Origin of the sequence: Dialister succinatiphilus (assembly GCF_928721695.1) — a bacterium.
GTDB lineage: Bacteria > Bacillota > Negativicutes > Veillonellales > Dialisteraceae > Dialister > Dialister succinatiphilus.
Window position 1 is genome coordinate 1,933,530 of sequence record NZ_OV788641.1, and the last position, 461,373, is coordinate 2,394,902.

Genomic DNA, 461,373 nt, shown 5'->3' on the forward strand with positions numbered 1-461,373 from the left:
TTCTTCCGTTCATACCCACTTTTCCGGCGTCACCTATTTCACTCTTCTTGGTGAGGAGTCCCGGCTTTTCTGCGTCATCGGCCGCATGGGCAGTTCTTTTCTGACCCGGAACCTTATGAGCGGCATGGAGGCTACGGTAATCGGGGATATCCGGTTCAATACTCTTTCCGGCTGGCCCAGTCTTTTTGTGGAACGGGTCATGGATATTCATAAAAGTCGGAATCAGGAAGAAAAAGAAGATATGGTGAAGGAGCTGGAAAGGGAAGGCTACTTTGATCCTTTACGAAAGAAAGGGCTTCCCTCTTTTCCTTTTCATATCGGCATCATTTCCTCTGAAAGCGGCGCCGTGGTCCATGATATTGTGAAAACGGCCGGACTCAGGAATCCCTGCGTCCGGTTTACTCTATACAGTACATCGGTACAGGGCGAAGAAGCGGCCCGGGTCATGGCGGATAGGATCCGTGAAGCCTGCAGGGCTGAGGACAAACCGGATATACTGATACTGGCCCGCGGCGGCGGAGCAGAGGATGATCTCCGTCCTTTCAATGAAAGAATCCTTTTGGATGCAATTCATGAAAGTACGATTCCTTTAATTTCCGCTGTAGGTCATGAAACGGATACCACCTTATCGGACCTTACGGCAGACCGGAGGGCATCTACACCCACCCAGGCCGCAGAAATAGCCATACCGGAAAGGACAGTATGGCTCTCCCTTCTAAGGGACAGGATCAGGGAGCTGGAAGAGGGTCGGAAATCCTGTTTCTTTTCTAAAAAACAGGAAATTGCAGATATGCTGATTTCCATGAAGGAACACACTTCACCAAAGGGTCTGCAGGATCTTCGCCGGGAGATTCAATCGCAGGTTCTGCTTTTGGACCGGCAAAAGGAAATGCAGCTCAAATCCCGTTATCGGAGTGTGCTGGAATCTCTCATGAGCCTGCAGAAATGGAGTAGCGGACATGGAAACTAAGTCAATGACTTTTGAAAAAAGTATGGAAACCTTAAAAGAAGCTGCCCGCCGGATTTCTTCCGGAGAAATCAGTATCGATGAAATGGCTGCTGTTTATAAAAAGGGTATGGAAGCGGCTGACCGCTGTTTGTCCATCTTAAATGAAGTGGATGGAGAGCTGGCAGTGATTTCACAAAAGACAGAAGATTTACTGACAAAGGAGATGGAGTCCCATGATTCAGGAAATACTGAAAGAAAAGCAGAAACTCATTAATCACAGGCTGGCGGTTCTTTTAAAGGCGGACCGGGTGGAACATGAGACTCTTTACAGCGCCATGAATTACAGCCTGCTGGCGGGAGGCAAGCGCATCCGGCCTTTCCTTTTTCTCACGGTACTGGATATACTTGGCGTGGACAGCGGTCTTTATATAGATGCTGCCTGCGCTTTGGAATGCGTGCATACCTATTCCCTGATTCATGACGATCTGCCTGCTATGGATAATGATGATTACCGCCGCGGCCGGCTGACAAACCACAAGGTTTACGGCGCCGGCATGGCTACCCAGGCAGGGGATGGCCTTTTGACCTTTGCATTCCAGCTTCTCTCGGAGCAGAAACAGATAGCTCCTGATATCCGGGTAGAACTGATTTCCCTTCTGGCCCGCGCTGCCGGTCCGGAGGGCATGGTGGGAGGACAGGCGCATGATATAGAGGCGGAAGGAAAGCATCTCACTCTTTCTGAACTAAAAATCCTGGATGCCTGCAAAACGGGCTGCCTTCTCTCTGCTCCCGTATCCATGGCCTGCGCTGTGGCAGGAACGGCTCTGAAAGACAGGGTGCTTCTTGAGAACTTCGCTGCCCATCTGGGCCTCCTTTTCCAGATAACCGACGACCTTCTGGATGAAAAAGGGAATCTGGAGGATATGGGCAAAATGCCTGGACAGGACGAAAAGGACCATAAATCCACCTTCGTCACCATTCTTGGCGTGGAAGAAGCAGAGAAATACGCAGAAGAAGAAGGGGCCCTGGCAAAAGAAGCATTGGCAAAACTTCCTTTTGATAGTACAATTCTCTATGAACTCACCGATCTGCTGCTGCATAGAAAGAAATAATGGACAAGTGCCTTATGGCGCGGTCGGGACCGGGACCGGGATCGGTGCGGTGCTTGCCTGTATTCCCGAAGGTTGACACGCCCTTACGGGCGTGAGGGTTGAGCCAGCCGCCGGGCCTTTAGCCCTGGGCTGCCAGGGTTCTGCCTGTGATCGGCTTCGCCTTACAGGCGGGTTGAGGGCTCCGCCCTCGGGAGTTATATAGTACTGTGGAGGTCCTGCATAGGATCTCCAAGTCAGCCAAAGTAGGCCCTTAGCCTGCTCATTAAAGGGCTTACCTATTGGTTGGCTGACCGTGCCCGCTGGCGAGGTACGGCGCCTTCGGCGCCATTTCTTATGCCGCCTTTGGCGGCTAAAACCTTTACAACCGCACCCCTCGGCCTGAAAGGCCGTCAAACTTAAGAACCCTTGGGCCGAAGGCCCATCCATCTTGAGAACCTTTCCCTTCACAACCCTCGGGCGAAAGGCCCGTTAACCCTCACACCGAAGGTGTGTCAATTTTCAAAAAGAGGTTTCACATTGGCTAACCAGAAAGTAAAAAAGGAACGGCTTGACGTGCTCCTGGTGGAGCAGGGATTTTTTGAAAGCCGGGAGAATGCAAAACGTCATATTATGGAAGGCATTATTCTTGTAAATGATGTGCCTGTAGATAAAGCGGGAACGAAGGTGCCGGTGGACGCCAGACTTCGCATCAAAGGCCATGTCATGCCTTATGTGGGCCGCGGCGGTTTCAAGCTGGAAAAGGCGCTGAAAACATTTTCCATCGATCTTAAAGGGAAAGTGATGGCCGATATCGGCGCTTCCACCGGCGGTTTCACGGACTGCGCCCTGCAGAACGGGGCGGCAAAAGTATTTGCCATTGATGTGGGTACCAACCAGTTGGACTGGAAGCTTCGTTCCAATCCGCAGGTTGTAAACATGGAGAAAACCAATATCAAGGTAGTGACGAAGGACCTTCTGGGAGAAATGGTGGATTTCATTTCTACCGATGTTTCCTTTATTTCCGTTACGAAAATCATTCCTGCCGTACACTCCATTCTGAAGGAAGAGGGATCTCTGGTTATCCTCATTAAACCCCAGTTCGAGGCAGGCCGTGAAAAGGTAGGGAAGGGTGGAATTATCAAGGACCCCAAGGTACATGCCGAAGTGATTGAAGATACGCTTCAGGCTTTTAAGGAAGAGCATCTTTACTGCCATGGCCTTACCTATTCGCCTATTAAGGGGGGCTCCGGAAATATTGAATTTCTTGCCTGGCTGAAGCAGACGCCGCCGGAAAGGGAAATAACGGCAGCGGATATGGTGAAAGTGGTGGAAGAAGCCCACAGCGGGTTGAAAGGATAAGAAATGAAATTTGGCATTTACCCGAACCTCGGGAAAAAGGATTTAAAAATGGCTCTGGAAAGGCTTACCGCTCTTTTGAGAGACAAGAATATAGATTACAGCCTGCCTCTTTCCATGAAAAAAGGCCTGATGGACATGGGTTTTACAGAGGATACCTATGAAACCGATGAATCCATGGGAAAAAGGGATTTTATCCTGTCCGTGGGAGGTGACGGTTCCTTTCTCGGAGCTGCCCGCGCATTCAGGGATTATCCTGTTCTCATGGCGGGGCTCCATCTGGGAGATTTAGGCTTTTTAAATTCCATGACCTTAAGGGATATGGAAAAAAGGGTGGACCAGATTCTGTCGGGAGATTATCAGGAAGAGCATCGCCTCTATCTTTCCGCTGCTTTGATTCATGGGGATGGGAGAAAAGAGAAACTGCCCACCGTGCTGAATGATGTGGTCATCGGCCATGCCTCCATCGGCCAGCTGGCAAGGATCCGTCTTTTCATTAATGACAGCTTCATTCAGGAATATGCGGCCGACGGGCTTATCATTTCATCGCCCACCGGTTCCACCGGTTATTCCCTTTCCTGCGGAGGCCCTGTGCTTGGGCCTTCTGATGACCGGATTATCATCGTTCCTATCTGCGCCCACACGCTGCAGCGTTTTGCCATGGTTCTTTCCAGGGATGATGTGGTTAAGATCACTGTACCGGAAAGAGAAAAGGAACTCTGTCTTTCTCTTGATGGGGCCTGCACCTTCCGTTTTAACAAAAGGGACACTTTACTGGTCAGAAGCATAGAAAAGCCGATCCGTTTCCTTCGTTTCAGGGACCAGGATTTCTTTGGAAGTATAACAAGGAAATTGGTAAGGAAAGTGGCGGACTGCGGGAAGTAGGACAGGCCCCTTTGAGGCTTGTCCATCATGGCGCCAGTTTGTATAAAACCGTACCATCGGACTTTCGGCCGTGGGAAAACAGGCAGACTGACGCAAGGCCCGGCTTTAGGGATTTTCCCCGCTCCGTCTGGAAATCAAAATTTCTATTGACATTCCCTGTTTCTTTTTGTATAATAATCAAGTCATTGTACATAGGTGCCATGACGCAACCGCACGAATAAGGCTTTGAAAATGCAGAAATGCTGCCTGCATCGGCGAGTATAGTAAAGAGGAGGTGCACAAATGTACGCAATTATCAAAACCGGTGGAAAACAGTACGTTGTTGAAGAAGGCAAGGTTATTTCCATCGAAAAACTGGACGTTGAAGAAGGCGCTGAAGTAACTTTTGATGAAGTTCTTCTGGTTTCCGGAGATGACGTCAAGATTGGCCAGCCCAATGTAGCAGGTGCCAAGGTAACAGGCAAGGTTCTTGAACAGGGTAAGGAACGCAAGATCCGTATCTTCAAGTACAAGGCTAAGTCCAACTACCGCCGCCGCCAGGGTCATCGTCAGCCTTTCACAAAGGTAAAGATTGAAAAAATCGAAGCATAATGATCACTGTAAAAATGCTTCATGATGGGAAAGGGCTGTACAGAGGCTTTTCCATCCATGGACACGCAGATGGTTATGAAAAGGATGGGGAATATGATCTCATCTGTGCCGCGGTCAGTGCCATTACATTGACAACTGCCGGCGGCCTGGAAGATGTGCTTCATAGAGAAGGAACCTATGATTCCGACTTCGGTTTCATGCATGTGGAGATTTCCACACCGGAGGATGAAAAAAGCCAGGTTCTTTTCCAAACCATGGTTCACGGCCTTCGAGCTGTAGAAACCCGGTACCCCCGCCATTTAAAGATTCTAGACATAAAGGGGTGAATTTCATGTTACTTTTTGATCTTCAGTTATTCGCTCATCATAAAGGTGCTTCCAGCACAAGCAACGGCCGCGATTCCAACGCGCAGCGCCTTGGCACAAAGATGCACGCAGGACAGATTGCTAAACCGGGCAACATCATCGTTCGCCAGAGAGGCACTCATCTCCATCCCGGCCTGAACGTTAAGATCGGCAAGGATGACACACTCTTTGCTACTGCAGAAGGCAGAATTGCTTTCGAACGTCTTGGCAGAGACAAGAGACAGGTCAGCGTATATCCTGTTGAAGACTAAGAGCAGAAAGAGCTGCAGGAAACTGCGGCTCTTTTTTTGTGCTCTGCGGAGGGCCTAGGTCGGGATCGGGATGGTGCTTTCCAGTATTCCCGAAGGTTGACGCGGCTTCGCTGCGAGGGTTGATGGCGCCGCCGGGCCTCAGGCCCTGGGCGCCAAGCGTTCTGTCCGGGACCGGCTGACGCCTCCCGGACGGGCTCCGGGCTCCCGCCCTCGGGAGTTATATAGTATCGCTGCGCTGGCGAGGTACGGCGCCTTCGGCGCCATTTCTTATGCCGCCTTTGGCGGCGAAAATCTTTACAACCGCCCTGTCGGGCGTCGGAAATGCAATCCCCCTTTGGGGGCTGGCGCCACCACCTTGCCCGGTGGGAAGCATGTTACTGGATTCTCAGTCGCCTACGGCTCCTTACGAATCCAGTTCCTTTGCCACCCCCGCAAGCGGGGGCACTATGGATGCTTAGCAATGGAGCCATGTCTCTACAGGAAAGCATAGAGCGATTTATTCTGTTCCCCGGATGGGGTGGCAAGGGAACACGATTCGTAAGGGAGCAAAGCGACCTGAGAATCGTGTGACACGCTTTCCCGTGGAGAAAGTCCGGCGCAGCCGGATAAGGGGGAGCCGCGTTGCGGCTAATCACCAGAATGCCAATCAAGCCATATGACACTAAAAGTAAATCCCGTAACGCTCTTGCGTCCCCTTTAGGGGAAGAGGGCCACGAAGTGGCGAAGGGATGTACGAGGGTAAGAATGATTATGATACTCGATGCGGACGTGACCGCCGAAAGGCGGCATTATAATACTTATCGCCCGATAGGGCGATACCACAACCCTCAGCGCCGCAGGCGCTGTCGCCCCCTGAGCGAAGCGAACACAACCCTTCTACACAACCTGCGGCGTCAGCCGCGCCCCTTTTTTATAAAAATTGCGGCGCCAGCCGCCACCACCACCCTTTGGACCTTTTGAACCCTCTGAACCCGGGCCGCAGAGCGGCCCTTTTCCAAATATAAAAAATATATTTTTCCTGTATTGACGTTATTGTCAATTTATACTACCATAGATTCAAACTAACAAATGCCTTATAGGGAATTTTTGCCTATAGAGCCATAGAAGGAGGAGTTACGCATGATTGAAGTTTTAGTAAACGGCGCATCCGGACGCATGGGCAGTGAAGTGGTCCGTTCCGTAATGGCTGAAGAGGGACTCGCCATTGCCGGCGCAGTGGATCCTGCTGCTGCAGGAAAAGATCTGGGTGAGGTAGTGGGCATCGGCCACAATGGCATCACCATTTCCCCTAATCTTGAGGAAGCCTTTAAGGTAAAGAAGCCGGATGTGGTCGTCGATTTCACAAGCCCGAAGGTGATTTATGAAAATGCGAAGTTCGTCCTTTCTCATGGAGTGAATATGGTCATCGGTACAACCGGCCTCACCGCTGACCAGAGAAAAGAACTGTCTGAAATTGCCGCCAAATCCGGTGCCAATGGACTGGTAGCTCCTAATTTCTCTCTGGGGGCTGTCCTTCTCATGAAGGTTTCGGCTGAGATTTCCAAATACATGCCCAATGCAGAAATCATTGAGCTCCATCATAACCATAAATATGATGCTCCTTCCGGCACGGCCAAGCTCACTGCGGAAAAGATGGCAGCCGCAAGAACAAAGGCTCCGGAACCGGATGAAACAAAGGAAAGTCTCCCTGGTGTAAGGGGCGGCAAGTATGAAGGGATTACCATCCATTCTGTCCGCCTTCCCGGCTACGTAGCTCATCAGGAAGTACTCTTTGGCGGTTATGGTGAAATCCTTACTCTCCGTCATGACTCTTTGGATCGCAAGTCTTTCATGCCCGGTGTCATGCTGGCCTGCAAAAAATGCATGACTGTCAAGGGGTTTGTTTATGGTTTGGAAAATTATCTGGAATGAGGTGTTTCTATGAGTAAACTTCCGCGAGTTGCAGTCCTTGGTGCTACTGGCGCTGTGGGACAGGAATTCATCCGCCTTTTTGAAGAAAGGGATTTTCAGTTTGCTTCCCTGAAACTCTTGGCATCGAAACGGTCTGCAGGGAAAAAGATGATGGTGAAAGGGAAGGAATACACCGTAGAAGAAGCAAAGCCTGAATCTTTTGAAAATATCGACATCGCCCTCTTTGCCGGCGGCAGCATCAGCAAGACCCTGGCTCCGGAGGCCGCTAAACGGGGGGCCGTAGTCATTGATAATTCTTCCACCTTCCGTATGGATCCGGAAGTGCCGCTGGTCATTCCGGAAATCAATCCGGAAGATATCGCCAAACATAAGGGCATCATCGCCAATCCGAACTGCTCTACCATTATTATGCTTATGGCATTAAAGCCTATTTATGATATTTCCAGAATCAAGAGAATCATCGTAAGCACCTACCAGGCTGTTTCCGGTGCAGGTAAGGATGGCATTGATGAGCTTTTGGATGAAGCAGCAGCCATTGCGAAGGGGGAGACCTATGAACCGAAAATCCTTCCTTCTGCCAGTCTGCCTAAGCATTACCAGATTGCTTACAATGTGATACCCCAGATCGACGTCTTCCTTGACAATGAATATACCAAGGAAGAAATGAAGATGGTGAATGAAACCCATAAGATTTTCCATGATGACACCATCGCCATTACACCTACTGCTGTCCGAGTGCCTGTTATCAGGAGCCATGCGGAATCCATCTATATTGAAACAGAAAGGCCCCTTTCCACCGATGAGGTGAAGAAAGCGGTTCAGGGCTTCAAAGGCGCTGTTCTTGTGGATGATATCAAGAACATGATTTACCCCATGCCTCTTGACACTTCCAATAAGACCGATGTGGCTGTAGGCCGTATCAGGAAAGATTTGTACTGCGAAAACGGTATCAATCTCTGGGTATGCGGTGACCAGATCCGCAAAGGGGCTGCCCTCAATGCACTGCAGATTGCAGAGTACATGATGAATCATGATATGATTTAATATTGGATCTTATTGCAGAGGGGAAAGGTTCTTAAGATTGATCGGCCGGTGGCGCAAGGGGCCAACCCATGACCGGTGCTGCCTCGATTTCTTCCCGCCCTCACTTGCGCGCATTCTGCATAGAATGCGCGAGTCGGCCAAAGTTGGCCCTTAGCCTGCACATTAAAGGGCCTTCCTTTTATTTGGCCGACCGACCATCCTGACCCCGGGGGAAGAATCTTGGTACATGTAGATAGTGACACTTACTAGTCCACTAGTCCACTAGTCCACCAGATCACTAGCCCACTAGCCCACCAGCTTACTAACATATATCAAAGGAGATACTAAAAAATGGCAACAGCAAAATTTGGACGGGTCATTACCGCCATGATTACTCCATTTCTTGAAGATGGTTCCGTAGACTATGAAGGAGCGGCTGCACTGGCCAGGCACCTGGTAGCCCACGGTTCCGAAGGCATTCTGGTAGGCGGCACCACCGGTGAAGGCGCCACCATGACCACGGAAGAAAAACTGAAACTTTATAAAACCATTGTGGATGCTGTAGGCAGGAATGCACCGGGTAAAAAAGTTCCCGTTATGGGAAATATCGGCACTATCAGCACAAGGGATACCATTTTGTTCGGCCGGGAAGCAAAGAAAACGGGCATTGACTGCGCTCTTGCCATTGTTCCTTTCTATGTGAAACCGAACCAGGAAGGTATGTACCAGCATTTCCGCGCTATTGCCAAACATGTGGATCTGCCCATTGTGCTCTACAATGTTCCGGGGCGCACCGGTGTATCCATCCAGCCGGAAACCATCAAGCGGATTGTGGATGAATGCCCCAATGTGGTAGGTATTAAAGACGCCACCGGCAACTGGGACCAGGTAACGAAGGAAAAGACTCTGCTGCCCGATGATTTCATGATTTACAGCGGCGACGACGCATTCACCCTGCCTATTCTGGCAGGAGGCGGCGTAGGGGTCATTTCTGTTGCCAGCCATGTGATTGGTGATGATCTTCTGGCTATGGTGGATGCTTTTGAAAAGGGAGATCTGGAAAAGGCAAGAGCCCTTCATCTGAAAATGTATCCTATTATGAAAGGTATGTTCTTCGTTGCCAGCCCGATTCCTGTCAAGACGGCAGTCAACCTCATCGGTCAGCCTGGCGGCCATTTCCGTCTTCCCATTGTAGAACCGTCGGAAGAAGAAAAGAACCATGTGTACCAGATGCTGAAAGATTATGGCGGATTAGTCAAATAAAGAATGATAGAAAAGGCTTCCTCCGTGAAGCCTTTTTTACTGAAATGCATCATTCAGTCTATGGAAGGAGGAAATATGTTTATTTCCAGATGGATTCGATCGTTTGGCTCCTGTAAAAAATCGGCGGGACTTATGATTTCCGCCCTTGCCCTTTCACTGGCGCTTGTGCCTGATTTTCCTGCAGAAGCCAGGGTAGGACTTCACCAGAACTATGAACTTCAGAAAGTTGTTATTTTCAGCCGCCATAATCTGCGTTCTCCCATGGCAACGGACAGCGAAAAAAGGAAGAATCTGACGCCTCACCAGTGGCAGGATTCCCAAATTCCTCCGGGATATCTGTCCAACCGGGGCGGCCTTGTAGAAACGATGATGGGGGAGTCGGTGAAAGATGAACTGACTCGGGAAAATTTCATGATGTCACCGAAGGACTGGGAAGGGAAGACTTCCTATTTTTACGCCGATTCAGACCAGCGCACCATTGCCACCGCCCGTTATTTTGTTGCCGGCGCCGCTCCAGAAGCCAATATCAGGGTACATCACAAGATGGAAGGGACGAAGGATCCCGCCTTTGATACAAAGCTGCCGGATACGCTGGACAGGAATACTCTTTCTTCCATCCGCAAAGGCGAAGACCTTTGGGTCCGTTCTTTTCTGTCTGCCAATAAGGAAGAAATGAATCGTGATTTCCGGGAGCTGGAAAGGATACTGGATATATATTCTTCACCCGACGCCAAAAAAGGCGGTTTCAAAGGATTTGTACCGGAAGACCTTCAGATCACCATGAAGAGCGGCGAGAAGCCGAAAATGAAGGGCTCCCTGAAAACGGCCCATTCCCTGGCAGATTCCCTGCTAATCCGCTATTATGAAACGGAAGATGACAGGGAAGCTGCCTTTGGCCATACCACGACCTTCGAAGATTGGAAAAAAATCGGCCGCATTAAAGATGATTTTGGAATCCTCCTCTATGGAGAGCCCCAGGCCGCCCGTTACATGGCGATGCCTCTGGTCCGTATGATGGAGAGGGAAATGAAAAACAGCCGGAAATTTTCCTTCATCTGCGGCCATGACTCCAATATGACGGCTATTCTTTCCGCATTGGGCACCTATCCCTATGAGCTGCCCAAGTCTTTGGAAGGAAGGGTTCCCTTCGGCGTGAAACTGGTGATTGAAAAATGGAGGGGAACTGACGGAATTCTTTATGGATCCGCCTGCCTCCTTTATCCTGCTTCCCGGGATATCCGTCATATCACCGTACCTCGGGAAGATGTGACGCCTCTTAGGTATCCTTTAACTTTTCACGGGATTTCGCAAAATGAAGACGGCATGATGAAATGGGCTGACCTGGAAAAACTGTTCCATCAGGCAATCCTTTGACAGTATCCGGAAAAAATCAGGAACTATGGATGAAAACTCCATAGTTCCTGATTTTTTTGCATTGATTTGCCTGCCATGATACAATAAGTTAATACTATCTTTATATTTTGGGTATGAGAAAGGGAGCAGAAATGATGGCATCCGAATTAAATCTGTTACAGAAGAAGATACTGACTGATGGAGTGATTAAACCGGGAAACGTACTGAAAGTGGACAGTTTCCTTAATCATCAGATCGATGTGCCTTTTATCAGTGAGCTGGGGAAAGAATTTAAAAATATATTTGCCCATAAGAAAATAGATAAAATTCTGACCATCGAAGCTTCCGGCATCGGTATTGCCTGCCTGACAGCCGTATATTTCGGCGTGCCCGTGGTATTTGCCAAGAAGTCGGCCGGTTCCAATATGGATACCGATGTATATGCAACGGAAGTGAAGTCTTTTACCCATAATAAAGTGAACCATGTGGTGGTTTCCAAAAAATACCTGAATCAGGGTGAACATATCCTCATTATGGATGATTTCCTTGCCAACGGCTGCGCCGTAGAAGGGCTGATGGACCTGGTTTCCCAGGCAGGCGGTATCGTAGAAGGAGTAGGCATCTGTATTGAAAAGGGCTTCCAGGGAGGCGGCGATGCCCTGCGTGCCAAAGGAGTGGATGTCAGGTCCCTGGCTATCATTGACAAGATGGATGCTGCTACCGGCACCATTACATTCCGGTGAGGTTTCTGACCATGAAAACAAATGACCCCATTTACCAGCTGAAGGGAGAAATCTCTGTCCGAAAGGCAGTGCCCTTCGGCCTGCAGCATGTGCTGGCCATGTTTGTGGCCAACATTGCGCCTATCCTTATCGTAGCAGGAGCAGTGAAAATGTCGCCGGAAGAGTCCGGCGCCCTGGTGCAGTCTGCCATGATTGTGGCAGGCCTGGGTTCTCTTCTGCAGATGTTCCCGCTGTGGCGGCTTGGGAGCGGCCTTCCCATCATTATGGGGATCAGCTTCACCTTCGTATCGGTGGCCTGCGTCATTGGTACAAAGTACGGCTACGGCGCCGTACTGGGGGCAGCCCTTATCGGCGGTGTGCTGGAAGGGATTCTTGGCCTTGGAGCCACCTGGTGGAAGAAATTTGTGCCTCCTATTGTATCTGCTTCCGTAGTGACGGCTATCGGTTTTTCCCTTCTTCCCATTGGGGCCAATTCCTTTGGCGGCGGCTTTGGCGCTCCCGATTTCGGCGATGCGAAATATCTCATTGTAGGTTCCATTACCTTGGTTTCCTGCCTGATTTTTAATGTGAAGGCCCATTCTTTCTATAAGCAGCTCTCCGTTCTTTTTGGTCTGGTAGTAGGTTATGCAGCTGCCTATTTCTACGGCATGGTGGATTTGGCCCGTATCAGCCAGGTATCTATTATTTCCGTTCCCTCCATTCTTCCGGTTCCCCTGGAATTCCATCCTGATGCGATTTTTTCGATTTTCCTTATTTTTCTTGTTTCTGCCACCGAGACCCTGGGTGATACCAGTGCCCTGGCAGCCATGGGTTTTGGCAGGACACCCACCAACAGGGAAGTCTCCGGCTCCATTGCAGTGGATGGCTTCATTTCAAGCCTGTCATCCCTTTTCGGCTGCATGCCTATTACTTCCTTCAGCCAGAACGTAGGCCTTATCGCCATGACTCACGTGGTAAACCGTAAAGCTATCGGCTGCGGCGCTGTCATCATGATTCTGGCTGGCCTCATTCCCGCTCTTGGCGTCATTCTGGCTTCCCTGCCCAATGCGGTGCTGGGCGGCTGCACCCTCATGATGTTTGGTTCTATTGTGGTGAGCGGTGTCCGAATGCTGGGGGACTGCGGTTATTCCCAGAGAAATATGAGCATTGCAGCCCTTTCCCTTTCCATCGGGTTGGGATTTACCCAGACACCCCAGATTTTCCACATCTTCCCCGATCTTTTCCGCAGTGTATTTGCGGATAACTGTGTGGCTGTGGTCTTCATTGTGGCCATGGTATTGAACCTGGTATTCCCGAAAGATAAGGAAAAAGATGAGGGAGATAAGCCGGAAATCGTGGAGTAGGACTTTTGCTGACACGCCCTTTCGGGCGTGAGGGATGACGGCCCTTCGGGCCGAAGTTTGGCGCGCCTATGGCGCGAGGGTTCTTGGGTTTGACAGCGGCTCCGCCGCTGAGGGTTCTGGTAGGCGCCCTTCAAAAGAAGGGGCGCCAGTTTGGATTAAACCTTTACAACCGGGCTTTCGCCCGGGGAAAACAGGCAAACCGCCCTGCGGGCGAAGTGGAAGCCCCCTTTGGCGGCTGATTCACCGTAATACTGCTCTCGCTGATGAATCCAAAGTTATGATTTTTGCCCGCTGTCCTCCATGTCAAGGCAGCTTCGAACCGCCATAGGTTTTATTAAAAAATTTTCTCATCAAAAAACAGCTGTGAAAAATGTTTCATCATTTTCACAGCTGTTTTTATTTGACTATTTTACCAGCTCACTAGTCCACTAGCCCACTAGCCCACTAGTCCACCAACTCACTGCCATTCATAGTTTCATACGAAGGAGACGCACGGAGTAGAGGATGCAGAGGAGGGTGACGCCGGTGTCTGCAAACACAGCTACCCACATATTGGCATAGCCCAGAAGGCCCATAATCATAACGGCGATTTTGACGAAGAGGGCGAAGGCCACGTTCTGCCAGGCCGTGGAAATGACTTTTCGGGACAGTTTGATGGCCTGGGGGATGGCATGGACGTCGGAATTGAGGAAAACCACATCGGCTGCTTCAATGGCGGCGTCAGCGCCGCTTCCCATGGCGGCCCCTGCATCGGCACCGGCAAGGACAGGGGCATCATTGATGCCGTCTCCTACGAAGAGCACGGATCCTTCCTTCCTGCGCAGGTCTTTCATAATGGAAAGTTTATCCTGAGGAAGAAGGCCGGCATATACTTTAGAAATGCCTGCTTTTTCTGCCACGGCTTCTGCGCTTTTCCGGTTATCACCGGTCAGCATAATTGGCGTAACGCCCAATTTTTTGATTTCGCTGATGGAAGAAAAGGCATCTTCCTTCAGTGCATCAGATATGGTGATACATCCCAGAAGGCTTCCTTCCTTTGCCATATACACTACGGTGCCTTCTCCATGAAGCGCATCCAGTTCCTGTTCGGAAATGCCGGCCTTTGCCATGAGGCTTCTGTTTCCGGCATAAACGGATTTCCCATCCACCATGCCTTCCACACCAAGGCCAGCCGTTTCATGAAGATTTTCTACATGACACAGGGGGAGATCCTCTGCATGGGCAGCTTCAACAATGGATTTTCCAATGGGGTGGGTGGAGTAGATTTCACAGGAAGCGGCCAGGGAAAGAATGTCTTCTTTCTTATATTTCCCATAGGGAATGATGGAGCGGACTTTGAATTTTCCTTCTGTAATGGTGCCTGTTTTATCCATGACAGCTGCTTTGATTTTGGCAATCACTTCCATCACTGTGCCGCCCTTAAAGAGAATGCCATCTTTGGAAGCTCTTCCTATGCCTGCAAAGAAAGCCAGAGGAACGGAAATGACAAGGGCGCAGGGGCAGGAAATAACCAGGAAAGTGAGGGCAGTATAAATCCATTTTTCCCAGTCAGCGCCAAAGAAAAGCGGAGGAATCACAGCTGTCAGCAGGGCGGCTGCCACGACGGCCGGCGTATAAATTCTGGAAAAACGGGTAATGAAGCGGTCAATCTTCGGCTTACTGGCCACTGCATTTTCCATGGAATCTAGAATACGGCTCACCATGGATTCGGAAAGAATTTTCATGACCTGGATTTTAATGGTACCGGTCATATTCACGCAGCCCGAGTCTACATGGCTGCCTTCTTTGGCGGTTACAGGTTTCGGCTCTCCGGTAATAGCAGATGTATCGATTTCCGTACTTCCTTCCACAATCAGTCCGTCCAGGGGGATACGGTCGCCGGGGCGGACCAGAAGGATATCGCCCACTCTGGCATCTTCCGCCGGAAGTGTTTCCATCTTATCCCCGGTTATGCGGTGAACCACCTCGGGACGAAGGTCTACAGCCGCCATAATCTGGCTGCGGCTTCTGTCGCTGGCCAGCTCCTGCAGATATTCACCGATGCGGTAGAAGAACATGACGCCCACAGCTTCAGGGTATTCCTGTATGCCGAAGGCTCCCAGGGTGGCAATGGTCATGAGGAAAGTTTCATCGAAGAATTCCCCATGGGTCACATTTTTCAGGGCTGTCCATACAATGGGGCCGCCCAGAATCAGGTAGGAAATAAAGAACAGCATGTTTCCGTACAGTTCCGGCATAGCCAAAGCCTCGACAGGATGATAGTGGAACAGCATGCCCAGAACGAAGAAAAAGCCGCCAATCCAAAGCTGTCCTTCTTCTGTGAATATTTTTTTGTAAAAAGGAACATCCTCTGTCTTTGGAGAAATTGATGTTTTTGGGGGACGTACTTTCTTTTTGATTGCCGTAGGCGATTCCACTTCATTGCACTTTTCTGTAAGCTCCGGAATCAGGCTGTCCGGATCCTCTGCGGTGAGCTTCATGGTTTTGGTAGCGTAGGAAATGGAAGCGGAGAGAACACCGGGCTGGCGGTTAATCAGCTTTTCCAGCTTCAATGCGCAGGCGGCGCAGTCCAGAGTAGGAATCTCATAAGTTTCCGTCCGGTAATTGGACTTATCTTTTGGCGGAACGATACCGACCGATTCATCTACGCTCCGGCATACAGCAAGGACTTCCTTCAAAAGGGTATCGGGGTCCTCTTTGGAAATGATGCGCAGTTCCTTATTGCGGAAGGAAATGGCCGCAAAGAAAACAGAAGGCATTTCCCGAATCTTCCCTTCCATTTTAGCGGCGCATTCCATGCAGTCCAGATGCTCCATATGGTAAAGGGAGCGGTGGTAGGTTTTTCCAAGGAAATCACAGCGGCAGCTGTCAAGGCTTTTCCCGCAAATGTCGCAGTCCTCTTCCTCTACACAGGCAGAACAGTGGCAGTTCGGCGCGTGGCCTTTTTGATGATGGATTCCTTTATCATGGAAATGGCCGAAGGCCCGCCGTTCGTCGGCATCAATGGCCTTTTCGTCTTCCATAATATCTTTTTCGTTCGCTTTATACCTGGCCATTTCAGGATCATGGGAATGGTCGTGATGAAGGGGCTCTTCTTCATGGTGGTGGTCATGACCGCAGCAGCCATGATGATGGCTCTCCTCTCCTTCATCCTCACTTCCGGAATCATCTTCATGAACATGACTTTCTTCGTGATGCTGGTGATGGCAGTGGCAGCAGCCGCAGTTATGGGCATGCACTGTTTCTTCTTTTTTATTCATAGGGTTTCCTCCTTGCAGATATAGGATACAGGGTTCTTTCTTTATCTGATTTTAGCATCGTCGCAATATAGAGTAAACCGTTCATGAAAAACACTTTAAAAATTCAAGTGATAAGCAGGACCATATAAAAGCAGCGCCCTTGAAAGAAAAAGAGCGCTGCTTTTGTATTCCATCCCCAGGTCATTGAGAACACCGCCGCATTGGTACCTTTCGGCAGGGGGACTCAAAAAACATTCTGTATTTTTTATTCATTTTCCTTCACATTTTCCGGTACTACGGTCAGTGTTTTCTGGTGGGTATAGTTCACCAGCCCCGGCGGGCCTCCGGGAATTTTCTTCACATAGCGGATAAGGGTATAGTCCACATCCACCTTACCGGAATCTCTTCCTTTGCTGTTCCAGGCGGCCAGGGCGGCAGCCTTCACCAGGGTTTCTTCAGGAATGGTGTCACCGGATGCTTCAATCACTACATGGGAACCGGGAATAGCTTTGGCATGGAGCCATACATCGGTTTTTGCCGCCTTATGCAGGGTGAGATATTCATTCTTTGTATTACTGGTGCCAAACCATACCCGGAAACCATCAATCATACGGTTTTCTATCTGGGGTGCCTGGGATTTTTTATTCGATTTCCCAGATTTTTTCCTTTGGCCCTGCTTTCTATCAATACCCAGATTCTTCAGCTCTTCCTTTAATGCTTCCAGTTCCTGTTTGGTGGTAACCTGTTCAGCAAAGTAAAGAGTATCATTCAGATAGGCAAGTCGTTTATCGCATTCGTCCAGCTTTTCCTTTCCAATGGCAGTCCTTGTTTTCATTTTATTGTATTTCTTGAAATACATCTGGCTGTTGGCGGAAACGGAAAGAAGGGGGTTCACCGGTATGGTCTCATCTTCCGGCGGATCTTTGAACAGATTGGAAAGGGTAAGGGAAGTCCGGTGGTTGATTTTTTCATAGGCATAGATGGAAAGGAGGGTGCCCCAGAGCTTGTACTGGTCCATACGGGACGTTTCTTCCATTTCTTCTCCTATTTTTCTTTTCTTTCGTTCTTCTCTTTTAATAAGAGTATGAAGCTGCTTTTTGTAGTCCTGTACAGCCTGACTGATGGAACCGGCTCCGCTTTCCGCCTCTTTTTCTATAAAGGGGAGGACATCTGCTTTTTCCGGCTCCTGCTTCATCATGTGAAGAGGAATGGGGCTGGCAGATTTCTTTCCTTTTTCATTCTTATATATATATAGGACATCGGATTTGGCAATGGCCGAGGAAAGAGCACACAGGGCGGTGACTACACGATTTTCTTCCTCTTCGGTCATGGAAGAAAGAGAGAGGTCGGCAGGCACCCTGCTTTCATGGGCCAGTTCGTCCGCCAGGTAACGGGAAAAACCGTTAAACTTGGAAAAGAGCCAGCTGTCTAAAGGGATGTCTTCGTTTTTGGAAAAATCCAGAATGTTTTTTATTTCTGCTTTGTTAAATTTCATGAAATCCATGCGGGCAGAGCGTCCCGGAAGACTGTAAGTCTCTCCAGGCACTAGGAGACGGTCCAGCTTTTTACCCCGGAGACAGGCATCTATGATTGTATTTCCTTCCGAAAGAACTATGTTGGGGGAAGCAGGGAGAAGTTCCACCCAGAGGGTGCGGGTCACGATTTCACTGCCTGCTTCGATACGGTCAAAGGAAAGAGATACGACCCGGTCCATATCTGCCTGTTCGATTCTGGACAGGCGGCTCCCTTCCAGATATTTTCTGAGGGTCATACAGAAGGTCTGGGAAGGGGAGTACTGCTTCCTGTTTTTTGCCCTGCCCGTAAGGTAAAGAAGAGGCGGATTATAGGTGTTGATGATAAGACTTACAATATCTCCGTCCTGGCAGAAAAGCTCTAAATCCATAATGCGGTTATCTATCTGGTGCACCTGCCGTACCTGACAGGAATCCAGCTTTTCTTTGAGTTTTTTTACAATCATATATAATACAGCGCTGTCTATCTGCATGATTTCCTCCTGCATAAGCGTTTAAAGATAAATAATTATGGTTTAAGTATATCATACTTGAAGGGTCCTGGTACGGCAGGAACAGGGGATTTCAGCCCTGTCCTTTTAGGACAGGTATAGGCGCTGCCTTTGGAGAAAATACCGGGCGTTCCCTGTATAAACAGGAACAGGCTGATTCCTGTGGTTGATAGAGACGTGACAGGAATGGTAAAATATAGATTCAGAATTAGAAAATCTTCATTCATATACAGCTGTAAGCAAGGAGGAATTATGCATTTTGTAAAATGGCAGGCCTTGGGCAATGATTTTGTTTTTGTTAATGGCTTTAAGGAAAAACTGGAAGAAGTCACAAGGCATACAAAAGAAATCTGCGATCGTCACTTCGGCATCGGCGCTGATGGTATTATATTTGTTCTCCCTTCTGATAAGGCCGATTTGAAGATGCGGATTTTTAATTCCGACGGTTCAGAAGCAGAAATGTGCGGCAATGGTATCCGTGCTTTTGCCAAGTGGGCCCACGAACTGGGACTGGTGAAGGAAAAACGGATTTCTGTGGAAACCGGTGCCGGTATCCTTTATCCGGAAATATTGGATAATGGCATGGTACGGGTAGACATGGGATGCCCCCATCTGGATGCCAAAGAAATTCCGGCAGAAGGTTTCGGCGAAGGTCCTATTGTAAATCAAACGCTGGCCAATGAGAAAAATGGGAAATCCTACCAGGTTACCTGCGTGTCCATGGGGAATCCCCATTGTGTGATTTTTGTTGATGATGCAGAAGCTGTTCCGGTCACGGAGGAAGGCCCCAACTTGGAAACAGACCCTCATTTCCCAAAGAAGACCAATGTAGAATTTGTAGAACAGCTTTCTCCAAACCATCTCAGGATGCGGGTGTGGGAAAGAGGCGCCGGCGTGACTCTGGCCTGCGGCACCGGTACCTGTGCCACTGTGGCAGCCGCTATTTTAAACGGCCGGGTTTCCGGCGGTGCTGACGTAACCCTGGATGGCGGACAGCTTCATATCGAATGGGACGGAAATCCCAAAGACCATATCTTTATGACTGGTCCTGCAGAAAAAGTATTTGAAGGAGACTATCTGCTGTAATTCATCATAAATGGAGGCATTGCATATGAACAGCATGACCGGCTACGGACGAGGCAGCGCAGAAAATGGACGGGGCATCGTGACAGCAGAGCTGAAATCGGTGAACAGCCGTTTTTTGGAAATTAATATGAGAAGCGACCATTTCTCCGCTTTCCTGGAAGACAGGGCATCCCGGAAAATCAAAGAAACCCTGCATCGTGGTAAAGTGACCGTTTACCTTTCTTTCCAGCCTTCTGCAGAAGGAAGAAATCTGAAGGTAGTACTGGACAGGAATCTTCTGGAAGCCTATGCAGCCGCTTTAACGGAAGGCCGGCGTATGAAGGGACTGAAAAACAGAAAACCTTTTATTTCCGATCTTCTGACCCTGCCGGAAACTTTTCTCCATGTAGAAAAAGAAGTCCTGTCCGATGAAGAGCTGGCGCCTCTGGTGGATGAAGCCATGGAGAAGGCGCTGACTGAACTCACAGACATGCGGGCAAGGGAAGGGGCCAACTTGAAGAAGGACCTGGAAAAACGAATTTCTTTCCTTAAAGAAAAGAGAGAATTCCTTTTATCCCGGCAGGATGATGCGGCCCGGGCCTATGAGGAAAGGCTGAAAGAGAGAATCAATAAAATCCTGGAAGACCGGAACCTTTCCATAGATGAGGGGAGAGTACTGGAAGAGGTGGCTCTTTTTTCAGAGAAGGCTGACTATACGGAAGAAGTTGTGCGTTTTGGAAGCCACTTGGACCAGTTCAGTCATATCCTTGAAAGCAATGAGCCTTCAGGCAGAAAACTTGATTTTCTCCTCCAGGAAATCAACAGGGAAGTCAATACAACCGCTTCAAAAGCCAGTGACACCGAAGTGGTTGACTGTGTTATAATAATCAAGACAGAACTCGAAAAAATACGCGAGCAAGTCCAAAATATTGAATAAGGAGCTATCAAAAGTGGGTTTTTCTTTAATTAATATCGGTTTTGGCAATATGGCGGCGGCAGCCAGGGTTATGGCTATCATCAGTCCGGAATCAGCACCGGTTAAACGTATGATCCAGGACTGCCGGGACAGAGGCGAACTGATCGATGCCACCTATGGCAGAAAAACAAGGGCTGTTCTCATTATGGACAGCGGACAGATTATCCTTTCCGCCGTACAGCCGGAAACCATTTCTCACAGGTTAACCAATAAAGATACAGTCATTAACGAAGGATCGGACGATTAATCATGGATACAAAGAAGAAAGATGAGGGAATTCTGCTGGTGGTGTCAGGCCCCAGCGGTGCCGGGAAGGGAACCATCTGCAGTGCCATTCGTTCCATTTATCCCAATCTCCATTATTCTGTTTCTATGACCACCAGAGAGCCCCGTAAGGGAGAGGTGGAAGGGGAAAGCTACTATTTCCGGACCAATGAGCAGTTTGAAAAGCTCATCAAGGAAGATGCTTTCCTGGAATATGCCAGGGTTTATGACCATTACTACGGCACGCCGAAAAAATATGCCCTGGATTTGATTAATGAGGGGAAATCGGTACTTCTTGAAATCGATATCCAGGGAGCCATGCAGGTGAAGAAGCGCTATCCCAAGGGCGTTTTCATCTATATCGTCCCGCCGTCCCTTAAAATTCTCTCCGGCCGTCTCCATGATCGCGGAACCGATTCGGAGGAAGTCATCCAAAAACGTCTCTCCCAGATTACCAGCGAACTGGCCATGGCCCATCAGTATGATTACATCGTGGTGAATGATGTACTGAAAGATGCGGTGCATAAGACCTGCTCCATTCTGGAAGCGGAAAAATGTAAACTGTCTCGCAATGAAGGACAGATTGAAACCATTTTCAAACAATATATCAATAAGGAGGTACCTTTAAAATGATGTGTTTTCCATCTATTGACAGTCTTGTGAAGAAAGTAGATTCCAAGTATACCCTGGTTACCCTGGCAGCAGACAGGGCCCGTGAACTGACCGATGGCCAGCCTCCGCTGATTCCTGATGCAAAGAACAAGAAACCGGTGACCGTGGCACTGGAAGAAATTTACAAGGATAAGATTACCTACAGCTTTGATAAATAACAGACTTTGAGAATGTACCGATTCATTCCATCACCCCATGAATCGGTACTTCCCTGAGGAAATGGAATTTCCGGGAAGGATTTGTAAATGTTTGAAAATAAACATATTGTGGTAGGCGTATGCGGCGGAATCGCCGCATACAAAGCGGCCGGCCTTGTCAGCCGGCTCAGACAGGCCGGTGCCGACGTGCACTGCATTATGACTGCCAATGCAGCCAAGCTGGTTACCCCCATTACCTTTGGCGAACTGTCCGGCAATGATGTGACAGTGGATATGTTTGCCAATATCTACAAATGGGATGTGGAGCATATTGCATTGGCCCGCATGGCTGATGTATTCGTCATTGCTCCGGCCACTGCCGATATCATCGGCAAAGTGGCAAACGGTATTGCAGACGACATGCTTTCTACCACCGTCATGGCCACGAAGGCCAAAGTGATTTTCGTGCCGTCCATGAATACCAATATGTATGAAAATCCCATTGTACAGGAAAACATGGCTAAACTCCGTGCTCACGGCTATCTCTTCGTAGAACCGGAATCAGGACATCTGGCCTGCAACACCAATGGAAAAGGCCGTTTCCCTAAACTGGAATCCATTATGGATGCTGTAGAAAAGGCACTCTTCGGCAAAGGCCTCCTGAAGGGTAAAAAGATTATCGTCAGTGCCGGCGGCACTCAGGAAGCCATCGATCCTGTCAGGTACATCAGCAATCGTTCCAGCGGACGCATGGGCTATGCCATTGCCCGGGCAGCTGCCATGGAGGACGCTGATGTGACTCTGGTTAGCTGCACTACGGCACTTCCTGTTCCTTCAGGTGTTAAGATAGAATACGTCCGTGATGCCCGGGAACTCTGCCGTGCCATGAATTCCCATTTTGATGACTGCGATGCCGCCATCATGGCAGCAGCTGTGTCCGATTATCGCCCCAAGGTGCAGGCCACCCAGAAAATCAAAAAAGAGTCCCATGATGTTCTGAACATTGAGCTGACCCAAAACCCTGATATTCTTTATGGTCTGGGGCAGAAAAAGAAAGGCCAGTTCCTTGTAGGCTTTGCTGCAGAAACGAATGATGTCATAGAGCACGGCAAAGAAAAGCTGAAAAGGAAAAATCTGGATATGCTGGTGGCCAATGATGTGGCCATGCCTGGCGCCGGTTTCAATGTACCCACCAACATTGCTTCCCTTCTTTATAAAGACGGTACCATGGAACAGTATCCGAAAATGACAAAGGATGAACTGGGTCACATTATCGTTGAAAAAATAGCTGAAGGCTTGAAACAGCAGTAATAACTGAAAAAAGTGAAAAAAGCGCCGCTTTCTGCGGCGTTTTTTTCGTGGATAGAATAGAGGCAATAGGGTTATGGGAAATGCAGGCGGAAATTTTTTCTTCTATTTTTGAATGATATGGCATTTTCTTCCCTGCAGGGTAATTAAACCGTCTTTTTCCATGGCCCTTAATTCCCGGGAAAGAGCGCTTCGGTTGGCACAGACATATTCAGCCAAATCCTCCCTGGAAAAAGGAATGGTGAAATCACAGCTTCCTGCTTTTTCCGCTTCCATGGAAAGAAAGCACTGGATTTTTGCTCTGAGGGATTTTCTGGAAATCACATTGATTTTCCTCATGAGTTCCTGGCTTTTGGAAGTCATCATGGCTATGAGATTTTTAATAAATACAAGGACATCTCCATCTCCCGCATGACGGAGGAGACGGTCATAGGGGATAAAAAGCACTTCCGCTTCCTCCTGGGCATAAAAAGTGACAGAAGAAGCAGGATGAGGAGAACAGGCAAAATTTTCTCCGAATATTTCCCCTCGGCCCATGGAGACCAGAATATCCTTCTCACCCCACAGGTCCTCCCTGATCATATAGACATGCCCGGAAAGGATAAGGCCTATGCTGCGGATGATTTCATTCTCTTCATAAATATAATTGCCTTTTTTGAAATTCCTGATATAGCAGCCGGCAGTGAGAAGTATTTCCCGAATACGGCTTTCTTCCATATCCCTGAAAAGGGGAAGCCCTTCATAATTTTTATGATTCATGGCAGCCTCCTTAAAAATATCCGTTTTTTATCATTATATCTACTTTATGTTGCGGCGGCAACAATATAGCTTATAGGTATTTCGTATAATAAAAGTATCAGTTCTTTATTTTACATGAGGAGGAAATCAATGGAAAATCAGATGTTTTGCTATCAGTGCCAGGAAACCGCAGGCGGCAGGGGATGCACCATTCAGGGGATGTGCGGAAAATCGGCCCGTACCGCCCATCTGCAGGATGTACTTATTTATATGACCAAAGGCCTTTCCGAAGTCTCCTCCGCATGCCGGCGGAAAGGGACTACGGTGCCTGACCATGTGGCCCATCTGATTGAAGATAATCTCTTCGTCACCATTACCAATGCCAACTTTGATGATACCATGATTGAAGAAAGAATACAGAAAACAGCAGCAGTCAAAGAGGAGCTTCTCCGTTTACTGCCGGATCAGTCCTCTCTTTCTGATGCTGCTCTCTGGAAGCCTTCTGATGGTTCCTATGACAATCCGGAAATCGGCGTACTTTCCGAAAAAGATGAAAATATCCGCTCTCTTCGTGAGCTCATTACCTATGGTTTGAAAGGTCTTTCCGCTTACCTGCGCCATGCAAGGGTTCTTCATAAAGAATCCCGGGAAATCAACGATTTCCTTGAAGACACGCTGGCCCGTCTGCTGGATAGGAACCTTTCCGTAGATGACCTTTTCGCCCTGACCATGAAAACCGGCGAATACGGCGTTAAGGGCATGGCTCTTCTGGATGAAGCCAATACGTCTGCCTATGGACAGCCGGAAATCACAAAGGTGGATATCGGTGTACGCAGCAACCCGGGCATTCTCATTTCCGGTCATGACCTGAAAGATTTAGAGATGCTTCTGGAACAGACAGAGGGGACCGGTGTGGACGTGTATACTCATGGGGAAATGCTTCCTGCCCATTACTATCCTTTCTTTAAGAAATACAGCCATTTTGCCGGGAATTATGGTAATGCATGGTGGAAACAGAGGGAGGAATTCGAATCCTTTAACGGTCCTATCCTCATGACCACCAACTGCGTGGTGCCTCCCAAAGACAGCTATAAAGGAAGACTTTGGACCACCGGTGTGGTTTCCTTCCCCGGCGCCGGCCATATTGATGAGAAAGACGGCAAAAAGGATTTCACTCCTATTATCCGTCAGGCTCTTTCCTGCAAAGGGCCGAAGGAAATCGAAAAAGGCTTTATTACCGGCGGTTTCGCCCATAACCAGGTGCTTGCTCTGGCAGATACGGTGGTGGAGGCAGTGAAGTCCGGCGCTATTAAGAAATTCATTGTCATGGCCGGCTGTGATGGAAGGGCAAGAAGCAGGGAATACTACCGTCAATTTGCAAAAGCTCTTCCAGCAGATACAGTGATTCTGACTGCCGGCTGCGCCAAATATAAGTATAACAAGCTGAATCTGGGAACCATCGGCGGCATTCCCCGGGTGCTGGATGCGGGGCAGTGCAACGATTCCTACAGTCTGGCCCTCATTGCCCTGAAGCTGAAGGAAGTTTTCAACCTTGACGATGTGAATGAACTCCCCATTGTTTATAATATTGCCTGGTATGAACAGAAGGCGGTCATCGTCCTTCTTGCCCTCCTTTCCCTGGGAGTGAAGAACATTCATCTGGGACCCACACTTCCGGCATTCCTTTCGCCGGCAGTGGTAAACGTATTGGTAGATAAATTCGGTATTGCCGGTATCACTACGGTGGAAGAAGATATGAAGATTTTCTTTGGAAAATAGGAAATAACCAGGGAAAAGCAAAAGGAATGCAGGCTGCCTCCTGGACCACCTCGGAAAAAGCTGAAATTTTCAGTTTTCTTCGTTAACTCCTATGACCAAATAACAGTTAACTATTGCTAAAATAAAGAAATAACGGTATAATAGTACTCAAGTGAATAAAGACTCATCAAGAGCAGCTGAGGGATTTGGCCCGGGGACGCTGCAGCAACCATTCCTGAAAAAGGAACCGGTGCTAATTCCATCAGCATATTGCTGGCAGATGAGAGGATAGGCTCTCCCTGCGGAGAGCCGTTTTTTATTATATTTCCACATTTCAAGTGAGGAGGACTTATATGTCTAAGAAAGTATTATTTACATCAGAATCCGTTACGGAAGGTCATCCTGATAAAATCGCCGATCAGATTTCTGATGCTATTCTTGATGCCATCCTGGCCCAGGATCCCAATGGCCGTGTGGCCTGCGAGACCATTGTAACCACCGGTCAGGTCCATGTATTTGGTGAAATTACCACCACCGCCTATGTACCTATTCCCCAGGTTATCAGAAAGACCATTAACGATATAGGATACACCGATGCCCGTTATGGCTTTGACGGCGAAAGTGTCGGAATTAACGTGGCCATTGACGAACAGTCTCCCGATATTGCCATGGGCGTCAACCAGTCTCTGGAAGCCAAGGAAAAGAAAGCTGATAAATATGATATCGGTGCCGGCGACCAGGGCATGATGTTCGGCTATGCATCCAATGAAACGCCGGAATACCTGCCCATGCCGATTGCTCTGGCCCATCGGCTGGCACGGCGTCTGGCTGAAGTAAGAAAGAACGGAGACGTTCCTTATCTCCGTCCTGATGGAAAGACCCAGGTTACCGTGGAATATGACGATGGCAAACCGGTCCGCGTAGATACCGTAGTCATTTCCGCCCAGCATAACCCTGATGTTACCCATGAACAGATTGAAGAAGACATGATTAACAAGGTCATCAAGGCCACCATTCCTGCCAGGTTCCTTGATGAAAATACAAAATACCTTATCAACCCCACCGGACGCTTTGTTATCGGCGGACCCCAGGGCGATGCCGGCCTTACAGGCCGTAAGATCATTGTAGATACCTACGGCGGCATGGCTCGTCATGGCGGCGGCTGCTTCTCCGGCAAGGATCCCACAAAGGTAGACCGCAGTGCTGCCTACGCTGCTCGTTATGTGGCTAAGAACATTGTGGCAGCCGGCATTGCAGATAAATGTGAAATCGAACTGGCTTATGCCATCGGCGTAGCGGAACCGGTTTCCATCTTCGTTGATACCTTCGGCACCGGAAAAATTGATGATGAAAAAATCGTGGACCTTATCCGCCGGAACTTCGAACTCCGTCCTGCAGGCATTATCGATATGCTGAATCTCCGCCGTCCTATCTATAAGCAGACTGCTGCTTATGGCCATTTCGGAAGGACAGACATTGATCTTCCCTGGGAACACACTGACAAAGCAGATGTGCTCAGGAAAGAAGCAGGCCTCTGATTTCTTAAACAGCCAAAAATATGATAAAATAATGGATAGCCTTCGGGCTGTCCATTTTTTATTGGGAAGGAGCATCCTATGCAGGAAACCATTGCAGAAGTTCTGATTAACAGACCTTCCAAGCATCTGAACCGAACCTTTTCCTATCGTATTCCTGAAACCATGAAAGGGGCAGGTGTGGGCTGGCGCTGCGTAGTGAATTTTGCCAGACGGAAGGAAGAGGGAATTATTCTTTCCGTTCATGAAGAAGATACATCTCAGTTATCCTATAAACTTCTGGATATTCTGTCTCTGGTAGATTCCTTTCCCTGGTTTACTGATGAAATGATACGGACTGCCCTTTGGATTTCCTCATATTACATGTGCACGCTGATCGATGCCCTCCGTCTCTTCTATATCGACAAGAAAGCTGTCAAAACGAAAATAACCTATACTGTGAACTGGAAAAAAATAGAGAAGGAACCGGTGGAGGACATAGAAGGACTGGTAGACCGGTCCGTGGACAGTCTGGATGATAAATCGGCGGCCCTCCTTTTTGGGGACAGGCTGATGGAATACGTGAAACAGAATTTTCTCATCAAAAAGGAAACCCTGGCAGCCGCTCATAAAATCCCTCTGGAAAAATGGATTGTGCCGGACAGGGAGCTCACGGATAAAGAAAAGGGAAGGAGTCGAAAGCAGGCAGAACTTTCTGAATTTCTTCAGGCCAACGGTTCCCAGCCGGTGAGCAGGTTGAAGGAAAAGGGATTTTCCACTGCTCTTATTCATGCATTTCTTTTGAATGAATACGGCCATGCGGTCTATCATAGAAAGGAAACCTATTCTCTGATTACCAGGGAAGGGGAAAAGAAGGAAAAGACACTGACCGAAGAACAGGAAAAGGCGGTCAAAGCCCTGTGTGATTCCATAGATCGAAAGGCCTATGAAGGGTTTCTTTTAAAAGGGGTGACTGGGAGCGGGAAGACCGAGGTTTATCTCCAGGCCGCCCGCCACGCTCTGGAAGAAGGGGGATCCGCCCTCATTCTTGTGCCGGAAATCGCCCTCACCAGCCAGATGACTTCTTATTTTGCTTCCATCTTTGGGGATAAAGTGGTATTTATGCACAGCGGCCTCAGCAAAGGGGAGCGGTATAACAACCGTATGCGTATCATGAGCGGAGAGAGTCCCATTGTCATCGGCTCCCGATCCGCCATTTTCATGCCCTTCAAGAATCTAAGGCTCATTGTGGTGGATGAAGAATATGATACCTCCTATAAGCAGGGGGAAACTCCAAGGTATAACGGCCGGGACGCGGCCAAAGTCATGGCGGTCATTTATCACTGTCCTATTGTACTTGGCGCCGCCACTCCTTCCATAACCACCTATTATGCGGCCTGCCAGGGGAAAATTAGTCTCCTCAACATGAAGGAAAGGGTGTTCAAAACGCCGCTTCCACAGATTCATGTATGTGATTTGAAGGAGAACCCGCCGATTGACAGAAGCGGTCTTATTTCTGCACCTTTAATCTCCCTTCTCCAGAAGACGATCCTTGAAAAGAATAAAGCCATTCTCCTTTTGAACCGGCGCGGTTTTGCCACCACCCTTATGTGCTCTTCCTGCGGCCATGTGTTCAAATGTCCCAACTGCGATGTATCTCTGGTGTACCATAAGGAAATGAATCGGCTGGAGTGCCATTACTGTGAAACAGTACACCCACTTCCCGGAGAATGCCCTGTATGTCATGGCACCCGCATCCTTTACCTGGGAGCGGGCACAGAACGGATAGAAGAAGAACTGGCTGATTTCCTGCCTGAGGCCAGAGTCAGAAGGTTTGACCTGGACAGTACCAGAAGGAAGAACAGTGCCAGGGAAATTCTGGATGATTTCAGACAGGGGAAATTTGATATACTTTTCGGCACCCAGATGGTGGCTAAAGGCCATGATATTCCCGGTGTGCAGACGGTAGGCATTCTTTCTGCCGACAGCATTCTGAATATTCCTTCCTATCTGGCGGCGGAACAGACTTTCAACCTCATTACCCAATGTGCCGGAAGGGCAGGGAGGAGCAGGAAACAGGGAGAAGTAATTCTGCAGACCTATAACCCTTCCCACTATGTCATCCAATGCGCTGCGCGGCAGGATTATGAAAGCTTTTACAAACAGGAGCTTCGATATCGAAAACTTCTGGAATACCCACCTTTTGCGAGACTTATGAAGATTACCTGCTTTAATGAAGATGAAAAAAAAGCAGACTCCCAGGCCGGGCGGATTCACAGCTGGCTTCAAAGCGTCATTCCCCGGCTTTCGGGAAATGTAAAGTGCAGCGCCCCTTTCAGTGAACCAATCAAGCGTGTTCGAAATCTCTACTACATATCTATTCTTGTCAAGGGCAAAAGTCTTACCTCTTTAAAAAACGCCATGCGCGGGACGCCCCTGTTTGAGGAAAATGATATAATTATAGACGTAGATCCTTTATAAAAGGACTCATAATAACCATAAAAGAAAGAAGGAAATGAATTGAGTACCATTATTACTGCCGGCAACCCCATTTTAAAAATGAAGGCACAGCCGGTTGAAAAATTTGATAAAAGTTTGAAATTCCTTGTGAATGATATGAAGAAGACTCTTTACGAAGCAAACGGTGTTGGCCTGGCTGCGCCGCAGATTGCCGTTTCCAAAAGAATTTTCGTAGCCGATGATGGAGTATCGGGATTCGAAGCCTACATAAATCCGGAATGGAAGCCTGATGGAGATGAAATGAACACAGATACGGAAGGCTGCCTTTCCGTTCCTGAATTCTTTGGTGAAGTAACCCGTTATTCCAATGTCATTATCCGCTATCAGGATATTCACGGGAAAAAGAAAACAAAAAAAGCCTCCGGCCTTCTTGCCCGCTGCATCCAGCACGAAACAGATCACCTGAACGGTATTCTCTTCATTGAAAAGGCCATTTCTCTTCATAAAGGACCGAAAACAAATGAATAAGTATCGTATCGTCTTTATGGGAACTCCCGATTTTGGCGTTCCTGCACTGGAAGCCATGACTCTCAACGGTTATAAGCCGGTGGCGATTTACTGCCAGCCGGACCGGATTAACGGACGGGGCAGAAAGATTAATTATTCCCCGGTGAAATCATTTGGTCTCTCTCATGATATCCCGGTTTACCAGCCGGACAGTTTGAAGAATCCGGAAGAGCAGGAGAAACTGAAAGCTTTATCTCCGGATCTTCTTGTGGTTATCGCCTATGGAAAGATTCTCCCCAAAGCAGTCCTTGATATTCCCACCTATGGAGCTATCAATGTCCATGCGTCTCTTCTTCCGAAATACAGGGGCGCTGCCCCCATTCAGCGGGTCATTATTGATGGTGAAAAGGAAACCGGTGTGACCATTATGCAGCTGGATGAAGGCATGGATACGGGAAATATTATTTCCGCAGTGAAAATGGCCATTCCTCCCCACATGAATGCAGGAGAACTTTTTGACCGGCTGGGAAGCCTGGGGGCCAGAGAACTTATTCACGTACTTGATGACCTTCCCGAAAAGCTCCAGCATTCGATTCCCCAGAATCAGGAAGAAGCTTCCTATGCTGAAAAAATTACAAAAGACATGGGCCATTTGGACTGGAATCTTCCGGCGGAAAGGCTTGACTGCCTGATTCGAGGCATGAATCCAAACCCCGGTACCTACAGTTTCTATCGAGGAAAAAGAGTAAAAATCCATAAAGCAGCTCCTGAAGCTGTAAAGCACTCTTCCCGGCCAGGCACCATCCTGTCCCTTGCAGAGGACCGGATTCATGTGGCCTGCGGCAGTGGTGCCCTTGTTATTTCAGAAATCCAGCCGGAAAACCATAAAAAGATGGATGCTTCCGACTTTATTCATGGATACCAGGTGAAAGTGAATGATGAATTCGACCGCTAAGCCCCTGCCTTCTGCCCGGAAGCTTGCTTATCAGGCTTTATACGACATTCTGGAGAAAAAAGCCTATGCCAATCTCACCCTCCAGCATGTGCTGAAGGAATATCCTTTAAATGGGCCGGAAAGCCGGCTCTTAACGGAACTGGTGTATGGAGTGCTTCGGAAATATAATTACCTTCTTTGGATCATTTCACGCCTCAGCACCTATTCTTTAAAAAAAATCCATCCATCTGTAAAAATCCTTCTCTGTCTCGGTCTTTATCAGCTTCTTTACCTGTCAAGAATTCCTGCTTCTGCCGCAGTCAATGAAACGGTAAAAATAGCAAAGAAAATCACCCATAAAGGAAATGTGGGCTTTATCAATGCCATCCTCCGGGGATATATCCGTAAAAAGAATGAACTTTCTTTATTTCCCAGAAATGACAATCCGCTGCTCTACGATTCTCTTTACTGGAATGAACCGGAATGGCTGGTGAAATGGTGGCAGTCTCATTACAGCAGGGAAGCAGCGTCCATTTTAGAGGCTTTCAATGAAACGCCGAAGCTGGCTGTGAGAGTCAATACATTAAAGACAAACCGGGATGCCCTTCAAAAAATGATGGCGGAAAAAGGCATCAAAACAGAGGCCGTCCCCTGGGATAACAATGCCCTCATCCTTTTGGAAGGAGCCCATGCATTCTGGCCTCTGGCAGAAGAGGGCCTTGCTTATGTACAGTCCCTTTCCTCCATGATTCCGGCTACTGTTCTTTCTCCGAAGGAAGGGGACAGGGTGCTTGATATGTGCGCTGCCCCCGGCAGCAAGACCACCCAGATGGCAGAAATGATGAAGAATAACGGAACCATTGATGCCTGGGACCTGTATCCCCATAAGATTTCACTCATAAAAAATAATGCAAGGAAACTGGGGATTTCCATCATCCATGCAGGAGCCAGGGATTCAGGAAAACCTTTCCCTGCTCTCTTTGGGAAATACGATAAGGTTCTTCTGGATGCTCCCTGTTCCGGCCTGGGCGTTCTTTCCCATAAACCGGAAATCCGCTGGCACCGGAAGGAAGAGGATCTGAACGAATTTCCGCTTCTCCAGGAGAAACTTCTTTCCTGCGCTGCTTCCTATGTAAAAGAAGGCGGCCTTCTGGTATACAGCACCTGCACCCTGAATCCTGCAGAAAATGAAGACAGAGTCCGTCAGTTTTTGAAAGAACACCAGGAATTCACTCCCCTTGAATTTTCGCTGGGAGATCAAAAGAAATCGGCCGATGGAATGATGACCATCCTGCCCTATGAACTTCACAGCGACGGTTTCTTTATTGCCAAACTGCTGAAAAAATAATTCTTTATAGAAGGAGCTATTATGCCTTTTAATATCTGGGGACACACCCTGCCAGAAATGGAAGAATGGGTGGTGTCAAAGGGATTTCCCAAGTTTCGAGCCAAGCAGCTGCAGGACTACCTGTACCGCCGCTATATCTATGATTTCTCCGAAATGAAGCAGCTTCCTGCTTCCATGCGGGATATGCTCAAAGAAGAAGCCCTGCTCAATAAACCGGAAATCATGAGCACCCTTGCCTCCAATGACGGAGATACCACGAAAATCCTCCTGAAGCTTTCCGACGCCTCCCTGATTGAGACGGTATGCATGCATCATAATTATGGAAATTCCATCTGTATATCCACGCAGGTGGGCTGTGCCATGGGATGCGTCTTCTGTGCATCCACCAGAAAGGGGCTGGAACGAAACCTTACCGCATCGGAAATGCTGGCCCAAGTGTATGCGTTCAAAGAAAAACTGGATGCGCCTATCCATTCCATCGTCCTCATGGGTTCCGGAGAACCGCTTACCAACTATGAGGAAGTTCTCCGCTTCATCCGACTAGCCAATGACCCGGGACTGCTGAATATCAGCCTTCGAAATATCACCCTTTCCACCTGTGGTATCGTGCCTCAGATTTACCGATTGGCCGAGGAGCACCTGCCTATTACCCTGGCTATTTCCCTCCATGCCCCTAACGATGAAATCAGAAACCGGATTCTTCCGGTGAGCCGCAATTTCAAAATCGAGGATGTAGTAAAGGCATCCCGTTATTATTTCAAAACCACGGGACGGAGAGTGACCTTTGAATACATCCTTATTAAGGATATCAATGCCTCTCCGGAAAATGCCGAAGAGCTCTGCCGTCTGACCGGGAAGATGAACTGCCATTTCAATCTTATCCCCATTAATGGTACGGAACATATCCAGCTCTATCCGCCGGATATGAATGAAATCCGGAAGTTCGTTTCTATTCTGGAAAAGCATGGAAAAAGTGTAACTGTCAGAAGACAGATGGGTGATGAAATCCAGGCTGCCTGCGGACAGCTGAAGCGCCGTTTCCTCTCTGACAAGTAAGGGCGCGGCATCTGTTTCTATGATTTTCCATTTTACTCTGTTTTTTCCTGTCATTTTGGGGACTGCCCGCAGAATCACCCCTGTTTCATGAGAGAAATTCCCACTTTTTACTCAAAAAGAGCCTCTCAAAGGGGATAGAAAATTGACTATCCCTGCTGATGATGTTAGTATTAAATTAATTGGATAAGTTTAGGTTTATCAGTTCCGGCAAATGAACATGCCGGGCGTGGGGTTGCTTCTTGATAGGAAAAAACTTAGATGATACTAACTTATGGAGAATCGGAAAAAGGCCTTGTAAGAAAGGTCAATGAGGACGCCATCAATCTGTCTGTGAATAACCTGTACCTTCTGGCTGACGGTATGGGCGGCTATGATGGCGGCCAAATTGCCAGCAGCCTGGCAGTACAGAGTGCCGGCCGTTTCCTTGGCAGCGTCCCTGCTTTTTCAGAGCAGCTGCTGAAGGAATCCTTTTATGCTGCCAACAGGGCTATCCTCAATGAAAAAAAGGATAATCCCGAGCTTCGGTCCATGGGTACTACCATGGTAGCTGCAGCAGAAGCGGGGGATAAGCTGGTTTGGGCCCATGTGGGAGACAGCCGGCTCTACCGCTTTCAGCAGGGAAAGCTGGAACAGATTACCGTAGACCATTCTTTTGTTATGGAACTGGTGAACGAAGGGAAGCTGTCCCGGGCGGAAATGAGGGTTCATCCTAGAAAAAATGAGATTACCCGTGCCGTGGGCATTGAAGATGAGCTGAAAGTGGATACCGGTTCCTTTGCATTGGAAAATGGAACCTTCATCCTTCTCTGCACCGACGGCGTTTCGGGCATGGTAGAAGACAGGGATTTGGAAAGTCTGATTGCGTCCAGCCCCAGAAAGACAAAAGAAGACCTGAAAGAACTGGGCCGCCTGATTATGGGAAAAGTCTATGAAGCAGGGGCCAGAGACAATGCCTCCTTTATTTTGATTCAATTTTGGAACTGAGTGGAGTAAAATATGACTGGTAAAATTCTTGATGAACGTTATGAACTGATCGAAAAAATCGGTTCAGGCGGTATGGCTGATGTGTACAAAGCCAAAGATATCCTTCTTGACAGGATTGTGGCAGTCAAAATTCTGCACAGCAGCTTTGCAGAAGACAATGATTTTATCGTGCGGTTCCGCCATGAAGCCCAGTCTGCAGGGAAGCTGTCCCATCCAAATATTGTGGGTATTTACGATGTAGGCTGCGACGGTGACGTCCATTACATCGTCATGGAATACGTGGAAGGGGAAACGCTGAAGCAGTATATCCAGAACCACCCCAATATCCCCATTGATACGGCTGTCCGCATTGCTATTGAAATCGGTTATGCCCTGGAAGAAGCTCATGCCAACGGCATTATCCACTGTGATATCAAACCGCATAACGTACTTCTCACAAGGACAGGCAAAGTGAAGGTGACGGACTTCGGTATTGCCCGCGCCATTAACTCTTCTACTGTTCTTGACAAACAGTCCATCCTGGGCTCGGTCCATTACCTTTCGCCAGAACAGGCAGCAGGAGATAAAATAACTGCCAAGACCGATATCTATTCCCTGGGTATCGTTCTTTATGAAATGCTGACACACCACCTTCCTTTTGAAGGAGAAACGGCTGTGAGCATTGCTCTCCAGCACATGCAGGGCGACATTCCGCGGCCCACTAAATACAATCCTGCCATTTCTCCCATGCTTGAGGAATGTCTCCTAACGGCACTCCAGAAAGATCCGGATAAAAGATACGATACGGTATCCGATTTTATTTCTGAACTGAAAATCGCCCAGGGTTTTACTACTACCATATACAAGCCCGCCTCTCATGACTTTACAGCCATGACAAGGCCTATCCCCAAGAAAGAAGTACGGACTCACAAAGTACAGAGAGAAACAAAACTGACCAGATTCATTACGAATCTGCCGCAGAAGTACATCTGGATCGGCATGGTTGTCCTTTTCATCATTTGTTTTGCCTGGGCCTTTTTCAGCTTTGGCAATTTCTGGAGTTCTGAAAATATCACCGTTCCCAACGTGGTAGGTAAGCCGGTGGAAGTGGCTGAAACTACGCTGAAGAAGCTGGATCTGAAAGTATCGGTGGATGAAATAGCCAGTGATGACGTACCGGCAGGACAGGTTATTTCTCAGACCCCTGCCGCCGGAACTAATGTAAAAGCTCGGCGTATTATCCACCTCACTGTCAGCAAAGGCGGATCTGCCATGCTGATTCCTGACCTTAAAGGGCTGACTCTGGAACAGGCCAAGGAAAGGCTGGATAAAATGGGACTCACTCTGGGAGCTGTGGAAAACGGGAATGATCCCGATAAACCATCGGATGTCATCATTTCCCAGAGCCCTGAATCCGGCGCTAAAGCCACCAAGGGAACCAGAGTGAATATTGTCATTAATATGAAACAAAAGGTCCATGTACCCAATGTAGTGGGCATGACACTGGCTGATGCCAGAAATACACTGCTTTCCATGAAGCTTTCCGTTGGTACCATCAATGCTTCTGACGGTACCTCTACCGATGACAGCAACGCCATCATTATTTCCCAGGATCCGGCAGGCGGTGAATCCACCTCTTCCAATGTGGTCAATCTGACTGTTGGAAAGAAGAAATCCCAGACTAAGACCGGCACTGTGAATATCTCCATTCCTAAAGGCGGCAATGCACGACAGGTAGAAATCTATGTCACCGATGACAGTGGGAAGCATACTGCCTACAGCGGCAAAGCAGCTCCAGGAAGCACAGTGAGCAAGGATGTTTCCGGCAGCGGAAACGTACATGTACAGGTAGTCATTGACGGCTCTGTAGTACAGGATCGGGAGCTTTGATGATGAAGGGACTGATTCTGAAAAATCAGAATGGCTATTTTACCATATACGGCAGTGAAGGCGCCCTGTCTCTCTGCCGCTCCCGGGGCAGGCTGAAACGGCGTATCGATATTCTGGTAGGGGACTATGTGGACTTTGAAACGGGAAATAGTGGGGAGACGGTCATTACTCATGTGTATCCACGGAAAACCGTGCTCTACCGTCCTCCTTCCGCTAATATAGACCAGCTTGTACTTGTATCAGCCGTCCGTACCCCGGACTTGAATCTCTTCCTTATGGACAAGATGGTGGTGATGGCTGAAGAGGCCGGCGTTGAACCACTGATTGTGATTAATAAGGCTGATCTAGACGAAGCAGGGGCTGAAAAGGCTGTTACCTACTACAGAAAAGCCGGATATTCCGCCTTTTCCCTTTCTCTTCTTCACGATGAGGGGCTTGAAAAACTCACCAGTGCCCTCAAAGGACCAATCATAGCTTTTTCCGGACCCTCCGGAGTGGGGAAATCGACTCTTCTGAACAGGATACTTGGAAAATCCCATTTCCTTTCCGGTGAAGTGAGCCGCCATACAGGCAGGGGAAAGAATACCACCCGCCATGCGGAACTGATTCAATGGAAAGACCGGAGATTCCTTATGGATACACCGGGCTATACCTATCTTGATATTGACCGGATCGAAGGGAACCATCTTTCCTATTTATTCCGTGATTTCCGACCTTTCCTGGGGAAATGCCGGTTCAATGACTGTATCCACAGCAAAGAACCGGACTGCGCTGTAAGGCAGGCGGTGGAAGAAGGACTGATTCAGCAGCGGCGATATCAGTCATATCTTGAAATACTGGATGAAATAAGGAATCCAAGGAGGTAAATTATGAAAATTGCTCCCTCTATACTGGCTTCAGATTTTTCCCGTCTGGCCGATGAGCTCAAGGATATTGAAAAAGGCGGCGCTGACTACGTCCATCTGGATGTTATGGATGGCCGCTTTGTACCTAATCTTACTTTTGGCGTACCAGTCATTCAATCCTTAAGGTCCTGTACAAAACTTCCTTTTGATGTTCACCTTATGACTTATCATCCCGAAGCCTATCTGGAAGGACTTGAGGCAGCAGGAGCTCACATGGTATCCTTCCATGTAGAAGCAGTGCCGCACCTGGACCGCATGATTCATAACATCAAAGACCGGGGGATCAAGGCCGGTATTGCTCTGAATCCGGGCACCCCCCTCGCTTCCATAGAACAGGTCCTGCCTCTTCTTGATTTTGTCCTCATCATGTCCGTGAATCCCGGCTTTGGCGGGCAGAAATTCATTCCCTATAGCCTTGATAAAATTGCCGCCCTTTCCGCCATGATTAAGGAAAAAGGACTTTCCATTTCTATCGAAGTGGATGGCGGCGTGAACAGGGATAATGCGCCGCTTCTCAAAAAAGCGGGCGCTCATATTCTGGTCGCCGGTTCTTCGGTCTTTGGAAAAGAAGACAGGGCGAAGGCCATCCGGGATTTGAAAGTATAATAATCGAAAAGCGGCAGGACTGCCGCTTTTTTAGTGGTGTGGAATACGAGCAGCATCCAAAGGGGAATTGAAATTCAGCCTTCTATCCAGAGTGGCGGACAGGATAGAAAAGAGCAGGAAAATCCGCCATCCTTTAAAGATTGTCAAGCACCAGCTTCTTTTTAGTGTTACAATAATAGAGTAATTTATTTATGTTTTAATAGGAGTCATACCTATGAGTGAAATGAATCGGATTGACCATTACCTGAGCACCGACGGCATTCGTATCACCGTAGCCGATGTTACGGATGCAGCCCGCAGGGCCCAGGAAATTCATCATCTTCCTTCTCTTTCTGCGGTCATTTTGGGAAAGGTCTTAAATGCAGCCGCCATCCTGGCCATGGATTTTAAAAATCATGAAGGGGTCTCCCTGAAATGGGTGACTAATTCGCCTTTAGGGACTATCCATGCCGATGCCTACGAAGGAAGGTATGTGCGGGGATTTATCGAAAATCCCGATGACGGCACCATTCCCTACACCCCCGCTGAGGAAGCGAAATGGGTGAGCCGCAGGGGAAAACTCTTCGTTACCCGTTATTCCCTTTTGAAAATGCCCTATGTATCGGCAGTGGACCTCTCTGACGGAGATACGGCTTCCTGTGTATCTGACTATATTAATTCGTCTGACCAGACCCTGTCTCACGTAGAAATCGAAGCCCTGACAGACAAAGAGGGGAAAATCATCCGCATGGCCGGCTTTATCGCCCAGCTCATGCCTGAAGGGGATAAAAAACTTTTTGGAGAGCTCTTTGCGAAAGACCGAAAGTGGGATCTTTTTGATGAGACTGGAAAAGAAGCGTCCCTATCCACCCTTCTCAACAAAGAAAATTATGTCCTTCTGGGAAGTGCTCCTGTTTCCTTCCGCTGCACCTGCGGAGAAGATCGGATCAAGCATTCTCTGCAAGGTCTTCCTCTGGCTGAACAGCAGGGCCTCCTGGACGATGACCATATAGAAATAGAATGCCACTACTGTGGGAAAAAATATGAAATTTCCAGAGAAACTCTTGTGAAATGGTTCAATGAAAAGGGAGGAAATGTACAATGAGCAAACTGGCTTTTATTGGCGGTACCGGCGTATATGATCCCGGCATCCTGACTGATCTTCATTCAGAAATCATCGATACACCCTATGGAAAGGCAAGCTATGAATCAGGCAGATTCGGAGATAAGGAAATCATCTTCCTGGCCCGTCATGGCGTGCATCACACCATTCCGCCTCATAAAATCAATTACAGAGCCAATATTTACGCCCTGAAAATGCTGGATGTAAAGGCCGTAGTTTCCACCACCGCCGTGGGTTCTCTGAATCCCGGCTATAAGGCAGGGGAACTGGTTCTGGTTGATCAGTTCATCGACATGACAAAATCCAGGGAAGGGACTTTCTATGACGGAGAGCATTATGGCGTAGCCCATCTGGATATGACCCATCCTTACTGCGAGACCCTTCGCCAGGCCATCATCAGGGCGGCAGAAGAAGAGCATATTACTCTTCATCCCCATGGAACCTATATCTGCACCGAAGGCCCCCGTTTTGAAACGCCGGCTGAAATCAAGGCTTACCGTCAATGGGGAGCTGATGTGGTGGGCATGACAAATCTGCCGGAATGTGTCCTGGCCAGAGAGGCGGAAATCTGCTATTCTACCATTTCCATGGTAACAAATTTTGCCGCTGGTATTTCTGATACCCCCCTTTCCCACAGGGAAGTGGTGGACTGCATGAACCATAACCTGGAAAGCTTCAAGAAAATCATTACCATCCTTTCCAGAACCTATGACCCTGATACGGAATGCAGCTGTCACCATGCAGCAAAAGATTTTGGAGGATTCCATCTCTTATGAGTGAAGCACTTTGGTCCCTGAAATGGGAAAAGGGAGAACTGGTACTGCTTGATCAGACAAAACTGCCAGGAAATATTTCCTATATTCACTGCAGAGAAAGCAGGGAAGTGGGAGAGGCCATTTCCCGCCTGTCTGTCCGCGGTGCTCCGGCCATCGGGGTGGCGGCGGCCTACGGCATGGTACTGGCCTTTAAGGAAATTAAAAAAGAAGGGCTTTCCGGCCCTTCTTTAAAGGATGCTTTCCACAGGGCGGCCAGGGAGCTTGCTGCTGCTCGTCCTACGGCAGTGAACCTGTCCTGGGCTGTCAGGGAAATGGTTCATACCTTTGATACTCTTTCGGAAGAGGAAGCCCTGGCAGGGCTTATAGAAAGGGCAGAGGCCATTGAAAGAGAAGACAAGGCCCTCTGCAGCGCCATGGCAGACCATGGGGCAGACCTCTTTAAAGGGAGGAAAAATCTCCGCATCCTGACCCACTGCAATACAGGTGCCCTGGCCACCGCCGGCATAGGTACTGCCTTTGGCGTTATTTACCGCCTGTATGAAAGAGGGCAGATTGAACGAGTGTATGCCGATGAGACAAGGCCCCTTTTCCAGGGAGCCCGGTTGACCGGTACGGAACTTATGGAAAATGGAATTCCTGCCACTCTGATTACTGACAGCATGGCCGGATGGGTCATGAAGGAAAAGAAAATTGATGCGGTCATCGTAGGCGCCGACCGCATTGCAGCCAATGGCGACGCAGCGAATAAAGTAGGTACCTACGGCCTTTCCGTACTCTGCGCTTACCATCATATTCCTTTTTATATTACCGCTCCTTTTTCCACCTTTGATTTCTCTATTTCCAGCGGAGACGAAATCTCCATAGAAGAGAGAAATCCGGAAGAAGTGCGGCAGATAAGGGGCATATATACGGCACCGAAAGATATGCCTGTCTTTAATCCTGCCTTTGATGTGGCGCCTCATACATTGATTACCGGCATCATCACAGAAAAAGGAGTCCTGACTCCACCCTATGATGTAACCATAAAGAACTATGAAAGGAGTTTACAATTATGAGTGATTCTATGATTCGTGATATTTCACTGTCTGACAATGGGGAACAGCGTATCCGCTGGGTAGCCAAATTCATGCCTGCCCTGAATGCACTTCGGGAAGAATTTATCAAAGATCAGACCTTTAAAGGCAAAACCATCGTCATGTCCATCCATCTGGAAGCAAAAACAGCTTACCTGGCCCTTACGCTGAAAGCTGCCGGTGCTAATGTTATCTGTACAGGAAGCAATCCGCTGTCCACCCAGGATCCCATTGCAGCAGCTCTGGTGAAAAACGGAATTACTGTGTATGCATGGCATGGCTGCACCGATGATGAATATACCATGTTCCTGAACAAAGCCCTGGACCATATGCCTGATATCATTATTGATGATGGCGGAGACCTGGTACACCTTCTCCATACCACCAGAGCAGATGCCAGGAAGAACCTGATCGGCGGCTCCGAAGAAACAACCACCGGTGTATACCGCTTGAAGATTCTGGAAAAGAATCATGAACTGAAATTCCCAATGATTGCAGTTAATGATTCCTATTGCAAATACCTCTTTGATAACCGCTACGGTACCGGCCAGTCTGCATGGGACGGCATTATCCGCAGCACAAATCTTACCGTCACCGGTAAAACCGTAGTCATTGCAGGCTACGGCTGGTGCGGCAAGGGTGTTTCCATGCGCGCCAAAGGCCTGGGTGCCCATGTGATCGTTACCGAAGTGGACCCCATCAAAGCCATTGAAGCCGTTATGGACGGCTTTGAAGTGATGCCTATGGACGAAGCAGCCAAACTGGGGGACTACTTCCTTACCGTCACCGGTGATATCGACATCATCACAGAACGCCATTTCATGGAAATGAAAGACGGCGCCATCTGTGCCAATGCCGGCCACTTTGACTGCGAAGTCAGCAGAAAAGATCTGGAAAGAATCTGCACAAGGAAATTTGAAGCCCGCAAAAATATTGAAGGCTACGTCCTGCCAAACGGCAAGACCGTGTTCCTCATGGCCGAAGGCCGTCTGGTTAACCTGGCTGCCGGTGACGGACATCCGGCAGAAATCATGGACCTTTCCTTCGCTATGCAGACCCTGGCTGCCCGGTATCTCCTTCAGCACGGCAGCGAAATGGAAGCGAAGGTATACACATTGCCCCATGAACTGGATACCAAAGTAGCTTCCATCAAACTGGCTTCCATGGGCTACAAGATCGATACCCTCACTGAAGCCCAGAGAAAATATCTGGGACTTGACTGAAGGAGGTTGTCATGAAAATTCTCATTAAAAATATCGGCCTTATGCAGGACGGAAAAGTCACCGAACACAAGAATATAGCTGTAGAAGACAAATATATCAAAGAATTCCCGGAGAATCCAAAAAAAGAAGAGTACGATGAAATCATCGAAGGCCATGACATGCTGGCCATGCCGGGACTTGTGAATACCCATACCCATGTAGCGATGACCCTTTTCAGAAGCTATGCTGATGATATGGCCCTCATGGACTGGCTGCAGAATAAAATCTGGCCGGCAGAAGACCACCTGGATGACGACATCGTCTACTGGGGCAGTACACTGGCCTTTGCTGAAATGATCCGCGGCGGTACCACATCCTTCTGCGATATGTACATGTTCATGGACGCCTGTGCCAGAGCTGCTGATAAAGCGGGCATCCGTGGCAATCTGGCCAGAGGCCTTGCCGGTATCGGTCCCAATGGACAGAAAGGTATCGATGAAAACGTAGAACTCTACAAGAATTGGAACGGGGCAGGGGACGGCCGCTTCAAAGTCATGATGGGACCTCATGCTCCCTACACCTGTCCGCCTGACTATATTAGAAAAGTGCGGGACGTGGCAGAAAAATACGATATGCCCATTCACATTCACCTTTCTGAAACAAAAGGGGAAGTGGAAAACTGCGAAAAAGAATACCATATGACGCCTATTGCTCTCATGGACTCCCTGGGCCTCTTTGAAAGGCCTACACTGGCTGCTCACTGCGTCCATGTCACTGATGACGACATTCGCATCATGAAAGAAAAGCATGTATGCGCAGCCCATAATCCTGCGTCCAATCTGAAACTGGCCAGCGGCATTGCCCCTGTTCCCAAAATGAGGAAAGCAGGTATTACTGTAGGTATCGGCACCGACGGCGCCTCCTCCAACAACAAGCTTGATATGTTTGCAGAAATGCGTCTCACCGCCCTTATCCACAAGGCGGCCAACTATGATCCCTTCGCCATTACCGCCAAAGAAGCAGTAGACATGGCCACCAAAGATGGCGCCAAATGCCTTGGTTATGACAATCTTGGTGAATTAAAGGAAGGCTACCTGGCTGATATCATCCTGGTAGACAGAACCGGATTCCACTGGAAACCAAGATTTGACAGCGTCTCCCTGGCCGTTTACGCCGGTAACTCCATGGATGTGGATACCGTCATCATCAACGGCAGACCGGTGATGGAACATAAAGAACTCCTCACTATAGATACGGAAAAAATGGATGCAGAAGTCAAAAGAGTGACCGAAAAGCTCTATGCCTTCACAAAGAAATAAAAATATTCGGTATGAATAAAAAGCTGTGAATGTCGATGTACTAGAAATCGATATTCGCAGCTTTTTTGCATGAAAACAACGGACAAGTCAGCACAAAAACACGGATGGTCATCCGTGCCGGTCAGTATTGCGGGCCTCTCAGAATCAGGCGTCAACGCTGGACTGCAGGAAGGAGACTTCCTGCAGCAGCCCTGAACTTGTCGTCTGGGAATGCGGGCTCATGCTGGATGAGATGATATCCGTGCTTTGGCTTGATTGTCATGGTTTAACGTATTCTGCAGAATCCGTTCTGCCCTCAAGGCGCCCTGGGAGCCGGAGAGGGGAAAGCGGGAAATCTGTATACAGAGATTCATTGATTCCTCTCTGCCAAAACTGCATTCCGGCCGGAATATTCGCGATATACAAGGTAGATAAGGAAATAGAATCCTTCCATGGAGAGCTTCCTGATTTCCCTCTCCATACATTTATATTGCATAAGCACCCTCTTTTAACAACCTCCCTTTTAAAAACATATCAATCATTGATGAGAAAGCCGCGTGCTCACCAATAGGTGGTATGTAATAAACATAATTATGAAATTATCATTAGAATTTTGTCCATCATGTTCACATAAAGGACATTTCTCCTATTTATATAGTAGAAGGATGTAAAAGACCTGCAGCATGGAAAAAAGTTATCCATAAATCCCCGAGATGGCCATAGGAGATGTAAGTATGGAAAGCAGACGTCCATGGGTTAACCTCTTTTCATACTTCCCTGATCAGGTAAAAAACATCACAGGAAAATCCGAAAATCTCACCTTTTGCAGAAATGACGGGAGACTCATGTATGGCGCGCGCCGTCGTACCATGTACAGCAGCGGCCGTAGACCATGCAGATACCGAACTCATTGGGCAAACAAAGACACCGGATTTCCTTGTGGTGTTTTTAATTGAGCTGTTCACCAGGAAATATGAAAACATACCAGCCATTTCTCTTTATACGCTTATCTTTGGACTCAATAGCGAAACAAGGAGAAGGTAAGAATAAAGCCTTGATAAAAACAGGTAAGATGTAATAATATTGAGTAAAGGGAAAAATAGGAATAATAAGGAAGATTGAGGGATAAATAGGTTCCGATAATTTAATGTTATCGGAACCTATTTTCTTATAAAGATGGTATAATAGTAAAAAAGCAAAGATGGACACTATTTCATCAGTAAGGAGATTGTATGGACAATCATTTTTTTCTGCGAGATTTCAGCAGAAATTCGCAAAGTGAGGGCCTCTCTGACAAAAGTATGAATTCCCTTTCGGTGACAAAGGCGAATCATACGATTGACGCTTATGAATCGGACTGGAATGATTTCTGCGACTGGTGCCGGTATCATCATCAGACCTCTTATCCGGCTCAACCGGAAACCATTGTGAATTATATCAATGATTTAGCAGACTATGCCAAGGCTTCTACCATACGGCGGCGGATCAGCGCCATTTCTGAAAACTATAATGCTTCCGGGGACCATGTGGAAAACCCCTGCCGGGCCTGGATTGTGAAGGAAGCTCTCATCGGTCTTACTCGTTTGAAAGGGACTGTACAGAAAGGGAAAACTCCTATTTATTGGGAAGAAATTGAGGAAATGATTCATCGCATGGATTTAACTTCTCTTCAGGCACTGCGCGACCGGGCGGTTCTGCTTTTGGGATTTATGGGTGCTTTCCGGCGCAGCGAGCTGGCAGGACTTGATGTGGAGGATATCAAGAAATATCCCCAGGGCATTGTGGTCACCATCCGCCATTCCAAGACTGACCAGACCTCAGCAGGACAGCAGATTGGCATCCCCTATTTGTCTCATTCTTCCATGGATTGTATCCACGCCCTTCAGGAATGGCTGACGGCGGCCGGTATTACATCAGGTCCGCTGTTTCGCAGCTTCCTGAAAAATGGTAAGGTTTCCTCCCGTCGGCTCAGTGACAAGAGTATCAATCTGATTGTGAAAAAATATGCAGCTTCCATTGGTTTAAATCCGGAAATGTACGGTGCTCATAGTCTTCGCCATGGATTTGCTACGTATGCGGCACTTCAGGGGGTGGAAGAACGGCTCATTATGAAGCAGACCCGTCATCGTTCGGTAGAAATGGTCCGGCGTTATATCAATGAGGCCGATCTGTTTACCAATAATCCCATTGATAAGATTTTTAACCAGCCAAAGTGATACACCTGTCTCGAATACACAAACATATATTCTTTTAAATAATTTCTTTGTGAAAAGAATATTTGTTTGCATTCTTTTTATGCTTGTGGGAATAAGCAGGCTCTGATTTGATAGCTGAGGAAATAGAAACTTCTGTTTCTCTGGAGCGTAATAAAAAGCAAACGTTTATTCTTTCGGTGAAAATCTCTGCCAAAAGAATAAACGTTTGCTTTTTTTAAGAAATTTATATTTTTATAAATCCACAGGAATCTTGATTTTCATTCCCGGTTCCAGCTGGCCGGGATTTGTGATGTGATTAAACTGCTCAATGTCATAAACTACCTGTCTGATATCCTTCGTATTATCTACACGACGGGCTGCTATATCCCACAATGTATCATTTTCTTCAACGGTTACCACATCATATTGAACGGAATCTCCTGATACGGAAGCATTGACGCCCCATCCGCAAAGAAGTACCAGGGCTATAAAAAGGAAAGTTATTTTTTTCATCTTACAGTCTCCTTCCTGTCATCTTTATCAAACTTGTATTCTTAGGAACAGCATTTTGGAAAACTGCTATTCGTAGAACATCATTTCTGAAATTATGATAATACAAAACATAATTTCGTACAATAGAACAGGAGATTAGACTTTTTTAATGGACCAGGGATTGAATGTTCCCGGAATAAATAATTGCCTGCTCATTTATTCTATGAACTTCTGTTTGATTTTATGCAATGTTTCCTGTATAATAAATGCAGGTTACTATACTTTAAATGTACTGAAACAATAGATTGATTTTCAAAAGATAGTCTAGATATTTTATAGGATAGGAAGGAAATCAAAAATGGCAGCGAAAAGATTAGGTAAAAACAGGGAATTAACAAGCCGTGAAAAAAGCATCTTGGAATTTATCCGTCAGAAAATTTACGAAGATGGATTCCCCCCTACTGTCCGTGAAATCTGCACGGCAGTCAACCTTCGTTCCACTTCTACTGTTCATGGATATCTGGCTCGTCTGGAAGAGCTGGGCGTTATTAAGAGAGATCCTGCCAGCTCAAGAGCCATTGAGGTGGTAGGCGATATGTCCTGGCGCCACAAGAAGATGATTCCCATGCCTCTTGTAGGGGCAGTCCGTGCCGGGGAACCGCTGGTGGCTGATGAGCATCTGGAATCGGTTTTCCCTCTGCCTGCTGAAATGGTGGGCAGTGATAACAGCTGCTTTATTCTGGTGGTCCGGGGAGACAGCATGATTAATGCGGGTATTGAAGAAGGAGACTATCTGATTGTCTCTGAGCAGGATCACGCGCAGGATGGTGATATTGTAGTAGCCCTTGTAGGCAATGATGATGCCACGGTTAAACGTTTTTACAAGGAAGACGACCATATCCGTCTACAGCCGGAAAATGATGCTTATAAGCCAATCATTTCCAAAGATGTAACCATTCGTGGCAAGGTGATTGGTCTTTATCGTCATTTTTAATGTATTGCCTTTTGATTCATTCATTCCCATGCAATAAAAGAGCAGGAGCCTGTTGGTTCCTGCTCTTTTTGTATGGAAATCGTTTCTACTCAGGAAAGGGTTATTTTTCCTTCCTTCATGTGAATATTCCGCAACAGGTGTACCGCCTATCCGAAAAAGCGGTACCGCCTTTCCGCGGAAAGTGTACCGCTTATCCGCCAAGGTGTACCGCTTATTCTTTAGGTTATGATGTTAAAATAATTTAGTCATTTTTCGCATCGGTGCTATTCAAATATTCTCTCATATTCATTGATCCGCAATTGATGTGGTAGGCATTGTGAATGATTCTGTCCATAATCGCATCGGCCAGAACCCCATCACCGAGGCGCGGATACCATTCTGAGCTTTTGTACTGGGAACAGAAAATAGTAGAATGGGCATCGTACCTGTTTTCCAAGATTTCAAGAAGATACTGCTGCTCCACTTCCGTCGGCATCTCGAGAAGCCATTCGTCGATGATGAGGAGATCGTAGCCGGAGAACTTCTTTACAATGCTGGCCACGCTCCGTCCGACTTCGGTTCCATAATTGAACTGTTCCATAAGCTCCGGCATGCGGAAATACTTGACCCTGTACAGATGGCGGCAGGCCTCTTTCCCTAAAGCACAGGCGAGGTGGGTCTTTCCTACTCCGGTAAATCCGTTGATGATCAGATTCTTATGGCGTTCAATGTAACCGCAGCTGGCATAGCCCAGGATTTCTTCGCGGCTGAAACCTCTTCCCTGCAGGATAAGGGTGTGAACATCGGCATCAGGATAGCGAAACTTAGCAATATGCGTCAGCCTCCGGATGCGATCATCCAATTTTACTGAATAGCATTCATCGATGGCCAGTGTCAGCCTCGAATCGAAGTCCAAAGGGGCATAAGATTCCAGATCACTCTGCTGGTTCTGCAGGGCTTCTACCAGAGGTTCCATTTTCATGTTGCGGAGTTTCCGCTGTGTTTCTTCATTGATCATTTTGTCTTTCCTCCATAATAGTCTGCGCCGCGGATGTAAGCGCCTTTTTCGGAAATACTGTGTTTTCCGGTATTTTCATAACGGGCGGAATGTACGCCGTCCAGGATTTTGTCTTGATTGTTCCCCAATACAGCTTTAAGATAGTTGTAGCGGGGCGATGTTGTGTGGGCTAAAGCATACTGGCAGGCATTCTCGAAGCGGTCCTTCGGATATTTCTGACTGAGATGCAGAACGGCCAATGAAGCATTATAGCCCTGCTCTTTTATGGTTACACTGTCAAAGATCCTCCTGATGACTTCCGACGTACACGGTCCGATTTTCCCGGCCCAGGCACAGATGCGATCTTTGTCCATTTCCGGCTGGTTGAATTCATCCGGCATATCTCCCGGGCGTGTGGAATAGTGGTTGGTCATGTAGTCAGGAAATCTGATGTGGGAGGCAATACGCCGGTTTCCGCAGTAGATTTCCACAAGTTTGTCGGTGTAACGGATGTCCACGGACTGCCCGCGGTATACGTAGGGAACGGAGTACCAGTTTTTCTTAAAGGAAACGTGGAAATTGGGATATACTTTCCTTCCCAGAATAACCGCGGCGATTTCATAAGGAGCTCGTGGAAGAGCCCGGAGATATTTCTTCTCGTCCAGCCATACTTCATAGCGGCTTCCCTGCCTTTTCTGGAAGGGCTGCCGGTTGTACTTATCTGTAGCAGTTACTACATCCTTCTGCAGCTCGCCAAGAGTAAAGTAAACCTTATTGCGAAGACGGGCGATGATAGCGGTGGCAATATTTCCAACCGTATTCTCCACGGATGCTTTCTGCTTGGGCTTCCGCACACCGGCAGGCATAATAGCAGTTGAATAATGAAGCCCAAGTGCCTCATAGGCGTCGGTGAGAACCACTTCACCCTCTTTGGGATGCTTCACAACGCCGGTTTTGAGATTGTCACAGACTGTCCGCACAGGAACGCCGCCAAATGCCTCGTACATGTGGACATGGCACCGGAGCCATGTATCCATCTTCATATCCAGCGTGGCCTCCACGTAGGCATACCTGCTGTATGTGAGGCAGGAAACAAAGAGATGCACGGAAATGGTCGCGCCGGTATCACGGTCGATGATCTGCATGGTCGGCCCGCTCCAATCGACCTCGCACTGGGCTCCGGGCTTATGCTCCAGATGATTGGTCAGGTCATGGGTTGTGCAGTACCGGCCGTAATCCTCACAGAACTTGGTATGCCCTACAGCAATGTTTCCATTCTGGTGACACCTGTCACGATACTCCGTCCAGAGCAATGAAAGAGTCACACCCGGCTTCTTGAGCTCTTTATGGATGGATTCGTAATCCGGCAGCTCGTACATGTCTGAACCTTCCGGTCGGTCAGGGAAGAAGAGCTTTTGTAGTGCTGCATCATCCAGCTTGCGGATGCCCGCATAAGTGATGCCCTTCTTCCGCGCTGTTCGCAGTACGGTAGTAATCGTACTCCTCGACATGTGACGGGAGCGGGAAATCTCATCTTGAGACATTCCGCGGTCATGGAGCTCCAGGATGAGCCGGATCCTGGCAAAATTGGCCATATTAAAAGGCCTCCTTTCATAGAACAAAGGGAAATACTACGTCCCTGTTTTCATTCTATGGCAGGAAGCCATATATTAATATATTTATTAAAAGAATTTAGGAGTATTTCAGCTGGCATGTACACCAATAGTTCAAGAAGTTACCTAAAAATGGCAAGCGGTACACCTCGGCGGACAAACGGTACACCTTGGCGGACAGGCGGTACACCTACTGCGGAATACTCACTTCATGGAAATTTTCTTTAGCTTCAGAAGATGTCCTACTGCCCTTTTAAAGGCTGCCTTGCTGATTCCCAGAGAAGCTCTGATGAGTGCCGGATCGGACTGGTCTGTAAAGGGAAGGCTTCCGTTATGACGGTTCATATACTCCAGAAGAAGCTGCATATCCCCCTCTATTGACTTTTCCTTCTGGGGACGGAGGGATATGTTCATATGTCCGTCTTTACGTAGAAAAGCAACTCGTCCTGTGATTTCATCCCCCATATGAATGGGTTTATTGATTTCATCCCGGTGCAGGAAGGCAATCCACCGTTCCCGGGTGATAAGGAAAACTCCGTCACCGGTCTTGTTATAGACTGTGCCTGTAACCATATCACCCACTTTGACTCCCTTGGCAGGAAGAGCGATACTCCGAATATCTTCATTCACTTTCATGGTCACTGCCAGGCGCCCGGTTTTATCCACATACATTTTAACCCATACATACTGCCCTGTTTCCACCCTTTCTTCCATCTGGGAAAAGGGAAGAAAAATACCTCTTTCTGTGCCCACGTCAATAAATGCGCCGAAACGGGTGGTCAACATCACCGGCGCATAGCCGATACCTCCCACCGGTATCTGGGGCAGCCGCATGCTGGCTGTCAAACGATGGTGGGGATCATGATACAGAAAGACTTTTACTTTTTCCCCTTCTTTTACAGGCCTAGTCTGCTGGCTGTGATGAAGAAGGATATCATCGGAAGTGGTTCCGGTTCCTGCATCCAGGAAGGCTCCCATATCAGATATTCTTGCGACAGTCAGTTCCGCCAGGGAGTTCTCCCTGAGGTGCATGGGACCCAGTCCGGAATCTTCATTATTCATTGTCATCGCCGGTTTCATGGTACTCCTCTACCGGCGCTTCTTTCCACAGGGTATCAAAGTCATAGCGCCGTCTTTCTTCATCTGTAAAAATATGGACAATCACATCGCCAAAATCAAGAAGGATCCAGTCACCCTCCTGATACCCTTCTCTCCGAAGAGGATGCAGACCGATTTCCCCTGCTTTTTCTTCTACTTCATCGGCAGCAGCCTGTGCCTGTTTTTTATTACGTGTAGTAGCCAGAATAAAATCGTCAGCAATACTGGTAAGTCCACGCACATTCAGTACACGGATGAGTACGCTTTTTTTGGAAGACAATGCTTTGCAAATGATTTCAATATTTTTTTCCATTGATTCAAACTCCTTTTTAATTACTGGTTATCGGCCCCTATAGTCTGTGCAATGGTCTTCTGCACTTCTACAGGGTTAATAACCCATGTATCCACTTTACCGATAGTCTGTGTTTCACCCGGGAGGATGGAGAATTTAAAGCTGTCCTCCGGATAGGAGGAGAGAGTATAAGCCAGGGAAGCTGCTTCTCCATTGGTGATATTGGTTTCCTCTGCTGTCCAGGAATGATGGAAGAAAAACCAGTTATACAGTGCCCAGTGGTTCTGCATGGTATAAATCATGGTTTTCAGGAAACGCTCCTGCCGCTGGATACGGTCGATTTCCCCGTTCTTTTTGTCAATATAGCGCACATAGCCTAAAGCATTTTCACCATCCAGGTCCTGATAGCCCTGACGGATCTGGATATCCGTTTCGCCTTCCCGGTTCTGGTGATCCATGCCTTTTTCCACATAGAGATCTACACCGCCAATTTTATCTACATAATTTTGGAAATTGGAATAATCCACAACCGCATATTTTTCAATGCGCAGGTGAAGAAGGTTTTCCACGGCGCTCTTGGTCTCTTCTGCTCCCCCTTCGGAGAAGGTAGTGCGAATCAGCTGATTTTTCTTTTCCTGGCGGGCCAGTTTCGTATTGGGCGGAATGGAAATAAAGTTCACTCCCTTATCCCTGCTGTTCCATACAGTCAAAATGATAGCATCCGCTTCATTGCCGGCCTCTTTGTCTGCACCTATGAAAAGGTAATAGGAAACAGGAGAATTCCCTGTATCTACTTTTCCAAGAAGATAGGATACCCCCTTGCCAATACCAAAAATCAGAATCACCGCTGCAGCCAGAGCCATGAGGATAAAGACAATCAGTTTCTTAACTCTGATTTTTCCATGTCTATTCTTTTTCATTCTTTTTCTCTTTTATTTTCAGAACTAAATCATTCCGTCCTATAAAGGTTAAATCATAAATATAGGCTTTCTGGTCGAGAAGATGAGAAATGGTGGAATCATAGGCAGCAAGCAGTGCCTCGTCCAGATTGATTTCCGAAAGCTTTCTCAAGTTGTCAACGCCTGGAAAATCCCGGGATGGTTCAATATAATCAGCCAGAAAAATAATTTTTTCCAGAAGGGTCATATCAGCCCGTCCTGTAGTATGGTAATAAACAGCGCTTTGAATCTCTTTGTCGCCTATACCGTACTTTGTCTCAGCCAGAATACTTCCTGCCGGACCATGAAGGAGAGCACGGCTGGAAAGAAGGTAAGAATCGGCCTTAAGCCCTGCATCCTTCACAATATGCTGCATATCAGCCAGGGAAAGTTCCTTGGCACAGTCGTGGACCCATCCGGCCACATAGGCTTTTCTGCTGTCAGCCCCGTATTTTTCAGCCAAATGGCGGGCTGTTTCTGCAACGCCCCGGGAATGGCGAAACCGCTTGGGAGACAGAATTTTTTCTAAATCCTTTTGTATATCTTTAAGCTCCATGATCTTGTCTTTCATACAAATGATGAGATTGAATAAAAGAAATAACCCCGTCAGGAATAAAATAACGAACAGATTTATGCTGCGAAAGAAGATTTCTCAGTATGGTGGAAGAAATATCCAATTCCGGCGTAATCAGGAAATGAATCTTATCCTGACCCAGTTTTCCGAAATAGTTGACAGACTGACGCAGCTTTTCTTCATTTCCTGGTCTGCTGGCACAGATGAAATGGCAGCAGGAAAGAAGCTCCCTGTTATACTTCCAGGTAGGGAGATCTGCCAGGGCGTCTGTGCCGCATATGAAATAAAATTCATAGGAAGGGCCCCATTCCTCCTTCAGGATATGGACCGTATCCACCGTATAGGAGGGACCGCATCTGTCCCGTTCTACCGGAGACAGGGCAAAGTGCGGATTGTCCTTCACTGCTTCTTGAACCATATTATAACGATCGAATTTATCAATATGGTGCATATCCTTATTGGGAGTATCCCCGGATGGAATAAAAATAACCTTTTCCAGTCCAAATTCCTGCCATGCTGCTTCTGCAATCACCAGGTGACCAATATGGATGGGGTTGAAGGACCCACCAAACAAGCCTATCCGTTTAACCATGCATACAACACCACTTCCGAAAGAATGATACACACCGTAAGGAAAAGAAGCAGTTCCAGAATATGGGACAGCTCAAAACGTCCTTTGGGGTGCTTTGTATAATAATAAATCAGCCATCGAGCTTTTTCAGAAAATTTCATTGTTTATTTCATCACCAGAAGGTTATCCCTGTGAATGACCGTATCATAGGGAGGCTCTGCTCCCAGGGCCCCTTTCAGCTGCTCCGTATGGAGTCCTTTGATAAGGTCAGTGTCACCTCTGCTGTAATGGGTAATGCCGCGGGCCACCTCATCACTGCCGCAGAATACAGCCACCGTATCTCCTTCTGCAAAATCCCCTTCCGTACCGAGAATTCCTACCGGAAGGAGACTGGAGCCCTTGTTTAAAATAGCAGAACGGCACCCTTCATCCACAAAGATTTTCCCCTTGACAGCAGTACCAATAATAATATCTCTCTTTTTCAGCTGAGGATGTACGTTTTCTCCCTTAAACCAGGTGCCCACATCTTCCCCATCCATAATTCGTTCCAGAACTTCCGGAAGGGTGCTTTTGGCAATCACCATATCGATGCCAGAATGGACGCAGATTTCCGCAGCCTGGATTTTTGTGTACATGCCGCCTGTTCCCTGAGAAGAACCGGCACCGCCGGCCATACGGAATATATCCCGGGAAAAGACCGGCACCTGGTGGATAAGACGGGCATTCTTATTCTTGCGGGGATCTGAATCATAAAGCCCTTCAATATCGGAAAGGATGATAAGCAGATCCGCTTCCGCTATGCTGGCCACAATAGCGGAAAGAGTATCATTGTCACCAATCTTGATTTCATCAGCCGTTACGGCATCGTTTTCATTGATAATCGGTATGGCGCCCAGTTCCAGGAGGGAAAGAAGGGTGCCATGCATGTGAAGATACCGCTTGGAATTCACGGCATCTCCTTTGGTAAAAAGCAGCTGCCCTACCACATGACCGTATTCGCGGAACAAATGCTCATAAATATTCATAAGAAGGCCCTGCCCTACAGCAGCGGACGCCTGTTTATAGGGAAGGTATGTTGGTTTTTCCTTAAAGCCCAGTTCCGGGAAACCAATGCCAATAGCACCGGAGGTGACCAGGATGACTTGGAAACCGCGGTTCTTTAAGTCGGATAACTGCCGCACCAGGTGATCCATAAAGCGGAGATTCATTTTTCCATTGTCATAGGTAAGGGAACTGGTTCCCACTTTCACAACAATCCGTTTCATGGAAGAAATGACAGAGCGGCAGCTGCTGTCAGGGGAGCTCATAATGGGATTTCTTTTCTTTCTGCTTGAAAAGCACGCAGTTCCGTCCGATAATCTGCACAATTTCGCAATCCAGCTTTTCCGCCAGCAGGGAGGCTGTGTCCCTGATATCTTCATCAGAGTTCTGGTTAATCTTAACCTTGATCAGTTCCCTTGCCAGAAGTACATCCTCTACACTCTGCACCACAGAAGAGGTCATCCCTTCCTTGCCAATCTGCACATAGGCGGGAAGGCTGACGGCTTCACTTTTCAGATACTGTTTCTGCTTACCTGTTAACATATACTCTCTCCCTTATTCTTTTTCATCGTCGACGGAATCCCTGTTTTCCGCATAGGTAAATTCAACGCCGTAGAGGTTCACTGTATCGCCCTCTTTGATTCCTTCTTTTTTGAGAAGCTTGTCCAGGCCCATAAAACGCCAGGCTCTTTCAAAGCGGCGCATGGAAAGGTAGTCCTCAAAATTGGTCATGCTAACCAGTTTTTCTACTCGCTTTCCCTTGACATAGAAGACGCCATCTTTCTGCTCAATGAGGAATTCATCTTTAGGTACTTCATAGACAATGGCTTTTTCCGGATTTTCAAAGGTAACATCAGGAACGTCCTGCAGGATTTTCCATGCAGCTTCCAGGAGAGGCTTTAAGCCTTCCCCGGTGAGTGTGCAGATGGGGAAGAAAAGATACCCCTCCCCTTCAATTTCCTTACGTAATTTTTCCAATTTTTGCGGATCATCAATGAGATCCGTCTTATTGGCAGCTACGATCTGTTTTTTCTTAACCAGTTCAGGACTGTACAGCTCCAGTTCGTTATTAATGATGTGGAAATCGCGGAGCGGATCCCTGCCTTCACTTCCGGCAGCATCCAGTACGTGGATAAGCACCTTGGTTCTTTCCACATGACGGAGAAATTCATCCCCTAAACCGGTTCCCTGGCTGGCACCTTCAATGAGCCCCGGAATATCAGCCATAACAAAGCTTCTTTCCGCATCAAGGCTCACCACACCAAGAACAGGAGACAGGGTGGTGAAATGGTAAGCGGCTACTTCCGGTCTGGCGCCGGATACTTTGCGAAGGAGACTGGATTTTCCTACCGACGGGAAGCCAAGGAGACCCACGTCAGCCAGAATCTTCAGCTCCAGCCGGATATTCTTTTCTTCTCCCGGTTCTCCCTTTTCGGCATAGGTAGGAGCACGGACAGCGGAAGTGGCAAAGTGAGAATTTCCTCTGCCTCCATGACCGCCCTTCGCTACAGTGACCTGCTGTTCGTTCTGGGTCATATCTGCCAGAAGTTCACCGGTGCGGTCATCATAAACCATGGTTCCCAGCGGAACATCCACATACACGTCTTCCCCGTTCTTTCCGAACATTTCCTTAGCGCCGCCACTGGCTCCGGCTTTGGCAGCAAATTTGCGATGGCGGCGGAAATTAATCAGCGTGTTCAGACTGCTGTCAGCACGGATAATGACGGATCCTCCTCTGCCGCCATCACCGCCGCTGGGTCCTCCGCGGGGCACATATTTTTCCCGGCGGAAGGAAACCATGCCGTCTCCACCGGCACCGGAGACAACAATTATTTTTGCTCTATCAATAAACATAAGCATACCTCACTCAAAAAATGACAGACTATTACATTGTTATTATATCATGCCGGGGAAGAATATAGAGAAAAGAAGTTTTATATCCTGCACTTCGTACTTTATGGGGAAAAAGAAAACCGCACTCCTCCCGGAAAAGCACTGATGAAAATCAGCCTTTCCGGAATCTGCGGTTTGCCTGCAGCAAGCAGGGAATCATAAAACAAAACATTCAGCTAAGGAAGGAAATCCATGACGCAGCAGCTTATAAAAAACATATAAAAGCAGATGCGATGATGAATCCGAACTTATTTCATATACAAGAGTTATGTTTCGTCCCTGTTTCCTTCTTCTTTCAGCACATCTACTGCTTTCTGGAAAACAGTATCAGAAGAGAGAATGAACGGATGACCGGTCTGTTTGACAGGAATATCCGGTACGATTCCCTTCTTATCAATAATCCTCCCGGCAGCTGTCCTGTATTCAGCAATGGAGATTTTCAATGCTTCCCGATCACCGTCAGGATAAACGGCCTGTACCGTTCCCTTGCCATAGCTTGTCTCCCCGATGATGATGCCTTCTTTCTTGTCCTGCACCGCACCAGCCAGAATCTCAGAAGCGCTGGCGCTGTTCCTGTCTATCAGGACAGCCATGGGCATGGGGTTTTCAATTCCTTTAATGGTGAAATTTTCACTCCCCTGGTGCCGGGTATGGTAGCTGACCACTGTACCGCCTGTCAGAATCTGGTCTGCCACATTGACTACGGAGTCAATCATTCCACCGGGATTCATGCGCAGGTCAATAATCAGTTTTTCACAGCCCTGGTCTTTCAGAGAAGAAAGCTGCTTCTTAAATTCTTCCGGCGTGTGTCTGCTGAAAGTGAAAATATGGATATAGCCTATATGATCGTCCACCATACGGCTTAAAACCGTAGGCAGGCTCACATTGGAACGGGTCACTGCAAAGTCCAGGGTTTTCTCTTCTCTTGCTATGGACAGATTCACTTCTGTTCCATTCTCCCCCCGTACCGCCTGCGCTGTACCGGTAAGTCCCAGATCATTCACGTCAGTACCATCCACAGATAGAATGATATCTCCATTCCGAATGCCTGCCTTTTCAGCGGCGCTTCCTTCGAAGACATTGAAGATACGGATAAAACCGTCTGCATCAAGTCCCATCACTACGCCAATGCCGCCATATTCCCCGTTTGTCGTTTCCATGAAGGAATTATAGGTATCTCCGGCAAGGATGGAAGAATAGGGATCTTCCAGACTGGCCAGCATGCCTTTGGACGCTCCCTGCCAGAGAGCCTCTTCATTGATGGGCCGAAAATAATTATTTTTCACGAGTCGATAATTTTGAAGGAAATGGAAGAAGCTCACCGGCTGACCATCGGTCAGCCAGTAAGCTCCTCCCCAAATGACAAGTCCGCTCAAAATAACGGTACCGCATACACAGGATAGTCCTGATTTCCAATGAGTCCTAAGGAAAAGTTCCCATTGTTTACCCATTACAGATACCCCATGGGATTGACAGGAGAACCATTCACATCTACCTCAAAGTGGCAGTGAGGACCGGTGGAGTTGCCGGTGGAACCGGCATAGGCAATGACTGAACCTTTGGACACAGACTGTCCTTCTGAAACAGCCAGGGACTGGTTATGACCGTAAAGGGTAGAAATACCGCCGCCATGGTCGATGATGACCGCATTACCGTAACCGGAAATCCAGCCGGAATATACAACGACACCACTGTCTGCTGCATGGATAGGAGTTCCGTAGTCTACACCAATATCGATGCCCGCATGGAAAATCGTTGTCCCAAAAATCGGATGGGTGCGATAGCCGAAGGGCGATGTGATAGGTCCGCTGCAGGGCCAGCCCATAGCACCGGTCCCCTGAACGTAGTTATCATCACTGCCGCCTCCGCCGCCCCCTTCATCATCAGAGGCTGCCTGCTGCTGAGCTGCCTGACGAGCAGCTTCCGCTGCTGCCAGACGCTGCTGAATCAAATTTCTAACAGAAGCCAGCTGCGCATTCAAGTCCTGTTCCATCTGTGCAGCTGCCGCTTTATTACTCTTTGCTGCATCAAGAACTTTCTGCTGTTCTGCTTTCTTCTTGGCAATTTCCTGCCGCGTCTTTTCCGCTTCGGCCGCAAGAGCATCCAGCTGCCGTTTATCTTCTTCCAGCTGTGCCTTCTTGGCTTCAATCGCAGCTTTCTGTTTTTGAATCTCAAGAATCAGATTGTAATCGGACCGGATGACCCGCTTCAGGAGTTCTACCCGGTTGGCAAAATCGCTGAAGCTGTTGGCGCCCAGAATCACTTCCAGGTAGTTCAGCTGGCCATGCATGTAAATGGCACGAACCCGGCGGTTCAGCACATCCTGCCTTGTTTTCAGATAGGCTTCCATCTTCACGATTTCATTCTGGGTCTGTGCAATCTGTGCATTGATTTCAGCCTGTTTGGTTTGAATGCTCTGCAGTCTGGCATTGGCTGCATCCAGATCTGCCTGGATCTGTTTCAGTTTAGCACTTACATCTTCAATGACCTGCTGCCAGTTTTCCTGTTCCAGACGGGAAGAATCAATCTGCCCCTGCAGGTCCTGCACCTGGTCATCCAGATCATCGGCATAGGCAGGCATATGGATGGCCTGTCCACCAAGAAGGATGGAAAGTGCCAGAAAAGATGCCATATATGTTGATTTCTTCATAGGCAGTTACACTTTCATATACTTACGAAGTGAAATGGTACTGCCCAGGATACCGATGATAATACCTGCTGCCAGAAGCATAACCGTCATATAACCGATGAAAGGCCAGAGGGGAATCATGGGAATAAATACGAGTCCTGCCTGGGCCATCTCCATAAGTACCACTTTATAGCCTTCCCACAGGATAAAGGAGGAAAGGCCGGAACCAATGAAACCAATAATCATGCCTTCGAAAATGAAAGGCCAGCGAATGAATCCATTGGTGGCGCCTACGTATTTCATAATCTGGATTTCACGACGGCGGGCAAACACGGTGAGCCGGATGGTATTGGAAATAATGAAGAGTTCTGCACCTGCCAGGAATACGATCAGGATAATGCCGCCAATACGGATAACCTGGGCCACCTTGTAAAGCTGTTCAATAATATCCTGTCCGTACTGCACAGAATCAACTTCCGGGTACTGCGTTACAATGCCCACTGCATTTTTCAGTGAAGCCGGTGTGGCGAAAGAAGTGGAATAGGAGGAAGGCAGCGGATTGCCGTTAATAGCATCCAGAATCCCCTGCTGGTCCCCCAGCCGCTGTTTGAATTCCGCCATGGCCTGGTCTTTATTGGTAAATTTGATTTCCTTTAAATCCGGCAGGGCTTTCAGCTTCTTCCCCACCGCCATGACCTGCTCAGTATTCAGCCCATCTTTCAGATAAACTGTCATTTCTACCTGGTTTTCCAGATACGTGGCCATGTGATTGATATTCAGTACGGCACAAAGGAAAACACCCAGGATAAACATGGAAAGGGTGACCGTAAGCACGGAAGCCACCGCCATAAATTTGTTTCTGAAGAGGGAATAGAAAGTCTCTTTCCAGAAGTAGCCAAGAGAACTAAACATGTAAATGGTATCCCCCTTTTTCCTGGTCTGCTATGATACGGCCGTCTTCAATATTAATAACCCGTTTATGCATGGCATTGACCAGATCTTTGTTATGGGTCACCATGATGATGGTTGTTCCCATATGATTGATTTCATTGAAAAGCTTCATGATTTCTTCAGAAGTCACTGGATCCAGATTTCCTGTAGGTTCATCGGCAATAAGAAGAATCGGCTGGTTCACCAGAGCCCTGGCAATAGCCACGCGCTGCTGCTCGCCACCGGATAGCTTGGAAGGCAGTTCCTTCTCTTTATTGCGAAGTCCTACCAGGTCCAGCACCCGGTTCACCCTTTCTTTGATTTCCCTGCCCTTGGCGCCGGTTACGCGGAGGACAAAGGCAATATTGTCAAACACTGTTTTCTCGGAGAGAAGACGGAAATCCTGAAAAACAATACCCAGGGTTCTCCGATAGTAAGGAATCTTGCTTCTCTTCAGCTTGGTAATATTGATTCCATTGACAACAACCGTGCCGGACTCCGGAACCAGTTCATGAGTCAGCACCTTCACAAAAGTAGACTTACCGGCACCGCTGGGGCCTACCACAAATACAAACTCCCCCTTGTCGATATGAATGCTCATATCCTTCAGGGCAGTATGTTTAGCATCATAATGCAATGATACATGATCAAATGTAATCATCCAATCCTCACTTTCTGCTGATCAGATGCAGGGCAGAGGAAACCAGATGCTCTGCAGTGAGTCCATAAACTTCCAGTAATTCATCAGCCTTGCCGGATTGTCCAAAAGTATCTTCTGTACCTACCATATCCATGAGGCAGGGTTTCTTAAGGGCAAGAACTTCAGCCACGGCACCGCCAAGTCCGCCTTTCACAGTATGTTCTTCAGCCGTCACAATGGCCCCGGTTTCTTCAGCTGCTTTTACAATAGCCTCTTCATCGATAGGTTTAATGGAGCTCATATTGATAACCCGTGCGGAAATGCCCTTCTTCTCCAGTGTTTCTGCCGCTCTAAGCGCTTTGGCAGTCATAATGCCACAGGCAATAAAGGTCACATCATTGCCATCTCTCAGAGTGGTGCTCTTTCCAGGAACAAAAGGCTTGTCATCCGGCATGATATCTTCACATTTAGCCCGTCCCATACGGATATACACCGGTCCTTTATAGGAAGCAGCCCATTTCACTGCAGCCTTTGTTTCTGCAGCATCGGCAGGAACGATGACAGTCATATTAGGCAGCGCCCGCATGAGGGTGATATCTTCCAGCATCTGGTGGGTTGCACCGTCTTCGCCTACCGTCAATCCGGCATGGGTAACGGCCACTTTCACGTTAAGCTTCGGGTAGCAGATGGAATTTCTGATCTGTTCATATGCTCTGCCTGCTCCGAATACGGCAAAGGTGGAAGCAAAGGGAATTTTCCCTGCTGCTGCCAGACCGGCTGCAACGCCCATCATGTTAGCTTCAGCAATCCCTGTATCAAAGAAACGATCCGGATAAGCCTTGGCAAAAACCTGGGTCTTGGTGGATGCGGATAAATCAGCGTCCAAAACAACGATATCCGGATTCTGTGCACCCAGTTCCTTCAGAGCTTCGCCATATGCATCACGAGTTGCTTTACCCATCATTCTGCCTCCACCTGTTTAATAAATCTTGCGCATTCTTCTTCTGTAGGAGCCTTGCCATGCCAGCCCACTTTATTTTCAATTTCAGGAACACCCTTCCCTTTCACTGTCTTCATGACAATCATCGTGGGTTTTCCTTCAATGGATTTGGCTTCCTCAATCGCTTCGTGAAGCTTTTCTACATCATGGCCGTCTGTTTCAATCACATGCCATCCGAAAGCCCTAAATTTATCACCAATAGGAAGAGAAGACATGACTTCCGTAATAGGACCGTCAATCTGGAGCCCATTGTTATCTACAAAAGCAGTCAGATGATCCAGTTTATAGTGGGCCGCATACATAGCTGCTTCCCAAACCTGGCCTTCTTCCAGTTCACCGTCGCCAAGGACTGCATACACCCGCCAGTCAGCCTTATCTATTTGGCTGGCAAGGGCCATACCACAGGCAGCACTGATGCCCTGTCCCAAGGAACCGGTAGTCATATCGACTCCGGGGGTATGCTTCATATCCGGATGTCCCTGGAGCATATGACCGGCCTGACGAAGATGATCCAGCTCTTCTTTGGGGAAATATCCTTTTTCAGCCAGGCAGGCATACATGGCCGGAGCCGCATGGCCCTTGGAAAGGACAAGACGGTCACGGTCTGCCTTATGAGGATTGGCAGGGTCCACATGCATTTCCTTGAAATAAAGAAGCGTCAGAAGGTCAGCAATGGAAAGAGAACCTCCCGTATGACCAGAATTGGCTTTTGTGATCATTTTCAAAATATCAATACGAATCTGTTTTGCTTTGTCCTTGAGAAAAGCAGTCTCTTCAGTAGAAAGATGACTCATGGATTTTCCTCCTTATGAGTAACAAGACTTTTTAAAATCTGGACATTCTCACAGGCCCGCTCTTGAAGAGCAGCCACCTTCTCCCAGTCTTTAGCATCCAGACCGGAAGAAAGGATTCTACAAGTATCATTATACAACTTCTCACCATCCATGTGCTGAACAGAGGTGGAAGCTTTCTGACCAATAAGGGCCAGGAAATTATCTATTTTGGGATCATAGGAAATACCAAGAAAAGGCACATGCATGAGAGCAGAAAAAATAAGGGCGTGAAGACGCATTCCCAAAAGGACATCCATATTCCCGATAATAGACATCAGTTCTTCTATGGAAAAGTCTTCATTCAGGAAATAGACTCCCTCACTGCCTTTCCCCATGGCTTCAGCCGCTTCTTCATCTTCCGGAAACTGCATGGGGATACAGATGATGACAGCATCTTTTTCTTTAGATAGACGATGGACAGTCTTTTCAAGTTTCTCCATCCATTCTCGGGAATGATGCCAGTAACGGATAGCCAGGCCAATTTTCTTTTTTTCGGGAGGTATTCCCCTTTTATCCAGTATTTTTCGCCCTATGGAAAGATCAGCCGGCGCAAGGGAAAGCACCGCATCGGCAGTAGTATAAATTTTCCGATGCACGCCAAGGCGCTGCAGAAATCCCTTGGATTCCTTATCCCGTACAGTAATAGCATCCACATGGTTGAGTACATGCTTCAGGATAATACGAATCACCCGATACCGGACTGGGCCTATGCCCTGGGAATAAAGGAAAACCTGTTTTCGAAACAGCACTCCAAGGGTAATAATGGAAAGGTAGTAAATCATACTTTTCCAGCTTGTCACATCCTGCAGCAGACTGCCGCCGCCGCTGATAATCAGATCAGAGGAAAAAATGGAACGGCAGATGCCGGAAATGCTGAACCTTGGCACCGTATGAACGCCAAAGGAAGCGGCAGTGGATTGGGGATCTCCGGAAATCACAGTAATATCCGGAGAGTCAAAGGTTCCCTGGAGTGCCTGCAGAATGGCAGAAAGCATGGCTTCATCACCGGCATTATTGAAGCCATAATAACCGGAAATGACGATTTTATAATTTGCCATATCTTTCTCCGAAAAACCTGGTCAGCCGGACCAGAATCATGACACCGATGAGAGCAGCAATCATGGAAAGACTGCCTGCCGCCAGTCCATCAAGCCCGCGGATAAGACTCAGGATATAGGGGCTTCGCATATGGGCAAAGGTTTCTACCATGGAACCCTGACCAATGGTGACAGCCACAATGAGGAAATAGTGAAGAATCTGGGGCCATTTGCGATAAAGGGCAGTCATGGCCAAAAGGACGGCAGGATGGCCGAAAAGGAATTCCTTTTCTCTGGGCCTTGCATACATGACATTTTCAAGGAAACGGCGGAGCGCAATTTCAAAACCCGGCACCGGTGCCCCGTTATTACCGCTTCTGCCAATGAATACATAACCCACCACTGCCAGAAGGCCAAGGCCCACCAGAAGGCCAAGACGAATCTGGACACTACAGAACTTCTTTACAAAGCGGATAAAATCCTTGTCAGAAGAAACGGTCTGCCCAAAGAAAGGAAATTTCTGGATATACACAATAGAAATTAAAAGGAGCGGAAGAACAAAAGTCAGTTTCACACCGCGGAAAATCTGCATTTCCAAGAGGAAACGAATATCCCCCAGAAGACCGCTCACAAAAGCAGCGCCTGCCAGGGAAAGAAGTCCAGCGATCCAGAGAATCAGCAGGGATTCTACGAAAAGTTTACCCCAGCCGATTTCGGCAAAGGCCTTATCCTTTCTTTTAAGGCAATAGTTCAGGAAAAGACTGACTACCACCACCGGCGTGCACACAGCAGTGCCAAGAGCCAGAAGCTGAAGGGCCATAAGGGAATGGAGCCCCCAGAATAATCCCTGAGTAACTGCCAGTCCAAGAATTTCAAGGACCCAAACATATCTGCCAAGAGGCGGGAAAAGAAGAAGCGCCGTCATAACCACAAGAGAAAGGGCGCCGGCCATGGCAATGCTCCGAAGAAGGGCTGGCGGGAAATAGGATTCCATGACAGAAGCTTTTCCTACGGTGAAGCCATGCCCTTCCAGGCGGGAAGATACATCGGCAATATAGGATGCATTCGTCTCAGACAGAGTCATGCCATCCAGAGGGAACTTGAAGGAGGGGAACAGGTTCATGCGGATATTCCGTTCAATATCGGAAATATAATAGCGGGAAGCCGCTTCCTTCGGATCCAGTTTGATCAGTTCATCTTTGGACATGGCGTAGAGACGGACTACCTGATAGTCCGAAGAAACTGCCATGTCAAAATTCCCGGACTGCTTTTCAAAACCAAGCTGGTTCTGTGCCTCGATGAGGGCAATCGGAATGTGGCGGCGGCTGAGTTCATGAGACAGATAGTTCACATACTCTTTATACCCAAGCACTTCCTTGCCCTGGAAAATAACGGCGCTCACCCGATCAGAAGCATCCAGCTTCTTCAGGAAAAGATCTACATAATCCTTAGTCACATGGGCTTCATTCCCGGGACGCAGTACCACATAGAACCCATGAGAAGCTGCATTTTTCACAGTTTCCGCATAAATGCCCAGTTCCATCTGCATAAACTTATTGTACACCGCATTGACTTCCAGCGTTTCCACGCCGTTCACATCAAAGGAGCGTACATCATCGCTGCTCATAAGAAGAGAAAGATATTCTTTCGTTTCCTTGAAATAGGCATTTCCTTCCGCATTCAGCACCGGCTGGATATAAATTTTGGAATCAGAGATTCCCTGGGCTGTGGGATTTCTGAATGCAAATTCACTGCCTCGATAAATGCGGAGGTAATCATGGTTTACCAGCTTTTCCGGTGTTTCATCATACACAGCCAGAGAGGTAACCCCGCTTTTCCTGTACAGCGAAAACAGCTCATCCGCTGATTTCTTTTCAACTGATGCGCTGTCAATTATATTGTAATAATCATATACATTTTCAACAGCAGTGGCAGATGATTCCACATGGCTCCGCTGCAGAGATATCATCCCTGCAGCGATTACGCCGATGAAAATCAGGACTGCCAGCACTTTAAAGGCGCTGCTCTGTATGGCCCTCATTCTATCCATCCTTTTATTTTGCTTTGGCTTTAAATTTGTTCATTTTCAGGAAACCTTCAATGAACGGGTCAATATCGCCGTCCATGACTCCCTGAATATTGCCTGTTTCTACTCCGGTGCGGTTATCCTTCACCAACGTATAAGGCTGGAATACATAGGAGCGAATCTGGCTGCCCCATTCAATCGCCTGCTGATCGCCTTCCAGCGCATTGACTTCCTGCTCATGTTTCTTCATTTCAAATTCATAGAGTTTGGCCCGAAGAAGACGAAGACACTGTTCCTTATTCTGGAACTGGGAGCGTTCATTCTGGCAGGCTGCCACGATACCTGTAGGAATGTGAGTCATGCGGACAGCAGAACTGGTCTTGTTGATATGCTGACCGCCGGCACCGCTGGAGCGATAGTAGTCTACCCGCACATCATCCATGTTAAGATCTACCTGCACGTCATCATCGATTTCAGGCATCACATCCACAGCGGAAAAAGAGGTATGACGGCGTTTAGCCGCATCAAAAGGAGAAATACGCACCAGGCGGTGCACTCCTTTTTCTGATTTCAGGAAACCATAGGCATACTTCCCTTTCACCATGTATTCAGCACTCTTAATGCCGGCTTCATCGCCGGGAAGCATATTCAGTTCTTCCAGCGCAAACCCTTCCGCCTCTGCCCATTTCATATACATGCGGATCAGCATTTCTGTCCAGTCCTGGGCTTCTGTGCCGCCGGCACCGGCATGGAAAGTAAGGATGGCATTATTTTCATCATACTTACCGGAAAGAAGGAGTTCAATTTCCTTCTTATCCAGGATTTCTTTCACTTCATTGAGTTCTTTGGCGATTTCCGGCTCCATGGACTGGTCATCTTCTTCAATAGCCAGATCCAGGATATCCTTCAATCCTTCCGCCCGCTCAAAAAGTTTGGTATAGGTCTCATAGGCATCCTTTGCCTCAGTTGCTTCCTGAGAAATTCTGCGGGCCTTATCCGCATCATCCCAGAAAGTCGGATCACTCATCTGAACGTCGTAACTTCTGATACGTTCCTTCAGCTGAGGTAAGTCAAAGTGAATCCCTTATTTCTTTTTCATGATTCAGCAGTTCTGTTAAAGTTTTTTTCAAATCTTCCAGCATCTGAATAATCATCTCTCTTTCGTTGTAAAAAGTATGTAATAAATCAAAACATATCAGACTCAGTCATTCGACGAATTTTCGTCCACATAGTGGGCAGTAGCCCCTTTCAGATGGTCTTCTGCTTTCGGTGCTTCGGGAGCCTGCTGCGGTTCTTCCGGATCGGCAGCAAAACGGATCTGGATATGGTAGAGGTAGAGCACAATAGTTTCCATCATGGCCTGCTGCATTTCTTCAAAAATATCATAGGCTTCTACTTTGTATTCCACAATGGGGTTTCTCTGTCCATAAGAACGAAGGCCTATCCCTTCTTTCAGCATATCCATGTCATCGAGATGTTCCATCCACTTGGAATCCACCACTTTCAGCATAACTGCTTTTTCCAGTTCCCTCATCATGGAGGAGCCGATGGATTTTTCTCTGGATTCATAGGTTTCATGAGCAATGGTCTTGAGTTTGTCCTCCACCTCTTCACGACTCATATCTTCAATTTCTTCCAGTTTGATTTCACCGGGGGCCAGGAAATATTTTTCGCTGTATTTCAGAAGCCCTGCAAAATCCCATTCTTCCGGATACAGCTTTGGATCTGCGTAGGTCTGCATGCCCTTCTCAATAATGGTATCCACCATGCGGAGTACCTGGTCCTTCATGTTTTCGCCTTCCAGAATTCGGCGGCGCTGTTCATAAACCACCTTTCTCTGCTGATTCATGACATCATCATATTCAAGGACATATTTTCGGATATCAAAGTTTCTGGCTTCTACTCTCTTCTGTGCTTTCTGGATGGCATTGGAAACCATGCGGCTGTTAATCGGCTCATCTTCATCAAGGCCCATTTTTTCCATGAACTTCTTGATATTGTCACCGCCGAAAATACGAAGCAGATCATCTTCCAGAGACAGGAAGAACTGACTGGAACCCGGGTCCCCCTGACGGCCTGCACGGCCGCGGAGCTGGTTATCAATACGGCGGCTTTCATGGCGCTCCGTTCCGATAATGGCAAGTCCGCCGAGCTCGGCTACCCCGTCTCCCAGCTGGATATCAGTACCGCGGCCGGCCATGTTGGTAGCAATGGTCACGGCCCCTTTCTGTCCTGCCAGAGCTACGATGGCCGCTTCTTTTTCATGATATTTGGCATTCAGTACGGAATGAGGAATCTTAGCCCCGTCGAGCATATGGGAAAGCTCTTCGGACTGTTCAATGGAGGTGGTACCAATCAGTATGGGCTGACCGGTGGCATGGCGGCGTTCCACTTCCTTCACTACAGCACGGTACTTGCCTCGTTTCGTTTTGAAAACCACATCCGGCAGATCTTTACGCTGAATCGGTTTATTGGTAGGAATCTGGATAACAGGGAGACCATAAATCTTAATAAATTCCTGCTCTTCTGTTTTCGCAGTACCAGTCATGCCGGCCAGCTTGTCATACATTCTGAAATAATTCTGGAAGGTAATGGTAGCCAGAGTCTGGCTTTCTCGCTGAACTTCCAGCCCTTCCTTGGCTTCGATGGCCTGATGAAGTCCGTCGGAATAGCGGCGGCCATACATGAGACGACCGGTAAATTCATCAACAATGACCACTTCACCGTCTTTAACTACATAGTCCTTATCCCGCTGCATCATGGTCTGAGCACGGAGGGCCTGAACGAAAAGATGGTTCAGCTCCAGATTTTCCGCATCATACAGATTTTCCACATGAAGCATTTTTTCCATCTTTGCAACCCCGGCTTCTGTAGGAGCCACGGTTTTCTGTTTTTCATCGATGGTGTAGTCTTCATCTTTTTTCAGATGCGGCACCAGCTTGGCCATGACGTAGTAATTATCTGTAGATTTCTGACCGGGGCCGGAAATGATCAGCGGTGTACGAGCTTCATCGATAAGAATAGAGTCTACTTCATCGATCAGGCAGTAATGAAGGGGGCGCTGCACCATCTGGTCCAGAGAGGTAACCATGTTATCGCGAAGGTAGTCAAAGCCGAATTCATTATTCGTTCCGTAGGTAATATCGGAATTATAAGCAATCTTTCTCTGCTGGAAATCCAGGTCATGGACAATGAGGCCTACGGAAAGGCCGAGGAATTTATAGACCTGTCCCATCCATTCGCTGTCGCGCTTTGCCAGGTAATCATTGACCGTAATGACGTGAACGCCTTTCCCTTCCAAGGCATTCAGATAAACCGGAGCGGTAGCTACCAGGGTTTTACCTTCACCGGTACACATTTCAGCAATATTACCGCGGTGGAGAACAATACCGCCAATCAGCTGCACATCGAAATGGCGCATGCCCAATACGCGACGGGACGCTTCGCGGACAACTGCAAAGGCTTCAGGAAGGATATCGTCCAGTGTTTCGCCCTTGGCCAAACGAGCCTTGAATTCGTTGGTCTTATTAGCCAGGGAAGAATCACTCAACTTCTTCAGTCCATCTTCCAGGGGATTAATCTGCTGTTCTACGATTTTGCGAATCTTCTTTACTTCTTTTTTGTTGGATCCGTTAAACAGCCTGTCAAAAAACTTATCAAACATGGAAACAACTCCTTATACAATCAGTATTCCATTCCTTAAATTCCAATGCTTTACACATCTAGTTTATTTTATCAAACTAAGGCGGTATAGTCAAAAAAAGAGCGGAAAATTCCGCTCTTTTTCGTGAAATTTCAAACTTTCCTCTTACCGGTCTGCATCAATGAGGCCATATTTTCCGTCATCCCGACGATAAACGACAGCCATAGCTTCGGTTTCGGAATTGAAGAACATAAAGAAGCTGTGACCCAGAAGATTCATCTGAAGAACTGCTTCCTCCGGCGACATGGGGCTGATATTGAAATGTTTTGTCTTTACAATTTCAAATTCTGTATCCGGAGCAGAGGCCGCTTCTTTCTCCATGACGAACTGATGGCTCAGGGTATTTCTTTCTTTAAACCGTTTTGCCAGACGAGTTTTATACTTATGAATCTGCCGTTCTACCTTATCAAATACCAGATCAATCGACTTGTACATATCATCGGACTTTTCGACACCCCTGAGAATAATGCCGTCAACGAAGACAGTCACTTCACAGGTTTTTGTCATATTCGAAATGCGAAGCAGGACGTTAATCTTAATGGGCTTATCAAAGTATCTCTGAATCTTGCCTGTGTGTTTTTCTACATAAGAATGCAGTGCGTCAGTAATTTCCAGATTTTTTCCTCTAACAGTTAATTCCATATTGAAATCCCCCTTTCTTGAATAAGCTGAATGCTTATCCTTCTATAATTATTATACTATATTTCCACTAATAATCAATCCTTTCTGTCTATATAAATTAGATATCATTAAAAACTTTTATCAGTTTATAGAAACGATAGAAATAATTAAATATAAAAGGAAGAAAAATAAAGAGTGGAATGCCTTTCTGCCATTGAAAAAAGGGTAAAGCCTATGCTTTACCCTAAATTCAGATTCAGAAACTTACGCTATATGAGCTTCAGTAAGTGATCAGCCTTCAACCTTAACGTTAGCAGCCTGAGGTCCTCTTGCACCATCAATGATTTCAAAATCAACCTTCTGGCCTTCATTCAGTGTTTTGAAGCCATCAGCCTGGATAGCGGAGAAATGAACGAATACGTCGCCGCCTTCTTCTCTTTCAATAAAGCCGTAGCCTTTTTCTGCACTGAACCACTTAACTGTACCTTTCATGGAAATTCCTCCTAAAAAAATTACTACATTGCCCTTATTGGGCATAGATTTACAATACCATAAAACATTAATTCCGTCAACCGAAATGTAAAAAAGAGTACGAAAAACGGGGCGGTTTTGGCCGTCCCGTTTCCAAAATATCTGTTATGAATATCTGCATAATTATACAGGCATACCCTGACTTTAGAGCACCTGGGAAAGGAAAAGCTTTGTTCTGTCTTCCTTCGTGTGGTTAAATACTTCATCCGGTGTCCCCTGCTCCACAATGACGCCGCCGTCAATAAAGAGGACCCGGTCCCCCACTTCACGGGCAAATCCCATTTCATGGGTAACCACTACCATGGTCATGCCTTCTTCTGCCACTTCCTTCATGACATCCAGTACTTCATGGACCATTTCCGGATCCAGTGCAGAGGTAGGTTCATCAAAAAGAAGAGCTTTCGGCTTCATGGCAAGGGCCCTGGCTATAGCCACACGCTGCTGCTGTCCACCGGAAAGCTGGGATGGCTTATAGTCTGCCTTATCTTCCAGTCCTACTTTCCGGAGCAGTGACATACCGCGGTCATAGGCTTCCTTTTTGCTGATTTTACGCACCTTCATGGGTGCCAGCATAAGGTTCTGGATTACAGTCATATGGGGAAAAAGATTGAACCGCTGGAAAACCATGCCCACTTCTGTTCTAACTTCGTTAATGTTCTTTTCACCATTCACAGGCATGCCATCAAAAAACACATTGCCGCTGGTTGGTTTTTCAAGGCCGTTGATGCAGCGGAGCAGTGTACTTTTACCGGAGCCGGAAGGGCCGATAATAACGACCACTTCTTTTTCTTTGACTTTGATGCTGATATCTTTCAGAACCGTGAGATCTCCAAATTTCTTTCCCACGTGGTTGATTTCAATTAAGTATTTTTTGTCCGCCATAATTATCTCTTTTCCAGCCATGCTACTACACGAGAAATTGCCAGTGTCATAATCAGATACAGCACTGCCACGGTTGTCCAGATTTCAAAAGAGCCGTAGGTCTGTGCAATAATCAGTTGGCCTCTTCTTGTCAGTTCTTCAAAACCGATTACGGATACCAGGGAGGAATCCTTCAGCATAGCAATAAATTCATTACCCAGCGGCGGAAGAATGTTGCGTACGGCCTGAGGAAGAATCACATAATACATGGTCTGCCACCAGGTCAGTCCCAAAGACCGGCCGGCTTCCATCTGACCCACATCAATGGCCTGGATGCCTGCCCTGAAAATTTCCGATACATAGGCGCCGCTGTTGATGCCGCAGGCTGCCACAGCAGCTGCAAAGGGTTCCACACGATGTCCTGTAACGATAGGAAGGGCGAAATAAATGAGAAAGATCTGTACCAGAAGCGGAGTCCCTCGAATGCAGTCCGCATAAACAGCTGCTATAATCCGGAGGACTTTAATCTGGCAGATGCGGGCTATTCCCACAAAAAGGCCAATCAAAAAACCTATGGCCACGCTGACAGCTGTGATTTCTATCGTTACACCGGCCCCAACCAGCAGCATAGGCAGTGCATGTTCAATCAATTCAAAATTCATGGAGCAACTCCTTATCCAATCTTTGTAAAACAGTATACTTTGGGATAATACCTGTATAAGTATACCTATTTAACTATCGCCCGTCAATAGAGTCCCCGATAAATGGCCGCAAAATTTCCTTTTTTGAGGTGTATCGGGTTTTTGAATCAAGAAAAAAACGGCCGGGAAGGCCGTTTGGGCTGTAGAAAAAGTCTGGATATCAGACTGCCATGATCCCGTTGTGATCAAAATCAAGGACCAAGTACCGTGATGTGATATGGGCTGCTGCAAAGCCATTCACCATGGCAATGCCTACCTTTTCAGCCCGGTCAGCCGGAGCAAAGGCAATAATGGTGGGACCGGAACCAGAAATGGTAGCGCCATAGGCTCCTGCCCTTTCCGCATTTCGAATCACATCGGAGGCTCCGGGTATAAGATTCAGCCTATAGGGCACATGAATCACATCATCAAGCCCCAGTTTCAGATATTCCGGTTTCTGATACATGAAAGCAGCCATAAGGAAAGAAACAGCGCCAATATTGTGAACGGCATCGCTCCGTGGATAGCTGTCCGGTAAAACGGCCCTGGCTTTTTCGGTATGAAGTTCAAAGTCCGGAATGGTGACCACGGCTTTCCAATGGGAGGGAATGTCAATACGCTCAGCTGTTACATTTCCATCTTTCAGAAGGGCCATGCAGAATCCTCCCAGTATGGCAGGGGCTGCATTATCGGGATGCCCTTCCATGGCAGCGGTTATATCAAGAATTTCCTTTCTGTTAAAAGGCTCGCCCATAAGCATGTTGGCCAGAAACACGCCGGAAGCAATGGCCGCGGAAGAGGAGCCCAGGCCCCTGGCAAAGGGAATGCGATTGATAAGGTACATTTTTCCACCGGGTATGCTTTTCCCCGCCTCTCTGGCCGTTTCATCCATAGCTTTGATAATCATGTTATCAAGGCCCTCGGTAATCTGGCCAGCCCCCTCCCCTTCTGCTTCAATTTTTGTTTCTACCAGAGGAGTTCCTTCTGCCGGCACGAACTGTACCACATTATAGAGGCCAAGAGACATGCCGAGGGTATCAAAACCACTGCCTATGTTGGCAGTCGTAGCCGGAACTCTTACGATGTATGTCTTATTTTCTGTCATCTTCCATTACCCTCACAACATTGGCTACCTGACGCATGCAGGGCAGCACCTGCAGTGCTTTTTCCACGTGGATGATATTTTCACGGGGTGTTTTTTCTGTAATAATCATAAGCTCTGCCGCATCCTCAATCCGGCTCTTCTGCACCACTTCCTTAATGCTGATGTCGTTATCGGCATAGGCGGAAGCAATCTGGGAAAGTACACCGGTCACATCGTCTACGATGAGGCGGAAATAATAGGAGTTTTCCAGCTTGAGGGAGGAGTAGAAAGGAATCCGCTTCGTTTCTGTCAGCATCATACCGGTACCGGTGGAATGATTCAGAATATGCTTGGCTGTACTGATTACATCCCCCATCACGGCACTGGCCGTGGGGAGAGAGCCGGCCCCTTTGCCATAGAACATGACATCATCCACAATGTTTCCGGTCACATAAATTGCGTTATAGGACCCTTTGACAGAGGCCAGCGGATGGCTTCTGGGCACGAAGGCGGGATATACATTGAGGGCAATCCCATTTTCCTGACGGATGGCTACGGCCAGAAGCTTGATGGTATATCCCATTTCGCTGGCATACTGTACATCATTCTGGGAAATCTTTTCAATACCTTCCACCAGCACGTCGTCAAAAGTGACATTGGCATGAAAGCCGATGGATGCCAGAATGGCCAGTTTCCGGGCAGCATCATAACCTGCCACGTCATTGGTGGGATCTGCTTCAGCATACCCTTTCTTCTGGGCCACCCGGAGAGCATCGCCATAGCTGACACCGCTGTCATCCATATTGGAAAGGATGAAATTGGTGGTACCATTTACAATCCCTACAATGCTTTCAATTTCATTGGCTGCCAGAGAATCATGGAGGGGCCTTAAAATAGGAATACCGCCGCCTACGCTGGCCTCGCAGCTGAAGTTTACATGATTTTCCATAGCAGTATGCATGATTTCCGGTCCAAAAAGGGCGACCAGGTCTTTGTTGGCGCTGACTACATTGATATGATGATTCAAAGCTTCAAAAATATATTCCTTGGCCGGATGAATGCCTCCCATGACCTCGATGATAATGTCAATGGATGAATCCGCTATAATGTCATCAAAGGAGGATGTCAGATGAATCCCCTGCAGAAGATCCATATCCCTGTATTTTTCCGGGTGACGAACCAGCACATGACTGATGGTGAAATGACAGCCGATGGAATCTTCCATGATTCTGCTGTTTTTTCTTATCGCTTCAGCTACACCGCTGCCTACTGTGCCAAATCCAAGGAGTGCAACATTAATATTTTTCATTTAAATTCTCCTCCTAATTTCATGGTCAACGACTGGATTCCCTTCATTTCTTTCAAGGATTCATACAAAGATTCAATATCATCGGCCGATTCTTTCGTTTTTAGAGTAATCACAGCGGAATACAGCTTCTCCGATATCTTTGTCCGGTTAACAGACAGGATTTCCTGTTTTTCTCTGGCAATACGCCGAAGTATTCTTCCGAACACTGCCATATCATCCTGCATGATTATCAATAATACTACAACCCGGTCCCCTTTGTCATCATCTGCCGATGCCACATGGTCTTTATATTTGTAATAGGCGCTGCGGCTCATATTGACTTTATGGACCGCTTCATTGATAGAAGCACAGGAACCATCCTTCAATAATTCTTTGACCCGAATGGTCTTCTTGATTGCTTCCGGCAGGATTGAAAAATCCACCAGATAAAATTGTTGTTCTTTTTTCATATAAGCCACTCCTCAGCCTGCAATAGACAGTGCCTGAATATAAAGAGAAGTGCCCGAAATCATCAGCTTCTCTGTAAATCTTGATAGGAAATAAGCTGTATCTTCTTTTCATCCAGGAGTTTACGTACTCGAATGGAAGTCAAGCTCTTTAATTCTTCTTCTCCTTCATAGCCCCAATGGAATGCTGCTTCCATGGCTTCCGTATCAGCCGATGGGTGGCACATGAATTCTGTCACGCCCTCTTCAAGTCTGCCCAAAATGGAAATCATGCGGTCTTCATAAAAATGCCCGCCGTACATCATACCCCAGAAATGGTCATTGGTACGGATTCCCGCTTTTCTTAAGGCTTTTCTATGGCTTCTGGCCATCAGAGAAAGGCCGTTTTTCGAAGCAAAACGGAAAAAACCTCCCGGTGCAGGGCTGAATCCAAAAAGGACCTTTTCATCTGGCACCCGCATACAGGGAATGTGATATTTCCTGGCAAGAGTCAATGTAATGGGAAAGAAATGGTTCCACATATGCATATGCTGGTGACCGTCTATATGGGTCACGGTCAGACCGGTGTCCAGAATCTTTCGAATCTGGGCATCCCATTCGCGGTATACATCGTCCATGGAGATACGACCTTTCATATCCCGCAGAATCAGTTCCATATAATTGCTGCAGAGACGTCCGTTTTCCCAGGTCAGGGAAGGAACTTCTTCCGGCGGCAGAACGGTTTTCAAACCGCCTACCAGAGTCAGATGGATACCGATTCCAATCCCCTTCATATCTCTCGCCAGTTTCACCGCCTCCTGGAAGGCATCTCCACCAGCCATGAGGGATGTACTTGTCAGTATGCCAGATTCAAAGCCTCTAAGGACAGCACGGTTCACTGCTTCGTGTATTCCAAAATCATCAGCATTCACAATTAATTTCTTTACCATAATAACCTCTTGGAAGAAGTGCTTTGATTGTTTCCCAAAATATGCTGCAGACCCATCAGCAGCAGAAAAGCAGTGGTATCACCACAGCAGATTATCAGAAATTGCTTTATCCTTCAATGAAATGAAACAGTATGACTGCTGCCGCAATGGACACATTTAAGGATTCTACATGACCAGGCAGCGGAATATACAGGTTTTCATCAGTTAGGGACAGTATGTCCTCACGAATGCCATTTCCTTCATTCCCAAAGAAGAAAACAGCCTGGCTGACAGGACCTGTTTCCTTATAGGGCCTGGCATTCTGTAAGGCTGTCCCATAGAACGGAAGTCCGGAAACCTGCTTCCATTCCTTTAAGAAAGTAATGGAAGCCCCTTCATAAATTGGCAGACGAAGAATACTGCCCATGGAACTACGAACCACTTTTTCTGCATATATATCTGTACAGCCCTCTGTCAGGATGAGACCTTTCACGCCGGCGGCGGCGCAGGTACGCAGAATGGTACCCATGTTGCCGGGATCCTGCACAGAGTCAAGAACTACATAATACCCCTTCAGAGGATGAAGAAGTTCTGAAAGATCATGGTGCTGCTTTCTGCAGAGAAGAAGAATCCCCTGACCGTGCTCCGTGCCGGAAAGGAGGTGCATCATTTCCTTATCCACAGAAAGGAAATGCCAATGAAGTCTTTCTCCCTGACTCACAAGCTCATCCACCATGTTATCAGCCAAACGGCCATCCTCGATGAAGCAGATGCAGTCCCGTACCTGCTGATTCAGCACATCGGTCGTACCGCGAAGGCCTTCCAAAAGAAAGAGTCCTTCCTTATCTCTCCATTTTCTCTGCTTCAGACGGAGAGCACATTTAATCCACCGGTTGCTCCGGCTGGTAATATGTTCCATGATGATCCTCTATATCTGATTCCAATATATCCAAAGCCTTTTTCAATACCTTTTCCACAGGAATGGTATCCATACGGCATTCCTTTGTACCCGGATGATCGGCCATAATCACATAGCTGTCCGGATTGCCATAGGGACCGCTCCTGTCAGGCAGTGTGGGTCCAAAGAGAGCAATCAGGGGCGTATGCACTGCATTGGCAATATGAAGAGGCCCTGTATCGCTGGAGATATGAAGGGAAGCCAGTCTTTCCAAGGCAGCCAGCTGAAGCAGGTTAGTCCTGCCCATCAGATTGACCGTGCAGGGAGAAGGAGACATATCCTTGATCCGATTTCCCATATCCATTTCTCCTGCCGTGCCGGAAATGACGTTATAAATCCCACGTTCTGAGAGCGAAGAGGCCAATTCTCCCCAATAAGACAGGGGCCACTTCTTCTGCTCTCCTCTGGTTCCCGGTACAAGAACCACATAGGGACCCACGATCCCTTCTTTCTGGAGAAGGTCCTTCACCTGAGAAAGCTCTTTTTTATAATCATGAATAGGAAATTCGATTTCAGAAACATCACAGCCCAGGTAGCGCATCACATCCAGAAGCTGCTCGATAATGTGGCCTTTTTTATGAGGGCCGGAAATAGGACGGCTGGCAAGGAAACTTCCTTCCCTCCCGTCCTGATAGCCGATGCGTTCGCTGCAGCCGGAAAGGAAGGAAATGATCCCGCTCTTTGCAATCATCTGCAGGTCAATGACCAGATCAAAATGACGGGCCTTGAGATCATGGTGTACCTCCCTCAGGTATGAAAGCTGGCGTATCCGTTTCCTGTCCACCAGATAGATTTCATCAATCCATGGCTTTCCCGGAAGAATGCCTGCAAAGGACGGATGGACTGCCCAGGTAATTCTGGATTTCGGATAGGCTTTCCTTAACACATAGAGAGAAGGCAGGGCATGAATGATATCTCCCAGAGAGCTCATTTTTATAATCAGAATATTCTTATAGTCTTTTTTCATTTTAATCCTTTATGGGAGGCAGTACTTTCCGAATGAAGGTATCCAGGTTTCCACCGGGAAATAAAAATCCCTGGATACCTGCTCTCCGAGCTGCCTCTATATCTCGTTCGCCGTCGCCAAAAAGGAAGCATCGATTTCTGTCAAGGCCATACTTGGACAGGGCTTTCAGAATCATGCCCGGCGCTGGTTTCCTGCAGCTGCACACCTTGTCATAACGGGACACCGGTGCTCCCGGAAGATGAGGGCAGTAGAAAAATTCTGTAATCCGGCCGCCGTATTTCCCGAATTCCTCATTCATGGCCTGATGGAGGCGGACTACATCCTCTTCCCCATAATAACCCCGGGCGACTCCGCTCTGGTTGGTGACTACAAAAAGGAGCCATCCTTCCTTTGTCAGACGACCTGCCGCTTCTCTGGCCCCCTTGACCCAGCGGAGCTGATCCATGGAATGAACATAGCCGTCATCTTCATTGAGAACGCCGTCCCGGTCAAAAAAAATCGCTTTTTTATTCATTGCTTCCATTCCAGATCATCAATCAGCTGGCAGATGATATGAGCAGAAAGCATATGGATTTCCTGAATTCTGGCAGTCACATCATCAGGCACTACCAGCACTCTGTCACAGAGTGATACCATATCCCCTCCCGTTTTACCGGTGGAGCCGATGGTAACAAGGCCCTTCTGACGGGCTGTTTTCAATGCTTCATTGACATTTCTGCTATTGCCGCTGGTAGAAATCCCCCAAAGGACATCGCCTTTGTTTCCAAGTCCTTCGACCTGCCGGGCAAATACCCGGTCGTAACTGTAATCATTAGCTACTGCCGTCAGGATGGAGGTATCCGTGGTCAGTGCAATCGAGGGAAGGGATACCCTTTCATTATGGAAACGACCCACAAATTCAGCTGCTATATGTTGGGCATCGGCAGCACTTCCGCCGTTGCCGCAAATCAGGATTTTATGGCCTTCTGCCAGAGCCCTGCGGCAGATGTCCGCCATATCCAGAATCACGGGAAAAAGAGTTCTACTTTTCTGCAGCACTTTTTCATGATCGTTAAAAATTGACTCTATGGTTTCAATGTTCATTCTTATCTTCCTTTGCCGGAGAAACAGAATCGGTCTTTTCTTTATGGTTTTTCATCAGTGTTTCCAATTCACTCATAAAACTTCCAATATCCTTGAATTCCCGATATACAGAAGCAAAACGGACATAGGCCACCTGATCCAGATTTTTTAATTCATTCATCACCAGGTTGCCGATTTCCACAGAAGAAACTTCATGCTTCAACTCATTGCGGATTTTCTTTTCTACCCTTTTTACAATTTCCTCAATCTGGGCTGAAGAAATGTTTCTCTTTTCGCAGGCACGAATCAGGCCGCTGCGAAGTTTATTGCGGTCAAAAAGCTCACGGCTGCCGTTTTTCTTAATGACGCGAATAGGGACCTGCTCCACCGTTTCATAGGTAGTAAAGCGCCGTCCACAGGCAAGGCACTGGCGCCTCCGGCGGATAGAAGCCCCGTCATCGGTATCCCGGGAATCAGTAACCTTCGTATCAGGACTGCTGCAATATGGGCATTTCATAATCGTTCTCCTTGGAAAGATGGAAACGGGAAACGGAAGAAATCACCTGCTTTAAATAATTCCTCCCCTTCCCAAATCGGAAGAAAAAGCCACACTGCAGCTGCGGTGTGGCTTTCTGTGTATCGACTGTCCCTTCGGCGGACTTTTCCTGTACCATGCACATGCATCAATCCAGCCCGGGACTGTGGAAGTAAAAACTCTGATGAAAATTTTTACTTTCTCAGAAATTCAGGAACCGCGATGCCCGGTGTCGGACGTACAGCATTGCTGAAACGGCTTCCGCCGGCGGGAGATGGAGACTTCTTCTTGTCGCCGAAACCGGTAGCAATAACAGTAATCTTCACTGTGTCATTATCAAGATCCGGGTCTACAGAAGTACCCCAGATAATATTGGCATCCGGATCAGCAGCTTCCGTAATAATCTGGGAAGCTTCATTGATTTCAAAGAGGCCCAGATCTTCATTGCCCGTAATATTGATGATGATGCCTTTGGCACCTTCAATGCTTCTTTCCAGGAGCGGGCTGTTGATAGCCATAGTTGCGGCATCGCTGGCACGGTTATCGCCGGTGCCGATACCAATACCCATGAGGGCATCGCCCTGGTCACTCATAATGGTTCTTACATCGGCAAAGTCCAGGTTGATAATCCCCGGTACAGTAATCAAATCGGAAATGCCCTGGATTCCCTGGCGGAGAACATCATCGGCCGTCTTGAAAGCATCTTTAATGGAGGTTTTCTTGTCAATAATGCTCATCAATTTATCATTTGGTACCACCAGAATAGCATCTACATTCTGCTTCAGTCGTTCAATGCCTTCAGCGGCATTCTTAGCTCTTACTTTTCCTTCAAAGCTGAAAGGCTTTGTGACAACGGCAATGGTCAGAGCCCCCAGTTCTCTGGCGCACTGCGCTGCTACAGGAGCAGCACCGGTACCGGTACCGCCGCCCATGCCGGCGGTCACAAATACCATGTCAGCGCCGGTTAAGGCTTTTGTCAGATCCTCTCTGGATTCTTCCGCAGCCTGTTCGCCTACTTCCGGTTTCGCTCCGGCACCAAGACCTTTGGTCAGTTTTTCACCAATCTGAATTTTTGTTTCCGCTTCAGATTTATTCAGCACCTGAAGTTCTGTATTGACAGCGATGAATTCAACGCCCTTTACTTCTTCATCAATCATACGGTTGACAGCGTTGTTTCCGCCGCCGCCTACACCGATTACTTTAATTTTAGCAATTTCAGACTGTTCCATGTTCGCTCCTCCTTTAGGATCTTCTGCGTCATGAGATTGACTCGTTTTTACATTATTCATATTAGCAGTCATCTTCTTCTCAATCATATCTTACATTGTACAATACTTTACGCAAGTTCGCTACATTTATCAATAGAATAAGAAAGATTTTTGTTTATTTTTTGAGCTTTATAAAAGGCGAGGCTAAATTGGCATCCAAATATTCCACAGAAAGGCCTCTGGCCTTGACATCGCCTACCATGTTTTCCGCCAGGCGGGCCTGACCAGCCATGTCACTGCCATTTCCCAGTTTCACTGTTATACCGTCCCTGGTATAGGCCTTGATATCCTCCGGATTTCCGATGTTGATTTCAGAAAATACCTTAAGACCTTCCGGAGACAGATGGTTCAGGAAATCCAGGGCCTGGTCTATCTCACCGCCGGCTATCGAATCGCCAAGGAGAAGGTTTCCCAGTCTCTTTCCTGTAATGAGCGGAACATTGACTTTTTTGATGGACTGGGTCGAATCCATGACTACGCCATCTTTATCAAGAAAAACATAGCCGAATTCATCCTGAACAATGGCCAGAGGCACCCGATCCGTTACATTCACCTCAAGAACAAAGGGAAAGCGGCGGCCCACGGAAACAGTAGATACCCGTATATCTCTGGAAAGCCTTTTTTCCAGATCCGATGAGCTGATCTGGAGGACATTCACGGGCTGACGAATTCGCCCTTCAAAAATCACATCATCCGTAGTCAGCACTTCTGTCCCCTCAAGGTCTATATAGCCAAGAGGTATGGGAAGAAAGAAAAGAGAAAGTCCAATCACTGCAAGAACTCCCAATCCTCCTGCTGCATAGGCCTTTCCTTTGAACCGGGGCCTTTTAAGCCTCTTCCCGGGATTTTTTTTTGCCGGATGCGGAGGCGGCGGTGTCTGTTCTACCGGCACCTCTTGGGTCGACGGGGTCGTTTTTCCGCCATGCTGCTCTTTCAGAAAATCATTAAAACTTTTAAAATTATCCATAGTTATGACCTGTCAGACTTTATCAAGGCCTGCTTCCATCAATATCATTTCGCAGAGTTTCGGGAAAGAAATCCCCTGGGCTGCTGCCGCCTTTGGCACCAGACTGGTCGATGTCATGCCTGGAATGGAATTGGCCTCCAGCACAAATGGATGTCCCTCTTTGTCGGTTTTGAAATCAAAACGGACGGCACCGCTGCATTCGCAGATACGGTAGCCTTTTTCTGCAATGCGGCTCATGGAAAGGGCCAGTTCTTGCGAAATGGGAGCCGGTACGATGTAATCAGTGGCGCCCTTGGTATATTTGGAATGGTAGTCATACTGCCCGGAATGGGGGCAGATTTCAATCACAGGAAGGGCTTTGCCGTCAATGACGGACACCGTGAATTCATGACCACCCAGGTAATCTTCCGCCAGTATGCGTCCCTCCACTTTAAAGACCCGATCCACCGCAGCTTTCAGGTCTTCTTTCTTTTTTACGATTTCAATGCCGATGGTGGAACCTTCGCAGGCCGGTTTCAATACCATGGGGAATGAAAATTCCGAAAGAATATCGGAAATCACCTGCTCTTTTCCGTCCTTCAAAAAATAGGGATGGGAATGAGCCATGGGCAGACCGGCCTGTTTGAACAGATGGCTGCTCATGATTTTATCCATAGTAATGGCAGAGGAAGTGACTCCGGAACCGGTATAGGGAATCCGGGCCAGTTCCAGCACGCTCTGGATGGTACCGTCTTCACCATATTTTCCATGAAGGGCAATAAATACCACTTCTGCTCCGGCGGCTTTGAGATTTTCTACCACATGATGGGGATCATATTCCATGGGAATCACATGATAGCCGATAGATGCCAGTGCTTCCGCAATGGCGGTGCCTGTATTCCTGGAAACTTCTGCTTCCGTCGATGGGCCGCCCATAAGAACGACTACTTTGGTTTCTTTATTTATCACTTGGCATTCCCTTTTCTTTCAATAATGCAATCAGTTTTTCGCTTACACCGGTAATACTGCCGGCACCCATGGTAATCACCATATCTCCCGGACGGATAGAGTCATAAAGCGCACCGGCCACATCTTCCAGCTTATCCACATAGCGGATATCCTTATGCGGAAGCCGTGCCCTGACGGCATCCGGGATGAGATGACCATCGACACCGGGAATCTTTTCCTCACTGGCTGCATAAATATCCGTAAAGAAGAGAACATCCGCATCATCAAAGGCTTCGGCGAATTCGTCTTTCAAAAGTTTGGTCCGGGAATAGCGGTGGGGCTGGAAAGCGCAGAGAATTCGGTGATTTCCCGATTCTCTGGCCGCTTTCAGCGTTGCCTTGATTTCCGTGGGATGGTGGGCATAATCATCCACAATCCAAAGGTCTTCCGTCCTCAATTTCGTTTCAAAGCGCCGTTTGACGCCATGGAAATGGGAAATGGCCGCCGCTGCTTTTTCAAAGGGAATCCCGCAGTACAGAGAAGCTGCAAGGGCCCCCAGGGAATCACGCACATTGTGGAGACCCGGCACCTGGAGACGCACGGTTCCCAGCACCTTTCCTCCCTTCACCGCTTCATAACAGAGGAGGCGGTTTTCATATCTTGGATTCACCGCTCTAAGGTCCGCCTTTTCATTCAGACCAAAGGTGAATACCTTTTTGTGAACGGAAGGAAGAATGGCCCTGACCCCTTCACTGTCCAGGCAGAGAAATGCAGCTCCGTCATCATAAGAAATATGATTGACAAATTCAGCAAAAGCTTTTCGTATATTTTCCACACTGCCATAATGATCCAGATGGTCATCTTCGATATTGGTCACTACGGTGATGTAATTTTTAAATTTCAAAAAGGAGCCGTCGCTTTCATCGGCTTCGGCGATGACATACTCTCCTTTGCCGCAGATGGAATTCCCGTGGATATAATCAGCAGCGGCGCCCAGCACGATGGTCGGGTCCATGGCAGTTTCGTAAAAAATCTGTCCCAACATGCCGGAGGTGGTGGATTTCCCATGAGCACCGGCTACAGAAATCCCCTTCCCTGCCAGAAGAAGGGCAGCCAGCACATCAGAACGGTGGAAAACAGGAATCTGTTTTCTCCGTGCTTCCATCAGTTCCGGATTATTTTCAGAAATAGCGGAAGAAATGACAACGCATCCCTCCCCTTTCACATGGGATGCATCATGACCGATAAAGATGGAAGCTCCCCTCTTTCTGAAATTTTCAAGCACCGGGGAATCAGCCATGTCAGATCCTGAAACGGAATACCCTTTCTCCAGAAGGATTTCGGCAAGGGCACGCATACCCATGCCGCCGATACCGATAAAATGAAAATTTGTATATTCTTTTAAATTCATCTCATTTACTCCCTTTTTCAGCCAGTTCAAGAGCCAGACGGGCAATATCCCTGCCGGCATGAATTCTTCCAAGCCCGGCGGAAGCGTCTGACATGCTGTGCAGAGCAGCAGGCGTATCCTTCAGGTAGGTAATATCCTGGATCAGCTCCTTATCGGTCAGATATTTGTCCACAATCATCCTGGCTGCTCCGGCAGCCACAAAAACCCGGGCATTGAAAGTCTGGTGATCTTCTGCAGCATAGGGATAGGGAATCAGGATAGCCGGAAGGCCCCTGGCTGCCAGCTCTGCAAGGCTTACGGCGCCGGCGCGGCAGATAATCAGATCCGCTGCTGCCAGAGCCCTTGGCATATGGTACTCATATTTGATAATCCTTCCTGCTTTTCCTACCCTGCCTTCTTTATCCGCATGCACTTTCTCTATTATTTTATCATATTCCAGAGTGCCCGTAACATGGTAAAGGCAGAGATGATCATCATTCTTAAAATAGGCATGAACACCGGCCATGGCGTTGTTAATCGACCGGGCGCCGCGGCTTCCTCCGGTGATAAGCACCATGAAGGTATCAGGTGAAATACCGAGCTCCCTTCGGGACTCCTCCCGTTTGGCTTCAATAATATCAGGACGGATAGGATTTCCTGTGTATATACATTTCTCGGGACGGGGAAAACGAACTTTCGCATCCTCATACCCCAATGCAATGGTATCTACTACATGAGAAAGGATTTTATTAGTAATCCCGGGAATCACATTCTGCTCCTGAATGAGGGTAGGAATATGGGACAGGGCGGCCGCCATCAGGATAGGACCGCACACGTATCCCCCGGTACCGATCACCACATCGGGATGAAAATGCTTCAAAATGGACCGGGCCTTGAAGAGACTGCCTGCTGTCTTCATAAGGATAGAAAGATTTTTCAGTGTAAAGGACCGTTTCAGTCCATAGGCCGGAATGGAAGCAAATTTATAGCCTTCCTTCGGAATGATTCTTGATTCCATGCCATTAGGAGTGCCTACAAAAAGAAATTCCACATCATCCAGTTTTGACAGTTCTCTGGCAATGGTAATGGCAGGGTAAATATGACCGCCTGTGCCGCCGCCGGATAGTATAACTCGCTTCATGACTGCTCCCATCAGGTAAGACTTTTAACAATACGCTTGAAATCCATGCCTCGTTCTTCCATATTGTGATACATATCAAAGGAAGAGCAGGCCGGCGAGAGGATGACGATATCCCCGGCTTCCGCCAGCTGCTGCCCCTTCAGTACTGCTTCTTTCATGGAAGATACCCGGTAAATGGAAGACACGCCGGCTGCTCTGGCCGCTTTTTCAAAACGGTCGGCTGCCGCTCCCAGAAGAATCAGATGTTTTGTATGCTTTTTGACATCTTTCATGAAATCTTCCAAAGGCGTTCCCTTATCGTAGCCTCCGGCAATCAGGATAACCGGCTTGTTGAAAGCGCTCATACCCTTAATGGCAGCATCCGTATTGGTGGCTTTAGAGTCATTGTAGTATTCCACATCACGCAGTGTCCGTACATATTCAATCCGGTTAGGAAGGGACGAAAAATCCTTCATGGCAGACACGATCACATCCACCGGAACGCCCCCTTCATAAGCCAGGAAGGACGCAGCCAGCACATCGTCATAGTTCTGCATGCCCTTCAGCTTCAATTCCTTCACAGAACAGAGACGGATTTCCTTTCCCTTTCTGCGAAGGACCAGTGTATCTCCGTCCAGGAAGGCTCCTTCCTCCACTTTATGGGATGTGGAAAGAAGGCATACATGGGTGTGGGTTTCCGCCTTCTTTTTAAGGGCAGGGGTATAGGCATCATCATCATTTAACAGAAGGCAGTCGGAATTGTCCATATTTTCAAAAATCCGGGCTTTGGCTGCCACATAGGCTTCCATGGTATGATGCCGTTCCAGATGGTCCGGCGTAATATTCAAAATCACAGCAGCTCTGGGCTTGAAGGTTTTAATAAATTCCAGCTGGAAGCTGGATACTTCTGCCGCAATCACACCATCAGCAGGCACCAGTTCCGCTTCCCGGCTCAAAGAAATGCCAAGGTTTCCTGCCAGGGCGAAAGGTTTACCGCTTCTGCTTACCATACTCCCCAGAAGAGTAGTGGTAGTGGTTTTCCCGTTGGTGCCTGTAATGGCAAGGATTGGCGCCTTTGTGACGCGATAAGCCAGTTCCACTTCGCTGATAACGTCAATATGACGGTTGAAAGCTTCAGATACAATGGGATTTTCCCTTGGAATCACCGGAGAAACGACCACCGTATCCACCCCGTCCAGAAGATCGACGGACTGCGGCCCAAACCGGAAAACAGCTCCCAGCGCAGTGAGTGCCTCTTTTTCCTTTTTATCATGAATAGAATCTTTTAAATCGGAAATCAGTACCTTCACATCGTGGCGCAGAAGGACATGGGCAGCTCCCAGTCCGCTGATACCGGCGCCAAGAATCAATACACTTTTCATAATTTTCCTCCCGTGGAACCGGTCTTTGGCGGAAGCATCCATGCCTCCTCAAAGATCGGCGTGAAAAACGGATTATAATGCCCGGATTGCCAAAAGAAGACTCACACAGGCAGCAATTCCTTCGAAAATCCAGAAAGCCCATACCACATGGACTTCACTCCAGCCGGACAGTTCGAAATGATGATGAAGGGGGCTCATTTTGAATACCCTTTTTCCGGTCAGCTGGAAGGAAGCCACCTGGATAATGACAGAAAGAGCCTCCAGCACAAAAATCAGGCCCAGAAAAATAAGAAGAAGCTCTGTCCTGGTCATCACGGAAATACCGGCAATCGCACCGCCCAGGGCCAGGGAACCGGTATCCCCCATGAATATTTTAGCCGGGTGGTAATTAAAGAACAGAAATCCGATACAGCTGCCGGCCAGAATGATGATGAAATATCCCAGATCATTGAAACCGGTCATGTAGCAGAACATGGCATAGGCAGAGAAAGCAATGACGCAGCATCCCGAAGCCAGTCCATCAAGACCGTCAGTGAGGTTCACCGCATTGGATGCGCCCACAATAACAAGGACCACGAAGGGATAGTACAAAAGGCCGATGGAAATATCCGTATGGGTAAAAGGAATAGCTATGGAATAGGGCAGATGAAGCGTATCCACGACACCCCAGCAGAAAAGAACGGCTAGGATAATCTGGCCAAGCATCTTCTGCTTTGCCGTAAGGCCCAGGTTTCTTTTCTTTTCCGCCTTGATAAAATCATCAAGAAAGCCAAGAAGGCCATGGCCCAGCGTAAGAAATAAAAGCCACAGAACCGAGGGGTCAATCATTTTATTGAAAATAACCACCAGCACTGCGGAAAGAAGCATGAACAGTCCGCCCATGGTAGGAGTACCGCTCTTAATCCGGTGAGACTTCGGTCCTTCTTCCCTGATGGACTGACGAGCCTTTAATTTTTTCAAAAGCGGAATGGCAAAAAATCCAAGAATCACGGTAAGCACCGCTGATTCCGCCAGATAAATCAAATAATTACTTTCCATCCTATGCTTTTTCTCCCCTCAAAATAGCAGGAATCCTTTCCATATGCATGTAATGGGAACCTTTCACAAGCACCACATCACCGGGCGCTGCCATCTTCATCAGTTTTTCCGCTGCTTCCTCGCAGGTATCGCAGGTCACGACATGCTTCATGCCCCCCTGTTCTGCGCCTTTAGCGAGGAAACGGGAAAGCGGTCCCACCGTAATCAGACCGTCAAATCCGATTTTTCCGGCTTTCACTCCTGTTTCATAATGCAGTTTTTCTTCAAAGCGGCCCAGTTCGCCCATGTCCCCCAGCACAAGGAAATAATGGTTCCCTGCAATCTGCTTCGCAGAGCGGAAAGCCATTTCCATGGACAGCGGGTTGGCATTATAAGAATCGTCAAGAACGGTGATGCCCCCTATGTTTACCACAGACTGCCGCTGATCGGCAGGGCGGAACTCACCGAGAGCCTTTTGGATTTTTCCCGTATCCACGCCAAGCACCCGGGCTGCAGCTGTAGCAGCCAGGGCATCATATACATTATGAATGCCGAGAAGGTGAAGTTTCACCTTGAAGGCTTCGTCAAAGCAGGTACAGGTATAGCGGGTATCCGCTTCTTCGAAACGGACATCGCTGCCCCGTACCGTATACCGGCCGTTCATACCGTAGCGGACAATCCGACCTGCAAAGCCCTTCCCCATAACGCTGACTCGTTCGTCATCGCCATTCAGGATAGCCGTGCCATCGGCAGGAAGTGCATCAATCAGTTCTTTCTTCGCTTTGGCAATGTTATCCTGGCTCCCCAGGATACCGATATGAGATGTCCCTACATTGGTTACGACCCCCATAGTGGGAGAAGCAATGGTGCAGAGCTCTGCAATCTGGCCAAAGCCCCGCATGCCCATTTCCACCACGCACACCTCTGTTTCGGCAGTCATAGAAAGAAGGGTCATGGAAAGACCGATTTCATTATTGAAATTCTTCTCCGTAGCGGTCACATGGAAACGGGTGCGGAGGATGGACGTAATCATGTCCTTGGTGGTAGTTTTTCCGTTGGAACCGGTGACTCCGATTACGGGCACGTGAAAACGCATCCGGTGGAAATGGGCCAGATCTTCCAGACCCTTCTTTGTGTCTTTCACCAGAAAAACGGATACATGGGCATCTATATCCTTCCCGTAGGAAGCATCAGAAATTATCACTGCCGATGCCCCGGAAAGAACCGCTCGTTTCAGAAATTCATGACCGTTGAAATTTTCACCAATGAGAGCGATGAAAAGTTCGCCCCGGGAAATGGTACGGGTATCAGTACTTACCCCCTCCACAAAGGCGTCCTCTCCCTTCTGCAGAAGAGATGCACCTGTGGCCTTTTCGATTTCCTCCAGTGTAAATGATGCCATTTTATTTCTCCTTCAGTTTCAGTGCCTTTCTGGCTTCTTCCCTGTCATCAAAATGAATGGTTTTGTCCTTTAAAATCTGGTAATTTTCATGTCCTTTACCGGCAATCAGCACAATGTCTCCCGGCTTGGCCAGTTCAATGGCCCGGCAGATGGCGCTCCTACGGTCCACAATGACTTCATAGGAAAGGGAGGGCTTTTCCTTCTTCACTTCCTCCACGCCGGCGGCTACTTCCTTCACAATGGAAGCGGGGTCCTCGGTGCGCGGATTGTCACTGGTTACCAGGGCAATATTGGCATTCCTGGCAGCAATGCGGCCCATAATGGGGCGCTTCATCCTGTCCCTGTCGCCGCCACAGCCGAAGACGACAATAATTCGTCCTTTTGTAATTTCCTCTGCCGTGGTCAGAATTTTTTCCAGTCCGTCCGGTGTATGGGCATAGTCCACCACCACCGTAAAAGGCTGCCCTTCATCAATCAGTTCAAAACGGCCGGGCACGCTCTTGAAGTCTCTCATCCCCTCCACAATGGTTTCCATGGGAACTCCTTCAGAGAGGCAGGCGCCTACTGCGCCAAGAGTATTGTAAACGTTAAAACGTCCGGCCAGTCTGGTTTCAAAATCATAATCCTTTCCCTCATAGGTCACTTTAAAGGAAGATGATTTCCCGGTGAAATGAATGTCATGGGCGTAAAGATCTGCTTCAGGATGGATCATGCTGTAGGTATGAAGAGCGCAGATATTTCTATCATCCACCCCTTCTTCCATTACGTGGGCATAGGGATCGTCCATATTGACCCAGGCAGACTTGCCTTTCTTTATCTGTCCTTTAGCTGATACCATATGGAAAAGGATAGCCTTGGCCTTTGCATAATTATCCATGGTCTTATGGAAATCCAAATGGTCTTCCGTAAGGTTGGTAAATACGGCATCGTCGAATTCACAGCCTGCCACACGGCCAAGGACCAGGGAATGGGAAGAAACTTCCATGCACACGTACTCCACCTTTTCCTCCGCCATGCGGGCAAGAATGCGGTCCAGATCGATCACATCAGGCGTCGTATTGTGGGTTGGGATTTCCTTATCACCGATGAGGGCATGAATGGTACCAATGACACCGGTTTTATGGCCGGCATGGTGAAGAATATGAGCTGCCACATGGGTGGTGGTTGTCTTCCCGTTGGTACCGGTCAGGGCGATCATGCGCATTTTCCTTGTGGGATAATCAAAGAAAAAAGGTACCATATCTTCCATAGCCTTCCTTGTATCTTTGACATATACCACAGTCACAGAAGACGGCACATCTATATCCCGGGAAGCCACAATGGCAGCAGCACCCTTTTCTACAGCTGCCTTGACAAAGTCATGACCATCCACATGGGCACCGGAAAGGCAGATAAATAAACCACCTTCCACCACCTTGCGAGAATCAGCTGTTACATCTTTAATTTCAACATCCGCAGAACCCAGCACTTTCTCCACCGGGGTCATACGAATCAATTCTGATAATGTTTTCAAAATGAATCACCTCTGCATAATTTTCAATTAAGCGTCATTATTTATGATAGCTTAAATCCCCTTGAAGCACAATAGCGGCCTTAAAAAAAGGCCGCTGATTTTATAATTCTAATTCACTTTTTACGCAGCCGGCGCTTTCAGAGCAGCCTGCGCCGATTCCATGACAAAATGAATCAGTAGGTCTCTTAGCAGCTACCGAACTGCCTTCTTTGCCGGAGCAGAAACTGCTTTCGCTGCCGCGCCGGCCTTTTGTGCTTCCACACCGCCATACACATTACGCACGGGAAGGCGCATGCCCAGCTTTGTTTCTGCCAGTTTCTGTATGCGTACCGGCGCATTGAGCCTTGATACCTCCAGTTTCAGCACTGAATTTTCTTTTTCCAGATTCATTACTTCCGCCCGTACCTGCTGCATATGATATTCCGCCTGCACATTGACGCCATTTAAAATGGTGCTTGCCAGGAAGGGCATCAGAATCATGATAATTCCCAGAATGACATTATGAAATAAACTGCGAGATGAAGATTCTTCCCTCTCCCTTTGCCGGGGAACAGCAATGTCCTGAGGCATGGAAGCCATATAATCCATCATTTGTACATTCTGCGATATCATAAAACATCTCTCCCCATGCAGGAAGCATCCTTTAAAGACCCATAATTTCAAATAACCCTATGGAATCAGCGCTTCCTTAATCATAAAATCCAAATCAGCGGAAACTATTTCCTATACTTTTTCAACCACCCTGAGCACCGCACTCCGGGCCCGCGGATTTTCCTCCACTTCCCGATCTGACGGTTTGATGGCCTTTCCCAGACTCTTCACCGTCCTGTGGTGATGGCATACACACACCGGCAGATCCGGCGGGCATATACAGTCTCTTTCCATTTCCCGAAACGTATTTTTAATAATCCGGTCTTCCAGGGACTGGAAGGTAATTACCCCCAGCCGTCCCCCCACTTTCAGGTGGCCCACGCAGGCTTCCATGGTGTCCTTCAAGATGCCAAGCTCATTATTCACCTCTATGCGGATAGCCTGGAATGTACGCTTCGCCGGATGAGGTCCGTTTCTTCTGGCATGAGCGGGAATGGCCGCCTTAATCACACGGACCAAATCGTCTGTAGTTTCAATGGGCTTTTCATTTCTGAAATTCACGATGAATTGAGCAATCCTCCTGGCCCACCGCTCTTCCCCATATTCACGAATGATACGGGTCAGATCATCTTCATCATAAGTATTTACAATTTCATAGGCAGTCAAAGGATTGCGCTGGTCCATACGCATGTCCAGCTTCCCATTGTTCATATAAGAGAATCCCCGCTCCCCATCATCCAGCTGATGAGAAGAAACACCCAGATCAAAAATAAATCCATCCACCTTCTCTATATCCAGAGAATCAAGAATAGAAGAAATATTAGAAAAATTGTCACGCACAAAAAGATGGCGGCATCCAGTGCCTTTGAGCCTTTCGGAAGCCGCATCTATAGCCTCCTGATCCTGGTCCACCCCAATCACAAGAGCATCTTCTTCCAGCCTTTCCGACAAGGCCATGGAATGACCGCCGCCGCCCAGGGTGCAGTCTACATAAACGCCATGAGGATCGGTGAGCACAGAATCAATCATCTCATGAAGAAGTACGGTGGTATGATGGAATTCCATGAAACCCTCCCCTTATAAGTCAAAATTTAACGGCAGATCCAAAGAATCGGCTATATCTGCCATCGATTCTTCTCCGTTTTCATCAGCATCAAGAAGCGCCGGATCCCAGATTTCAATAATGGAACCAGTTCCTACAATGACGGCGTCCTTTTTCAGCTGAGCAAAGGTGCGGAGATGCTGGGGAATCAGAATCCTCCCCTGCTTGTCACATTCCATTTCAGTTCCCCGTCCGATGAGATGACGCATAATCTTTCTTACCTTGTGATTGGTAAAAGGAAGCTTCTGCAGCCTGGCAATAAGAGCATCCCATCTTTCCCTGGGGTAAATGCAGAGACAGGTATCAAGACCCGGTGCCAGCACAAAGCTGTTTCCCAGTTCCTCCCTGAATTTGGCTGGAAGAATCATACGTCCTTTGCTGTCAATAGTATGAGAATACTCATTCATGAACATATTTCTTCCACCTCCTCCACATTTACCCACATTCTACCACATACCCCCACTTGCTTACAACGAAAAAAGTTTGTTTGGTATCGGAAAGGCGAAAATAAATAAGCTTAAAAAAACTCGATATTTACTGATAAAATACAGGATGCTCCATCCAAGGCATGCTCTGAAATTCTCCCATTCCCGCCAGCAGCCATCCCCCACTCCATCAAAAAATCCCCACCCGGTGGAGATGAGTGGAGAAATAAATAAGATGCCTGAAGCAGAGAATATCGGTGGCGGAAATACAAATGACTCCGCCCCGTCATTTTGACCGCAGCTGAGCGGAGTGGAGAAATCTCACGTCCCCAGGGGCAAGGAAGCATGGGAGCAGGAAATTTTCAGGCTCGGCGTTTCAATAGAGCTCCAAGTCCTTACCGCCCATACCGACGCCCCGCTCAAGATGACCAAAACGGCGGGCAGCTTACGGTCAAAGAGAAGCCATAAAAAAAAGGCTGTGAAGAAATGTAAATCATTTTCTTCACAGCCTTTTTTATTTTATGACACCGGGAGCACAATGTGTTTCTTTTGTAAAGCGGTCAGTTTTTCAAAAGGAAAATCTTCCAGCGCTTCCTTAAGGGACACCGGCCTCAGTTCCGGAAGTCCTCCTGCCAGATGGAGAAGAAGACCAATCAGATCTTCCGGTCTTAAGCCCCGGTTTCTCAGTTCCCTCACGGTGATGCCTTTTTGCCTTTTGGACAGGCGGATGCCCCGGGTATCCACCAGAAGGGGCAGGTGACCATACGCGGGCACCTGATATCCCAGCTTCCGGATCAGCCAGGCCTGACCGGGCGTGGAATCCAGAAGATCGTTTCCTCTGAAAACATGGGTAATCCCCATTTCTCCATCATCGATGGAAACGGCCAGCTGGTAGGCCACCAGGCCGTCAGCCCGCCGGACCACGAAATCATCGGCGCCAGCTTTAAGTGTCCTGGTGATGGTTCCATAGAATAGATCGGTGAAAGAAATGGTGCTTTCTTCCATGCGCACTCTCCAACAGGGATTTTTGGTCATGGACTCTCGCTCTTTCGGGGTCAGGTTCCGGCAGTGTCCATCATACACGGGACGTGCTTCCCCTTCATGAGGTGCGGAGAGGACCTGGTGAATGCGGCTCCGGCTGCAGTAACAGGGATAGATATGGCCCTTCTTTTCCATGGCAGAAAGGATAGAGTCATAAATATCATAGCGCCGGCTCTGTACCGCCGGTCCATAGGAGTATATCCCTTCCGGGCCCTCGTCAAAGTCAAGGCCCATCCAGGAAAGGTCTTCCAGTATGCCCTCTTCATACTCCTTACGACAGCGGTCCCGGTCAATATCTTCCATGCGGAGAATGATTTTTCCTCCCCGCTGTCTTGTCCAGAGCCAGTTGAGGAAAGCAATCCAGAGATTGCCCAGATGCATGCGGCCGGTGGGACTGGGAGCGAAACGGCTGCGGATATCCATCAGTCCGGCAGGGACCTCACCTTATCGAAGAGGTCCTTATCCTTCTGAATCTTATCTTCGCTGCCCATGACGCAGATGTAGGGATCTTTCATGACACTGTCTACCAGAGGAGCCAGTCTGCGGATATCCTCCACCTGGCAGTTAATGATTTCATCACGAATCTTCATGCGGGATTCCCTGGTATTGCCGGAAAGGTAATGGACCATGGCCCTCTCGCCTTTCATGGAAGGAGTCAGCTGAATTTCATCGGCTGCCATGGTACCGATGACGTACTTGGTCATTTCACGGTCAGACAGAGTCAGATTTTCCAGGTATGCCGGCAGTTCTTCATAGGCCCTGATGGTCTGCGCCAGGTTCGGGTCCCGGTAAGAGCAGAGAATAGCCGTACCATCCCGGAGGAACTGGGTGAAAGCACCATAGGCGCCTCCCAGAACACGGACTTTCTTCCACAGATATTCATAGCGGAGAATCGTTTCCATCACCCTGAGCGCACCGGTATAGGCGAAGCCGTGGCTCTTGAAATTGCCGCCTTTGGCTACGTACTGTACTTTGCCGGAAGTGAGGAACGCTTCGTTTCTGCTTTCCGGCGGGAAACTGTATACATGGGGCGCTGTTTTCACCCCTGCTTCCATATCATCAAGCAGAAGCGGAAGGTTTTCAAGGACTGCCTTCTTTTCCTCTTCTTCCCCTATGGTTTCAAAGAAAAGACCACTTCTTGTGAAAATCTTTCCGGAAACAGCAGCCAGTTTTTCCTGCAGTCCTTCCCTGTTCTCATCAAAATGCTTCACCAGGTCTGCCAGGAAATAGTAGTAGGAAAGGCCGGACTGTTCGGCGAATTCCCCTCCCTTGGAAAAATAGGAGGTCAGCCTTGTCATGACCAGGGTATGGCCTCTGGAGAAAGCGCTCATATCCCATTCCGATTTTTCCTGAAGAACCAGTTCTTTCAGCCGCTTGGCATCGGTAAAGAGGGTGTGATTGATGACTTCTCCCAAAAGGTCCATGAGCTTGTCCGTCTTGGACGTCAGGGCTTTGGCCCGGATGGTAAGAGCCGGCAGATAGGAAGATGTATCATTCACCTTCCCGTAGCCGTTCAGGGCAAAGCTCATGCCGCCGGTATAGGCATTGGACAGGCGGGCCAGTTCGGTGTAGCTGTGCTTTGTGGTGGAAAGGCTTCTAAGCAGGGAAGAAAGGAGTATGGCATAGGGAATATCCGCTTCCTTCAGATTTCCCAGGGTGAAATAAAGATTCAGGTAGGTAATGCCGTTCGTATGAACCTGAAAATGGAAATGGTCTACGCCGGATACGCTTTCTTTTTCCAGCACCTCTTCTTCTATGGGCCGCTTCAGGTCTTTTCTGGAAAGGAGAGGAATGGTTTTCAATGCTTCTTCTGTTTCGCCGGAGGCCTGTCTTTCCTTCAGGGCTTTGGTGGAGGCCATGATTTTTTCCAGCTGTTCGTCGGAAAGGCTGCTCTTGAAGGATGCCAGTTTTTCCGCCGTTTCCTGGTTCGCCTTTTCCGTGAGTCCTTTTTCCGGCTTCATGGTAATGAGAACCTGGTGGGGATTCTTAATCACATAGCGGAGCAGCAGGTTTTCAAAATAGTTGGTTTTCAGGTTCTTCCGCAGGGTGTTCATATCATCAATGTAGCGCAGCGCATCCATGGGATTCCTGTCGTAAAGCCACATATCCATGGCACGGACGCCGTAGAAAAGTCCCTTTGGCCTTCCCTGGTAGTCATTTTCACGAGCTGTAAATTCAGTGCGGTTCAGTGCAGCTTCCAGCATGTCTTTGTCAATCCCTTTGAGGGCAATGGAACGAAGGGTACTGTCCACTACATCTGCAAAAGCGGCCTGCTTATCCACTTCCGAGCCGGTGGCTTCCACAATCCATACAGGCTGCTTATAGCTGTCACCGTAGGAACCGGACAGGTCGCTGCCAAGGCCTGCATCCAGTACCGCCTGCTTCAGCGGAGCGCCGTCCATATCGATGAGTACATAGTTAAGAATACGGAAAGCCAGAGAGTCCATGGTGGTCATATGGTCGTTAAAAGCGGTGTAGAGTGCATGGATGGCCTTGCCTTCGGTACTTTCATTTTCCGCAATGCCGTAGGGAGCGGTGAGAGATACCCTTTTACTGAAGGGAGCCTGGGTTTTAACCATGGAATCCACATTTCTTTTATCGAAAGCAGACAGGTATTCCCTGTCCAGATAGTCCAGCGTCTTTTCAATATCCATATCGCCGTAGAGGTAAATATAGCTGTTGGATGGATGATAAAAACGGCGGTGGAATTCTGTAAATTCACGGAAAGAAAGGGTAGGAATCACTTCCGGGTCCCCGCCGGATTCCACGCCGTAGGTGGTGTTGGGGAAAAGTTTTTCCATGGCCCGGTCTTCCATAATGGCTTCCGGAGAGGAAAGAGCCCCCTTCATTTCGTTGTATACCACTCCGTTGTAGGTCAGAGGCGCATCTTTGTTTTCCAGCTCGTAATGCCAGCCTTCCTGCATGAGAATCTGCGGATTTTTCAGACAGTTGGGATAGAAAACCGCATCCAGGTACACATCCATGAGATTGTGGAAATCCACATCATTTCTGCTGGCAATGGGATACATGGTCTTATCGGGCCAGGTAATGGCATTGAGGAATGTGTTGAGGGACCCTTTGGCCAGCTCCACGAAAGGCTCCTTCAGCGGATATTTCCGGGAACCGCAGAGGGTGGAATGTTCCATGATATGGGGTGTTCCCTTGGAATTATCCGGTGTGGTGCGGAAACAGATATAAAATACTTTGTTATCATCATCGTTGTCCAGATACATGAGACGGGCGCCGCTCTTGACGTGCTCCATCAGGTACGCATCGGAATTAACTTCTTCAATATGAGACATGGAGTTCACGCGAAATCCGTGAACCATATCGCCCATTTTCCATTTCATATAAAACCTCCAGAACGTACGAAAAAGCGCAGGCGCATACCTGTGCTTTTTCTGTTATAAAATGCAGATTATTCAGCTTTGGCAGCAGGGAAAAATTCATCATGAATCGCCTGCACTGCCTTATCCAGATCTTTTCTTAAAATAAGACAGGAAATACTGATTTCAGAGGTGCTCACAATATCAATATTCACACCGGCCCTTCCCAGGGCGCCAAACATGCGGGCTGCTACGCCGGGAGTGCCGAGCATGCCGGCACCAACCACAGAAACCTTAGCCGTGTCATCATCATAAATGACCTCTTCCAGCTTTCCTTCGTCCCGCATCTGCTCCAGAACCCGTTTAGCATCAGGCAGATCCGTATCTTCGATAGTGAAGATAATGTCTGTTTTATCATCATTGGAATTCCTTACGCTCTGCACAATCATATCAACGGTGATATTGTCTTCAGCCAGTGCGGAGAATACCATGTACGCCACGCCGGGAATATTTCTAAGCCCCAGCACAGCAATCCTTGCAGCATGGGCATCCTGCGCCACGCCTCTTACTGCTTCATTCTTTCCATCCATTGTGCATACCTCCCGGATAATGGTGCCTTCTTCATCGGTAAATGTAGACCGTACATGAATCGGAATATGATACTTCATGCCCAGCTCCACACTGCGAGGCTGCATAACGCCGGCCCCCAGCCTTGCCATTTCAAGCATTTCCGTATTAGTGATTTCCTTCATCTTGACGCAGCCCTTCACATGACGGGGATCAGCAGAATAAATGCCATCCACATCAGTAAAGATTTCGCACATATCCGCATGCATGGCTCCCGCCAGCGCCACTGCCGTAGCGTCAGAGCCGCCGCGGCCAAGGGTAGCCACATCCCCATTGGGCATCAGACCCTGGAAACCGGCCACAATCACGATTTTGCCCTCTTCCAGTTCCCGAAGCACCCGGTCCGGTTTCACATCATCAATCGTAGCCTTTCCATAAGCGCCGCCGGCTATAATGCCTGCCTGGGGGCCGGTCAGGGAAATCGCCGGAACGCCCAGCTTTTTGAATGTCATTGCCATCAGCGCAATGGACATCTGCTCTCCCGTAGCCAGGAGCATATCCATTTCTCTGCCGTGATTGACAGAAGAAACCTGGGATGCCAGATCCAGAAGATCATCTGTGGTGTCCCCCATGGCGGATACCACGATCACGATCTTATCCCCCGGCTTCCGATCGCGAAGAACGCGGTTTGCAATATTCAGCATTTTTTCCGGTGTAGCCACCGAACTTCCACCGAACTTCTTAACATAAAGTGCCATTTACATCCCTCATTTACTGAGTAATCCATATATCTACAACTTAGAAAATTTTATCATGCCCGCCCATTTATGTAAAGAACATTGTTAAAAATTGGGGCGTTCAAGGCCCCGTTCGGAGAGCTTGCCCTTTATCGATGGTGCCCCTGCCTGCAGGGCGGCAGAACGCGTCAAAGGGATGCCTTCCTGCTATAATTGTCAGTCAGGAAGATAGCGAAGGAAGATGGCGGGAAGTGGAACAGCTGATATCTGGCAGTCTGATGGTCTGACGTCTGATAGTCTGGCAGCCTGATGTCTGCCAGTTTGATAGTCTATCATCTTCTCAGAACTCGATTCCCTTCCTGGCGCGGATGCCCTTCTGGAAAGCATGCTTCACCAGGGTCATTTCCGTCACCGTGTCAGCCAGATCGATGAGTTCTTTCGGCGCATAGCGGCCGGTGAGAATCATATTAAGCCTCACCGGCTTTTCCCGGATCAGCCCTGCCACCTCTTCTGTTTCCAGCATGCCGAAGTGAATGGCGTAGTTGATTTCATCAAGCACCACTAAATCCCAGGCGCCGCTCATGACTTCCTTTCTCACCATATCCCAGGCCCGGCGGGCCAGTTCTTTCTTTTCCGCCAGTCTTTCCTCGTTTTCCGGATCTTTTTTATTGTGGAACACAAAACCGTCGCCCATGGGTCTGATTTCTATGCGCCCCTCTGCTTTCCCCAGCGTTTCGATGGCCTTCAGCTCCCCGTACTTCCAAGCCCCTTTGATGAACTGGAGAATCAGAACTTTCTGTCCGTCGCCCCAGGCGCGGATGGCGGTCCCAAGAGCAGCAGTGGTCTTTCCTTTGCCTGTTCCCGTATTAATAAGCACAAGTCCTTTTGTTTCCATATGTTTCCCTTTCTTGGACAGGAAATCAGATATGGAAGGAATGTTCCTTCCATATCGAATCATTACCTATTTTTATAAGCCAGACAGGAAGCCAGAAATTTATCCGCTGCCTTTGGATTTCCCTCAAAAGACAGATGGAGATAGCTGGCCAGCACATTGCCCCTGGCAAAGCCTTCCAGATGGCCCTCTTTCTGCCTCGTCCCCTTTAAGTTGTAGGCCCAGGGAAAATCGTCATCGCAGGCAAGGGTGGAAAAATGGAATTCGTGGCCCTTCAGGATATCTCCTTCATCAGCTATGATACTCTTCCTCAGCGCTTTCCCGGTCACATAGCCCACCCGCTGCAGCTTTTTCTGCATTTCACATACGCCCGGCACCAGGCCTGCCATTTCATAGGCATCGCCGTCAAATCCTTGGATTTTCCGGCAAAGATACATGAGCCCGCCGCATTCCGCATAGACAGGCATGCCGGAAGCTGCAGCCTGCCGGATGGAATCCTTCATGGACCTGTTATTTTCCAGCTCATGGAGGAACATTTCAGGAAAACCGCCGCCAAAGATGAGCCCGTCCACATCAGGAACAACGCTGTCCCTTAAAGGGCTGAAATCGATGAGCTCCGCCCCCATTTTTTCCAAGGCATGAAGACTGGCCGGATAATAGAAGGAGAAAGCTTCATCCCTGGCCACGCCAATACGGACCGGAACCTTCTTCTTTTCTTCCCTGTCTTTTTCCACGAGAAGCGAAGGTGCGCTTTTGGCAATGGACAACAGCTTCTCCGTATCCACCCAGCGGCCTGCATCTTCTCCCATATGGCGGATCAGGTCCGCCGTTTCGATTTCCGTCACCGGAGTCAGGCCCAGATGACGCTCCGGCGTCTTGAGGCCATCGTCCCGATGGTAGGCGCCGATGACAGGCATATGGATTTTCTCCATCACATCCCGCACCATGGCTTCATGACGGTCAGAGCCCAGCCGATTCAGAATCACGCCGGCTATATGGGTATCCCTGTCATATTCCCGAAATCCCAGAGCCGTGGCAGCGATACTGTAGCCCACGGACTTGCAGTCCAGCACAAGGATAACCGGCGCTTTGAGCCTTTTGGCAATATCAGCCGAGGAGCTGACCCCTTTGGCGCCGCCGTCATAGAGGCCCATGACCCCTTCGATAATGGAAATGTCCGCATCTCTGGAAAGATAGGAGAAATTGGACACCAGATGATCCGCCGGCGTCATCCAGGTATCCAGATTGTAGGAAGGTCTCCCAGCTGCCTTTTCATGGAAACCGGGATCAATATAGTCCGGACCCACCTTGAAAGGCTGGGCCTTCAGTCCCTTGGAGTGGAAATAAGCTAAAAGTCCGGTAACAATGGTGGTTTTCCCCACTCCGCTGTTTGTCCCCGCAATCACCACCCGGGGACGGATAAGCCCTGCCATTTATTTATCTCTCTTGGCAATAATGGTGCTGAGATAATTGGGTTTATAGTCGGCAGGCAGGCTGTCAATATCGCGAATCACGATTTCATCAGGAAGCCCGGCGCGGGAAACCATGACAGACCGCTTGATCATATGGTGCTTTCTCAGTTCCTCCTGCACAAAGGCAAAGCTCTTATACACCTTCATAATCACCGCATTGTCGGAAGCGGAAAGAGCCTTGTCAAACTTCTCGTGATCAGCAGTAGCAGGAATAATGAGCACATTTTCCTCCCACTCCGTCACCGGAAGGCCGATGTAAGAAGCAATCCCCAGAAAAGCAGGAATGCCCGGAATCGTTTCCACCTCATAATCCGGAGAATCCTTGAATTCATTGAAAATATACATATACGTGCTGTAGAGCATAGGATCTCCCAGAGTCAGAAATACCAGATTTTTCCCTTCATCCAGCTTCTCCGCAATGATTTTCCTGTTTTCAGCCCACTGTTTTTCTACAGCCTCCATGTCCCTGCTCATCTGGAACACCATGGGAAGAATTGCAGTCTTATCAGAAATATAGGGCTTCGCAATGTTAAAAGCCACAGACCCCTCTTTCTTCTCTGTCTTCGGCGTAATAATCATATCAGCCGCCCGGATAGCCTCCACAGCCTTCACAGTCAGCAGCTTGGAATCCCCCGGTCCCACACCGATCCCATATAATTTTCCCTTATTCATATGAAATACCTCCTCATAAAATATACAATATACATAGTACTTTTATATTGTATCATCTGCGCCCAAAGGTAGCAAAAAGTTCTTATGGACACGCCCGCAGGGCGTGAGGGGTCTTAAGATGGACCGGCCGTTGGCCGGAGGGTCCGTAAGTTTGATGGCCTTTCAGGCCGAGGGTTGTGGTATCGCCCTCTCGGGCGATGAGCATGAAGTCAGCGTTACGAGATTGTCGTTATGAGTCATATAGTATGAAAAGCATTCTGGTGATTAGCCGCCACGCGGCTCCCCCTTATCCGGCTGCGCCGGACTTTCCCCCATCCGGGGGACAGAATAAATCGCTCTATGCTTTCCTGTAGAGACATGGCCTCATAGCTAAGCATCCATAGTGCCCCCGCTTGCGGTGGCAAGGGAACTTGATTCGCAGGGAGCCGCAGGCGACTGAGAATCAAGTGACACGCTTCCCAACGGGGCGGAAAGGTGGTGGCGCCAGCCACCAAAGGGGGAATGCACTTCCAACGCCCGCAGGGCGGTTGTATGGTTTTATACTGCAGAATGCTTATCATGCCATATGGTACAGCACGGTCATCCCGTAACGCTGACTTTATAAGTATTGCCCGAAGGGCAATCCACAACCCTCGGGGCCGAAGGCCCCGTCAGTCGAGTAGACGGAATCAGATTACTCTGTCCGCCCCTCACAGAACCGTACGTGCGGTTTTCCCGCATACGGCTCTTAGAATAGTCCTTGGGGTGTACTCGTTACACCTTATCAATTGCAGTTCCGTTTACATTTAACTAATCTCTAAGTCTTAGTTTCTTCTACATCTCTGTGCAGAACCTGTTTCCCTGCGATTGTTGACTATTCTTTACCCCCTTCACTCCACCTGCTTTCACAGGTTTCATCACTACTATGAGGTAATCCGACTGCTGACCGGGCATCTGTGACGTCTCCATACAGTTAAGTATTTTGGCGTCCATACCATTGGGATGGGTGTCATCCATTTAGGACCCTTGTCAGCTCTCCCAGGTACATGTATAGTACTTCGTGCGCTCGCCATGCTCTATGACCCCGGTGGAACCTGCACAGTTCTCGCCTATCGACCTGTACATTTCTGCCTGCGACCTAAGTTAGAGTATCGGCTTCCACTTGTCGTTCTAACGAGGCTGAATCGCTTCACGCTTTCGCATTACGGCTCTCGCACTCCTTTGTCTACGCTTCATGCTGGCCTCACGGCTTCCCATGCAAGACTAAGTACCGACTGCTTGCTAGGCTTTGCCGGGTCTGGGCTTTCACCAGACTATACTATACACGCCGAACTGGCGCACAACTTAAGAACCCTCCGGCCCATGGGGCCGGTCAATCCTAAGAACCTTCCCTTCTGAACCTTTTGAATCCTTTGAATCCTCAAGCCCCAAAGGGGCTTGTCCCTGAACCCCTCTTTCCATCTTCCTTATTATGCGATACAATAAAATTATCATATAGAGCATTAAGCTCTCCAGGAGGTTATTACATGGCAGAAGAACAACAGAACCAGGATGTATACCACATCGATCTCATGCGCACCCTTTGGGAAAATACCTACCGGGGCACCGTTTTTAATTACAAGGACCAGTATGTAGCTACGGTCCGCCTGATTTTCAGCATTCCGCTGGACCGCAGCGAAGTACCGGAAAACGCGCCGGAAGTAAATCCGGTGATTATAGTGCTGGTAGAAGATACCTCCCTTTCCCCTCTGGAAATCGTTGACTTCGAACAGGCCATGACGCCTATTCTGGCAAAACGGCTGACCAGTGACTATTTCCAGCCCGACCGCATCATGTACTTCTATCCCAGCCCTGCAGAAGGTGCAGAAACAAATGACAAGAAATAAGAGTATAAAAGAACGCCTCATTCGAGGCGTTCTTTTTGTTGACGGGGCTTTGCCCCGAGGTTTCTTAAGATTCTTAAGTTTGATGGCCTTTCAGGCCGAGGGTTGTGGTGGCGGCTTATGGACAAGCCCCTTTGGGGCGTGTCCATAAGCCGCCAGCCCACAAAAAACGCCCCGGAGGGCGTTTTTTTTCACATTATTCAGCGGAAATAAACATGGGATACAGCGGCTGTCCCCCCTGATAGGTTTCAAAGGTAACGTCAGGGTATTTCTTTTCTGCCTTGTCGATTTCTTTGAGGCAATCTTCCTCGGAAAGATCTTTTCCGGAGTAGACGGTTACGATTTCCGTATCTTCTGTAATGAGGTGGGACAGTACGTCCAGGAAGCATTTGGTGAAATCCTTTTCTGCAATGACTTCATGGTTTTTCATGATGCCCATGAAATCATCCTTGTGGATTACCGTTTCCCCTACGATGCTGTCTCTTACGGCCGTGGTAATCATGGCGGTAGCAATATCCCCCATCCGTTCCTTCATGGCTGCCAGGTTTTCTTCCAGCGTGTTGTCTTCAGAGAAAGCCATGGCTGCTGCCAGCCCTTCCATGGGGTTGGTAGAAGGAACGATGTGGACTTTTTCACCCAGCATTTTCTGGAGCTGCTGGGCTGCCAGGATAATATTTTTGTTATTGGGGAGAATGATGTATTTTTCATACTGCCCGTTGTCCATGCCGCTGCTCAGTTCCTGTACTGAGGGATTCATAGACTGACCGCCCGATACCACATCGGCACCCAGTTTTTTAAAGAGGTCTGTCCAGCCGTCGCCGGATACGACAGTGAGAATGCCCAGAGGCTTTTTAGCCATCTTCTGCTGTTTTTCCTTGTTCTTATGGAACTGGTCCACCATGTTGTCGCACTTGATATCGTGAAGGGTACCCCAGTCTGCCGCCATATCCAGCACATGGCCCGGACGCTGGGCATGAATGTGAACCTTCACCAGGTTGTCCCCTTCTGCCACGATCATGGATTCGCCCCAGGAGGACAGTTTCTTTCTGACTTCCTTTGCCTTCACCTTGCAGGGGCTGATAATGAATTCCGTGCAGTAAGGATATTCGATGGAGAAAGATTCACCTTTCGCTTCCAGCCGGCTGATGACCGGTTTCACATCCACCTTGATTTCTTCCACCTTGCCGGTAAGGCCGTTCAGGCATCCCATGAGGAAGAAAATAAGACCCTGCCCGCCGGCATCAACTACGTTGGCATCTTTCAGAATCTGCAGCTGTTCCGGTGTTTTAGCCAGAGCCTCATTGCCGCAGCGGATAGAAGCTTCTAAAATTTTACTGAAATCCGTTTCTGTGCGGATCACTTCCCTGGTTCCCTTGGCAATGCCCCGGGCTACAGAAAGGATGGTTCCTTCCACCGGTTTCGTAACAGCCCGGTAGGCATAGAGGATACCGTACTGGAAGGCCTTGCTCATCTGTCCGCAGGAAGCCGTTTTCTTTCCATGGAGACCCCGGCTGATGCCGTGGATGATCTGGGACAGGATAACTCCGGAATTTCCTCTGGCCCCCATGATGGCGCCGGCAGCCGCCTTTTCGGCCAGAATCCCCACCGGCTGTTCCGCTTTTTCTTCTGCAATCATGCTGTACATGGACTTCAGTGTATTCAGCATATTATTTCCCGTATCCCCGTCAGGTACAGGGAATACATTGAGCTGGTTGATAATTTCATATTTCTGCTGGAAAAGCTGGTAAGCTCCTGTCAGCATATTCTTGAAACAGATCCCATCTATTGTATTATACATATTTATTTCCCCCATCATTTGGCACTTTCAAAGATAATTCCCGTCAGTCCCGGTCCCAGATAAGATGCCAAGACAGGTGTACCGGTAGAAAGAGTGACCTGGATATCCGGATATTCTTCCTGAATCCTTTTCTGCAGCGCCCTGCCACCTTCTTCATTTTCAATATGAACAATGCCGATGCGACGGCAGGGTGAATTCTTGTGGAGATAATCGATCATGGCGGCGGCAGCCTTCTTTTCGGTGCGCACCTTGGCAAGCACATCTACTTCATTATTGTCATTCAGGAAAATAACCGGCTTGATTTTCAAAATGCTGCCTATCAGGCCGGCAGCCTTCCCTACGCGGCCACCCCTCCGGAGATAATCCAGGGTAGGCACGGTAAAAGTAGTCCGCATCAAAGAAGCGGACTCCTGGAGACCTTTGCTTATTTCCTCAAAAGAAAGACCTCTGGCGATCATATCCAGTCCATCTTCCAGCACTTCCATCATGCCCACAGCAGTGGTACGGGAATTAATGACGGCAATCTGCTTCCGTCCCGACTGGCGCGCCGCAAGAACGGCGCCATTATAGGTGCCGCTGACGCCGGAAGTGATGCAGATAACAATGACCGGATCCTCTTTGGGGAGAGACTCAAACAACTTAAGGAAATCACCGGTGCTGGGCTGGCTGGTAGGAACCGCCTTCTTCGTACTTTCGGAATACTCAATCACCTGTTCAATGGTGGCCTCATTTTCCGGCACATATTCCCCCTTCACCGAGATAAAAAGAGGAATCACATGAACATTATCGTGCTGCTCCAGGAAATCCTTCGGAACAGCGGCCGTACTGTCTACAACTAGCTGAATCATTGGCTAACAGTCCTTCCTGTTATTATTGTTTTTTTGCTTTTCTTTCAGCTTTTCTTTCATCAAACTCTTTCAAAAGCTGCTTGTAATCATCGTCATCATAGCCATTGGTAGCCAGCATGTATTCCTTGATCTTCTTACGCTGCAGAGCCACATTCATGGCAGACAATTCGAAAGGATCCAGCGAAATTCTGGCCAGCATTTCCCCGGTAGAAGAATAACCCACAATGCCTTCTCCCAAAAGATCCACCAGCTTCTCGCGCTTCACCACTTCGCAGAAAGTGCGAAAGAACTTTTCCGCCTCTTTAATCATCCTGTCACGGATACGCTTGTACTCTTCCGCCTTATCCGCAGGAATCCTGAATCCATCAATTTCTACATATTTATCGGGTAAGTTAAACATAGTATCTCCTGTAATTCTACATATTTATCCACTATATTTAACTATATCGCCCTCAGCACTTTTGGTCAAGTTTTTATGTAAAATAAATGAAATATATGTATTACGAAGGTTTTCCGCAAAAAGTTCAGCGGGAAAGGTTCTTAAGATGGACCGGCCTTTGGCGGTCGGTTCATAAGTTTGACGAGGCCTTCGGCCCTAAGGGTCGTGGTGGCGACTTCGCCGCAGATAAAAAAAGGTGGCGGCTGGCACCGCAGGCAAATGAGGATAGCAGGATTTTCGTAAAAATCCGAGGCCCTGAAGGGGGCATGATGTGGTTTTAAAAGTTTTCCTGCCATTTTTCTGACCTATCCTCAGGGCTCCGCCATTGGACACGCCTACGAACGGTCAACCGACAATAGGAAGGCCCTTTTATAGGCAGGCTAAGGGCCAACTTCGACCGACTTGCGCATTCTATGCAGAATGCGCACATGAAGGTTCATAGGGTTCAGAGGTTGGTGATATCGCCCTGCGGTCGATGGGTATTATAATGCTGCCTTTCAGCGATAGTGGGCGGTCTTAAAAAATTGAAGAGGGTTTTGAAGGTTTTATTATACTGGCGCCTTCTATGATTTAGAGGCGCCCATCAGCCTCGCGCCAGAGGCAAGTCAAACTTCAGTCCCTTAAGTACCCGCAGCCCATCGGGCCGTCAACCTTCAAGCCCCAAGGGGCTTGTCCATAAAGACACAGACCCCTGCGGGAATACTGGAAAGCACCGCCCCGATTCCGCCGATTACAGCTGAATTCACAGCTGCCTCCCTCCACCCCGGCAAGCGGTAGGAATCAAGGTTAAAGGGAGCGGCCTTGATCCCGGTCCCGATTGCGCCACAGGCGCCCACCAACTCACTGGCCCACTAAAGAACACGGGTCAGCCAACAGCCCCATTCCCCAGGAAGATTTCTCCACTCCGTTTCACTTTCGTCGAAATGCCGATGCAGCGCCCGCTATAGTCACAATCAGTCAGCAGATAGCAGTCAGCCGATTCTGCCCCCTAATCTCAGTCTATTGTAACCTTTACCCTCTTCTCTCCATACCTCCTGTTCCATTCATTGACCAACCGTCCGCCTGGAGAATCTTCCTTCAGACGGCCCAGAAAACGGATAACCTGATCCTGCATTTTAGGCGTAAATTTTTCCAATTCATCCACCGTGATAATGCCGTTAGCCGCCAGGATGGAAAGGTCATCAATGAGGCAGCTCCGACTCATATCCGTACCAGACTCAATCACTTTGATATCATTTTTCATCAAATCCTTCAGCTTCCACCATTTATCCCTGGCCCTGCCTTCACTCCGGAGCATGCGGATATAAGACTCATTCTTCTCCTGGAAATACCGTTCAATCCATGGGGTCACCAGTTTTCGGAAAATCTTCCAGTCCGCCTCATACTCAAACCTATACGCGCCCATTTTCCGCACCACCTTTTTATGAAATCAAAAAGATTATATTCATATTATAATGTAAAACCTTCTTCCGGTCCCCGACAAATCCTGTAAGGTAAGATATGAGCCCTTCCAATACTTTACCTTTTTGGCCACTTCCTGTGAACAAGTCAAAAGAAAAGCCCGGAAGCCAATGACCATTCATTTCTTCCGGTTCTTTCCCGTCAGGAAAAGATAACTGTCCTCCGGCTGTGAAGGCCGGAGCCGCCCTCTGGGCATCAGATCCCACAGTTTTCCAAGAATCGGATGCATCTACCCAGCCCAGGGATTTGATTTTGATGATGCCAGTGTCGTCGCAGGGAAAGACATGGTTTATGATATCCCGGTCATCAATGGTTCAGTCATCCTCGTATAGTATGTGTAGGGCATGAAGTCAAATACTTCCATTGCCCATCTTGATGGGTAGGGAATCCTGGTGCTACGATGAAAGTAACATGGAATAGCTCAGAAGACGACCAAGTCATCCTGCGGTTCTACCGCCAGCTCAGTATTCTCGCCTGGCTCTTTCTCCCATTCTGCCTACTTCAGAATTTGCGGCCCCGGGCGGAGCTTCTTCCAGTAAACGATTTACCTCCACGGGTGATTGCCTATTAACGAGATTTTAGAGGGAGTTTGAGATCAGGATTCCTTCTCCTATTTCATGAATGTTGCCAGGAAGGAGGTGCGATTATGAAACAATATGAATTACTCCATTCTTTGTTTGTTGGTATAGACGTTTCGATGAAAGAGAACGTTGTGCATGCGATGCCTTTTTCCCCTGAGGACCATCCTGGGCACGCGCATCTGCGTTTTTCCGCTCCTAACACTCCTGCTGGATCTGTAGGAATTGTCGAAAAAGTCAGTGACTTCTTGAAATTCTATCCTGATGTCATACAGGTTGTCATTGCGTTAGAGGCTACTTCGGTTTATTCTTTTCACCTGGCAACATTTCTGTCCGTTGCACATTTTAACGGACACATCCCAGCCATCGTCTATTCCGTTAATCCCAAAGAGATTCATGCTTACAAGAAAACTTTTACGGATGTAGGGAAAGACGACTATGTCGATGCCATGGTTATTGCCGATTATGCGCGTTCCAACAAAATCCGGTCACGCCCTTGGAAAGGGCCAGAACTGCTTGGCTTGCGGGTACTTACACGTTTGAGATTCCGCATCGCCAAACTCATGGGAATAGTGAAGAACTCGACCGGAAACAGCATCTACCTTGAATGCAGCGGACTTATGACAGGAGAGAATCCCTTTTGTAATGTATGGACCACCACCTGCCAGGAGCTGCTGACAACCTTTCAGGGCCCTGATGAAATCCTCAGTCTGTCCGATGAGGAACTGCTCAATTTCATCACAGAAAAAGGACACGGAAGATTTTCCCATCCTTTAGATGTCGTCGAAAAAGTGAAGAAGGCAGCCCGCAATTCCTATCGGTTGGACAAAAGGGTTTATGAGCCACTGACTTCGGGATTATCCGTGTCCTTTTTCATTATACACTCTCTTGAGGCTGCAATAAAGAAATTGGACAAGTCCATTGAGACAATGGCCAAAAGTTTTTCAAGCGACTCATATCAGATCCTGCTGTCAATCGACGGCGTCGGACCAGTCATAGCCGGAGGGCTCCTAGCGGAAATTGGCGATATCAAGCGGTTCAAAACCGATGATGCCCTAGCTAAATACATAGGATTAACCTGGAGAGGAAAGCAATCCGGTCAATCAGAAAGCCCGGTTAAGCATCTGTCAAAAGCCGGTGATGTGTATCTCCGCTATTATGTGCTCTTAGCTACAGGACAGATCATAAACTACAGCGCTAAATATCGCGAGGCATATGAACGTATTCGCAGTCGTAAGACCCTATTTCCATACAGGGCCGCACTCAATCTCGTTGCTCGAAAGATCGTCCGGCTGATCTTTACATTACTGGATAAACATCAGCTGTATTCCGATAACAAAGTAATGGTAACGTTGGAATAGAAAGATCGAACGCCGGAATATATTCGAAAAAATCAATTTACCCGGTGGTGTGTTAAGGTTACACTTTTTTAAGAAAAAATAATAAATTTCTTCAAAAAAAAGACTTGACCTATGACCAGAATACTGAGCAAAGCGAAGGATCTCGGTATACGCCGGTAGTGAATCATCTCTCGTAAAATACCAGTCGGCGGGAAGTGTACTTCAGGTACCAGGCCCCCGCATGAATTCCTATGGCTTCATATTTGCCACGTACCGAGATTCTTCACTGCGTTCAGAATGACAGAGTCAAGGGGCCATCCAATGACCGGTGCTGCCTCAATTTCTTCCCGCCTCCCCTTTGAACACTCTGGACCTCTTGAACTCTCAAGCCCCAAAAGGGGCTTGTCCAAAATCTCAGAAGTACACTTCCGTCACGCCGGCGCCTCCGTTGGTGGGGTCAGCTTCGTGGAAGTCGGTGACGAAGTTTAATGTTCTGAGATAGTCCTGCACGCCTCTTCGAAGGCTTCCGGTGCCTTTGCCGTGGATGATACGTACCGGAGAGATGCCGGCCATGAAGCAGTCGTTGAGGAAGCGGTCTACTTCGGGGATGGCTTCGTCCACTGTTTTCCCTATAATGTTCAGTTCTGTATGCACCTGGGCCACGGAGCGGGTCATTGTCTTTTTATGGGCATAGGGCAGGATTTTCTCCTGTTTCTTTGGCTTTTTGGCTTTGAAGAGGTGGTCCGGGGTGACTTTGACCTGGATGAGGCCGCACTGGACAGATACCTGGTTTCTGCTGACGGAAACAATGGTGCCTTCGCTGTCTATGGTGTCGATGTACACGTAGGTCCCCTTCCGGATCTTGTCTTGGGGAAGGGGGTCTCTCCTGTTTTCTCTGCCCGGCACAGCAAGGCCGTCGATCCGGCCGCGGATGTCGGAAATCTTGTCGCCCAGTTTGTTTTTATTCAAAGCGGCGGCGTTTTTCTTCAAATCTTTGATAATGGTTTCCGACTGCACCCGGAGGTCCCGTTTCATATTTTCCGCTTCTTCTCTTGCCTTTTCAAGGATGGAGTCTTTCCGCCGGTAAAATTCGTCTCTGGCGTCTTCCAGAGAGTTTTTCAGTTCTTCCGCCTGATGCAGGGTTTTGTCCACCCGGTCCTTTTCTTTGTTCAGGTCCCGGCTCTGCTGGTTGAGGCGTTCCATGACTTCTTCCATGTTATGGAGGGGCGATTCGTTTTTGAGCTGGATGGCCCTTCCCAGAATCATATCGGGCATGCCGAAGCGGCGGCAGATGTTAAAGGCGTTGCTGTTTCCTGCAACCCCGATAATGAGGCGGTAGGTAGGAGCCAGGGTCTTTTCGTCGAATTCCACGAAAGCGTTTTCGATTCCCTTCGTTTCATAGGCCAGTTTCTTCATTTCACTGAAATGGGAGGTAATGATGGCCGGCGCCCCTTCCATCTGGAGGTATTCCGTAACGGACTGGGCCAGGGCAGCGCCTTCCACAGGATCCGTGCCGGAGCCCAGTTCGTCCAGCAGCACCAGATCCTTTGGTCCTGCCGATGGAAGGAAGGAAACGAGCTGTGTAATGTAGCTGGAAAAGGTGGAGAGGTTATCCTGGATGCTCTGTTCATCGCCGATGATGGCATAGATATGTTCATACACGGGGAGCATGGACCCTTCTTCCGCCGGAATGAAGAGGCCCGCTTGGTTCATAAGGGATAGAAGTCCCGCGGTCTTGATGGCAATGGTTTTGCCGCCGGCGTTGGAGCCTGTGATGACGAGGATGCGGAATGTTTTGCCCAGGGTCATGGACACAGGCACCACCTTGTCATCAGGGATTAAAGGATGGCGGGCCTTACGAAGGTCCAGCACTCCTTCGGAGTGGCGGGCCTTGACCGCTTTCATGGAAAGAGCCAGTCTGGCCCTGGCGAAGATAAATTCCATATCCGTAGCCAGGCGGCAGTTATTTTCCGTCACTTCTACCGTCTTCTTCACCTCGTCTGTCAGGTTCTGCAAGATGTCCTGGATTTCCTGCTTTTCCGCCGCCGTCATTTCCGCCAGATCGTTATTCAGTTCCACGGAAGCCATGGGTTCCATGAAAAGGGTCTGGCCTGTGGATGAGCGGTCGTGGACGATGCCGCTGAATTTATAGCGGTATTCTTCCTTCACCGGCACCACGTAGCGGCCGTTTCTCTGGGTGATAATGGCATCCTGCAGGTAGGGCGCCATGTCCTTATCCTGAAGGATATGCTGGAAGGAACGGCGGATTCTTGACTTCACCGTTTCCTTCTGGGTGCGGATGCGGTACAGTTTCAAGGAGGCCTGGTCCTTCACCTCTCCGTGCTCGTCAAAGACCCGGTAAATATGGGAAATCAGGCTTTCCTGGGGCACGATAAGGGAGGAAATTTCTTCCAGCGCCGGGTACTGCAGATGGCGCTCTCCTTCGAAATAGTGATGCATTTTCTTGTAGGTGTCCAGGGAATTGGCCAGATCGAGGAACTCTCTTGCCGTGAGAATGCTGCCCTTTTCTGCTTTCTTCAAAAGGCCCGGAATATCATGGGTTTCCCCCAGGGGCGTAGTGATTTCCTTTTCCAGAAGCACCGATGCTTCGTCTGTTTCCTGCAGGCTTTTCTCCACCACTTCCGGCACATAGGAGGGAGTGAGCGAAAGGGCCCTTTTCTTCGACAGCACCGATGGTGCCAACTCGGCAAGCCTGTCCCTGATTTTATCAAATTCCAGTATTTCCAGTATGTCTTTTTCCATTTATAATACTCCTCTGAAAAAGTGCCCCCGGGTGATTTCCTTCTCCTTTTGGGAAGAGGGAGAAGGTGCTTGTCTTATGCCGCCAAGGATATCCATATATTCGGAAATCACAGGGGCCTGGTCTTTTTCCGCTCTCATATCCAGCACGAAGCCGGTAAGGCCTGTGCGCTTTAATTCATTCAAATAGGGCGCCATATCCAGTACATGGGAATTTAAGATATGCATATGGCACCATTCATCGGTCTTCACAGGGAACCGGCCTCCCTTTCCGTCTTCCAGGAAATAGGAGCCTTTCCTGCAGTACTGAGGGCAGTGGTTCTTGTCTTTGTCCCCCATAACGCTGTTAATGACGCAGTACTCGGAAACCATCATTTCCGTACGGCCATATACAAGGGCAGACAGAGGGATGGACGCCATTTTCACCATGTCCCGGATCTGGGGCATGGTGGCCTCCTCCGACACCATGGCGCCCTTCATGCCAAAGCCTTCGATTTCTTTCACCGCTTCCCCGTTGAAAAGGTTAAAGGAAGTGCCTGCCAGAAGAGGAATCGTCCATCCCTCTTCCTGCCAGACCTTCAGAACACCAGGATACTCCGCCATCATGGCGTCGGGAGAAAGGGCGGCCAGACGGGTCAGCAGGCGGTTTTCCTTCTCCCTGTTCTTCTCCCGCACCACCCTGGGCAGGGCAAAAATCATGATGCCGCCCTTTTCCTTTACCAGGGACAGGGCTTTTTTATATTCCTCTACCCTCACAGAGGAATGGTCGTATGTTTCTCCGCCGAAGATGAAATGGGAAACACCCAGGGCCAGCCCTTCCTCCACCTGGTCCAGGGAAACTGTGCGCAGCACTGCATGGGGCTTTTCCTCGGGAAGGGGCGCAGAAATAAGGGGAGAAAAGGTAACCTTCCCCTGCTTTGGGATGTCCCTTTCATGGTCCTTTTCCCGCAGGACGGACAGTTGTTCCACCGCCTCCTGCCTCATATGGTTCAAAAGGCTCTTCGGCACCATGCATCCTTTATTCCTGATAAACGCTTCTTTCAGAGTGAACCAGGTATTTCCCAGACGGCCCAGCTGCTTTTCTATGTCCTCTTCCGCAGTCACCCGGGAATTGGCCTTTTCCGCAATATATTCAGACGAAAGGCTCACCTTGTGGTCCTCCTGGTCCCATGCAGTAAGGACAAGGGGCTCGCCGGGAACCGCTTTAAAGGAAAGGGACAGAGGTATCTTTCCCTTCACATCCTTCATGGCGGTGGAGTGTTTTTCTCCTTCCACCACAAAGTACACCTGGCCCCCATCCCTCGGTCTTTCCGTAAAGCGGACGGAGAAACGGCCCTCCCCTTCCCGCCGTACATCTTTCACCGGCACAAAGGCCATGGTCTGGTGGTTCGTTTCATAGGAAACCCCCACAGCCCGGGAAAAGTCTCCCCCGCTGCGGAAGCTGAAAAAGCTGCCTTTGACGGACTCCGCCTTTCCAGCATCCACGCCGTGGTTGCCCGGCGCCAGGGCTGTCATCATATGACTGCCGATGTGGTCATCCAGATAGGAAGAAGCATAGCCGCGGTTGAACTCCTCTTTCAATATATTCACCAGAGGCGCCGTATCCGTCTTTCTCCCGCGCTCCGCCTCATCAATGGCCCGGCGGTAAGCGGATACGGTGTTATACACATACTCCACGCTCTTCATACGGCCTTCCACCTTGAGGGACGATACGCCGGCGGAGAGGAAATCGGAAATCCGCTCCATGCCCAGCATATCCTTCAGGCTTAAAATATAATTTCCCCTATGGTTCAGCGCCTGACCCTTTTCATCCACCAGATGGTAAGGCATGCGGCAGGGCTGGGCGCAGGCACCGCGGTTGCCGCTGCGGCCGCCCATAAAAGAACTCATGAGACACTGGCCGGAATAGCACACGCACAGCGCCCCGTGGACAAAAACTTCGATTTCCACGCCCGATTTATCCACAATGTTTTTAATTTCCGGAAGGGACAGCTCCCGGGACAGCACCACCCTCTGGAATCCCAGGGACTTCATGAACAGGGCGCCATCCAGATTTGAAATAGTCATCTGGGTGGAAGCATGAAGAGGAATGGAAGGCGCCAGCCTGCGGGCCAGGGCCGCCACTCCCAGATCCTGCACCAGAAGCCCGTCCAGCTTGATGGTATCGAGGAAAGAAAGATAGTCCCGTAAATCCTTCATTTCCACATCGCCAATGAGGGTATTCAGCGTCACATAGACACAGGCCCCATGGAGATGGGCCTCCCGTACCGCCTCCTTGAGCTCCTCATTGGAAAAATTACCGGCAAACCGGCGGGCGCTGAAAAGTTTGCCGCCCAGATAGACCGCATCAGCCCCTGCATCCAGGGCTGCTCTCAAATGTTCCGGCGATCCTGCCGGTGCCAGTAATTCCATGGTATTCCTCCTGTGTATGATAAAAAGGGTTCTTAAGTTAGACCGGCCTTCGGCAGGCTGGTTCAGAGAAAAAGGTTCTTAGAATGGACCGGCCTGACGGCCGGAGGGTTCTTAAGTTTGACGGGGCCTTTGGCCCCGAGGGTTGCGGATTGCCCTTCGGGCAATGCTTATAAAGTCAGCGTTACGGGATTTGCTTTTCTGTGTCATATGACATGAAAAGCATTACGGTAATCAGCCACCTCCGGTGGCTTTCCCCCCTTTGGTGCCTTACGGCACCACCTTTCCCCCGCAAGCGGGGGCACTATAAAGCTCCGTTATGCTGTGAGCCGCTTATGAAAGGACTGCTTTGCAGAGCTTTATTGTCCCACCGCTCCGCGGGGAGAAGTTGGTGGCGCCAGCCACCAAAGGGGGCATGCATTTCCGACGCCCGCAGGGCGGTTGTAAAGGTTTTCGCTGCCCCGGGCAGCGGCATATAAAACTCCCCTCTGAACCAGCCCGCTCTGTGGGCCGAACCCATCGTTCGGTGCGCAGCACACGAACGATAGAACCCGGGCGCCGAGAGGCGCCTGAACCTTCAAGCCCCACAGGGGCTTGTCCATATGGCGCCAGCCACCAAAGGGGGATGCATTTCCCCGCCCGAAGGGCGGTTGTATGGTTTTATACAAACTGGCGCCTTCTATCAATTCATAGGCGCCCTACAACAACCCTCGCCCCTAAAGGGGAAACGACTCACTATGATTTGTGCGTCGCTTTGCTCCTTCAAATCATGTTCGCTGTGCACGCCAGAGGCGCGTCAAACTTAAGCCCCTTAAGAACCTTCGGCCCATCGGGCCGTCAACCATCACATCGCGTATCCTTTCCATAAAATTATAAAATAAAAGAAGGAGGTATTCAACGCCTTGAATATCTCCTTCCAAATCAGGAATCGATTATTTCACTTCCGCTTCATAGCGGGCCAGAGTGAAGCAGAGGTCAGAGAGACGGTTCAGATAGCGGATATCCACATCATGTACATCTTCTGCTTCTGCCAGACGCCACATACATCTTTCAGCACGGCGTACCACGGATCTGGCCACATCCAGGAAGCTGGAGCCCTTTGTAGCTCCGGGCACCAGGAAATGGTCCAGAGGTGCCAGGGATTCAGTATACTGGTCGATGATGTGTTCCAGGTTGGTCACATGTTCCGGTGTAATGTTCGGTTCCTGGCCCAGGCTGGCCACATCAGCCATCAGAAGCCACAGTTCCTTCTGGAGCTTGTAAATCGTTTCCTTCACATTGTCATGAGCCGCAAAAGCGCGGGCCATTCCCAGAACGGAGTCCGCTTCGTCCACTGTACCATAAGCTTCAACGCGAAGACTGCCTTTCGATACCCTCTGATTGGTATAGAGGCTGGTCTGTCCCTTATCACCTGTACGTGTATATACCTTTGCCATGACAATCACCTTATTTCTTCAATTCAGGGAACCAGAGAGCAATTTCTCTTGCTGCTGTTTCCGGAGCATCGGAAGCGTGAACTACGTTTTCATCGATGGAAGTAGCGAAATCACCGCGGATGGAGCCGGGTACAGCTTCCAGCGGGTTAGTAGCGCCGTTGATCTGGCGAACTGCTGCTACTGCATTTTCACCTTCGATAACCATAGCCAGTACAGGACCGGAAGTGATGAAATCGATGAGAGCCTTGAAGAAGCCTTTGCCCTTATGTTCAGCATAATGTTCTTCAGCCAGTTCTACAGGAACATTGATCATTTTGATTGCGTGAATGGAAAGGCCCTTTCTTTCGAAACGGGAAATCACTTCGCCGCAGATGTGTTTCTTCACGCCGTCCGGTTTTACAAGTACAAGAGTTTTCTGAATGTCAGCCATAAATATGACCCTCCTTAATAAGAATGCATTTGTGCTGCGATCTCACGCAGCTTTTCCACCCGCTCCTCCGTAGAAGGATGCGTTGAAAACAGATTTGCCATTCCGCCGACACCGGCCAGCGGGTTAATAATGAAAAGCCCGCTGGTAGCCGGTTTCGCATCAGCCATTACCTTATGATGGGCATAGGCATCCAGCTTCAGAAGCGCATTGGCCAGCGCCAGAGGTTTACCGGAAATCTCAGCGCCCGAAGCGTCAGCCATGAATTCCCGGGACCTTGACAAAGCCAGCTGGATCAGAGTCGCCGCCAGCGGAGCCACCACGATGGTCACCAGAAGAGCGATGGGGTTTGCACTTCTCCCCTCCTCATCCCGGCCGCCACCGAAAATGGCAGCCCACTGGGCAATATTGGCAATGTAGCTGATGGCTGTAGCAATAGATGCAGCCAGCGTCATTATCAGTGTATCACGATGACGGATATGTGACAACTCATGACTTAAAACTCCTGCCAGCTCATCCCGGTCCAGCATGGAAAGAATCCCTTCTGTCACAGCTACAGCCGCATGATTTTCATTCCGGCCCGTAGCAAAAGCATTGGGCACATCCGTAGGAATCACATAGAGCCTGGGCATGGGCATATGGGCCTTCTCCGTCAGCTCCCGCACCAGCTGGTACAGCTCCGGCACATCGGACTCCGACAAAGGCTGGGCATTATAGGCGCGGAGCGCCATTTTATCGCAGTTCCAGTAAGTATAGAAATTCATGGCGAATGAAATAAGAAGCATGGTGAAAGCACCACTCCTGCCGCCCACGACACCGCCGATTGCCATGAGAATCACGCTGAGCAGTGTCAGCAGCATCACCGATTTGACTCTGTTCAAAGAAAAGACCTCACTTTACGCAATAAATAGAAATTTATGAATATGTTAAAATAAAAAAAGTGGTCGGAACGACATGATTCGAACATGCGACCTCTACCACCCCAAGGTAGCGCTCTACCAAACTGAGCTACGTCCCGACATCGGTTACAAGTAATAGGATACACAATGAAGAGAGATTTGTCAAGGGGAATTTTACATTTCTATTTGGAAAATAGGAAAAATAGGAAAATAGGAAATAATGGCGGCTGACGCCGCAGGTTGTGTAGAAGGGTTGTGGAAAAAGGTTCTTAGGATTGATGGGCCCTTTCGGGCCCAAGGGTTCTTAAGTTTGACGGCCTTTCAGGCCGAGGGTTGTGGATTGCCCGTAGGGCAATGAGTATTATAATGCCGCCTTTCGGCGGTCACGTCCACATCGAGTATCATAATCATTCTTACCACCGTCCACCCCTTCGCCACTTCGTGGCCCTCTTCCCCTAAAGGGGACGCAAGAGGCGTTACGGGATTGGCTGTCTGTGTCATATGTGACACAATATCCAGTGCCACCTATTTTCTCGTTTCCCCTTGAGGGGAAGTCCCGCGAAGCGGGAAAGGGTGTACGGGGCAGAACACCGATAGGATGCTCCATCGCGGTCCTGACCGCCAATCGACGGCCCCCCCGATCGAAGCGATGCACAGCGAACCCTTTAGGGGGCAATGAGTTTTATAATGCCGCCTTTCGGCGGTCACGTCCACATCGAGTATCATAATCATTCTTCCCCTCGTCCACACCGACTTCGCTGGATGGCGTCTCACTGGATTCGCGGGTCGCGGGGCTCCCCTATGAATCCAGTTCGCTTGCACACCCTTCGCCACTTCGTGGCCCTCTTCCCCTAAAGGGGACGCAAGAGCGTTACGGGATTTACTTTCAGTGTCATAGGGCTTGATTGGCATTCTGGTGATTAGCCGCTACGCGGCTCCCCCTTATCCGGCTGCGCCGGACTTCCACCTAAAGGTAAAACGACTCACTATGATTTGTGCGTCGCTAGTGCTCCTTCAAATCATGTTCGCTGTGCATCCACGGGAAAGCGTGTCACACGATTCTCAGGTCGCTTTGCTTCCTTACGAATCGTGTTCCCTTGCCACCCCATCCGGGGGACAGAATAAATCGCTCTATGCTTTCCTGCAGAGACATGGCTCCATTGCTAAGCATCCATAGTGCCCCCTCGAAGAGGGGGTGGCAAAGGAACTGGATTCATAGGGGAGCTGTAGGCGACCCGCGAATCCAGTGACATGCTTCCCACCGGGCAAGGTGGTGGCGACAGCCACCAAAGGGGGATGCATTTCCGACGCCCGCAGGGCGGTTGTAAAGGTTTTATTATAAGAGGGCGCCTTCTATAATTTAGAGGCGCCCTACAACAACCCTCAGCGGCATAGCCGCTGTCAAACTTAAGCCCCTTAAGAACCTTCGGCCCGAAGGGCCGTCAACCTTCAAGCCCCAAAGGGGCTTGCCTTTTGTAAGTTCTGTGGGCGCATCAAAAAAGCTTCCCGATTTCTCAGGAAGCTTTTTGATCAGAATTGAAATACCACTTTGCCCAGCACATGGTCCACCGGCACAGGGCCGATAAACCGGCTGTCGGAGCTGTGGTTGCGGTTGTCCCCCATCACAAACACCATGCCCTCGGGAACCGTATAGGAGCCATCCATGGAAAATTCCATAGGTTCATTGATATAAGGCTCATCCAGCTCGCTGCCATTGCGATACACATGGCCGTTCTTAAACTCCAGCTTATCGCCGCCTTTGCCGATGACCCGTTTGACCCATACATTATGACCCTGGGAAGATTTGTCGAAAATGGCAATATAATTCTTCATCGGTTCATCCAGATCATCCATCCAGGAACGCTCCCTGTGTGTCCGGCTGTCGATAATGACGATATCCCCGTAATTCGGCATTTCTCTAAGGACATGACTGATTTTCGAAACAATAAGATATTCCCCGTTGGTGAGGGTGGGATACATAGATTCACCGGACACCTTGGTGGGTACAAACAAAAAAATGTGAATCAGCATGGCCAGAAACAGGGCCACCACAATAGAATAGACCCAATCTAAAACTTCGTGCATAAACTCTCCTTCATCTATCTGAAAATGTAAAATCCCTCTGCGCATGTTTCATTGTACAACATCACTCCTCTTTCCGCCAGTTTTTCCTACAAAATCCGCGGGCTGCAGATGCAAGAAACATGAGTCTTCGGAATGCCCCTTTCTTCCTTTTCCCGCTAGAGAGAGTGCATGGGCAGGCGTCTTGCCATCAGAAAATTTTCATGTAAAAAAGGGCTGTGAAGAAATGATTTCCATTTTTTCACAGTCCCTTTCAGTGATTTCCTTTAGATACCCTCATGCAGGAAGGACCTTTGCCTCTATCCTTCCTCCTGCCATTTACATCCCTCAGACTTGAATGGTATTTCCTGCCTCCACCGGAATGGACAGACGGAAAACTTCTGTAGTCTTCTTGAAATCATCCAGGTGCAGAACTCCCATAATACGGCATATCATATCGCCGGCAGGGGTATAATTATGGGCATGGCAGAAAGCGATGATCTGTTCCGCATAGGTGCGAAGTTTGCTGAAGTCTTCAAAGTAAACAAAAACGCTTGTACTGCTGGGAAGCTGTTCTGCTCCAGCGATTTCTCTATTTTTTCCCTGTACAATGATTCCCAGTTTTTCTGTCCGGTACCGCTGATGTTTGATATCATCCAGACTCAGTGTGACAAATGGATAATTCAGATATCCCTCTGTAAATCCACTCTTTATCAACTGTCCTTCAATGGAGGATGCATCATAAATGACACTGCCTATATCTTCAAGCACATAATTTCTAACTGCCTTTTTTTCATATACATATTCGGCTGTAATAAAGCCCATCTGAATGAATCCATTGGGCGGGCGGTGGCAGAAATGGTCAGCCCATTTCATCATCCGCTCCAGCTCCTCTTTCCGAAATTCAAATTCAGCCAGCGCCTGATTCACCTCATCTAGCTTCTTTTTGTATATCTGTTCGAGAAAACAATAGTCATTCAGTCTCAATATTTCTTTTGTCTCTTTCAAGCTCATATTGAGTGCTTTATGATGCTGTATAATATGAAATGCCAGACACTGCTGAACATCATAATAGCGATATCCCGTTTCCGGATTTACATAAACAGGAGAAAGGATACCCACTTTGTCATAATGACGAAGTGTAGCAAGGGTAGTGTGATTCAATCTGGCCATCTGCCCGATTAACAGTCTGTTATTTTTCAAGATTCCCTCCAAGCAGCAATGCTGTCGTAAACACCTCAAAGCTGGTCTTGTCAGCTCATTGCAATCCTTCTAAAAGAAATGAATACCCCGTCTTCCTGCTGGAAACCTATTTTCAAAGGATGCAGAGCGTACATATATTTCCATAAAGCCATGAAAATATGACCAATTTTAAAACAGACTGCTTCAGATGAATCAAAATGTTTTCTGACAGTTCCCCCCCCCGCATACATTTCCTCTAATTGTCCACTGGAAACGTACACAGGAGCTATGGAACCCATTTCCGGATTTTGATAAAGCATTTATAAACCTCCCATACTTTAAAACCTCCCATACTTTACTTACTTATTATATCTATCATAAACCATATTTAGCCTAAAGGTCAATAAACGTTTTGGTTTAATAGATTAATTCTTCCTGATTTTAACAAAATATTTACTTTATTAGTAGAATGATTTTTCGACAAATTCTAAAATAATGATGTTTCTATCATATGCACTAAATCCTTCAACCATAATAAAAAAGCAGTGCAGATCATGAATCTGCACTGCTTTTTTAATCACACTTCATCCCGAAGTCCTAACAGATAATCAACGGACACATGGTAGTACTGTGCCAGTATCAGCAGCTTATCTGCCGATATTTTTCTCTTGCCCAGCTCATACATACCATAGGCAGCCTGGCTGCAGTGAAGCACACCGGCCACATCGGTCTGTGACAGATTATTGGATTTTCGAAGGAATTTCAGCCGCTCTGGCCAAACAGCATCAGCATTTTTCATAGACATCACATCCTTTTCCATCGATTGCTCTATTTTCCGTTTTTATCCAGCTTAGCCAGGATTTCCGCCATTTTCTGCTCCAGAGCATCGATACGTTTATCCTTGTCTGCATTGTCCTTCTTCAGGGCATCGATTTCCTTAGACTGACGGTTGATGACTTTTGCCATTTCTGTCCTGGACATGGCCTCGCGTCCTGCGCCGCCGCGTCCTACCTTGAAGGAAACGCCTGCATTGAAGCCGGGATCTCCGTTACCCAGGGAAACGCCTACGTTCACCATGGTATTTTCATTGGGATGATAGAAGGCACCTACAGCGGCGGCATTGGCATTGCGGTAATGACCATAGCCTACAGCAAAGTCGGCCTTGTCGTCGGGATCATAGTCCAGCGGATGGAGAGCGGCCAAAGCGTTGCTTCCGGCTGCGGCCTTATTGATATTATTGTTCAGCCTGCCGTAAGCATTGTTCATATCCCGGTAAATCTGCTGGGTATTGGCAGCGGTGACGCCGTTCACATAGCCCACATTAGCAGCGCTGGTGGGGTCAGTGGCATCGGTGACAACACCGGTAATAACGCGGCCTTTGCCATCCTTGCCATTAACATCAATCTTCGTAGCCGTGCTGTTGCCGCCAATCTGGATGGTATCGCCGGCGGTATTCGTGTGGATGAGGTCGCTGGTGGTCTTAAGAGCGGAATCCAAAGCGGACAGATTCTGACCGGCAGTCTTGTCTTTCTTCACATAGTTTCCATCTTCTGTCGGACGGACTTCATTGTAAAGCGTACCACCGGAAATCAGGTTGCCATCATCTTTTTCAACAGTACCGTTGTTATTAGCAGAAATCGTATAGGTCTTGTTCCCCTTGTCATCCGTAGTTTCATCCACCTTGATACGGTCGCCAGCCTTAACCTGAACAGCATCCTTCGACAAATTCTTGATGACCGTCTTACCGGCATCTGTAATATTGGACAGATTCTTCAGATTCGTGATGTCGCCAGCATTCTTAGTGATGTTCGTCGTGTTCGTATCAACCTTCTGATCTACCTGCCAGAGCTGACCGCCGTTGACAGCATCCGAGCTGTTTTCGCTCAGAACACCAGCCTTGACATTTGTGATGGTGGTGCCGCCTTCACCTCCCAGGCTGATTTTTGACTTGCTGGAATCATCATATTTCACGGCATTCTGATCAAGCGTACTGATTGACTGATTGATGTTTGTAATAGCATCGGCATTATCCTTGACCTGCGTATCCAGTTTGGTCAGATTATTCGAAATGGAAACATCTTTACCTGAATCAATGTAATTGTACTTTTTCGTTTCATCCAGTTTGCCAATCTTGCTATCGAGAGCCGACAGATTTTCGCCGGTGGTCTGATTTTTCTTCACATAGCTGCCATCTTCCGTCGGACGGACTTCATCATAGACGGTCTTGCCTGTTACCATCCGACCATCATCAGCTTTGATTTCACCGGTACCGATAGCACTGCCCCACTTTTCAGCATTAGCCTTCCGGTCTTCTGCATTTTTCAGGTTAGCCCCGATGTTGGATGCGTCGATGTTGGCTTTGTTATTCAAGCCATTAGCGCCATCTGTCAAATCCTTCTTGGCATCGTTGACCATATTCTGGACGTCGCCGATGTTGGCGGCATTGCCCTTGTTCTGGTCTGTAACGGTATATTTGCCATTTGTATCCTTTTCAATGCCACTGCCTACATTAGTAATGACTTTTTTGCCACCATCAATACCTTTGTTGGTAATACTTGGGCCGTCCGTAATCGTCAGACCATTACCATTCACTACTGTCGTAGAAGTCGTTGCCGATTCTCCTTCGCCAGTTGTGGTTGTATAGGTGGTGCTGTTCATTCCTGTCAAATCCTTAGACAATTGGACTTTCAGCTTGTCGCCATCACTATTGACACCGATGTTCTTGTCAGTCAGTTTCGTGCTGTCTGCACCACCGATAATTTCCATGGTGTTGTTCAGCTTCTTGGCAATTTCTGTTCCATCATCACCCTTGAACTTCAGGCCGTCTTCCATGGTAGCTACCTGGTGTTCACCGGCACCATCTGTGTAAACGATACGGGTCAGGCTCGTTCCATCCACACCATTTTTACCGTTGACACCATTTGCTCCATTATAGCCGTTCTTGACAGTGATATCAATGGAAGTTCCCGGCTGTCCATCTGCACCTTTTATTCCATTGGTGCCAGCAGGGCCTGTCAGGCCGATGTGGCCTTCTGTACCCTTTTCACCATCGACAGCTTTCATGGTAACGCCATCCTTGCCGTCTCTGCCCTTGATGGAGATGCCATCCTTACCGTCAATGCCAACACTGGACTGGCCGTCCTGGCCACTGATGCCGATGCTGCCGGGAGTACCAGGAGCACCTTCTTTGCCATCCTTGCCGTTTACAGCAATCTTCTCGGCAGACACATTCTTATCCATGAGGATGGTGATGTTGCCTTTTCCATCGATCTCCGTAGTCAGATTATCAGCCGTGTATTCATGGCCCTCTTTCTTTTCAATGCCCTGAATCTTCACCGTGCTGCCCAGCTTAGCCGTATATTCGGCCCCAGAATTAGCTGCGAATTTCAGTCCCTTGCCTGTCAAACTTGTAGCGGTACTTTCTGCAATGGTCTGGACATCGCCGATGTTGGCAGCATTCGTCTTGCTTGCTTCTGTGATGTTACCAGTAGCATCTTTTTCGATGCCACTGCCTACCTTGGTGATCTTGCCATCGTTGACATCGACATTGCCGTCAGCACCAAGGGTGATCTTAGCACCGGTGGTTACGTCCTTGTCACCATCCTTAGTCGTCGTCTGATTGCTGATGGACGTGATGCCCTTCAGGTCTTTTGCCAGCTGGACTTTCAGTTGGCCATCCGTCGTGCTGTTGACGCCGATGTTGCCTTCCGTCAAGTTCTTGCTGTCTGCACCGCCGATGATATCAAGAGTGTTGTTCAGCTTCTTGGCAATGACTTTCGTTGTATCGTTCTGGGCATCATCACCAGCATATTTCATACCATCTTCCATGGTAGCTACCTGATGTTTACCATTCTTGTCTTCATAGACGATACGGGTCAGGCTCGTTCCATCGACACCGTTCTTGCCATTGATTCCATCTTTGCCATCTTTTCCAGCTTCGTCATAGCCATTCTGGACGGTGATATCAATGGAAGTTCCCGGCTGTCCATCTGCACCTTTTATTCCATTGGTGCCAGCAGGGCCTGTCAGGCCGATGTGGCCTTCTGTACCCTTTTCACCATCGACAGCTTTCATGGTAACGCCATCCTTGCCGTCTCTGCCCTTGATGGAGATGCCATCCTTACCGTCAATGCCAACACTGGACTGGCCGTCCTGGCCACTGATGCCGATGCTGCCGGGAGTACCAGGAGCACCTTCTTTGCCATCCTTGCCGTTTACAGCAATCTTCTCGGCAGACACATTCTTATCCATGAGGATGGTGATGTTGCCTTTTCCATCGATCTCCGTAGTCAGATTATCAGCCGTGTATTCATGGCCCTCTTTCTTTTCAATGCCCTGAATCTTCACCGTGCTGCCCAGCTTAGCCGTATATTCGGCCCCAGAATTAGCTGCAAATTTCAGGCCCTTATCTGCATTGGCTTTGACCTGTGCATCGAGAGCACTCAGGTTCTGGCCAGTCGTATTGTTTGCCGACACATAATTCAAATTCTTGCCAGTTTCTGCAACCGGCGCATCATAGTTGTACAGCGTCTTGCCCGTTACCAGCTGGTCGGAAGTAGAAGCATTCGTAGCAGCAGCGGTCGTGCCTGCAGTGAATGGATCTGCACCAAGAGCCTTACCCCAGGCGTCTTTATTGGCTTTCTTCTGGTCTTCTGTCGCATCGGCTTCTGTAATGGTTTCTCCATCATCGCCGACGGTGTAGGTCTTCAGATTAGCGCCAACGTTAGATGCGTCCGATTTGGTATACGGTTTCAGCTGTTTCATGACCACGGCATCATGGGCATCAATGCCGTCTGCAGCTTTGACGAGACGATTGTAGTAAGCAGACTGATACGTTGTATTTTCTGTTCCAATAGGATCCTGAGTGTAATCGTTCCACGTCCCATCTGCATTGGCTAGCTTATAATAATCATCAGCTGAAATTTCCTTATGGTTTGCATCGTAATATTTTACTGAATAATTATCGTCAACTTCCATAGTGGCTTTCTGTTTCCATTTTTTTGCTACGGAAGCTACATCTCCCTTATCATGGCCAAAAGCTATGACTCCCGGCGCATCGGCAGTGGACTGATAACCGACAGCTGTTGAAATCCGGTCCAAAACCTTAACCTTAGAATCAGGAGAACCATCACCCCAATCCGTAACTCCACTGTAGCCAGGCCAGGAGTTTATTCCTTGAATGATTTTATCTGCTTCATCCTGTGTGATAGGACGCCATTCCACACCACTATCAGCAACTACAGATTGATAACCGGCAGCCAGGGTGAATATCGCATTCTCACCAGTAGAACCTCCAGCGATTCCAGTCGAAGCTTTGCCATTTACACTAGAATCCTGACCACCTAAGGCAACTGAAGCATTGCCAAAGGCCATATTTTTCATACCGCCAGCAGCATAAGAGGAAATTCCATAGCTGGTATTATCAGCCCCGCCATTGACTGTACTATCCTCTCCTATGGCAACATTCTGACCGCCGCCAACGACAACAGATTCTTTCCCTTTCGCATCATTATTTTTTCCGCCTAAAGTGGTGGCATACAATCCCGAGGCCGTATTCGTTGTACCTCCTATGGCACTGGACCAGACTCCGTCGGCTTCATTATGGTCGCCGCCTAAGACAGAACTGTACCCACCGGCGGCTTTATTCAACTGTCCGCCAAATACTCCAGCTCCTCCACCATCTGTTTCGTTCGATGCACCACCGATTACAATAGAATGGCCGCCAGATACATTATTTTGATAGCCGCCGATAATAACAGACCTTAAACCTGTAACTTTATTAGTATCACCGCCAACGATGACAGCATCTTCTCCTGATTGGATCTTATTCGTTTCAATAAGGTTATTAAAGCCGCCTACAAGAACAGAATCTTTGCCATATGCCCCGGCCTTGACATTATCATTTACGTTAGATTGCAATATGGATGCAGCCCCACCAAGAATCAGCGAATTTTCTCCACCTGCTTCAAAAGTGACTTTCCCTTCACCTTTCCACGGATTTCCATAGTTCGTCCCCAGGTTGCGGTTCAGGCTGATGACGTTTTTCATCGTAGTTTTCGTGTCATCAGCATTTTTTGTCGTGACATCATTAACTTTGATGCCCCAGCCAGCATTAACCTTCAAATCATTTTTAGCATTCTTCAGCTGTTCCATGACGACGACATCATGGTCATCCACACCATCGGCGACTTTGACGAGACGGTTGTAGGCAGCTACGTCGTATTTATTTTCCGTAACTTTCGGTTTCTGACTGTAATCATTGAACGTAAGGTCAGCATTTCTCAACGCTTCATACTGATCTTTTGTGATTTCCTTATTTTGGGCATCATAGTATTTCCCATCTTTTTCAGTTGCTTTTTGAGGCCAGGTGGAAGTGTAGTATACATCGCCCTTGTCATGGCCGAAGGCAACTGTACCTTCCTTATTGGCCGTAGCCTGATAGCCGATGGCCGTGCCATTATTTACTGTGACGGTCGCTTCGTTGCCAGCTGCTAAGGCATGATCGGCATTGGTGGAACCACCGGCAATCCCTACAGAAACATCACCGTAAACATGAGAACCATAGCCACCTACAGCTACCGATGATTTCCCTGAAACGTCATTGACTGAGCCACCAAAGATGGACGATGCATTACCATAGGCTTTATTCCAGCTGCCACCACTGATGGTCGCGTAGTTTTCATAAGCATCGTTGTCCTGCCCGCCAAAGACAGCAGATTCGTTACCAATGGCATCGTTAGCAGAACCACCAACTACAGTAGACATTTTTCCCGAAGCTTTATTGTATACACCTCCAACAACGACAGCAGCATCGCCCGACGTTTCAACGGTGTTATCGACACCACCGACAGTGACGGAATCCCTGCCCAATGCACCATAATCACCTGTTACCGACTGTCCGCCTGTAAGACTGCTTTTTTCAACGCGCCCGCCAAGAATCAGCGAAGTACCAGCTGCATCGTTCTTCAGATTTACATTATCAGTAGTATCATAATCTTTCCCCAGGTTGCGGTTCAGGCTGATGGTGTTCGTTTTATTATCTTTATCGGAGTCAATCTCGATGCCAAAACCTGCATCGTATACGCCGACCTTATCAGACAAAGCCTGCGGCTGACCGACCGTAGCGACATCCGAAGCAGTGGCACCGTCGGCAACGTTAGTGATCCGGCGCAGCGTAGTCGTATTAGTCGTTTCTTGCGTCTTAGGATCGGTTGTCGTAACAGTACCACCACCTACGGATACATAAGAAGATACTGCCGCCTGACCTGTCAAGTATGCGTCAGCCGTTGAAGCCGTAGCAGTAGCTACTGATCCGGCGCCGATGGCAATGTTGTTCTGTTTAGCTACAGCATTATTGCCGATGGCAATGGACTGGCTGGCTTTATCGGGATTCGTGCCGGAGCCGGCATTGTCAAAAGTATCTGCTGAAGCTCCAGAACCGATAGCAATAGAGCCAGTACCTGCTGCATCCGAACCATAGCCTACCGAAACTACTGATTTGCCCGAACTTGGATGGACCTGGTTATTGGCATCATATTTTGCGCCAATATATACACTTTCCGTTGCCGCAGAGGCATCGCGGTCACCTATGGTGATGGTATTTTTACCGGCTATTGCATTCATGCCAAGTGTACTTGAACCTACTCCTTCTGCACCGGCGCCATGATAGTTCTTAGTTTCACTTGCTGAATAGGACGAGCCATTATCTTTTTTATAGTTCGTTCCTACATAGTCGTTGCTGAATAAACTGTCTGCAGCCTGGACTGAGGGCATCCCTACAAACGAGAAAGCTCCCAAGGCCAGCAACACAGCTGCCGTCAGGGCGGCACTGCTCTTGGCTACGCTGCTCTTTGTATGGCGGCCGTGGCTCTTGGCGATTTCAGAAACAACGACGGCGCATTGCTTCACTTTACTGTACATGACCTTATAGATTTTGTTCATGTGACCCTGTCTCCTTTATTCTAAAAAAACTTCGAATCTAATGTGTAGATTAGATTCATTTTTCTTAGAATAGGGCCTGATGTGGCAGTAAGGTCAAATTGCCTATCAAAATATGAATAAGAATCCTAAACTAATAAATACGGTAAATTTACGTCAAATTATTGTTGATACAATATATCATCTATGCAATTACCTCATATTGCACCAACAATTCATACTATCAGCTCATAAGCCTTTTCAGATTTTAAAGCCCTCCCTTGATAAACTTCATCTATTTAATGAATAAACATTCGTGTTTAATAAAAGGCTTAATAACAAAACGTATTATTTCAATGATTCGATTGATTGAATGAATGTAAAATTTCTCCTTTTCATTTCTTCTATAGCCATAAAAAGGATGGTATACTCCCTTCCGGGCAGACAGATTTTTTGTTTCACCTGCCTGCTCCAAAAGGAGCATACCATCTGCTATCTTTTCGTTATTTTTTGGATGTCAGATTACTTCTTTGCAGCCAGAGCCTCCACTTGTTTTTTGAGTGCTTCGATTTCTGCTTTCATTTCAGCATTGTCCGCTTTCATTTCAGCTTTATCCTTTGCATTCTGTACATCCCTGGCCTTCAACTCGGCAATTTCCCTGCGATGAAGGGCAGCCAGAGCGGCGGCACCGGCGCCCACCTTGTTGATGTGATCGCCCAGTTCCCCTCCCCTGCCGTTCAGGTAGTTGATATTCTGGGTATTAGAAGTCACCTGATTATCCAAAGCAGACAGATTCTCCCCAGCGGTATTGGATACTTTCATATAAGTGCCATCCTGTTTAACCCGGGTTTCGTTGTAATACCGTGCCAGCATTGACAGCATTCTTGGCCCCATCTTCAATCGTCGTATCAGCTACATTTCTGATATAAGCATCAAGAAATGGAAGTGGACAACTGAACTACTTTACAAATCCATCCATCAATCCTGTTATACATTCACCCATCTATGCGGCTTTTGCAAAATTGGTTACATTTTGCTTTCCTCAGGCAATATAAACAAGTGGAGATGAAAATACAGAAATCCTTCCGGAACTTTCTGAAATGGAACTACGCAGCAGAGAAATAAGCCATGAGCTTTCGCCCGGACAGGCTGAAAGATCGGCAGCGGCCATTTCATGGAGATGATCATGGATTCCTGCAGGAACTTCTCCCCTTCCCCCGGCGCCGGGTAGAAAAAGTGCAATACAAAATGCGGAAACAGGGATTTCCATTCCGTCATATGGCAGATGGCTTTGACGATAGTTGAGGGGACACACTGATTCAACCGCAGAATCTGATTTTATATACATTTCACGGCATCACTGCGTCATAGGGTTCCTTAAATAGCTCGCCATTCGCGTCACCCCATTCCTTGTGCTGCCGTGAAATGCAAGAATAAAAACAGACAACGGTCAAATCAGCGTGTCCCCTCGCACCGCTACTTAGAGAGAGACTGCGTAAGCTGTTCTCACAAATCTCGGCAGTAGGCAGAGCGTCTTCATCGATTCATGGCGGCTGCTTTATCCACAGGGACCTTCTATATCCCTGTTTTCGTGCTGTCTTTTTCATAGCATCCTGCCACAGTCGGGCAATTTTATGTTAGTGGTTTCGCAGCAATTTACAGCTCCCTTACCAAGTAAGTGGAGCGCCAGCGGCGGCGGATAGGGGCATCAGTTCTTTGCTAAGAAATTCGGTCTATACTCAGGGCTTCGCCCAGCTCCATTCCGGTCGGGCAAACACAAGGAAAGCCCTTTTATGGGCAGGCTAAGGGCCAACTTTGCGCGACTTGGCAATCCTATGCAGGATTGCCACCTGGGGAAGGAGCTTAACGATTTGGCATGTACCTCAGTACTGCATCCCTTATAAAAACAAAAAGCAGCCTCCTACGAAGCTGCTTTTTCAACACAAAGAAACCCGGTGCCCTCCCATCCCCTATGCCCAATGAGTTCGGTGTCTGCATGGTCTACGGCCGCTGCTGTGTTATGACACGACGGCGCGAGCCAGGCATGAGTCTCCCGTCATTTCTGCCGTGATAGATGAGGAAGTTACGGATTTCTCTGCGTTTTCTTTTTACCTGATCAGGGAGGGGGTAAAAGAGGTTAGCCCATGGACGCCTGCCTTCCATACTTGCATCCCCTATGGCCATCTTGGGAATCTATGGATGACTTCTTTCCATTCTGCAGGTCTTTCACATCCCTCTACTATATAAATCGAAAAAATCGCGTTTTTGTGAACGCGAAAATGAAAAGTTTAATGATATTCTCATATTCCCTTCTGCTAATTGATATATATCGCCAGAGCGCACTCTTTCCTTAGTGATTCATAAAATTTCAAAGGCAGGTTGTAAAAAGAGGGGGCTTATGCAATATAAATGTATGGAGAGACAAAGCAGGAATCTTTCCATGGAAGGATTCCATTTTCCTTTCTGCTATGTATATCGCGAATATTCCGGCCGGAATGCAGATTTGTCAGAAGGAAATAAAGAATCCCTGTATACAGATTTCCTGCTTCCTCTCTCCGGCTCCCCAGGCGCCTGGGAAGCAAAACGGATTCTGCAGAATAAGTTAAAGCAAGACCACCAATCAAAAACACGGATACCATCCTTTGCAGCATGAGCCCGCATTCCCGGACGACAAGAGCAGGGTTGACGCAGGATTTTCCTACGGTTTAGCGCTGCCGCCTGATTCTGAGAGGCCCGCAATACTGTCTGGCAGGGATTTGTATCCGTGTTTTTGTGCTGTCTTTTTCATCACAAAGAAACCCGGTGCCTCCCCCTAGGCCAATGATTGCGGTATCTGCATGATTTCTTCCAAAAGGTCCATAGGCTTGGCGTCCCGATTTCGCCCATGAAAAAGGGGCTGTGAAAAAATCTAAATGATTTCTTCACAGCCCCTTTTTTGATTCCGAAGGATTATAAGTCTTCGTAGAGGGGATATTTCTTGCAGAGGGCTGCTACTCTGTCGGCGCAGGATGCTTTGATGGCTGCGTCTTCAGGGTTCTTCACAACCGTGGCAATGATGTCAGCCACTTCCTTGAAGTCATCTTCCTTGAGGCCTCTGGTGGTAAGGGCCGGGGAGCCGAGGCGGATGCCGCTGGTTACGAAGGGAGAGAGGGTTTCGAAGGGGATGGTGTTCCTGTTGGCGGTGATGCCGATTTCATCCAGTACGTTCTGGGCTACTTTGCCGGTAATGCCGATGGCTTTCATATCAGCCAGGAGAACGTGGGTATCGGTGCCGCCGGATACGACGCGGATGCCCTGTTTCTGCAGTTCGTCAGAGAGGACTTTTTCGTTCTTCTTGATCTGCTTTGCGTACTGCTTGAAGTCGTCGGTAAGGTCTTCGCCGAAGGCTACAGCCTTAGCTGCAATGACGTGCATGAGAGGGCCGCCCTGCATGCCGGGGAATACGGCCTTGTCGATGGCTTTGGCATATTTTTCACGGCACATGATGATGCCGCCTCTGGGGCCGCGGAGGGTTTTGTGGGTGGTGGTGGTTACGATATCGGCATAGGGCACGGGGCTTGGATATTCGCCGCCGGCTACGAGGCCTGCAAAGTGAGCCATATCCACCATGAAGAGAGCTCCCACTTCGTGGGCAATGGCTGCCATTCTTTCAAAGTCGATGATTCTGGAGTAAGCGCTGGTGCCTCCGATAATGAGCTTCGGACGAACTTCTTTGGCTGTCTTTTCCATAGCTTCGTAGTCCAGAAGTTCATCTTCTTTACGGACACCGTAGGGAACAACATTGAAGTAATTGCCGGAAATATTGACAGGGCTGCCGTGGGAGAGATGGCCGCCGTCGGTGAGGTTCATGCCCATCATGGTATCTCCCGGTTTCAGGAGGCCGTAGTATACGGCAAAGTTTGCCTGGGAGCCGGAATGGGGCTGTACATTGACGTGTTCGGCGCCGAAGAGTTCTTTGGCCCGGTCAATGGCCAGCTGTTCCACCTTGTCTACGAATTCGCAGCCGCCGTAGTATCTCTTGCCCGGATAGCCTTCAGCGTACTTGTTTGTAAGGACGCTGCCCTGGGCTTCCATCACTGCGTAGCTGACAATATTTTCAGAAGCAATCATTTCCAGCTTATTTCTCTGTCTGTTCAGTTCTTCCTGAATGGCTTCATATACCTGTTTGTCATCTTTTAAATGGTTCATACAATAAACTCCCTTCCTGCAAAACCTGCCGCCTCTATGCGGCACTCTCCCAAATCTATAGATAGCTGAATATGTTCAGGTATCAACAGTTTCATTGTACCATAACCATGGCTCTGGTACATAGATGAAATAAAAAAGGTCTGAAAGGGAGAAGACGCTTTTCGCCTCTCCTTTTCAAACCTCAGCTTTGAGTCATATACAGCTTTTATGCAATTATATCAGAAAGCACCTCTGTTGTCATCTTTTTCATAACGGGCCCTTTCGCCGCCAATGAGGGGCGGTCTTGTGCGGGCACCGGTGACAATGGCTTCGCCTACCCTGTTATGGGTCAGATGGACCGGCACAGCCACCCGCTTCAGGTGCATGCCGATGAGAGTGAGCCCGATATCCAGTCCCCCATCGGCTTTGATTTCTTCCACTGCCACAGGGTCCCTGAAATGGTAGTAAGCATTGGTGGCAAAAGAGCCGCCGCCATGAAGCCAGGGAACGACGGTCACTTCTTCATAGCCATATTTCTCTGCAGTCTCCCTTTCCACAATAAGGGCACGGTTCAAATGCTCGCAGCACTGGAAGGCCAGACGAAGGCCATTCTTTTCCGCGATCTCCATCAGCGTTTCCACCACGGCGGTGCCCACTTCGTAGGAGCTGTCCTTACCGATACGGCCGCCCCGGATTTCGCTGGAGGAGCCGCCGATGACGATGAGGCTTCCCTTTCTGAAATGGGACTGGCTCAGCAGTTCTTCAAAGGCTTCCGCCGCTTCTTTCTTCAAATCTTCATACATGGGATTCATCTTCTTCTATCTTGGCAATCTTGCCGATTCTTCTGGCATGACGGCCGCCCTCAAAGGGGGTCTTCAGAAATTCATCCAGAATAAATTCAGCCAGCCCCGGTCCGATGACCCGGGCGCCCATGGTAATAACGTTGGCATCATTATGGGCTCTGGTGAAATGGGCAGAGAAGGTATCACCGCAGAGGGCTGCGCGAATGCCCTTCATCTTGTTGGCTGCAATACACATGCCGATACCGGTGCCGCAGATGAGGCAGGCATAGGTGGCTTCCCCTTTCTGCACCAGCCGGCAGGCTTTCTCTGCAAAGTCCGGGTAATCGCAGGACTCTGTGGAATCGGTGCCGCAGTCGATATACTCGATTTTTTCTTCATCCAGATGTTTCTTCAAAGACGCTTTCAGCTCAAATCCGCCATGATCACTGGCAATGGCAATCTTCATAGGACTCATCCTTTCCATGAACAATAGAACTTCCATACGGACTCATTGTACATCAGAATTGGCAGGGATGTAAAGAAAAAAGGGTTCAGGAAGCAGAGGGCGGTGGCGGATGACGCCGCGGGTTGTGTAGAAGGGTTGCGGAAAAAGGTTCTTAGGATTGATGGGCCCTTTCGGGCCCAAGGGTTCGTAAGTTTGACGGCCCTTCGGGCCGAGGGTTGCGGTATCGCCCTATCGGGCGATGAGTATTATAATGCCGCCTTTCGGCGGTCACGTCCACATCGAGTATCATAATCATTCTTCCCCTCGTCTACCCCTTCACCGCTCAACGCATAGCGAAGAATAAAGTCCCCCCGCCGGGGGGAAGGTGGTGGCGCCAGCCACCAAAAGGGGTGCATTCCCTCGCTCTACAGTAAGCACGGGTTATAGTGCCCCTGAGGGGAAATGCCACGTAGTGGCAAAAGGGTGTACAAGGGTAAGCATACCAATGGAACTCACCATCATTCACCGCGGACCAGCTTTGCCCGACTTGGCAATTCTATGCAGAATTGCCACTTAAGGAAGGGCCTGACGTTACGTGCTTCCCTTTGTGTCTCCAGTGGTGCATGACGAGGTGCCAGAGTGTCAGTCCTTCTCTTTCTTTTCCACCACGATATGGTACCCCGATGCTTTGGTGAGGCGGTTCATGATGGCCAGGCCCAGGCCTTTATCATCGGTGCCTTCTCCTATGATCTGGTCCACCGGATGTTTGTTGAAATAGAGGAGGCCGGAAAAGAGGTTGTGGGCGAAGCTTTCTTTGCTGTCACGGCTGCCCCAGACGAAGACGGGGATGTTTCTATCCAGTTTGTCTGCGATTTCACGGCTCACGAAGAAGCCGTAGGTCTTGTCTTTCCTGCCTGCGAAGGAAAGGATTTCTTTTTCCACTTCTTCCCTGTTTCCCGTGTACACGGTGAGGGGGGCAGAAGGTGCGTAGTGACGGTATTTCATGCCCGGCGCTTTGGGATGGGCATTTCCTTTAGCCAGAGCGCTGTCTACTACGGTGGGAGCAAAGGCGGAGAGCATTTCAAGGGTAATGCCGCCGGGGCGGTAGATGATGATCTTTCCCTTTTCGATGCCGATGACTGTGGATTCCACGCCGATGCGGCAGGGGCCATCGTCGATAATGGCTTCGATGCGGCCTTTCATGTCATGGTATACGTCTTGCGCCGTGGTCGGACTGGGTTTTGTGGAAAGATTGGCGCTGGGGCCGGAGATGGGGACACCGGCTGCGCGGATGAGGGCTCTGGTGGCCTCGTTGGCCGGGCAGCGGATGGCAATGGTGTCAAGGCCGCCGGAGGTGGCTTTGGGGATGATGTCTTTCTTTGGAAATACGATGGTCAGAGGTCCCGGCCAGAAGGCATCCATCAGTTTTTCTTCCAGCGGTGTCACTTCTTTCACATAGCGGGACACTTCTTTCTTATCCGCCACGTGAACAATGAGGGGGTTATCTGAGGGCCGTCCTTTGGCGGCGTAGGTTTTCCTGGCTGCTTCTGCATCCAGGGCATTGGCACCCAGGCCGTACACTGTTTCCGTAGGAAAGGAAACAAGGCCCCCTTCTCTGATGATTTTTCCCAGTTCAAATACTCTTTTTTTGAAATATTCTTCATTCACCGGTACGATGTCCGTGGTCATGGTTCTGCCTTCTTCCTGCAGTATACGGCTCTTTCAATGCCGCCGTAATCGGTAATTACTTCAAAGGAATCAAATTTCCCTGTTTCTTTCAAAAGGTTCACCACATCAGCAGCCTGATGGATGCCGAATTCCGCCGCCAGAAAACCGCCATCTTTCAAATGTTCTGCAGCTCCTTCCGCCAGTTTCCGGTAGAAGGTGAGTCCATCAGCCCCGCCATCCAGGGCATTCATCGGTTCATGGCGCACTTCTTCGGCAAGGCCTCTGATGTCTCCTGTGGGAATGTAGGGCGGATTGGTAAGGATGCCGTCAAAGAGTTCCCCTTCTTCCAAGGCGGTGAGGTAGTCTCCCCTGCGCCAGGTGACCCGGTCATCCATTTTGAGGGTCTTGCCGTTTTCTTCTGCCACTTCCAGGGCTTTTTCTGAAATGTCTACTCCTACGCCGGTGTCTTCTTTGCAGTAGTAGAGGAAACTTAAAAGGATGGCGCCGCTGCCGGTACCCAGGTCCGCCACGTAAAGGCCCTGTTCATTTCTATGATACTGGATTATCTTTTCCAGCCAGGTTTCCGTATCAGGCCGGGGAATGAGCACGTCTTCATTCACTTTGAAGGTGAGACCCATGAATTCCTTTTCTCCGATAATAGCAGCTGTGGAGACCCCACTCACCCGCTTTTTGATATATTCCCGGTACAGGGAAAGCTCCGAGGGCTCCACGATGAGGTCGAAGTCGGTGTAAAGGTAAATCCGCTGCTTATGGAGCACATGGGCCAGAAGGAGTTCGGCATCCAGACGGGGAGAATCCAGATGATGTTCCTGAAAGTAATGAGTTGTCCAGAGGAGGAGCTTTTTAATGGTCCAAATGGTACTACCGGCCATTAGCTTCCCCTTCTTTCATCCGTCTTGCCAGATCCTCTTCCATGAGTCTGTCCAGAATGGGGTCCATATTTCCGTTCATGAAATCATCCAGCTGGTAAATGCTCATATTCACCCGGTGGTCCGTCACACGTCCCTGGGGGTAATTATAGGTACGGATACGTTCAGACCGGTCGCCGGAGCCTACCTGGCTCTTCCTGTCGGCAGCTTCCTTACTGATGGACGCACGGAGGGCCTGGTCATAGAGACGGGATTTCAGAATCTGCAGTGCCTTTTCCTTGTTCTGCCGCTGGCTTCTTTCATTCTGGCAGGTCACCACCATGCCCGTGGGCAGATGGGTAATACGAATGGCCGAGGAGGTTTTATTGATATGCTGTCCGCCGGCGCCGGAGGAACGGTACACATCGATGCGAAGGTCTTCTCTCCGGATATCCACATCCACATCTTCCGCTTCCGGAAGCACGGCTACGGTAACAGCGGAGGTGTGCACCCTGCCCTGGCTTTCGGTTTCAGGAATGCGCTGCACCCGGTGCACGCCGCTTTCAAATTTCAGAATGGAGTAGGCATTCTTTCCTTCAATGGTGCATGTCACTTCCTTGAAACCGCCCAGGTCCGTTTCATTGGCATTGGCAATCTCCAGTTTCCAGCCTTTCCGTTCTGCAAACTTAATGTACATCTTGAGAAGGTCCGCCGCAAAGAGGGCCGCTTCTTCACCGCCGGTACCGGCGCGGATTTCAAGAATGACATTCTTGCCATCATTGGGGTCCTTGGGAATGAGCATTTTATGGATTTCCAGGTCCAGCTCTTCCATTTTCTTTTCATTTTCCTTCAGGTCTTCCTTGGCCAGCTCGTGGAGGTCCGCCTGGGACTTGTCTTCCAGAATGTCCTTCGCATCCCTGACAGCCTGGTCCGCTTCCTTGTATTCCCGGTACTTGGCTACAATGTCCCCCAGTTCCGCATGTTCCTTGGACAGGGCCCGCCATTTGTTCTGGTCCGCAATGACAGAGGGGTCGCTAAGCTGGTCCTCCAGGGTCACATAACGGGCTTCCATGCCCTCCAGTTTACTCGTCTGCATATGATTACTCCTTTATATGAAATGTAAGAAATCCTTCTTTAATATGTATAAAGTATATCACAGGGTGAAAATGGGCAGTAAAAAACAGGGCCTTGCGCCCTGTTTCTCAGTCGGATGTTTTTCCGTAACGTTTGTTGAACTTTTCGATACGGCCGCGAGCCTTTCCGAAACGCTGCTGTCCTGTATAGAACGGATGGGATTTGCTGCTGATATCAATATTGATCAGCGGATATTCATTGCCATCTTCCCATTTCACAGTCTGGTTGGAAGTAGCTGTAGAACGGGTCAGGAAAGAGTAGTCAGCACCGATATCACGGAAAACGACTGGATGATAATCCGGATGGATTCCCTTCTTCACTTGTTGCACCTCATTTCAAATACATAGATAATTCTTTGCTATTATAACAAACGATCCCATCGAATGCAAGGGATAATTTTAGAAAAAATCCCCTGCTCTTTCGCTTTTGTGCCAGAACCTGTAGATATAAGGTACAAATACATGTTTCCAGTCCCTGGTTTTACCCCTTTTCCAAGGGAGTCTTCGTTTGTAACTTCTGATTCATCTTTTTCAAAAATATGAGTAAGGCGCGTTAATATTTCATGGCCAATTATTAGAAATTGTCAAAAAACTTATTGACTTTGCCATAATGTTGTACTAAACTTAAGTCATGTAAAGTACAGCGCATGAAGAATGTACAAGTACCTGGGAAACATCTTGTACTTTCGGGTTTGGACTGTACATAACCCTGCATTCCAGGGAAATTTTCAAAGGAGTGATTTTTCATGAAAAGAAGTATTAAAAGTGTTTTAACTGCATCTATGGCAGCTCTCTGCGTTATGGGAATGGGTATGTCCGTCAATGCGTACGAACTGAACCCAGAAGTAAAAGACGTAACTCCGGCCCTTCGTGAAGCTTCCACTGTAGGTGTATGGACACATGAAAACCCGGCAATGAAAAACGCACCGGATAAAGATGCCATCCTGGTTATGACCTTCGGCACCACCTTTACCGATACCCGTCATAAGACCATTGATGCCGTAGAAAAAGCTATCCAGGAAGCAAGCCCGAACGTACCGGTATATGAAGCATATACTTCCCACATCATTATTGACCGCGTAAAAGCAAAAGAAGGCATCACCAAGCTGACTCCGGAAGAAGCTTTTGCCAAACTGAAAGCTGACGGCTACACCCGCGTAGCTGTTGTTTCCCTGGACGTCATTCCGGGCATGGAATACAGCTATGACTCCGTAGTCACCAAGATGCAGGCTCCTAACTTCAAGAAGATTTCCCTTGCTACCCCGCTCATGTATTTCCAGGGCACCGAAGGCGAACCGGATCAGGTCGTTGATTTCCTGAAAGCCGTTTCCACCCAGTTCCCGAAGATGGGCGCTCACGATGCTACCCTTATCATGGCTCATGGCACTCCGCACCCCGGCAACGCTTACTACAGCGTTATCCAGGATAGACTCCATCAGCTGGGCATGAACAATGTATTCGTTTACTCCGTTGAAGGCCGTCCGAACCTGGAAGACGTCATCCCGAAACTGAAAGCAGGCGGCTTCAATCATGTAACCCTTATGCCTATCATGATGGTTGCCGGCGACCATGCAAACAACGATATGGCCGGCTCTGATCCGGACTCCCACAAGAGCCAGCTGGAAGCACAGGGCTTCAAAGTTTCCACCTACATCCACGGCCTTGGTGAAAACAAAGCTGTCAGAGATATCTATGTACAGCGCGCTGATGAAGCACTGGCAGCACTGCAGAAATAATTTGTGGTATGATATGTAAGAGATGATTTGTCTCTGCATTAGACCCCTTCGTCATCTCGGCGAAGGGGTTTATTTCATCTTAATAAAAATAAAGGAGAATCTGATGAAAAAAATACTCGCAGCAGCTGCCGCTGCCATCCTCTGCTTCTCCCTTTCCGCCTGCGGCACGTCCAAACAGGAAGGAAACGGGAACGGCGTCACCTACACCTACAAAGACCAGACCATAACCATGAAGGCGCCGCCGAAGCGGGTGGTAGAGCTTTCCGCTCCCCTTCTCAACATGGCCTATGCTGTAGGCGGCACTTCCGCAGCCCGGCCGGAAACGACAAGCCCCATTCCGGAAGAAGCCAAATCCCTCCCTACCCTGGGCCACGTACAGAACATCAACATGGAAACCCTGGTAGGTATGAAACCAGACCTGGTACTTGGTGAAAAGAACCAGAACTCCAAGCTGGAGTCTCTTTTAAAGAGCAACAAAATCCCCTACCTTCTCGTCCAGTATGACGGCATTAATGATAATGTGCCCCTCCTGAAATTTATGGGTCAGCTCTATGACCAGCAGGCCAAAGCGGACAACGTGATCAAAACCTATGAAGAAGGAGTGAAGGCAGTAGAAGATAAAGCCGCTTCCAAGACGCCGGCCAAGGTCGCTGTCCTTCGCGCCACCGGCAAGGATGTGACGGCAGAAACACCGAAATCCATCTGCGCCTCCATGGTGGAAATGCTGAAAATGGACAACGTCATCACCAGCCATAAAGACATCAAACTGGACAGCAAAACTGTCCCCTACTCTCTGGAACAGCTCTCTGCTGATGATCCAGACACCATCTTCATCGTCACCATGGGCAAGCAGAATGAAATCAACAAGAAACTGGACGAATCCATGAGAAGCAACCCTTCCTGGGCCCACTTGAAAGCGGTGCAGAACAACCGGGTCTACTTCCTGGAACCGGACCTCTTCCTCATGAACCCCGGCATACGGACACCGGAAGCCATGGAAAAACTTTACCAGCTGGCTTATGGAGAATAAAGGAAACAAAAAAAGGGGCTGTGAAGAAATGACACAGATGCTACCCTGCCCCACCGTCATTTCGACGAAAGCGTTGCGTAGTGGAGAAATCTCACTTCCTAATGGTAACGGGAGCACGGTGGCAGGAGATCTCTCGACTCAGAGTCTCTATAGTGCCTGGAACCCTTTGTCCTGCTAACGACATGGAGCTCCGCTCGAGATGACAATGAGGACAAGCCCCTTACTGTCATTGACACAAAAAAAGACACCAAAAAGGGGCTGTGAAGAAATGATTTACATTTTTTCACAGCCCCTTTTTTATTGTCCCGCCACAGGGGAAAATCCTCAGGTGCACCGGCCCTATGGGGTACCCGCCGCAACCCTCACGGCCCTGGGCTGTGTCGGACTTCAGCCCCTTAAAAATCTTCGGTCCCTGCGGGAATACTGGAAAGCACCGCCCCCATCCCGGCCGCGCCGCCAGTCCGCTATCCCGACACTTATGTATCTGATTTATCAAGAAGCCCGTTGATGCAGATCATGGGCCTTCCTTTTCTCATTTCCACATCCGCATCTACGTCGAAGACTTCAGCTATGGCTTCATGGGTCATGACTTCCATAGGCGGGCCATGGCGCTGAATGATGCCGTTTTCAAGGACCAGAAGATCCGTCGAATAGCGGACAGCCTGGTTGATTTCATGAAGCACCATGACCACCGTCAGATTTTCTTCCCGGTTCAGCCTGGACACCAGTTCCATTACTTCCAGCTGGTGGCACACATCCAGATAGGTGGTGGGTTCGTCGAGAATCAGTATTTTAGGTTCCTGGGCCAAAGCCATGGCAATCCACACTCTCTGCCTTTCACCGCCGGAGAGGCTGGCCACCAGACGGTCTTTCAGGTGGGTGGTATTTGTTTTTTCCATAACCTCTGCCACCACTTCCCGGTCCCTGGTGGAAACGCCGCTCCACCAGTGCTGATAGGGATAGCGGCCGCAGGAAACCAGTTCTTCTGCCGTCATGTCTTTGGGCACGTCGTGGAACTGGGGCAGGAAGGCCACTACCCTGGCCATTTCGTCGGAACTGTAGGAAGAAAGGGGCCTGCCGTCGATTTCAATGGAACCCTGCTGGGGCTTCAGATTTCCGGTCACCGTCTTCAAAAGGGTCGATTTGCCGCAGCCGTTTCTTCCTAAAAAGGTAACAATACTCCCCCTTCTGATGATGCCGCTGGCACCTCGAAGAACGTGATGGTTTCCAAAGGAAACATGAATGTCCGAAATTTTAATGGCTATATCGTTCGTACTCATCATGCGCTCCTTCTTAAGAGATACAGGAAGAAAGGCGCACCCAGAAAGGCCATGATAATCCCGGCCGGGATTTCAATGGGCGAAAAGAGCACCCGTCCCAAGGTATCGCAGAATACAAGCACCCCGGCCCCCAGAATGGCAGAGCCCGGCACCACATACTTATAGTCCGTACCGATGATGAGGCGTACAATATGGGGCACCACCAGGCCTACAAAGCCGATGAGGCCGGCAATGCTGACGGCACCGGCAGCCAGAAGGGCCGCCACGGCGGTCATAGAGAACCGTACCTTTTCTACCGGCACTCCCAGGCCCCGGGCCGTTTCATCGCCAAGACTCAGGATAGTGAGGGCCTTGCAGCCTGCCAGTGCCAGGACCAGACCAAGAACGGTGTAAGGAAAAAGGGCTTCCACCTGGGGCCAGCTTCTGGCCGAGAGACCGCCTACCATCCACAGAAGGGCGCCCTGCACTTTATCGGAATAGAAAACAAGAAGGGCGGAAATCCCGCTTCCCAGAAAAGCGCTCACTGCCACACCGGCCAGAATAATGCGGCTGGGACGAATGCCATTCTTCCAGGCCAGGGCATAGACTGCCGCCGCGGAAAGCATGGCCCCCACAAAGGCCACGGGAGTCAGCAGAAGCGAAGCCTCCGGCATGAAAATCAGCATCATCACACCTGCCAGGCCTGCACCGCTGGAAACACCTACAATGCCGGGATCCGCCAGGGGATTCTTCATCACCGCCTGCAGAATAGCGCCGGATACAGCCAGATTGGCACCCACCAGGGCGCCCACTATATTTCTTGGGAACCGGATATTCCAGATAACCATGTCATCCGTCGTTTCCACATGGCCCATCAGGGTATGCATGATGGAGGCGAAGGAAATATCGGCAGAACCGAAAATCAGGCTGAAAACCATGGCAAATGCAGTAAAGGCGGCAAAAATAAAGATAATCAAAATGCGAAGGCCCTTGCTCTTCCCGGTTTCGTTTCTTTTCTCTTCCATACACCCACTCCTTCAAAAGAGAAAATACAAAAAAGAAGCAGTGCTGATTCTTTTAATCACCCGCTGCTTCTCTAATGGAACAGTATCAAAATATCAGTACTATTTAATTATAGCATCTTCAGATATTAATACAAGAGTTTTGCGCCCTGTGGTTCCAAAGAAACGGTTCCCTAGAACCTTCAATCCCTTTGGGCGTGTCTTATTTCTTTCCCTGCACGTAGAGCATATTATCTCTTTTGACCAGGTTGTACATGAGGGCGTTCACGCAGGATGCCACGATGGAACTGCCGCCTTTGGTGCCTCTCACGGTAATGTAGGGACAGGGAGCGCGGCGTACCAGCTGTTCCTTGGAGTCCGCAGCGCCTACGAATCCTACGGGGATGCCGATGATGAGGGCCGGACGGATGCCGTCTTCTTCTACCATGCGGATAGCTTCATAGAGGGCGGTGGGAGCGTTGCCTACGGCAATGATGGAGCCGTTCAGGTCGGTGCCGAAAGAGTTCATGGCTGCCATGGAGCGGGCAATGTTCTTTTCTTTGGCAATCCTGGCGATTTCCGGGTCTGCCACGCGGCAGAATACTTCGCCTCCCAGAGCGGAAAGAGCTCTTTTGTTGATGCCTGCTTTGACCATGTTCACGTCGCAGTAAATATTGCAGCCGCCGGCGAGGGCTTTGATGCCTGCTTCTACAGCGCCTTCACTGGTACGGATGAGATGACCATAGTCCACGTCGCCGGAGGCGTGAATCATGCGGGAGTATACGGTCACTTCTTCCGGAGTGAGGTCGATGTCGCTGATAAAGGGATCAATGAGATCCATGCTTTTTTCTTCAATGGCTCTCGGGTTTTTGATGAAATCCATAATGTTCCTCCATATATTTCAAAACGCCTTCGGTGGTATCAAAGACCGGGACGCCTTTCAAATCTGCTTTTGGTTTATCGATAACGATGACGGAAATACCGCTGTCCATAGCTGCTTTCAGTTTGGTGTCGCTTCCGCCGATGAGTCCGCTGTTCTTGGTCACCATGACGTCGCAGTGATAATCGCGGATCATGGCCAGGTTCATTTCATAGGAAAAAGGTCCCTGGATGGCCAGAATGTTTTTGGCTTTCATGCCCAGGTCTTCACACATTTTTATCACATTGGATACAGGAAGCACCCTGGCCCAGATGGTTTTGTCCTGAAGGGAAGGTTCGTGGACGAAAACGGGAAGGGTTTTGGAACCGGTGGTGAGAAGAACGCTCTTACCCAGGCTGCCTGCCAGCTTTGCTGCTTCGTATTCATCTTTGGCATGATAGAGTTTGTCATAATCGGGAAGGGGAATTTCCGCCCGTTCATAGCGCACATAGTCGATGCCCGTTTCCCTGGAAGCGGCAAGGGCTGTTTCAGACACCACGGCGGCGTAAGGATGGCTGGCGTCAAGGATGAGGGTCACGCCCTTTTCCTTAATGACCCGCACCATGTCTTCTTTTTTGAAACGGCCCACTTCGATGTCAAGGCCCTTATGGGCAGCCAGCACTTTGCCGTACTGGCTCACCACAGTCATGAGGATTTCCCGGCGGCTTTCTTCCGGCTTGGCCATTTCCCGGTCAGCCAATTCTGCGCCGATTTCCCTGCCATCCTGGGTACCAGAAATAATCCAGATCAAACCTTGTACCCCCTTGGTGTAATCATGATTCCATCAGCCACATAGGTGTTGCTGTTGCCGATAATGACAGTGGACTGCATGTCCACATCCGCTTTTAGCAGTTTTTCCAGAGTGGTAACGGTGGTGCTCATGCCGGGACGTCCGGCCTTTCTTACGATACCCACCGGTGTTTCAGGTTTGCGATATTCCAGCACAATGTCACGGATCTGGTCCAGATAGGTGGCACGGCCCCGGCTCTTGGGGTTGTAAATGGCAATGACAAAGTCTCCTTCTGCTGCCAGGCGGGCTCTCCTCTTAATGAGATCCCAGGGAGTCATGAGGTCGGAGAGGCTGATGACTGCATAGTCGTGCATCAGCGGCGCTCCCAGGGCGGCAGCGGCTGTATTGGCAGCGGTGAGGCCCGGAATGATTTCACAGGAGGGCCGCTTTTCTCTGTCAACCTTCTCTACCAGTTCCAGTACCAGGCCGGCCATGCCGTAGACGCCGGGATCGCCGGAGGAAATGACAGCCACCTTGTGACCTTCTACAGCCAGGTCTACTGCTTTCTGGCAGCGGTCCACTTCCTGACGCATGCCATTTCCTACCACTTCCTTATCCCCGATGAGGTCTCTCACCAGGGCGATGTAGGTGTTGTAGCCTACGATAATATCAGAATCTTCCAGCGCCTTTACGGCTTTGGGAGTCATTTCCTCCTCGTGACCCGGTCCAATGCCGATGACCCGGATAATCCCAGGGCAATGGCCACCGTGGCACTTGCAAACTTCGTTTTCGGCAGAAGCGTTTTTCCCTTCATTGATTCCATTAACGCTGCTGATTGACATACGTTTCCCACTCCTATCGTGTTTTCTACAAATTTTGAAATCGGTAAACCAAAATCTTCCGTCACTTTCCTAAGTTCCTCTGCCTTATAGAAATGAATGGGAAGATGATGGTGCATAGCAAAATCAAGAAGGCCTTTTTCATCGGCCTTGGCATCCACACTGGCCAGGGACGCCACCTGGTATTCATAGGCCCGGGCCTGGAAAAGAGCTTTCTGGAAAGCGTCTTCAATGAGCGCTTCCGCTGTTCCCCGTTTGCAGCCTATGCCCACATACAAATTCTTCGGTATGAGCCTGACAAAAGGTTTGTCCGCATGGACTTTTTCATTGGAAATGATGACGCAGCCTTCAAACTCTTCCTTTGGAAGATCTGCCAGGGGCAGGAAGGAAATGCCTTTTTCAGAAAGCCGCTTTCCTATAGATACCGCTCCCTCTGTTTCCATATCGAGGAACCAGCACACCCTTTTCCCTTCGGCAATAAAGCTGTTCACCGGTTTCAGGGCCCCTAAAGGCTCCACCCGCATCATGAGCTCCCGAGCCACATCATCGGGGGCCCTTCGTTCATGGACATCGGTGGCTGTGGTAATGACGGGATCCGCCCCTGCCGCTGCCGCCACCTCCCGGGCCCAGGCATTGGCACCGCCCAGATGGCCGGAGAGAAGGGAAATGCAGTGCTTTCCGCATTCGTCCATCACCAGCACTGCCGGATCCGAAGCTTTGCTCACCACATGGGGAGCCACGGCCCGCACCGCAATACCGGAGGCCATGATAAAGAGGAGGCCATCATACTTTGTGAAAATGTCCGACGTGAGAGCCAGGGTGCGGTTGAAATACACCGCTTCTCCCCCGCTTTCTGCGCCCTTTCTTTCATACAGCGTTCCCTCTCCGGAAATTCCATCTTTCACCCGCCGGCCAAGCAGGGCTCCTTCCCGGGAGACTGAAATCACTGCGTACTTCATTTTTCGTCAGTTCCTTTACGGAACATGGTGGTGAATTTGCTGTCATAAAGTTTGGACAGGTCATAGTCCGTATCCAGCACCCTGCCTACCACAATCATGGCCTGGCGCACCACGCCGGCTTTATGGAGAATATCGGCAATGGTATCGATGGTGCCGCGGAAAATCCGCTGGTCCGGCCAGGTAGCTCTTGCGACGATGGCCACCGGTGTATCACCCGGATATCCGCCTTCCTTCAGGGTTTCCATCACCTTTTCAATGGCATGGACAGAGAGGAAGATGCACATGGTGGCCTGGTGGGCTGCCAGAAGGGACAGTTTTTCCTTAGGCGGCACAGGCGTTCTGCCTTCCATGCGGGTAATAATGACAGTCTGGGAAATCCCGGGCAGTGTATATTCCTGCTTCAGGGCAGCCGCGGTAGCCAGGAAAGAGCTCACCCCCGGCACCACTTCGAAATCCTCGTCAGGAATACCGGCAGCGCGGAGTCCATCCATCTGCTCCTGGATGGCGCCGTAAATGGCGGGATCCCCGGTATGCACCCGGGCCACCTTTTTGCCCGCTTTCAGCGCTTCAATTTCCACCTGAAGCACTTCGTCCAGATTCATGGTGGCGCTGTTATAAATGGCAGCTCCTTCTTTACCGTATTTCAGAATTTCCGGATTCACCAGGGAGCCGGCGTAAATAATGACATCCGCTTCGCTGATCAGTCTCTTTCCCTTCAGGGTAATGAGCTCCGGATCTCCGGGGCCTGCACCAATAAAATATAATTTTGCCATAAAAAACCTCCTCAAATTTTTTCTGCAGTAAATATGAATACAGGGCTCAGGGGATCATAGAGATGATACCTTCCCAATTTCCTGAGCCTGTTAATCTGCATCTGGAAACCTTCCAGGGTAAAGGGGCGGCCTTGAAATTCCCGCACCACTTCGCCTGTGGTTTCGGCAGTCACAGCAGTGAGCACCATGCGCCCGCCCTTGGGCAGAAGCTCCTCCGCCCTGTCAAGGATGGCATGCATATTACCGCTGGAACCGCCGATAATTACCACATTAAGAGGCGGCAGGCCGTCCATGGCCTCCGGCGCCGTCCCCTGTATAGTATGGATATTCTTCAATCCGAATTTTTCAGCGTTTTCCTCAATCAGCCGAATGCCTTCCGGATTTCTTTCAATGGAATACACATCCCCCTCGGAAGCAGCCAATGCCGCCTCGATGGAAATGGATCCCGTTCCTGCACCGATGTCCGCCACCCTGTCAGTGGGACGGATTCCCGCCTTCACCATCACCATGGCCCGGATTTCCGCCTTCGTCATCGGTACCTTTCCCCGAATAAACTCCTCATCACGAATACCAAATGTCTGCATCTTAGCCTATCACCACCATTACTGATTCACCAAATCCTTCAAGAGAGGCCAGTTTTTCCAGAGTAGACTCCTCCACCTGCTGGTTCTCATAGGAAATATGTTCGCAGGCTGCGGCCCTTGTATTCTTCGGCCACCCCTGTTTTATCAGATAACCGGCAATATAGGCAGGATTATGTTCATAATCCGTCAGAAATGCCAGCTTTCTGCCTTTTTCATAGGCCGTATCCTTCGTTTCCGGCACCCTTCCGTGGAAGGAAAGCCATCTGGCTCCCTGCCAGGGTTCGGAAATCAGACAGAATGCGGCCTGCACCGATGAAATACCGGGAATCACCTTCACCGGATGTTCGGGAAACTTCTTCTTCAGCCAGGGAAGAAGGCTGTAGAACCCGGGATCCCCGCTCACCATAACCACCACATCGCCCAAAGCGAGCTTTTCTGTAAGCCAGTCAGAAAGGAGGGACAGCTTTCCCGTCACCGGATAAGTCTCCTGTCCTTCTTTGGCATAGTCATGGAGCGCCCGCCTGCCGCCCACCAGGTAGTGGGCCTTTTCAATGGCCTCAAGGGCTTTGGGAAGGATGTAGTCCCGTCCCCCCGGTCCGATGCCTGCAACGATTAATGTATGATCCATTTGTTTTCCTCTAAAATCTCCTTTGCATGACTGCTCATGGCCTGGATGGTGCCGTCCATGGCGGCAAAAATAACGCCCACCTTCGCTTTACCGAAAATGTAACGCTCCGAACGCACCTGGGCCCGTTCGGCCATCTGACCATACACCATATCCAGATGCTCCCGGTGGATAATGATGGCAGCGCCGTCAGTGGTATTGCAGTCCATGATTTCCTTCACCACAGCAGGGGAAGCGCCGTTCATAGCGGCATAGGCAGCCATGGTTTCCATGCGGCCGTCGCTGTTCCTGTTATAGGTATGGAAACTGCCGGACGCCACCTTCACCAATTTTCCCATGTGGCCGATAAGAAGCATGCGGTCAAAGCCCCGGGCAATGCACTGCTCCATCATGAAGCCGATGAAATTGCTGGTCTCAATGATGGCCCCTTCCGGGATGCCCATGATTTTGGCCGCATTTTCACCGATCCGTCCAGGACAGAGTACCGCCGTGCGGAACCCCGACGCCCAAACCACCGGCACCTGGGGCGCCAGAGACCGCTTGTAGGCGTCCTCGCTCATAGGCTTTACAATGCCTGTGGTCCCCAGAACGGAAATACCGCCCTTCACGCCGATGGAAGGATTGAGCGTCTGTTTCGCCAGCTCCTCCCCCTTGGGGATAGAAACGGTGACGATGATGCCGTCATCCTTTGTAAAGAACTCTTCATACACATAACGGAGCATAATCTGGGGTCCCGGATTGATGGCCGGCTTTCCCACTGCCACCTGCAGGCCCGGACGGGTCACAATGCCCACACCTTTCCCGGCGCGAAGCTCCATGCCCGGCTCCCTTTTAAGTTCCACTGTCACCACAATGGGGGTGCCATTGGTGCAGTCCAGATCATCCCCCGCATCCTTCAGGCAGGTGGCACATCCCTTCTCGCCGTCTGCCTCTGCATGGTCCACAGGAATCACGATTTCCTGCCGCTGGGGAGAAAGGACGGTGACAGTCTTTGGAAATTCTCCTCTCATAGCCAGCACTGCCGCTTTCATGGCCCCTGCCGCCGTAGCACCGGTGGTATGGCCCTCGCGGAGCACCTTGCCAATCATTTCCTCTGGTTTCATTATCCCTTCATCTCTTTTATCTGTAATTCACAAACTGTAAGTCCATGGGAAGATCCTGCTGCTTCAGGAAAGCAATGCAGGCCTGCAGGGCATCCTTATCCTTTCCGCTGACCCTCACTTCGTCACCGTTGATTTTAGCAGACACCTTGATTTTAGATGCTTTCACCCGCTTTACGATATCCTTTGCCATGTCCGAAGAAATGCCGTTCGTCAGCTCCAGCACCTGACGCACCGTGCCGCCGGCAGCAGGCTCCTTCTTTTCCTCCCTGATATTCTTCAGGGAAATCCCCCGCTTCACCAGCTTCGTATTCAGGATATCCCTCACCAGACGAAGCTTGAAATCATCATCACCGATGAGAGTGATTCTGCCATCTTCCAGAGACACAGAACTTTTGCTTCCTTTGAAATCATAGCGGGTCCCGATTTCCCGGGCCGCCTGATTCACCGCATTCTGTGCCTCCTGCAGATCCGTACGGCACACCACATCGAAAGAATAATCCTTAGCCATCCTGTCCTCCTACTCCGGCAGGAATCCACAGAAATCTGTGACTTTCCACTTCCTTGTAAATGAAATTGATTACACCATTTCATTTTACCATATGCGGCGGGAAAAATGAGGAATTTTTATGAAAAAATTAAAAGCTCACCATGACGGCTAGGACGAAGATGACTTCAGCAGCAGACAGGCTGCATTTCAACAAGCGAAAAGAAGTCCCACTTTTTACCACCCGCCAGGTATCAGCCCTCTTTCATTCGGGAATAGAGCCTTACCCTCCCATAGCTTAAAATCTCCCATCATTTTCCGGTGGAAATCCGCTTCTCCATTCAGTATAATGAAATCAGATACATGCATAATCCCATGAAAACCATGCATTCAATTCATATGAATCAATTTGAAAGGAAGGTCATCACTATGCCGCTTGTAGGAACTACTGAAATGTTTAAGAAAGCCTATAAAGGTCATTATGCCATCGGTGCTTTCAATGTGAACAATATGGAAATCATCCAGGGCATTATGGAAGCTGCCAAGGAAGAAGAATCTCCGGTCATTCTTCAGGCCTCCGAAGGCGCCCGCAACTATGCAGGGCAGGAATACATCGTAGGCCTCGTAAAAATTGCGCTGCAGGATTATCCGGAAATCCCCACCGCCCTTCACCTGGATCACGGTTCCTCCTATGAAATCTGCAAAGCCTGCATTGACGGCGGATTCTCCTCTGTCATGTATGACGGCTCCAAGCATCCCTTTGAAGAAAACGTCAAAGTCACAAAGCAGATCGTAGAATATGCCCATGACAAAGGCGTAGTCGTAGAAGCAGAACTGGGCCGTCTGGCCGGCGTGGAAGATATGGTCAGCGTCGATGCCAAAGATGCCATCTTCACAGACCCCGACCAGGCTGCGGAATTTGTAGAACGGACCGGCTGCGACTCCCTGGCCATTGCCATCGGCACCAGCCACGGCGCCTACAAATACAAAGGCGACCCCTATCTGGACTATGAAAGACTGGAAAAAGTAGGAAAACTCCTGCCCGGCTACCCCATCGTCCTCCACGGTGCCTCCACGGTAATTCCGGAATTTGTAGAAAAATGCAACCAGTACGGCGGCAAAGTGCTCGGTGCCAAAGGCGTGCCGGAAGACATGCTCAGAAAAGCTGCCACCATGGCAGTCTGCAAAATTAATATCGACACCGATATCCGTCTGGCCATGACCAGCGCCATCAGAGAAGCTCTCTACAAAGATCCCTCCAACTTTGACCCCCGCAACTACCTGAAACCAGCCAGAAATGCAGTAAAAGAAATGGTCAAGCATAAGATTGAAGCCGTCCTCGGATCCGCTCATACCATTTGAACCATTTGACCACTCATTGTGAATAAAAAGGGGCTGTGAAAAAATGTTCAAGCATTTTTTCACAGCCCCTTTTTGTGTGTATTTTTTGTATAAAAGGTTTAGAAAGTTCAGCAGGGAAGGTTAAGGAAGCACTGATTAATTCATAGAGTCTGCTTTCATAAGAATTTTTATGCACTGCTTCGTCATGGGACTCCTTAAATAGCTCGCTATTCGCGTCGTCCCATTCCTCGCATTGCATAAAAATTCAAGAATAAAAGCAGACAGTGATTTAATCAGCGCTTCCTTAACGGGCCTCCACCCCGATGCTGATCCCGACTACGCCTCAGTGGCGTCTTTAAAAATTACTCAATAAAAAAAGCACCGCTTCCTGAGAAACGGTGTTTTCTTTCTGCTGATTAAGCGTTCTTTGCTGCTTCGCAGATCTTGGTGAAGCCTGCAGGATCGCTGATAGCCAGTTCGGACAGCATCTTGCGGTTTACTTCGATACCTGCTTTGGACAGGCCTGCAATGAGCTTGCTGTAGGTCAGGCCATTCTGACGAGCTGCTGCATTGATACGAACGATCCAGAGTTTACGGAATTCTCTCTTCTTGGATCTGCGGTCTCTTCTTGCATAGTAGAGAGCCTTCATGACCAGTTCGTTTGCTTTTCTGAACTGGGTATGACGGGCACCTCTGTAGCCTTTAGCCAGTTTCAGAATCTTCTTATGTCTTGCATGGGCGGTTACGCCGCTTTTTACTCTTGCCATTCTTTAAATCCTCCTTATTAGCCGTTTGGAAGCAATCTTGCTACACGTTTGTAATCAGACTTGGAAACCAGTGCTGCTTTCCTGAAGTTTCTCTTTCTCTTCGGGGATTTCTTTTCAAGAATGTGGCTCTTGAAGGCTTTATTTCTCTTGAACTGACCGGATCCTGTTTCGGTAAAACGTTTTGCCGCAGCGCGACGGGTTTTCATTTTCGGCATATCTGTCTCTCCTTTTTATGCTTTCGGGCCGATGACCATGGTCATGTTGCGCCCTTCTAATTTCGGTGGCTTTTCTCGAACAATGGAGTCACCGAGCTCTTTTGCAAAGCGATCAAGAACTTCCTGTCCCAATTCGGGATGGCTCATTTCTCTTCCGCGGAACATGATGGTCACTTTGACCTTGTTACCATCTCCGAGGAAACGCTGGGCATTCTTCAGCTTGACGAAGAAGTCATGGTCTTCAATGTTTGGACGAAGTTTGACTTCCTTAATCTGGAATACCTTCTGTTTCTTCTTTGCTTCTTTATCACGTTTCTGCTGCTCGTATCTGTATTTTCCATAATTCATGATACGGCATACCGGCGGACGGCCGTTAGGCGCCACCTCTACGAGATCAAGTCCCTTTTCTTCCGCAATGCGGATTGCTTCATGGAGTGTCATGATCCCCAGCTGTTCGTTTGTATCACTGACTACACGGACTTCTCTGGCCCGAATCTGTTCATTGATACTCAGTTCTTTACCTATTCTTTTCACCTCCGAAAAAGAAATCATTGCAAGTAAAAGGCGGACAGCATACACCGTCCGCCCCGAGTTCATACGTAAACCTTAGTAGCCTGCGCCTTGTAAGGTGAGAAGCGGATGACTTCTGCTTGCAATTAATCACATGAACAATAATACATCATGAAATTCAGTCTGTCAAGTCATTTCGTAAAACCCGGTGAGCCAGGCCAATGGTGACTTCATTGAAGTGAAGCACCCCTACCCCTACGAAAACGGCGACGCAGAGATGTTCTTTCCAGCGGGCAATACCGATCTTGCCCCCTACGTTCATGCCAATGGCCATGAGCTTCACCTGTTCGATAGCGGATTCCATAGCGCCAAGCACCGAGCCGTCACCTACATGGGTATCAGAAATGACATGCTGCCTCTGGGCAGCCACAATGGCAGATTCAAAAATCTTGGGAAGAATATCCGTGAATTTACCACCAAAATTAACAGCAACGGAACGGATGCCCTGGGCCGCCAGCTTTTCCTTCAGCTCGTTTTCATCCGCCCTGGTTTCCGACAAGGCCATGCGCACGGCGGCTCTTGCCACATCAGCGCTCTGAAATTCCCTCTGCATATCAGTATTCCCTGCTCTTGATTTCCTGCATCAGGCCGGCAATGAACATGGGAACCATCATGGAGCCCTTGTCGCCATCTTTGCGGCTTCTGATAGAAACGGTGTGGGACTTTTCTTCTTTATCCCCTACGATGAGCATGTAAGGAACCTTTTCCATCTGGGCTTTGCGAATCTTGTAGCCCAGGGTTTCATTGGCCTCTTCCAGTTCTACGCGGATATTGGATTCGGAAAGGGTCTTGGCCACGGATTTAGCATAGTCCATATGCTTTTCAGTTACCGGAATGACCTTGACCTGCACCGGAGCGATCCAGGTGGGGAATGCGCCGGCAAAATGTTCGATGAGGATGCCGATGAAGCGTTCCAGGGAGCCATAGCCTGCACGGTGCAGCATGACAGCTCTGTGCTTTTCACCGTCTTCACCGATATAGTTGACGTCAAACCGTTCCGGCAGCTGCATATCCATCTGAATGGTGCCGCACTGCCAGGTACGTCCCAGAGAGTCCTGTACGTGGAAATCCAGCTTCGGTCCGTAGAAGGCGCCGTCCCCTTCATTAATCTGGTAGGGAACGCCGGTCTTTTCGATGGCTTCGCGAAGAGCGTTGGTGGAAATTTCCCACAGTTCATCGCTTCCCATGGAATTTTCAGGACGAGTGGACAGTTCCACATGGTATTCCAGTCCGAATACACCGTACATCTTCTTGTACATGGCCATGCACTTGATGACTTCTTCCTTCATCTGGTCCTGGGTCATGAAAATGTGGGCATCATCCTGGGTAAAGCAGCGTACACGGAAGAGGCCATGGAGCGCACCGCGGAGTTCATGACGATGAACGAGGCCAAATTCGCCGACACGCATAGGCAGATCCCTGTAGGAACGCTGCTGGGTCTTGAAATAGAGAATTCCGCCGGGGCAGTTCATCGGCTTAATGGCATAGTCTTCACCATCAATCTTGGTGAAGTACATATTTTCTTTGTAATGATCCCAGTGGCCGGACTGAATCCACAGCTGCTTGGAAAGGATTACCGGTGTCATGATTTCCACATAGCCGAATTCCTTGAACAGTTCTCTTTCATAATCCATGAGCATGTTTCTGAGAGCCATGCCCTTTGGATGGAAGAAGGGGAATCCCGGGCCTTCATCATGGAAGGAGAAGAGGTCCAGCTGCTTGCCCAGCTTTCTGTGATCTCTCTTTTCTGCTTCGCTGCGAATAAAGAGGTAATGATCCAGATCTTCCTTCTTGAAGAAGGCGGTAGCATAGATACGCTGGAGCATCTTGTTCTTGGAATCACCGCGCCAGTAAGCGCCGGCTACAGTCATAATCTTGAATACCTTCACCTTGCCGGTGGAACGCATATGGGGACCTGCGCAGAGGTCTGTGAAATCGCCCTGTTCGTAGAGGGAAATCTGTGCATCTTCAGGAAGGTCATTGATAAGCATGACCTTGTAATCCTGGCCTTTGTCCTGGAAGAACTTCAGCGCTTCGCCGCGGCTTACCACTTTCTTGACCAGAGGAATGTTTTCTTTGGAAATCTTGGCCATTTCTTTTTCAATGGCTGCAAAATCTTCCTGGCTGAATACATGGTCAGAGTCCAGATCATAATAGAAGCCATCATCAATAGCCGGTCCAATGGCAAACTTGGTGCCCGGGAACAGGTGCTGGATAGCCTGGGCCATTACATGGGAAGCGGTATGGCGCAGAGTAAAGAGGCCTTCCTTATCTTCCTTGGTAAAAAATTCGACTTCACTGCCATCCACAATGGGATCACGGAGATCTGTCAGTTCACCGTTCACCTTAGCCACAATGGCATCCCTGCCAAGGCTGTTGGAAATGGCTTTCGCAGCATCGGCCAGGGAAATGGCAGATTCAAACTGCTTTTCCTTGCCGTCTTTCAATTTGATTGTAATCATGAAAATCTTCCTTTCCTATTTGTTTCCAGGCCGCTGGGAACAGCCCTGTAGAAACTAAGACACAAAAAAACTTCCGTCCCTAAGGGACGAAAGTTAACTTCCGCGGTTCCACCCAAATAAAGCATGACGCTTCACTCTATGGCTCATAACGGCATCCGGCCGGAAGGACTTCAATCCTTCTGTTCGGGAGCGGTAACCCATCCATCTTCCTGTCTGCTCGCACCGGCCGCAGACTCTCTTCAAAGATATCCGGATGCATCATGTCTCCGTCATCACATGTATGGTCATACTATAGTACGACTTGGCCCATTTGTCAAGGCCATTCTGCAAATGAATCTTAGAAGGAAGAAACTTCTGTCAGCTGCTGAACGATAAGCCTTCGCTCTCTCCCTCATTCCAGAATCGAGATATTCCGCCTTGAAGCCTGTCACAAGAGGCTGTACAGCACATTCACCACATCTTTGGCGCTGTCAGGGTGCACATCGCCGCAGGCAGCGGCCATGGCGCTTCTCACATCGGGATTTCTTAAAATCCGTCTGGCTGTTTCCGCCAAGTCTCCCCTTTTCACCCATTCGGCGCAGCCCCGGTTCTTCATGTGGAGCGCATTGGCCCGCTCCTGCCCCGGCAGGGTATTGACCAGCACCATGGGAAGGTGCATCACCATGGCTTCGGTGCAGGTCAGAGCCCCGGGCTTGGTGACAAGGATTTCACTTCGGGCCATGATTTCCGCCACCTTATTGGTATAGCTGTGAAGCTCCACGGGATGGTGAAGTTTGTCGGAAAGGGCCGCCACTTTTTCGTAAAGATCGATGTTTTTGCCGGTGATGACGATAAATTTGGAAATTTCATCCACCTCGTCCAGCCGGCGAATGTTGTCCACCACATTCCCAAGGCCCAATCCGCCGCCCATGACAAGAACTGTTCCCTTTTCAAAAGGCCTCTTCCTGGCCGCCTGCTCATAGAAAGAGCGGCGTACGGGAATACCGGTGACGTGGATGATATCACCAGGCACATCATAGCTTTCCATCAGCGTCTTCAGGTCCGGCGTAGCCACACAGAAACCGTCAAGATAATGGTCCACCCAGAGCTGGTGGATATCAAAATCTGTAATAACCCCCAGAAGAGGCACGCTGATTTTCCCCTCCGCCTTCAGCAGATCCGCGGCGCCTGCCGGAAAAGGATGGGTGAAAATGACCGCATCGGGCTTCAGCGTATTCACCAGACTCTTCATGCGGCGCTTGAAAGTCAAGGAAAGCATGAGCTGGGACATCTGTCCGAACCGGCTGTTCTGGGAATCGCTGTATAAGTGGTCATACATGGAGGGAAATACATCGATCATCTTCAAGTAAGTATCTTTGATAATATGGTCCACCGAAAGCCGGTTATTGGATACAAAATCGAGGACACTGACGGAATCGGAGGGATGGGACGCCTGCATGGCCTCCGCAATCGCCCGGGCTGCCTGGCTGTGCCCTGTTCCTATGCTGGCTGTCAAAATAATAAACTTGCGTGGTTTGTCCGACATGGCAGTTCCCCTTTTCTCTACTTCTCCGATAAATTATATCATAGCCGGCACTGGGAGTGTCAATTTTATTTGAAATGGAAACGCGGCTAGCGCCGCGGGTTGTGCAGAAGGGTCGTATAAGGAAAGGTTCTTAAGATGGACCGGCCTTATGGGCCGGAGGGTTCGTAAGTTTGACGGCCCTTCGGGCCAAGGGTTGTGGATTGCCCTTCGGGCGATGAGTATATAGTCAGCGTTACGAGCTTACCTTGGTGGAGCATATGACTTAATAAGCATTCTGCTGATTGGCTCGCTGCGCTCGCCTCCCCCTATCCGGCTACGCCGGACTTCCCCCGCAGGCGGGGGAAGAATAAAACACCGCGAAACACTCTCTTCATAAATGGCTCTACAGTAAGCACGGGTTATAGTGCCCCCGCTTGTGGGGGAAAGGTGGTGGCGCCAGCCACCAAAGGGGGGAAAACGCCGAAATGGTACGTGAAGTATATGACTCGCTGTTTTTCTCCTCAGATCCCTCGTTTCCCCTTGAGGGGAACGCCTCGAAGAGGCAAAGGGTGTACGGGGCAGAGTCCCGATAGGATGCTCCATCGCTATCCTGACCGCCAATCGGCGGCCCCCGAGCGAAGCGATGCACAGCGAACCCTTTAGGGGGCGATGAGTATTATAATGCCGCCTTTCGGCGGTCACGTCCACATCGAGTGTCATAATCATTCTTCCCCCCGTCTACCCCTTCGCCACTTCGTGGCCCTCTTCCCCTAAAGGGGACGCAAGAACGTTACGGGATTTACTTTCTGTGTCATATGACATGCTTCCCACCGGGCAAGGTGGCAGCGCCAGCCGCCAAAAAGGACGCAGGGAGCTTACCTGCTTACCCCTGTGCTGACTTAAGTCGTTCCCAAATAAAAAATACCTTCCCGAAGGAAGGTACTTTTTTGAGGCAGAAATCAGCGGCCGCCCAGGTGTGCATCGAACATGAAGAGCAGTCCTTCGCAATCCTTTGCTTTTTCAAAGCCTGCCACGTTGTCGCGGGCATTGACTTCTTCTTCGATCTGTTCAGTGATGAACCACTGGAGGAAGACTTCAGTTTCAATGTCCCCTTCTTCTCTGGCCAGTTTGAAGAGGTCTCTGATGGAAGCGGATACTTTTTCTTCATGAGCCAGGGAATCTTTGGCAGCGTCCAGCGGCTTGTCGTAATGTTTCTTAACGCCTTCTACGGAGTCAAAGTCTACTACACCATCTCTGTCTTCTACATAGGAAATGATTTTGAAAGCGTGTTCTCTTTCTTCTTCATACTGCTTGTCCAGCCATTTGGCATAGCCGTTCAGAGCCAGGTTCTTCATGTCATGGGACATGGAACGGTATAAATAACCGGAAGCCAGTTCCATATTGATCTGTTTGTTCAGGGCTTTTAAAAGTTTTGCGGATAATTTCATGGGTGTTTCTCCTTTGCTTCGTTCACACTGTGGAGGCTCGTTATCGAACCCCTTCGATGTTTATATTATAGCATAGACATTTATCGAAGTAAAGGAAATTAAATATATTTTTTTGTATATTTAAGGAAGCACTGATTAATTCATAGAGTTTTCTTTTATAAGAATTCTTATGCACTGTTTCGTCATGGGCTTCCTTAAATAGCTCGCTATTCGCGTCAGCCCATTCCTCGCATTGCATAAAAATTCAAGAATAAAAGCAAACAATGATTTAATCAGCGCTTCCTTAATTTCCTCCAGGGGACGGGCCTTTCTCTGCTCACGAGGCAGCCAAAGGACATAAGGAAAAACTTTCCCGCAGACAGGCAAAAAAATCACGGTCCTGCGAGGAGACCGTGATTTTTACTTATTTATTTAACTTTCGCTGCTTCTTCCATGGCTTTGTCTGCTGCCTTGATGGTCTTTTCAATGTCTTCGTCGCTGTGGGCGTAAGACATGAAGAGGGTTTCAAAAGGAGAGGGAGCCAGGTAGATGTGCTGGTTCAGCATGGAGAGGAACCAGGCTTTGAACTGCGCCGCATTAGCGCTGCAGGCGTCGTGATAATTGAGCACGTCTTTTTCGGAGAAGAAAATACCGAACATGGAGCCGGACTGGTGGCATACAAGGGGTACCCCTGCTTTGTCTGCAGCCTGTTTCCAGCCTGTCAGGAGGTCCTTTGTTTTCTTTTCCAGAATTTTATCAAAGTCCGGAATGGCCATCATCTGTTTCAGTGTTTCGATGCCGGCAGTGACTGCCAGGGGATTGCCGGACAGGGTGCCGGCCTGGTAGACGGAACCGTCGGGAGCGATGCAGTTCATGATTTCTCTTCTGCCGCCGTAGGCTGCTGCAGGGAGGCCGCCGCCGATGATTTTACCGAGGCATGTCATATCGGGGTGGATATGATAGCGGGCCTGGGCACCGTGGAAGGTGGTACGGAAGCCGCACATGACTTCGTCAAAAATGAGGACGGTGCCGTGTTTTTCCGTTTCTCTCCTGAGGGCTTCAAGGAATCCCTCCACCGGAGATACGCAGCACATGTTGCCTGCCACCGGTTCTACGATGACAGCGGCGATTTCATCGCCCTTTTCGTCCATCATTTTTGTGAAGGCGGGGATATCGTTGTAAGGAACCACCAGGGTGTCTTTGGCAGTGCCTTTGGTGACACCAGCGCTGTCGGGGCTTCCAAAGGTGGCGGCGCCGGAACCGGCTTTCACCAGAAGGCTGTCGCCGTGTCCATGATAGCAGCCTTCAAATTTCAGGATCTTGTCCCTGCCGGTATAGCCTCTGGCGGCGCGGAGAGCGCTCATGGTGGCTTCGGTGCCGGAGTTGACCATGCGCATTTTTTCAATGGATGGATAAACCTCGTGGATAAGTTCGGCGATTTCCGTTTCCATCACTGTAGGAGCGCCGTAGCTGGTGCTTCTTTCAGCAGCTTTCTGGATGGCTTTGATTACAGCCGGATGGGCGTGGCCCAGGACCATGGGACCCCAGGAGCCTACATAGTCAATGTATGTGTTGCCGTCGATATCGGTGATATGGGATCCATGGGCTTCCTTAATGAAAGGAGGCGGGCAGCCCATATGGGGATAGGATCGCACGGGGCTGTTGACGCCGCCGGGCATATATTTTTTAGCTTCTTCAAAAGCGGCTTTGGACTTGGTGAGGTCGATCATTTCCCTGCTTCCTCCTTCATCCATTTAGCCACATCGGGAGCATGGTAGGAAATGATGATATCAGCGCCGGCTCTCTTCATGCAGAGGAGGGATTCCATGACGATTCTCTTTTCGTCAATCCAGCCTTTAGCGGCAGCGGCTTTCACCATGGCGTATTCACCGGATACATTGTAGGTTGCTACGGGACGGTTGATATGGTCTCTTACCTGGCGGACGATATCCAGATAAGCCAAGGCCGGTTTCACCATGATAATGTCGGCGCCTTCAGCCATATCCAGATCCACTTCCTTCATGGCTTCCCTGCTGTTGGCCGGGTCCATCTGGTAGCCTCTGCGGTCTCCGAACTGAGGCGCAGAGTCAGCGGCGTCACGGAAGGGACCGTAGTAGCCGGAAGCGTATTTCACGGCGTAGGACATGATGGAAACGTTCGAAAGGTCGTTGGCATCCAGGGTTTCACGGATTTTAGCCACACGGCCATCCATCATATCGGAAGGAGCCACGATGTCGGCGCCGCATTCGGCCTGAGAAAGTGCGACTTTGGCAATAAGTTCCAAAGTGGGGTCGTTATCCACTTCATGACCTTTGAGCACGCCGCAGTGGCCGCTCTTTGTGTACTGGCAGAGGCATACGTCACCTACGATGACAAGGTCCGGCACCGCTTCCTTGATGGCCCGGATAGCCCGCTGCACGGGGCTCTTCATATCCCAGGCAGAGGAGCCAATGTCGTCCTTGTATTCCGGAAGGCCGAAGACTTCCACTGCCGGAATGCCCATTTTGTAAATTTCTTCCGCCACTTTCACCGCATTATCCACAGAAAGGTGGTACTGTCCAGGCATGCTGGGGATTTCTTCCTTCACGTTGGTGCCGGGCACTACGAAAATCGGATAAACGAAATCATTGAGTTCCAGGGAGTTTTCCCTGACCATGGAGCGGATGGCTTCCGTTCTTCTCAGTCTTCTTGGACGAAGTGTGTTTAATTTCATTTCTTTTCGACTCCTTTTTCAATTGCATTGACAAGGCCATCAATCGTATAGATATCAGAAATGATAGATGGTTCCAGATTATATTTACGGCATGTAGCGGCGGTAATGGGTCCGATGCATGCCAGGGTAACGCCTTTCAGAAGATCCGTCCTCCCATTGATCTGGTTCATGAGGTTATACACGGTGGAGGAGCTGGTGAAGGTGATGATATCAGCTCCGTGATGCTCCAGCACGTCCAGCAGCTCTTCCTTGTGGGCGGTGTCCGCTTCCGTGCGGTAAGCTTCCACCACATCCACCCGGCATCCCAGGTCACGAAGGCCTTCGGGAAGGACGCTTCTGGCCACTTTGGCCCGGGGGATAAGCACCTTTTCATAGCCTTTCAGGAGAGGCTTCATCTCGGAAAGCAGGTTTTCCGCCTTGTACTTTGCCGGCACGCAGTCGGCATGAAGGCCGTGACGGGTGAGCTGGCGGGCGGTGGCCGGTCCGATGGCCCCGATTTTCATGTGGCCCAGGGCCCGGGTGTCCCGACCGGACTGGTAGAGACGCCGGAAGAAGGAATCTACCCCGTTCTGGCTGGTAAAAATAAGCCAGTCATACATTTCCAGACGGTCCAGTGCTTCATCCATGCCTTTGAAATCATCAGAGGGATCCCTGATGGCAATGGTAGGGATTTCCAAGGTTTCAGCGCCCTTCTGGTCCAGTACGGTCACCAGCCGGGAAGCCTGGCTCCGGGAACGGGTGACAATGATTCGTTTCCCAAAGAGCGGACGGTTGTCAAACCACCGCATTTCTTCTCTCAGCTTCACCACATTGCCTACCACAAAGACAGCCGGCGGCTTGATTCCCATTTTAACCACATCTTCCGCCGCCTTTCCCAAGGTGGTGGTATAGGTTTCCTGGTAAGGACGGGTGCCCCAGCGAACAAAAGCAGCCGGCGTATCGGCGCTTCTTCCATACTTCATGAGCTGGGAGGCAATAAGTGCGGTATGGCCTACACCCATAAGGAAAATGAGGGTATCCACGCCGCCGGCCAGTTTGTCCCAGTGAATGGAGGACTTGTCCTTATTGGGATCCTCATGGCCGGTAATCACCGCAAAGGAAGCAGCCACGCCGCGATGGGTCACCGGAATGCCTGCATAAGCCGGCGCTGCAATGGCGCTGGTCACGCCGGGCACTTCTTCAAAGGGGACACCTGCCTCACGAAGCACCTCGATTTCCTCTCCTCCTCTGCCGAAAACGAAGGGATCCCCGCCTTTGAGGCGGGCCACAATCTTCCCTTCCTTTCCCTTTTCCGCCAGAAGGAGGCTGATTTCATGCTGCTTCATGGTGTGGCATCCGGCCTTCTTGCCCACGTACACATACTCCGCATCGGGCCGGGCATACCGAAGGAGCCGCTTGTCCGCCAGGTAGTCACCTACGATGACATCCGCTTCCTCCAGGCACCGCTTCCCTTTCAGTGTCAAAAGTTCCGGATCTCCTGGGCCTGCGCCGATTAAATAGACTTTCCCTTGTTTCATGTATATTCTCCTCAATTCATTTGTCAGATTTTCTGCAGTTTTTCCAGCACTGCCCGGCCGCCTTCGTCAAGAAGCCTGCCGGCCATAGCACTGCCAAGGTCTTCCGCCTGGGAAATGGGACCTTCCGTGCTGCCCCGATACAGTTTCTTTCCATCAGGGGAAGCAATGAAAGCCTTCACAGATATATGTCCCTTTTCCGGCACCGCATAAATGCCGGCCGGCACCTTGCAGTCACCCCCTACCCTGGCCAGGAAGGACCGTTCGGCACGGATACAGGAAGCAACTTCCTCGTCATGGAGGAAAGAAAGAAGGTCCAGGGTTTCCCGGTCATCACTTCTGGCTTCCACCGCCATGACGCCCTGGCCGGCAGCAGGAATGCTGTCTTCCGTAGAAATATAGGAAGTGATCCTGTCTCCAAGTCCCAGACGCTTGAGGCCCGCCGCTGCCAGAATGACAGCGTCAAAATCCCCCCCATCCAGATGGCGCAGCCTTGTCTGCACATTGCCGCGAAGAGAGCGGATGGTAAGGTCCGGCCGCCAATGGAGAAGCTGGGCCTGGCGGCGCAGGCTGGATGTGCCCACTCTGGCGCCGCGAGGCAGCTCATCCAGAGATTTACAGGTATTGGAAACGAAGGCGTCCCTTGGGTCCTCCCTTTTGGTGACTGCCGCAATGATGAGCCCATCAGGGCATTTAGCGGTCATATCTTTCAGTGAGTGGACTGCAATATCCGCCTTTTTCTCCAGAAGAATCACTTCCAGTTCCTTAATGAAAAGGCCCTTGCCTCCGATTTCCACCAGCGGCCTGTCCAGAATCTGGTCTCCCTTCGTGGTGACAGGAAGGAGCTCCACCGAAAGACCGGGGTACTGCTCTTTCAGACGGTTTTCCACATAATGGGCCTGCCAGAGAGCCAGAAGGCTTTCCCTGGTGGCAATGGTAATTTTATTTTTCAAGTTCCTGCCCCTTTCTTACATCCAGCTTGAACAGGCGGGCAACGGCGGACTTATCCTCCGACTCCCATTCCGTACCGGCGTATTCATTCAGATGGATCATGGGTTCCCGAAGGATTTTCCGCACGATCATATGGGTCATATGGGACAGCACCTTCTTATCCTCATCAGTGAGTCCTTCGATTTTAGAGAGGCCGTGGCGGAGCTCCCGCTGACGGATTTCCTCTGCCTTATCGGACAGGGATACCATAACGGGACGGGTGCTTAAATATTTGAAGCGATCCTCAATGGATTCGATTTCCTCCTGTACGATGACTTCCGCCCGCTGTGCTTCCTCTTCGCGGAAACGGATGTTATTGGCCACGATTTCCTGGAGATCATCGATATTGTAAAGGGTCACATTCCGGATATTCCCCACTTCCGGCTCAATATCACAGGGCACGGCGATATCGATGGCCACCAGAGGGCGGCTGCCCCGGCGCATCATGAGATTTCTTACATCCCAGGCTTTCACAATGTACTGGGAAGCGCCGGTGGCGGTGACGATGATATCTACATCGTCGGCATGGGACAGGGCGCTGTGGAAAGGTACCGCTTCCCCGTTGATTTTCGAAGCCAGGTCTTCCGCCTTATCCATGTGGCGGTTGGTGACGATCACCTTCTTCAGGCCCTTGCCCATGAGGTTCTTCACCAGAAGCTCCGCCGCTTCCCCGGCGCCGAAAACCATGGCCGTCCGGTCGTCCAGGCCGCCCAGAATCTTTTCAGCCAGCTTGACGGCAGCGTAGCTCACAGACACGGCGCTGTAGGAAATACGGGTCTCCGTGCGCACCCGTTTCCCCGTGGTAATGGCCCGATGGAAAAGGGTATTCAGAATAGTTTTCGTGGCCTTTTCAGAAAGAGCCATGGTATAGGCCGTTTTAATCTGGTTCAGAATCTGGCTTTCACCGATCACCATGGAATCCAGCCCTGATGCTACTTCGAAGAGATGGCGGATGCAGGCTTCTCCTTCAAAATAGAAGAAATATTCCTTCTTCGCCTCGCTGTTTCCCGAAAGGGCCAGGAAGAACTGGTAGAGCGTCTTTCTGGCAGCGCCGTTTTTCAGCACCGCATAGATTTCTGTCCGGTTGCAGGTGGAAAGAACCACCGCTTCCTCGATCCCCTCCTGTTCATCCAGATGGCGAAGACCGCTCCTGGCGCTTTCTTCAGAAATAGCAAACTGCTCCCGTATGTCTACGGAAACGGTCTTATGATTCAGACCTAAAACAACCAACTGCATTACGCACACGCTCCTCTGCTTCGTCTAATTTCCCTGTAATAACAAGATTCATAATCTCATCGTCAAATACCATATGCCAGAAACGTTCCCGATCCCGGCTGTCAGCGATTTCATTTCTGAGCTCCTCCCGGAGAAGGGCCGCCTTGTCCAGCCACACGCCAAAAGCAGGAGGAATCCTGCCTTTCAGCCAGTTCTTCACATATTTCGCCATGGCCGGCGACCTTCCGTCGGTAGAAATGGCAAAGTGAATGCCTCCCGTTTCAAAAGCAGCCGGTAGAGAACAGTTCCCCAAAGGCGGAAAATCCGCCGCATTATACAAAAAGGATTGAAGAAGGGACTCTTCATGCACCTGCTCCGCCACCTGGCGGATACCGCAGGCAGTAACCACAAAGCGATACCCCTTCGCGTCCCCTTTCCGGTAGGAAGCCTGCTGCCAGGAAATCCGCTTTTCCCTGAAGTACTGCATCAGTTCCGGGGAAATCTCCGGAGCCAGCACAGTCACCTCTGCGTCTTCCAGAAGCAGCTTCTTCACCTTACGGACAGCAATATGCCCTCCGCCAATCACAAGACAGGGAAGTCCCTTCATTTTTAAATTCACAGGATACAAAAAAGCCTCCAAGCATTACAAACGGCGCACTAAAACTTATACCGCACTTATAATTGTAACACCACAGAAGTCCAGTGACAACAAAAGCGGATATGTAAAAAATAGTTCTAATACAGCCTAATATGTATATAATTTTTATTCATTTATCTCTATTTATTGATACGATTTTGCATAAGAGCTTCTTAGGGAATTGCTGATTCACAGGCTTCCTGCTTTGACTCTAAAATGCTCCTACTGCGATTTCGCTTCCTGAAGAGCGGAAAAGTTTAAGGAAGCGCTGATTAAATCATTGTTTGCTTTTATTCTTGAATTTTTATGCAATGCGAGGAATGGGCTGACGCGAATAGCGAGCTATTTAAGGAAGCCCATGACGAAACAGTGCATAAAAATTCTTATAAAAGAAAACTCTATGAATTAATCAGTGCTTCCTTAAATGATATTAGAGAACCGCTCCACGGCTTTCGCAAATTTCGCTATGGTTTCTTCTGCATCTCCCTGCTCGATGCCATCCCTGACGCAGTGCTGAAGGTGGCCCTCTAGAATGATCTGCCCCACCTTGTGAAGCGCCGATTTTGCTGCATTCACCTGCGTAATAATGTCTTCACAGGGTACATCTTCATCCACCATGCGGTCGATGGCCTGCACCTGGCCGATAATTTTCTTCAGCCTTCGGTGAAGATTGTCTGCGTCCATACATTGTTTCATACATTTCCTCCTCTACTACCAGCCCTCATAAATCATGGTCTTCACGGGCTCAAAACTCTTCCTGTGGATAGGCGTAATCCCCAGCCGGCGGAGTGCTTCGATATGCTCGGCCGTGCCGTAGCCCTTATTCCTGGCAAAGCCGTATCCCGGGTATTTCTCATCGTACTCATCCATCAGATGATCCCGGTACACCTTGGCTGCAATGGACGCCGCCGCCACGGAAGCGCTTCTGGCGTCGCCGTGAATCATGGAAATGGTGGGACAGGGGAAATGGAGAGGCATGGCGTCTACAATGACAGCGTCAGGCTTCACATGAAGATTCTTCACCGCCTGGTACATGGCCTCCATGGTGGCCTGGTAAATATTCACCGCGTCGATTTCCGAAGGCGGCATGCTCACGATAGACAGGTCCACCGCTTCCTCATGAATCCTTGCAGAAAGCGCCTCCCGGTGCTTTGGCGTTACTTTTTTGGAATCGTTCAGGCCCGGTGCAAACCAATGGGGTTTCAGAATTACCGCCGCCACCGTCACCGGCCCGGCCAGGGGGCCTCTTCCCACCTCATCAATACCAACGATATGGGTCATGCCTCTTTTGTAAAATTCGCTCTCCACCTCATAGAGAGCCTCTACCCGCATGCGTTCCCTGCTTTCCCGCTCCAGCCGGCGCATATAGGAAGCAGCCAGATTCCTGACCCCCTTACGCTCATCGGAAAGGATTTCCTTTAATACCTCCTCCGGCACATCATCCTTTTTCAGGATCTCCCGGATTTCAGAAATCGTCATGGCTCCTCCTCCGGCACCGGATCCAGGGTAATCTTCCCCAGCTTGCCGCTGCGGAAATCGTGAAGCACCGCTGTTTCCGCCCGGTCATAATCGATGGCCCCTCCGGGAAGAAGGCATCCCCTCCTTCGCCCCGCTGCCTCCAGAAGCAGCTGGGGATCCTGGTTTACATCATCGATGCGGTAAACCTCCTTCAGAACCTGCGGTTCCGTTTCCGCCAGAGACGACAGAAGCACCGGCACCACCTCGTCGGGGTTGAACACATCCCCTGCAATGGCCCCGGTGGCCGCCAGGCGAAGGGCCGCAGTCTGATCATCAAACTTGGGCCACAGCACCCCCGGCGTATCCAGAAGATCCAGTCCCTCCGACAGACGGACCCACTGCTTCCCCCGGGTATGGCCCGGCGTATTCGCCGTTCTGGCCGCAGCCGTGCCTGCCAGAAAATTGATAAGCGACGACTTTCCTACATTGGGAATACCCAGAATCATGAGCCGCACCGACCGATTCTTCAGCCCTTTCCTGTACCACTTGTCCAGAATCGGTTTCGCCGTCTCCCGAATAAGAGACAAAAGCTTCTTTTTATTCTTCCCGTTGCCTACACTCATGGGCACCACAGGGATATTTCTCTTCCGGTAGAAAGAAACCCACCGATCCGTCTGCCGCGGATCCGCCAGATCCGCCTTGTTCAGTATGACAATCCGGGGTTTCCCCTTCACCAGCTCTTCCACCATAGGATTGGCGCTGGAAGCAGGAATCCTCGCATCCAGCAGCTCAGCCACCACATCTACCGCCTTCAGATGATCCTCGATCATCCGCTTCGTCTTCGTCATGTGGCCTGGGAACCATTGAATTAACATATACACCTCCCGGTATACCCATCCCGGGTTACCTATGCACCCTATTTTAACATAAACCAAAGAAATAGGATATCTTCGAGAATCATTTGCTAATAAAGGGTATGAAGGGTATGAAGGGTATGAAGGGAAACACCTTATCTGGCGTGAAGCTTCTTAGGATTGATCGGCCTTTGGCCGGAAGGTTCGTAAGGTTCAAAGGGGAGGCGGGAAGAAATTGAGGCAGCACCGGTCGTTGGATGGCCCCTTGACTCTGTCATTCTGAACGCAGTGAAGAATCTCGGTACGTGGCAAATATGAAACCATAGGAATTCATGCAGGGGCCTGGTACCTGAAGCGCACTTCCCGCCGACTGGGATTCTTTAGTGAGCTAGTGAGCTAGTGGGCTAGTGATCTGGTGAACTAGTGGACTAGTAAGTGTCACTATCTACATGTACCGAGATTCTTCGCCTACGGCTCAGAATGGTCGGTCGGCCAAATAAAAGGAAGGCCCTTTAATGTGCAGGCTAAGGGCCAACTTTGGCCGACTCGCGCATTCTATGCAGAATGCGCGCAAGTGAGGGCGGGAAGGCAATCCCGTAACGCTGACTTCATAAGCATAGCCGCCAAAAGGGAAAACGACTCACTACATTTTGCGCGTCGCTAGTGCTCCTTCAACCACTGCTGTCACTGACTCACTGGATTTTCAGGTCGCTAATGCTCCCTTACAAATCCAGTTCGCATAGTGCATCCACTGCCGTCACTGACTCACTGGATTTTCAGGTCGCTGATGCTCCCTTACAAATCCAGTTCGCATAGTGCATCCACTGCTGTCACTGACTCACTGGATTTTCAGGTCGCTGATGCTCCCTTACAAATCCAGTTCGCATAGTGCAAAATGTGTTTGCTGTGCATCGCTTCGTTCAGGGGGCCGCCGATTGGCGGTCAGGATAGCGATGGGGTGTCAAATCGGCGTTCTGTCTTGTACACCCTTTGCCTCTTCGAGGCGTTCCCCTCAAGGGGAAACGAGAAAATAGGTGGCACTGGATATTGTGTCACATATGACACAGACAGCCAATCCCGTAACGTTCTTGCGTCCCCTTTAGGGGAAGAGGGCCACGAAGTGGCGAAGGGTGTGCAAGCGAACTGGATTCATAGGGGAGCCCCGCGACCCGCGAATCCAGTGAGACGCCATCCAGCGAAGTCGGTGTGGACGAGGGAAAGAATGATTATGATACGCTATGGGGACGTGACCGCCGAAAGGCGGCATTATAATACTCTTCGCCCGATAGGGCGATACCGCAACCCTCAGCGCCGTAGGCGCTGTTGCCCCCCTGAGCGAAGCGAACACAACCTGCCGCCATCAGGCGGCCACAATCTACGCGCCAAAGGCGCGTGCCCCCTCGGTCCCGATCCCGATCTCGCCAGCAGGACCGGATAGTTTACTCAAACGGAACCATGCAAAAAAGCCGTGAGAAATGGATTCGCATTTCTCACAGCCTCTTTTATTACAATACATGTTTAATCACAAGATACACCAGCGCCCCTACCGCTGCGGTACAGGGGATGGTCATAATCCAGGCGGACACCATCTGGTAAGCCACGCTCCAGTGGACAGCACGGAAACGGGTCGCCCAGCCCACGCCCATGATAGAGCCCGTTACCACGTGGGTCGTAGAAACAGGCAGGTGAAGCATGGTGGCAGAGAAAATGGTGATGGCCGAGTTCAAATCTGCCGCCAGGCCATTTACCGGCTGCATCCGGAAAATCTTATTTCCTACAGTACGGATAATCCGCCAGCCACCCACAGATGTACCAAGGCACATGGCCAAGGCGCAGGCCACCTTCACTTCCCAGGGTACCTCCAGCTGACCAATGTAGCCGCCTGAAAGAAGAGCCAGCGTAATGATGCCCATGGACTTCTGGGCGTCGTTGGAACCATGAGAGAAAGCCATGAGTGCCGCAGATACCATCTGGATATGGGTAGCCACATAGTTTACCCTCGATTTTCCCACGTTTCGGAAAGCAATATAAAGAACGGTCATCATTATATAGCCCGTCACCAGGGCGCATACCGGAGAAAGCACCAGACCGATAACGATGGTGAGCACCCCGGCCAGATGGATGGCGCCAGTGCCGTAGGAAATAATCACCGCTCCAATGACCCCTCCGATGAGAGCATGGGAAGAGCTGGACGGCATGCCGATGCGCCAGGTAAAAAGATTCCAGATAATGGCGGATGCCAGGGCAGAAGAAAGAACCACCGAGTCCACCATGTGCGGAGAAGTGACGATTTCGCCGCCGATAGTCTTGGCCACGCCGGTAGAAATCATGGCGCCCACGAAATTCAGGATGGCTGACATGATGATTGCCACTTTAGGGCTTAAAGCACGGGTTGCCACGCAGGTGGCAATAGCGTTGGCGGTATCATGAAATCCATTGATGAAATCAAAACACAGCGCCAGGACAATCACGATGCCTACAATGTAAATATCAGGCATACTTCATGACCACCTCTTTAATCAGGTTCCCCACCTTCTCTGCCCTGTTGGCCGTATCCTCCATGGCCTCCATGATTTCCTTCCAGCGGATGATTTCCATCACCTCGTGGGTCCCGTCAAACAAGTCAGAAATGGCGTTTCTGTAAATTTCATCTCCTTCACTTTCAAGAGCATTGATCTTACGGGTCCGCTCACCGATTTCCGTTTCATTCTTATCAATGGACTTCAAAAGACGGAAAAGGACAATGAGCTCCGAAGACATTTCCACCAGAATATCCGCCATGCGCATAGGCAGCTTGGACCCGATACCGGCATGATAAAGTTTCAGGCACATTACCACATCCTGGATATCATCTACGCAGTCATCCAGCGTAGTAGTGAGCAGAAAGAAATCCTCCCGGTCAATGGGTGTAATAAATACATGGCGCATCTTCGCGGAAATTTCATGGGTCACCTTATCCGCCGAATGCTCCAGGGCCTTTACATCCTTTACATACCGCTCCAGCTTGGATGGATCCTGCAGCACCTCCCTGGCCATGAGAGTCCCTTTGTGGAAATACTCTGCGTTGGTAACGAGAAAATCAAAAAACTCTTCGTGCTTATTGACAAGACTAAACATGGGTGTCCTCCGTAAAAAACGCATAAACTGCTACATGTATGGTACCGCATGAATGTAAAGGTTTTGTAAAGATTGTCGAGAAAAGATAAAGAAATAATGCGTTCTTTATACCCATTATAATTCAATTCATGATTTTTGGAAATGGGTAATGCGGCTGCGCCGCAGGTTGTATAGAAGAGCTGCATCGCTTCACTCAAGGGAAGCGATGATTAAATCATTGTTTGCTTTTATTCTTGAATTTTTATGCAATGCGAGGAATGGGCTGACGCGAATAGCGAGCTATTTAAGGAAGCCCATGACGAAGCAGGGCATAAAAATTCTTATAAAAGAAAACTCTATGAATTAATCAGTGCTTCCCTAGGGCCACAGCCTCTGCGGAAATACGGAAAAGCACCGCCCCAGTCCCGATTTCAATTGCGCCATCAGCCGCGTCCTTTCTGAATTTCAGTATTCCTTATTTCTATTATCGCTATGTCTAAATTATTAAGAAGTAATCATCCTAATTTTTAGGTAAGTTCCATACAATATTCTTCATTTGACTTTTTTCATTAATCTCCATATACTTAAAGTGTGTGCAGGCACACACAAAAAAACAATCAATTATCCTGCAAAATTAAAAGGAGGATTTATTATGGACGAAGCAAAAGTATTAGAAGAAATGAAGAGACTGAAAGGCACCCAGACTGAAAAGAACCTGCGTGCCGCTTATGCCGGTGAATCCCAGGCTCATGTAAAGTACAATCTCTTCGCCAACGAAGCAGAAAAGGATCCGGAATGCTCCCGCCAGATTGCTGACCTCTTCCGTGAAACTGCAAACAACGAAAGAGCTCATGCCAAGATCTGGTTCTGGCTGGTAGGCGACCTGAAGAAGACCACCGCTGAACATCTGAAGATGGCTGCTGAAGGTGAACACGATGAATGGACCTCCATGTATCCGGGATTCGCTGAAACCGCTAAAAAAGAAGGCTTCCCCCAGATTGCCTTCCTCTTCTCCAAAGTCGGTGAAATCGAAAAATCCCATGAAGCCCGCTACAAACTGCTCCTTGCCAACGTAGAAAACGGCCAGGTATTCAAGAAGGGCGAAAAGAAACTGTGGATGTGCGCTAACTGCGGCTACACCGTAGAATCCGTAGAAGCTCCGCAGGAATGCCCGGTTTGCGGCCATCCAAGAAGCTTCTTCGCTATCAAAGCCGAAAACTACTAATTTCATAAATCAAAAAGGCAGCCTCCGGGCTGTCTTTTTTTAATTGCCTGCTTCACGATAAGAATCTCCCTTTCAAATAGCAGAAAAACAAAGCGCCCCATCATGAATTTTCTTCTCCAAAAAAAAATCTGCGCACCTCACCGATGCGCAGATTTCTTTATTCTACAGAAACCAGTTCGATTTTGAAATTCAGTTCCTTCCCTGCCATTTCATGATTGGCGTCAAAAGTAATGGTGGTATCGGTCTTTGCTGTCACCTTCACCGGGAAACGCTGGCCCATAGGATCCGTCAGCACCACCCGCGCCCCCACCGGGAGCTCCGAAGATCCGGGCATCTGATCCATATTGATAGTCAGAATGTTCCGTTCATCCGGCATACCATACGCTTCCTCCGGCATGAGGTGGATATTCTTGATTTCCCCCACTGCCATATCCTTCACCGCTTCATCAAAGCCCTTGATCATCTGGCCGGCGCCGCACACAAACTCCAACGGCTCTCCCCGGTCATAGGAAGAATCAAACTTCGTTCCGTCATTAAACGTGCCCTCATAATGGACACGGCACTTCTTATTCACGTTGCTCATAGAAAACTCCATTTCTTTATAATACCCATGGGGCGAATACGCTTATCATTATACAATAGAATGGGATTGAGAGCTAGTATGGGGGAAGGTTCGGGTAAGTGTAACCAGCGTTTTGTGCCTAGCAGCTGGTTACGTTACCAGCCACCAGCCACCGCGCCGTCAGGCGCCCCTCGATCTTCGATCCCAGCCGCCATAGGGCTGCTCGCCCACCAGCTCATTAACTCAGAAACTCCTCCAGTTTCCTCACCGGCAGGGGCTCCCCCACCGCCCAGGGATCCTGGCGGATGATATTGACCTCCCGGAGCACAGCTGCCAGCGCATCCAGGTCCTCATAATTTTCTTCATAAACTTCCCGCTGGCCATAGACATCTTCATAATATTCCACGCCGGCCGCCGTTTCCTCCGCCTTTCTTACCTGAGCCAGCTTCTCCCCCCTGTCCAGCCCTTTATCAAAAACATTGTTCACCCGCAGGACCATCCATTTCTCCAGTGACCGATCACTCACCTTTTTAGAAAGAGCTTTCCAGAAATTATGCAGGAACATCTCCCTATCCACCAGGCAGCGGAACTTCAGGGGACACACATTCTCTTCAGGATTATCGTGATCCCTGTTTTTTCGTACCGTCAGCACCATCTTCCCCGTGCCCGCCACCGGCTCCAGATCGACCACATCGCACCAGCAGCCGGGATCATAAAATAAGAGCTCCGCACCGCCCTTTTTATCCACAGTATAGAAAAAAGCCGCCACCCCCAGAAGATGCCAGGGATAGAAATCAAGGGCTCCTTCTACCAACGGCCTGCCTCCACATTTCATGCAGAACGAGCCGAAATCGAGAAATTCATCATCCCTTTCCGTGTAGAAATGAAAAGTAATCCGCCGCTCCGGCAGACTCTTCCACTCCCCGGAATAAGCGCCCCGCGCCTCCAGCTCCGGAAAATCTCCACCTGCAGCCATCATGGCCTTTGCCCTGTCAGCTATCATTTTCTGCCTCCTTCGATGAAACTTGTAACTAGTAGCATGTAGCTAGTAGCTAGGAACTAGTAGCCAGGAACAAGCTACAGGCCACATCCTCCGCACTCGATTTCGGTCCCGGCCGCGCCGCCTCACACGTCATCTCGAGCGGAGCTCTGAACCGGTATGAGGAAAAAAAGTATCAGAGCTCTATTGTAGCTCTGAGCCGAGAGATCTCCCACCGTAATGCGGCCTGCACCATTGAGCAGTGAGATTTCTCCACTCCACTGCGCTGCGGTCGAAATGACAGCGGGGCGGCTGGTGTGCAAGTAGCTAGTTGCTAGTAGCTTGTAGCTAGGAACAAGGAACCAGCCACTAGCCACCAGCAACCAGCCACCGCACCATCAGGCGCCCCCCAGCCACTAGCCACTATCTTTTATCTTCTATCTATAAATCACCAGACATGATGATCTACATCATAGTGAAGCGCCGCAGTTTTGAAATCTTCATAAGAAACTATCTTATCATCCTTCTCCTTCAGCACCGGCGGCTCTTCCTTGGGCACCTTCTTCTGCTCCTCATAGAGCCGCTGATACTTCGCAGGCCAAAGCTGCGGGCGGCTGCGGTAGTAGGAAGTAATGTCAAAGAAGCCATGACCATTGTACTGATAGGGCTCATGAAATTCCGCCTCATAGGCTTTTCGCACCATGGATTCAACGGCCGGAGACAGTCTCCAGTCACAGTACACAAGGCTGGTCCCCGAACATCCCAGTATGGAAGGGTCAAGAGTCAGAAAAACCAGGTCTCCATCCAAAGGGTGCATGGTCTGAAATTTGTCGATGTAGTAATGTACAAGGACCGGAGAGGGACCGTCTGTATATCGAACAACCACCTGGTCCTCCCCGTTCGGGTATTCTGCCTCCACATCAAAGTGGACATCCGGAAATTTCTCCTTCAGCAGCGCCGCAATCACCTTCGCCGTCTTTTCTACCGATTCGATTTTCATATCTATCGCCTCATTTGTAATGATGTAAGATGCTTTCCCTGTTTCGGGGCTTCTACCTCTATTATACGCAGAGACTATGACAGGAATTGGCACAGTAAAGAGAATTTTGAAAAATTTTTGAAATAAAATCCAGCCGGGCTGCATAGTGCGCATCCGACCGGATTATTTTGGCTTTCTCTCCGCCGGTGAGTAATCATCGGGCCGGATGGAAACTACGGTTTTTCCCTCTTTGTTGATTTCCAGAGTATAGCCCATGAGGCCAAGGGCCCTGAGGAAAACAGAGAGCTTCACACTTCCAGTGGAAACAGAGCGGTTCAGGGAGTACTGCAGAAGCCCCAGCTTTCTGGCCAGGGCAGATTCTGAAATATGGGAGACTATGCGCCGCTGGATTGACTACTTAACAACTTATAATAACTATCCTTTGTGATCATTTTTGCCAGAATTCTGTGAAGATCCTGAAATCTTTGCGGCTGCCCGCGTAATCGTGTCGGAAAACGTTCTGTTTCAAATCGGATACCGGGCAGACATAACAACGGCGCACGTTATAAGGTACAAGGGTATTTTGTACGATATAACGCGCGTCGATGTATTTGAAGGCTACAAGAGTGATATAATATTGTATTGCAAGCGGAAAACATAAACGCATATAATGCCTTGACAAAAATGACGGTTTTCTAAATTTTAGAAAGCTGTTGACAAGAAAAATGGCATAGTGGTAAAATTGGCTAGGTTTGTTGTAACTATAGCACAAGGGAGGTGCCGCAGATGAATCCAGTATTAAAATACAGAGGAGGAAAATCGCGGGAAATCCCCCGCTTTCTGCAATGTATACCTGATGATTTTGACCGATATATTGAACCTTTTTTTGGCGGTGGGGCCGTGTATTTTTATCTTGAGCCTGAAAATGCGATAATCAATGACATTAACGAAAGGCTAATGTCTTTTTATACCGAATTACGCAATAACTATCCTGAAATGCGTAAACAACTTGATGAAATTCAGCGTGTTTATGAAGCAAATCAGGCAGAGTTCAAAAAACTGAAAGCTGCAAACCCTGAAGAAAGAGTTCCGAACGCAAACGAGGATTTATATTATAAAATGCGGGAGCTTTTTAATCACCCGGACGGCAGTCTTTTAGACGGCGTGGTTTACTTTTTTATAAATAAGACCGCCTATTCTGGAATGATTAGATATAACAGTAACGGGGAATATAATGTTCCTTTTGGCCGTTACCCTAATCTTAACACGCATTTAATAACAGAAAAACACAGTCAACTTTTGCGGAGTGCAGAGCTTTATAATTGCGACTATAAAGCTATTTTTGATATGGCGGGCGAAAATGATTTTATGTTCCTTGACCCGCCCTATGATTGCGTTTTTAATGACTATGGCAACATAGATATGATGAACGGCTTTGACGAGGAGCAGCACCGCAGGTTAGCTGCTGATTTTAGGAATCTTCCTTGCCGTGCGCTAATGGTTATTGGAAAAACGCCTTTAACAATGGAATTATACGGCGATTATGTATATGATGAATATTATAAAAATTATGCCGTGAACATAAAGAACAGGTTCAACAATGATAAAATGCACATCATTGTTAAGAACTATTAAGAGGAGGCGAGACACATGGCACGTTTAGATAACAAGGCCCTGTTTTTCACCACATCGCCGCGTACACCGTCAAAGATGATACCTGAAATTAGGCTTTTGACAGAACATTTAACAGGGCAGACATGGAATAAAAAGACACAGGTTGATTTTATTGACCTTTTAGCGCAGTCTGACTTTTTTGAAGGGAACGGTTCGCAGAAGAATAAGGATTTCAGCGCAAGAGATAGAATCAATCGTGGACCTAAGGCATTAGGCTTTGTAGACTTAAAGCCGCATATTGAGTTGACGGATGCAGGGAAAGCTTTCGTCTATGGCAAACGTCCACAAGAGGTGTTTTTGCGCCAACTTCTTAAATTTCAGCTACCGTCACCATATCATGAAGAAAACAAAAAGATAGAGGGAACTTTTTTTATTAAGCCGTATCTTGAAATTATGCGGCTTATTAGGGATTTAGAAAGCCTGTCCTTTGATGAATTGAAAATCTTTGCCCTCATGCTTACTGATTATACCAAATATGAAACGGTCAAGCAGGCAATTATTGATTTCAGAGCAGAGAAAGAGCATCACAAAGGACAGTATAAAAAATTTGCAGATGAAACATGGACGAATACTCTTTTGCAGACTTATTCTGGCACTATAGACGCGGGCAAAACTAGGACGCGAGAAACAACAGACGGCAGTCTGAAAAAGTTTCTAGCTACAAAGAAAAGTAATGCAAGAGATTATACGGACGCTTGTTTTAGATATTTGCGCTATACAGGCCTTGTTTCTATATCACACAGGAATCGTTCGATTGCTTTCTATTCCGATAAGTTAAAAGAGGTTGACTACATTCTTGCAACCGTGGACAGAAAGCCTGTCTTTGTTGATGATACAGGCAGATTTAAGGAATATCTTTTCAACCCTGCAATACCTGTTTTGTATGTCGATGATATTGACAATATCAAAGATATTATTATGCGTATAAGCGATTATACGCAACGGCAGCTTTCCGGAAAGGATATAGAACAGCTTAAAGATTTACGTGATGAAATCGTGGCTGCGCAGAAAGAAGCAATTATCAAGACGCAGGTTACGAAAATCAAGTCGTATGCTTTGTATTCCGAAATTATTGATACCTATAACGAAATTATTTCTGATGGGTATTATGACGCGCCGCTTATGCTTGAGTACAATACGTGGCGTGCGATGACAATGCTTGACGGCGGAGATATAAAAGGCAATTTCAAGCTTGATGACGCCGGGCAACCGCTTTCAACGGCGGCGGGGAATATGCCTGATATAGAGTGCGATTACAAAGATTTTGTGCTATCCGTGGAAGTTACAATGCAGCAAGGCCAACGACAATATGAGAGCGAGGGTGAACCAGTAGCGCGTCATTTGGGACAACTTAAGAAGCGAACCGGCAAAGACGCATATTGCCTGTTTATTGCCCCAACAATAAATGCAGCTTGCTTGGCGCATTTCTTTGCCCTGAACAAAATTGATATTACCTATTATGGCGGAAAGACAAAGATAATCCCGCTTGAATTAGACCAATTCATGAAGCTTGTAGAAAATTCATATAATTATTCTACAACACCAACCCCACAGAACATACGGCAATTTCTTGATGAAGTTATACATCAAGAAGAAACGGCGACCGATGAAAGCGACTGGAATGACAAAATACAAGCCTGTGTTTCAAAATGGTTAGCCGCGTAATACTGAGCAAATCTTAATATTTTTCAATATCTTCAAACAGATTTAAGCGACAAACAAGCAACAAAATTAGAAAAGAACAGCTGAAAGTCCTTGATTTTACAGGCTTTCAGCTGTTTTTGATATACTATTTTCAAACCAGACTTCGATGCCCAGCTCTTTCAGATGCCGGACGATACGCAGAAGGTCTACGGTATTGCGTGCGAAGCGCTGGATGGATTTGGTGAGGATGAGGTCGATTTTCCCCTCCATGGCATCCCTGACCATCCGCTTGAATCCATCCCGGTATCGGGTATTGATGGCCGAGATGCCTTCGTCTGTATAGATGCCGACGAATTCCCAGTCATCCCGTTCCCTGATATAATTCGTATAATAATCAACCTTGTGCTTCATAGCTGCTGAGCTGGTCATCATGATCCGTAGAAACCCGGGCATAGCCAGCTACTCTCCGCTTCTTACGGCTGTTAATCGAGGCCGCTGTATAACGGCTGATGGTGGCCGGAATCGCTCTTACTATTTTAGCCACTTTTCTCTGCGCTCCTTTCCTCGTGCCTTGGGCCGCCGTTTAGACGGCGTAGGCGTATAAGAAATCTCTTCTATTCTCCCATTCTTGAAATGGACAGTCAGGCAGTTTGGCTTTCCGGCTTCGATAGATTCCACTTTCTCCCGGAATCTATCCTCATCAAAAGTCGCTACCCCCCCCCATGGCCTCTGCAGCCACACACTTCAGGTCATCTTCCCAGATGCTGACCGATTCAATTTTTCCATCTTTGTTGCATCGCAAATAAACAGGCCTGTCGTTCTTCGTTTTGCACCGCCGGAAAGAGGATCCGCACAAGGTGAATATTACGCCGTTTCAGAACCACCCTATACGCGCGTGAGAGCCATGCGATACGCGATTTGAGAGCCAGTGAATACGCAGGAGGGAGCCGTCCACTCTTTGCATTCCACAATCGCTTCGTCATGGATATGCATAGAGAAGGACAGATTATCCCGAAAGATGACCTGGCTAGTATTTTCTACCTGAGTACATTTCCAATAATTAGAAAGAGTCACTGGATCCAACAAGATAGTCTAAGGAACAGCCATAGTACCTGGCTAGTTTTATCAAATAATAGGATGGCATGTTATAGGGCTTCTTTTCATAAACTCCATATGTTAAATATGAAATACCAAGAACAGCTGCAATTTCCTTCTGTGTAAGACCTCTTTCTTTTCTTATTGATTTCAATCGGAAATGTTCAGTGCAATACATTTGCATCTCTTCTGTATAGATACTGTTTTTAGCCACTTTGGAAACGCCTAGTTTCTTGCGGATCTTAATTACTTCCTTCATCGAAAGGCTGATACGATTATGCTGGCCTCTACTTCTTGGCTGGAAAACGTCCGTTACATGGAGAAGATAATCTACTGATGTTCTAAAGAGATATGCCAGAAGAATTAAGTCCTGAATTGTAAATCCCAGCTTATCCGGATGCAGCTCCTTCATACTATATGCAGAGGGAGAAATATTTAAGGCCTCGGCTACTGCTTTACCTGTCATATCATAGTAAATCCGGGTTTCGCGAACACGCTTTGTATCTACTGCAAGTGGTATTTCTCGGCTTTTCCTATATGCTTCAGGCACATCTGTAAGCCCCAGCATGTAATCAATGGAGAGTCCTGACATTAAAGACAGCTTAATAAACGGCTCCATGTTCATTTCGGTGGTTACACCTTTTTCGTAGTAAATATAAGTAACTTTAGGAACTTGAAGAATACGCCCCATAGCCGCCATATCAATATCCAAGTCCACGCGAATATCTTTTAATCTGATGCGATAATCCGGCTTTTCAGGAAACCTTGTGGATATGATTTTTCTTTGAAACCATCTTGGCACAGTCTCTCATCTCCATTCAAAATCACTTCTACCTGATCATATTATATAAAACTTTATGCATGAAGTGTTGTGCCGGTTTTAAAATGGCCAGTGCTTCACCTATCGACATAAAATAGCGCTCTACTGCTATAGAGCGCTATTAAAATACATATCAGCTTAGCTTACATTTTCATATACTCTCTCGTCTCATACCCATCGGCTCTCAGCAGCAGTCCCGGCATCCAGTCCGGTGTTTTTTCCATGATTCCTGTGATTTCTTCCACCGGAGTCCCTTCTCTGCATTCCACGATCACTTCGTCATGGACATGACCACAGATGAAGTAGTCCCTGAGGTTATGCATGGCGTAGGCCAGTATGTCCCTGGAGATGGCCTGGATGATGTTTTCCACAAATTTAGGGCCGTAGGATTCGATGCGGTTCCATTTTCGTTTGGTATCAAGGCCCATGTAGGTGATGGCTGTTTTTCCGTAGGCGCTTCCTTTCATGGCAGCGCCGGGATAGGCAAGGCGCCGCCCTGAGGGGAGGGCGATGAAGAGGGTGCCTTTTTTCATGTAGAAGGTAAGGCTCCCCACTCTGGTAATCCGAAGCTGCTCTATGGCTTCTCTCACGGCTCTGTCCACCTGCCACCAGTAGGAGGCGATGTGGGGATTGGTCTGGCGCCATGTGGTCACAAGTTCTGGCAATTCTGCTTTGGTGAGCCCCATGTCCAGGGCGCCCATGGCCATGAGTGCCCCTTCTCCCCCGCCGTAGCCTAAGGCCAGTTCCGCAATTTTCCCTTTCTGCCGAAGGTCGCTGTTGATGCCTCCTTTGACTACGGGTTTACTGAACATTTTGGATGCCGACTGGGCGTAGATATCCAGATTTCCGGCGAATACGTCCATACGCCATTTTTCCCGGGCCATGTAGGAAAGTACCCTGGCTTCGATGGATGAGAAATCGGACACAATGAAGGTATAGCCCTTTCTTGCCACAAAGGCGGTGCGGATGAGCTGGGACAGGGTATCGGGAACAGAGCCGTAGAGGAAGTCCATTTTCTCATAGTCCCCTTCTATCACAAGGGAGCGGGCCAGCAGGAGATCTTCCAGATGGTTCTGTGGAAGGTTCTGGAGCTGGATGTATCTCCCCGCCCAGCGGCCGCTTCTGGCGGCACCGTAGAAGCGGAACATGCCCCTGGCCCTTCCGTCACTGCATACGGCACCGGTCATGGCACCGTACTTGGCAAGGGATGATTTCTGCGCCTGTCCATAGAGGGTGAGGGCCTCCCTCACGGCGCCGGTAGAAGAGGAGAGCAGCCTTGCCACTTCTTTTTTGGTGAGGGATTCCGCATGGGTTCCGTTGGCTGAAAGCCAGTCCTTCATCTGGCAGGGAGATTTGGGATTCAGAAGGCCCGTGAGGTGTTTCAGCCGTCCCAGAAGTTCCGTCTGCGCCCTGTCTCCCATGGCCATGGCGGCATGGACAAAGGGAATGTCCACGGGAATGCCCCGGTCATTGATCCGCTGGTCCTCATGGTACTCATCCCAGAGCGCCGCAGGTGTCCGGAAAGAGGCAAAGGCTTTGCGCACTTTTATTTCCACTTCCACATCCCGGCGATTGTATTTCTTGAAAAGCGCCCATTCTTCCGGATAGTCTTCCGGCTTCCTTCTCCCTTCCGGACCGGGCAGGGAGAAGAGCTCTATGAGGCGGCTCCCCTCATCCATCTTCTTCTCTGAAAGCCCCAGCGCCTCGCCTAGATTCTTCAAGGAAAGGGGGAATCCAAAGGATGAGGCCAGTACCTGTGAGCATTTCCAGCCCAGAGGATCCAGATACTTCCCTATCGTATCCCCCTCACTGCCGTAGGCAAGAAAATGGGAAGGATAATGCTCCCGAAGATACCGCGACAGGCAGATCCGCTCAAAGGAAGCATTGAACGTCCACTTCGTCACCAGCGGATCTGTGAGGGCTAAAAGAATCTCCTCGGGGATGCGCTCCCCCTTTGCCAGATCCACCACCTTCACTTCCCCATCATCCACGGCGTAACCAAAGAGGAGAATGGAGAAATCCGGGTGCTCCGCATACTTGTACACCCCTCTGCGGGCAAGGTCTATGGGACTATAGGTTTCGATGTCGATTGTGATTTGAGTCATTTGTGCTCCTTGCACTGTCTTGTCAGATATCAGCCAAAAATCTCATCCCCAAAATCTTCTTCCGGCGTACTCCAATTCCCCAGCGCCGGTCCGTCTGCCAGTTTCTGCAGATTGTTCAGCCCGCAGGCGATGCCCATTTTCCCATCATAGTTGAAGGCATAGAAGTGAATGGAGGCCCTGCCGTAGCAGCCGGAGTAGAAGCCGGATTTTTCGGTAACGCGGTTCAGGTTTTTGTCTACTATGCCCGGCGGCATGTCGCTTCTAGCGTTGAGGTAGTAGGCATGGCGATAGACGGTATCTTCCCTTTTGTCCATATCGCCGTCACGAAGCGGGAGGGTGAGGCTGGAAAGGGGCACAACCCTGCCATCGGCTCCTTTCAGTTTTTCCTCCCCCTGCCGGTAGGCCTCTGCTATGGCCTGCTCCACTTTGGAAAGAGTCTCTCCGTCCTCTTTGGGGATAATGAGGCATATGGAGTATTTCGCCCTGTCTCCCTTGAACTTTCTGGGTTCCCACACGTTGGCATAGGAAAATCTTGTTTTCGGTCCTGTCACCACTTTCGTCAAGTCTTTCATGTGTGCTCCTTTTCGTCATAATGCTTCTATCTTTTCTGCCAGCTCTTCATAGTGCCCGGGCGATACGTCCGTCAGCTTTTGGGCCCCGTATGCGGCCAGAAGGGACCTCACTTCATCCCTTTTTCCCAGGTTCCATTTCTCTGCCATAAGCCGGCGCACATCCGCCATGGTGACTGGCGGCTTTTCTTCCTCTTTTTGTGTCATCATTCCGCGGATTTCCTTTTCCAGCTCGTCAAGCTGTACGCGGATGACTGCAAGCTGGTCGAGTATATTCTGTATCATTTGTGCTCCTTTCGTTGTTGTCATGTGAGGTTTTTGTGGCTAGTGGCTAGTGGCTAGTGACTAGTGGCTAGTGACTAGTGGCTAGTGGCTAGTGGCTGGTTTCTAGGTACTAGCTACTAGATACCAGCCACCAGCTACCGCACCGTCACCGCGCCGTCCCGCCGACTGGTATTTACCGACATTTGAATCACTTGCGATTTTTACCGAGATCCTTCGCTGGCGCTCAGGATGACGTTGGAGGGCGGGGCTCCCCGATCCCGATCCCGACCTCAATCCCGATCCCGGTCCCGGCCGCGCCATCAGGCGCGAGCTGCCAATGCCACTGCCAGAAGTCCTGCCAGTCCTATAGCTGCATTTCTCTCCCGTCTAAGTCTCTTCTGTTTTTTCTGCTCCTCTCTGGCGTACTCTTCGAAGGATTTCCTGACCGTCTCTAAGGCTTTCTTCCTCTCTTCCGATTGATTCTCCAAGGTCCTGAGCTGTTTCCTGAGCCTCTCTGATTGTTCTTTCTGTTTCCCCTTCTCTTCCAAGGCTCTGTCCAAGTCCGATTCCAGCCTGGAAAGCTCTGTTTCCGTGATCCGGTACGTTTTCTCCGAGGAAAATGGTGAGGCCGCATCCACCGGCAAAGCCCAGAAGAAAAGTAAGAAGAAGAGGCAGAAGGCGGCGGCACAGTGTTTCATCATTCATCACCATCCGTCTTCTCCAGGATCCTATTTCCGTCAAAGATATGCCCTGCCACTTCCAGATGGTCCGTAAACTGCCAGATTCCCGCTTCCTTTACGGTGCATTCCTTCCACCACTGGGCGGCCCAGAGTGTATGTCCGGCAAATTCCGCCGCTTTGATGTAGCTTTGAAGCCAGCTGGCGCTGGCGTAGATGCCTGCTCGATAGCCCGCAGCCGCCGTTCCTTCACAGAAGGCGTGGCACATCCGGTTAATCACCCCCGGCCTTGGAAACTCCCTTCCCCGATAAGAATCTTCTTCCACATCCCAGAAGACACCCAGGGGAAGATGTTTGGGCATGAGACCGCAGTCCTTGAGGATGGAGAGGAGGAAATTTCTTTCCACCTCTAGCTCTCCCCCATGGCGGGCATAGCCGAAGTGGTACACCCCCAGTTTCAGTCCCGCATCATGGGCTCCATTCACGTTCTCATAAAACCGGCTGTCAAGATATGCACTTCCGTAGCCTGCCCGGATGATGGCAAAACCTATGCCCTCTTCCGCAACTTTCTTCCAGTCGATTTCTCCATTGTGCTCTGATACATCGATGCCTGTTTGAGTCATTTGTGCTCCTTTGCTTTTGAGTCAATTACGTTGATAGGGTTGACGGCCCTACGGGCCGAAGGTTCTTAAGGTTCTAAAGTTTGACGGCCTTTCAGGCCGAGGGTTGTGGATAGCCGCCTCGCGGCAATGCTTATAAAGTCAGCGTTACGGGAATGCCTTCCGGTTACATAACCCATTCTAACCATAGCGATGCGTTAGCCACCTCTGGTGGTTTTTTTCCCCCCCCGCCCGCCAGGGCGGTTGTACGGTTTTATACAAACTGGCGGCGCAGCCGCCTACCACAACCCTCACAGCCGCAGGCTGTGTCAAACCTGAGAACCCTCAGGGCGTCAGCCCTGACAAACCTCGGCCCCTCAGGGGCCGTTAAACCTTTTGCGCAGCCTGTCTGCCAGCTGCGCAAAGCTCCCCACTCCCGCTTCTGACAAATTTTCAATAATGGACAGGATTTCCGTTACGCTCATGTAACCTACGATGAAACTAGTCATCCAAGCCGGTGTGCCAAGGACACCGAAAATCATATCGCAGGATGAGGCGGCCAGTGTGCAGAGAAGGTAGAGAAGAAGTTTATCCATCCCCTTTCTCATGTCGAAGCTCCGGATCAGCCCTTTCCTTCTGGCTGCGGGTATGCCCCAGAGAGCTGCCGCCAGCGTTGCTTTTCCGTTCCTTTCCGCCAGGCTTTTGAAGCTGATGGCTGTCCATCTTGTGAGACAGTCAATCACCACCAGCAGGGCAAAACAGAGGAAGAGGACTGTTCTTGCATCCATGAGGAAAATCAGCAGCACCGTGCTTACGGTTTTCAAAGGGTATAAATCAATCAGTTTTTCAATGTGATCCATAAGACCTCCTTTGGGTGTATCATTTGGTATGGCTAATTTTGTGAGTCATCACGATGAAGAATCTGGTGGCTGGTATTTAGTGGCTGGTGGCTGGTTCCTAGGTACTGGCTACTAGATACTAGATACTAGATACTAGCCACTGCGCCGTTAGGCGCTCCCAGCTACCAGCTACCAGTTACCAGTTACCCCCCCCCGCCGTCATGGAGGATGCCAGCACAAGGGCATGACTCTCAAAAGCACCGGCCCGGGGAACAAGCTCCTCGCGCGTGTATATATATATCGTACATATGCCATTTACACCCCTCTTTTCTCTTGTATATCTCTATAGGTAATATCTTGTTCCACTTGTTCCATTGGCCTGTTTTACACGATGGTGACTGAGAAATCCGGTGGAACAAGCTGTGGAACAAGATGGGACAAGCTGGAACAACTTCATAAAATCACATAGGTGAAAATCTGTTCCTGTGGAACAAGCTGGAACGAGTTGGAACAAGCTGGAACAAGAATATATGTTGTCTTGTTCCACTTGATTCAGTAAACAATTATTCCTTACTCCTTCGCATAAAATCTCTGCCTCCCATAGGGTGTGCACTTCTTGCTGGCTGCTTTCTTCCATCCCTCCATTTTGCTCATGATGGAAGAAATGTCGTAGCTGTCCTGTTTCCTCATACGGGCAGGATCCAGCCCGAAGCATTCCGCGTAGATTTCCATATGGGTGACGGTATCCCTCATGACGGCGCCCGGTTCTTCCGGCAGTCCTTCTGCGCCGGACAGGTAAAGCCTCCTTTCTGTTAAATCCATGGTGTCCCATTTTCTGGGCAGTTTAGTTTCCAGATATTTTTTGACCAGTCCTTCCCTATCGTCGCTCTCCATGGCAGCCTGCTGCTGTTTTCTGGCAGCGGCAAGGAGTTCATTTTCAAGATACAGCGGTTCCCCGGCTTTCCATATGGTTATGGCCTCGGCCCAGATCTGGCAGATTTCATTCATAGTCAAATGCCAGGGCTTCTTCGTGGTATTTCCGCTGACCGCCACGGGCCAGAAGCGCCGGTTTCCTGTGACGTCACGCAAAAAGCCGTTTTCAGCGTTGGTGGTGCCCACGATGACGCACTGCCTTGGATGGCTTTCCACGGTAATGCCGTAGCTGGCCCGGTACTTGTCGTCCCTTCTGGAAATAAAGGATTTCACGGTTTCAATATCCGCTTTTTTCATGCCCGCCAGTTCTCCCAGTTCCAGGATGAAATAGCCCTGCAGCTTTTCCGCCGCGGCCTTGTCCCTCATGTCCGTCAGAGTGAGGCTGTCAGAAAACCATTGTCCCCCGAGGCGGGAAAAGAGGGTGGATTTACCGATCCCCTGGCTCCCGTTGATGATGAGGACGGAGTCAAATTTCACCCCCGGCTCATACACCCTTGCCACGGCGGCGGCCAGAGTTTTCTTTGTAACCGCCCTTGTGTATTCGCTGTCCTCTGCGCCCAGATAGTCCACCAGCAGCGTTTCCACCCGCTTGACTCCATCCCAGGGCGGCAGGGATGCGAAAAATTCCCTGATGGGATGAAACTGGCGCTCGCTGGCCACAGTAATGAGGGCGTCTTTGGATTTCATAGGCGCATAAATGCCATAATGGCTGGAAATATAGGAATTGAGCTGGGCCATGTCATTGTCCGACCAGCCCGGCTTGATCCGGGGCCATGGAAGGGAGCCTCTCACGTCTACGGAGTCCGTCAGAAGGTTGTAGGAAATGGGCCACAGCTTCTCATCCATGCGAAGAATGGTCAGAAAATTGGTAAGGCAGTTATCCACAGTGCCATCAGACCGGAATTTCAGCCTTGCCGTAAGGCTCTTCACTGTCCCTGCTTTCGCTGCTATGGGCACAGGCACCTTGAAATCCTCTTCCGCTTCCCGGGCCTTCTCTTTCAAAATCTCTTCCCGAACCCTCTCATCCTTTTTAGCGAAATCGATCATAGCCCTGTACGACGGCAGACGGTCCACCGCAGTACCGGCATCGGTATCAGCATCCAGATGGCCGAAACGGGCCAGCCGCACAGCGTCAAAGGCATTCAGCAGCCTTCCCGAGAAAGGATCCGTGGCGTGGAAGGAATACATAAATTTCCCATCATACACCACCAGCCCCGCCGACGAATCGGCGGGCTTATAGTCATAGCGCCCGGGAATGACAGAGGGCTCATAGAGGTCTGAAAGAAATGTACGGATCACATCGTCCATGGGCCAGGCACGGCAGAATGCCCCCACCAGTCCCCTCTTCCCATATGGGTCCTCTGCCTTCGCCACCGTCGCCACCACTGCCTTTCCATCCGCCGATGGCCATGAAGAAAGGTCCGTCCAATCTTTGTACTCTGAAAGCACGTGATCCGGATCCAGCAGCTCCCTTTCCTGCCCTTCCGCCACATACTCCCCGTCCTTTGAAACGGATCCCCAGTACATGAGACGCTCCGGCTCAAAGGTGGTTGGGTCAAAAAGCGCCATGCCCAGCTTCTCGGCTGTCTTCCGCGAAATGGCTCCATATTCCGCAGCGCTCACATCACGAGAAAGAGGAATCACCAAACGAAGCCTTGGCTTCTCAGGACTGCTCTTATGGGTAGAATAAAGGAAGCAGGTACAGGAAATCTTTTCCAAAACGTCCTTCACAACACCGGGATACCCGTAGTCCATATCAAGAGTCAGAAGAGACCGCAAAAGCACATGGGTCTTCTTCCGAAGCCCGTCCTTCAGCGCCCCTCCCACAAATCCGCCTACATCCTTCACATCCGCCTGCCGGGCCCTCGGCATCTGCCGGTACTCCGCCGCCGTCTCCCCCGTCCTCACAGGGCGGCTCATCCGCTCCACCAGCTCATGCCAGGTCATAGACCGGTTTTCCCAAATTCTCACTTTACGGTTCGAAGCTAAGGCAATTTGATAGGATCTTTCCATGGTGATAACCTTTCGTTGTAATACAGGAATCATTGAGAAATAAAAAAGAATACGAGAGATAACATACAGCAGGCAGAAACTGGAATCCAGCGGCATAGGACAGCAGCCGGATCCAATCACTCCCCAGTTATTGTGTCAGATGATATGACTACCTATCCCCCTTCCTTAACTCCCGCAGGAAAATCCTGCAAGTAACTGCAAGAAGAAGGAGAAGCAGAATCTGTCTTCGCCATTTACCAACAAATCTGCTGAAGCAACCGAAGCATTTTGTACTGAATGTGTACATAGACCATCTCCTTTTCTGTTTTGTTGGAAAACATAACGGAAGCCTGAGGCGGCAGATCATTCCACAAAGCCTGAACTTCAAACCGCTCCGGCATTCCAAATACAATACAATGGAAGCAAAAATAACATGAAAAAAAGGCCGGGCATTAGTAGCCCAGCCTTTTAAACACTAGATAGCCAGGCATGCAAAAGAACGTTTCTGGTTGCAGCCAGCAAACATTATGCATGCGCAAATGTTAAATGTTAGTAAGACAGATATATTAGCTTCTATTCCCCACTTATGGCAGCTGATGCCGGAAATGGCGAAAACCGACAGTCTTCAGTGCATGGGGTATGAAACATTGTATTTATTTTAGCATATACATAAATGTTATGCAATAATAAAATTGAGTTTATCAAATAGATTTTTCGTATAAATAAATACCATTTCCTCATTGAAAGTCGACTATTAATTTATACTTTAAGCTGGTTAATGATATGAAATATATTTGAAATAAATCTCTATCCATTTACCTACTAACTCACAGATTGATACAAATACGGATATCATAAAATGGAATGACAAAAATTACCTTATTAAAAAACAGAACTGCCTTGAAATCTCTATCGGACATCAGCAAATCTGGAAAGGTTTTATCTAAATGGCACTATTTAAAATTTAGGTTCCCTCCAAGCTCTTTGCTCCTATAAAATCCAAAAGCCGTCCCATCAGGGGACGGCTTCTGGGATCACCTCCTTAACCGTTATCACTCATATCATTAGTCAGTACGCAGCGGATTCCAGCCAGCGGGTAATTGGTCATACCCACAATCGCCTTACCTGCATCCATCAGCTCCTGGTCAGTAGCATCCAGTTTGATATTGGAATAGCTCAGGCTTTTGATTTTTGCTGCCCCTGCAGATGTAGTGCCATCTGCTACACGAATCTGGAGTTTCAGGTCCGTAAGTTCCTTTGCAACAGCCATAGGTTACCTCCTTTCTTGTTTTCTAATTCATAGGTTGTGATTTGGGTAGAGTCATTGGTGGGATTGATCTGGTGACTGGTGGCTAGTGGCTGGGGGGCGCCTGACGGCGCAGTAGCTGGTGGCTAGTTCCTAGTGGCTAGTTCCTAGTTCCTAGCTACAAGCTACTAGCTACTCCCCCTCTATTGCCTCACCCCTCTCCCTCCTCACATGACTCACGCCAGCTCTTCTTCCGTAGTGTTCACGATGACTGCCTTCTTGAAGCCGGTCAGCGCCGCGCCGGAGCGGGTCACCATGATGGGCTGGATCTTTGCCACAGCCGCTTTCACTTCATCCAGAGTCAGCCCGTCCTTCGGATTGGCAATGGTGAGAGTGGAAGTGGCATTGGATCCTGCCGCAAACACAAGCTGCAGTGTCTTCATTCACTTTCCTCCTTCCAGGGCACTTCGGATTTTTCATCCCGGGCCCTGGGATGTTCCGTTCATTTCACCCTCTACTATATAAATAACGGCAGGTCCCGTTTTTTGAAAATCAGGCAAAAAAACTTTCTCGAAATTCCTGATTTCCTGCACATATAGACTGGATCCTTCCCATGTGGTAGTAGATATTACGCAAAGATTCCCTGTTTTCAGAAGCCATATCCTTATAGCTTTTTCCGGAAAGGCGCTGCCTCACCATATGTCTCTGTTTATTTGAAAGGCTGCATTTCTCCAGCACTGACTCCGTTTCTCTTTCCGTCAGCTCCTGCGCCCTTTCCAGCCGGCTTGACCGGCAGGGCAGTTCTGTAAACTCACTGGTATACTTTTCATCCAACTTTCTGGAACGGTAAAAATTCAGCAGTTTCCATCTCAAATATTTCAGCGCATAGTAACGGAAATGGATTTTCCTTTCTTTCCTGTACGCCAAAAGGCATTCCAAAAAGCAAACCCATAAATCCTGCTCCGCGTCTTCCGCATCCCAGCCCTGCTGGTAGGAGCGGGACAGGTTATGGATATACTTTCTGAAATGCCTGCATAAAACTTCTTTCGCTTCCGGATTTCCTTTTCCGGCCTGCACTGCCAAATCATCAAAACAGCTATTCATGTCAATTTTCTGCATAAGGAACACCCTTTTCCCCGATAAGTATCGGAAAAACACCGGTGGTCCGCTTTTTTCATCTAATCAGCAGTGTCTCTATTCATCTCAAGCGTACCGGTATTCAGTTGTATTTAAATTTATTGTATACGATAATACAAGAAATTGGCAAGAGCCAAGCAGCTTGGCTCCCACCACCACAAAGAAACCCGGTGCCTTCCCATCCCCTATGCCCAATGAGTTCGGTGTCTGCATGGTCTACGGCCGCTGCTGTACGAGGTACGACGGCGCGCGCCATACATGAGTCTCCCGTCATTTCTGCCGTGATAGATGATGAAGTCCTGGATTTCTCTGCTATTTTTTCAGTTTACACTGAATTTTTACCATTTTCCGGAAATGGTGAGGGAGAAAAGCGGTACCATTTTCTTCTTTCCATCACTCCATAGAATCATTTCTTATGGCCAACTGGGAAACATATGGAGTGATATCCGGTAGAACCGCGGGCTTTTCGTGCCCCTCTACTATATAAATAACGGCAGGTCCCGTTTTTTGAAAAGAGCAGAAAACTTTTTTTATTTTATTTATCAGTGATGACCACGCAGTCTTATAGACACATCCTTATCGTGAAGGAATGGCGCCCTTCCAGACCCAAAAGACTATCCCTCTCCCATTTGTAAGGGCCTGTCACCGACCTTCTTTCCTATGGGTCATAGCAACCTTTATTCCTAAAAGAAGCTGGATCAGTCCTGCAGCCAGGTATACTTCCCAAATGCCCAAGGCCATGGAAATGAGAGAGGACAGAAGAGGACCGCACATATTTCCAAACTGCTGGGCCGTATTGGAGAGGCCGAATATGCGGCCTCTGAAATCGGAGGGTGTATGCTCCACCAGGGCCGCATTAATGGAAGGATTGGCACCGATAACGAAGCAGCCCACCAGAAACTGGCAGATACCGAAGCCCCAGATGGAGTCGGGAATGGACTGGAGAATCGTAAAGGCTCCAGCAGAAAGAAGGGTCAGGGCCATGGCGTAGTAATAGCCATGAGACTGTCCGAACTTTCCCCACAGAGTGGTGGTAAGAGCGCCTGCCAGACCGCCGCTGGACATGATGAAGCCGGCGGTGAGCTCGATATTTCCTTCATGATGCATCAGCTCTCCCACATAGAGGGATGTAACGGGCTGAATCATCAGGAGCGTGGTCTGCAGGAAAAAGGTGAGAAGAAGGAGTTCTCTCAGGGAGGGATTATGGGCTGCATAGGAAAGGTCCTGGGAAATAGAACTCTTTTCTCTGGTTTTATGGACAGTCCCGGTATTTCTATCTTTCACGAAAACGATAACTGCCACTGCCACGATCCATAGAAAAAGGGCAGAAAGGAAGAAGGTATTCCTCATACCGAAGGCATGGGACAGGGCACCGCCCATGAGGGGCCCCAGGATGCCTCCCACCACCAGGGAGGTCTGGGCCATGCCCAGGGTGCCGCCCAGTTTATCGGAGTCGGCGCTGTCGGAAATAATGGCCATGGAAGCAGCCACAAATCCGTTGGCAAAGCCCTGGAAGGCCCGGGCTGCCATAAGATGATACTGATTCTGGCAGAGTCCGCAGAAAAGATAGGAAAATCCCAGAAGCACCGCCGCCCGAACGGCCATTTTTTTCTTTCCGCCCAGATCGGCCAGTTTGCCCCAGATAGGGCCCATGATGCCGGCCACCAGGAAGCAGCTGGAAAACACAAGTCCCGTCCAAAGGGCGATTTCATGATCCGGCACCCCCAATTCCCCCAGGTACAGGGGAAGAAAAGGAATCACCATGGTGTAGCCGGAGGCAACCAGGAACATACTGGCTACCAGGGTGATGATGTTTTTATTGTAGCTCAGAAACAGCCCTCCTTTCATGGAAAATAAAACTTATATGTGAGCGCAGAAATCTTTGAGGTGAAACTTCTGTCAATTTCGGAGCCTTCGTTCTCCAGTCTCTCCTTTAGCTATGGACGCATAGCTATGGACGCACTTTTTCCATCCATTGCAGCCCGTCATCCATCATATTCGTAGTCACAAAATGGCCCAGAAGCGGATAAACCACTCTTTCCGCCTTTCCCCCCGCCTTCACCAGTTCTTCATAGAAGTGAGCCTGGGCTCTGGGATCTATGGAGCCATCGCTGTCTCCATTGGTCATGAAGATGGGCACATCCTTAAGGGTATCAAGATGGGCCGTAGGCGATTTCTTTTCGATTTCATCATAGAGGGGCCAGTCTTTTTTCATGTAAATGCCGAAGCGGGCCTGAATGAAAAGATGAGTCAGGAGCCAGTCACCGGAGCCGTTGAAGGAAACAATGCCTTTTACGTCTTTCCCATAAGCGCTTCCTATGCCAAGGACAGAAAGGCCGCCCATGGAGTGACCCAGGATGAAGGGCTTTTCGCTGTATCTTTCTTTGATGTAATCTGAAAGGAAAGGAAATTCTTCCATATTCCGGAAAATGGTTTCCCAGAATATATCATAGTCTTCTTTCTGATAAAAATCTTTCAGGGCTCCCCTTTCACCGTGATAGAGGGCTTCGGGGATGAAAACAGTATAGCCGTTCACTGCCAGGATGGAGGCTTTGGTCAGCTGGTATTCGGCCCGGCTGCTCCAGCCGTGATAGAGGATAGCAGGCTTTCCGGTTTCCATGGGCGGATGCACCAGAATGACCGGAATATCGTGGATGTCTATTTTTTCAGTTTTCAGCTGGTTCATGATGCCTCCCTTTCAGTTCGGGATGAAAATAGTCGGTCCATTTCCATCGGTTATGAAGCCAGAACCATTCTTCCGGATAGGTGCGGATCCATTTTTCCAGTCGCTCGTTCACCTTGTCTGTAATATTTTTGATGGCTTCCTTTTTCTTCAGTCCTTCGTCGGCATGAATGGGATCACCAATAATGATTTCATAGTGCCAGGGGCTGGTTTCATGAATGAAGGCGGTCATCACTGGAAGGCCTGTGAGGAGGGAGAAATGGGCCGGCCCTGTGGCAGTGAGGGTTTCCTGCCCCAGGAAGGGCGAAAGGATGCCTGTGTCACCGGGATCCTGGTCGCAGAGAAGGCCAACGAAGTATCCTTCCTTGAGACGGCGCAGCATATCCCTCACCCCTGTTTTGTATTCCACTTTCTGCCCCGGCATGGAGCGGTATTCACAGAGGAAACGATCAAAGTCTTTGTTCTTCTGCTGCATGGCCACGGAAAGGAGGGGATAGCCGTAGAGGGCAAGGGCCGCTCCTTCCACTTCCCAGTTGCCGCAGTGGGTAGCAGCCAGGATGCAGCCTTTCCCCTCTTCCTTCAGGGCATCCAGTTTTTCTTTTCCCCGGATGGTGACATAGTCCCGGATATTGTTTTTATGGAGAAGGGGGAAGCGGAACATGGATATCCCCAGGGGGCCAAAGCGGAGAGATGCATTTTTGGCAATCTTCTCTGCTTCGTTCCTGTCTTTCGTAATGCCGGCACGGAGAATATTATTCACAGCCAGTTTCTTCCGCTTAGGCGGAACAAAGGTCCAGAAGAAATGACCCAGCCCCCGTCCCATGGTTTCGGCGCCGGAGGGAGAGAGATGGCAGGCCGCCCAGCCCATGATTTTCAGTAATCTGTATGTTGCACCCATAAGCAAACCTCGAAATGAAAAAAGAAAGAGGGCCGGGTCTTCCTGTTAAAAGACCCTGTACCCCCTCCTGTAAATAATTTGAAATGACCACTTCCTGTGAAGAAACCGGTTATTTCTTTTCCGCTTCTTTCAGTTTCTTTTCCAGAAGACGGACTTTCTTCATCAGTTCCGGCAGATGGGAAATCATGACTTCCACTCTGCCCCACTGGGCGTGAGTGCGGGCAGGATATCCCATGTACACGCCGGGTTCCTTAATATTTCCAATGACACCGGTTTTACCGCCAAGAATGACATTGTCTGCAATCTTCACATGACCGTTGATACCGGTCTGGCCTGCCAGGATGCAGTGGTTTCCAATGGTGGTAGAGCCGGCGATACCGGTCTGGGCAATAATGAAGCAGTCTTCCCCTACCTGTACATTATGTCCCAGGTGTACCAGGTTATCGATCTTGGTGCCCCTTCCTACCACCGTATCATTCAGAGCGCCGTTATCCACAGCAGTTCCTGCGCCAAGCTCACAGTCATCGCTGATGACTGCTTTCCCCAGCTGGCGGATATGGTGATGATGACCTTTTTCATCGGTGGAGAAGCCAAAGCCCTGGCCTCCTACCACTGCATGGGCCCGAAGAACCACCCGGTCTCCCAGTACGCTGTTTTCATGGATCACGCAGCCCGGATTGATTTCACAGTCTTTTCCGATCTGCGCATTTTTTCCCACATAGGTATAAGGGAAAATCACGGTGCCGTCGCCGATACGGGCGCCTTCGTCGATAACGGTGTAGGGCATAATGCATACGTTTTTACCGATGACTGCCTTGTCACTGACCACGGCTGTTGGATGGATGCCCGGAGTATAGTGACTTTCCGGATGGTAGAGATCCACCAGCTGTCCGAAGGAACGCCGGCAGTCCGGCACAACGATCAGGTTTTTCGTATAATGGGCAGGAAGCTCATCTACCAGAATAACGCCTGCCTTCATTTCTTCGATATGCTCTGCATAAATGCCGCGGGCAAAGGTAATATGGGAGGGACCTGCGCTTTCTGCGCTCCTTACATCATCAATTTCTACGGTGCTGTCCCCATACAGTTTGCCGCCTACGATTTCTGCCAATTCACCTGCTGTTTTTTTCATATGCATCCTCACTTAGACTGGGAAGAAGCGGCTTTGGACGCGCCTCCGTCTATCTTGGCCAGTACTTCGTCTGTAATATCCACGGCTCCTGCGGGAACGGACATTTTATTCATCACAATGCCGATGTTCTTTTCCTTGGCAATAATGCCTGCCTGGGACTGGATCATGGATTCGATCTGCTTCTGCTTGCTCTGGATGAAAATCATGCGCTCCTGCTGGGCAGACTGTACTTTTTTCTGCATTTCTTCATCGGAAAGGCCTTTCTTAGAGTCTTCCGCCAGTCGATTGCTGATTTCCTTATCCTTGTCTGTAATTTCCTGCTGGATTGCTTTAATCTTGGGGGACTGGTCTTCCAGTTTCTGATAGTCCACCACTGCCACTTTATGTTCACTGCCGCAGCCTGTGATAACGGCGGCAAAGGCAATCATCCCAATGCAGGCCAGTTTTTTCAACGAAGCCTTATTCATACTGTTCCTCCTGCTTATTTCTGTATATTCACAATGCGGCCTGCCAGGTCGCCGGTTACATCATCTGCGCTGATATTGGCTTTGTACTTGGAGAAAATCATGTCCAGGTTCTTTTCAGAAGCCAGTCTTGCCGCTTCCTTCTCGATATCTTCCATGATTTCCTTTTTTACAGCCGCCATCTGCTTCTGTTTCTGATCAATGCGGGACTGCCATTCATTATCCCAGTCCTCATGGTTTTCGGCAAAGCTTTCTTCTGCCTGGGATATATCCGCTTCTCCTTCGCTTTCGAGACGGCTACGGATTTCATCAGCGGTGCTGGAGGAGTATTCTTCCAGTTCTGCCTGGGCTTTTTCTTTAGCCTCGCTCATCTGTTTCATCTCATCAGCGCTCCAGCCTGCCATGTCCGCTTTTTCCCGAGCTGTGCGAAGGTCCATGAGTTTGTGAAGTTCTTCCTTTACCTGCTCTTTTTCATCGCCGGTGACGCCAAGGACGGTAAGCTTCATCTGGAGGTTGGCCATTTCCGCCCTTTCTTCGGGCGTCAGTGTTTCCAGTTTCATGGTGCCTTTGGAAGCATGATTTTTCTCAATGTCATCGTAAAGTTTCTTCAGTCCTTCATTGAGTTCGTCTTCCCGGGCCTTCACTTTCGTTTTCAGCTCGTTTTCCGCTGCTGTCCGGCGGGCTGTATCCGCCAGGGCCGCATTGATTTTCTGCTGTTTGGAAGAAACATCAATGAGCTTTGTCCGCTCTGTCTGATACTGGTGAAGCATCTGGTTATATTCAGTTTCCAATTTGAAATACTCACTGTATTTCGGGTGAGCTTTCACCAGTGTTTCCAGGTCTGCCACCCCGTAGTGCACCGATGGCGGCGGCGGTGTTTCTTCTTTTTTCGTCCCGCAGCCCGAAAGCACAAGGGACAGGGCAGCCATGACGGAAACAGCAGCGGCAAGCAGGGACCTGCGGTGCATCATCTCAGTCCTCCGTTATTTGCTCTGGGAGGCAGCGGCAGACTGGGATGCGGAAATAGATTTGTTCAGAGTATCGCTGACATCCTTGGTAATATCGGTGCCGCCATAAATAACAGCCGATTTGTCTACCACCAGAGACAGGCCCTTCTTGGATGCCACGGATTTCACAGCACCGGTGACCTGGTCTTCCATATCTTTTTCAATGGCTGTGCGCTTCTGGTTGAACTGCTGCTGCATGTCATTGAAAAGTTTTTCTTTATCTGCATCGGACATGCCGGCAGATTTAGCGTCGAAGTCTTTCTGCATTTCATCGGCAGTTTCCTTCATTTTCTGCTGGTAATTCAATGCCAGCTGGCCGTTGGAGGAAATCACTTCTCTCTGGTCCACCACGCCGATATCAGAGGTGGGAGCAGCGTTGGCCGTATCTCCCATGGATACCACTGCCATGACGGCTACAGACGCAATAAATACGCCGGCCAGGGCAAAGGAAAAAATCTTTACATTCTTCTTGTTTCCAAGAGTTGTCATCATAATAAGTCCACTCCTTTATAAATTGGCAATGAGTCTCAGCCATTTGCCATCTTCATCATTATACACGTATTCTAGGGTAATGTAATTATGAATTTTATAGGAAAATCCAAATTCATTGTTTCTTTCCCTGAAATCCCTGTCGTAGCGCAGGGCAAATTTATTTCCTATAGGCACAGTGCCAAAGATATGGCTGGCGCTGTCCACGAAATCATACTTATAGCCCAGGTCCATGAAAGAACCGAACTGATGGGTAAAACCGCCATACACATTCCAGTCCATGGGGCCGGGATAGAAGCGGGCTTCCCCGAAAAGGGTATCATGTTTCCCGATATAGTGGCCCAGCATTCCTTCCACTGCCGTGTTCTTGTCGCCCTCTCTTCCGGCATCCAGCCATACTTCCGTGCGAATCACCCAGTGATCTGTCAAGGCGTTCACCTGAAGTTCCGCCGTTTCGCCGGAAACAAGAGTCGTATCTGTGGCAATGCCGTATTTCCGGATGAAAGAGTCCTTTTGTAGGATTTCATTCATGTCAGAAGCAATCCGGCTGCTGTGCCTTGTAACAAAGTCCACCGGAAGACCCCGGAGAGAGGACAGAGCACTTTCCGTCTCTTCCGCTGCTCGAAGCATGAGAAGTCTTGGAACGGTGGTTTTCTCAAAGGTGAGCCTGCTGGAACGGACGATTTTTCCCTGAGGAATCAGGTAAATCTTCACCTTCGTATTTTCTCCGGACTCCACTTCAAAGTTTGCCTGGAATTCCGGAAGAATCTGGGAAAGAAGGTCCCGGCCTGCCGACTGGGACACGCTTTCCGCCCATCCCACGGAATCTACGGGAAGCCCAATGAGAAGGTTTTCCATGAGAGACGGCACATCGGCCGTATCCTCTGCCACATAGCGGGCTGCTTCCGGCGAAAGGCCGCCGTAGTCGATTTCCGTATCCACATGGCGGATGATCTGCCCCACCGGCTGGAGGGTCACATGGATGGACGTATCCCTGCCATAGTTTACAGAGAGATCCGACACCACATAGCCGATAACCACCCGGTTGATAATGTCTGCCAGCACCTTGTCATAGGCGCTGCTGTTCAAGGCAAAGAGATTTTCTTCCTTTCCCACAAACACACGGTTTCCAATGGAGGAAATACTGGATACCACCCGCTTTTCCACCGCCGGCGGCAAATCTCCTCCCGCTGCATCCAGGGATACCTTCACTTTCTCAATAGGCGCTGCCTGGGCAGGTGAAGGAATGAGAAAAGAAGAAACGAGCAGAAGAAATCCTGCCCGCATCATCTGTTTTTTCAGTAAGGAAGAAAACATAGTCCTCCTCCTGTAAATCAGAACTGGGTACCGAAGCTGAAGTGGAACTTATTCTGGTCCCCATGGCCGTAGTCGAGACGGATTGGTCCGATCGGCGTCTGGAGACGAAGGCCTACGCCCACTGCCCAGTTGAGAGAATCATCATCTTCGTACCAGGGAATCTTGCCCTGGTCCAGACTCCAGGTACTGCCCACATCGGTGAAGAGTACGCCCTGTACCTTCTTCGCAATGGGGAAGCGGTATTCCAGTGTGCCGGCGTACATTTTCTTACCTTTGAACTGGTCGTCTTCATAGCCGCGAAGCGTATTGGAGCCGCCCAGGCTGAAGAGATTGCCGTAGGAAACGTCGCCATCGATATAGCCTGCCATCAGGCGGAGAGCCAGGATATGGCTGCTGCCCAGGTTCTTGTAGAAACGGCCTTCCGCGGTGAACTTGTAGAAGTCATAGTCTCCACCCAGTCCATGGCCGCCCCACTGAGCTGCGAAGGAAAGTCTGTGGCCCTTGCTGGCATTGAAGTAGTTGTCGCGGTTATCGAATACGTGGGTGAAGGTAAAGCTGTTGGTAGTACCAAAGTTGTCAAAAATAGCCTTATGCCATGCATCCTGCATAGCTTCGGGAGAATCATAGCCATAGGACTTGTAATCCCTGAATTTATCATAGGCATGACCCTGCCAGTCAAATCCATCATGGTCATCGTAGGATTCCTTGGAGGATTCGAAATTGAAGTAGTTGGTTCTGTACTCATCAGTTACATGGCCCCAGGTGAGGTTCCAGCCTTTTCTTCTCTTATCGTATTCTGCAATTTCATGGCCTTTGGCATCATAGTCATCATATTCGTAAATACGGTTGAAAATGGATGCGCCCAGGGAGTCACCGTTATCATTGATCCAGGGATGGGTATAGGAAATGGTGTAGTTCTTGCCGTCCCCTGCGCCGCCGAATTCCCAGTGGAAGTTCACCTTGTCACCGGTGCCGCGGAAGTTGGTATCACCCAGTTCCACGATACCTACGGTGCCGTCGGAGTCGGAGTAGCCGGCACCTACGGTGACGATACCGGTTTTCTGTTCAATCACATCGATTTCGATGATTACATTGTGTTCATTTTCTTTGCCCGGCAGGAGCTTCATGTTCACATCTTCAAAGTATCCCAGGTTGTACAGTCTTTCCATGCTGCGGCTTGCCTGGAACTTATTGAAAGGTTTGCCCTTCTTCAGCTTCAGTTCGCGGGTGATAACCTTATCCTTGGTCTTGTCATTGCCTACAATGACAATATCTTCCACTACGCCTTCGGAAATATCTACGTGAAGGGTGCCGTCAGAAGAAACATTAACAGAAGGAATGGAAACAAGCATGTAGCCCTGTTTCAGGTAGAGATCTTCAATCTGCTTCAGCTTCTGGTTCACCAGCACGAAGTTGAGGACGCTGTCCTGCGGGATATTCATAATGGATTTCAGATAGTCGCTGGTGAATATGGTATTTCCCGTAAAGGTAACGTCATGAACCACCGGATTGGCTGCCAGCTGGTAGGTAATGCCCACCCCTTCCGGCACGGGACTGAAAGCAGGCGTAATCTGGGAGAATACGCCGGTGGAGCCGATAGAGGCCACATCGTTTCGTACTCCCTCTTCCGTGAGCTGGGTGCCCGGTCTGCTCTGTACCAGGGGAGAGAGTTTCGTTTTAACTTCTTCCGGAATGCCGGCAAAGTCAACGGATGTAATCGTCTTTCCTACCTGGGCTTCAATGGCTTCATCATCGGCCTTGGACAGGTAGAGGGACGCATCCCCCACTGCCACGGTCTGCTGCTGGGACTGTTTCACAGCCACGGAAGATTCCGTTTTGCTTTCCGCAGTTTCATCGGTAATCTGTCCTGCGCCGCCGGACTGTTGTCCGGTCTTTACATTGATCATGGCGCTCTGGGTCATCCCACCCTGGCCGGCTGTCATATCCGGAGAATCTGCAAAGGCAGTCCATCCGGAAAGGGACAGCAGAACGGCGGAAAGAAGCACAACTTTTCTGCTTTTTGATGTAATCATAAATTCCTCCTCAGTATTTATAGAGTAGACAGAGTTTTCTTATTTTATATCAGAGGCTGAAATCAGGTTTTCACCGCAGGAAATCAAATCCTGTGATAAGACTGTATTTCATAGAGCAGCACTGACTCTATCAATGAGTCAACACCTGCCTAAGGAAGCGCTGATTAAATCGTTGTTTGCTTTTATTATTGAATTTTTATGCAATGCAAGGAATGAGGCGACGCGAATAGCGAGCTATTTAAGGAGCCTCATGACGAAGCAGTGCATGAAAATTCTTATAAAAGCAAACTCTATGAATTAATCAGTGCTTCCCTAAGACTGGCCCCGGAGGGCCCGGCCTGCTTCTCCAACAACACTTTGAATTTCCTTGTCCGAAAGAGCCGGCGCTGCCCTGGGGGCAGGAGCGGTACGAACCACCGGCGCTTCCATGGCTGGAGCAGGAGCCGGTGCTTCTGCCGGAGCACTGTAGGAAGGTGCAGCAGCGGGAGCAATATCTTCAGCAGAAGACGGAACTGCTTCTGCAAGGCTCTTATCATCGCCTTGAGAAACGGCTGTTTCTGTCTTTTCCCCCACCGGTGACGGCGCATCATGAATCACAATCTGCACCGGCCTTTCCGGCTCTTCCGCTTTAGGCTCCATGAGGCTCCAGAAGGCATTCATGCCAAGGAAAACCGCAAAGGCAGCGCCCATGGCCGATACCCGAAGCATCCAGCGGCGGACTTTGGAATTTTTATGAGTTTCATTCAGGCGCTGCATCTCAGCCTGCGCCATGATGAGATTGATTTCACCGGTGATTTCTTTATGGCTGCTGTAGGAATGCTCTGCTTTTTCCAGCCATTTTCTCACAGCCTGCACCCGTTTTACTATATCTCCTGACATAATACCTCCCTGTCACGGAAACCGGATAGGATTTCCCCTTATATTCTATAATCAGCCAAAGAGAAGTATAAAAGAACATCAGTAAATAATCATAAATCTGACTCTATCGCCAGATAACTTAATCAATCGCTCATTTTCACCTATATTACACTATTTCCTGTCGTGAATCAATTTAGAAAGCATGCCGCGGAGACGGCGGATGCCTCTTTTTTCCAGACGGTACACATAGGCGGTGCTCACATCCATGGCATGGGCCGTTTCCTGGGCGGTCTGTTCCTTCAGGTAAACCCGGCGGATCACGTCCTGCTCCTTCACGGGGAGCCTGGAAACCGCATGGCTCACCGCCATGTTGAGCACGCTTTTATCAGCTGATTCGAAAGCCGTATCGGGGATGGCTTCTGTGAGGAAAACTTTTTCTTCCTCTCCATCGTCCAGCAGTACTTCCGAACCATTGCGCCTCAGGAAATTCAGCATGCGTCCCCTCACCCGGTGAAGGGCATAGAGGGAAAAAGCTACGCCCTGGGAGGGATCAAACCGTTCCACCGCTTCCATGAGCCCTACCGTGCCTTCCTGGATAAGATCCAGGGTCACCGCTTCCTGCAGGCCGTATTTCATGGCCTCCCGGAAAACCAGGGGCTGATAGTGTTCAATCAGCGACTGCCTGGCTTCCAGCAGGTCCTGTTCTTTATACTGTTTCCACAGTTCTTCTTCCTCTTCCCGCGAAAGCTTGGTCAGGGTAGCAAGGAAGGATTTATATTCTTCCAGCATCTATATCTCCTAGAATTTGAAACTCCAGTCAGTACCTACATAACTGTCATGGTTACTATTATACCACGAAGAAAGGCCTACCCGCGAGTTTAAATCATAATGAGCGCCGATACTCTTTTCATCGTTGTTCATGCCCATGGTAGCAGTGAGCATGAAATCGTTGAACAGATACTTGCCGATTTTGATGTAGTAATAGCTGTCGTTATTATCGTCCACATTATCATAATAATCGGTGAGGCTGGAAGTAATGGAAATCTGGTCCAGTCCGATCTTGTCCTGCAGGAAGTCCTGGACGCCGTTGCCAAAGAGCATGGTGAGACCTGCATTGAAGAGGGCCCCTTCCATGGCGCCGGAGCTGTCCTTATCGTCCGGGTTCTGGTGGAGAGTAAGGAGCATGAGAATCTGCGTATCATTCAGAGCGGGCTCGCTGTGGAAGGTGGTCTTCATATTCCCCGGCGGTCCGTCCAGCTCGGCGGTAATGCCGTAATGGCCCACCTTGGTAAAAGCCTTGGCATGAATGTCAGGCAGGAGGCTTCCCGGTTCACCGCCCCAGATGGCATTGGCTTCGTTCATTTTAAATTCAGTGGTATTGATTTTAACAGTCCCTTTTTCCGCATTCACCCGGCCGGTGACCACGGGAGCAGACAGGGGTCCCAGGATGGACAGATTTCCTTTCACCATCATGTCATAGAGAGCACTGTTGTAAAGGCGCACATTATTTCCGATAGTAACGTCGATTTTCGTAAGCACATCAAGGGACGTATTTCCGGAATCGCCGAGAAGAGTAAAGGGAATATCAGCCACCGCATTTTCCGCTTTCAGGGTACCTGTAATGCCGGGTCTTGCAAAACGTTCGATTTCCCCAAAGGTGAAATCGCCGTCCAGAGAGCCTTTATAATAGGTGGAATTAATGGAAGGCGTATGGATATGGAGTTCCCCTTTATAATTGCCAATCTTCATATGGTCAAAGGAAACATCGCCGTTCACCGTGAGGCTGCCGCCGCCAAAGGCTGCACTTCCTTCCAGATGGGATTCATTGCCGGAAAAGGTCAGATTCATATTCACCGGCGTAATGGCTTCATTCATAGTCATCAAGGACAAAGACCCGTCCTTTACATTGATGCCGCCCAGAAGAAGCGGATTGTCATAACTGCCGGCCACTGTCAGATGACCGTGGATGGGACCGCTGGCCGCAGTGACAGGCTTGAAGAAAATAGCAAGCATATTCATGTCCGCTTCATCCAGATTGATGTCCAGGTTCAAAGGTACCGCCTTGTCTGTGGTGCTTCCGGTGAATACATTGCCCGGAAGGGTGCCCTTCATGCTGGCCCGGTACTGACCCCTGGAAATGAGGCCATTCTGCACCGTAACCACATTGTTGGCCGCATTGGCCATGAGGGACAGGCTGTCAAAGGAGATGTCGCCATACCGAGGGTTATCAATGCCTACGGAAATATCAGCCACCGGCGCTTTTTTATTTCCCGAAAGAATGACGGCCGCGGTCAGTTTTCCCCCGATGGACATATCCTTCTTTCCCAAAATCTGAGGAATCCAGGAAATATCCATATCCCTGGCAGCCGCCTGGATATCCAGATCTCCTGCGCTGTTCATGGAGCCCTGGGCTGCCAGGACGCCGGAACCGATGGGAATCTGGCATTCCCTGATAGACAGGGCGCCGTTCATGTAGGAAAAGTCCACATTCCCTTCTCCCAGCACTGCGTCTCCCAGATGGCCGCCCAGTACATGGGCGTTAAAATCCACATTCGGTGATTCGGTGGTGCCGCTGATACGCATGCTGCCTTCCACCTTTCCGTCTACGCCGTCTACATCCCTGTTGAAGAACTTCATAATGTCACGAATATTCCAGCTGCTGAATTCCAGTAATCCGTTCATGGCGCCGGAATGGGTGTTATAGCTGCCTTTCCAGGTAAAAGTTCCTTCCTTCTGACGGAAAGAACCTTCATCCAGAGAGACAAGACCGTCTTTGTAATGAATGCCGGCCGATACGTTCCGGATGGTATTTCCGCCAATGGTAATCTCCCTGGTGGAAGCCATGCCATCAAATACAGGGCTGTCCACGGTGCCTCTTACATGACCCAGAAGGGAAAGGCTGCCTTCTATGCCTCTGCCCGGAAGCATTCTTTCCATACTGATATCCGTCAGAGAAGCATCCAGCTCCAGGTCCTTCCCCCTGATTTTGCCATTCACAAGGGCGGTGCCGTCATAAATATAACCCAGGCAGTTTTCCAGAGTCACATCATGACCGTCGTAGCTGTACTTACCGGAAATGCTCTGGAAAAGTTCGCCTGCCACTGAACCGCTCCAGGCGTGGAAGTCACCGGAAACCTGCGGGTTTTCCAGGCTGCCGGTAAGGGAAAGGTCATTGGAAATCCATCCGGTCAGTGGATAGTCAAGATTGGCCAGGGAAAGGAGACTTTCGATTCTGGTCTGACTGGTCTTGACCGAAAGATTAATGGCATGAGGAGCATCCATGCCAATGGTGCCGCTGACCCTGTGATGGCCGGAGGGACCATCCCAGGTGAGGGAAGAAATGGACGCATTGCCCTCTGCCAGGACTGCATGACCTTCCACCGTATCAAAGGATGCATTCCTCACATATCCATTTTGGGCTCTGAAATCAGCAGTACCTTCCGGATGATCCAAAGTGCCGGTAACATGGGCTTTAGCCCATACCCGGCCGCCCAGGTCCACTCCTGCAAAGGAAGAAAGATGGGAAACATCCATATCCGATACTTCCACATCAAAATTCATGCCCTCATCACTGTAATAACCATTTCCTGTGAAGAACCCCTCTGCGCCGGCGCCGGACAGGTACGGAACCTGAATGAGGCCGTTTTGATTTTTCGCAGAGAAAGAAATGCTGTCAAAAGACAGACCATCATAGGAAATACCGCTGCCCAGGGCTGTGACCTGCCAGTTCGTTCCATCATAGCTTCCGAAGCCGGAGAGACTTTCGGCAGCCATATTTTCATAGGAAAGTCCGGTTCCCTCCAGGGAAGCCGATGCTTTTCTCAAAGAAATAGAACCATTAAGAAGATTTCCTTCCACCATGCCATAGCCGCTGACAATGCCGCTGACAGGGGAAGGAAGAGGCAGTCCCTCCAGATTGATATGGTCGGCCAAAAGGTTTGCGTAAAAGTCTCCGCTTCTCCTGTCATAGGAAGCCTTCCCTTCCACATGGCCGCCGTCTCTGTCTGCCTCCAGATGGGAAAGGGTTAATTGATCATCATGATACGCAAAAACAGCTTTTGCCCGTTCTACATCATATCCTTCATAGGAAAGCTGCTCACCGGTGAGAGCGCCGGAAACGGAGGGATTATCAGTGGTGCCAGAGAAGTTCACATTTCCATCAAGAATTCCGGAAATCCCTTCCTCCGGAAGAAGGGCTGTGAGGTCCACCTGATGGAGAAATACATTTCCATCAAAGAAGGGGCTTTCTCCATTGGCATCTACGGTCACCTCGCCGGAAAGCTTCTGTCCGTTCACTGTTCCTGAAACCTGGGACAGTGAAACCAGACCGTTTTCGATATTAAAAAAAGCTGCTCCATCAGCTAGAACATAATTATCATAGCTAAGAGCAGCATGGTTAAAAGAACCGGTCACCCGGTAAGCAACGGCGCCATCACTTTTCCAGATTTTAGCGTCCGTCACTTTACCTGTACCGTCTTCCAGGGTCAGTTGATTCTGAAGCTGTGGGAAAGCATCCAGCAGAGGTGAAAACGATTTCAAAGGAATAGGGTCTGTACTTACATTGATTTCCAAATGATTGCTATCCTTATAATCGAGGGAACTCTTGAAAGCGCTGTCAAGGAAAGTGCCTTTCAGGCCGCCTGTAATGGCGGAGTTTTCATCCCAGGCAAAGGAGCCATTCAGGGAAGAGAAAGCGAGCTCGCCAGCTGCATTGGGCTTCACTTTCGCCGTGCCACCCGAAATAATGACTTTCCCTGTAAACACGCCGCTGTCGGAAGAATCAGAGGGCTTCAGCAGATTGCTTACATTCCATGTACCATCCGCTTTCTGGGCAAGTGAAAGCTCCGGGTCCTCCACAGTCACATCTTTTACTACGGAGGCAACCCCTGCATGGTTGATAAGATAGTTGTAGAGGGAAGACAGAGTCCAGCCTACCGTCAAAGTAGGCGTAGAAAGCACATCAGATCCGTTTTCGTCTTTCAGTTCCAGATTGGTAAATGAAAGATTCAAATCCGGATCCAGGTCCATGGCCTGCCAGGATAGAGTGCCGTTCACCCTTGCTCCCAGCTGCTCCTTCAGCACAGGCTCCAGGTTTTGTACAATTATCGGTCGGATCAGGAGGTAAATGGCGCAGAGCAGCACAAAAATAAATGCTGCAATCCCATTCAGCCACCATTTGATTTTACTGTTCAAAGGTATCTCTCCATTGCGTGTCTAGTTTCTTGTTTTCGTTTTCTCTATAGATCTTCGATCTCTTGTTCATGCCATGATGCAGCGGCTCTGCTGCCGGCTGAATCATGCCGCTTTCGAGCGGGTTCCCACCCTGCCGGTCATAACATGGCAGCGGAGCCTTCCCCTGCCATGGCCCTAGTTTCCTGCCTATGACTTGCTTTCCATGGCCTGATTCAAGGGCGATGCGAATTCCGAATGAATCACTGCCGGAATACCCATGGCATGTTCCAGGGTAGCCAGGCCGATGTTGTAATTATAGAGAGCTGTAATGTAGTTGGTTCTGGCTGTGTTAAGCTGCAGTTCTGCATCCAGTACATCCAGGTTGATGCCTACGCCGCTGCTGTAGCGAACAGCTGCAATCTTGTAAGCTTCTTCAGCCTGCGCCACAGCCGCTTCAGTGGCACGGATCTGTTCCTTATAGGAAAGGATATTGAGGTAATCCTGTCTGACTTCCAGTTCCACCGACTCCCGGGCCTGAAGCAGCTGTTCCTGGGCTACCTTGACCCCTTCTTTGGCTTTCTTCACTGCTGCCTGGGTGGAGCCGCCGTCCCAAAGATTCCAGCTGATTTTTCCAAGGAGTGCCCAGTCATCTTTATCAATTTTTGAAAGGGCTGCGGAATCCCAGCTGTAACCGCCGCCAACGCTGATGGTAGGCATATAGCCGGACTTAGCAACCTTCAGCGCTTCATTGGCCACACGAACATTGTAATCAGCCTGAATCAGTTCCCATCTGTATTTCTGGGCCATAGCAATGGCCTGGTCCATGGTGATATCAAAAGCCGGTTCCGGGAAATCCTTATCCAGGGGATTCAGCTTTGTATTCATAGGGATGCGCATAATGTTGTTCAGGTTGGCTTCTGCAATATCCCTTGCATTGTCAGCGGCAATCTTGCTCTGCTTTGCATTGGCCAGGGACGTACTGGAAGTGAGGACATCCAGTTTTGCCACAATGCCTGCATCAAACTGCTGCTGTACATTTTTCAGATGGTTGGCATAATCATTGACAGACATGGACTGCACATCGGCCAGCTTGATATTTTCCAGATAGGTGTAGTAAGCCTTCACGGCGGAAAGCTTTGTGTCCGCTTCGGTTTTGTAGTAGGTTAAATCAGCAATATTCTTTGCATATCTGGCCTGGTTAATCTGTCCTTCCAGTTTTCCGCCGGTCCAGATAGGCAGGGTTACATTGACGCCCTGGCTGTAGGAGCGATTGTTCACATCTCCAGCTGTGGAAACAATACGGGTTTTAAACTGGTTTCCCTGCCAGCTGTAGCCGACAGTAGGATTCTTGGCTGCTGCCGCTGCGCTTACATCCGCTTCTGCTTCCTTCCTCTGGAGGTCAGCAATGGTGATGTCACGGTTATTCTGGATTGCTGTGGAAACAGCGCCCCGAAGGTCTATGTCAAGGGAAGAAGCTTCTGGAGCTGCAGCATCGGTAAGGGCATCTCCCAGACTCTTCTGCATGAGCATATTATTGAAATTTACACTCTTATCAGCGCTTACCTGCTTCATCTGGGCGGCAAGAGCCTTTTCGGTAATGGAAGGATCTGTGGTCACACGGGTGTCAGAGCCCTTTGCCTGGGCACCCACCCCAAAAGAAAGTGCCATTACAACGGAAGCTGCCAAAATACGGTAGGTATATTTATTCATATATTTCATCCCTTCTAGACAGATGTCTATTAATAGTTGTATCCAAGGCCGATATATTCACCGCCGCCCCTGTTATCATGGGGGAAGATGGATTGTCCGGTAAGGAAGAAATGGTCATCCAGCGCATAGCTTCCACGAATCCTCATGGTCAGATCATTCGGATCATAGAGGTCTGCCGAGAACTTCCACCGGTCTTTTTCATAGTCCACACCGGCGCCCAGCTTATTTCTCACAATGCCTGCATGATAGCCGTAAATCCCTCTCGTCCTACCAAATACGGCATCATATACAGGATCATTAGTCAGCGACTCAATCCCCAGGAGTCCATAGGTGCCTTTACCTATGCGGAAAAACAGATTCGGCGAAAAATCATCCTTTTTAGTATTATATAACAATTCTCCGGAAACAGATACATTAAAATCGGTCTGCCCATTCATTATACCATTAATTTTTCCGGAAATCTCTTTTGCATTGCCTGAAATTTCTTTTGCATTTTCTGAAGCCACTGCCAGATTATCCATGATACGGCGGGCATCACCTACTGCCTTGCCATCTCCATTGAGCTGGTAAAGCATGGAATTAATCTGGGAGGTAATGCCCTGGATTTCATTGGCCGTCTGAATACCCTGGGCTGTGAGAATGGCCAGGTTTTCGGAAACAGCGTCAAAGTTGCTGATGCTGTTCTTCACATTCCGCTGAGCCGCCGGATCCGCAACCACCGTGTTAATGCCGTCAAGCATGGTCTGGGCGGAATTGATGAGCTTATCCATTTTATCCATGGCCTGGTCGATCCCGGGAGCCGCCTTGCCCTGCACGGTCATGCCGTCAGAAAGGAAGCCCCTTTCCTGATGACCTCCGGAAACCTTGACAAATCGTCCGCCCATGACGGAAGACGTCTGGATGGAGAAATCCGCATCCCTTGGCACCTGGGCATCTTTATAAAAACGAAGACGCAGCACCGCTTCCCCGTTTTCCACGGAAATATTGTCCACCATACCTACGTCCACGCCGGCATAATGGATGGGGTTGCCCGGCTCGATTCCTTCTGCTTCTTTGAAATAGCCGGTCACATGAAATCCGCTTTTTCCGAAAATCACCGTATTCCCCAGCTGGATGATAATGACAGCAAAAAGCAGAATCCCCAGCAGAGAAAAGGCCCCTACCTTTGCTTCTGTAGACCATTTCAAGGAGCATCACCTTCTTTCAGAAAATCAGGGTCCGACGGCAGTCCTTCCATAAACTGCCGAACCCTTGGATCAGGAGACTGTCTGAGTTCTTCCGGCTTTCCTATGGCCAGGAAGGATCCTTTATAAAGGAAAGCCATCCTGTCAGCAATCATTTCGGCCGATTTCAAATCATGGGTCACCACCACGCTGGTGGCATGAAGCACTTTCTGGGTATGCTTGATAAGGAGGCTGATGTCAGTGGATCGGATAGGGTCAAGACCGGCTGTCGGTTCATCGTAAAGAATGATTTCCGGCTCCAGCGCTATGGCCCTGGCCAGGCTGACTCTTTTCTTCATGCCGCCGGATAAACTGGAGGGCATTAAATTCTCTATGCCATCCAGCCCCACCAGATGGAGTTTCTCCTTCACAATCCTGTCGATTTCCTCTTCACTCATTTTCGTATGCATACGAAGGCCGAAAGCCACATTTTCCTTCACTGTCATAGAATCAAAAAGGGCAGAATATTGAAAGACAAACCCCATATGCCGTCTTTCATGGTTCAGCTCCGCTTCACTTAAGCGGGCCATATCCTTCCCGTTCACCATCACTTCCCCTGATGTGGGCTTTAAAAGCCCGATGATCAGTTTCAGCAGAGTGGATTTCCCCGACCCCGAAGCGCCCAGGATGACCATGGTCTCCCCGTCTTTTACGGTAAGACTCACATCCTTTAAAATCTGCCGGCTGCCGAAAGTCTGGTATACATGTCTGATAGAAATCATAAGGCCTCTCAGAAAAGAATGGACGAAAGAATATAATTGGCTGCAAAAAGCATAATAATGGAATATACCACGGACTGGGTGGTTGCCTTACCGACCCCTTCCGCTCCCGCCGTGCAGGTCATGCCCCGGTCGCAGCCCACCAGAGCCACGATCATGCCGAAAATAACCGATTTGAAAACGCCGATGTATAAATCGGAGGGCACGCAGTACACATGAATGGAATGCATGAATACATAGGAGGAAACCCCATGGGACAAAGATGCCACCATCATGCCGCCGCCTACGCCGATGGCCACGCCGAATACGTCCAGAAGAGGCAGCATGCACATGCAGGCAATGAGCCTTGGCACCACCAGGTAGCCTATGGGACTCACCGCCATGCAGCGAAGAGCGTCGATCTGCTCCGTCACCCGCATGGTGCCGATTTCCGCCGTAATGGCAGCGCCTACACGACCTGCCAGCACCACGCCGCAGAGCACCGGTCCCAGTTCGCGGCCTATGCCGATGGCCACAATGGCCCCCACTGTGAAATCAGCGCCGTACTTGGTCAGTTCTCCTGCAATCTGCACAGAAAGCACCATGCCTGTGAATAAAAGGGTAAGCGCCACAATGGGAAAAGAAAGAACCCCCAAGGAAAGGCACTGACGACAGGTCTCTCTTCCGCGGATGGCGGAAATTTCGCGGACCGCCGCCATGAGGAGCAGGATAACCGCTCCCAGCTGGTGAAAAATAGACAGGGTCTGCCGCCCCAATGATTCCAGAAATCCCATGTTCTCCTCCCTTCCCCCTTTCAAACCATCCTTACAGACGGGTCATGGAATCACTCATCAGAAAATAGGAAGTGCCCGACTTCTTGTCTGTATCCGGCTTCTTTCCATTTTCCTCTTTCGTTTCTTCCTTCTTTCCGTCCTTATCTTTTCCGGAAATAGAATCTTTCCCTTCGTTTTTCATGTCCGCAATCATCTTCTGGTTCGATTTGGCCAGTTTGCGGAGGGCCCGGTCCCGGTCTTCGGGGGCCATGACCTGGAAGGTGAACTGTCCATCACCGTAGACCACATAATCGGTGTCCACGCTGCTCTTGGGGCTGTCCTCTTCCTTTTCGCCTTCCTTTCCGTCTCCCTTCTTACCCTTCAGATAGTCCGGGTTCTGAGAAGGCCTCTTATCCTGGATTTCCGCCTTGGTGCCGTTTTCCTCATCTCTGGAAATCATGCTCACATTGGGGTCAAGGATTTCCACCACCACCTGGTTGTTTTTATCCTCTTTTTCCAGTTTATCAAATAAATCGTTGAAATCCTTATAGGTGCGGATACGCTCCAGGATTTCATCGGTGAGATTATATTTCTGCTGCTGGATCAGGTAAGGAAGCGGCACCACGCCGCCGCCCCTGACTTCCAGAATCATGGTACCAAGAGGCTGGTCCTTCGGCACTGTGAAAGCCAGATCTTTGTAGAACACTTCTCCCCGATAGGGGGCAAGCCTGGCCCTCACGTAAATGGTATCTCCCGGAGAAACCACGGTGGGCGATGCGGAAGCATCCAGAAGCTGGGCTGTTTTCCGGTCCTTTGTGACCTTCATGTCCACTGAAATATCCCGAAGTTTATAGGGTTCAAACCGGTTCTGCTCCAGAATGCGGATGACATTGTACATTTCATCCACACTTCTCTCGGAAATATCCTTGGAAGACCAGTACATATTGGACCGGGTAAAAGGTCTCTTCTTCAGATCCTCCGGAAAGAGGGTGTAGGAAAGAGACACCGTTCCTTCGCCATTCCGGTCCAGGGTGTTGCTCATATTGTTATATACGGAAGTCACGGAAAGCATGGGAAGCATCCGTTCATTCTGCACCATACGCACATTGAGGCTTTGAGTCCGTCCCGTATCTTCATCAAGCACCGAGGAATGGAGACGCACCGATTCCGGAACTTTTCCGGACAGGCCGCTGATGCCGGAACCTCTGTCCTCGTTCACCACACCGATTTCCGCGCCTACGCTGCCAAGCTTGAAAGGAATGTTTCTGCTGGGCACCACGGTGAAAATATAGGAATTGTGCATGAAATAGGCAGAACTCCCCTTATCCAGGAAGGGATGGCCGAAAGCCACCATATGGTCTTTGTCCACATACGTTACAGTACCCACAGCCCCCAGCTTCAAATCACCGGTAACCAGCGTAGCCGACACGGCTCCCCCTGCTTCCAGAGGGCGGGGCATCTCATCGACGCCGGCAGAGGCGGCAGAATAGGGAACCATGTTGAAATCCTTCATCTTATCCGTAAGAAATTCCATGCCTGAAGGTGTATAGCCCGACGCCATGAGAGGCGTTGCCAGGGGAATCAAATCCCTATCCGCCCCGCTTTCCTTCTTCTCCTCTCCGGAATCTATGGTCCATAGGCGGAGCATGTCGGAAATCGGAGTCACCATGCCGATACGTCCGTCGGACTGGGGAAATCCGTAGGCAATGGCACCAAGAAGCCTGCCGTCAATATATACGGGGCTTCCGCTCATGCCCTGGGCAATACCGCCGGTTTCATCAATGAGGGGACCCGACACCTTCACCAGTACCAGATCTCCGCCGGCGCTCCCTTTATTTTTCATAATGCCCAGCACATCCACATCGAAAGTATCAATCTTTGTGCCGTGCACTACGGTTTTCGCATAGCCATGCATGCCTTCCCTTACATCGGAAAGCGGAAGAAATTCCTCCGCTCCTGCCGGCAGGATTGATCCCAGGGCCAGACAGATTGAAAGAGCCAGTCTTTTTATTTTCTTGCTTGCCATTGCATGCATTAAAAACTCCTTATCCATTACTTTGTTTCAATGACAGCCACAGCGTCCTGCTTGTTGATCTGCTGTCCCTTCACAACCAGAACCTTTGTCACCACGCCATCAGTATCAGCTCTTACCGCCGGAACCGGTCCTACCAGGGAATCAACGGTAGCCAGTACCTGTCCTTCCTTGACCGGCGTATTCACTTCCACCACCGATGTCACTTTGCCGGAAAGCACCGCATTCTGGGAAACTTCCGCTGCTTCTGCGGGTACTGTCATCAAAAGGACAGCCGCTGCTGCCAGTCCTGCTTTTTGCCAGTTTTTCATGGGTATCCCTCATTTCAGTCTATAAAATCGGGTATTATCAGTTTTATTTTACCACGAGCTATGAATTATTTCTTTAAATTTAATATTTTTTAAAATGTTTCTTCCGAAAAAGGCTGATAAAATATATGACATATTTTTTCTGCCATTAAGGAAGCGCTGATTAAATCATTGTTTGCTTTTATTCTTGAATTTTTATGCAATGCGAGGAATGGGCTGACGCGAATAGCGAGCTATTTAAGGAAGCCCATGACGAAACAGTGCATAAAAATTCTTATAAAAGAAAACTCTATGAATTAATCAGTGCTTCCTTAGAGTACAAAAAAAGCACAGCCGGTTTCCCCAAGCCGTACTTTTTGATTGATTCTATTTCAATGTAAATCCTACAGGGAATCCCTGAAATCATTGATGTAGTTCAGGGCCGATCCTGCTCCTACCGCATTCACATAAGACGGACGGTCCGCTACCCGGGCTGGTACGCCGATTACTTTCGAAATCAGGTCATCCATGCCTTTCAGCTGAGATGCGCCGCCAATCATCATGATGCCGTTTTCCCGGATAGATGCCAGAAGTGCCGGCGGTGTGCGCTGAAGCACGTCACGAATGTGGGTGAAGATTTTATAGAGAATCGGATTGATGGCGCCGGCAATGTCTTCGCTGGTTACCGCAATTTTCACCGGAAGTCCGGAAACAATGGAAAGGCCGGAAGTTTCTGCAATGCGGGGCTGCCGGTCCAGATCCCAGGAAGCTCCCAGTGCGATTTTCAGACTTTCTGCTTCCTTTCTCCCTATGCGGACGTGATACCTGTCCCGAATCGTATTGAGAACCGCTGTATCCATGGTGCTTCCCGATTCTGTGGAGAAATGGCTCACCACAATCCCCTGTTTGGAAAGAACCGATATTTTGGTGGAGCCACCGCCGATGTCCACAATCATGGTCCCTTCCTGCTGGTGATTTTCCAGTCCCATACCCATCACAGCCGCCAGGGGCTGGTCGATAAGTACTGTTTTTCTGGCGCCCACGGCCACTGCCGCTTCCAGAAGAGCCCGCCTCTGCACGCTGTTGATTCCTTTAGGCACGCACATAATGAGCCGCGGATGGAAAAACATGCCCTTCAGGTAGGACTTGTTCACTATGGAGTTTAAAAGGAAGGCAGTGCCATTGTAGTCCACAATGGCGCTTTCCTTCATAGGACGGGAAATCACGATTTCTGACGGCGTTTTCCCTTCCATTTCTTCAGCCCTGGTGCCGTAAGCCAGGTATTCCCCACTCATCCGGTTCCGGGCAATAACAGAAGCTTCCGGAAACACCAGCCCCTTATGTTTCATAAAAAGGACGATATTGGAAGTGCCGATATCTACGCCGATATCTTCCGAGCCAAAAGAACCGATCCAGTCCAGAAGGGAATTCTGGCTGGAAAGTCTGGAAATTTTAGGGGACGACTGATTAATCCCTGTCGACTCTGACAATGTCTGCTCCTAACCCCTGCAGTTTTTCTACAAGATGATCATACCCGCGGTCAATATGGTGAAGTTCCCCTACTTCCGTTTCTCCATGGGCTGCCAGACCGGCAATGGTAAGAGCTGCACCGGCACGAAGGTCTGTAGCTCTCACAAAGGCGCCGTTCAGGAAAGGAACGCCCTGTACAATGGCGCATCTTCCCTCCACCTGGATGGAAGCACCCATGCGCTGCAGTTCTCCTACATGCATGAAGCGGTTTTCAAAAACAGTTTCCGTAATCTTGCTGATGCCGTTGCCAATGGTCATAAGGGCCATGAACTGGGCCTGCAGGTCTGTAGGGAAACCGGGATAAGGAAGAGTTTTGATATCGGTGGAACGAATATGTCCATCGCTGATGACCCGTACGCTGTCGATATCCTTAATTACCTTCACCCCTGCTTCATTCAGCTTGGCCAGAAGGGGTTTCAGATGTTCCGTAAGTACGTTATCAATTACCACATCGCCGCCCACCATGGCTGCGCCGATCATGAATGTGCCTGCTTCAATGCGGTCCGGAATGACCGTATGGGAAATGCCCTGCAGTTCCTTGACTCCTTCCACGCGGATAATATTGGTGCCTGCACCTTTAATGTTGGCACCCATAGAGTTGAGGAAAGTTACCAGGTCTACGATTTCCGGTTCTTCAGCCGCATTTTCAATAATAGTGCGGCCTTCCGCCGTAGCTGCTGCCATCAAAATGTTTTCCGTAGCGCCTACGCTGGGGAAATCCAGATAAATGGTGGTACCCTTCAGTCCATGAGGTGCATATCCTTCCACAAATCCGTTGCCTACATTAATTTCAGCTCCCATGGCTTCAAAGGCCTTGAGATGAAGGTCGATCGGACGGCTTCCGATCATGCATCCTCCGGGAAGAGCAATTTTTGCATGACCCATTTTAGCCAGGAGCGGTCCCATAATGAGGAAAGAAGCCCTCATTTTGCTCATGAGTTCATAGGATGCCTCTGTCTTATCCAGCATGGAAGCATCAAAAGTCAATACATTGTCTTCCTTTGTCACCTTCACGCCCAGCGACTCCAGCACACTGCAGATGGTGCTCACATCATCCAGGTTCGGCGCATCAATGATAGATGCAGGGGTAGAAGGAAGCAGAGTTGCTACGATGATAGGAAGAACTGCATTTTTTGCGCTGGAAACACGGACATGTCCATGAAGGGGACGTCCGCCATGAATCACTAATTTTTCCAAAAGGAATCACTCCTGTTACTTAAAAATCAAAGAAATCTTGTACCTGATAATCATTCTATTTGCGGAATGTTTCTTTCTGCCAAGAAAAAGAAGGAAACATAGATTTACGAAATCAAATCACCATGTATCATAGCAAAAAATATATATGATTTCAAGGGAGACTGTAAGCGGGGGCGGAAAGTTCAAAGCCCGTGACTCAAAGGCAGGCCGCCGAACACAATCCCTGTCCCCATTCCGGTCTCCCTACTGTTCCAGACTGGCGGTGACCCGTTTCACACTTTCCGAATCGCCTAAAATGATGAGCATATCATCAGAGGCCAGCTGCATATCCGGATGGGGGTTGACATACATTTCCCCTTTCCTCTTGATGGCCACCACGGTAATGTTATATTTCTTACGGATATCAATATCCAGGATACTTTTCCCTATCCAGTCTTCCGGTACATGAATAGAGAGAATGGTTATATTGTTTTCCATTTCAATATAATCCACAATACCTGGAGAAATCAGGTTATGGGCTACCCGGACCCCCATTTCCTTTTCCGAATAAATGACTTTGTCCGCACCGATTTTCTGGAGCATTTTGCCATGGAGCGGATCCAGGGCTTTGACCACGATTTTCTTGACTCCCATTTCCTTAAGAAGAAGGGTGGTCATGAGGCTGGCGGACAGTTCCCCTACCGAAACCACTGCCACGTCCGCATTGCCTGCACCAATGGCGGTGAGGTTCTTCTCATCGGAGCAGTCGGCGCAGACCACATATCCCAGGGTGTCGGCCAAATCCTGAACCACATCTTCATCAATATCCATAGCCATTACATCATAGCCCATTTTTTCCAATGTAACAGCCACGCTTTTCCCAAACCGGCCAAGACCGGCTACAAAGAACTGCAATTTCTGACTCATACTGGCAACCTCTAACCTATAACAACATTTTCTTTCGGATATTTGACTGAACTATTGTGATGGCTGGCAAAAGTAATGGCCAGAGTCATCACGCCGATCCGGCCGATATACATGGCAATCATCAGAACGATTTTGCAGGCCGTATTCCATTCTCCTGTCAGCCCCATGCTGAATCCCACGGTGCTGAAAGCAGACACGGATTCAAAGAGCGCATCTTCAAAGCTGAAATTCTTCGGTTCCAAAGCAAAGACGGAAAAGGCAGTGAGGAAAGTGAGGACAATGGCCAGGGTAAATACGTTGGACGCCTTCATCAGACACTTGGAATCTACCTGTTTATGAAACAGCACCACATCCCGTTTCCCCCGAATCCACGCATAAAGGGAGAGCATGAGAAGTCCCATGGTGGTGGTACGGATGCCGCCGCCTGTAGAAACCGGGGCGGCCCCCACAAACATGAACATCATAACGAAAAGAACAGTGGAACTCATCATGGAATGGATATCAAAGACCACAAACCCCGCCAGGCGGGAGGATACAGACATGAAAAGGGCACTCTGCCATTTTTCCAGAGTTCCCATATGACCCATGGTTTCGGGATTATTTCCTTCCAGCAGGAAATAGACCACCACCCCCAGGGGAATCAGGATGGCCTCCATGGTAAAGATAAATTTGCTGTTGAAAGAAAGCCTGCACCACCGATGGTGCCTTAATACATCATCCAGTGCAATAAATCCCACGCCTCCCAGGAACATGGTAATAACCACCACGGTGCTCACAAAACCATCTGCCGCCATACCGGCAAATCCCACATCATTGCCCATGATATCCATGCCGCAGTTGGTAAAGGCGGACACCGCGTGCCAGTAACCCAGATAAATGCCGATAGGTCCGTATTTAAAATAAAGATACACCGCCAGCAGAGTGCCGGATGTAAATTCCACGGCCAGAGTCGTACCGATGATCTTGCGGACCAGCATAACCATACCCGATGGAGTCTGCAGATTGAAAGAGTCACGGATAAGGAGCCGTTCCTGCAGGCGGATTTTCCTTCCCGTATAAATACTCACCATGGCCATCATGGTCATAATCCCCAGGCCCCCTACCTGCATGAGGAAAAGAATCACCAGCTGCCCGAAGAATGTGAAATCATAACGAAGGTCAAACATGCTCATGCCCGTGACACTCACTGTACTCACCGACATGAAAAGAGCATCCACAAAAGAAACATCCCTGGTACCCGTCTGGGAAAAAGGCAGCATAAGAAGGAATGCGCCCAGAAGCATGAACAGCGCAAACCCGCCGCATATGAGAATTCCCCTATGCATTTTACTTAAAAACCGGACAACCAGCATCAGCATCTATGATACCTCCCTCTCCTCTTCAGGAATGGATTTCCCTTCCCGACCACCGGAGTGCTTCTTTTATTATACTATGTGCGGCGCAAATAAAAAACTGCACCCGGTGGGTGCAGTTTTTTATAACGGATTCATTCCTTTTCCTGTTCCCTGTTCTTCAAAAGTTCTTCCGCTTCGGTGGCTGCAATGGCCCCCAGAATATCATGCCTTGTAATAATGCCTACCAGACGGGCCGGCGCATCGATATCCGGATTGCCGGACTTCTTCTTTTCCACCACCGGCACCGTCTTCAAATGCTCATCCACCATAAGATTGGTGAGCGTTTCCATATCCGTTTCCGGCGTGACGCATCGCACATCCTTGGTCATGATTTCCGCTGCCGTAGTAGCAAGGAGCTTCCGGAAAGACCTTTCATAGCGGCCAAAGCCGCAGTAGTACAGATTTCCTCCCAGCACATCCACATACTGAGGAATCTTGGGTGTCACTTTCTTATAGAGGAGATCCCCTTCTGAAACAATGCCCAGAAGTTCATTGTCATCTCCAACTACCGGAATAGCACTGACCGGATGGGTAATGAATAAACCGACCAGCCTGTGTACAGTCACATCAGGAGATACGGTAAACACATACTTTGTCATGAAATCTTTGACTTTCAGCGTTTTGGATGGCATAGGAACCCCTCCTTTGAAAGCTTTGAAATCTGATATTTCCTATCTATATTTTAACGAATTTAAAGAAAACGTGCAAATGGAAAGAAAAAACAGCCCTCTTTTCTGCCATAAAGGCCTTCCCTTAAGGAAGCGCTGATTAAATCATTGTTTGCTTTTATTCTTGAATTTTTATGCAATGCGAGGAATGGGCTGACGCGAATAGCGAGCTATTTAAGGAAGCCCATGACGAAACAGTGCATAAAAAATCTTATAAAAGAAAACTCTATGAATTAATCAGTGCTTCCTTAAAGATGATAGGGCTCATGGCGGATGATTTTCATGGCCCGGTACACCTGCTCCGCCAGAATAAGGCGGGCCATCTGGTGAGTAAAGGTCATGGCGCTGATAGAAATTTTCAGATTGGCCCTTCTCCGGATGTTTTCTCCATTGCCATAAGGACCGCCAATCATGAAGAAGAAATGGCTGGTGCCGGATACCATTTTCTTTCGAAGAATGTCGGCCAACTCTTCAGAGGTCACCGGTTTGCCCTTCAGGTCAAGGAGAATAAGAAAATCTTCACCTTTCAGATATTTCAGAAGCTTTTCCCCCTCCTTTTCCATGACCTTTTCCTTTAAAGCAGGAGAAGGATTTTCCGGCATTTTTTCTTCATCCGGCGACAGGACTTCTACCTTTGCTATAGGAGAGAGACGCTTCAGGTATTCATCAATGCCCTGACGCATCCATTTTTCTTTGATTTTGCCGATGGTAAGAAATGTAAATTTCATTTACTGGTTAGACTCCGGTGCCGATGCCAGAAGCACTTCCGTATCCGCTTTCCTGCTATTATGTTCGTAGGTCACCTTGATGCGGTCCCCTGGCTTATGGGTATCCAGGATGTCCCTCATACCCTTGACTGTATCAATGGACTGGCCGTCGATGGCAAGGATATAGTCGCCGGGACGGATATCGGTGAGGCTTACAGGGCTTCTGGATGCCACTTTCATGACAAGAACGCCGCCATCATGATCCCAGTCATAGCCGTAGCGCTGGGCAATGTCTTTATCTGCGGCATAGACGCCCAGGTAGGCCCTTGTGACTTTGCCGCTGGAAATCAGCTGCTGAATAATGCCTTTGGCGGAGTTGATAGGAATGGCAAAGCCCATACCTTCTACCCCTTCCTTAGCGATTTTGGCACTGTTAATGCCCACGACCTTCCCGTCGGCAGTCACCAGGGCGCCGCCGGAATTGCCGGGGTTAATAGCCGCATCGGTCTGGATAAGGCGGAAACGCTGGTCTATATCGTCAAGGCTTCTGTTCAGTGCACTGATAACGCCTACTGTGACGGTGCCCTGGAATTCAAGGCCCAGAGGATTGCCGATAGCGATGGCCGTCTCCCCTACCTGCAGGGCATCGGAGTCACCAAAGGATGCCACCGGCAGATCATCGCTTCCATCGATCTTCACCACGGCCAGGTCTGTAGAGGGATCAGTTCCTACCACTTTTCCCTGTACCGTCTTACCATTGGAAAGGCACACATTTACATCTTTACTGCCCGATACCACATGGTTGTTTGTGACAATATATCCTTTCTTGTCGAAAAGGACGCCGGATCCAACACTCTGGCCCACTTCTACCCGCCGGTTAAACATATCCCGGTCATAGACCCTGGTGGTAATGCCTACAATGGCCGGACCCACTTCCTTGACTGCCTGCACCACCGCTGTGTTGCGGACAGCCGGAAGGTCTTCCATCTTCTTATTAGTCCCCTGGGGGAGCTGGTAGGAAGAGGAGGCCCCTCCTTTTTTCGGAAGTGCAAAATCTCCGAAGTAGCAGCCGCCTGCGCCGCCGATAATGAGCATGGAAAGCGCCAGTGCAGCAATCTTCATTCGGCTGCTTTTAGAGCCATGGGATGTTTCCTTCATGGCTTCGCCATTTTCTTTCAGTTTCCTGTCCAAGTCTTCTCTATCCATAGTAACCTCCCTGTCCCATGCGGGAAAGCAATGTTCAGGGAATTCCAGAAAGCCCCATCATTCCATGAATGGAAGGGGCTCATTGAAATTCCTGTTGATATGGTTCACTCATTATATCACAAACCGTCCATAATGGAAGCAGGCCTGTGTCATCAAAATTTCCAATAAAAAAGAAATCTGCCTTTCAAAAGCAGATTCCTTTTCCCTTACTTGGCAAAATCGGTAGCTCTGGTTTCCCGGATAACCACCACTTTCACCTGTCCCGGATACTGCAGTTCCTTTTCAATGCGGCGGGAAATATCATGGGCCAGAATGGTCGCCTGATCTTCAGACACCTTTTCCGGTTTCACGATAACCCGAAGCTCACGGCCTGCCTGGATAGCATAGCAGCTGTCCACGCCGGGGAAGGACTTGGCAATATCTTCCAGCTTGGTGAGCCGTTTGATATAGTTTTCCAGAGTCTCGCGGCGGGCGCCGGGGCGGGCTGCAGACATAGCATCAGCCGCTGCCACCAGTACGGATTCTACGCAGGTAGGCTCCGTATCTCCGTGGTGGGAAGCAATGGCATTGATGACTTCCGGCGGTTCATGGTATTTCTGTGCCAGTTCAACGCCCAGTTCCACATGGGTGCCTTCCTGTTCACGGTCCACGGCTTTACCGATATCGTGCAGGAGGCCTGCCCTTTTGGCCAGTTCCACATTGGCCCCCACTTCGCCGGCCATAATGCCTGCAAAGTAGGATGTATCAATACAGTGCTGCAGCACATTCTGTCCATAGCTTGTCCGGTATTTCAGACGGCCCAGGATTTTTACCAGTTCCGGATTCATGCCCCGGATACCGCACTCCATAACAGCCTGTTCACCGGCTTCGCGGATAGCCTTATCCACATCTTTCTTTGTCTTGGCCACCACTTCTTCAATCCGTGCCGGATGGATTCGTCCATCCTTCACAAGGCTTTCCAATGCCAGCCTTGCCACCTCACGGCGGATAGGATCGAAGCAGGAAAGAATGACCGCTTCCGGCGTATCATCAATGATCAGATCTACGCCTGTCAGGGTTTCAATGGCCCGGATATTACGGCCTTCCCTGCCGATAATGCGGCCTTTCATTTCTTCATTTGGAAGGGAAACGACGGAAACCGTGGTTTCGGAAACCGTATCCGCCGCATTCCGCTGAATGGCGGAAGCGATGATTTCCCTGGCCTTGGTATCTGCTGTATTCTTGGCTTCTTCCACAGCACTGCGGATGCGGACCGCCTTTTCATGGGTCAGCTCTTCATCCACTCTGGACAGGATCATATCTCTGGCCTGATCGCTGGAAAGCTGGGAAATTTCTTCCAGCTTTTTCTGCTGCTGTTCATAGAGACCATTCAGCTTTTCTTTCTGAGCCTTTACCTGGTTTTCCTTTTTGTCCAACTGGGATTCCCGCTGTTCCAGGTTGCCGCTTCTCCAGTCCAGATTATTTTCCTTCTGCACAAGACGCTGTTCGTACTTCTGCAGTTCATCACGGCGCTGTTTGTTTTCCTGTTCCACATCTTCACGAAGTTTGTGGATTTCTTCACGGGTCTGTACAATGGTTTCCTTCTTCAGCGTTTCCGCTTCCCGAGAAGCATTATCCAGCATTTTTTTTGCTTCTTCACCAATCTGCCGGGCCTTTTCTTCTGCAGATCCGATTCTTGCCTCTGCAATGCGCTTGCGGAGCATATACCCCACACCGGCACCAACAGCAGCGGCAATGATACATCCTACGATGACATACAGTAAAACTTCATCCAGTGTCAAATGATTCACCTCTCTCTTTCTGTTATTATAATGTTCACTACGAAAACATAAACGAACCATCTCCCTGAGGAGATATGGAAAATGATACCCATGGCAGTTTTTAAAGCACGAAAAAAGGAAATCCATGCAGGCCATGGAGAATTGAATTTTCCCAGGCTGAAACAGATGGATTTCCTCATGAATGAAAAATGTTATATTTTTTATCCCATAGGGAGAAAGCCCCTGCGACAGAAGACGAGCCCTGCAGGAGCCATTGTATATAATCAGAATCATACCAAAACAGGAATGTTCACTTGGTTCAGCACCTGTTTTTATTCTAAAATCTTTATAAATTATTGTCAAGAAGAGACCGCCGGAAAGAAGATAGACTGCTATAAAAACAGCTTCTAATGGCCTCTGCCGCCACCGAACATAGACCACACCACCAGTGCCGCGAAAGCAGCCCAGCTCATGAGGTAGGACAGAATGCCAAGGTCCGTCAAAATATTAATGACCGTAAGGCCTGCCATGAAAAGGATATTACCCCGCTTTTCCACATAGGGATCCCGCCGGATAAGGATAAAAGCGATAATAAAAATAAGGATATTGACAATAAGTACAGCCGGAAAATAGATCAGAAGCGGCACCATCTGCAGGATAAAGCTTCCTGCCAGCATGAGCAGCATGATGTAAATCCAGGTCATGGAAATCATAATTCCCTCCTTACATGGTCACCGTCTTCTTTCGGAATCCACATGGTCTGATGCGGAAAAAGCCAGCGGAACTCATAGGACGGCACCCAGCGCTGACCGAAAGCGTGCATAGGGACAAGAAGAGAAGCAGCAAAATGATGGAGATAGGCTTTCACGCCCCACTCCCTGGCCACCTGCTGCCTTGCGTCCACAGGGAGAAAGGCGATATCCACTTCTTTTTCCCTGATACAGGAAAGTTCCCGGAAAAACCAGTCCCGGGCCTCCCGGTTTTCCTCGACCCCTTCACCGGCCCAGTGCCACCAGTTCAAGTCCCCGGCGTGGAAAATCCGGAGTCCCTCCGCTTCCACCATGTAAGAACCGCCGGCATCGGTGGAGCCATACATATGAACAGTAAGCGGTCCTTCCTTCACCTCATCTCCCACATCCATCACATGAAGAAGACTCTGATTTCCTAAAGCTAGAGAACAGTCCCGATGGAGGAAATAGCCGGACGCCCGGTCTTCAAAAGACCTGATGGCTCGATTGAAATGATCTCCATGCACATGGGATACAAAGAAATACACCGGCTTATCCGTTTTTTCCAGACGCTCCTCAAGACGTTTCAAAGGATCCAGATAATAATCAAAAACAAGAATCACCTTTTCCAGCTCCAAAACAAAACCGCTGTGGTGAAGGAAATATATATCTACCGGTTTCATAGGTTCTCCTCTCATCATAAGAACTGACATTTCATATATATTTTTGTATCAGCCAATAAATTTTAACTTGAATGTGCCTCTCCTATAGAAGCTGTATAATAATTATATCATATGGGACCGCACTGCGGCCCCGGTTCAGAAGGTTCAGCGGGGAAGGTTGACGGGGCCTTTGGCCCCGAAGGTTGTGTAGAAGGGTTATGTCCCCAGAGGGGAAACGACTCACTACATTTTGCGCGTCGCTTTGCTCCTTCATCCACTGCTGTCACTGACTCACTGGATTTTCAGGTCGCTGATGCTCCCCTACAAATCCAGTTCGCTAGTGCAAAATGTGTTCGCTGTGCATCGCTTCGCTCAGGGGATGGCAGCGGCTTCGCCGCTGAGGGTGGTGGATTGCCGCTGGCGCGGCAATAAGTATAAAGTCAGCGTTATGAGGGAGGGTTCTTAAGATTGACCGGCCCTATGGGCCGGAGGGTTCGTAAGTTTGACGGGGCCTTTGGCCCCGAGGGTTGTGGTATCGCCCTTTGGGCGATGAGTATTATAATGCCGCCTTTCGGCGGTCACGTCCACATCGAGTATCATATTCATTCTTACTTTCGTACACCCTTTCCCGCTGCGCGGGCCTTCCCCTCAAGGGGAAACAAGGGTTAGCGGCGGAGCTTGCTATGTGCTGCTTGAGTCCCGCCAAGCATTCTGCTGAATTTGCCACCTCCGATGGCATTTCCCCCTTTGGTGCCTTACGGCACCACCTTTCTCCACGGGAAAGAGTCTCACTTGGTTCTCAGGTCGCTATCACTCCCCTACGAACCAAGTTCGCTTGCCACCCCGCTGTGCGGGGAAAGTCCCGCGGAGCGGGCAAGGGGGAACGCTTTTCTCACGCGCTGTGCACATTCTGCAGAGAATGTGCAAGTCAGTCGAAGTTGGCCCATATCCTGCCCATAAAAGGGCCTTCCTTTTAATCGACTGACCGTTAGGCGCGGTTGTATGCTTTTCCCTCGCCCGCAAGGGCGGTTGTATGGTTTTATCATAATGGCGCCCTTTATTTTTTTTAGGGGCGCCCACCAAGGCCGATAGCCGACAGCCGACAGCCGATAGCCGACAGCCGATAGCCCCACTCCCAAATAAACATTCCTTTGACCTTTGAGTCCAGTTTATGTAAAATATCATTGTAATAATAAGAGGTGGACCATGATAACTCACGATACTAAAGCTCATATGTTTGAAATCAATTACCCGGAAGGCCGGGCCTATCTGGAATATACAGAAGATAACGGAACCGTAACCGTTATCCATACGATTGTGCCCGAAGCACTGGGCGGAAGAGGTATTGCGGCAAGCCTGGCCGAAGCTTTCTACCGCTGGGCTTCTGAAAACCACCACCCTGTCAAATCAGACTGCTCCTACATGACAGCATGGATGAAACGAAATAAAATCACGACTTAGGCTCTTTAGACATTCTTAAGCAGCCTTCCAAAGGCTGCTTTTTTAATGACAGATAAGGAAGCACCGATTCTTGCAAATTGATTTCATAAAAACCAAATCAAATCCGGAATCCATGCTTCCCTGGAACGGAAAAAACTATGTACAGCTCATCACTTTTCCAAAGCCCCGGTACTTTCAGGGAAACGCAGAATACACTCGATATGATAACCACCCATTTTATTGAACTCCTTCGTTTAAAATCAAAAGAACTCTATGACCACTCCGTAAGGGTCGCCAACTATGCCGGCGCTACTGCCGTCTACATGAGACTTCCGGCCAATGAAATCACCCTGATCCGCTATGCCGGTCTCCTTCACGATATCGGACTTTTGACCATTCCCAATCACATTCTGACCAAGGTCCCCTATCTTTCCAGAAGAGAACTTTCCCTCTATAAAAAGCATCCGGAGCTTGGGGCCAACATGCTGGAATCGGTGCCGGGCTGTCAGGACCTTCTCCCTTATATCCGCTGCCACCACGAACGATGGGACGGCACGGGATATCCGAAGCATTTGAAGAATGTAAATATCCCCCTGGGAGCCAGAATCATCTCCGTAACCAGCTACTACGACGATATGGTATACTCTTCCCCGGACTTCAAAACAAAGGACATGAATGAAATATCCCGGGATATCATGACCGGCTCCGGCATCCTCTTTGACCCCGAAGTGGTATCGGCCTTCCTGAAAGTGCTCTTCCACAGCAATACGATTCCCACATAAAAACGCCTGCCAAAGCAGGCGCTTTTTTATTGTCTGACACGCCCCGGGAGCGTGTATTTCTCAGCTTCTTTTGCTTCTTTCCCTATTTCCTCAAATATCCCCTTCTTCTCAAAGCCGTATCTCCAGAAAGCAAGACCGGCAAGGTGATATTCTTTTTCCAATGCTGCCTTGGCTCTGAGGGAATGTTCTTCTTCCAGGTAGGTCCGGTGAAGAATTCCCCCCTGTCTCCAGGTGAGGGTGTACTGTCTGGCATCGGGCTGCCAGACAGGTTTGAGGCCGTGCCGGTTTATGAGAGCCTCCTGGTCCTTCATGGCAAGAACCCTGGATTTCATGTATCCCGGATTTCCTTCGTAGATTCTTGTATACAAAGGAAGGCCCAGGACCAGTTTTTCCGGGGGAACCATGGTGATCAGTTTTTGTATGTTTTTATCCAGCCAGCCGTAGGAGGAAACAGAACCGGCGTAGGGACTGGTTCTGGGGGTTTCATCGTAGCCCATAATGATTTCATAGTCGCAGAATTCAGAGAGTTTCTCCCGGTCATAGCAGAGACTCCAGGTAGGAGAGCCGGCGTTATAAACCGTAATGTCCACAGTGAGCTTCTTTCCTGATTCATGGAGGGGAAGAGCCAGATTTTTCATGAATTCTGTGAAAAGGTCCTTGTCTTTAGGGTCCATATTTTCAAAATCCACATTATACCCGTAAAGGCCGTATACTTCAGAGAGGGCAGCCATGCGGGAAATGAATTCTTCCTGTTTCTGCCGGTTATGCATGAAAAGGGAAGTGGTTTTGACGTCGAAATCATTGTGAATGAGGGGCATCACCTTCATATCTGCCTGCCGGGCCCTTTTGAGGTAGTCAAAGTTCCAGCTGTATCTATTTTCTTCCACGTCCTTATAGCTTCCCATGGTGGGCGAAAGGATCGGGGTTCCGGAAAGGGATGAAAAATCGGAATTTTCGCTGCGGAAGGAGTAGTTGATGTCCCAGAGAACCAGAGGCCTTTCAGGGGCCTCCTTTTTCATTTCTTTTACCTTCTTGTCCTTCACCTTTTTGATGGTCAGTTCCTTTTTCTCCGGCTTATAGGTATAGGAAAGGCCTGCTTCCCTGCTGAAGAAGGAAAAATCCACATACCTGTTTCCCTCCAGTTCCTTATAGGGAATTTCCACCTTTTCTTCTTTTTTCATGGCCGCCGGAGTGAGTTCTACATAAAGTTTATCCTTCTCCCAGGAAAGCTTCCACTTTCCCCCTTTGGTAAGAACCACAGGTGCCGTATACAAGGTGCCATCCACTTCATAGGCGTTGAAATTTTTGAAATCGCTGCCCTTCATTTTGACAGGCACCGGGCCATCGGCCATGACTGCCGCCGGAAAGATCAGGGCCAGGAGGACGGCTGCTGTTAATTTTCTAAGCAATGTTTTCCCCTTTCATTATAAGCAGGATGCTGCAAATTTTCGGACAACCCTGACCAGGGTCTTCGTATCCAACATATGGTATATATCTTCTTCCTTTTCAAGCGTGAAAGGTTCCTTTTCCAGAAAAGAAATGAATTTCCTCAGAATTCCGGAAGCCTTCTTTCCCTGATCCAGTGGCCTTTCTTTCCGGCCCAGCACTTTCTCCATAAGAAAAATCATGACAGCCGGACGGAAATAATAATCAATGAAGGTATTTTCTATCCAGTAGTCATGGGCAGTGTGACGGAAGCGGGCACAGCCTTTGGCAAAGGAAAGATACAAAGGAAGGCCGTCAGACAGGCCGCCCCAGAAGTCGCTAAACCCATAGTCGAAGGCACCGTCTTCCTGGGCCATGATATAGGTCAAAGCGTTTCCTTCTACGATGTGCACCTTTTCCTTATGAGGAAACTGAGGCAGCAGTTCTTTCTTAAAGAGGGCAGTCATGTGCGGATTGAGCTCCACCACCGTCACCGATTCCACATCTTCCTTTTCAGAAGCCATGAAGGTATAGTAGCCAAGACCAAGGCCATAGGTGATGACCTTTCCCTTCGCCTTTTCCAAAGGCTCCTTCATGGATTCGATTTCACTTAAAACCACGCTCATCCAGACGCCGCCGTTTTCCAGAAGCACCGGAAATACGACCCGGCTGTCAAAGAAGGCGGCTTTACCGTAGGCAAAGGGATCCTCCTTTTGGAATCCCTCGTGCCAGGTCTGGATCAGCTCTCCCGGCAGGTAATCATTCACAGTCAGGGTAATATGGCCCTCCCTGGTCTTTCCCCTGACCTTCACCTGCCGATAGTAGGGATTATCCAGAATATCAGAAGCTTTGTGCATGGTAATATGGGAGGAAAGATAATCATAGAGGGCATCCCCTATTTCCTCTTCCTTCATGAAAAGGGAAAGCTCCGAATAGGGTCTCATCTCTTCTCCCCCCTGGGCCAGCTCATAAGCCATTTCGCCAATATCGTCGGAAAATCCGATATCCACATAGGAAGAAACGGGCGCTTTCTCCCCCCTGGCAGCAAGGCTTCTGAAATCCACGTCTCCTACATAGAGATGATCCGACACCTCGCCAAGAAGCATGTCCTGGGCCGACACGGAAAGGAGATAGGTCTTCCAAAGATCCAGAACTCTTTCCTTCAAGGCTGTGCTGTTTTTTATTTGCATAGGTTAGTCCTTTCTTTCTTTACATGGCTCCGCTGGCTATGGTAAGGCCGGTCACTGAAGCGGCCCCTGCCCTTTTCAGCTCATGGGCGGCGGATTCCATGGTGGCACCGGTCGTGTAGACATCGTCTACCAGAAGGATATATTTCCCCCTGACGTCAACATTTCTATTGATATGAAATATGCCTTTAATGTTGTCATATCTTTCACTTCGGGAGAGGAGAGACTGGGTTTCGGCGGCGCGGAAGCGTACAAGGCCCCTTGGCAGGTATTTCTTTCCTGCCTTTTCCATCCACTCTTCAAACATCATATCCACCTGGTTATATCCCCGGCTGTCCCATTTCTTTTGAGACAGGGGCACCGGAATGACCAGGCTGCAAAAGGCAAGCCTGTCCCAGTAGGGAAATCGGGAAAGAAGGGGCAGGAAGGCCTTTTTTCTGTCTATCCGTCCCCCGTATTTCAGCTGGATAATGATTCTCCGCACCGCTCCCTCGTAGTTGCAGAGAGTGTAGCAGCCATGGAGATGGTCGGTGTGGGAGGAGTTTAAAAGTCTGGGGTTCCATACCCTTTTCAAACAATCCTCGCACCAGCCTATGTCCCTTTCCACCACCTTCCCGCAGCCGGGACAGGTGGTGGGATAAAAAATGTCTGCCAGGTCGTGAAAAAGTTTCATTCCTTTGCCTCCCCTTTCAGAAGAGGCAGGAAGAGGCTGTAGCGGCTGGCGGTATCCTGTCGGCTCACCGCCCGGGCAATGGCGTCTTCCGTGGAAATAAGGATGGTCCTCTTCCGCGCCCTGGTGACGCCGGTATAGATCAGGTTACGTTTCAGCATGATACTCTGGGTGGGAAGAAGCACCAGAATCACTGTGTCATATTCACTGCCCTGGCTTTTGTGTACCGTGGCGGCATAGGCCAGCTGGATGCTGTTTCTGTCTTCTCCTTCATAAACCACTTCTCTGCCATCAAAACGAACGAAAATCTTATTTTTATCCACGGCCCACACAATACCCAGATCCCCGTTGTACACTCCTTTTTCATAGTCGTTCCGTTTCTGCATGACCTTATCGCCGGGGAGGAAATGAGATCCGCCCTCCAGCGGATGACCATGGACCAGCTCCTGGATGGCATGGTTCAGATGGTCCACGCCGCAGGTGCCCCGGTACATGGGTGAAAGGACCTGCATAGACATTTTCTTCTTTTCACTTCCGTAATCCAGCTGACGGCAGAGGTTCATCACCGCGCCGAACGCATCCATTTCTGAAGAGGCATAGTAAATGGAAAATTCACCCTTCTCATCGGGATAGCAGAGTTCCCCTTCCCGGATGCGGGCCGCATTGTCGATAATGCCGCTTCCTTCTTTCTGACGGAAAATATGCTCCAGCCGTACCACCGGAACTTCTCCCCATTCGATAAGATCCTTCAGCGGCGAACCCGGCCCCACCGGCGGCAGCTGGTCTATATCCCCCACCAGGATAAGCCTTGCCCCTTCCTTCAAGGCGCAGAGGAGATGGTAGAACAGGGAAATATCCATCATGGACGCTTCATCTACGATAATCAGATCCTCCTTCAGGGGATCAGACTCATTCCTGTTGAAAAAAGTTCTGCCGCTGTCATGAAGCTCTGCTTCCAGGGCTTTGTGGATGGTATCCGCCTCCACGCCGCTGGAAAGGGAAAGCCTTTTGGCTGCCCGGCCGGTAGGCGCCATGAGGCGCACCTTCAGTTCAAACTGACGGGCAGCAGCAATAATAGCCTGCACCAGGGTGGTTTTTCCTGTACCAGGGCCGCCGGTGATAACCAGTACCCCCGATTCCAGTGCCTTCTGCACTGCTTCCTTCTGCTTTTCCGCCAGAGTCAGATGGTTTTCCCTTTCAAATTTTTCAACAGCCAGTTTCGAGGATCCCAGGGAACTTGCGTCCATCATAGTCCGGATGCGGCGGGCCGATTCAGTTTCCGCCTCGTAAAGGGAAGGAAGGTAAAGGTATCGCTTTTCTTCCCAAAGCACCGAAGGAATGTATTCGCTATCAATGGCCTCTTTCCCTGCAGCCGCCACGATATCTTCCGTCACCTCCAGGGTGAGGGAGGCATTCCTGAAAACAGAAGTTTCCGGTGCACAGGCATGGCCCTGCATGAGGGCCCGGGAAATCATATACTCTATACCATGCACCACACGGTCCGAATCATCGGGAGCTATGCCCCTGGCAAGGGCTATCCGGTCTACTTCCTGAAACCCAAGTCCCGGTATGTCCCGCACCATGCGATAAGGGTCATGGGTCAGTACCTCTTCCGTTTCATCACCGTATTTCTTGTGGATATCCGAAGCAAACCGTTCGGAAATCCCCAGGGACTGCAGAAACATGATAAGAGACTGTTCTTCCCGGATCTGCTCATAGGAATTCTTTATCTTCTCCAGCGTCTTTTTCCCGATGCCCGGCACCTTTCTTAAATCATCAATATGTTTTTCAAAGACCTCCATGGTTTTTCTGCCGAAACGATCCACAATTTTTCCTGCCATGGACGGACCGATGCCTTCTATAAGCCCGGAGGCCAGAAACTGCTTGATTTCCTCCGATTCCTCAGGCTTCACATTTTCCAGACTGCTGCACTTGAACTGCATGCCAAAACGGGGATGCCGTTCCCAACATCCCCGAAGCAGCACCGGCTGACCCACATAGGGGGCCGGGCCCCGGTATGCGGCAGTCATGATTTTCCTGCTCTCTTTATCTTCCAGGAGGAATACGCAGAATCTGCCGTCATCGCTGGAAAATATGATTTTCCTTACGGTGCCCCGCAGCTCTTCTGTCATTTTTCTTCTCCCCTGATGAAACGATTCTGCACTTTTTTACTGATATCCATGAGCATCTGGTACCAGCGGACGAAATCAGGCCGGGCAGACATATCTTCTATGAGCCGGGAGACCTCCTCGATGTTCTTTTCTTCCCTTTTGCCATCAAACACAAGAATTTCCGCCTTGATTTTGCACTGGGCAATACTTCTTGAAAGGGCCAGCCGCTTTTCAAAAAGGGCGGCCAGCTCCTTGTCTATGGTCCTGACGGAATTTCTTAAATCCGCTAATTCTTTATCTTCCATAACAGTCCACTCCCCTCAGGAAGAAATGGGATTTACTGATTATTAGCGTGAAGGGTCTTCAGAATTTCCAGAACCTTGTCCTTTGCTTCTTCCAGAGGCACTTCCACCACTTCGCCGGACCGGCGGATTTTGATTTCCACGCAGCCGGACTGCTGCCATTTCTTACCGATGGTCACCCGTACCGGATAGCCGATGAGGTCTGCATCCTTAAACTTGATGCCTGCCCTTTCGTTCCGGTCATCCAGCACCACTTCATCCCTGCTGTCTTCCATGTCCTCATAGAGCTTTCTGGCTGCTGCCATCACTTCTTCGGACTTGTTGTTGGCCGGAACGATGACTGCTTCATAGGGTGCAATGGCCACAGGCCAGATAATGCCGTCATCATCATGGTTCTGTTCGATAGAAGCAGCCACGGTCCTCGTGACGCCGATGCCGTAGCAGCCCATGACGAAAGGATGGGATTTTCCCTGGTTGTCCAGGAACGTAGCATGGAGGGCTTCACTGTACTTGGTACCCAGCTTGAACACCTGGCCTACTTCGATACCCCGGCAGCGGACGATCTTGCCTCCGCAGTGAGGGCATACATCCCCTTCCTGGATCTGGCGGATCGTATCCACACGGACATCAGTGAAATCGCGAGCCGGGTTTACATGGATGTAATGCTTATCCTTTTCGTTAGCGCCGCAGCAGGCACCCTGCATTTCCATCACCGTAGGATCCACCAGGATATCAAAGTCCTTCGTCCGCTTCAGGCCGATGGGGCTGATATAGCCGGCGGTGAGGCCCACCTTCTTCAAATCCTCATCGGAAGCCATGTCCACATTGATGGCATTGTAAATATGCTGGATCTTCGTTTCATTCACTTCGTGATCGCCGCGAACCATGGCCAGTACCACCAGACCGTCCACATTGTACACCACAGCCTTCACGGACTGAGCAACCGGGGCATGGAGGAAATCGCACACCATTTCAATGGTATGCTGCCCTGGTGTTTCCACCAGTTCCTTTTCCTTGTCATTATGGATATCACACTTCACAGTGAGGGGATCCACAGCTTCGATATTGGCTGCAAAATCACAGTTTTCGCAGTATACAATATCCGCCTCTCCAGAATCAGCCAGCACTTCGAATTCATGGGAACCGCTGCCGCCGATGGCCCCGGAATCTGCAATCACCGGACGGAAAGTCAGGCCGCAGCGGGTGAAAATACGGGTATAGGCATCATACATGAGCTTGTACTGCTTATCCAGCCCTTCCTCATCGGCATCAAAAGTGTAGCCATCCTTCATAATGAATTCGCGGCTTCTCATAAGACCGAAGCGGGGACGCTTTTCATCTCTGTACTTATTCTGGATCTGGTACACAGAAACGGGAAGCTGCTTGTAAGAAGTGGTGTCCATCTGAATCAGGGAAGTCACCAGCTCCTCATGAGTGGGGCCCAGGCAGTATTCCCGGTCATTCCGGTCCTTCAGCTTGAACATCTCCGGTCCGAACACATCCCAGCGGCCTGTCTTCTGCCACAGCTCCGCCGGCTGCACAATAGGCATCATGATTTCCTGGGCGCCGGTCTTATTGATTTCCTCGCGGATAATCTTCTCCACCTTCTGAATAGAACGCCATGCCAAAGGAAGGAAGGAATAAATCCCGTTTCCAATCTTCCTCATCATACCGGCCTTCAGCATGTACTGATGGCTTACCACCACGGCATCAGCCGGTAATTCACGTAAAGTAGGACTGTATAATCTGGATGCTAACAAAATATCTCCCCCTGTAACTGTCCCGGCACGCCGGAACGATTTTCATACCGAAAATTTTTCGTTATATGCTTTTTTATTATACCACGCTTTGGAAAGGCTATGGGAGAAAAGTTGTGTTCGCTGGCGCTCAGGGGGCAGGAAAAAGGTTCAGAGGGAAAGGTTCTTAGGATTGACCGGCCTGACGGCCGGAGGGTTCTTAAGTTTGACGGCCTTTCAGGCCGAGGGTTGCGGATTGCCCTTCGGGCAATGCTTATAAAGTCAGCGTTACGGGATTTTCTTTCTGTGTCATATGACATGCTTCCCACCGGGCAAGGTGGTGGCGACAGCCACCAAAGGGGGAAACACCGGAATGGTACATGAAGTATATGACTCGCCTGTTTTTCTCTCCATGTCCCTCGTTTCCCCTTGAGGGGAAATGCCACGTAGTGGCAAAAGGGTGTACGGGGCTGAGCAGCAATATGACACTCTATCATTTTCCTGACCGCCAATCGGCGGCCCCCCCGGAAAAGGTTCTTAAGATGGATGGGCCCTTTCGGGCCCAAGGGTTCTTAAGTTTGACGGCCCTTCGGGCCGAGGGTTGCGGATTGCCCTTTGGGCAATGCTTATGAAGTCAGCGTTACGGGATTGGCTTTCAGTATCATATGACATGATAAGCATTCTGCTGAATTATCTGCCTTCGGCAGATACAACCCCTATCCGGCTGCGGCGGACTTCCCCCGCAAGCGGGGGCAGAATAAAGCTAACGCATAGCGAAGAATAAAGTCCCCCCGCCGGGGGGAAGGTGGTGGCGCCAGCCACCAAAAGGGGTGCATTTCCTCGCCCGTCAGGGCGGTTGTACGGTTTTCGCTGCCCCAGGCAGCGGCATATAAAACTCCCCTCTGAACCAGCCCGCTCTGTGGGCCGAACCCATCGTTCGGTGCGCAGCACACGAACGATAGAACCCGGGCGCCGAGAGGCGCCTGAACCCTCAAGCCCCATAGGGGCTTGTCCAAATGGCGCCTGAATCCTCATGCTCCCAGGAGCGTGTCAGACAAAAAGACCCGGCCGGGGGCCGGGTCTTTCTGCTATCTTAATCAGTTACCGGAGGGAATGGCAGCTGTTATGATAGACTCTCTCAGGATTCTTTGCTGAGTTTTTCGATGAGTTCGCTCTGTTTTTTCAGCATTTCTTCCAGTTCTGCAATTCTTTCATCCTGGCTTCTCATTTCATCTCTCATGGAGGAGACTTCGTCAGCCATTTCTTTTCTTCTTTCCGCCATGGATTTGCCTCTGCCAAATTTCACGCTCACTCCTGCGTTCACCATATTTTCTCCGTCACCGAAGGAGGTGCCCAGGGAGAGGAGTACGTTTTCATTGGGCCGGTAGAAGAGGCCAAGGGCTGCGGCATTGGCGTTACGGTAGGAGCCGAAGCCTGCGGCGATGCTGAACTTGTCATCAGGGTTGAAGTCGCCGGGGCGGAGGGCTGCCAGGGCTGCTGCATTGGCGCCTACTTTCTTGATGCGGTTATCCAGCCTGTCCACTCTTTCATTGGTCTGATAGAGCTGCCTGCCGGTGACAACCTGACGGCTGTCTGCAGAAAGTACGGCATCATGGGTTTCGATATTGCCTTCCACGTAGAGATTGCCGCCTACATAGCCGTCATGATCTACGTAAAGGGTATCGGTTCTTGTTTCTTTTGCTACGGTAAGATTTTCATCCACGTAAACTTCATTTCTGAAATCTGCTCTACCGACAAATTCAGAGGTTCCTCTCACTGTAAGGTCATCGGTAAGTACTTTTCCGGTTTCCACCTTGTTTCCGGTAATCTTAGTGTTGACTTCACCGCCTTTTACAAACGGGGTCTTTGCGTCTTCATTTTCAAAGGTGGTGCCATCGTTGTCACTGATGACCGTGTTCTTTCCGGTGATATTGGTAATCTTGGTGGCAACGTTTCCGATTTCACCATCTGCCCAGTTGATAATATCGCCGGAAGCTTCGTTCAGAATATCCTTCGACTTGTTGTAAATGGTGCCGTCTTTCGCAGTATTGGTAATGTCCGTAGCAGACTGTTCTGTCTTTGTGGTATGACCTTCACTGTTTTTCACGAAATTCACAATGCTCTCAGCAGACTGATTAATGGTGCTGGAGCCATTCGGGTTCGTAACACTGGTTTTTTCGCCTTTCAGAGATTCAGATTTAGTAAAGGAAGTGTCTCCTGCCTTATTCTTCAAGGAAATATTGTTGCTGGTAGCAGTCTGGTTATAGGTTCCGGTACCTTCTTCACTGGTAATAATCCGTTTTGTACCCTCGGCAGTGGTATTTTCCTTGTTGCTTGCAGTTCCATTGACAATGGATTCCGAAATCTTTCCATCCGTCATCTTCCAGGAAGTGTTATATCCTTTTCCTACATGATTCCAGATGCTGCTCGACGCTTTGTTTTCAATATCTGCCGCAGAGTTGGACAGTTTTTCATCTGCCTTATTGGTGATGTTTGTCGCGCTGTTGCTCATATTACCGCTTGTATTGCTGGTAATGCCTTTATCATCCCAGGTGGTGTAGGTATCAAGACCATAAGCTGCCTCGACGCTTTTGGTCGTTACAGCCACCTGGTTATCGCCCACTTTGTTGATGACGCTGTTTGCGCCCTTGTTGAGCACATCATTAGCGTCATTGGTAATGGTGCCGCCAGCTGCGCTGAGGCTGATGTCCTTTGCATTCTGGCTGATGCCGGTAATGGTTGCACCATCGGTAACCGCACTGCTTACAGTGCCAGTAACAGCATCTTTTGCACTGATAATCGTATTACCATCAGATTTCAGCGCCTCTACAGCACTACCTGCAGTCTTGGTTTCGGCATAGAAGTGGGTATTATCTACCTTGATGAGCTGTTCCGATTTGTCTACCGTGCTGCTGGTATTGTTTGCCTTTGTTCCGTCGGTGATGGAAGAAGCAAGGCTTCCGGCATTCTGGTTCACCACGGTGGTATTGGTGCCGTCGGTTACGGAGGAAGCGATCTGATCTGCTTTCTGCAGGCTGTTGGAAACATTTTTCCCTTCAGTAATGTTGGTATTGGTCTGGCCAGCTACGGTATCAATGGTGGTCTTCTTAGCGCCATCGGTGAGCTGGGATTTTTCTTCTGCTGCTCCGCGGAGGTAGGAAGCGGTCTTGCCCTCAGCCTTCATTTCTTCCATTGTCTGATGGGACAGCTGGGTGGAGGTATTGGAACCGTAATCGTTGGATACCTTGCTTACAATGGAGCTTGCCGCATCGGTTTCTACATCCAGAGCTTTATTGGTGATCTTGTTCTTCGCTTCGTTGGTGATGTTTTCTGCCGTCAGGCTGCTGTCGCCGCCGACAGTGGTGGTCAGGTCTTTGCCAACGGTGTTGGTCATGTTTTCGGAAGCCGTGTTCACCAGGTTCTTAGCCGTATGGGAAATCATTCCTTTTTCAGCGGTATTCTTGATATCCGTAGCAGTCTGCTTGGTGTAGGTCTTGTTTGTTCCGTCACTAGCGAAGGTATTGAATCCGTTATTGCTCAGGTTGGTGGAGGCTTTGTTATTTCCATCAATTACAGTAACCTTTCTTTCTCCTGCATTCTGGCTGACGGTGGAGTACTTGTTCGTTCCGTCCACTGCTTTGTCTTCCATGGAGAAGGTGCCGTCATTATTGCGGATCATTTTTCTAGTGACGTTCTTCTGGGAGCCTTCTGGTTTTGCGTTATCGCCCAGGTACTGGCTGATTTCTTTCGCCCCTACGATGGATTTTCCTGTGGAGTCTACGATCCCTTCATCGGTTCTGACGGTGATAGAGCTGCCGTCTTTATTGAAAATGGATTCTGCACTGTAGTCCACAGTGCCAACCTTGTCATTGACTTCGGATGTCACATTGCCGCCATTAATGGTAGTGTAGTCATCTTTTGCATCCACCGTGCTGGAAAGAGTCTTGGAATCAAAGGTTCCGTTGACGGTCAGGTCCGTCACACCGGAGACTGCGCCTGCGGAAGTGATTTCCACCGTGCCGATTTTGCCGGATGCTGCTGTGACTTTGCCCTTTGTATCAACGGTAAAGTCTCCAGCCGCCCCTTTGATGGAGCCGTCCCATTTCAGAGCTGCGCCAGCATGTTCATAATCATCGCCACCGGCATAGAACCCGTCTTTGTCCATGACTCCACTATTCAGGCCCACTTTGATGCCATCTCTGCTGAGGGTAATCTGGTTTGGGTCATCTTTATTCAGTACCAGCTTATTCACAGAATCCGGGTTACTGCCATCGTCGTTGCTGAGCTTGGAGATAACACCGTCGGGATTTACTCTGAGGCTTCCTTTGTCGGCCTCTTTACGATCAGTTGCTTCAGCTGCCACTGCATCGGCATTGACTTTGACCTGCTTATCCAAGTCAAGTAATTTTTCGCCTACTTTTTCGCCTGCCTCTACAACCCCTGCAACTGCCACAGTATTAGCATTGATCTTCTCATCCAGGGCGGATAAATCTTTTTCAACGTCTGCTTTCTTCGCATAGGTGTTCTTAATTACAAGTCCATCACCATCACCGTAGGCTTTGGTGGCTGCAGTGGCATAGTCTGCTTCTTTGGCATGGTCTGCTTCTTGGGCTTTTTCTACGTTGTTGATAGAAAAATTCGTTGAGTTCCCATCATCCTTAGTCACTATAATCAAATTTTGGGCCGCGCTGGAGCCAGAGACATCCGTAACAACATTGACCGCTTCACCCAAAACGCCGCCAGCTGTGAATAAGAGAGCTGCCATTGCCAGGACGGCAGCTCCTTTCCTGCCTGCCGAGCGGGCGGAAGAGGCGCTCTTGGTGACGCTCCTTGCAATTTCAGACGTGACCACATAACAATGTTTTGCTTTAGACCAGATGACTTTGTATACCCGATTCATAGGGGTCCCTCCTTTATACTTCTTACCTTCTTTCTCTTTTCATTACTCCTGCCGGCGCCGATTCTCCTATGCTTCTTTTTCCTCCTTTCTTTACTGTTTCCGACGAATATGGCGGAGCTGTCTTTTCCGGGATGGCGGGCTTTCCGGCCTTTGGCCAAGGCCCTTTTCCCTTTTCCGGCCTGATTATAGCAAAATAAAAATGAAAAAAACCTATACTAAAGTACAGGTTTTCCATTAGGAGTGCGTCTTATTTCATGATATGATACATTCAGGGGTATGAAGATTTCATAAAGAGAGGTGTCCTATGTGGAAAAGAATGGTTCTGTCCATGCTTCTGGCATGCCTTCCCTGGTCTTTCTGCCATGGGGAAAGCCCGGTTCCTGAGGATATGGGAAATCTGGAAAAAGCGGGAGCTGCTTTGGAGAAACAGGAAGAAAAGGTTCCATGGTTTGAAATCCATGGCGATTACCGCTGGCTCTACGGAAATGGCCGTTTTCGCGGAAAGGCCCTGTCACTTAAGGGCAGGGCCTGGAAGAGGCAGGATGAGAAGGTGACCATGGAAACGCGGCGTTTCCGCCTGTTTCCTGTGCTCCGCCTGACGCCCCATCTGCTTTTGAAAACGGCGCTGGAGGACAACCGCATAGATCAGGGGCCGGGGAGCAGTCACCACCTTTTCCTTTCCCGGGCTTACCTGCAGTACGAAAATGAGAGCCTCAAGATAGAGGCAGGGCGGCTGAACTATTACCTTATGGATGGGGATCTGCTGGACAAGAAAATGGACGGTTTCCGCATCCGCTATGGCCATGATGATGAGGGACCGGGGCGGTCGGTCTTCTTCTACGGCCGTACAGCGGAGGACCGTTCCAAAGCGAGGAAGGTGCTGGTGCTGGAAAATAAGAGAACTCTGGGCAAATGGCTTATTCACAGCGCCTATGCCGATTTCAGAGCCATCCACGGCCATAAGGAATCCATACCGGTCCTTTCGCTTTCCGGGAAATCGGGAGAACGCTTTGACCGCCAGCAGGTGGGCGTAGTAAAGGGTGCCTACTCTCCCAATGAGGACTGGACCTTCAGTGTGGACTACGTTCTCTCCCACGGCTATCATGAAAAGGACCATTTCAGCGAAACGAAACCGGGCTATGTGGCAGCGGCGATGTACGGGGAAGCGGACCCGAAACGGGCGGGAAGCTATGAAGTCTGGGTCCGTTACTACCACCTCCCCTCCTCTGCCCTTCTCGCTCCCACCATGGACGCCGACACCACCTTCTTCCGCCGCATGGGCTTTTCCGGCTGGGGCGCCCGCCTTGATTTCGTACCGGTGAAAGGACTGGTATGGGCGCTGGAAGGATTCTCCCTGAAAAATAGAAGCAGCGGCCCTGTGACCGGGGACTTCCATGAGTATGTGCTGGGTACCAGCGTGACGGCTTATTTTTGATCTGTGGACACGCCTGCGGCGTGAGGGTTGACGGGACTTCGTCCCGAGGGTTCTAAAGGTTCTTAAGTTTGACGGCCCTTCGGGCCGAGGGTTGTGGTGGCGGCTTCGCCGCAATTTTTATAAAAAAGGGGCGCGGCTGGCGCCGCGGGTTGTGTCTAAGGGTTGTGTTCGCTTCCGCTCAGGGGGCGACAGCGCCTGCGGCGCTGAGGGTTGCGGTATCGCCCTTACGGGCGATGAGTATTATAATGCCGCCTTTCGGCGGTCACGTCCACATCGAGTATCATAATCATTCTTACCCTCGTACATCCCTTCGCCACTTCGTGGCCCTCTTCCCCTAAAGGGGACGCAAGGAGCGTTACGGGATTGGCTTTCAGTGTCATATGTGACACAATATCCAGTGCCACCTATTTTCTCGTTTCCCCTTGAGGGGAAGTCCCGCGAAGCGGGAAAGGGTGTACGGGTTTGAGCAGGGATATGACACTCTATCATTTTCCTGACCGCCAATCGGCGGCCCCCCCGGGAAAAGGTTCTTAAGATTGACCGGCCCTTTCGGGCCGGAGGGTTCTTAAGTTTGACGGGGCCTTTGGCCCCGAGGGTTGTGGTATCGCCCTATCGGGCGATAAGTATTATAATGCCGCCTTTCGGCGGTCACGTCCACATCGAGTATCATAATCATTCTTCCCCTCGTCTACCCCTTCGCCACTTCGTGGCCCTCTTCCCCTAAAGGGGACGCAAGAACGTTACGGGATTTACTTTCAGTGTCCCCAATAAAAAAACCGCCTTTCGGCGGATTTTTTATTTGTCTGTATTGGCGGCGTAGCCTTTTTCTGCGGCTTCTACGGCCAGGCCTACCAGGTTTTTATGGCCTGTCTTGGCTAGCATGTTGCTTACGTGGAAGCTCACGGTGCTTCGGGAGATGTGGAGGGTGTCGGCGATTTCCTGGTAGGATTTGTTTCTGCAGACCAGGCGGAGGATGTCCAGTTCTCTTTTGGTAAGGCGGGCGTGATGGAGGCCGAAGGTGGTTCGTTCTTTCACGTCGGGGAAGAGGTGCTCTCCTTTGAGGGTGCGTTCCATGGTGTCCACGAAGTCGGCGGCGCTGCTTTCTTTGTAGATGAAGCTGTCTGCGCCTGCCTCGCGGGCCAATTCTACGAAGTGCACGTCGGCGAAGCCGGTCATGATGATGATTTTCTGCCGGGGAAGTGCTTTTTTGATGCGTCTGGTGACTTCAATGCCGCTGGTACGGCCTTCCATGCAGATATCCATGAGGATGATGTCGGGCTGCAGAACCTGGACGGCCACTTCTGCCACTTCGGAGAGCTGCAGGATTTTCACGACTTCGATTTTTCCCGTTTTTTCAAATAGATGGAGCAGGCCTTCCAACAGGATCCTCTGGTCATCTACAATCATTACCCGTATCATAGGACACCCCCCTTTTCTTTATCATATCATAGAAAAGGCAGGCGTCAATTTTAAAATTTTCTACCGTTTATGAGGAAAGGCTGTCCTTTACAGGAATGGTGACTTTGAGGATAAAGGGGCATCCGGTGATGTATGCCATGGTGCCCTTTTCTTTTTCTACCCTGGTTCTGATGGAGGAAAGTCCTCCGCCTTCTTTCAAAGGGCCGCTGCTGCCCGTGCCGTTGTCGGTGACGGTCATGGCATAGTGATTTTCTTCTTCGAAGGTTACCGTGATTTCATCTGCTTTGCCGTGGATAATGGCGTTTACCGCCGCTTCCCGGAGGATTTCCACGAAAAGGCTGCCCTTTGCACCTTCAGGAAGTTTTCCTTTGATATGAAATCGGATGCCCAGGCTTTCATAGGTGCCAAGGAGTTCTGTGAGGATGAGGTCCGGTTTTACTTTGATTTCTTTTTCCATGTCCTCCAGGAGGCGGGAGAGCATGCGGCCTATGGAACCGTAGTTTTTATAGTCCCTGTTGTTCAGGATCTGCTGGAGGCAGCTGATGCGCTGGCCCATCATGTCGTGGATTTTGAAACGGATGGTGCGGAGGGCTTCTCTGCTTTCCAGAGGCACCAGTATGTCTAGCAGATCTTTCATTTTTTCGTTCTATTTCCGCAGGGCTTCGTTCTTTTCATAGAGCTGCCGGTTCATCTGTTCCAGTTCCGTAATATCAGCGGCGGTGATCTGCCATCCGAAGCCGGTGGGTGTGGTGAAGGGTTCTCTGGTGAATCGGATGATTCTGCCATCTTCAAGGCGGCAGATGATTTCATCTTTTTCTTCAAAGATTTCCCCTCTTTTCCCTATTTCCTCCCAGAAAAGGCGGCCGTTGGCCACGTTTTTCCCAAGGATGTCCGCCATGTACTGCTTCATAGCGTTATTGATGAGCACCGGCTCTCCTCCTTCCCGGGTAAGGAAGATGCCTTCGGGCATTTTATTGATGGCTTCTTCTATGGCAAGGCTGGTGAGGCCTTCATGGTACTGGCGGTAGGATTGGGAAATGAGGACAGCCTCCCTTACATTGCATATGAGGAGCATGAGCATCAGGTTTAGGGGAAGAATGCTGTCCAGAAGAGGAAGGATGAGAAAGGAGGCGGCGGAGAGAATATAATTTCTTTTGTCCTCTTTTCCGCCGTATAGAAAAAGGGCTGAGGTAAGGACTACCAGCACCGTCCTCAGCGCTTCATGGTATGTCATCATGGTAACGCCGGTGCTGTGACCGTCCATGCCGTCATGGAGAAGGTCAAAAATCAGGAGAAGCACCAGGAGCTGCGCCCCTTCCACCAGTCTCTGCCTGGTATTTTGAAAAGAAGGAAGGGGACTCTGGTAATAAACAAGGAAGGACTCCGCTGCCAGAGAGAGGAATGTCCAGAGGGTCAGGGCGATGAGCCAGGAGTCCGGCAGTATGTACAGATTAGCCATGGTCCTTCTCCTTTCTCCCGTTTTTCTCTTCAGGATATGTGATGCAGATTTCCGCGCAGAGGCTGTATCCAAGGTCCCTGGTGCCTATGGATATACCATCTTTCGTGAACCGACTGTCCCTTTCCATATCCTTCATGAAAGATTCCACCCAGTAAGATTCTCCTGCCATCAGGGAGAGACGGCTGCCATGGGGATGGATATCCAGGTGGCAGGAAATATGAACCGCCCCGGCCAGGACTGCACCTTCCATGTATTCTTCCAGAAAATCATAGAAGGTAAGGACAGAAGAGGCAGGAAGGATGCCCGCCGCCCCTTCGGAATGAAGGACGGCACGGATGCCCCGGGGAGAGAGGTAGCGAAACAGTTCTTCCGCTGCCATTTGGAAATCCCGGCAGTCCACCTTTCCACCTTCCGCTCCTTTGAGGAAAAGGATGCACCGCCTTTTTACATAGCAGGCCAGCACATTCAGCCGGAATACCGCTTCGTCCGCCTCGTTTCCCGGCCGGGCATGCTGCAGGAAAGAGGCATGACGAAGGATGAGACGGCTTTTTCTCTTCACAATGGTTTCCAATTCTCTATAAATCTTCCATTCCGCAGCCAAACGGATATAGGAACGCCTGAGGGTACCTTCCTTTTCCAGCATGTCCGCTGTGCGGCGAAGGGCCTGATTCACAAGGCCCATCTGCCGCCTTTTTTCCCTGATTTCCTTCACATTTCGATACCAAAGGGCTGTCCCGCCCTGCACCGGAAGAATCTTCACTTCACAGTCCTCTTTCCTCACTCTTGGTCCTACAGAGTGATACAGGGTCCTCCCCCTGCTGTCTTTGATGGCAAGGGCCAGGGAAGAATAGTTGAAGAAATCTTCATAGCTGCCGTTTCCTTCTATCATATGGGAGTCAATCATCCATTCTATCCACAGGAAGAAGGAGAAAACGGTAATCAGTGTAAAGTCGGTAGCCACAGCCACTTTCATGCCCAGGGCATAGGCGGCCGCATAAAGAAGGTAGAGAATAAGCTCTGCCACCGGCAGAAAGATTTTTATATTTCCCACATGGTTTTTTTCACTGCCCTGCGGATAAGGTAGAACACCAGGACCAGCAGCTCTCCTGCATAAGCCGCCGAGAGGGCATAGTATCCCCACCGGTATATATGGATATCCGGGGCGCTTGGAAGGCCTTCGGGAAATGAAAAGGCGGCGCCGTGAAAATCATTGGTCATAATCACAAGGGCCAGCGACACATTCAGGAGCGCCGTCCCCTTCAGCCACAAGGGCCATCTGCCTTGCCCCCGGCCTCTGGAGCCGGTTACGGCCAGACAAAGAATGAGAGTGGTCAGAAGAGCCATATATACATAGTAGGAATACCAGTTATACCGGCGTAGGGTGATCATTTCCACAGGAAGAGCGGCAATGATACTTCGGAAAAAAAGCCAGAAGAAGCAGAGAATCACCATGAAAAGGATGATCCACTCCCCTTCCGTTCCCTTCATACGCCTTCGAAGACGCCTGCCCCAGATAATCGTCAGGAAAAGCATGGAAAAATAGAGTATATGATTGGGAATGGAGACCAGTGCATACAGAGAATAGGGCGCCAGGATCTTAAATTTCAAATAATAGCCTGCATCATCCATTTCCTTAAGGAAACCGGCCGTTTCCTCGTAGCGGATGGTCCTTCCGTGATAGCTCTGTGAATAGCCCTCCTGCCAGAGACGGCTCTCTATCTGCTTTTCATTGAGGGAAAGAGGCTCCCTGGAAAGAAGTCCTTTCTTGAAAGACAGGGTTCCCCTCTTTGGATATACCAGATGAAAAGGCCTGCCTTCCCAAACCCAGCGCCTCGCCTCCACATCGGGAACAATATACACATCCGCTTCCTCACGGCGGCTGGTCTGCAGGTAATAGCCAGGCGCATAGCGGGCATCCAGTCGAAGACGTCCCTCCTGATGTATCTTTTTCAAAGCCTCGACTCCGGCAGACAGATCCATTTCACCGGAAAGGCCATAGGAAAAGCTCATCATGGAAAGATCCCTGGTCACCGTATCCACCGGAATCCCTACGGTCAGCGGATACACCGTCAGATCTTTCCAGTCCTTCACCTCATAGGGAATCCCGTCTGCAACTGCCAGCACCATGGTCACCGTATAGTGGGGATACCAGTACAGAGGCATGATCCGGTTTGTCATAAGAGATCGGGCCTGGAAATCGTAGGTCTCCACCGCCGCCACATCGTCCTGATTCATGATTTCCAGCACATAGCTGCTGTTCTTCCTCACATGGAAAGAAGAAAGCCCCTCCTCCATGGACAGCACTCTCCCATATCCGTCCCCCAGCCTGCCGTCATACACAATATCCCTGGCCATAGCCAGAGGGGAAAGAAAAAATAAAAGCAGGGCTATGCAAAAGGCCATTCTCCCAAAAATCCATTCCTTCCTCATGGTCTCCCTCCCTGTGTAAGGCAAGTAAAACACTCTCTGATATTTTAAGTATAGCAGAAAAAAAGAAGAAAAAAACTGTACTTTAGTACAGGGGGAAAAACGCGCCCTTTCGGGCGCGAGGGTTCAGGCGCCTTCGGCGCCCGGGTTCAAAGGGTTCAGAAGGTTCAGAGAGAAGGGTTCTTAAGATTGACCGGTCCTTTCGGGTCGGAGGGTTCTAAAGTTTGACGGGCCCTTTGGGCCCGAGGGTTGTGGTATCGCCCTATCGGGCGATGAGTATTATAATGCCGCCTTTCGGCGGTCAGGTCCACATCGAGTATCATAATCATTCTTACCCTCGTACATCCCTTCGCCACTTCGTGGCCCTCTTCCCCTAAAGGGGACGCAAGAACGTTACGGGATTTACTTTTCTGTGTCATATGCTATGATAAGCATTTTGCGGATTGGCTCGCTGCGCTCGCCACCCCCTATCCGGGCTGCGCCGGACTTCCCCCTGTTCAGGGGGCAGAACAACCCGTGCTTAAAGTAGAGCCACTTATGGAAAAATAGTCTCACGGAGCTTTATAGTGCCCCCGCTTGCGGGGGAAAGGTGGTGGCGCCAGCCACCAAAGGGGGATTGCATTTCCTCGCCCGTCAGGGCGGTTGTATGGTTTTATACAAACTGGCGCCTTCTATCAATTCATAGGCGCCCTACAACAACCCTCGCGCCAGAGGCGCGTCAAACTTAAGCCCCTTAAGAACCTTCGGCCCAGCGGGCCGTCAACCCTCAAGCCCCACAGGGACTTGTCCATCCAACTAGCACACTAGTACACTAGATCACTAGCACACTAGAAGAAGTCAGCGTTACGGGACTGGCCTGTCAGTGTCATATGACATGATAAGCATTCTGGTGATTAGCCGCTGCGCGGCTCCCCCTTTCCGGCTGCGGCTTCCATGAAAAAAACAGCCCTCCCACAGGAGAGCTGTTTTTTATTTCATAATTACCAGAGGCGGACAGCCGGTTTGGGATCGCCAAAGCGGTGGATGGTGTCTACGAAACGGACGGTACCGGTTTTGTAGCGGAGAACCAGGGTAGAGGTTCTTGCGCCGCCGCCGAAGTAGCGGACGCCTCTCAGCATGGCGCAGTCGGTGATGGCTGTTTCGGAGAAGATGCAGTCGTCGCCTTTGACCAGGTCATCCAGTGTGAGGACTTTGTTGGGGTCGTCAATGCCCATGGCATGGAGCCGTTTCACTTCTTCTTCCGTATGGGGAAGGAGTTTGGCCTGCATATCACCGCCCAGGCATTTGAGGCCTACCGCAGAAAGGACGCCTTCCGGCGCACCGCCGGAGCCAAGTACCATGTGGATGCCGCTTCCCTGGATGCCGCAGTCGATGGAGGGGACTACGTCGCCGTCAGTGATGAGGCGGATGCGGGCACCGGCCGCTCTGGCTTCGCGGATAATCTTTTCATGTCTTTCACGGTCCAGAATGACAACAGTAAGGTCGGAAATTTCACGATCCATGGCATCAGCCACGTTTTTCAGATTTTCAGTCACCGATGCATTGATATCGATGCGGCCTTTCGCACGGGGGCCTACGCAGATTTTCTGCATGTACATATCCGGTGCATGAAGCAGGCAGCCTTTGGGCGCAATGGCCAGTACGGCAATGGCGCCATTCTGTCCCTTGGCTACCAGATTGGTGCCTTCCACAGGATCTACGGCAATATCCACTTCTTCTCCGCCGGCACCTACATGTTCGCCGATGTAGAGCATAGGTGCTTCGTCGATTTCCCCTTCGCCGATGACTACGGTACCGGAAACGGGAGTCTTGGCAAACTGTTCATGCATGCCGTCCACAGCAGCCTGGTCAGCGCCTTCCTTATCGCCTACGCCCATGAGACGGCCGCTCCGAAGAGCTGCCTGTTCCGTGATTCTTACAAATTCCATAGAAAGTTGTCTGTTCATTGTATGCCTCCACAATAGTATACTTTCTCTTTCACAGTTGTTCTTATTGTATCACATTTAAAAGAAAAATGGAGTATACATTTATTATTTTTTTATTGGGGCCGCGGAGCGGCCCGGGTTCAGAAGGTTCAAAGGGTTGTGGAAAAAGGTTCTTAAGATTGACCGGCCTTAGGCCGGAGGGTCCTTAAGTTTGACGGTGCCATTGGCACCGAGGGTTGTGGATTGCCGCTCTGCGGCAATGCTTATAAAGCCAGCGTTACGGGATTGCCTTCCCGCCCTCATCGTCATTCTGAGCCGTAGGCGAAGAATCTCGGTACAAGGCACTTATGAGTTAATCGATAGTAAATACCAGTCGGTGGGAAGGGCGAAGTACCAGGCCCCTGCATGAATTCCAATGACGTCATCCTCGCCACGCACCGAGATTCTTCACTGCGTTCAGAATGACAGAGTCAAGGGGCCATCCCATGACCAGTACTGCCTCGATTTCTTCCCGCCGGACACTCGTCATCCGGGGTCGGTCAGCCAACCTATAGGTAAGCCCTTTAATGGGCAGGCTAAGGGCCTACTTTGGCTGACTTGGAGGTCCTATGCAGGACCTCCACAATACTTATAACTCCCGAGGGCGAAAGCCCTCAACCCGTCCGGGAGGCGTCAGCCGGTCCCGAACAGAACCCTGGCAACCCAGGGCCGAAAGGCCCGGCGGCTGGCTCAACCCTCACGCCCGTAAGGGCATGTCAACCTTCGGGAATACTGGAAAGCACCGCCCAGGTCCCGATCCCGATCCCGACCGCGCCACAGGCGCCTGAACCCTCAAGCCCCGTCAGGGCTTGTCCATATAAAAAACCTGCCCCGAAGAGCAGGTTTTTATTTTATCCCAGAATATCCAGCAGTTCGGCAACACCTTTTTTGCCGAAGTGAATGTCTTTGTCATTGACGATGAGACAGGGAACGCTCATGATGTTGTATTTGTTCTGGAGGTCCGGATAGTGGGCCAGGTCATAGACGTGGACTGTGACTTTATCGCTGGCGGCGGCGATGCGTTCTGCCGCGGCTACCAGGTCAGGGCACATGGTGCAGGAGAGGGAGACGGCAATGGTCACGTCTTTCTTATCCTGAATGGCAGCAATGCGCTTTTCATTATCTTCACCTATATCCTGTCCTGGACCGGCGGTATTGTACATGGCCAGGATGAAAGAGTTGAATTCATGACCGCCGGGGACGCCGTGGAAGTAGAGACCTGCTTCTGTGCCGTCGTTTCTGACAATGGAGATGGTGTGTTCCAGTCCCGGCTCAGCGTTTTTCATTTCATAGGACACTTTATCAGAAAGGGATGCCAGTTCTTTCAGGAGCTTTTCATCTTCGTAGGAAAGTTCGCTATCGTCTTTGTAGAGACGAAGGGTAATTGGCTTTTCGAAGCGGTCCAGCACCGGCTTCAGGGCTCCTCTGGTATCGTCGTCCAGGAAGGCACCTTCTTCTGCTTTCGCTGCCTCTGCTTTAGGTTCCTCTTTGGGTTCCACTTTTTTCACGTAGGTCCGTTTCATGTGAAGTTTTCTGTACTGACTGCCCAGGTATTTTTCCAGGGAAGTAGCTGCCACGGCGCCGTCGGATACGGCGGTCACCACCTGGCGGAGGTTTTTCACGCAGATATCTCCGGCAGCATAGACGCCATCAATATTGGTTTTCTGGTCCCGGTCGGTAATGACATAACCCTGGGGATTCAGGTCCACTTTGCCCTGGAGAAGGCCGTTTTCCGGTGCATAACCTACGAAGACGAAGACGCCGTAGAAATCGCCGTCATCTGCAGTATACACCGTTTCTTCACCGGTTTTCCTGTCTTTCAGTACCACCCGGCGGACAGCGCTGTCTCCTTCCACCTTTTCCACCTGGGTGTGGTAAAGAATGGTAACCTGGGGATGTTCTTTCAATTCTTCCACTGCAGCGGAGTCGATGGAGAAATCATCTCCCCGGATAACCATGATAATCTTCTTTCCGTACTTTGTGAGGAAGAGGCCCTCTTCTACAGCTGCATAACCGCCGCCAATGACGAAGATAGTGCGGCCGGTGAAAAATTCGCCGTCGCAGGTAGCACAGTAGGCTACGCCATGGCCCCGGAATTCTGTTTCTCCCGTAAAGCCTGCCAGTCTGGGATGAGCGCCGCCGGCATAAATGATACCGAGAGCTTTGAAGTCGCCGCGGCCGGTATGGACGGTCTTATAGTCTCCTTCCAGTTCAAGGCCTGTCACATCAGCAGAGAGAAATTCGGCGCCGAAGGCTTTAGCCTGTCGGATCATTTCAGAAGTCAGCTTCTCACCGCTGGTATGGAAAATGCCGGGATAGTTGACAACTTCCGATGTAATGGTAATCTGGCCGCCCATCTTTTCTTTTTCGATGACCAGTACATGAAACCGTGCCCTTGCCATATAAATAGCGGCGGAGAGCCCTGCCGGTCCTCCGCCTACTATTATGGCATCATAAACTGTATCCATGATGCCTCCTGAAATTATAACTTGCCAACCAGATCAAAGGACGGTTTCAGGGTTTTTTCACCCGGATGCCATTTAGCGGGGCATACTTCATCGCCGTGTTCGTAAACAAACTGAGCAGCTTCTACCTTGCGGAGAAGTTCATCAGCATTGCGGCCGATGTTGCCTGCGCTGACTTCATAAAGCACTACTTCACCCTTCGGGTTGATAACAAAGGTGCCTCTTTCGGTGAGACCTTCCGCTTCGATATAGATGTCCAGATCCTTGGACAACTTGCCAGTGGGGTCGCCGATCATGGGGAATTCTACCTTGCCGATACGTTCGGAAGATTCATGCCATGCTTTGTGAACGAAATGGGTATCACAGGATACGGAGTAGATTTCGCATCCGATTTTCTTGAATTCATCATATTTGTTCTGGAGATCTTCCAGTTCTGTGGGGCATACAAAGGTGAAGTCTGCCGGATAGAAGAAGAGAACGCTCCACTTGCCAATGAGGTCCTTGTCGCTTACATCGATGAAATCACCGTTCTGATAAGCTTTTACCTGGAATTCGCTGATTTTCTTACCGTTTAAAGACATAATTGTTTCCTCCTTGGAAATATATAATACTGAATTTGCCCGCCACTGTATTCATGATTGGCGAAGCATATTTAACTTTCTGAAAGTATTATATCATGCATATCTGTAAATTTCAATATGGTTTTGGTAAGAAAAAAGAAAAGTTTTATGGACGCGCCTGCGGCGTGAGGGTTCAGAGGGTTCAGAAGGTTCAGAGGGTTCAGAGGGTTCAGAGGGTGGAGGTTGACGGGGCTTCGCCCCGAGGGTTCTAAAGGTTCTTAAGTTTGACGTCCCTTTGGGCCGAGGGTTGTGGATTGCCCTTTGGGCAATGCTTATGAAGTCAGCGTTACGGGATTTGCTTTTCTGTGTCATAGGGCTTGATTGGCATTCTGCTGATTGGCTCGCTGCGCTCGCCTCCCCCTTTCCGGCTGCGCCGGACTTCCCCCGCAGGCGGGAGCAGAACAACCCGTGCTTAAAGTAGAGCGACCTATGAGTACATGGCTTCGCGGAGCTTTATAGTGCCCCCGCTTGCGGTGGCAAGGGAACTTGATTCGCAGGGAGCCGCAGGCGACTGAGAATCCAGTGACACGCTTCCCAGAGGGGCGGAAAGGTGGTGCCGTAAGGCACCAAAGGGGGAAACACCGGAATGGTACATGAAGTATATGACTCGCCTGTTTTTCTCTCCATATCTCTCGTTTCCCCTTGAGGGGAAGTCCCGCGAAGCGGGAAAGGGTGTACGGGGCAGAGCACTGATAGGATGGTCCATCGCGGTCCTGACCGCCAATCGGCGGCCTGTGTCATTTTTGCTTCTTACCCTTGGACATACCTTTGGTGTGAGGGTTCAGAGGGTTCAGAGGGTTGTGGATTGCCCTTACGGACAATGAGTTATAATGCCGCCTTTCGGCGGTCACGTCCACCTCGAGTGTCATAATCATTCTTACCCTCGTCCACCCCTTCGCCACTTCGTGGCCCTCTTCCCCTAAAGGGGACGCAAGAACGTTACGGGATTTGCTTTTCTGTGTCATAGGGCCTGATTGGCATTCTGCTGATTGGCTCGCTGCGCTCGCCACCCCCTATCCAGGCTACGCCGGACTTCCCCCTGTTCAGGGGGCAGAATAAAGCTCTGAAAAGCAGTCCTTTCATAAGCAGCTCACAGCATAACGGAGCTTTATAGTCCCCTGTGGAGGTCCTGCATAGGACCTCCAAGTGGGGCGAAGTAAGGCGCCTAGCCTGCCCATTAAGGCGCTTTCCTTTTGCCGCCCCACCGAACTGCGGTGGCAAGGGAACTTGATTCGCAGGGAGCCGTAGGCGACTGAGAATCAAGTGACACGCTTCCCAACGGGGCGGAAAGGTGGTGGCGCCAGCCACCAAAGGGGGGAATGCATTTTCTCGCCCGCAGGGCGGTTGTATGGTTTTATACAAACTGGCGCCTTCTATCAATTCATAGGCGCCCTACAACAACCCTCGCGCCAGAGGCGCGTCAAACTTAAGCCCCTTAAGAACCTTCGGCCCAGCGGGCCGTCAACCCTCAAGCCCGCAGGGCTTGTCCATATGGCGCCCACCACAACCCTCAGCGGCAAAGCCGCTGTCAAACTTAAGAACCCTCGGGACGATAGCCCCGTCAAACTTTAGAACCCTCAAGCCCCACAGGGGCTTGTCCAACACCAGCTCACTAAATCTCTCCCCCTTTCTCTTAAGAACATAAAAAACCTCCCTTTCGGGAGGCTTTTTTTACAGTATGTATTTCTTCAGAAGATAAACTACAGCTCCTGCCACCAGGACGATGGCGCCGCCCACTACGATAAAGTAGGCAGCAGCTATGGCCAGCATGAGGAAGATGGCGGCACAGGCCACAAGGCCCAGGGCGAAGAGGGCTTTTTTCCAGAAGGGAATGTTTTTGAGGCTGAAGCGGCGGATGTGGATGGTGTATCCATCCTCTTCTTCCTTTTTCTCTTCCTTTCCGTCTTCGTTCAGGGTAAGGCCCTGGTAGTCATGGACGTCGTCTTTGCTCATGACTCTCGGTTCTTCATGAACGCCGGTGTCTTCCTTTGTTTTGTCGGTGTCATTCATAAGGATTGCAGTTTCTTATTTAACAGTTCGTTGATGACTCTTGGGTTGGCTTTGCCTTTGGTGGCTTTCATAATCTGGCCTACCAGAGCGCCCACGGCTTTTTTCTTGCCTGCCTTGAAGTCTTCCACGGCTTTGGGGTTCTTTCCTACCACTTCGTCTACCAGCTTCGAAAGTTCAGCGGTATCGGAAATCTGGACGAGGCCCTGGGCTTTGACGATTTCTTCCGGATTTCCGCCTTCTTTCCACATGGTGGCAAAGACTTTCTTAGCGATTTTACCGGAAATGGTGCCCTTGGAAATCAGTTTCAGAAGGGCTGCCAGGTTTTCAGCGCTCACGGGAGCTTTGGCAATTTCGATACCATCAGTAGAGAGCTGGCTGGCGAATTCGCCCATGAGCCAGTTCACGCAGGCTTTGGGATCAGCACCGGCGTCTACAGCTGCTTCGAAGTAGTCGGCAGTGGCTTTGTCGTTGGTCATGAAGACGGCGTCTTCAGAGGAGAGGCCGAATTCTTTCATGTATCTTTCTTTTCTGGCATCCGGCAGTTCCGGCAGGGATTTGCGGATGTTTTCGATGTATTCATCGCTTACGGTGAAAGGTACCAGGTCCGGTTCCGGGAAGTAGCGGTAATCGTTGGCTTCTTCCTTGGTACGCATGCTCTTGGTGACCCCTTCTTTTTCATCCCATGTACGGGTTTCCTGTACCACTTTGCCGCCGTCTTCCAGCAGTTCCGCCTGACGCATGGCTTCGTATTCGATGGCTTTTTCTACACCTTTGAAGGAGTTGATGTTCTTGATTTCTGTCTTGGTACCCAGTTCTTTCTGACCTACCGGGCGGACAGAAACGTTGGCGTCGCAGCGCAGGCTTCCTTCTTCCATACGGCAGTCGGAAATACCCACATACTGGAGGATGGCCCTCATTTTTTCCATGTAGGCCACTGCTTCTTTGGCAGAGCGCATATCCGGTTCTGATACGATTTCAAGGAGCGGGGTGCCTGTGCGGTTGTAGTCCACCAGGGAGTAGTCGGAGTCGGTAATGGAGGTGCCGTGATGCACCAGTTTCCCTGCATCTTCTTCCATGTGGGCCCGGGTAATGCGGATCCGTCTCTTCTCCCCTTCCACTTCTACGTCCAGGTAGCCATGTTCGCAGATAGGCAGATCAAACTGGGAGGTCTGGAAATTTTTGGGAAGATCCGGGTAATAGTAGTTTTTACGGTCAAATTTGCTGAAACGGGAAATTTCACAGTTCAGCGCAAGTCCTGCTCTCACTGCATATTCCAGCACTTTCTTATTCAGTACCGGAAGGACTCCCGGCAGCCCCAGGCATACGGGGCATACGTTGGTATTGGGGTCTGCACCGAAGGATGTCCTGCAGCTGCAGAAAATTTTCGTTTTTGTCTGGAGTTCTGTATGAACTTCCAGGCCAATCACTGCTTCGTACTTCATTCCTTGATTTCTCCTTTCGGTGCGGTTCTTGTGAATTCCGGATGAGCCTGTTCAAAGGTGTAGGCTGCCTGGAGAATGGTTTCTTCTCCCAGAGTCCTGCCGATGAGCTGCATGCCCAGGGGAAGGTCATCTTTGAATCCTACCGGAATGCTGATGGACGGTGCGCCGATCAGGTTCACCGGAACGGTGCAGATATCTTCCATGTACAGGGACAGGGGATCCGAGAAAGCGCCGAATTTGAAGGAGGTGCCAGAAGCGGAAGGAGCGGCGATAACGTCACATTTCTTGAAGGCTTCGTCAAATTCCTGTTTCAGAAGGGTACGGACCTTCAAGGCCTTCAGGTAGTACGCATCGTAGTAGCCGGCAGAGAGAACGTAGTTGCCCAGCATGATGCGCCGTTTTACTTCTTCGCCGAAGCCCTGGCTTCTGGTTTTGATATACATGTCGATGATATCTTTGCCTTCTGCGCGGAAACCGTAGCTGACGCCGTCATAGCGGGCCAGGTTGGAGCTGGCTTCTGCCGGGGCGATGATGTAGTACACCGATACGCCGCTGTTGATATGGGGAATGGAAACGTCCACGATTTCAGCGCCTTCCTTTTCATAGAAAGCAAGGGCCTTGTCGATGGCTTCCTTTGTTTCCGGTTTAATGCCTTTTCCGAAGAATTCCTTCGGCACGCCGATGCGCATGCCCTTCACGTCCCGAACCAGAGCTTTTCTATAGTCCTTCTTTTCCTGGGGAATGGATGTGGAATCCCTTTCATCATGGCCTGCAATGGCGTTCAGCACGATGGCAGCATCGGTGACGTCCTTCGTCAAAGGTCCGATCTGGTCCAGGGAGGAAGCAAAGGCCAGAAGGCCGTAGCGGGATACCAGGCCATAGGTAGGTTTCAGGCCTACAATGCCGTTGAAAGAAGCAGGCTGGCGAATGGATCCGCCGGTATCGGAGCCCAGAGACCAGACAGCTTCCGTAGCTGCCACAGCAGCAGCGGAACCGCCGGAGGAGCCGCCTGGTACATAGTCTGTATTCCAGGGATTACGGGACGGGCCGAAAGCAGACCTTTCCGTGGAAGAGCCCATGGCAAATTCATCCATGTTTGTCTTGCCCAGAGAAATGAAATCCTCTTTCTTCAGTTTTTCAATGACAGTAGCGTCATAGGGAGACACCCAGTGTTCCAGCATTTTGGAAGCAGCGGTGCAGGTTTCTCCTTTGATGCACATATTATCCTTAATAGCTCCGGGGATGCCAGCCAGGTCAGAAATTTCCTCACCCTTAGCAATCTTCTCATCCACCCGGGCAGCCGTTTCAAGAGCCGCCTTGTCACTGGTGGAAAGATAGGCATGAATATCCCCTTCCACAGCGTCACGGTGAGCCATGATTTTCTTCGTCAGTTCTACAGCGGAGATTTCCTTCTTCACCAGCTGCTCATGGAGTTCATGAATCGTATAACCCACTCTATTTCCTCCTTAAATAATCTTGGGCACTTTGAAATAGCCGTCCTCAGCGTCCGGCGCGTTCATCAGTGCTTCCTCATTGGTAAACGATGTATGGGGAACGTCCTCCCGCATCACATTGTACTGCTCCACCGCATGAACCATAGGCGCCACATCGGTGGTGTCGTACTGATTCAGCTCTTCCATATAGGTCAGAATGCTGTTCATGGAATCACGCATCTTCTCCAGATCCTCCGGAGAGAATTCCAGGCGGGAAAGAAGGGCTATCTTCTTTGCTTCTTCGGTGGTAATTTTCATAGACACACTTCCTTAATCAATCATGATCTTAATCAAGCATTTATGATATAAAAAATCCTTTTCAATTATATCACACATGGAATAGGGCCGCTATGAGGGGAGGGACAGGCAGGGGGCCACTCTGTGGCCCGGGTTCAGAGGGTTCAGAAGGTTCAGAGGGTTCATAGGGAAAAGGTTCTTAAGATGGATGGGCCTTCGGCCCAAGGGTTCTTAAGTTTGACGGCCCTTTGGGCCGAGGGTTGTGGTATCGCCCTATCGGGCGATGAGTATTATAATGCCGCCTTTCGGCGGTCACGTCCACATCGAGTATCATAATCATTCTTACCCTCGTACATCCCTTCGCCACTTCGTGGCCCTCTTCCCCTAAAGGGGACGCAAGAACGTTACGGGATTTGCTTTCAGTGTCATATGGCAAAATAAACATTCTGCTGACTGGATCGCTGCGCTCGCCTCCCCCCTTTCCGGCTCCGCGGGGGGAAGGTGGTGGCGCCAGCCACCAAAGGGGGATTGCATTTCCTCGCCCGTCAGGGCGGTTGTAAAGGTTTTTTTCATAAGAGGGCGCCTTCTATAAATTTAACGGCGCCCACCACAACCCTCAGCGGCAAAGCCGCTGTCAAACTTAAGCCCCTTAAGAACCTTCGGCCCAGCGGGCCGTCAACCCTCAAGCCCGTCAGGGCTTGTCCCATTCTGTGTCATATTTCTTCTGCATATATAATTCCTTCAATGTGGCGTATCTTCTGGATGAAAAGTTCGTGTTCCCCGTGGTGAGGAACTTTGACAGTGAGGGTGGCTGCGGGAGACATGACGGATTCTCTCCTTTTATAGATGCTGAAGTTATAGACTTTGACTCCCTTGTCCCGGAGTTCTGCAATCACCTGATGAATGGATGCCAGGTCTTTGAATTCGACGTAAAGGTCAAATTCCCGGGACCGGGCGCGGAGTTTCTTGTCCATGGGCTCCAGCACCCGAAGGATGAAAATGACAAAGAGAAGGGCCAGCAGGGTACCCTTGATGAATCCGATGCCTGCGGCAAGGCCGATGCCGGCACAGACCCACAGGCCAGCAGCGGTAGTGAGGCCTTTTACTTCATTTCGCCCGGTCACAATGATGGTGCCTACACCCAGAAATCCGATGCCGCTGATGACCTGGGCTCCCATACGGGCCAGATCCGTATTGGAGGAAGGGAAGGTACGGAAAATGAATTCATTCACAATCATGGACAAAGCGGCGCCGATGCAGACCAGGGCATGGGTCTTGATACCGGCTCCTTTATTTTTATACTCCCTGTCCATACCGATAATCACGCCAGCCAGGGTGGCCAGAAACAGACGGGCTGCAATGCCGCCCATGGTCCAGGACTGGCAGAATTCGATGAATGCATCCATGATAGCCCTCCTTTCTTATATTCCTATGATTCCTTAATCAACTGACCTTCGAAGAGCTGCCAAAGCAGCGTAGAGTTCCTTAAAAGGATGGTCATTATCCTTCTCCGGCACCCAGCGGAAGAACCGTTCCCCCATGCGGAGCTCGCATCGGGTATACCGTTTGATAGGACCGTACTTTTCCCGCTCCCAGGCATCGGTATTCACTTCCATGGACTTGGTGTTTGTCACAAAGTGGGTTTGAGGAATAGTCAGAATAAAGGCGGCAGCCTTAATGAAATGGTCCGCTGCCTCTTCGGAAATCTTTCCTGATACCGTCACCGGCACCCCGCTTCGCCAGTCGCTTCTTTCAAAGGTGTGTCGGGCGAAATCAAAGACATAGTCAAACTGTCCTCCCTTCTCCGTAAGATATCCGTCGGTTACGGAAAATCGGAATTTCATACGGCCCATCTCCTGCTCCGCTTTTTCCGGACTTAATGCAGAAGAGGGAGCACTGTTTCCTATGCCTGCTTTCTTTGCTAAATCATCAAAATGGTATTCTGCCATGGATAGCTCCTTTCATAATGGACGCGCCTTTGGCGCTAGGGTTCATAGGGAAAAGGTTCTTAAGATTGACCGGCCCTTTCGGGCCGGAGGGTTCTTAAGTTTGACGGGGCCTTTGGCCCCGAGGGTTGTGGTGGCGGCTTCGCCGCAGAATAAAAACAAGGGAGCGCGGCTTTCGCCGCGGGTTGTGTAGAAGGGTTGCGAAAAAAGGTTCTTAGGATTGATGGGACCTTTCGGGCCCAAGGGTTCTTAAGTTTGACGGCCCTTCGGGCCGAGGGTTGTGGTATCGCCCTTACGGGCGATGAGTATTATAATGCCGCCTTTCGGCGGTCACGTCCACATCGAGTATCATAATCATTCTTACCCTCGTCTACCCCTTCGCCACTTCGTGGCCCTCTTCCCCTAAAGGGGACGCAAGAACGTTACGGGATTGGCTGTCTGTGTCATATGTGACACAATATCCAGTGCCACCTATTTTCTCGTTTCCCCTTGAGGGGAAGTCCCGCGAAGCGGGAAAGGGTGTACGGGGCAGAGCACCGATAGGATGCTCCATCGCGGTCCTGACCGCCAATCGGCGGCCCCCTGAGCGAAGTGATGCACAGCGAACACATTTTGCACTAGCGAACTGGATTTGTAGGGGAGCATCAGCGACCCGAAAATCCAGTGAGTCAGTGACAGCAGTGGATGCACTATGCGAACTGGATTTGTAAGGGAGCATCAGCGACCTGAAAATCCAGTAAGTCGTTTCCCCTTTAGGGCGATAAGACATAGAATAAGAATATCATAATCATTCTTCCCCTCGTCCACACCGACTTCGCTGGATGGCGTCTCACTGGATTCGCGGGTCGCTTCTCTCCCCTATGAATCCAGTTCGCTTGCACACCCTTCGCCACTTCGTGGCCCTCTTCCCCTAAAGGGGACGCAAGAACGTTACGGGATTTACTTTCAGTGTCATATGACATGATAAGCATTCTGCGGATTAGCTCGCTGCGCTCGCCTCCCCCTTTCCGGCTGCGCCGGACTTCCCCCGCAGGCGGGAGCAGAACAACCCGTGCTTAAAGTAGAGCGACTTATGAGTACATGGCTTCGCGGAGCCTTGTAGTCCCCTGTGGAGGTCCTGCATAGGACCTCCAAGTGGGGCGAAGTAAGGCGCCTAGCCTGCCCATTAAGGCGCTTTCCTTTTGCCGCCCCATCGAACTGCGGGGGAAAGGTGGTGCCGTAAGGCACCAAAGGGGGCATTTCCAACGCCCGCAGGGCGGTTGTATGGTTTTATACAAACTGGCGCCTTCTATCAATTCATAGGCGCCCTACAACAACCCTCGCCCCTAAAGGGGAAACGACTCACTATGATTTGTGCGTCGCTTTGCTCCTTCAAATCATGTTCGCTGTGCACGCCAGAGGCGCGTCAAACTTAAGCCCCTTAAGAACCTTCGGCCCAGCGGGCCGTCAACCCTCAAGCCCGATAGGGCTTGTCCATAAGAAGTCTGCGTTACGCATTGACCCTTTGTGTCATATGTGACAATACCCGTCGGTCGAAATGTCTTTTTTTATTATACAACATTCCATGAGAGAAAAATGAAAAAGCACCGGTTTTGCCGGTGCTTTCAGATTTCCTTATCTTACGCTTTTGACTTTCAAGTGTCTTTCGAGAACTCTGAGGCACATGGAGACGAAGAAGGTCATAATGAAGTAGTAGAGGGCTACAATGACCAGCGGCGGGAATGGCTGGAAGCTGATGCCCTGAATGGTAGTGGCAGTGTACATGAGGTCTGCCATGCCGATGACAGAGACCTGAGAGGATTCCTTGATCAAGGTAACGAATTCGTTGCCGATAACGGGAAGGATGTTCCTGATGGCCTGAGGTATGATGATACGGACCATGGATTCCCATTTGGAGAATCCCAGGGACATGGCGCCTTCCAGCTGGCCTTTCGGTATGGACTGGATGCCGGAGCGGACGATTTCACATTCGTAGGCACCGGAGTTGATGATGAGGGCCAGAACGCCGGCGGAGAGTCTTTCAAAGTCTACTCCCATGATCTGGAAGCTGGGAAAATGGATGCCCAGGAAAGGCAGTCCGAAGAAGACCAGGGAAATCTGCACCAGCACCGGGGTGCCGCGGATGATTTCCACGTATACTGCCGCAATGGCCTGCAGGATTTTAATGCCGGAAATCTTCATGAAAGCAAGAACAATCCCCAGCAGAAGTCCGAAAAAGCAGGACAGAATGGATATGATAATTGTGATTTTAACGCCTGACATGAATATGTCATTATATTTGACTGCCGTGTCTATGACCATTTCCATAGATGTTCATCTCCTTAAATATCAGCATGAAGCAGACGCTTCAGGAATGTCTGTGTTCTTTCTTCTTTTGGATGGGTAAAGATATCTTCCGGATTTCCTTCTTCCACAATATATCCTTTATCCATGAACACTACATGATTGGAGACGCTTCTGGCAAACTGCATTTCGTGGGTAACCACAGCCATGGTCATGCCGGCCAGGGCCACTTCTTTCATGACCGTTAATACATCGCCTACCAGCTCGGGATCAAGAGCCGAGGTCGGTTCATCGAAGAGGAGCATTTTCGGCTTCATGGCCAGGGCTCTTGCAATGGCCACGCGCTGCTGCTGACCGCCGGAAAGTTCGCCGGGATAGTAGTCGGCCCTTTCTGCCAGCCCTACCCGGGCAAGAAGCTCCATGGCCTCTTCTCTGGCCTGGTTTCTGGGAATCTTCTTAATGTGGATAGGAGCGTACATGACGTTTTCCACAGCAGTGAACATGGGGAACAGGTTAAAGGACTGGAACACCATGCCCACGTCCCGGCGGAGCATTTTCACATCCGTCTTTTCGTTGACCCTTTTCCCTTCAAACCACAGCTCCCCGCCGGTGGGTTTCTCCAGAAGGTTCAGACAGCGGAGAAAGGTACTCTTCCCAGAACCAGAAGGCCCGATAATGGTGCACACTTCACCGTTCTCAATTTTCATGCTGATATCCTTCAGCACTTCCACCTTTCCGAATGATTTCCGGAGGTGCTTTATTTCATAAATGACTTTTTTACTGTTTTCCATTTGACTCACGCCCTTCTATTTGTGAAGATTCTAGCATAAATATACAGTTAAGTCAACTATTTTCTGCATAAACTGCATAAAAAATGCATTCTCTCCATGAAAAGAGAGAATGCATATGAAAAATGGAATTTCCTTTATTTCATCGATAAAAGAACAGGTTTAAGGAAGAAGGATCCGGCTGTATTGACTGCATACGATTGGTATATACAGTATATTTATACATGCCTCAAAGGCCGAACTGTTTCTCCAGGCGGCTTCTGTAAGCCCCAAAGAGGCGGAGTGCTTCCTCCTCGTTTCTTCCCCTCAAAGAGTAGTAGAATTTAATCTTCGGCTCTGTGCCGCTGGGGCGGATAGCAAACCAGCCGCCCCCTGCAAGACGGTACTTCAGCACATTTTCTCTGGGAAGGCCGCCGATGCCTTTTTCAAAGTCCAGGGTCTCCACCGTTTCCGGAATGACCGATTTCATATCCATGGACCGGGCTTCCTCCATAATGGCTGCAATGCGCCTTCCCCCTTCCAGCCCCTTCAGGGTGTAGGAAAGGCTCTTGTCGTAGTAATAGCCGTAGGTTTCATAGAGCTCTGCCAGCACATCAGAGAGCGTCTTTCCAAGGGATTTGAAATAAGCTGCCATTTCGCAGATCAGCATGGCCGTCACCACGGCGTCCTTGTCTCTGGCGTGGGTGCCTGCCAGATATCCATAGCTTTCTTCAAAGCCAAAGATGAAATCATGGGCCGGGTTCCTCTCCCACTCCGTGATTTTCTCTCCGATATACTTGAAGCCTGTCAGCGTCTCTACCACCTGTACATGGAAACTTTCGGCAATATCAGCGGCCAGTTCGCCGGTCACCACCGTTTTCACCAGGGTAGACGCCGGAGTGAGACGGTCTTTCCCTGTGGAAAGTAAGAAATAGGTCAGAAGCGCTCCCATCTGGTTTCCGGAAATCAGGGTGAATTGACTGCCCTTCCTCACAGCAGCACCGATGCGGTCGCTGTCGGGATCCGTGCCAATCACGATATCCGCCCCTGTTTCCTTTCCAAGCCGGATGCCCAGGGACAGGGCGTCTTCATTTTCCGGATTTGGAGAAGATACAGTGGGGAAATCGCCATCCGGCATTTCCTGCTCCTTCACGATAAGAAGATCCCTGAAACCGGCTTTCCCAAGAATTTTCTCAACCGGCACACGGCCGCTGCCGTGGAGGGGCGTATACACCACCTTCAGAGGCGGCGGATTTCCATGGTAACGGGATTCTTTGAATATATTATCAATAAAGAGGTCCACCACGTCCTCTCCCAGCCAGGTGATGAGATCCTCCCGGGTCCTGTGATCGATGGCGGACAGGTCTTTCACCTTCTCCACATACTCCGTAAGCACATCAGCCTTTTTCGGCACCAGCTGGCCGCCGTCTTCCCCATAGACCTTGTAGCCATTGTACTCCGGCGGATTGTGACTGGCCGTGATGACAATGCCGCCCAGGGCGTGGAAATGACGGACTGAGAAGGAAAGCACCGGAATAGGCTCCAGTTCTTTAAAAATCTTCACAGGAATGCCGGAAGCCGTAAGGACAGCAGCCGCTTCCACTGCAAACTCCCTGGAATGGTTCCTGGAATCATAAGCAATCACCAGGCCCCGGGAAAGCTCCCCGGGATACAGGGCCTTCAGATACTCCGAAAGCCCCTTCGTGGCCCGGGCCACCGTATAGCGGTTCATGCGGTTCGTGCCGGCGCCCATGATTCCCCGAAGACCGGCAGTCCCAAATTCCAGATCCCTGTAGAACCGGTCTTCTATTTCTTTTTCATCATGAAGAGCAGAAAGCTCCTTCTTTGTTTCATCATCGGCCCAGGAGAGCCAGTCTTTATACGTTTCTTTATATCCCATATTTTTTAGTTCCTTTTTATAATTGACACGCCTGCGGTGTGAGGGTTCTTAGGATTGACCGGCCTGATGGCCGGAGGGTTCGTAAGTTTGACGGGGCCATTGGCCCCGAGGGTTGTGGTATCGCCCTTTGGGCAATGCTTATGAAGTCAGCGTTACGAGGGAGGGTTCTTAAGATGGACCGGCCCTATGGGCCGGAGGGTTCGTAAGTTTGACGGCCCTTTGGGCCGAGGGTTGTGGTATCGCCCTTGCGGGCGATGAGCATAAAGTCAGCGTTACGAGATGACCTTGCTGTACCATATGGCATGATAAGCATTCTGCAGTGGAAAACCATACAACCGCGCCTACGGAGCGAGGTCAGCCTGTTTTCCCTCGGGCGAAAGCCGTTTTATCATAAGAGGGCGCCTTCCATCAATTCATAGGCGCCCTACAACAACCCTCGCGCCAGAGGCGCGTCAAACTTAAGCCCCTTAAGAACCTTCGGCCCAGCGGGCCGTCAACCCTCAAGCCCGCAGGGCTTGTCCATATGGCGTCAGCCTCACGCCCTCCTACCGTCTCTCTGCCATAAATTCATCCAGTGCCGAGAGGGCCCTTTCTGCCAGTTTCTGATTTTTTTCTTTTTTCGGCACCCGTTTTTCCAGAGGCGGAATGAGGCCGAAATTGACGTTCATGGGCTGGAAATTTTTGCCCTCAAAGTGGGAAATGTAGTGGCAGAGGGCACCGATGGCCGTTTCTCTGGGGAATGGAATTGGCGGTTTTCCAAGGAAACGGGAAGCGGCGCTCCAGGCGGCCACAATGCCGGAAGCTGCGGATTCTACGTATCCTTCCACGCCGGTCATCTGACCGGCGAAAAAGAGGCCTTCTCTTTTTCTTGTTTCCATGGTGGCATTCAAAAGATCCGGAGAGTCCATATAGGTATTCCGGTGCATGACACCGTAGCGGATGAATTCAGCGTGGGCAAGACCTGGAATCATGCCGAACACCCGCTTCTGTTCGCCCCATTTCAAATGGGTCTGGAAGCCTACCAGATTATACATGGTATCGTCTTCATTATCCTGGCGCAGCTGCACCACGGCATAGGGGTCTCTGCCGGTTCTGGGATCAGGCAGGCCCACCGGTTTCATGGGCCCGAAGCGCATGGTATCTTCTCCCCTGGCAGCCATGACTTCGATGGGCATGCAGCCTTCGAAAACTTTTTTATTTTCAAAGCCATGGACCGGTGCCATTTCCGCCTGGCAGAGAGCTTCCCGGAAAGCCTTGTATTCTTCCTCATTCATGGGGCAGTTCAGGTAAGCCGCTTCGCCTTTATTGTAGCGGGACATGCGGTAAACCACGTCCATATCCAGAGAGTCCTTCGTCACAATGGGAGCAGCGGCATCGTAAAAATGAAATCCTTCGCCGCCGCAGAAATTTTCAATATCCTCTGCCAGAGCCCCTTCGGTCAAAGGCCCTGTGGCAATAATGACGATGCCCTCCCGGGGGATGGCAGTCACTTCCTTTTCCACAAAGGTCACCAGAGGATGGTCCTTCACCAGACGGGTCACTTCCCTGGCGTATCCCATGCGGTCCACGGCCAAAGCACCGCCGGCAGGCACCTGGTGGCTGTCGGCCGCCTTCATGATGACCGAATGAAGGCGGCGCATTTCTTCTTTTAAAAGCCCCACTGCATTGGTGAGGGCGGCAGCTCTTAAGGAATTGCTGCACACCAGCTCCGCAAAATAGGATGTATGGTGGGCAGGGGTCTGTTTTTGGGGTCTCATCTCTACAAGAGTTACAGGAATCCCCATTTCCGCCAGCTGATAAGCAGCTTCACTGCCTGCCAGACCGGCGCCGATGACTGTTATATGATCGTTCACTTTTCTTCTCCTATATGACATGCCCTTTCGGGCATGAGGGTTGACGGGACTTCGTCCCGAAGGTTCTAAAGGTTCGTAAGTTTGACGGCCCTTCGGGCCGAGGGTTGTGGTATCGCCCTTACGGGCGATGAGCATAAAGTCAGCGTTACGGGATGACCTTGCTGTACCATATGGCATGATAAGCATTCTGCAGTGGAAAACCATACAACCGCGCCTGCGGAGCGAGGTCAGCCTGTTTTCCCTCGGGCGAAAGCCGTTTTATCATAAGAGGGCGCCTTCTATAATTTAGAAGCGCCCACCACAACCCTCAGCGGCAAAGCCGCTGTCAAACTTAAGAACCCTCGGGGCGATAGCCCCGTCAAACTTTAGAACCCTCAAGCCCCACAGGGGCTTGTCCATCTAACTAGCTCACTCTTTCGTTTCCTTTTCTTTTCCCTTTTTCTTTTTCGGATTCGTTGGACAGTCGGGATTTGAGCAGAAAATGAGCTCTTTGCCGTTTTTATAGGTCTTTTTCACCATAATAGAGCCGCAGGTGGGGCAGAACTGGTCCACCGGTTCGTTCCACAGGGCCATATCGCACTGGGGATAGCGGCTGCAGCCGTAGAAGGTACGGCCTCTTCTTGTTTTTCTCTGCACCATATGGCCTTCATGGCACTTGGGACAGGTAATGCCGGTATCTACCACGATGGCTTTATTGGCATTGCATTTCGGACATTTCAGGTATCTTCCGTAGGGTCCTTCCCGATACACCATGAGAGTGCCGCAATGATCGCATTTCACGTCGGACACTTCTTCCGGTCCCTGAAGAACACTGTAGGGTTTGATATTCCGGCAGCTGGGATAGTTGGGGCAGGCCAGGTACTTGCCGTAGCGGCCCATTTTTACAATCATGTTGGCACCGCACTTTTCACATTTCACATCGGTTACTTCCTGGCTTTCCTGCTTTTCCTTATCCGCCTGACTGTTGGCTGCTTCCAGTTCCTTATCGAAGACCTTGTAGAAATCGGTCATCACCTTTTTATACGTAGCATGGCCGTCGGCGATTTTATCCAGCCAGTTTTCCAGATTGGCCGTGAAATCTACATTGATAATGCCTTCGAAATATTTTTTCAGCAGGTTTGTCACTTTAAACCCGATTTCCGTAGGCACAAACTGCTTTCCTTCCTTCACCACATACTTCCTCTTCTGGATGGTATCCAGAATGGGGGCATAGGTGGAAGGACGGCCGATGCCCTTTTCTTCCATAGTCTTGATAAGGCTGGCTTCGGTGTACCTTGGCGGCGGCGTGGTGAAATGCTGCTCCGCTTCCGTTTTCACATGGGTCACCTTTTCACCCTTCTTCAGAGGCGGCAGGGAAGCGTTTTCCTCCCCATCCCCCTTCTTTTCCTTTGCCGGCTGCATAATGGTAAAGCCGTTAAAGAGGACATGGCTCCCGCTGGCACGAAGGGTGCAGCGGCCGCTTCCCAGAAGGGCAGTGATGGTCATCTGGATCTGGGGAGCCATCTGGCTGGCGATGAAACGGTTCCAGATGAGGGTATAAAGCCTGAGCTGGTCCCTTGAAAGCACGGATGTCAGGGCATCCGGCGGAAATTCCAGACTGGTGGGCCGGATGGCTTCATGGGCATCCTGGGCCTTCTTTGATTTCGCAAACACATTGGGTTTGGGAGGCAGATACTCCTCGCCGTACACCGTTTCAATGTAAGGCCGCACCTGGGCGATCATTTCATCGGAAATACGGGTGGAGTCAGTACGCATATACGTAATGAGCCCTACATGACCATGGCCGGGGATTTCGATACCTTCATAAAGATTCTGGGCCAGCATCATGGTTTTCCTTGAATTGAAATTGAGACGATTCACCGCATCCTGCTGCATGGTGGACGTAGTATAGGGCGGCTTGGCCTTTCTCTGCTTCCGGGAACGGGTCACAGAAAGGACTTCTGCTTCCTTTCCTTCCATGTCGGCCACTGCAGCGTCCGCTTCTTCCTTGCTGTGAATGGAAGCTTCCTTCCCATCGATCTGCACCAGCTTCGCCTTGAAGGATTCCGAATCCGCCTTCTTGTACAGTCCCTCTACGGTCCAGTACTCTTCCGGCTTGAAAGCCCTGATTTCCTCTTCCCTTTCGCAGATGAGACGGGTAGCCACAGACTGCACCCGCCCTGCCGAAAGGCCACGGTAAATCAGCTTCCACAGCCAGGGAGACAGCTTGTAGCCCACCAGCCTGTCCAGCACCCGCCGGGCCTGCTGGGCATCTACCCGGTTCATATCGATGGGGCCGGGATGTTTGATGGCCTCCTTGATGGCAGGCGGCGTGATTTCATGGAAAGCAATGCGCACATGATCTTCAGGATTCACATCGAGGAGCTTGGACAAATGCCAGGAAATCGCTTCTCCCTCACGATCAGGGTCCGTTGCCAGAAGGACAGTCTTTGAGCGGTTCGCTTCCTTCTGCAGATCCTTGATAATAGACTCCCGCTCAGCGGAATCCACATACTCCGGCTTGAAGCCATTCTCAATATCTACCCCCAGCGTCTTCTGCGGCAGATCCCGGAGATGGCCCTTCGATGCCATGACCTTGTAGTCAGGCCCCAGAATCCTCTCTATGGTTTTCGCCTTCGCCGGTGATTCCACCACCACCAGCGTCTTCCCCTTGGGATTCGGCTTCCTCTTAAACAGCACCGGTGCCGCAGCCTTCGCCTTTCGGCCCCGTTTCTTCTTTTCCAGCGTAATCGTTCTTGTAATAGGCAAATCTATTTCCTCCTCTGTTACTTCAAGGAAAAAATATGAAAACCGGAATCCCTGCCTTCAAGCAGGAAGCACCGGCTCATATAACACTCCCGGCCTGGCCGGAAGCTTCATCTTCATCTTCATAAGTCATATGTAATTATATAAGAAAAAAAGAAAATGGCAAAGGGAAATTTAGTGAACTGGGTACTGGGGGCTCGGGACTGGAGACGGGGGATTAGGAACCGGAAACTGGGGGCTAGGGCAATGGGTCTCTTCTCACAAGATTACTGCCCTATGACTACATACCTCCCGGGACCGGTCTCTTTGATGTATCCCTTCAGCTGGAGACGTAAAAGCAGCATAGTCAGCCTGACTACGGAAAGGCCGGACTGCTGGAGAATATCCTCTGCCTGTACTTCATTTTCTGTACAGCAGAATTTGTATACCATTTCTTCTTCGAGAGTCAAAGACTCTTTACCCGGTTTTTCTGTCTTCTCTTCCTGTTTTTCCCATCCATATTCAGATAGAACATCTTGGAAAGAAGTGCAGCAGATGGCACCATTACGAATCAGTTGATTTGTCCCTTTGCAGGATGGAATATAAATACTGCCGGGAACAGAAAAAACGTCCCTTCCTTCTTCCAGAGCAAAGTCAGAAGTAATGAGAGATCCACTTCGTTCAGCCGCTTCTACAACAATCACACCACGACACATACCGGCTATGATTCGATTCCGGGCAGGAAACTGTCTTCCCAGAGGAGGAGTGCCAAGAGGATATTCAGAAATAATGGCGCCTCCCGCTTCTACGATTTGATGGAAGAGATTCCTGTTTTCCGGTGGATATACCCTGTCCAGTCCGAAGGCCGCCACTACAATAGTAGGTGCCCTGCCTGCCAGCGCCCCTTCATGGGATGCGCTGTCTATTCCTCTGGCACCGCCGGAAACAACAGTAATTCCCTCTTCTGCCAGCCCTCTGGCAAACCGTCCGGCTGTCTGCACACCATAGGCGGTAGCCTTTCTGGAACCTACGATGGCTATAAGCTTTTCGTGATCCGGAAGTTTCCCTCTGTAAAAAAGAACTGCCGGTGGATTAGCGGTAGTTCTAAGAAGAGCCGGGTAATCCTCTTCTTCCCACGTACAGCACCGTATATGGTTTTGAATCAATTTTTCCATAACCGCATCCGGGTTTGTTTCGTGACGCCATGCAAGAAAAGCCGCTTCTCCATTACCATGAAGCACATGGGATTTACGAATATCTTCATCCGACGCTTTCCATACATCTTCTGCCGTATGAAAGAATTCAATGAGTCCCCGCATACGTTTGGCTCCCAGCCGGGGACATCCTGGCAGAGCCGCTGCGTATTTGTCCATGGTTACCTCCGAGGAATCATATTTCTATAGCTGATAGCTTCTGCCACATGAGAAGCTTCAATACCGGCTTTTCCATCCAGGTCAGCCACTGTACGGGCTACTTTGATAATCCTGTCATAACTTCTGGCAGAAAGATGGAGCTTTTCAAATACTTCCCGAAGCATTTCCGTGCCATCCTTATCCAGGTGACAAGTTTCTTTCAACTGTCGATGTCCCATTTGCGCATTATTCTGCATGTGCCAGGGAGCAAGTCTTTCTGCCTGCACGCGGCGGGCTTCTTCCACCCTTTTTGCAATATCTGCTGAAGCTTCCCCTTTTATCGTAGCTGTTAATTCGCTGTACTTAGGCCGCTGCACGGAAACATGAAGATCAATACGATCCAAAAGAGGACCGGATATTTTTCTTCCATAACTTCTGATTTCGCCATCAGTGCAGGTGCAGGGATGATCCGGATCTCCCAGATAACCGCAGGGGCAGGGATTCATGGCGGCAATAAGAATAAAATCAGCAGGATAGGTAAAGGATGCATTAACCCTGGAAATATGGACTTCCCTGTCCTCCAAAGGCTGCCGAAGCACCTCCAACACAGAACGTGGAAATTCAGGAAGTTCATCCAGGAAAAGTACACCCCTGTGAGACAAAGTCACTTCGCCAGGGCGGGGAATGGTTCCGCCGCCAATGAGTCCTGCCATAGAGATTGTATGATGAGGGCTTCTGAAAGGTCTCTCTCTCATAATATCTTGCGCTTTAAAGAGCCCAGCCACACTGTATATCTTCGTCACTTCCAGCGCTTCTTCCCTGGTCATTGGCGGGAGAATGGTCGTTATGCGTCGGGCAAGCATAGTCTTGCCTGATCCGGGCGGCCCTGTCATAAGCACATTATGGGCACCGGCAGCTGCTATTTCCATGGCCCTCTTAGCCATAACCTGTCCCTGCACTTCCGCAAAATCCACATCACTGACAGGAGGGCGCTCCGATTCATGACGTACTGCCGGAGCCATGGGATGGTGACCAGTCAAAAACTCAATCAGTTCTCGTAATGTTTCTGGCCCATACACCTCAATATTCTCACATAGAAGAGCTTCATTCGTCACCGAAGGCGCCATAAAGAAACGGGATACTCCTGCTTCCTTCCCTGCTAAAACCATGGACAGAATCCCCGGTACTGGGCGAATTTCACCCTTCAGCGATAATTCCCCAATGAAAATAGTATTTTGAAAACATTCAAGCGGTACTTCACCGCTGGCGGCCAGAAGACCCATGGCAATAGGCAGATCCAAACCAGACCCGTCTTTCTTTAAATCTGCCGGTGCTAAATTCACAGTCACCTTATCTACCGGAAAATGATATCCCGAATTACGTATGGCCGAATGAACTCGTTCTTTAGACTCCTTGATAGAAGCTGCCGGAAGGCCCACAATATCGAAAGCAGGAAAGGCTTTATTAATATCTACTTCCACGCCGATGACATGACCATTCAGGCCAAAGGTCGTTGTTCCCAGTACCTTAGCATACATATGAATCCCTCCAAGAAAATAAAATATTAAAATGCATTTCTTGTATGGCGGAATTTGGTTTCCCCTTCCCGAGATACCATAACCTCTACAACATCAAAACGAATATGTGTGTCCTCTATCCTCCGTTTCATTACATATGCTCTGGCTCCCAGGCGAATATGCCTCTGCTTTGCAGGATTCACCGCCTCCACCGGTTCTCCATACCTGCGATTATGACGGCTTTTCACTTCTACGAAGACCAGTGTACCACCATCATTCATAATCAGGTCAATTTCACTATGGGCTGTTCTGAAATTGCTATCCAAAAAATGATATCCTTTTTGTTCTAAATACTGTCTGGCCAATTTTTCTCCAACACGACCGAATGATGTCTTCTCCATAAGGTGCTCCCATTCGTTTAAAACAATATTCAGAAAATAAAAGAAAAGGTAATAAATAGCATTCTGATTAATTCCGGTTAGTTAAGTACCGGACATAAGCTGTGAAATAAACATTGATAGTTATCTGCCAATTCCTATTCCCCCCTATTGTAAAAGCAAACGAAGCTATCCGTCAATGAGTTTAAGGAATGTATCATAAAAACATATGGATAGCGGAAGTGCTATTCTTTTCAATCATGCTTTCCCTATTTCAGCAAATAAAAAGCCTCCCCGAAGGGAGGTTTTTATTTGGTATACCGATTATTTCTTTGCTTTTTTAGCTTTTGCTTTCTTTACGTTGACTTTTTCTTTCAGCTGTTTGGAAACGCGGAATGCCGGGGTCTTGGATGCGGGGATCTTGATTTCAGCCTGGGTGGAGGGGTTGTGGCCTACACGGGCTTTGCGCTGACGGACTTCAAAGGTACCGAAGCCGATGAGCTGTACTTTGTCTCCCTTTACGAGGGCGCCCGATACTACATCAAGGACTGCTTTGACAGCCTTTTCAGCATCTTTCTTTGTCATTTCTGCTTCCTGGGCTACTGCTGCGATGAGTTCTGTTTTGTTCATAACTAAACATCCTCCTTTAATAATTGACGGTTGAACCGCCTTTAGTTCCAATGGGAAGGTTTTTGTGCCATGAAGTCTTTCCACCGCTGCAGGGTTTCTTCCGGGCTCATGTCAGAAAGGTTCTTTCCCTCCTGCATGACGAAGTCTTCAAACGAATGAAGCCGGCTCATGAATGCTGTATCAGAGCGGTGCAAAGCCAGTTCCGGCTCGATTCCTTTTTCCTGCAGATAATGGACCAGGTGGAAGAGGAAAGCGCCTGCTTTCTTTTCCCTGTCCATTTCACGGTCATCTTCCAGAAATTGGGAAATCTTTTGTTTCATGTCCGCCGGAAGGTCTTCAGGGAATAAGAGGTTCTGAAGCCCGTTGGAACTAACTTTCTTTTGAATTATACACGTTAAAAGCAGACTTGGCAAGCCTTTGGGCACGCCGGAAAGCAGATATTTCCTGTTTTTTTCAATTCTTTTACGTTTTTCCCACTCCCGGGGTGCCGAAAGGGTGCTGTCTTTGCCTGTTTTGTCAAAGACGAAGGGATGGCGGCGCACCATTTTGTCTTTCACGCCGTCTGCCACGTCCTGCATGGTGAAGAAGCCTTCTTTTTCCGCCAGCGCCGCGTGGAAGAGGATCTGAAAGAGCACGTCCCCCAGTTCTTCTTTCAGGTTGTCCATGTCTTTCCGGTCGATGGCATCGATAACTTCATAGACTTCCTGGATGAAATAGGTGCGCAGGGTCTCATGGGTCTGGGAGCGGTCCCAGGGGCAGCCTCCGGGGGCCAGAAGGCGGTGCACCGTATTGTCCAGGGCGGTGAGGTCATAGGGAGATGCATCCCGAACTTTGGCTTTCCGGCTGTCGAAGAGGATGGTTTCCGGCCATGAAGGCCGGCGGGTTTCCATTTCCCTGGCGGTTACACGAAGGATATTTCCCTCTCCAAGGATAATGAGGGAAGCATCTTCTTCATAGGCCGCAAGAAGCCTTTTGACAAGGATTTTTCCCTCTTCCGGGCAGCAGTCCCGAAGGATGAGCAGATGGTCCATATGAAGGGGAATGGAAGCGGCTTCCCTGCCGCTGACTATGGTGAAGCTGTCTTCTCCGGAGAGGAGTCCTTTGTCTTCCAGAAGTTCTATCAGTTCTTGTCTTTCCATTTTCCTACCTCCACCCGTTGATGAGGGATTGTACTTCTTTGAAAATACGGCCGGCATGGTAGCCGTCACATACGGCATGATTCACTTCCAGGGCCAGGGGCATGTAGTAATGGCTTCTCTTCCGGTGGAGCCGGCCCATGGTGTACATGGGGAAGAAGTTTCCGGGAGTTTTGGGAAAGCTGAGATGGAGGGATTGGAAGGGCACCCAGGGAATGACAGACACGGGGAAAAGGTTGGCCGGCCGGTCAGGTTTCCCGAAGAGGCCTTTCACTTTTCCGTAACGGGCCTCGTCGGCCTCGTAGGAGGCAAGGAAGTCATCATAGGTTTCACTGTACTCTGTCCACAGGCTGGAGAAGGTGTGGTCATCCTTGTGGAAAATGGTGTAGCTTGGGTGTACCACATCATAGTACCCCAGCTCCCCTTTCTCGTTAAAGCTGATGCGGTAGCGTTTATGGCGGTTTTCCACCACCGAAAGGAAATAGAGCATGGCGGGATAGGGTCTCTCTTTGCGCTTCATCACAGGCGTTACGTCCAGATTCAGGGTCATGCTGTAGAGGCAGGGCACTTCATGAGAGAAGTAGGAGAAATATTCCTCCCTGTCCCAGCGGCTCCTGTCGATGGGTATAAATGTCATGGTATATCTCCTTTCGGTGATTCTCTATGATTATACTATACCATATGGATACGCCTTTGGCGTAAGGGTTCTTAAGATTGATGGGCCCGAAGCCCCGTCAAACCTAAGAATCCACACGCCCGCCAGAGCGTGTCAATAAAAAACGGCCGAATGGCCGTTTTTTATTCTATCCCATAGATGCGAAGTCCGTTTTTTCTTGTTTCTTCCACTACTTTTTCCACGGTCAGTCCCTTGAGTCTTGCGATTTCCCGGGCCACGAAGATGACATTGGCCGGTTCGTTGCGTTCTCCTCTATGGGGAGGCGGTGTCAGGTAAGGGCTGTCGGTTTCTATAAGGAGGTGGTCCAGGGGGATGTCCCGGGCCGCTTCTTTGAGACGGCGGCTCTTCGGGAAAACCAGGGGACCGGCGAAGGAGATATAGAATCCCAGTTTCATCATTTCTTCCGCCGTTTCCAGGCTGCCGGAGAAGCAGTGCATAATACCTCTCATGCGGCTGCTTCTGTGCTCTTTCAGTATGGAAAAGGTGTCGCCGTGGGCTTCCCTGTCATGGATCAGGAAGGGAAGGTCCAGGTCTTTGGCCAGTTCTATCTGACGGCCAAACCATTTTTTCTGGGTTTCCTTATCGCTGTAGAAGAAGTGGTAGTCCAGGCCGATTTCGCCGATGGCTTTGACTTTAGGCGATGATTCCGCCAGGTCCCCTATTTTCTTCAGTGTTTCTTCGTCGGCATTCTTTGTTTCGTGGGGATGAATGCCCAGGGCTGCATAGACAGGGCTATAAGTTTCTGCCAGATGAAGGGCTTTCAGGCCGGTTTCATAGTTTTCAGAGGGAATCACCACGAAGCTCACCGCCTCCAGGGTGCGGGAAAGGACTTCATCCCGGTCCCGGTCGAAGGCTTTGTCGTAAAGGTGGGCATGGGTGTCGAAGGGTTTCATTATTTGACCTTGCTGCCGGCAGGCATATCCACGAAGGGCACCTTGAGCGCTCCATCTTTGGAGGCTGCCAGGATCATGCCCTGGGATTCGATGCCCATCAGTTTGGCCGGTTTCAGATTGGAAACGAAGATGACATGTTTTCCGATGAGGTCTTCGGGCTTGTAGTATTCGGAAATACCGCTCACCACGGTTCTCACATCATCGCCGCCCAGGCTGACGGTCATTTTGATGAGTTTCTTGGATTTCTTGACTTTTTCTGCCGTCAGGATTTCAGCTACCCGAAGGTCTGTTTTGAAGAAATCGTCAATGGAAATCGGGTTTTCAACTTCTGCCTTCTTTTCTTTGGCAGCTGGTTTTGTTTCTTCTTCCTCTTCGATTTCAATGCGCGGGAAAATCTGGTCTCCCTTATGGGTCATGGTGCCGTCGGGAATACCGCCCCATACCAGATCTTTGTAGCAGGCATTCTTGAAATCGGCAAGCCCCAGCTGGTTCCAGATTTTTTCAGCGGCAATAGGAATCACCGGTTCGGAAAGGAGGGATACAAAGCGCAGGCCTTCGCAGAGGTGGTAGAGCACCGCATTCAGGAGATCCTTCTTTGCGGGATCTTTGCCCAGAGCCCAGGGCATGGTAACGTCGATATACTTGTTCAGGGAGCGGATATAGGTCCATACGGCCTTGATGGCATCATTGATCTTCCAGTTGTCCATGCCGTTTCTGAAAGCGGAAAGGGCTGCTGCCGCATTGGCTTCCACTTCTCTGGAAGCTTTATCGATGACGGGATCTGAAGAGGCATCGCCTTTATGGAGAACGCCGCCGTTGTACTTGTCCACCATGGACAGGGTGCGGTAGAGCAGGTTGCCCAGGTCGTTGGAAAGGTCGGAGTTAATGCGGGCAATGAGACGGTCCCGGCTGAAGTTGCCGTCCTGTCCCAGCTGGATATCGTTTAAGAGGTAGTAGCGGATGGCATCGGAGCCGAATTCGCGAAGCAGCGGAATGGGATCGATCACGTTGCCCCGGGACTTGGACATTTTTTCGCCGTCCACAATGAGCCAGCCGTGGCCATAAACCTTCTTCGGCAGTTCAATGCCCAGGCTCATCAGCATAATGGGCCAGATAATGGTATGGAAGCGGACGATTTCCTTCCCCACCAGATGGACATCAGCAGGCCAGAATTTCTTGAATTTTTCCGGATTGTCCACAATGCCGGCAGCGGTCAGGTAGTTGACCAGGGCATCGAACCATACGTATACCACGTGTTTGGGGTCGAAAGGCACCGGAATGCCCCAGGTAAAGCTGGTGCGGGACACGCAGAGGTCCTCCAGGCCGCTCTTCACGAACTGGATCATTTCGTTTCTGCGGGACTCGGGCTGAATGAAATCGGGATGTTCTTCGATATATTTCATCCAGCGGTCTGCATACTTGGACATTTTGAAGAAATAGGCATCCTCGCTTACCCGCTGCAGAGGACGGCCGCAGTCCGGGCATACATGGTCCGGTGTCAGTTTGTTTTCCGGCCAGAAGGTTTCATCAGGAATGCAGTACCAGCCTTCGTACTTGCCAAGGTAAATGTCTCCCTTGTCATAGGCCCGCTGGAAAAGCATCTGTACCACTTTCTTATGACGTTCTTCAGTGGTACGGATGAAATCATCGTTGGAAATATTCAGTTCTTTCCAGAGCTGCTTGAAAAGGGCTACAATCTTATCCACATACTGGATCGGCGTAACCCCTGCTTCCTCCGCTTTCTGCTCGATTTTCTGGCCATGTTCGTCGCTGCCGGTCAGAAAGAACACATCATAGCCGTCAAGCCGTTTGAACCGGGCCATGCTGTCGGCAATGGACGTACAGTAGGTATGTCCGATATGCAGCTTCGCACTGGGATAGTAAATGGGGGTGGTAATATAATATGCTGGTTTTTCACTCATAAAAAAGGCCTCCTGCATTGTATTTAAAAAGAATATTCCTCTTTAGACTGCAATATTCTTAATTATAACACAGAACAGCAGAATAAACAGATAATGACGGGAAAATTATGGACACGCCTTCAGTATAAGGGTTGACGAGGCTTCGCCCGTGGACACGCCTGCGGCGTGAGGGTTGACGGGGCTTCGCCCCGAAGGTTCTTAAGGTTCTTAAGTTTGACGGCCCTTCGGGCCGAGGGTTGTGGATTGCCGCTCTGCGGCAATGCTTATAAAGTCAGCGTTATGAGGGAGGGTTCTTAAGATGGATCGGCCCTATGGGCCGGAGGGTTCGTAAGTTTGACGGCCCTTCGGGCCGAGGGTTGCGGATTGCCCTTCGGGCAATGCTTATGAAGTCAGCGTTACGGGATTGGCTTTTCGGTATCATAGGGCTTGATTGACATTCTGCTGAATTATCTGCCTTCGGCAGATACACCCCCTATCCGGGCTGCACCGGACTCCCCCCGCAGTTCGGTCGGTCAATCGAAAGGAAGGCCCTTTTATGGGCAGGCTAAGGGCCTACTTTGACCGACTTGCACATCCTATGCAGGATGTGCACAGGGGCAGAATAAAGCTAACGCATAGCGAAGAATAAAGTCCCCCCGCCGGGGGGAAGGTGGTGGCGCCAGCCACCAAAAGGGGTGCATTTCCAACGCCCGCCAGGGCGGTTATATGGTTTTATACAAACTGGCGCCTTCTATCAATTCATAGGCGCCCTACAGCAACCCTCGCCCCTAAAGGGGAAACGACTCACTATGATTTGTGCGTCGCTTTGCTCCTTCAAATCATGTTCGCTGTGCACGCCAGAGGCGCGTCAAACTTAAGCCCCTTAAGAACCTTCGGCCCAGCGGGCCGTCAACCCTCAAGCCCCAAAGGGGCTTGTCCATAAGGCGCCAGCCACCAAAGGGGGATTGCATTTCCTCGCCCGCAGGGCGGTTGTAAATGTTTTTTTCATAAGAGGGCGCCTTCTATAATTTAAAGGCGCCCACCACAACCCTCAGCGGCAAAGCCGCTGTCAAACTTAAGAACCCTCGGGGCGATAGCCCCGTCAAACTTTAGAACCCTCAAGCCCGAGCAGGAAGGCACTCAGGAACGGGAGGAGAGGAGAAATTGATACACTTCTCTCCTGGAGAGGTGGTATTTTCCTGCGGCCTGCCGGGCTGCTTCTTTTAAGGGCAGTGTTTTGGCCAGTTCCAGTGCTTCGTCCTGCCAGGAGGTTTTTTCTCCTTCTTTTTCTTCCATATCCTGGTTCCAGCCTTCTACAAGAATGACGTATTCTCCTCTGGGGTCTTCTTCGTCCATGTGGCTTCGGATGGAGGAGAGTGTACCTCTTTCGAAGGTTTCAAATTTCTTTGTCAGTTCCCTGGCGGTGACGGCTTTTCTGTCACCCAGAGCTTTCATCAGGGTGTCCAGGGTTTCTTTGATGCGGTGAGGCGCTTCATAGAATATGAGGGTCACCGGGACACGGCTCATGTCCTGGAGGAGTTTCTTTCTCTTAGCCGTGATTTTCGGCAAAAAGCCGATGAAGGCAAACTGCCGGGCGTCGAGGCCGGAGGCCACGAGGGCGGTTAAGGCAGCGTTGGGACCGGGAAGGGGAACGATGGGGATGCCCGCTTCGATGGCCAGGCGCACCAAGTCCGCACCGGGGTCGGAAATGACAGGCATGCCGGCATCGCTGACCTGGGCCACCGATTTTCCTTCCTTCAGCAGGTCTATGATTTTTGGGCCCGCTTCTTTTTTGTTATGTTCATGGTAGGACACCACGTGGCCCCCTATGGAGAGGTGATCCAGGAGGATCCGGGTATGGCGGGTGTCTTCGCAGGCGATAATATCCGCCTCCTTCAGCACGTCCACCGCCCTCTCCGTAATGTCTGCCAGATTTCCTATGGGTGTGGGCACCAGGTAGAGGGTGCCCGGTTTCACTTCGTTCATATGTCTTCCTTCCCGTATATTTCCAGTATTTCCTTTGTATAGGATCCATCGCTGTTATGAATGAGAAGCGGCGGTTCCACTGCCATTTCCGGATGGCCTCCATACTTCCATTCCAGAAGTACCCGCACCGCATGATGGCCTTTTCTTGCATAGATGAAACGGAGGCGCTTGGGCTCCATGCCGTACTTTCTTCCCAGGAAAATGAGATCCGCCGTACGGTCTGCCCGATGCACCATGGCCAGACGGCCGCCGTATTTCAAAAGGTAGCGGCTTGTATAAAATACTTCTTCCAGCGTGGCATTCAGTTCGTAGCTGGCACTGGCCACTCCCCGGCTTTCGCTCATTTTACCGCTTCCCACTTCCCGATAGGGCGGGTTCACCACCACCAGAGAAAAAGAACCGGAGGGGAAATAGTCCTTCACCTTCCGGTAGTCGCAGGGCACCACGTGAATCACCGATTCCTTCCCGTTTCCTTTCACGTTTCGTTCTGCCAGATCCGCCATGATGGGATTCACTTCCAGGGCCGTAATGTCCCTGCCGCCCAGGGCAGACATGAGAAGGGCGATGACGCCGGTGCCGGTGCCCAGGTCGCAGATTTTATCTTTTCCCTTGATGGCGGGATAATGGGCCAGGAGCACGGAATCGATGGAGAAGCAGAACTGGTCCGGCCGCTGGATGAGTTTCATGCCATCCCGCACCAGGTCGTCCAGCCTCTCTCCTTCTTTTAATTTCCAATCACTCATTTTCTTCCTGTTCCACAGCGTCCCAGGACAGAGTTTTCGTCTTCTGCCCGTCCAGCTGTACTTTCACTGTATGTTTCTGGCTGTTCACATAGAGCACCTGGCCGCTGCCTTCGTCGGTCATGACCTTCATGCCCACCCGGAAGCGGGGTCCTTTCCCCTGCATGGCGCAGCATCGTCTCTTCCGGTTGTCTCCCTCGTACATGTCATTTTCAAAGCGCAGGCAGCACATGAGTCTGCCGCAGACGCCGGAAATCTTGGTGGGGTTCAGGGACAGCCCCTGGTTCTTGGCCATTTTAATGGAAACGGGGGCGAAATCGCCAAGGAAGGTGGCGCAGCAGAGAGGTCTTCCGCAGGAACCGATGCCGGACACCTGCTTGGCTTCATCCCTCACCCCTACCTGCCGCAGTTCGATGCGGGTATGGAAGACGGCAGCCAGTTCCTTCACCAGTTCCCGGAAATCCACCCTGCCATCGGAGGTAAAAAAGAAAACGATTTTATTTCTGTCAAAAGTATATTCTGCCCGGAGAAGCTTCATAGGTACTTTGAACTTTTCAATCTTCTTCAGACAGATATCAAAGGCCGACTTCTCCCTTTCCCTGTTTCGTTCCAGCTGGGCCATATCTTTCATGGTGGCCTTGCGGATGGCCGGCTTTAAAGGAGCATCTTCATCAAGCACCGGGTGCCTGGGTATGATCACCACGCTGCCGTACTCCAGTCCCCGGGACGTTTCCACAATCACCCCGTCATCCAGATGGATATCGAGATGATTGGAATCGAAATAATAAATTTTACCTGCCGGCTTAAAACGGACGCCGATTACCTGATCCATTCTTTTTCGCCTTTCTGTATATGTTCCAATGTAATGAGAATCATATCCCAAATATTCTTTATATTAATATAACGAGCCACTGCCGTTTCCGCCGTCTTCAGCGCCAGCAGTGCCTCTTCTCCTTTTTCGCCCTGCCAGAAGGGAGCTATCCGTTTCTCCCTTGCCGCCACAGTGACGCAGCGAAGGGATGCAGGATTTCCCGTTTCCGCCAGCACATAGATATCCCGGCCCACCAGCAGAATCCAGCGGAGCATTTTCAGAAAATCCTTCCGTTCCTTAAACTCCATGGATGAGAGGGTGGAAAAGGGCCTGTCGCTTCCTGTCACCGTTTCCCAGAAATCCATGGCGCTTTCGGGCTGGGCGCTGCCACCCTCATCGCAGACTTCCAGCGTAATGCCCGGATTGCCCTCGGACAGCTGAAAGAGTATCTTTTCATCCATGCCTCTGGGAAAATGGATGTCTGTCCTGCGATGGATAAAGGAATCATAGTCGGTTTCCGACAAAGGCAGGAATCCGAACCGCTCCCCCCTGGAAATAATGGTGGGCAGCAGGGCATCCAGGTCGTGGGTGATCAGGATGAAATGAACATTTCCTTCCGGTTCCTCCAGCGTTTTCAGCAGGGCATTGGCCACAGGGTCCATCATGGTCTGGGCCTCATCGATGATGCACACATGGGATTTCTCGTCAAAAGAAGCCATGGCGGAAAGGAAGGTCCTGAACTGCTCGATTTTAAGCTCCATACCCACGGGATGGAGGTACCATACCTGTTCATCGGCCAGGGTGAGAACAGGCGTCTTCTGCCGCTCTTCTTCGGAAAGCTCAGCCAGCTCATTCATGAGCTTCTCTGCCTTCCCCGTCAGGATTCCTGAAAGATCCAGGGCCGCCGTAGTCTTCCCCAGCCCCTCATCTCCATAGAAAATCAGGGTATGGGGCAGCCGGTCTTCTTCCAAAAGCCGTTTAATCTCTTTCTGTACCTTCTCCTGCCCCTCTACATGGGGAAAGAATCCTGCCATACATGCCTCCCTGCCGGACCGTACCGGACTTATGATTATTCTACCATGACTGCCTTAAGACTGCAAAAGGGGCACGGCTTTCCGCGCCCCTTTTGCAGAGGGTTCTGAAGTTTGACCGGCCTGTGGCCGGAAGGTTCGGGGGGAAAGGTTCTTAGGTTTGACAGCCCTTTCGGGCTGAGGGTTGTGGTATCGCCCTTGAGGGCGATGAGTAAAAAGTCAACGTTACGGGAATATCTTCCTTACGCTTTCGTCACCCTAAACATGGCGGTGAGTTATCCACTTCTGGTGGCTTTTTTCCCTCTTGGTGCCTCTTTTTCCTCGCTCGAAGGGCGGTTGTACGGTTTTAAAGGTTTTCTTTATATTGCGCCGCAGGCGCCACCACAACCCTCGCGGCCAGAGGCCGTGTCAAACTTAAGCCCCTTTAGAACCTTCGGCCCAAAGGGCCGTCAACCCTCACGCCCGAAGGCCCATCAACCTTTACACCGAAGGCGTGTCAATGACCTTCTCAATTTCCGTAATCCGATCCACATAGGGCACTTTTTCCCTTTCAAAGAGGGCGGCTTCCTTTTTCCCTTCCAGTCCGGTCAGAATGCCGATGAATTTCGTGCCCGCTCTCCGGCTTCCCAGCACGTCGGAGTAGGAATCGCCGCAGACGTAGACTTCATCGCCCGCAGCCGGTTTCATTTCTTCCTTCAGATAGGCTTCATAATTTTCTCTTTTCCTGCCGAAGAGGGCGCAGCTGAAAATAAAGGGCGCCGGCTTGTCGGGCACAGGGCAGTGGAACAGGCCTGCTGCCTCCACAGCGTCCGAGGCAGTAGCCAGGTACAGGGGATCAAATTCCTCATACCAGTGGAAAAGCCTGAAAGGAATTTCCATTTCCTCCCGGGCCCTTCCTGTGGCCACTGCAATGGCAAATCCTTTTTCCTTGAGCCTGATGAAAAGGGAGCGGATAGCCTCCGCCGGCGCCAGAGGCACCTCCCGGGACAGGAACCCCTCTTTGCCGCCGCTGTATGGCACATGGTGAAGAAGGGAAATAAAAGTATCGTCTCCCAGATACCAGGCCTGAAAGGCTTCGGTGTGGATGGTCCAGAAAGGAGAACGAAGAAGTGCCCAGTCCGAGCCATTTCCAAAATCACCGGCCATGGCCTTATAAAGGCAGGTCACCACGTCCTCCCCTTCCAGGTCCGGTGGAATCACAGCCTCCCACTTTGCCAGGATCTCTTCCGCTTCCGGCACCGGCAGTCCCATGAGGGCAAGACCCGCTTCCTTCATGTCCGAGGGCTTTTCCAGCGTAAGACATACCTTCTCCCCGCCGGACCGTTTCTCATAGGTCAGCGCCATCAGCCAGAGCGCCGTAATGAGCCAGCAGTGCACCATGTCCCAGTTGGAATTGATGCCATGGGCCTTCAGAAATGCAAGAAGCCGGTCCTGTCCCCACACCCGGCTCCGGCAGGAAGCAATCTGTCCTTCTGTCACATGGCGGGCATCAAAATCCTCCCCCTCCAGGGGAAGGCCCATATAATCCTTGCTGTAAAGCAGCTCCCACACCGTGAGGGCGGATACATCAAAATACCTTTCCTCCGAAAGGAGCACCCCATCCACATCAAAAATCACCTTTTTCATCCTGTTCCTCCTGTATGAAAAAAATGGGACTCACCCCATTCCTGTTTTTATTCATTTTATCATATTTCATAGAAGGGCGCGAAAGACCGGATCCCGAAAGAAAGAAAAGACGCCAGCCCCGAGGCCCATTTCGCCTCCGCGTATGGTATACTGTTAATAACTTATTTTATAAGGAGGCAAACCATGAACATTTTAGTCACCGGCGGTGCCGGATACATCGGTTCCCACACCGTGAGAGCCCTTCTGTCTTCCCGCCGCTTCACACCTGTTGTTTTTGACAATCTGTCCACCGGTCATGCAGAATCGGTTCCGGAAGGAACGGTACTGGTGAAAGGGGACATTCATGATATAGATTTTGTTGCGGATACCCTGAAGAAATATGACATTCAGGGAGTCATCCATTTCGCTGCCTATTCCCTGGTGGGCGAATCCATGGTGGATCCGGCCAAGTACTACACCAACAACGTGGAAGGCACTCTTCATCTCCTTCTTGGCATGAAGAAGGCAGGAGTAGACAAAATCGTTTTCTCCTCCACGGCTGCCGTGTACGGGGAACCGGAAAAAACACCCATAGAGGAAGATTTTCCCCATAACCCCACCAACGTATACGGCCGCACGAAACTGGTCATTGAAAACATGATGAGGGACTTCACCAATGCCTACGGCCTTCACTATGTAGCCCTGCGCTACTTCAATGCCGCCGGCGCCGCTCTGGACGGCTCCATCGGAGAAGACCACAATCCTGAGTCCCATCTCATTCCCCTCATCCTGAAGACAGCCCAGGGTGTCCGCGACCACATTGCCATCTACGGCACCGACTACCCCACCCCCGACGGCACCTGCATCCGGGATTACATCCATGTACTGGACCTGGCCGACGCCCATGTGCTGGCCATGAAATACCTGGCAGAAGGCGGAAACAGCACCTACTTCAACCTGGGCAGCGAAAAGGGATTCAGCGTCCGTGAAATCATTGAAACCGCTAAAAAAGTGACAGGCATCGACTTCAAAGTCACCGAAGAAGCACGCCGCAGCGGCGACCCTGCCATCCTCATCGCTTCCTCTAAAAAATGCAGAGAAACCCTGGGCTGGCACCCCACCCATTCCACCACAGAAGAAATCATCGCCTCCGCCTGGAAATGGCATAAGGAACATCCCTACGGATATAAGTGACAGCGCCTTCAGCGCTGAGGGTTCAAAGGGTTCAGAGGGTGGCATCCCCCTGATCGGTGATACGCACAAAGGCGAGACTGCCCCAAGCGGTAAGACAATCAAGCAGCACTCATAACAAACAAAGGAGAAATATATGCAGAAAATCAGAAAAGCAGTCATTCCTGCAGCAGGCTTCGGCACCCGTTTCCTTCCGGAAACAAAGGCCATGCCCAAGGAAATGCTTCCTATTGTAGATAAACCGACCATCCAGTATATCGTTGAAGAAATCAGGGCCAGCGGCATTGAACAGATCCTCATTATTTCCGGCCATGCCAAAAGAGCCATTGAAGACCATTTCGATTCCTCCCCGGAACTGGAACAGCACCTTTACGAATCGGGCAAAATGGATCTTCTCCGGGAAGTACGGAAAGTGGCTTCCGTGAAAATCCACTACACCCGCCAGCAGTATATGAGAGGACTGGGAGATGCCATACACTGCGCCAAAGATTTCATCGATGGCGAACCCTTCGGCGTCATCCTGGGGGACGATGTGGTATACAATGCCAATGGCGAACCAGCCCTGCGCCAGCTCATGGACCAGTACGAAAAAACCGGCGGCACCATCATCGGCTGCCAGGTCGTGCGTCCTGAAATGGTTTCCTCCTACGGCATTGTTGATGGAAAACCGACAGACGATCCGAACCTGCTCAAGGTAAAAGATATGATTGAAAAGCCTTCCATGGAAGAAGCCCCCAGCCGCTTCGCAGCTCTGGGCCGCTATGTCATCACACCGGACGTATTCGAAGTGCTGGAACAGACAAAGCCCGGTAAAGGCGGAGAAATCCAGCTCACCGATGCCCTCCGCGTCATGGCCAGAAACGGCAGTGTCTACGCCTATAACTTTACAGGCAAACGGTACGACACAGGAAATAAACTGGGCTACCTGAAAGCCACTGTAGAATTTGCCCTCCGCCGCCCGGACCTGGGACCCCAGTTCCGGGAGTATCTGAAAAAACTGCTGGCTGATGAAAAATAAAATAAAAAAGACTGGTCTATGACCGGTTTTTTTGTGCTGAAGCTCCGAGGGTTGTGGCCGCCTGACGGCGGCAGGTTGTGTAGAAGGGTTGCGGAAAAAGGTTCTTAGGATTGATGGGCCCAGGGGGCCACTCTGTGGCCCGGGTTCAGAAGGTTCACAGGGTTCAAAAGGTTCAGAGGGTGGTGGTGGCGGCTGACGCCGCAATTTTTAAAGTCAGCGTTACGGATTAACCTATCTGCATCATATGGCAAAATAACCATTCTGCTGACTGGCTCGCTGCGCTCGCCACCCCCTATCCGGGCTGCGCCCTTGGACACGCCTACGGCGTGAGGGTTTAAAGGGTTCAGAAGGTTCATAAGGTTCAAAGGGTTGTGGATTGCCCTTACGGGCAATGCGTATAAAGTCAGCGTTACGGGATTTGCTTTTCTGTGTCATAGAGCATGATAAGCATTCTGGTGATTGGCTCACTACGTTCGCCTCCCCCTTTCCGGCTTCGCCGGACTTCCCCCTATTCAGGGGGCAGAATAAAACACCGCGAAACACTCTCTTCATAAGCGGCTCTACAGTAAGCACGGGTTATAGTGCCCCCGCTTGCGGGGGAAAGGTGGTGGCGCCAGCCACCAAAGGGGGATGCACCGGAATGGTACCTGAAGTATATGACGCCCTGTTTTTCTCTTCATATCTCTCGTTTCCCCTTGAGGGGAAATGCCACGTAGTGGCAAAAGGGTGTACGGGGCTGAGCAGAGATATGACACTCTATCATTTTCCTGACCGCCAATCGGCGGCCCCCCGAGCGAAGCGGTGCACAACGAACACATTTTGCACTAGCGAACTGGACAGGAATGGTATATGAAAAGGCGCCTTCTATCAGTTAAGAAGCGCCTTTTCGTCATTCCTCAGCGGCCTAAAGGCAGCTTGGGGACCTGCGAACCTTTTCAACGTCCCAAAGGTGACAATGGAAGAGCCCCTATCATCCTCATTCCTCTGTTTCACTGGTTTTCTTTTTCTTCTGGGCTTCATACAGCTCGTAGTACTTGCCCTTTTTGCGAATTAATTCCTCATGATTGCCGGATTCCAGAAGGCGTCCGTGGTCGAGGACATAGATGCAGTCCGCATTTCTCACAGTGGAGAGGCGGTGGGCTATGATGATGGTGGTTCTGTTTCTGGCCAGGTCGTCCAGGGTGGCCTGTACCATTTTTTCAGTCTGGGTATCCAGAGCTGAGGTAGCTTCGTCGAAGATAACTACCGGAGGATTCTTGAGGAACACCCGGGCAATGGCGATGCGCTGTTTCTGACCGCCTGAGAGTTTGACGCCCCTTTCCCCTACTTTGGTGTCATAGCCGTTGGGCAGGGATTCGATAAATTCATCAGCCGCCGCCAGTTTCGCAGCCTGCCGGATTTCATCCATGGAAGCCCCTTCCCTGCCATAGGCAATGTTTTCAGCAATGGTATCGCCGAAGAGGAATACGTCCTGCTGGACAATACCGATTTTGCGGCGAAGGTCCTGCTGGGCAAATTCGTTGAGGTTATGCCCATCCAGGGTAATGGTCCCTTCCGTAGGTTCATAGAAGCGAAGGAGCAGGCTCACCAGTGTGCTTTTGCCGGCCCCCGTTTCCCCCACGAAGGCCACCGTCTTTCCTGCAGGAATGGCAAAGTTCAGATGGTGAAGAATGAGCCGGTCCGGTTCATAGCCGAAAGACAGGTCATGGAAATCGATATCTCCCTTCACATGGGTCAGGGCCAAGGGATGGGGCGGGTCTGTAATAGAGGGCGCCGTATGCATGATTTCCTCGAAGCGGTGGAACCCTGCCATGCCCCGCTGGTACACCTCTGCCAGAATGGTCAGGCGGAATACGGGACGCATGAAGATATTCACATACAGAAGGAAGGCTACGAAATCAGAAAGCTGAAGTTCCCCATTTGTAATCATCCAGCCGCCGGCCAGGATGACAACGACATTAATGAAATTGGTAAAGAAATTGATACTTCCAGAGAAATAGCCCACCAGACGGTAGGAAGCGAATTTCGTATTTCTAAGTTCTATGGATTTTTCTTCAAACCGGGAAAGCTCGAAGGCTTCCCGGGCAAAGGCCTTCACAAGGCGGATACCGGAAAGACTTTCCTCCGCCCGGGCCGCCACTTCCCCCGCCATGCGGCGATTCTTCCGGAAAGCCCCCTTCATCTGCCTGTTAATTTTCACAGTGTGCACAGCTTTAGCCACCAGCAGGGCACCGATCAAAAGGGCCAGCTTCCAGTTCATCACCAGCATCACCACCAGCGTGCCTGCCATGATGACACCGCAGAGAAGAAGATCATTGGGCCCGCGGAATGAGAGCTCGCTGATTTCCGTAATATCGCTGGTAATGCGGGACAGAAGCTGCCCTGTCTTTTCATTGTCGAAATAATGGAAAGACAGCTTTTCAATATGGGAAAAAAGATCCCGCCGCATATCGTGCTCAATGGAGGCGCTCATCACATGACCGTAGTACTGCACCAGGAACTGGATGATGAAATTGATGATGTAGAGCACCAGAAGCACTGCCGAGCCCAAAAGGAGACGGTGCATATCCTTATCCGGCAGCACCTGGTTAATCAGATTCCTTACCACAATCGGGAAAATCAGGTCCAGTCCCGCCATGGCAAAGGTGCCGATAATGACCCACACCAGGATTTTCATATAGGGTTTGTAGTATTTCATAAAACGTGTAATCATAGTATCTCCTTTATAGGGACGCATAGCATCCCGGGTTCAGAGGGTTCATTGGACACACCTTCGGTGTGAGGGTTCAGAGGGGAAGGTTCTTAGGATGGACCGGCCTCGCGGCCGGAGGGTTCTTAAGTTTGACGGCCCTTTGGGCCGAGGGTTGCGGATTGCCGCTCTGCGGCAATACTTATAATGTCAGCGTTACGGGTTTAACCTTTCAGTATCATATGACATGCCTCCCACAGGGCAAGGTGGTGGCGACAGCCACCAAAGAGGGAAAACGCCGAAATGGTACGTGAAGTATATGACTCGCTGTTTTTTCCCTCATATCTCTCGTTTCCCCTTGAGGGGGCAATGAGTTTTATAATGCCGCCTTCGGCGGTCACGTCCACATTAAGTATCATAATCATTCTTACCACCGTCCACCCCTTCGCCACTTCGTGGCCCTCTTCCCCTAAAGGGGACGCAAGGAGCGTTACGGGATTGGCTGTCTGTGTCATATGTGACACAATATCCAGTGCCACCTATTTTCTCGTTTCCCCTTGAGGGGAAGTCCCGCGAAGCGGGAAAGGGTGTACGGGTCAGAGAACTGATAGGATGCTCCATCGCGGTCCTGACCGCCAATCGGCGGCCTACGTCATGCGGCATGAATAAACATTCTCCTCCCGAAAAGGTCGGTTCTAAGACTGCTCCGCAATCTTCCATATATGAAGCCGGTACGCCCCAAGGAGGCTTCCTTCCGGCGTTACTGCCGGCACTTCGATGCCTGCCATGAGACTGCCATCATCGGAAATGGCTATGTTCTGCAGGGGGCCGGCAGTGTGAAAGCGGCAGATGAGGCTGCCGTCTGCAAGGTTCACTGCTTCGGCGCCGTGGGCTTGATAATCGTGATTTCTCACATTTCTTCCCACGGCTAGCGCTGCCACTCCTCCGGCTTCATCGAGAGCTTCGATTTCACCGCCGGTACTGTATTTCCAGCGGAAGGTGCCGGAAAGGTCAAAGAAAAAGAGGCTGTTGCTGGAGGGGTGGATCACCGGCGATGGCATCTGCCAGTTATCCCGGCTGAAGGTGTTGATGGTGTCAAAGATCACCCCTTCCGGCACAAAAAGGGCATCCCTTCCGGCTGCGAAAAACCAGGTGCCGTTCATTTCCTTAGGCTCCGCCAGAGTGCGCTGCCAGAGGATATGGCCCTCTTTGTCGAAGAGGAAGGCCCTGCCGTCGCTGGTGATGGTGGAAAGATAATTTCCCTCTTCCGACCACACCGGCCCGTTTCTCATGGTCACCGATCCGAAATGGGGCGCTGTGTCTATGACAGTGCTGTGAAGCAATGTACCATCTCTGCCATCCAGCACATATATGTTTTTATTATACTCCAGATTTTCTATTTTGGATTTATCATAATTGGCGGTTCCAAAGGCAAAGGAGCTGCCGTCTTTTGAAATCTCGCCCCAGTTCACCCAGCCATCCATAGCATGGTCTTTGGGAAAGCGCCATCTTTCTTCTCCTGAAGGGGTGAAGGAAACCACCCGGCTCAGGTAGCCCCGCTGTCCACTGTCGGTTATGGTGAAGCGATAAAAGACAGCATATATATTTCCTTCCCGGTCGGTGGAAATATGAATGGTCTGGGGATCCGCCCGAATATCCGGTTCGCCGCCGATGACGTCAAAACCCTTGAATTTCCAGAGAATGTCGCCGGAAGAGGTGTTCATGGCATAGAGGTATCCGTCGGGGCTTTTTTCTCCCACATACACCCTTTTTCCGTCAGGCGAAAGGGAGAGGGAGCGGATGAGTCCGCTTCCTATGGGATGGCTCCATTTCTCCCCGCCCTCTTTGGATAGAAGGCGAAGTTCCCCATTGGCCGTACCCACCAGCCATCCACCGGAAGGTACATAGCGGATTTCTCCTCCCTCAAAGCCCATGCGGTCATAATTTCTTCCGGCCATTTCCCCCAGCGGCACTACAATGCCATCGTCCTGATTGTGGGGCGTAAACATCTGCCAGGGCGTGCGGCTTCCGGTCACCCAGAACAGAGTGAGCCAGGTAGCAAAGAGAAGAAAGAACAGGCCTGTCGTTTTCCACTGTTTCATAGATACCATTTCGTCCAGTCATAAATGATGCGCAGAGCACCGAAGTAAATCCCCTTTTGGGAAAGAATATAAAGCACCTTGGAGGCACCGCAGAAAAGTACAAACAGGAGGAACAGAAGGGAAACCCCTTTTTCGCTTCCTTTCCAGGGCGGGCCCTTCCTTTCTTTGGCCAGGAAAAGGCCCCGGCTGGTGACGGAAAGAGACAGGGTCTGGGCCCGGCGAAGGCAGCGGGCCAGCAGGGGTTTGATCATGTAGGGAATGTGCCGCAGCACCTGATGCCTCCCCTTTTCAGAACCGCTTCGAAGCTGCAGGGCCGTCATGACCTCCCCTGCTTCTGCCGCCAGAATGGGAAAGAAGCGGATGGCTGTCACCAGCATGAAGGAGGCCTGGGGCGATAAGTGCCAGGCGGTGAGTCCTTTGAGAAGATCCCTGGGATCGCTGGTCCAGCACACCAGGAGTCCCAGGGAAATCATGGATGCCGTGCGCATGCCCTGGACAGCGCCGTAAATAATGCCTTCCCGGTAAATATAAAGACCGCCGGTCAAAGATCCTAGCAGGGGAAATCCGGGAGAAATGAGCATAATGAGAGGCGTCCTTGGATTCTGGCTGAAAAAGAGGGCCTGGCTGGAAATAGAACCCCAGAGACCCAGCAGGAGAAAAATAGAAAGCACTTTCCATTTGTACACCGGCGTTTTTCCTAAAAAATGAAAAAGAAGGGTTAGGGTGAAAAGGATGAAAAGGCTTCGCCCATTGTCCACAATAATCATCATGAAAGCGTAGAGAAGAAGGAAGGACAGCTTCGTCCTGCCGTCTAAGGCGGAAATCACCGATTTCCTGTCACTTCCTTCAAAGGTCTGTCTGAATGACATGGGCCATCACCTCCTCTATGGTTACGCAGGGTTCGATAGCAAGGTCTTCCGATACATCCATCATAGGCGGCAGGGACAGGCCGCTTTCCTTCATGAGCTGCCGGCTGCTGAACAAGCGGCGGGGGCTGCCCGCTGCGATGATACGCCCTGCCTTCAGTACATAGACTTTTTCTGCCAGCTCCGCCGCCAGCTCCATGTCATGGGTGCAGAGGAAAATGGTTCTTCCCTCTCCTGCAGCCAGGCGCAGCATATCCCGGATATCCGTAAGGCTCTTCTGGTCCTGTCCGGTGGTAGGCTCATCCAGAATGAGAAGGTCATTATCCTTCCGGGCCAGAAGGGCGCCGAATACCACACGCAGCCTCTGCCCCTTGGAAAGGGCCAGGGGAAAATCATGGCGGTAGTGGGCCAGATGGAGCTTATGGAGAAGTTTGTCCAGCTCCACTTCTGTCATGTCCTTATTGTTCCAGGTCAGTTCTTCTTCCACCGAATCAGTCAGCAGCATCAAATCCGCCTCCTGCCGCATGAATCCCACATGGTGCCTTTCCTTTTCCGCCGGCTTTCCATGGATAAGCACTTCCCCGGAAGATGGGGAAAGGAGGCCGGCCAGAAGGTTTAAAAGGGTGGATTTGCCGGCGCCGTTAAAGCCCATGAGAGCTGTAATGCTCCCTTTTTTCACGGTAAAGGAAATCCCCTTCAGCGTCTCCTCCGCTGCTCCTGGATAGGTGTAATGAATGTCCTTCCCTTCCAGAATCACTTCTCCTGAAGGGCTGGACTGGGCCGGTTCCACATGGGGCCGAAAGGAAATTCCTGCCTTTTTGATTTCCATAACCGTCTCTTTCCTGTCCGAGGAAGCCTTCGGCAGATGAAGGCGCCGGGCCAGCTTCACCGTCTGGGGTTCCCGGATGCCGTACACTTCGGTATCCCCCATTTCATTCCACGCCTTTTCTGTAGGACCGTCATACACCAATTTCCCCCTGTCCATAATGCAGAGCCTTGGAAAATGGGCAGCCAGCTCATTCACCCGGTGTTCCACCATGAGAATGGTCATGTGGTCCTTTTCATTCAAACTATGTAGAAGGGCGAGAAAATCCTTCACTCCCTCCGGATTCATCTGACTTACCGGCTCGTCAAGAATGAGGAGCTTTGGATGGGTAACGAGGATGGATGCCAGGGCCAGCCGCTGCCGCTGTCCTCCGGAAAGGGCATGAATGCTCCTGTCTTCCATCCCCGAAAGGCCCACCTTCTCTAGAGCCCTTGACACTTCCCTTCGGATCACCGATGGCTCTTCTCCCCGGTTTTCCAGGGCAAAGGCTGTCTCGTCTGCCACAGTCATGGCAAAGAGCTGGTCGTCCGGAGTTTGGTATACAGTGCCTGCTATAAGACCGATATCTTCAGGAGTCATGCTGAAAATATTCCTGCCGCACAGCGTCATGGCGCCCCTCTTTTCTGCATCCTCCAGAAGGCCTGTCACCGCCTTGATGAGGGTGGATTTCCCACATCCCGACCGTCCGGCCAGGAGCACCATTTCTCCTTCGTTCAACGACAGGTCCAGATGGCTGATGGTTTCCTTCTTTCTTGAAAGGTAACGGCAGGAGAAATCCTTGATATCCAGTATCATGATCCCATCACCTGCCTTAAGCGGCTCCCCGTCTTCCAGCCCAGGAAACTTCCCAGACTGCTGTAGAGAAGGCCGTTAATCACCATGTAAAGACCGATGAACCAGTCCGCATAATAAAGCCGGTAGAAAAGCATAAGCTGCTGCATGTTTACAAAAGTAATCCCCGCGTCGCACAGCCCCAGCACCAGGGAAATAAAAAGGCCGTAAGGCAAGGTCAATGTTTTCTTCCTGTAAAAGCCGGTGATATAAAGAGCTCCTTCGATGACCACAATGGAAAAGGCCGCCAGAAGGATTCCCACCGGTGTGACCCGTCCGAAAAGTACAGCAGAAAGAAGCCAGCGGATCAGGAAGAAAAGAGCCGTCACCCCGGGGCGCCGGAAAAGGACCAGCAGGGACATGAGAAGCATGTACTGCACCACACCGCTTAAAAGTCCGGTCACCAGGCCAGAGAAGGGTCCCAGAATCACATGGAGGAAATCGCCAGCCAGTGTCACCGGCACCACCACGCCGCCAAAAGCCAGCGCTGCAAACAGGGCCGCCGCAATGTCTCCCCTGGCGCCGATGGAAATCATGGTCTTTTTGATTTTTCCAAAGGAAAGAAGCACCAGAAGAAGAGAAAAGCAGGAAAGGCCTGTAGAAATCATACCAACGCTGCGGCTCTTCACCACCGTCAGCGGAAGTTCCGTAATCTTTTGGCTTTCTCCGTCAGAAAGGGTGATACGAAGGTTATAGTCCCCTTCGGAAAGGGTAAAAGGATTGGCATAGAGAGGAATGACGGCGGTCTGCATTTTTCCGCCGTTTAAAGAAAAATCGGTTTCTGTGGCAAAAGAATGGTCCGGCACCGTCCCTTCCTCACCGGATGCAGAAAGAAGCCCTTCCTTCACCTCTCCGCTTCCCCGGTCCACCAGCTCCGCCTTGAAATGGATCTGTCCCACGTCACGCCGGGGATTTCTCATATCCAGAAGAAGGAAGGTGCTCGGTTTGGCTGTCAGGGCGCTCCGGTCCAGAGGCGTACCGGTCAAACGGTGTTTCATATTTTCCAGCTGTACATCAGGAAGCACCATGGTATTGGGGGAAAGGCGATCATCGGTTTCGCCGGATTCATTCACCGGAAGCACCACGCCCTGTATATACCAGGACTCTTCCCTCTTTTCCTTTTCTTTTTCCTCCGGTGCCGTTTCTTTCACTGTGAAATCCAGATTTCTGGAAAGTTCATAATCCGGGCCGGTAACGGAAACGGAAACAGTGCCCCTTCCTTCAGGAAGGGAAGAGGAAAGAGTAATGGGAATCACTTCGAACACATTGCCAAAGTCCGCCGGAAGCGTCCAATCCATGTGAATCTGTCCCGCCTCATCTACCGTCCAGCCCTTCCCCGCAGAAGCCCTGAGGCCTTCAGGAAGAGTGACCGTCAGGGAAACCGGTTCGGCAGGCCGGTTGAAATGATCCAGGGAAATGAATAAAAGCTGCCGGCTCCCGGGACTGGCAGGCCTGGATTCAGACCCGTTCAGGCTGTAGGGGAAAGAAGCCTCCAGATTCACCGGCAACTCCTCTGCCAGAACCGGCAGAAAGGAAATCATCCAGCAGAATAGAAGCATAACCACACGGATTGGCATAAAAGACCTCACGATTCTTCAGGAAAATGAAAACCGATTGACTCCATTATACTATGGAAAGGCTGGGTCCAGCAGCCTGGGGCGGAGCTGCATTCATGAGATACAGCTTCGCCTGAAGCTGCCTGCTCCTTTCCAGTCGAAACAAGATATGTCAAAACCAAATTCCCGGTACCGCAGTACCGGGAATCCCTTACCTATTGGCCGCGGTTCTCCAGATATGGAGGAGCTGGTCTTCTGAAATTTTATCCACCTGGAAGTAGGAGGCTCCCATGGCTTTAGCCAGCTTTTTAGCAAGGCCCAGTTTGATGAAGCCGGATTCCGTATCAATCACTGCCACAGGAATATGTCTCCTGCCGATGCGTTTGGCCTCTTCCATAGCATCGGTGACGGGGTTGGTTCCTTTGTTCAGGGGACTGGTAGCCCTGCCGTCGGTGATGAGGATGACCACGGGGTCCTGGTTCGCATCCTGGCGGTAAAGCATGTCCAGCACGTCTTCCGCCTTAAGGAGTCCCTTGGCCAGAGGTGTCTTGCCTCCGGTAGGCATGGAAGCCAGTTTCTTCTGGGCAAAGTCTACGGACCTTGTGACGGGAAGAAGGACTTCCGCCTGTTTTTTGCGGAAAGCCACCATACCTACCCGGTCTCGTTTCTGGTAGGCATCCAAAAGAATTTTGAAAATGACCCCTTTCACCGTTTTCATTCGTTCTCTGGCGCCCATGGAGCCGCTGGCATCTACAACAAAGAGGAAAATATTGCCGGTCCGCTTTTCACGGACCTTGCTACGAAGATCTTCTTTCCTGATAACCACAGCACAGCCGTTGGAAGGTCTTGCCCTCTGGTAGGGCGCTGCAGCGCGGAGGGTGGCATCGAATGCAATGTCCGATGTTTTGGCCCTGGGGATTTCCGCCCTTACGTAGCGTCCCTGCATGAGATCTGTCATGGTGAGACTTCGTTTGCCGCTTCCTTTTTTCGGTTTCCTGTCTTTAGACGGTTCTATCCACATAGGCGGCAGATTCACATGAAGGTCCGCATCGTCGATTCTCTCCCGGCTCTGACCGCGGGGATTGGACATCTGCGCATTGTCTTCATTCTGCTCATGATTGCTGTCATCTGCATCCTCCGTATCCATCTGGGGAGGCTGGGCTTCTGGCGGATGGCTGAATTCAGTTTCCGATGCGCTTGGCTGTTCCGGCTCTTTTTCCGGAGGTCTGTTTTCTTCCTCCTGCTGCTCGGGTTTCATATCTTCTGGAGGCTGCTGTTCTTCCGCTTTCCTCATGCGATGGGGCAGGACGAATTCCGCAGCCTTTTCCAGATCCTTGGGGAGCACGTACTTTCTTCCCGCCAGAGCGGCTTCGGCCCTGGCCGCTTCGATGAGGTAAATATCAGCCCTGTGGCCTGCCACATGGGCTTTTAGGGTATATACTGCCGCCAGCTGCACCATGGCATCCGAAACTTCCACACTGCCCAGAGCATTTCTGGCTTCTTCCACTTTCTTTTTCAGGGCTTCCGTTTCTTCCTGCCATTGGGCCCGGAAAGCGATGCCGTCCTTTTCAAAGGCCAGCACCCGGCGGATGATTTCCTGCCTTGCCTGTTCGTCGCAGGAGGGGTCGGCCTCTGCAAAAAGGCCGAACCGGTCCAGGGAAGAGGCGGAAAGGGTACCGCTATCCGGATTCATTACAGCCAGTACGGTGAAGGCCGTCTTCCTTTCCTCCGAAAGGCCGTCCCTTTCCAGACGGTATCCGCCGGCTTCGCGGATGTTCAGCACCGCAGAAAGGAGATCGTCCCGAAGGAGGTTTACATCATCCATATAAATAATGCCCTTATCCGCTTCGTCAATCAGTCCGGGAAGGAGTTTTTTATGACCGCTGCGGATAGCCTCTTCTGCATCGATGGAACCAAAGAGCCGGTCTTCCGTGACACTGATAGGGATTTCCACCCAGGGAGCGTCCACCAGTTCCCTGGCGCTTCTCACCAGGGTGGACTTGCCGCTGCCTTTTTCTCCGGACAGGAGAAGGCCGCCGGCAAAGGGGTTCACCAGGGTGAGGAGGATGGCTTCTTTGGCTTTTTCCATGCCGCAGATAGCGGCAAAAGGAAATACATTACGCTTCATCGTCAATGACCTTGTCCACTTCAGTCCAGTCCAGTGTCTGTTCTTCGAAGGGACGGCGTCTCATACGATGAGGCAGGGCCAGTCTGGAAGCTTCCCGGATGTCTTCTTTGGTGACTTCTGTATGTCCTGCCACGGCTGCAATGGTTTCAGCAGTTTTAATCAGGGTAATGTCGGCACGATGTCCGTCTACCCCCAGGGTAATGGAAATTCTGGCTGCCAGAAGAAGGATATCGTTGGAAACTGTCACCTGGGGCAGCAGTTTCATGGCTCTTTCAATGCGGCGCACTTCTTTTGCCTGTTCATCCTTCCACTGTTCCAGGAAAGGTTCAGGATCTGCTTCATAGGCCAGTCTTCTCTTAATGATTTCGGCCCTCTTTTCCGGGTCCTGTTCACCGGCCACTTTGACAGAAAGGGCAAAGCGGTCCAAAAGCTGGGGACGGATATCCCCTTCTTCCGGGTTCATGGTGCCTACCAGGGAGAAACGGGCGGGATGGGAGTAGGAAATTCCTTCTCGTTCCACCGTGTTGATACCCATGGCAGCGGAGTCCAGCAGCACATCTACTACATGGTCATCAAGCAGGTTGATTTCATCGACATAAAGAATATTTCGATTGGCATCTGCCAGAATCCCTGTTTCAAAAGAACGCTTTCCTTCGCGGATGGCCGCTTCAATGTCCAGTGTACCTACCACGCGGTCTTCCGTAGCGCTGACAGGAAGTTCCACCACTTTCATGGGGAGCATTTCTACCGGCGGTTCTTCATGGTCGTATTTTTCATGGCATTCATCGCACCAGTTGGCCCGGTCATCGGGGTCGCAGTGGAAACGGCAGCCCTTGATGCACCGGCGCGGTGGCAAAAGGTCGGCCAGCGCACGGACAGCCGTAGACTTGGCCGTCCCCTTCTCCCCCTGGATGAGCACGCCGCCCAGCTTTGGATTGACAACATTCAGCACTAAGGCCTTCTTCATGGTATCCTGCCCGATAATGGCAGTAAATGGAAATGTTCCCTGTCTTTTCATATATCCTCCTTGTATGTTAGAAATAGTATGTAGTGAGCTGGTGGGATAGTGTACTAGTGTTCCAATCAGCTAATTAGTCAGCTAGTGTCCTAGTCAGCTGGCAGGCTGGTGAGCCTGCTGCAGGCAGCATATATACTGCACCCGCAGGGCGCCGCTGCCATCCTTCGAACATTCTGAACCCTTTCCCCATCAGCTTCCCAAACAAAATAACTCTTTGCCAGTCTCACCGGTTTTTCTCCAGATACTTCCGGATGAAGAACTTCTTCATGGCACATTCTGCATCGGAAGGCCTTACGCGGCCCTCTTTATCAAGCCACCTTGAGAAGCATCCGCCGCCGCAGAGGGGAAAGTACTCACAGCTGCGGCATGGGCTCATGGCCTTTTTGATAAAGGCGCCCACTTCCCTTACTTTGTCCGGGTCCCTGCCGGTTTTCACCGTACCCAGCCGGTATGTTTCCCGTCCCATGAGAGACGAGCAGGCGTATATTACGCCATGTACATCTACAAAGGCAGCCTCGCCGTTCATGGCGTAGCACTGGGGAAACTCATGGTTTCCCCCGCCATAGAGATGTGCCACCCGATCTTCCTGGGTGAAATGGATATGGCGGCCTGTTACTTTTTCCAGCATGGCCATACGGTTGTATACCGCCTCCAGTGCCTTTTCCATGTCCCGGGCTGAAGGTTCATGAAGGTTTTCCCCTCTTCCCTGCTCCCGAAGGATGTCAAAGCCCACCTGGTGTACATTGCCGTAGAAATGGGCCATGTCTGCAATGCCGGGAAGGTCGTTCACCATATCATCGGTGACAACACAGGTAATGCCGGTGCCGATGCCCTCTTCCGCCAGATGGCGGAAGCCCCGGGCCGCAGCCTTTGAGGAAGAGGAGCCATCCTTGACGGGCCTGGTCCTGTCCATGACAGAAGGCCTGCCGTCACAGGAAATGCCGATGCCCACACCATGGTCATAGAGAAATCGGCCTATGTCCCTGGTGAGGAGAGAGCCGTTGGTCTGGATCTGCATCTGCGCATTGAAATGGTTTTCTTCCACCACATGAACCAGTTTTCTGATGAGAGGAAAACGAAGGAGCGGCTCTCCGCCGGAAAACTGGAGGAGAAAGCGTTCTCCTGAAGCGCCGGCCATCATGACCGCCTCTACGGCCGTTTCCTCGTCCATGTCCACTGCATCCACATCAGAAGCATAGCAGTAGCGGCAGGAAAAGTTGCAGCGGCCTGTGAGGGTAAGCACCAGCATGCGGATAGGCGGTATGCTATTCATCGTCGTCTCCGTCGTCTTCCAGTTCTCCTTCCACAGAAAGGTAGAGCTGCTGCAGTTCTTCCTTCATTTCATCCCCTGCATTCCACATCTTGCGCTGGTCTGCTTCCAAAAGGGTTTCCGCCATATTCTGCAGGGCCCAGGGATTCACCTTTTTCATCCACTGCTGCATTTTGGGATCCAGGGCATATTTTTTGGCATACTGCTCATACATCCAGTCGTCCATAACGCCGCTGGTAGCATCCCACTGGAAGCTGATAGACAGGCGGTTAGCCAGGTCCGTGGCTCCTTTATAGCCATGTTTCATGAGACCTTCGATGAATTTCGGGTTCATGGATTCACTGCGGAAGACCCGTTTCATTTCTTCCTGCACCGTCTTCACGCCTACGGAAGAGCGGTTGGTGCTGTCTCCTACGTAGGACTCCGGTGTTTTGCCGCCAAGGCTCTTCACTGCCGCAATCATGCCGCCATGGAAAGCGTTGTAGTCATCGGAGCTTAAAATATTGCTTTCATGGTTTTCTTCATTCTTTACGGTGAGGTCCAGAGAGGAGAGCCGTTTCTTAAAGAGTTCCGGCTTGAAGACACCCCGGTTTCCGCCGCCGAAGACATGACCGCCCCAGCGGACATACACATTGGCCAGATCGTCTTCATTCTGCCAGTTCTTGGAGTCCAGCACCGTATTCACGCCGGCGCCGTAAGTACCGGGGGCATCGCCGAAAATACGGAAAGCCGCATTTCTCCATGCATCGTCGGCATCTACCCCTTCGTCTTCCATGATCTTCGTGTCCTCTTTCACATGTTTTCTGACGAAATTGTCTTCATCCGATTCATCCTGGGAGGCTGCCAGAAGCACTGCCTTGTCCATGAGTTCTGCCAGCTGGGGCAGGGTATCCCGGAACAGGCCGCTGATACGACCGGTCACATCGATTCTGGGCCGTTTCAGTTCCGAAAGAGGTATCACTTCCAGATCCGATACCTTAAGGCTTCCCTTCTGCCACCGGGGGCGGATGCCCAGCATGTAGAGGAATTCCGCAATATCCTGGCCGGAGGAACGCATATTGGGGCCGGACCAGAGGACCATGCCGATATTTTCAGGGTATTTTCCCTGGTCGGCAATGAATTTTTCAATCATCTTGTCCCCCAGCTTCACGCCCAGCTGCCAGCCTGTAGGTGAAGGCAGAGTTCTTGGATCCACGCCGTAGAAATTTCGTCCCGAAGGAAGGAGGCTGACACCGCCGGCATTGGGAGAGCCGGAAGGCCCGGGTTCCACATACCGTCCGTCCAGGGCATCCAGGGTATGGTCCATTTCCTCCCCCGTTCTTTCAAGACGGGGATAGATTTCATCGGTTACGAAATGGAGAAGAGCTTCCAGTTTATCCTTCCATTCCTTTTCCCCTTCAGCTTCGGGAAGGGAAAGGGCTTTGGAAACTGCTTCTTTTGTGAAGCCTCCATCCTGCACCGCTTTGATAACCGTCTTCGTTTCTTTTCTGATACGGCTCATCAGCTCGCCGTAGGTACATTTCATCTCTTCATCCACTTCGGCGGACCGGCTCTGGATCGTATCCAGGGTGGTGTGATACTTTTCTGCCCACAGGTCGTAAATGGAGGGCACCTTGTCATTGGACAGGCGGAGAAGCTGGAGAATGCCATCAGTCAAAAGGTCTCCCTCCAGAGGCTGTCCCAGGATATGAAGTCCCACATGGACCTCGCTGTCCTTCAACTCTTCAATATAGTTATGCACATCTGACAGGTAGGCGTCAAAGTCGTCCCCTTCTTTATATGGAAGGTCCTGGTCCAGTTTTGCCTTTTTCACAAGGCCAAGAAGGGTGGGCTTCATATCTTCCGCGCCGTTCCCCGTTTCCTTCTGGTGAGCATATTCATCCAGCGTCTTTTCCAGTTCTTCGATTTCATCATAAGCACCGGCATCAGCTACGGGAGCCGGCATATAGCCGATAAGGCAGCCGGAGGCCCGCCTCTTGGCAATCATGCCTTCGCCGGTAATGGTCATATGGTAGGGATATACATTGGGCAGGTCTCCCAGGGCAATGTCTGGATAGCTTTCTTCATCCAGTCCTACACTCTTCCCCGGCAGCCATTCCAGGTTTCCATGGGTCCCCATATGGATGACCGCATCTGCCTTCCACACATGACGGAGCCAGTAGTAGAAGGCCAGATACTGGTGAGTCGGTGCAATATAGGGGTCATGGTAGGCTTTGGAAGGGTCCATGCCATACTGGCGGGACGGCTGCACCGTAAGGAACATATTTCCATCCATGGTTCCGGGCACCAGGATATTTCCTTTTTCGGAAATCATCACGTCTCCCGGTGCCTTTCCCCATTCCTCTTCCATCTTTTTCTGTGCATCGGCGCCCAGGGTGTGGAAGAATTCCACGTAGTCCTTAGCCGAAAGCTTCTGGCATTCCTCTGCCTGTTTTTCGGTCATCATGGAAATATCATTGGTGGCATGGGAGGTCATGAGTTCGATAAATTTTTCCGTTGTTTCCGGAATGAAATCGATGGTGTACCCGTCTTCCTTCATTCGCTTCATGAGACGAATGGCACTTTCCATGGTATCCAGCCCCGAGGCGCTGCCTATGTTGGAATTCTTAGCCGGATAATTGTGGAAAATAAGGGCGACTTTCTTATGGCTGTTCTTCATTTTATGAAGGGCTGCCCATTTGCCTGCCTTTCCCACCATGCGGCTAATCCGTTCGGGAATCGGCTTGAATTCCACAGTGCCATCTTCTTTCTTCATTCTGCCGGCAATGGGTACGCCGTGAATGACGCCGTCCAGCTCCGGCATGGCAGCAGCAATGGAGGTTTCAATGGCGTTAAGGCCTTCCCCGTTTTCTCGCCATTCCTTTTCCGAAACCAGGAGTGTATAGGCTTCAAGCAGGGGCACCCCCAGCTTTTTCAGCGTATCTACACTGGCCTTTCCGCTACCGGTAAGGGAAAATTTCATGGTGCTCACCAGAGAATCAATCACCGTCTTCCCATCTTTCATGAAATAGGTGGAAATGACGTCGGACAGGGTGGGCATGCCAAGGCTCACATCGGGCGACCCATTGGCAAAAACAGGAAGTACATGGTACCCCTGCTTTTCCGCTTCATCTATAAAAGCGTTCTGGTAGGACAGATCCCCCCAGATCCATTCCTCCCGGTAAAACAGGAGACCGATGACCGGCTTTTCGTCACCGGAAAACTTCTGGAGGAAAGAAGAAAGGTCCGTGGTAAATCCTTTTTCACTGTCCCTGTCGTAAATACCAGCCCAGGTATAGCTCTGGGGAGCCGGCGGCTCTGCAATGGAGGAGTCAAAAAGAGAAGAAGCGTAGAGCCAGAGATTCCTGAAATTTTCCATGCCCCCGTAAAGGCAGTATTCGCGGAACCGCTTCATCATATCATCGGAAAGAGAACCACTGTGCTCCGCTGTATCCCCATCCACTGCATCCACAAAGTAAGGAATGCCGGACCTGTCCAGAAAATTCCTGCAGTCCTTCCAGAAACGGGATTTCAGTCCATTCTTCATCAGATGGATCATGACCAGAGAAGCGCCTTTCATCTTTCTTTCCCAGGACCGGTCCCAGTCGCTGGTGCGCTCCAGAAAAACAGGAATGCAGAGGTCTGAAATCTTCCCTTCTTCCTGCAGCCCGTCACAGGCCTTCTTAATGGCAGCATATCTTCTGTCATGGTTTGTCATGTAAATAATCTTAATATCGTCCATACATACCTCTTTCCTTAGAGACTTCAGGACACGCCTTTGGCGTGAGAGTTCAGAGTGTTCGGAGAATGTGGCATCGCCCTGACAGGTGATGAGTATAAAGTCGGCTTTACGGTATTATCTTCCTGCCCATAGTCATTCTACGCCGCAGGCAAAACATCCCGCTGCAAGCCGATAGTGACTCTGACCAGCGCTAGTACACCAACACACTAGTTTCCCAGTCCGCCAGCCATTCCTTTCCCCAACTTTCTCGCCCATCTCCTGTCCTTTTCATAATTTCCATGATTTTTATTAATTTACTTTATATATTATACTATTTTTGCTACATTTTTAAAGGCAATGATTCTGATTTATTTAATAAATCTCTGATTCACCTGTAGCTTATAATTTTCCTGCATTAAAAAAGCACTGATAAATTCAAAGGCCATAATTATCAGTGCTTTACATTTCCTATGTTTATTTTATATGTTTCCCATACCGGATCTGCCGAAGACGGGCGTTCCATATTTTTTCATAGAGCAGGGCAGCGCCTCGAAAACCGCAGTAAGGAAGGTCGGAAAAGGAGCATTCATCGTAGGAGGGACGGGCAATATGACAGGAAACGAAAGGTTTATGAAGCCTTTCCAATCTTGTCGTTTCGTGACTGCTGGAGAGGACAAGGCCGTCCTTCCAGTTTTCGTAATCCTTCCTGATATCCTCATCATTTTCCGTCACAAGCCGAACATCATCAGCCAAAGGACAGGTCCGGTCCGCAGGTGAAACGAGGTGTACCGTAAGCCTGGCCGTATCTATCCATTCACTGCGCAGAGCCTCTGCTATGCCCAGGGCCTCGGACGGCGGTGCCGCCACCAGCACCTCATCAAACCACAGGGAGCCCCAGAGAGATTCCAGACCATTTCCCTTTCGAAGGACTTCCTCAGCCCTTTCTTTTTCCTGGTCCAGAAAAGGCTCAGCCTTCCCAAAGGACAAGAGGGAAATTACTTTTTCTGTCCATTTCCTGCTGCCTTCAAAGCCATAGGGAAGACCTACGGAAGCATAGGGAATGTGGAAGCGCTTTTCCATTTCCTTTGCCGCCGGAAGGCCCAGTTCATCCCGCACCACCAGGTTGAAAGATGCCTTCGGAGCTTCCATGATTTCATGCCAGCTGCTTTCACAGCCGGGCGTGGAAATGACCCTGATGCCGCAGCCCTTCAGGATGCGCCGAATTTCATTTCCCTCTTCCCTGCCCTTCAGATACACTTCCGAAAGGCCCAGCACATTCACGGAAGCAGGAACGGTGCTTCCTTCCTTCATTTCCTCCACCACCCGAAGGAAAGCCCGGGCGAAGCCTTTCTCAAAGGAGCCTTTCAATCCGCCGCTGTCCATGGTATATACCGGCCAGGGACCGCCGAACTCTTCCGCAATGCCCTTTACATCATCGCCAATGAGACCGGTGCTGCAGTTGCTCTCCAGAAAGACCCGCTCCGCCGTGCCCTGGCTTCGAATACGGGAAAGGCCCCGAAGGATGTCTTTTTCCGTGCCATATACCAGAGACGATGGAGACGTGCCGGTGCAAGAGATGCAGCGGGCCGCCCGGCTGTTTTCATCATCTATATATTTCATGGCATAGAAATAACACCATAGCGGCCCGTTTATGAGGACAAAACTTCCGGGAATGGATGCAAAAAAGGCAGCGGATCCTGTGAGGCCGCAGGTATCATTATGGTGGCAGGATAATTCAAATTCACATTTTGACATAGGTCATGCCTCCCTTCCTTCCATGACGGCAAAGCAGTCGGTACAGGGAGGTAAGAAACGCCAGCTCTCCCTCCGTCCCCGCCAGAGGCACCATGGGGATGAAAAGCTGCCGAAGGGAAGAGTCGTATATTTCATTGGTGGTGAGAAGAACGTCCGCCGTCTCCATGGACTTCTGACCTTCTTCCTCATGATAGACTGGAATATCACCCAGAGCGGAAATTTCCTCCCTGTCTGCCGCCATATCTTCTTCTGTAAGATTGGAAAAGAACATGACTCCTGCAGGCTCCATGTGAAGTTTTTGGAGAGACTGGATGGTGCCTGACGGATGGTACCAGCGCCGCCCCCGGCCAATGGCAATGAATACCTTCTTCCCCTCTGTAACCGGCAGAAAGGAAGACACCCGCTTCTCTACTCTTTCCATTTCTTCCCGGATAAGGGCCTCCCCTTTTTCTTTTTCCTTCATGAAATCAGCGAGCCGCCTGATCCATGACCAGGTGCCCTCCAGTCCCAGAGGGTAGCAATCTCCCAAAAAGGGAATGCCAAATTCCCTTTCCAGCCAGAGGGCTCTCTCCTTCATTCCCTTCGGCTGCCCCGCCGTACCCAGAAGGACAGACAGGGATGCCTCCGTCACCTGGCTCCACTTTGAAAAAGGAACATAGCCGGGAAACTGGAAATCCACGGTAAGTCCGAAGAAAGAAAGAAGCCGTTTCACCTCCCGGGCATACTGCCCCTCGGGACCCATCTGGTCCCCCAGGAGGAGGACCTTTCCTTTTTTATGGTCCTGCTTTTTGAAAAACCGGTGCATAATGGCATCCATGGTTTTATAATAGCCATCGGAATATTCACCACCCAGAAAGCCGGAAAAAGCCATGGACAGCACCGGAATGCCATAGGTCTCCTCTGCCTCCCGGGCTTCTTCATCCACATCGTCGCCAATGACGCCGGCCACGCAGGAAGAGGCAATCACCAGGCATTCGGGATGGCAGGTCTTCACCGCATAGGCAATGCATTCATGGAGCCTGTCGATGCCGCCAAAAATGCTGTCCTTTTCTCGGAGGTTCGAGGAAACGAGGGGTACTGTCTCCTCCACTTCCCTCTCCCCGTCAGCGGAGAGACGGTAATGGTTTCCCAGGTCCATGGACGCCGCCACGTGGACGCAGCCCATGGGGCTGTGGAAAATGACGGCGCAGCCCTTGCAGCCCACCACCGCCCTCCATACGGCGGTCATGGTGCAGCTCATGGATTTGTTTTTTGCAAAAAGCCACTTAGTTTTCAGTGCCATACCGGCTCACCAGCTTTTCCAGATCATCAAAGGAGACCGGCGTAGGGATGGTGAGATTCTCATTGGTGAGAATCGTCTCCGCCAGCTTCCGGTACACATCGGCCTGGGCAGAGTCCGGTGCGTACTGGAGCACGGTCTGCCTGTTATTTTCGGCGAGGTTCACGATTTTATCTCTCGGCACAAAGGCCACCAGCTTTGTATGGAGCATGTCCGCAAACTCCAGAAGCAGTTCCTTCTCCCCCGGTACCTTCCGGCTGTTGCCGATGATGCCGGCCAGCCGCACCTTGCCTCGGGAAGCAAAACGGCGGATGCCCTTGGCAATATTATTGGCGGCGTAAAGGGACATGAGCTCCCCTGAGGACACCACGTAGATTTCTTCAGCATACCCTTCCCGGATAGGCATGGCAAAACCGCCGCACACCACGTCCCCCAGTACGTCGTATAGGATGAGGTCCGACTCCGGCAGCGCATGGAGGCGGTCCAGAAGCTGCAGGGCCACGATGATGCCCCGGCCGGCACAGCCTACCCCCGGCTCCGGTCCCCCGGCTTCCACGCAGGTAATTCCGTTAAACCCGGTATGGATGATGTCCTCTTTTTTAATTTCAGAGGCATCCTTTGTGCGGATCTGATCCAGCACCGTTTCCTTGCAGATATGGCCCAGGAGCAGGCGGGTGGAATCATTCTTCGGATCACAGCCGATCTGGCACACCCGCTTTCCTATGAGACTCAGGGCAGCGGACACATTGGAAGCAGTGGTGGATTTGCCAATGCCTCCCTTTCCATAAAAAGCGATTTTCTTCATAGGGCTCCTCTCCTTATGTATGAATGATGAAATGCAGGTTATATGTATATTATAGCATTAACAGATAGTGTAAAGTGGCGGAGGGGTAACGCCTACGGCGAAGTGACTCAAGGGTAATGGCCTGCGGCCAAGGGGAATGTGGCGGCGCACAAAATTTGGAAGCGCCGCGGAGTTTTTATACTGCGGCATCGCCGCCGAATACATTATCTGCAGCGCTATATGAATTGTGCACCGCACCTTCCCCTCGCCGTAGGCGTTCCCCCTGAGTCACTTCACCATCAGGCGTTACCCTTTAGCCACTTTTCCTTAAAACACCCCTCCTCATGGGAGTCAATCACCCCCACTGCCTGGAGGTAGGAATAGATGATGGTGGTGCCCACGAACTTCATGCCCCGTTTCTTCAGGTCTTTGGAAATGGCGTCAGACAGAGGAGACGAGGTCTGCCCTGTTTCCCGGATAGTCCTGCCTTCCGTCCAGTGCCAGAGGTAGCTGTCGAAGGTCTTCCATTCCTTCCGGATGGCCAGGAATACCTTCGCATTGCCCACGGCGGATCGGATTTTGAGGCGATTCCGGATGATTCCCGCATCCTGCCGGAGGGATTCCATCTTCTCTTCCCCGTAGGAGGCCACCTTTACCGGGTCAAAGCCATCAAAGGCGCGGCGGAAGTTCTCCCGCTTATTCAGGATGGACTCCCAGGAGAGGCCGGCCTGGAAAGACTCCAGCAGCAGCATTTCAAAGAGCTTCCGGTCATCGTGCACCGGCACCCCCCATTCTTCATCGTGATATTTTACATACAGCGGATTCTTCGGATTTGCCCAGAAGCACCGCTTTTTTCCATCAGCCCATTCCATGGAGCCGCCTCCTTTCCTTTATCCCTATTATTGTACCATGGCGGAAAGGGGGCAATACGGTTGGAAACCATAAAGATTTATTACGGACCGGAAGGTTTATGCTACATTGCTATTTGAGAGAATATGGGGATAGAATAAGATGAGAAAGACAGGAAAAGAGTGGCTATCCGCTTACAGCTGACAGCGGATCAGCCGCTTCGCGGCGAAATCGTTTTACATCGAATAAATCGAGTGAACAGCTTTTGGACCGTTAGACGATAGAAAATAGATGGGACAAGCCCTGCGGGCCGAATCCATCAGTTCCCTGCAGCTAACCCCACCGCAGTGCGGCGGCAAGCGAACAGAGTTCGCAGGGAGCCGCCAGGCGACCGAGAACCCCGTGAACCCCTCCCACCAGGAGCCCCTTTTCGAGGAAAGGCCTCGTGCTGAGGCATTTGCATGTTTTGGGGTCAGAGTCATTTGGAACCCATCTGCGGCAAAACCGCTGAATGCATTATTCGCGGCGCTATATGAATTGTGCGCCGCCACATTCATTCCTCATTTCTAATTTTTCCCCCCACCTTGCCCGCAGGGCATTACCCCTCATTCACTTTTCACCACTTCCGGCAAGACTGCCCTTTTAAGTCATAAGGAGATATCCCATTATGAACACATTAGACAAAATCAGAGCTTCCTTCACTCTCCAGGCGAAGAATTTTGAGTCCGGAGCCATGAATTTTTCCAAAAAAGACTATCTCGCCCATACGGTAACGTCCCTCCGTCTTCGGGGTAATGAAAATGTCCTGGATGCTGCCAGCGGCACCTGCGCCAATGGGCGGTCCATTGCCCCCTTTGCGGCCCATGTGACCTGCCTGGACGCCACAGAAGCCATGCTGGATGTGGGAAAAGAAGCTGCCAAAAAAAAGGGGCTCTCCAATATGGATTTCAAACTCGGTATCGTGGAAGACATGCCCTTTGAAGATGAAACGTTTGACGTGGTCATTTCCAGGCTCGCTTTCCACCACTTTGCTGAAATGGAGAAGCCCTTTTCTGAAATGACCAGGGTTCTTAAAAAAGGAGGCACCTTAGCGGTCATCGACATGGAAGCGGCATCGGAGGAGCTCCGGGAAAAAGAGGATGCCCTGGAAATTCTCCGGGACCCGTCCCACGTGAAAAACAGGAGCCTTGCGGAATTTCTGGCGCTTTATGAAAAGTATGGATTCACTTTGAAAACAGAAGAACATAACCCTATCGAAGTATCCCTTTCCGCCTGGCTGAATCTGACAAAAACAAAGGAAGAGAGCCGCCGGGCAATTAAAAAAGCCCTGGAAAATGAACTCCAGGGCGGTCAAAAGACCGGATTTGCTCCTTTTGAAAAGGAAGGAAATCTCTATTTCACCCAGCGTTGGCTGCTGCTGTTGGGTGTGAAAGGATAGGCGAGGCCTGCAGCGATTGTTTGGCCAGGCGACGTGAGAACACATGGAGCTTTGAGCTGGTCAGGCCTTTTGGGACGATTCCATCAACTCCCCCCCGCGGGAGCCCCTTCCCAAGGAATGGCCCTAATGCAGAGTCAATTTCATGTTTTGGGAATAGAGTCGTCAGGTTTCCACCTGCAGCTTCGCTCCTAACATATTTCATAAGGCAGCTATATGACTTGTGCGCCGGTACATTCATTTTTCATTCCTAATTTACCACCACCTTCCTCTTATCCACCTGCCAGCTGTCTATTATATCTTTCCTTTGGCCATGGCAAAAGCAGCCAATGACTTGGCGTCGAACATCTTTCCTTCCCCTATCATCTGCCATACTTTTTTCAGGGGCATGGGGAGGACGTCCAAAAATTCTCCTTCGTCCAGGTGCTGTTTCGTGTGGACCAGGTCCGTGGCCAGGTAAAGGTGAATGGTTTCGTTGCAGAAGCCGGGGGTGGTGTAGACGTAGCCCAGTTTTGTCAGTTTTCCCCTGTACCCTGTCTCTTCTTCCAATTCCCGGGCGGCGCACTGTTCCGGGGTCTCGCCGGGGTCCATTTTCCCCGCCGGAATTTCGAGAAGTGCCTCTTCCACGGGGTACCGGTACTGTTTCACGAAGAGCACTTCACCTTTGTCGGTCACCGGAATAATAGCTGCGGCTCCCTGATGGAGCACCACTTCCCGGATGGTTTCCCGGCCTGCCAGTTCTACGGTGTCTTTGAATACATGGATGATCTGCCCGTCGTAAATGGGCTTGCGGTGAATCAGTTTTTCCTTTTCGATGCTCATGATGATTACTCCTTTATGGTAAGTATAAGTTGCAACTCCATGCTTGTGAGAAGTGGCTGAGGGGAATCGCCTTCGGCGAGGTGGCTCAGGGGGAACGGGCTTCGCCCGAGGGGATGGTGCGGCGCACAAATTTGAAAGCGCCGCGAAGTTTTATTCTGCGGCTTCGCCGCCGGATCTAATATTCGTGCCGCCATTTAATTCTGCTGCGGCACACCACCCCCTCGCCCACAGGGCGTTCCCCTCAGTCACTTCAGCCACCTCAGCCACTTTTAGTCAACATCCCAAAAGGGCAGTGAGAAATGAAATCCCATTTCCTCACTGCCCCTTTTTTTATTTTCCGGTGCTGCCTACGCCGCCGGTCCGTTTTCCTTCGGCCCGGTCGCCGTCGGTCTTCAGGTATTTCTGGAAAATCCCTTGGGCCACCCGGTCGCCTTTGGCCACGTGGAACGGTTCTTTTCCTGTGTTGTATACGGCCACCATAATGTGACCTTCGTTGTCCTCGTTATTATAGTAGTCGGAGTCGATAATTCCGGTGCTGTTGATGAGGATAATGCCATGTTTGATGGCCATGCTGGAGCGGATGTAGATGCCCAGGTATTCGTCTGCTTCCATGCAGGCCTTGAGGCCTGTGGGAATGAGGGTGACTTTGCCCGGAACAATGTCCATGTCCGCTGCGCTTTCGATGTCGTAGCCGGCGCTTGAGGCGGTCTTTCTTACGGGGATATGGATTCCCTTGCCTTCATAGGCCGTTACGATTTCAAATCCCCGGCTTCTCATTTGTTTTTCTTGTCCAGAAGAAGAGCTTTGCGGGACAGGTTAATCCGGCCTTTGTCGTCGATTTCGGTGACCTTGACCATAATTTCATCGCCCACATGGACCACGTCTTCCGGCTTTTCCACTCTGTGGAGGGCCAGCTGGGATACATGGACCAGGCCTTCTTTGCCCGGCAGGATTTCTACGAAGGCGCCGAATTTCATGAGCCGTGTTACCCGGCCCAGGTAGGTTTCCCCTGCCTTCACTTCATGGGTGAGGCCTTCTACGATCTTCTTTGCCTTCTGGGCTGCTTCTTCGTCGGTGGAGGAAATATAGACGTGGCCGTCTTCTTCGATGTCCAGCTTCGTGCCTGTTTCATCCTGGATCTTGTTGATGGTCTTGCCGCCGGCACCGATGACTTCGCGGATCTTGTCTACGGGGATGGTGATGGCAATGATCTTCGGTGCATAGGGGGACAGGTGGTCTGCAGGCTTGTCGATGCATTCCGCAATCTTTCCGAGGATGAAGAGCCGTCCTTCATGGGCCTGTTTCAGTGCCTGCAGGAGGATATCACGGGTAATGCCGTGAACTTTGATATCCATCTGGATGGCGGTGACGCCTTTTGCGGTGCCGGCCACCTTGAAGTCCATATCCCCCAGTGCGTCTTCCATGCCCTGGATATCGGAAAGGATGCTGAACTTGCCGCCGTTTTCGATGAGACCCATAGCAATGCCTGCTACCGGAGCTTTAATCGGTACGCCGGCATTCATGAGGGACATGGTGCTGCCGCATACGGAAGCCTGGGAGGAGGAGCCGTTGGATTCAAGGATTTCAGAAACTACGCGGATGGCATAGGGGAATTCTTCTACCGAAGGAATCACCGGACGGAGTGCCCGTTCTGCCAGGGCGCCATGACCGATTTCCCGGCGTCCCGGTCCCCGGGAGCCCTTGGTTTCGCCTACGCAGTAGGAGGGGAAATTGTACTGGTGAATGTATCTCTTTTCGGTAATCGGGGTGAGGTCATCGATGATCTGGGTTTCAGACATGGGAGCCAGGGTGGTTACGGAAAGAGCCTGGGTCTGGCCGCGGGTGAAGAGGGCGCTGCCGTGAACTCTCGGGAGCAGTCCCACTTCGCAGGTAATTGGACGGATTTCGGTGAGCTTTCTGCCGTCCGGACGGATGCCTTCATTGGAAATGGAGTCCCGGACAATCTGCTTTGTCAGGTGGTCCAGGCTTTCTGCCACGTCGCCGCCGTTGTCGGGATAGATGTCAGCGAAATGTTCTTTGGCTGCTTTCTTTACTGCATCAATGTTGCCATCTCTTCTGAGTTTGTCGGCGTCGAAAATAGCCTTCTTCAGGTCAGCGGTGGCATAGTCGGCCACGGCCTTTTCGATTTCTTCCGGAATTTCCGGGAAAACGAGTTTTCTCTTTTCCTTGCCCACTTCTGCAATGATCTTCTTCTGGAAGCGGCAGAGTTCTTTAATGGTTTCATGACCGAAGAGGATAGCATCCAGCACTTCTTCTTCCGGTGCTTCGTTGGCGCCGCCTTCAACCATCATGATGGCTTCTTCTGTACCTGCTACGGTAATGTTCATGGTAGAAGCTGCCAGCTGTTCCTGGGTGGGGTTCACCACATACTGGCCATCTACCCTGCCGATACGAACGCCGGCAATGGGGCCGTCCCAGGGAATATCGGAAATGCCGATGGAAGCAGAAGCCCCCAGCATGCCGCACAGCTCCGGCGCATTGTCGTAGTCCACAGACAGCACCGTAGCCACCACATGCACATCGTTGCGGCAGCGTTTATCAAAAAGCGGACGGATAGGACGGTCAATCAGACGGGCATTCAGAATGGCGGAATTTCCCGGACGGCCTTCACGACGCAGGAATCCTCCGGGCATCTTGCCTACGGCATACATCTTTTCTTCATAATCCACGGTCAGGGGGAAGAAATCAGTTCCTTCCCTCGGTTCCTTGCTGGCAGTGGTAGCCACCAGCACCACCGTATCACCGTATCTCACCAGTACGGCACCATTGGCCTGCTTTGCCATCTTGCCAGTCTCAATAATAAGCGGACGACCGGCCAGTTCCATCTGAAATGTCTTGAACATTCCTTTTCCTCCTGTAATCAATAAATCCTTTTTCACGTATTTTCTTATTATACAGGATAGTTATGGCAAAGTGAATAGGAATGTTTCGTCATCAGATGAAAAAGTCCATCCGGCCGGTGAGTACAAAAAGCAGGAAAATGACGGACAGGCATTTCCCCGCTTACCTTTACAAGTGCCTGCCACCCCAGCTTTATAGAGGTCTTTGGTATTGGAAAAAAGGGGCCGGATAGGTGGGAGTGGTATTCATGGATGGTTTTGTGCCGTTCCATTTCATCCATCATAGAAATATCTGTACCGGCAGTCAGGGAATTTTTTCAGAAAGTTACATGTCTAGGGAAGCACTGATTAATTCGCAGAGTCTGCTTTTATAAGAATTTTTATGCACTGCTTCGTCATGGGGCTCCTTAAATAGCTCGCTATTCGCGTCGCCCCATTCCTTGCATTGCATAAAAATTCAAGAATAAAATCAGACAACGATTTAGTCAGCGCTTCCCTAGAAATTTTATCTTTCGCATATGGTATTCTTCCTGCAGAAAGCCTGTATCCTCTATTTCATTACATCTATTCATATTTAATTGCGAAATAGGCAAACATATTTGTTTATCATACTATTCTATTATTGAATTTTATATAGTATAATAAGCATAGATGAGAGCTTGGACAAGGTCCGGGGAGTGGCCACGAAAAAATACCCGGTTCCTTGTTCGGCTGCAAGCCATCTCGCATGGATGAAACCATAAGAGCTCCGGGCTTCGGTCCGTTCGATGCGTTATGAGTGAGACCTGCATTACCTGATTAAACGCCTCGGTTCATTCTGAGGTTCTACAAGCGAAATGCCTGAAAGAGGCCATCGTCATGATGGAGCGGTGGAAGATTGGCGCATCTGTCTTCTATCCGTCGGGCCTAGCTCTTTCAGGCTTTTCGTGTTGCCGGTCGTGATGAAATCGGGCTCAATAAAAAAATCCCCGCCTTTTTTACAAAGGGTGGGGATCTTTTTATTGAATTCATGAGTTGACAAATTTACTCTGAAAAATGAGCTATCCCAGACTTCATGGGAGTTTATCTTTCCTACAAAAAGTCTGCTGTTATCCACTGCCTGCGGCACCACCGTCGGGCATTCAGGTACCCGCATGGTATGCAGTCTATACTCGAATAACAGCCTTACGCCACAGTGCTGCAGGATAGTCGTCTTCCAGAGGAAGAAGGCTGTATACTTCATCCCCCTTCCCTCTCCTGGCAGCCTGTCTGTTGCCATACAGCCACTTTTTGTGAATATCTTTCGGTCCTCTTTTCACTAAAAAAGACTACCTTTCGGTAGTCTCTTTCTTTGAAATCTTATTTCAGACGCAGGCCCAGTTTTGCACCGAGAGCTCTGTAGCGTTCGATGTCTTTGCGACGGAGATAGTCCAGCATGTTTCTGCGCTGGCCAACCATTTTCAGCAGGCCGCGGCGGGAATGATGGTCTTTCTTGTGGGATTTCAGATGTTCGGTAAGGAGAGCGATTCTCTTGGAGAGGATAGCAATCTGTACTTCCGGAGATCCGGTGTCGCCTTCGTGGACTGCATAGGTGTCAATGATTTCTTTTTTTGCTTCAGCTGTTAACATAATAGCCTCCTATAAAAATATAAATTGCTGTATCCAGGTCTACGCCGGAGTTGCGATAAACTGGGGTACAGTTCAACCACGTGTAATTATACATGAACGGACTATAGATTGCAAGGCGTTTATCCAAGAAGAACTCTATCGCTCATGGCGCCGGAGGTTTCCTCAAATTTCTTCAGCAGATCGTCGATGGTGAGTTTCTGCTTTTCTTCAGGACTGTAGTCGGCAATAATGGTGCCGCTGTTCATCATGATGAGGCGGTTGCCGTATTTCAGGGCATCCCTCATGTTGTGGGTAATCATCAGGGTGGTGAGGTGCTGTTCGTGTACGATTTCATCGGTAATTTTCAGTACTTTGCCTGCAGTTTTCGGATCCAGGGCTGCGGTAGGTTCATCCAGAAGAAGGATGTCCGGCTTTTTCAGAGTGGCCATAAGGAGGGTCAGTGCCTGCCGCTGGCCGCCGGAAAGGAGTCCGATTCTGGTGGAGAGACGATCTTCCAGGCCAAGGCCCAGACGAGCTACCATGTCCCGGAATTTTTCATGGTCACCGGAGGAAAAAGCCCAGCGAAGCCGGCGGCTCTCCCCTCTTCGGGAAGCGATAATCAGATTTTCTTCCACCTGCATGCCGGCGGCTGTACCTTTCAATGGATCCTGGAAAACCCGGCCGATGTACTTGGCTCTTTTATATTCGCTTACCTTAGTCACATCATTGCCATTGATTTCAATAGTGCCGCTGTCAGGAATATAGGCACCGGCAATAGAGTTCAGAAGGGTACTCTTACCTGCGCCGTTGCTGCCGATGACAGTGCAGAAATCACCGTCGTTCAGAGTCAGGGACAAATGGCTAAGCGCTTTCTTTTCATTGGTGGTTCCCTTGAAGAATGTTTTGCTGATATCTGTAACTTTAAGCATAATCAGCCTGCCTTTCCTATATTGACTTTGCCCTTGATCATAGGAGCAGCCAGGGCAAGCATGACAAGAATAGCGGTGAACAGTTTCAAATCGTTCGGCGGCATGCCCAGATAGAGCACCACTGCAATGACTACGCGATAAATAATGGAGCCCACCACCACAGCAAGGAGAGAGCCGGAGAAGCTGTCCACGCCAAGAATCACTTCACCAATGATGACGGAGGCCAGGCCGATAACGATGGTACCGATGCCCATACCTACATCGGCAAAGCCGTTGTTCTGTGCTACCACGGCACCGCAGAGGCCGATGAGGGCATTGGAAATAAAGAGGCCCATAATAATCATGGTGTCCGTGTTCACACCCTGGGCCCGTACCATCTGAGGATTATAGCCGGTAGCGCGGATGCACATTCCCAGTTCCGTACCAAAGAACCAGTAAATAAGTGCGGAAATAATAATCATAAGGACTGCCGGCACAATGAAGGCTGCCGTGGACTGGCTCACATGGAGCAGACTGGCGGTGGTGGAAAATACGGTATCCACCCGCAGAAGAGAAATATTGGCCTTTCCCATAATGTGAAGGTTAATGGAGTAAAGGGCAATCATGGTAAGGATGCCGGCCAGAATGGCGGGAATCTTTAATTTCGTATAAAGGATGCCGGTGACCGTGCCTGCAATGAGGCCTCCTGCCGCACCGGCTGCAATGGCTGCCCATGGAGAGGCGCCGGAAGCAATAAGAGAAGCTGCAATAGCACCCCCCAGAGGGAAGCTGCCTTCGCAGGTCATATCCGGTACATCAAGTACGCGGAACGATAGAAATACGCCAATGGCCAGGATGGACCACATCAGTCCCTGGGCAATGGTGGAAACTGCTAAATCTGCCATTTCATTTCCTTCCTTTATAAGGTTAACTGAATACAAATCCTAATCAGGGTCTTGCAGGCTGTCCGTCATAGAGGTACAGCTTTCTGGAACGCTGCCACAGGTCTCCGGGCAGCGGAATATTCAAAGCATTCACCTGCTTCATATTGATGACGATATCCGGATCCTGCTGCCGCATGATGGGAATATCTTCCGGAATCAAATCCCCCTTCAGCAGACTGGCTGCCATGCGGCCGCCGGAGAATCCCATGCGGTAGTAGCTGGGGGATACGGAAATGAGAGCGCCCCGCCGTACCATTTCAGACTGTTCTCCAATGATAGGAATATTGGCACCATTCATCACCTTTACGATGTCATCAAAATGGGTAAGGAGGTCCGTGTCTTCCGGCACATAGAGGGCCGTAATATGCCCTACCAGTTTCTGAATCTGGGGCTCTGCCGCTTTGTCGGGCTGATAGGCTACCTCATAGAGGGAAATCCCTTTCTGGGCAGCTACTTCTCGGAGGATTTCTACCTGCAGAGAGGCAGCTGCATCGCCGGGATTATAGAGAATGCCCAGCTTTTTCACAGACATGCAGCGGCTGGCCATGCGAATCTGGGTCAGGATAGCCGGATTATCCATGATGCCGGTAAGATTTCGATGTCCTGCGAAATCTTTATCTTTCTTAAAATTCATGACCCCCACTCCCACAATAGGAATGTTTTTCGTCGCTTTGACGGCTGCTTTGGCGGAGTCGGTGCCTATGGCGATAATTAAGTCCTTTTTGTCACGGGCAAACTTCTTTGCTGAAGCTTCCAGTTTCTTGTCATTGCCCTTGGCCTGCACAATGTCGATTTTGGCTCTGCCGCCCTTGCTGTATCCCTCAGCTTCCAACGCTGCCAGCACACCGGCAGTCATTTTATTCTGTTCTGCCAGATCATCGGACTGCAGAATGCCGATGGAATACACATTCTTCGCCGCAATAGGCACCACATCTTCATTCACCGGTTCCGGCGATGAAGACTGGTACAACATCACGGCCATCACTACATTACACACCGCAAAAATAAGCATTAACCACCAGAGCTGTTTCAGTTTTGAAGCCACAACACTAACCCTTTCCCTAAAATTTTAAAACCATAGATAAAGAGTAACCTCCGTGGAAATCGGAAGTTACTCTTTGTCTTTTCCTGTAAAACGTCAGATCATTTCTGCCCTGTCAAGAACTTCCTTTGGAATCTGGATACCCAATGTTTCCATTTCACTCTTATTGATGTAAAGCTTTGTTTTCTCTGCTCCTTCTACAGGGAAATCTTTCACTGTCTTATTTCCCTTCAGGATTTCCGCAGCCATCTGGCCTGCCCGATGTCCGATATCGTAGAAGCTGATGGACTCGGAAGCCAGCACGCCATTCTTCACATGACCCACTTCTGCGCCGTACACCGGAATCTTGTCCCTGTTGGCCACTGCCATAAGGGTGGGGATGGAGGACGCGATAATGTTATCCGTTGGCACGTAAATGGCATCTACCTTACCGCCCAGGAAGCCTTCCGCTACCTGCTGTACATCATTCACAGAATTCACTGTCAGTTCCACCACATCAATGCCCAGGGGCTGGCAGTTTTCCTTCAAATGCTTTGCCTGTACCACGGAATTGATTTCACTGGAATTGTAGATAATGCCGATTTTTTTGACATTAGGCTGGATTTCCTTAATCAGCTTCACCTGCTTATCTACCGGTCCCCGATCATTGGTGCCGGTTACATTGCTGTCCGGTGCCTTCTCCGACTTCATGAGCTTTGCATTTTCGAAATCAGAAATAGCGGTACAGATAATGGGAATCTTATCAGTGGCATTGGCCATAGCCTGAGCCGCCGGTGTGGAAATCGCACAAATCAGATTATAATTGCCGGACACATAGCGGTTGGCAATGGCTTTCAGGTTGGACTGATCGCCCTGAGCATTCTGCTCATCAATTTCCACTTTGTCCTTCAGCCCCGCTTCGTTCAGAGCATCCACAAACCCTTTATTCGACTCATCCAGTGCCGGGTGCTGCACAATCTGCACCACCCCCACCTTCATTTTGCCGCCGGAGCTGCTGCTTCCGCTTCCGCTTCCACCGCCGCAGCCTGCCAAAACACCTGCTGCCATAAGGCCGCATAAACCTGCTGCCAGAATCTTCTTCCATTGACTTCCTGCCATTCTACTGTTCCTCCCTTTTTTATATTGCATCCATTCTTCCCGTCCGGCCTCTTCATATTCTCCTGTGAAACTATCCTTCCAAAAGCCAAAGCGAGCAGACTTCTGCATTGAACTTGCGATAATTATAGCATATTTTCAGTATAGATACCATGTGAAAAATAGATAAAAGGAAGGGCTGCCTTCCTCCATAATTGTCCCACCGCCTGCAGGGAAAGCTGGTATCTTCGGAACCAAAGGGACACAAAAAACTCACACTTGACAGGCCATTTGGATTCTAAGAGCTGCTGAAGCATCATACCAGCTGGTTTTGTCTCCTTCCACAGGAAGGAGACAGGCGAAGCGCTGAGGACAGATTCGAAAAGGGAAAAATAACGTCCTTACTGCCAACACTTCCGGCCCCCTTTCCCTCCATTTCTTCTCCCCTTTTCCAGACACTAAAAAAACGTTTCCCTCTGGAGGAAAACGTTTTTCTATTATTCTTCAACAGTCTTGCTGATGATCTGTTTGCCTTTGTAGTAACCGCATACAGGGCATACATGATGAGGTTTTTTCAGTGCATGGCACTGCGGGCATTCCACAAGACCCGGAACAGTCAGCTTCCAGTTAGCACGTCTCTTATCACGACGGGATCTGGAACTTTTTGTCTTCGGAACCGGCATTCTTAGCACCTCCTTACCTATCGGCCTGCCGCTTGATAGCTCCTGCTGTACGTTTTATACAGCGCCTTAAGCTGGTGGATAAAATTATCAACTTCATCATTATACGTGGAGAATCGGGCTTTGTCAAGGGTTGAGATGGAAAAGGTAAGCATCAAAGCAGGAACAGAAGGGCGGGAAGCCCTGCTGTGCCTCTCCCTATTCCCCTTCCACCTTTTGTCCTGTAAGGACCATCTGTTTTTCGTCTTTTCTCATATGAAAGAATCGGTATACCGCTTCTGCTGCCCTTTTGTTCATGCCGGGCACCTGGGACAGTTCTTCTATAGTGGCTTTACGCATTTCGTCAAGAGAGCGGAAGGCATGCCACAGGGCGTTTCTTCTGGTGGGACCGATGCCTTCGATGTGGTCCAGGATGGATTCGGTATTTCTCTTATTCGTCCATTTCCTGTGGTAGGTGATGACGAAGCGGTGGGCTTCGTCGCGAATGAACTGGAGGAGCTGGAGGGCCGGTTCGTGATGATCCAGAATGATGGGGTCTTCGGAACCTTCCACGTAGATTTCCTCGATTCTCTTGGCCAGGCCGATGACAGGGGCATCACAGCCGGCGTTTCTGATGGCGGGCAGGGCGGCATGAAGCTGTCCCAGGCCGCCATCCAGAACGATAAGGTCCGGTGTTGGCCAGTCTTTTTCGTTTCCATAGCGGCGGCTCATGACTTCTGCCATGGATTTGAAATCATCGGCATGGCCCTGGGTGGTCTGGAGTTTGAATTTCCTGTACTCCCTTTTCGCCGGGCGGCCATGTTCGAAGACTACCATGGAGCCTGTGGTTTCAGCGCCCTGGTTATGGGAAATATCGAAGCATTCCATCCGTTCCGGCAGCCTTGGCAGGTGGAGCAGATCCTTCAGTTTTTTCACCGCCCCCTGTTCCCGGGCGTCCTGGTATTCCCACTGCAGCTTTTTGTCGGAAAGATACTTGGCAGCGTTAGCCATGGCCATGTCCTTTAATCGCCGTTTAAAGCCGCGCTGAGGAAGAATAAGGGTCACTTCACTGCCTTTCAGTTTGGTCATCCAGGAAGCAATGAGTTCCTGTTCCGCCGGCAGAAGGGGCAGGATGATTTCCCTGGGGATGGATGTGGGATTGCCACCATAGAAATCACGAATAAAGGCAGTGATGATTTCTTCGTCCGTTTCGTTTTCACTTTCCGGTATGCTGAAGTTTTCCTTTCCCACCATACGGCCGTAGCGGATGTAAAAGACTTCCAGTCCTGCATGGCTGCCGTCCCGGGCATAGCCTACAACGTCGAAGTCTCCTTCGCTGGCCACTATATTCTGCCGCTGCTGCACCGACTCCACCGCCCTGATCTGGTCTCTGTATTTAGCGGCCAGCTCATAGTCCATGGCGTCGGAGGCAGCCATCATCTTCTGTTTCAGTTCCTTCACCAGTTCCGTACTTTTTCCTTCGAAAAGGTCGCACACTGTACGTACGTAGGAGTCGTAGTCTTCCCTGGAACAGAGATGGAAGCAGGGACCTGCGCAGAGATGAAGATGGTATTGGAGGCAGGGCCGGGAAACTTTCATGGAGCGGCAGTTTCGGATGGGATAATAGCGCCTCAGGAGGCTCAGGGTAGTGCGAAGGCTTCCCACATCGGTAAAGGGGCCGAAATAGCGGGCGCCGTCATCATGGCGGATATTTCTTGTCACAAAAATGCGGGGCCATTCTTCGTTGGTTGTGATTTTCACATAGGGATAGGACTTATCATCCCTGAGGGAAATATTGTATTTCGGATGGATTTCCTTGATGAGGTTGCATTCCAGAATCAGGGCTTCCATTTCCGTGGCAGTCATGGTAATGTCCAGATCTTCCGCATGGCGTATCATGGCCGCCACTTTCGGAGAGCGGTTCTTATCCTCTCTTACATAGGAGCGCACCCTGTTTTTCAGGTTCTTTGCCTTCCCTACATAAATCACCCGGCCATCTTTATCTTTCCAGCGGTAAACGCCGGGTGAATCCGGCAGGGCTTCTACCTTAGCCCGGATTTTATCGTTTACGTCAATCATTTTCATGGTCTTTCATCACTTCCCTGGTTCTTTCCATCACCGGAAGCAGGTATTGACCGGTGTAGGACCGTTTCACCCGGCAGATGTCCTCCGGTGTGCCGCAGGCCACCACTTCACCGCCCTTATCGCCGCCTTCGGGGCCCAGATCGATGATGTAGTCCGCTACTTTCACCACATCCAGGTTATGTTCGATGACCACCACCGTATTTCCCTGATCCACCAGCTTCTGCAGCACAATAAGCAGTTTCCTGATATCTTCGGTATGGAGACCTGTGGTAGGTTCATCCAGGATATAGAGGGTATCTCCTGTGCCTCTCCTCATCAGTTCCGTAGCCAGTTTCACACGCTGGGCCTCGCCGCCGGACATGGTGGTGGCAGGCTGTCCCAGATGGATGTAGCCCAGCCCCACTTCCTGCAGTGTTTCCAGTTTTCTCAAAATGCGGGGATGATTTTCAAAGAAAGGTACCGCTTCGTCCACCGTCATGTTCAGTACGTCGGAAATATTCTTTCCCTTATATCGGACTTCCAGGGTCTCCCTGTTGTACCGGGCGCCATGGCATACTTCGCAGGGCACGTATACATCAGAAAGAAACTGCATTTCAATTTTAATAATGCCATCGCCGTGGCAGGCCTCGCAGCGGCCGCCTTTGATGTTGAAGCTGAATCGTCCCGGCTTATATCCCCTCATTTTGGCTTCCGAAGTCTGGCTGAAAAGCTCCCGGATATCATTGAAAACACCGGTATAGGTGGCAGGATTAGATCTTGGCGTGCGGCCGATGGGCTGCTGGTCAATGTCGATAATCTTATCCACATATTCCGCCCCTTCCATGGTATCGTACTGTCCTTCGGCATAGGAGGTATGGTTCTTGATATTGGACAGGCCCTGATAAAGGATTTCATTCACCAGGGTACTCTTGCCGGAGCCAGACTCACCGGTAACCACAGTGAAAGCTCCCAAAGGGAAGGAAACATTAATGTGCTTCAGGTTATGCTCTGACGCACCCTTGATGGTAAGGAACAGGCCATTTCCTTTTCTTCTGTGTTCCGGCAGAGGAATATATTTTTCGCCCCGAAGGTAGGCGCCGGTAATGGATTTCTTTGATTTCTTAATATCCTCCGGCGTCCCTTCCGCCACCACATATCCGCCGTTTTCACCGGCACCGGGTCCGATGTCCACGACCCAGTCAGCAGAGCGGATGGTGTCTTCATCGTGTTCCACCACAATAAGTGTATTTCCCAGATCCCGCATTCCTTTCAGTGTGGCAAGAAGTTTGTCGTTGTCCCGCTGGTGGAGGCCGATGGAAGGTTCATCCAGAATATAAAGCACCCCCACCAGACCGGAACCGATCTGGGTGGCCAGACGGATGCGCTGGGCTTCACCGCCGGAAAGGGTAGACGCTCCCCTGGACAGGGTCAGGTATTCCAGGCCCACATTGGAAAGGAAGGTGAGACGGCTTTTCACTTCCCGAAGAATCTGGTCTGCTATGATTTTTTCCTTATCTGTCAGTTTCAGCTTTTCCAAAAAGGGCAGAAGCTCGGAAACGGGCATATCAGATATTTCTGCTATATTCTTACCGCCCACCCGGAAGGCCAGGCTTTCCGGCCGAAGCCGCGCTCCGTGGCATACGGGGCAGGGCTTTTCAATGAGGTAGTTAGACAGGGATTCCTTCATCTTTTCTGTCCAGGCCTCTTCATACCTTCTCTTCGTCATGGGTACAAGACCTTCAAACTGCCGCTGGTACGTCTTTGTTTCTCCATCCTGGTTGGTGTAGGAAAATGTGAGCATTTCTCTCCCACCGTACTTGAATTCCTCCTGTCCTTTGGGAGGAAGGTCATCAAAGCAGGCATCCATGGTGAGATCATAGGATTTCAAAAAGGCGTCCAGCTGCTTGTAAAGCCAGCTTTCCCTGTTGTAAGGAAAGGGGCGGATAGCCCCGAGGCGGAAGGTCTGCTTATGGTCCGGCAGGATTCGTTTGAAATCCGCTTCCAGGGAAGAACCCAGCCCCATGCAGGCAGGACATGCACCGAAGGGATTGTTGAAAGAAAAGATGCGGGGTTCCGGTTTAGGCAGAGAAATGCCGCAGTCCGGGCAGGCAAAGTGGGTGCTGAAGAGATAATCCTTCCCTCCCGGCACCGCTCCCACCATGAGGCCGTCTCCCAGCTTCAGCGCTTCTTCCACAGAGTCCGTGAGGCGGCGCACAATGCCATCCTTAATAATGATGCGGTCCACCACCACTTCAACGGTATGCTTCTTATTCTTCTCCAGTTCGATTTCATCGGAAAGAGAAAGCACCTGCCCGTCCACCCGGACGCGCACATACCCTTCCTTCCGAAGTTCTTCCAGAAGCTTCTTGTGGGTTCCCTTCTTCTGTACAGCCACGGGGCCCAGAATCATGAGCTTCGTCCTGTCTCCCAGAGCTGTGAGGGCATCTACAATCTGATCTACGGTCTGCCGCTGAATGGGTCTGCCGCAGTGAGGGCAGAAAGCCCGGCTGGCATGGGCAAAGAGCATGCGGAGATAATCATGGATTTCCGTCACTGTGCCCACAGTGGACCGGGGATTATGGCTGGTGGATTTCTGGTCAATGGAAATGGCCGGCGAAAGGCCGGATATCTTATCCACATCCGGCTTGTTCATCTGTCCTAAAAACTGGCGGGCATAGGCAGACAGAGACTCCACATACTTTCTCTGCCCTTCCGCATAAATCGTATCAAAGGCAAGGGAAGACTTTCCTGAGCCGGAAAGTCCGGTGAACACGATAAGTTTATTCCGAGGCAGGGTGAGGTCGATATTCTTCAGGTTATTCTGCCTGGCCCCGTGAATGATAATTCCTTTTTCCATTCTATTCCTTTCTATATGACATGAAAGAGAGCATGCCATGGGTTGAAGATAAATCTATAGATGCAGGTAATCCTGTTTTGAAAAGTCCTGTAAGGCAGCAGTGTTTGGGGATTCTTATACATGGAGATCTCTATGAATGACTGCTGCCCTGAAAGCATAAGCCCTGAATGATGAAAAGGCTTCTCTTATATTCTCTTTTTCATAGGCCTGTTGATTCTCTTTTTTCCGGCACTCACCCTTTTCAGGGCGGCGTCGGCCCGGGAACCGTAACGATCAGTCCACATCTGGCGCAGCTTGGCCAGCTGGTCCCGCCACATGGCAGCTTCTTCAAATTCCAGGGATTTGGCAGCCCGTTTCATATCCTTTTCCGTCTGCTGCATCTGCATATACAGCTCTTCGTCAGACATTTCTTCTTTTCCTGCCGGTTTCTTGCCATAGTCTCCCGTTTTTTCCTCAATCTTCGTAAGGTCAATAAGGTCTTTCACCCGTTTCTGCACTGTATGGGGCGTAATGTGGTGTTCCTTGTTGTAGGCTTCCTGAATCCTGCGGCGGCGGTTGGTTTCATCGATGGCATATTTCATGGATTTTGTCACCCTGTCGGCATACATGATGACATGACCGTGTTCATTTCTGGCGGCCCGGCCAATGACCTGGATCATGGATGTTTCAGAGCGGAGGAATCCTTCCTTATCCGCATCCAGAATGGCTACCAGTGATACTTCCGGCATATCAAGACCTTCGCGAAGAAGATTGATGCCCACCAGTACATCGAAGACGCCGGCCCGAAGGTCGCGAATAATTTCCGCCCTTTCAATGGTGGCCACATCGGAGTGGAGATACCGTACCTTCACCCCTGCTTCCGTGAGGAAATCAGTGAGGTCCTCTGCCATTTTCTTGGTAAGGGTTGTAATGAGCACCCTTTCATGGGCATCTTCACGTTTATGGATTTCTCCCAGCAGGTCATCCATCTGTCCTTCAATGGGACGCACTTCGATACTGGGGTCCAAAAGACCGGTAGGACGGATAATCTGCTCTGCCAGATTTGTCTGTACCCCCATTTCATAGGGTCCCGGCGTAGCGGATACGTAAATAATCTGGTTAATCCGCTCCGTGAATTCATCAAAAGTCAGAGGCCTGTTATCCAGGGCACTGGGCAGGCGGAAACCGTAATCTACCAGTGTGCGTTTTCTGGACTGGTCGCCGTTGTACATGGCCCGGAGCTGGGGCACTGTCACATGGGATTCATCAATCATAATCAGAAAATCATCGGGGAAATAGTCAAGAAGGGTGTAGGGCGGCTCTCCGGGCTTCCTGCTTGACATGTGGCGGGAATAGTTTTCGATGCCGGAGCAGTACCCGACTTCCTGCATCATTTCCAGGTCGTAGTTGGTCCGCTGTTCCAGCCGCTGGGCTTCCAGCAGTTTTCCCTGGTCCCGAAGCTCCTTCAGCCTGCCGTCCAATTCCTGTTCAATGGAACCGATGGCTTTTTTCAGCTTATCAGAACTGGTGACATAGTGGGACGCCGGGAAAATACCGATATGGTTCCGCTCCGCCACTGTTTCTCCCGTAAGCACATCGAATTCCGTAAGGGAATCCACTTCGTCCCCAAACATTTCAATCCGAACAGCCACATTATTTTCCGAAGCCGGAAATACATCAATCGTATCTCCCCGCACCCGGAAAGTGTCTCTGGTGAAATTCATATCATTCCGCATGTACTGCATATTCACCAGTTTTTCAATAATCTTGTCCCTATCGATTTCTTCTCCCGGACGGAGGGACAGGCCCATAGTACTGTAGTCTTCCGGATCCCCCAAACCATAGATGCAGGACACAGAGGCTACGATAATGACATCCTTCCGTTCAAAGAGGGCCATGGTGGCAGAATGACGCAGCCGGTCGATTTCTTCATTCCGGGAGGAATCCTTTTCTATATAAGTATCCGTCTGGGGTACATAGGATTCGGGCTGATAGTAATCGTAATAGCTGACGAAATAGTATACCGCGTTGTCCGGAAAGAAATCCTTGAACTCACTGGCTGTCTGTGCCGCCAGGGTTTTGTTTGGTGAAATGATCAGGGTCGGCCGCTGTACTTCTTCAATGACCTTGGCCATGGTAAAAGTTTTGCCCGTACCGGTGGCCCCCAGAAGGACCTGGGCCCACTGCCCCTCATTCAGTCCCTGTACCAGCGACTTCACCGCTTTCGGCTGGTCTCCAGTGGGCTGGAAAGGCGCCTTCAGCTTAAAAGGAATCATCGGTTCCATGTACTGTCTCTGAATCCTGCTTCTATCCATAAACTTCCTCTTTCATCTATTCCGGAAAAGCACCGATTCATTCACTGTCATGGAATCGGCGTTTCCCTTATAGGGTAAAGAAAAATGAAACTATTCAAAATGAACAGTTTCATAATCGATATATTTCTATTTTCAATTATAACATGACAGGCAAGAAATTTCGCCCCTTTTGACAGGTCTGGAACCTTGAAGATCGTTTCCTGTCCTATGGGCAGCACCTGTGTCATGCCGGGCAGAAGACTTTTCCCTCCATCACAAAAGCACCGCCCCATGAAGGTTCCGGTGCTTTTGCATTTCTTATATCTGTGCGCCTTTCTGCAGGCGGCTGATTGCTTCTCTGGCCGCTTTCTGGGCTGCTTCTTTTTTATTTTTCCCCATACCGGTGCCGAAGTCTTTACCGTTAATGGTAATCTTCATCCAGATGGTCTTGTCGTGATCCGGGCCTTCGTCACGGACTACTTCATAGTGAATATCTGCCTCTTTGTGCTTCTGCACCAGTTCCTGCAGGTCCGTTTTGTAATCATGGTCATAGTTTCCTTCATCGATGAGGTCCAGGTATTTCTTCAGATGGCCCAGGATGAAGCGGGCTGCCACTTCGTAGTTGTTATCCAGATAAATGGCACCGATGACTGCTTCGAAGGCATCGCCCAGGATGGAAACCCTGGTACGGCCGCCGGACATTTCCTCTCCCCTGCCCAGCCGCATGTAGTCGCCGATATGAAATTTGGCGGCGCATTCAGCGCAGGCCGGTTTGCACACGGCGCTGGCTTTGGCACGGGTCAGATTTCCTTCCGGCCAGGTAGGGAAACGAAGGAAGAGATATTCCCCTACCACCAGGTCCAGCACCGCATCTCCCAGAAATTCCAGTCTTTCATTGTCATGAATCACTTCTCCCTTATGCTCATTGGCATAGGAGGTGTGGGTGAGAGCTGTATTCAGAAGCTGGATGTTCTGCACGGGAATGTTGTTGTCTTCTGCGAATTTCCTTACTTCTTCAAGACGTTCTTTACGCCTTGTTTCTGCATGGCTCATTCTTCATAGCGCCTCATAACAACCACTGCGTTGTGTCCGCCGAAGCCGAAAGCATTGGACATGGTCACGTCCACCTTGACGTCTCTCGGTCCTTCCGGTACATAGTCCAGGTCGCATTCCGGATCCGGGGTCTTCAGGTTCAGTGTCTGGTGAACTTTATTATGTTCGATGGATAGAACGCAGACGATGGCTTCAATGGCACCGGCAGCCCCCAGAAGATGGCCGGTCATGGATTTGGTAGAGTTAATCACTACGTCGTAGGCATGTTTGCCAAGGACGTCTTTAATGGCCTTGGTCTCGTTTTTATCGTTCAGGCCGGTAGATGTGCCATGAGCATTGATGTAATCAATATCATCGGGAGAAATACCTGCATCATCAATGGCTTTCTTCATGCAGCGGGCTGCCAGTTCTCCGCCGGGACGGGGAGCGGTAATGTGATAAGCATCGCCGTTGGAGCCGTAACCGATGACTTCTGCATAAATATGGGCTCCTCTCTTCTTTGCGTGTTCCAGTTCTTCCAGAATGAGCACGCCGCTGCCTTCGCCAAGTACAAAGCCGTCTCTTCTTACATCAAAGGGGCAGGACGCTTCTTCCGGCGGGCATTCTCTGGAGGAAAGAGCTTTCATGGCAGCAAATCCTGCCATAGGGGTCTTGGCTACAGCAGCTTCAGTACCGCCGGCAAACATGACATCCGCATCACCATACTGGATCGTTCTGGTAGCACGGCCGATGGCATTATTTCCGGAAGCGCAGGCAGTCACATCAGCCAGTACCGGTCCCATAAGACCGAAGTTGATGGAAACCTGGCCGGCAGCCATATTGGCAATCATCATGGGAACAGCAAAGGGATTCACCTTGGCTGGTCCTCTGGTGTCAATGCGATGTACCGTCTCTTCCATGGTATTGATGCCGCCGATGCCGGTACCAATAATGGTACCTACGCGGTCAGGGTTTTCAACGCTCATGTCCAGTTTGGCATCTTCCACTGCCATTTTGGCAGCTGCCACTGCAAACTGCACATTCCGATCCATATGGCGGACTGCTTTTCTGTCTCCCACATATTTCACAGCATCAAAGTCCTTGACTTCGCCGGCAATGCGCACAGGGAATCCTTCCGGATCAAATTCTGTAATCGGGCCAATGCCGGATTTGCCGGCCATCAGCGCATTCCAGAATTCTTCTGTACCGATACCTACGGGAGAAACTACGCCCATACCTGTTATAACAACTCTTCTTTTTTCCATTAAGGAGCACCTCACAATAAAAAATTCCGAATATCTTCGTGAAAGGATAAGACCTCAAAAAAACGGATAACAACGGACCGGTAATCCGCTTTTTTGAGGCATTTTCCCCCATCATACTGGTTTGCCGGGGAAACAGCTTCCCCGGCCCCATTATGACTATAACTTTCTGATTACTGAATCTGGCTGTCGATGTAGTCTACAGCGTTCTTTACAGTTTTAATCTTTTCAGCAGCATCATCCGGAATTTCAATGTCGAATTCTTCTTCAAATGCCATGATCAGTTCAACGATATCGAGGGAATCAGCGCCCAGGTCGTCAATGAAAGTAGAATCGATGGTTACATCAGCTTCGTTTACACCCAGCTGGTCAACAACGATTTTCTTTACTCTGTCAAAAGTGCTCATTATAATTTCACCACCTTTCATTGAGAAATGTACCTTTCTGATTATATTACAACCACAGGAGCTTGTCACCTGTTTTCCGTAATAAACTGCTTATTTAACAGGATTTCTTCCAACCGGTGGCAATTCCCCAAGTCAGATTACATTACAAGACCGCCGTCTACCACCAGTACCTGGCCGGTGATGTAGGACGCATCATCGGAAGCCAGGAAGCACACAGCCCTGGCAATGTCCTCGGGCTGGCCCATCCGTCCCATGGGGATGGATGCAATCATGCCTTCCCTGATTTTTTCAGGAATGCCATCGGTCATAGCTGTTTCAATAAAGCCAGGAGCCACTGCATTGACACGGATATTACGAGCGGCCATTTCTTTGGCGCAGGCTTTGGTGAGACCAATCACCCCTGCCTTGGCTGCCGCGTAGTTGGCCTGGCCGATATTGCCCATAATGCCTACTACAGAAGAAATATTAATGATGGAGCCTTTTCTCTTCCTCATCATTATGGCAGCAGCTGCCTTGGTGGTGAGAAAATCACTCTTCAGATCCGTGGAAATCACGTCATCCCAGTTGGATTCCTTCATACGTATAAGAAGGGCATCCCTGTTAATGCCTGCATTGTTTACCAGTACATCCAAGCCGCCGAACTCATCTTTTACGGTTTTGAAAATGCGGTCCACATCTTCACTTTTAGACACATCTCCCTGTACAGTGAACGCTTTGCCGCCGGCATCTTCGATTTCTTTCTTTACCGCTTCGGCCGCATCATGGCTTCCCGCATAGTTCAGGGCCACTGCAAAACCTTTAGATGCCAGAGCCAGGGCGATAGCCCGGCCAATACCTCTGGACGCACCGGTGACCAGTGCTGTTTTTTCAATGTTTTCCATGGATTATTCTCCCTTCAGAGCTTTGACCACTTCTTCAACTGTTGCTGTATCTTCTGCATGAACAGAAGGAATCTTGCGGTCAATCTTTCTCATAAATCCGGAAAGAACAGTGCCCGGGCCGGCTTCGACCGTGTAGTCCACGCCGCCGGCAATCATATGACGAATGGATTCTTCCCAGTGTACCGGATGTGCAGCCTGGTCCACCAGGTTCTGCCGGATTTCATCGGCCTTTGTTTCTTCTTTGGCATTTACATTGGCCACCACCGGAATCTTCGTATCATGGATTTCAATGGTGTCAAGGACTTCCTTCAGTCTGGCAGCTGCCGGTTCCATGAGGGTGGAATGGAATGGAGCACTCACATGAAGCATGATCGCACGGCGGGCACCTGCTGCCTTCAGAGCTTCGCAGGCTTTTTCAACTCCTTTTGTGGCACCGGCAATCACCACCTGTCCAGGGCAGTTGAAATTCACTGCCTGCACAGGCGCATCATCGGTGGAAACAGACTGGCATACTTCCACAATCTTATCAGGAGTCAGTCCGATGATAGCAGCCATCCCCCCTTCTCCCAGGGGCACTGCTTCCTGCATGAAACGGCCGCGGAGATGTACCGTCTTTACAGCGTCTGCAAAGGAAATGGCGCCGGCCGCTACCAGAGCGGAATATTCACCAAGGCTGTGGCCTGCAGCAACAGCTGGTTCCACGCCTTTTTCCTTCAGCACCTGCCATACTGCTACGCTGGCAGTCAAAATAGCAGGCTGGGTAAATTCTGTCTTCATCAGTTCGGAATCCGGACCTTCAAACATCATTTTGGAAATGGAGAATCCCAGCGTATCATCTGCTTCTTCTACCAGATGCTTTACGGAATCAAAATTTTCGTAAAGATCGTGAACCATGCCTACCTTCTGGGAACCCTGTCCCGGAAAAAGAAATGCTGTTTTCATCGTATCACCTCATGGCGTAATAGTAATATATGGTAATAGTATGAGCTCTTTAAAATAAACCTAGGGAAAAGGGCTTTTCCTGTTTCCTCAGTCTCGGGGAAACGGAATGCCTTAGCCTTTACATCCACCGCATCACATCGCAGCCCCAGGTGAGTCCGGCACCGAAGCCGGTAAGAACCACGATATCACCGTGTTTCACCTTGCCTGCCCGCACGGCTTCATCCAGAGCAATGCCTACGGAAGCGGCAGAAGTATTGCCGAAACGATCCACGTTTACCCACATATGGTCTGCCGGCACCTGGAGCCGCTTGGCAATGGCCTGAATAATGCGGTTGTTTGCCTGGTGGGCAATGAACATATCAATATCGTCCTTTTCTACTCCCGCCTTTTCCAGCGTTTTCAAGGTAGTGGCGCCCATATGACGAACAGCTGCCTTGAATACCTCCGGTCCTTCCATATGAATATAAATACGGCCGGAATCGATGGCACGGTGAGTTACCGGTTCTGCCACGCCGCTGGCAGGGATATCAAGAATCTTGCCCAGACTGCCGTCAGAACCAAGGTCCGATGCCAGAAGACCATAGCCTTCTTCCGTTTCCCCGATAACTGCTGCTCCTGCACCATCACCAAAAAGGATACAGGTGGAACGGTCATGCCAGTTTACCAGACGGGACAGAATTTCTGCGCCGATCACAAGGATATGTTTGTACATGCCTGCCTTCACCATGTTGGATGCTACAGCCACGGCATAGATATAGCCGGAGCAGCCGGCGGAAATATCCATGGCACCGGCATGGGTGCAGCCCAGCTTATCCTGTACCAGGCAGGCCGTAGAAGGCACTACATAATCAGGAGATGCCGTAGCCACCAGAATGAAATCAATATCATCCGCCGTGACACCGGCCGCTTCCATGGCCTGCTTTGCCGCATGAACACAGAGGTCCGATGTATTTTCCGACTGGGCTGCAATATGCCTTGTTTCTATGCCGGTTCTCGTACGGATCCATTCATCTGATGTATCCACCATTTTTTCCAGATCTGCATTTGTCAGTATCTTCTCCGGCGCATAGTGACCGGTGCCCAAAATACCGGCAAAACGTGTATTTTCCATAATCAAAATTCCTTCCCTAATAAGGATACTGGATAAACACAAATGATTCGCAGTGCTTTCCGTTCCTTTTATGTAATGTGTAAAGCACTGATTTCTACAGGATGCTGCCCCGGGAAGCACTGATGAAATCCGACTCTGTGAATCGGTGCTTCCCTGTATTTTATTCCTGTTCTTTCAAATTCATCTTTGAAAGTGTTTCTGCTACCACTTCGTCCAGCCTTTCGCTGCACACATCTCTGGCCATACGGATGGCATTTTTAATAGCCCTGGCTTTGGACGCGCCGTGGCAGATAAGGAGTGCCCCTCTGATTCCCAGAAGAGGCGCGCCGCCGTACTCAGAATAATCAAGGCGCTTAGCCATGTATTTCTTCAAAGCCGGTTTAAGAAGGAGTCCGCCCAGCTTGGCGCGAAGTCCCCCTTTCATCACAGCATCCTTCAAAAGGGCTGCCACCAGTTTTCCTGCCCCTTCTCCGAATTTCAGAACCACATTGCCTGTAAAGCCGTCGGTTACGATGACATCAAATTCGCCGGTCATCACATCCCGACCTTCGGCGTTGCCTGCAAAGGGAATCACTTTCTGCGATGAAAGGACCTGATTGGCTTCCGCCACCAGAGGGCTGCCCTTTACGCTTTCTTCACCGATGTTCAGAAGGCCGATTTTAGGATGAGCGATGCCTGCCACCTTTTGGGCATAAATATAACCCAGAAGAGCATTCTGCACATAAGTTTCCACTTTAGGCTGGGCGCTGGCGCCGGAATCGATAAGATAGGTATACCCCCCTTTTTCATTGGGGATCGGTGTCAGGATGGCGGGGCGCTCAATGCCCTTAATCCGTCCGATACCCAGAAGGCCGGCTGTCACAGCAGCCCCCGTGGATCCTGGTGCCACCAGGGCTCCGCATTCCCCGTTTTTCACCAGCCTGGCGCCTACAGACACGGAAGCATCCTTCTTCTTGCGGTAGGCCATGCCGGGATGTTCTCCCATTTCGATGACCTGAGAGGCATGATGTACCTCAATCAACGGATTATTTTCCTCATGATGTTTCTTTAAGATATCACGAATCCGCTCTTCATCTCCTACCAGCACCACAGGAATATGATATTCCCGCACTGCTTCGATAGCTCCAAGTACGATTTCCAGCGGTGCGAAATCACCGCCCATAGCGTCAACTGCTATTTTATCCATGGGACGCCTCCGTCTCAGTCAAAATTTCCATAATAAACTTAGCCCGGTACACTTCCTCATCTCCACGGAAGAAGCTGATATATATGTGTTTCTTATTCCCCCGCATGAGCACGATACGGCCCTTTACGATGAGAATCGTTCCGGGCACCACGGGAATCTTATACTTGATATTTCCTACCTGAGTGGAAGCAAAAGGTACCCCTGCCAGGGATTCCGCAAAGCCTGCAGCTGCCCCGTAGAGCTTTTCCGCAGAAACCATGCCTGCACTGTCAGCCATTTCTTCTGTAGTCTTTAAGAGGCCTACCCCTTTCTGACCGACATCCAGATCCAGTACCCTGACCCCCTCATGGGATTCAGAAGGCTGGGACGATACCAGATGTTCCATGCGCTCCCGCATTTGAGGAATACCCAGAGTCTGCCGATCCAGGCGAATGGTTGCCACAGACACAGAAAAACGTTCTGCCAGATCTCCATCTGTCAGACATGGATTTTGGCGAAGTAAATTCTGTATGGCTTCTCGTCTTTTGTTTTTATCCATCTTCCGTTTTTCCATCATTTTTATCACCTGCTGATAATACTATACCACAACCATGCAAGTGGTGCATCAGGAAATTGAAGTTTCCGAATAAATCGGCTTCCTTTTTCTACGGTTTCCCTGCCGTCTCCAGTGATAAGCCAAAGATAAATCCTCTCTTTACCCCATAGAAACGGCATGTTCTATTTCTTACTGCTATCACCAGATAAGAAATAAAAAAGAAGAAATGAAGTACACAGATAACCTGGAATTCAAAATTTATACCTTAAGTAGTGATTGTATGATTTTATGAGCAGATATTCCATAAAATTCTCATTGACTTATCTTCGAATATGGAATAAACTACAGTGAATACAGGATACTATACGTTTGCGTATTTGTCAAACGTTTGATTTCTTTCGTATTATATTTTTAAAACTATCCAGGAGTGATAATATGAAATTACCAAAGCTTCACATCGGTGACTTAACTGCCAATATTCCCATCATCCAGGGAGGTATGGGCATTGGCGTCAGCCTTTCCGGACTGGCAGGAGCCGTGGCCAGGGAAGGCGGCATTGGTGTCATTTCCGCTGCCCAGGTAGGATTCAACGAACCCGATTTCCGTACCAACACCGTTAAAGCCAATATCCGCGCTTTAAAGGAGCAGATTCATAAAGCCCGCGAAAAAGCCAAAAACGGCATTATCGGCATCAATATCATGTGGCGGGGCCAGCACTATGAAGACTACGCCCGCACAGCTGCTGAAAGCGGCGCCGACATTATCTTTTCCGGCGCCGGCCTGCCGGCGGACCTTCCGGTTTGTGTAGAAGGCACCAATACAAAAATTGCCCCTATCATCGGCTCCCCCAAAGCTGCCCGGGTGATTCTGAAGCTTTGGGCCAAACATCATAACCGCACGGCAGACCTGGTCGTCATTGAAGGCCCCAAGGCCGGCGGCCATCTGGGCTATACCAGAGAACAGGTGAAAATGCATGAAAGTGACGGCTATGAAAAGGAAATTCTAGAAATTCTTGACGTGGTAAAGGAATTTGAAGAAAAATTCAATAAGAAAATTCCCGTTGTCTTCGGCGGCGGTATTTTTGATAAAAAAGATATTGAACACTACCTGTCCCTGGGCCTGTCCGGCGTGCAGATGGCCACCCGTTTCGTAGCTACGAAAGAATGCGATGCAGCAGAGGCCTTCAAAAATATGTATGTCAAGGCAAAACCCTCTGATGTTACCATTGTGCAGAGTCCTGTCCACATGCCGGGCCGCGCCCTGCTCAATCCTTTTGTCCGTGCCGTCCATCAAGGAAGGATTCCTGTAACCAACTGCTTCCACTGCCTGAAGACCTGCGATCCCAGCACCACCCCCTACTGCATTACCCAGGCCCTCATCCGCGCTGTCAGAGGAGATGTGGACCACGGTCTTGTCTTCTGCGGTGCCAATGCATGGAAAATCAATCAAATAACCACCGTTCATGATTTATTCACAGAACTGGTGGAAGGAACAGCAAAGGCGTAAGAGAGCTACGCCCTTCCAGCAAGAAAGGTCCTGGAGTCTGGCAGCGGCTGCGCCGCTGCTGGTTATGCTATCCCCCTGTGAGGTAATGGTTACAGCCAGCGTTTCTGGCTTTTCCTCCTGCCTCCACTGTCCCGCTATGCCAGCAAAAAAGCTGTAAAGCCAAAGGGCTTTACAGCTTTTTTAATGTCAAAATCCCATTATTTCAGATGATGGCTGCCCCGTTCTGTAATAGGTACGCCGGCCTTGCACAGGGGACATTCTTCCGGTTTGTAGGTAGGAACGGTGAGGTGAAGAAGAGGATATACCTTTTCTTTGGGGACACCGAAGTCTGCCTTGCCGCCGGAACGGTCTACGAAGAGGCCGATACCTACGATGTCGCCTTTCGCCTTGTTCACCACGTCCACTACTTCTTTAATGGAGCCGCCGGTGGTGACAATATCTTCTACGATGAGCACCTTTTCACCAGGCGCAATTTTGAAACCACGGCGAAGAGTCATCTTACCGTTTTCTCTTTCGGTGAAAATGGAACGGACACCCAGAAGGCGGGCAGTCACCTGGGAAAGAATAATGCCGCCGGTAGCCGGTCCGATAACCGTTTCAATGCCCATGCCCTTGAAGTGGTTGGCAAATTCCTGGCACAGCTTTTCCGTATATTCCGGATGCTGGAGAACGTTGAATTTTTCAACATACAGAGGGCTGTGAAGGCCGCTGGTGAGAAGGAAATGACCTTCCAGAATAGCTTTGGTTTCTTTCAGTAAAGATTCAACTTCTTTTTCGTTCATCATGCATTCTCCTTAATTTCCTTTAAAATCAAACGGGCTGCTGCGCAGGGATCAATGGCCTGGGTAATAGGCCGGCCGATAACAAGCATGGAAGACCCGTCTTTGAAAGCTTCCGATGGAGTGGCAATACGCTTCTGGTCATCAGTCTGGGCAAAAGAAGGGCGGATGCCCGGGGTGACGATAAGGAAATCATTCCCTGCCATTTTGCGGATGGATGAAGCTTCTCTAGGCGATGCCACTACGCCGTCCACACCGGAATCTTTGGCCAGCTGGGCCAGTTCCAGTACGTGGTCCTGAATAGGAAGATGACCGCCCACTTCCTGCCAGCCCTGGTCATCAAAGCTGGTGAGTACAGTCACTGCCAGAATCTTCGGACGTTCCACTCCCAGTTCATCTGCCGTTATTTTTGCATATCTGGCAGCTGCCTGCATCATAGCCCTGCCGCCGCCGGCATGGACTGTAATCAGGTTTACTCCCAGACGGGTAACGGAAGCCACGCTGTGGCCTACGGTATTGGGAATATCATGAAGTTTCAGGTCCAGGAACACTTTCTTCCCATGTTCCTTCAGGTAATGGATGGTTTCGCTGCCTGCGCTGTAATACAGCTCCATACCTACCTTATAATAAGAAACCAGATCTCCCAGTTCGTCTACCAGTTCTTTCATTTTGTCGAAAGAATCCACATCCAGTGCCACAATCAGTCGGTCATCAGCTGTGTAGACTTCTTCTTTCTCGTCCATTCATGATCTCCCTTCCTCTATTCACCTGCAGGAAGCCGTCGCGGCACAGAGCCGGCGCTTCCCCATATCTGACATATTATACCATTTCATGGGCATTCTGACACCCTGTTTTTCATTGTTTTACTCCATCCCATTCCTTTTACTCCGCTCTTTTCTAAAGCCTCTGGTACCGGCTCCATGTCCAGCTAAAAAACTGCCCCTTTTCATAAGCTATTTTCCACATAAAAAAACACAGCCCGAAGGCTGTGCCTTTATTTACCTGCCTGAGCGGCAGCTTCTTTAATCATATGCATGGTAACAGAGTTGAATTCTACCGGGGAATCCAGGGCTTTCACTTCCTTGAATCCTACGCCCAGCTTTCCTGTATAGTAGGCTGTCACATCACCTTTCGTATTAATCTTGACGGCATAAATGGTCTTGTCCTCATCAACGCCCACCAGACGGAAGGCACCGGGTGGAGAAATGACTCTCCAGGAGCTGTCATCCCCATTGAAGGTATAGAGAATCCCCTTCTGGCTGTCATCGTAGAAAAGACGGTCCTTGTCATAGTATACGGCAATTTTGCCGATATGGGAGGTCTGGATGTAGATACGCCTGGTATCATAGTTGGCATCGGTCCGGTAAATACGGTAAAGCCCCTTCCCTACTTCCATTTTCATATACACCGCATTGGTGGCAGTAGAGTAGGCTACGTCTACGATTTTTGAATTTCTTGGAAGGTCCCTGATGGGAGCATCCGATTCATGGGTAGTGCCATCAGGATTATAGCGGGCCAGGGTCACGTCCCAGCGACCGCCCTTCCAGTGGGCAGGATAAAGAGCCATGAGAGCCAGATTTCGATCGGGCATCCATTCAAAGAAGGATACCCCCTGGTTTTTAAGATCCACATTCTGGGGATTTCCCAGATCGTCAGCCTTGTAAATGGTGACGGAATCACCGGTTACATCGGCCATGTACTTATAGTCATGGGAATAGTAGGCCTTTCCCTTGACACTGACTTTAGCAAATAGTTTTTTCCCTTCCTTTTCCGCAGCTTCCGCCATTTTGTCCTTTACGTCGGACATATCATAATCGCCGCTGGAAAGAGGAGCAAAGAGGACGCGGTCCATGTAGAGATAGGCGCCGGCCTGGATGCCTATACCAAGGATAAAGCATACTGCCAGCTGAGCAAATTTCTTATTCACCCTGTCCTCCTTATTTCACAATAAATGCGGTAGGAATCATACGCTCGCCCAGAAGGTCGGCAGGCTTGTTCACTACCTTGCCGTTATAGTACAGGGTGGTGGAGGAGCCTCCGTCCAGGTTGGCTGCAATATAAGCACCGTTTTCATACAGAATGTTCTGGGAATCCACCAGGGTGGCACCGATGCTGTATCCCGGCTGCCGTCCGTCGATAACGAGGAAGAGGATGGTGCCGTCTTTCTTCTGGCCTATGGCAGAACGGGGTGAAATGCCCCAGCCGCCGTCGCCGCTTTTAATCACTTTCTGCCCGTTAATGATAAGGGGCGGCCCGAAGGTAAGACCTTCAATGGCTCCCATATCCCGGAGCTGTTTCTTGTTGTAGTTGCCGGCAATAAGGTTTCCGCTTTTGGTCATACCGACGAAATCTACTTTTTCACTGTCATCTACCTGCTGGCCCAGAAGATACTTCCCTTTATGAAGAATGAAGCCATAGGGCAGACGGCCGGTGCCGGTACCATTGGGGTCGTAGAAGCCGCCGCCGTTAATGGCAGCCACCGCATTGTTTTTCTTGGCAATGTTACTGGTGGTGTCCCCTTTTTCATTGATATCCTCTGCTGTAGCCACTTCCACCCTGGTGGGATTGGGAATCTCCAGGAGGTAGCCGACGAATCGGGAGGTTTCAATCTTCTTCAGATTCAGCGTAGAATCAGTCCGCGGTTTGAAGGAGAACATTTTCTGCGTATCTGTAGCTTTCACCACACCCAGAATCTGGTTCAGTTCATCCTGGGAATAAAGCCAGGTAATGTACTGGGGATGACGGGAACGCATGATAGCCCCTACCACCGCCCGTTTCAGATTACCAAAGGGTCCGAAGAGCACCACGATAGGTGAAGTAACGAGGAAGAAAATCAGGGTAATCAGAATAAACTTGAAAATAAAGCTGTGAAATATACGTTTCATTCTTGCTCCTAAAAAACAAAGCCAGGATTTCCTTATACCGGCGTATAGTTATCCTTGTTCAGCCGTTCAGAGAAACGGGCCAGGGAAATATCATTACCAATATATACCCGTTTCAGTTCATAGGGATAGCTTCCTACATGGACACGGCCGGAGTCGGTAGTAACTGCCATTTTAATGCCTGCCTTCTTGCAGATTTCCACCACCTGGTCATCATAGTCGCCATATGGATAGGCCAGCCAGGCATTATCAATGCCAAGATGATACTTCAAGGCCTCATTGGCTTCCACGATTTCTTTCTCCTTTTCCTTGGCCGTAGCCAGGTTATGAAGCTTGGGGTGAGACAGCGTATGGTTGGCAATGGTAACCGTATGGCTGTCGGCCATTTCTTTCAGCTGGTCCCAGGTCATGCGGTTATAGGGCTTACCTACATCATCGGTAATAAGGAAAAGGGTCCAGGGGAAACCGTATTCCTTCATCATGGGGTAGACAATGGTATAACTGTCCAGATAGCCATCATCAAAAGTGATGCAAACCGGCTTTTCCGGAAGAGCAGCCCCTTTGGTCACATAGTCATAGAGTTCCTGCATGGTAATGGGATGATAACCATGGTCTCTCAGATAGTTCATCTGCAGGCGAAGGTTTGCTTCCGTCTCCACGGCGGCGTTGTTCGGAATATCACCAATCATATGGAACATGAGCACGGAAACGCCTTCCGGCACGCTGTAGGTAACAGAGGGATCCCGCTTGACATAGGCAGTTCCCGGCTTCAGCTGACCCTCAGCCTGCACAGCGGCAGATGAAGAAGCCCCGCTTTTGGCTTCTCCCGGCGCACAGCCGGTGAGTGCAAACATGGAAGAAGAAAGAAGCAGCAGCGCGGCAGCAGCAGCCGCCGTCTTTTTCCAGCCCCTTGATAAAAATTTCACTTAAAACTCCCCTTTATCCAAATTCAAAAAGCACACCTAATCAGGCAATATAGATTATTTTACTACGATTTACATGCTTTGGCTATCAAAAGTCGAAATAAAGTACCAATCATAACAATTTATCATACAATATGCCCTTTCTGTATTTAAAATTATTTCTATTTTGATAAGAAATCCAATCCTTTCCATAAAAAGAAGAAAGAGTACCATAAAAAGTGATATAATAAAGTTTACTTGAAAAGGTGACCCTACCGCAGGAGCTGAAAATAAAACTCCTGCCTCATTCCAGAAAGGACCTGTATAATGATAAAAAAGTTAATCCGGTTATTTCTTATTCTCGCAGCAATCCTTATGCTGCCCTCCGCTTCCGGCGCCCTGGCCAAAGACGCCCAGGTAACGGCCCTCCGCTGGACCTCCCGTAACGACGGGAATCCTCCCTTTGTCCGCATTGCCATGGACCTTTCCAAGGCTGTCCATGCAGAAGCGGCCATTGATGATGCAGGGAAAAATTTCGAAGTAGTCCTGAAAAAGACCTCCATGGGCAGCGTGGCTTCCCAGTATGACATGGATCCCCGGGCCATTGACTTTGCCACTCTTTCTGAAAAAGACGGCGATACCTATCTGGACGTGGCCCTCAGCAAGCCCCAGAAAATCGATGATATCCGTGTTTTCGCCCTCCGTCCCGATGCCAAAATGAAGAAACCGCACCGGCTGGTAGTGGATATCCCGGTAATTGGTGCCAAACAGACCTATACAAAAAAGGCTTCCTCTGCTGCCTCTTCCAGCCCTGCTTCTTCCTATAAGAAACAGAGTTATAACGTGTCTTCCGATGCCAAAAGCGTGCTGAAAGGTAAAATCATCTGCATTGATCCGGGTCACGGCGGCACTGATGTAGGTGCCATCGGCCATATCGGCGGCAAAGATGTATATGAAAAGAACATCACCCTTTCCATCGCACTCCCCCTGCGGGATATGCTCACCTCTGCCGGTGCCAAGGTGGTTATGACCAGAGACACCGATAAAGATGTGTACGGCCCCTGGGCCGATGCGGATCCGGAGCTGCAGGCCCGCTGCGACATTGCCAATGAAGCCCATGCAGACGCCTTCGTTTCCATCCATATCGATTCCTTCTCCAACTCTTCCGTTGACGGCACCACAGCCTACTACAACGCTAAAAGTTCCAAAGACCTGCTGCTTGCCCAGATGATGCACCAGGCCACCATGAATTCCCTCTCCATCCCCGACCGAGGTGTGAAATCCAATGATTTCTACGTGAATGTCTACACCACCATGCCTTCGGTACTCATGGAAATGGGATTCATCACCAATGACCACCGCGTCAAAATGCTCACCTCTTCCTGGGGTCCCCGGGGCATTGCCCAGAGCCTCTTCAACGGACTAGTGAACTACTTTGCTGCCATTTCCTAAGGAGCCATGACTATGAATAGAAAAATCATTTTCTCCCTGCTTGCCGCTTCCGCCTTAACCATCGCCCTTGCCGGATGTGCACCGGAAAGTGGAAAGCAGGCAGCCACAAGCCTTTCCCCCCAGGCCACTTCTTCTCAGTCTCCTCTTCCCGCTGAATCGGAAGCATCACTGACCTACTACAAGGCCAATGATGAAGGCACGAAAATCATTCCTGTTTCCATGAAAGTAAAGGCCAAAGACCGTACTGCCAAAACAGCCATGGAGGAAATGATAAGAACCGATAGAAAATCCAGATATCCCCTCCTTCCCGCCGGCCTTTCCCTGAAAAGCATTGCCATTAAGGAAGGTACCGCCTACGTGGACTTCAGCAAAGAGCTGAATAATATCAAAGGTTCCACCGGCGAATCTCTTTTCATTGCCATGACCGTAGACACCCTCACCGAATTTCCCAACATCCATGATGTTGTCATCCGCGCCGAGGGAAAATCTCCAAAATTCCAAATGGATATGACCCGACCCTTCAAGCGGGACGAAAGCTATATACAGATGGAAAAGAAATAAATAACAGCAGCCAAAAAGCCTGTGAAAAAATGATTGCACATTTTTTCACAGGCTTTTCTTTATTTGTCTTCTTTTTCCAGTACTTCAATTTCACCGGCAGCAAAGGCAGCAGGATAGGTGTATTCCTTTTCCACTTCCGTAAACTTCACGGTCATTCGTCCATTGCTGATTTCCATAATGATTCCTTCCCCATAGAGAGGAGAAATAACCAGGGTCCCTTCGCCCAGGGAAATAAAGCGGGTATTGCCCCGGTGGGTTTCCTTAGCCCGGTGAGGAACGATTTTTTCTTTCTTCTCCGGTTTTGCCTGATCCGGAACCTTATAGGTTCTTTCCTTTCCCTTGTGAGGTTCTGCTTTCTTTTCCTTTTTCACTTCCGGGAAAGCGCTTTTCAGCAGCTTCGATGGCAGGCCCCGGGGATACATGACATGTTCACCAGTCGCTTCGTAGGTCACATACACTCCTCTTTCCGTAATCCGGCTGACCACGCCTTTACCCAGAGTTTCATCCACCACTTCAAGACCCACTTCCGGTTCCCGTTTTTCTACCTTCCGGTCTTTGGAAAAAGGCTTTTTATCTCCAGACTGCACATCAAAGGTAAAGACCTTCTTTTCCAAAGGTTTTCCCAGAGCCGCCGGCCTCCTTTCTCTCGGAGCCGTGGTCCTTTTCTTTCTGGGAATCACCTTTTCCACATCGCCAAAGGCCACGGTAATCCCATCTTCCGTCACCTTACGTACAATGCCTACACCCAGCCGGCGGTCTTCAAATTCCACCCCCGGTTCCAGTTTCCGTTTGAACCGTCCGCCGGAAGCCCCTCTTCTATCCTTACGAAAAGGCTTCCTGTTTCCCTTATGAAAAGGCTTTTTGTCTTTATCCATGTTTTCTCCTTATTGTCTTATATCTTATCCTGTAATTTGATTCTTCTTATTATACCAGTATTTGACAAGGGTTCATAGGGTTCAGAAAGGCGCAGCTTCTCTTCCGGCTTATACACATGACGGGTATGTGCAAAAAAACTTTTCTCATGAAGGGGCCTTCAGGGGACGGAGCTGTGGCACGATTGATACGTGCTTTCCCTGCCACTGTTAGCAGCCATCACAATCTTATGCAGTTATTTCCACCATCTGTCCCATGATCAGCACCCGGCCTCTTTTTCTCTAAAAGCCACCGACAGTCTCAGTCCAGCCTTTGGGTCTTAATCCTTCTGTCCAGATCCCTTTTGGCCGCCTTTTCTGCCATGTCCTGTCGCTTATCATACAGTTTCTTGCCGGTGGCCGTACCAATTTCCACTTTCACTTTACCATGCTTGAAGTACATTTTCAGAGGCACCAGAGTGAGCCCCTTTGTTTTCAGCTTCATTTCAATCTTTCGGATTTCCTGCTTATGAAGAAGAAGTTTTCTGGTACGCAGGGGATCGTGATTAAAGATGTTTCCCTGTTCGTAGGGACTGATATGGGCATTCCACAGGAAAACCTCCCCATGTTCCACTTTTGCAAAGCTGTCCCTGAGATTCACCCTGCCGGCGCGGATAGATTTTACTTCCGTACCGGTCAGGGCAATGCCGCACTCATAGGTGTCGTGGATAAAATAATTATGATAGGCCTGCCGGTTAGCTGCTATCGGCGGTGCCGTTTTTTCTTTTTTCATACAAAGCCTCCTGTAGGAAAGGGATTATTTCCGCTTTCCTCCTTTTTTGCCCCGGGACTTGCCGCTTCCTTTCTTATCTTTCTTCCTGGAGTGGGACTTGGAGCGGGAAGAGGTTCTTGTCTTTTTCTCCAGATTCAGAGGCGAATGGATTTCTCCCAGGACGAAATCCACTTCCCTTCTTTCCTTATCCGCTTTCACCAGCGTCACCCGCACCGGCATGCCCATGGAGTAGGTGGTGCCGGAGAATCGGCCGGTCATGGTCATGGTATCTTCCTGGTACACGTATTCATCGTCGTCCATGGAGTCCACATGCACCAGTCCTTCTACGCCGTTATCAAGACCTACGAAAATACCGAACCGGGTAATGCCAGTAATATGTCCATCGAAGGGTTCTCCTACGAAGGGCACCATGTATTCCGTCATCTTCAGATCATCCACATCCCGTTCCGTTTCCGTGGCATTCTGTTCAGTTTCCGAGCAGTGTTCAGCTGCCCGAATCAGGAACTCCGTCTGCTTCTTCCGCTGCTGTTTCGTCATTTCATCATGAATAGCCTGCCGGATAAGACGGTGCACCATGAGGTCCGGATAGCGGCGGATAGGAGATGTGAAGTGGGTGTAGCAGGTGCTGGCAATGCCGAAGTGACCGTCATTGTCTGTGCTGTAGCAGGCCTGGGGCAGGGAACGCAGGGTCATTACCTGTACCACGGCCTCAATATCCTGACCCTTCACCGATGCCAGGAGCTTCTGGATATCCTTTGGTTCCGGGTCTTCCGGAATGTGAATGGGAAGGCCCATAATGGCGATGAGCCGTTTCAGTGAATTCAGCTTTTCCTGGTCCGGATGGTCATGGACACGATAAATGGACGTATGGCCGGTCTTTTCCAGGAAACGGGCCACTGCTTCGTTGGCAGCAATCATGGCGTCTTCAATCATTTTCTCCGATTCACCGCGAATCCGCTTTTCAATGCGCAGGGGCTTGCCATCTTCATCAAGCACCACCTTGTATTCCGGGAAATCGAAGTCCAGGGCACCCCGACGGGTGCGGTTCTGCCTGAGAGCAGCCGCACATTCCCTAAGATCTTCCAGCATGGGCAGATGAATCTTCAAATCTTCCGGTGCAATGCCTTCGTCAAAGGCCTTATTGATTTCCGGGTAATTGCAGCGTCTTGCCACCCGCACAATGGAAGGTGTAATTTTTTCTGTTTTTACCGTGCCGTCCGGCGCAACATCCATAAGGCAGGACATGGCATAGCGGTCCTCATCATGGTTCAGGCTGCAGAGATCATTGGACAGCTGGAAAGGCAGCATGGGAATGACCCGATCCGCCAGATATACGGAAGTGCCCCTCCGATACGCTTCATCATCCAGAAGGGAGCCTTTGGTTACATAGCGGGACACATCGGCTATGTGGACGCCCAGGGCGAAATGACCATTTTCCTTCTTTTCGCAGTAAACTGCATCGTCCAGATCCTTGGAATCAGGGCCGTCGATGGTGACAATAGGCATATCTCTATAATCTGCCACACCTGCTTCCGGTACAATGGTGCGAGGCAGATTGTCCGCCTCCTTCATGAGGTCATCGGAAAATACATGGGGCAGACGATGCTGCGCAATAATAACGTCAATATCAAGGCCCTTATCGCCTTTGTAACCGATGACTTCCGTCACCTTGCCTTCCGCATCGGTCCACTCTCCGGGCCAGCGGGTCACCTGCACCATGACGCGGGCACCGGTAACCGCTCCCATTTCATCGCCTTCGGGAATCTGGATAACCATGTCCACCTTTTCATCAATAGGTACCGCTTCCCCGCCATCTGCCAGCATTTCATAAGTACATACAAACATATCATCTGCCCGTTCAATGACACGGGTAATCCGGCCCTCCGTATTATGGCGGCCAGTTTCGCTTTTCATGGTCTTCACTTCTACCGTATCATTATTTACAGCGTTCAGATGATCCTTCTCTGCAATGTACACATCCTCATGGTCATCATCGGTGAGCAGGAAGCCAAAACGACCATAAGATTTATACACACCCTGCAGAATGACGCCGGGCTTATAAGGCAGCAATTCCTTTTTTTCCATTGATTTCTCCTCCAGGGAAACGCTGATTCAATCGTTATCAAAATTCATTTTTGTATTTTTATGGAATGCCGGGAATGGAAGCGCGAATAGAAAGCTGTCTAAAGATGCTTATGCCGATGCATTAAATAAAATACTTATGAAATTCGATGCTGAGAATAAATCAGTGCTTTCCTGTAAAAATGTCTCTTCAGAGACAGTTAAAACGTATATATCTATACTAAGACTACATGAAACAGGCCTTCTGCGCAAGGCCCAAATAAAAAAGAGGCCTGCCGCCGGCAAACCTCCAGGGAAATGCTCATTCCTGCGCCTGATGAAATCGGAGGGCAGACTACACTTTCCCAGTCAATCAGAAAGTATTCATATATCTTCCAAGCACCAGACAGAGAACAGCAAACATGGTACCAAAGACTACAGTGAACTTGGACAGCACTGCATCCTTGCCCCTGGTCCGTCCGCCGGCTGCGTTTTCCGTACCGCCGCCGATAGCTGTACCCATACCGGCCTGTTTAGATTCCTGACCTACCACTACCACAATCAAAAGCAGGGAAACCACAAAGGTTAATCCAATCAAAAAGTACTTCACTGCGAATCCTCCTCTGCACCTGCCTCACGTACGGCAGATACGGTTCTATCTTCTAAAAGAAATGATATCAAACACTATTTTATACTAATCATCGTGAATGGTCAACTGAATTTTGCATGAACCCATTTCCCACTGTCTGTAAAATCCAGTCGCTCCATGAATCAGTCCTTTTTGCAGGAAAGCCTCATAGGAACAGATTCGAAAAAAGTAAACCCCAGGATGAACACCATCATGCCTGTGCAGGGTTCCGTTTTCTGTCAAAGACCTGCGATTACGCAGTGCAAAATGTCTCCAACCCTTCCGGCACCTTTTTCGCAGAATGGATTGAAAACCCATTACCGCCCTCTCAGCTTATCCAGCTTTTCCTGTACAGATAGAGGGATGGCCCTCCCTATTTCACTTCTGAGATTCTTATGGTTATTCCTGGTGATGAATTTGGACTGCAGCGCCTTATCCTCTTCCATGGCCCGCATGAGATCCGAAACCGGCACCCGGTAGGCACCGTTTCCCAGAATCTGGCTCTGTTCGGGGCCGTCGGAGGTGACTACGAAAATGTGTCTGTATTCGTCCCGCCGGAGATAAGATTCTTTTTCAATATAAGAATCGGCAGTCATCCTTCTCGGTGTATACACAATGGTAAAGAAGGCGGACAGTTCCTCCACCTTCACCTTGGTGGAATTTCCTTTCCCGTCGAAGGCAATAATCACTTCTATGTCATTATGAGCACCATAGTCCTGCATAATGTCCATGAGCTTCTTCCGGCACGATTCCAGGTCGCTCCGGTCAAAGATGTCAGGCCTGCCAAAAATCACATTATAGCCGTCTACCAGATAGAGATCCTTCATGACTTATCCCTCTGCTTTGCGGCTTCATAAATGAGAAGAGCAGCTGCCACAGAAACATTAAGGGAAGAAACCTTCCCTTTCATAGGAATACGTACGCAGAAATCGCACATTTTCCGGGTAAGAGGACTTACGCCCTTCCCTTCTGCCCCCATAACGATGACCAGCGGGCCTTTCAGGTTGGCGTCATAATAGAGGCTTTCACCGTCCATATCGGCTCCTACCACCCAGAATCCCTTTTCCTTCAGCATTTCCAGAGTCTGCCTGATATTTCCTGTCTGGCAGACAGGAAGATAGGCAAAGGCACCGGCCGCAGTCTTCATGGCCGCTGCCGTTACCGGAGGGCTCTTATGCTTCGGAAGGAGCACCGCCGCTGCACCGGCACATTCCGCCGTGCGGACAATGGCGCCCAGGTTACGCACATCCTCCAGGCCATCAAGCAGAATCAGGATAGGGCTCTTCCCTTCCCAATCCGCCAGCACCCGGTCAAGATCTGCATATTCATAGGGCTTCAGCATGGCTGCAATTCCCTGATGCACTACGCCGCCGGACATATCATCCAGCTTTTCTTCCTTCACCTCTTCCACCGGCACTCCCTGCTTTTCAGCCAGAGCCGCCAGGGAAAGCAGACGGTCATCCTTCTTTCCTTCTTTCAGGAAAACCCGGCGCACTCCCCTGCTCTTCAGAAATTCGGATACGCTGTTTCTTCCACAGATAAGGAAAGAGCCAGAAGAGCCCTCCTTTTTTAAAGGTCTTTTCTTTCTTCCGTCTCTGGTGGATGAGGACAGGGGCTGCCGACGCTGTCCGGACTGTTTCTGTTTAAAGGATGGTCTCTCCCTTTTATCAGTTTTCATGGCTCATTTCTCCTGCCACATACTTCAAGCTTTTTTCAAGGATGAAATCCAGCCGCTGCTTCTGGCCGGAAAGGTACAGATAGCCAAGAAGCGCTTCAAAGGCTGTGGACTCCCGGTATTCCTCCACAGTGGCACTCTTCGGCACATGGGAACTGGTATTTCTGGCCCTCTTGGCCACCTTCAGCTCCCGCTCATTCAAAAGCTCCCTGATTTCAAAGAGAATACGGCTCTGCCAGCGGGCGGAAACGATTTCCGATGCCAGACTGTTCAGGATCTGCACATTATAAATGCCTGTATCGATAAGGGCCTTCCGGATAAAGAAGGACCAGCAGGCATCGCCAATATAAGCCAGGGTCAGCGCATCCATGGAAAAGACCTCCTGTTCACCAAGAACAGGAGATTCTTTACCAATTTTATGAGCCATCTGTTTTTTCAGAAATAAGACTCTCTTAAACTCCACGTTTCTTCCACCTTGCTCCTGTAGGAGTATCTTCAATCACAATGCCGATTTCACCCAGTTTATCCCGGATTTCATCAGCCAGCTGGTACTGCTTTGCTTTTCTGGCAGACTGGCGGACAGCAAGGATCACATTCATCAGGTCATTGTAATCCTTATCATCATAGGCTTCCGTCTTTTTCCATTCTTTTTCCAGAATGCCCAGAATATCAAGGATTGTTTTAAAGGCCTTCCCTGCCTTTTCCAGAGATGCTTTGTTGAAACCAATACCGCTATGTACATCGTTGTAATACACATTGATAGCCTTTGCCAGTTCAAACATGGCACCCGTAGCAAGGCCCGTATTGAAATCATCGTCCATGGCTTCATGGAAGACTTTCATATCATCTTCTGCTGCTTTTTCAAGAGCTTTGGAGGCCTCTGTCACCTCACTGCCTTCCCGGCTGCTCAATTCTTTCACACGGCCAATGACGTCTTTCAGCTTGTCCATGTTCTTTTCTGCTTCTTCCAGGCGGTCATCAGAAAAATCAAGAGGACTTCTGTAATGGGTGGACAGAAGGAAATAACGGAGCGCGTCGCCGGAATACTTCTCCAGTACATCTTTCACCAGGAAGAAATTATTCAGGGACTTACTCATCTTTTCAGAGTTAATGGTAATGAAGCCATTATGGAGCCAGTAATCTACGAAATGGCAGCCGGTGCAGCCTTCGGACTGGGCGATTTCATTTTCATGATGCGGGAAAATCAGATCCGAGCCGCCGCCATGGAAATCAAAGGTCTTGCCCAGGTAATGGATGGACATGGCAGAGCATTCAATATGCCAGCCCGGCCGGCCCTTGCCCCAGGGGCTTTCCCAGAAAGGTTCGCCCGGTTTAGCAGCCTTCCACAGAGCAAAATCACCGGGATTTCTCTTCTCGTCATTTACTTCAATGCGGGCTCCTGCCAGCATATCTTCAATCTTCCTGCCAGACAGCCTGCCGTAATCCTTGAAGGTGGAAATATCATAATACACATCGCCGCCCAGTACATAGGCATGGCCCTTTTGAATCAATGTCTCCACCATGTGGATGATATCATCCATATGTTCAGAAACCCGGGGATATACATCGGCCCGGCGTACATGAAGCGCATCCATGACCTGGAAATAGGCATCAATATACCGGTCAGAAATTGTTTTCCAGTCGGTGCCTTCCGCATTGGCTTTATTGATAATCTTATCATCCACATCAGTAAAATTCTGCACGAATTCCACCTTGTAGCCCACATATTCCAGGTAGCGGCGAATCACGTCCCAGGTCACTGCCGGACGGGCATTGCCGATATGGGGATGATTGTAGGGCGTTACGCCGCACACATAAATCTTCGCTTCCCCTGGTGTAATCGGTTTAAATACTTCTTTTTCCTTCGTCAGCGTGTTATACACTTTAATTTCTTCCATTTAGATTCCTCCATCTGTAGAGTGATTTATTTATATTCATATATAAGAAAGATATGATAAGCCTGTTTTTCCTTACAACAGTGACACATGGTTATCATCTTCTTTCATGAAATCGATGGGTTAGTGAACTAGTGAGCTAGTGAGCTAGTACACTAGTACACTGGTACACTAGCCAACTAGCTCCCATTAAAAAGACCGCCGCCTCACAGAGACGGTGGCCCGTTATTCCACTCTGTCGGCAAAAGCCGCGCATAGTCGTATCGTCGACCTACGGAAAAGGATACTGTATTCCCCTTTTCAGCTCACAGATGCATTTCCTGAAAGCTCACCAGACATTTTCACCTTCCATGCCCTCTCTGAAGAATAGCCATCAGTACTTCTTCTGCTCATCGCCCAAACTATGTCAGATTTCATCCACAGAAATCGAATTTTAAATAAGCACGGCAGCTGACCTGGCTTTTGACCCCACACTCGCCTGCTGGAGCTTTCGCTACCCGGTGTCTTCCTCTCACTACTAACCCTCTCGGTTTTTCCGGCAGGACTTACTTCTAAACCGCACCATGCTCAGCAGGATTTTCCTGCGTTACGTGGATCGCTTTGGCTGCGACTACCATCGACTTTCAGCCACAGACCTGCAATGCTTATTAATTATTATAGATTCGACAGGTGGAAACTGTCAATATGAAATATTATATATAGTTTAAAGAAAAGCGTTACTGATCCAGGAGCCTGCATTTCATGAATCATATTTCACCATTCGGTGCAAAGCCGGAATTGCAGACCAATCAATCGATGCTTACCTCAAAAGAGCCGTGAAAAATGATTTTCCCTTCTTCACAGCCCTTTTTGTTCACTTATGCCTTGTCATCGATAATGGCAGCACCGCCTCTTTCTCCTGTGCGAATTTTGACAGCGGTGGTCAGTTCGGATACAAAGATTTTACCGTCTCCCACATGACCGGTGTTGCAGGTGTCGCGGATGGTCTGAATCAGTTTTTCCAGAGGTGTTTCGTAAATAACAATTTCTATTTTAATTTTCGGAAGCAGGTTCACCGAGAGTACATTTCCTCTATAGATTTCTTCCTGTCCATGGGTGAGGCCGCAGCCGTAGACTTCAGTAACAGTAATACCGGTAACACCGATTTCATACAACTTATCCTTCAGTTCTTCCAGCTTTTCAGGACGGATAACCGCATCCACCTTGTAGATTTTCTTATCTGTATTCATAGGTTTCACCTCTTACAATTTATTATACGCTCTTTCACCATGGTCGATAAGGTCCAGGCCCTGGGCTTCTTCAGAAGCAGTAGCGCGGACTTTCATGAAAATTCCCAGCACTTTGATAATCAGGGTAGTCATAACTACGGCCACAATGATGCCGGTCACAATGCCTGTCATCTGGGGAATGAGCTGGCCGGGATTTCCGTAGAGAAGACCATCGGCACCGGCATCATTGATGGCTTTAGTACAGAAAATACCTGTCATAAGAGCACCCCATACGCCACCCATGCCATGGCAGCCGAAGGCATCCAGAGAGTCGTCATAGCCAAGTCTGGATTTGACGAAGGAAACGAAGAAATAGCAGATGAGCGGTGTGGTGATACCAATGAAGAATGCTGCGCCGGCATCTACAAAGCCTGCAGCCGGTGTAATGCCTACGAGGCCGGTGAGGATACCGGTCATGAGGCCCAGAGCCGTCATTTTCTTGTGAATGATTTCTTCAATAACAATCCACACCAGACCAGCCGTACAGGAGGCAATGCCTGTATTGGCCAGGGCCTGCGTCATCACATCGTTGGCCGAAAGGCCGGCGCCGGAGTTAAACCCGAACCATCCCAGCCACAGGAAGCTGCCGCCCAGGCAGACATAGGGAATATTGTGGGGACGAAGGGAAAGAATGCCATACCCTTTTCTTCTGCCGATCAGAATGGCCGCAGTTAAAGCAGAGAAGCCGGAGGTGACATGAATGACCGTGCCCCCTGCAAAGTCAAGGGCTCCCATATTGCGGATGAAGCCGCCCACGCCCCATACCATATGGCACATGGGATCATATACCAGAGTGCCCCAGAGAAGGATAAAAATACAATAGGCCGGGAAACGGGTTCTTTCCACAATACCGCCGCTGACGATGGCTGGCGTGAGGATGGCAAAAGCCATCTGGAACAGGGCGAAGAGGATATGGGGAATGGTTTCAGAATAATCCGAATTGGCTGCCATGCCTACATCATGGAAAAAGGCCCAGTCCAGATTGCCGATGATGCCGCCCACATCAGGGCCGAAGGAAAGAGAATACCCATAGACAAACCACTGTACGGTAAAGATAGCCAGACATACCATGGACATCATAATGGTATTAATGGTGTTCTTACGACGTACCAGACCACCGTAGAAAAAAGCCAGAGCCGGAGTCATAATGAGCACCAGCAGTGTGGAAATGGCCATGTAAGCCATGTCTGCTCCATTCAGCTGACTTCCTTCATCAGCCGCCATGGCCATTCCTGGAAGGAAACAGGCTCCCAGAAATGCCGGTAAAAGATATTTTCGCATAGTCATAAATTCCTTTCTGAAAAATAAAAAAAGCCGCCTGGAATCCCTGAAATTCCCATAGCAGCGCCATCACCCATTTTTATGAAATTATACAGAGGAGTTTCCCGGGCCCCTCTGCTTTTATACCGTTTTTATCTGCCCTTTCGCTCAATGCCACATCATGACCAGCACCTCCAACATAGAAAGGGCCTGCATACCAAAGTACGCAGGCCCTTTTGCCTTTTGTTTAACTATGCTGATTATTATACACAGAATATCCATAGATTGCAAGCTTTTTTTGCCCGGCTGGATGAAGTCAGAATAAGGAGGCTGTTCCTCTCCGGCCGGTACTGACATTCATGCATTTCCCGTCTGTAAAGGGTAAGACACCGCCCACTTATCAGTACATGGCCGCGTTGGCAATCACAAGACGCTGCACCTGGTTGGTTCCTTCATAAATCTGCATAATCTTGGCGTCACGCATATATTTTTCGTTCGGATTTTCCCGAGAATATCCATTGCCGCCCATAACCTGTACGGCGGTGGTGGTGACCTCCATGGCTGTATCGGAAGCAAAGCATTTGGACATGGCAGAGAAAAGAGATGCTTTCTTATCACCGGTCATCTGCATCCAGCAGGCTTTGTACACCAGAGCCCGGGCTGCTTCCGTCTTTGTCACCATGTCGGCGATCATCTGCTGCACCATTTCAAAGGAAGCGATTTTCTGTCCGAACTGCTTTCTCTGGTGAGCATAATGGATTGCATTTTCCAGCGCAGCTTGGGCAATACCCACAGAAATAGCGCCTACCACCGGTCGTGATTTTTCCAGCGTTTCCATGGCGATGCGGAATCCCATGCCTTCCCTTCCAAGCCTGGTAGAAGCAGGCACGAAGCAGTCATCAAAAATGATTTCCGAGGTTGCGGAAGCGCGGATACCCATTTTATCTTCTTCCTTGCCCATGGAAATACCTTTGGTATTTCTATCTACGGAAAAAACAGTGAGCCCCCGGATGCCGCCGGATTCTCTTGTATTGGCAAAGAGAGTGATTTTATCTGCAATAGGTGCATTGGTAATGAAGCACTTGGTCCCATTCAGTACATAGCCGCCGTCCACCTTCTTAGCCCGGCAGGAAACGGCGCCGGCGTCGGAACCGGCCCCCGGTTCCGTAAGGGCAAAGCAGCTCATGCCCCCTTCATTCAGGCAGTCGAAATAGGATTTCTTCTGTTCATCGCTGCCTGCAATGAGCACCGGGAATGAAGCCAGGGAATTGGCAGCACATACGGTAGCCACGCCGGCACATCCTTTGGCCAGTTCTTCACTGATCATGGCAATGGTCAAAAGATCCAGTCCGGCACCGCCGAATTCCTTGGGAACCGACAGAGCTGTCATGCCGGACTGCTTCAAAATTCGAAGCAGCTCCTCATCCATAACACCGCTCTTATCGATAGAAAGGGCCCTGGGTGCGATTTCCTTCTGTGCAATATCACGGGCCAGCCCTACCAGTTCCTTCTGCTTATCTGTCAAGTTAAAATCCATTTTCCAACACCTGCCGAATCAAAAAAACAAGGGTTCTCAATCTGTCTGCAGCTCCTGCAGAAATATGTCCTTCTCATTATAACAGATTTATGCCTAAAAATTCACTGGGAATCCATAAAAGGAAAGATAGCATATAAGCGGGGCAAAATGGTGTCATTTCTGATAAACCATGGCAGGGCCTGTCCTTTGATGTATGAAGACCCTTAGATTGACCTCATCATGAACCATGAAAAGCCAGGCAGGGCTTTGCAGCCTTTTTACCTTTCCCCCTCTTTGTCCGCCCTCTCTCTTTTCCGGTATGCTCCCCTGCCATGAAGCAGTAACGTATCCCTCTGTTTGATTTTTCATAGCTGCCAATGGAAACGAATTGCAAAACTCCCGATTTTATCGGTATTCTAAACTTATATAGTCTGCTATGTATATTGGAAAATCTGATGACCCTGTATTATAATATATGAGATAAGAAAAGGTATTTGCATAATCTTGACAAATCGCTTACAATAAACACTGCTTTTCTAAAGCTTACAACTGACTGAAACGAGAACCATAAGATATATCTGTCCGGTACGCCGCTCCGCCGGGGCAGATGACTGCGCCGATTTTCGGCTTGTGGGCGGCTAAAAGGATACATTATGATTGACAAATGTAAAAAGCTTATCGGACTTTTGATTCTGATTGCTGCTGCCGTCATATCCGTTTACCTGGTTCGTATGTACTATCCTGAATTTTATTACCATACCATCCACCTCACCATGGCCGGCGATGTGGACGGTCTGGCGGATTACATTTCTTCCTTCGGGTACGGAGCTTTTCTTGTGAGCATTGGTCTGCTCATTTTCTGTAATGTCTTCGGAATCCCTACGATTCCCTTCCTTACAGTGAATGGAGCGCTCTTCGGCCTGCTCCCGGGGATTTTCATTTCCTGGGTGGGAGAAGTCATCGGCATTGAAATCAGTTTCCATATCGGGCGCATTTTCTTCCGTAAGGAAGCCCGCCGCCTGATTGAAAAGAAGCATATGCTTACTAAGCTGGACAAATACAGCTGTGTGAAGAATATGGCTCTGGCCAGGGCTATTCCCTATTCCCCCAATATTCTTTTCACTGCCATTGCCGTCTTAAGCAAGCTCACCAGCCGGGAGCATCTGAAATCTACCCTCATCGGCAAGATTCCCTCTGTAATCATTGAAGTATGGCTGGGCCACGACCTCATTTATTTCTCGGAGCACGGCACTCGTTTCATTGTGCTTCTTTTCCTCCTTCTGGCTGCTTATATCATTCATAAAATGTACAAAAAAAGACGCTGTTTTAACAACAAATGTCTGTAACCAAAGCCGTCATGGTTTCCATGGCGGTTTTTCCATGGATGAAATCGGAATCATTGCCTTTTGTTTCCCTTCTATCCATTGTATAATAGGGTAATGAAAGAATGACCAATCTATTCTTTAATTCGATAGAAATATCCCTTCCAAATGATATTTTCTGATAAGGAGGATATGATGAAAGGTTACATTCAAGTATATACCGGTGACGGCAAGGGGAAAACCACGGCTGCCATCGGTCTTGCCATCCGCGCCATAGGTGCGGGGAAAAAGGTATGCATCATCCAGTTCATGAAATCTCTGGCCTACTCGGAGCAGAAAGTGCTCCAAAGCCTTGACGGCATCACCCTTATTACTTTGGGTAAACCTTATTTCATTGCTAAAGAAGGCATGCTTACGGAAGAAGAAATCAAGGCCTGGGGCGACAAGCTGGTGGTGTATCCTGCCGGTCATCCGCCCAAAGAATATCGGGATATGATACGGAAAGGCATTGATGACGCCATCGGTGCCGTTTCCGGCCCCTACGATGTGGTTATCCTGGATGAATACAATATGGCCTGCTGGTATGACCTGGCCACCGAGGAGGACACGAAGGAAATCCTTGCTGCCCGCCGTCCGGAGGTGGAACTGGTATTTACCGGCCGCAACGCTCCATCCTATATTCTGGATGCTGCCGACCTCATTACTGAAATGAAAAAAATCCGCCACTACTATGACAAAGGTGTCATGGGAAGGGAAGGAATCGAAGACTGATTTCCCCTGCGGAAAAAGAAAGGATTGCATAGAATGGAAAAAATTACAGGTAAAAGCATTTCCGGTATGGTTACCATCGGACCACTCCGGGTATTCCGTCATAAAGAATTCAGCGTAGAAGAATCCAAGGTAGATCGCCCGGAAACCGAAGTGGCCCGGTTCGATTCTGCCAGAAATACCGCCTCTGCCAAAATGAATCAGTTCTATCAGGAAGCCGTGTCCCATGTGGGTCTGGATAATGCTTCCATTTTCAAAGTATACCAGCAGATGCTGACAGAATCGGAATTTGTAGATGCCGTCCGCTCCATGATCCGCAGTCAGAGCATCAATGCAGAATCTGCCATTTCCCAGGCTGAAAAGAACTTCACCCAGATTTACAGCAGCGGAACTGATGTATACATGCAGGCCCACGTAGCAGACGTGCAGGAAATCGCCCGCATCCTCCTGCGTACCCTTCATCAGAAAAAAGCCATGTTTGCCGGCGATGAACCCTGTATCCTCTATGCCGATGATCTCACCCCCAGCGAGACCATCCAGATGGATACCAAAAAAATTCTGGGCTTCGTCACAAAAGAAGGCACCCCCACTTCCCACACTGCCATTCTGGCCAGGGCACTGGGCGTTCCTGCCATCGTAGCCACCGGCACAGAAGTAGATGACTCCTTTGACGGCAAAACAGCTGTCATCGATGGATTCTCCGGAACGGTGTATCTGGATCCCACACCGGGTATTCTGGCAGTGATGAAGGAGAAACAGGACCAGAGCATCCGGCTGAAGGAACTGATGCAGCAGCTGAAAGGCCTTCCCAGTGAAACCGTAGATGGTCACCGGGTCGAAGTGGCAGCCAATGTATCTTCCGCCTCCGACCTGGCTGCCGTTCTGAAAAATGATGCCGAAGGCATCGGCCTCTTCCGCAGTGAATTCATCTACATGGGAAGAGACACTCTCCCCAGTGAAGAGGAACAGTTTAATATTTACAAACTGGCCATCGAAACTATGGCAGGTAAGCGCGTCATCATCCGTACCCTGGATATTGGCGCTGATAAGGAAGCCTCTGCTTTCCATCTGCCGAAGGAAGAAAACCCTGCCTTGGGCATGCGGGCCATCCGTATCTGCCTCAAGCGGCCGGAAATCTTCAAGACCCAGCTCCGTGCCATTCTCCGGGCCAGTGCCTTTGGCAAAGCAGCCATTATGTTCCCCCTCATTACCTCGGTATGGGAAGTATGGAAGGCTCGGGAAATCCTGGATGAAGTCAGAATGGAACTGGATAAGAAGGGCATCGCTTATGACCATCATATGGAAGTAGGCATTATGGTAGAAACGCCGGCAGCTGCCTTAATCAGCGACAAACTGGCCAAAGAAGTAGATTTCTTCTCCATCGGCACCAATGACCTGTCCCAGTACACCCTGGTAGTAGACAGAACAAGCCGCGTCCTTTCTGACTTCTTTAATCCCCACCATCCGGCTGTGCTGAAACTGATTCAGATGACCGTGGAAAATGCTCACAAAGCAGGCATCTGGGTAGGCATGTGCGGTGAACTGGGTTCCGACCTTTCCATCACTGAAACCTTCCTCCGCATGGGAGTGGACGAATTCTCCGTAGCCCCCTACTCTGTACTGCCCCTGCGGAAGCAGATCCGTTCCATTGATTTAAGTAAATAAAGAACCGCCTCTAAGGCTGTGAAGAAATGAGGATATCCCCCATTTCTTCACAGCTTTTTTTCTGCCATCTTTCCAAAAACTTCCCGGGACAAAAAAGCAGGATGAAGCCCGTCCTTCCAGTCCTGTACCTATCTATTATTTATCAAATTCATTTAAATATATAGTATTCAATGCAATACATAAATATTTCGTAATGGGTAATGACATTATATGTATTATATGCTATTATTTGAATAGAATATTTCGTTTTCTTGAAAGGAGCTGACTATGAGACGAAAAATCGAATCCCTGAGCACCACATTTCTTTCCTTTTTGCGTTCCGAAGCATCGGGCGGTGTCATTCTTCTCATATGTGCCATCCTGGCTGTCATCATAGCCAATTCTCCCTGGGGCGGCGCCTATGAACACAGCCTTCACACGCCAATCGCCATCGGCATAGGACCTTTTTCCCTGGAAATGGGACTTCTTCACTGGGTCAATGACGGGCTCATGGCCGTTTTCTTCTTTCTGGTGGGCCTGGAAATCAAGCGGGAATTCCTCTATGGAGAACTCCGCACCAAATCTGCCATGATTCTTCCCGTCTGCGGGGCACTGGGCGGTATGCTGGTACCGGCCCTGTTTTACAGCCTTCTGAATTTTGGCACGGAAACCTCCGGCGGCTGGGGCATTCCCATGGCTACCGATATTGCTTTTGCCCTGGGCATTATGACCCTGGCAGCCAGAAGCGCACCGCCGGGGCTGGTGGTCTTCCTGACGGCCCTGGCCATTGTAGATGATTTAGGCGCCATTGTCGTCATCGCCCTCTTTTACAGCACGGACCTTGCATGGATAGCCCTGGCTTCCGGACTGGCAGCTCTGGCCGGCGCATTCCTTTTAAACCGCTTGAAAATCCGTTTCTTCCCGGCCTATCTGGCTTTAGGCCTTGTGGCATGGTACTTTTTCCTGAAAGCCGGCATCCACCCCACCATAGCCGGGGTCATTCTGGGCTTCTCTATTCCGGCAGAAGGGAACTGCAAAGTATCCATGCTTCATCAGTGGGAGAAGAGACTTCACCCCTGGTCTGCATATCTCATCATGCCCGTTTTTGCACTCTCCAATGCGGGTGTAGAAATTTCCCTTGCTTCTCTGGACTTTACTTCCCCCCTCCCCTGGGGCATCCTGGCGGGACTCTTCCTTGGAAAACCGGTAGGCATCTTCGGCTCTGTCTACCTTCTCCATGAAATAGGCCATATAGACATTCCCGGCAAAGCCTCTCCCCGGGAGCTGGCAGCTACCGGCATGCTCGGCGGTATCGGCTTTACCATGTCCATCTTCATTGCTTCCATCGCCTTCACGGATCCCGGCCTCCTGAACCTGGCCAAATTTTCCATTCTTATGGCTTCCACCATTTCTGCTGCTGCAGGTACCCTGGTGTTTCTCATAAGCGGCTCTAAAGGGAGAGATACTCTGCCTCTTTCCGAAATGGAAAAAATCCAGGGATAGATGATGACACTTTCCTCGCCTTACTGAACCCCTGATGTCTGGAAATCGCTGATTTTCAGGCGCCAGGGGTTTTGTCATGAAATATCTCCCGCCCTCTATGCAGAATCCGAGACAGGCAAAACCATCCATGCAAAAACACCCGATAGTTGACTCTTTCAGAATCACTTTCGGGTGTTTTTACTCTGCATCTATGAAATCAGCCTTTAGCCGCCAGCTTAAGAACCATAGCTTTCAGTTCTGCGATTTCCTGGTCCTGTTTGGCAAGTCGGGCCTTCAAATCTTCATTTTCCTTAAGCTTCAGGTTCTGTGCTTCCACCTGCTGCTTCAAGGCCATGATTTCTCTGGCCATAACGGTACGGGAACCTATGATGGAGTTTCCATGGCCCAGGCGGATGCTGACGCCTGCATTGACCATGTTTTCTCCGCCGCCCCAGCTGCCGCCCAGAGAGAAGAGGGTATCTTCATTAGGCTGGTAGAAGGCGCCGATGGCACCGGCCTTGGCATTCACATAGTGACCGAAACCAGCAGCAAAGTTCCACTTTTCTTCCGGATTGAAATCCAGCGGATGAAGCGCCGCCAGAGCAGCTGCCCCGGCACCAACCCGGTTCAGGCGATTGTTCAGCTTGTTTACAGCTCCATCCACGCCGCTGACCAGACCTTTCAGCTGGCTCACGTTCACCGCATCGGTATCACTGATCCCCGGTGCCACATCGTGAATCTGCTGGCCGCCCATGGAGACATTGCTGTTTGTGATTTCCACAGCATGGGTATTGTCGCCGTTAGCGGCAATCTTGATGCCGCTATTGGTGATGGTCGTACCAACTTTGCCTTCACTGTTGTTGATGGTCAGGCCGTCGTTGTTCAAAGTACTATTGCCCGTGGTAACGCTGGTAAGTCCCTTGAGTTCGCTGGACAGCTTGATATCCAGACCGTCGCCAGCGGCGTTCTTGACCACACCGATGTTGCCATTTGTCAGCTTGGACGTATCCGCACCGCCGGACAGTTTCATGGATTCGCCCAGGCCTCTGGAGACGGTTTCTCCGTCGTCTCCGGCAAAGTCCCGGCTGCCCAGCTTGCCGATTTCCGTCTTGGCAGCCTCACCGGCAAGGGTCTTCACATCGCCGATATTGGCAGCGTTGGTATTGTCTCTGTCGTCCCTATTGACGATACCGCTCTTCACGTTGGTGATGTTTTTGCCACCAGCGTCAATGCCTTTGCTGTCAATCGTGAAACCGCCAGCCTTGATGGAGCCATCATTGCCGAGGTCCGCATCTTTCTTCAGGCCGATGTTAAGCAATTTTCCATCGTCAGAAACAGCAGTCGTGATATTGCCATCCCCATGGATGCCAATGGTACTGCCGAGGTCTGCCTTGACAGCATTCCCCTTGTCATCTGCCAAGCCGAAGCCGCCGCCTTGGTTAGCGTCAGTGATACTGCCCTTCACCTGCTGCAGCTGTTCTTCTGTAGCAGCCCGGCCAACTTTGCCGAAGTCAGGCAAATCGACACTCTTATTCGTCAGGCCCGTGATTGTCGACGAGCCATTGGCGCTATTGAGCTTGAGGCCGCCCGTCATAGTAATGCTTTCGATGCCGGTGAGGTCCTTGGCCAGTTTGATATCAAAGCCATCGTTATCCTTATTGGCGACAACACCGATATTCTGTCCACTGGAAAGCTTAGTCGTATCTGTCTCACCGCCGGACAGCTTCAGCGTGCTGTTCAGCAGGCGCGTCACCTGTCCGTTGTCACCAGCGACGACGAGGCCATCGTCCATGGTAGCTACATCATGAGACTTATCATTCTGGTCCTTATAGGTCAGACGAGTCTTAGAAGTATTATCCTGAGACAGATTCTGTGCCCCATTCTGGGCAAACAGGCTGGTGAACGCACCCTTAGAACCGGTAAGATCTAGATAGCCAACGCCCGTGTCCTGGCGGAGTGCAGCCGTCACTGTCCTAGCGTTGCCATCGCCGTCGCTCAGGGCAATGCCACTATCGCCAGTGATGTTCACCTCTTTGGTAGAAGCGCCCTTGAACTGCATACTGCCGTCCACACCGGCAACATCCTTGCTATCTGTATCCTTCCCTGCGTGAGTACCCACTTCGAGATGATCCTGGAGTTCTACGGAGACGTAGTCCTTGCCATCATGGTCCTTCTTCACCTTGGTCAGGATGTTGGCCTTGCTGCGATCCCAAAAATCCCCGGAGCCATCGTTTTTCTCGTTAGTTACCGGAGCATCGCCATAGATGCGGATGGCACTGCCAAGATTCTGCTTGATGGTGACATCGCCGCCATCAGCCAGGCCACCCGCTGTAATGCCGAACTGGGCATTCCCTACCGATTTCTGAATGGAATCGCTGACTGTCTTCAGCTGGTCTTCCGTAGCCGCCCGGCCGGAAACATAGTCTTTACCGTCCCAGATCGTATTTCCAAGGCCGGTGACATAGTTTCCGGTGCTTGATACATTTCCCTTGCTGATGACCGTCTGATTGCCCATGACCACCGTGCCGGCCGTCACCGTATTGAGACCGGTGATATCCTTGGCCAGCTGCAGGGAAAGGGTAGTATTGCCATCCGTATCCTGGCTGGCAATGACGCCGATGTTGTTGTTCTTCTTGGGGTCCGTGGTGTTGTCCACCAGCTTGTCCTTCGCGACGCCGCCTTTGATGGTCACTTTCTTATTGAGCGTGGTGTTGGCTGTTTCACCATTATCACCAGAGAGCTGCAAACCATCTTCCAGCGTAGCTACCGTATGAGAATGACCATTACCGCCATCATAGGTAATACGGGACATGGCCGTCTTTAAAGTCGTCGTGTTATCCTGCGTCGTATCGGCATAAGTCGCCTTGACGGAAACAGGACTGATGCTACCGTCCTTATTCTGGCCGTTAATCTTGAGGATACCGGTTTCACCATCAACACCTGGTGCACCTGCTTTCCCCAACGTCATGGTATGGGCATTGAGGTCACGATCCAGCTGAACGGTCAGGGTGCCCGTATCTTTATTAGCCAGGACCTGCACATTGGCGCCGCCATCATAGTCGCGGCCATTTGCACCGGTTCCCTGAATGATCAAGGTTTCGCCCAGATTCCGATGAACCGTATTATCCTCATTATTGCCTTTAACATTATTGCCTTTAAAGTTCAAACCCGTAGCTGTCAGGTCTGTCTTCACGCCATTGCTGACAGTCTTCAGGTCGCCAATGGTTGCTGCATGGTTCAACACATCCCCAGTAGCATCTTTAATGGTCGTACCAGTCAGGCCGCTCTGTACATTGGTAATCTGCTTGCCGCCGTTGGACAGGCCATCGGTGGTCAGTTTTACCTTGTCCGCATCAGACCCCTGCTTCGGCGTAATGACAACACCATTACCATCTACCACCGTAGTGGCTCCAGTTGTCTCATCCGTAAGGGTTGTCTTCGTCAGGTTCAATTCTTTATTCAGAGAAACGACGATGGCCTTGTTGGCAGAATCTGCTTGCGTGGACAGGTTGGTGTCACCGCCAGTAGTAATCTTGATGGAACTGCCGAGATCCTGCTTGACCTCTTTCGCATTCGCGCTGTCTGCCTTATCTGCGCTGAGGCCAAAGCCGCCGCCCGTAGCCGAGCCATTGACAATGGACTTGGCCACCTGCTGGAGCTGGTCTTCCGTAGCCGCCCGGCCGCTGACGATGCCGTCCTTCGACCACTTCGTGTTGGTCAGGCCCGTGATGTAGTCGCCAGTCGCAGAGTTAGGGCTGGTACCGTTGTTGGCAATGGTCTGGGAGCCAATCTTGATACCACTGCCGGTGGTGCCTGCAGTCGGCGCAAAGCTGATGGTGCCCATATCCGTCAGGTCTTTGTTCAGCTTGATGGTCAGGCCGTCACCGGCATCGTTTTCCACCACGCCGATGTTGCCGTCCGTCAAGTTAGCAGCAGCACCGCCCGTGATATTTAAGGTGCTGTTGAGCGTCCTGCTGACCACCTTTGTTGAATCGTTCTTAGCATCATCACCGGCAAATTTCATGCCATCATCGAGGGTGGCAATGGTATGGCGCGTGTTCGGGGCATTGTCTACCGCATATTCCAGGCGGGGCGAGGTTTCAGAAGACAGGAAGCCCTTGCCGCCATAGTTCTGATACAGTGCCGAATAGCGGCCGCCGTTGTTACCCAGATGAATGGAACCGTCACTGCCGTCCATCTCCACATAGGCACCCTTGGCACCGGTGACTTTTACGCTGCCATCAACGGTATTCGACCCTGCCGTCAGGCTGTTGGCCGTCAGGTCATCGTCCAGTTTCACCGTAATGGTGCCGTTGTCCATGGTAGTGGTGATGTTGTCCGTGTTATAGGTGTGCTTCTCTTTTGCTGCACCACCCAACACGCTGACAGTTCCTCCCAGTTGGGCATTGTAGGTATCACTGCCATCCGTTTCTTCAGCAGCATTGGCCTTGAAATTCAGGCCCTGCTGCAGAGCCGCATTGCTGGCGATGCCGGAAATCACTACATTCGTAGGCGTACTTCTCGCTACGTTATTTTTCACCTGGAGCGTTACCTTGCCATCGCTGCCTACCGTGTATTCCCCACTGTCAGCAGCCACCAGGTGGCTGTCCTGATTCAGTACACTAGTCAGGTCAATACCTGGGATAGCTGTCCCGCCGTTTTTCGTCAAGGTCAGCGTTTTACCATCGGTGCTGACACTGCCACCGGTCACATAGTAGTCATGGAGACCGGTGATTTGACCGGTTGTATTGTTAGAACGATTCAGCGTACCAGTACCTTCGCCTGTTGCCTCATTATAGGAAACGGATCCTCCCGATACAAAAACATCGGATGTGCTGAACTCACCTTTGATCTGCTGGGCAACTTCATTCAGCTGATCTTCTGTAGCTGCCCGGCCAGACATATAATTATCCGTCACCCAGGTGGTATTCTGCAGGCCGGTGATGCTGGTAATGTTGGACGTAGCACTGCCATTGGCGCCGCCGCCGGCCTGGCTGCCCAGGTAAATACCTCCGGTATAGGTGCCGTCGGTGCCACCGGTGCCGCCTACCCGGACCGTGGCAAAGTTCACATTGGAAGTGGTAGCAATCTGGATATCCCCGTTTTGTGTAAGAGCAATGTTATCTCCTGCTACAAAGTTCAGGGTATTATTGGTGGGTGTAACGGTCTTCACATCCGTCGTGCCGTTAATCTGGGCTTTCCAGCCGGCATTCACGGTGGAGGAAACGGCGGCCAGCTCATCTTCCGTGGCCGCCCGGCCGCTTACATAGGTGGGGTCCGCGGTGGTCCAGGAAGTATTGGTGAGACCGGTCAGATAGGTGCCTGACGAAACAGCGTTCCCCTTATTGTCCTTCAGAGACCAGGTGCTGTCAGAGCCATAATTTCCCAAATGGAGGCTGCCGATGGTCCCGTAGCCATTGATTCCATCCATGAACAGCAGGGTCCCCAGGGACAGGGTCCCGGCAGTGCCGTTCAGTACCGCACCATTGTCCCCCAGAGTCAGGGTATCATTCAGGGCCACTTCATAATCCACGGTGCCATCCGTCTTGGTGGTCTTGGTGACCTTCGTATTGTTTTTGGTGCTGTCCTTGCTGACGGTGACCGTCTTGGCGGCGATTTTCTTGACATCGCCGATGTTGGCACCGTTGGTGTCTGTGCCATATATCGGGTTGCTCGATTCATCCGTGCCGGATGCGCCGCTGGCTACCTCCGTAATCTTCTGGTTGCCGCCGCTGATGCCGCCCGTGGTGACGCTGGGACCATTGGCGATGGTCAGGCCCGTAGTGCCCAGGGTGGACGAGCCGGTGGTCACATTGCCATTGCTTCCGTCAAGGGTGATGGCATTGTTGCCTGTGCCAACGGTCACCTTATCCGCGGTGAGCTGGGTGTCCATCTTCACCGTGATGATGCCGTTGTCGTCGATCTCCGTGGTCAGGTTGTCCATCTTGTAGGTATGGCCGGACTGGGCATCATTGGCGCGGACTGCCACTGTATCCCCCAAGGCACGGTTAACGACCTTGTAAGTATCGCCTGTCTTGGTATTGGCAGAGAAATTAAGGCCTTTGGCGATATTATCCGTATTGGTCGTAATCTGGGTCTTGTTGCTATTTACTACATCAGAGACGCTTTTCAGCTGGTCTTCCGTAGCTGCCCGGCCGGAAACAGGATTGGTCTGCCCTACAGTCCATGTCTTGTTGTCAAGACCGGTGACGTAATTGCCGCTCTTGGTGGTATCATTGCCATCGGTCTGCGTGCCCATCTTGACGCCGCCGGCCATCACCGTATCGAGGCCGGTGATGTTCTTGGCCAGTTTCAGGGAAAGGGTGGAGCCGTTGGCCGTGACGCCGATATTACTGACATCTGCCAGATTCTTGGCGCCGCCGGAAACGGTGAGGGTGTTGTCCAAAGCAACGCTGCCCGTTCCCGTGTCGCCGGCCAGTTTGAGGCCATCGCCAAGGGTCGCCACGGTATGAGCCGTGCCATCCCCGTCGGTATAGCTGATGCGGCCCGTGCCATTAGCGCCGGCGAGTTCCGGCGAAGCGGCATAGCCCGCCATGATAGTCGTGGCTTTATTGGCATTGTTGCTGTCTGCTCCAACGATCTTGATGGAGCCGGCTTTGCCGTTATCTGCGTCGGTCAGTGCCGTACCTGCCGTCACCGAATCGAAGTCCGGATTCTTGTCCAGGGCAATGGACAGGCGCTGCTGGTTTTGTGCATCCGTTAAGACCTTCACATTCTGGGCGGAGTATTCTTCATCCGCCTTGGTGCCACTGCCCTGGAGCAGGAGCGTGCCGCCCTGATTGATGTGGACAGTGGTATCCGTATTGTTCCCCTGGAAGTTCAGGCCCTTGCTCTCCACTGCCTTGAGCTGAGCCACATTGACGGCATCGGAGTCCTCGGAACCGGCGGCCAGGTTGGTGATCTGGCGGGAAATAGTAACATCCTGGCCGGCAGCATTCTGCGTTTTACCGCCAAGAGATACTGCACCATCTGTAGACATCCAGATAGCGGTATCTATTTTTGTATCGGCTGAAGTATTGCCTTTATCTCCCTCCTCTTTGATTATAATGTCATTGACTTCATCCGGAATTAAGTACCCCTTTACGCCTTTTTCTCTATTCGCTACCGAATGAGCGCCCAGGGCCACACTGCCGTCTTTATTTGCAGTAGCACTGGTACCAAACGCCGAGGATTCAAAGTTATTAGCCGAAGCCATATAGCCATAAGCAGCCGAGCCAGTCTGTTCTGCAGAGGCCTCAAAGCCAACGGCTACGGCAGCGCCATTGTCCGTGGATTCCGGATCTGTATTCTGAGTACCTGCCTGAGAGCCTAGGCCCATGGCAACGGAGTAATTGCCGCTGGCATTGGTGCCGTTGCCCACTGCCACGGACTGGGTGCCAGAAGCCGTGTTATCGTAGCCGATGGCCAGAGAATTCCGGCCCGAAGCGGAGCTGTTGACGCCCATGGCCAGGGATAGATTCCCCTGTGCCGTGGTGCCTACGCCAAAGGCCATGGAAGCCGAGCCTGTGGCACCGTCATTGTAATAGTTAGCCAGCGTGTTTTCCGCAACCGGCGTGATTGGATTTCCATCCTCGTCAACATAAGCCGTCTTGATGCTCAGGAAGTGGCGGCCTGCCTGCTCCAGCTGGTCTTCCGTAGCTGCCCGGCCAGTCACATAGTTGCCCGGCGTCCAGGTCTTGTTGGAGAGGCCCGTCACAAAGGTGCCTTTTGCATCAGCCCGGGTGAACGTGAGTTTCACCGTACCGTTATCATTCATTCCGTCAGGCTTGTCATACGTATAGGTGAAGTCCTGGTTGCCAATCTTGACAGCACCCACCTGGGCCAGGCCCTTCGTGCCATCCAGGGAAATATAATTGGCTGCATCGGTGCTGAGACCGGCGGAAATGGTGCCTGCCGTGCCGTCGAGCACCACCTGTTTCGCGCCGGTAGGATCCGTGGCTGTATCCTGCTGCAGCGTGACCTTCGGCAGCAGGCTGATGGTGGTGGTCTGCACCCCATCACTGTCTGTCGTTTCTACGGCATGGACGTTCTTTTCATCGCCTTTGACCTTGATCTGGTTCTTGGCCGTTGCCACAGCTTCTGCCTTAGCATTCTTGAGCTGTTCCATGACGACGACATCGTGGTCATCGATGCCATCGGCCACATTGATGAGACGGTTGTAGGCATCGGAGTCATATTTGTTTTCCGTAACCGTATGGTCCTGATAATCTACCGTATAATACGTATCGCCTTTTTTATGGCCAAAAGATACGATGCGTCCCTGCGTATCGGCAGTTCGGGACGGATCAATGACCGAAGCCGTTGCTTCATAGCCGATGGCGACTCCATTAGCTACGGTAACTGTAGCCTGTTTGCCAGCGGCCAGGCCGCTGGCAGCCTTTGCGCTGGTACTGCCGCCGGCAATGCCGACGGAATAGTTGCCCTGCACCGAAGACGAGACGCCGCCAATGGCGACGGAATCCTGACCGATGCGGGAAAAGGGATCTTTGCCCTGATCGGCCGGATACTGGTTGCCATTGGCATCGGTAAGGTATTTCCCGTTATCATCTACGGCTACCTTGCCCGCCACATTGCCGGTACCGCCAATGACGATGGAGCCATAGCCAAAGGCTTTATTGCCGGTACCGCCGCTGACTGTGGCAAAATCACCGCCAGCCTGATTCTGTGCACCGCCGGCAACGCTGGCCCCCTTGCCAGTAGCCTTGTTCTGCCCACCGCCGCTGACGCTGGAGGCGTCGCCCCAGGCTTCATTATCTTCACCGCCGCTGATACTGGCGTTTTCTCCTTTGGCATAGTTTTTCGAGCCACCGCTGACACTGGAGTAGTTTCCATCTGCATGGTTGAGATATCCACCGCTGACCGTGGAATAGTCTCCGGTAGCCGCTGCCTGGTCCGTTTTCCCTTTATCATCAGTCACTGCGTTTTGACTGCCGCCAATCACTTTGTTGCCTGTTGCGGCATATACCTCCGAGCCGGCGCTCCCCATAAGGAGCACCGCCCCCAGCCCCAGTGCTGCAGCGGCCTTTCCCACCGCTGTAAGGCAGGTGCTCTTGTTTTTGCCTGCCCGTTTCGCCAGTTCAGAAACTACAACGTAGCAATGTTTTGTGCGATTCCAGACCACCTTGTAAACTTTATTCATGAAATCTCCTTTGATCAAAAATGGTACACAGACTGCCGGTCTATGGCCAGGTGACACGAAGAAAATACAAAATCCTATACAGAAAAAAGATATAATCCTATAAACCACAAGAAAATTAATATGTCTTATGTTAATGCATTACCCCTCCGAATGCAATAGTGTTTGTCGATACGCTTCGAGAATTTTGAAAATAGAACGTTGCCTTCATCTTTAAAAAGTTATAAATGATAAAACCGCCCTATTGAAATAATAAAAAAGCGATGATACTGTAGTGATTCTGCCTATTTCCTTATATCTATTTGAACATTGATATAAAAGGCGATTTCCTCATATACCTTATAAAAGAGGATTTTAAAATTAATTAGTTATCCGAAGTTACTATTAATTAATTTATTTCTATCCTTTGTGGGTATATATGAGCTTAATACATATGCCTAGTCCCTTCATCCCCTCTTCCGCTGCCCCTTTCCCTGCAGAAAAAAAGACGGAGGCCGAAGCCTTCGTCTTTTTTTGATATGATTTTTATTTTAACAGGTTGCCATCTTCAAAGTAGTTAATCCGCATGGCCTTTCTAACCCGCTGGAGGGTGCCATCGGCTTTGGCTGCCGCTTTTTCTGTGCCTTTCCGGAGGATATCCACCACATCATCAAGGTGCTGTTCCCAGTACTGGCGGCGTTCACGGATAGGAGCCAGTTCTGCCTGCATCACGTTGTTAAGGAACCGTTTGACTTTGACGTCTCCCAGACCGCCTCTGGTGTAGTGTTCTTTCATTTCGTCCAAGTTCTTGTATTCCGGCAGGAATTCTGCGAAATATTCATCTTTGCAGAAAGCGTCCAGGTAGGTGAAGACGGGGTTGCCTTCCACGTGGCCCGGGTCGTCTCTCCGAAGATGGGTGGGATCGGTAAACATGGACATGACTTTCTTTTCAATGTCTTCCGGTTTTTCGCAGAGATAAATGCAGTTGCCGATGGATTTGCTCATCTTGGCTTTGCCGTCGATGCCGGGCAGGCGGAGGCTTGCTTTATTGGTGGACAGGACAATTTCCGGTTCCACCAGGGTTTCGCCATAAATATCATTGAATTTCCGTACGATTTCCCTTGTCTGTTCCAGCATGGGTTCCTGGTCTTCCCCTACCGGCACGGTGGTGGCGTCAAAGGCGGTAATATCAGCTGCCTGGCTGACAGGATAGCAGAGGAAGCCGGCAGGGATGCTGGCCTCGAAGTGTTTCTGCTGGATTTCCGCTTTCACCGTGGGGTTTCTTTCCAGCCGGGATACGGTGACCAGGTTCATGTAGTACATGGTCAGTTCCGGCAGGGCCGGTACCAGGGACTGGATAAAGATATTGGACTTTTCGGGGTCGATACCTACGGAAAGGTAGTCCAAAGCGACCTGGAGTACGTTTTTCCTGACTTTTTCAGGATTATCCGCATTGTCCGTCAGGGCCTGGGCGTCAGCAATTTCGATGTAAATTTCATCAAACTTGCCGGAATTCTGGAGGGCTGCCCGTTCTCTGAGGGATCCTACATAGTGACCTACGTGAAGGTGTCCGGTGGGACGGTCGCCGGTTAAAATAATCTTCTTCATATATGACAACTCCTATCCATGAAATATACTTTCTTTATTTTATGCTTAAAAACAGGTTTCCGCAACCGTGTCTGATAGAAAGAAAAGGCACAGGCCCCGAAGGATGCCTGTGCCCCATGTATTTCTTATTCCACGGTCACTGATTTTGCCAGGTTTCTTGGCTTATCCACATCGTTTCCTCTCTTCACGCTGGTATAGTATGCGAGAAGCTGCATGGGAATGACGGACAGAATGGGGGCAATGAAGAAGTCCACTCTGGGGATCCGTACGGTTTCAGTGGTGTACTTGCCCAGTTCTTTATCATCTTCATAGCCGATGCCGAGGACTTCAGCGCCCCGGGCTTTGACTTCCTGGATATTGCTGTACATTTTGGAGCTCACCGCATCCTGGGTAGCTACGGCAATCACAGGGGTATCGGCGGTGATGAGGGCCAGGGTGCCGTGTTTCAGTTCGCCGGCTGCGTAGGATTCCGCATGGATATAGGATACTTCTTTCAGTTTCAGTGCCCCTTCCATGGCGATGGCATAGTCGATGGAACGGCCCAGATAGAAAATGTCATGGGCTTTGATGAGGCGGTCTGCCACTTCAGCCATATGGTCCTTTTCTTTCAGTACCTTTTCAATCTGCTTGGGCAGGTCTTTCAATCCATCAGTAATCTTATGGATAAGGTCCATGGAAATGGTGCCTCTGAGCTGTGCCATGTACAGGGCCAGCATGAGGAGTGCCACCAGCTGGGTGGTATAAGCTTTGGTAGAGGCTACGGCGATTTCCGGGCCTGCCAGGGTATAGACGACATGGTCTGCTTCCCGGGCAATGGAGGAGCCGATGGAGTTGGTGACAGCCAGACTTTTGGCGCCGTGTTTCTTCGCTTCTTTCAGTGCTTCCAGGGTATCGATGGTTTCGCCGGACTGGCTCACTACGATGCAGAGGGTGCGATTGGTGGTCAGGGGTTTGCTGTAGCGGTATTCCGACGCGATTTCCACAGAAACCGGAATCTTTACGAACCGTTCAATGTAGTGCTTGGCCACCAGACCTGCATGGTAGGCGGTGCCGCAGGCCGTAATAAGAATATTGTCAATATTTTCAAAGCATTCCTTTGTCCAGCCCAGATCAGGAAATGTGACGGAGCCGTCTTTGTTCAGATGGATCTGCACCGTATCGCGGACGGCCTTAGGCTGTTCGAAGATTTCCTTCAGCATGAAATGGGGATAGCCGCCCTTTTCTGCTGCTTCGGCAGACCAGGTCACTTTCTGGATTTCTTTCTGCACCGGTTTTCCATCTCTGTCAAGGATGGAGACCTGGTCAGCTTTCACTACCGCCACTTCTTCATCATCCAGAATGTAGATGTCCCTGGTATGGTTAATCACAGCGGGAATATCGGAGGCAATGAAGTTTTCTCCTTTGCCCAGACCGATGATGAGAGGGTTGTTCTTCTTGGTACAGATAATGGTATCAGGATAGGAGCTGTCCATAATCACAAGGCTGTAGGAGCCTTCGATGATGGAGAGCATTTTGCGGACTGTGGAAAGGAAATTGCCATCGTCCAGCTCTTCCAGAAGATGAGCTACCACTTCCGTGTCCGTTTCAGACTTGAAAACGTGGCCTTTTTCCATAAGGTCCTTTTTCAGAGTCAGATAGTTTTCAATAATACCATTATGAACCACCACAAAATGGTTATGGCAGTCTCCATGAGGATGGGCATTTCTGTCGGAAGGCTTGCCATGAGTAGCCCAGCGGGTATGTCCAATGCCAATATGGCCCTGGAGAGGATGCTTTTTCAGCTCATTTTCCAGATTCACCAGGCGGCCCTGCTTTTTCTCAATGTTGATTTTTCCATTTTCATAAACCGCAATGCCTGCAGAATCATATCCTCTGTATTCCAGGCGGCGGAGTCCGTCAATCAGAAAATTCGTGGCATTTCCACTGCCTACATAACCTACAATACCGCACATAAATGGTATTCCTCCTTATATTCATACTGATTCAAGATTTTCATTTGTATAGGGAAACTGCGTGTATCCAATCCAAGTTATACATACGTTTCATATTATATCACAAACCGTATCTTTTTGAAATTGAACAGGCAGAGGCGCCGGGATATGATTTCCGGCGCCTCTGCCAACTATTTGATTCTATTTTACATCTGGGTGATCATAGATTCAAGACTCTGCATATCCTGCATATTGGCAATCCCCTCCACCGCCGCGGCCACCCCCAGGGCCATGAGGGCGATGAAGAAAATCACAATGAGGATATAAGGGGTCAAAGCAATGAGGAAAGATTTTCCCGGGCGGAACCGATAATTCTGTCCAATGGCCGTCACATCCAGGTAGAAAGACCAGATCCAGATAGCAAAGCTTCCTATGCCGGACAGAGCACCCACACCCGCTTCGGCCAGAAAGGTAAAGAAAACAGAAAAGGCCATGGGCAGAGAAGCCGCCATGAATCCTGCCGTAATGCCTCTGGCGGTACCCATGCCGCCCCAGAAGCCGGAAATATAGTCGATCACTGCGCTGTGCACCAGAAGGGCCGCCCCCATGAAGAGAACCATGAGAAGAAACTGCATCACCAGCCCCGGCCCCTGCTGAAACAGGGAGAGGGACATGAGAAGCACCACAAATATCCAGATGAAGAATCCTTCTTTCAGCTTTTCCTCGTTAGTGATTTCCATCAAGGCCTGCCGGGGTGAAAGGATGAGGGCCATGGCCAGATCAAGAAACTGATTCATACAATCCTCCTTACTTCATAGACGGCACAGAAGAGCCTGCCACAGACTCCTTGAAGGAATCGGCCAGCGCCTTTCCAAAGACACCAGACAGAGTTCTGGCCTCGCCGGAAAGGATGCCCTTCAGGGAAACACCGCTGCCATAACTTTTCACCGGAATATTTTCACTCTGGATGCCGCCGCTGGAAGCTGCATAGCTCAAAGCGTCGTAATAATTGCCCATGGCGTCCACCAGTCCCAGGTCCTGGGCCTGTTTTCCGGTGAGAATCCGGCCATCTGCAATGGAGCGTACCTTATTTTCATCCATTTTGCGTCCGTCTGCTACGGTCTGTACAAACTGGTTGTAAATATCATCCACCATGGTCTGCACCATTTCTTTTTCCTCCCCCGTCATGGGGCGGTACATGGAAAGGATATCCTTATGGGCGCCGCTCTTAATCTTTTCATTTTTAATGCCCAGCTTGTCCATCAGGTCTTCCACATTGGTGTAATCCATGTACACACCGATGCTTCCCGTAATCGTGGCAGGAGATGCAAAGATGTAATTGCCCTTGCTGGCCAGCCAGTAGCCTGCAGAAGCACACATATCTCCCATGGAAATGATAATGGGTTTGCCACTGCTCCTGATCTTATCCATTTCCTCTGCAATTTCCTGGGTGGCTCCCGTGGAACCGCCGGGGCTGTTGATACGCACCAGGATGGCCTTGGCCTGGGGATCCTTCCGGGCTGTCTGGAACTCTTTCATAATCTGCTCACTGGTCACACCGCTGCTGCCGGAGAGAATCGAATCGGTGTCGGGACCGCCATAAATGGGGCCATCTATACGAATCACCGCCACATAGCCCTGCTTGGCGCTTTCCACGCCGCTGTCCTTCCAGAAATCGGAAGTTCCTGCCGCAATGGCCGCAATCAGCAGAATCACAATGCAGAGCAGCATATATTTTCTTTTTGCTTCTATATTCATAACCTGCCTCCTCTTCAGGAAATGATGATTTCATCCATGTCAAAATCAGCTTACAGAAATTATAGCACACCCGGAGGGAGCCCGTCTTTCATAAATCTCAGGAGATGGAGAATCTTTTTCCTCCAATAGAACTCTTGCATTCAGGCGACGATTCATGTATAATAAATCATACATGGCCGGTTAGTCAAACGGTTAAGACGCTGCGTTCTCAGCGCAGAGAGTATGGGTTCGAATCCCATACCGGTCACCATGGAAAAAAGAGTACTGGAAGGTACTCTTTTTTTGTGCACTGTTTTTCGTTTTTCTTTTCCCCCTGACCTGCAGAAATGAAGAAATCAGAACAGAAAAGAGTCCCTTTCGCCTGCACTGATGATTGTTCGTCAGAACACATACTGCACCAGAAACATATAAAAGAGTGTGCCCCCTGCCATGGAGAGAAGCATCTGCCGTCTCCAGAGATGCAATAGAGCCGTGAGCCCCATACCCAGAGCTTCCGGAATGCCGTGACTGCCGGAGAGGAGGGAAACATCCTTCAGGCAGTACACCACCAGCAGGGCAAAAACGGCGGAAGGAAGTGCTTTCCCCAGGTATTTCACATAGCCGGGAAGACGGCTTCCCGGTTTGAAAATCAGAAAAGGAAGAAACCGGGTAGTCATGGTTCCCAGAACGCAGAGAGCTATGGTCGCTATCTGCTGCCACAAAGGCATGGACGTCATAAAAATCCACCCGCTTTCTCTATGGGCTTTCTAAGCAGGGCAAGCACCAGAAGCATACCTGCCATGGCAGGTATAATGAAGGCATCCTTTCCGAAGAAAAAAAGGGAGAGTATCGAAGCGGCAAGGCCGATGAGGGCGGTGTAATGCTTCCCTTCCTTCAGCCACTGCTCCAGAAATACCACAAGGAACATGGTAGTCATCACAAAGGAAAGGCCTTTCGTATCAAAAGAAACAAGGGATCCCAACAGGCCGCCGATCATGGCGCCGGAAACCCAGTAGGTATAATCCAGGAAAGACACCCAGAAATAGTACCAGCCCCTGTCCACATCGTAAGGAATGGTGGCGGAATAGTTCAGTGCAAAAGTTTCGTCACACATCCAGAAAATCAGGAAAGGTTTCTTCCATCCCGTTCCCCTGTACTTTTCCAGCATGGCCAGACCATAAAACAGATGTCGGGCCTGTACCGTCAGTGCCACCACCAGCGTCTGCCAGGGCGCAAAGGAAGAAAGCAGCATGGATACCGTCACAAATTCCAGAGAACCGCCAAATATGAACATGGCCATAAGGGTAGGATATATAAAAGAAAAGCCCAGGGTATACATATAAAAGCCATAGGCAAAGGCAATAAACCAGAACCCTGCAAATATGGGAATGGTGCAGGGAAAAGCCTCATGCAGTGCTTTCCATACCGGAGACGAAGAGGAATACATAGGCCCTCCTTAGAAAAACAATAAAGGATACCTGTCCTGCTTTACAGGTATCCTTTATTGTATGGAAAAGAAAAGGAGAATGCAAGAGGCAGGGCGCCCTTTGGGCGCCAGAGCAGGCACCTCCTTCGCAGTATTCTCTCTCCTTTTAAAGGAAGAAGACCGCCCCTTTAATCCGGTATCCCGGTGCCTCTGACGCCACCTTAAAAGTGGCGTCCTTCTGTCAAAGACGCCACTTTTAATGATCATATATTATTTATCATCCCCTACCCCAGGCGGATCGTGTCATGGGTGGTGAGGTCCGGCGGGAGGAAAGGCGAGAGGCCGTGAACCGTCCGGCTGCCGGCGGCTTCGGTGAAGGCTTCGAAAATAGCCATATCCAAGCCGTCGTAGGTATAGGAGTATTCCGGATGCCACTGTACGGCCCAGAGGAATTTCTTAGCCGGTGCATAGGCCGCTTCCACCAGACCGTCTTCCGATACGGCCATGGGCTTCAGGGATTCCGCCAGCTTCTTCACTGCCTGATGGTGAAGAGAATTCACGCCCAGGAAGTTCACACCCAGTCTTTCATAGAGAGGGCTTCCGGTAAGGATGCTGTTGAAATGAGCCACCCAGTCATAGGCAAAGTCCATGACATGGTTCGGAGCATGAAGGGTGGGACATTCAGCAGCAATGTCCTGATATAGGCTGCCGCCCAAGAGAGCATTCATCAGTTCCAGGCCCCGGCAGATGCCAAGAGCCGGCACATCATGATCCCAGCAGTAATGGAACACCATAGTTTCCAGCTCATCCCGTGCCGGGCACACCGGCCCGCAGACCGGCCGTTTCTCTTCGCCATAGAGGGAAGGCGATATATCCTGTCCGCCGGTAAAGAGGAACCCGTCAAAGTCCTCTGCCATGTCTCCAAATTCCTCTTCTGTCAAATGAAGAGGAAGAATGACGGGAATTCCGCCAGCTTCTTTAATGGAATCCATGTATCCCGGCAGCATCCAGATACTTTCCTTTTCTTCGTCCCACAGCGGCATAACCGCGATCTTTGGCTTTCGCATCATCAACACCTCCTGTTTGACAGGAAATCTTCCTGCCTACTATATAAAATAATAATCCATTCAATCCCCCATAAACAAAAAGATGCTGCCATGGGGCAGCATCTTCGCCGAAAGCAAAAAGGTACTGATTTTTATCAGCGCCTTTGCCTTTCTGAAATTCTATGTCCATAGTATAGCGGAAACTGTATTAAAAGGCAAGGAGCCTGCTTAAGAAGAATTTTATAGCCATTTCAAGAAAAATAAAGGTGCCTGGCCATGGAAGAAATCCCATAAACCGCCATGCACACAAAATCTGATGAAGGCCCTATAAATGAATCGCTGCTTCTTTACCCTTTACAGGCCGTGCGAAGAGAAGGAGCAGTGCGATTTCCAAAGCCCCTATCAGAAGAAGGCCCAGGGAAGTTCCCACCCCTTCGATGATGGCGCTCACCAGCAGGGAGCCAAAAGGCGCACTTCCCAGGAATACGAAGGTATAGAGTCCCATAATGCGGCCCAGAAATTCCTTGGGCGATGCCATCTGGATCACCGTATTGCAGTTCACAATGAAGGCGATAACGAAAAAGCCCAGAAGGCCGAAAAGAATCAGGGCAGGAATGAAATAGGATACAAAGCTCACTGCCATGAGGAGCAGGCCGCAAAGGATGGCGGATCCGAAAATCATCCCATGGGACAGATGATTCCGGGATGCTCCTGCCAAAAGGCCGCTGACCATGGAACCGGCACCGGCTGCGAAAAGAATGGAGCCGAAGCCGTCAATACCGGCATGAAGCACCCGGTCTGCAAAGAGAGGGCCGTAGGTGCCCATGTTCAGTATAAGCCCGCTCACAATGCCGGCGGCAATAAGGTTCTTATAGATGAGGGGATTATTTTTCGCCTGCATCAGACCTTCCCTGATTTCATGGAGAGGATGCCGTTCTTCCATTGTAGTGATGACGGAATTCACATCCATGCGGCTGTAGGCAAAAATAATGGGTATCAGGGACAGGGCATTCATGAAGAAAATGGTACTGTAGGAAAGATATTTCAAGAGGAACGCCGCCAGAAGAGGACCCGCCATACGGGTAATGTTGAAATTGGCAGAGTTCAGGCTGATGGCGCTGTGAAGAGCCTTCTTCCCCACCAGCTCCGGCATGAAGGCCATGCGAGCAGGCATGTCAAAGCTGTCAATGGTGCCGATGAAGAAAGCAAAGAACAGTATCCAGCCATAGGTTTCATGGCCGGTCCACAAAAGAAGACCCAGAAGGGATGCCTGAAGAAGGTAGAAAAGCTGGGTTCCCAGAAGAATTTTCCGTTTATTGTGCTTATCAATCCAAAGCCCTGTAAAAAGGGTGAAAAAAAGGCTGGGTGCAAACTGGCAGGCAGCCAGCAGCCCCAGCAGAAAGGCAGAGTCCGTCATGGTATATACCAGCCACTGCTGGGCAGTGAGCTGAAGCCAGAATCCAATCAGCGCAATCCACTGGGTCATCCAGAATATTCGATAATTTCTGACCTGCAGCGCAGGAAATAGAGAAAGAAGGTGCATAGAGCCTCCCGTAATTGATAGAAATATTTTTATATTTGCATGTAGATTATATCACATTCAACAAAAAAATGCTTTCTCCATCATGAGAAAGCATTCGTACAAATAGGAAGTGGTGGCGGCTTCGCCGCAGGGATATCGCCCTCTCCTGTGGAAAGGACCTGCCTGTCCGGTACTTATGCCCTGTCTTCCTTCGCAGATAGAGCCTGGTTCCACCATATCCTGCCAGCACGCTATTTCATCTTTTCCGACTTAGTCAGAGCCTCTTCACCGGCAGCTATCACTTCTTCTGTGGTGATTTCTGAAATGGGAGTATAGTTTCCGGAAGCTATGGTTTTATTCACATGTTCCGGTCCCATGGGCATATCCCAGGAAGAAAGGGCTTTGGAGCAGGGGCCCAGGGGATGGTGGAATTTGGCATTGCTGGGGCCGAACATGGCAATGGTCGGTACACCCCGGCTGTCGAACACGTACATAGGGCCGCTGTCGTTGGTAAAGGCCAGAGCGCAACGTCCGGCAGCTGCCATGAATTCGCCCATGGAGAGCTTTCCTGCGGCTATGACGTACCTTTTCGATTCCATGGCGCTTACTGCCTTTTCAATGAGAGGAATTTCCGAGGGCACGCCGAAGAAAACGGGAATCAGCCCTTTTTTCGCAAAATGGTCAGCCACTTGTCCGTATTTTTCTGCAGGCCAGTTCTTTTCTGCCGTGGAACTTCCCACGGAAAAACCTGCCAGCCTGTCACCCGGCTGAATGCCCTGGGATTCATAAAACGCCCGGGCCTTCCTGTCCCATTCCGGAGAAGTAAAGGTACGCATGCCGCTGTGATGAAGATCTTTCACCCCCAGCCTTTCCAGTACCTTCAGATACTTGTCCACGGCATGGGAATTATAAGTTTCAATGGTCATGGGCCAGTCCATGAAAAAGGAATCTATCCGGGTGCCCTCTTCCCCGCCCCAGTGCTTTGGCCCCATGGCCAGGGCCAGGAGGGTGCTTCTGGTGGTGCCATGGAGGGTCAGAAGAATATCAGGATGGAGTTTTCCGATTTTCTTTCCCAGCTTCCAGGTGGCAGCCATCCCCTTTTCCTTACCGTGGCGGTCAAAGGGAATGATTTCATCCACGTTGGGATTGTATTTCACCGATTCCTGGAAACGGGCATCCATGACAAGGATGATTTTAGACCCCTTCGCCTCCCGGCGGAGCACTTCCAGAAAGGGGGAAATGGAAACCATGTCGCCGAAATAGAGCATGTAAATGAGGACAATGGTTTTGTTTGTCAGGTCCACTTGATAATGTTTTTCTTCCATGGCTTAGTCCCTGCGAATCTTATGAATGAGGCCGGTGGTGGAGTAACCATCCACGAAGGGAAGGATTTTCACTTCCCCTGCATACTGCCTTCCTGCCACTTCTTCTACTTTGTAGTCTCCGCCTTTCACCAGAATATCCGGCTTCAGATGGGACAGCAGTTCTTCCGGTGTATCTTCACCGAAAATAACCACTTCATCCACACTCCGAAGGGAGGCCAGCATGAAACTCCTGTCTTCTTCGCTGTTTACCGGACGCTCGGGACCTTTCAGCTTTTTCACCGATTCATCACTGTTCAGGCCTACAATCAGATGGTCCCCCAGGGAAGCGGCCTGCTGCAGATAGGTCAAATGGCCCCGGTGAAGGATATCGAAACAGCCATTGGTGAAAACCACCTTTTCACCCCTCTCCTTCCAGAGACGTACCTTCTGTTCCGCTTCTTTCCAGGTCAGAGGCTGGTAGGAAAGACGTACTTCCCCTTTCCTGTTCCAGGCTCGGATCAGTTCTTCCCGCCGGACCTGGTAGGTCCCTACTTTGGAAACCGCAATACCGGCGGCTTTGTTGGCCAATTCCAGAATGGTATCCATCGGAAGACCTGCGGCCACGGCGGAGGCGGTGACAGCCATGACCGTATCACCGGCGCCGGATACGTCGAAGACGTCCTGGGCGGCGGAAGCCCGATGAATGGCACCTTTTTCGCTGATGCAGGTAATGCCCTTTTCCGACCGGGTGACAAAAAGATGGGTAAGATGGTACTTTTCCCGCACTTTCTTCCCTGCTTCTTCCACTGCCTTGTCCTCATTGGGAATTTCTCTGCCCACGCAATCCGACAGTTCCTTCAGATTAGGCGTAATGCCAAAGGCGCCGTCATACTTGGTCCAGTCGGCCCCCTTGGGATCCACCAGCACCGGTACCTTATATGTCCGGGCAAGAGCAATCACCTTCTCTGAAAGTCCGGCGGTAATCATGCCTTTGCCGTAATCGGAAAGGACAATGACTCCAAGGCCTTGGGCCAGAAGATTTTCCAGCCATTCCAGCACGAAACGGCATTCTTCAGGAGAAGGATTCTTCTTTTCCTCGTAATCAAGGCGCATCATCTGCTGACGGGCGCCAAGGATCCGTATTTTGGCAGTGGTGTGGTAATGCTCGGCACAAATCATGCCGGACATATCAATGCCTGCCTGTTCCATGAGGGAGGTAAGCACCGCTCCGTCCGCATCATTGCCCTTCATACCGCAGGCATAGACCTGGCAGGAAAGAGCCGCCAGATTGGCTGCCGTATTGGCAGCGCCGCCGGGTACTTCCCGCTGGGATTCCACCAGGTTCACCGGCACTGGAGCCTCCGGAGAAATGCGGTTCACCCTGCCTGTAATATAGCGGTCAGTCATCATATCGCCAATCACTGCCACTTTAATCTCTGTGATTTCTTTTTCTAAAAAACGTACTCCGTCCTGCTGCATAAATACTCCTGCTATTTCACCATAGCCGACTTTTTCAGGATTTCCTCATTGATTCTGCGGCCTGTCTTCGTAACTGCCAGGCCGGCGCGGCTAGTTTCCTTCAATTCTACGGGGAGGCGTCGTCCCACGTCCCCCATGGCCTCGATTACCTCATCGGGAGGGATGACGCTTTCGATGCCGTTCATGGCCATTTCCACCGCCAGAAGGGCGTGGACTGCGTGAAAGGCGTTCCGCTTCACGCAGGGCACTTCCACCAGTCCCCCTACCGGATCGCATACCAGGCCCAGTATATTTTTCAGAGCCAGGGCAAAGGCATTTCCTATCTGCCTGGTGGACCCTTTCAGTAAATCTACCGCAGCTGCCGCGGCCATGCCGCAGGCGGCGCCGCATTCGGCCTGGCATCCCCCTACGGCACCGGCAATGGATGCCTTTTCTGCAATCACCCTGCCAATGGCGCCGGCTGTAAAGAGGGCGCAGGTGATGTCATACATGGAAGCATTGGTTTCTTCCGCCACCGCAGAAAGGACGGCAGGAACGATGCCGCAGGACCCTGCCGTAGGGCAGGCTACGATGCGGTACATTTTCGCATTGGCCTCCGCCGTAGCAATGGCATAGGAGGCAGCCCGCTGGCACAGAGGGGAAATGAAGCGCATGTGTCCGGTAAACAGGCGATTTGCATCGCCGCCCACCAGGCCGCTGGCTGATTTGGAGGTATCGGACAGCCCCTTCTGGATGGACTCCCTGAAAATAGGAATGGTATATTTCATGCGGGCCCAGATTTCCTCATAACTTTTCCCGCTTTCTTCTGCTTCCACACGGCAGGCAATAATGCCGGGAGAGCATTTTTCTGCGTCTGCCACGGCAAACAGTTCTTTCATAGAATGATATTCCATAAAGCCCTCCTCAAATAATATCCAAAGCCATGACGTAGGTAATGTTCTCGTTAGAATTCTTCACTTTTTCCGCCACTGCCGGAGGCACGGGCTGGTCAGTGTGAATGATCATGACCGCATCGCTTCCCTTGCCCTTGCGGAAAAGACGCATGGTGGAAATATTAATCTTCTCTTTAGCCAGCTCTTCACACACCTTTGCCACCACCCCGGGCTTATCATAGTGCCTGGTGAGGAGGGTATACTCTTCCCCTGTGATTTCCACATCGTAACCGTCAATATTGGTCACCATAATGCGGCCGCCGCCAAGGGAGCGGCCCACCACCACCACATGGGCACCGTGAATTCCGTAGGCTTCAATTCTGGCCACATTGGGATGGCCCATATCCTCTTCCGAAAGATAGAAGGAAATATCGATGCCCCTCTCTTTGGCTATATTCAATGCATCACGAATGGTGCCGCTGTCCGGCGAATAGCCCATAAGGCCTGCTGCCAGAGCCCGGTCGGTGCCATGGCCTTTGCCGGTTTTTGCAAAGGAACCGTAGAGCGTAATTCTGGCTTCCTTCACCGGTTCCCCCAGGATAGCCCGGGCGGTCTGTCCGATTCTGGCCGCTCCGGCGGTGTGGGAGCTGGAAGGCCCTACCATCACCGGTCCAATGATATCAAAGATTCCCATGTTACCCCACCTTTTCAAATGATAGAAACGTTGACGACTCCGTCAAAAGACTTATGAAATCCAATCCCTGCCCCGCTTTTCGGAAACAAAAGAAAATCTGCCGCAGGACGGCAGATTTTGAATATTCCCCAATCCAAAGCCAACCGGCGCAAGGAAGCTCTTTTTATCAAGGAGTTACATCCAGTGGCTGAGATCGAAATCTTCGCCAATGGTTTCACGGATACAGATTTTTGCAATGTACATGCCCATCAGAGTGAGGGAAGAACGGCGGATCATGCTGTTATCCCAGATATTCTGCAGCTTCTCCAGATCCGGGGACACCTTGCTGAGAATATATCCCATTTCCTTCCGGTCATAATTCACAGGACGGGATTCCACCAGCGCCAGGATGCTCCTTCTGGTGACCTCATCATCCAGACCCATGTCATCAAAGAGACCTGCCAGAGTAGATTCATCCACAGCCGCCGGCTTGATATAGGAATTATAGAGACTGGGCACCAGAGTGCCTTCCGGCCAGGCGCTGTACACCGAAGCCAGCTCACTCTTCATGCAGCCCCGGAAGGCGAAAATCAAAGGATAGGAATCATGAAGCACCTGGCCAAAGGGAATATCCTTATTGGCCAGAGATACGCAGTGGAGATACTCCAGCTGCTGGTAGCCTGTATACTCATCGGGCAGCTTGTAAAGGAAGGGCGTAATGTACTTTTCCGCATACTTTCTCAAATGTTCTGCATCCACATTGTCCGTATTTCTGGAATAGTGGAAAATGAGAAGGAGCGCCAGGGCATGGAATTCACTTTCCTCCATGCGGGGCATGGCCTTCAGTGCATCATAGGCCAGGATAGTCTTCGTATCAGACCGGCTGCCTCTGGCTACATCGGAAAAGGCATCGGTCACCATTTCCAGCACCGTCGGCGTAGGCATCATTACATAGGTGCGCTGGGCGTTCTGCATGGCTTCCTGCACCATAATATGGGTCAGCGTATCCACGGCTTCCCGGTTCTTCATGTGGAGCCCTTCGATGAGATGCTGGGTGACCCGGCGGGTATCCTGCTCCACCGTAGAAGAAACAGCACCGTAGCGGTTCAGGAAATGACGGACGAAGTATTCCTCCAGCGATGTAAGATCCGGCGCCGAAGTAAACACATGAGGTTCTTTTTCCGGCGGGAAGGGACTGCCGGTACTGGCAGCAGAGAAGGCATCCCGGGCTTTGGATTCACCAAAATCCTTCCTGGTGAACACTTTCGTCTTTTCCTCTTCCTCCTCATCAAAACGCACGGGAGCGGGGCGCTTCGGTTTCACAGGAATAATCCGGGTAGCATCATCCACGGGAGCGGCCTTATGGACAGGAGACTTCTTCTCCTTTTCCAAATCAGGAAGCCCCTTCTTTTCCTCCTCTCCGTTCTCCATTTCTTCTGCTTTTCTGCGCTTCATGGGGAAACCGCAGATAATGAAATAGGAAACGGCAAAGAAAAGCGCTGCTACCGCAGCGAGCACTATATAAGGAATAATAACCATGAAATCTCCTCATTCTCATAAACTGACATAAATTCAGTTACATGGTATCATATTTTCGGATTCACTTCAATCATACCATGGTACCCATAGTATAATAATATTACTATAAATGCAAAGGAGAATATGATGGAAGAAATAGAACTTGCCATTCCCGGATGTTTTCTGTCCGTATCCGATGATGACCTGCTTATTACCTCAAACCGGCCGCTCAGCTCCCTTTCCACCGCCATTTACGGCGGCGGACTCAGAACCATTCGCTATGCCTTAAACCACAGGCTCACTCACTATTACCCATCGGAAAAAGACTTCCCCGGCGGCTCCGTATCAGCCTATCTGGAAGAGTGCGCCAGAAGATTGACTGCGGATCCCGAAGAAAGCGCCGTCCTCCTCACTGCCGCCACCGTAAGCCTTTATTCCCATAAAATCATCCAAACCGGTCCGGTAACCGTGGAAATCGTAACCACCGGCGGCGTAGAAAAAACAGCCTGCCGCGCCTCCTCCCCTGCCCTCTACCGGGAAGAGGAAGGCCTCTTTGCGCCTCTGGGCACCATCAACATGATGGTACTCCTGAAAGGCCGCCTCCCCGACGGCATTATGGCCAGGGCCTTCATCACCCTGACCGAAGGGAAAACCGCCGCCCTTCAGGACCTGGGCATTGCCGATGTCAATAACGGCCTTCCTGCCACCGGAACCGGCACCGACGGCATTACCTTCATCACCGATCCCAAGGGCCCCCTCTTCACCGACGCCGGCCCCTTCTCCGAACTGGGCGCCGCCCTGGCAAAAGCTGCTTATGAATCGGTCACAGAATGCCTGGTAAAATACGACCACCCCTGGAATGCATCGCCCCTCCTGCAGACACCGGATGCTGTAGATTTGAACAAATTAAAGAACACCCCGCCCAAAGAGAACTAATAACGGCAGAAAGCGGTCTGTTCATGAAAAGAAAAGGGAGTAAAAGAGGGGCCATAATCCCCATTCCCGACTATCGGCTATCGGCTACCAGCTGTCGGCTGTCAGCTTTCCGATTCCCGAGTCCCCAGTTGGTTGTTCAAATCATTTAAAAAAACGATAAGCAAATTTGGAAAGCGGTAAGCGGATAGCGGACAGCTGGTCCCTACATCGGCTCCCGATTCTCCATTCCCCAGTCCCCAGCCTCCAGTCCCCAGTCCCCATTCCCCACTCCCCATTAAAAAAATAGACAAATCCCCTGCTCTTTGTTATGATTGATAATAGTATATTGTATTTATAAAAAGGAGTTGGTCAGGCTATGCCCTATGACGAGCGGACAATCAGCGAATTAAGTGAATCTGCGGAAATTACCCCTATGGGAATCCAGCTGGAAGTGAATGCGGAAATTTTTACCACCATCCACAACCTGCTTTGGACCGTGAAAGATGAAGTGGAAATCGACAGGGCTGATGAGTCCCGTCTGTACAGTCTCTGGCGCACCACCATCCGCGAGATGTCACTCATTGAGCTCCGCAAAGGACACGGTCTTCCCATGTCTACCCAGGTAGGCATGCTCCAGGAAGCATATAATATAGAAACCCGTTACATGGCGGACCAGATTTTCCGTCCGGTGAACATGAAGCTTGCCCGCCAGATGGCTGAGAGGGAAAGCGGCTTTCATGAGGATGAAATGAATGACCTCTTTGAGCGCACTGTTTGGCCGTCGGTGAAGGAAAACAAAACGGGAAATCAGAAGCACCCCATGGCCTTCATCATTGCCGGACAGCCCGGTTCCGGAAAGACCCGCATGTCTTCCATGATTATCGAAGAGTACGGCGGTAATATCATCCAGTCCATGAGTGATAATTTCCGGGGATTCCACCCCCGTTTCCGGCAGCTGCTCAAGAAATACGGCCAGTACTGCGCCTGCTTTTCCATAGAACAGGGGAAATACCTGTCGGACCTGACCATGAAAAAGGCGGCAGAAGGCCGGTACCACATCCTCCAGGAAGGTTCTCTGGAAAACGTGGCCCATACGCTGGACTATATTCCCTACCTGAAAGACATGGGCTATGAAATCTGCGTACTCCTTCGGGCCTGCCCGAAAAAGGAAAGCTGGAAGGCCATTCACCAGCTCTTCCTTCAGCAGCGGCTGAAAGCTCCCGGCCTTTCCCGGCTCATTACGAAGGACCATCACGACAAAGCCTGCATGGCCTTCCTCTCTGCCACCAATGACCTCATCAGTCAGAATCTCATGGACCGGCTCATTATCAAGAGCCCCAAGGGACTTCTTTACGACAGCGATGATATGCCTACGGAGAGGGTCAGCGAACTTCTGGCCAGACGAATGGTTAAATAAAAGCAGCGGCGCCCTGAAAGCGCCGCTTTATTCATTTCAAAGGAAATTCCCATGGATCCGAAAACACTTTTCCTGGAAACCGCCCGATCTCTTCGGCTCACAGCCTGCGGCGCCTGCAGCATTGATTTTTCAAAGGACCTTTCTCAGGCTCTCTCCAAAGCCGGCCCCGTCCCCTTTGCACCGGCGGAAGCGGAAAAACGGCTTTCGCCGGAAAGCCTCCTTCCCGGTGCCCGCTCTTTCTTTGTCATTCTATTTCCCTATAAAACGGAAGAAAGGGAAATGGGAAACATTGCCCTCTACGCCCGAAGTGAAGACTATCACCGGGTCAATCACCGGTACATGGACCGCATCATAGAGGTGGCAGCAAAAGCCTTTCCCCAGGCCCGTTTCAAATCTCTCACCGACACGTCCCCCATGGTGGACCGGTGGCTGGCCTACGCCGCAGGGCTGGGCTTCTTCGGAAGAAACCACTGCCTCATCCATCCGGTGTACGGTTCCTATGTCACCATCGGCGCCATCCTCACCACCCTTCCCCTTGCTCCCGATACCCCCCTCACCCTTTCCTGCGGAGACTGCCGCCTTTGTGAAAGGGCCTGCCCCGGGAAAATCATAGGGAAAGAGCCCTTCAACCCCTGGCACTGCAAATCCTATCTCACCCAGAAAAAAGAAGACCTCACCGAAGAAGAGCAGGCCATCATCCGAAAAACTCCCCTTATTTTCGGCTGCGACGGCTGCCAGAACTGCTGCCCCTACAACAGGAAAGCGCCGCCTTCTCCCCTTCCTGAAATCAGGGAAAACCGGATTCCCTTCCTCACAAAAGAAATGATGGAATCCATGTCAAACCGAGCCTTCGATAAAACCTATAAAAATTACGCCTTCGCCTGGAGAGGGAAAAAAGTACTTCTCCGAAACTGGCATATAGTTCATGAAAAGTAAAAAGAGGCTGTGAAAAAATGATTACCATTTTTTCACAGCCTCTTTTGGTTTTTCCTGTTTCCCGTGGCTGCCTTTCAGGGGAGGCAGCTGGAATGGGCAGGCGTCCTATACAATGATTTCCCGTGATTCCTGTACTTTCATGGCCTGCAGGAAATCCATGACACCGCAGCAGGGGGATTCTTATATTCCAAGGGCCGCTCAATGAATCGGTATGCCTATCCCTATTCTCCCTTCTTAACTACTGTTTCATGGAGTTTGGTACCGTCGGGGAGATAACCGGTCAGGGTCAACTGGCTGCCATCCGCTTCCAGAATGGAGTAGTTATCACTTTCCGGCTGGGGAGCCACGTACTGATCCAGTGCATGCTGTTTCCACAGATCCGGATAGCGTACGTTGCCGGAAAGGCCGTCAATGACATACACCGGCCCTTTATCTGACCGCTTGAAGTCATAGATATGACCTCTGTCCCGATAGGTATGCAGGTGCGCAGAAATCACCAGATCCACGCCATACTTGTCAAAGAAAGGCATGAAGGCCTGTCCTTCTTCCGAAAAGCCCTCTTCCCGGTGGGGACGATTTTCATCGGCAAAGCCGTACTGCAGGGGATCTTTGTGCATGAGCACCACTTTCCATTTCTGTTTTGTTTCCCGAAGATCCTTTTCCAGCCATACCTTTTCTTTTTCATACAGATCCGGCAGCCACTCTTTTTCTTCATACAGCGATGTATCCAGTACGGTGAAATGCACATCGCCCCAGTCGAAGGAATAGTAATGGTTTTTCAAATCCTTATTTCCATTATCGGGCAGATTGAAATGGGTGAGATAGCGTTGAGGCATATGGTTCTTCCAGTCCAGGGAGTAGGCTTCGTGGTTGCCCAGCGCCGGTGCCACGGGGATGCGGGAAAGAAGATCCCCGCTGCTTTCAAACCAGGTCTGCCACTGGTATTCATCTTCTCCATTGTCTACCAGATCTCCCAGAGCAATCATGAAAGCAGCATCCTGGTTGTCCTTAGCCGCCTCATGTATCAGATTCTTCCAGTCCGTATAATCGGAGCTTTGGGAATCAGAGGTCACAATGGCCTTGAAAGGGCCTCCATTATCGGTATGAAGGGGATACCAGGAGCTCACCCGGTTTTCTTCCCTTGTTCTGTATTCATAATCCGTCCCTTTTTCCAGCCCCTTCAGCTCTGCTGTATATACAGTGCCGTTAGAAATGCCCCGATTTCCTTCCAGCCTTTCACCGGAAGCGGAAACGCTGTAAATGGTGTCGGTTCCTTTCTTTCTATATTCCAGAGAATTTTCCTTGTCCGTAGGCATTTCCCACATGACAGTCCGTCCCTTTTCATTATCTCCTGCCACCACCTGATGCACGTTAAAGGGCTTCATGGTCTCCGTCACAGGGCCGGAAGCGGCCTGTCTGGATGAAGGAGCCGCCTGGTTTCCACAGCCCGCAGTGACGGCAGCAGTCAGTCCCAAAGCCACGAGCAGGGCTGTCCATTTCTGATTCATTCTGTTTCTCCTTTATTTTCATGTCTCTATGATGATGATAAAATGAATGGATAAAATCAATGATACTATTCTACAAGTTAAAGTAAACTTCAAGTCAAGTGCTTTTTCATGAAATCAGTTCTGCAGAAAGACGAACGCATCCCTCTGTCGGCACCGACTTGCAATCAACGTGCCAAACCGCTTCTATCGCCTTTCCTCCCCTTTCAGCGGCAGATCCGACCGGTTATAGGGATCTTCCATTTCTGTCAGAAGGCCCCAGTATTTCTTGGGGAGGAAATTTCTTCTTTCCCTGGGATTTCTTCTTTCTTCAATACCCATATGGCGGTAGTAGTTTTTCCACAGCCGGCGGAAATCTTCTTCTGATCCGCTGTATCTGACCTGCTGGTCTTCCTGTTCCACCATACCCATGAAGAGATGGCCGTTTTCGTAGATGGCTGCTTCCCGGCGTCCCTTATCGTAAATAGCCCAGCGTTTCTGAGAAAACCGCTGTTGGAAATGAACAGCCAGGAGGGGGAGAATGTGGTGGTCCGGCTTCATGACCGCATAGAGCATGCCGTCATCCAGTTCGCTGAACCGGAGAATGCCCCGAAATTTTTCCGCTTCGTTTCCCACTTCCCGGCACATGGCAAGAATATCCTGCACCCAGGGTTCTTTCCGGCAGGTATAAATCTTCTTTTCCCGCTTGAATCCTTCTTTCATAAAATAAAAGATTTTCATTTCCTTTCCTTCTTCGTTGGAAAGAAAAGCCCGGTACATCCAGCGCATCGCTTCTTTGCCGCACTTCTTTTCAAAGGCCGCCGCCACTTTTTCCGCATCCGGCAGGCGGGTGATGACAATGCTCTGGGCGCCGAAAAGGGGCACTTCTCCCCCTTCCAACAGAATGCCTTCCAGATGGCTGGTCCCGTGGTGGTAGATTTCATAAACGGTGGTCAAAAAGCCCACATAGGTTCCGTCATAAAAGAAATACATAGTATCCCTTCCTCAACTCTGGGTATCAAAAAGACTCATTTCCCGCACTTCCCTAACGGCCGTCCTGGAAATCAGGCGGCTGCGTAGCTGTTGGCTGTCAAGAGAAATCCCACCGTAATAGCGGCCGTTCACAGTCATGAAATAACAGGCCCTTTTCATGACGATACCAACCCTTCTTACATCTTCAAAAGAAAGGTTCCCGTAACGCCGGAGTTTGACAATGCGGAGTGCGCTTTTCACGCCGATGCCGGGCACCCGGAGAATCATTTCATAGGAAGCCCGGTTGATTTCTACAGGAAAGAGTTCCCTGTGCCTCAAGGCCCAGGTGCATTTGGGATCCAGCTCCTCATCAAAATCCGGTTCCTCCGGCGTAAGGATTTCTTCTGCCTGGAAATGATAGAACCGAAGGAGCCAATCTGCCTGGTACAGCCTGTTCTCCCGGGAAAGGGGCGGCCGCCTTAAGGCAGGCAGATTCTTTCCCTTCATCACCGGCACATAGGCGGAATAGTACCCCCTTTTCAAGGCGGCCTTCCGGTAAAGCCCCTGGGTAAGAAGGAGGATCTGCCGGTCGCTTTCTCCGCTGGCCCCCACAATGAGCTGGGTAGTCTGACCGGCCGGCACGAAGGAGGGAGCCTTTTTGAAATGTTTCTTTTCCTCCTTGTGCACTTCGATGGATTCTTTGAAAAATTTCATCGGTGCCAGAATGGCATTCCTTGTTTTCTGAGGCGCCAGAAGGCGGAGGGACTTTTCCGACGGCAGCTCTATATTCACGCTTACCCGATCCACGTACCGTCCCAGTTCATTGAGAAGGGCTTGATCCGTGCCCGGTATGCCTTTCATGTGGATATAGCCGTTGAAATGCTCCCGCTCCCGAAGCAGCCGGGCCACCTGGATAAGAAGCTCCGTGGTATAGTCGGGAGAGCGGATAATGCCGGAGGAAAGAAAAAGGCCTTCAATGTAGTTTCTCTTATAAAATTCAATGGTGAGAGTCACGATTTCTTCCGGCGTCAGCATGGCCCGCTTCGTATCATGGCTCCGCCGGTTCACGCAGTATTCACAGTCATAAATGCAGGAATTAGTCATCAGTATTTTTAAAAGAGACACACAGCGGCCATCGGCTGTCCAGGTATGACATATGCCGCTCTTATGGCCGTTTCCCAGTCCCCCTGCGTTGGCCCGGCTGGAGCCGCTGGATGAGCAGGATACATCGTACTTAGCCGCATCTGCCAGAATGTCCAGTTTTTCTCCGATATCCATATTTCCTCCTAGAACATTTTTTCTTGATTCATTATATCATAAAACAGAATGGTTGTTCCAGTGAAACTTCCATAAAAAAAACAGGCCTTCCAAGCCTGCTTTTCTATGAACCTTATTCCTTTTCTTCTGTATCCTTCTTTTCTACTTTTTTCAGAACCACAGAAGAGCCCTGCTTTTCTGCTTCAAACTTATCCTCTTCCGTCAGGTGTTCCGAATCCAGCACGATTTTCACACCCATGCGGTCCAGCATTTCATCAATCGTATGCTGTGTCTTAAAAAGTTCACCCATCAGTATCGTCCTCCATTACACATGATCTTTCCATTCATAATATTCTTTTTTACGAATCTGCCGCCAAAGGAAGGCCCCCAGGGTCCACACAAAGGCAATCACCAGAAGAGCCGTACTCGGCATGCCGTCCATGGCCTGCTTCAGGGAATCCACTTCCACCGTAAAAAGGGAAGGAAGAACAGCGGCATAGGCCGAAAGGTAAATGGCAATGGCAAAGAAAGAAGAAACATACGCCGCTGCCAGTCCCACTTTCACATGGCGCATACGGGTCATGAAGAAGGCTGCCACAAAGAGAATGGCTGTGGCCACCAGACTGATCCAGAAGAAGCTGCCGTAGGTATTGGAATCACCGGCATGACTCTTAAGAAGGATGGCCAGAATGATGTATACCACCACGGTGAGAACGCTGGATACCAGAAAAGCGGCGCGGAACCGTTCTGCCAGGGGATTCACCGCCTTCACCGCCCCATACAGGGTGCCCAGCTGGAAAGCAGCCAGAATCATCCAGAGAGCGCAGAAAATGCCGAGAACCGAAAATTGAGAACCGTCATTCATAAGAAGGGAAGAACCGGCCAGCCCCATCACCGCAAGGGCTGCATAGGAAAAGGCAGAAATTACCTTCATCACCGCCGGCTGGCTGAAGGAATTTCTGAAAAGGGACGCTGCCATGCGAAGAAGGGCCCCTGCTGCTACCAGCAGGATGAGGACAATATTTTCCGTGTGGAATAAATTATCCGAAACACCGGGAATGGCGGCTCCCATCATAAAGAGCCCCAGGAAATACCAGAGTTCATTACCGTCCAGACAGGGACGAAGAAGGCCAAGCACCGCCCTGTTTTCATCCCGGCTGCGGCACACCAGCGGTGCAGAAAGGCACAGGCCCCAATCCGCTGCTTCCAGGATCATGTATAATCCGAAAAAGCAGAGTGGCAAAAGCAATACATTCGAATCAGCGTTCATAAAATCCTCCAATGATGATTAAAGATAACACCCTTTAAAAGTATACCACAACAGGAAGGACTGCAACAAAATTTTTACCTGTCAAAAAGAAAACAGGGCGTCTCCGTTTTGAACTCCTCCTCTGAATCTGCTATGATAAAAATAAGAAATCAAGTGAAACTGATTGGCACAGGAGGGATACCTATGAATCTGTCTAAACTGGTAAAAGCACTTCTTTTGGCTCTGGCTGCCGCTGTGGTATCCAAAAAATTAAAGCCGAAGGCAAAAAACAGGATGGAAGAAATGGCAAGGCCCGATTCTTCCATGCCGGACGTATTAAAGCCACTGGAACCCATCACCAGGGCCTACTGGATTCTTCATCCCCAAAAAGCCCTCTATCTGTGGCTCTTCCAGAAATCCTTCGGCTTTGCCTGGAGCCTGGCTAAGAGATATTTCGGAAAATAAAGAGCCTCTGTCCCTATCACTCCTCCTCCACCCAGGAAAGGGAAATCAAAGGTCACACTTATCAGTGCTCCTTGACTCAGCGTCTTTCCGGTAACCTTCTTCCCCTGTCCATGGCGCCCAGGAGGGTAGCCTCTTTCCCTGCGGTATAGAGCATGAGGCCTCTGTAGAGGGATAAAAGAAAGGGAGCCCCCTTCTTTTCCAGGTCCCTGTCAGAAATAATGGGAAAGGCCCAGTCAGCAGTGTAAATCAAAGCAGAATGGAACTCTTCCTTTTGGAAGAAGGACAGTACATTGGCCTCTGCCAGACTGATGCCAAAGGGCGTTCCGCCATAGAGGGAAAGACCCTTTCCCCCTGCCCTGCCGGCAAAAAAGGCGAAACGGCCCGCTTTTTCCGGCGTATCAAAAAAGGCAAGAATGCTGCCTTCCTGGCCCCCTTCGACAGACCTTTCCTCCATGTCCCCTGCCAAAGCCAAAGATAGGTCCAACCCCTCCCCCGAAAGGGAAGAAGCCGCTTTTTGGAGAAGGAAAGAAGGTTTCGAATCTCCCTTGAAAAAGGCATACACCTGCAGTAATCTTTTTTCTTTCATTTCCATCATCCCTTTCCCTGTAAATCTTTCCGCCGGGAAAACACCGATTCATCCATAGCATCTGCCTGTAATAGAAATTGTATGCGCCCTGCCTCTCTGAGGCCGTCAAAGGGGCTGTGAAAAAATGAGTCACCATTTTTTCACAGCCCCTTTTTGATTTGGTTTCAAGACCTTGAACCGTAAACGGAGCCCGACAGTTCGCCGAAGGAAAGAGGACGGCCTTCCATGGCGGCAATCCGTTTTCTTCTTTCCTGTTCATCATATTCCCGAAGGCTCTGGGTCGCAGTACCCCAGATGAGACCCAGGGCAGCCATGTTCATGAGAAGAGACGTGCCACCAAAGGAGATGAAAGGCAGTGGTATGCCGGTGACCGGAAACCAGCCGATAACCATGGCAATGTTCACCAGCCCCTGCACGGAAATCAGAAGGGTCAGACCGTATACCAGAAGGGCCGGATAGGTTTCCTTCAGTTTTCTTCCCACTGACAGCCCGTAAAGCATGAAAGCCAGGTACAGGCAGAGCAGGGTGGCGGAGCCTATAAAGCCATACTCCTGACTGAATACGGCATAGGCAAAGTCGGTATATTGTTCCGGCAGATAGAGGAATTTGGAGAACCCCTCCCCCATGCCCTGGCCCAGAATGCCGCCGGAGCCCACGGCAATGAGACTCTGCATGGTCTGGTAGCCCATGCCCTGGGCATAGTCTTCCGGATGGAGGAGCACCACCAGCCGGGCCATGCGGTAGGGCGCCACAATGGCAAGCCCCAGGAAAAGAATAAAGGAAATCCCTAAGGACAGCAGGATTTCCAGAAGAGGCATGCCTGCAATGATGTAGAGAAGCCCCGGAAAAATAAGTATCATGCCGGCGGTACCCATATCAGGCTGTTTCAGCACCAGCACCGCCATAATGAGGGGCATGTAGAGCGGGGTGAAATAATGAAAAAGGCCAGCAAAGGTGGCACTCTTCTTTTTCCTTAGGGAGGGAATGAAAAGTCCCGCCACCGGCAGGAACAGGTGTCCGAAAATGGACATGCCCATGCGGGCATCAATCTTTTTGGCCAGATGGGCCGATGCCCAGACCAGGCCGGTGACTTTGGCAATTTCCGAAGGCTGGAGGGAAAAAGGTCCCAGTGAAATCCAGCGGGTAGCCCCATTCACCGTCCGTCCTGCCACCATAACAAGAGCCAGAAGACCAATGGTGCCCAGGCACCACAGGAAAGCCCCCTTCTTAATCACATGGTAATTCACCCGGGACAGAATGAATGCAAGAAGGCTGCTCACTCCCAGAAAAACCAGATGCCGCAGGATATGACTGTAGGGATTGGCACCGGACTCCATATTCATGTAATAGGTAGAGCTGTATACATTAAAAGCCCCCAGGATAATCAGTATGCCTGCCACGATGAACATCTTCTGCAGTGCCCGGGGCGCATACTTCATATCAATCAGGGACGTCTCGCTACGAGACGACATACCGGATTCCCCTTTCTGGAGAACTTTTCCTCATATTCCGTTTCCACGTCCCCTGCCACCGGAGCGGCATGAAGGTCATAGGTCACATGGGAAAGTTCCCAGCCCATCGCTTTAAATTCTTCAATGGAAAAATCAAAAAGGTCCTTATTGTCGGTTTTGAAGCGGATTTCTCCGCCTTCCTTCAGGATAAGGGCATACCGTTTCAGGAAATCCCTGTAAGTGAGACGACGCTTGGCATGCCGTTTCTTGGGCCAGGGATCGCTGAAATTCAGATAAATTACATCCACTTCCCCTTCGCCGAAGATATTCAGGATTTCGCTCACATCGCCCAGAATCAGACGCACATTGGTCAGCGGCGGTTCTTTTTCCGCCGTCTTTTTGGCGGCATAGTAAATGACCCCTTCCTGCACCTCCATGCCGATGAAATTCACCTGGGGATGGATGGCAGCCATGCCGGAAATAAACTGACCCTTGCCGGTGCCGAATTCCACATGGAGCTCATTTTCCGGATGGGGAAATACGCTTCGCCACTTTCCTTTCTGGTCGGTCGGTTCTTCCAGATACAAAATATCTGTGTATTCTTTGATTGCTTCATCAATCCACGGTTTCCTGCGAAGCCTCATATATTCGATATCCTCCTTGGGAAATACAGGAAATATATCCTGATTTATTCTTATAGTATCACAGCCCGAAAGGTTTGTCACAACAGGGTACGAATCTCCCCTCTCCCGGGCGGCCTGCCCCATGATGTGCGCCTTTAAGTTTCCTGGCTGGTGCCGGAATTTTCTACCTCCGGCATAGGCTGGGCAGAAATAGGAATCTGGTGGAAATTGTCCCAGTCAAAGCTCCTGTTTCCATCGGCCCTGGCTCTGTCTGCAATCTGCCTGTTCCACTGGTCATCCATGAAGGCCTGGTCACTTCCAAGCTGTTCCACGTCGTTTCGAATCATCACATTGCCGTACATGGTCATCAGTGTGGTCACATCTTTATCGAAGCGGGGAGAGAAGATGTCGGCAGTGGGATCGTAATGAGCAGCGGTGAGGCCCATGATGCCCATGAAGGTATCATAGAGCATATCGTTGGAGAAAGGCATATTTCTTCTTTCTATCATGGACTTCATTTCCACAGGATGGGAAGCCCTGTAGGCATCGGATGTGTAAATCCAGAAAGGAATATGGACCATGGTGTAGTCGAATTGGTCCGCATTGTGTCCCGGTCTTTCCGTCACCTGTTCCCCGTGGTCCGAGAAATAGAGCACACTGTCAGCGTGGAGCCAATTGGTGGCCTCGTTCATAATATTTTCCATCACGTAATCATTGAAAAGGACGGAATTATCATACTCATCATTCATGATTTCCGCAGTACTTCTAGTATTTCCGGGATTCCGGGGCCAATGGTAGAATTCCGACGGATACCGATCCCAGTAGCTTACATGGCTGCCCATGAGGTGCACCACAATCAGCTGGCGGCGGTTATTGGGATCCACTTTCCGAAGGTAGGGAATAAGGGCAGTGTCGTAATCCTTGGTCACCACGTCGGTGCCTACATAGGAATTGATCCAGTACTGGTCATCACAGGCCGAACCGATGGCGCCAATCGGCGTATCCCAGACGCCGAAACGGGACTGGTTGGAAATCCAGGTGGTCTTAAAGCCTGCCTCCCTTGCCAGGTCGATAATGGAATAGGCTTCTGCCAGATTCATGTCATTGTACTGGTTCTTTTCCGTCAGCGCTTCCGTCAGCACCTGCACCGTCTGGGTATAGCAGGAATAGCCGTGATTGAAGAACACATAGTGCGGATCGGCTGCCGCTTCCGTCTGGAAGGGCGTAGTCTTTCTGGAATAACCGTACACATTCATATGATCCCTGGTCAGGGATTCCCCGATAACGAGCACATAGACCCCGTCCGGTGCCGCCTTCAGCTGCCGCACAATATCTTTGTCTGCAATATGCATATGACGCCTTGCATTCACCATTTTTTGGAAATCAGAAAAACTATGCAGGGTTTCATAAGTTTCATAATACACATGGGCCAGTCTGGTGCCGCCGATGGAAAGGGCGCAGAGTCCCACATTCACAAAGAAAAGGAGGAGCATGCCAAACCAGGTCTTCCTGGACACCTGCTCCCGGTTGAAGCTGAAACGGCTTGCTTTGAAAATGAGCCAGCCCAGAATAAGAAGCGCTGCCACACCGGCTGCGATTTCCGCATAGGGAATATTCACCTCAATATACTCCATGGTTTCCGCCAGATTCGTCTGGGCCAGAGCCAGCAGCATATTAATAGAAATGAGGGAATGGGTAATCACATAATAGCCAATGTAGGTAAACTGCACCAGGATATAAAGGATAATCAGCACCACGCAGGCTATGCGGGCAATCATCCGCGCCTTCCCCGGCAGAATCCAGGCCGCCGACAGGCAGGACACAAAGAGGTAGAGCGGTGTGGACAGTTCGCCGCTCACATCGGACATATCCAGAAGCACCTCCGTCTGGGACGCCAGATAAGGCACGATAAGAGACAAAATCCACAGGAAGCCAATGGTCAGCCAGAGATGGACGGCAGCTCTCTTCAAATGATGGCGGATGAAGTAAGCCGTCACAAATCCCACCTGCAGGAAGAGAAGAAATACCTTCACCTGGGAAAAAGGTTCATACCCGCCGGGAGCGCCAAAATACCAGGACAGGAAGAAAGCCAAACAGAAAGGAATCAGCGTGGCAGCCGCCCACCACCGTTTCCAGTGGCCGGGACTTTCCTTCTGCAGAGGAGAAGAAATATGGCTCTCCCGGTATTCTTTTTTCATATGGTCTTTCGTCTTCCGAGTCTCTCTTTCGGAACCGCTCTTTGCATGATTCATGGATTTTACACCTTTTATATAATAAAAATTTTTTACAAAATGAAACAGTCATAACTGATTCAGTCATAACTGATTTATTTTATCACAGAATGGACAGTAAAGGTAGACGGGGAAGGAAAGGTTGACGAGGCTGGCGCCCGGCGCCCGGAAGGTTCAGAGGGTTCAGAAGGTGGTGGTATCGCCCTTCGGTGCACAGCGAACACATTTTGCACTAGCGAACTGGATTTGTAAGGGAGCATCAGCGACCTGAAAATCCAGTGAGTCAGTGACAGCAGAGGATGCACTATGCGAACTGGATTTGTAAGGGAGCATCAGCGACCTGAAAATCCAGTGAGTCAGTGACAGCAGTGGTTGAAGGAGCGCTAGCGACGCGCAAAATGTAGTGAGTCGTTTCCCCTTTAGGGGGCGATAAGTATGAAGTCAGCGTTACGTGCTTTCCTCCCCGCCGAACACCGTCATCCTGAGCCGTAGGCGAAGGATCGTCGGTCGACCAATTAAAAGGAAGGCCCTTTAATGTGCAGGCTAAGGGCCAACTTTGGCCGACTCGCGCATTCTATGCAGAATACGCGCAGTAAAAATCGTAAGTGACAAAAATGTCAGTAAATACCAATCGGCGGGAAGGAGCTGCCAAAAGCAGCTGACCCCTTCCGGCTCACTCCGCTCGCCACCTCCCCTGAGGCAGGGGGGGAGGCAAGGGACGTTACGGGATAGGCTTTTGTGTCTCCAGTGGTGCATGACACAGGAGAAAAGCAGCTGGCAGTGACCCAGGCAGCCCACTAGGGAAGCGCTGATTAAATCGTTGTTTGCTTTTATTCTTGAATTTTTATGCAATGCAAGGAATGAGGCGACGCGAATAGCGAGCTATTTAAGGAGCCTCATGACGAAGCAGTGCATGAAAATTCTTATAAAAGCAAACTCTATGAATTAATCAGTGCTTCCCTAGCCCACTAGTCCACTAGTTCCTAAGCCCTTTCTCCCGGTTCCTTTCTGAAAGAGCCAGCGTTACTTGCATTCCTCTCCGCCGTGATATAATGCACATAAGAACGTCATGCCGGGAGGCTTCTATGGATATTGATAAACTGTACTATTTCTTTGCGGCGGCAGAATCCGAAAGTTTTACCAAAGCCGCCGATCGGTGCCACATTGCCCAGACCACCATGAGCAAGTACATTGCCCAGCTGGAGAAGGAAACGGGCTGCACCCTTTTCCTTCGTTCCAGGAGCAGACTTTCTCTCACAAAGGAAGGCCGCCAGTTTTATGAAGGCATGAAAAAAATTCATGGAGACTATGAGGCCCTTCTTTCTTCTCTTACCGCCCCAAAAGCCCTCTGCCGTCTGGGCCTGGCATCCCAGGAATACCGGGGTCTTGATTTCCTTCCGGCCCTGCAGCAGGCCTTTCCGCAAATCAGTCTGTCCTACCATATGGCACCGGTGCCGGAGCTGGAAAAGGCCCTTGATGAAGGGGCCCTGGACGGAATCATAGGCCCCGACGCCATTGCTTTTCCCAAACGGTTTGCCACCATTCCTCTTATGCCCGTTCCCCAGTGCCTGGTATGCTCTGTATCCAGCAGCGAAAAGTACAAAGATATCCCCCGCCTCATTGGTTCCCTTTCCTTCCTGACGAAATCTCACAGTCCTTCCTATGTGGACAGCTGCAGGAAGAAATTTGAGGAAGTGTACCATACCTCCTTTGCAAAGAGCGAGAAGGTATCAAACTATACGGAACAGCTGCTCCGCCTGTCCCTGGGCGGCGGCTTTTCCATTCTTCCCCTCCCGCCGGGCCAGAGTGAAAATCTCTGCGCCTTCCCCCTGCCTCCCTGCTTTGAAGAATGGACCTGTCTGGTATACAATCCATCCCACGTATCCCCTTCCCTTCGCCGCTTCATTTCCTATTTCCATGAAAAAAAGTGCTGAATCGACGATTTTTCTTCTTTTTACTTTCTGAAAAAGACATGATATTCTTTTGAAATAAGAATATTCTGTCTTTTTTTATAAGGAAATCACTATGATACTTCAAAATGATCTGACCCGGGGACCTCTTTTTCCCAAAATGATGCGCTTTGCCATTCCCTATCTGGCAGCCTGCTTCCTCCAGACCTTCTACGGCATGGCGGATCTTTTCATTACCGGCCAGTACTATGGCGCCGCCCCCGTTACCGGCGTATCCATCGGCAGCCAGGTGATGCACATGATCATCGTCATGATTGCAGGCCTCACCATCGGCAGCGCCGTTTCCATCGCCCGGGCCCTAGGCGCGAAAGATGAAAAAGAAGCCTTCCGCCTCATGGGAAGCGCCGCCGCCCTTTTCATCCCCTTCTCCCTTGTATTCACTGGACTTCTCTTTCTCTCCATGCCCCTCATTCTGGAGCTGCTGCAGACACCGCCGGAAGCACTGGAAGATACCCGAGCCTACCTGACCATCTGCTTTGCCGGAGTGCCCCTCATTGTGCTGTATAACACAGTGAGCGGCTTTTTCAGGGGCATGGGAAACACAAAAGCCCCCATGACCTTCATTGCCATTTCCGGCATAGTCAATATTTTTCTGGATTACCTTCTCATCGGCTCCTTCCACATGAGCGCCGCCGGCGCTGCCTGGGGCACCTTTGCCAGTGAAGTGGTGAGCGTGGTCCTTTCCTTTCTCTACCTCCATCGGAAACTGGCGCCCCTCTCCCTGACCCGCCGCTCCTTTCTTCCCGGGAAAAAATGGACCCGCCGCATCCTTTCCATCGGCGTTCCCATTTCCTGCCAGGACGGCCTTATCCAGATATCCTTCCTCATTATCACCGCCATTGCCAACAGCCGCGGCGTGGAAGCCGCAGCGGCGGTAGGCATCGTAGAAAAGATTATCAGCTTCCTCTTCCTGGTGCCCTCTGCCATGATGTCCACTGTATCGGCTACGGCCGCCCAGAACCTGGGCGCCGGTCTGACAGAAAGGAGCAGGCAGGCCCTCCGCTATGGCATTACCGTCTGTGTCGTCTTCGGCCTTCTCTGCATCATCCTCATCCATTTCAAAGCCCCTGAAATCGTGGCCCTCTTCGTACCGGGAGAAACCGCCGTCATTGCCATGGGGAACGACTACTTCCAATCCTATGTGGCAGACTGCGCCATCGCTGGCATCCACTTCTGCTTCTCCGGCTATTTTGCAGCCTGCCGGAAAGCGGCCTTCTCCTTCATCCACAACGTAATTTCCATCTTCACTGTCCGCATCCCCGGCACCTATGCCGCCGCCCTCCTCTTCCCATCCACCCTTTATCCCATGGGCATGGCCGCACCGGCAGGCTCCCTTCTGTCTGTCATTATCTGTGTGTTCCTTTATAAAAAATATGTCAGGAAGCAGCCCGGCTGCAGAAAGAGCCGCTGACGGCTATCGGCTATCAGCTATCGGCTATCAGCTAACGACTCCCGATTCCTGAATCCCCAGTCTCCATTCCCGACTCTCGGCTATCGGCTGTCCACTATCAGCTCCCGACTCCCAGTCTCCGGTCTCCAGCCCCCATTCCCGACTCCCCAATCCCCATTCCCGACTCCCCAATCCCCATTCCCGATTCCCCAGTCCCCACTCCCAGCTATCCGCTATCCGCTCCCGCTCCCAATCCCGACCTCGCTCCCAATCCCAATCCCGATCCCGATCCCGATCCCGATCCCGATCCCATCCCCCACTCCCCATCCCCCTCCCCATATATGCTATAATGAGAAAAGACATTCTGCAGAAGGATACTTTCAGGAAAATGGGCTGCAGCGTCTGATTTCTATGGAATGAAATACGGAAGGAGCAGATGTATGAAAAAAATCGTAGTCACTGTAATCGGTGCTGACCGTGTAGGCATTGTTGCCGGTGTTGCGGCAGCTTTGGCAAAGGAAAACATTAATATCCTTGACATTTCCCAAACCATTCTTGGCGATATTTTTGATATGGTCCTGATTTGCGACATGGAAAAGGCCAAAGGTTCCTTAAAGGAAGTCCAGGATGAACTGGGCGCCCTGGGAAAAGAACTGGGCGTCGATGTACGGGCCCAGCTGGCTGATATTTTCTATGCCATGCACCGTATCTGAAAGGGGGAGCCATGCTCGATATTGAAGAAATCCTGGCCACTGAGCGCATGTTTGACCAGAACAAACTGGACGTGCGCACCATTACCATGGGCATTTCCCTTTTAGGCTGCGTTTCCGATGATGAAAAGACCCTGAATCGCAAGATTTACGACACCATCTGCACCAAAGCCGAACATCTGACGGAAGTGAGCCATGATATTTCCAGAGAATACGGCGTGCCTATTATCAACCGCCGTATTTCCGTTACCCCTGTTTCCCTCATCGCCGGCGGCATTCCGGCCAAAAGCTATGTGTCCATTGCAAAGACCCTGCAGAAAGCAGCCGATGAAGTAGGCGTAGACATTCTGGGCGGCTTCTCCGCCCTGGTAGACCGGGGGATGTCCTCGGCCGATAAGATTCTCATTGACTCCATTCCTGAAGCCCTGGCTTCCACAAAGAGCATCTGCAGCTCCGTAGCCGTAGGCTCCACCAAAGCCGGCATCAATATGGATGCTGTCAAACGCATGGGGGAAGTGGTGAAAGAAACAGCAGAACTCACCAAAGACCAGGACGCCTATGGCTGCACCAAGCTGGTGGAATTCTGCAACGCTGTAGAAGATAACCCCTTCATGGCCGGTGCTTTCCATGGCGTCACCCAGGGGGACACCGCCATCCATGTAGGCGTTTCCGGCCCCGGCGTGGTAAAGAGAGCCCTGGAAGACGTGAAAGGCGCTCCCCTGAACGTGGTAGCCCGCACCATTAAAAACACCGCCTTCATGATTACCCGTCTGGGACAGATGGTAGCCGAAGCTGCCACCGAAAGACTCCATGCCCCCTTCGGCATTATCGACCTTTCCCTGGCCCCCACCTCCGCCGTAGGCGACAGCGTGGCCCAGGTACTGGAAGAAATGGGCCTTGAAAGCTGCGGCGGCCCGGGAACTACAGCTGCCCTGGCCCTCCTGAATGATGCTGTGAAAAAAGGCGGCCTCATGGCCTCCTCCAGCGTAGGCGGCCTCTCCGGCGCCTTCATTCCGGTAAGCGAAGACCTGGGTATGATTCAGGCCGTAGAAAAAGGCAGCCTCTGCCTGGAAAAACTGGAAGCCATGACCTGTGTCTGCTCCGTAGGCCTTGACATGATTGCCATCCCCGGCGACACCCCGGCTTCCACCATCTCCGCCATTCTGGCTGACGAAGCAGCCATCGGCATGATCAATAACAAAACCACTGCCACCCGCCTCATCCCCGTACCGGGAAAGAAACCGGGCGACATGGTCCAGTTCGGCGGCCTCATGGGCTATGCCCCTGTCCTGGAAATCAACAAATTCCGGGCCGACGAATTCATCAACCGCGGCGGAAAGATTCCCGCCCCCATGAGATCCCTCACCAACTGATAGGGTATGTGAAAAAGGGCTGCGAAAAAATGATGACCATTTTTTCACAGCCCCTTTTGTATACATTCATTTTCACGGAAATTGACCAAATGGCAGCCTGCTGCCCGCCGACGGCTCTCGATTCCCGATCCCGACCCCGATCCCGACCCCGATCCCGATCCCCGACACCCCATTCCCACCTTTTCAAATTCTCCTCTCCCCTGTATAATAGATACAGTATATCTAACTATTTAAATAAGGAGACTCCCATGAAAACACTGAAATATATTTCCTGGAACGTAAACGGACTTCGGGCCTGCATAAAAAAAGGCTTTATGGACGCTTTCAATGCCCTTGATGCAGACTGCTTCTGCCTGCAGGAAACCAAACTGCAGCCCCACCAGATCGAGCTGGACCTGCCGGGATATCACCAGTACTGGAACAGCGCCGTAAAGAAAGGATACAGCGGTACCGCCATCTTCACAAAAGAAGAGCCCCTCTCCGTCACCTACGGCCTGGGCATCGAAGAACATGACCAGGAAGGAAGGCTCATTACCGCCGACTTTGGAAGCCATTACCTTCTCTGCTGCTATACCCCCAACAGCCAGCGGGGACTGGCGCGCCTTTCCTACCGCATGACCTGGGAAGAAGCTATGAAAGAATACATGACAAAACTGGCAAAAGAAAAGCCGGTGATCCTCTGCGGCGACCTGAACGTGGCCCACGAAGATATCGACATTGCCAACCCCGCCTCCAACCATAAAAATGCTGGCTTCACCGATGAAGAAAGAGGCCGTATGACAGACCTCCTTGCCGCTGGCTTCACCGACTCCTTCCGTCACCTTCACCCCGACGAAAAAGACGCCTACTCCTGGTGGAGCTACTTTGCCAAAGCCAGAGAAAGAAACGTGGGATGGAGAATCGACTACTTTCTCGTCTCCAGCGTATGGAAAGACCACATCAAAGGCGCCTCCATCCACTCCGATATCCTGGGCAGCGACCACTGCCCGGTGGAACTGGACCTGGAATGCTGATATGAAAAAAGACCGCCGCGGCGGTCTTTTTTTGCGGGCAAGGGATATAGCCGCCTGCCGGCGAAGATTGTGTCTGTTTTCTCTCAAAGGGCGGCAGTTCCTTCGCCGCTTCAAATGAGAACGCACGTTTTTGGCAAGGGTCCTCACTCCATTTGACCTGCCCACCCCGAACGAGACTGGGTGGCGAGCGCCTATATACTCTCTTGCGCCCCACTGCTTGTCAGGGGGGAGAGGGCCACGCAGTGGCGAGGGGGGATTGCCGAAGGCACGCCGGAAGCCAGCCGCCAACAGCCGTCAGCGGACAGCCGAGACCTCCCCCCTCCGTCATTTCGAGCGAAGCCGAGAAATCTCCCACCGCCATACCCCTGCCGTAATTGAAGTATATGCTGCAATCTGCGCTGTCATTCTGAAGTCTGATTGTCTGACGTCTCCCGTCTAAATGCCTCTGCCTCCCCAAATTTCTTACAATCTCATCTTTCCATCCACCATTCCTTATGATCCAGGTACCAGCGGACGGTCTTCTTGATGCCATCTGCAAATTTCGTTTCCGGAAGCCATCCCAGTGTACTCTCTTGCGCCCCACTGCTTGTCAGGGGGGAGAGGGCCACGCAGTGGCGAGGGGGGATTGCCGAAGGCACGCCGGAAGCCGATAGCCGACAGCCGACAACGGATCACTCATACATCTTCTTATAGTAATTCTGATACTCTCCGCTTACGATTCCCATCCACCATTCCTTATTCTCCAGGTACCAGCGGATAGTCTTCTTGATGCCATCAGCAAATTTCGTTTCCGGAAGCCATCCCAGCTCTTCATGGATCTTTTCCGGATCGATGGCATATCTCCGGTCATGTCCTTTTCTATCCTTCACATAGGTGATAAGGCTTTCCGGTTTTCCCAGTTCCTTGAGGATAAGTTTGACAATGTCGATGTTTGCCATTTCATTATGGCCGCCGATATTGTAGACCTCCCCTACGGTGCCTTTATGGATGATCAGGTCGATGGCCTTGCAGTGGTCCTCTACATAGAGCCAGTCCCTTACGTTTTTCCCATCCCCATACACCGGAAGAGGCTTATCTTTCAGGGCGTTCATCATCATGAGAGGTATCAGCTTTTCCGGGAACTGGTAAGGTCCGTAGTTATTGCTGCAGCGGGAAATGGTGGCGGGGAGGCCATAGGTCCGATGGTATGCGCCCACCAGAAGATCGGCCCCGGCCTTGGAACTGCTGTAAGGAGAGCTGGTGTGGAACGGCGTTTTTTCCGTGAAGAAAAGGTCCGGCCTGTCCAGCGGCAGGTCACCATACACCTCATCCGTAGAAATTTGGTGATACCGCCCGATACCGTATTTCCGACAGGCATCCATGAGCACAGAAGTACCGATGATATTTGTCTTCAGAAAGATTTCCGGATTCATGATAGACCGATCCACATGGGATTCTGCCGCAAAGTTCACCACCACATTCGGATGCTCCTCTTCAAAGAGGCCATACACCCCCTCCCTGTCGCAGATATCCATTTTCACAAAGCGAAAATTCGGTTTATCCATCACAGGTGCCAGAGTAGACAGATTTCCCGCATAAGTCAGCTTGTCCAGACAGATGATGCGATAGTCCGGATACTTCTTCATCATATAGAAAATGAAATTGGAGCCAATAAATCCGGCGCCGCCGGTCACGATAATAGTCATAAATACAGGAATTCCCCTAAAAATTTACCAATGAAGCCATGTTTCTTCACTTGTCATTTAAAACTTTCAAATAATCCTTCAAATACCACAATGCACTTTGTTCTTTATCAATATACTCTTCCCTAATAATACCTGATACCTGAAGTGAAATCTTTCTTTTTATAAAATAAAGTTTTTCCGGCGAAGTACTCCGTTGCAACTGCGAAGCTGCCGCCTTTTCTTTCATATTAATTATTTTGCACCATTTAAGTTACTTAGTATGCATCTCAGAGCCATAGCTATAAGCTGACAGTTCAATTCTTCGCGCTAATGAGTTAGCTTCCTTTCAGCCTCGATAGAGTCATCAGATTCCTTAATGAGAGAAATGACTGCACCAATTGCATTTTCACTCCAAATTTCTCCAGTTTTTGTTATAATATCCATGAGGAAAGCCCTTTCTTTGTTTTATTTGTGCACAGAAATTATAACATTTCCACTCAAAGGGAGGCTTTCCTTTTTTATTGTTTCTAGAAAAATTTCCCTACCGAGTAAAATTTTACACTAAGTATCGCAATGTATTTTTCCGCTGCTGCTACGACCACTGACGACTACAGATTTGGCTTGTTTCGCTCATTGAGTATCATCTGCTTCCAGCGGCAGCCAATAAAAAAGGCGCCCTACATTCCTACAGGACGCCACTTTCATTGATTATTTATACTTCATCATTTAAAATTTTCCATTTGCAAAATGCCGTCTCTACCGCTCCTCGATCTTCGATCCCGCTCCCGCTCCCGACCGCGCCATTAGGCGCCCCCCAGCCACCAGCTGCCGCACCGTCAGGCACGCTCCTGACCGCGCCGCCCCGCTGAGTGGTATTTATCGGCATTTCACTCACTTATCATTCTTACTGCGCGTATTCTGCATAGAATGCGCGAGTCGGCCAAAGTTGGCCCTTAGCCTGCCCATAAAAGGGCCTTCCTTTTAATTGGTCGACCGACGATCCTTCGCTTCGCTCAGGATGACGTTGGAGGGCGGGTGTGCAAGTAGCTAGTTGCTAGTAGCTTGTAGCTAGGAACAAGGAACCAGCCACTAGCCACCAGCTGCTGCGCCGTCAGGTGCCCCTCGATCTTCGATCCCCGATCCTCGGTAGTGTAAAATATTTTGTGTAAATGAATCTTGCTCAAAATATTTTCATACCTCATACTTAAGGGGAGAAAGAGGAAAAGGAGTTACTACCATGGCAAAGCGTACCCCTACCCCTGGCGAAAAAATTGCGCAGGAAATCTACGAAACCTACAAACCGACCACTGTCGAAGAGATGCAGTCCGCCTTAAAGAGTGTCTTTGGACCATTGTTTGAAGCAGCTCTTAAGGGTGAATTGGATAACCACTTAGGCTATCCCAAGAACGGCAGCACCCCTGAGGATTCCAAGAATACGAGAAATGGGTATTCCAGGAAGAACCTGAAGACCTCCATGGGAACGGTACCCATCCAAGTCCCTCGTGATCGGGAAGGTACTTTTGAACCCCAGTTAATCCAAAAATACCAGCGTGATGTTTCCTCTATCGAAGGGAAAGTTCTTGCCATGTATGGCCGTGGAATGAGCCAGAGAGACATCTCTTCGACCATTGAAGAAATCTACGGTTTCTCCATCTCCCATGAACAGATTGCCCATATTACGGACCGGATCCTGGACGAAGTATATGCGTGGCAGAATCGCCCACTGTTTCCTTTTTATACCTTTCTCTTCATCGACTGTCTGTATGTTCCCATGAAGACTGACAGAGCCCTGAAACAAAAGGCTGTCTACGTCATCCTTGGGTATGACATCAATGGTGAGAAGGATATCCTTGGTATCTGGATCAACGAAACGGAAGGTAAGCATACCTGGATGCAGATTTTCGATGAAATCAAGAACCGGGGAGTACAGGACATTGGTTTCATCTCCATGGATGGTGTCAGCGGCCTTGAAGAAGGCGCTGCTGCCATCTTCCCTGGCACAGTGGTGCAACGCTGCATTGTCCATCTGATCCGTAATTCCATGCGGTATATTCCCTGGAACAAATCCAGAGAGTTCTTGAAAGAACTGAAAGAAATCTACAAGGCTACCAATGTAGCAGAAGCTCGCAGATTGTTTGAAAAGTTCAAGGGAAAATGGGCAGCCTATCCTGGGGCTATAGCGGTCTGGGAAAACAACTTCCAGCACGTGGAACAGCTGTTTAACTACGGCTCTAATGTACGGAGAGTCATGTACACTACCAATGCCATAGAAAGCATCAATTCCAGTTTCAGAAAGGTAACCCGTAAGGGCTCTTTTGCCAATGACGAGGCCATCCTGAAGCTTCTCTACCTCCGTGTCCTTGAGCTCAAGAACACCAAATGGAAGGGCAAAGGAAAGGTCTTTAACTGGCAGGCTGTTATGAACCAATTATTGATTGACGAACGTATGAGCAAACTAATCGCTAAATACGATTGGTTAATCTAAAAACACAAAATTCTTGACATCCCCCCGATCCTCGATCCTCGATCCCGCGCCGTCAGGCGCTCTCCAGCCCCCAGCCACTAGCCACCAGCCACTAGCTTCCAATCCCTCCCATGACTCTCCAGCAGGTCATAGTAAGTGTCACATCTTCCGATACCACCTCGTCTCATACCCATCGGCCCTCAGCAGCAGTCCCGGCATCCAGTCCGGTGTTCTTTCCATGATTCCTGTGATTTCTTCCACCGGAGTCCCCTCCCTGCATTCCACGATCACTTCGTCATGGACATGGCCGCAGATGAAGTAATCCCTGAGGTTATGCATGGCGTAGGCCAGTATGTCCCTGGAGATGGCCTGGATGATGTTTTCCACAAATTTAGGGCCGTAGGATTCGATGCGGTTCCATTTTCTTTTGGTGTCAAGGCCCATGTAGGTGATAGCTGTTTTTCCGTAGGCGCTTCCTTTCAGGGCGGCGCCGGGATAGGCAAGGCGGCGCCCTGAGGGGAGGGCGATGAAGAGGGTGCCTTTTTTCATGTAGAAGGTAAGGGCCCCCACTCTGGTGATCCGAAGCTGCTCTATGGCTTCTCTCACGGCTCTGTCCACCTGCCACCAGTAGGAGACGATGTGGGGATTGGCATGGCGCCAGGATTTCACAAGGTTTGGCAGTTCTTCCTTTGTCAGTCCCATGTCCAGGGCGCCCATGGCCATGAGGGCTCCTTCTCCCCCGCCGTAGCCTAAAGCCAGTTCGGCGATTTTCCCTTTCTGCCGGAGGTCGCTGTTGATCCCTCCTTTGACTACGGGTTTACTGAACATTTTTGACGCCGACTGGGCGTAGATATCCAGATTTCCGGCGAATACGTCCATACGCCATTTTTCCCGGGCCATGTAGGAAAGTACCCTGGCTTCGATGGATGAGAAATCGGACACAATGAAGGTATAGCCCTTTCTTGCCACAAAGGCGGTGCGGATGAGCTGGGACAGGGTATCGGGAACAGAGCCGTAGAGGAAATCCATTTTCTCATAGTCCCCCTCCATCACCAGGGAGCGGGCCAGCAGGAGATCTTCCAGATGGTTCTGAGGAAGGTTCTGGAGCTGGATATGTCTTCCCGCCCAGCGGCCGCTTCTGGCGGCGCCGTAGAAGCGGAACATGCCCCTTGCCCTTCCGTCATCACAGACTGTGTCAATCATGGCGCCGTACTTGGCAAGGGATGATTTCTGCACCTGTCCATAGAGCATGAGGGCCTCTTTGACTGCGCCTGTAGAAGAAGCAAGGAGCTTTGCCGTTTCCTTTTTCGTGAGGGAGTCCGCTTTCTGGCCCTTGGCTGAAAGCCATGCTTTCATCTGGCAGGGGGATTTGGGATTCAAAAGGCCAGTCAGGTGTTTCAGCCGTCCCAGAAGTTCCATCTGCGCCCTGTCTCCCATGGCCATGGCGGCATGGACAAAGGGAATGTCCACGGGGATGCCCCGGTCATTGATCCGCTGGTCCTCATGGTACTCATCCCAAAGCGCCGCAGGCGTCCGGAAAGGGGAAAAGGCTCTGCGGACTTCTATTTCCACTTCCACGTCCCGGGCATTGTATGTCTTGAAAAGCTCCCATTCTTCCGGATAGTCTTCCGGCTTCCTTCTCCCTTCCGGCCCGAGCAGGGAGAAGAGCCCTATGAGGCGGCTCCCCTCGTCCATCTTCTTCTCTGAAAGCCCCAGCGCCTCGCCCAGATCCTTCAGGGAGAGCGGAAATCCCAGAGATGAGGCAAGGACCTGTGAACACTTCCAGCCCAGGGGATCCAGATACTTTCCCACCGTGTCTCTTTGCTTTCCGTAGGAAAGGAAATGGGACAGACAGTGTTCCCGAAGATACCTGGACAGGCAGACTCTTTCAAAGGCGGCGTTGAAGGCCCACTTCGTCACAAGGGGATCCGTAAGGGCTAAAAGAATCTCCTCGGGGATGCGCTCCCCCTTTGCCAGATCCACCACCTTCACTTCCCCATCATCCACGGCGTAACCAAAGAGGAGAATGGAGAAATCCGGGTGCTCCGCATACTTGTATACCCCACAGCGGGCAAGGTCTATGGGACTATAGGTTTCGATGTCGATTGTGAGTGTCATGTGAGTACCTTTTCTTTTGAGTAATCATAGTGCGTAAGTGGCTGGAATAGGGTTGACGGGCCTTCGGCCCAAGGGTTCTTAAGTTTGACGGCCCTTCGGGCCGAGGGTTGTGGTATCGCCCTGCGGGCGATGAAGTTTTATGATTCTGCTTCGCAGAATGGAAAACCGCAAAACCTCGCTTCGCTCGTGGAAATGCACCCCTATCGGTGGCTGGCGCCACCACTTCCCCCGGAGGGGGAAGTTCTAGCGGCGCTATACAATGAGCTACTTAAGTTAGCACTAAAGAAAGCGGAGAGCAGACTTCCCCCTTCGGGGGAAGTACCGCCGCAGGCGGGGATAGGGGTGCATTTCCATCGCCGGAAGGGCGGTTTGCCTGTTTTCTTTCGCCCGTAAGGGCGGTTGTAAAGGTTTTATCATAATGGCGCCCCTTCTTTTTAAAAGGCGCCTACCGAGGCCTTTCCCCTGAGCGAAGCGATGCACAGCGAACATGATTTGAAGGAGCGCTAGCGACGCACAAATCATAGTGAGTCGTTTCCCCTGTGGGGTGCAACCCTTCTATACAACCCTTGGCACCGAGGGCCGACAGGCCCGATGGATGCCATACGCCCCTCTGCGCCGCAGGCGCAGGCCCCTACGGGAATACCGGCAAGCACCGGTCCCGATCCCGATCCCGACCTCGATCCCGATCCCGATCCCGATCCCGATCCCGACCGCGCCCACAGGGCGTCCCAGCCACCATTCTCACCCAAAAATCTCATCTCCAAAATCTTCTTCCGGCGTACTCCAGTTTCCCAGCGCCGGTCCGTCTGCCAGTTTCTGCAGATTGTTCAGCCCGCAGGCGATGCCCATTTTACCATCGTAGCTGAAGGCATAGAAGTGAATGGAGGCCCTGCCGTAGCAGCCGGAGTAGAAGCCGGATTTTTCGGTAATGCGGTTCAGGTTTTTGTCTACTATGCCCGGCGGCATATCGCTTCTGGCGTTGATGTAGTAGGCATGGTGGTAAACGGAATCTTCCCTTTTATCCATATCGCCGTCACGAAGCGGGAGGGTAAGGCTGGAAAGGGCCGCTGTCTTTCCATTGACTGTCAGTTTTTCCTGTCCCTGCCGGTAGGCTTCGGCTATGGCCTTTTCCACTTTGGAAAGGGTCTCTCCGTCTTCTTTGGGAATGATGAGGCAGATGGAGTATCTTGCCCTGTCTCCCTTGAATTTTCTGGGTTCCCATACGTTGGCATAGGAAAATCTTGTTTTCGGTCCTGTCACCACTTTCCTCAAGTCTTTCATGTGTGCTCCTTTTCGTCATAATGCTTCTATCTTTTCTGCCAGTTCTTCATAGTGCTTCGGCGATACTTCCGTCAGCTTTTGGGCTCCATACTCTGCCAGAAGGGATCTCACCTCGCTCCTTTTCCCCAGGTTCCATTTCTCTGCCATGAGCCCTCGCACATCCGCCATGGTGACTGGCGGCTTTTCTTCCTCTTTTTGTGTCATCATTTGGCGGATTTCCTTTTCCAGCTCGTCAAGCTGCACGCGGATGACTGCAAGCTGGTCTATGATGTCTTGCATGTTGTTTCTTCTCCTTTCGATATGGTTTACATTTGTGTCACTGGAGGGGATGACCGGGGCCGGGACCGGGACCGAAAGACCCGCGCCGCAGGCGCCCCAATCCCGATCTCGATCCCGACCGCGCCATCAGGCGCATCCCGATCCCGATCCCGGCCGCGCCATCAGGCGCGAGCTGCCAATGCCACTACCATCAGCCCCACCAGTCCCAGGGCCCCATTTCTTTCCCTTCTAAGGCTCTCCCGTTTTTTCTGCTCCTCTCTGGCGTACTCTTCGAAGGATTTCCTTACCGTCTCTAAGGCTTTCTTCCTCTCTTCCGATTGACTCTCCAAGTTTTTCAGCTGTATCCTGAGCCTCTCTGACTGTTCTTTCTGTTTCTCGTTCTCCAGCAAGGCTCTGTCCAAGTCCGATTCCAGCCTGGAAAGCTCTGTTTCCGTGATCCGGTACGTTTTCTCCGAGGAAAATGGTGAGGCCGCATCCACCGGCAAAGCCCAGAAGAAAAGTAAGAAGAAGAGGCAGAAGGCGGCGGCATAGTGTTTCATCATTCATCACCATCCGTCTTCTCCAGGATCCTGTTTCCGTCAAAGATCTGCCCTGCCACTTCCAGATGGTCCGTAAACTGCCAGATTCCCGCTTCCTTTACGGTGCATTCCTTCCACCACTGGGCGGCCCAGAGTGTATGTCCGGCAAATTCCGCCGCTTTGATGTAGCTTTGAAGCCAGCTGGCGCTGGCGTAGATGCCTGCTCGATAGCCCGCAGCCGCCGTTCCTTCACAGAAGGCGTGGCACATCCGGTTAATCACCCCCGGCCTTGGAAACTCCCTTCCCCGATAAGAATCTTCTTCCACATCCCAGAAGACCCCCAGAGGAAGGAGGTCTGGTGTCAGACCGCAGTCTTTCAGGATAGAGAGAAGGAAATCCCTTTCCACCTCCAGCTCTCCCCCATGGCGGGCATAACCGAAGTGGTACACCCCCAGTTTCAGTCCCGCGTCATGGGCTCCATTCACGTTCTCATAAAACCGGCTGTCAAGATATGCGCTTCCATAGCCTGCCCGGATGATGGCAAAACCTATGCCCTCTTCCGCAACTTTCTTCCAGTCGATTTCTCCATTGTGCTCTGATACATCGATGCCTGTTGTCATATTGCTTCCTTTCGTTGTAAATTACCCTACTGTCACCGGATAGGATGATCGGGACCGAGGTCGGGACCGGGGATTGTGTCATCGGGGATAGCATCCCGTTTGTTTCATTCTCGATAGGGACCGGGACCGAGGTCGGGACCGATTATTGTGTCATCGGGGATAGCATCCCGTTTGTTTCATTCTCGGTAGGGACCGAGGAACCCACCCCGAACCCGATCACGACCCCGATCGCGATCCCGCCGTTAGGCGCATCCCGATCTCGATCCCCATCGCGCCGTCAGGCGCATCCCGATCCCGATCTCGATCCCGATCCCGCCGTCAGGCGCATCCCGCCCGCGCCATCAGGCGCTTCCCATGCTATAATATAACCAGTTACAAATCGTCAATCAGAAACCGTTCTTTACTGTGATTAACAAGGAGGCTTCCCATGGGTAGTTATCACGATTTAGACGTTTTCAAACTTTCAAGACAGCTGAACATACTGACTTATAAAGCAGTCATAGCTAAACTGCCAAAGAGTGAAATTTACGCCCTATCTTCGCAAATGCGAAGAGCAGTCACTTCCATTACCTTTAACATTGCAGAAGGATACGGAAGAAAGACAGTAAAGGACAGAGTCCATTTCCTGTACATTGCCCGCGGCTCCATTTACGAACTAGAAGCCCAGTTAATCACCTGCGTTGACCTGGGTTACTTGACAAGAGAAAATATCACTCCGGTACTAAAGTTGGAGGATAAAGTTTCCAGAATGCTTATGGGGCTGATAAAAAAATACGAAAGTATTGGTTTATAGGCCGGGGATGGAGTCATCGGGGATTGTGTCATGAGTGACGCTATACCGTTTGTTTCATTGCCGGTAGGGACCGAGGCCGGGACCGAGTTCGGGAATGGAGTCATTTGTGACGCTATACCATTTGATTCATTGGCGGCCGGGACCGAGGAACCCACGCCGCAGTCGCCCACAATCCCGATCTCGACCCCAATCCCGATCGCGCCATAAGGCGCTGGGACCGAGGCCGTGACCGGGGCCGAAGGACCCACCCCGATCTCGATCCCGATCCCGATCCCAATCCCGCCGTCAGGCGCCCCCGGCCCCGATCTCGATCCCGGTCCCGCCTCCGGCGCTCCCTTACAGCCTCTTCTTTACCTGCTGAGCAAGCTTCTCCATGCTCCCCACTCCCGCTTCTGACAAATTTTCAATAATGGACAGGATTTCCGTTACGCTCATGTAACCTACGATGAAACTGGTCATCCAGGCCGGTGTGCCAAGGACACCGAAAATCATATCGCAGGATGAGGCGGCCAGTGTGCAGAGAAGGTAGAGAAGAAGTTTATCCATCCCCTTTCTCATGTCGAAACTCCGTATCAGCCCTTTCCTCCTGGCTGCGGGTATGCCCCAGAGAGCTGCCGCCAGCGTCGCTTTTCCGTTCCTTTCCGCCAGGCTTTTGAAGCTGATGGCCGTCCATCTTGTGAGGCAGTCAATCACCACCAGCAGGGCAAAACAGAGGAAGAGGACTGTTCTTGCATCCATGAGGAAAATCAGCAGCACCGTGCTTACGGTTTTCAAAGGGTATAAATCAATCAGTTTTTCAATGTGATCCATATCGGCTCCTTTCGTACTATCTTTATCAGCGTGAAGAGAAGATCCTTATGGAGGATGAAAGCACAAGGGCATGACTCTTAACAGCACCGGCCCATGGAACAAGCTCCTCGCGCGCGTGTATATATATCGTACATATGCCATTTACACCCCTCTTTTCTCTTGTATATCTCTATAGGTAATATCTTGTTCCACTTGTTCCATTGGCCTGTTTTACACGATGGTGACTGAGAAATCCGGTGGAACAAGCGGTGGAACAAGATGGGACAAGCTGGAACAACTTCATAAAATCACATAGGTGAAAATCTGTTCCTGTGGAACAAGCTGGAACGAGTTGGAACAAGCTGGAACAAGAATATATGTCGTCTTGTTCCACCTCACTCAGTAGACAATCAGTTTTCTATTCTTTCTCATAAAACCTCTGCCGTCCATAGGGTGTGCACTTCTTGCTGGCTGCTTTCTTCCATCCCTCCATTTTGCTCATGATGGAAGAAATGTCGTAGCTGTCCTGTTTCTTCATACGGGCAGGATCGAGCCCGAAGCATTCCGCGTAGATTTCCATATGGGTGACGGTATCCCTCATGACGGCGCCCGGTTCTTCCGGCAGGCCTTCTGCGCCGGAAAGGTAAAGCCTCCTTTCTGTTAAATCCATGGTGTCCCATTTTCTGGGCAGTTTGGTTTCCAGATATTTTTTGACCAGTCCTTCCCTGTCGTCTGTTTCCATGGCGGCCTGTTGCTGTTTCCGGGCAGCGGAAAGGAGTTCATTTTCAAGGTACAGCGGTTCCCCGGCTTTCCATATGGTCATGGCCTCGGCCCAGATCTGGCAGATTTCATTCATCGTCAAATGCCAGGGCTTTTTCATGGTCATTCCGCTGACCGCCACGGGCCAGAAGCGCCGGTTTCCTGTGACGTCACGCAAAAAGCCGTTTTCAGCGTTGGTGGTGCCCACGATGACGCACTGCCTTGGATGGCTTTCCACGGTAATGCCGTAGCTGGCCCGGTACTTGTCATCCCTTCTGGAAATAAAGGATTTCACCGTTTCAATATCCGCTTTTTTCATGCCCGCCAGTTCTCCCAGTTCAAGGATAAAATAGCCCTGCAGCTTTTCCGCCGCGGCCTTGTCCCTCATATCCGTCAGAGTGAGGCTGTCGGAAAACCATTGTCCCCCGAGGCGGGAAAAGAGGGTGGATTTACCGATCCCCTGGCTCCCGTTGATGATCAGGACGGAGTCAAATTTCACCCCCGGCTCATACACCCTTGCCACGGCGGCGGCCAGAGTTTTCTTTGTAACCGCCCTTGTGTATTCGCTGTCCTCTGCGCCCAGATAGTCCACCAGCAGCGTTTCCACCCGCTTTACTCCATCCCAGGTCGGCAGGGATGCGAAAAATTCCCTGATGGGATGGAACTGGCGCTCGCTGGCCACGGTAATGAGGGCGTCTTTGGATTTCATAGGCGCGTAAATGCCATAATGGCTGGAAATATAGGAATTGAGCTGGGCCATGTCATTGTCCGACCAGCCCGGTTTGATCCGGGGCCATGGAAGGGAGCCTCTCACGTCTACGGAGTCCGTCAGAAGGTTGTAGGAAATGGGCCACAGCTTCTCATCCATGCGAAGAATGGTCAGAAAATTGGTAAGGCAGTTGTCCACGGTGCCGTCAGACCGGAATTTCAGCCTTGCCGTAAGGCTCTTCACTGTCCCTGCTTTCGCTGCTATGGGCACAGGCACCTTGAAATCCTCTTCCGCTTCCCGGGCCTTCTCTTTCAAAATCTCTTCCCTTACCCGCTCATCCTTTTTAGCAAAGTCGATCATGGCCCTGTACGACGGCAGACGGTCCACCTGAGTGCCGGCATCGGTATCTGCATCGAGATGCCCGAAACGGGCCAGCCGCACAGCGTCAAAGGCATTCAGCAGCCTTCCCGAGAAAGGATCCGTGGCGTGGAAGGAATACATAAATTTCCCATCATACACCACCAGCCCCGCCGACGAATCGGCGGGCTTATAGTCATAGCGCCCGGGAATGACAGAGGGCTCATAAAGGTCTGAAAGAAATGTACGGATCACATCGTCCATGGGCCAGGCACGGCAGAACGCGCCTACCAGTCCCCTCTTCCCATATGGGTCCTCTGCCTTCGCCACCGTCGCCACCACTGCCTTTCCATCCGCCGATGGCCATGAAGAAAGGTCCGTCCAATCTTTGTACTCTGAAAGCACGTGATCCGGATCCAGCAGCTCCCTTTCCTGCCCTTCCGCCACATACTCCCCGTCCTTTGAAACGGATCCCCAGTACATGAGACGCTCCGGCTCAAAGGTGGTTGGATCAAAAAGCTCCATGCCCAGTTTCTCGGCCACCTTCCGCGAAATGGCTCCATATTCCGCAGCGCTCACATCCCTCAAAAGAGGAATCACCAGACGAAGCCTTGGCTTCTCAGGACTGCTCTTATGGGTAGAATAAAGGAAACAGGTACAGGAAAGTTTTCCTAATACATCCTCCACAACACCGGGATACCCGTAGTCCATATCAAGGGTCAGAAGGGATCTTAAAAGCACATGGCTCTTCTTCCGAAGCCCGTCCTTCAGCGCCCCGCCTACAAATCCGCCAACATCCTTCACATCCGCCTGCCGGGCCCTCGGCATCTGCCGGTACTCCGCCGCCGTTTCCCCCGTCCTCACAGGGCGGCTCATCCGCTCCACCAGCTCATGCCAGGTCATAGACCGGTTTTCCCAAATTCTCACTTTACGGTTCGAAGCTAAGGCAATTTGATAGGATCTTTCCATGGTGATAACCTTTCTGTTGTAATACAGGAATCATTGAGAAATAAAACAGGAAATAGAGATATAAGAAATTGGCCAGCGGCCAGCGGCCAGTGGCTGGTGGCTGGTATTTAGTGGCTGGTAGCTGGTAGCTGGTAACTAGCCACCAGCCACTAGCTACTAGCCACCAGCAACCAGATACTAGATACTAGCCACTGCGCCGTTAGGCGCTCCCAGCCACCACCTGCCAGGCCTTCTTTTTTCAGATTTTCATCTATGGTGTATTCAGTCTATTATCTGTCCCCCTTTCCTTTCCCCCCACAGGAAAGTCCCGCAGACAGCTGAAAGAAGGAGAAGCAGAAACAGTCCGAATTTGCCACGATTCTTAACTTTTCCGCAATAAATTGCTCTTGTCAGGATGAACTGAAAATGACTTGAACTTTGCATAGACCATCTCCTTTTCTGATGAAATATCAGTTACAAAGGGCAGTGCCGGTAAAGATACAGCCCCTATAACAGGGAGAGTTGCAGCAGAATCAGTACTGTCCTGAAATAAACCAGGGAATAATCGAAAAAGACACAAGAAAAAGGCCGGGCATGGTTAGCCCGGCCTTCGATAATTTATCACAGACCGAGCATGTAAACAGCCGCTTCTGTCTGACAGCAGAAAGCAATTTACATGCATCATATGAAAAGTTAATTTTGGACTGATATGCGTCACTTATGAATCCCCACATTGCAGCTGATTCCGGCTCGTGGCAGGGACCGGATTCCCTCAGTTCTGAGGACACATTACGCATATATTTAGTATAACGGGTATATTTATAATATGCAAGATTTATTTAGTCGTCTTGTTAAATAAAAAATTTATAACAACAAATATACAATTTCCATAATAGTTCAATAAAAGTCTACACTTCTTTTGCTTTTTAGCAACAATTAAAATAGTAGAAATGTTACCAACTGTTACATATTAATTTTTGTTGTTTCATAAATGTTTCCTGTCATCTGACATCCTGCGAAAGCAATGCCCTTTCGGCGGTAGGAGCGGACTGTGGAAATCTTATCTCCCAATGGTACACGCATCATGGTGGCCGGAGATCTCTCGACTCTAAGTCATAACAGACAAGGAATACATTTGTAACCATACCGGCGCGTACCCCCGCTCGAGATGACGCATGGGCGAAGAGCCGATTCGCATCAAAAAAATCATAGAAAAAGGAGCTGTGAAGAATGGATAAGCATTTCTTCACAGCCCTTTCGGATCACCTCCTTAACCGTTATCACTCATATCATTAGTCAGTACGCAGCGGATTCCAGCCAGCGGGTAATTGGTCATACCCACAATCGCCTTACCTGCATCCATCAGCTCCTGGTCAGTGGCATCCAGTTTGATATTGGAATAGCTCAGGCTTTTGATTTTTGCTGCTCCTGCAGATGTAGTGCCATCTGCTACACGAATCTGGAGTTTCAGGTCCGTAAGTTCCTTTGCAACAGCCATAGGTTACCTCCTTTCTTGTTTTCTAATTCATAGGTTGTGATTTGGGTAGAGTCATTGGTGGGATTGATCTGGTGACTGGTGGCTAGTGGCTGGGGGGCGCCTGACGACGCAGTAGCTGGTGGCTAGTTCCTAGTGGCTAGTTCCTAGTTCCTAGCTACAAGCTACTAGCTACTAGCTACTCCCCCTCTATTGCCTCACCCCTCTCCCTCCTCACATGACTCACACCAATTCCTCTTCCGTGGTGCTCACGATGACTGCTTTCTTAAAGCCGGTAAGCGCCGCGCCGGAGCGGGTCACCATGATGGGCTGGATCTTTGCCACAGCCGCTTTCACTTCATCCAGAGTCAGCCCGTCTTTCGGATTGGCAATGGTGAGAGTAGAAGTGGCATTGGATCCTGCCGCAAACACAAGCTGCAGTGTCTTCATTCACATTCCTCCTTCCAGGGCACTTCGGATTTTCCATCCCGGGCCCTGGGATGTTCCGTTCATTTCACCCTCTACTATATAAATAGAAAAAATCGGTTTTATGTGAACGTCATGCAGCAAAAATTTCTTTAAAATCCCGGCTGGCCATAAAAATTTTTCTGATACGCCGCATATATCCATAGATTCCGCAGCGGGAAACTTTTCTCTCTGCCGCTATCTCTTCCCATGTCATGCCGGAAAGACGTTTCTCCAGCATAGTTTTCTGCATCTCTGTAAGAGGGAAACGGCTGATGAACTCATGAAGATCTTCTTCATTCATATCATTCATACCATCATTTCCCCTGCTGTCCGGGATGCCGTCAGCCGTTCTTTCTGCAGACAATTTCTTTTCATGAATCCGGCAGCATCCCACCGCCCGCCATTTCAGTCTGGTCCTGATATAAGCAGAGAAAGGTACGCCTGCTTTGAAATCATACTTTGCCAGCTCCTCGAAAAAGCAGAGCCATAATTCTTGGGCCACATCCTCTGCATCCAGCGTTTTGTAAGTCGTATGAGCCATCCTATAAATCGAATCCTTAAACTGCTGACATAACATTCCCTTTGCCGCCATATCTCCATCTTTGGCGCGGCGCACCAGTTCTTCTGTAAATTCCTCCTTCATTGTACCTGGACACTTTCCCCGGCCATGCCGGACAAAACGGTCCTTTTCCCTCTATGCAGCTATTTCTCTATATCTCTAAGGTCCGCTATAGTTATAAAAATTCAATAAAATACTTGGCAGCACAAAAGACCCGGTATCTCAAAATCAGCATGATGCCCAATGAGTTCGGTGTCTGCATGGTCTACGGCCGCTGCTGTACCGAAGTACGACGGCGCGCGCCATACACGAGTCTCCCGTCATTTCTGCATATGTGGAGCTGATTTAGAGTCCTGGGTTCATTGTGTAGTTCATATCTTTTATCCTTTTTGGCCAAATTGGATGGAAGGAAACAAGGGGATCCCCGCGTGTCCGAAATACCCTCTCCTGCCGGGCCTAGGATTGGCAGGAAAGTGCCTGCTTTCAGAATTGCCTTATAAACTTGTCCCTTCTACTTATATAATAGAAAAAATCGCTTGTATGTGAACATGGAAAATAAAAAATTTTATTTTTTTGAGTATTCCGCAGTAGGTGTACCGCCTGTCCGCCAAGGTGTACCGTTTGTCCGCCGAGGTGTACCGCTTGCCATTTTTAGGTAACTTCTTGAACTATTGGTGTACATGCCAGCTGAAATACTCCTAAATTCTTTTAATAAATATATTAATATATGGCTTCCTGCCATAGAATGAAAACAGGGACGTAGTATTTCCCTTTGTTCTATGAAAGGAGGCCTTTTAATATGGCCAATTTTGCCAGGATCCGGCTCATCCTGGAGCTCCATGACCGCGGAATGTCTCAAGATGAGATTTCCCGCTCCCGTCACATGTCGAGGAGTACGATTACTACCGTACTGCGAACAGCGCGGAAGAAGGGCATCACTTATGCGGGCATCCGCAAGCTGGATGATGCAGCACTACAAAAGCTCTTCTTCCCTGACCGACCGGAAGGTTCAGACATGTACGAGCTGCCGGATTACGAATCCATCCATAAAGAGCTCAAGAAGCCGGGTGTGACTCTTTCATTGCTCTGGACGGAGTATCGTGACAGGTGTCACCAGAATGGAAACATTGCTGTAGGGCATACCAAGTTCTGTGAGGATTACGGCCGGTACTGCACAACCCATGACCTGACCAATCATCTGGAGCATAAGCCCGGAGCCCAGTGCGAGGTCGATTGGAGCGGGCCGACCATGCAGATCATCGACCGTGATACCGGCGCGACCATTTCCGTGCATCTCTTTGTTTCCTGCCTCACATACAGCAGGTATGCCTACGTGGAGGCCACGCTGGATATGAAGATGGATACATGGCTCCGGTGCCATGTCCACATGTACGAGGCATTTGGCGGCGTTCCTGTGCGGACAGTCTGTGACAATCTCAAAACCGGCGTTGTGAAGCATCCCAAAGAGGGTGAAGTGGTTCTCACCGACGCCTATGAGGCACTTGGGCTTCATTATTCAACTGCTATTATGCCTGCCGGTGTGCGGAAGCCCAAGCAGAAAGCATCCGTGGAGAATACGGTTGGAAATATTGCCACCGCTATCATCGCCCGTCTTCGCAATAAGGTTTACTTTACTCTTGGCGAGCTGCAGAAGGATGTAGTAACTGCTACAGATAAGTACAACCGGCAGCCCTTCCAGAAAAGGCAGGGAAGCCGCTATGAAGTATGGCTGGACGAGAAGAAATATCTCCGGGCTCTTCCACGAGCTCCTTATGAAATCGCCGCGGTTATTCTGGGAAGGAAAGTATATCCCAATTTCCACGTTTCCTTTAAGAAAAACTGGTACTCCGTTCCCTACGTATACCGCGGGCAGTCCGTGGACATCCGTTACACCGACAAACTTGTGGAAATCTACTGCGGAAACCGGCGTATTGCCTCCCACATCAGATTTCCTGACTACATGACCAACCACTATTCCACACGCCCGGGAGATATGCCGGATGAATTCAACCAGCCGGAAATGGACAAAGATCGCATCTGTGCCTGGGCCGGGAAAATCGGACCGTGTACGTCGGAAGTCATCAGGAGGATCTTTGACAGTGTAACCATAAAAGAGCAGGGCTATAATGCTTCATTGGCCGTTCTGCATCTCAGTCAGAAATATCCGAAGGACCGCTTCGAGAATGCCTGCCAGTATGCTTTAGCCCACACAACATCGCCCCGCTACAACTATCTTAAAGCTGTATTGGGGAACAATCAAGACAAAATCCTGGACGGCGTACATTCCGCCCGTTATGAAAATACCGGAAAACACAGTATTTCCGAAAAAGGCGCTTACATCCGCGGCGCAGACTATTATGGAGGAAAGACAAAATGATCAATGAAGAAACACAGCGGAAACTCCGCAACATGAAAATGGAACCTCTGGTAGAAGCCCTGCAGAACCAGCAGAGTGATCTGGAATCTTATGCCCCTTTGGACTTCGATTCGAGGCTGACACTGGCCATCGATGAATGCTATTCAGTAAAATTGGATGATCGCATCCGGAGGCTGACGCATATTGCTAAGTTTCGCTATCCTGATGCCGATGTTCACACCCTTATCCTGCAGGGAAGAGGTTTCAGCCGCGAAGAAATCCTGGGCTATGCCAGCTGCGGTTACATTGAACGCCATAAGAATCTGATCATCAACGGATTTACCGGAGTAGGAAAGACCCACCTCGCCTGTGCTTTAGGGAAAGAGGCCTGCCGCCATCTGTACAGGGTCAAGTATTTCCGCATGCCGGAGCTTATGGAACAGTTCAATTATGGAACCGAAGTCGGACGGAGCGTGGCCAGCATTGTAAAGAAGTTCTCCGGCTACGATCTCCTCATCATCGACGAATGGCTTCTCGAGATGCCGACGGAAGTGGAGCAGCAGTATCTTCTTGAAATCTTGGAAAACAGGTACGATGCCCATTCTACTATTTTCTGTTCCCAGTACAAAAGCTCAGAATGGTATCCGCGCCTCGGTGATGGGGTTCTGGCCGATGCGATTATGGACAGAATCATTCACAATGCCTACCACATCAATTGCGGATCAATGAATATGAGAGAATATTTGAATAGCACCGATGCGAAAAATGACTAAATTATTTTAACATCATAACCTAAAGAATAAGCGGTACACCTTGGCGGATAAGCGGTACACTTTCCGCGGAAAGGCGGTACCGCTTTTTCGGATAGGCGGTACACCTGTTGCGGAATATTCATTTTAATTAAAAATGGAGCCAAAGAATTACAAACAAAAGCCAGTCCAATTAGATAGAGAAAAATGTCCTTTCTTTTTCCCTCGGGAACTGCTGAAAAGAGAGGAATACATAAATAACAAATAAATAATGAAATAAAAAACCAGTAAATTACTATATACTCACTTCCAACTATACCATTCCACAAACTCAGTAAATTAATATCCTTGATATATATGGAATGGTCAATTGTAATTTTGTAAACAAGCCCTAGTAGACTCCAGAAAATAAATGGAATGACCGTTTTATTAATGCGCTTCCAAAAATATGTTCTTAGATTGTAACGTTTCCTAAAATCTATAAGAGTAGACCCAGAAATCATAAAGAAAACCGGAACTGCAAAATACCAAAGGCATTCTAATATATTCGCAGTGAACCAGTATCGCTTTGTGCTAAACTCCCAAAAACATCCGTTGGTATGTAAAGATACCACTGCAAAAGCAGATATAACGGAAAGTAGAGAAATATAATCGATGTTCTTAGTGAAATTTAAACTCTTTTTATTGCTGGAGCTCATTTTATCGTCCTTTGGTCTTATGCCAATAATGAATAGATATCTTTTTATAGTTATTTGTATCCAGTCTATCTACAATAAAACCCTAAAACTACTAAAAATATATAACTATTCTACCAAGTTTACACGCCGATATAGAAAAATAGTCAGTGCATGTACTTAGCATCATTAATGCAACAGAGTAGTAAACCGATTGTAATAGGATATGTATACCAGTACGGGCCTGATAACATTGCTGTTAACTGCCCGATTAAGACTATTAGCAAAATTGCAGGTATTGTTCGATTAATCAACTTTCTCTTGATCAATGAATAGATTAAATAAACAGGTGGAGTAACTAAAAGAATTAAACCAATGAGTCCACTGGTGGCTAAGCTTTCAGTGTACTGGTTTAAAATGAAAGAACCCATTTTAGTAATCCCCTTTTCTTTGGTATTCTTCATCCATGCACCAATTTCATCATTATCTTTCGCAAAATCAGGTAATACTTTTTCCATGTATAAAGATTCATATCCCTTCCCCACGCCAACAATTGGATGTTGAATTCCCACTTTTAAAGAAGAGATAGTCATACCATAACGTGCACCATTGGAACGTTTTCCAGTACCCGCTAATGACTCTACATTACGAGATATATAGTTACCTTGTTGAGAAAGAGTATCTCCGTTTTGGTGGTGATCAGATAAAGATCCCTGGGGTAAGAGCACCGGACCGAGGTTATAGATAAATAATCCAAATATGACAGATATAAGCATAATAATGAATGATTTCTTATATTTTTTTAATAAGAGATATCCTGCCATAAGGATAGTTTCAGCAATGAAAAGACACACTGCAGTCCGAGACTGTGTCATAATAATCATTAAGCAAAATGCTGCTAGTAAAAAAACTTTATACACAAGCTGGTACTTAGATTTATCAGGTACTAACATCATTAATGGATAGCAAAATGATCCAACGATACCGAAAGAGGAAGGTTCATCGAAGAGTGACCTAAGCTGCCCCCACCAAAGTAACGGAGGATGCCAGGCAGGTGGAACAGGTACATCATATATATATATATTTACATGCTTTAATATTTCTTCGCAAAATTCACTATTTGTCCACAGCCAAAGAATTTCAGGAATAGAATAAATGATACAAAAAGAAATGAGTATAATTACACTAATTACGCAAAGCTTGATTCCTCTCCTGAAATTGCTTTTAAATAAATAATAAGTAAATAAACTTCCCCCAATAGCAGGAAATAATTCTTCCTTGAAGTCCCTATATATAAACATAGTTGCTGAAGTTATAGAATCTAAATAATCATCTCCAACAAATGAAAATAAAACTTTTAACTTCCCAATCCAAGGTGCTGTTGACATATTTGTGTCTGCAAAAAACGGATATTGTAAACTCCCTATAATAATGCAAAAAATGGGCCAAATCCCATAAGCTAAAGCAAAACGCTTATATCTTTTTTCATTTGTTGCGACTTGTGAAGAATCCTCCATAAATTCATGACTCTTTATATGCTCTATGATCAAGAGAAGAATACCGATAAGGCAGCAAATAAATGGTAAAGAATGTAATGTGTTCACGAGCCGAAATCTAAGGGGAATATTTCCAAATGGCAAAAATATAATCATCCCCATGAAGCAGGCTTCCTGCAGCTTATGTAAAGTAATTTGATTCATTGAAGTTTCATTTTCCCCTTTTTATAAACCAATAAATAAGTGACGAATGCATACAATACAGTATATATAATAATTTTAAAGATGAGCACGAGTATATTAGATGCTGTCCAGATATAATTAATAAGTATTCCTAATATCAATACAGGAGCCATTACTAAAGCAATATAAAATATAGATTTCCAAAATTGAAATACTTCTAAATGTATGGTTTTATAGTAATAACAATTCATAATAAAATTTGATGCCAGAATCGAAAAAGCAGTTGCTACAGCACAGCCAAAGGCACCATACCGATTTCCGAAGTACACGCTTAGAATAATACTAAGGATTCCAGTAATCCCATAAACCCGTGCACGTATGCCATACATATCTTTAGCCTGTAAAATTGAAAGTCCAATATTTTGAATCATATCGATGGTGTATGGAATCATAATGATGAGTGCCATTTGCCATGCATCAGTAAATTCAGATCCAGCCCAAATATTTATAAATTCCCTTCCAAATATTATGAATCCAGTTAAAACCAAGCCATAAACAACAAATTGAAATCTTCCTATCTTTATAAAGATACTGGATACTTCTTTTTCTTTTCCAGGTGACAAAATTAATTGCGTAATTTTAGGTAAAAATACCCCACTGATTGCATAGGATAAAGACAAATAACTAGTATATATAATAGCTGCAATTGAATATATGGCAACTGATCCGGTCCCTGAAATTATTCCCAATATAACCTGGTTCGATTTTAAAAAAATCTGATCTACAATAGAAACAACAAAGGTACTAGTCATTAAATCTTTAAGCCGGGCTAGTATCCCAAAATCAAATGGTGTATGCCAAATAGATATTTTTATTTGAAGCATTCGGCGACAATATATATATCGAACCATCGTCAATATCAAATTAATAACCGTCATAACAAGTGCTACTGCAAATGCAGTAGGCCATGCATTTATAACTGCTATAACTGCTACAGGTTGAAAAACCAGCTGAACTGTTTCCATACTTTTCAAAAATAGAAAGTTTTCATTTGCTGTAATAATCGCCCTGTACAGCATACCAAGCAACGTGATAACAATATTAATTAATAGAAGGACAAATATACTTTTAGCATCGATAATTTCCTGGGGGGTTAGTCCATTTTTAAATATCACATCAAATAAGGAATAAATGATTCCACCAATCATAATAGTAAAAAGTGAAATACATATGTAGACTTTTTGAACGGTAGCAAGAAAAGTCTGGAATATATTAGAGGACTTCTGATAATAGTATATATAAAATCGAATAACAGCAGTTGATAAACCAAAATCCATAATGCTAAAGTACGCAATCAGAGATCCCATTAATTGATAAATACCAAATTGTGAGGTTCCTAGATACGATAGCAAAAGTGGTACATAAACAAAGCCCAGCAGTGCTTGCAAGACTGTATTTACATATGATAACGCAGTTCCTACTTTTCTCTCATTTTCCTTGCTTCTCATTCGATATATTTATTTTCCTTCTATATAAAAATCCGCATGGTACACCAAAAAAAACGCCGAGCAAATTTAGGGCTGGAGATATTCTTCGATTTTCAAAGTGCATTGCGTTAAATGCCTTTTCTATTTGGTCAAGCTTCAGGTGGAAACAATAAATCCATCCATAATATTTAATAACGCCTTTTAATTTAGTAAGAAAATTGTCAGTGAATAGATTTAATACTTTTTTCTCTATGGCTGTTCCTATCGGATTTTTTATCTGAAGAGTAAATCCTGACTTTGTGTATCCATCCGGCTGATAAGTAAAATAATAAAAAATATCATTTTTTACCTTCATTGGTTTTTTAAATTGGAAATAAAGTACTATTTCAGTAACGAAACGCTCTCCTGGAAAAATGGGAAAGCTATATTTTTTTAATTCTTTAGTTATCCAGATTAATGCAGTTTCTCCTTTGTAATGATATTTTGCTCCTAGCTCAAATGTCATTACTAATGTGTTCTCTTTTGGCCAGTATGGAGAATTCGCATTAATATAGTTAGATTCCCCACCTCTCTTTGTACAGTAGCCCATAAACTTATCGGCACTTTTCTTATCCTTTTCCCAATAAGAATGGATAATTGATACCGCATTATCTGATAACGTGTCATCCGAATCTACACAAAAGAATAAGTCCGTCTCACACAGTTCAACAGCATGATTATGTGCCACGTGCTTTCCACCATTATTTTGATATACATATTGAATAGCAATTTGGTTATCTAGCACCCATTGCTTCACTAAGTTTTTAGTATTATCCTGTGAACCATCATCAATTATAAGCCAGCAAAAATCTTTATCAGTTTGCTTACATAATGAATTATACAAGCAAGGTAACAACTTTTCCCTATTGTACGTAGGCGTAAAAATAGTAAGAAATGGCATTTCAGTTCATCCTTTTTTTAGTTTATTAAAAAAGCGTTTCATTAATCCTTGCATACCACCAGTTTCATATGCAGCTAAGACTTTAGCCAAATTATATGAAAATGTATATGGAAGTAAATTATGATATTTAGAAAAATATTTACGTTTTGCTTCCTCGTACTCTCGTACATTAGCATCCCACCAGGATCCAGCAAAATGATGGATAGTATATGTATTTTTTGTAGGATTTACTTCTCCCGTTTCATAATATTTAGCACACAGGTAATCAAATGGAAGGATAACCATATTCTTACCAAAAAAAGTAATATCACCAGTAAGTTCTATATGGTATTTCTGTACTGTTAACTTCGAGATAACTGCAACATTTGTAGTCAAGTCATATTGTCCATTTTCCATTATAAAATGCCTATTGTCATAATTATGAAGCAACATACCAATCCATTCATTATGACGACAAGCACCCATTGTGCCCGTCGGGATATTCTTCTGCGACTCGTAACCGGATACTGCATTATATTTACGAAGCGGATCCAATGATTTTAACACTTCTACATCGGTATCCATATAAAACCCTCCTTCCTCAAAGAGAGCTTTCAATCGTACATAGTCAGTGACAAATGCCCATTTTTTAGCATCGTAAGCTTCCTTACAATAATTATTTTCGGCAATATCAAAATTCGATTCGTTCCATTCTTTAATTTCATAATCCGGACAATGTTTTCGCCAAGAATCTATATAATGCCTTACATCATTAGGCTTAGGATTACCACCAAACCAGCAATAATGAATTATTTTTGGTATCATAATAATACTCCTGCAGAGAGGAATAAGTTATGGATCATCTGAAAAAAATATTTATTTTGATCCTTTACCCCCCCCCATATAAAAATGAGATATTATTTTTCGTATAAGTCCAATCATTCCACCATCATCATATGCAATACGACATGAAGCTAATCTTTCTAAAGGCTTTTGAACCTGACGCAGATAGCGGCGTAAATAATAGGCTTTTCGTTCAGCCATACGCCTACTCGTTTCATCCTGCCAAGATGCTGCGTAATGATGAATAGCATAAGTTTCCTCATTCATCATAATCCAACCAGTTGTATAGTCTTTTGCAATAAAAGCCTCCATAGGAAATATAGCGATATTCCGGCTCAATATTTGTTTCATCCCATTACATTTCAAATTGTATTTTTTTACCAATAAATTAGTAAGAATCATGAGATTTGTAACCATATGGGAATCATTCCACTCAAAGCGTAAATGATCATAGGTCTCCAGCAAATCCGTTAGCAGGTCAAGATTCTTAACTGATCCAAAAGTTCCAATGGAAACTGCATCATCAGATTCGAAGCACATAAATGCATCGTATTCAAGTAAATTGTTAAAAGGCCTAATTAGCTCAACATCAGTATCCATATAGATCCCGCCATAATCATGTAGGATCTTAACTCTTGCATAATCTGCTACAAAAGCCCATCTCTTTTCTGCATATGCCTTTTTGCAGTAATCATTTTGATTAATATCAAAATTGGATTCATTCCATTCCTTAATTTCATATTTTGGACAGTATTTGCGCCAAGAAGCTATATATCTTTTAACGTCATCTGGCAGAGGTTTTCCACCAAACCAGCAGTAATGTATTATTTGGGGTATCATTTTGTTTTTACTAAGTCCTTATACATGCAAAGACAGCCAAAATTTGTCAAAATTTCGCTCTCATTCCTTGTAATCTACCACAAAACGTATTATACCTAATTCTTGATAGATGAGAATCATGCATAGCAAATGCTAAACATGCTCCACCAAAAGGTCTAATAAGCGCTTTTAATTTCGTGAACAATGGAAAATGATGTTTAGCAAGAACATATCCCATACCACATCCATATAGAAATGCCTTGTCAATTTCCTTATCATCTTTACTGCCAACTTCTTTAGGATGTATTATCTTAACTCGTGTATCATATTGTACATTAAAGTTGCAGTTCAATACCCGCGAAATATAATCTGTTTCTTCCCCTGACCCATATATGGTGCCACTACCTACTCCTAACTTTTCATCGAAAAATCCTACTTTTTCAATTACATTTTTCTTTATAAAAATTGAGATAGAAATAGCTGCATTCCAGACATTATTAAAACCTATCTTACTGCTGTTTTTCAAGTAGTTGCGCACTAAAAGATTTCCATCCGGGTCCAAGGGTTGCCCACTAACAACATCATAGGAAGAATGTGTGAAAATTTCATTAACTTCTTTTAGCGTACTTACTGCATACCAGCAATCGTCATCGGGAAATGCTACAATATCATTCAGTTTCTGCTTCATTCCCAAATTCCGAGCATGAGATAGCCCCTTTTCGTTGGTATGGATATACTGAATTGACATTCTATTTTTGTATTCGTTGTATATTTTAAACACTCGATTATCAGAATTCTGATCTACAATAATAACGTCAAATTCTTTATAACTCTGCATAAGCAAACTATCGAAAAGTCGTCTTATTTCATCTGACCTGCCTAAAGTGGCAACAATCAATGTAAAGTTCATGAGTTCTCCTTAAGTAATACTTTCTTCCATAATACGAGCATATGCTGCTGTACAAGAATCCCAGTCAAAAGATGGCTGGCTTATATCCTCTTTGACTGTCCTTTTTCTTAGACGAAATAGTAGCTGATTTGCTATGGAAGGCACATTCTCCGGTTCAAAATAAGAAACATGATCCCCATATATTTCATGAAGAACAGGGATATCGCTTACTGCAATATTTCTGCACCCTGCACTCATAGCTTCCAACGGAGGCAGGCCAAATCCCTCATACAGTGATGGAAAAGCAAATAAATCAGCGTAATGATAGTAATTCTTCAATTCTTCATTAGAAACGAAACCGGTAAAATGAATACGATTTCCCATGATTTCTGCCATTTTCGCTACTTCTGTATCACCAGTAATAAAGCCTTCCTTTTTCCCAACAATAATGAGATCTTGTGGAATCTGGCTTGCTATCAACTGAAAGGCTTTAACCAGTCGTCGCAGATTCTTATGTGGTTTAACATTACCTACAAATAAAATGTAAGGTTTTGGATAAATCCGATCAGCCTTTTCTAATGGAGAACTCCAAAATTTATCTACCCCATTATACACAACGCTAATTTTTTCCTCTGAAACCCCAGTATATTTTACTAGTTCATTTTTTGTAAACTGAGAGACACAGATGATATGCTTCGTTTTTTTCACCACTTCATGAAACATCAATTTAGCATACAACAGTTTATGGGGTCCCCCCACAAACTGTGGCATAGCAAGATGGAAAACATCATGAACTGTAGCAATCACAGGTCCCTGATAAAAGACTGGAATATTATAATGAGGCACCCAAAGCAGGTTACTATCCTTCGGTATAAGATAGGGAAGTTTAATTTGCTCCTGAATGGAATAGATAGGAGTATCTGAAGGAATGATTTCTACATTCGATTGATGGGCAAATTCAAACATGCCAAGTTCATTCGACGAACCGATAATGGAGAATATCCAGTCTGGATGAATTAAGACCAGCCTTTTCATCACATTCTGTATTACAGTACCAATGCCAGAGGAATTAACCATCCGACCATCTACGGTTATTCTCTTCATTATTTCTTACTCTCTTCCATAAGCATCATCAAAACGAACAATATCATCTTCACCCAAATACTTGCCATTTTGCACTTCTATAATGGCCAATGGAATCTTTCCTGGGTTTTCCAAACGATGTTTCACCCCAATAGGAATATAAGTGCTTTCATTTTCCCTAAAGATAACCGTATTATCTCCAAGTGTACATTTACCGGTACCACTGATAACAGTCCAGTGTTCACTCCTATGATAATGGAGCTGGAGACTCAGTTTTCCCCCCGGTTTAATTTCAATCCGCTTAACCTTATAACCTGGTCCCTCTGCAAGAATAGTATAACTCCCCCAAGGTCGGTACATGGTCACGTTTTCAGTGACTTCCTTACGTTTCTGTGCTTTCAGCTTCTCATAGATTTTCTTTACGTCTTGGGATTTCCCTTTCCGTGCTACTAAGAGTACGTCCGGTGTATCCACAACCATGAGATCCTTCAAGCCAATGCCACAAATTAAACGATTGCTCCCTAAAATCATAGTATTGTGACAGTCTTTGGTCAGGACATCACCACTGATGGCATCTCCATTTTTATCTTCCAAAACTTCTGAAATAGAGTCAAAGCTACCAATATCATTCCAGTAAATATCTTTCATCGGCAGGACTGCCATCCTGTCAGACTTCTCTGCCACCGCATAATCGATAGAAATATCAGGAAGGGATACAAAGCTCTTTACCATAGCTGCATATCCTTGTTTTGCAAGGTTATTGATATCGGAATTGTATTTTTCCATTTCATGTTGCATGGTATCAATGCGGAACATGAACATTCCACTATTCCATAAGTAAGAATCCGTCTGCAAGTAGGACTCTGCCGTTTCTTTATTCGGTTTTTCTTTAAAGCTTTCCACTGCAAATCCATTTGCCAACGGTTTCCCCTGATGGATGTAGCCATAGCCAGTTTCCGGTTTTGTCGGTACAATCCCCAGTGTTAAAATATACTGCTTCTGAACGAGTTCAATACCGGAACGAATCAACTGCTGGAATGCATCCTTGGGCTGGACCAGGTGGTCAGAAGGAGTTACGAAAAGGATTTCATCCCCATCACATCCCATCTCTTCCATGCAGTAATCCATGGCAAGTGCTATGGCAGGAGCTGTATTTCTTCCAATGGGTTCGCAGACAATATGTGCTCCTTCTGCATGAATTTCAGAAAGTTGCTGCTTTACAGTAAAAAGATATGTGGAATTGGTCAAAATCACCATATCACGCGGATCTACAAGACCTTCGAAGCGTTCAATAGCTTGCTGCAAAAGAGACTTATTACCGGCAATGTGAAGAAACTGCTTTGGGAAACATGTCCTAGATAAAGGAAATAAACGCGTTCCGCTGCCACCAGCAAGAATAATAATTTTCATTAGCAATCAATCTCCTACTATGAAGTATTAACAAAGTGTTTTAATATTTTATGCTAAGCTCTTTATAATTTCTTCCCTACTCACTGCGTATGTACCTACTTTACCAACGCCAATGCCAGCTGCCCGGTTCGCCATGGAAGCTGCTATTTCCAGAGAAAGACCACCGGTCACTCCCGCAGCAAACGCGGCAAGGACCGTATCTCCTGCGCCGGAAACATCGAATACTTCTTTGGCTTCTGTGGGGATGGTATGCTCTCTTGTGCCGGAAAGTACGGTCATTCCTTTTTCTGATCTGGTTACCACCATACGAGGGAGATGGTACTTTTCCATAATCTTTCTGGCAGCCTGCACTACGTCTTCATCTTCATTATTTACAGGATGGCCAATGATATCGCTCAGTTCTTTCACATTCGGTGTAATGCAGTCAGCCCCATCGTACTTATCCCAGTTCACGCCTTTAGGATCTACAAAAACGGGGATATTGCTTTCATGGGCTGCATGGATTACCTGCCGGCAAAGATCGGGTGTGCAAAAGCCTTTGTTGTAATCTGACAGGATAATGCCATCCACATGGCCCGACAAAATATGATGGACCAGCTTCATGGTATCCATTTCCTGTTCTTTAGAAAGGTCTTCTTTATCCTCAAAGTCAAGACGCAGCATCTGCTGGTGTCCGCCAAGGATACGAATCTTCGTAATCGTCCGCTGCTTGGTGGTAATGATGCCGCTCCGGTCAATCGATAATTCAGCCAAAAGGCTTTTCAGGATATCCCCATGATTATCTTCGCCAATGGCTCCGCTGATATAGACCTGACACCCCAGGCGGGAAAGATTATGAGCCACATTGGCTGCACCGCCGAGCTTATTTCTGATCCCTTTCACCAGATTCACGGGAACCGGCGCTTCCGGGGAAATACGGGTGACGGTACCGTAGAAGTACTGGTCCAGCATCAGGTCCCCCACCACCAGGATACGGCAGCGGTCCGCTTTGTTTTTCAGGAAATCCAGGATTTCCGCATTGTCCACTGCCATAGATCAATATTCCTCATCAATAAAAGAGCAGATAATATGGCCGGACAGGATATGGCATTCCTGAATCCGTGCGGTTACCGTAGAAGGTACCCGGAGTGTGATATCTGCCACTTCAGAAGAGCGGCTCTCTTTTTCTCCCGTAAAGGCAATGGTCCTGATGCCTTTAGCTTTCGCTTCCATAAAGGCTTCAATCACGTTTTTACTGTTACCGGATGTGGAAATGCCGATGAGCACATCCCCTTCCCGGCCAAGGCCTTCTACCTGTCTTTTGAAAACCACGTCATAGCCATAGTCATTTCCTACGGCAGTGAGGATAGAGGTATCCGTCGTGAGGGCAATGGCAGGCAGGCTGATCCGTTCTTTATGGAACCGGCCCACGAATTCTGCCGCAATGTGCTGGCTGTCCGCAGCGCTTCCACCGTTGCCGCAGAGCATGATCTTGTGGCCACTCTTCAGGGCATCCCGGCAGGTTTCCGCAATCTTCCGGAGTGTGGGAATGCACTGTTCTTTAAACAGCTCCACGGTCTTCTGATGCATTTCTATTTCAGTTTTTATATCCATTTGCTTCCTCCATCGACACAATTTCATCCATCACCATATCCACCGTAATGTGCTTCATACAGATAGGGTCTTTACATTTCGATTCGAAGCCAAGGCTGATACAGGGCTGGCATTTCTCATGGGTCCAGATGTTCCGGGCACGATCAGAGAGGGGGCCCCACCTTTTCACAGAGGTAGCTCCGTGCAGGGCGATGAGAGGTACTCCCACCGCAGCGCCCATATGCATGATTCCTGTATTGACGGATACAAGGAATTCCGCATGGCCCAGTATATTTTCCATTTCTTTCAGGTTATAGCGGCCGGCACCGTTCATGGCTTTCACTCCGGCTGCCTGCAGGCGGCTGACTACCCCATCCGCATCGGCAGCATCTTCTTTGCCGCCGGAAAGAAGAATGGTATAGCCATATTTTTTGTAAATTCTCTTCCCCAGTTCCACCCATTTTTCTTTGTCCCACATACGGAGCAGCGTGCTGGATCCCGCAGGGTACAGATGGAAAACCACATATTTTCCATCCAGTATGGGTTCACCGCTGTAAGCAAAATGGGGATTGTAGGAATGGATATCCATGCCCGCTGCGCGGAGGATATTCCGGTAGTTTTCTACTTCATGGACATCGTCGGAATGAACGACTGCCTTATCATAAATATAATGGCGGTGCATTCCTTTCCTCTTGAAGCCCACCTTGAAGTCAGCATCCATGCAGTACGAAATCAATGCATTGATCCGCGCCCAGGGAGCAAAGTCAAAGAGGTAATCAAAATGCCCCAGCTTTCTGGCCTGGGCCAGAGAGGCAAGGGGATTTTTCATTTTGAACTCAAATACCCGGTCAATTCCACTCAAGGCCTTCGTCATGCCCAGATTGGACTTGGAGCAGATAAATGTAATTTTACTATCCGGATAGTCCGCCCTGATTTCCTGTATTACTGCTTCCATCAAAATGGTATCCCCCATGGCCGCCGTTTTCAGAAGGGCTATGGATGGATTCTTCCCGGCATAGGGAGCAAACTTTCTCTTTTTATGAAATAAGCCAAGGCCAAACAGTAATGGACATCCTATGTACCTGTCCATTTTCTTCATAAGCTTATTGTTACGTTCTTTCAATGAAACCTGTCCTCTACAATTCCTGTCAAAATTCTGTATATGCAATCCCATGCGCAGTAAAAGAATGGATGCTTCCGTCAGTAGGCCCCTTCATGATGAACAACGACTGCCACCGTTCTCCACAGGAGAACGAGGTCCAGCCACAGATTCCAGTTGTGGACGTACCAGCTGTCCATCTGCACACGCTCGGGGTAAGAGATATCGCTTCTGCCGCTTGTCTGCCACATGCCGGTGATACCAGGAAGGACAGCGTAATATTCTGCAATATATTTTCCATAACGAGGAACTTCCGCCTGCACGATGGGCCGGGGTCCTACGAGGCTCATTTCTCCTTTCAGCACGTTCCAGAGCTGGGGGAGTTCGTCGAGGCTGGTCTTTCGGAGGAAGGCGCCGCTCTTTGTGATGCGGGGGTCGTCTTTCAGTTTGAATTCTTTATCCCATTCCGCTTTAGCCGCCGGGTCGGTAGCCAGGAGGTGCTCCAGCACTTCTTTCGAGTTTACGCACATGGAGCGGAATTTGTAGCAGTTGAATTCTTTTCCGTTTTTCCCTACCCGCCGATGCTTAAAAATGACGGGGCCCGGGGAGTCGTGATAGACCCAGATGGCAATGGCCAGAAGGATGGGCGATATGAGGATGCCGCCGCAGATGGTAGCCACGATATCGAAGATTCGTTTCAGCAGCTGGTTCCAGGGGCTGGCCAGGTTATTCCGGATGTGGAGGACCATGATTTTCGCATCGAAGAAGGATTCTGCAGTTACATTGGACATGGGGACAGCCACCAGATTCGGAACCACGTCTACCTGTTTCACCAGAGACTGGGCGCGGTAAATAAGGTCTGACAGATCATCCTGGGGAAGCCCCGGCGCTGCGATGAGTACCGTGCGGACCCCTGTTTCCTGAATGACTGTTTCCATATCATCAAATCCACCCAGCACAGAAAATCCATGGATGGGAATGTTGACGGGATGCCGGTCTTCCAGAAATCCCACCACCCGATAGCGCATGCCGGAGTCACGAAGGATCTGCTGTACCACCAGCTCCGCCGTCTTTCCGGCACCTACGATAAGTACGGGAATCTGGAAAGCTTTCACCTGCTTCATCACTTTGCTTAATACCACACGCAGCACTGCCATCAGCGTAAAGGCCAGAATGGTGTAGAGAACCACAAAGAGGCGGGATACCTGTCCTGAGACCTGGGCAAAGAACATGAGGATAATGCCCAGCACCGTGCCTTCCAGGCACGCAAAAAAGAGACGCTCCACCATACGATATATGAGCATGCGTCTCCCGTAGAGTCCGCTATAGAAATTGAAAAACATAAAAACCAGCGGCAGCCACAGGAAAAGATAGCCTTCAGCCACCTGAAAGGTGCTGTAGGTCATGATACAGTTCCTGATATACACTGCCAGTATCCCTGCCACTGCCAGGGCGGCATAGTCGCCCAAGGCAAAAATAAGAGACGGTATCAGTCTCCCGTCTGCATTCTGCTTCGCTTCATGTATATGATGATCCATAAATTCCCCCGGATTGTTCTCTATGTCTAGTCTATTCTTAGTGAATGTAGATATTATATCACAATTGAGGAAGGGGGAGGAAAGAGATTTGAGATTTGAGATTTGAGGATGTAGAGACAATTAAACGGGAGACGTCAGACGGTCAGACAATCAGACTTCAGACTGGCAGTGCGCCTTGGAACGTATACTCCACTTATGACAGGAATTTAGTGCAGGGAGATTTCTCGACTCCGCTTCGCTTCGCTCGAAATGACGTGGCGAGAGAGAGCTCAGCTGTCCGCCATCCGCTGTTCGCTTACCGTGGGGAAAAAGATGGTTTTGAGAATTGAGACATTGGACACACCTTCGGTGTGAGGGTTGACGGGGCTTCGCCCCGAGGATGGTCTTTATTTATAAAATCGGTGTTTTTTTTGATCAGATACGCTGTTCATTTATAAAAACAAGCATTTTTGTAAATGAAAGCAGCTTCGTTTATAAAAATAGCATTTTTTATAAATAAGAGCAAGAGAGCTTTGAGGATTAAGGTTTGTTCTGCCACTGTGGAGGTCCTGCATAGGACCTCCAAGTGGGGCGAAGTAAGGCTGAGGAGAACGATGGTGAGTTTCAATGGTATGTTTACCCTCGTACACCCTTTTGCCACTACGTGGCATTTCCCCTCAAGGGGAAACGAGAAATTCAGAGGCGCTTTCCTTTTGCCGCCCCACCGAACTGCGGGCGGAAAGGTGGTACGCAGTACCAAAAGGGGGAGACGGCGCAAGCCGTCAGACGATAGATGATAGACGAGGAAGAGATTTGAGGTTTGAGGATGTAGAGACAATCAGACGGGAGCCGTCAGACGGTCAGGCAATCAGACTTCAGACGGGCCCTTCGGGCCTTTCGTGGGCGGCCTTTACAATCATAGAGGGCCGCCTCTTTTGGTAAAATCATACAACCGCGCCTTTGGCGCGAAAGGAAAACATGCCGACCAGGCTGCGCCTGTAGGAAATGCACCCCTATCCCCGCTGCGCGGTACTTCCACCCGGAGGGGGAAGTTTGCTCTCCACTCAGTATTTGCCCTCATAAGCAACGCAAGGCATAGCGCCGGTAAAAGTGCCCCCTCCGGGGGAAAGGTGGTGCGTTAGCACCAAAAGGGGTGTATTTCCAGCGGACGAAGTCCGGTTTTGCGGTTTTCCCCTCGCCCCTTGAGGCGGTTTTAATGGTTTTTACCATAAGTGGCTCGTCTTTATTGACTATTTATACTCTCGTAGCCGAATGAGCCGTGGAAGCATAAGGCCAGATTGGAGTGACGTTCCAGTGAATGCTTTCCGCTTTTGATAAAATCCCAGCTTTCTCTATATGATTCATCTATATAAACAGCTTTGGATGTCATTAATTGGATGAAGTATTCCGGTTTGTTCATACAGTGTTCTGCAAAATCATAGGATAATTGTTCTTTTTCATCATCTGATAGATTGATGCGATTATGAAGGACGTGTTCGAGGTTTGATGACATATAGTATACGCTGTAGGATAATCCTCCTATTTTATGAGTATCAAGCAGTTTTTGGACATTTTGTTGCTTTATATGGTTTCTTCGGCAGAGGTTTTGTTTTGAGCTGCATCTGATGTTATCTTCTGAATAAACAATCTGACTGCAGTCAGGGGCTTCTTGAACTAAATCGTCGGGAATAAAGGCTCCATCCGTATCAATAATATGGACGATTCTAAGGATGTTGCTTTTCGTAAGAAATTTTTTGTTACAAAATGCTCTGATTTCTTCATGAAGCCTTTTGATTATATTCCTGTTTGTGATGGTCCTATCCGATGTGATATCTCCATGCATAACCAGGGGTTCTATCCGGCTTGATGAAAAAATATACTTTAAGGAGCCGGCAAGTGATGTATCGTCTGAAGGGCCTTCCAAAATGAAAATCATGGCTTTTTTACGCATTGGGTTTGCCCCCTTTGGGATTTAACCTGCGTTCTTCTTCCTGCATTCCGGCCTTGCGGAATGCTGCTGCAATTTTATAATTTTCTGTTTCATCATATAATGTGTAATGATCGTTTCCTAAAATAATATTTCTGTAATAGCTGCTGCGCAGGTTATTGGAGCGTTTCATATTTCTGATTCGAATATATCGCTCATCGGGATCTGTTGTGGTAAAAGCGGTGCACAGAGTCGGCAAGGTTTCCAGAGGCCTCAGGTTATGGGATGTAAAAATCAGCTGGCCTTTTCCTCTTTCCTGAATGATGGACAGGAGCTCCCCCAAAAGGTATTCAAAGATACCGGAATCCAATTCATCCACTGCCACGGTCATAGACGGTCTATTATAAATTTCTATAAAGAGCTGCAGGACGGAGACGATTTTCTTAATACCATCCGATTCATAAACCAACGGAATTTCTCGGTCATTGCGACAGGAGGTCAGCCCTATCCTGATTCCTTCCATATGCGTTTTACCCACAAAGGCAGTGCCCAAATCGTGAACTCCTATGGTCAATCCAGGGATGAGCGTCTGGAGGACGATGTTCATATAACCAATCATTTCAGATAGGACACGAAACATATCTTTTGGAATGACCGGCGGTTTATTTATCGGAAGCAGTGTTTGCCCAATGGCGCTTCCTTCCAGATGGAATGCAAAGGGAAGCCCGGATAAACTGATGATCCCGTTCATATCTGTTTTCATGACAAATAACTCGAAGTTTCCAAATCGCACCAGGGAGTCAAGCAATAACCGATAAATTTCGGCATTTTTATTTTTACGTATGAAGGAAAGAAGTTCTGAAGAGAAAAGGAAGGATTTCCCCAGCTTCAATGCCATCCCTTTATCCCCCATGAGCTGTATATAGGCAGTTTTATCGTCAATGAGAAGGTCATATTTAGCTTTGGGCAGAAATACGGCTTTATTTGATTTTGTATTCATGACGGTGGTCATAGGACATTTTAAAGATTCCGTTTCTACCGCGCATTTCAATTCTTCATCAAAAATCACAGGGCGATACTGTACTGTGTCTTCCTCGGTCTCGCTAAAAGCCTCTACATTGGAATCCGGCAGTGCGGCCTCTTTTCTTAATTTAAATGTATATTTTACCCTGTAATGTATATTGCCTGCTGATACTATGAAATGAAATGACAGGACAGCACACTCAGCACCATACATAATGTATCCTGCATATTGATTATCTAAGATTCTCCCAGACAGCGCCTGCTTCAAAATATTCAGTGAATCTATGAATGCTGTCTTTCCGGAACCATTTTGTCCAAAAATGCCCAGCACAGAGGACTTAAAGCCTTCGGGCTGCAATAATAAGTTAATGCTTCCATGCCTGACATTTTTAAAATTCCATAGTTCCACATAAGTAATGCGCACCATATCTCCCTTTGCCATCTTTGCATTTCCTCCTATATACCGGTACTTGCTGGTATCATCATAAATAATTTTACATTTTTCGTCAATATATTTAACAAAAAAGAATAAAAAATATCTATTTTAAAAAGTTTACATCTAAGGGGGGAAGTAGAAATTTGAAATCCTTATTGTGCCACTGCTTGCGAGCGGAAAGGTGGTACGCAGTACCAAAGGGGCCGAGACCGCAGGTCTCGTGAGGTTCAGAGTGTGGACGGGCCTGCGGCCCGAAGGTTATGGCCTGCTGACGCAGGCAGGTTGTATAGAAGGGTTGCGGAAAAAAGGTTCTTAAGATAGATGGGCCCTTGGGGCCCTTGGGGCCCATGGGTCCGTAAGTTTGACGGGGCCTTTAGCCCCGAGGGTTGTGGATTGCCCTTGGACACACCTTCGGTGTGAGGGTTCTTAAGATGGACCGGCCTGACGGCCGGAGGGTTCTTAAGTTTGACGGCCTTTCAGGCCGAGGGTTGTGGTATCGCCCGCAGGGCGATGAGTATGAAGTCAGCGTTACGGGATTGGCTGTCTGTGTCATATGTGACACAATATCCAGTGCCACCTATTTTCTCGTTTCCCCTTGAGGGGAAATGCCACGTAGTGGCAAAAGGGTGTACGGGGCAGAGCATCGATAGGATGCTCCATCGCGGTCCTGACCGCCAATCGGCGGCCCCCTGAGCGAAGCGACGCACAAATCATAGTGAGTCGTTTCCCCTTTAGGGCGATAAGACATAGAATAAGAGTATCATAATCATTCTTACCACCATCCACCCTTTCGCCACTTCGTGGCCCTCTTCCCCTAAAGGGGACGCAAGAACGTTACGGGATTTACTTTCAGTGTCATATGACAAAATAAGCATTCTGCTGACTGGCTCGCTGCGCTCGCCTCCCCCCTTTCCCGCCACGCGGGACTTCCCCCGCAGTTCGGTCGGTCAATCGAAAGGAAGGCCCTTTTATGGGCAGGCTAAGGGCCTACTTTGACCGACTTGCACATCCTATGCAGGATGTGCACAGGGGCAGAACAACCCATGCTTAGCGTAGAGCAACTTATGAAAAGATAGAACCGCGGAGCTTTATTGTGCCCCCTCGAAGAGGGGGTGGCAAAGGAACTGGATTCATAGGGGAGCCCCGCGACCCGCGAATCCAGTGACATGCTTCCCACCGGGCAAGGTGGTGGCGCCAGCCACCAAAGGGGGACTTCGCCCGCCCGGGCTGTCCTGTTTTCCCACGGGCGCCTTCTATCAATAAAAAAGCGCCCTTCTTTCTCAAGAGGGCGCTTTTCGTATTTCATTGTTTCTGGAAGTACTGGTAGGTCCGTTTCAGTCCTTCTTCCAGAGATACTTCCGGAATCCAGTGGAGGTTTTTCACTGCCTTTTCATTGGAAAGGGAGGAGCGATAGATGTCCCCTTCTCTGGCGGGGCCGTAGGATGGAGTGATTTCTTTTCCGGTAATGCGGGAAAGGATGGTAACCAGTTCGTTCAGGCTGATTTCTGTCTGGGTGCTGAGGTTGTAGCAGGTGTCGGCGTTTTTTGTGGTCAGCGCCAGTCGGATGCCCCGGGCAATGTCGCCGGCGTAGACGAAATCTCTGGTCTGTTTGCCGTTTCCGAAGATGGTAATGTCCTGTCCTTTAGCGAGGCGTTTGGCGAAGATGCTGATGACGCCGCCTTCTCCCCCATCGCCCTGGCGTTCGCCGTATACGTTGGAGAAACGGAGTACCACGTAGTGAATGCCGAAGGCCATATGGTAGAGAGCCAGGTATTTTTCTACGGTCATTTTGGTCAGACCATAGAAGGAAAGGGGAATCTGCGGGAGCGTTTCCTGCACTGGCAGGGCTTTTTCGTCCACGTCACCATAGGTGGCGGCGGAGGAGGAGAAAATCACCCGCTTTACGCCGTATTTCCTGCAGCATTCCATGATATGAACGGTACCTGCAATGTTCTGGTACATATCGTTTTCAGGATCCACCATGGAGTCGCTCACCAGGGTCTGGGCAGCCAGGTGGACTACAGCGTCAAAATGTTCCTGGCGGAAGAGGTCTTCCACTTTGTCGTCATGGGTGTCCATCACTTCCAGCCAGGCTCCTTCCGGCAGGTTTTCCCGAAGGCCTGTGGAAAGATTGTCCAGAGAAACGACGTCATCCCCTGCTTCCATGAGCTGACGCACTAGATGGGAACCAATAAAGCCGGCACCGCCGGTTACAAGAATCTTCATAACTTCACCTTTTTCTATAGAAATGACTGATATAAGTCTATTTTAGTTATTTATTACTATTATAATAGCACATGATGATACGGTGTGAGGTAAAAGAATTATAAATTTGTAAAGGATGCGGAGACAATTCGGCGGGAGACGTCAGACGCGCCTTTGGCACATCCCCACTGAAAAAGCCCTCTGCTATAGAGCAGAGAGCTTTTTTTATCTAAGGTACCTATGGGATATAGGCCCTGGAGGCGTGGCCTATGATGGACAGGTGAAGGTCGGTCAGAAGGGATAGGCGGATGGGGAGGATGCTTCCCAGGGCTTCGTAGATATCCACTTCCGATTCTTTGATTTCCTGCATAAGCATGGACATTTTTTCTTCCATGGCGGTCCAGAGGTCCAGCAGTTCTTCTGCTTTCTTTATATTTCTCTGGAGGGAAATGGCATAGACAGCAGCAGGCGCTGTTTTTCTGCCGGGGATAAGGGAAAGGAGCCAACTGAGGGAGGGCAGCGGCCGGTCGTCCAGTTTTCTTTCTACGTAGAGAAGACGGAGTATCATGAGGAAGGCGGAGCAGCCTACGCCGAAGTCAAGTCCCAGCCAGAAGGAGTCGGCGCCCAGGGCGGTGTGACTATCCAGGAAGAGGCTCATGGGGAAGCAGCCGCCCCAGTAGGCCAGAACCATGAGGATGAAGGAAATCCTTGTGTCCTTCAGTCCCCGAAGGATGCCCTGGATGGGGGTGGAAATGGCGTCGAAGAGCTGCCAGCCGGCGCTGTAGATGAGGAACTGTCCTGCAATGAGAGCTACGGCGGCATCGTCGGTGTAGACGGAGCCGATGGAGTTTCTAAAGAGAACGGTGAAGGAGGCGGTCATCATGGCGCCTCCCATGGCCACCACAAAGCCTGCTTTTTTGTACCGCCGTGCCAGGGTCATATCACCGGCTCCCACTGCTGTAGCAATGAGGATGGTGAGGGCCATGGAGCAGGATACGGGAAGCATGTATACGAGACTGGCGAAGTTGTCGGCAATCTGGTAGGCCGCCAGAGCGTCGGTACCGTAGCGGGAAAGGAATACGATAATCAGGCTGAAAAGGCTCATTTCCATGAAGATGGAAAGGCCGCTGGGCACGCCTACGACCAGGTATTCCCGAAGGTCTTTCGAACGCAGGGCAAGGCTTGCAAAAATCTGTCTTCCGCCCAGATCTTTCGATTTCATAACTACCAGAAGGAAGAGTCCCAGGAGGAAACCGTAGGTCATCATGGTGGCAAGACCGGCTCCGATACCGCCCAGGGCAGGCATACCGCCGTGGCCGTAGATGAAGAGGTAGTTGAAAATACCGTTAATCACCGGTGCCATGAGGAAAAGTTTCATGGAAATGGAAGTGGAGCCTGCAGTGTCGGTGAGGCAGCGCAGCGGAATCATGAGGGCCAGGAAGAATACCACGCCAATCATGGTCATCAGGTAGTACCGGGCAATGTGTTCCACCGCTGCTTCCAGAGCCAGGGAGGCCAGGAGGTCATCAATGAAGAAGAAATAGGCTGCTGTGAAGAGAGCCCACACCGAAAGGCCGATGACCATGCCGCTTCTTACGATGAAGGGAAGGCTTTCTCTTTCTTTCCGTCCGATGAGCTGCGCCATGAGGGGCATTCCCGCCATGAGGAGACCGATAATGGAAGCCAGGAGGGGGTAAAAGAGTCCCGCTCCCACAGAGACGCCGGCCAGATCGTCGGCGCCGGCATGGCCGGCCATGGTGGTATTAATGAAAGTCACTCCTGCCGTAGATACCTGGGCCACTAGTATCGGTATCATCACCGACAGCAGTTTCTTAATATCTTTTTTTACGAATAACATGTAAATGCACTCTCCAGAAATTTCATCAAAAAAGACGCCGCGAGGCGTCTTCCATTGAAAGTTCTGCAAAGCCGGCTTTTTCTGAGAACACTGAAAAAGCCTTTCATTTGAAAGTTTCATGGCTGTGCCGCCGCGCAGGGTTTCCCCCGCGTGTCAGACAGCGGCGGAAACCGGACATCCCAAAACAGATGCCCCGTCATTCAGTTGTACAAAATCCTTGCGCCCCAAAATCACAGAGGCGTAATGATTCCATCCTCCTGCACCGATGAAACCTTTGAAGAAGGAGGCAAATGGAGAAAGGATACGTTTGAAATTGAAATTCACCCGGGACGGCACAAGAAGATTGGCTCCTTCTACATAGAAGAAAGCCATGGCAAAGAGCAGGTACATGCTGCCGTACATTTCCAGGTCCATCAGTTCACCGATTTCCATATTGTCCTCCTTTCTTTTGTGAAAAATGTCACAATCTGACATGAACCCAAAGGGTCTATGATATAATGATTGCATAGAGCTGGTCCTTATCCTTATAAACAGGTAAAGTACCAGCGGTCAAATTTTTGAAATGTTTTATTGGTATTTTTAATACCCACTTATAGTATACTACTATAGCAAGAAAAAGGCAAATCTTTCGATATCCTTCAGAAAGCCTTTCTCTTTCCTGCAGAAAGTTTGAAGTCAGGAGGCAGCCATGAAATTAAATTTCACTTCCCTGGAATATTTCTGGAAAGCGGCGAAAATGGAGCATCTCACCAAAGCAGCGGAGGCCCTCCATATCGCCCAGCCTGCCCTTTCCCGAACCATCAGGGGGCTGGAAGAGGAGCTGGGTGTCACCCTCTTTGAACGGGAAGGAAGAAATATCCATCTCACCAGGGATGGCCACATCCTTCTGAAGCATGCGGAAAATTTCCTGCAGGAATATGATGAAATGCAGCAGGAATTCGCCGATTCCAAAAATCTCCAGCAGATGACGGTGAACCTTGCCATCCATTCTGCCACCAAGCTCATTCCTTCATTTCTGGCGGAATTCCGGAAAGACCATCCCGAAGCCATGCTGGAAATCATCAACCCCAAGATGGAAGCCGCTCCGAAACATACGGATCTCACACTCTATTCCAGCATTCATCATGTGGAAAATGAACATACCGTCACCCTTTTCCGGGAAAACCTGGTCATGGTACTTCCCCTTTCCGACCGCCATGCCCGGCTGCCCTACATCAATCTGGCTGATTTTGCAGACAGAAACTACATCGCCCCGCCCAAGGGATTCGTGCTCCGGGACATCCTTGAAACCTACTGCGGAAAAGCTGGATTTTCACCAAAAATCGTCATGGAAAGCGACAACCCCGACACCATCCATGAATTCGTCAATGCCGGCCTTGGCATCGCCCTGGTCCCCCAGATGACCTGGTACAACGCCTACAGCGGCCTGGCCTCGCTCCCCGTAGGAGACATGGACTGCCACCGCTACCTGAATCTTTCCTGGAAAACAGAAGGAAAGCTGTCCCTCTCCGCCGTGCTCCTCAGGGAATACATTATCGACCACTTCTGGGAATACGTGAGAGAAAAGGCAAACAGCGAATTTCCCATGTGATTGGACGAGCCTTCGGTGTGAGGGTTCAAAGAGTTCACAGGGTGGTGGTATCGCCCTGCGGGCGATGAGTTTTATAATGCCGCCTGGCGAGCAGCATACAGTCATTTCAGAAAGGGACAAATGACAAAAACGCTGCTCCCATCCCCGTCATTTCGACCGTAGCCGGTCAGCCGCCAATAGGAAAGCCTCTTATTGTGCAGGCTAGAGGCCAACTTCGGCTGACTTGGAGACTCTATGCAGAGTCTCCACAGAGTGGAGAAATCTCCCCCCCTCTGATGGTACGGGCAGCATTACGGCAGGAGATCTCTCGACTCAGAGTATCATCGGAGCGGTTTGCATCTACCCCCATACCGGCACATCCCCCCGCTCGAGATGACGATGCTGTCGGGCACCATTGGACACACCTTCGATGGGAGGGTTCATAGGATTCAAAAGGTTCAGAGTGTGGTGGTGGCGGCTGACGCCGCAATTTTTTAAATTTTTAAAGAGTACGTCCCTCTCCTCTCTCGTCCATCACGACCTCGATCCCGACCTCTATCCCGATCCCAACCCCAATCCCGATCCCGACCTCGACCGAGGCGTCCCCCCTATTTACATCTCCCTTTCTCTATGATATCCTTGTAGCAGTTACATTGAATTATATGAATGTGAGGTGCGTTATGACAGAAAAGAGAGAAGGGCTGGATGAGCTGAAACAGCTGGGCAGCCGGAACACGAAATATACCTATGATTATGACCCGGGCCTTTTGGAGAAGATTCCCAATAAGCACAGTGACCGGGATTTCTTTATCAAGTTCAACTGCCCGGAGTTTACGAGCCTGTGCCCGAAGACGGGACAGCCTGATTTTGCCACCATTTATATTTCCTACATTCCTGACAAGTACATGGTGGAAAGCAAGTCTTTAAAGCTCTATCTTTTCAGCTACCGGAATCATGGTGATTTCCATGAGGACTGCGTGAATATGATTATGACCGATCTCATCCGTCTGCTGCGGCCGCGGTACATTGAAGTATGGGGAAAATTCCTCCCCCGGGGCGGCCTTTCCATCGACCCCTACTGCAACTACGGCATTCCCGGTACAGAATGGAAGGATTTCGCCCGTTTCCGTCTGCTCCATCACGATATGAATCCGGAAAAAGTAGATAATCGGTAAGTTCATTTCATTTAAAAAGTGACGCCTTTGGACACACCTTCGGTGTGAGGGTTCACAAGGTTCAAAGGGTGTTGGTGGCGCCCTGCGGGCGCAATATTAAATATTATTATATATGTAATGGTGTTTGATGCGCCCTCCTTTTGGGAATATAGCCAGCAGCCAGCGGTCAGCGGTCTTTACCAGCCCACGAATCCACTAAAAAAGCACCCTTTGGCAGGGTGCTTTTTTTATACCTGTTTCACATTCCCAGTTTCACCCGGCCGTAGATGACGGCAGCGGTGACGAGGAGGATGAGGACCATGAAGACGTAGTCTTTTCCCTTGGGCGCCACGCTTTCCATGAAGGTTCTCCGGGATCCGCCGAAGCCGCGGAGTTCCAGAGAGAGGGCCATGGTTTCGCTTCTTCCCAGGGAGCGGAGCATCAGCGGACGAACGATGGACATGTAGCGCTTGACCTGTTTGAAGAAGTTGCCTTTGACAGCCAGGCCGCGGCAGGCCTGGGCTTCGGAGACGGCTCTGTTTTCTTCAATGAAATCAGGGATGAAGCGAAGTCCTGCGGTGAACATGAAGGCGTATTCATAGGGTACCTTCAGCTGGCGCACCATGGAGGCGGTGAGGTCCTGCAGTTTCACGGTGCCCAGGAGATAGATGAAGATGATGGTCATGCCCAGCATGCGAAGGGCCGCCACCACCGATTCTTCTGTGGAGCCACCGCCCACTTTTTCAATGACTCCCAGAAGGGCAGCAAAGATGATGAGCATAATGAGGGCTTTGATATTTTTGAAAAGTTCACCGGATACGAGAAGGATGAGAAGTTCCAGAACGCAGAGGTAAAGGAGGCTTTCCGGCCGGTGAAGCACAATGGCCCATACGGCAGTGCCCAGGGTTAAAAGGATTTTTGTCAGTGGTACCAGATTTCTCATAAGGAAGCTCCTCCTTTCCGTTTCATAAATTCTTTGCAGAAGCTGTCCATGTCCCGGCAGTAGGGAGCGCCGGGGAGGCGCCGGCCCAGAAGAACTGCCGGCGGATAGGCCAGGCCCCAGTCTTCGGGGCGGTTGGCTTCGGAAAACAGGATTTCCGGCTTGTCATCGAAGACCACCTGATGGCCTGCAATGACCACCACCCTGGTGCAGTCTCTGGCTACAATGTCCATGTCGTGGGTAACCAGGATAATGGTAATGCCTTTCTGCTGCAGTCTTTCCATGAGGGCCATGAGTCTTTTCTTTTCTCTGCCGTCCTGTCCGCTGGTAGGTTCATCGAGCACCAGGTATTCCGTATCCATGGCCAGGGCGGAGGCAATGGCTACCCGCTGCTGGTCGCCCCGGGAAAGGGTTCTCGGGTATTCCGCCGATAAACTTTCCGTATCGGTATCCGCCATGGCGCGGTCGATGGCATCTTCCAGTTCCTGCCCTCGTTTTCCCTGATGGAAGGGGCCGAAGGCGATTTCCTCGCGCACCGTGGGCATGAACATCTGCCGGTCCGGCTGCTGGAACACATAGCCGATAAAGCGGCTTCTCTTCGAAGCATCTTCTTTTGTCACAGAGGTGCCATTGTAGACAATATCTCCGGAAGCCGGTTTTTCCAGTCCCGTAAGAAGACGGGTAATGGTGGTTTTACCGCTGCCGTTGCGTCCGGTGATGGCTACGAATTCTCCCTTGTCAAAGGAGAGGGACACCCCATCAAGCACCAGGGGCAGGTTTTTGGCGTAACGGAAGGACACATTTTTCAGTTCAAGCATGTTTCCCCTCTCCTTTCTCGAAAGAATCCATCACAGACTGCTGTGCATCCTTTATATTAAGGAATGGTTTTTCAAAGGAAATCCCCTGGTCTTCCAGAGTCAGCTGGGCACGGTACATATCCGGAATGGCTTCTTCGTAAATGTGATTCTGTTTCATGGCCCGCATCACTTCTTCCGGCGTGCCCTGGCTGATAATCTTTCCCTGATTCATGAGGACAAATTTCTTCGCATAAGGCAGGGCAGCTTCCAGATGGTGTTCCGCTACGATAACCGTCAGTCCTTCCTTCCGGTTCAGTTCGCCCACCATTTCATAAAATTCACGGATGCCTTCCGGATCCAGCGCAGAGGTCGGTTCATCAAATACCAGTACTTCCGGTTCTTCCGCCAGCACCGCAGCCACCACCAGACGCTGGCACTGGCCGCCGGAAAGGGTGGAAACCTTCCGTTCCTCCAGTCCGTCCAGGTGAACCTTGGCCAGAGCTTCCTTTGACCGGCGGCGGATTTCATCCGGCGGGAATCCGTGGTTTTCCAGGGTAAATGCCATTTCCTCTCCCACAGTGAGGGTAACGATCTGGGCCTTGTAGTCTGAAAGGATGACGCCGATGGAGGAAGCCAGATCCGCAATGGTGTGCTGGGTCACGGCCTTGCCGCCGGTGAAGACCATGCCTTCCATGGTGCCGCCGTAGTAATGAGGAATGGCGCCGGCCATGGACATGAGAAGGGTGGTTTTGCCTGCGCCGTTGGGGCCGGTAACTACCACGAAATCTCCTTTGGATACTGCCATGGATACATCATCCAATGCTTTCTTCTTAGAGAAGGGATAGGTATAGGTCAGGTGCTCTACGCTGATGACCCCTTCCTGCTGCTGCTTCAGCACCAGACCGCTGTGGTCGCTGTCCTCTACGTCAGACTCTGCCATGTAATGCATGGATTTGAAAAGACGGAGCGCCGGGAAATAAAGGAACGGTGTGATAATGCCGTTTCCAATACCTACCATGGCTACTGCCGGAAGCATGCCATAGAGGTATACCTTCATAGGAATCCCCATGACCAGGGTCAGAATGGAAACAAAGGTAAAACCGGACACGCAGGTGGTAATGAATCCTGCAATGGCAGGGCGGAGAGAAAATTTTCCGATTTTAATGGGCGGCACGGAATGGGCAAAGAATCCTGCCACATAGGCCCCGAAGAATTCAGAGGCAAAGTCGCCATAAGGGAAAGCGGACTTACTGGTAAAGACTTCCATCAGCGCCGCCACCATGCAGATGCCCAGGCACTGCTTGTAGCTCGGTTTCGTCAGAAGAATGGCCACCACATAGCAGGCGATCATCCAGTTCGGCGTAAAACCTGCCACCGACGGAGAGACCAGATGGAGCAGCATGCCGATAGCCAGCATGAGGGTGGAAATGGTAAGCCAGCGGAACCGACCTCCCCTCGCCTTGGTAAAGACAAGTTTTGATACATCCATAACCTGTTCCATCATGACATTCCTCCTTAATCAATATAACAAAAAATCCTTTCGTTCCTCTGCTGAAAAGCAAAGGGACGAAAGGATCTATTTCCGCGGTACCACCCAACTTGGCAAATGCCCAACTCAGTTTCCTGTAACGGTGAAATCCGTCTGTCTCTACACCTATGGTTCGAAACAGCACCTCCCAGGCCCATTCATCCAGACTGCCATACCGGACTTCCACTTGCGCCGGCTCCCTTGGATGGCTTCCATCAGGACTACTCTTCCTGTTCTATGGCTTTGTATTTGTATGTCAAGAGTATATCACCCCTGTGGGATGGTGTCAACGGGAACAGTAAAGATTCTTAGGATTGACCGGCCTGACGGCCGGAGGGTTCGTAAGTTTGACGGCCTTTCAGGCCGAGGGTTGTGGTGGCGGCTGACGCCGCAGATTTTAAAGAGTGCGATCCTCTCCTCCTTTTTACCTGCCCACTCCCTTTCCGGGGGTGGGTGGCGAGCGCAGCGAGTCGGAAGGGGGCGGCTGTATGGGCCTCTCTACGGCCCGGGTTCCGATAGTTCAGAGGTTGTGGTGGCGGCTGACGCCGCAGTTTTAAAAAAAAGACGCGGCTGAGGGCTTTTGGTAATGAAAAAGCAGCGTATCACTTGACGAGTAGGGGAGCGCAAGTGATAGAGGCACCTCCACCGCCTGCCCTTGACAATTTCCAGCCCTCTTGTTATCATTTACTCAAGATAAGGAGTCTTGGACTCCACACAGTAGAGCTGCGTTTTCTGAGCATCCGCAATATAAGCCGTTCAGCGCTGTTTAGCGTTGGGCGGCTTTTTTTGCAGAGCAGCCAGCCTTTTGTATTTTCTGGAGGTTTGTATGAAAGTATCTGAAATCGGCCTTTTTATCTTTCTGGGTCTCATGACGGCAGTGGCGCCGCTGGCTACAGACATGTATCTTCCGGCCCTTCCCGAGCTGGCGGAATCCTTTGGTATTTCTCCATCCCTGGCCCAGCTGACTCTTACCATGACCATGGCGGGCATGGCGCTGGGGCAGCTCTTTGGCGGTCCTCTTTCCGACCGTTTCGGAAGAAAGGTTCCTATCCTTGTGGGCATGACTGTTTTTACTCTGACTTCCTACGGCGCCAGTGAGGCTTCTACGCCTTCGGTGCTCCTTTTCTTCCGTTTCCTGCAGGGCTTTTTCGGCTCTTTCGGGCTGGTCATTGCCAGAGCCATTGCCCGGGATATCAAGACAGGCACTGAGCTTCTTACCCTGTATTCCGCCCTCATGATGATTAACGGTCTGGCGCCGGTGCTGGCTCCTGTGGCAGGAGGGCAGATTCTCCGCTGGACTGACTGGAGAGGCGTTTTCTATGTGCTGACAGCCATCGGTCTCCTGCTGGCCCTGTCCTGTATTCCCTACCGGGAAACTCTTCCCAAAGGCCATCGTCTTCCCCGGCTCACTGCCGCTTTCCGCTCCTATCCCCATCTTTTCCATGATTCCTACTTTATGGGGCATTGTCTTTTGGAAGGGTTCCTTTTCATTTCCTTTTTCGGATATCTGGCCGGTTCTTCGTTCCTGTTCCAGCATATTTACGGTCTCAGTGCCCAGACTTACAGTTTGATTCTGGGCGTGGTGGGCGTGGGGCTTCTGCTTACAGGCCTTCTTCCGGCAGCCCTGGCGAAGAAGGTGCTGGATGATGCCATGCTGCGCCATTCTATTATTCTTTCCTTTATAGCCAGTCTTTTCCTGCTGGCCGGTTTTTATTTCCTCTGGCCCCTTCACCTGCTCATTCCCATCCTTATTATCACGGTCATTCCTTTATCCATTACTGAAACGGTGAGTATGTCCATGGCCCTTGCAAGGCAGGGGAAGAATGCCGGCGCTGCCTCTGCGCTGCTGGGATTCTTTACGGTAGCTCCGGGCAGTTTAACCATGCCTCTCACCGGTATTGCCGGGGAAGATACGGCTCTCCCTCTGGGGCTCCTCATGACTGGCGGCTACGCCCTCTGCCTTTTGTCCTACTGGAAATGGGTCCACGGAAGGTAATGACTCCGAATAATAATAACTATTTTGTTATTATTATTCGGAGTTTTTTCTGCCAGCCATGCTTTCTTTCAGGAAATACAGATTTTTTCCGCCTTCTTCTTTCCGGCATTCTCTTTGCTTCTCATAGAATCCATGATTTTACAAACTATTTACATAATATAGACATGTATTTGTTCTGCATGGGCGCCATTCATCGGGACTGTTTATAGCAATATTGTTATAAATAGTCCCACTTTTCTTTTTATCTATGCTATTTGTAATCATTTCGGGGATTTTTATTTTTTGCATGGAATCGGTATTGGAGTATTTTCTCCATTTTCTATACAATAAGCTCAGTAAAGGACATAAGTCCCCTGCCGGGAAAGCGGCTTCGGTGATGTGCACACACCTTCCGCTTCCCATTCATAACAAAATGTTCAGTACAGGAGGTTTCAATCGTGAAACGTTTAAAAATTGCTTACTCTGACAAAGCTCTCGAAATTTTCGGAAGCATTTCCTCCCGCGAAGCTGTGGGCGTGAATGATACCGATTTCACCGATGTGGCTGCTGTAATCATTACAGACACCGATACCGATGTGCTCAAGAAGGAAATGATTTTCGCCTTCCATATTCCAGTACTTCTCATCCGCACCAAGGAAGGCCCGGTGGCTGATGATGTCATCAGCAAGGTATATCGGGTGATTGACCTGAACGACACAGATCATGCTTTCTACAGCCGACAGATTGAAAGCGCAGCTGCCCATTACGAAGATCAGCTGCTTCCTCCTTTCTTCAAGGATCTGGAAAAATATGTGGAAAACGGTTACTCCCAGTTTGACTGCCCAGGCCATCAGGGCGGCGCTTTCTTCCGCAAGCACCCGGCAGGCCGTGCATTCTATGATTTCTTCGGCGAAAATACCTTCCGCGCCGACCTGTGCAACGCCGACGTGGCCATGGGGGACCTCCTCATTCATGAAGGCCCGGCTCTGGCAGCCCAGAAGCACGCAGCCCGGGTCTACAATGCTGACAAGACATACTTCGTACTGAACGGCACTTCCACATCCAACAAGGTGGTGCTGAACGCTGTCCTAACTCCTGGCGATATCGTCCTCTACGACAGAAATAACCATAAGTCCATTGACCACGGCGCTCTGGTACTGGCCGGTGCAACTCCGGTATATCTGGAAACGGAAAGAAATGCCTTCGGCTCTATCGGCGGCATTCCGGAACACTGCTTCAATGAAGATTACATCCGAAAACTGGTGGCTGAAAAGGATCCGGTAAAAGCCAAGGCTAAAAGACCGATCCGCCTGGCAGTCATCCAGCTGGGCACCTACGACGGCTGCATCTATAATGCCCGCCAAGTAGTGGATAAGATCGGCCATCTCTGCGACTACATTTTCTTCGATTCCGCATGGGTAGGCTATGAACAGTTCATCCCCATGATGAAGGACTGCTCTCCCCTGCTTCTGGACCTGGGACCGGAAGATCCCGGCATCTTCGTCACCCAGTCTGTCCACAAGCAGCAGGCCGGCTTCTCCATGACCTCCCAGATTCATAAGAAAGACTCCCATATTAAGGGCCAGGACCGCTATGTACCTCATAAGAGAGTGAATAATGCATTCATGATGCACGCTTCCACTTCCCCGCTGTACCAGCTCTTCGCAGCCCTTGACGTGAATGCCAAGATGCATGAAGGCGAAGCAGGCAGAAAGCTCTGGATGGACGCTGTGAAGCTTGTGATTGAAACAAGAAAACAGGTGCTCCGCAACTGCCACTACATCCGTCCTCTGGTTCCTCCGGTGGTTTACGGAAAGAAATGGGAAGATGGAGACACCGAAAAGATGGCTAACGACATCAATTACTGGGCTTTCGAACCGGGCGCCAAATGGCATGGCTTCGACGGCTACGGCAAGGGCCAGTACTTCATCGATCCCATGAAGCTGCAGTTCGTCACTGCCGGCATTGATGTAGAAAACGGAGGCTATGAAGATTTCGGCATTCCAGGAAACATTCTGGCCAACTACCTCCGCGAAAACGGCATTATTCCGGAAAAATGCGATCTCAACGACATCCTCTTCCTCATGACCCCTGCGGAAAGCGAAACAAAGATGAACGACCTGGTAGCAAAGCTCATCCGTTTCGAACAGCTCATCGACCAGGATGCGCCCATGTCTGAAGTGCTCCCCTCCATTTATAACGCTTACGAAGAAAAATACAGAGGCTACACCATCCGCCGCCTCTGCCAGGAAATGCATGATTTCTACAAGGACCGCAAGGTTTCCACTCTGCAGAAGGAACTTTTCCTGAAGGACTATCTCCCGGAATACGTGATGAATCCGCAGGAAGCGCAGTATGAATTCATGAGAGCCCATGGCGAACTGGTGGACCTGGCTGATGCAGAAGGCCGCACCGCCCTGGAAGGCGCTCTCCCCTATCCGCCAGGAGTGCTCTGCGTACATCCCGGTGAAAAGTGGTCCAAAACCGCTGTCACCTATTTCCTGGACCTGGTGGAAGGCATCAACCAGCTGCCCGGCTTTGCCCCTGAAATTCAGGGCGTTTATGTACAGCCCGGCGCTGATGGAAAGAAACATGCCTACGGCTATGTGCTGAAGAAGGAATTTGAAAAGAAATAAACTTATAGGGAAGCGGGGAAACAGGGTTTCCCCATCCTTCCTTATCAAAGGAGAATATCATGAGTAAAGCAAACAAAATGAGCGTTTTCCAGCTCACCATCCTGACAGCGGTCAATATGATGGGTTCCGGCATTATCATGCTCCCGTCCAAACTGGCTCAGGTGGGTGCCCTGTCCATCGTTTCCTGGCTGGTAACGGCCGTGGGATCCATGGCTCTGGCCTATGTATTTGCCAAGTGCGGCATGTACAGTAAAAAAGGCGGCGGCATGGGCGGCTATGCTGAATATTCTTTCGGCAAGGCCGGCAATTTCCTTGCCAACTACACCTATGGGGTGTCCCTGATTTTTGCGAACACCGCCATTGCCATTTCCGCCGTAGGCTATGCCCTGGGTTTCCTGGATACGACTCTGGACCCGGTCATGACCTGCGCTGCCACTATCTTCACCCTCTGGCTGGCTACCGTTCTTAACTTCGGCGGCGCCAAGTACACCGGCCAGGTTTCCTCCATCACCGTATGGGGCGTTATCATTCCCTGTATCGGCCTCGCTTTCGTAGGCTGGTTCTGGTTCTCCCCCTCCATGTACACTGCCAACTGGAATGTCCATGATCTGGGCTTCGGTGAAGCAGCACTGAACGCCATCACCATGACCCTGTGGGCTTTCCTGGGTATGGAATCGGCCTGCGCCAATGCGGACGCCGTGGATAATCCGGAAAAGAACGTGCCGAAAGCCGTTCTCGGCGGCACCCTGCTGGCAGCAGCCTGCTACATCGTTTCCACCAACATTATCTTCGGTATCGTTCCTGCTGACGTTCTCGTTTCCAGCTCCGCTCCCTTCGGCCTCGTATTCTCCCAGATGTTTGGCGGCACCGTAGGCAAGATCATCATGGGCCTCATGGTTCTCTCCTGCTTCGGTTCCCTCCTGGGCTGGCAGTTCACCATTGCCAACGTATTCAAGGCAGGCAGCGATGAAGGATACTTCCCGGCCTTCCTGAAGAAAGTGACTTCCCACGGCGCTCCAATCGCCGGCATGGTGGCCATCACCATCATTCAGTCCCTCTTCTCCCTTATGACCATCAGCCCCTCCCTGAATGAACAGTTTGAGACTCTGGTCAACCTGGCAGTCATTACCAACATCATGCCCTACCTCCTCTGCATGGCTTCTGTGGTAGTCATCATGAAAGCTGTAGACCATGTAGGCAGCGAACTGAAAACCACGAAACTCATTGCTTTCATTGCTTCCCTCTACAGCCTCTATGCATGCTACGCCTCCGGCTTTGAAGCCATGACCTACGGCGCCATCGTCACCGTATTCGGCTGGACCCTCTACGGTTTCGTATCCGACCGCTTCGACCTGAAAAAGGCCAAAGCCGACAACGAAGCCATGGCCTCCGGCAAAGCTCCCGCTAACGCTGTTCCTGCAGCTGCGGAAAAATAAAAAAATATGGCCTGTCTGGGGCAGAACAGGCCATACCATATAACATCCTCTACAACAGAAAACCACCGTCCTCTTTGAGGGCGGTGGTTTTCTATGGACAAGCCCCTATGGGGCTTGAGGGTTGACGGCCCTTCGGGCCGAAGGTTCTTAAGGGGCTTAAGTTTGACACGGCCTACGGCCGTGAGGGTTGTGGTGGGCGCCTCTAAATTATAAAAGGCGCCAAATTATATGATAAAAACTATATACCCGCTCTGGCGGGTGAGGGAATGCACACCGACTTCACTGGATGGCGTCTCACTGGGTTAGAGGGTCCCGGAGCTCCCCTATGAATCCAGTTCCTTTGCCACCCGGGCGGGGGACTTTACTCTTCGCTATGTGTTGAGCTGCTTAAGTTAGCAGTAAGGCAAGCGCAGAGCAGACTTCCCCCACCGGGGGAAGTACCGCCGCAGGCGGGGATAGGGGTGCATTTCCTCGCGCTCCAGGCGCGGTTGTATGGTTTCCACTGCAGAATGCCTATCATAACGTATGACGCAGAAAGGTAAATCCGTAACGCTGACTTTATACTCATCGCCCGAAGGGCGTTACCACTGGGGAGGTGGGTGCCCTTATGGACAGTCCCTTTGGGGCGTGAGGGTTCGGCGCCTTTGGTGCCCGGGTTCAGAGGGTTCAAAAGGTTCAAAGGGTGGTGGTATCGCTCTGCGGGCGATAAGTTTTATAGCCCGCTTGGCGGGCACCGGCCTCCATTGGAGGCCTCCCCCCCTCCACCACTTCGTGGTCCCCCTCCCCCCGCAAGCGGTGGGAGGCAAGGCTTAAGAGCGCAGTCCTCTCCTCCATGTTACCTGCCCACCCCCTTTCCGGGGGTGGGTGGCGAGCGCAGCGAGACGGAAGGGGGCGGCCCTGCCAAGCTGGGGGCTGACAACTGACAGCGGTCTCGCTCGATGCCATTTCCCTATTTCTCAGACATTCTTATAGTCTTTTTCATATTCCTTTTTCAGCACATAGCCTTTGGCTTTTCCATGGCCCATGCTGTCTTTTTCCAGGTACACGCCCTGCAGCTCCGGGGCGAAGCCGGGGAGGATATCGGCGGTTTCTGCGAAGTCCAGGAAGTAGTCTAAAGCGATGCGGGTCCATCTTTCTCCGGGCTGCACGCAGGTAACGCCCGGTGGGTAGGGCACGGCGGCCTGGAGCGCCACTCTGCCTTCTGCCTCGTCCAGAGGAATCAGTTCTCCCTGTCCTCTCACCAGGGCCCAGTTGGCTTCCTGGGGGCTCATGAAATATTCGGGGAAGTAGGCTTTCAGGAACATTTTCTTCTGCAGTACGTTGATTTTCTTTGCCTTGTAAAAGTCATGGAGTTCCTGGCAGAGCTGCCGGATGGTGTAGCGTTCGTAGCGGGACTGATATTTCCTGTATACCGTAGGAAGTACCATTCCCATGGGGGAATCGTTATCTATATGAGCTTCAAACCGGATGAGCTTAGTAATCAGGTTATCCAGCTTTGTTTTCGATTCTGCCGGCGTCATGAGGAAGAGAATATCGTTGAGGTCGCACTTTTCGGGAATAATCTGGCAGTCCCGGAGGTAATCGGCCAAAATGACGGCGGGAATGCCGAAGTCTTCGTATTCCCCGGTTTCCATATGAATACCCGGTGTCATGAGCTGCAGTTTCAGGGGATCTATGAAATACTGGCCCTTGGCGTAGCCCTGGAAGGAGTGCCATTTGCCGCCCGGCTCGAAGGCAAAGTAGGCAATGTCTTCCGCCATTTGTTCCGTATCCCCTTCTTCCCATTTCTTCCCATGAACCACAGGCGGCACAATGGGACGGAGATAGCGGCAGTGGCGGAGCACTTTTTTTCTGGCTTCAATGGCATTGACAATGCATTCATGCCACAGCATTTTCCCTGCATCGCCTTCCTGCATTTTAGCATTCATGTCCAGGGAGGCAAAAATCTGGTAGTTCGGGGAAGTAGATGAATTCACCATGAAGGCATTATTAAAGATCTTATGAGGCACATACCGCGCCTGTCCCTTGATGTGGGAGTCTTTTTTCAGAATCTGGGAGGCCTGGGAGAAACCGGCCTGCTGCTTATGAATGGACTGGGTCACAATGATGCCGGGGTCGTCGGGCTTAAGGTCAAGGAGCAGGGGGCTGCAGTCCTTCATCATGGGGATGAACTGTTCATAGCCTACCCAGGCGGAATCGAAGACGATGTAGTCGCAGAGATGGCCGATTTTTTCCACCACCTGCCGGGCATTGTAAATGCAGCCGTCATAATTTCCCAGCTGGATTACCGCCGCCCGAAGGGGCCTGTCCATGCGGGCCCGCCGGGGATCTCTCTCCGCAATGAGCATGCGGATGTATTCTTCATTAAAACAGTGATCCAGCACGCCGCCGATGAGGCCGAAGGGGTTCCTGGCGGTTTCCAGGTAGATGGGGATGGCACCGGCCTGAATCAGGGCGCCGTAGCCTACGGACTTATGGTTATTTCTTTCATAGAGCACCAGATCTCCCGGCGTGAGGAGGGCATTCATAACCACCTTGTTGGCACCGGACGTGCCGTTCAGAATGAAATAGGCTTTGTCTGCATTAAACACCCGGGCCGCATGTTTCTGGGCCGCCAGGGCTGCTCCTTCATGAATGAGAAGGTCCCCCATGGCTACGTCGGCGTTGCAGAGGTCGCCGCGGAAGGCATTTTCCCCATAGAAATCATAAAAAATACGGCCCGCCGGATGCTTTCTGAAATAGGCTCCTCCCTGGTGCCCGGGGCAGTCAAACTGGGCGTTTCCGCAGTCCACATAGTTTTTCAGGGTCTTAAAGAAGGGTGGCAGAAGGGAATCTTCATAGGCAGAAGCGGCCTGTTCAATCTGCCGTTCAAAATAAGGCCGGGAAAGGGACCGGGTGTCAATCATGCCGTACACATGGCCCAGGGTGTTATCCGTCCTTTCCTCATGGCCATGGACGATGAGGAAAAGGGGAATGTGAAAAGCCTTAACCCTTCTGTCATGGATGATGGATTCGTCTTCCACTGTCACCACCAGGGCAGCAATATCTGTAAAATCCGTTTCTTCTGCCGCTGCAGCCTTCCGTGTGGGAATAGGCGCAAACAGCTCCAGCGCCTTCTTCGTATATGCAACCTTTAAATGCTCCTGCATGGGAATTCCTCCTGTCCCCTACGTGAATTTATATAGTTAAGTATATCAAATGGAAAGGAAGGTTCAAAGGGTTCAGAAGATTCAGGGGGCTGCAGCAGCGGCTGGCGCCGCCGGTGAAGAATGACGGCGCCCGATGAAAAGAAGTCTGCCGTCTGACTCTTTTCCTATCCTTAAATCTTAAAATCTTACTTCTCCTTCCCTTTCCATTTCTCCTTCAGCCGGTCCAGGCCGGCGAAGACGAATTCTTTCAACAGGTCCGCTTCTTCCATTTTTTCTTTTCTGTCTCTTTTGGAAAGGCCGTACATAACAAGGCCCATCTGGCGATGGCCGGAAAGAAGGAAAATGAGGAAAGGCGAAAGGGCTGCCAGAAAGGCCCGTGGCACTCTAGCATCATGGGCAGGAAGGCCCAGGTAACTGGAAAGGATATCCAGCACCGGCGTCAGCTTTCGCCCAATATAGCTTTCCACAAACCTGGTGAATACGTCCGACGGATTAATGAGTTCCCGTATGCTCACCTTCACCTGCCAGCTTTCAGAAAAGAGGGCTTCCTTCACATATAAATCCAAGAGCTTCATCAGTTTCTGCCGGGGCCCTATGTCCATATGGTAAATGGTTTCTATTTCCACCGGCGAAAGGACATAGTGGTATACCTCATCCAGCACCGCCTGATAGAGACCTTCCCGGCTGCCGAAGTGATAGTTCACAGCCGCCATATTGACCCCTGCCAGACGACAGATATCCTTGCTGGTGGTACGGTCATAGCCCTGGTCTGCTATCAGGCGGCCGGCGCACTGAATGAGCCGGGCTTTTGTTTCTGCGCCGTCCTCCCTTGTATTCTTTTTGATGGATTTCATAGATTCACCTTCAATTCATATGATGCCGGAACAGGTACCCCGCAATGGTGAGGGTCACCAGGGATATGACGGTCAGGGGCACAAAATTCCAGGCCAGCTCTCCGAAGGTAAGGCCTTCCAGATAAATGCGCCGTATCAATTCCAGGGCAAAGCGCAGGGGATCCGCATAGGTCACAAGCTGCAGGAAAAGAGGCATATTCCTTACCGGCGTAATAATGCCAGAAAGAAGGGCCATAGGAATCATGAACACAATGACATAGACCAGCACCTGCTGCATGTTTTTGGAAATAGAGGATACAATGAGTCCGCAGCCGGTAGAGCTTAAAAGGTAGAAGAAAAGAGCTGTATAGAAAGTCACAAGGGAGCCTGCAAAGGGCACGTTAAACCAGAAGTAGCTGATGCAGAGGAGAATGGTGCACTGGATAAAGCCCACGATCATGGGAGGCACCGCCTTCCCCACAAGAATCACCGCCGGAGAGACCGGCGCCACCAGAAGCTGCTCGAAGGTGCCTTCTTCCCTTTCCCTGGCCACCGAAAGGCCTGCCAGGAGAAAGACCTGGGCAAAGCTTAAAAGGCCGATAATACCGGGCAGGAAGAACCAGCGGGTAATCTGGTTCGGATTGAACCAGGTCCTGCTTTCTATGGTCACCGGGCTTTCCCTTCCGGCCCTTTCCAGATTGAACTGTCCCACAATATGGGCGGCATAGGCCGAAGAGAGGCTGGCGGTCATGGTATTTCTGCCGTCCGTAATAATCTGGATATCCGCTTTTTCTCCCCCATCCAGTTTTCGCTGGAAATCGGCGGGAATGAACACCGCCATCACCGCATCGCCCCGGGTAATGATGGTTCCCATTTCATCGGGATTCTGCAGCGTGGCCACCCGATGGAAAAGTCCGGTGCCATCAAAGCGGGAAAGGAGGCGGGAGGAATCATAGCTCCTGCTTTCATCCACTGCCACATAGGGCGCGTCTTCCAGATTGTAATTGGCGGCATAGCCGAAAAGGAACCCCAGAATGATGACCGGCACCACCACGATGCGGCGGGTAGCGGGATCATTCCAGATGGCCATGATTTCCTTCACGCAGATTACCCGAAGCTGCTGGAGGAAGAGTCTGATGTCATCCATCATTCCACCTTCTTCCTGGTCATGCCGAAGGCAGCACTGACGAAAAACAGGGCATACAGCATAAGGAGCCCTCCCTCTTTCAGAAGAAGGCCTGTATCGGTGCCGGAGAGGAAGAGGGTCCTGATGGAAATAAGATAGTGGGAAAAGGGCAGCACTTCCCCTACGGCCTGTACGAATTCCGGCGTAGAGCGAAGGTCAAAAATGAAGCCCGACAGCACCAGGCAGGGCAGGAAGCTGATGAGCAGAGAAAACTGGCAGGCCAGGAACTGCCTTTTCGTAATGGCAGATATCACCAGCCCTATGCCCAGGGCCACCAGAAGATACACCATGGAAATCAGAATCAGTGCTATCAGGGACCCATCCAGGGGTACTTCGAAGAGGAAGCGGGACAGCACCAGGCAGATGCCCATGCCCAGAAGGGCCACGCAGAAATAGGGCACCATTTTGGCCAGCACCAGCTCCATGGGCTTCACTGGCGTGACGAAGAGGGATTCAAAGGTACCCCGCTCCCATTCCCGGGCCATAACCACAGAGGTCAGCATGACCCCCACGATGGTCATAATGAGCATGATAAGACCGGGAATGAAAAACCAGGTACTGGAATTGGCATCGTTAAACCACATGCGGGAAACGATGGAAATCCCGCCCTGGCCGGTAAGTCCTTCCTTTGCCATCCAGGCGGACAGGGAGCTTTCCACATAGGAGCCGGTGCTCATGGCCGTAGCCGTTTCCACACCGTCCATAATGACCTCAACCTTCGCCCGTCCTTCATAGAGGGAGGAGGTGAAATCGGGAGGAATATCTATAATGACATTTACGTCCCTGTCCAGAAGCTGCTTTTCCGCTTCTTTCATGCTTGTCACATAAACCGGTGAAAAGTAGTCGGAGCCGTTCAGAAAGCTCACGGCATCCTGGGCTTTAGGCGATGCATCTTCCAGCACCACGGCGCAGGGTACGTTCTTCACATCCAGGGATATGCCGTAACCGATGATCAGGATCAGAATGATGGGGAGCACGATGCCCAGAAGAAGGGAGCTGGAATCCCGGATGAGCTGGAGAAATTCTTTGTAAATCAGCGCTTTCATGCGCCGGCAGAATCCTTCCATGGATTTTTCTCTCCTTTCTTCCTTGCTTCATCAACGATTTTAATAAAAATATCATCCATATCCGCCCGGGGTTCCTTCAGTTTTCTTCTGATTTCTGAAGGACTTCCGATGGCCAGCAGCTGGCCATTATCCTGAATCATGAAACGGTCGCAGTACTCCGCCTCTTCCATGAAATGGGTGGTAATGATAATGGTGGTCCCCCGGGCAGCCAGGGTGGTAATCTGCCGCCAGAAATTGCGTCTTGCCAGCGGATCGATGCCGGAGGTGGGCTCATCGAGAAACAGGATTTTCGGCTCATGAATAAGGGCGCAGGCCATGGAAAGCCGCTGCTTGTAGCCGCCGGGGAGATCTCCCGCCTTCATGTCCAGCCGGTTTTCCAGATGAAATTCCTTCACCACTTCCCTGATCCGTTCCTTCTTCTTTGCCGGTGCCAGTCCATAGAGGCCGCCGAAGAAATTCAGATTTTCTCGCACCGTCATGTGGCTGTAAAGGGAAAATTTCTGAGCCACATAGCCTATGTTGGCCCTGGCCCTGGTTCTGGCCTTTCTCAAATCCACCCCTGCCACCGAAAGGAAACCGCTGGTTTCCGGCAGAAGGCCGCAGAGCATTTTGAAAGTGGTGGTCTTTCCAGCGCCGTTAGGCCCCAGCAGGCCGAAAATTTCTCCTTTATGCACCTCAAAGGACGTATTGGCTACCGCCGTGAAATCGCCAAACTTCTTCACCAGATTTTTCACCCGGATATTGACCTCTTCTGAAGGCCGGCCGCCTTCATCCAGAGCTCTTTCGCTGTCCGGCGAAGATTTCAGCACCGATGGCTCCGCTTTCCTTAGAAGAATCATAAAGCCGTCCTCCAGACGGGGTTCATCGGCTTCCGCCTTGAGACCTCCGGCTTCCAGACAGGGAATTACCATGCCCTGCTTTCGGGCAATGAAATGGACCTCCCCGCCCCGAGGCACCGCGTCCACCACATGATCATCATCGTCCAGTAAATGGGCCTGGAGAATCCGGGTAGGCATCCCTGCCTCCGGCATGACCCGGTAGGTACGTCCCCTGGCCAGGTTCCGCAGATCCTCCGGCGTGCCGTCAGCCAGGATACGGCCCTTGTTCAGCACAAACACATGACGGCACATTTCCGCTTCATTCATGTAGGCAGTGCTGACGAAAATAGAAAGATGCTCCTCCTTCACAAACTCCTTCAGAATGTCCCAAAGCTCCCGCCGGGACAGGGGATCCACCCCCACCGTAGGCTCATCCAGGAGAAGCAGGTCCGGTGAACGGACCAGGGTGCAGGCAAGGCCCAGCTTCTGCTTCATGCCGCCGGACAGCTTCCCCGCAAATCGGCCGGTGAACCGCTCCAGCCCCATCATTTCCAAGAGCTTTTGGAAGCGGGCAGGCCGCTTGTCCTTCGCAACGCCGTGCAGGTCGGCATAGAGATTCATATTCTCCGCCACCGTCAAGTCCTCATAAAGTCCGAATTTCTGGGGCATGTAGGAAATGCGGCTCTGGATTTCCTGCGCATCTTTCACACTGTCAAGACCCAGTACGGAAAGACTGCCGGAGGAAGGCGCCATGAGGCCCGCAATGAGCCGCATGAGGGTAGTCTTTCCGGCGCCGTCAGGACCGATCACCGCCGTAAGCTCTCCCCTTTTCACGGAAAGGGACAGATGGTCCAGGGCAGGAAGGACGCCTCCTTTGATGGCAAAGCCTTTATACAGGTCTTTGGCCCTGATTACAGAGTCTTCCAATGTCATCACCCTTTACAGTCCGATTTTTACCGTAGCCGGCATGCCCATGCGCAGTCTGTTTTCCGGATCTGTCACATACACCCGCACCTCATAGAGAAGGGCCGTGCGGAGTTCCGAGGTCTCCACATTTTTCGGCGTAAACTCAGCGGTGGAGGAAATATATCCGATCTGGCCCTTCACCGGATTTTTCGGATCGCTGTCCGTATACACCCGGGCGTCCATGCCTTCATGGATTTTGCCCAGGTCCCCTTCCTTCACATACACCCGTACCCATTTCTTCGTATTCAGGGACATGCGGAACACCGGCTTCTGGGGAGAAGCCATATCCCCCACTTCCATAAGACGGGACCGTATGACGCCGTCCTGGGGCGCCGTCAGTTCCGACTGGGACAAGGTATACTCTTCCTGCTTCAGCGTATTCTTAAGCGCATCGAGCTGGGCTTCCCCGGCCGCCACATCTTCGCTTCTGGGGCCGGCCACAGCCAGATTCTGTGCTTCCTCTGCCTCATTCACCTTTGCCTCGGCCACCTGAAGCTTCGTCCTGGCATCTTCAAGGACCTGGCGGCTTACGGACTTGCCGCCGGAAGCCTGGAAAGCATCCTGTTTCCTCTGGTAGTCAGAAGCAAGGAAATCCTTTTCTGCCCGGGCTTCCCGGACCTTGGCTTCAGCGCTCCGCAGATCTTCTTCCCTGGTGCCGTTATGGAGCTTATCCACCACCGCCTGCTGGGCATCAATCTGGGAACGGGTAATGTCCATGCGATGCTCCAGATCCGCCGTGTCCAGCTTCGCCAGCACCTGTCCCTTCTTCACCGCATCCCCTTCCTCCACAAGGATATCGGAAATACGGTCGCTGTTCTTAAAGGCCAGTGACACCTCCCGGAGATCCACATTGCCATAGAGCACCAGCTGATGCGCAGCCTCTTCCGCCGCTTTGCGGCTCCTGTACTCATAGCACCCAAAGCCCACAGCCAGTATAAGAAGGGCCGCTATGAGGATAAAGGCTTTTTTATGCTCCCTGCATTTTTCAAACATACTATGCACCTCACATTTTTATATTAAACACGCCCTTCGAACGGTCAGCCGACAATAAGAAGGCCCTTTTATGGGCAGGCTAAGGGCCAACTTCGGCTGACTTGCGCATTCTATGCAGAATGCGCACATGAGGGTTCAGACGGTTCAGAAGGTTCAAAAGGTTCAAAGGGTTCAAAGGTTAAGGGGCGCGGCTGGCGCCGCAGGTTGGGTAGAAGGTTTGCTCGCTTCGCCCTGCGGGCGATGAGTATAAAGAACTATCCGCACCGCTTCGCAAAGCTCGTTCCCTAAGAACGCCACCTATGCCATCCCGGGAGAATCGGACAGCCGGAAGCCGACAGGTCTGCTCTCTATTTTCTATCTTTCTCCAGTCCCTCATCCAGCGGTTTCCATCCGCCGCCCAATGCTTTGAAGAGAGATACCATGTCGGTGAGTTCCTTTCCTTTGGACAGGGTATAGTTCTGGTCCAGGGACAGGTAATGGCGCTCTGCGTCCAAGACTCCCATGTAGTCGGAAAGGCCGTAGGTGAACTGGTTCTGTGCCAGATCCAGTGCTTCTTTGGCCTTATTTCTTCCCTGTTCCAGAGAGTCCTTCCGGATCTTATCCTGGCTGATGGCAGTCATGGCGCTTCGTACTTCACCGGCCGCCTTGAGCACCGTATTTTCATAGGCACTCTGCATTTCTTTTTCCTTTTCGCTCTGTA

The 461,373-nt window shown here is 49.9% G+C and carries 386 protein-coding genes, 2 tRNA genes, 1 pseudogene, 1 riboswitch and 1 other annotated feature (2 of these 391 running past the window's edge); of the genes and pseudogenes, 82 read left to right on the forward strand and 307 right to left on the reverse strand.

Annotated elements, in window-relative coordinates; all coding sequences use genetic code 11:
- From xseA to NW747_RS08185, 14 genes are all read left to right on the forward strand, one after another.
- On the forward strand, window positions 1–970 hold the 3' portion of the coding sequence (gene xseA, locus NW747_RS08120; protein WP_273186698.1) for an exodeoxyribonuclease VII large subunit. The gene continues 95 nt to the left of window position 1, outside the view; only the last 970 of its 1,065 coding nucleotides appear in the window; its start codon lies off the left edge, out of view; the stop codon is at window positions 968–970.
- A complete protein-coding gene (gene xseB, locus NW747_RS08125) occupies window positions 960–1,223 on the forward strand; it encodes an exodeoxyribonuclease VII small subunit (RefSeq protein ID WP_008859006.1) in 264 nt (87 codons plus the stop codon). The genes xseA and xseB overlap by 11 nt, the downstream gene beginning before the upstream one ends.
- Window positions 1,183–2,061: a polyprenyl synthetase family protein gene (locus NW747_RS08130; protein ID WP_273186702.1), complete on the forward strand. Its 879-nt coding sequence runs from the start codon at window positions 1,183–1,185 to the stop codon at window positions 2,059–2,061. Before xseB ends, NW747_RS08130 begins: the two co-directional genes overlap by 41 nt.
- Before the next feature lie 516 nt (window positions 2,062–2,577).
- A complete protein-coding gene (locus NW747_RS08135; protein ID WP_273186705.1) occupies window positions 2,578–3,399 on the forward strand; it encodes a TlyA family RNA methyltransferase in 822 nt (273 codons plus the stop codon).
- Between the two features lie 3 nt (window positions 3,400–3,402).
- Window positions 3,403–4,281 (forward strand): NAD(+)/NADH kinase, encoded by an 879-nt coding sequence (locus tag NW747_RS08140; protein WP_273186708.1) that lies wholly within the window; start codon window positions 3,403–3,405, stop codon window positions 4,279–4,281.
- A gap of 282 nt (window positions 4,282–4,563) precedes the next feature.
- Entirely contained in the window at window positions 4,564–4,872 is a 309-nt protein-coding gene (rplU, locus tag NW747_RS08145) for a 50S ribosomal protein L21 (protein WP_008859010.1), read from the forward strand.
- Complete coding sequence (locus NW747_RS08150; protein ID WP_008859011.1) at window positions 4,872–5,198, forward strand: ribosomal-processing cysteine protease Prp; 327 nt, start codon at window positions 4,872–4,874, stop codon at window positions 5,196–5,198. Before rplU ends, NW747_RS08150 begins: the two co-directional genes overlap by 1 nt.
- 5 nt (window positions 5,199–5,203) lie before the next feature.
- On the forward strand, window positions 5,204–5,488 hold the full coding sequence (gene rpmA / locus NW747_RS08155) for a 50S ribosomal protein L27 (protein WP_008859012.1): 285 nt from the start codon (window positions 5,204–5,206) through the stop codon (window positions 5,486–5,488).
- Window positions 5,489–6,607: 1,119 nt separating this feature from the next.
- The gene (dapB, locus tag NW747_RS08160) at window positions 6,608–7,399 is read left to right on the forward strand and encodes a 4-hydroxy-tetrahydrodipicolinate reductase (protein WP_273186710.1); all 792 of its coding nucleotides are present in this window, start codon (window positions 6,608–6,610) and stop codon (window positions 7,397–7,399) included.
- 9 nt (window positions 7,400–7,408) lie between these two features.
- Window positions 7,409–8,443 carry an aspartate-semialdehyde dehydrogenase gene (locus tag NW747_RS08165; RefSeq protein WP_273186713.1) on the forward strand — a complete coding sequence of 345 codons (1,035 nt, stop codon included), beginning with the start codon at window positions 7,409–7,411 and terminating at the stop codon, window positions 8,441–8,443.
- Between the two features lie 330 nt (window positions 8,444–8,773).
- Window positions 8,774–9,685, forward strand: coding sequence for a 4-hydroxy-tetrahydrodipicolinate synthase (gene dapA / locus NW747_RS08170; protein ID WP_008859015.1), 912 nt, complete (start codon window positions 8,774–8,776; stop codon window positions 9,683–9,685).
- A gap of 75 nt (window positions 9,686–9,760) precedes the next feature.
- A complete protein-coding gene (locus NW747_RS08175; RefSeq protein WP_273186717.1) occupies window positions 9,761–11,059 on the forward strand; it encodes a histidine-type phosphatase in 1,299 nt (432 codons plus the stop codon).
- A 131-nt stretch (window positions 11,060–11,190) separates the two neighbouring features.
- Window positions 11,191–11,781, forward strand: a complete 591-nt coding sequence (locus tag NW747_RS08180) for a xanthine phosphoribosyltransferase (protein WP_273097221.1) — start codon at window positions 11,191–11,193, stop codon at window positions 11,779–11,781.
- Between the two features lie 11 nt (window positions 11,782–11,792).
- Entirely contained in the window at window positions 11,793–13,124 is a 1,332-nt protein-coding gene (locus tag NW747_RS08185; protein WP_273186720.1) for a uracil-xanthine permease family protein, read from the forward strand.
- Window positions 13,125–13,591: 467 nt separating this feature from the next.
- Here the strand turns inward: NW747_RS08185 and NW747_RS08190 are convergent, their stop codons facing one another.
- The gene (locus tag NW747_RS08190; RefSeq protein WP_273186723.1) at window positions 13,592–16,384 is read right to left on the reverse strand and encodes a heavy metal translocating P-type ATPase; all 2,793 of its coding nucleotides are present in this window, start codon (window positions 16,382–16,384) and stop codon (window positions 13,592–13,594) included.
- A 244-nt stretch (window positions 16,385–16,628) separates the two neighbouring features.
- On the reverse strand, window positions 16,629–18,368 hold the full coding sequence (locus tag NW747_RS08195; RefSeq protein ID WP_273186726.1) for an Rqc2 family fibronectin-binding protein: 1,740 nt from the start codon (window positions 18,366–18,368) through the stop codon (window positions 16,629–16,631).
- A 270-nt stretch (window positions 18,369–18,638) separates the two neighbouring features.
- Here NW747_RS08195 and dapF point away from each other — a divergent pair, with 270 nt between their 5' ends.
- The 6 genes from dapF to coaBC all read left to right on the forward strand — a co-directional run bounded on the left by dapF (window position 18,639) and on the right by coaBC (window position 22,811).
- Complete coding sequence (gene dapF / locus NW747_RS08200) at window positions 18,639–19,472, forward strand: diaminopimelate epimerase (RefSeq protein ID WP_273096020.1); 834 nt, start codon at window positions 18,639–18,641, stop codon at window positions 19,470–19,472.
- A 25-nt stretch (window positions 19,473–19,497) separates the two neighbouring features.
- On the forward strand, window positions 19,498–20,388 hold the full coding sequence (locus tag NW747_RS08205) for a YicC/YloC family endoribonuclease (protein WP_273186729.1): 891 nt from the start codon (window positions 19,498–19,500) through the stop codon (window positions 20,386–20,388).
- Between the two features lie 13 nt (window positions 20,389–20,401).
- On the forward strand, window positions 20,402–20,674 hold the full coding sequence (remA, locus tag NW747_RS08210) for an extracellular matrix/biofilm regulator RemA (protein WP_008859023.1): 273 nt from the start codon (window positions 20,402–20,404) through the stop codon (window positions 20,672–20,674).
- A 2-nt stretch (window positions 20,675–20,676) separates the two neighbouring features.
- Entirely contained in the window at window positions 20,677–21,324 is a 648-nt protein-coding gene (gene gmk, locus NW747_RS08215) for a guanylate kinase (RefSeq protein ID WP_273186732.1), read from the forward strand.
- The gene (gene rpoZ, locus NW747_RS08220; protein WP_008859025.1) at window positions 21,321–21,521 is read left to right on the forward strand and encodes a DNA-directed RNA polymerase subunit omega; all 201 of its coding nucleotides are present in this window, start codon (window positions 21,321–21,323) and stop codon (window positions 21,519–21,521) included. The genes gmk and rpoZ overlap by 4 nt, the downstream gene beginning before the upstream one ends.
- A gap of 87 nt (window positions 21,522–21,608) precedes the next feature.
- Window positions 21,609–22,811, forward strand: a complete 1,203-nt coding sequence (gene coaBC / locus NW747_RS08225; RefSeq protein ID WP_273186735.1) for a bifunctional phosphopantothenoylcysteine decarboxylase/phosphopantothenate--cysteine ligase CoaBC — start codon at window positions 21,609–21,611, stop codon at window positions 22,809–22,811.
- Window positions 22,812–22,913: 102 nt separating this feature from the next.
- Here coaBC and NW747_RS08230 read toward each other — a convergent pair whose 3' ends face one another.
- Entirely contained in the window at window positions 22,914–23,567 is a 654-nt protein-coding gene (locus NW747_RS08230) for a Crp/Fnr family transcriptional regulator (RefSeq protein WP_273186738.1), read from the reverse strand.
- A 129-nt stretch (window positions 23,568–23,696) separates the two neighbouring features.
- On the opposite strand from NW747_RS08230, the gene hcp reads away from it, so the two are divergent.
- The 16 genes from hcp (at window position 23,697) to NW747_RS08310 (ending at window position 42,959) form a co-directional block, all read left to right on the forward strand.
- Window positions 23,697–25,325: a hydroxylamine reductase gene (gene hcp / locus NW747_RS08235; protein ID WP_273186740.1), complete on the forward strand. Its 1,629-nt coding sequence runs from the start codon at window positions 23,697–23,699 to the stop codon at window positions 25,323–25,325.
- Between the two features lie 160 nt (window positions 25,326–25,485).
- A riboswitch (SAM riboswitch) is annotated at window positions 25,486–25,591 on the forward strand.
- Window positions 25,592–25,657: 66 nt separating this feature from the next.
- Window positions 25,658–26,842 (forward strand): methionine adenosyltransferase, encoded by a 1,185-nt coding sequence (metK, locus tag NW747_RS08240; protein ID WP_008859029.1) that lies wholly within the window; start codon window positions 25,658–25,660, stop codon window positions 26,840–26,842.
- Window positions 26,843–26,920: 78 nt separating this feature from the next.
- Window positions 26,921–29,299, forward strand: a complete 2,379-nt coding sequence (gene priA / locus NW747_RS08245) for a replication restart helicase PriA (RefSeq protein WP_273186743.1) — start codon at window positions 26,921–26,923, stop codon at window positions 29,297–29,299.
- A 39-nt stretch (window positions 29,300–29,338) separates the two neighbouring features.
- Complete coding sequence (def, locus tag NW747_RS08250; RefSeq protein WP_008859031.1) at window positions 29,339–29,806, forward strand: peptide deformylase; 468 nt, start codon at window positions 29,339–29,341, stop codon at window positions 29,804–29,806.
- Window positions 29,799–30,740, forward strand: coding sequence for a methionyl-tRNA formyltransferase (fmt, locus tag NW747_RS08255; RefSeq protein WP_273186746.1), 942 nt, complete (start codon window positions 29,799–29,801; stop codon window positions 30,738–30,740). The genes def and fmt overlap by 8 nt, the downstream gene beginning before the upstream one ends.
- A complete protein-coding gene (rsmB, locus tag NW747_RS08260) occupies window positions 30,721–32,067 on the forward strand; it encodes a 16S rRNA (cytosine(967)-C(5))-methyltransferase RsmB (protein WP_273186749.1) in 1,347 nt (448 codons plus the stop codon). Before fmt ends, rsmB begins: the two co-directional genes overlap by 20 nt.
- Before the next feature lie 21 nt (window positions 32,068–32,088).
- On the forward strand, window positions 32,089–33,123 hold the full coding sequence (rlmN, locus tag NW747_RS08265) for a dual-specificity RNA methyltransferase RlmN (RefSeq protein WP_273186751.1): 1,035 nt from the start codon (window positions 32,089–32,091) through the stop codon (window positions 33,121–33,123).
- A 258-nt stretch (window positions 33,124–33,381) separates the two neighbouring features.
- Window positions 33,382–34,107: a Stp1/IreP family PP2C-type Ser/Thr phosphatase gene (locus NW747_RS08270; RefSeq protein WP_273186753.1), complete on the forward strand. Its 726-nt coding sequence runs from the start codon at window positions 33,382–33,384 to the stop codon at window positions 34,105–34,107.
- Window positions 34,108–34,119: 12 nt separating this feature from the next.
- Window positions 34,120–35,976 (forward strand): Stk1 family PASTA domain-containing Ser/Thr kinase, encoded by a 1,857-nt coding sequence (pknB, locus tag NW747_RS08275; protein WP_273186756.1) that lies wholly within the window; start codon window positions 34,120–34,122, stop codon window positions 35,974–35,976.
- Window positions 35,976–36,842, forward strand: a complete 867-nt coding sequence (gene rsgA, locus NW747_RS08280; protein WP_273186759.1) for a ribosome small subunit-dependent GTPase A — start codon at window positions 35,976–35,978, stop codon at window positions 36,840–36,842. Before pknB ends, rsgA begins: the two co-directional genes overlap by 1 nt.
- A 3-nt stretch (window positions 36,843–36,845) precedes the next feature.
- Entirely contained in the window at window positions 36,846–37,487 is a 642-nt protein-coding gene (rpe, locus tag NW747_RS08285) for a ribulose-phosphate 3-epimerase (protein WP_337954987.1), read from the forward strand.
- A 214-nt stretch (window positions 37,488–37,701) separates the two neighbouring features.
- Window positions 37,702–38,571, forward strand: coding sequence for an Hsp33 family molecular chaperone HslO (locus NW747_RS08290; protein ID WP_273186762.1), 870 nt, complete (start codon window positions 37,702–37,704; stop codon window positions 38,569–38,571).
- Window positions 38,568–39,365 carry an S-methyl-5'-thioadenosine phosphorylase gene (gene mtnP, locus NW747_RS08295; protein WP_273186764.1) on the forward strand — a complete coding sequence of 266 codons (798 nt, stop codon included), beginning with the start codon at window positions 38,568–38,570 and terminating at the stop codon, window positions 39,363–39,365. The genes NW747_RS08290 and mtnP overlap by 4 nt, the downstream gene beginning before the upstream one ends.
- Window positions 39,362–40,420 (forward strand): S-methyl-5-thioribose-1-phosphate isomerase, encoded by a 1,059-nt coding sequence (gene mtnA, locus NW747_RS08300; protein WP_273186767.1) that lies wholly within the window; start codon window positions 39,362–39,364, stop codon window positions 40,418–40,420. The genes mtnP and mtnA overlap by 4 nt, the downstream gene beginning before the upstream one ends.
- Window positions 40,417–41,661 carry an adenosylhomocysteinase gene (locus NW747_RS08305; protein WP_273186769.1) on the forward strand — a complete coding sequence of 415 codons (1,245 nt, stop codon included), beginning with the start codon at window positions 40,417–40,419 and terminating at the stop codon, window positions 41,659–41,661. Before mtnA ends, NW747_RS08305 begins: the two co-directional genes overlap by 4 nt.
- Before the next feature lie 11 nt (window positions 41,662–41,672).
- Window positions 41,673–42,959: an amidohydrolase gene (locus NW747_RS08310; RefSeq protein WP_273186771.1), complete on the forward strand. Its 1,287-nt coding sequence runs from the start codon at window positions 41,673–41,675 to the stop codon at window positions 42,957–42,959.
- A 349-nt stretch (window positions 42,960–43,308) separates the two neighbouring features.
- On the opposite strand, the gene NW747_RS08315 is transcribed toward NW747_RS08310, so the two are convergent.
- Complete coding sequence (locus NW747_RS08315; protein WP_273186774.1) at window positions 43,309–43,434, reverse strand: hypothetical protein; 126 nt, start codon at window positions 43,432–43,434, stop codon at window positions 43,309–43,311.
- Between the two features lie 736 nt (window positions 43,435–44,170).
- On the opposite strand from NW747_RS08315, the gene NW747_RS08320 reads away from it, so the two are divergent.
- Complete coding sequence (locus tag NW747_RS08320; protein ID WP_273186776.1) at window positions 44,171–45,154, forward strand: site-specific integrase; 984 nt, start codon at window positions 44,171–44,173, stop codon at window positions 45,152–45,154.
- A gap of 231 nt (window positions 45,155–45,385) precedes the next feature.
- Here the strand turns inward: NW747_RS08320 and NW747_RS08325 are convergent, their stop codons facing one another.
- Window positions 45,386–45,646: a LysM peptidoglycan-binding domain-containing protein gene (locus NW747_RS08325; RefSeq protein ID WP_008859095.1), complete on the reverse strand. Its 261-nt coding sequence runs from the start codon at window positions 45,644–45,646 to the stop codon at window positions 45,386–45,388.
- Between the two features lie 337 nt (window positions 45,647–45,983).
- Here NW747_RS08325 and lexA point away from each other — a divergent pair, with 337 nt between their 5' ends.
- Window positions 45,984–46,619, forward strand: a complete 636-nt coding sequence (gene lexA, locus NW747_RS08330) for a transcriptional repressor LexA (RefSeq protein ID WP_008859096.1) — start codon at window positions 45,984–45,986, stop codon at window positions 46,617–46,619.
- A gap of 241 nt (window positions 46,620–46,860) precedes the next feature.
- Here lexA and NW747_RS08335 read toward each other — a convergent pair whose 3' ends face one another.
- The 46 genes from NW747_RS08335 to mraZ all read right to left on the reverse strand — a co-directional run bounded on the left by NW747_RS08335 (window position 46,861) and on the right by mraZ (window position 91,467).
- Complete coding sequence (locus NW747_RS08335; protein WP_273185728.1) at window positions 46,861–47,616, reverse strand: ATP-binding protein; 756 nt, start codon at window positions 47,614–47,616, stop codon at window positions 46,861–46,863.
- Window positions 47,613–49,190, reverse strand: a complete 1,578-nt coding sequence (gene istA / locus NW747_RS08340; protein ID WP_273185725.1) for an IS21 family transposase — start codon at window positions 49,188–49,190, stop codon at window positions 47,613–47,615. The genes NW747_RS08335 and istA (NW747_RS08340) overlap by 4 nt, the downstream gene beginning before the upstream one ends.
- Window positions 49,191–49,412: 222 nt before the next feature.
- The gene (locus NW747_RS08345; RefSeq protein WP_273186780.1) at window positions 49,413–50,288 is read right to left on the reverse strand and encodes a CvfB family protein; all 876 of its coding nucleotides are present in this window, start codon (window positions 50,286–50,288) and stop codon (window positions 49,413–49,415) included.
- Window positions 50,263–50,619, reverse strand: coding sequence for a ribosome silencing factor (gene rsfS / locus NW747_RS08350; RefSeq protein ID WP_273186783.1), 357 nt, complete (start codon window positions 50,617–50,619; stop codon window positions 50,263–50,265). The genes NW747_RS08345 and rsfS overlap by 26 nt, the downstream gene beginning before the upstream one ends.
- Before the next feature lie 20 nt (window positions 50,620–50,639).
- A complete protein-coding gene (locus NW747_RS08355) occupies window positions 50,640–51,518 on the reverse strand; it encodes an LCP family protein (protein WP_273186785.1) in 879 nt (292 codons plus the stop codon).
- Window positions 51,505–52,092, reverse strand: coding sequence for a bis(5'-nucleosyl)-tetraphosphatase (symmetrical) YqeK (yqeK, locus tag NW747_RS08360; RefSeq protein WP_008859100.1), 588 nt, complete (start codon window positions 52,090–52,092; stop codon window positions 51,505–51,507). Before yqeK ends, NW747_RS08355 begins: the two co-directional genes overlap by 14 nt.
- A complete protein-coding gene (gene nadD / locus NW747_RS08365) occupies window positions 52,082–52,702 on the reverse strand; it encodes a nicotinate-nucleotide adenylyltransferase (protein WP_273186787.1) in 621 nt (206 codons plus the stop codon). The genes yqeK and nadD overlap by 11 nt, the downstream gene beginning before the upstream one ends.
- Window positions 52,687–52,842 carry a hypothetical protein gene (locus NW747_RS08370; protein ID WP_156792543.1) on the reverse strand — a complete coding sequence of 52 codons (156 nt, stop codon included), beginning with the start codon at window positions 52,840–52,842 and terminating at the stop codon, window positions 52,687–52,689. Before NW747_RS08370 ends, nadD begins: the two co-directional genes overlap by 16 nt.
- Window positions 52,843–52,845: 3 nt before the next feature.
- Window positions 52,846–53,988 (reverse strand): glutamate 5-kinase, encoded by a 1,143-nt coding sequence (gene proB, locus NW747_RS08375; protein ID WP_273186788.1) that lies wholly within the window; start codon window positions 53,986–53,988, stop codon window positions 52,846–52,848.
- Window positions 53,975–54,265: a ribosome assembly RNA-binding protein YhbY gene (gene yhbY / locus NW747_RS08380; RefSeq protein WP_273186789.1), complete on the reverse strand. Its 291-nt coding sequence runs from the start codon at window positions 54,263–54,265 to the stop codon at window positions 53,975–53,977. The genes proB and yhbY overlap by 14 nt, the downstream gene beginning before the upstream one ends.
- Before the next feature lie 12 nt (window positions 54,266–54,277).
- A complete protein-coding gene (obgE, locus tag NW747_RS08385) occupies window positions 54,278–55,576 on the reverse strand; it encodes a GTPase ObgE (RefSeq protein WP_273186792.1) in 1,299 nt (432 codons plus the stop codon).
- Window positions 55,577–55,881: 305 nt separating this feature from the next.
- A complete protein-coding gene (locus tag NW747_RS08390) occupies window positions 55,882–57,066 on the reverse strand; it encodes a S41 family peptidase (protein ID WP_419095308.1) in 1,185 nt (394 codons plus the stop codon).
- Window positions 57,066–58,265, reverse strand: coding sequence for a murein hydrolase activator EnvC family protein (locus tag NW747_RS08395; RefSeq protein ID WP_273186796.1), 1,200 nt, complete (start codon window positions 58,263–58,265; stop codon window positions 57,066–57,068). Before NW747_RS08395 ends, NW747_RS08390 begins: the two co-directional genes overlap by 1 nt.
- Window positions 58,266–58,271: 6 nt before the next feature.
- Window positions 58,272–59,156, reverse strand: coding sequence for a permease-like cell division protein FtsX (gene ftsX, locus NW747_RS08400; protein WP_273186798.1), 885 nt, complete (start codon window positions 59,154–59,156; stop codon window positions 58,272–58,274).
- The gene (ftsE, locus tag NW747_RS08405; protein WP_273186799.1) at window positions 59,149–59,835 is read right to left on the reverse strand and encodes a cell division ATP-binding protein FtsE; all 687 of its coding nucleotides are present in this window, start codon (window positions 59,833–59,835) and stop codon (window positions 59,149–59,151) included. The genes ftsX and ftsE overlap by 8 nt, the downstream gene beginning before the upstream one ends.
- Before the next feature lie 7 nt (window positions 59,836–59,842).
- Window positions 59,843–60,775: a transketolase family protein gene (locus NW747_RS08410; RefSeq protein WP_273188283.1), complete on the reverse strand. Its 933-nt coding sequence runs from the start codon at window positions 60,773–60,775 to the stop codon at window positions 59,843–59,845.
- On the reverse strand, window positions 60,775–61,608 hold the full coding sequence (locus tag NW747_RS08415) for a transketolase (RefSeq protein ID WP_273186801.1): 834 nt from the start codon (window positions 61,606–61,608) through the stop codon (window positions 60,775–60,777). The genes NW747_RS08410 and NW747_RS08415 overlap by 1 nt, the downstream gene beginning before the upstream one ends.
- Window positions 61,605–62,705: a polysaccharide pyruvyl transferase CsaB gene (csaB, locus tag NW747_RS08420; protein WP_273186803.1), complete on the reverse strand. Its 1,101-nt coding sequence runs from the start codon at window positions 62,703–62,705 to the stop codon at window positions 61,605–61,607. Before csaB ends, NW747_RS08415 begins: the two co-directional genes overlap by 4 nt.
- The gene (locus NW747_RS08425; RefSeq protein ID WP_273186806.1) at window positions 62,692–64,725 is read right to left on the reverse strand and encodes a DUF5693 family protein; all 2,034 of its coding nucleotides are present in this window, start codon (window positions 64,723–64,725) and stop codon (window positions 62,692–62,694) included. Before NW747_RS08425 ends, csaB begins: the two co-directional genes overlap by 14 nt.
- Before the next feature lie 13 nt (window positions 64,726–64,738).
- A protein-coding gene (prfB, locus tag NW747_RS08430) for a peptide chain release factor 2 (protein ID WP_337514210.1) occupies window positions 64,739–65,852 on the reverse strand; the annotation gives its coding sequence in 2 pieces (ribosomal slippage) (window positions 64,739–65,782 and window positions 65,784–65,852; 1,113 coding nt in all).
- Window positions 65,853–65,911: 59 nt separating this feature from the next.
- The gene (gene secA, locus NW747_RS08435) at window positions 65,912–68,374 is read right to left on the reverse strand and encodes a preprotein translocase subunit SecA (protein WP_273186809.1); all 2,463 of its coding nucleotides are present in this window, start codon (window positions 68,372–68,374) and stop codon (window positions 65,912–65,914) included.
- Between the two features lie 144 nt (window positions 68,375–68,518).
- Window positions 68,519–69,055, reverse strand: coding sequence for a ribosome hibernation-promoting factor, HPF/YfiA family (gene hpf, locus NW747_RS08440; RefSeq protein WP_008859115.1), 537 nt, complete (start codon window positions 69,053–69,055; stop codon window positions 68,519–68,521).
- Window positions 69,056–69,325: 270 nt separating this feature from the next.
- The gene (locus NW747_RS08445) at window positions 69,326–69,526 is read right to left on the reverse strand and encodes a cold-shock protein (protein ID WP_008859117.1); all 201 of its coding nucleotides are present in this window, start codon (window positions 69,524–69,526) and stop codon (window positions 69,326–69,328) included.
- Between the two features lie 183 nt (window positions 69,527–69,709).
- Window positions 69,710–70,447, reverse strand: coding sequence for an amino acid ABC transporter ATP-binding protein (locus tag NW747_RS08450; RefSeq protein ID WP_008859118.1), 738 nt, complete (start codon window positions 70,445–70,447; stop codon window positions 69,710–69,712).
- A gap of 2 nt (window positions 70,448–70,449) precedes the next feature.
- Window positions 70,450–71,088, reverse strand: coding sequence for an amino acid ABC transporter permease (locus tag NW747_RS08455; RefSeq protein WP_008859119.1), 639 nt, complete (start codon window positions 71,086–71,088; stop codon window positions 70,450–70,452).
- A gap of 199 nt (window positions 71,089–71,287) precedes the next feature.
- The gene (gene thrB / locus NW747_RS08460; RefSeq protein ID WP_008859120.1) at window positions 71,288–72,211 is read right to left on the reverse strand and encodes a homoserine kinase; all 924 of its coding nucleotides are present in this window, start codon (window positions 72,209–72,211) and stop codon (window positions 71,288–71,290) included.
- A complete protein-coding gene (locus NW747_RS08465; protein ID WP_008859121.1) occupies window positions 72,198–73,499 on the reverse strand; it encodes a homoserine dehydrogenase in 1,302 nt (433 codons plus the stop codon). The genes thrB and NW747_RS08465 overlap by 14 nt, the downstream gene beginning before the upstream one ends.
- Window positions 73,496–73,948, reverse strand: a complete 453-nt coding sequence (locus NW747_RS08470; RefSeq protein ID WP_273186814.1) for an amino acid-binding protein — start codon at window positions 73,946–73,948, stop codon at window positions 73,496–73,498. The genes NW747_RS08465 and NW747_RS08470 overlap by 4 nt, the downstream gene beginning before the upstream one ends.
- Window positions 73,949–74,010: 62 nt before the next feature.
- Complete coding sequence (locus NW747_RS08475; RefSeq protein ID WP_273186815.1) at window positions 74,011–74,874, reverse strand: ChbG/HpnK family deacetylase; 864 nt, start codon at window positions 74,872–74,874, stop codon at window positions 74,011–74,013.
- Window positions 74,875–74,980: 106 nt separating this feature from the next.
- The gene (locus NW747_RS08480; RefSeq protein ID WP_273186818.1) at window positions 74,981–75,772 is read right to left on the reverse strand and encodes a TrmH family RNA methyltransferase; all 792 of its coding nucleotides are present in this window, start codon (window positions 75,770–75,772) and stop codon (window positions 74,981–74,983) included.
- Complete coding sequence (locus NW747_RS08485) at window positions 75,735–76,778, reverse strand: glycosyltransferase family 9 protein (protein WP_008859125.1); 1,044 nt, start codon at window positions 76,776–76,778, stop codon at window positions 75,735–75,737. Before NW747_RS08485 ends, NW747_RS08480 begins: the two co-directional genes overlap by 38 nt.
- 1 nt (window position 76,779) lies before the next feature.
- Window positions 76,780–77,292 carry a D-glycero-alpha-D-manno-heptose-1,7-bisphosphate 7-phosphatase gene (locus tag NW747_RS08490; RefSeq protein WP_273095025.1) on the reverse strand — a complete coding sequence of 171 codons (513 nt, stop codon included), beginning with the start codon at window positions 77,290–77,292 and terminating at the stop codon, window positions 76,780–76,782.
- Window positions 77,289–77,861: a D-sedoheptulose 7-phosphate isomerase gene (gene gmhA, locus NW747_RS08495; protein WP_008859127.1), complete on the reverse strand. Its 573-nt coding sequence runs from the start codon at window positions 77,859–77,861 to the stop codon at window positions 77,289–77,291. The genes NW747_RS08490 and gmhA overlap by 4 nt, the downstream gene beginning before the upstream one ends.
- Window positions 77,851–78,357, reverse strand: a complete 507-nt coding sequence (gene nrdR, locus NW747_RS08500) for a transcriptional regulator NrdR (RefSeq protein WP_273095028.1) — start codon at window positions 78,355–78,357, stop codon at window positions 77,851–77,853. The genes gmhA and nrdR overlap by 11 nt, the downstream gene beginning before the upstream one ends.
- 212 nt (window positions 78,358–78,569) lie before the next feature.
- Entirely contained in the window at window positions 78,570–79,604 is a 1,035-nt protein-coding gene (ftsZ, locus tag NW747_RS08505) for a cell division protein FtsZ (RefSeq protein ID WP_008859129.1), read from the reverse strand.
- Window positions 79,605–79,758: 154 nt separating this feature from the next.
- Window positions 79,759–80,430: a cell division protein FtsQ/DivIB gene (locus NW747_RS08510; protein ID WP_273095030.1), complete on the reverse strand. Its 672-nt coding sequence runs from the start codon at window positions 80,428–80,430 to the stop codon at window positions 79,759–79,761.
- A 192-nt stretch (window positions 80,431–80,622) separates the two neighbouring features.
- Window positions 80,623–81,558: a D-alanine--D-alanine ligase family protein gene (locus tag NW747_RS08515; RefSeq protein WP_273186821.1), complete on the reverse strand. Its 936-nt coding sequence runs from the start codon at window positions 81,556–81,558 to the stop codon at window positions 80,623–80,625.
- Window positions 81,548–82,948, reverse strand: coding sequence for a UDP-N-acetylmuramate--L-alanine ligase (murC, locus tag NW747_RS08520; RefSeq protein ID WP_273186824.1), 1,401 nt, complete (start codon window positions 82,946–82,948; stop codon window positions 81,548–81,550). Before murC ends, NW747_RS08515 begins: the two co-directional genes overlap by 11 nt.
- A 1-nt stretch (window position 82,949) precedes the next feature.
- Complete coding sequence (gene murG / locus NW747_RS08525; RefSeq protein WP_273095035.1) at window positions 82,950–84,068, reverse strand: undecaprenyldiphospho-muramoylpentapeptide beta-N-acetylglucosaminyltransferase; 1,119 nt, start codon at window positions 84,066–84,068, stop codon at window positions 82,950–82,952.
- Between the two features lie 11 nt (window positions 84,069–84,079).
- Window positions 84,080–85,429, reverse strand: a complete 1,350-nt coding sequence (gene murD / locus NW747_RS08530; RefSeq protein ID WP_273186826.1) for a UDP-N-acetylmuramoyl-L-alanine--D-glutamate ligase — start codon at window positions 85,427–85,429, stop codon at window positions 84,080–84,082.
- Window positions 85,430–85,501: 72 nt separating this feature from the next.
- Window positions 85,502–86,467, reverse strand: coding sequence for a phospho-N-acetylmuramoyl-pentapeptide-transferase (mraY, locus tag NW747_RS08535; protein WP_008859135.1), 966 nt, complete (start codon window positions 86,465–86,467; stop codon window positions 85,502–85,504).
- Window position 86,468: 1 nt separating this feature from the next.
- On the reverse strand, window positions 86,469–87,848 hold the full coding sequence (locus NW747_RS08540; RefSeq protein ID WP_273186829.1) for a UDP-N-acetylmuramoyl-tripeptide--D-alanyl-D-alanine ligase: 1,380 nt from the start codon (window positions 87,846–87,848) through the stop codon (window positions 86,469–86,471).
- Window position 87,849: 1 nt separating this feature from the next.
- Window positions 87,850–89,361: a UDP-N-acetylmuramoyl-L-alanyl-D-glutamate--2,6-diaminopimelate ligase gene (locus NW747_RS08545; protein ID WP_273186832.1), complete on the reverse strand. Its 1,512-nt coding sequence runs from the start codon at window positions 89,359–89,361 to the stop codon at window positions 87,850–87,852.
- Window positions 89,362–89,553: 192 nt separating this feature from the next.
- Window positions 89,554–89,952 (reverse strand): FtsB/FtsL family cell division protein, encoded by a 399-nt coding sequence (locus NW747_RS08550; RefSeq protein WP_273186835.1) that lies wholly within the window; start codon window positions 89,950–89,952, stop codon window positions 89,554–89,556.
- A gap of 132 nt (window positions 89,953–90,084) precedes the next feature.
- Window positions 90,085–91,017, reverse strand: coding sequence for a 16S rRNA (cytosine(1402)-N(4))-methyltransferase RsmH (gene rsmH, locus NW747_RS08555; protein ID WP_273186838.1), 933 nt, complete (start codon window positions 91,015–91,017; stop codon window positions 90,085–90,087).
- Between the two features lie 12 nt (window positions 91,018–91,029).
- Window positions 91,030–91,467, reverse strand: a complete 438-nt coding sequence (gene mraZ / locus NW747_RS08560) for a division/cell wall cluster transcriptional repressor MraZ (protein WP_273095055.1) — start codon at window positions 91,465–91,467, stop codon at window positions 91,030–91,032.
- On the opposite strand from mraZ, the gene NW747_RS08565 reads away from it, so the two are divergent.
- Window positions 91,460–91,774: a hypothetical protein gene (locus tag NW747_RS08565; RefSeq protein WP_273186840.1), complete on the forward strand. Its 315-nt coding sequence runs from the start codon at window positions 91,460–91,462 to the stop codon at window positions 91,772–91,774. The genes mraZ and NW747_RS08565 overlap by 8 nt on opposite strands.
- 224 nt (window positions 91,775–91,998) lie before the next feature.
- Here the strand turns inward: NW747_RS08565 and gluQRS are convergent, their stop codons facing one another.
- The 6 genes from gluQRS to cobI form a co-directional block, all read right to left on the reverse strand.
- Window positions 91,999–92,943 carry a tRNA glutamyl-Q(34) synthetase GluQRS gene (gene gluQRS, locus NW747_RS08570; RefSeq protein WP_273186842.1) on the reverse strand — a complete coding sequence of 315 codons (945 nt, stop codon included), beginning with the start codon at window positions 92,941–92,943 and terminating at the stop codon, window positions 91,999–92,001.
- The gene (locus NW747_RS08575) at window positions 92,943–95,870 is read right to left on the reverse strand and encodes an insulinase family protein (RefSeq protein WP_273186844.1); all 2,928 of its coding nucleotides are present in this window, start codon (window positions 95,868–95,870) and stop codon (window positions 92,943–92,945) included. The genes gluQRS and NW747_RS08575 overlap by 1 nt, the downstream gene beginning before the upstream one ends.
- A gap of 68 nt (window positions 95,871–95,938) precedes the next feature.
- On the reverse strand, window positions 95,939–97,171 hold the full coding sequence (locus NW747_RS08580) for an aspartate kinase (RefSeq protein ID WP_008859143.1): 1,233 nt from the start codon (window positions 97,169–97,171) through the stop codon (window positions 95,939–95,941).
- A gap of 319 nt (window positions 97,172–97,490) precedes the next feature.
- Window positions 97,491–98,045, reverse strand: a complete 555-nt coding sequence (cobO, locus tag NW747_RS08585; protein WP_273186847.1) for a cob(I)yrinic acid a,c-diamide adenosyltransferase — start codon at window positions 98,043–98,045, stop codon at window positions 97,491–97,493.
- A 62-nt stretch (window positions 98,046–98,107) separates the two neighbouring features.
- On the reverse strand, window positions 98,108–99,475 hold the full coding sequence (locus NW747_RS08590; RefSeq protein ID WP_008859145.1) for a cobyrinic acid a,c-diamide synthase CobB: 1,368 nt from the start codon (window positions 99,473–99,475) through the stop codon (window positions 98,108–98,110).
- Window positions 99,476–100,186 (reverse strand): precorrin-2 C(20)-methyltransferase, encoded by a 711-nt coding sequence (gene cobI / locus NW747_RS08595; RefSeq protein WP_273095070.1) that lies wholly within the window; start codon window positions 100,184–100,186, stop codon window positions 99,476–99,478.
- Between the two features lie 1,505 nt (window positions 100,187–101,691).
- On the opposite strand from cobI, the gene NW747_RS08600 reads away from it, so the two are divergent.
- Window positions 101,692–102,051 (forward strand): hypothetical protein, encoded by a 360-nt coding sequence (locus tag NW747_RS08600; RefSeq protein ID WP_273186851.1) that lies wholly within the window; start codon window positions 101,692–101,694, stop codon window positions 102,049–102,051.
- Between the two features lie 193 nt (window positions 102,052–102,244).
- On the opposite strand, the gene NW747_RS08605 is transcribed toward NW747_RS08600, so the two are convergent.
- The 4 genes from NW747_RS08605 to NW747_RS08620 all read right to left on the reverse strand — a co-directional run bounded on the left by NW747_RS08605 (window position 102,245) and on the right by NW747_RS08620 (window position 106,538).
- A complete protein-coding gene (locus tag NW747_RS08605) occupies window positions 102,245–103,846 on the reverse strand; it encodes a DAK2 domain-containing protein (protein ID WP_273097383.1) in 1,602 nt (533 codons plus the stop codon).
- Window positions 103,847–103,860: 14 nt separating this feature from the next.
- Complete coding sequence (locus NW747_RS08610) at window positions 103,861–104,694, reverse strand: DegV family protein (protein ID WP_273186855.1); 834 nt, start codon at window positions 104,692–104,694, stop codon at window positions 103,861–103,863.
- A 22-nt stretch (window positions 104,695–104,716) separates the two neighbouring features.
- Window positions 104,717–105,094: a hypothetical protein gene (locus NW747_RS08615; RefSeq protein ID WP_008859151.1), complete on the reverse strand. Its 378-nt coding sequence runs from the start codon at window positions 105,092–105,094 to the stop codon at window positions 104,717–104,719.
- Between the two features lie 1,033 nt (window positions 105,095–106,127).
- Entirely contained in the window at window positions 106,128–106,538 is a 411-nt protein-coding gene (locus NW747_RS08620) for a hypothetical protein (RefSeq protein WP_273186857.1), read from the reverse strand.
- Window positions 106,539–106,821: 283 nt separating this feature from the next.
- On the opposite strand from NW747_RS08620, the gene NW747_RS08625 reads away from it, so the two are divergent.
- Together NW747_RS08625 and NW747_RS08630 are read left to right on the forward strand one after the other, a co-directional pair.
- Window positions 106,822–106,926 (forward strand): hypothetical protein, encoded by a 105-nt coding sequence (locus NW747_RS08625; RefSeq protein WP_273188284.1) that lies wholly within the window; start codon window positions 106,822–106,824, stop codon window positions 106,924–106,926.
- A 314-nt stretch (window positions 106,927–107,240) separates the two neighbouring features.
- A complete protein-coding gene (locus NW747_RS08630) occupies window positions 107,241–108,533 on the forward strand; it encodes an IS110 family RNA-guided transposase (protein WP_273186860.1) in 1,293 nt (430 codons plus the stop codon).
- A 393-nt stretch (window positions 108,534–108,926) separates the two neighbouring features.
- On the opposite strand, the gene NW747_RS08635 is transcribed toward NW747_RS08630, so the two are convergent.
- From NW747_RS08635 to NW747_RS08690, 12 genes are all read right to left on the reverse strand, one after another.
- Window positions 108,927–111,275, reverse strand: coding sequence for an endonuclease MutS2 (locus NW747_RS08635; RefSeq protein ID WP_273186862.1), 2,349 nt, complete (start codon window positions 111,273–111,275; stop codon window positions 108,927–108,929).
- Complete coding sequence (locus NW747_RS08640) at window positions 111,276–113,684, reverse strand: U32 family peptidase (RefSeq protein ID WP_273186865.1); 2,409 nt, start codon at window positions 113,682–113,684, stop codon at window positions 111,276–111,278.
- A gap of 929 nt (window positions 113,685–114,613) precedes the next feature.
- Window positions 114,614–115,117 (reverse strand): cob(I)yrinic acid a,c-diamide adenosyltransferase, encoded by a 504-nt coding sequence (locus tag NW747_RS08645; RefSeq protein WP_273186868.1) that lies wholly within the window; start codon window positions 115,115–115,117, stop codon window positions 114,614–114,616.
- A 10-nt stretch (window positions 115,118–115,127) separates the two neighbouring features.
- A complete protein-coding gene (gene ndk, locus NW747_RS08650; RefSeq protein WP_187368047.1) occupies window positions 115,128–115,538 on the reverse strand; it encodes a nucleoside-diphosphate kinase in 411 nt (136 codons plus the stop codon).
- Window positions 115,539–115,561: 23 nt separating this feature from the next.
- Window positions 115,562–116,425, reverse strand: a complete 864-nt coding sequence (htpX, locus tag NW747_RS08655) for a zinc metalloprotease HtpX (RefSeq protein ID WP_008858986.1) — start codon at window positions 116,423–116,425, stop codon at window positions 115,562–115,564.
- Between the two features lie 60 nt (window positions 116,426–116,485).
- Window positions 116,486–116,562: transfer RNA gene (locus tag NW747_RS08660), tRNA-Pro, on the reverse strand.
- A gap of 1,411 nt (window positions 116,563–117,973) precedes the next feature.
- A complete protein-coding gene (gene lepB / locus NW747_RS08665) occupies window positions 117,974–118,528 on the reverse strand; it encodes a signal peptidase I (RefSeq protein ID WP_008858985.1) in 555 nt (184 codons plus the stop codon).
- Between the two features lie 324 nt (window positions 118,529–118,852).
- Window positions 118,853–119,707 (reverse strand): MerR family transcriptional regulator, encoded by an 855-nt coding sequence (locus NW747_RS08670; protein ID WP_273186873.1) that lies wholly within the window; start codon window positions 119,705–119,707, stop codon window positions 118,853–118,855.
- A gap of 50 nt (window positions 119,708–119,757) precedes the next feature.
- A complete protein-coding gene (locus NW747_RS08675) occupies window positions 119,758–120,006 on the reverse strand; it encodes a hypothetical protein (RefSeq protein WP_273186876.1) in 249 nt (82 codons plus the stop codon).
- A 257-nt stretch (window positions 120,007–120,263) separates the two neighbouring features.
- Complete coding sequence (locus NW747_RS08680) at window positions 120,264–120,485, reverse strand: helix-turn-helix domain-containing protein (RefSeq protein ID WP_273186879.1); 222 nt, start codon at window positions 120,483–120,485, stop codon at window positions 120,264–120,266.
- Window positions 120,486–120,514: 29 nt separating this feature from the next.
- Window positions 120,515–127,627 (reverse strand): YadA-like family protein, encoded by a 7,113-nt coding sequence (locus NW747_RS08685; protein WP_273186882.1) that lies wholly within the window; start codon window positions 127,625–127,627, stop codon window positions 120,515–120,517.
- A 498-nt stretch (window positions 127,628–128,125) separates the two neighbouring features.
- The gene (locus NW747_RS08690) at window positions 128,126–128,425 is read right to left on the reverse strand and encodes a hypothetical protein (protein WP_273186886.1); all 300 of its coding nucleotides are present in this window, start codon (window positions 128,423–128,425) and stop codon (window positions 128,126–128,128) included.
- Between the two features lie 1,576 nt (window positions 128,426–130,001).
- Here NW747_RS08690 and NW747_RS08695 point away from each other — a divergent pair.
- Window positions 130,002–130,256 carry a hypothetical protein gene (locus NW747_RS08695; protein WP_273186889.1) on the forward strand — a complete coding sequence of 85 codons (255 nt, stop codon included), beginning with the start codon at window positions 130,002–130,004 and terminating at the stop codon, window positions 130,254–130,256.
- Window positions 130,257–130,552: 296 nt separating this feature from the next.
- On the opposite strand, the gene NW747_RS08700 is transcribed toward NW747_RS08695, so the two are convergent.
- From NW747_RS08700 to NW747_RS08730, 7 genes are all read right to left on the reverse strand, one after another.
- The gene (locus NW747_RS08700; protein WP_008858976.1) at window positions 130,553–131,791 is read right to left on the reverse strand and encodes a serine hydroxymethyltransferase; all 1,239 of its coding nucleotides are present in this window, start codon (window positions 131,789–131,791) and stop codon (window positions 130,553–130,555) included.
- 218 nt (window positions 131,792–132,009) lie between these two features.
- A complete protein-coding gene (locus NW747_RS08705) occupies window positions 132,010–132,573 on the reverse strand; it encodes a TIGR01440 family protein (protein WP_273186893.1) in 564 nt (187 codons plus the stop codon).
- Window positions 132,566–133,018: a ribose 5-phosphate isomerase B gene (gene rpiB, locus NW747_RS08710; RefSeq protein ID WP_008858974.1), complete on the reverse strand. Its 453-nt coding sequence runs from the start codon at window positions 133,016–133,018 to the stop codon at window positions 132,566–132,568. The genes NW747_RS08705 and rpiB overlap by 8 nt, the downstream gene beginning before the upstream one ends.
- Window positions 133,019–133,639: 621 nt before the next feature.
- Window positions 133,640–134,686, reverse strand: a complete 1,047-nt coding sequence (locus NW747_RS08715) for an L-threonylcarbamoyladenylate synthase (protein WP_273186896.1) — start codon at window positions 134,684–134,686, stop codon at window positions 133,640–133,642.
- A complete protein-coding gene (gene prmC, locus NW747_RS08720) occupies window positions 134,683–135,558 on the reverse strand; it encodes a peptide chain release factor N(5)-glutamine methyltransferase (protein ID WP_273186899.1) in 876 nt (291 codons plus the stop codon). Before prmC ends, NW747_RS08715 begins: the two co-directional genes overlap by 4 nt.
- A complete protein-coding gene (gene prfA, locus NW747_RS08725; protein ID WP_273186902.1) occupies window positions 135,548–136,630 on the reverse strand; it encodes a peptide chain release factor 1 in 1,083 nt (360 codons plus the stop codon). Before prfA ends, prmC begins: the two co-directional genes overlap by 11 nt.
- 106 nt (window positions 136,631–136,736) lie before the next feature.
- Window positions 136,737–136,988 (reverse strand): type B 50S ribosomal protein L31, encoded by a 252-nt coding sequence (locus tag NW747_RS08730; protein WP_008858969.1) that lies wholly within the window; start codon window positions 136,986–136,988, stop codon window positions 136,737–136,739.
- Window positions 136,989–137,413: 425 nt separating this feature from the next.
- Between NW747_RS08730 and NW747_RS08735 the strand changes: the two genes are divergently transcribed.
- Window positions 137,414–138,403, forward strand: a complete 990-nt coding sequence (locus NW747_RS08735) for a sirohydrochlorin cobaltochelatase (RefSeq protein ID WP_273186905.1) — start codon at window positions 137,414–137,416, stop codon at window positions 138,401–138,403.
- 103 nt (window positions 138,404–138,506) lie between these two features.
- Window positions 138,507–139,433, forward strand: a complete 927-nt coding sequence (locus NW747_RS08740; protein ID WP_273186907.1) for an ABC transporter substrate-binding protein — start codon at window positions 138,507–138,509, stop codon at window positions 139,431–139,433.
- A 476-nt stretch (window positions 139,434–139,909) separates the two neighbouring features.
- Here NW747_RS08740 and NW747_RS08745 read toward each other — a convergent pair whose 3' ends face one another.
- The 11 genes from NW747_RS08745 to NW747_RS08795 form a co-directional block, all read right to left on the reverse strand.
- On the reverse strand, window positions 139,910–140,716 hold the full coding sequence (locus NW747_RS08745) for an ABC transporter ATP-binding protein (RefSeq protein ID WP_273186910.1): 807 nt from the start codon (window positions 140,714–140,716) through the stop codon (window positions 139,910–139,912).
- Window positions 140,713–141,717, reverse strand: coding sequence for a FecCD family ABC transporter permease (locus NW747_RS08750; RefSeq protein ID WP_273186913.1), 1,005 nt, complete (start codon window positions 141,715–141,717; stop codon window positions 140,713–140,715). The genes NW747_RS08745 and NW747_RS08750 overlap by 4 nt, the downstream gene beginning before the upstream one ends.
- 199 nt (window positions 141,718–141,916) lie before the next feature.
- Window positions 141,917–142,576 carry a precorrin-8X methylmutase gene (locus NW747_RS08755; RefSeq protein ID WP_008858964.1) on the reverse strand — a complete coding sequence of 220 codons (660 nt, stop codon included), beginning with the start codon at window positions 142,574–142,576 and terminating at the stop codon, window positions 141,917–141,919.
- Window positions 142,545–143,363 (reverse strand): precorrin-6A reductase, encoded by an 819-nt coding sequence (gene cobK / locus NW747_RS08760; RefSeq protein WP_273186916.1) that lies wholly within the window; start codon window positions 143,361–143,363, stop codon window positions 142,545–142,547. Before cobK ends, NW747_RS08755 begins: the two co-directional genes overlap by 32 nt.
- On the reverse strand, window positions 143,360–144,049 hold the full coding sequence (gene cobJ, locus NW747_RS08765; RefSeq protein WP_273186919.1) for a precorrin-3B C(17)-methyltransferase: 690 nt from the start codon (window positions 144,047–144,049) through the stop codon (window positions 143,360–143,362). Before cobJ ends, cobK begins: the two co-directional genes overlap by 4 nt.
- Entirely contained in the window at window positions 144,046–145,140 is a 1,095-nt protein-coding gene (locus tag NW747_RS08770; protein ID WP_273186922.1) for a cobalt-precorrin 5A hydrolase, read from the reverse strand. Before NW747_RS08770 ends, cobJ begins: the two co-directional genes overlap by 4 nt.
- Window positions 145,137–145,913: a precorrin-4 C(11)-methyltransferase gene (gene cobM, locus NW747_RS08775; RefSeq protein WP_273186925.1), complete on the reverse strand. Its 777-nt coding sequence runs from the start codon at window positions 145,911–145,913 to the stop codon at window positions 145,137–145,139. Before cobM ends, NW747_RS08770 begins: the two co-directional genes overlap by 4 nt.
- An 11-nt stretch (window positions 145,914–145,924) precedes the next feature.
- Window positions 145,925–146,497 (reverse strand): precorrin-6Y C5,15-methyltransferase (decarboxylating) subunit CbiT, encoded by a 573-nt coding sequence (gene cbiT / locus NW747_RS08780; protein ID WP_008858959.1) that lies wholly within the window; start codon window positions 146,495–146,497, stop codon window positions 145,925–145,927.
- A gap of 1 nt (window position 146,498) precedes the next feature.
- Window positions 146,499–147,125: a precorrin-6y C5,15-methyltransferase (decarboxylating) subunit CbiE gene (gene cbiE / locus NW747_RS08785; RefSeq protein WP_008858958.1), complete on the reverse strand. Its 627-nt coding sequence runs from the start codon at window positions 147,123–147,125 to the stop codon at window positions 146,499–146,501.
- Window positions 147,110–148,225 carry a cobalt-precorrin-5B (C(1))-methyltransferase CbiD gene (gene cbiD, locus NW747_RS08790; protein ID WP_008858957.1) on the reverse strand — a complete coding sequence of 372 codons (1,116 nt, stop codon included), beginning with the start codon at window positions 148,223–148,225 and terminating at the stop codon, window positions 147,110–147,112. The genes cbiE and cbiD overlap by 16 nt, the downstream gene beginning before the upstream one ends.
- 16 nt (window positions 148,226–148,241) lie before the next feature.
- The gene (locus NW747_RS08795; RefSeq protein ID WP_008858956.1) at window positions 148,242–148,733 is read right to left on the reverse strand and encodes a YajQ family cyclic di-GMP-binding protein; all 492 of its coding nucleotides are present in this window, start codon (window positions 148,731–148,733) and stop codon (window positions 148,242–148,244) included.
- Between the two features lie 405 nt (window positions 148,734–149,138).
- On the opposite strand from NW747_RS08795, the gene fba reads away from it, so the two are divergent.
- Window positions 149,139–150,071: a class II fructose-1,6-bisphosphate aldolase gene (fba, locus tag NW747_RS08800; protein WP_040379486.1), complete on the forward strand. Its 933-nt coding sequence runs from the start codon at window positions 149,139–149,141 to the stop codon at window positions 150,069–150,071.
- 395 nt (window positions 150,072–150,466) lie between these two features.
- Here the strand turns inward: fba and rplT are convergent, their stop codons facing one another.
- The 18 genes from rplT to NW747_RS08890 all read right to left on the reverse strand — a co-directional run bounded on the left by rplT (window position 150,467) and on the right by NW747_RS08890 (window position 169,493).
- Window positions 150,467–150,817, reverse strand: a complete 351-nt coding sequence (gene rplT / locus NW747_RS08805) for a 50S ribosomal protein L20 (protein ID WP_273186928.1) — start codon at window positions 150,815–150,817, stop codon at window positions 150,467–150,469.
- Between the two features lie 17 nt (window positions 150,818–150,834).
- Window positions 150,835–151,032 carry a 50S ribosomal protein L35 gene (gene rpmI / locus NW747_RS08810; RefSeq protein WP_008858952.1) on the reverse strand — a complete coding sequence of 66 codons (198 nt, stop codon included), beginning with the start codon at window positions 151,030–151,032 and terminating at the stop codon, window positions 150,835–150,837.
- 15 nt (window positions 151,033–151,047) lie between these two features.
- Entirely contained in the window at window positions 151,048–151,584 is a 537-nt protein-coding gene (infC, locus tag NW747_RS08815) for a translation initiation factor IF-3 (RefSeq protein ID WP_071986741.1), read from the reverse strand.
- A 136-nt stretch (window positions 151,585–151,720) separates the two neighbouring features.
- Window positions 151,721–152,155, reverse strand: a complete 435-nt coding sequence (locus tag NW747_RS08820; RefSeq protein ID WP_008858950.1) for a HutP family protein — start codon at window positions 152,153–152,155, stop codon at window positions 151,721–151,723.
- A 1-nt stretch (window position 152,156) separates the two neighbouring features.
- Window positions 152,157–154,064 carry a threonine--tRNA ligase gene (gene thrS / locus NW747_RS08825; RefSeq protein ID WP_273186931.1) on the reverse strand — a complete coding sequence of 636 codons (1,908 nt, stop codon included), beginning with the start codon at window positions 154,062–154,064 and terminating at the stop codon, window positions 152,157–152,159.
- A 427-nt stretch (window positions 154,065–154,491) separates the two neighbouring features.
- The gene (locus NW747_RS08830) at window positions 154,492–155,589 is read right to left on the reverse strand and encodes an MGDG synthase family glycosyltransferase (protein WP_008858948.1); all 1,098 of its coding nucleotides are present in this window, start codon (window positions 155,587–155,589) and stop codon (window positions 154,492–154,494) included.
- A 938-nt stretch (window positions 155,590–156,527) separates the two neighbouring features.
- Window positions 156,528–157,016, reverse strand: coding sequence for a ferritin (locus tag NW747_RS08835; protein ID WP_008858947.1), 489 nt, complete (start codon window positions 157,014–157,016; stop codon window positions 156,528–156,530).
- Window positions 157,017–157,423: 407 nt separating this feature from the next.
- A complete protein-coding gene (gene hemL / locus NW747_RS08840; RefSeq protein WP_273188285.1) occupies window positions 157,424–158,725 on the reverse strand; it encodes a glutamate-1-semialdehyde 2,1-aminomutase in 1,302 nt (433 codons plus the stop codon).
- A complete protein-coding gene (hemB, locus tag NW747_RS08845) occupies window positions 158,722–159,708 on the reverse strand; it encodes a porphobilinogen synthase (RefSeq protein WP_008858945.1) in 987 nt (328 codons plus the stop codon). Before hemB ends, hemL begins: the two co-directional genes overlap by 4 nt.
- Window positions 159,705–161,225 carry a uroporphyrinogen-III C-methyltransferase gene (cobA, locus tag NW747_RS08850; protein WP_273186934.1) on the reverse strand — a complete coding sequence of 507 codons (1,521 nt, stop codon included), beginning with the start codon at window positions 161,223–161,225 and terminating at the stop codon, window positions 159,705–159,707. Before cobA ends, hemB begins: the two co-directional genes overlap by 4 nt.
- 23 nt (window positions 161,226–161,248) lie before the next feature.
- Window positions 161,249–162,175, reverse strand: coding sequence for a hydroxymethylbilane synthase (gene hemC, locus NW747_RS08855; RefSeq protein ID WP_273186937.1), 927 nt, complete (start codon window positions 162,173–162,175; stop codon window positions 161,249–161,251).
- Window positions 162,165–163,448 carry a glutamyl-tRNA reductase gene (hemA, locus tag NW747_RS08860; RefSeq protein ID WP_273186940.1) on the reverse strand — a complete coding sequence of 428 codons (1,284 nt, stop codon included), beginning with the start codon at window positions 163,446–163,448 and terminating at the stop codon, window positions 162,165–162,167. Before hemA ends, hemC begins: the two co-directional genes overlap by 11 nt.
- Window positions 163,417–164,046, reverse strand: coding sequence for a precorrin-2 dehydrogenase/sirohydrochlorin ferrochelatase family protein (locus NW747_RS08865; RefSeq protein WP_273186942.1), 630 nt, complete (start codon window positions 164,044–164,046; stop codon window positions 163,417–163,419). Before NW747_RS08865 ends, hemA begins: the two co-directional genes overlap by 32 nt.
- A gap of 438 nt (window positions 164,047–164,484) precedes the next feature.
- A complete protein-coding gene (locus tag NW747_RS08870; protein ID WP_008858940.1) occupies window positions 164,485–164,760 on the reverse strand; it encodes a metal-sensing transcriptional repressor in 276 nt (91 codons plus the stop codon).
- A gap of 15 nt (window positions 164,761–164,775) precedes the next feature.
- A complete protein-coding gene (locus tag NW747_RS08875) occupies window positions 164,776–165,543 on the reverse strand; it encodes a ribonuclease HII (protein ID WP_273186945.1) in 768 nt (255 codons plus the stop codon).
- The gene (gene ylqF / locus NW747_RS08880; protein ID WP_273096975.1) at window positions 165,540–166,397 is read right to left on the reverse strand and encodes a ribosome biogenesis GTPase YlqF; all 858 of its coding nucleotides are present in this window, start codon (window positions 166,395–166,397) and stop codon (window positions 165,540–165,542) included. The genes NW747_RS08875 and ylqF overlap by 4 nt, the downstream gene beginning before the upstream one ends.
- A gap of 1,484 nt (window positions 166,398–167,881) precedes the next feature.
- Window positions 167,882–168,874 (reverse strand): inorganic phosphate transporter, encoded by a 993-nt coding sequence (locus NW747_RS08885; protein ID WP_273186948.1) that lies wholly within the window; start codon window positions 168,872–168,874, stop codon window positions 167,882–167,884.
- The gene (locus NW747_RS08890; RefSeq protein ID WP_273186951.1) at window positions 168,867–169,493 is read right to left on the reverse strand and encodes a DUF47 domain-containing protein; all 627 of its coding nucleotides are present in this window, start codon (window positions 169,491–169,493) and stop codon (window positions 168,867–168,869) included. The genes NW747_RS08885 and NW747_RS08890 overlap by 8 nt, the downstream gene beginning before the upstream one ends.
- Before the next feature lie 631 nt (window positions 169,494–170,124).
- Here NW747_RS08890 and rbr point away from each other — a divergent pair.
- Entirely contained in the window at window positions 170,125–170,697 is a 573-nt protein-coding gene (gene rbr, locus NW747_RS08895; protein WP_008858934.1) for a rubrerythrin, read from the forward strand.
- A gap of 157 nt (window positions 170,698–170,854) precedes the next feature.
- Here the strand turns inward: rbr and NW747_RS08900 are convergent, their stop codons facing one another.
- From NW747_RS08900 to NW747_RS08915, 4 genes are all read right to left on the reverse strand, one after another.
- Entirely contained in the window at window positions 170,855–171,280 is a 426-nt protein-coding gene (locus tag NW747_RS08900; RefSeq protein WP_008858933.1) for an FKBP-type peptidyl-prolyl cis-trans isomerase, read from the reverse strand.
- 217 nt (window positions 171,281–171,497) lie between these two features.
- Entirely contained in the window at window positions 171,498–172,262 is a 765-nt protein-coding gene (locus NW747_RS08905) for a hypothetical protein (protein ID WP_273186953.1), read from the reverse strand.
- 424 nt (window positions 172,263–172,686) lie between these two features.
- Entirely contained in the window at window positions 172,687–173,238 is a 552-nt protein-coding gene (locus NW747_RS08910) for an LPD29 domain-containing protein (RefSeq protein WP_273186956.1), read from the reverse strand.
- Window positions 173,239–173,400: 162 nt separating this feature from the next.
- Window positions 173,401–173,529 (reverse strand): hypothetical protein, encoded by a 129-nt coding sequence (locus NW747_RS08915; protein WP_273186957.1) that lies wholly within the window; start codon window positions 173,527–173,529, stop codon window positions 173,401–173,403.
- Window positions 173,530–174,003: 474 nt separating this feature from the next.
- On the opposite strand from NW747_RS08915, the gene NW747_RS08920 reads away from it, so the two are divergent.
- Complete coding sequence (locus NW747_RS08920) at window positions 174,004–174,852, forward strand: DNA adenine methylase (RefSeq protein WP_273186959.1); 849 nt, start codon at window positions 174,004–174,006, stop codon at window positions 174,850–174,852.
- 15 nt (window positions 174,853–174,867) lie between these two features.
- A complete protein-coding gene (locus tag NW747_RS08925; protein ID WP_273186962.1) occupies window positions 174,868–176,556 on the forward strand; it encodes an AlwI family type II restriction endonuclease in 1,689 nt (562 codons plus the stop codon).
- Between the two features lie 96 nt (window positions 176,557–176,652).
- Here NW747_RS08925 and NW747_RS08930 read toward each other — a convergent pair whose 3' ends face one another.
- The 39 genes from NW747_RS08930 to rny form a co-directional block, all read right to left on the reverse strand.
- Window positions 176,653–176,946: a recombinase family protein gene (locus NW747_RS08930; RefSeq protein WP_273186964.1), complete on the reverse strand. Its 294-nt coding sequence runs from the start codon at window positions 176,944–176,946 to the stop codon at window positions 176,653–176,655.
- On the reverse strand, window positions 176,930–177,079 hold the full coding sequence (locus NW747_RS08935; protein ID WP_273186967.1) for a hypothetical protein: 150 nt from the start codon (window positions 177,077–177,079) through the stop codon (window positions 176,930–176,932). The genes NW747_RS08930 and NW747_RS08935 overlap by 17 nt, the downstream gene beginning before the upstream one ends.
- A gap of 516 nt (window positions 177,080–177,595) precedes the next feature.
- A complete protein-coding gene (locus NW747_RS08940) occupies window positions 177,596–178,432 on the reverse strand; it encodes a helix-turn-helix domain-containing protein (RefSeq protein WP_273186970.1) in 837 nt (278 codons plus the stop codon).
- Window positions 178,433–178,593: 161 nt separating this feature from the next.
- A complete protein-coding gene (locus NW747_RS08945; RefSeq protein ID WP_273186973.1) occupies window positions 178,594–180,555 on the reverse strand; it encodes a DNA polymerase in 1,962 nt (653 codons plus the stop codon).
- A 29-nt stretch (window positions 180,556–180,584) separates the two neighbouring features.
- A complete protein-coding gene (locus tag NW747_RS08950) occupies window positions 180,585–181,127 on the reverse strand; it encodes a DUF2815 family protein (protein WP_273186976.1) in 543 nt (180 codons plus the stop codon).
- Between the two features lie 15 nt (window positions 181,128–181,142).
- Window positions 181,143–181,409 carry a hypothetical protein gene (locus tag NW747_RS08955; protein WP_273186979.1) on the reverse strand — a complete coding sequence of 89 codons (267 nt, stop codon included), beginning with the start codon at window positions 181,407–181,409 and terminating at the stop codon, window positions 181,143–181,145.
- Between the two features lie 366 nt (window positions 181,410–181,775).
- Complete coding sequence (locus NW747_RS08960; RefSeq protein WP_273186981.1) at window positions 181,776–182,093, reverse strand: hypothetical protein; 318 nt, start codon at window positions 182,091–182,093, stop codon at window positions 181,776–181,778.
- Window positions 182,086–182,688 (reverse strand): GH25 family lysozyme, encoded by a 603-nt coding sequence (locus tag NW747_RS08965; RefSeq protein ID WP_273186984.1) that lies wholly within the window; start codon window positions 182,686–182,688, stop codon window positions 182,086–182,088. The genes NW747_RS08960 and NW747_RS08965 overlap by 8 nt, the downstream gene beginning before the upstream one ends.
- Window positions 182,689–183,041: 353 nt before the next feature.
- Window positions 183,042–183,524, reverse strand: coding sequence for a phage holin family protein (locus tag NW747_RS08970; protein ID WP_273186986.1), 483 nt, complete (start codon window positions 183,522–183,524; stop codon window positions 183,042–183,044).
- A gap of 549 nt (window positions 183,525–184,073) precedes the next feature.
- On the reverse strand, window positions 184,074–186,383 hold the full coding sequence (locus tag NW747_RS08975) for a virulence-associated E family protein (protein ID WP_273186989.1): 2,310 nt from the start codon (window positions 186,381–186,383) through the stop codon (window positions 184,074–184,076).
- Window positions 186,384–187,470: 1,087 nt separating this feature from the next.
- Window positions 187,471–187,698, reverse strand: a complete 228-nt coding sequence (locus tag NW747_RS08980; protein WP_008859318.1) for a DUF1659 domain-containing protein — start codon at window positions 187,696–187,698, stop codon at window positions 187,471–187,473.
- Between the two features lie 212 nt (window positions 187,699–187,910).
- The gene (locus NW747_RS08985; RefSeq protein WP_273186992.1) at window positions 187,911–188,117 is read right to left on the reverse strand and encodes a DUF2922 domain-containing protein; all 207 of its coding nucleotides are present in this window, start codon (window positions 188,115–188,117) and stop codon (window positions 187,911–187,913) included.
- 109 nt (window positions 188,118–188,226) lie between these two features.
- A complete protein-coding gene (locus NW747_RS08990; RefSeq protein ID WP_273186994.1) occupies window positions 188,227–188,793 on the reverse strand; it encodes an RNA polymerase sigma factor in 567 nt (188 codons plus the stop codon).
- A gap of 660 nt (window positions 188,794–189,453) precedes the next feature.
- Window positions 189,454–190,659: an MFS transporter gene (locus tag NW747_RS08995; RefSeq protein WP_273186996.1), complete on the reverse strand. Its 1,206-nt coding sequence runs from the start codon at window positions 190,657–190,659 to the stop codon at window positions 189,454–189,456.
- A gap of 103 nt (window positions 190,660–190,762) precedes the next feature.
- Entirely contained in the window at window positions 190,763–191,497 is a 735-nt protein-coding gene (locus NW747_RS09000; RefSeq protein ID WP_273186998.1) for an alpha/beta hydrolase family protein, read from the reverse strand.
- A complete protein-coding gene (locus NW747_RS09005; protein WP_273097086.1) occupies window positions 191,478–192,392 on the reverse strand; it encodes a lysophospholipid acyltransferase family protein in 915 nt (304 codons plus the stop codon). The genes NW747_RS09000 and NW747_RS09005 overlap by 20 nt, the downstream gene beginning before the upstream one ends.
- Before the next feature lie 109 nt (window positions 192,393–192,501).
- Entirely contained in the window at window positions 192,502–193,524 is a 1,023-nt protein-coding gene (gene lpxD, locus NW747_RS09010) for a UDP-3-O-(3-hydroxymyristoyl)glucosamine N-acyltransferase (protein WP_273187000.1), read from the reverse strand.
- Between the two features lie 8 nt (window positions 193,525–193,532).
- Window positions 193,533–193,991: an OmpH/Skp family outer membrane protein gene (locus NW747_RS09015; RefSeq protein ID WP_008858928.1), complete on the reverse strand. Its 459-nt coding sequence runs from the start codon at window positions 193,989–193,991 to the stop codon at window positions 193,533–193,535.
- A 14-nt stretch (window positions 193,992–194,005) separates the two neighbouring features.
- Complete coding sequence (locus NW747_RS09020; protein WP_273187002.1) at window positions 194,006–194,959, reverse strand: hypothetical protein; 954 nt, start codon at window positions 194,957–194,959, stop codon at window positions 194,006–194,008.
- 12 nt (window positions 194,960–194,971) lie between these two features.
- On the reverse strand, window positions 194,972–195,487 hold the full coding sequence (locus NW747_RS09025) for an OmpH/Skp family outer membrane protein (RefSeq protein WP_008858926.1): 516 nt from the start codon (window positions 195,485–195,487) through the stop codon (window positions 194,972–194,974).
- Window positions 195,488–195,502: 15 nt separating this feature from the next.
- Window positions 195,503–196,801, reverse strand: a complete 1,299-nt coding sequence (locus NW747_RS09030; RefSeq protein WP_273187003.1) for a Tat pathway signal sequence — start codon at window positions 196,799–196,801, stop codon at window positions 195,503–195,505.
- Between the two features lie 17 nt (window positions 196,802–196,818).
- On the reverse strand, window positions 196,819–198,834 hold the full coding sequence (locus NW747_RS09035; protein ID WP_273097078.1) for a BamA/OMP85 family outer membrane protein: 2,016 nt from the start codon (window positions 198,832–198,834) through the stop codon (window positions 196,819–196,821).
- Between the two features lie 312 nt (window positions 198,835–199,146).
- Window positions 199,147–199,713, reverse strand: a complete 567-nt coding sequence (locus NW747_RS09040; protein ID WP_273187004.1) for a hypothetical protein — start codon at window positions 199,711–199,713, stop codon at window positions 199,147–199,149.
- Between the two features lie 150 nt (window positions 199,714–199,863).
- Window positions 199,864–200,481, reverse strand: a complete 618-nt coding sequence (locus NW747_RS09045; protein ID WP_273096908.1) for a sigma-70 family RNA polymerase sigma factor — start codon at window positions 200,479–200,481, stop codon at window positions 199,864–199,866.
- Between the two features lie 9 nt (window positions 200,482–200,490).
- Entirely contained in the window at window positions 200,491–204,885 is a 4,395-nt protein-coding gene (locus NW747_RS09050) for a translocation/assembly module TamB domain-containing protein (RefSeq protein WP_273187005.1), read from the reverse strand.
- A 186-nt stretch (window positions 204,886–205,071) separates the two neighbouring features.
- Window positions 205,072–206,574, reverse strand: a complete 1,503-nt coding sequence (locus NW747_RS09055) for a TolC family protein (RefSeq protein ID WP_273187006.1) — start codon at window positions 206,572–206,574, stop codon at window positions 205,072–205,074.
- 29 nt (window positions 206,575–206,603) lie between these two features.
- The gene (locus NW747_RS09060; protein WP_273096901.1) at window positions 206,604–207,761 is read right to left on the reverse strand and encodes an MlaD family protein; all 1,158 of its coding nucleotides are present in this window, start codon (window positions 207,759–207,761) and stop codon (window positions 206,604–206,606) included.
- Window positions 207,758–208,519, reverse strand: a complete 762-nt coding sequence (locus tag NW747_RS09065) for an ABC transporter ATP-binding protein (protein ID WP_008858918.1) — start codon at window positions 208,517–208,519, stop codon at window positions 207,758–207,760. The genes NW747_RS09060 and NW747_RS09065 overlap by 4 nt, the downstream gene beginning before the upstream one ends.
- 8 nt (window positions 208,520–208,527) lie before the next feature.
- Window positions 208,528–209,289 carry an MlaE family ABC transporter permease gene (locus NW747_RS09070; protein ID WP_008858917.1) on the reverse strand — a complete coding sequence of 254 codons (762 nt, stop codon included), beginning with the start codon at window positions 209,287–209,289 and terminating at the stop codon, window positions 208,528–208,530.
- Between the two features lie 31 nt (window positions 209,290–209,320).
- Entirely contained in the window at window positions 209,321–211,303 is a 1,983-nt protein-coding gene (locus NW747_RS09075) for a SpoIVB peptidase S55 domain-containing protein (RefSeq protein ID WP_273187008.1), read from the reverse strand.
- A 17-nt stretch (window positions 211,304–211,320) separates the two neighbouring features.
- Complete coding sequence (locus NW747_RS09080; protein WP_273187010.1) at window positions 211,321–211,611, reverse strand: hypothetical protein; 291 nt, start codon at window positions 211,609–211,611, stop codon at window positions 211,321–211,323.
- Between the two features lie 380 nt (window positions 211,612–211,991).
- Window positions 211,992–213,077 carry a rod shape-determining protein gene (locus NW747_RS09085; RefSeq protein ID WP_273187012.1) on the reverse strand — a complete coding sequence of 362 codons (1,086 nt, stop codon included), beginning with the start codon at window positions 213,075–213,077 and terminating at the stop codon, window positions 211,992–211,994.
- On the reverse strand, window positions 213,055–214,314 hold the full coding sequence (gene murA / locus NW747_RS09090; protein ID WP_008858913.1) for a UDP-N-acetylglucosamine 1-carboxyvinyltransferase: 1,260 nt from the start codon (window positions 214,312–214,314) through the stop codon (window positions 213,055–213,057). The genes NW747_RS09085 and murA overlap by 23 nt, the downstream gene beginning before the upstream one ends.
- A gap of 243 nt (window positions 214,315–214,557) precedes the next feature.
- On the reverse strand, window positions 214,558–215,220 hold the full coding sequence (locus NW747_RS09095) for a potassium channel family protein (protein ID WP_273097142.1): 663 nt from the start codon (window positions 215,218–215,220) through the stop codon (window positions 214,558–214,560).
- 11 nt (window positions 215,221–215,231) lie between these two features.
- The gene (locus NW747_RS09100) at window positions 215,232–216,578 is read right to left on the reverse strand and encodes a TrkH family potassium uptake protein (RefSeq protein WP_273187013.1); all 1,347 of its coding nucleotides are present in this window, start codon (window positions 216,576–216,578) and stop codon (window positions 215,232–215,234) included.
- Between the two features lie 128 nt (window positions 216,579–216,706).
- The gene (locus NW747_RS09105; RefSeq protein ID WP_008858909.1) at window positions 216,707–217,246 is read right to left on the reverse strand and encodes a CBS domain-containing protein; all 540 of its coding nucleotides are present in this window, start codon (window positions 217,244–217,246) and stop codon (window positions 216,707–216,709) included.
- 284 nt (window positions 217,247–217,530) lie between these two features.
- Window positions 217,531–218,010 (reverse strand): 23S rRNA (pseudouridine(1915)-N(3))-methyltransferase RlmH, encoded by a 480-nt coding sequence (gene rlmH, locus NW747_RS09110; protein WP_273187015.1) that lies wholly within the window; start codon window positions 218,008–218,010, stop codon window positions 217,531–217,533.
- Window positions 218,011–219,195: a S1C family serine protease gene (locus NW747_RS09115; RefSeq protein ID WP_273187017.1), complete on the reverse strand. Its 1,185-nt coding sequence runs from the start codon at window positions 219,193–219,195 to the stop codon at window positions 218,011–218,013.
- Window positions 219,196–219,401: 206 nt separating this feature from the next.
- A complete protein-coding gene (rny, locus tag NW747_RS09120; RefSeq protein WP_273187018.1) occupies window positions 219,402–220,976 on the reverse strand; it encodes a ribonuclease Y in 1,575 nt (524 codons plus the stop codon).
- Between the two features lie 81 nt (window positions 220,977–221,057).
- Here rny and NW747_RS09125 point away from each other — a divergent pair, with 81 nt between their 5' ends.
- Entirely contained in the window at window positions 221,058–221,366 is a 309-nt protein-coding gene (locus NW747_RS09125; RefSeq protein WP_273187020.1) for a hypothetical protein, read from the forward strand.
- Here the strand turns inward: NW747_RS09125 and NW747_RS09130 are convergent.
- Both NW747_RS09130 and NW747_RS09135 read right to left on the reverse strand, forming a co-directional pair.
- Window positions 221,363–221,668, reverse strand: coding sequence for a hypothetical protein (locus NW747_RS09130; protein WP_273187022.1), 306 nt, complete (start codon window positions 221,666–221,668; stop codon window positions 221,363–221,365). The genes NW747_RS09125 and NW747_RS09130 overlap by 4 nt on opposite strands.
- Complete coding sequence (locus NW747_RS09135; protein WP_273187024.1) at window positions 221,665–222,366, reverse strand: MBL fold metallo-hydrolase; 702 nt, start codon at window positions 222,364–222,366, stop codon at window positions 221,665–221,667. Before NW747_RS09135 ends, NW747_RS09130 begins: the two co-directional genes overlap by 4 nt.
- 1,185 nt (window positions 222,367–223,551) lie before the next feature.
- Here NW747_RS09135 and NW747_RS09140 point away from each other — a divergent pair.
- Window positions 223,552–223,806, forward strand: coding sequence for a GNAT family N-acetyltransferase (locus NW747_RS09140; protein WP_273187026.1), 255 nt, complete (start codon window positions 223,552–223,554; stop codon window positions 223,804–223,806).
- 137 nt (window positions 223,807–223,943) lie between these two features.
- On the forward strand, window positions 223,944–224,567 hold the full coding sequence (locus tag NW747_RS09145; RefSeq protein ID WP_273097150.1) for an HD-GYP domain-containing protein: 624 nt from the start codon (window positions 223,944–223,946) through the stop codon (window positions 224,565–224,567).
- A gap of 26 nt (window positions 224,568–224,593) precedes the next feature.
- Here the strand turns inward: NW747_RS09145 and NW747_RS09150 are convergent, their stop codons facing one another.
- From NW747_RS09150 to NW747_RS09185, 8 genes are all read right to left on the reverse strand, one after another.
- Window positions 224,594–225,976: a glycosyl hydrolase family 18 protein gene (locus NW747_RS09150; RefSeq protein ID WP_273187027.1), complete on the reverse strand. Its 1,383-nt coding sequence runs from the start codon at window positions 225,974–225,976 to the stop codon at window positions 224,594–224,596.
- Between the two features lie 15 nt (window positions 225,977–225,991).
- On the reverse strand, window positions 225,992–227,182 hold the full coding sequence (locus NW747_RS09155) for a hypothetical protein (RefSeq protein ID WP_273187029.1): 1,191 nt from the start codon (window positions 227,180–227,182) through the stop codon (window positions 225,992–225,994).
- 19 nt (window positions 227,183–227,201) lie between these two features.
- Entirely contained in the window at window positions 227,202–227,852 is a 651-nt protein-coding gene (locus NW747_RS09160; protein WP_273187030.1) for a ComF family protein, read from the reverse strand.
- The gene (gene recD2 / locus NW747_RS09165; RefSeq protein ID WP_273187032.1) at window positions 227,849–229,981 is read right to left on the reverse strand and encodes an SF1B family DNA helicase RecD2; all 2,133 of its coding nucleotides are present in this window, start codon (window positions 229,979–229,981) and stop codon (window positions 227,849–227,851) included. Before recD2 ends, NW747_RS09160 begins: the two co-directional genes overlap by 4 nt.
- A complete protein-coding gene (locus NW747_RS09170) occupies window positions 229,978–230,265 on the reverse strand; it encodes a chorismate mutase (protein ID WP_273187034.1) in 288 nt (95 codons plus the stop codon). Before NW747_RS09170 ends, recD2 begins: the two co-directional genes overlap by 4 nt.
- A 32-nt stretch (window positions 230,266–230,297) precedes the next feature.
- On the reverse strand, window positions 230,298–232,022 hold the full coding sequence (locus NW747_RS09175) for a proline--tRNA ligase (RefSeq protein WP_273187036.1): 1,725 nt from the start codon (window positions 232,020–232,022) through the stop codon (window positions 230,298–230,300).
- Between the two features lie 1,114 nt (window positions 232,023–233,136).
- Window positions 233,137–236,898 (reverse strand): ESPR-type extended signal peptide-containing protein, encoded by a 3,762-nt coding sequence (locus NW747_RS09180; RefSeq protein WP_273187038.1) that lies wholly within the window; start codon window positions 236,896–236,898, stop codon window positions 233,137–233,139.
- Window positions 236,899–236,920: 22 nt separating this feature from the next.
- A complete protein-coding gene (locus NW747_RS09185; protein WP_273187040.1) occupies window positions 236,921–237,133 on the reverse strand; it encodes a hypothetical protein in 213 nt (70 codons plus the stop codon).
- Window positions 237,134–237,202: 69 nt separating this feature from the next.
- On the opposite strand from NW747_RS09185, the gene NW747_RS09190 reads away from it, so the two are divergent.
- Window positions 237,203–238,333 (forward strand): hypothetical protein, encoded by a 1,131-nt coding sequence (locus NW747_RS09190; protein WP_273187042.1) that lies wholly within the window; start codon window positions 237,203–237,205, stop codon window positions 238,331–238,333.
- 795 nt (window positions 238,334–239,128) lie between these two features.
- On the opposite strand, the gene NW747_RS09195 is transcribed toward NW747_RS09190, so the two are convergent.
- From NW747_RS09195 to NW747_RS09350, 32 genes are all read right to left on the reverse strand, one after another.
- Window positions 239,129–239,752, reverse strand: coding sequence for a response regulator transcription factor (locus NW747_RS09195; protein ID WP_273187045.1), 624 nt, complete (start codon window positions 239,750–239,752; stop codon window positions 239,129–239,131).
- 67 nt (window positions 239,753–239,819) lie between these two features.
- A complete protein-coding gene (locus tag NW747_RS09200; protein ID WP_273187047.1) occupies window positions 239,820–240,389 on the reverse strand; it encodes an ATP-binding protein in 570 nt (189 codons plus the stop codon).
- 9 nt (window positions 240,390–240,398) lie between these two features.
- Window positions 240,399–241,211, reverse strand: a complete 813-nt coding sequence (locus NW747_RS09205) for a hypothetical protein (RefSeq protein ID WP_273187049.1) — start codon at window positions 241,209–241,211, stop codon at window positions 240,399–240,401.
- Window positions 241,204–242,262: a hypothetical protein gene (locus NW747_RS09210; protein WP_273187052.1), complete on the reverse strand. Its 1,059-nt coding sequence runs from the start codon at window positions 242,260–242,262 to the stop codon at window positions 241,204–241,206. The genes NW747_RS09205 and NW747_RS09210 overlap by 8 nt, the downstream gene beginning before the upstream one ends.
- Window positions 242,250–243,641, reverse strand: coding sequence for a hypothetical protein (locus tag NW747_RS09215; protein WP_273187055.1), 1,392 nt, complete (start codon window positions 243,639–243,641; stop codon window positions 242,250–242,252). Before NW747_RS09215 ends, NW747_RS09210 begins: the two co-directional genes overlap by 13 nt.
- Window positions 243,642–244,618: 977 nt before the next feature.
- Window positions 244,619–245,584 (reverse strand): class II fructose-bisphosphatase, encoded by a 966-nt coding sequence (gene glpX / locus NW747_RS09220; protein ID WP_008858885.1) that lies wholly within the window; start codon window positions 245,582–245,584, stop codon window positions 244,619–244,621.
- Between the two features lie 869 nt (window positions 245,585–246,453).
- Window positions 246,454–248,070: an FAD-dependent oxidoreductase gene (locus NW747_RS09225; RefSeq protein ID WP_273187059.1), complete on the reverse strand. Its 1,617-nt coding sequence runs from the start codon at window positions 248,068–248,070 to the stop codon at window positions 246,454–246,456.
- A 14-nt stretch (window positions 248,071–248,084) separates the two neighbouring features.
- Complete coding sequence (gene ahpC, locus NW747_RS09230) at window positions 248,085–248,648, reverse strand: alkyl hydroperoxide reductase subunit C (RefSeq protein WP_008858883.1); 564 nt, start codon at window positions 248,646–248,648, stop codon at window positions 248,085–248,087.
- 1,710 nt (window positions 248,649–250,358) lie between these two features.
- Entirely contained in the window at window positions 250,359–250,697 is a 339-nt protein-coding gene (locus tag NW747_RS09235) for a hypothetical protein (RefSeq protein ID WP_273187062.1), read from the reverse strand.
- On the reverse strand, window positions 250,694–252,139 hold the full coding sequence (gene gatB, locus NW747_RS09240; RefSeq protein ID WP_273187065.1) for an Asp-tRNA(Asn)/Glu-tRNA(Gln) amidotransferase subunit GatB: 1,446 nt from the start codon (window positions 252,137–252,139) through the stop codon (window positions 250,694–250,696). Before gatB ends, NW747_RS09235 begins: the two co-directional genes overlap by 4 nt.
- Entirely contained in the window at window positions 252,136–253,593 is a 1,458-nt protein-coding gene (gene gatA / locus NW747_RS09245) for an Asp-tRNA(Asn)/Glu-tRNA(Gln) amidotransferase subunit GatA (RefSeq protein ID WP_273187067.1), read from the reverse strand. The genes gatB and gatA overlap by 4 nt, the downstream gene beginning before the upstream one ends.
- 12 nt (window positions 253,594–253,605) lie before the next feature.
- The gene (gatC, locus tag NW747_RS09250) at window positions 253,606–253,890 is read right to left on the reverse strand and encodes an Asp-tRNA(Asn)/Glu-tRNA(Gln) amidotransferase subunit GatC (protein WP_008858878.1); all 285 of its coding nucleotides are present in this window, start codon (window positions 253,888–253,890) and stop codon (window positions 253,606–253,608) included.
- Window positions 253,891–254,582: 692 nt separating this feature from the next.
- On the reverse strand, window positions 254,583–255,275 hold the full coding sequence (locus tag NW747_RS09255; protein WP_273187068.1) for an MgtC/SapB family protein: 693 nt from the start codon (window positions 255,273–255,275) through the stop codon (window positions 254,583–254,585).
- A gap of 33 nt (window positions 255,276–255,308) precedes the next feature.
- The gene (locus NW747_RS09260) at window positions 255,309–255,818 is read right to left on the reverse strand and encodes a hypothetical protein (RefSeq protein WP_273187071.1); all 510 of its coding nucleotides are present in this window, start codon (window positions 255,816–255,818) and stop codon (window positions 255,309–255,311) included.
- Window positions 255,819–257,429: 1,611 nt separating this feature from the next.
- Complete coding sequence (locus NW747_RS09265) at window positions 257,430–258,122, reverse strand: amino acid ABC transporter permease (RefSeq protein WP_008858875.1); 693 nt, start codon at window positions 258,120–258,122, stop codon at window positions 257,430–257,432.
- Window positions 258,123–258,136: 14 nt separating this feature from the next.
- Window positions 258,137–258,889 carry an amino acid ABC transporter ATP-binding protein gene (locus NW747_RS09270; protein ID WP_273187073.1) on the reverse strand — a complete coding sequence of 251 codons (753 nt, stop codon included), beginning with the start codon at window positions 258,887–258,889 and terminating at the stop codon, window positions 258,137–258,139.
- A gap of 226 nt (window positions 258,890–259,115) precedes the next feature.
- Window positions 259,116–260,765 carry a phospho-sugar mutase gene (locus NW747_RS09275; RefSeq protein ID WP_273187075.1) on the reverse strand — a complete coding sequence of 550 codons (1,650 nt, stop codon included), beginning with the start codon at window positions 260,763–260,765 and terminating at the stop codon, window positions 259,116–259,118.
- Between the two features lie 545 nt (window positions 260,766–261,310).
- Window positions 261,311–262,618 carry a methylenetetrahydrofolate--tRNA-(uracil(54)-C(5))-methyltransferase (FADH(2)-oxidizing) TrmFO gene (trmFO, locus tag NW747_RS09280; protein ID WP_273187078.1) on the reverse strand — a complete coding sequence of 436 codons (1,308 nt, stop codon included), beginning with the start codon at window positions 262,616–262,618 and terminating at the stop codon, window positions 261,311–261,313.
- Between the two features lie 408 nt (window positions 262,619–263,026).
- On the reverse strand, window positions 263,027–265,366 hold the full coding sequence (gene topA / locus NW747_RS09285; protein WP_273187081.1) for a type I DNA topoisomerase: 2,340 nt from the start codon (window positions 265,364–265,366) through the stop codon (window positions 263,027–263,029).
- Between the two features lie 263 nt (window positions 265,367–265,629).
- A complete protein-coding gene (dprA, locus tag NW747_RS09290; RefSeq protein ID WP_273187084.1) occupies window positions 265,630–266,715 on the reverse strand; it encodes a DNA-processing protein DprA in 1,086 nt (361 codons plus the stop codon).
- A 2-nt stretch (window positions 266,716–266,717) separates the two neighbouring features.
- Window positions 266,718–268,232, reverse strand: coding sequence for a YifB family Mg chelatase-like AAA ATPase (locus NW747_RS09295; RefSeq protein ID WP_273187086.1), 1,515 nt, complete (start codon window positions 268,230–268,232; stop codon window positions 266,718–266,720).
- A 26-nt stretch (window positions 268,233–268,258) separates the two neighbouring features.
- The gene (locus NW747_RS09300) at window positions 268,259–268,612 is read right to left on the reverse strand and encodes a YraN family protein (protein ID WP_273187089.1); all 354 of its coding nucleotides are present in this window, start codon (window positions 268,610–268,612) and stop codon (window positions 268,259–268,261) included.
- Window positions 268,613–268,912: 300 nt separating this feature from the next.
- A complete protein-coding gene (locus tag NW747_RS09305; protein ID WP_273096853.1) occupies window positions 268,913–269,218 on the reverse strand; it encodes an HU family DNA-binding protein in 306 nt (101 codons plus the stop codon).
- Between the two features lie 41 nt (window positions 269,219–269,259).
- Window positions 269,260–270,357 carry a nucleoside triphosphate pyrophosphohydrolase gene (gene mazG, locus NW747_RS09310; RefSeq protein WP_273187092.1) on the reverse strand — a complete coding sequence of 366 codons (1,098 nt, stop codon included), beginning with the start codon at window positions 270,355–270,357 and terminating at the stop codon, window positions 269,260–269,262.
- A 4-nt stretch (window positions 270,358–270,361) separates the two neighbouring features.
- The gene (locus tag NW747_RS09315; protein WP_273187094.1) at window positions 270,362–270,991 is read right to left on the reverse strand and encodes a chloramphenicol acetyltransferase; all 630 of its coding nucleotides are present in this window, start codon (window positions 270,989–270,991) and stop codon (window positions 270,362–270,364) included.
- 161 nt (window positions 270,992–271,152) lie between these two features.
- A complete protein-coding gene (locus tag NW747_RS09320; protein WP_273187097.1) occupies window positions 271,153–271,923 on the reverse strand; it encodes a TatD family hydrolase in 771 nt (256 codons plus the stop codon).
- Window positions 271,923–273,845, reverse strand: a complete 1,923-nt coding sequence (gene metG, locus NW747_RS09325; RefSeq protein WP_273187099.1) for a methionine--tRNA ligase — start codon at window positions 273,843–273,845, stop codon at window positions 271,923–271,925. The genes NW747_RS09320 and metG overlap by 1 nt, the downstream gene beginning before the upstream one ends.
- A gap of 1,119 nt (window positions 273,846–274,964) precedes the next feature.
- Entirely contained in the window at window positions 274,965–275,810 is an 846-nt protein-coding gene (gene rsmI / locus NW747_RS09330; protein WP_273187101.1) for a 16S rRNA (cytidine(1402)-2'-O)-methyltransferase, read from the reverse strand.
- Window positions 275,807–276,553 carry a tRNA1(Val) (adenine(37)-N6)-methyltransferase gene (locus tag NW747_RS09335; protein WP_273187104.1) on the reverse strand — a complete coding sequence of 249 codons (747 nt, stop codon included), beginning with the start codon at window positions 276,551–276,553 and terminating at the stop codon, window positions 275,807–275,809. The genes rsmI and NW747_RS09335 overlap by 4 nt, the downstream gene beginning before the upstream one ends.
- A complete protein-coding gene (locus tag NW747_RS09340) occupies window positions 276,546–277,382 on the reverse strand; it encodes a PSP1 domain-containing protein (RefSeq protein WP_008858860.1) in 837 nt (278 codons plus the stop codon). The genes NW747_RS09335 and NW747_RS09340 overlap by 8 nt, the downstream gene beginning before the upstream one ends.
- Window positions 277,370–278,395 carry an AAA family ATPase gene (locus tag NW747_RS09345; protein ID WP_273187107.1) on the reverse strand — a complete coding sequence of 342 codons (1,026 nt, stop codon included), beginning with the start codon at window positions 278,393–278,395 and terminating at the stop codon, window positions 277,370–277,372. Before NW747_RS09345 ends, NW747_RS09340 begins: the two co-directional genes overlap by 13 nt.
- A gap of 477 nt (window positions 278,396–278,872) precedes the next feature.
- Window positions 278,873–280,018 carry an HAD family hydrolase gene (locus NW747_RS09350; protein WP_273187109.1) on the reverse strand — a complete coding sequence of 382 codons (1,146 nt, stop codon included), beginning with the start codon at window positions 280,016–280,018 and terminating at the stop codon, window positions 278,873–278,875.
- Between the two features lie 183 nt (window positions 280,019–280,201).
- Between NW747_RS09350 and galE the strand changes: the two genes are divergently transcribed.
- Window positions 280,202–281,191: a UDP-glucose 4-epimerase GalE gene (gene galE / locus NW747_RS09355; RefSeq protein ID WP_273187112.1), complete on the forward strand. Its 990-nt coding sequence runs from the start codon at window positions 280,202–280,204 to the stop codon at window positions 281,189–281,191.
- Window positions 281,192–281,324: 133 nt separating this feature from the next.
- Window positions 281,325–282,206: a UTP--glucose-1-phosphate uridylyltransferase GalU gene (galU, locus tag NW747_RS09360; protein ID WP_273187115.1), complete on the forward strand. Its 882-nt coding sequence runs from the start codon at window positions 281,325–281,327 to the stop codon at window positions 282,204–282,206.
- 976 nt (window positions 282,207–283,182) lie between these two features.
- Here the strand turns inward: galU and NW747_RS09365 are convergent.
- From NW747_RS09365 to NW747_RS09425, 13 genes are all read right to left on the reverse strand, one after another.
- Window positions 283,183–284,919, reverse strand: coding sequence for an ABC transporter ATP-binding protein (locus NW747_RS09365; RefSeq protein WP_273187118.1), 1,737 nt, complete (start codon window positions 284,917–284,919; stop codon window positions 283,183–283,185).
- Between the two features lie 671 nt (window positions 284,920–285,590).
- Complete coding sequence (locus NW747_RS09370; protein ID WP_273187121.1) at window positions 285,591–286,997, reverse strand: WD40 repeat domain-containing protein; 1,407 nt, start codon at window positions 286,995–286,997, stop codon at window positions 285,591–285,593.
- The gene (locus NW747_RS09375) at window positions 286,994–287,866 is read right to left on the reverse strand and encodes an energy-coupling factor transporter transmembrane component T family protein (protein WP_273094544.1); all 873 of its coding nucleotides are present in this window, start codon (window positions 287,864–287,866) and stop codon (window positions 286,994–286,996) included. Before NW747_RS09375 ends, NW747_RS09370 begins: the two co-directional genes overlap by 4 nt.
- On the reverse strand, window positions 287,844–289,484 hold the full coding sequence (locus NW747_RS09380) for an ABC transporter ATP-binding protein (protein ID WP_273187123.1): 1,641 nt from the start codon (window positions 289,482–289,484) through the stop codon (window positions 287,844–287,846). The genes NW747_RS09375 and NW747_RS09380 overlap by 23 nt, the downstream gene beginning before the upstream one ends.
- Complete coding sequence (locus NW747_RS09385; RefSeq protein WP_273187126.1) at window positions 289,481–291,097, reverse strand: hypothetical protein; 1,617 nt, start codon at window positions 291,095–291,097, stop codon at window positions 289,481–289,483. Before NW747_RS09385 ends, NW747_RS09380 begins: the two co-directional genes overlap by 4 nt.
- 190 nt (window positions 291,098–291,287) lie before the next feature.
- Window positions 291,288–293,204 (reverse strand): VWA domain-containing protein, encoded by a 1,917-nt coding sequence (locus tag NW747_RS09390; RefSeq protein WP_273187129.1) that lies wholly within the window; start codon window positions 293,202–293,204, stop codon window positions 291,288–291,290.
- A complete protein-coding gene (locus NW747_RS09395; RefSeq protein ID WP_273094532.1) occupies window positions 293,194–294,222 on the reverse strand; it encodes a magnesium chelatase ATPase subunit I in 1,029 nt (342 codons plus the stop codon). Before NW747_RS09395 ends, NW747_RS09390 begins: the two co-directional genes overlap by 11 nt.
- Before the next feature lie 223 nt (window positions 294,223–294,445).
- The gene (locus tag NW747_RS09400; protein WP_273187131.1) at window positions 294,446–295,495 is read right to left on the reverse strand and encodes a radical SAM/SPASM domain-containing protein; all 1,050 of its coding nucleotides are present in this window, start codon (window positions 295,493–295,495) and stop codon (window positions 294,446–294,448) included.
- On the reverse strand, window positions 295,488–299,213 hold the full coding sequence (cobN, locus tag NW747_RS09405) for a cobaltochelatase subunit CobN (protein ID WP_273187134.1): 3,726 nt from the start codon (window positions 299,211–299,213) through the stop codon (window positions 295,488–295,490). The genes NW747_RS09400 and cobN overlap by 8 nt, the downstream gene beginning before the upstream one ends.
- Window positions 299,214–299,666: 453 nt before the next feature.
- Window positions 299,667–300,947, reverse strand: a complete 1,281-nt coding sequence (locus NW747_RS09410) for a nitrogenase component 1 (protein WP_273187137.1) — start codon at window positions 300,945–300,947, stop codon at window positions 299,667–299,669.
- Window positions 300,934–302,229 (reverse strand): nitrogenase component 1, encoded by a 1,296-nt coding sequence (locus tag NW747_RS09415; protein WP_273187139.1) that lies wholly within the window; start codon window positions 302,227–302,229, stop codon window positions 300,934–300,936. Before NW747_RS09415 ends, NW747_RS09410 begins: the two co-directional genes overlap by 14 nt.
- A complete protein-coding gene (locus NW747_RS09420) occupies window positions 302,213–303,031 on the reverse strand; it encodes a nitrogenase iron protein NifH (protein WP_273187141.1) in 819 nt (272 codons plus the stop codon). The genes NW747_RS09415 and NW747_RS09420 overlap by 17 nt, the downstream gene beginning before the upstream one ends.
- Window positions 303,032–303,309: 278 nt before the next feature.
- A complete protein-coding gene (locus NW747_RS09425) occupies window positions 303,310–303,882 on the reverse strand; it encodes a DNA-3-methyladenine glycosylase I (protein WP_273187142.1) in 573 nt (190 codons plus the stop codon).
- A 644-nt stretch (window positions 303,883–304,526) separates the two neighbouring features.
- On the opposite strand from NW747_RS09425, the gene NW747_RS09430 reads away from it, so the two are divergent.
- A complete protein-coding gene (locus NW747_RS09430) occupies window positions 304,527–305,297 on the forward strand; it encodes a class I SAM-dependent methyltransferase (RefSeq protein ID WP_273187144.1) in 771 nt (256 codons plus the stop codon).
- 291 nt (window positions 305,298–305,588) lie between these two features.
- Here NW747_RS09430 and NW747_RS09435 read toward each other — a convergent pair whose 3' ends face one another.
- The 21 genes from NW747_RS09435 to NW747_RS09535 form a co-directional block, all read right to left on the reverse strand.
- A complete protein-coding gene (locus NW747_RS09435; protein WP_273187146.1) occupies window positions 305,589–306,116 on the reverse strand; it encodes an NUDIX hydrolase in 528 nt (175 codons plus the stop codon).
- Between the two features lie 330 nt (window positions 306,117–306,446).
- Window positions 306,447–306,893 carry a dUTP diphosphatase gene (gene dut, locus NW747_RS09440; protein WP_273187149.1) on the reverse strand — a complete coding sequence of 149 codons (447 nt, stop codon included), beginning with the start codon at window positions 306,891–306,893 and terminating at the stop codon, window positions 306,447–306,449.
- Window positions 306,890–308,980: a polyribonucleotide nucleotidyltransferase gene (locus NW747_RS09445; protein WP_273187152.1), complete on the reverse strand. Its 2,091-nt coding sequence runs from the start codon at window positions 308,978–308,980 to the stop codon at window positions 306,890–306,892. The genes dut and NW747_RS09445 overlap by 4 nt, the downstream gene beginning before the upstream one ends.
- Window positions 308,981–309,833: 853 nt before the next feature.
- Complete coding sequence (locus tag NW747_RS09450) at window positions 309,834–310,235, reverse strand: hypothetical protein (protein WP_273187153.1); 402 nt, start codon at window positions 310,233–310,235, stop codon at window positions 309,834–309,836.
- An 80-nt stretch (window positions 310,236–310,315) separates the two neighbouring features.
- The gene (rpsO, locus tag NW747_RS09455; protein WP_008858838.1) at window positions 310,316–310,585 is read right to left on the reverse strand and encodes a 30S ribosomal protein S15; all 270 of its coding nucleotides are present in this window, start codon (window positions 310,583–310,585) and stop codon (window positions 310,316–310,318) included.
- 119 nt (window positions 310,586–310,704) lie between these two features.
- A complete protein-coding gene (locus NW747_RS09460) occupies window positions 310,705–311,493 on the reverse strand; it encodes an ABC transporter ATP-binding protein (RefSeq protein WP_273187155.1) in 789 nt (262 codons plus the stop codon).
- A gap of 2 nt (window positions 311,494–311,495) precedes the next feature.
- Window positions 311,496–312,377 carry an ABC transporter permease gene (locus tag NW747_RS09465; RefSeq protein ID WP_008858836.1) on the reverse strand — a complete coding sequence of 294 codons (882 nt, stop codon included), beginning with the start codon at window positions 312,375–312,377 and terminating at the stop codon, window positions 311,496–311,498.
- Window positions 312,378–312,420: 43 nt separating this feature from the next.
- Window positions 312,421–313,461: an ABC transporter substrate-binding protein gene (locus NW747_RS09470; protein ID WP_273187156.1), complete on the reverse strand. Its 1,041-nt coding sequence runs from the start codon at window positions 313,459–313,461 to the stop codon at window positions 312,421–312,423.
- Window positions 313,462–313,554: 93 nt separating this feature from the next.
- On the reverse strand, window positions 313,555–314,556 hold the full coding sequence (locus NW747_RS09475; RefSeq protein WP_273187158.1) for an ABC transporter substrate-binding protein: 1,002 nt from the start codon (window positions 314,554–314,556) through the stop codon (window positions 313,555–313,557).
- Between the two features lie 473 nt (window positions 314,557–315,029).
- Window positions 315,030–315,215 carry a 50S ribosomal protein L32 gene (rpmF, locus tag NW747_RS09480; protein ID WP_008858833.1) on the reverse strand — a complete coding sequence of 62 codons (186 nt, stop codon included), beginning with the start codon at window positions 315,213–315,215 and terminating at the stop codon, window positions 315,030–315,032.
- A gap of 195 nt (window positions 315,216–315,410) precedes the next feature.
- Window positions 315,411–317,276: an excinuclease ABC subunit UvrC gene (gene uvrC, locus NW747_RS09485; RefSeq protein WP_273187159.1), complete on the reverse strand. Its 1,866-nt coding sequence runs from the start codon at window positions 317,274–317,276 to the stop codon at window positions 315,411–315,413.
- On the reverse strand, window positions 317,263–320,112 hold the full coding sequence (gene uvrA, locus NW747_RS09490; RefSeq protein WP_273187161.1) for an excinuclease ABC subunit UvrA: 2,850 nt from the start codon (window positions 320,110–320,112) through the stop codon (window positions 317,263–317,265). The genes uvrC and uvrA overlap by 14 nt, the downstream gene beginning before the upstream one ends.
- A 185-nt stretch (window positions 320,113–320,297) precedes the next feature.
- Window positions 320,298–322,406 carry an excinuclease ABC subunit UvrB gene (gene uvrB, locus NW747_RS09495; protein ID WP_273187162.1) on the reverse strand — a complete coding sequence of 703 codons (2,109 nt, stop codon included), beginning with the start codon at window positions 322,404–322,406 and terminating at the stop codon, window positions 320,298–320,300.
- A 297-nt stretch (window positions 322,407–322,703) separates the two neighbouring features.
- A complete protein-coding gene (gene rnc, locus NW747_RS09500; RefSeq protein WP_273187163.1) occupies window positions 322,704–323,438 on the reverse strand; it encodes a ribonuclease III in 735 nt (244 codons plus the stop codon).
- Window positions 323,435–324,682, reverse strand: a complete 1,248-nt coding sequence (gene fabF / locus NW747_RS09505; protein WP_008858828.1) for a beta-ketoacyl-ACP synthase II — start codon at window positions 324,680–324,682, stop codon at window positions 323,435–323,437. Before fabF ends, rnc begins: the two co-directional genes overlap by 4 nt.
- Window positions 324,683–324,852: 170 nt before the next feature.
- The gene (locus NW747_RS09510; RefSeq protein WP_008858827.1) at window positions 324,853–325,086 is read right to left on the reverse strand and encodes an acyl carrier protein; all 234 of its coding nucleotides are present in this window, start codon (window positions 325,084–325,086) and stop codon (window positions 324,853–324,855) included.
- 137 nt (window positions 325,087–325,223) lie between these two features.
- Complete coding sequence (fabG, locus tag NW747_RS09515) at window positions 325,224–325,967, reverse strand: 3-oxoacyl-[acyl-carrier-protein] reductase (protein WP_273187164.1); 744 nt, start codon at window positions 325,965–325,967, stop codon at window positions 325,224–325,226.
- A gap of 3 nt (window positions 325,968–325,970) precedes the next feature.
- The gene (gene fabD / locus NW747_RS09520; protein WP_008858825.1) at window positions 325,971–326,909 is read right to left on the reverse strand and encodes an ACP S-malonyltransferase; all 939 of its coding nucleotides are present in this window, start codon (window positions 326,907–326,909) and stop codon (window positions 325,971–325,973) included.
- 118 nt (window positions 326,910–327,027) lie between these two features.
- The gene (locus NW747_RS09525) at window positions 327,028–328,020 is read right to left on the reverse strand and encodes a beta-ketoacyl-ACP synthase III (RefSeq protein WP_273187166.1); all 993 of its coding nucleotides are present in this window, start codon (window positions 328,018–328,020) and stop codon (window positions 327,028–327,030) included.
- Window positions 328,021–328,180: 160 nt separating this feature from the next.
- The gene (gene plsX / locus NW747_RS09530) at window positions 328,181–329,206 is read right to left on the reverse strand and encodes a phosphate acyltransferase PlsX (protein ID WP_008858823.1); all 1,026 of its coding nucleotides are present in this window, start codon (window positions 329,204–329,206) and stop codon (window positions 328,181–328,183) included.
- On the reverse strand, window positions 329,199–329,762 hold the full coding sequence (locus tag NW747_RS09535; protein WP_273187168.1) for a DeoR family transcriptional regulator: 564 nt from the start codon (window positions 329,760–329,762) through the stop codon (window positions 329,199–329,201). The genes plsX and NW747_RS09535 overlap by 8 nt, the downstream gene beginning before the upstream one ends.
- A 414-nt stretch (window positions 329,763–330,176) precedes the next feature.
- Between NW747_RS09535 and NW747_RS09540 the strand changes: the two genes are divergently transcribed.
- Complete coding sequence (locus NW747_RS09540; RefSeq protein ID WP_273187169.1) at window positions 330,177–331,247, forward strand: NAD(P)H-dependent flavin oxidoreductase; 1,071 nt, start codon at window positions 330,177–330,179, stop codon at window positions 331,245–331,247.
- 197 nt (window positions 331,248–331,444) lie between these two features.
- Here NW747_RS09540 and pyrE read toward each other — a convergent pair whose 3' ends face one another.
- The 5 genes from pyrE to NW747_RS09565 all read right to left on the reverse strand — a co-directional run bounded on the left by pyrE (window position 331,445) and on the right by NW747_RS09565 (window position 335,834).
- Window positions 331,445–332,032 carry an orotate phosphoribosyltransferase gene (pyrE, locus tag NW747_RS09545; protein WP_008858820.1) on the reverse strand — a complete coding sequence of 196 codons (588 nt, stop codon included), beginning with the start codon at window positions 332,030–332,032 and terminating at the stop codon, window positions 331,445–331,447.
- Window positions 332,029–332,769 carry an orotidine-5'-phosphate decarboxylase gene (gene pyrF, locus NW747_RS09550; protein ID WP_008858819.1) on the reverse strand — a complete coding sequence of 247 codons (741 nt, stop codon included), beginning with the start codon at window positions 332,767–332,769 and terminating at the stop codon, window positions 332,029–332,031. Before pyrF ends, pyrE begins: the two co-directional genes overlap by 4 nt.
- A 251-nt stretch (window positions 332,770–333,020) precedes the next feature.
- Complete coding sequence (locus NW747_RS09555; RefSeq protein WP_273094483.1) at window positions 333,021–333,953, reverse strand: hypothetical protein; 933 nt, start codon at window positions 333,951–333,953, stop codon at window positions 333,021–333,023.
- A 10-nt stretch (window positions 333,954–333,963) separates the two neighbouring features.
- Window positions 333,964–334,911 (reverse strand): phosphodiester glycosidase family protein, encoded by a 948-nt coding sequence (locus tag NW747_RS09560; protein WP_008858817.1) that lies wholly within the window; start codon window positions 334,909–334,911, stop codon window positions 333,964–333,966.
- A 32-nt stretch (window positions 334,912–334,943) separates the two neighbouring features.
- The gene (locus NW747_RS09565; protein WP_008858816.1) at window positions 334,944–335,834 is read right to left on the reverse strand and encodes a polysaccharide deacetylase family protein; all 891 of its coding nucleotides are present in this window, start codon (window positions 335,832–335,834) and stop codon (window positions 334,944–334,946) included.
- 303 nt (window positions 335,835–336,137) lie between these two features.
- Between NW747_RS09565 and NW747_RS09570 the strand changes: the two genes are divergently transcribed.
- Together NW747_RS09570 and NW747_RS09575 are read left to right on the forward strand one after the other, a co-directional pair.
- The gene (locus NW747_RS09570) at window positions 336,138–337,262 is read left to right on the forward strand and encodes an N-acetylmuramoyl-L-alanine amidase family protein (protein WP_008858815.1); all 1,125 of its coding nucleotides are present in this window, start codon (window positions 336,138–336,140) and stop codon (window positions 337,260–337,262) included.
- A 12-nt stretch (window positions 337,263–337,274) separates the two neighbouring features.
- Entirely contained in the window at window positions 337,275–337,823 is a 549-nt protein-coding gene (locus NW747_RS09575) for a GerMN domain-containing protein (protein ID WP_273187170.1), read from the forward strand.
- A 59-nt stretch (window positions 337,824–337,882) separates the two neighbouring features.
- On the opposite strand, the gene NW747_RS09580 is transcribed toward NW747_RS09575, so the two are convergent.
- The 11 genes from NW747_RS09580 to NW747_RS09630 all read right to left on the reverse strand — a co-directional run bounded on the left by NW747_RS09580 (window position 337,883) and on the right by NW747_RS09630 (window position 349,791).
- Complete coding sequence (locus NW747_RS09580) at window positions 337,883–338,698, reverse strand: hypothetical protein (protein ID WP_273187171.1); 816 nt, start codon at window positions 338,696–338,698, stop codon at window positions 337,883–337,885.
- Between the two features lie 298 nt (window positions 338,699–338,996).
- Window positions 338,997–339,467, reverse strand: coding sequence for an SsrA-binding protein SmpB (gene smpB / locus NW747_RS09585; protein WP_273094477.1), 471 nt, complete (start codon window positions 339,465–339,467; stop codon window positions 338,997–338,999).
- Window positions 339,468–339,491: 24 nt separating this feature from the next.
- Window positions 339,492–341,552 (reverse strand): ribonuclease R, encoded by a 2,061-nt coding sequence (gene rnr, locus NW747_RS09590; RefSeq protein WP_273187172.1) that lies wholly within the window; start codon window positions 341,550–341,552, stop codon window positions 339,492–339,494.
- A 349-nt stretch (window positions 341,553–341,901) separates the two neighbouring features.
- Entirely contained in the window at window positions 341,902–342,138 is a 237-nt protein-coding gene (gene secG / locus NW747_RS09595) for a preprotein translocase subunit SecG (RefSeq protein ID WP_008858810.1), read from the reverse strand.
- Between the two features lie 335 nt (window positions 342,139–342,473).
- On the reverse strand, window positions 342,474–342,983 hold the full coding sequence (locus NW747_RS09600) for an NYN domain-containing protein (protein ID WP_273187173.1): 510 nt from the start codon (window positions 342,981–342,983) through the stop codon (window positions 342,474–342,476).
- Entirely contained in the window at window positions 342,980–343,834 is an 855-nt protein-coding gene (gene rlmB / locus NW747_RS09605; protein WP_273187174.1) for a 23S rRNA (guanosine(2251)-2'-O)-methyltransferase RlmB, read from the reverse strand. Before rlmB ends, NW747_RS09600 begins: the two co-directional genes overlap by 4 nt.
- Window positions 343,824–344,294 carry a Mini-ribonuclease 3 gene (locus NW747_RS09610; protein WP_040379466.1) on the reverse strand — a complete coding sequence of 157 codons (471 nt, stop codon included), beginning with the start codon at window positions 344,292–344,294 and terminating at the stop codon, window positions 343,824–343,826. Before NW747_RS09610 ends, rlmB begins: the two co-directional genes overlap by 11 nt.
- Window positions 344,284–345,729: a cysteine--tRNA ligase gene (gene cysS / locus NW747_RS09615; protein WP_273187175.1), complete on the reverse strand. Its 1,446-nt coding sequence runs from the start codon at window positions 345,727–345,729 to the stop codon at window positions 344,284–344,286. Before cysS ends, NW747_RS09610 begins: the two co-directional genes overlap by 11 nt.
- Window positions 345,730–346,583: 854 nt before the next feature.
- Entirely contained in the window at window positions 346,584–346,955 is a 372-nt protein-coding gene (locus NW747_RS09620) for a P-II family nitrogen regulator (RefSeq protein WP_008858804.1), read from the reverse strand.
- 12 nt (window positions 346,956–346,967) lie between these two features.
- A complete protein-coding gene (locus tag NW747_RS09625) occupies window positions 346,968–348,281 on the reverse strand; it encodes an ammonium transporter (protein ID WP_273187176.1) in 1,314 nt (437 codons plus the stop codon).
- 373 nt (window positions 348,282–348,654) lie between these two features.
- Window positions 348,655–349,791 (reverse strand): acyl-CoA dehydrogenase family protein, encoded by a 1,137-nt coding sequence (locus tag NW747_RS09630; RefSeq protein WP_008858802.1) that lies wholly within the window; start codon window positions 349,789–349,791, stop codon window positions 348,655–348,657.
- A gap of 632 nt (window positions 349,792–350,423) precedes the next feature.
- Between NW747_RS09630 and NW747_RS09635 the strand changes: the two genes are divergently transcribed.
- The 4 genes from NW747_RS09635 (at window position 350,424) to nhaA (ending at window position 355,007) form a co-directional block, all read left to right on the forward strand.
- Entirely contained in the window at window positions 350,424–351,116 is a 693-nt protein-coding gene (locus tag NW747_RS09635) for a TVP38/TMEM64 family protein (protein ID WP_008858801.1), read from the forward strand.
- A 171-nt stretch (window positions 351,117–351,287) separates the two neighbouring features.
- Window positions 351,288–351,863, forward strand: a complete 576-nt coding sequence (locus NW747_RS09640; protein WP_008858800.1) for a cob(I)yrinic acid a,c-diamide adenosyltransferase — start codon at window positions 351,288–351,290, stop codon at window positions 351,861–351,863.
- Between the two features lie 33 nt (window positions 351,864–351,896).
- On the forward strand, window positions 351,897–353,525 hold the full coding sequence (gene ptsP, locus NW747_RS09645) for a phosphoenolpyruvate--protein phosphotransferase (protein WP_008858799.1): 1,629 nt from the start codon (window positions 351,897–351,899) through the stop codon (window positions 353,523–353,525).
- Window positions 353,526–353,792: 267 nt separating this feature from the next.
- Window positions 353,793–355,007 carry a Na+/H+ antiporter NhaA gene (gene nhaA / locus NW747_RS09650; RefSeq protein WP_273187178.1) on the forward strand — a complete coding sequence of 405 codons (1,215 nt, stop codon included), beginning with the start codon at window positions 353,793–353,795 and terminating at the stop codon, window positions 355,005–355,007.
- 196 nt (window positions 355,008–355,203) lie between these two features.
- On the opposite strand, the gene NW747_RS09655 is transcribed toward nhaA, so the two are convergent.
- From NW747_RS09655 to sppA, 5 genes are all read right to left on the reverse strand, one after another.
- Window positions 355,204–364,146, reverse strand: a complete 8,943-nt coding sequence (locus tag NW747_RS09655; RefSeq protein WP_273187179.1) for an ESPR-type extended signal peptide-containing protein — start codon at window positions 364,144–364,146, stop codon at window positions 355,204–355,206.
- 522 nt (window positions 364,147–364,668) lie between these two features.
- A complete protein-coding gene (gene trpS / locus NW747_RS09660; protein WP_273187181.1) occupies window positions 364,669–365,730 on the reverse strand; it encodes a tryptophan--tRNA ligase in 1,062 nt (353 codons plus the stop codon).
- 125 nt (window positions 365,731–365,855) lie between these two features.
- Entirely contained in the window at window positions 365,856–367,682 is a 1,827-nt protein-coding gene (gene glmS / locus NW747_RS09665; RefSeq protein ID WP_273187182.1) for a glutamine--fructose-6-phosphate transaminase (isomerizing), read from the reverse strand.
- A 185-nt stretch (window positions 367,683–367,867) separates the two neighbouring features.
- Window positions 367,868–368,458, reverse strand: a complete 591-nt coding sequence (locus NW747_RS09670; protein WP_273187183.1) for a YIP1 family protein — start codon at window positions 368,456–368,458, stop codon at window positions 367,868–367,870.
- Window positions 368,459–368,468: 10 nt separating this feature from the next.
- The gene (sppA, locus tag NW747_RS09675) at window positions 368,469–369,419 is read right to left on the reverse strand and encodes a signal peptide peptidase SppA (RefSeq protein ID WP_273187185.1); all 951 of its coding nucleotides are present in this window, start codon (window positions 369,417–369,419) and stop codon (window positions 368,469–368,471) included.
- Window positions 369,420–369,593: 174 nt separating this feature from the next.
- On the opposite strand from sppA, the gene NW747_RS09680 reads away from it, so the two are divergent.
- Window positions 369,594–369,669: transfer RNA gene (locus tag NW747_RS09680), tRNA-Glu, on the forward strand.
- 130 nt (window positions 369,670–369,799) lie between these two features.
- On the opposite strand, the gene NW747_RS09685 is transcribed toward NW747_RS09680, so the two are convergent.
- From NW747_RS09685 to NW747_RS09725, 9 genes are all read right to left on the reverse strand, one after another.
- Window positions 369,800–370,135: a branched-chain amino acid transporter permease gene (locus NW747_RS09685; RefSeq protein WP_273187187.1), complete on the reverse strand. Its 336-nt coding sequence runs from the start codon at window positions 370,133–370,135 to the stop codon at window positions 369,800–369,802.
- The gene (locus NW747_RS09690; protein WP_273187189.1) at window positions 370,132–370,845 is read right to left on the reverse strand and encodes an AzlC family ABC transporter permease; all 714 of its coding nucleotides are present in this window, start codon (window positions 370,843–370,845) and stop codon (window positions 370,132–370,134) included. Before NW747_RS09690 ends, NW747_RS09685 begins: the two co-directional genes overlap by 4 nt.
- A 263-nt stretch (window positions 370,846–371,108) precedes the next feature.
- The gene (locus tag NW747_RS09695; RefSeq protein ID WP_273187190.1) at window positions 371,109–371,894 is read right to left on the reverse strand and encodes a gamma-glutamyl-gamma-aminobutyrate hydrolase family protein; all 786 of its coding nucleotides are present in this window, start codon (window positions 371,892–371,894) and stop codon (window positions 371,109–371,111) included.
- A gap of 301 nt (window positions 371,895–372,195) precedes the next feature.
- On the reverse strand, window positions 372,196–373,413 hold the full coding sequence (locus NW747_RS09700; RefSeq protein WP_273187192.1) for an MFS transporter: 1,218 nt from the start codon (window positions 373,411–373,413) through the stop codon (window positions 372,196–372,198).
- A gap of 230 nt (window positions 373,414–373,643) precedes the next feature.
- Window positions 373,644–374,717, reverse strand: coding sequence for a glycosyltransferase family 9 protein (locus NW747_RS09705; RefSeq protein WP_273187194.1), 1,074 nt, complete (start codon window positions 374,715–374,717; stop codon window positions 373,644–373,646).
- Window positions 374,718–374,720: 3 nt separating this feature from the next.
- A complete protein-coding gene (gene rfaE2 / locus NW747_RS09710) occupies window positions 374,721–376,175 on the reverse strand; it encodes a D-glycero-beta-D-manno-heptose 1-phosphate adenylyltransferase (RefSeq protein WP_273187196.1) in 1,455 nt (484 codons plus the stop codon).
- Window positions 376,176–376,186: 11 nt separating this feature from the next.
- Window positions 376,187–377,068 carry an L-serine ammonia-lyase, iron-sulfur-dependent, subunit alpha gene (gene sdaAA, locus NW747_RS09715; protein WP_008858784.1) on the reverse strand — a complete coding sequence of 294 codons (882 nt, stop codon included), beginning with the start codon at window positions 377,066–377,068 and terminating at the stop codon, window positions 376,187–376,189.
- A gap of 10 nt (window positions 377,069–377,078) precedes the next feature.
- Entirely contained in the window at window positions 377,079–377,741 is a 663-nt protein-coding gene (gene sdaAB / locus NW747_RS09720; RefSeq protein ID WP_273187198.1) for an L-serine ammonia-lyase, iron-sulfur-dependent subunit beta, read from the reverse strand.
- A 174-nt stretch (window positions 377,742–377,915) separates the two neighbouring features.
- Window positions 377,916–379,259: an LPO_1073/Vpar_1526 family protein gene (locus tag NW747_RS09725; protein ID WP_273187200.1), complete on the reverse strand. Its 1,344-nt coding sequence runs from the start codon at window positions 379,257–379,259 to the stop codon at window positions 377,916–377,918.
- 126 nt (window positions 379,260–379,385) lie between these two features.
- Between NW747_RS09725 and NW747_RS09730 the strand changes: the two genes are divergently transcribed.
- The 3 genes from NW747_RS09730 to NW747_RS09740 all read left to right on the forward strand — a co-directional run bounded on the left by NW747_RS09730 (window position 379,386) and on the right by NW747_RS09740 (window position 382,506).
- Window positions 379,386–380,174 (forward strand): adenosylcobinamide amidohydrolase, encoded by a 789-nt coding sequence (locus tag NW747_RS09730; protein ID WP_273187202.1) that lies wholly within the window; start codon window positions 379,386–379,388, stop codon window positions 380,172–380,174.
- A gap of 355 nt (window positions 380,175–380,529) precedes the next feature.
- Entirely contained in the window at window positions 380,530–381,570 is a 1,041-nt protein-coding gene (locus tag NW747_RS09735) for a zeta toxin family protein (RefSeq protein WP_273187203.1), read from the forward strand.
- Window positions 381,571–381,621: 51 nt separating this feature from the next.
- Window positions 381,622–382,506 (forward strand): epoxyqueuosine reductase, encoded by an 885-nt coding sequence (locus NW747_RS09740; RefSeq protein ID WP_273187205.1) that lies wholly within the window; start codon window positions 381,622–381,624, stop codon window positions 382,504–382,506.
- Window positions 382,507–382,727: 221 nt separating this feature from the next.
- On the opposite strand, the gene NW747_RS09745 is transcribed toward NW747_RS09740, so the two are convergent.
- The 5 genes from NW747_RS09745 to NW747_RS09765 all read right to left on the reverse strand — a co-directional run bounded on the left by NW747_RS09745 (window position 382,728) and on the right by NW747_RS09765 (window position 387,489).
- A complete protein-coding gene (locus NW747_RS09745; RefSeq protein WP_273187207.1) occupies window positions 382,728–384,014 on the reverse strand; it encodes a purple acid phosphatase family protein in 1,287 nt (428 codons plus the stop codon).
- A 183-nt stretch (window positions 384,015–384,197) separates the two neighbouring features.
- Window positions 384,198–384,983, reverse strand: a complete 786-nt coding sequence (locus NW747_RS09750) for a TIGR03915 family putative DNA repair protein (RefSeq protein WP_273187209.1) — start codon at window positions 384,981–384,983, stop codon at window positions 384,198–384,200.
- 12 nt (window positions 384,984–384,995) lie between these two features.
- Entirely contained in the window at window positions 384,996–386,240 is a 1,245-nt protein-coding gene (locus NW747_RS09755; protein ID WP_273187210.1) for a putative DNA modification/repair radical SAM protein, read from the reverse strand.
- A gap of 112 nt (window positions 386,241–386,352) precedes the next feature.
- Window positions 386,353–386,529 carry a hypothetical protein gene (locus tag NW747_RS09760; protein WP_008858775.1) on the reverse strand — a complete coding sequence of 59 codons (177 nt, stop codon included), beginning with the start codon at window positions 386,527–386,529 and terminating at the stop codon, window positions 386,353–386,355.
- A gap of 15 nt (window positions 386,530–386,544) precedes the next feature.
- On the reverse strand, window positions 386,545–387,489 hold the full coding sequence (locus tag NW747_RS09765) for a cytochrome d ubiquinol oxidase subunit II (RefSeq protein WP_273187212.1): 945 nt from the start codon (window positions 387,487–387,489) through the stop codon (window positions 386,545–386,547).
- A 183-nt stretch (window positions 387,490–387,672) separates the two neighbouring features.
- Between NW747_RS09765 and NW747_RS09770 the strand changes: the two genes are divergently transcribed.
- Window positions 387,673–387,933, forward strand: coding sequence for a hypothetical protein (locus NW747_RS09770; protein ID WP_273187215.1), 261 nt, complete (start codon window positions 387,673–387,675; stop codon window positions 387,931–387,933).
- Between the two features lie 76 nt (window positions 387,934–388,009).
- Here the strand turns inward: NW747_RS09770 and NW747_RS09775 are convergent, their stop codons facing one another.
- The 4 genes from NW747_RS09775 to NW747_RS09790 form a co-directional block, all read right to left on the reverse strand.
- A complete protein-coding gene (locus tag NW747_RS09775; protein ID WP_273187217.1) occupies window positions 388,010–388,519 on the reverse strand; it encodes a hypothetical protein in 510 nt (169 codons plus the stop codon).
- A 164-nt stretch (window positions 388,520–388,683) separates the two neighbouring features.
- Window positions 388,684–389,991: an FtsW/RodA/SpoVE family cell cycle protein gene (locus NW747_RS09780; RefSeq protein WP_273187219.1), complete on the reverse strand. Its 1,308-nt coding sequence runs from the start codon at window positions 389,989–389,991 to the stop codon at window positions 388,684–388,686.
- Window positions 389,964–390,614, reverse strand: a complete 651-nt coding sequence (trmB, locus tag NW747_RS09785) for a tRNA (guanosine(46)-N7)-methyltransferase TrmB (RefSeq protein WP_008858770.1) — start codon at window positions 390,612–390,614, stop codon at window positions 389,964–389,966. The genes NW747_RS09780 and trmB overlap by 28 nt, the downstream gene beginning before the upstream one ends.
- 134 nt (window positions 390,615–390,748) lie before the next feature.
- A complete protein-coding gene (locus NW747_RS09790) occupies window positions 390,749–392,845 on the reverse strand; it encodes a sulfatase-like hydrolase/transferase (RefSeq protein WP_273187221.1) in 2,097 nt (698 codons plus the stop codon).
- Window positions 392,846–393,909: 1,064 nt separating this feature from the next.
- Here NW747_RS09790 and NW747_RS09795 point away from each other — a divergent pair.
- The 5 genes from NW747_RS09795 to NW747_RS09815 all read left to right on the forward strand — a co-directional run bounded on the left by NW747_RS09795 (window position 393,910) and on the right by NW747_RS09815 (window position 399,280).
- On the forward strand, window positions 393,910–394,758 hold the full coding sequence (locus NW747_RS09795) for a LysR family transcriptional regulator (RefSeq protein WP_273187223.1): 849 nt from the start codon (window positions 393,910–393,912) through the stop codon (window positions 394,756–394,758).
- A 91-nt stretch (window positions 394,759–394,849) separates the two neighbouring features.
- The gene (locus NW747_RS09800) at window positions 394,850–396,205 is read left to right on the forward strand and encodes an MATE family efflux transporter (RefSeq protein WP_273187224.1); all 1,356 of its coding nucleotides are present in this window, start codon (window positions 394,850–394,852) and stop codon (window positions 396,203–396,205) included.
- Between the two features lie 419 nt (window positions 396,206–396,624).
- Window positions 396,625–396,897 (forward strand): ACT domain-containing protein, encoded by a 273-nt coding sequence (locus NW747_RS09805; protein ID WP_008858766.1) that lies wholly within the window; start codon window positions 396,625–396,627, stop codon window positions 396,895–396,897.
- Between the two features lie 11 nt (window positions 396,898–396,908).
- The gene (locus NW747_RS09810) at window positions 396,909–398,267 is read left to right on the forward strand and encodes a PFL family protein (RefSeq protein ID WP_273187225.1); all 1,359 of its coding nucleotides are present in this window, start codon (window positions 396,909–396,911) and stop codon (window positions 398,265–398,267) included.
- A 257-nt stretch (window positions 398,268–398,524) separates the two neighbouring features.
- A complete protein-coding gene (locus NW747_RS09815) occupies window positions 398,525–399,280 on the forward strand; it encodes an exodeoxyribonuclease III (RefSeq protein ID WP_273188286.1) in 756 nt (251 codons plus the stop codon).
- A 671-nt stretch (window positions 399,281–399,951) separates the two neighbouring features.
- On the opposite strand, the gene rfbB is transcribed toward NW747_RS09815, so the two are convergent.
- Both rfbB and NW747_RS10345 read right to left on the reverse strand, forming a co-directional pair.
- Entirely contained in the window at window positions 399,952–400,965 is a 1,014-nt protein-coding gene (gene rfbB, locus NW747_RS09820; protein ID WP_273187227.1) for a dTDP-glucose 4,6-dehydratase, read from the reverse strand.
- 246 nt (window positions 400,966–401,211) lie between these two features.
- Window positions 401,212–401,388, reverse strand: a pseudogene (locus NW747_RS10345) (ISLre2-like element ISDsu1 family transposase); the annotation flags it as partial.
- 793 nt (window positions 401,389–402,181) lie between these two features.
- On the opposite strand from NW747_RS10345, the gene NW747_RS09825 reads away from it, so the two are divergent.
- Window positions 402,182–403,429: an IS256 family transposase gene (locus tag NW747_RS09825; RefSeq protein WP_273186602.1), complete on the forward strand. Its 1,248-nt coding sequence runs from the start codon at window positions 402,182–402,184 to the stop codon at window positions 403,427–403,429.
- A 138-nt stretch (window positions 403,430–403,567) separates the two neighbouring features.
- Here the strand turns inward: NW747_RS09825 and NW747_RS09830 are convergent, their stop codons facing one another.
- The 5 genes from NW747_RS09830 to NW747_RS09850 form a co-directional block, all read right to left on the reverse strand.
- Complete coding sequence (locus NW747_RS09830) at window positions 403,568–405,526, reverse strand: DNA polymerase (protein ID WP_273187228.1); 1,959 nt, start codon at window positions 405,524–405,526, stop codon at window positions 403,568–403,570.
- Window positions 405,527–406,267: 741 nt separating this feature from the next.
- Window positions 406,268–406,807, reverse strand: coding sequence for a DUF2815 family protein (locus NW747_RS09835; protein WP_273187229.1), 540 nt, complete (start codon window positions 406,805–406,807; stop codon window positions 406,268–406,270).
- A 15-nt stretch (window positions 406,808–406,822) separates the two neighbouring features.
- Entirely contained in the window at window positions 406,823–407,086 is a 264-nt protein-coding gene (locus NW747_RS09840; RefSeq protein ID WP_273187230.1) for a hypothetical protein, read from the reverse strand.
- A 161-nt stretch (window positions 407,087–407,247) separates the two neighbouring features.
- Window positions 407,248–407,628 carry a hypothetical protein gene (locus tag NW747_RS09845; protein ID WP_273187232.1) on the reverse strand — a complete coding sequence of 127 codons (381 nt, stop codon included), beginning with the start codon at window positions 407,626–407,628 and terminating at the stop codon, window positions 407,248–407,250.
- Window positions 407,625–408,224 (reverse strand): GH25 family lysozyme, encoded by a 600-nt coding sequence (locus tag NW747_RS09850; protein ID WP_273187233.1) that lies wholly within the window; start codon window positions 408,222–408,224, stop codon window positions 407,625–407,627. Before NW747_RS09850 ends, NW747_RS09845 begins: the two co-directional genes overlap by 4 nt.
- Before the next feature lie 427 nt (window positions 408,225–408,651).
- On the opposite strand from NW747_RS09850, the gene NW747_RS09855 reads away from it, so the two are divergent.
- Window positions 408,652–409,017: a four helix bundle protein gene (locus NW747_RS09855; RefSeq protein ID WP_273187234.1), complete on the forward strand. Its 366-nt coding sequence runs from the start codon at window positions 408,652–408,654 to the stop codon at window positions 409,015–409,017.
- A 336-nt stretch (window positions 409,018–409,353) separates the two neighbouring features.
- Here the strand turns inward: NW747_RS09855 and NW747_RS09860 are convergent, their stop codons facing one another.
- The 5 genes from NW747_RS09860 to NW747_RS09880 all read right to left on the reverse strand — a co-directional run bounded on the left by NW747_RS09860 (window position 409,354) and on the right by NW747_RS09880 (window position 415,164).
- A complete protein-coding gene (locus tag NW747_RS09860) occupies window positions 409,354–409,827 on the reverse strand; it encodes a phage holin family protein (protein WP_273187236.1) in 474 nt (157 codons plus the stop codon).
- A gap of 397 nt (window positions 409,828–410,224) precedes the next feature.
- Window positions 410,225–412,534, reverse strand: a complete 2,310-nt coding sequence (locus NW747_RS09865; protein ID WP_273187237.1) for a virulence-associated E family protein — start codon at window positions 412,532–412,534, stop codon at window positions 410,225–410,227.
- A gap of 1,315 nt (window positions 412,535–413,849) precedes the next feature.
- Window positions 413,850–414,077, reverse strand: coding sequence for a DUF1659 domain-containing protein (locus NW747_RS09870; protein ID WP_008859318.1), 228 nt, complete (start codon window positions 414,075–414,077; stop codon window positions 413,850–413,852).
- 219 nt (window positions 414,078–414,296) lie between these two features.
- Window positions 414,297–414,503, reverse strand: a complete 207-nt coding sequence (locus tag NW747_RS09875) for a DUF2922 domain-containing protein (RefSeq protein ID WP_273187239.1) — start codon at window positions 414,501–414,503, stop codon at window positions 414,297–414,299.
- A 109-nt stretch (window positions 414,504–414,612) separates the two neighbouring features.
- On the reverse strand, window positions 414,613–415,164 hold the full coding sequence (locus tag NW747_RS09880; RefSeq protein ID WP_273187241.1) for an RNA polymerase sigma factor: 552 nt from the start codon (window positions 415,162–415,164) through the stop codon (window positions 414,613–414,615).
- Between the two features lie 715 nt (window positions 415,165–415,879).
- Between NW747_RS09880 and istA (NW747_RS09885) the strand changes: the two genes are divergently transcribed.
- Window positions 415,880–417,457 (forward strand): IS21 family transposase, encoded by a 1,578-nt coding sequence (gene istA, locus NW747_RS09885; protein ID WP_273185725.1) that lies wholly within the window; start codon window positions 415,880–415,882, stop codon window positions 417,455–417,457.
- On the forward strand, window positions 417,454–418,209 hold the full coding sequence (locus NW747_RS09890) for an ATP-binding protein (RefSeq protein ID WP_273185728.1): 756 nt from the start codon (window positions 417,454–417,456) through the stop codon (window positions 418,207–418,209). The genes istA (NW747_RS09885) and NW747_RS09890 overlap by 4 nt, the downstream gene beginning before the upstream one ends.
- Here the strand turns inward: NW747_RS09890 and NW747_RS09895 are convergent.
- The 18 genes from NW747_RS09895 to NW747_RS09980 all read right to left on the reverse strand — a co-directional run bounded on the left by NW747_RS09895 (window position 418,206) and on the right by NW747_RS09980 (window position 440,057).
- Window positions 418,206–418,883 (reverse strand): acyltransferase, encoded by a 678-nt coding sequence (locus NW747_RS09895; RefSeq protein WP_273187242.1) that lies wholly within the window; start codon window positions 418,881–418,883, stop codon window positions 418,206–418,208. The two genes, NW747_RS09890 and NW747_RS09895, sit on opposite strands and share 4 nt — an antisense overlap.
- A 143-nt stretch (window positions 418,884–419,026) precedes the next feature.
- Entirely contained in the window at window positions 419,027–420,376 is a 1,350-nt protein-coding gene (locus NW747_RS09900) for an O-antigen ligase family protein (RefSeq protein WP_273187243.1), read from the reverse strand.
- 179 nt (window positions 420,377–420,555) lie between these two features.
- On the reverse strand, window positions 420,556–422,046 hold the full coding sequence (locus NW747_RS09905; protein WP_273187245.1) for an oligosaccharide flippase family protein: 1,491 nt from the start codon (window positions 422,044–422,046) through the stop codon (window positions 420,556–420,558).
- Window positions 422,027–422,965 carry a glycosyltransferase family 2 protein gene (locus NW747_RS09910; protein ID WP_273187246.1) on the reverse strand — a complete coding sequence of 313 codons (939 nt, stop codon included), beginning with the start codon at window positions 422,963–422,965 and terminating at the stop codon, window positions 422,027–422,029. The genes NW747_RS09905 and NW747_RS09910 overlap by 20 nt, the downstream gene beginning before the upstream one ends.
- A gap of 6 nt (window positions 422,966–422,971) precedes the next feature.
- On the reverse strand, window positions 422,972–423,769 hold the full coding sequence (locus NW747_RS09915) for a glycosyltransferase family 32 protein (protein WP_273187247.1): 798 nt from the start codon (window positions 423,767–423,769) through the stop codon (window positions 422,972–422,974).
- Between the two features lie 51 nt (window positions 423,770–423,820).
- Window positions 423,821–424,627 (reverse strand): glycosyltransferase family 32 protein, encoded by an 807-nt coding sequence (locus tag NW747_RS09920; protein WP_273187248.1) that lies wholly within the window; start codon window positions 424,625–424,627, stop codon window positions 423,821–423,823.
- A gap of 46 nt (window positions 424,628–424,673) precedes the next feature.
- On the reverse strand, window positions 424,674–425,516 hold the full coding sequence (locus tag NW747_RS09925) for a glycosyltransferase family 2 protein (RefSeq protein WP_273187249.1): 843 nt from the start codon (window positions 425,514–425,516) through the stop codon (window positions 424,674–424,676).
- A 9-nt stretch (window positions 425,517–425,525) separates the two neighbouring features.
- Entirely contained in the window at window positions 425,526–426,599 is a 1,074-nt protein-coding gene (locus tag NW747_RS09930; protein WP_273187250.1) for a glycosyltransferase family 4 protein, read from the reverse strand.
- 6 nt (window positions 426,600–426,605) lie between these two features.
- Complete coding sequence (locus NW747_RS09935; RefSeq protein WP_273187251.1) at window positions 426,606–427,988, reverse strand: mannose-1-phosphate guanylyltransferase/mannose-6-phosphate isomerase; 1,383 nt, start codon at window positions 427,986–427,988, stop codon at window positions 426,606–426,608.
- Window positions 427,989–428,036: 48 nt separating this feature from the next.
- Entirely contained in the window at window positions 428,037–429,020 is a 984-nt protein-coding gene (rfaE1, locus tag NW747_RS09940; RefSeq protein WP_273187253.1) for a D-glycero-beta-D-manno-heptose-7-phosphate kinase, read from the reverse strand.
- 3 nt (window positions 429,021–429,023) lie between these two features.
- Entirely contained in the window at window positions 429,024–429,557 is a 534-nt protein-coding gene (locus tag NW747_RS09945) for a D-sedoheptulose-7-phosphate isomerase (RefSeq protein ID WP_273188287.1), read from the reverse strand.
- A 7-nt stretch (window positions 429,558–429,564) separates the two neighbouring features.
- A complete protein-coding gene (locus tag NW747_RS09950; RefSeq protein WP_273187255.1) occupies window positions 429,565–430,683 on the reverse strand; it encodes a glycosyltransferase family 9 protein in 1,119 nt (372 codons plus the stop codon).
- Window positions 430,684–430,760: 77 nt separating this feature from the next.
- Window positions 430,761–432,197, reverse strand: a complete 1,437-nt coding sequence (gene wbaP / locus NW747_RS09955; RefSeq protein ID WP_273187257.1) for an undecaprenyl-phosphate galactose phosphotransferase WbaP — start codon at window positions 432,195–432,197, stop codon at window positions 430,761–430,763.
- 1,222 nt (window positions 432,198–433,419) lie between these two features.
- On the reverse strand, window positions 433,420–434,127 hold the full coding sequence (locus tag NW747_RS09960; protein WP_273187258.1) for a hypothetical protein: 708 nt from the start codon (window positions 434,125–434,127) through the stop codon (window positions 433,420–433,422).
- Complete coding sequence (locus NW747_RS09965) at window positions 434,120–435,568, reverse strand: AAA family ATPase (RefSeq protein ID WP_273187260.1); 1,449 nt, start codon at window positions 435,566–435,568, stop codon at window positions 434,120–434,122. The genes NW747_RS09960 and NW747_RS09965 overlap by 8 nt, the downstream gene beginning before the upstream one ends.
- 1,296 nt (window positions 435,569–436,864) lie before the next feature.
- The gene (locus NW747_RS09970; RefSeq protein ID WP_273187261.1) at window positions 436,865–437,788 is read right to left on the reverse strand and encodes an NAD-dependent epimerase/dehydratase family protein; all 924 of its coding nucleotides are present in this window, start codon (window positions 437,786–437,788) and stop codon (window positions 436,865–436,867) included.
- Between the two features lie 217 nt (window positions 437,789–438,005).
- Window positions 438,006–439,625 (reverse strand): MATE family efflux transporter, encoded by a 1,620-nt coding sequence (locus NW747_RS09975; protein WP_273187263.1) that lies wholly within the window; start codon window positions 439,623–439,625, stop codon window positions 438,006–438,008.
- A 153-nt stretch (window positions 439,626–439,778) separates the two neighbouring features.
- The gene (locus tag NW747_RS09980) at window positions 439,779–440,057 is read right to left on the reverse strand and encodes a hypothetical protein (protein WP_273096582.1); all 279 of its coding nucleotides are present in this window, start codon (window positions 440,055–440,057) and stop codon (window positions 439,779–439,781) included.
- A gap of 256 nt (window positions 440,058–440,313) precedes the next feature.
- Between NW747_RS09980 and NW747_RS09985 the strand changes: the two genes are divergently transcribed.
- Window positions 440,314–441,216 (forward strand): LysR family transcriptional regulator, encoded by a 903-nt coding sequence (locus NW747_RS09985; RefSeq protein WP_273187265.1) that lies wholly within the window; start codon window positions 440,314–440,316, stop codon window positions 441,214–441,216.
- Between the two features lie 659 nt (window positions 441,217–441,875).
- A complete protein-coding gene (gene queF, locus NW747_RS09990; protein WP_273187267.1) occupies window positions 441,876–442,370 on the forward strand; it encodes a preQ(1) synthase in 495 nt (164 codons plus the stop codon).
- Between the two features lie 238 nt (window positions 442,371–442,608).
- Here the strand turns inward: queF and NW747_RS09995 are convergent, their stop codons facing one another.
- The 3 genes from NW747_RS09995 to NW747_RS10005 are packed head-to-tail and all read right to left on the reverse strand — an operon-like array spanning window position 442,609 to window position 445,590.
- Window positions 442,609–443,292 (reverse strand): energy-coupling factor transporter transmembrane component T, encoded by a 684-nt coding sequence (locus NW747_RS09995; protein ID WP_273187269.1) that lies wholly within the window; start codon window positions 443,290–443,292, stop codon window positions 442,609–442,611.
- Window positions 443,289–444,107, reverse strand: a complete 819-nt coding sequence (locus NW747_RS10000; protein ID WP_273187271.1) for an energy-coupling factor ABC transporter ATP-binding protein — start codon at window positions 444,105–444,107, stop codon at window positions 443,289–443,291. The genes NW747_RS09995 and NW747_RS10000 overlap by 4 nt, the downstream gene beginning before the upstream one ends.
- Complete coding sequence (locus tag NW747_RS10005) at window positions 444,100–445,590, reverse strand: tryptophan transporter (protein WP_273187272.1); 1,491 nt, start codon at window positions 445,588–445,590, stop codon at window positions 444,100–444,102. Before NW747_RS10005 ends, NW747_RS10000 begins: the two co-directional genes overlap by 8 nt.
- Window positions 445,591–445,645: 55 nt before the next feature.
- Window positions 445,646–445,861 (reverse strand) — a binding site (T-box leader).
- Window positions 445,862–446,440: 579 nt separating this feature from the next.
- Here NW747_RS10005 and NW747_RS10010 point away from each other — a divergent pair.
- The 3 genes from NW747_RS10010 (at window position 446,441) to potE (ending at window position 451,661) form a co-directional block, all read left to right on the forward strand.
- Entirely contained in the window at window positions 446,441–447,610 is a 1,170-nt protein-coding gene (locus NW747_RS10010) for a multidrug effflux MFS transporter (protein ID WP_273187275.1), read from the forward strand.
- Window positions 447,611–448,047: 437 nt separating this feature from the next.
- Complete coding sequence (speF, locus tag NW747_RS10015) at window positions 448,048–450,225, forward strand: ornithine decarboxylase SpeF (protein ID WP_273187277.1); 2,178 nt, start codon at window positions 448,048–448,050, stop codon at window positions 450,223–450,225.
- A gap of 59 nt (window positions 450,226–450,284) precedes the next feature.
- On the forward strand, window positions 450,285–451,661 hold the full coding sequence (gene potE / locus NW747_RS10020; protein WP_273187279.1) for a putrescine-ornithine antiporter: 1,377 nt from the start codon (window positions 450,285–450,287) through the stop codon (window positions 451,659–451,661).
- 956 nt (window positions 451,662–452,617) lie between these two features.
- On the opposite strand, the gene speC is transcribed toward potE, so the two are convergent.
- The 7 genes from speC to NW747_RS10055 form a co-directional block, all read right to left on the reverse strand.
- Window positions 452,618–454,810: an ornithine decarboxylase gene (gene speC, locus NW747_RS10025; RefSeq protein WP_273187281.1), complete on the reverse strand. Its 2,193-nt coding sequence runs from the start codon at window positions 454,808–454,810 to the stop codon at window positions 452,618–452,620.
- A 185-nt stretch (window positions 454,811–454,995) separates the two neighbouring features.
- Window positions 454,996–455,664, reverse strand: a complete 669-nt coding sequence (locus tag NW747_RS10030) for a TetR/AcrR family transcriptional regulator (RefSeq protein ID WP_273187284.1) — start codon at window positions 455,662–455,664, stop codon at window positions 454,996–454,998.
- Between the two features lie 10 nt (window positions 455,665–455,674).
- Complete coding sequence (locus NW747_RS10035; RefSeq protein ID WP_273187286.1) at window positions 455,675–456,793, reverse strand: ABC transporter permease; 1,119 nt, start codon at window positions 456,791–456,793, stop codon at window positions 455,675–455,677.
- A complete protein-coding gene (locus tag NW747_RS10040) occupies window positions 456,790–457,896 on the reverse strand; it encodes an ABC transporter permease (RefSeq protein ID WP_273187288.1) in 1,107 nt (368 codons plus the stop codon). Before NW747_RS10040 ends, NW747_RS10035 begins: the two co-directional genes overlap by 4 nt.
- Window positions 457,872–459,647, reverse strand: coding sequence for an ATP-binding cassette domain-containing protein (locus tag NW747_RS10045; protein WP_273187290.1), 1,776 nt, complete (start codon window positions 459,645–459,647; stop codon window positions 457,872–457,874). Before NW747_RS10045 ends, NW747_RS10040 begins: the two co-directional genes overlap by 25 nt.
- A gap of 6 nt (window positions 459,648–459,653) precedes the next feature.
- Window positions 459,654–460,673: an HlyD family secretion protein gene (locus NW747_RS10050; protein WP_273187292.1), complete on the reverse strand. Its 1,020-nt coding sequence runs from the start codon at window positions 460,671–460,673 to the stop codon at window positions 459,654–459,656.
- A 347-nt stretch (window positions 460,674–461,020) separates the two neighbouring features.
- Window positions 461,021–461,373, reverse strand: partial view of an efflux transporter outer membrane subunit gene (locus NW747_RS10055; RefSeq protein ID WP_273187294.1) — the end only. Its footprint extends 1,153 nt past the window's final position; only the last 353 of its 1,506 coding nucleotides appear in the window; the start codon falls outside the window, past its right edge — the gene reads right to left on this strand; the stop codon is at window positions 461,021–461,023.

Coding starts and splice junctions, on each gene's coding strand:
- obgE (WP_273186792.1), bottom strand. CDS start 55,576: ATGTTTATTGATAGAGCAAAAATAATTGTTGTCTCCGGTGCCGGTGGA.
- nhaA (WP_273187178.1), top strand. CDS start 353,793: ATGAGACGAAAAATCGAATCCCTGAGCACCACATTTCTTTCCTTTTTG.
- secA (WP_273186809.1), bottom strand. CDS start 68,374: ATGTTTGATAAGTTTTTTGACAGGCTGTTTAACGGATCCAACAAAAAA.
- NW747_RS09465 (WP_008858836.1), bottom strand. CDS start 312,377: ATGGCAGATTTAGCAGTTTCCACCATTGCCCAGGGACTGATGTGGTCC.
- NW747_RS09040 (WP_273187004.1), bottom strand. CDS start 199,713: ATGTCAGGAGATATAGTAAAACGGGTGCAGGCTGTGAGAAAATGGCTG.
- NW747_RS08270 (WP_273186753.1), top strand. CDS start 33,382: ATGATACTAACTTATGGAGAATCGGAAAAAGGCCTTGTAAGAAAGGTC.
- sdaAA (WP_008858784.1), bottom strand. CDS start 377,068: ATGGAATATCATTCTATGAAAGAACTGTTTGCCGTGGCAGACGCAGAA.
- NW747_RS09770 (WP_273187215.1), top strand. CDS start 387,673: ATGAATCTGTCTAAACTGGTAAAAGCACTTCTTTTGGCTCTGGCTGCC.
- NW747_RS09825 (WP_273186602.1), top strand. CDS start 402,182: ATGGCAAAGCGTACCCCTACCCCTGGCGAAAAAATTGCGCAGGAAATC.
- NW747_RS08945 (WP_273186973.1), bottom strand. CDS start 180,555: ATGACTCAAATCACAATCGACATCGAAACCTATAGTCCCATAGACCTT.
- NW747_RS09745 (WP_273187207.1), bottom strand. CDS start 384,014: ATGAATCAGAAATGGACAGCCCTGCTCGTGGCTTTGGGACTGACTGCT.
- NW747_RS09935 (WP_273187251.1), bottom strand. CDS start 427,988: ATGAAAATTATTATTCTTGCTGGTGGCAGCGGAACGCGTTTATTTCCT.
- dprA (WP_273187084.1), bottom strand. CDS start 266,715: ATGGACAAATACGCAGCGGCTCTGCCAGGATGTCCCCGGCTGGGAGCC.
- NW747_RS09075 (WP_273187008.1), bottom strand. CDS start 211,303: ATGCATGCAATGGCAAGCAAGAAAATAAAAAGACTGGCTCTTTCAATC.
- cysS (WP_273187175.1), bottom strand. CDS start 345,729: ATGGAAGAAATTAAAGTGTATAACACGCTGACGAAGGAAAAAGAAGTA.
- hcp (WP_273186740.1), top strand. CDS start 23,697: ATGGAAAATCAGATGTTTTGCTATCAGTGCCAGGAAACCGCAGGCGGC.
- NW747_RS08680 (WP_273186879.1), bottom strand. CDS start 120,485: ATGAAAAATGCTGATGCTGTTTGGCCAGAGCGGCTGAAATTCCTTCGA.
- NW747_RS10035 (WP_273187286.1), bottom strand. CDS start 456,793: ATGATGGATGACATCAGACTCTTCCTCCAGCAGCTTCGGGTAATCTGC.
- NW747_RS09930 (WP_273187250.1), bottom strand. CDS start 426,599: ATGAAGAGAATAACCGTAGATGGTCGGATGGTTAATTCCTCTGGCATT.
- NW747_RS08140 (WP_273186708.1), top strand. CDS start 3,403: ATGAAATTTGGCATTTACCCGAACCTCGGGAAAAAGGATTTAAAAATG.
- NW747_RS09775 (WP_273187217.1), bottom strand. CDS start 388,519: ATGAAAGAAAAAAGATTACTGCAGGTGTATGCCTTTTTCAAGGGAGAT.
- NW747_RS09205 (WP_273187049.1), bottom strand. CDS start 241,211: ATGGCTAATCTGTACATACTGCCGGACTCCTGGCTCATCGCCCTGACC.
- NW747_RS08620 (WP_273186857.1), bottom strand. CDS start 106,538: ATGGGCGCGTATAGGTTTGAGTATGAGGCGGACTGGAAGATTTTCCGA.
- NW747_RS08325 (WP_008859095.1), bottom strand. CDS start 45,646: ATGAAAAAAATAACTTTCCTTTTTATAGCCCTGGTACTTCTTTGCGGA.
- NW747_RS10040 (WP_273187288.1), bottom strand. CDS start 457,896: ATGGAAGGATTCTGCCGGCGCATGAAAGCGCTGATTTACAAAGAATTT.
- rsfS (WP_273186783.1), bottom strand. CDS start 50,619: ATGGAAAAAAATATTGAAATCATTTGCAAAGCATTGTCTTCCAAAAAA.
- NW747_RS09295 (WP_273187086.1), bottom strand. CDS start 268,232: ATGTATGCTAAGGTACTGGGAACAACGACCTTTGGCCTGAATGGTCAT.
- NW747_RS09235 (WP_273187062.1), bottom strand. CDS start 250,697: ATGAATGACACCGACAAAACAAAGGAAGACACCGGCGTTCATGAAGAA.
- NW747_RS09620 (WP_008858804.1), bottom strand. CDS start 346,955: ATGAATACAGATAAGAAAATCTACAAGGTGGATGCGGTTATCCGTCCT.
- NW747_RS09020 (WP_273187002.1), bottom strand. CDS start 194,959: ATGATGCACCGCAGGTCCCTGCTTGCCGCTGCTGTTTCCGTCATGGCT.
- NW747_RS09980 (WP_273096582.1), bottom strand. CDS start 440,057: ATGGAAATCGGTGAACTGATGGACCTGGAAATGTACGGCAGCATGTAC.
- NW747_RS09830 (WP_273187228.1), bottom strand. CDS start 405,526: ATGACACTCACAATCGACATCGAAACCTATAGTCCCATAGACCTTGCC.
- NW747_RS08485 (WP_008859125.1), bottom strand. CDS start 76,778: ATGAAAAAAGACTATAAGAATATTCTGATTATAAAAATGAGCTCTCTG.
- NW747_RS08970 (WP_273186986.1), bottom strand. CDS start 183,524: ATGGATCACATTGAAAAACTGATTGATTTATACCCTTTGAAAACCGTA.
- murG (WP_273095035.1), bottom strand. CDS start 84,068: ATGAAGCGAGTTATACTATCCGGCGGCGGCACAGGCGGTCATATTTAC.
- yhbY (WP_273186789.1), bottom strand. CDS start 54,265: ATGTTAACAGGTAAGCAGAAACAGTATCTGAAAAGTGAAGCCGTCAGC.
- istA (WP_273185725.1), top strand. CDS start 415,880: ATGGCCAATTTTGCCAGGATCCGGCTCATCCTGGAGCTCCATGACCGC.
- murD (WP_273186826.1), bottom strand. CDS start 85,429: ATGAAAAGTGTATTGATTCTTGGCGCCGGTATCAGCGGACTGGGAGCT.
- NW747_RS09600 (WP_273187173.1), bottom strand. CDS start 342,983: ATGAAGGATCTCTATCTGGTAGACGGCTATAATGTGATTTTTGGCAGG.
- NW747_RS08415 (WP_273186801.1), bottom strand. CDS start 61,608: ATGAGTCATCTTTCTACTGAAGAGACTGCTTTTCTCAAGGACAAAGCA.
- NW747_RS09065 (WP_008858918.1), bottom strand. CDS start 208,519: ATGATTTCTATCAGACATGTATACCAGACTTTCGGCAGCCGGCAGATT.
- fmt (WP_273186746.1), top strand. CDS start 29,799: ATGAATAAGTATCGTATCGTCTTTATGGGAACTCCCGATTTTGGCGTT.
- NW747_RS09725 (WP_273187200.1), bottom strand. CDS start 379,259: ATGGTTATTATTCCTTATATAGTGCTCGCTGCGGTAGCAGCGCTTTTC.
- NW747_RS09525 (WP_273187166.1), bottom strand. CDS start 328,020: ATGGAAAATACACGTTTTGCCGGTATTTTGGGCACCGGTCACTATGCG.
- NW747_RS09420 (WP_273187141.1), bottom strand. CDS start 303,031: ATGAAGAAAATCGCTTTTTATGGAAAGGGAGGCATTGGCAAATCCACC.
- NW747_RS09270 (WP_273187073.1), bottom strand. CDS start 258,889: ATGGAAAACAGTAAAAAAGTCATTTATGAAATAAAGCACCTCCGGAAA.
- NW747_RS09395 (WP_273094532.1), bottom strand. CDS start 294,222: ATGAAAAGACAGGGAACATTTCCATTTACTGCCATTATCGGGCAGGAT.
- cobO (WP_273186847.1), bottom strand. CDS start 98,045: ATGGAAACAAAAGGACTTGTGCTTATTAATACGGGAACAGGCAAAGGA.
- NW747_RS09195 (WP_273187045.1), bottom strand. CDS start 239,752: ATGATACGGGTAATGATTGTAGATGACCAGAGGATCCTGTTGGAAGGC.
- NW747_RS09880 (WP_273187241.1), bottom strand. CDS start 415,164: ATGAAGGAGGAATTTACAGAAGAACTGGTGCGCCGCGCCAAAGATGGA.
- NW747_RS08395 (WP_273186796.1), bottom strand. CDS start 58,265: ATGAAGAAATCAACATATATGGCATCTTTTCTGGCACTTTCCATCCTT.
- rsmH (WP_273186838.1), bottom strand. CDS start 91,017: ATGGAATTCCATCATACCACCGTACTTCTTCATGAGATGATTGATTCT.
- NW747_RS08490 (WP_273095025.1), bottom strand. CDS start 77,292: ATGAATAAAAAAGCGATTTTTTTTGACCGGGACGGCGTTCTCAATGAA.
- NW747_RS09685 (WP_273187187.1), bottom strand. CDS start 370,135: ATGACGTCCATGCCTTTGTGGCAGCAGATAGCGACCATAGCTCTCTGC.
- metK (WP_008859029.1), top strand. CDS start 25,658: ATGTCTAAGAAAGTATTATTTACATCAGAATCCGTTACGGAAGGTCAT.
- NW747_RS09535 (WP_273187168.1), bottom strand. CDS start 329,762: ATGATGGAAAAACGGAAGATGGATAAAAACAAAAGACGAGAAGCCATA.
- metG (WP_273187099.1), bottom strand. CDS start 273,845: ATGAGTGAAAAACCAGCATATTATATTACCACCCCCATTTACTATCCC.
- NW747_RS08150 (WP_008859011.1), top strand. CDS start 4,872: ATGATCACTGTAAAAATGCTTCATGATGGGAAAGGGCTGTACAGAGGC.
- NW747_RS08690 (WP_273186886.1), bottom strand. CDS start 128,425: ATGAAAGTATCCAATACCGCTGGGGAGAATCTGTCTGCTTTGGATAAT.
- NW747_RS08950 (WP_273186976.1), bottom strand. CDS start 181,127: ATGAAAGACTTGACGAAAGTGGTGACAGGACCGAAAACAAGATTTTCC.
- ftsX (WP_273186798.1), bottom strand. CDS start 59,156: ATGTTTAGTTCTCTTGGCTACTTCTGGAAAGAGACTTTCTATTCCCTC.
- NW747_RS09570 (WP_008858815.1), top strand. CDS start 336,138: ATGATAAAAAAGTTAATCCGGTTATTTCTTATTCTCGCAGCAATCCTT.
- NW747_RS09170 (WP_273187034.1), bottom strand. CDS start 230,265: ATGGAAGATAAAGAATTAGCGGATTTAAGAAATTCCGTCAGGACCATA.
- NW747_RS09415 (WP_273187139.1), bottom strand. CDS start 302,229: ATGGCACTGAAAACTAAGTGGCTTTTTGCAAAAAACAAATCCATGAGC.
- NW747_RS09135 (WP_273187024.1), bottom strand. CDS start 222,366: ATGAAACCGGTAGATATATATTTCCTTCACCACAGCGGTTTTGTTTTG.
- ahpC (WP_008858883.1), bottom strand. CDS start 248,648: ATGTCTTTAAACGGTAAGAAAATCAGCGAATTCCAGGTAAAAGCTTAT.
- NW747_RS09350 (WP_273187109.1), bottom strand. CDS start 280,018: ATGAAAAAGGTGATTTTTGATGTGGATGGGGTGCTCCTTTCGGAGGAA.
- NW747_RS08465 (WP_008859121.1), bottom strand. CDS start 73,499: ATGAAAAATATTAATGTTGCACTCCTTGGATTTGGCACAGTAGGCAGC.
- NW747_RS09475 (WP_273187158.1), bottom strand. CDS start 314,556: ATGGCAGGAAGTCAATGGAAGAAGATTCTGGCAGCAGGTTTATGCGGC.
- NW747_RS08175 (WP_273186717.1), top strand. CDS start 9,761: ATGTTTATTTCCAGATGGATTCGATCGTTTGGCTCCTGTAAAAAATCG.
- NW747_RS09630 (WP_008858802.1), bottom strand. CDS start 349,791: ATGGATTTTAACTTGACAGATAAGCAGAAGGAACTGGTAGGGCTGGCC.
- hpf (WP_008859115.1), bottom strand. CDS start 69,055: ATGGAATTAACTGTTAGAGGAAAAAATCTGGAAATTACTGACGCACTG.
- NW747_RS09155 (WP_273187029.1), bottom strand. CDS start 227,182: ATGCAAATAAAAAACAGCACAGCCTTGAAGGAAAGAGTTCTGGATCTT.
- gatC (WP_008858878.1), bottom strand. CDS start 253,890: ATGAAAATTACCACCGAAGAAGCAAAGAAGATAGCCCTTCTTTCCCGC.
- rsmI (WP_273187101.1), bottom strand. CDS start 275,810: ATGAACGAAGTGAAACCGGGCACCCTCTACCTGGTGCCCACACCCATA.
- NW747_RS08735 (WP_273186905.1), top strand. CDS start 137,414: ATGAAAAGAAGTATTAAAAGTGTTTTAACTGCATCTATGGCAGCTCTC.
- NW747_RS08685 (WP_273186882.1), bottom strand. CDS start 127,627: ATGAACAAAATCTATAAGGTCATGTACAGTAAAGTGAAGCAATGCGCC.
- NW747_RS09300 (WP_273187089.1), bottom strand. CDS start 268,612: ATGGAGAAGACATCATTCGGTCGTGTTGGAGAAAAATTGGCCAGACAG.
- NW747_RS09265 (WP_008858875.1), bottom strand. CDS start 258,122: ATGGAAATGGTCATAGACACGGCAGTCAAATATAATGACATATTCATG.
- NW747_RS08820 (WP_008858950.1), bottom strand. CDS start 152,155: ATGCAGAGGGAATTTCAGAGCGCTGATGTGGCAAGAGCCGCCGTGCGC.
- glpX (WP_008858885.1), bottom strand. CDS start 245,584: ATGAACAGACAACTTTCTATGGAATTTGTAAGAATCACGGAACAGGCA.
- NW747_RS08615 (WP_008859151.1), bottom strand. CDS start 105,094: ATGTTTAACTTACCCGATAAATATGTAGAAATTGATGGATTCAGGATT.
- NW747_RS09125 (WP_273187020.1), top strand. CDS start 221,058: ATGATACCCATGGCAGTTTTTAAAGCACGAAAAAAGGAAATCCATGCA.
- NW747_RS08645 (WP_273186868.1), bottom strand. CDS start 115,117: ATGGCAAAGGTATATACACGTACAGGTGATAAGGGACAGACCAGCCTC.
- mraY (WP_008859135.1), bottom strand. CDS start 86,467: ATGGAAAGTAATTATTTGATTTATCTGGCGGAATCAGCGGTGCTTACC.
- NW747_RS09755 (WP_273187210.1), bottom strand. CDS start 386,240: ATGGATATCGGAGAAAAACTGGACATTCTGGCAGATGCGGCTAAGTAC.
- rfbB (WP_273187227.1), bottom strand. CDS start 400,965: ATGACTATTATCGTGACCGGCGGCGCCGGATTTATTGGCTCCAATTTC.
- NW747_RS09340 (WP_008858860.1), bottom strand. CDS start 277,382: ATGGATCAGGTAATCGGCGTCCGTTTTAAGCCGGCAGGTAAAATTTAT.
- NW747_RS09835 (WP_273187229.1), bottom strand. CDS start 406,807: ATGAAAGACTTGAGGAAAGTGGTGACAGGACCGAAAACAAGATTTTCC.
- NW747_RS09740 (WP_273187205.1), top strand. CDS start 381,622: ATGGATCCGAAAACACTTTTCCTGGAAACCGCCCGATCTCTTCGGCTC.
- ylqF (WP_273096975.1), bottom strand. CDS start 166,397: ATGTTAATTCAATGGTTCCCAGGCCACATGACGAAGACGAAGCGGATG.
- NW747_RS09450 (WP_273187153.1), bottom strand. CDS start 310,235: ATGGCAACAGACAGGCTGCCAGGAGAGGGAAGGGGGATGAAGTATACA.
- NW747_RS09070 (WP_008858917.1), bottom strand. CDS start 209,289: ATGGGATTTCTGGAATCATTGGGGCGGCAGACCCTGTCTATTTTTCAC.
- gatB (WP_273187065.1), bottom strand. CDS start 252,139: ATGAAGTACGAAGCAGTGATTGGCCTGGAAGTTCATACAGAACTCCAG.
- rpe (WP_337954987.1), top strand. CDS start 36,846: ATGAAAATTGCTCCCTCTATACTGGCTTCAGATTTTTCCCGTCTGGCC.
- NW747_RS08590 (WP_008859145.1), bottom strand. CDS start 99,475: ATGGCAGGGCTTATCCGTCCCCGGGTGGTGATTGCGGGGACAAACAGC.
- cobI (WP_273095070.1), bottom strand. CDS start 100,186: ATGAATAAGGGAAAATTATATGGGATCGGTGTGGGACCGGGGGATTCC.
- NW747_RS08995 (WP_273186996.1), bottom strand. CDS start 190,659: ATGAAAGGAGGGCTGTTTCTGAGCTACAATAAAAACATCATCACCCTG.
- NW747_RS08605 (WP_273097383.1), bottom strand. CDS start 103,846: ATGTATAATACAATAGATGGGATCTGTTTCAAGAATATGCTGACAGGA.
- NW747_RS09760 (WP_008858775.1), bottom strand. CDS start 386,529: ATGGGTGAACTTTTTAAGACACAGCATACGATTGATGAAATGCTGGAC.
- NW747_RS08410 (WP_273188283.1), bottom strand. CDS start 60,775: ATGGGTAAAGCAACTCGTGATGCATATGGCGAAGCTCTGAAGGAACTG.
- NW747_RS09400 (WP_273187131.1), bottom strand. CDS start 295,495: ATGAATAGCATACCGCCTATCCGCATGCTGGTGCTTACCCTCACAGGC.
- csaB (WP_273186803.1), bottom strand. CDS start 62,705: ATGGCAAATTATAAAATCGTCATTTCCGGTTATTATGGCTTCAATAAT.
- hemB (WP_008858945.1), bottom strand. CDS start 159,708: ATGAAATTAAACACACTTCGTCCAAGAAGACTGAGAAGAACGGAAGCC.
- NW747_RS09385 (WP_273187126.1), bottom strand. CDS start 291,097: ATGCCAATCCGTGTGGTTATGCTTCTATTCTGCTGGATGATTTCCTTT.
- infC (WP_071986741.1), bottom strand. CDS start 151,584: ATGATTTCTTTTTCGGAGGTGAAAAGAATAGGTAAAGAACTGAGTATC.
- NW747_RS09705 (WP_273187194.1), bottom strand. CDS start 374,717: ATGGAAGAAAAACATTATCAAGTGGACCTGACAAACAAAACCATTGTC.
- cobJ (WP_273186919.1), bottom strand. CDS start 144,049: ATGACTCCCAAAGCCGTAAAGGCGCTGGAAGATTCTGATATTATCGTA.
- NW747_RS09035 (WP_273097078.1), bottom strand. CDS start 198,834: ATGATTACATCAAAAAGCAGAAAAGTTGTGCTTCTTTCCGCCGTTCTG.
- NW747_RS08345 (WP_273186780.1), bottom strand. CDS start 50,288: ATGAAACCGGCGATGACAATGAATAATGAAGATTCCGGACTGGGTCCC.
- rlmB (WP_273187174.1), bottom strand. CDS start 343,834: ATGAAAACTGATAAAAGGGAGAGACCATCCTTTAAACAGAAACAGTCC.
- dapF (WP_273096020.1), top strand. CDS start 18,639: ATGCATTTTGTAAAATGGCAGGCCTTGGGCAATGATTTTGTTTTTGTT.
- NW747_RS09460 (WP_273187155.1), bottom strand. CDS start 311,493: ATGCTTAAAGTTACAGATATCAGCAAAACATTCTTCAAGGGAACCACC.
- rpmF (WP_008858833.1), bottom strand. CDS start 315,215: ATGCCGGTTCCGAAGACAAAAAGTTCCAGATCCCGTCGTGATAAGAGA.
- dut (WP_273187149.1), bottom strand. CDS start 306,893: ATGAGAAGCCGGGGATTTGAAATCGTAACGGCCTATGAAGGCAAGGGA.
- NW747_RS09510 (WP_008858827.1), bottom strand. CDS start 325,086: ATGAGCACTTTTGACAGAGTAAAGAAAATCGTTGTTGACCAGCTGGGT.
- NW747_RS09900 (WP_273187243.1), bottom strand. CDS start 420,376: ATGGAGGATTCTTCACAAGTCGCAACAAATGAAAAAAGATATAAGCGT.
- NW747_RS08445 (WP_008859117.1), bottom strand. CDS start 69,526: ATGAAAGGTACAGTTAAGTGGTTCAGTGCAGAAAAAGGCTACGGCTTT.
- NW747_RS08190 (WP_273186723.1), bottom strand. CDS start 16,384: ATGAATAAAAAAGAAGAAACAGTGCATGCCCATAACTGCGGCTGCTGC.
- NW747_RS09000 (WP_273186998.1), bottom strand. CDS start 191,497: ATGAACCAGCTGAAAACTGAAAAAATAGACATCCACGATATTCCGGTC.
- hemL (WP_273188285.1), bottom strand. CDS start 158,725: ATGATCGACCTCACCAAGTCCAAAGCCGCTTTTGAAGAAGCTAAAAAA.
- ftsE (WP_273186799.1), bottom strand. CDS start 59,835: ATGATTACATTTGATCATGTATCATTGCATTATGATGCTAAACATACT.
- mtnP (WP_273186764.1), top strand. CDS start 38,568: ATGAGCAAACTGGCTTTTATTGGCGGTACCGGCGTATATGATCCCGGC.
- speC (WP_273187281.1), bottom strand. CDS start 454,810: ATGCAGGAGCATTTAAAGGTTGCATATACGAAGAAGGCGCTGGAGCTG.
- pknB (WP_273186756.1), top strand. CDS start 34,120: ATGACTGGTAAAATTCTTGATGAACGTTATGAACTGATCGAAAAAATC.
- NW747_RS09730 (WP_273187202.1), top strand. CDS start 379,386: ATGGAAGAAATAGAACTTGCCATTCCCGGATGTTTTCTGTCCGTATCC.
- NW747_RS08750 (WP_273186913.1), bottom strand. CDS start 141,717: ATGGAAGAGAAAAGAAACGAAACCGGGAAGAGCAAGGGCCTTCGCATT.
- lexA (WP_008859096.1), top strand. CDS start 45,984: ATGGCAGCGAAAAGATTAGGTAAAAACAGGGAATTAACAAGCCGTGAA.
- NW747_RS08960 (WP_273186981.1), bottom strand. CDS start 182,093: ATGAATGATGAAACACTGTGCCGCCGCCTTCTGCCTCTTCTTCTTACT.
- NW747_RS09255 (WP_273187068.1), bottom strand. CDS start 255,275: ATGGATGCATTCATCGAATTCTGCCAGTCCTGGACCATGGGCGGCATT.
- NW747_RS08770 (WP_273186922.1), bottom strand. CDS start 145,140: ATGAAGTACGCAGTGATTTCAGTCTCCCGGGAAGGAGCCCTGCTTGGC.
- NW747_RS09810 (WP_273187225.1), top strand. CDS start 396,909: ATGCTCGATATTGAAGAAATCCTGGCCACTGAGCGCATGTTTGACCAG.
- gmhA (WP_008859127.1), bottom strand. CDS start 77,861: ATGAACATTGAAACCATAGAGTCAATTTTTAACGATCATGAAAAAGTG.
- plsX (WP_008858823.1), bottom strand. CDS start 329,206: ATGGATAAAATAGCAGTTGACGCTATGGGCGGTGATTTCGCACCGCTG.
- NW747_RS08205 (WP_273186729.1), top strand. CDS start 19,498: ATGAACAGCATGACCGGCTACGGACGAGGCAGCGCAGAAAATGGACGG.
- cobN (WP_273187134.1), bottom strand. CDS start 299,213: ATGGACGATATTAAGATTATTTACATGACAAACCATGACAGAAGATAT.
- proB (WP_273186788.1), bottom strand. CDS start 53,988: ATGAGCTCCCCTGACAGCAGCTGCCGCTCTGTCATTTCTTCCATGAAA.
- coaBC (WP_273186735.1), top strand. CDS start 21,609: ATGTTTGAAAATAAACATATTGTGGTAGGCGTATGCGGCGGAATCGCC.
- yqeK (WP_008859100.1), bottom strand. CDS start 52,092: ATGGAGCTTAAAGATATACAAAAGGATTTAGAAAAAATTCTGTCTCCC.
- gluQRS (WP_273186842.1), bottom strand. CDS start 92,943: ATGGATATCCGCAGCCGTTTCGCTCCCAGTCCCACCGGCCGCATGCAT.
- thrB (WP_008859120.1), bottom strand. CDS start 72,211: ATGACAGAAAATAAGACATACATCGTAAGAGTTCCGGCTACGACTGCC.
- ptsP (WP_008858799.1), top strand. CDS start 351,897: ATGGAAAAAATTACAGGTAAAAGCATTTCCGGTATGGTTACCATCGGA.
- NW747_RS08610 (WP_273186855.1), bottom strand. CDS start 104,694: ATGATTCAGCTAGTTGTAGACAGTACGGCCGCTGTTCCGAAGGATTTC.
- NW747_RS08980 (WP_008859318.1), bottom strand. CDS start 187,698: ATGGCTGTTGCAAAGGAACTTACGGACCTGAAACTCCAGATTCGTGTA.
- NW747_RS09655 (WP_273187179.1), bottom strand. CDS start 364,146: ATGAATAAAGTTTACAAGGTGGTCTGGAATCGCACAAAACATTGCTAC.
- NW747_RS08315 (WP_273186774.1), bottom strand. CDS start 43,434: ATGCAATATAAATGTATGGAGAGGGAAATCAGGAAGCTCTCCATGGAA.
- NW747_RS09130 (WP_273187022.1), bottom strand. CDS start 221,668: ATGATTTCCATGACCTGGATTTACATCATGCTGCTCATGCTGGCAGGA.
- cbiT (WP_008858959.1), bottom strand. CDS start 146,497: ATGCAGACATTTGGTATTCGTGATGAGGAGTTTATTCGGGGAAAGGTA.
- NW747_RS09115 (WP_273187017.1), bottom strand. CDS start 219,195: ATGGATAGAGAAGACTTGGACAGGAAACTGAAAGAAAATGGCGAAGCC.
- NW747_RS08755 (WP_008858964.1), bottom strand. CDS start 142,576: ATGGATTTCATCAAAAACCCGAGAGCCATTGAAGAAAAAAGCATGGAT.
- NW747_RS09045 (WP_273096908.1), bottom strand. CDS start 200,481: ATGCTGGAAGAATATAAATCCTTCCTTGCTACCCTGACCAAGCTTTCG.
- NW747_RS09015 (WP_008858928.1), bottom strand. CDS start 193,991: ATGAATAAGGCTTCGTTGAAAAAACTGGCCTGCATTGGGATGATTGCC.
- NW747_RS09140 (WP_273187026.1), top strand. CDS start 223,552: ATGATAACTCACGATACTAAAGCTCATATGTTTGAAATCAATTACCCG.
- NW747_RS08700 (WP_008858976.1), bottom strand. CDS start 131,791: ATGAACCATTTAAAAGATGACAAACAGGTATATGAAGCCATTCAGGAA.
- NW747_RS08195 (WP_273186726.1), bottom strand. CDS start 18,368: ATGCAGATAGACAGCGCTGTATTATATATGATTGTAAAAAAACTCAAA.
- NW747_RS09375 (WP_273094544.1), bottom strand. CDS start 287,866: ATGTCATTCAGACAGACCTTTGAAGGAAGTGACAGGAAATCGGTGATT.
- fabG (WP_273187164.1), bottom strand. CDS start 325,967: ATGGAAAACATTGAAAAAACAGCACTGGTCACCGGTGCGTCCAGAGGT.
- NW747_RS08600 (WP_273186851.1), top strand. CDS start 101,692: ATGGCAGAAGAACAACAGAACCAGGATGTATACCACATCGATCTCATG.
- NW747_RS08930 (WP_273186964.1), bottom strand. CDS start 176,946: ATGAAGCACAAGGTTGATTATTATACGAATTATATCAGGGAACGGGAT.
- NW747_RS09560 (WP_008858817.1), bottom strand. CDS start 334,911: ATGAAACGTATATTTCACAGCTTTATTTTCAAGTTTATTCTGATTACC.
- NW747_RS09915 (WP_273187247.1), bottom strand. CDS start 423,769: ATGATACCAAAAATAATTCATTATTGCTGGTTTGGTGGTAATCCTAAG.
- NW747_RS09735 (WP_273187203.1), top strand. CDS start 380,530: ATGCCCTATGACGAGCGGACAATCAGCGAATTAAGTGAATCTGCGGAA.
- NW747_RS09895 (WP_273187242.1), bottom strand. CDS start 418,883: ATGAGCTCCAGCAATAAAAAGAGTTTAAATTTCACTAAGAACATCGAT.
- NW747_RS08550 (WP_273186835.1), bottom strand. CDS start 89,952: ATGATGGATTATATGGCTTCCATGCCTCAGGACATTGCTGTTCCCCGG.
- NW747_RS10000 (WP_273187271.1), bottom strand. CDS start 444,107: ATGCTTGAACTGAAAAATGTGTCCTTCCGTTACGCCAAAAACCTGCCC.
- NW747_RS08835 (WP_008858947.1), bottom strand. CDS start 157,016: ATGAAATTATCCGCAAAACTTTTAAAAGCCCTGAACAAACAGATCAAT.
- NW747_RS08830 (WP_008858948.1), bottom strand. CDS start 155,589: ATGTCGGACAAACCACGCAAGTTTATTATTTTGACAGCCAGCATAGGA.
- NW747_RS08925 (WP_273186962.1), top strand. CDS start 174,868: ATGGCACGTTTAGATAACAAGGCCCTGTTTTTCACCACATCGCCGCGT.
- murC (WP_273186824.1), bottom strand. CDS start 82,948: ATGAATTTAAAAGAATATACAAATTTTCATTTTATCGGTATCGGCGGC.
- NW747_RS09920 (WP_273187248.1), bottom strand. CDS start 424,627: ATGATACCCCAAATAATACATTACTGCTGGTTTGGTGGAAAACCTCTG.
- NW747_RS09275 (WP_273187075.1), bottom strand. CDS start 260,765: ATGGGATATAAAGAAACGTATAAAGACTGGCTCTCCTGGGCCGATGAT.
- hemA (WP_273186940.1), bottom strand. CDS start 163,448: ATGCAGTTGGTTGTTTTAGGTCTGAATCATAAGACCGTTTCCGTAGAC.
- NW747_RS08370 (WP_156792543.1), bottom strand. CDS start 52,842: ATGAAATTTTCTGAAAAAGCTCGATGGCTGATTTATTATTATACAAAG.
- NW747_RS09960 (WP_273187258.1), bottom strand. CDS start 434,127: ATGCGTAAAAAAGCCATGATTTTCATTTTGGAAGGCCCTTCAGACGAT.
- NW747_RS08910 (WP_273186956.1), bottom strand. CDS start 173,238: ATGAAAATCGAATCGGTAGAAAAGACGGCGAAGGTGATTGCGGCGCTG.
- NW747_RS08740 (WP_273186907.1), top strand. CDS start 138,507: ATGAAAAAAATACTCGCAGCAGCTGCCGCTGCCATCCTCTGCTTCTCC.
- NW747_RS09925 (WP_273187249.1), bottom strand. CDS start 425,516: ATGAACTTTACATTGATTGTTGCCACTTTAGGCAGGTCAGATGAAATA.
- NW747_RS09855 (WP_273187234.1), top strand. CDS start 408,652: ATGGGTAGTTATCACGATTTAGACGTTTTCAAACTTTCAAGACAGCTG.
- NW747_RS09145 (WP_273097150.1), top strand. CDS start 223,944: ATGTACAGCTCATCACTTTTCCAAAGCCCCGGTACTTTCAGGGAAACG.
- pyrE (WP_008858820.1), bottom strand. CDS start 332,032: ATGATGAACGAAAAAGAAGTTGAATCTTTACTGAAAGAAACCAAAGCT.
- NW747_RS09365 (WP_273187118.1), bottom strand. CDS start 284,919: ATGATTACACGTTTTATGAAATACTACAAACCCTATATGAAAATCCTG.
- NW747_RS09870 (WP_008859318.1), bottom strand. CDS start 414,077: ATGGCTGTTGCAAAGGAACTTACGGACCTGAAACTCCAGATTCGTGTA.
- NW747_RS08450 (WP_008859118.1), bottom strand. CDS start 70,447: ATGGCGGACAAAAAATACTTAATTGAAATCAACCACGTGGGAAAGAAA.
- fba (WP_040379486.1), top strand. CDS start 149,139: ATGCCGCTTGTAGGAACTACTGAAATGTTTAAGAAAGCCTATAAAGGT.
- wbaP (WP_273187257.1), bottom strand. CDS start 432,197: ATGGATCATCATATACATGAAGCGAAGCAGAATGCAGACGGGAGACTG.
- NW747_RS09320 (WP_273187097.1), bottom strand. CDS start 271,923: ATGAAACCCTTCGACACCCATGCCCACCTTTACGACAAAGCCTTCGAC.
- rpmA (WP_008859012.1), top strand. CDS start 5,204: ATGTTACTTTTTGATCTTCAGTTATTCGCTCATCATAAAGGTGCTTCC.
- NW747_RS08705 (WP_273186893.1), bottom strand. CDS start 132,573: ATGTATGAAGATTTGAAGAAAGAAGCGGCGGAAGCCTTTGAAGAACTG.
- sdaAB (WP_273187198.1), bottom strand. CDS start 377,741: ATGGGAATCTTTGATATCATTGGACCGGTGATGGTAGGGCCTTCCAGC.
- NW747_RS09875 (WP_273187239.1), bottom strand. CDS start 414,503: ATGAAGACACTGCAGCTTGTGTTTGCGGCAGGATCCAATGCCACTTCT.
- rpmI (WP_008858952.1), bottom strand. CDS start 151,032: ATGCCGAAAATGAAAACCCGTCGCGCTGCGGCAAAACGTTTTACCGAA.
- queF (WP_273187267.1), top strand. CDS start 441,876: ATGACAGAAAAGAGAGAAGGGCTGGATGAGCTGAAACAGCTGGGCAGC.
- NW747_RS08675 (WP_273186876.1), bottom strand. CDS start 120,006: ATGCTTTATCAAAATCCGGAAATGGGTTCCATAGCTCCTGTGTACGTT.
- NW747_RS08185 (WP_273186720.1), top strand. CDS start 11,793: ATGAAAACAAATGACCCCATTTACCAGCTGAAGGGAGAAATCTCTGTC.
- NW747_RS08695 (WP_273186889.1), top strand. CDS start 130,002: ATGCAATATAAATGTATGGAGAGACAAAGCAGGAATCTTTCCATGGAA.
- NW747_RS09030 (WP_273187003.1), bottom strand. CDS start 196,801: ATGTTTTCTTCCTTACTGAAAAAACAGATGATGCGGGCAGGATTTCTT.
- NW747_RS09965 (WP_273187260.1), bottom strand. CDS start 435,568: ATGGCAAAGGGAGATATGGTGCGCATTACTTATGTGGAACTATGGAAT.
- NW747_RS08900 (WP_008858933.1), bottom strand. CDS start 171,280: ATGAGCAACGTGAATAAGAAGTGCCGTGTCCATTATGAGGGCACGTTT.
- NW747_RS09790 (WP_273187221.1), bottom strand. CDS start 392,845: ATGAATCATGCAAAGAGCGGTTCCGAAAGAGAGACTCGGAAGACGAAA.
- sppA (WP_273187185.1), bottom strand. CDS start 369,419: ATGAATATAGAAGCAAAAAGAAAATATATGCTGCTCTGCATTGTGATT.
- rsmB (WP_273186749.1), top strand. CDS start 30,721: ATGATGAATTCGACCGCTAAGCCCCTGCCTTCTGCCCGGAAGCTTGCT.
- rbr (WP_008858934.1), top strand. CDS start 170,125: ATGGACGAAGCAAAAGTATTAGAAGAAATGAAGAGACTGAAAGGCACC.
- NW747_RS09005 (WP_273097086.1), bottom strand. CDS start 192,392: ATGGGTGCAACATACAGATTACTGAAAATCATGGGCTGGGCGGCCTGC.
- rlmH (WP_273187015.1), bottom strand. CDS start 218,010: ATGAAATTTACATTTCTTACCATCGGCAAAATCAAAGAAAAATGGATG.
- NW747_RS09445 (WP_273187152.1), bottom strand. CDS start 308,980: ATGTTCAAGACATTTCAGATGGAACTGGCCGGTCGTCCGCTTATTATT.
- NW747_RS08230 (WP_273186738.1), bottom strand. CDS start 23,567: ATGAATCATAAAAATTATGAAGGGCTTCCCCTTTTCAGGGATATGGAA.
- rpsO (WP_008858838.1), bottom strand. CDS start 310,585: ATGTTAACAGCTGAAGCAAAAAAAGAAATCATTGACACCTATGCAGTC.
- rnr (WP_273187172.1), bottom strand. CDS start 341,552: ATGGAAAAAAAGGAATTGCTGCCTTATAAGCCCGGCGTCATTCTGCAG.
- NW747_RS08890 (WP_273186951.1), bottom strand. CDS start 169,493: ATGTTTAGTCTTGTCAATAAGCACGAAGAGTTTTTTGATTTTCTCGTT.
- NW747_RS09910 (WP_273187246.1), bottom strand. CDS start 422,965: ATGCCATTTCTTACTATTTTTACGCCTACGTACAATAGGGAAAAGTTG.
- NW747_RS09055 (WP_273187006.1), bottom strand. CDS start 206,574: ATGAATAAATATACCTACCGTATTTTGGCAGCTTCCGTTGTAATGGCA.
- NW747_RS09435 (WP_273187146.1), bottom strand. CDS start 306,116: ATGAGCATCGAAAAGGAAAAACTGATTCACCGCAAGCCCATTTACGAC.
- NW747_RS09695 (WP_273187190.1), bottom strand. CDS start 371,894: ATGATGCGAAAGCCAAAGATCGCGGTTATGCCGCTGTGGGACGAAGAA.
- NW747_RS09160 (WP_273187030.1), bottom strand. CDS start 227,852: ATGAAACTTTTTCACGACCTGGCAGACATTTTTTATCCCACCACCTGT.
- NW747_RS09190 (WP_273187042.1), top strand. CDS start 237,203: ATGTGGAAAAGAATGGTTCTGTCCATGCTTCTGGCATGCCTTCCCTGG.
- NW747_RS08640 (WP_273186865.1), bottom strand. CDS start 113,684: ATGGAATTACTGGCACCGGCAGGATCGCCGGAACATTTGAGAGCAGCC.
- NW747_RS09215 (WP_273187055.1), bottom strand. CDS start 243,641: ATGAGGAAGGAATGGATTTTTGGGAGAATGGCCTTTTGCATAGCCCTG.
- NW747_RS09335 (WP_273187104.1), bottom strand. CDS start 276,553: ATGAGTGATTGGAAATTAAAAGAAGGAGAGAGGCTGGACGACCTGGTG.
- NW747_RS08320 (WP_273186776.1), top strand. CDS start 44,171: ATGGACAATCATTTTTTTCTGCGAGATTTCAGCAGAAATTCGCAAAGT.
- NW747_RS08905 (WP_273186953.1), bottom strand. CDS start 172,262: ATGATAGCTGACAGGGCAAAGGCCATGATGGCTGCAGGTGGAGATTTT.
- NW747_RS08975 (WP_273186989.1), bottom strand. CDS start 186,383: ATGACCTGGCATGAGCTGGTGGAGCGGATGAGCCGCCCTGTGAGGACG.
- NW747_RS08480 (WP_273186818.1), bottom strand. CDS start 75,772: ATGGAACATATTACCAGCCGGAGCAACCGGTGGATTAAATGTGCTCTC.
- NW747_RS08715 (WP_273186896.1), bottom strand. CDS start 134,686: ATGACCACGGACATCGTACCGGTGAATGAAGAATATTTCAAAAAAAGA.
- rlmN (WP_273186751.1), top strand. CDS start 32,089: ATGCCTTTTAATATCTGGGGACACACCCTGCCAGAAATGGAAGAATGG.
- NW747_RS08165 (WP_273186713.1), top strand. CDS start 7,409: ATGAGTAAACTTCCGCGAGTTGCAGTCCTTGGTGCTACTGGCGCTGTG.
- NW747_RS08955 (WP_273186979.1), bottom strand. CDS start 181,409: ATGATACAGAATATACTCGACCAGCTTGCAGTCATCCGCGTACAGCTT.
- NW747_RS09640 (WP_008858800.1), top strand. CDS start 351,288: ATGAAAGGTTACATTCAAGTATATACCGGTGACGGCAAGGGGAAAACC.
- trpS (WP_273187181.1), bottom strand. CDS start 365,730: ATGAAGAAGATTATTTTAACCGGCGACCGTCCCACCGGACACCTTCAC.
- NW747_RS09200 (WP_273187047.1), bottom strand. CDS start 240,389: ATGAAAGATCTGCTAGACATACTGGTGCCTCTGGAAAGCAGAGAAGCC.
- NW747_RS09345 (WP_273187107.1), bottom strand. CDS start 278,395: ATGGCAGGATTCTTTCCCCATGTAGAGGGGCAGGAGAAGGTACAGAAA.
- fabD (WP_008858825.1), bottom strand. CDS start 326,909: ATGAAAACAGCATTTCTTTTTCCGGGACAGGGTTCCCAGAAGGTAGGC.
- NW747_RS08985 (WP_273186992.1), bottom strand. CDS start 188,117: ATGAAGACACTGCAGCTTGTGTTTGCGGCAGGATCCAATGCCACTTCC.
- NW747_RS08990 (WP_273186994.1), bottom strand. CDS start 188,793: ATGCAGAAAATTGACATGAATAGCTGTTTTGATGATTTGGCAGTGCAG.
- trmB (WP_008858770.1), bottom strand. CDS start 390,614: ATGAGGCTTCGCAGGAAACCGTGGATTGATGAAGCAATCAAAGAATAC.
- fabF (WP_008858828.1), bottom strand. CDS start 324,682: ATGGAAAAAAGAAGAGTTGTTATAACAGGTATGGGCGTAGTTTCTCCC.
- NW747_RS09905 (WP_273187245.1), bottom strand. CDS start 422,046: ATGAGAAGCAAGGAAAATGAGAGAAAAGTAGGAACTGCGTTATCATAT.
- mtnA (WP_273186767.1), top strand. CDS start 39,362: ATGAGTGAAGCACTTTGGTCCCTGAAATGGGAAAAGGGAGAACTGGTA.
- NW747_RS09025 (WP_008858926.1), bottom strand. CDS start 195,487: ATGATGACAACTCTTGGAAACAAGAAGAATGTAAAGATTTTTTCCTTT.
- NW747_RS09945 (WP_273188287.1), bottom strand. CDS start 429,557: ATGCATCAGAAGACCGTGGAGCTGTTTAAAGAACAGTGCATTCCCACA.
- NW747_RS08575 (WP_273186844.1), bottom strand. CDS start 95,870: ATGAAATGGAAAATGGGCGATATGGTTCACGGATTTCGCGTGAACTCC.
- cobM (WP_273186925.1), bottom strand. CDS start 145,913: ATGGCAAAATTATATTTTATTGGTGCAGGCCCCGGAGATCCGGAGCTC.
- NW747_RS09080 (WP_273187010.1), bottom strand. CDS start 211,611: ATGAAAAACTGGCAAAAAGCAGGACTGGCAGCAGCGGCTGTCCTTTTG.
- NW747_RS09425 (WP_273187142.1), bottom strand. CDS start 303,882: ATGGAATGGGCTGATGGAAAAAAGCGGTGCTTCTGGGCAAATCCGAAG.
- cobA (WP_273186934.1), bottom strand. CDS start 161,225: ATGAAACAAGGGAAAGTCTATTTAATCGGCGCAGGCCCAGGAGATCCG.
- NW747_RS09845 (WP_273187232.1), bottom strand. CDS start 407,628: ATGATGAAACACTATGCCGCCGCCTTCTGCCTCTTCTTCTTACTTTTC.
- NW747_RS09575 (WP_273187170.1), top strand. CDS start 337,275: ATGAATAGAAAAATCATTTTCTCCCTGCTTGCCGCTTCCGCCTTAACC.
- cbiD (WP_008858957.1), bottom strand. CDS start 148,225: ATGAAACCAGAGGAAATGATTGGCAAGGTGCTCCGCGAGGGCCATACC.
- NW747_RS09305 (WP_273096853.1), bottom strand. CDS start 269,218: ATGAACAAAACAGAACTCATCGCAGCAGTAGCCCAGGAAGCAGAAATG.
- NW747_RS10005 (WP_273187272.1), bottom strand. CDS start 445,590: ATGATGGAACAGGTTATGGATGTATCAAAACTTGTCTTTACCAAGGCG.
- NW747_RS09995 (WP_273187269.1), bottom strand. CDS start 443,292: ATGAGAAATCTGGTACCACTGACAAAAATCCTTTTAACCCTGGGCACT.
- NW747_RS09105 (WP_008858909.1), bottom strand. CDS start 217,246: ATGCCATCCAAAACGCTGAAAGTCAAAGATTTCATGACAAAGTATGTG.
- mraZ (WP_273095055.1), bottom strand. CDS start 91,467: ATGTTCATGAATGAGTATTCTCATACTATTGACAGCAAAGGACGTATG.
- rpoZ (WP_008859025.1), top strand. CDS start 21,321: ATGATGTGTTTTCCATCTATTGACAGTCTTGTGAAGAAAGTAGATTCC.
- NW747_RS09670 (WP_273187183.1), bottom strand. CDS start 368,458: ATGAATCAGTTTCTTGATCTGGCCATGGCCCTCATCCTTTCACCCCGG.
- NW747_RS09095 (WP_273097142.1), bottom strand. CDS start 215,220: ATGAGTCAGAAATTGCAGTTCTTTGTAGCCGGTCTTGGCCGGTTTGGG.
- NW747_RS09410 (WP_273187137.1), bottom strand. CDS start 300,947: ATGTCAAAATGTGAATTTGAATTATCCTGCCACCATAATGATACCTGC.
- NW747_RS09850 (WP_273187233.1), bottom strand. CDS start 408,224: ATGACAACAGGCATCGATGTATCAGAGCACAATGGAGAAATCGACTGG.
- NW747_RS09795 (WP_273187223.1), top strand. CDS start 393,910: ATGGATATTGATAAACTGTACTATTTCTTTGCGGCGGCAGAATCCGAA.
- NW747_RS09690 (WP_273187189.1), bottom strand. CDS start 370,845: ATGTATTCCTCTTCGTCTCCGGTATGGAAAGCACTGCATGAGGCTTTT.
- NW747_RS09625 (WP_273187176.1), bottom strand. CDS start 348,281: ATGACTATGCGAAAATATCTTTTACCGGCATTTCTGGGAGCCTGTTTC.
- lepB (WP_008858985.1), bottom strand. CDS start 118,528: ATGCACGAAGTTTTAGATTGGGTCTATTCTATTGTGGTGGCCCTGTTT.
- NW747_RS08180 (WP_273097221.1), top strand. CDS start 11,191: ATGATGGCATCCGAATTAAATCTGTTACAGAAGAAGATACTGACTGAT.
- NW747_RS08470 (WP_273186814.1), bottom strand. CDS start 73,948: ATGAAAAAAGAACAACAATTTTATCTGGTGGATTTTTCAATCCTGCCG.
- NW747_RS09865 (WP_273187237.1), bottom strand. CDS start 412,534: ATGACCTGGCATGAGCTGGTGGAGCGGATGAGCCGCCCTGTGAGGACG.
- uvrA (WP_273187161.1), bottom strand. CDS start 320,112: ATGGAAAAAGGAATTATCATTCACGGGGCCAGGCAGAATAACCTGAAG.
- NW747_RS09780 (WP_273187219.1), bottom strand. CDS start 389,991: ATGTCGTCTCGTAGCGAGACGTCCCTGATTGATATGAAGTATGCGCCC.
- NW747_RS08390 (WP_419095308.1), bottom strand. CDS start 57,066: ATGGGTAAACAATGGGAACTTTTCCTTAGGACTCATTGGAAATCAGGA.
- smpB (WP_273094477.1), bottom strand. CDS start 339,467: ATGAAAAAAGAAAAAACGGCACCGCCGATAGCAGCTAACCGGCAGGCC.
- NW747_RS10050 (WP_273187292.1), bottom strand. CDS start 460,673: ATGTTTGAAAAATGCAGGGAGCATAAAAAAGCCTTTATCCTCATAGCG.
- NW747_RS09890 (WP_273185728.1), top strand. CDS start 417,454: ATGATCAATGAAGAAACACAGCGGAAACTCCGCAACATGAAAATGGAA.
- galE (WP_273187112.1), top strand. CDS start 280,202: ATGAACATTTTAGTCACCGGCGGTGCCGGATACATCGGTTCCCACACC.
- NW747_RS08475 (WP_273186815.1), bottom strand. CDS start 74,874: ATGGTAAAGAAATTAATTGTGAATGCTGATGATTTTGGAATACACGAA.
- NW747_RS08635 (WP_273186862.1), bottom strand. CDS start 111,275: ATGGAAAAAGACATACTGGAAATACTGGAATTTGATAAAATCAGGGAC.
- NW747_RS08425 (WP_273186806.1), bottom strand. CDS start 64,725: ATGAGGGCCATACAGAGCAGCGCCTTTAAAGTGCTGGCAGTCCTGATT.
- NW747_RS09985 (WP_273187265.1), top strand. CDS start 440,314: ATGAAATTAAATTTCACTTCCCTGGAATATTTCTGGAAAGCGGCGAAA.
- NW747_RS08630 (WP_273186860.1), top strand. CDS start 107,241: ATGAAACAATATGAATTACTCCATTCTTTGTTTGTTGGTATAGACGTT.
- NW747_RS08290 (WP_273186762.1), top strand. CDS start 37,702: ATGAGTGAAATGAATCGGATTGACCATTACCTGAGCACCGACGGCATT.
- mazG (WP_273187092.1), bottom strand. CDS start 270,357: ATGGAAAGACAAGAACTGATAGAACTTCTGGAAGACAAAGGACTCCTC.
- NW747_RS08745 (WP_273186910.1), bottom strand. CDS start 140,716: ATGATGAGTACGAACGATATAGCCATTAAAATTTCGGACATTCATGTT.
- rfaE2 (WP_273187196.1), bottom strand. CDS start 376,175: ATGCAGCAGGACGGAGTACGTTTTTTAGAAAAAGAAATCACAGAGATT.
- NW747_RS09430 (WP_273187144.1), top strand. CDS start 304,527: ATGAACACATTAGACAAAATCAGAGCTTCCTTCACTCTCCAGGCGAAG.
- lpxD (WP_273187000.1), bottom strand. CDS start 193,524: ATGAAAAAAACAGCAGGTGAATTGGCAGAAATCGTAGGCGGCAAACTG.
- NW747_RS09225 (WP_273187059.1), bottom strand. CDS start 248,070: ATGGATACAGTTTATGATGCCATAATAGTAGGCGGAGGACCGGCAGGG.
- potE (WP_273187279.1), top strand. CDS start 450,285: ATGAGTAAAGCAAACAAAATGAGCGTTTTCCAGCTCACCATCCTGACA.
- NW747_RS09975 (WP_273187263.1), bottom strand. CDS start 439,625: ATGTTATTCGTAAAAAAAGATATTAAGAAACTGCTGTCGGTGATGATA.
- glmS (WP_273187182.1), bottom strand. CDS start 367,682: ATGTGCGGTATTGTAGGTTATGTAGGCAGTGGAAATGCCACGAATTTT.
- NW747_RS10030 (WP_273187284.1), bottom strand. CDS start 455,664: ATGAAATCCATCAAAAAGAATACAAGGGAGGACGGCGCAGAAACAAAA.
- NW747_RS08870 (WP_008858940.1), bottom strand. CDS start 164,760: ATGAAACAATGTATGGACGCAGACAATCTTCACCGAAGGCTGAAGAAA.
- rnc (WP_273187163.1), bottom strand. CDS start 323,438: ATGAGCCATGCAGAAACAAGGCGTAAAGAACGTCTTGAAGAAGTAAGG.
- NW747_RS09765 (WP_273187212.1), bottom strand. CDS start 387,489: ATGAACGCTGATTCGAATGTATTGCTTTTGCCACTCTGCTTTTTCGGA.
- NW747_RS10045 (WP_273187290.1), bottom strand. CDS start 459,647: ATGACATTGGAAGACTCTGTAATCAGGGCCAAAGACCTGTATAAAGGC.
- NW747_RS09260 (WP_273187071.1), bottom strand. CDS start 255,818: ATGGCAGAATACCATTTTGATGATTTAGCAAAGAAAGCAGGCATAGGA.
- NW747_RS09970 (WP_273187261.1), bottom strand. CDS start 437,788: ATGAAGATTCTTGTAACCGGCGGTGCCGGCTTTATTGGTTCCCATCTA.
- uvrC (WP_273187159.1), bottom strand. CDS start 317,276: ATGAAAATGATTGACGTAAACGATAAAATCCGGGCTAAGGTAGAAGCC.
- NW747_RS08580 (WP_008859143.1), bottom strand. CDS start 97,171: ATGGCACTTTATGTTAAGAAGTTCGGTGGAAGTTCGGTGGCTACACCG.
- dapA (WP_008859015.1), top strand. CDS start 8,774: ATGGCAACAGCAAAATTTGGACGGGTCATTACCGCCATGATTACTCCA.
- gmk (WP_273186732.1), top strand. CDS start 20,677: ATGGATACAAAGAAGAAAGATGAGGGAATTCTGCTGGTGGTGTCAGGC.
- NW747_RS08565 (WP_273186840.1), top strand. CDS start 91,460: ATGAACATATTTCTTCCACCTCCTCCACATTTACCCACATTCTACCAC.
- rsgA (WP_273186759.1), top strand. CDS start 35,976: ATGATGAAGGGACTGATTCTGAAAAATCAGAATGGCTATTTTACCATA.
- NW747_RS09380 (WP_273187123.1), bottom strand. CDS start 289,484: ATGATACTGGATATCAAGGATTTCTCCTGCCGTTACCTTTCAAGAAAG.
- uvrB (WP_273187162.1), bottom strand. CDS start 322,406: ATGGATAGAAGCAGGATTCAGAGACAGTACATGGAACCGATGATTCCT.
- NW747_RS08335 (WP_273185728.1), bottom strand. CDS start 47,616: ATGATCAATGAAGAAACACAGCGGAAACTCCGCAACATGAAAATGGAA.
- NW747_RS08965 (WP_273186984.1), bottom strand. CDS start 182,688: ATGACTCAAACAGGCATCGATGTATCAGAGCACAATGGAGAAATCGAC.
- nadD (WP_273186787.1), bottom strand. CDS start 52,702: ATGGTTAAACGGATAGGCTTGTTTGGTGGGTCCTTCAACCCCATCCAT.
- NW747_RS08130 (WP_273186702.1), top strand. CDS start 1,183: ATGATTCAGGAAATACTGAAAGAAAAGCAGAAACTCATTAATCACAGG.
- prfA (WP_273186902.1), bottom strand. CDS start 136,630: ATGCAGACGAGTAAACTGGAGGGCATGGAAGCCCGTTATGTGACCCTG.
- NW747_RS08885 (WP_273186948.1), bottom strand. CDS start 168,874: ATGCCTGATATTTACATTGTAGGCATCGTGATTGTCCTGGCGCTGTGT.
- NW747_RS08305 (WP_273186769.1), top strand. CDS start 40,417: ATGAGTGATTCTATGATTCGTGATATTTCACTGTCTGACAATGGGGAA.
- rplT (WP_273186928.1), bottom strand. CDS start 150,817: ATGGCAAGAGTAAAAAGCGGCGTAACCGCCCATGCAAGACATAAGAAG.
- rpiB (WP_008858974.1), bottom strand. CDS start 133,018: ATGAAGATTGCCATTGCCAGTGATCATGGCGGATTTGAGCTGAAAGCG.
- NW747_RS08455 (WP_008859119.1), bottom strand. CDS start 71,088: ATGAATTTTGAATTGATTGAACATGCACTGCCTATGCTGCTGGTTGGG.
- NW747_RS09185 (WP_273187040.1), bottom strand. CDS start 237,133: ATGGAAAACCTGTACTTTAGTATAGGTTTTTTTCATTTTTATTTTGCT.
- NW747_RS09315 (WP_273187094.1), bottom strand. CDS start 270,991: ATGACATTTATACCCATCGACAGGAGCCGCTGGGACAGGGAGGAATAT.
- NW747_RS08795 (WP_008858956.1), bottom strand. CDS start 148,733: ATGGCTAAGGATTATTCTTTCGATGTGGTGTGCCGTACGGATCTGCAG.
- NW747_RS08540 (WP_273186829.1), bottom strand. CDS start 87,848: ATGGCATCATTTACACTGGAGGAAATCGAAAAGGCCACAGGTGCATCT.
- cbiE (WP_008858958.1), bottom strand. CDS start 147,125: ATGGATCATACATTAATCGTTGCAGGCATCGGACCGGGGGGACGGGAC.
- recD2 (WP_273187032.1), bottom strand. CDS start 229,981: ATGACAGAAGAGCTGCGGGGCACCGTAAGGAAAATCATATTTTCCAGC.
- prmC (WP_273186899.1), bottom strand. CDS start 135,558: ATGGCCGGTAGTACCATTTGGACCATTAAAAAGCTCCTCCTCTGGACA.
- xseB (WP_008859006.1), top strand. CDS start 960: ATGGAAACTAAGTCAATGACTTTTGAAAAAAGTATGGAAACCTTAAAA.
- NW747_RS09750 (WP_273187209.1), bottom strand. CDS start 384,983: ATGTATTTCTTTTATGACGGAACCTATGTGGGCTTTTTGACCACCGTT.
- NW747_RS09805 (WP_008858766.1), top strand. CDS start 396,625: ATGAAAAAAATCGTAGTCACTGTAATCGGTGCTGACCGTGTAGGCATT.
- ftsZ (WP_008859129.1), bottom strand. CDS start 79,604: ATGGAACAGTCTGAAATTGCTAAAATTAAAGTAATCGGTGTAGGCGGC.
- galU (WP_273187115.1), top strand. CDS start 281,325: ATGCAGAAAATCAGAAAAGCAGTCATTCCTGCAGCAGGCTTCGGCACC.
- NW747_RS09370 (WP_273187121.1), bottom strand. CDS start 286,997: ATGAAACAGTGGAAAACGACAGGCCTGTTCTTTCTTCTCTTTGCTACC.
- NW747_RS08355 (WP_273186785.1), bottom strand. CDS start 51,518: ATGAAAAAGAATAGACATGGAAAAATCAGAGTTAAGAAACTGATTGTC.
- dapB (WP_273186710.1), top strand. CDS start 6,608: ATGATTGAAGTTTTAGTAAACGGCGCATCCGGACGCATGGGCAGTGAA.
- rfaE1 (WP_273187253.1), bottom strand. CDS start 429,020: ATGGCAGTGGACAATGCGGAAATCCTGGATTTCCTGAAAAACAAAGCG.
- NW747_RS09700 (WP_273187192.1), bottom strand. CDS start 373,413: ATGCACCTTCTTTCTCTATTTCCTGCGCTGCAGGTCAGAAATTATCGA.
- istA (WP_273185725.1), bottom strand. CDS start 49,190: ATGGCCAATTTTGCCAGGATCCGGCTCATCCTGGAGCTCCATGACCGC.
- NW747_RS09100 (WP_273187013.1), bottom strand. CDS start 216,578: ATGCTGATGCTGGTTGTCCGGTTTTTAAGTAAAATGCATAGGGGAATT.
- NW747_RS09860 (WP_273187236.1), bottom strand. CDS start 409,827: ATGGATCACATTGAAAAACTGATTGATTTATACCCTTTGAAAACCGTA.
- pyrF (WP_008858819.1), bottom strand. CDS start 332,769: ATGGACGAGAAAGAAGAAGTCTACACAGCTGATGACCGACTGATTGTG.
- NW747_RS09390 (WP_273187129.1), bottom strand. CDS start 293,204: ATGAAGCGTAATGTATTTCCTTTTGCCGCTATCTGCGGCATGGAAAAA.
- NW747_RS08875 (WP_273186945.1), bottom strand. CDS start 165,543: ATGACGATTTCTGAAATCCGGGAGATCCTGAAAAAGGATGATGTGCCG.
- NW747_RS09840 (WP_273187230.1), bottom strand. CDS start 407,086: ATGCAAGACATCATAGACCAGCTTGCAGTCATCCGCGTGCAGCTTGAC.
- NW747_RS09800 (WP_273187224.1), top strand. CDS start 394,850: ATGATACTTCAAAATGATCTGACCCGGGGACCTCTTTTTCCCAAAATG.
- priA (WP_273186743.1), top strand. CDS start 26,921: ATGCAGGAAACCATTGCAGAAGTTCTGATTAACAGACCTTCCAAGCAT.
- NW747_RS08310 (WP_273186771.1), top strand. CDS start 41,673: ATGAAAATTCTCATTAAAAATATCGGCCTTATGCAGGACGGAAAAGTC.
- rplU (WP_008859010.1), top strand. CDS start 4,564: ATGTACGCAATTATCAAAACCGGTGGAAAACAGTACGTTGTTGAAGAA.
- thrS (WP_273186931.1), bottom strand. CDS start 154,064: ATGATTACAATCAAATTGAAAGACGGCAAGGAAAAGCAGTTTGAATCT.
- NW747_RS09635 (WP_008858801.1), top strand. CDS start 350,424: ATGATTGACAAATGTAAAAAGCTTATCGGACTTTTGATTCTGATTGCT.
- nrdR (WP_273095028.1), bottom strand. CDS start 78,357: ATGAAATGCCCATATTGCAGCAGTCCTGATACGAAGGTTACTGATTCC.
- NW747_RS09180 (WP_273187038.1), bottom strand. CDS start 236,898: ATGAATCGGGTATACAAAGTCATCTGGTCTAAAGCAAAACATTGTTAT.
- NW747_RS09580 (WP_273187171.1), bottom strand. CDS start 338,698: ATGGATAAAGACAAAAAGCCTTTTCATAAGGGAAACAGGAAGCCTTTT.
- NW747_RS10010 (WP_273187275.1), top strand. CDS start 446,441: ATGAAAGTATCTGAAATCGGCCTTTTTATCTTTCTGGGTCTCATGACG.
- NW747_RS09540 (WP_273187169.1), top strand. CDS start 330,177: ATGAAATTACCAAAGCTTCACATCGGTGACTTAACTGCCAATATTCCC.
- NW747_RS08920 (WP_273186959.1), top strand. CDS start 174,004: ATGAATCCAGTATTAAAATACAGAGGAGGAAAATCGCGGGAAATCCCC.